Source organism: Mesorhizobium sp. RSR380A (assembly GCF_054719385.1).
Genome location: NZ_JBTTIB010000001.1, coordinates 2826575 through 3274163 on the forward strand (window position 1 = coordinate 2826575; position 447589 = coordinate 3274163).

The 447589-nt window shown below is 62.8% G+C and carries 444 protein-coding genes, 3 tRNA genes and 8 pseudogenes (1 of these 455 only partly in view); 228 read left to right on the top strand and 227 right to left on the bottom strand.

What is annotated here, in order from left to right; translation table 11 throughout:
- Nucleotides 1-40 precede the first annotated feature (40 nt).
- On the top strand, nt 41-1456 hold the full coding sequence (locus tag ACYG9Z_RS13680; protein ID WP_023747413.1) for an adenylate/guanylate cyclase domain-containing protein: 1416 nt from the start codon (nt 41-43) through the stop codon (nt 1454-1456).
- Between the two features lie 15 nt (nt 1457-1471).
- Here the strand turns inward: ACYG9Z_RS13680 and ACYG9Z_RS13685 are convergent, their stop codons facing one another.
- The 7 genes from ACYG9Z_RS13685 to ACYG9Z_RS13715 form a co-directional block, all read right to left on the bottom strand.
- A complete protein-coding gene (locus tag ACYG9Z_RS13685; RefSeq protein ID WP_023726700.1) occupies nt 1472-1951 on the bottom strand; it encodes a class I SAM-dependent methyltransferase in 480 nt (159 codons plus the stop codon).
- A 210-nt stretch (nt 1952-2161) separates the two neighbouring features.
- The gene (locus ACYG9Z_RS13690) at nt 2162-3343 is read right to left on the bottom strand and encodes an ABC transporter permease (RefSeq protein WP_023702557.1); all 1182 of its coding nucleotides are present in this window, start codon (nt 3341-3343) and stop codon (nt 2162-2164) included.
- Entirely contained in the window at nt 3340-4338 is a 999-nt protein-coding gene (locus tag ACYG9Z_RS13695; protein WP_023672136.1) for an ABC transporter permease, read from the bottom strand. The genes ACYG9Z_RS13690 and ACYG9Z_RS13695 overlap by 4 nt, the downstream gene beginning before the upstream one ends.
- A 2-nt stretch (nt 4339-4340) precedes the next feature.
- Nucleotides 4341-6239, bottom strand: a complete 1899-nt coding sequence (locus tag ACYG9Z_RS13700) for an ABC transporter substrate-binding protein (RefSeq protein ID WP_023692891.1) — start codon at nt 6237-6239, stop codon at nt 4341-4343.
- Nucleotides 6236-8131 (bottom strand): ABC transporter ATP-binding protein, encoded by a 1896-nt coding sequence (locus ACYG9Z_RS13705; RefSeq protein WP_023726702.1) that lies wholly within the window; start codon nt 8129-8131, stop codon nt 6236-6238. Before ACYG9Z_RS13705 ends, ACYG9Z_RS13700 begins: the two co-directional genes overlap by 4 nt.
- 151 nt (nt 8132-8282) lie before the next feature.
- Nucleotides 8283-9623 (bottom strand): adenylate/guanylate cyclase domain-containing protein, encoded by a 1341-nt coding sequence (locus ACYG9Z_RS13710; protein WP_023672139.1) that lies wholly within the window; start codon nt 9621-9623, stop codon nt 8283-8285.
- A gap of 303 nt (nt 9624-9926) precedes the next feature.
- A complete protein-coding gene (locus ACYG9Z_RS13715) occupies nt 9927-11105 on the bottom strand; it encodes a DUF3095 domain-containing protein (protein WP_031196755.1) in 1179 nt (392 codons plus the stop codon).
- 74 nt (nt 11106-11179) lie between these two features.
- Here ACYG9Z_RS13715 and ACYG9Z_RS13720 point away from each other — a divergent pair, with 74 nt between their 5' ends.
- Nucleotides 11180-12268 carry a glycosyltransferase family 4 protein gene (locus ACYG9Z_RS13720; RefSeq protein WP_023752847.1) on the top strand — a complete coding sequence of 363 codons (1089 nt, stop codon included), beginning with the start codon at nt 11180-11182 and terminating at the stop codon, nt 12266-12268.
- Complete coding sequence (locus ACYG9Z_RS13725) at nt 12265-13023, top strand: polysaccharide deacetylase family protein (RefSeq protein ID WP_023672142.1); 759 nt, start codon at nt 12265-12267, stop codon at nt 13021-13023. The genes ACYG9Z_RS13720 and ACYG9Z_RS13725 overlap by 4 nt, the downstream gene beginning before the upstream one ends.
- 1 nt (nt 13024) lies before the next feature.
- On the opposite strand, the gene ACYG9Z_RS13730 is transcribed toward ACYG9Z_RS13725, so the two are convergent.
- From ACYG9Z_RS13730 to ACYG9Z_RS13740, 3 genes are all read right to left on the bottom strand, one after another.
- Nucleotides 13025-13876, bottom strand: a complete 852-nt coding sequence (locus tag ACYG9Z_RS13730; RefSeq protein ID WP_023672143.1) for an MBL fold metallo-hydrolase — start codon at nt 13874-13876, stop codon at nt 13025-13027.
- Nucleotides 13877-13987: 111 nt separating this feature from the next.
- On the bottom strand, nt 13988-14455 hold the full coding sequence (locus ACYG9Z_RS13735; RefSeq protein WP_023672144.1) for a cyclic nucleotide-binding domain-containing protein: 468 nt from the start codon (nt 14453-14455) through the stop codon (nt 13988-13990).
- Between the two features lie 34 nt (nt 14456-14489).
- A complete protein-coding gene (locus tag ACYG9Z_RS13740) occupies nt 14490-17204 on the bottom strand; it encodes an ABC transporter transmembrane domain-containing protein (RefSeq protein WP_023672145.1) in 2715 nt (904 codons plus the stop codon).
- Nucleotides 17205-17470: 266 nt separating this feature from the next.
- On the opposite strand from ACYG9Z_RS13740, the gene ACYG9Z_RS13745 reads away from it, so the two are divergent.
- Nucleotides 17471-18142, top strand: a complete 672-nt coding sequence (locus ACYG9Z_RS13745; RefSeq protein ID WP_084566341.1) for a methyltransferase domain-containing protein — start codon at nt 17471-17473, stop codon at nt 18140-18142.
- On the opposite strand, the gene ACYG9Z_RS13750 is transcribed toward ACYG9Z_RS13745, so the two are convergent.
- From ACYG9Z_RS13750 to ACYG9Z_RS13765, 4 genes are all read right to left on the bottom strand, one after another.
- Entirely contained in the window at nt 18120-19268 is a 1149-nt protein-coding gene (locus tag ACYG9Z_RS13750; RefSeq protein WP_023752845.1) for a glycosyltransferase family protein, read from the bottom strand. The two genes, ACYG9Z_RS13745 and ACYG9Z_RS13750, sit on opposite strands and share 23 nt — an antisense overlap.
- Nucleotides 19265-20509: a glycosyltransferase gene (locus tag ACYG9Z_RS13755; protein ID WP_023752844.1), complete on the bottom strand. Its 1245-nt coding sequence runs from the start codon at nt 20507-20509 to the stop codon at nt 19265-19267. Before ACYG9Z_RS13755 ends, ACYG9Z_RS13750 begins: the two co-directional genes overlap by 4 nt.
- 1 nt (nt 20510) lies before the next feature.
- Entirely contained in the window at nt 20511-21725 is a 1215-nt protein-coding gene (locus ACYG9Z_RS13760) for a glycosyltransferase family protein (protein WP_023752843.1), read from the bottom strand.
- Nucleotides 21726-22316: 591 nt separating this feature from the next.
- Nucleotides 22317-22757 carry an Lrp/AsnC family transcriptional regulator gene (locus ACYG9Z_RS13765; RefSeq protein WP_023685065.1) on the bottom strand — a complete coding sequence of 147 codons (441 nt, stop codon included), beginning with the start codon at nt 22755-22757 and terminating at the stop codon, nt 22317-22319.
- Nucleotides 22758-22903: 146 nt separating this feature from the next.
- On the opposite strand from ACYG9Z_RS13765, the gene rocF reads away from it, so the two are divergent.
- Together rocF and ACYG9Z_RS13775 are read left to right on the top strand one after the other, a co-directional pair.
- Nucleotides 22904-23839 (top strand): arginase, encoded by a 936-nt coding sequence (gene rocF / locus ACYG9Z_RS13770; RefSeq protein ID WP_023752842.1) that lies wholly within the window; start codon nt 22904-22906, stop codon nt 23837-23839.
- A complete protein-coding gene (locus tag ACYG9Z_RS13775) occupies nt 23836-24897 on the top strand; it encodes an ornithine cyclodeaminase (protein ID WP_023752841.1) in 1062 nt (353 codons plus the stop codon). Before rocF ends, ACYG9Z_RS13775 begins: the two co-directional genes overlap by 4 nt.
- 6 nt (nt 24898-24903) lie before the next feature.
- Here ACYG9Z_RS13775 and ACYG9Z_RS13780 read toward each other — a convergent pair whose 3' ends face one another.
- Nucleotides 24904-25905: a LacI family DNA-binding transcriptional regulator gene (locus tag ACYG9Z_RS13780; protein WP_023752840.1), complete on the bottom strand. Its 1002-nt coding sequence runs from the start codon at nt 25903-25905 to the stop codon at nt 24904-24906.
- 224 nt (nt 25906-26129) lie between these two features.
- Here ACYG9Z_RS13780 and ACYG9Z_RS13785 point away from each other — a divergent pair, with 224 nt between their 5' ends.
- Nucleotides 26130-26801 carry a winged helix-turn-helix domain-containing protein gene (locus ACYG9Z_RS13785; protein WP_023752839.1) on the top strand — a complete coding sequence of 224 codons (672 nt, stop codon included), beginning with the start codon at nt 26130-26132 and terminating at the stop codon, nt 26799-26801.
- Nucleotides 26802-26857: 56 nt separating this feature from the next.
- Nucleotides 26858-28246: a HAMP domain-containing sensor histidine kinase gene (locus tag ACYG9Z_RS13790; RefSeq protein WP_023752838.1), complete on the top strand. Its 1389-nt coding sequence runs from the start codon at nt 26858-26860 to the stop codon at nt 28244-28246.
- Between the two features lie 192 nt (nt 28247-28438).
- On the opposite strand, the gene ACYG9Z_RS13795 is transcribed toward ACYG9Z_RS13790, so the two are convergent.
- Nucleotides 28439-29308: a helix-turn-helix domain-containing protein gene (locus ACYG9Z_RS13795; protein WP_023672161.1), complete on the bottom strand. Its 870-nt coding sequence runs from the start codon at nt 29306-29308 to the stop codon at nt 28439-28441.
- 106 nt (nt 29309-29414) lie between these two features.
- Here ACYG9Z_RS13795 and ACYG9Z_RS13800 point away from each other — a divergent pair, with 106 nt between their 5' ends.
- The 5 genes from ACYG9Z_RS13800 to ACYG9Z_RS13820 all read left to right on the top strand — a co-directional run bounded on the left by ACYG9Z_RS13800 (nt 29415) and on the right by ACYG9Z_RS13820 (nt 35752).
- Complete coding sequence (locus ACYG9Z_RS13800; RefSeq protein ID WP_023687608.1) at nt 29415-30683, top strand: ABC transporter substrate-binding protein; 1269 nt, start codon at nt 29415-29417, stop codon at nt 30681-30683.
- Nucleotides 30684-30885: 202 nt separating this feature from the next.
- Nucleotides 30886-31746 (top strand): carbohydrate ABC transporter permease, encoded by an 861-nt coding sequence (locus tag ACYG9Z_RS13805; protein ID WP_023752837.1) that lies wholly within the window; start codon nt 30886-30888, stop codon nt 31744-31746.
- Nucleotides 31747-31759: 13 nt separating this feature from the next.
- Nucleotides 31760-32596 carry a carbohydrate ABC transporter permease gene (locus ACYG9Z_RS13810; protein WP_023752836.1) on the top strand — a complete coding sequence of 279 codons (837 nt, stop codon included), beginning with the start codon at nt 31760-31762 and terminating at the stop codon, nt 32594-32596.
- 13 nt (nt 32597-32609) lie between these two features.
- Complete coding sequence (locus tag ACYG9Z_RS13815) at nt 32610-33689, top strand: ABC transporter ATP-binding protein (RefSeq protein WP_023752835.1); 1080 nt, start codon at nt 32610-32612, stop codon at nt 33687-33689.
- Between the two features lie 29 nt (nt 33690-33718).
- Complete coding sequence (locus ACYG9Z_RS13820; protein ID WP_023752834.1) at nt 33719-35752, top strand: aldo/keto reductase; 2034 nt, start codon at nt 33719-33721, stop codon at nt 35750-35752.
- 189 nt (nt 35753-35941) lie between these two features.
- On the opposite strand, the gene ACYG9Z_RS13825 is transcribed toward ACYG9Z_RS13820, so the two are convergent.
- Nucleotides 35942-36397: an Lrp/AsnC family transcriptional regulator gene (locus ACYG9Z_RS13825; RefSeq protein WP_460222901.1), complete on the bottom strand. Its 456-nt coding sequence runs from the start codon at nt 36395-36397 to the stop codon at nt 35942-35944.
- Nucleotides 36398-36519: 122 nt separating this feature from the next.
- Here ACYG9Z_RS13825 and ACYG9Z_RS13830 point away from each other — a divergent pair, with 122 nt between their 5' ends.
- The gene (locus tag ACYG9Z_RS13830; RefSeq protein ID WP_023752832.1) at nt 36520-37623 is read left to right on the top strand and encodes a saccharopine dehydrogenase family protein; all 1104 of its coding nucleotides are present in this window, start codon (nt 36520-36522) and stop codon (nt 37621-37623) included.
- Between the two features lie 160 nt (nt 37624-37783).
- Here ACYG9Z_RS13830 and lpdA read toward each other — a convergent pair whose 3' ends face one another.
- The 4 genes from lpdA to ACYG9Z_RS13850 form a co-directional block, all read right to left on the bottom strand.
- On the bottom strand, nt 37784-39172 hold the full coding sequence (gene lpdA, locus ACYG9Z_RS13835) for a dihydrolipoyl dehydrogenase (protein WP_023732825.1): 1389 nt from the start codon (nt 39170-39172) through the stop codon (nt 37784-37786).
- A gap of 235 nt (nt 39173-39407) precedes the next feature.
- The gene (locus tag ACYG9Z_RS13840; RefSeq protein ID WP_023687604.1) at nt 39408-40811 is read right to left on the bottom strand and encodes a dihydrolipoamide acetyltransferase family protein; all 1404 of its coding nucleotides are present in this window, start codon (nt 40809-40811) and stop codon (nt 39408-39410) included.
- Nucleotides 40812-40813: 2 nt separating this feature from the next.
- Nucleotides 40814-41827, bottom strand: coding sequence for an alpha-ketoacid dehydrogenase subunit beta (locus tag ACYG9Z_RS13845; protein WP_023672171.1), 1014 nt, complete (start codon nt 41825-41827; stop codon nt 40814-40816).
- Nucleotides 41828-41829: 2 nt separating this feature from the next.
- The gene (locus ACYG9Z_RS13850) at nt 41830-43062 is read right to left on the bottom strand and encodes a 3-methyl-2-oxobutanoate dehydrogenase (2-methylpropanoyl-transferring) subunit alpha (protein ID WP_023672172.1); all 1233 of its coding nucleotides are present in this window, start codon (nt 43060-43062) and stop codon (nt 41830-41832) included.
- Nucleotides 43063-43475: 413 nt separating this feature from the next.
- Between ACYG9Z_RS13850 and holA the strand changes: the two genes are divergently transcribed.
- The gene (gene holA, locus ACYG9Z_RS13855; protein ID WP_023752831.1) at nt 43476-44519 is read left to right on the top strand and encodes a DNA polymerase III subunit delta; all 1044 of its coding nucleotides are present in this window, start codon (nt 43476-43478) and stop codon (nt 44517-44519) included.
- 273 nt (nt 44520-44792) lie between these two features.
- Here holA and ACYG9Z_RS13860 read toward each other — a convergent pair whose 3' ends face one another.
- The 5 genes from ACYG9Z_RS13860 to mnmE form a co-directional block, all read right to left on the bottom strand.
- Entirely contained in the window at nt 44793-45680 is an 888-nt protein-coding gene (locus ACYG9Z_RS13860) for a ParB/RepB/Spo0J family partition protein (RefSeq protein ID WP_023687600.1), read from the bottom strand.
- Nucleotides 45681-45742: 62 nt separating this feature from the next.
- The gene (locus ACYG9Z_RS13865) at nt 45743-46540 is read right to left on the bottom strand and encodes a ParA family protein (protein WP_023672118.1); all 798 of its coding nucleotides are present in this window, start codon (nt 46538-46540) and stop codon (nt 45743-45745) included.
- Nucleotides 46541-46605: 65 nt separating this feature from the next.
- Nucleotides 46606-47238: a 16S rRNA (guanine(527)-N(7))-methyltransferase RsmG gene (gene rsmG / locus ACYG9Z_RS13870; RefSeq protein WP_023752830.1), complete on the bottom strand. Its 633-nt coding sequence runs from the start codon at nt 47236-47238 to the stop codon at nt 46606-46608.
- Complete coding sequence (gene mnmG / locus ACYG9Z_RS13875) at nt 47235-49109, bottom strand: tRNA uridine-5-carboxymethylaminomethyl(34) synthesis enzyme MnmG (RefSeq protein ID WP_023752829.1); 1875 nt, start codon at nt 49107-49109, stop codon at nt 47235-47237. Before mnmG ends, rsmG begins: the two co-directional genes overlap by 4 nt.
- A 430-nt stretch (nt 49110-49539) precedes the next feature.
- Nucleotides 49540-50862 carry a tRNA uridine-5-carboxymethylaminomethyl(34) synthesis GTPase MnmE gene (gene mnmE / locus ACYG9Z_RS13880; protein WP_023752828.1) on the bottom strand — a complete coding sequence of 441 codons (1323 nt, stop codon included), beginning with the start codon at nt 50860-50862 and terminating at the stop codon, nt 49540-49542.
- Between the two features lie 51 nt (nt 50863-50913).
- Here mnmE and ACYG9Z_RS13885 point away from each other — a divergent pair.
- Nucleotides 50914-51023 (top strand): annotated as a pseudogene (locus tag ACYG9Z_RS13885) (DUF255 domain-containing protein); the annotation flags it as partial.
- Between the two features lie 309 nt (nt 51024-51332).
- Here ACYG9Z_RS13885 and yddG read toward each other — a convergent pair.
- The 4 genes from yddG to hemE form a co-directional block, all read right to left on the bottom strand.
- Nucleotides 51333-52259 carry an aromatic amino acid exporter YddG gene (gene yddG, locus ACYG9Z_RS13890; protein WP_023752827.1) on the bottom strand — a complete coding sequence of 309 codons (927 nt, stop codon included), beginning with the start codon at nt 52257-52259 and terminating at the stop codon, nt 51333-51335.
- 168 nt (nt 52260-52427) lie between these two features.
- Nucleotides 52428-53693, bottom strand: coding sequence for a transcription termination factor Rho (rho, locus tag ACYG9Z_RS13895; RefSeq protein ID WP_023672113.1), 1266 nt, complete (start codon nt 53691-53693; stop codon nt 52428-52430).
- 163 nt (nt 53694-53856) lie between these two features.
- Nucleotides 53857-54399 carry a protoporphyrinogen oxidase HemJ gene (gene hemJ, locus ACYG9Z_RS13900; protein ID WP_023752826.1) on the bottom strand — a complete coding sequence of 181 codons (543 nt, stop codon included), beginning with the start codon at nt 54397-54399 and terminating at the stop codon, nt 53857-53859.
- A complete protein-coding gene (gene hemE / locus ACYG9Z_RS13905; protein WP_023726726.1) occupies nt 54399-55430 on the bottom strand; it encodes a uroporphyrinogen decarboxylase in 1032 nt (343 codons plus the stop codon). Before hemE ends, hemJ begins: the two co-directional genes overlap by 1 nt.
- Before the next feature lie 283 nt (nt 55431-55713).
- Between hemE and ACYG9Z_RS13910 the strand changes: the two genes are divergently transcribed.
- The 5 genes from ACYG9Z_RS13910 to dnaQ all read left to right on the top strand — a co-directional run bounded on the left by ACYG9Z_RS13910 (nt 55714) and on the right by dnaQ (nt 59572).
- Nucleotides 55714-56652 (top strand): pyruvate, water dikinase regulatory protein, encoded by a 939-nt coding sequence (locus ACYG9Z_RS13910; protein WP_460222828.1) that lies wholly within the window; start codon nt 55714-55716, stop codon nt 56650-56652.
- Nucleotides 56653-56710: 58 nt separating this feature from the next.
- Entirely contained in the window at nt 56711-57310 is a 600-nt protein-coding gene (locus tag ACYG9Z_RS13915) for a Maf-like protein (RefSeq protein WP_023752825.1), read from the top strand.
- Entirely contained in the window at nt 57303-58130 is an 828-nt protein-coding gene (locus ACYG9Z_RS13920) for a shikimate dehydrogenase (RefSeq protein ID WP_023752824.1), read from the top strand. Before ACYG9Z_RS13915 ends, ACYG9Z_RS13920 begins: the two co-directional genes overlap by 8 nt.
- 27 nt (nt 58131-58157) lie before the next feature.
- Nucleotides 58158-58742: a dephospho-CoA kinase gene (gene coaE, locus ACYG9Z_RS13925; protein WP_023698098.1), complete on the top strand. Its 585-nt coding sequence runs from the start codon at nt 58158-58160 to the stop codon at nt 58740-58742.
- A gap of 125 nt (nt 58743-58867) precedes the next feature.
- The gene (gene dnaQ / locus ACYG9Z_RS13930) at nt 58868-59572 is read left to right on the top strand and encodes a DNA polymerase III subunit epsilon (protein ID WP_023698097.1); all 705 of its coding nucleotides are present in this window, start codon (nt 58868-58870) and stop codon (nt 59570-59572) included.
- Between the two features lie 261 nt (nt 59573-59833).
- Here dnaQ and secB read toward each other — a convergent pair whose 3' ends face one another.
- Entirely contained in the window at nt 59834-60334 is a 501-nt protein-coding gene (gene secB / locus ACYG9Z_RS13935) for a protein-export chaperone SecB (RefSeq protein ID WP_023672105.1), read from the bottom strand.
- A 139-nt stretch (nt 60335-60473) separates the two neighbouring features.
- Nucleotides 60474-60974, bottom strand: a complete 501-nt coding sequence (locus ACYG9Z_RS13940) for an FxsA family protein (RefSeq protein WP_023750998.1) — start codon at nt 60972-60974, stop codon at nt 60474-60476.
- A gap of 196 nt (nt 60975-61170) precedes the next feature.
- Between ACYG9Z_RS13940 and ACYG9Z_RS13945 the strand changes: the two genes are divergently transcribed.
- From ACYG9Z_RS13945 to ACYG9Z_RS13960, 4 genes are all read left to right on the top strand, one after another.
- Nucleotides 61171-61875 (top strand): Tim44/TimA family putative adaptor protein, encoded by a 705-nt coding sequence (locus tag ACYG9Z_RS13945; RefSeq protein WP_023672103.1) that lies wholly within the window; start codon nt 61171-61173, stop codon nt 61873-61875.
- Nucleotides 61876-61954: 79 nt separating this feature from the next.
- Nucleotides 61955-63055: a murein transglycosylase A gene (gene mltA / locus ACYG9Z_RS13950; protein ID WP_023752823.1), complete on the top strand. Its 1101-nt coding sequence runs from the start codon at nt 61955-61957 to the stop codon at nt 63053-63055.
- Nucleotides 63052-63570, top strand: coding sequence for a Smr/MutS family protein (locus tag ACYG9Z_RS13955; RefSeq protein ID WP_023752822.1), 519 nt, complete (start codon nt 63052-63054; stop codon nt 63568-63570). The genes mltA and ACYG9Z_RS13955 overlap by 4 nt, the downstream gene beginning before the upstream one ends.
- The gene (locus tag ACYG9Z_RS13960) at nt 63570-63938 is read left to right on the top strand and encodes a helix-turn-helix domain-containing protein (RefSeq protein ID WP_023687588.1); all 369 of its coding nucleotides are present in this window, start codon (nt 63570-63572) and stop codon (nt 63936-63938) included. Before ACYG9Z_RS13955 ends, ACYG9Z_RS13960 begins: the two co-directional genes overlap by 1 nt.
- Nucleotides 63939-64028: 90 nt before the next feature.
- Here the strand turns inward: ACYG9Z_RS13960 and ACYG9Z_RS13965 are convergent, their stop codons facing one another.
- The 4 genes from ACYG9Z_RS13965 to ACYG9Z_RS13980 all read right to left on the bottom strand — a co-directional run bounded on the left by ACYG9Z_RS13965 (nt 64029) and on the right by ACYG9Z_RS13980 (nt 67232).
- Nucleotides 64029-64235, bottom strand: coding sequence for a hypothetical protein (locus ACYG9Z_RS13965; RefSeq protein WP_023710325.1), 207 nt, complete (start codon nt 64233-64235; stop codon nt 64029-64031).
- A 292-nt stretch (nt 64236-64527) separates the two neighbouring features.
- Nucleotides 64528-65145, bottom strand: coding sequence for a transglutaminase-like cysteine peptidase (locus ACYG9Z_RS13970; protein ID WP_023752821.1), 618 nt, complete (start codon nt 65143-65145; stop codon nt 64528-64530).
- 191 nt (nt 65146-65336) lie between these two features.
- Entirely contained in the window at nt 65337-66614 is a 1278-nt protein-coding gene (locus ACYG9Z_RS13975) for a polyhydroxyalkanoate depolymerase (RefSeq protein WP_023686051.1), read from the bottom strand.
- 252 nt (nt 66615-66866) lie between these two features.
- Nucleotides 66867-67232 (bottom strand): septal ring lytic transglycosylase RlpA family protein, encoded by a 366-nt coding sequence (locus tag ACYG9Z_RS13980; RefSeq protein ID WP_023752820.1) that lies wholly within the window; start codon nt 67230-67232, stop codon nt 66867-66869.
- Nucleotides 67233-67542: 310 nt separating this feature from the next.
- On the opposite strand from ACYG9Z_RS13980, the gene ACYG9Z_RS13985 reads away from it, so the two are divergent.
- Nucleotides 67543-67728 carry a hypothetical protein gene (locus tag ACYG9Z_RS13985; protein WP_023686050.1) on the top strand — a complete coding sequence of 62 codons (186 nt, stop codon included), beginning with the start codon at nt 67543-67545 and terminating at the stop codon, nt 67726-67728.
- Nucleotides 67729-68046: 318 nt separating this feature from the next.
- Here the strand turns inward: ACYG9Z_RS13985 and ACYG9Z_RS13990 are convergent, their stop codons facing one another.
- From ACYG9Z_RS13990 to ACYG9Z_RS14005, 4 genes are all read right to left on the bottom strand, one after another.
- The gene (locus ACYG9Z_RS13990) at nt 68047-68850 is read right to left on the bottom strand and encodes an ATP-binding cassette domain-containing protein (protein ID WP_023714416.1); all 804 of its coding nucleotides are present in this window, start codon (nt 68848-68850) and stop codon (nt 68047-68049) included.
- A gap of 7 nt (nt 68851-68857) precedes the next feature.
- Nucleotides 68858-69634 carry an ABC transporter permease subunit gene (locus tag ACYG9Z_RS13995; RefSeq protein WP_023706945.1) on the bottom strand — a complete coding sequence of 259 codons (777 nt, stop codon included), beginning with the start codon at nt 69632-69634 and terminating at the stop codon, nt 68858-68860.
- Complete coding sequence (gene ssuD, locus ACYG9Z_RS14000; RefSeq protein ID WP_023714417.1) at nt 69631-70800, bottom strand: FMNH2-dependent alkanesulfonate monooxygenase; 1170 nt, start codon at nt 70798-70800, stop codon at nt 69631-69633. The genes ACYG9Z_RS13995 and ssuD overlap by 4 nt, the downstream gene beginning before the upstream one ends.
- A 69-nt stretch (nt 70801-70869) precedes the next feature.
- Nucleotides 70870-71823: a sulfonate ABC transporter substrate-binding protein gene (locus ACYG9Z_RS14005; protein ID WP_023687582.1), complete on the bottom strand. Its 954-nt coding sequence runs from the start codon at nt 71821-71823 to the stop codon at nt 70870-70872.
- Nucleotides 71824-72106: 283 nt separating this feature from the next.
- Between ACYG9Z_RS14005 and ACYG9Z_RS14010 the strand changes: the two genes are divergently transcribed.
- On the top strand, nt 72107-72394 hold the full coding sequence (locus tag ACYG9Z_RS14010; RefSeq protein ID WP_023710330.1) for a GIY-YIG nuclease family protein: 288 nt from the start codon (nt 72107-72109) through the stop codon (nt 72392-72394).
- A 136-nt stretch (nt 72395-72530) separates the two neighbouring features.
- On the opposite strand, the gene ACYG9Z_RS14015 is transcribed toward ACYG9Z_RS14010, so the two are convergent.
- The 4 genes from ACYG9Z_RS14015 to tauA all read right to left on the bottom strand — a co-directional run bounded on the left by ACYG9Z_RS14015 (nt 72531) and on the right by tauA (nt 75617).
- Entirely contained in the window at nt 72531-72713 is a 183-nt protein-coding gene (locus ACYG9Z_RS14015; RefSeq protein ID WP_023672089.1) for a hypothetical protein, read from the bottom strand.
- Between the two features lie 80 nt (nt 72714-72793).
- Nucleotides 72794-73654, bottom strand: a complete 861-nt coding sequence (locus ACYG9Z_RS14020; protein WP_023672088.1) for an ABC transporter permease subunit — start codon at nt 73652-73654, stop codon at nt 72794-72796.
- Nucleotides 73651-74442 carry a taurine ABC transporter ATP-binding protein gene (locus tag ACYG9Z_RS14025; RefSeq protein WP_023752819.1) on the bottom strand — a complete coding sequence of 264 codons (792 nt, stop codon included), beginning with the start codon at nt 74440-74442 and terminating at the stop codon, nt 73651-73653. Before ACYG9Z_RS14025 ends, ACYG9Z_RS14020 begins: the two co-directional genes overlap by 4 nt.
- A gap of 161 nt (nt 74443-74603) precedes the next feature.
- The gene (gene tauA, locus ACYG9Z_RS14030) at nt 74604-75617 is read right to left on the bottom strand and encodes a taurine ABC transporter substrate-binding protein (RefSeq protein WP_023752818.1); all 1014 of its coding nucleotides are present in this window, start codon (nt 75615-75617) and stop codon (nt 74604-74606) included.
- Nucleotides 75618-75701: 84 nt separating this feature from the next.
- On the opposite strand from tauA, the gene ACYG9Z_RS14035 reads away from it, so the two are divergent.
- The 6 genes from ACYG9Z_RS14035 (at nt 75702) to ACYG9Z_RS14060 (ending at nt 81448) form a co-directional block, all read left to right on the top strand.
- Complete coding sequence (locus ACYG9Z_RS14035; RefSeq protein ID WP_156931603.1) at nt 75702-76010, top strand: hypothetical protein; 309 nt, start codon at nt 75702-75704, stop codon at nt 76008-76010.
- Nucleotides 76011-76425: 415 nt separating this feature from the next.
- Entirely contained in the window at nt 76426-76902 is a 477-nt protein-coding gene (locus tag ACYG9Z_RS14040) for an RrF2 family transcriptional regulator (protein WP_023672084.1), read from the top strand.
- Between the two features lie 16 nt (nt 76903-76918).
- Complete coding sequence (locus tag ACYG9Z_RS14045) at nt 76919-78286, top strand: FAD/NAD(P)-binding protein (RefSeq protein ID WP_023752817.1); 1368 nt, start codon at nt 76919-76921, stop codon at nt 78284-78286.
- Nucleotides 78287-78513: 227 nt separating this feature from the next.
- Nucleotides 78514-79947, top strand: a complete 1434-nt coding sequence (locus tag ACYG9Z_RS14050) for a pyridoxal-phosphate dependent enzyme (RefSeq protein ID WP_023692936.1) — start codon at nt 78514-78516, stop codon at nt 79945-79947.
- Nucleotides 79944-81125, top strand: coding sequence for a trans-sulfuration enzyme family protein (locus ACYG9Z_RS14055; protein WP_023752816.1), 1182 nt, complete (start codon nt 79944-79946; stop codon nt 81123-81125). The genes ACYG9Z_RS14050 and ACYG9Z_RS14055 overlap by 4 nt, the downstream gene beginning before the upstream one ends.
- Nucleotides 81126-81274: 149 nt before the next feature.
- On the top strand, nt 81275-81448 hold the full coding sequence (locus ACYG9Z_RS14060; protein ID WP_023752815.1) for a hypothetical protein: 174 nt from the start codon (nt 81275-81277) through the stop codon (nt 81446-81448).
- A 316-nt stretch (nt 81449-81764) separates the two neighbouring features.
- Here the strand turns inward: ACYG9Z_RS14060 and ACYG9Z_RS14065 are convergent, their stop codons facing one another.
- From ACYG9Z_RS14065 to ACYG9Z_RS14085, 5 genes are all read right to left on the bottom strand, one after another.
- On the bottom strand, nt 81765-82070 hold the full coding sequence (locus ACYG9Z_RS14065; RefSeq protein WP_023672079.1) for a UBP-type zinc finger domain-containing protein: 306 nt from the start codon (nt 82068-82070) through the stop codon (nt 81765-81767).
- Nucleotides 82070-83737, bottom strand: coding sequence for an FAD-dependent oxidoreductase (locus ACYG9Z_RS14070; protein ID WP_023752814.1), 1668 nt, complete (start codon nt 83735-83737; stop codon nt 82070-82072). The genes ACYG9Z_RS14065 and ACYG9Z_RS14070 overlap by 1 nt, the downstream gene beginning before the upstream one ends.
- Nucleotides 83738-83970: 233 nt before the next feature.
- Nucleotides 83971-87162 (bottom strand): amino acid permease, encoded by a 3192-nt coding sequence (locus ACYG9Z_RS14075; protein ID WP_084566340.1) that lies wholly within the window; start codon nt 87160-87162, stop codon nt 83971-83973.
- A gap of 887 nt (nt 87163-88049) precedes the next feature.
- Nucleotides 88050-88256 carry a hypothetical protein gene (locus tag ACYG9Z_RS14080; protein ID WP_023681214.1) on the bottom strand — a complete coding sequence of 69 codons (207 nt, stop codon included), beginning with the start codon at nt 88254-88256 and terminating at the stop codon, nt 88050-88052.
- Between the two features lie 74 nt (nt 88257-88330).
- Nucleotides 88331-88630 carry a DUF1236 domain-containing protein gene (locus ACYG9Z_RS14085; RefSeq protein ID WP_023681215.1) on the bottom strand — a complete coding sequence of 100 codons (300 nt, stop codon included), beginning with the start codon at nt 88628-88630 and terminating at the stop codon, nt 88331-88333.
- 176 nt (nt 88631-88806) lie between these two features.
- On the opposite strand from ACYG9Z_RS14085, the gene ACYG9Z_RS14090 reads away from it, so the two are divergent.
- From ACYG9Z_RS14090 to ACYG9Z_RS14100, 3 genes are all read left to right on the top strand, one after another.
- The gene (locus tag ACYG9Z_RS14090; protein ID WP_245263031.1) at nt 88807-89067 is read left to right on the top strand and encodes a hypothetical protein; all 261 of its coding nucleotides are present in this window, start codon (nt 88807-88809) and stop codon (nt 89065-89067) included.
- A 47-nt stretch (nt 89068-89114) separates the two neighbouring features.
- The gene (locus ACYG9Z_RS14095; RefSeq protein ID WP_023681217.1) at nt 89115-89423 is read left to right on the top strand and encodes a DUF1236 domain-containing protein; all 309 of its coding nucleotides are present in this window, start codon (nt 89115-89117) and stop codon (nt 89421-89423) included.
- Nucleotides 89424-89621: 198 nt separating this feature from the next.
- A complete protein-coding gene (locus ACYG9Z_RS14100; protein ID WP_023681218.1) occupies nt 89622-89966 on the top strand; it encodes a low affinity iron permease family protein in 345 nt (114 codons plus the stop codon).
- 101 nt (nt 89967-90067) lie between these two features.
- On the opposite strand, the gene ACYG9Z_RS14105 is transcribed toward ACYG9Z_RS14100, so the two are convergent.
- The 9 genes from ACYG9Z_RS14105 to ACYG9Z_RS14145 form a co-directional block, all read right to left on the bottom strand.
- Nucleotides 90068-90152: transfer RNA gene (locus ACYG9Z_RS14105), tRNA-Leu, on the bottom strand.
- Nucleotides 90153-90451: 299 nt separating this feature from the next.
- The gene (locus tag ACYG9Z_RS14110) at nt 90452-91072 is read right to left on the bottom strand and encodes a 2,3-bisphosphoglycerate-dependent phosphoglycerate mutase (RefSeq protein ID WP_023681219.1); all 621 of its coding nucleotides are present in this window, start codon (nt 91070-91072) and stop codon (nt 90452-90454) included.
- 27 nt (nt 91073-91099) lie between these two features.
- On the bottom strand, nt 91100-91921 hold the full coding sequence (gene dapB / locus ACYG9Z_RS14115; protein ID WP_023681220.1) for a 4-hydroxy-tetrahydrodipicolinate reductase: 822 nt from the start codon (nt 91919-91921) through the stop codon (nt 91100-91102).
- Nucleotides 91918-93777, bottom strand: a complete 1860-nt coding sequence (locus ACYG9Z_RS14120) for an ABC transporter ATP-binding protein (protein ID WP_023681221.1) — start codon at nt 93775-93777, stop codon at nt 91918-91920. Before ACYG9Z_RS14120 ends, dapB begins: the two co-directional genes overlap by 4 nt.
- A gap of 280 nt (nt 93778-94057) precedes the next feature.
- Nucleotides 94058-95077: a glucokinase gene (locus ACYG9Z_RS14125; protein WP_023752811.1), complete on the bottom strand. Its 1020-nt coding sequence runs from the start codon at nt 95075-95077 to the stop codon at nt 94058-94060.
- A 153-nt stretch (nt 95078-95230) separates the two neighbouring features.
- Complete coding sequence (mepA, locus tag ACYG9Z_RS14130; RefSeq protein WP_460222829.1) at nt 95231-96313, bottom strand: penicillin-insensitive murein endopeptidase; 1083 nt, start codon at nt 96311-96313, stop codon at nt 95231-95233.
- A gap of 46 nt (nt 96314-96359) precedes the next feature.
- A complete protein-coding gene (locus ACYG9Z_RS14135) occupies nt 96360-97289 on the bottom strand; it encodes an SDR family oxidoreductase (RefSeq protein WP_023752809.1) in 930 nt (309 codons plus the stop codon).
- Nucleotides 97286-98440, bottom strand: coding sequence for a tRNA epoxyqueuosine(34) reductase QueG (queG, locus tag ACYG9Z_RS14140; protein WP_023752808.1), 1155 nt, complete (start codon nt 98438-98440; stop codon nt 97286-97288). Before queG ends, ACYG9Z_RS14135 begins: the two co-directional genes overlap by 4 nt.
- Entirely contained in the window at nt 98421-99113 is a 693-nt protein-coding gene (locus ACYG9Z_RS14145) for a glutathione S-transferase family protein (RefSeq protein ID WP_023672063.1), read from the bottom strand. The genes queG and ACYG9Z_RS14145 overlap by 20 nt, the downstream gene beginning before the upstream one ends.
- Nucleotides 99114-99284: 171 nt before the next feature.
- Here ACYG9Z_RS14145 and ACYG9Z_RS14150 point away from each other — a divergent pair, with 171 nt between their 5' ends.
- Complete coding sequence (locus ACYG9Z_RS14150) at nt 99285-100091, top strand: undecaprenyl-diphosphate phosphatase (protein WP_023752807.1); 807 nt, start codon at nt 99285-99287, stop codon at nt 100089-100091.
- Nucleotides 100092-100267: 176 nt separating this feature from the next.
- On the opposite strand, the gene ACYG9Z_RS14155 is transcribed toward ACYG9Z_RS14150, so the two are convergent.
- Both ACYG9Z_RS14155 and rsmI read right to left on the bottom strand, forming a co-directional pair.
- Nucleotides 100268-100645, bottom strand: a complete 378-nt coding sequence (locus tag ACYG9Z_RS14155; protein ID WP_023698068.1) for a YraN family protein — start codon at nt 100643-100645, stop codon at nt 100268-100270.
- Nucleotides 100638-101546 carry a 16S rRNA (cytidine(1402)-2'-O)-methyltransferase gene (gene rsmI, locus ACYG9Z_RS14160; protein ID WP_023752806.1) on the bottom strand — a complete coding sequence of 303 codons (909 nt, stop codon included), beginning with the start codon at nt 101544-101546 and terminating at the stop codon, nt 100638-100640. Before rsmI ends, ACYG9Z_RS14155 begins: the two co-directional genes overlap by 8 nt.
- 173 nt (nt 101547-101719) lie before the next feature.
- On the opposite strand from rsmI, the gene ACYG9Z_RS14165 reads away from it, so the two are divergent.
- Nucleotides 101720-101899, top strand: a complete 180-nt coding sequence (locus tag ACYG9Z_RS14165; protein ID WP_023752805.1) for a hypothetical protein — start codon at nt 101720-101722, stop codon at nt 101897-101899.
- A gap of 79 nt (nt 101900-101978) precedes the next feature.
- Here ACYG9Z_RS14165 and ACYG9Z_RS14170 read toward each other — a convergent pair.
- The 6 genes and pseudogenes from ACYG9Z_RS14170 to rph form a co-directional block, all read right to left on the bottom strand.
- Nucleotides 101979-102113: pseudogene (locus tag ACYG9Z_RS14170) on the bottom strand (EamA family transporter); the annotation flags it as partial.
- A gap of 190 nt (nt 102114-102303) precedes the next feature.
- Nucleotides 102304-102627 carry a low molecular weight protein tyrosine phosphatase family protein gene (locus ACYG9Z_RS14175; protein ID WP_023702417.1) on the bottom strand — a complete coding sequence of 108 codons (324 nt, stop codon included), beginning with the start codon at nt 102625-102627 and terminating at the stop codon, nt 102304-102306.
- A gap of 6 nt (nt 102628-102633) precedes the next feature.
- Nucleotides 102634-103791, bottom strand: a complete 1158-nt coding sequence (hemW, locus tag ACYG9Z_RS14180) for a radical SAM family heme chaperone HemW (protein WP_023752804.1) — start codon at nt 103789-103791, stop codon at nt 102634-102636.
- Nucleotides 103791-104438 carry an RdgB/HAM1 family non-canonical purine NTP pyrophosphatase gene (gene rdgB, locus ACYG9Z_RS14185; RefSeq protein ID WP_023692946.1) on the bottom strand — a complete coding sequence of 216 codons (648 nt, stop codon included), beginning with the start codon at nt 104436-104438 and terminating at the stop codon, nt 103791-103793. The genes hemW and rdgB overlap by 1 nt, the downstream gene beginning before the upstream one ends.
- Nucleotides 104438-104848 carry a VOC family protein gene (locus tag ACYG9Z_RS14190; RefSeq protein ID WP_023692947.1) on the bottom strand — a complete coding sequence of 137 codons (411 nt, stop codon included), beginning with the start codon at nt 104846-104848 and terminating at the stop codon, nt 104438-104440. Before ACYG9Z_RS14190 ends, rdgB begins: the two co-directional genes overlap by 1 nt.
- Before the next feature lie 190 nt (nt 104849-105038).
- The gene (rph, locus tag ACYG9Z_RS14195) at nt 105039-105755 is read right to left on the bottom strand and encodes a ribonuclease PH (protein WP_023672052.1); all 717 of its coding nucleotides are present in this window, start codon (nt 105753-105755) and stop codon (nt 105039-105041) included.
- Between the two features lie 148 nt (nt 105756-105903).
- Between rph and hrcA the strand changes: the two genes are divergently transcribed.
- The 3 genes from hrcA (at nt 105904) to ACYG9Z_RS14210 (ending at nt 108682) form a co-directional block, all read left to right on the top strand.
- Nucleotides 105904-106989, top strand: a complete 1086-nt coding sequence (hrcA, locus tag ACYG9Z_RS14200) for a heat-inducible transcriptional repressor HrcA (RefSeq protein WP_023681233.1) — start codon at nt 105904-105906, stop codon at nt 106987-106989.
- 36 nt (nt 106990-107025) lie between these two features.
- Nucleotides 107026-107226 (top strand): hypothetical protein, encoded by a 201-nt coding sequence (locus ACYG9Z_RS14205; protein WP_023672050.1) that lies wholly within the window; start codon nt 107026-107028, stop codon nt 107224-107226.
- A 106-nt stretch (nt 107227-107332) separates the two neighbouring features.
- On the top strand, nt 107333-108682 hold the full coding sequence (locus ACYG9Z_RS14210) for a PQQ-dependent sugar dehydrogenase (protein WP_023752803.1): 1350 nt from the start codon (nt 107333-107335) through the stop codon (nt 108680-108682).
- Between the two features lie 24 nt (nt 108683-108706).
- Here ACYG9Z_RS14210 and ACYG9Z_RS14215 read toward each other — a convergent pair whose 3' ends face one another.
- The gene (locus tag ACYG9Z_RS14215; RefSeq protein WP_023752802.1) at nt 108707-109609 is read right to left on the bottom strand and encodes a hypothetical protein; all 903 of its coding nucleotides are present in this window, start codon (nt 109607-109609) and stop codon (nt 108707-108709) included.
- A 178-nt stretch (nt 109610-109787) separates the two neighbouring features.
- Here ACYG9Z_RS14215 and ACYG9Z_RS14220 point away from each other — a divergent pair, with 178 nt between their 5' ends.
- From ACYG9Z_RS14220 to ACYG9Z_RS14230, 3 genes are all read left to right on the top strand, one after another.
- Nucleotides 109788-110405, top strand: coding sequence for a LysE family translocator (locus ACYG9Z_RS14220; protein ID WP_023672046.1), 618 nt, complete (start codon nt 109788-109790; stop codon nt 110403-110405).
- Nucleotides 110406-110584: 179 nt separating this feature from the next.
- Nucleotides 110585-111559 carry a cysteine synthase A gene (gene cysK / locus ACYG9Z_RS14225; protein WP_023752801.1) on the top strand — a complete coding sequence of 325 codons (975 nt, stop codon included), beginning with the start codon at nt 110585-110587 and terminating at the stop codon, nt 111557-111559.
- 198 nt (nt 111560-111757) lie between these two features.
- Nucleotides 111758-112384 (top strand): glutathione S-transferase family protein, encoded by a 627-nt coding sequence (locus ACYG9Z_RS14230; RefSeq protein WP_023706962.1) that lies wholly within the window; start codon nt 111758-111760, stop codon nt 112382-112384.
- Between the two features lie 9 nt (nt 112385-112393).
- Here ACYG9Z_RS14230 and ACYG9Z_RS14235 read toward each other — a convergent pair whose 3' ends face one another.
- On the bottom strand, nt 112394-113638 hold the full coding sequence (locus tag ACYG9Z_RS14235; RefSeq protein WP_460222830.1) for an RNA polymerase sigma factor: 1245 nt from the start codon (nt 113636-113638) through the stop codon (nt 112394-112396).
- A gap of 7 nt (nt 113639-113645) precedes the next feature.
- Nucleotides 113646-114014 carry a YciI family protein gene (locus tag ACYG9Z_RS14240; protein WP_023681239.1) on the bottom strand — a complete coding sequence of 123 codons (369 nt, stop codon included), beginning with the start codon at nt 114012-114014 and terminating at the stop codon, nt 113646-113648.
- A 235-nt stretch (nt 114015-114249) separates the two neighbouring features.
- Here ACYG9Z_RS14240 and ACYG9Z_RS14245 point away from each other — a divergent pair, with 235 nt between their 5' ends.
- Nucleotides 114250-114711, top strand: a complete 462-nt coding sequence (locus ACYG9Z_RS14245) for a RidA family protein (protein ID WP_023687546.1) — start codon at nt 114250-114252, stop codon at nt 114709-114711.
- On the opposite strand, the gene ACYG9Z_RS14250 is transcribed toward ACYG9Z_RS14245, so the two are convergent.
- The 3 genes from ACYG9Z_RS14250 to ACYG9Z_RS14260 all read right to left on the bottom strand — a co-directional run bounded on the left by ACYG9Z_RS14250 (nt 114674) and on the right by ACYG9Z_RS14260 (nt 115746).
- Nucleotides 114674-114928, bottom strand: coding sequence for a hypothetical protein (locus tag ACYG9Z_RS14250; protein WP_023752381.1), 255 nt, complete (start codon nt 114926-114928; stop codon nt 114674-114676). The two genes, ACYG9Z_RS14245 and ACYG9Z_RS14250, sit on opposite strands and share 38 nt — an antisense overlap.
- A 63-nt stretch (nt 114929-114991) precedes the next feature.
- A complete protein-coding gene (locus tag ACYG9Z_RS14255) occupies nt 114992-115417 on the bottom strand; it encodes a thiol-disulfide oxidoreductase DCC family protein (RefSeq protein ID WP_031244149.1) in 426 nt (141 codons plus the stop codon).
- Nucleotides 115418-115596: 179 nt separating this feature from the next.
- Entirely contained in the window at nt 115597-115746 is a 150-nt protein-coding gene (locus ACYG9Z_RS14260) for a hypothetical protein (RefSeq protein ID WP_196813601.1), read from the bottom strand.
- 345 nt (nt 115747-116091) lie between these two features.
- On the opposite strand from ACYG9Z_RS14260, the gene ku reads away from it, so the two are divergent.
- The gene (gene ku / locus ACYG9Z_RS14265) at nt 116092-116958 is read left to right on the top strand and encodes a non-homologous end joining protein Ku (RefSeq protein ID WP_023752379.1); all 867 of its coding nucleotides are present in this window, start codon (nt 116092-116094) and stop codon (nt 116956-116958) included.
- Nucleotides 116959-116969: 11 nt separating this feature from the next.
- Entirely contained in the window at nt 116970-119480 is a 2511-nt protein-coding gene (gene ligD, locus ACYG9Z_RS14270; RefSeq protein ID WP_023752378.1) for a DNA ligase D, read from the top strand.
- A gap of 108 nt (nt 119481-119588) precedes the next feature.
- Here ligD and ACYG9Z_RS14275 read toward each other — a convergent pair whose 3' ends face one another.
- A complete protein-coding gene (locus tag ACYG9Z_RS14275; RefSeq protein ID WP_023752377.1) occupies nt 119589-120308 on the bottom strand; it encodes an ArsR/SmtB family transcription factor in 720 nt (239 codons plus the stop codon).
- 69 nt (nt 120309-120377) lie between these two features.
- Between ACYG9Z_RS14275 and ACYG9Z_RS14280 the strand changes: the two genes are divergently transcribed.
- From ACYG9Z_RS14280 to ACYG9Z_RS14290, 3 genes are all read left to right on the top strand, one after another.
- Nucleotides 120378-120581, top strand: a complete 204-nt coding sequence (locus ACYG9Z_RS14280) for a DUF1127 domain-containing protein (protein ID WP_023752376.1) — start codon at nt 120378-120380, stop codon at nt 120579-120581.
- An 84-nt stretch (nt 120582-120665) separates the two neighbouring features.
- Nucleotides 120666-121022: an NIPSNAP family protein gene (locus ACYG9Z_RS14285; protein WP_023692959.1), complete on the top strand. Its 357-nt coding sequence runs from the start codon at nt 120666-120668 to the stop codon at nt 121020-121022.
- On the top strand, nt 121019-121363 hold the full coding sequence (locus tag ACYG9Z_RS14290) for an antibiotic biosynthesis monooxygenase family protein (protein ID WP_023692960.1): 345 nt from the start codon (nt 121019-121021) through the stop codon (nt 121361-121363). Before ACYG9Z_RS14285 ends, ACYG9Z_RS14290 begins: the two co-directional genes overlap by 4 nt.
- 160 nt (nt 121364-121523) lie before the next feature.
- On the opposite strand, the gene mbfA is transcribed toward ACYG9Z_RS14290, so the two are convergent.
- Nucleotides 121524-122507 carry an iron exporter MbfA gene (gene mbfA / locus ACYG9Z_RS14295; protein WP_023752375.1) on the bottom strand — a complete coding sequence of 328 codons (984 nt, stop codon included), beginning with the start codon at nt 122505-122507 and terminating at the stop codon, nt 121524-121526.
- A gap of 163 nt (nt 122508-122670) precedes the next feature.
- On the opposite strand from mbfA, the gene ACYG9Z_RS14300 reads away from it, so the two are divergent.
- Nucleotides 122671-122991, top strand: coding sequence for a hypothetical protein (locus tag ACYG9Z_RS14300; protein ID WP_023681249.1), 321 nt, complete (start codon nt 122671-122673; stop codon nt 122989-122991).
- 118 nt (nt 122992-123109) lie between these two features.
- Here ACYG9Z_RS14300 and ACYG9Z_RS14305 read toward each other — a convergent pair.
- From ACYG9Z_RS14305 to ACYG9Z_RS14320, 4 genes and pseudogenes are all read right to left on the bottom strand, one after another.
- Nucleotides 123110-123482: pseudogene (locus tag ACYG9Z_RS14305) on the bottom strand (endonuclease domain-containing protein).
- Between the two features lie 96 nt (nt 123483-123578).
- On the bottom strand, nt 123579-123950 hold the full coding sequence (locus ACYG9Z_RS14310) for a hypothetical protein (protein ID WP_023681251.1): 372 nt from the start codon (nt 123948-123950) through the stop codon (nt 123579-123581).
- Nucleotides 123951-124257: 307 nt separating this feature from the next.
- Nucleotides 124258-124605 (bottom strand): hypothetical protein, encoded by a 348-nt coding sequence (locus tag ACYG9Z_RS14315; protein WP_023752373.1) that lies wholly within the window; start codon nt 124603-124605, stop codon nt 124258-124260.
- Nucleotides 124606-125025: 420 nt separating this feature from the next.
- On the bottom strand, nt 125026-125313 hold the full coding sequence (locus ACYG9Z_RS14320) for a hypothetical protein (RefSeq protein ID WP_245259928.1): 288 nt from the start codon (nt 125311-125313) through the stop codon (nt 125026-125028).
- A gap of 275 nt (nt 125314-125588) precedes the next feature.
- Between ACYG9Z_RS14320 and ACYG9Z_RS14325 the strand changes: the two genes are divergently transcribed.
- Nucleotides 125589-127616: a toll/interleukin-1 receptor domain-containing protein gene (locus ACYG9Z_RS14325; protein ID WP_198020719.1), complete on the top strand. Its 2028-nt coding sequence runs from the start codon at nt 125589-125591 to the stop codon at nt 127614-127616.
- 31 nt (nt 127617-127647) lie between these two features.
- Nucleotides 127648-128046 (top strand): hypothetical protein, encoded by a 399-nt coding sequence (locus ACYG9Z_RS14330; RefSeq protein ID WP_156931572.1) that lies wholly within the window; start codon nt 127648-127650, stop codon nt 128044-128046.
- A 2-nt stretch (nt 128047-128048) separates the two neighbouring features.
- Here ACYG9Z_RS14330 and lepA read toward each other — a convergent pair whose 3' ends face one another.
- Nucleotides 128049-129854 (bottom strand): translation elongation factor 4, encoded by a 1806-nt coding sequence (lepA, locus tag ACYG9Z_RS14335; protein WP_023687530.1) that lies wholly within the window; start codon nt 129852-129854, stop codon nt 128049-128051.
- A 139-nt stretch (nt 129855-129993) separates the two neighbouring features.
- Nucleotides 129994-130365 (bottom strand): endonuclease domain-containing protein, encoded by a 372-nt coding sequence (locus ACYG9Z_RS14340; RefSeq protein WP_023681256.1) that lies wholly within the window; start codon nt 130363-130365, stop codon nt 129994-129996.
- A gap of 194 nt (nt 130366-130559) precedes the next feature.
- On the opposite strand from ACYG9Z_RS14340, the gene ACYG9Z_RS14345 reads away from it, so the two are divergent.
- The 3 genes from ACYG9Z_RS14345 to msrA all read left to right on the top strand — a co-directional run bounded on the left by ACYG9Z_RS14345 (nt 130560) and on the right by msrA (nt 132461).
- Nucleotides 130560-131261 (top strand): DUF1223 domain-containing protein, encoded by a 702-nt coding sequence (locus tag ACYG9Z_RS14345; RefSeq protein ID WP_023752370.1) that lies wholly within the window; start codon nt 130560-130562, stop codon nt 131259-131261.
- A gap of 79 nt (nt 131262-131340) precedes the next feature.
- Entirely contained in the window at nt 131341-131625 is a 285-nt protein-coding gene (locus ACYG9Z_RS14350) for a hypothetical protein (protein WP_023752369.1), read from the top strand.
- Nucleotides 131626-131735: 110 nt separating this feature from the next.
- Nucleotides 131736-132461, top strand: coding sequence for a peptide-methionine (S)-S-oxide reductase MsrA (gene msrA / locus ACYG9Z_RS14355; RefSeq protein WP_023673263.1), 726 nt, complete (start codon nt 131736-131738; stop codon nt 132459-132461).
- Nucleotides 132462-132627: 166 nt separating this feature from the next.
- On the opposite strand, the gene ACYG9Z_RS14360 is transcribed toward msrA, so the two are convergent.
- Complete coding sequence (locus ACYG9Z_RS14360) at nt 132628-133632, bottom strand: cytochrome d ubiquinol oxidase subunit II (RefSeq protein WP_023752368.1); 1005 nt, start codon at nt 133630-133632, stop codon at nt 132628-132630.
- A gap of 108 nt (nt 133633-133740) precedes the next feature.
- Entirely contained in the window at nt 133741-135102 is a 1362-nt protein-coding gene (locus tag ACYG9Z_RS14365) for a cytochrome ubiquinol oxidase subunit I (RefSeq protein ID WP_023752367.1), read from the bottom strand.
- A gap of 269 nt (nt 135103-135371) precedes the next feature.
- Here ACYG9Z_RS14365 and ACYG9Z_RS14370 point away from each other — a divergent pair, with 269 nt between their 5' ends.
- Together ACYG9Z_RS14370 and ACYG9Z_RS14375 are read left to right on the top strand one after the other, a co-directional pair.
- Nucleotides 135372-136298, top strand: coding sequence for an ABC transporter ATP-binding protein (locus ACYG9Z_RS14370; protein ID WP_023692970.1), 927 nt, complete (start codon nt 135372-135374; stop codon nt 136296-136298).
- The gene (locus ACYG9Z_RS14375) at nt 136295-137056 is read left to right on the top strand and encodes an ABC transporter permease (protein ID WP_023703863.1); all 762 of its coding nucleotides are present in this window, start codon (nt 136295-136297) and stop codon (nt 137054-137056) included. Before ACYG9Z_RS14370 ends, ACYG9Z_RS14375 begins: the two co-directional genes overlap by 4 nt.
- A gap of 192 nt (nt 137057-137248) precedes the next feature.
- On the opposite strand, the gene ACYG9Z_RS14380 is transcribed toward ACYG9Z_RS14375, so the two are convergent.
- A complete protein-coding gene (locus tag ACYG9Z_RS14380; protein ID WP_023703862.1) occupies nt 137249-138280 on the bottom strand; it encodes a phosphatidylglycerol lysyltransferase domain-containing protein in 1032 nt (343 codons plus the stop codon).
- 133 nt (nt 138281-138413) lie between these two features.
- Here ACYG9Z_RS14380 and ACYG9Z_RS14385 point away from each other — a divergent pair, with 133 nt between their 5' ends.
- From ACYG9Z_RS14385 to ACYG9Z_RS14395, 3 genes are all read left to right on the top strand, one after another.
- Nucleotides 138414-139616, top strand: a complete 1203-nt coding sequence (locus tag ACYG9Z_RS14385; RefSeq protein WP_156931571.1) for an NAD(P)-binding domain-containing protein — start codon at nt 138414-138416, stop codon at nt 139614-139616.
- A gap of 394 nt (nt 139617-140010) precedes the next feature.
- Entirely contained in the window at nt 140011-140496 is a 486-nt protein-coding gene (locus tag ACYG9Z_RS14390; protein ID WP_023681266.1) for a MarR family winged helix-turn-helix transcriptional regulator, read from the top strand.
- Entirely contained in the window at nt 140493-141173 is a 681-nt protein-coding gene (locus tag ACYG9Z_RS14395) for a GNAT family N-acetyltransferase (RefSeq protein ID WP_023681267.1), read from the top strand. Before ACYG9Z_RS14390 ends, ACYG9Z_RS14395 begins: the two co-directional genes overlap by 4 nt.
- Nucleotides 141174-141291: 118 nt before the next feature.
- Here the strand turns inward: ACYG9Z_RS14395 and ACYG9Z_RS14400 are convergent, their stop codons facing one another.
- On the bottom strand, nt 141292-141516 hold the full coding sequence (locus tag ACYG9Z_RS14400) for a hypothetical protein (RefSeq protein ID WP_023673272.1): 225 nt from the start codon (nt 141514-141516) through the stop codon (nt 141292-141294).
- Between the two features lie 230 nt (nt 141517-141746).
- Here ACYG9Z_RS14400 and ACYG9Z_RS14405 point away from each other — a divergent pair, with 230 nt between their 5' ends.
- Nucleotides 141747-142088 (top strand): hypothetical protein, encoded by a 342-nt coding sequence (locus ACYG9Z_RS14405; RefSeq protein ID WP_023673273.1) that lies wholly within the window; start codon nt 141747-141749, stop codon nt 142086-142088.
- A gap of 4 nt (nt 142089-142092) precedes the next feature.
- Nucleotides 142093-142803, top strand: a complete 711-nt coding sequence (locus ACYG9Z_RS14410) for a phosphatase PAP2 family protein (protein ID WP_023752365.1) — start codon at nt 142093-142095, stop codon at nt 142801-142803.
- Nucleotides 142804-142819: 16 nt separating this feature from the next.
- Here the strand turns inward: ACYG9Z_RS14410 and ACYG9Z_RS14415 are convergent, their stop codons facing one another.
- Nucleotides 142820-143011: a hypothetical protein gene (locus ACYG9Z_RS14415; RefSeq protein ID WP_155923589.1), complete on the bottom strand. Its 192-nt coding sequence runs from the start codon at nt 143009-143011 to the stop codon at nt 142820-142822.
- Between the two features lie 79 nt (nt 143012-143090).
- On the opposite strand from ACYG9Z_RS14415, the gene ACYG9Z_RS14420 reads away from it, so the two are divergent.
- Together ACYG9Z_RS14420 and ACYG9Z_RS14425 are read left to right on the top strand one after the other, a co-directional pair.
- Nucleotides 143091-143360: a helix-turn-helix domain-containing protein gene (locus ACYG9Z_RS14420; RefSeq protein WP_023673276.1), complete on the top strand. Its 270-nt coding sequence runs from the start codon at nt 143091-143093 to the stop codon at nt 143358-143360.
- A gap of 79 nt (nt 143361-143439) precedes the next feature.
- Nucleotides 143440-145161 carry a SulP family inorganic anion transporter gene (locus tag ACYG9Z_RS14425; protein ID WP_023752364.1) on the top strand — a complete coding sequence of 574 codons (1722 nt, stop codon included), beginning with the start codon at nt 143440-143442 and terminating at the stop codon, nt 145159-145161.
- Between the two features lie 18 nt (nt 145162-145179).
- Here the strand turns inward: ACYG9Z_RS14425 and ACYG9Z_RS14430 are convergent, their stop codons facing one another.
- A complete protein-coding gene (locus tag ACYG9Z_RS14430; protein ID WP_023681271.1) occupies nt 145180-146037 on the bottom strand; it encodes an SMP-30/gluconolactonase/LRE family protein in 858 nt (285 codons plus the stop codon).
- Nucleotides 146038-146153: 116 nt separating this feature from the next.
- Between ACYG9Z_RS14430 and ACYG9Z_RS14435 the strand changes: the two genes are divergently transcribed.
- Together ACYG9Z_RS14435 and ACYG9Z_RS14440 are read left to right on the top strand one after the other, a co-directional pair.
- Nucleotides 146154-146954, top strand: coding sequence for a helix-turn-helix domain-containing protein (locus tag ACYG9Z_RS14435; protein WP_023681272.1), 801 nt, complete (start codon nt 146154-146156; stop codon nt 146952-146954).
- A gap of 174 nt (nt 146955-147128) precedes the next feature.
- Complete coding sequence (locus ACYG9Z_RS14440) at nt 147129-148505, top strand: adenylate/guanylate cyclase domain-containing protein (RefSeq protein ID WP_023681273.1); 1377 nt, start codon at nt 147129-147131, stop codon at nt 148503-148505.
- Nucleotides 148506-148647: 142 nt separating this feature from the next.
- On the opposite strand, the gene ACYG9Z_RS14445 is transcribed toward ACYG9Z_RS14440, so the two are convergent.
- Nucleotides 148648-148944, bottom strand: coding sequence for a YciI family protein (locus tag ACYG9Z_RS14445; protein ID WP_023703852.1), 297 nt, complete (start codon nt 148942-148944; stop codon nt 148648-148650).
- Nucleotides 148945-149008: 64 nt separating this feature from the next.
- Entirely contained in the window at nt 149009-149836 is an 828-nt protein-coding gene (locus ACYG9Z_RS14450; protein WP_023673282.1) for an oxidoreductase, read from the bottom strand.
- Nucleotides 149837-149959: 123 nt separating this feature from the next.
- Between ACYG9Z_RS14450 and ACYG9Z_RS14455 the strand changes: the two genes are divergently transcribed.
- Nucleotides 149960-150550 carry a TetR/AcrR family transcriptional regulator gene (locus ACYG9Z_RS14455; RefSeq protein ID WP_023673283.1) on the top strand — a complete coding sequence of 197 codons (591 nt, stop codon included), beginning with the start codon at nt 149960-149962 and terminating at the stop codon, nt 150548-150550.
- A 7-nt stretch (nt 150551-150557) separates the two neighbouring features.
- Here the strand turns inward: ACYG9Z_RS14455 and ACYG9Z_RS14460 are convergent, their stop codons facing one another.
- The 3 genes from ACYG9Z_RS14460 to ACYG9Z_RS14470 form a co-directional block, all read right to left on the bottom strand.
- Nucleotides 150558-151358 (bottom strand): C40 family peptidase, encoded by an 801-nt coding sequence (locus tag ACYG9Z_RS14460; RefSeq protein ID WP_023681276.1) that lies wholly within the window; start codon nt 151356-151358, stop codon nt 150558-150560.
- 41 nt (nt 151359-151399) lie between these two features.
- Nucleotides 151400-152338 (bottom strand): CHAD domain-containing protein, encoded by a 939-nt coding sequence (locus ACYG9Z_RS14465; RefSeq protein WP_352804760.1) that lies wholly within the window; start codon nt 152336-152338, stop codon nt 151400-151402.
- Nucleotides 152339-152424: 86 nt separating this feature from the next.
- Nucleotides 152425-152922: a CYTH domain-containing protein gene (locus ACYG9Z_RS14470; RefSeq protein WP_023726774.1), complete on the bottom strand. Its 498-nt coding sequence runs from the start codon at nt 152920-152922 to the stop codon at nt 152425-152427.
- A gap of 92 nt (nt 152923-153014) precedes the next feature.
- Between ACYG9Z_RS14470 and ACYG9Z_RS14475 the strand changes: the two genes are divergently transcribed.
- The 4 genes from ACYG9Z_RS14475 to ACYG9Z_RS14490 are packed head-to-tail and all read left to right on the top strand — an operon-like array spanning nt 153015 to nt 156719.
- Nucleotides 153015-153719, top strand: a complete 705-nt coding sequence (locus ACYG9Z_RS14475; RefSeq protein WP_023726775.1) for a CerR family C-terminal domain-containing protein — start codon at nt 153015-153017, stop codon at nt 153717-153719.
- Nucleotides 153716-154669, top strand: a complete 954-nt coding sequence (locus ACYG9Z_RS14480; RefSeq protein ID WP_023752363.1) for an HlyD family secretion protein — start codon at nt 153716-153718, stop codon at nt 154667-154669. The genes ACYG9Z_RS14475 and ACYG9Z_RS14480 overlap by 4 nt, the downstream gene beginning before the upstream one ends.
- The gene (locus ACYG9Z_RS14485) at nt 154666-155586 is read left to right on the top strand and encodes an ABC transporter ATP-binding protein (RefSeq protein ID WP_023752362.1); all 921 of its coding nucleotides are present in this window, start codon (nt 154666-154668) and stop codon (nt 155584-155586) included. The genes ACYG9Z_RS14480 and ACYG9Z_RS14485 overlap by 4 nt, the downstream gene beginning before the upstream one ends.
- On the top strand, nt 155583-156719 hold the full coding sequence (locus ACYG9Z_RS14490) for an ABC transporter permease (RefSeq protein WP_023752361.1): 1137 nt from the start codon (nt 155583-155585) through the stop codon (nt 156717-156719). The genes ACYG9Z_RS14485 and ACYG9Z_RS14490 overlap by 4 nt, the downstream gene beginning before the upstream one ends.
- 4 nt (nt 156720-156723) lie before the next feature.
- Here the strand turns inward: ACYG9Z_RS14490 and ACYG9Z_RS14495 are convergent, their stop codons facing one another.
- From ACYG9Z_RS14495 to ACYG9Z_RS14505, 3 genes and pseudogenes are all read right to left on the bottom strand, one after another.
- A complete protein-coding gene (locus ACYG9Z_RS14495) occupies nt 156724-157323 on the bottom strand; it encodes a DNA-3-methyladenine glycosylase (protein ID WP_023728790.1) in 600 nt (199 codons plus the stop codon).
- Between the two features lie 17 nt (nt 157324-157340).
- A pseudogene (locus tag ACYG9Z_RS14500) lies at nt 157341-157721 on the bottom strand (nuclear transport factor 2 family protein).
- Nucleotides 157722-157729: 8 nt separating this feature from the next.
- Entirely contained in the window at nt 157730-158707 is a 978-nt protein-coding gene (locus ACYG9Z_RS14505; protein WP_023673293.1) for a threonine ammonia-lyase, read from the bottom strand.
- Nucleotides 158708-158902: 195 nt separating this feature from the next.
- Here ACYG9Z_RS14505 and ACYG9Z_RS14510 point away from each other — a divergent pair, with 195 nt between their 5' ends.
- The gene (locus tag ACYG9Z_RS14510; protein ID WP_023752360.1) at nt 158903-160924 is read left to right on the top strand and encodes a hydantoinase/oxoprolinase N-terminal domain-containing protein; all 2022 of its coding nucleotides are present in this window, start codon (nt 158903-158905) and stop codon (nt 160922-160924) included.
- A 123-nt stretch (nt 160925-161047) separates the two neighbouring features.
- A complete protein-coding gene (locus ACYG9Z_RS14515) occupies nt 161048-163219 on the top strand; it encodes a malate synthase G (RefSeq protein ID WP_023752359.1) in 2172 nt (723 codons plus the stop codon).
- A 205-nt stretch (nt 163220-163424) separates the two neighbouring features.
- Here the strand turns inward: ACYG9Z_RS14515 and ACYG9Z_RS14520 are convergent, their stop codons facing one another.
- Entirely contained in the window at nt 163425-164957 is a 1533-nt protein-coding gene (locus ACYG9Z_RS14520; RefSeq protein WP_023752358.1) for a YifB family Mg chelatase-like AAA ATPase, read from the bottom strand.
- A gap of 191 nt (nt 164958-165148) precedes the next feature.
- On the bottom strand, nt 165149-166213 hold the full coding sequence (locus ACYG9Z_RS14525) for a glycosyltransferase (protein WP_156931569.1): 1065 nt from the start codon (nt 166211-166213) through the stop codon (nt 165149-165151).
- Nucleotides 166214-166397: 184 nt separating this feature from the next.
- Here ACYG9Z_RS14525 and ACYG9Z_RS14530 point away from each other — a divergent pair, with 184 nt between their 5' ends.
- The gene (locus tag ACYG9Z_RS14530; protein ID WP_198020718.1) at nt 166398-167471 is read left to right on the top strand and encodes a glycosyltransferase family 2 protein; all 1074 of its coding nucleotides are present in this window, start codon (nt 166398-166400) and stop codon (nt 167469-167471) included.
- Between the two features lie 92 nt (nt 167472-167563).
- Here the strand turns inward: ACYG9Z_RS14530 and gshB are convergent, their stop codons facing one another.
- The 3 genes from gshB to ACYG9Z_RS14545 form a co-directional block, all read right to left on the bottom strand.
- Nucleotides 167564-168517, bottom strand: a complete 954-nt coding sequence (gshB, locus tag ACYG9Z_RS14535; RefSeq protein WP_023741337.1) for a glutathione synthase — start codon at nt 168515-168517, stop codon at nt 167564-167566.
- A gap of 135 nt (nt 168518-168652) precedes the next feature.
- Entirely contained in the window at nt 168653-169027 is a 375-nt protein-coding gene (locus tag ACYG9Z_RS14540; protein ID WP_023752355.1) for a GtrA family protein, read from the bottom strand.
- Nucleotides 169028-169031: 4 nt separating this feature from the next.
- Nucleotides 169032-170036, bottom strand: a complete 1005-nt coding sequence (locus ACYG9Z_RS14545; RefSeq protein WP_023710382.1) for a glycosyltransferase — start codon at nt 170034-170036, stop codon at nt 169032-169034.
- Nucleotides 170037-170160: 124 nt separating this feature from the next.
- On the opposite strand from ACYG9Z_RS14545, the gene ACYG9Z_RS14550 reads away from it, so the two are divergent.
- The 8 genes from ACYG9Z_RS14550 to ACYG9Z_RS14585 all read left to right on the top strand — a co-directional run bounded on the left by ACYG9Z_RS14550 (nt 170161) and on the right by ACYG9Z_RS14585 (nt 179336).
- On the top strand, nt 170161-171960 hold the full coding sequence (locus ACYG9Z_RS14550) for a hypothetical protein (protein ID WP_023681310.1): 1800 nt from the start codon (nt 170161-170163) through the stop codon (nt 171958-171960).
- Between the two features lie 100 nt (nt 171961-172060).
- Nucleotides 172061-173410, top strand: coding sequence for a putative bifunctional diguanylate cyclase/phosphodiesterase (locus ACYG9Z_RS14555; RefSeq protein WP_023681311.1), 1350 nt, complete (start codon nt 172061-172063; stop codon nt 173408-173410).
- Between the two features lie 169 nt (nt 173411-173579).
- The gene (locus ACYG9Z_RS14560) at nt 173580-174347 is read left to right on the top strand and encodes an SDR family NAD(P)-dependent oxidoreductase (RefSeq protein WP_023673186.1); all 768 of its coding nucleotides are present in this window, start codon (nt 173580-173582) and stop codon (nt 174345-174347) included.
- Between the two features lie 5 nt (nt 174348-174352).
- A complete protein-coding gene (locus ACYG9Z_RS14565; RefSeq protein WP_023681312.1) occupies nt 174353-175297 on the top strand; it encodes a 2-dehydro-3-deoxygalactonokinase in 945 nt (314 codons plus the stop codon).
- Between the two features lie 22 nt (nt 175298-175319).
- Nucleotides 175320-175961, top strand: a complete 642-nt coding sequence (locus ACYG9Z_RS14570) for a 2-dehydro-3-deoxy-6-phosphogalactonate aldolase (protein WP_023681313.1) — start codon at nt 175320-175322, stop codon at nt 175959-175961.
- Nucleotides 175961-176836, top strand: a complete 876-nt coding sequence (locus ACYG9Z_RS14575; RefSeq protein WP_460222831.1) for an SMP-30/gluconolactonase/LRE family protein — start codon at nt 175961-175963, stop codon at nt 176834-176836. The genes ACYG9Z_RS14570 and ACYG9Z_RS14575 overlap by 1 nt, the downstream gene beginning before the upstream one ends.
- 95 nt (nt 176837-176931) lie before the next feature.
- Nucleotides 176932-177993 carry a D-alanine--D-alanine ligase family protein gene (locus ACYG9Z_RS14580; RefSeq protein WP_023681315.1) on the top strand — a complete coding sequence of 354 codons (1062 nt, stop codon included), beginning with the start codon at nt 176932-176934 and terminating at the stop codon, nt 177991-177993.
- A 245-nt stretch (nt 177994-178238) separates the two neighbouring features.
- Nucleotides 178239-179336, top strand: coding sequence for a low temperature requirement protein A (locus ACYG9Z_RS14585; RefSeq protein ID WP_245259927.1), 1098 nt, complete (start codon nt 178239-178241; stop codon nt 179334-179336).
- 18 nt (nt 179337-179354) lie between these two features.
- On the opposite strand, the gene ACYG9Z_RS14590 is transcribed toward ACYG9Z_RS14585, so the two are convergent.
- The 4 genes from ACYG9Z_RS14590 to ACYG9Z_RS14605 all read right to left on the bottom strand — a co-directional run bounded on the left by ACYG9Z_RS14590 (nt 179355) and on the right by ACYG9Z_RS14605 (nt 181694).
- Nucleotides 179355-179642 (bottom strand): DUF1330 domain-containing protein, encoded by a 288-nt coding sequence (locus ACYG9Z_RS14590; RefSeq protein ID WP_023701962.1) that lies wholly within the window; start codon nt 179640-179642, stop codon nt 179355-179357.
- A 13-nt stretch (nt 179643-179655) separates the two neighbouring features.
- Nucleotides 179656-180369, bottom strand: a complete 714-nt coding sequence (pyrF, locus tag ACYG9Z_RS14595) for an orotidine-5'-phosphate decarboxylase (RefSeq protein WP_023701963.1) — start codon at nt 180367-180369, stop codon at nt 179656-179658.
- Entirely contained in the window at nt 180366-180962 is a 597-nt protein-coding gene (locus ACYG9Z_RS14600; RefSeq protein WP_023703810.1) for an NADPH-dependent FMN reductase, read from the bottom strand. The genes pyrF and ACYG9Z_RS14600 overlap by 4 nt, the downstream gene beginning before the upstream one ends.
- 120 nt (nt 180963-181082) lie before the next feature.
- Complete coding sequence (locus ACYG9Z_RS14605) at nt 181083-181694, bottom strand: LysE family translocator (RefSeq protein ID WP_023703809.1); 612 nt, start codon at nt 181692-181694, stop codon at nt 181083-181085.
- A 122-nt stretch (nt 181695-181816) separates the two neighbouring features.
- On the opposite strand from ACYG9Z_RS14605, the gene ACYG9Z_RS14610 reads away from it, so the two are divergent.
- Nucleotides 181817-182725, top strand: a complete 909-nt coding sequence (locus ACYG9Z_RS14610; protein ID WP_023752354.1) for a LysR family transcriptional regulator — start codon at nt 181817-181819, stop codon at nt 182723-182725.
- Nucleotides 182726-182820: 95 nt separating this feature from the next.
- On the opposite strand, the gene pmtA is transcribed toward ACYG9Z_RS14610, so the two are convergent.
- From pmtA to ACYG9Z_RS14645, 7 genes are all read right to left on the bottom strand, one after another.
- On the bottom strand, nt 182821-183426 hold the full coding sequence (gene pmtA, locus ACYG9Z_RS14615) for a phospholipid N-methyltransferase PmtA (protein WP_023681321.1): 606 nt from the start codon (nt 183424-183426) through the stop codon (nt 182821-182823).
- 117 nt (nt 183427-183543) lie between these two features.
- Nucleotides 183544-184674 carry a molecular chaperone DnaJ gene (gene dnaJ / locus ACYG9Z_RS14620; RefSeq protein WP_023681322.1) on the bottom strand — a complete coding sequence of 377 codons (1131 nt, stop codon included), beginning with the start codon at nt 184672-184674 and terminating at the stop codon, nt 183544-183546.
- Between the two features lie 219 nt (nt 184675-184893).
- Complete coding sequence (dnaK, locus tag ACYG9Z_RS14625) at nt 184894-186810, bottom strand: molecular chaperone DnaK (RefSeq protein WP_023673200.1); 1917 nt, start codon at nt 186808-186810, stop codon at nt 184894-184896.
- Between the two features lie 371 nt (nt 186811-187181).
- On the bottom strand, nt 187182-188180 hold the full coding sequence (locus ACYG9Z_RS14630) for an LLM class flavin-dependent oxidoreductase (RefSeq protein ID WP_023752353.1): 999 nt from the start codon (nt 188178-188180) through the stop codon (nt 187182-187184).
- Nucleotides 188181-188185: 5 nt separating this feature from the next.
- Nucleotides 188186-188404: a hypothetical protein gene (locus tag ACYG9Z_RS14635; RefSeq protein ID WP_023696045.1), complete on the bottom strand. Its 219-nt coding sequence runs from the start codon at nt 188402-188404 to the stop codon at nt 188186-188188.
- A gap of 82 nt (nt 188405-188486) precedes the next feature.
- Nucleotides 188487-189656 (bottom strand): AI-2E family transporter, encoded by a 1170-nt coding sequence (locus tag ACYG9Z_RS14640; RefSeq protein WP_023703805.1) that lies wholly within the window; start codon nt 189654-189656, stop codon nt 188487-188489.
- Nucleotides 189657-189766: 110 nt separating this feature from the next.
- Complete coding sequence (locus tag ACYG9Z_RS14645; protein ID WP_023752352.1) at nt 189767-190828, bottom strand: LLM class flavin-dependent oxidoreductase; 1062 nt, start codon at nt 190826-190828, stop codon at nt 189767-189769.
- A 234-nt stretch (nt 190829-191062) separates the two neighbouring features.
- Between ACYG9Z_RS14645 and ACYG9Z_RS14650 the strand changes: the two genes are divergently transcribed.
- Complete coding sequence (locus ACYG9Z_RS14650) at nt 191063-191491, top strand: DUF6481 family protein (protein WP_023673205.1); 429 nt, start codon at nt 191063-191065, stop codon at nt 191489-191491.
- Between the two features lie 87 nt (nt 191492-191578).
- On the opposite strand, the gene sugE is transcribed toward ACYG9Z_RS14650, so the two are convergent.
- Entirely contained in the window at nt 191579-191893 is a 315-nt protein-coding gene (sugE, locus tag ACYG9Z_RS14655; protein ID WP_023681326.1) for a quaternary ammonium compound efflux SMR transporter SugE, read from the bottom strand.
- Between the two features lie 213 nt (nt 191894-192106).
- Nucleotides 192107-192232, bottom strand: coding sequence for a hypothetical protein (locus ACYG9Z_RS14660; protein WP_006200611.1), 126 nt, complete (start codon nt 192230-192232; stop codon nt 192107-192109).
- A 213-nt stretch (nt 192233-192445) separates the two neighbouring features.
- Here ACYG9Z_RS14660 and ACYG9Z_RS14665 point away from each other — a divergent pair, with 213 nt between their 5' ends.
- From ACYG9Z_RS14665 to ACYG9Z_RS14680, 4 genes are all read left to right on the top strand, one after another.
- Nucleotides 192446-193255 (top strand): transglutaminase-like domain-containing protein, encoded by an 810-nt coding sequence (locus tag ACYG9Z_RS14665; RefSeq protein WP_023752351.1) that lies wholly within the window; start codon nt 192446-192448, stop codon nt 193253-193255.
- Nucleotides 193256-193365: 110 nt separating this feature from the next.
- Complete coding sequence (locus ACYG9Z_RS14670) at nt 193366-194319, top strand: cation diffusion facilitator family transporter (RefSeq protein ID WP_023703803.1); 954 nt, start codon at nt 193366-193368, stop codon at nt 194317-194319.
- Between the two features lie 77 nt (nt 194320-194396).
- A complete protein-coding gene (locus ACYG9Z_RS14675; RefSeq protein WP_023728810.1) occupies nt 194397-194801 on the top strand; it encodes a GFA family protein in 405 nt (134 codons plus the stop codon).
- Nucleotides 194802-194882: 81 nt separating this feature from the next.
- Complete coding sequence (locus ACYG9Z_RS14680; RefSeq protein WP_023752350.1) at nt 194883-195689, top strand: class I SAM-dependent methyltransferase; 807 nt, start codon at nt 194883-194885, stop codon at nt 195687-195689.
- A gap of 61 nt (nt 195690-195750) precedes the next feature.
- Here the strand turns inward: ACYG9Z_RS14680 and ACYG9Z_RS14685 are convergent, their stop codons facing one another.
- Nucleotides 195751-197004 carry a DNA recombination protein RmuC gene (locus tag ACYG9Z_RS14685; RefSeq protein ID WP_023732765.1) on the bottom strand — a complete coding sequence of 418 codons (1254 nt, stop codon included), beginning with the start codon at nt 197002-197004 and terminating at the stop codon, nt 195751-195753.
- A gap of 103 nt (nt 197005-197107) precedes the next feature.
- On the opposite strand from ACYG9Z_RS14685, the gene def reads away from it, so the two are divergent.
- From def to truA, 6 genes are all read left to right on the top strand, one after another.
- Complete coding sequence (gene def / locus ACYG9Z_RS14690; protein WP_023752349.1) at nt 197108-197638, top strand: peptide deformylase; 531 nt, start codon at nt 197108-197110, stop codon at nt 197636-197638.
- Between the two features lie 99 nt (nt 197639-197737).
- Complete coding sequence (locus tag ACYG9Z_RS14695; RefSeq protein WP_023739789.1) at nt 197738-198025, top strand: hypothetical protein; 288 nt, start codon at nt 197738-197740, stop codon at nt 198023-198025.
- On the top strand, nt 198022-198447 hold the full coding sequence (locus ACYG9Z_RS14700) for a type II toxin-antitoxin system VapC family toxin (RefSeq protein ID WP_023732763.1): 426 nt from the start codon (nt 198022-198024) through the stop codon (nt 198445-198447). The genes ACYG9Z_RS14695 and ACYG9Z_RS14700 overlap by 4 nt, the downstream gene beginning before the upstream one ends.
- Before the next feature lie 38 nt (nt 198448-198485).
- Nucleotides 198486-199436 carry a methionyl-tRNA formyltransferase gene (fmt, locus tag ACYG9Z_RS14705; RefSeq protein WP_023725313.1) on the top strand — a complete coding sequence of 317 codons (951 nt, stop codon included), beginning with the start codon at nt 198486-198488 and terminating at the stop codon, nt 199434-199436.
- Entirely contained in the window at nt 199433-199939 is a 507-nt protein-coding gene (locus tag ACYG9Z_RS14710; RefSeq protein ID WP_023692998.1) for a GNAT family N-acetyltransferase, read from the top strand. The genes fmt and ACYG9Z_RS14710 overlap by 4 nt, the downstream gene beginning before the upstream one ends.
- Before the next feature lie 11 nt (nt 199940-199950).
- On the top strand, nt 199951-200706 hold the full coding sequence (gene truA, locus ACYG9Z_RS14715; RefSeq protein ID WP_023732762.1) for a tRNA pseudouridine(38-40) synthase TruA: 756 nt from the start codon (nt 199951-199953) through the stop codon (nt 200704-200706).
- On the opposite strand, the gene ACYG9Z_RS14720 is transcribed toward truA, so the two are convergent.
- Nucleotides 200703-201308, bottom strand: a complete 606-nt coding sequence (locus ACYG9Z_RS14720) for a hypothetical protein (RefSeq protein ID WP_023752348.1) — start codon at nt 201306-201308, stop codon at nt 200703-200705. The two genes, truA and ACYG9Z_RS14720, sit on opposite strands and share 4 nt — an antisense overlap.
- 2 nt (nt 201309-201310) lie before the next feature.
- Entirely contained in the window at nt 201311-202501 is a 1191-nt protein-coding gene (gene dapE / locus ACYG9Z_RS14725) for a succinyl-diaminopimelate desuccinylase (protein WP_023732760.1), read from the bottom strand.
- 115 nt (nt 202502-202616) lie between these two features.
- Between dapE and ACYG9Z_RS14730 the strand changes: the two genes are divergently transcribed.
- Nucleotides 202617-203630, top strand: a complete 1014-nt coding sequence (locus ACYG9Z_RS14730; protein ID WP_023752347.1) for a 2-dehydropantoate 2-reductase — start codon at nt 202617-202619, stop codon at nt 203628-203630.
- A 66-nt stretch (nt 203631-203696) separates the two neighbouring features.
- On the opposite strand, the gene ACYG9Z_RS14735 is transcribed toward ACYG9Z_RS14730, so the two are convergent.
- From ACYG9Z_RS14735 to dapD, 3 genes are read right to left on the bottom strand one after another with little or no spacing between them, the layout of a single operon-like run.
- Complete coding sequence (locus ACYG9Z_RS14735) at nt 203697-204467, bottom strand: hypothetical protein (RefSeq protein ID WP_023752346.1); 771 nt, start codon at nt 204465-204467, stop codon at nt 203697-203699.
- Nucleotides 204468-204488: 21 nt separating this feature from the next.
- Complete coding sequence (locus ACYG9Z_RS14740) at nt 204489-204893, bottom strand: DUF805 domain-containing protein (RefSeq protein ID WP_081725464.1); 405 nt, start codon at nt 204891-204893, stop codon at nt 204489-204491.
- On the bottom strand, nt 204890-205744 hold the full coding sequence (gene dapD, locus ACYG9Z_RS14745; RefSeq protein ID WP_023673222.1) for a 2,3,4,5-tetrahydropyridine-2,6-dicarboxylate N-succinyltransferase: 855 nt from the start codon (nt 205742-205744) through the stop codon (nt 204890-204892). The genes ACYG9Z_RS14740 and dapD overlap by 4 nt, the downstream gene beginning before the upstream one ends.
- Nucleotides 205745-205892: 148 nt before the next feature.
- Between dapD and ACYG9Z_RS14750 the strand changes: the two genes are divergently transcribed.
- Nucleotides 205893-206738, top strand: a complete 846-nt coding sequence (locus ACYG9Z_RS14750; RefSeq protein ID WP_023681343.1) for an LOG family protein — start codon at nt 205893-205895, stop codon at nt 206736-206738.
- 98 nt (nt 206739-206836) lie between these two features.
- Here the strand turns inward: ACYG9Z_RS14750 and ACYG9Z_RS14755 are convergent, their stop codons facing one another.
- A complete protein-coding gene (locus ACYG9Z_RS14755; protein WP_023681344.1) occupies nt 206837-207556 on the bottom strand; it encodes a pyrimidine 5'-nucleotidase in 720 nt (239 codons plus the stop codon).
- A gap of 175 nt (nt 207557-207731) precedes the next feature.
- Between ACYG9Z_RS14755 and ACYG9Z_RS14760 the strand changes: the two genes are divergently transcribed.
- The 3 genes from ACYG9Z_RS14760 to ACYG9Z_RS14770 all read left to right on the top strand — a co-directional run bounded on the left by ACYG9Z_RS14760 (nt 207732) and on the right by ACYG9Z_RS14770 (nt 210277).
- Nucleotides 207732-208493 carry a GGDEF domain-containing protein gene (locus ACYG9Z_RS14760; protein WP_023681345.1) on the top strand — a complete coding sequence of 254 codons (762 nt, stop codon included), beginning with the start codon at nt 207732-207734 and terminating at the stop codon, nt 208491-208493.
- 177 nt (nt 208494-208670) lie between these two features.
- The gene (locus ACYG9Z_RS14765; RefSeq protein ID WP_023681346.1) at nt 208671-208841 is read left to right on the top strand and encodes a hypothetical protein; all 171 of its coding nucleotides are present in this window, start codon (nt 208671-208673) and stop codon (nt 208839-208841) included.
- Nucleotides 208838-210277, top strand: coding sequence for a GMC oxidoreductase (locus tag ACYG9Z_RS14770; protein ID WP_023681347.1), 1440 nt, complete (start codon nt 208838-208840; stop codon nt 210275-210277). Before ACYG9Z_RS14765 ends, ACYG9Z_RS14770 begins: the two co-directional genes overlap by 4 nt.
- 196 nt (nt 210278-210473) lie before the next feature.
- Here ACYG9Z_RS14770 and phhA read toward each other — a convergent pair whose 3' ends face one another.
- A complete protein-coding gene (gene phhA / locus ACYG9Z_RS14775) occupies nt 210474-211310 on the bottom strand; it encodes a phenylalanine 4-monooxygenase (RefSeq protein ID WP_023752345.1) in 837 nt (278 codons plus the stop codon).
- A gap of 139 nt (nt 211311-211449) precedes the next feature.
- Here phhA and ACYG9Z_RS14780 point away from each other — a divergent pair, with 139 nt between their 5' ends.
- The 3 genes from ACYG9Z_RS14780 to ACYG9Z_RS14790 all read left to right on the top strand — a co-directional run bounded on the left by ACYG9Z_RS14780 (nt 211450) and on the right by ACYG9Z_RS14790 (nt 214096).
- Entirely contained in the window at nt 211450-211926 is a 477-nt protein-coding gene (locus ACYG9Z_RS14780) for an Lrp/AsnC family transcriptional regulator (protein WP_023687465.1), read from the top strand.
- Between the two features lie 111 nt (nt 211927-212037).
- Nucleotides 212038-213585, top strand: coding sequence for a magnesium-protoporphyrin IX monomethyl ester anaerobic oxidative cyclase (bchE, locus tag ACYG9Z_RS14785; protein ID WP_023703792.1), 1548 nt, complete (start codon nt 212038-212040; stop codon nt 213583-213585).
- Between the two features lie 112 nt (nt 213586-213697).
- Nucleotides 213698-214096: a RidA family protein gene (locus ACYG9Z_RS14790; RefSeq protein WP_023687463.1), complete on the top strand. Its 399-nt coding sequence runs from the start codon at nt 213698-213700 to the stop codon at nt 214094-214096.
- Nucleotides 214097-214138: 42 nt separating this feature from the next.
- Here the strand turns inward: ACYG9Z_RS14790 and argB are convergent, their stop codons facing one another.
- Both argB and ACYG9Z_RS14800 read right to left on the bottom strand, forming a co-directional pair.
- Nucleotides 214139-215032 carry an acetylglutamate kinase gene (gene argB, locus ACYG9Z_RS14795; protein ID WP_013528489.1) on the bottom strand — a complete coding sequence of 298 codons (894 nt, stop codon included), beginning with the start codon at nt 215030-215032 and terminating at the stop codon, nt 214139-214141.
- 77 nt (nt 215033-215109) lie between these two features.
- Complete coding sequence (locus ACYG9Z_RS14800) at nt 215110-215340, bottom strand: amidase family protein (RefSeq protein ID WP_023696030.1); 231 nt, start codon at nt 215338-215340, stop codon at nt 215110-215112.
- A gap of 413 nt (nt 215341-215753) precedes the next feature.
- Between ACYG9Z_RS14800 and ACYG9Z_RS14805 the strand changes: the two genes are divergently transcribed.
- The 5 genes from ACYG9Z_RS14805 to ACYG9Z_RS14825 all read left to right on the top strand — a co-directional run bounded on the left by ACYG9Z_RS14805 (nt 215754) and on the right by ACYG9Z_RS14825 (nt 220202).
- On the top strand, nt 215754-216293 hold the full coding sequence (locus ACYG9Z_RS14805) for a sigma-70 family RNA polymerase sigma factor (protein WP_023673234.1): 540 nt from the start codon (nt 215754-215756) through the stop codon (nt 216291-216293).
- On the top strand, nt 216290-217012 hold the full coding sequence (locus ACYG9Z_RS14810; protein WP_023736962.1) for an anti-sigma factor: 723 nt from the start codon (nt 216290-216292) through the stop codon (nt 217010-217012). The genes ACYG9Z_RS14805 and ACYG9Z_RS14810 overlap by 4 nt, the downstream gene beginning before the upstream one ends.
- 220 nt (nt 217013-217232) lie before the next feature.
- Nucleotides 217233-217790 carry a fasciclin domain-containing protein gene (locus ACYG9Z_RS14815; RefSeq protein ID WP_023752344.1) on the top strand — a complete coding sequence of 186 codons (558 nt, stop codon included), beginning with the start codon at nt 217233-217235 and terminating at the stop codon, nt 217788-217790.
- Between the two features lie 211 nt (nt 217791-218001).
- Entirely contained in the window at nt 218002-218502 is a 501-nt protein-coding gene (msrB, locus tag ACYG9Z_RS14820; RefSeq protein ID WP_023736961.1) for a peptide-methionine (R)-S-oxide reductase MsrB, read from the top strand.
- Nucleotides 218503-218654: 152 nt separating this feature from the next.
- Nucleotides 218655-220202: an FAD-dependent monooxygenase gene (locus ACYG9Z_RS14825; RefSeq protein ID WP_050589216.1), complete on the top strand. Its 1548-nt coding sequence runs from the start codon at nt 218655-218657 to the stop codon at nt 220200-220202.
- Between the two features lie 117 nt (nt 220203-220319).
- Here ACYG9Z_RS14825 and ACYG9Z_RS14830 read toward each other — a convergent pair whose 3' ends face one another.
- Together ACYG9Z_RS14830 and ACYG9Z_RS14835 are read right to left on the bottom strand one after the other, a co-directional pair.
- Nucleotides 220320-221915: a DHA2 family efflux MFS transporter permease subunit gene (locus ACYG9Z_RS14830; protein WP_023752343.1), complete on the bottom strand. Its 1596-nt coding sequence runs from the start codon at nt 221913-221915 to the stop codon at nt 220320-220322.
- 21 nt (nt 221916-221936) lie between these two features.
- Nucleotides 221937-223118 (bottom strand): HlyD family secretion protein, encoded by a 1182-nt coding sequence (locus ACYG9Z_RS14835; RefSeq protein WP_023752342.1) that lies wholly within the window; start codon nt 223116-223118, stop codon nt 221937-221939.
- A gap of 146 nt (nt 223119-223264) precedes the next feature.
- On the opposite strand from ACYG9Z_RS14835, the gene ACYG9Z_RS14840 reads away from it, so the two are divergent.
- Nucleotides 223265-224008, top strand: a complete 744-nt coding sequence (locus ACYG9Z_RS14840; protein ID WP_023752341.1) for a TetR/AcrR family transcriptional regulator — start codon at nt 223265-223267, stop codon at nt 224006-224008.
- Between the two features lie 66 nt (nt 224009-224074).
- Here the strand turns inward: ACYG9Z_RS14840 and yihA are convergent, their stop codons facing one another.
- The 6 genes from yihA to rpmH all read right to left on the bottom strand — a co-directional run bounded on the left by yihA (nt 224075) and on the right by rpmH (nt 228927).
- The gene (gene yihA, locus ACYG9Z_RS14845; RefSeq protein ID WP_023696022.1) at nt 224075-224734 is read right to left on the bottom strand and encodes a ribosome biogenesis GTP-binding protein YihA/YsxC; all 660 of its coding nucleotides are present in this window, start codon (nt 224732-224734) and stop codon (nt 224075-224077) included.
- Nucleotides 224731-225369, bottom strand: a complete 639-nt coding sequence (locus tag ACYG9Z_RS14850; RefSeq protein ID WP_023681358.1) for a CatB-related O-acetyltransferase — start codon at nt 225367-225369, stop codon at nt 224731-224733. The genes yihA and ACYG9Z_RS14850 overlap by 4 nt, the downstream gene beginning before the upstream one ends.
- 318 nt (nt 225370-225687) lie before the next feature.
- A complete protein-coding gene (locus ACYG9Z_RS14855; RefSeq protein ID WP_023673244.1) occupies nt 225688-226254 on the bottom strand; it encodes a fasciclin domain-containing protein in 567 nt (188 codons plus the stop codon).
- Between the two features lie 339 nt (nt 226255-226593).
- Nucleotides 226594-228408: a membrane protein insertase YidC gene (gene yidC, locus ACYG9Z_RS14860; RefSeq protein ID WP_023681359.1), complete on the bottom strand. Its 1815-nt coding sequence runs from the start codon at nt 228406-228408 to the stop codon at nt 226594-226596.
- Between the two features lie 14 nt (nt 228409-228422).
- A complete protein-coding gene (gene rnpA / locus ACYG9Z_RS14865) occupies nt 228423-228776 on the bottom strand; it encodes a ribonuclease P protein component (RefSeq protein WP_023672264.1) in 354 nt (117 codons plus the stop codon).
- 16 nt (nt 228777-228792) lie between these two features.
- A complete protein-coding gene (gene rpmH, locus ACYG9Z_RS14870; RefSeq protein WP_008833937.1) occupies nt 228793-228927 on the bottom strand; it encodes a 50S ribosomal protein L34 in 135 nt (44 codons plus the stop codon).
- Nucleotides 228928-229249: 322 nt separating this feature from the next.
- Here rpmH and ACYG9Z_RS14875 point away from each other — a divergent pair, with 322 nt between their 5' ends.
- The 3 genes and pseudogenes from ACYG9Z_RS14875 to ACYG9Z_RS14885 all read left to right on the top strand — a co-directional run.
- Complete coding sequence (locus ACYG9Z_RS14875) at nt 229250-230782, top strand: ATP-binding protein (protein WP_023703784.1); 1533 nt, start codon at nt 229250-229252, stop codon at nt 230780-230782.
- A 195-nt stretch (nt 230783-230977) separates the two neighbouring features.
- Nucleotides 230978-231054, top strand: a tRNA-Arg gene (locus tag ACYG9Z_RS14880).
- 32 nt (nt 231055-231086) lie between these two features.
- A pseudogene (locus tag ACYG9Z_RS14885) lies at nt 231087-231212 on the top strand (LysR family transcriptional regulator); the annotation flags it as partial.
- A 132-nt stretch (nt 231213-231344) separates the two neighbouring features.
- On the opposite strand, the gene ACYG9Z_RS14890 reads toward ACYG9Z_RS14885, so the two are convergent.
- Nucleotides 231345-231887, bottom strand: a complete 543-nt coding sequence (locus tag ACYG9Z_RS14890) for an autotransporter (protein WP_023703783.1) — start codon at nt 231885-231887, stop codon at nt 231345-231347.
- Nucleotides 231888-232047: 160 nt separating this feature from the next.
- Between ACYG9Z_RS14890 and ACYG9Z_RS14895 the strand changes: the two genes are divergently transcribed.
- Nucleotides 232048-232776 carry a GntR family transcriptional regulator gene (locus ACYG9Z_RS14895; RefSeq protein WP_023672267.1) on the top strand — a complete coding sequence of 243 codons (729 nt, stop codon included), beginning with the start codon at nt 232048-232050 and terminating at the stop codon, nt 232774-232776.
- 30 nt (nt 232777-232806) lie between these two features.
- Here ACYG9Z_RS14895 and ACYG9Z_RS14900 read toward each other — a convergent pair whose 3' ends face one another.
- The gene (locus ACYG9Z_RS14900) at nt 232807-233697 is read right to left on the bottom strand and encodes a sigma-70 family RNA polymerase sigma factor (RefSeq protein ID WP_023752340.1); all 891 of its coding nucleotides are present in this window, start codon (nt 233695-233697) and stop codon (nt 232807-232809) included.
- A gap of 32 nt (nt 233698-233729) precedes the next feature.
- Nucleotides 233730-234038, bottom strand: a complete 309-nt coding sequence (locus tag ACYG9Z_RS14905; RefSeq protein WP_023681378.1) for a hypothetical protein — start codon at nt 234036-234038, stop codon at nt 233730-233732.
- A 147-nt stretch (nt 234039-234185) separates the two neighbouring features.
- On the opposite strand from ACYG9Z_RS14905, the gene ACYG9Z_RS14910 reads away from it, so the two are divergent.
- Both ACYG9Z_RS14910 and ACYG9Z_RS14915 read left to right on the top strand, forming a co-directional pair.
- Nucleotides 234186-234551, top strand: a complete 366-nt coding sequence (locus ACYG9Z_RS14910) for a VOC family protein (protein ID WP_023703781.1) — start codon at nt 234186-234188, stop codon at nt 234549-234551.
- Nucleotides 234552-234658: 107 nt separating this feature from the next.
- A pseudogene (locus ACYG9Z_RS14915) lies at nt 234659-235452 on the top strand (alpha/beta fold hydrolase).
- A gap of 83 nt (nt 235453-235535) precedes the next feature.
- On the opposite strand, the gene ACYG9Z_RS14920 reads toward ACYG9Z_RS14915, so the two are convergent.
- The 4 genes from ACYG9Z_RS14920 to ACYG9Z_RS14935 form a co-directional block, all read right to left on the bottom strand.
- Entirely contained in the window at nt 235536-236522 is a 987-nt protein-coding gene (locus ACYG9Z_RS14920; RefSeq protein ID WP_023693056.1) for a Gfo/Idh/MocA family protein, read from the bottom strand.
- A 78-nt stretch (nt 236523-236600) separates the two neighbouring features.
- A complete protein-coding gene (locus ACYG9Z_RS14925; RefSeq protein ID WP_023672273.1) occupies nt 236601-237176 on the bottom strand; it encodes a YceI family protein in 576 nt (191 codons plus the stop codon).
- A 68-nt stretch (nt 237177-237244) separates the two neighbouring features.
- Nucleotides 237245-237820, bottom strand: coding sequence for a cytochrome b (locus ACYG9Z_RS14930; RefSeq protein WP_023752339.1), 576 nt, complete (start codon nt 237818-237820; stop codon nt 237245-237247).
- 161 nt (nt 237821-237981) lie between these two features.
- Entirely contained in the window at nt 237982-238872 is an 891-nt protein-coding gene (locus ACYG9Z_RS14935; protein WP_023752338.1) for a LysR family transcriptional regulator, read from the bottom strand.
- Nucleotides 238873-238968: 96 nt separating this feature from the next.
- Between ACYG9Z_RS14935 and ACYG9Z_RS14940 the strand changes: the two genes are divergently transcribed.
- Nucleotides 238969-239964 carry an aldo/keto reductase gene (locus ACYG9Z_RS14940; protein ID WP_023703777.1) on the top strand — a complete coding sequence of 332 codons (996 nt, stop codon included), beginning with the start codon at nt 238969-238971 and terminating at the stop codon, nt 239962-239964.
- 219 nt (nt 239965-240183) lie between these two features.
- On the opposite strand, the gene ACYG9Z_RS14945 is transcribed toward ACYG9Z_RS14940, so the two are convergent.
- The 8 genes from ACYG9Z_RS14945 to infC form a co-directional block, all read right to left on the bottom strand.
- On the bottom strand, nt 240184-240786 hold the full coding sequence (locus tag ACYG9Z_RS14945) for a nucleotidyltransferase family protein (protein ID WP_023681385.1): 603 nt from the start codon (nt 240784-240786) through the stop codon (nt 240184-240186).
- A gap of 162 nt (nt 240787-240948) precedes the next feature.
- On the bottom strand, nt 240949-243357 hold the full coding sequence (gene pheT / locus ACYG9Z_RS14950; protein WP_023681386.1) for a phenylalanine--tRNA ligase subunit beta: 2409 nt from the start codon (nt 243355-243357) through the stop codon (nt 240949-240951).
- A 2-nt stretch (nt 243358-243359) separates the two neighbouring features.
- The gene (locus ACYG9Z_RS14955) at nt 243360-243806 is read right to left on the bottom strand and encodes a GFA family protein (protein WP_023681387.1); all 447 of its coding nucleotides are present in this window, start codon (nt 243804-243806) and stop codon (nt 243360-243362) included.
- Nucleotides 243803-244855 carry a phenylalanine--tRNA ligase subunit alpha gene (gene pheS, locus ACYG9Z_RS14960; protein ID WP_032891898.1) on the bottom strand — a complete coding sequence of 351 codons (1053 nt, stop codon included), beginning with the start codon at nt 244853-244855 and terminating at the stop codon, nt 243803-243805. Before pheS ends, ACYG9Z_RS14955 begins: the two co-directional genes overlap by 4 nt.
- A 296-nt stretch (nt 244856-245151) precedes the next feature.
- Nucleotides 245152-245553: a 50S ribosomal protein L20 gene (gene rplT / locus ACYG9Z_RS14965; RefSeq protein WP_023672281.1), complete on the bottom strand. Its 402-nt coding sequence runs from the start codon at nt 245551-245553 to the stop codon at nt 245152-245154.
- Between the two features lie 39 nt (nt 245554-245592).
- A complete protein-coding gene (rpmI, locus tag ACYG9Z_RS14970; RefSeq protein ID WP_006201248.1) occupies nt 245593-245796 on the bottom strand; it encodes a 50S ribosomal protein L35 in 204 nt (67 codons plus the stop codon).
- A gap of 184 nt (nt 245797-245980) precedes the next feature.
- On the bottom strand, nt 245981-246619 hold the full coding sequence (locus tag ACYG9Z_RS14975; protein WP_023681388.1) for a methyltransferase family protein: 639 nt from the start codon (nt 246617-246619) through the stop codon (nt 245981-245983).
- A gap of 132 nt (nt 246620-246751) precedes the next feature.
- Complete coding sequence (gene infC, locus ACYG9Z_RS14980) at nt 246752-247288, bottom strand: translation initiation factor IF-3 (RefSeq protein WP_023744911.1); 537 nt, start codon at nt 247286-247288, stop codon at nt 246752-246754.
- A 246-nt stretch (nt 247289-247534) separates the two neighbouring features.
- Here infC and ACYG9Z_RS14985 point away from each other — a divergent pair, with 246 nt between their 5' ends.
- The 4 genes from ACYG9Z_RS14985 (at nt 247535) to ACYG9Z_RS15000 (ending at nt 251014) form a co-directional block, all read left to right on the top strand.
- Nucleotides 247535-248305, top strand: coding sequence for an alpha/beta hydrolase (locus ACYG9Z_RS14985; protein WP_023752337.1), 771 nt, complete (start codon nt 247535-247537; stop codon nt 248303-248305).
- A 6-nt stretch (nt 248306-248311) separates the two neighbouring features.
- On the top strand, nt 248312-249454 hold the full coding sequence (locus tag ACYG9Z_RS14990) for a benzoate/H(+) symporter BenE family transporter (protein WP_023752336.1): 1143 nt from the start codon (nt 248312-248314) through the stop codon (nt 249452-249454).
- Between the two features lie 117 nt (nt 249455-249571).
- Complete coding sequence (locus tag ACYG9Z_RS14995) at nt 249572-250057, top strand: DUF2852 domain-containing protein (protein ID WP_023752335.1); 486 nt, start codon at nt 249572-249574, stop codon at nt 250055-250057.
- Nucleotides 250058-250255: 198 nt separating this feature from the next.
- Nucleotides 250256-251014 carry a M48 family metallopeptidase gene (locus ACYG9Z_RS15000; RefSeq protein WP_023752334.1) on the top strand — a complete coding sequence of 253 codons (759 nt, stop codon included), beginning with the start codon at nt 250256-250258 and terminating at the stop codon, nt 251012-251014.
- A gap of 18 nt (nt 251015-251032) precedes the next feature.
- Here ACYG9Z_RS15000 and ACYG9Z_RS15005 read toward each other — a convergent pair whose 3' ends face one another.
- A complete protein-coding gene (locus ACYG9Z_RS15005) occupies nt 251033-251251 on the bottom strand; it encodes a hypothetical protein (protein ID WP_023672288.1) in 219 nt (72 codons plus the stop codon).
- A gap of 109 nt (nt 251252-251360) precedes the next feature.
- On the opposite strand from ACYG9Z_RS15005, the gene ACYG9Z_RS15010 reads away from it, so the two are divergent.
- The 6 genes from ACYG9Z_RS15010 (at nt 251361) to ACYG9Z_RS15035 (ending at nt 257064) form a co-directional block, all read left to right on the top strand.
- Entirely contained in the window at nt 251361-252020 is a 660-nt protein-coding gene (locus ACYG9Z_RS15010) for a phosphoribosylanthranilate isomerase (RefSeq protein ID WP_023752333.1), read from the top strand.
- 89 nt (nt 252021-252109) lie between these two features.
- Nucleotides 252110-253360 (top strand): tryptophan synthase subunit beta, encoded by a 1251-nt coding sequence (gene trpB / locus ACYG9Z_RS15015; protein ID WP_023752332.1) that lies wholly within the window; start codon nt 252110-252112, stop codon nt 253358-253360.
- Nucleotides 253361-253362: 2 nt separating this feature from the next.
- Nucleotides 253363-254202, top strand: a complete 840-nt coding sequence (trpA, locus tag ACYG9Z_RS15020) for a tryptophan synthase subunit alpha (RefSeq protein ID WP_023752331.1) — start codon at nt 253363-253365, stop codon at nt 254200-254202.
- Nucleotides 254203-254303: 101 nt separating this feature from the next.
- Entirely contained in the window at nt 254304-255230 is a 927-nt protein-coding gene (gene accD, locus ACYG9Z_RS15025; protein ID WP_023672292.1) for an acetyl-CoA carboxylase, carboxyltransferase subunit beta, read from the top strand.
- A gap of 62 nt (nt 255231-255292) precedes the next feature.
- Nucleotides 255293-256618, top strand: coding sequence for a bifunctional folylpolyglutamate synthase/dihydrofolate synthase (locus ACYG9Z_RS15030; RefSeq protein ID WP_023672293.1), 1326 nt, complete (start codon nt 255293-255295; stop codon nt 256616-256618).
- 26 nt (nt 256619-256644) lie between these two features.
- Nucleotides 256645-257064 (top strand): VOC family protein, encoded by a 420-nt coding sequence (locus ACYG9Z_RS15035; protein WP_023681395.1) that lies wholly within the window; start codon nt 256645-256647, stop codon nt 257062-257064.
- Nucleotides 257065-257502: 438 nt separating this feature from the next.
- Here the strand turns inward: ACYG9Z_RS15035 and ACYG9Z_RS15040 are convergent, their stop codons facing one another.
- The 13 genes from ACYG9Z_RS15040 to ACYG9Z_RS15100 form a co-directional block, all read right to left on the bottom strand.
- Entirely contained in the window at nt 257503-257784 is a 282-nt protein-coding gene (locus tag ACYG9Z_RS15040) for a cupin domain-containing protein (protein WP_023672296.1), read from the bottom strand.
- A gap of 190 nt (nt 257785-257974) precedes the next feature.
- On the bottom strand, nt 257975-258298 hold the full coding sequence (trxA, locus tag ACYG9Z_RS15045) for a thioredoxin (protein ID WP_023672297.1): 324 nt from the start codon (nt 258296-258298) through the stop codon (nt 257975-257977).
- A gap of 73 nt (nt 258299-258371) precedes the next feature.
- Nucleotides 258372-261890, bottom strand: a complete 3519-nt coding sequence (gene addA, locus ACYG9Z_RS15050; RefSeq protein ID WP_023752330.1) for a double-strand break repair helicase AddA — start codon at nt 261888-261890, stop codon at nt 258372-258374.
- Nucleotides 261887-265024, bottom strand: coding sequence for a double-strand break repair protein AddB (gene addB, locus ACYG9Z_RS15055; protein WP_352463446.1), 3138 nt, complete (start codon nt 265022-265024; stop codon nt 261887-261889). Before addB ends, addA begins: the two co-directional genes overlap by 4 nt.
- Nucleotides 265021-265725: a nucleotidyltransferase family protein gene (locus tag ACYG9Z_RS15060; protein ID WP_031197320.1), complete on the bottom strand. Its 705-nt coding sequence runs from the start codon at nt 265723-265725 to the stop codon at nt 265021-265023. Before ACYG9Z_RS15060 ends, addB begins: the two co-directional genes overlap by 4 nt.
- A gap of 14 nt (nt 265726-265739) precedes the next feature.
- Complete coding sequence (gene tsaE, locus ACYG9Z_RS15065; protein WP_023752329.1) at nt 265740-267251, bottom strand: tRNA (adenosine(37)-N6)-threonylcarbamoyltransferase complex ATPase subunit type 1 TsaE; 1512 nt, start codon at nt 267249-267251, stop codon at nt 265740-265742.
- An 8-nt stretch (nt 267252-267259) separates the two neighbouring features.
- Complete coding sequence (locus ACYG9Z_RS15070) at nt 267260-269824, bottom strand: sensor histidine kinase (RefSeq protein ID WP_023752328.1); 2565 nt, start codon at nt 269822-269824, stop codon at nt 267260-267262.
- 307 nt (nt 269825-270131) lie between these two features.
- Nucleotides 270132-271532: an adenosylhomocysteinase gene (ahcY, locus tag ACYG9Z_RS15075; protein ID WP_023681401.1), complete on the bottom strand. Its 1401-nt coding sequence runs from the start codon at nt 271530-271532 to the stop codon at nt 270132-270134.
- Between the two features lie 206 nt (nt 271533-271738).
- Nucleotides 271739-272029, bottom strand: coding sequence for an HPr family phosphocarrier protein (locus tag ACYG9Z_RS15080; protein WP_023672303.1), 291 nt, complete (start codon nt 272027-272029; stop codon nt 271739-271741).
- Entirely contained in the window at nt 272026-272427 is a 402-nt protein-coding gene (locus ACYG9Z_RS15085) for a PTS sugar transporter subunit IIA (RefSeq protein WP_023672304.1), read from the bottom strand. The genes ACYG9Z_RS15080 and ACYG9Z_RS15085 overlap by 4 nt, the downstream gene beginning before the upstream one ends.
- Nucleotides 272428-272591: 164 nt before the next feature.
- A complete protein-coding gene (locus tag ACYG9Z_RS15090; RefSeq protein ID WP_023752327.1) occupies nt 272592-273053 on the bottom strand; it encodes an HPr kinase/phosphorylase in 462 nt (153 codons plus the stop codon).
- 12 nt (nt 273054-273065) lie between these two features.
- Nucleotides 273066-274847, bottom strand: a complete 1782-nt coding sequence (locus ACYG9Z_RS15095) for a sensor histidine kinase (protein ID WP_023750805.1) — start codon at nt 274845-274847, stop codon at nt 273066-273068.
- Between the two features lie 85 nt (nt 274848-274932).
- Complete coding sequence (locus ACYG9Z_RS15100; protein ID WP_010912942.1) at nt 274933-275634, bottom strand: response regulator transcription factor; 702 nt, start codon at nt 275632-275634, stop codon at nt 274933-274935.
- A 346-nt stretch (nt 275635-275980) separates the two neighbouring features.
- Here ACYG9Z_RS15100 and ACYG9Z_RS15105 point away from each other — a divergent pair, with 346 nt between their 5' ends.
- From ACYG9Z_RS15105 to ACYG9Z_RS15120, 4 genes are all read left to right on the top strand, one after another.
- Entirely contained in the window at nt 275981-277591 is a 1611-nt protein-coding gene (locus tag ACYG9Z_RS15105) for a phosphoenolpyruvate carboxykinase (protein ID WP_023752326.1), read from the top strand.
- A gap of 86 nt (nt 277592-277677) precedes the next feature.
- Complete coding sequence (arfB, locus tag ACYG9Z_RS15110; protein WP_023672309.1) at nt 277678-278112, top strand: alternative ribosome rescue aminoacyl-tRNA hydrolase ArfB; 435 nt, start codon at nt 277678-277680, stop codon at nt 278110-278112.
- A gap of 153 nt (nt 278113-278265) precedes the next feature.
- Nucleotides 278266-278895, top strand: a complete 630-nt coding sequence (locus ACYG9Z_RS15115; RefSeq protein WP_023703765.1) for an alpha-ketoglutarate-dependent dioxygenase AlkB family protein — start codon at nt 278266-278268, stop codon at nt 278893-278895.
- Between the two features lie 123 nt (nt 278896-279018).
- The gene (locus ACYG9Z_RS15120) at nt 279019-280155 is read left to right on the top strand and encodes a phosphatase PAP2 family protein (RefSeq protein WP_023681407.1); all 1137 of its coding nucleotides are present in this window, start codon (nt 279019-279021) and stop codon (nt 280153-280155) included.
- On the opposite strand, the gene coaA is transcribed toward ACYG9Z_RS15120, so the two are convergent.
- The 9 genes from coaA to hisB all read right to left on the bottom strand — a co-directional run bounded on the left by coaA (nt 280142) and on the right by hisB (nt 285976).
- Nucleotides 280142-281101 (bottom strand): type I pantothenate kinase, encoded by a 960-nt coding sequence (coaA, locus tag ACYG9Z_RS15125; protein ID WP_023672313.1) that lies wholly within the window; start codon nt 281099-281101, stop codon nt 280142-280144. The genes ACYG9Z_RS15120 and coaA overlap by 14 nt on opposite strands.
- A 132-nt stretch (nt 281102-281233) precedes the next feature.
- Nucleotides 281234-281557: a phosphoribosyl-ATP diphosphatase gene (locus ACYG9Z_RS15130; RefSeq protein WP_023681408.1), complete on the bottom strand. Its 324-nt coding sequence runs from the start codon at nt 281555-281557 to the stop codon at nt 281234-281236.
- 8 nt (nt 281558-281565) lie between these two features.
- The gene (hisF, locus tag ACYG9Z_RS15135) at nt 281566-282372 is read right to left on the bottom strand and encodes an imidazole glycerol phosphate synthase subunit HisF (RefSeq protein ID WP_023703763.1); all 807 of its coding nucleotides are present in this window, start codon (nt 282370-282372) and stop codon (nt 281566-281568) included.
- Nucleotides 282369-283205: an arginase family protein gene (locus ACYG9Z_RS15140; protein WP_023681410.1), complete on the bottom strand. Its 837-nt coding sequence runs from the start codon at nt 283203-283205 to the stop codon at nt 282369-282371. The genes hisF and ACYG9Z_RS15140 overlap by 4 nt, the downstream gene beginning before the upstream one ends.
- The gene (gene hisA, locus ACYG9Z_RS15145; protein ID WP_023703761.1) at nt 283202-283948 is read right to left on the bottom strand and encodes a 1-(5-phosphoribosyl)-5-[(5-phosphoribosylamino)methylideneamino]imidazole-4-carboxamide isomerase; all 747 of its coding nucleotides are present in this window, start codon (nt 283946-283948) and stop codon (nt 283202-283204) included. Before hisA ends, ACYG9Z_RS15140 begins: the two co-directional genes overlap by 4 nt.
- Before the next feature lie 3 nt (nt 283949-283951).
- The gene (locus ACYG9Z_RS15150; protein WP_023703760.1) at nt 283952-284242 is read right to left on the bottom strand and encodes a DUF1330 domain-containing protein; all 291 of its coding nucleotides are present in this window, start codon (nt 284240-284242) and stop codon (nt 283952-283954) included.
- Nucleotide 284243: 1 nt separating this feature from the next.
- On the bottom strand, nt 284244-284894 hold the full coding sequence (gene hisH, locus ACYG9Z_RS15155) for an imidazole glycerol phosphate synthase subunit HisH (protein WP_023703759.1): 651 nt from the start codon (nt 284892-284894) through the stop codon (nt 284244-284246).
- A gap of 1 nt (nt 284895) precedes the next feature.
- Entirely contained in the window at nt 284896-285372 is a 477-nt protein-coding gene (locus ACYG9Z_RS15160) for a DUF2628 domain-containing protein (protein ID WP_023703758.1), read from the bottom strand.
- A gap of 4 nt (nt 285373-285376) precedes the next feature.
- Complete coding sequence (gene hisB / locus ACYG9Z_RS15165; RefSeq protein ID WP_023724184.1) at nt 285377-285976, bottom strand: imidazoleglycerol-phosphate dehydratase HisB; 600 nt, start codon at nt 285974-285976, stop codon at nt 285377-285379.
- A 256-nt stretch (nt 285977-286232) separates the two neighbouring features.
- Between hisB and hslV the strand changes: the two genes are divergently transcribed.
- The 5 genes from hslV (at nt 286233) to ACYG9Z_RS15190 (ending at nt 290457) form a co-directional block, all read left to right on the top strand.
- On the top strand, nt 286233-286784 hold the full coding sequence (gene hslV / locus ACYG9Z_RS15170; protein ID WP_023672322.1) for an ATP-dependent protease subunit HslV: 552 nt from the start codon (nt 286233-286235) through the stop codon (nt 286782-286784).
- Nucleotides 286774-287301, top strand: coding sequence for a GNAT family N-acetyltransferase (locus ACYG9Z_RS15175; protein ID WP_023703757.1), 528 nt, complete (start codon nt 286774-286776; stop codon nt 287299-287301). The genes hslV and ACYG9Z_RS15175 overlap by 11 nt, the downstream gene beginning before the upstream one ends.
- A gap of 4 nt (nt 287302-287305) precedes the next feature.
- The gene (locus tag ACYG9Z_RS15180) at nt 287306-287905 is read left to right on the top strand and encodes a DUF2585 domain-containing protein (RefSeq protein ID WP_023695986.1); all 600 of its coding nucleotides are present in this window, start codon (nt 287306-287308) and stop codon (nt 287903-287905) included.
- Nucleotides 287906-287909: 4 nt separating this feature from the next.
- On the top strand, nt 287910-289223 hold the full coding sequence (gene hslU / locus ACYG9Z_RS15185; protein WP_023703756.1) for an ATP-dependent protease ATPase subunit HslU: 1314 nt from the start codon (nt 287910-287912) through the stop codon (nt 289221-289223).
- Between the two features lie 277 nt (nt 289224-289500).
- On the top strand, nt 289501-290457 hold the full coding sequence (locus ACYG9Z_RS15190; RefSeq protein WP_023703755.1) for a DUF1402 family protein: 957 nt from the start codon (nt 289501-289503) through the stop codon (nt 290455-290457).
- 132 nt (nt 290458-290589) lie between these two features.
- On the opposite strand, the gene ACYG9Z_RS15195 is transcribed toward ACYG9Z_RS15190, so the two are convergent.
- The 3 genes from ACYG9Z_RS15195 to ACYG9Z_RS15205 form a co-directional block, all read right to left on the bottom strand.
- Nucleotides 290590-291819, bottom strand: a complete 1230-nt coding sequence (locus ACYG9Z_RS15195) for an NAD(P)/FAD-dependent oxidoreductase (RefSeq protein ID WP_031196408.1) — start codon at nt 291817-291819, stop codon at nt 290590-290592.
- 4 nt (nt 291820-291823) lie between these two features.
- Nucleotides 291824-292138, bottom strand: a complete 315-nt coding sequence (locus ACYG9Z_RS15200) for a MocE family 2Fe-2S type ferredoxin (protein WP_023672328.1) — start codon at nt 292136-292138, stop codon at nt 291824-291826.
- Between the two features lie 85 nt (nt 292139-292223).
- Complete coding sequence (locus ACYG9Z_RS15205) at nt 292224-293327, bottom strand: fatty acid desaturase family protein (RefSeq protein WP_023752325.1); 1104 nt, start codon at nt 293325-293327, stop codon at nt 292224-292226.
- 174 nt (nt 293328-293501) lie between these two features.
- Here ACYG9Z_RS15205 and ACYG9Z_RS15210 point away from each other — a divergent pair, with 174 nt between their 5' ends.
- From ACYG9Z_RS15210 to ACYG9Z_RS15260, 11 genes are all read left to right on the top strand, one after another.
- The gene (locus ACYG9Z_RS15210) at nt 293502-294533 is read left to right on the top strand and encodes a LacI family DNA-binding transcriptional regulator (RefSeq protein ID WP_023672329.1); all 1032 of its coding nucleotides are present in this window, start codon (nt 293502-293504) and stop codon (nt 294531-294533) included.
- A gap of 375 nt (nt 294534-294908) precedes the next feature.
- Nucleotides 294909-295850 carry a sugar ABC transporter substrate-binding protein gene (locus tag ACYG9Z_RS15215; RefSeq protein WP_023752324.1) on the top strand — a complete coding sequence of 314 codons (942 nt, stop codon included), beginning with the start codon at nt 294909-294911 and terminating at the stop codon, nt 295848-295850.
- Between the two features lie 107 nt (nt 295851-295957).
- Nucleotides 295958-297034 (top strand): ABC transporter permease, encoded by a 1077-nt coding sequence (locus ACYG9Z_RS15220; RefSeq protein ID WP_023687413.1) that lies wholly within the window; start codon nt 295958-295960, stop codon nt 297032-297034.
- A 2-nt stretch (nt 297035-297036) separates the two neighbouring features.
- Complete coding sequence (locus ACYG9Z_RS15225) at nt 297037-297819, top strand: ATP-binding cassette domain-containing protein (protein WP_027049093.1); 783 nt, start codon at nt 297037-297039, stop codon at nt 297817-297819.
- Nucleotides 297820-297932: 113 nt separating this feature from the next.
- Nucleotides 297933-298928: an inositol 2-dehydrogenase gene (gene iolG / locus ACYG9Z_RS15230; RefSeq protein WP_023752323.1), complete on the top strand. Its 996-nt coding sequence runs from the start codon at nt 297933-297935 to the stop codon at nt 298926-298928.
- A gap of 30 nt (nt 298929-298958) precedes the next feature.
- On the top strand, nt 298959-299753 hold the full coding sequence (locus ACYG9Z_RS15235; protein ID WP_023752322.1) for an SDR family oxidoreductase: 795 nt from the start codon (nt 298959-298961) through the stop codon (nt 299751-299753).
- A 72-nt stretch (nt 299754-299825) separates the two neighbouring features.
- Entirely contained in the window at nt 299826-300089 is a 264-nt protein-coding gene (locus ACYG9Z_RS15240; RefSeq protein ID WP_023702090.1) for a type II toxin-antitoxin system Phd/YefM family antitoxin, read from the top strand.
- The gene (locus ACYG9Z_RS15245; protein WP_023752321.1) at nt 300086-300508 is read left to right on the top strand and encodes a type II toxin-antitoxin system VapC family toxin; all 423 of its coding nucleotides are present in this window, start codon (nt 300086-300088) and stop codon (nt 300506-300508) included. The genes ACYG9Z_RS15240 and ACYG9Z_RS15245 overlap by 4 nt, the downstream gene beginning before the upstream one ends.
- Before the next feature lie 472 nt (nt 300509-300980).
- Nucleotides 300981-302066, top strand: coding sequence for a 3-deoxy-7-phosphoheptulonate synthase (locus ACYG9Z_RS15250; RefSeq protein ID WP_023752320.1), 1086 nt, complete (start codon nt 300981-300983; stop codon nt 302064-302066).
- A gap of 247 nt (nt 302067-302313) precedes the next feature.
- The gene (locus ACYG9Z_RS15255; RefSeq protein ID WP_023672338.1) at nt 302314-302673 is read left to right on the top strand and encodes an ArsR/SmtB family transcription factor; all 360 of its coding nucleotides are present in this window, start codon (nt 302314-302316) and stop codon (nt 302671-302673) included.
- Entirely contained in the window at nt 302651-303166 is a 516-nt protein-coding gene (locus tag ACYG9Z_RS15260; protein ID WP_023752319.1) for an SRPBCC family protein, read from the top strand. The genes ACYG9Z_RS15255 and ACYG9Z_RS15260 overlap by 23 nt, the downstream gene beginning before the upstream one ends.
- A 115-nt stretch (nt 303167-303281) precedes the next feature.
- On the opposite strand, the gene ACYG9Z_RS15265 is transcribed toward ACYG9Z_RS15260, so the two are convergent.
- Nucleotides 303282-303917 (bottom strand): LysE family translocator, encoded by a 636-nt coding sequence (locus ACYG9Z_RS15265; RefSeq protein WP_023752318.1) that lies wholly within the window; start codon nt 303915-303917, stop codon nt 303282-303284.
- 126 nt (nt 303918-304043) lie between these two features.
- Between ACYG9Z_RS15265 and ACYG9Z_RS15270 the strand changes: the two genes are divergently transcribed.
- Entirely contained in the window at nt 304044-304742 is a 699-nt protein-coding gene (locus ACYG9Z_RS15270) for a helix-turn-helix transcriptional regulator (protein WP_023672341.1), read from the top strand.
- 11 nt (nt 304743-304753) lie between these two features.
- On the opposite strand, the gene ACYG9Z_RS15275 is transcribed toward ACYG9Z_RS15270, so the two are convergent.
- Entirely contained in the window at nt 304754-305863 is a 1110-nt protein-coding gene (locus ACYG9Z_RS15275) for a Gfo/Idh/MocA family protein (RefSeq protein ID WP_023687403.1), read from the bottom strand.
- Nucleotides 305864-306076: 213 nt separating this feature from the next.
- On the opposite strand from ACYG9Z_RS15275, the gene ACYG9Z_RS15280 reads away from it, so the two are divergent.
- The 9 genes from ACYG9Z_RS15280 (at nt 306077) to phnN (ending at nt 315860) form a co-directional block, all read left to right on the top strand.
- Entirely contained in the window at nt 306077-306922 is an 846-nt protein-coding gene (locus ACYG9Z_RS15280) for a MurR/RpiR family transcriptional regulator (protein WP_023672343.1), read from the top strand.
- A 152-nt stretch (nt 306923-307074) separates the two neighbouring features.
- The gene (locus ACYG9Z_RS15285) at nt 307075-309009 is read left to right on the top strand and encodes a bifunctional 5-dehydro-2-deoxygluconokinase/5-dehydro-2-deoxyphosphogluconate aldolase (protein ID WP_023752317.1); all 1935 of its coding nucleotides are present in this window, start codon (nt 307075-307077) and stop codon (nt 309007-309009) included.
- Nucleotides 309010-309042: 33 nt separating this feature from the next.
- Nucleotides 309043-310893: a 3D-(3,5/4)-trihydroxycyclohexane-1,2-dione acylhydrolase (decyclizing) gene (gene iolD / locus ACYG9Z_RS15290; RefSeq protein ID WP_352609069.1), complete on the top strand. Its 1851-nt coding sequence runs from the start codon at nt 309043-309045 to the stop codon at nt 310891-310893.
- Between the two features lie 122 nt (nt 310894-311015).
- Complete coding sequence (gene iolE / locus ACYG9Z_RS15295) at nt 311016-311933, top strand: myo-inosose-2 dehydratase (RefSeq protein ID WP_023752316.1); 918 nt, start codon at nt 311016-311018, stop codon at nt 311931-311933.
- 9 nt (nt 311934-311942) lie between these two features.
- Entirely contained in the window at nt 311943-312191 is a 249-nt protein-coding gene (locus tag ACYG9Z_RS15300) for a hypothetical protein (protein WP_023752315.1), read from the top strand.
- Nucleotides 312192-312370: 179 nt separating this feature from the next.
- On the top strand, nt 312371-313183 hold the full coding sequence (iolB, locus tag ACYG9Z_RS15305) for a 5-deoxy-glucuronate isomerase (protein WP_023752314.1): 813 nt from the start codon (nt 312371-312373) through the stop codon (nt 313181-313183).
- A 154-nt stretch (nt 313184-313337) separates the two neighbouring features.
- A complete protein-coding gene (locus ACYG9Z_RS15310; protein WP_023752313.1) occupies nt 313338-314045 on the top strand; it encodes a DUF1045 domain-containing protein in 708 nt (235 codons plus the stop codon).
- Between the two features lie 34 nt (nt 314046-314079).
- Nucleotides 314080-315234, top strand: a complete 1155-nt coding sequence (locus ACYG9Z_RS15315; RefSeq protein WP_023752312.1) for an alpha-D-ribose 1-methylphosphonate 5-triphosphate diphosphatase — start codon at nt 314080-314082, stop codon at nt 315232-315234.
- Entirely contained in the window at nt 315231-315860 is a 630-nt protein-coding gene (gene phnN / locus ACYG9Z_RS15320) for a phosphonate metabolism protein/1,5-bisphosphokinase (PRPP-forming) PhnN (RefSeq protein ID WP_023752311.1), read from the top strand. Before ACYG9Z_RS15315 ends, phnN begins: the two co-directional genes overlap by 4 nt.
- Nucleotides 315861-315862: 2 nt before the next feature.
- Here phnN and ACYG9Z_RS15325 read toward each other — a convergent pair whose 3' ends face one another.
- The 3 genes from ACYG9Z_RS15325 to ACYG9Z_RS15335 form a co-directional block, all read right to left on the bottom strand.
- Nucleotides 315863-316849, bottom strand: coding sequence for an ABC transporter permease (locus ACYG9Z_RS15325; RefSeq protein ID WP_023684050.1), 987 nt, complete (start codon nt 316847-316849; stop codon nt 315863-315865).
- A 44-nt stretch (nt 316850-316893) separates the two neighbouring features.
- Nucleotides 316894-318432, bottom strand: coding sequence for a sugar ABC transporter ATP-binding protein (locus tag ACYG9Z_RS15330; RefSeq protein WP_023752310.1), 1539 nt, complete (start codon nt 318430-318432; stop codon nt 316894-316896).
- Nucleotides 318433-318554: 122 nt separating this feature from the next.
- Nucleotides 318555-319517: a sugar-binding protein gene (locus tag ACYG9Z_RS15335; RefSeq protein WP_023684049.1), complete on the bottom strand. Its 963-nt coding sequence runs from the start codon at nt 319515-319517 to the stop codon at nt 318555-318557.
- 579 nt (nt 319518-320096) lie between these two features.
- On the opposite strand from ACYG9Z_RS15335, the gene ACYG9Z_RS15340 reads away from it, so the two are divergent.
- Both ACYG9Z_RS15340 and ACYG9Z_RS15345 read left to right on the top strand, forming a co-directional pair.
- Nucleotides 320097-321197, top strand: coding sequence for a LacI family DNA-binding transcriptional regulator (locus ACYG9Z_RS15340; RefSeq protein ID WP_031244143.1), 1101 nt, complete (start codon nt 320097-320099; stop codon nt 321195-321197).
- A 2-nt stretch (nt 321198-321199) separates the two neighbouring features.
- A complete protein-coding gene (locus tag ACYG9Z_RS15345) occupies nt 321200-321598 on the top strand; it encodes a hypothetical protein (protein ID WP_460223155.1) in 399 nt (132 codons plus the stop codon).
- A 358-nt stretch (nt 321599-321956) separates the two neighbouring features.
- On the opposite strand, the gene ACYG9Z_RS15350 is transcribed toward ACYG9Z_RS15345, so the two are convergent.
- The 10 genes from ACYG9Z_RS15350 to ACYG9Z_RS15395 form a co-directional block, all read right to left on the bottom strand.
- The gene (locus tag ACYG9Z_RS15350) at nt 321957-322550 is read right to left on the bottom strand and encodes a hypothetical protein (RefSeq protein WP_286461242.1); all 594 of its coding nucleotides are present in this window, start codon (nt 322548-322550) and stop codon (nt 321957-321959) included.
- Between the two features lie 545 nt (nt 322551-323095).
- Nucleotides 323096-324007 (bottom strand): ABC transporter permease, encoded by a 912-nt coding sequence (locus ACYG9Z_RS15355; protein WP_023734807.1) that lies wholly within the window; start codon nt 324005-324007, stop codon nt 323096-323098.
- Entirely contained in the window at nt 324004-325104 is a 1101-nt protein-coding gene (locus tag ACYG9Z_RS15360; RefSeq protein WP_023695008.1) for an ABC transporter permease, read from the bottom strand. Before ACYG9Z_RS15360 ends, ACYG9Z_RS15355 begins: the two co-directional genes overlap by 4 nt.
- Complete coding sequence (locus ACYG9Z_RS15365) at nt 325101-326624, bottom strand: ABC transporter ATP-binding protein (protein WP_023683612.1); 1524 nt, start codon at nt 326622-326624, stop codon at nt 325101-325103. Before ACYG9Z_RS15365 ends, ACYG9Z_RS15360 begins: the two co-directional genes overlap by 4 nt.
- A 3-nt stretch (nt 326625-326627) precedes the next feature.
- Nucleotides 326628-327725 (bottom strand): BMP family ABC transporter substrate-binding protein, encoded by a 1098-nt coding sequence (locus ACYG9Z_RS15370; protein WP_196814159.1) that lies wholly within the window; start codon nt 327723-327725, stop codon nt 326628-326630.
- A gap of 26 nt (nt 327726-327751) precedes the next feature.
- Nucleotides 327752-329131 carry an amidohydrolase gene (locus ACYG9Z_RS15375; RefSeq protein WP_023714513.1) on the bottom strand — a complete coding sequence of 460 codons (1380 nt, stop codon included), beginning with the start codon at nt 329129-329131 and terminating at the stop codon, nt 327752-327754.
- Between the two features lies 1 nt (nt 329132).
- Complete coding sequence (locus ACYG9Z_RS15380) at nt 329133-329792, bottom strand: glutathione S-transferase family protein (protein ID WP_023683611.1); 660 nt, start codon at nt 329790-329792, stop codon at nt 329133-329135.
- Entirely contained in the window at nt 329789-330634 is an 846-nt protein-coding gene (locus ACYG9Z_RS15385; RefSeq protein ID WP_023683610.1) for an aromatic ring-hydroxylating oxygenase subunit alpha, read from the bottom strand. The genes ACYG9Z_RS15380 and ACYG9Z_RS15385 overlap by 4 nt, the downstream gene beginning before the upstream one ends.
- A complete protein-coding gene (locus ACYG9Z_RS15390; protein WP_023683609.1) occupies nt 330631-331284 on the bottom strand; it encodes a Rieske 2Fe-2S domain-containing protein in 654 nt (217 codons plus the stop codon). Before ACYG9Z_RS15390 ends, ACYG9Z_RS15385 begins: the two co-directional genes overlap by 4 nt.
- Before the next feature lie 156 nt (nt 331285-331440).
- Nucleotides 331441-331707 (bottom strand): acylphosphatase, encoded by a 267-nt coding sequence (locus tag ACYG9Z_RS15395; RefSeq protein WP_031244320.1) that lies wholly within the window; start codon nt 331705-331707, stop codon nt 331441-331443.
- 484 nt (nt 331708-332191) lie between these two features.
- On the opposite strand from ACYG9Z_RS15395, the gene ACYG9Z_RS15400 reads away from it, so the two are divergent.
- The 3 genes from ACYG9Z_RS15400 (at nt 332192) to ACYG9Z_RS15410 (ending at nt 334980) form a co-directional block, all read left to right on the top strand.
- Entirely contained in the window at nt 332192-333544 is a 1353-nt protein-coding gene (locus tag ACYG9Z_RS15400) for a tyrosine-type recombinase/integrase (RefSeq protein WP_023699405.1), read from the top strand.
- 329 nt (nt 333545-333873) lie between these two features.
- Nucleotides 333874-334464 (top strand): ankyrin repeat domain-containing protein, encoded by a 591-nt coding sequence (locus ACYG9Z_RS15405; RefSeq protein WP_023695862.1) that lies wholly within the window; start codon nt 333874-333876, stop codon nt 334462-334464.
- Between the two features lie 12 nt (nt 334465-334476).
- Nucleotides 334477-334980, top strand: coding sequence for a YHS domain-containing (seleno)protein (locus ACYG9Z_RS15410; RefSeq protein ID WP_023707420.1), 504 nt, complete (start codon nt 334477-334479; stop codon nt 334978-334980).
- A 15-nt stretch (nt 334981-334995) separates the two neighbouring features.
- Here ACYG9Z_RS15410 and ACYG9Z_RS15415 read toward each other — a convergent pair whose 3' ends face one another.
- The 3 genes from ACYG9Z_RS15415 to ACYG9Z_RS15425 all read right to left on the bottom strand — a co-directional run bounded on the left by ACYG9Z_RS15415 (nt 334996) and on the right by ACYG9Z_RS15425 (nt 340869).
- Nucleotides 334996-337176, bottom strand: a complete 2181-nt coding sequence (locus ACYG9Z_RS15415) for an adenylate/guanylate cyclase domain-containing protein (protein ID WP_286461260.1) — start codon at nt 337174-337176, stop codon at nt 334996-334998.
- Nucleotides 337177-337278: 102 nt separating this feature from the next.
- A complete protein-coding gene (locus ACYG9Z_RS15420) occupies nt 337279-339456 on the bottom strand; it encodes an adenylate/guanylate cyclase domain-containing protein (protein ID WP_286461259.1) in 2178 nt (725 codons plus the stop codon).
- Nucleotides 339457-339828: 372 nt separating this feature from the next.
- Nucleotides 339829-340869: a LacI family DNA-binding transcriptional regulator gene (locus ACYG9Z_RS15425; RefSeq protein ID WP_023751121.1), complete on the bottom strand. Its 1041-nt coding sequence runs from the start codon at nt 340867-340869 to the stop codon at nt 339829-339831.
- A 181-nt stretch (nt 340870-341050) separates the two neighbouring features.
- Here ACYG9Z_RS15425 and ACYG9Z_RS15430 point away from each other — a divergent pair, with 181 nt between their 5' ends.
- Both ACYG9Z_RS15430 and ACYG9Z_RS15435 read left to right on the top strand, forming a co-directional pair.
- A complete protein-coding gene (locus ACYG9Z_RS15430; RefSeq protein ID WP_023699226.1) occupies nt 341051-341380 on the top strand; it encodes a MoaF-related domain-containing protein in 330 nt (109 codons plus the stop codon).
- Between the two features lie 34 nt (nt 341381-341414).
- Complete coding sequence (locus ACYG9Z_RS15435; protein WP_023699225.1) at nt 341415-341801, top strand: hypothetical protein; 387 nt, start codon at nt 341415-341417, stop codon at nt 341799-341801.
- A 263-nt stretch (nt 341802-342064) separates the two neighbouring features.
- On the opposite strand, the gene ACYG9Z_RS15440 is transcribed toward ACYG9Z_RS15435, so the two are convergent.
- Nucleotides 342065-343471, bottom strand: a complete 1407-nt coding sequence (locus ACYG9Z_RS15440; protein ID WP_023699224.1) for an FAD-binding oxidoreductase — start codon at nt 343469-343471, stop codon at nt 342065-342067.
- A 113-nt stretch (nt 343472-343584) separates the two neighbouring features.
- On the opposite strand from ACYG9Z_RS15440, the gene ACYG9Z_RS15445 reads away from it, so the two are divergent.
- Complete coding sequence (locus ACYG9Z_RS15445; protein WP_245259990.1) at nt 343585-344589, top strand: GlxA family transcriptional regulator; 1005 nt, start codon at nt 343585-343587, stop codon at nt 344587-344589.
- 299 nt (nt 344590-344888) lie between these two features.
- On the opposite strand, the gene ACYG9Z_RS15450 is transcribed toward ACYG9Z_RS15445, so the two are convergent.
- Together ACYG9Z_RS15450 and ACYG9Z_RS15455 are read right to left on the bottom strand one after the other, a co-directional pair.
- Nucleotides 344889-345011, bottom strand: a complete 123-nt coding sequence (locus tag ACYG9Z_RS15450; RefSeq protein ID WP_023699222.1) for a hypothetical protein — start codon at nt 345009-345011, stop codon at nt 344889-344891.
- 195 nt (nt 345012-345206) lie between these two features.
- Nucleotides 345207-346679 (bottom strand): winged helix-turn-helix domain-containing protein, encoded by a 1473-nt coding sequence (locus ACYG9Z_RS15455; RefSeq protein WP_023699221.1) that lies wholly within the window; start codon nt 346677-346679, stop codon nt 345207-345209.
- 1014 nt (nt 346680-347693) lie between these two features.
- Here ACYG9Z_RS15455 and ACYG9Z_RS15460 point away from each other — a divergent pair.
- Nucleotides 347694-347891, top strand: a complete 198-nt coding sequence (locus ACYG9Z_RS15460) for an RraA family protein (RefSeq protein WP_196813640.1) — start codon at nt 347694-347696, stop codon at nt 347889-347891.
- Nucleotides 347892-348161: 270 nt separating this feature from the next.
- Nucleotides 348162-349934: an adenylate/guanylate cyclase domain-containing protein gene (locus ACYG9Z_RS15465; protein WP_023733665.1), complete on the top strand. Its 1773-nt coding sequence runs from the start codon at nt 348162-348164 to the stop codon at nt 349932-349934.
- Nucleotides 349935-350214: 280 nt separating this feature from the next.
- On the opposite strand, the gene ACYG9Z_RS15470 is transcribed toward ACYG9Z_RS15465, so the two are convergent.
- Nucleotides 350215-350493, bottom strand: coding sequence for a DUF1127 domain-containing protein (locus ACYG9Z_RS15470; protein WP_023736932.1), 279 nt, complete (start codon nt 350491-350493; stop codon nt 350215-350217).
- A gap of 153 nt (nt 350494-350646) precedes the next feature.
- On the opposite strand from ACYG9Z_RS15470, the gene ACYG9Z_RS15475 reads away from it, so the two are divergent.
- Nucleotides 350647-351354, top strand: coding sequence for a winged helix-turn-helix transcriptional regulator (locus tag ACYG9Z_RS15475; protein ID WP_286461255.1), 708 nt, complete (start codon nt 350647-350649; stop codon nt 351352-351354).
- A gap of 252 nt (nt 351355-351606) precedes the next feature.
- Here the strand turns inward: ACYG9Z_RS15475 and ACYG9Z_RS15480 are convergent, their stop codons facing one another.
- Nucleotides 351607-352278 (bottom strand): GntR family transcriptional regulator, encoded by a 672-nt coding sequence (locus tag ACYG9Z_RS15480; RefSeq protein WP_023697480.1) that lies wholly within the window; start codon nt 352276-352278, stop codon nt 351607-351609.
- A 125-nt stretch (nt 352279-352403) separates the two neighbouring features.
- On the opposite strand from ACYG9Z_RS15480, the gene ACYG9Z_RS15485 reads away from it, so the two are divergent.
- The 9 genes from ACYG9Z_RS15485 to ACYG9Z_RS15525 all read left to right on the top strand — a co-directional run bounded on the left by ACYG9Z_RS15485 (nt 352404) and on the right by ACYG9Z_RS15525 (nt 362153).
- Nucleotides 352404-352991 carry an amino acid synthesis family protein gene (locus ACYG9Z_RS15485; protein ID WP_023697481.1) on the top strand — a complete coding sequence of 196 codons (588 nt, stop codon included), beginning with the start codon at nt 352404-352406 and terminating at the stop codon, nt 352989-352991.
- Complete coding sequence (locus tag ACYG9Z_RS15490; protein WP_023697482.1) at nt 352984-354783, top strand: alpha/beta fold hydrolase; 1800 nt, start codon at nt 352984-352986, stop codon at nt 354781-354783. The genes ACYG9Z_RS15485 and ACYG9Z_RS15490 overlap by 8 nt, the downstream gene beginning before the upstream one ends.
- A complete protein-coding gene (locus tag ACYG9Z_RS15495) occupies nt 354780-355817 on the top strand; it encodes an LLM class flavin-dependent oxidoreductase (RefSeq protein ID WP_023697483.1) in 1038 nt (345 codons plus the stop codon). The genes ACYG9Z_RS15490 and ACYG9Z_RS15495 overlap by 4 nt, the downstream gene beginning before the upstream one ends.
- A 10-nt stretch (nt 355818-355827) precedes the next feature.
- Entirely contained in the window at nt 355828-357297 is a 1470-nt protein-coding gene (locus tag ACYG9Z_RS15500; RefSeq protein ID WP_023697484.1) for an aldehyde dehydrogenase, read from the top strand.
- A 60-nt stretch (nt 357298-357357) separates the two neighbouring features.
- Entirely contained in the window at nt 357358-358362 is a 1005-nt protein-coding gene (locus ACYG9Z_RS15505) for an ABC transporter substrate-binding protein (protein ID WP_023697485.1), read from the top strand.
- Between the two features lie 59 nt (nt 358363-358421).
- Nucleotides 358422-359282 (top strand): ABC transporter permease, encoded by an 861-nt coding sequence (locus ACYG9Z_RS15510; RefSeq protein WP_023697486.1) that lies wholly within the window; start codon nt 358422-358424, stop codon nt 359280-359282.
- Between the two features lies 1 nt (nt 359283).
- Nucleotides 359284-360084, top strand: a complete 801-nt coding sequence (locus ACYG9Z_RS15515; RefSeq protein WP_023697487.1) for an ABC transporter permease — start codon at nt 359284-359286, stop codon at nt 360082-360084.
- On the top strand, nt 360081-361157 hold the full coding sequence (locus ACYG9Z_RS15520; RefSeq protein ID WP_023697488.1) for an ABC transporter ATP-binding protein: 1077 nt from the start codon (nt 360081-360083) through the stop codon (nt 361155-361157). The genes ACYG9Z_RS15515 and ACYG9Z_RS15520 overlap by 4 nt, the downstream gene beginning before the upstream one ends.
- A 405-nt stretch (nt 361158-361562) precedes the next feature.
- Nucleotides 361563-362153 (top strand): flavodoxin family protein, encoded by a 591-nt coding sequence (locus ACYG9Z_RS15525; RefSeq protein WP_023697489.1) that lies wholly within the window; start codon nt 361563-361565, stop codon nt 362151-362153.
- Nucleotides 362154-362697: 544 nt separating this feature from the next.
- On the opposite strand, the gene ACYG9Z_RS15530 is transcribed toward ACYG9Z_RS15525, so the two are convergent.
- Together ACYG9Z_RS15530 and ACYG9Z_RS15535 are read right to left on the bottom strand one after the other, a co-directional pair.
- On the bottom strand, nt 362698-363057 hold the full coding sequence (locus ACYG9Z_RS15530; protein ID WP_023697490.1) for an SRPBCC family protein: 360 nt from the start codon (nt 363055-363057) through the stop codon (nt 362698-362700).
- A gap of 5 nt (nt 363058-363062) precedes the next feature.
- Nucleotides 363063-363758, bottom strand: a complete 696-nt coding sequence (locus ACYG9Z_RS15535; protein WP_023697491.1) for an aromatic ring-hydroxylating oxygenase subunit alpha — start codon at nt 363756-363758, stop codon at nt 363063-363065.
- A gap of 400 nt (nt 363759-364158) precedes the next feature.
- On the opposite strand from ACYG9Z_RS15535, the gene ACYG9Z_RS15540 reads away from it, so the two are divergent.
- Nucleotides 364159-364791: a tyrosine-type recombinase/integrase gene (locus ACYG9Z_RS15540; protein WP_023697492.1), complete on the top strand. Its 633-nt coding sequence runs from the start codon at nt 364159-364161 to the stop codon at nt 364789-364791.
- A 62-nt stretch (nt 364792-364853) separates the two neighbouring features.
- On the opposite strand, the pseudogene ACYG9Z_RS15545 reads toward ACYG9Z_RS15540, so the two are convergent.
- Nucleotides 364854-365982: pseudogene (locus ACYG9Z_RS15545) on the bottom strand (IS30 family transposase).
- Nucleotides 365983-366211: 229 nt separating this feature from the next.
- On the opposite strand from ACYG9Z_RS15545, the gene ACYG9Z_RS15550 reads away from it, so the two are divergent.
- A complete protein-coding gene (locus tag ACYG9Z_RS15550) occupies nt 366212-366724 on the top strand; it encodes a hypothetical protein (protein WP_023731489.1) in 513 nt (170 codons plus the stop codon).
- A gap of 133 nt (nt 366725-366857) precedes the next feature.
- Here ACYG9Z_RS15550 and ACYG9Z_RS15555 read toward each other — a convergent pair whose 3' ends face one another.
- On the bottom strand, nt 366858-367748 hold the full coding sequence (locus ACYG9Z_RS15555) for a LysR substrate-binding domain-containing protein (RefSeq protein ID WP_023697495.1): 891 nt from the start codon (nt 367746-367748) through the stop codon (nt 366858-366860).
- Nucleotides 367749-367865: 117 nt separating this feature from the next.
- On the opposite strand from ACYG9Z_RS15555, the gene ACYG9Z_RS15560 reads away from it, so the two are divergent.
- A complete protein-coding gene (locus tag ACYG9Z_RS15560; protein ID WP_444848989.1) occupies nt 367866-368078 on the top strand; it encodes a DUF1127 domain-containing protein in 213 nt (70 codons plus the stop codon).
- 348 nt (nt 368079-368426) lie between these two features.
- Here the strand turns inward: ACYG9Z_RS15560 and ACYG9Z_RS15565 are convergent, their stop codons facing one another.
- Entirely contained in the window at nt 368427-368705 is a 279-nt protein-coding gene (locus ACYG9Z_RS15565) for a DUF1127 domain-containing protein (protein ID WP_023697496.1), read from the bottom strand.
- 152 nt (nt 368706-368857) lie between these two features.
- Between ACYG9Z_RS15565 and ACYG9Z_RS15570 the strand changes: the two genes are divergently transcribed.
- Nucleotides 368858-369565 (top strand): winged helix-turn-helix transcriptional regulator, encoded by a 708-nt coding sequence (locus tag ACYG9Z_RS15570; RefSeq protein ID WP_460221613.1) that lies wholly within the window; start codon nt 368858-368860, stop codon nt 369563-369565.
- 274 nt (nt 369566-369839) lie between these two features.
- On the opposite strand, the gene ACYG9Z_RS15575 is transcribed toward ACYG9Z_RS15570, so the two are convergent.
- Both ACYG9Z_RS15575 and ACYG9Z_RS15580 read right to left on the bottom strand, forming a co-directional pair.
- Nucleotides 369840-370229 (bottom strand): cupin domain-containing protein, encoded by a 390-nt coding sequence (locus ACYG9Z_RS15575; protein ID WP_023697500.1) that lies wholly within the window; start codon nt 370227-370229, stop codon nt 369840-369842.
- Nucleotides 370230-370396: 167 nt separating this feature from the next.
- Complete coding sequence (locus tag ACYG9Z_RS15580) at nt 370397-371479, bottom strand: alpha-hydroxy acid oxidase (RefSeq protein ID WP_245259989.1); 1083 nt, start codon at nt 371477-371479, stop codon at nt 370397-370399.
- 372 nt (nt 371480-371851) lie between these two features.
- Between ACYG9Z_RS15580 and ACYG9Z_RS15585 the strand changes: the two genes are divergently transcribed.
- Both ACYG9Z_RS15585 and ACYG9Z_RS15590 read left to right on the top strand, forming a co-directional pair.
- Nucleotides 371852-372679 carry a methyltransferase domain-containing protein gene (locus ACYG9Z_RS15585; protein WP_023746408.1) on the top strand — a complete coding sequence of 276 codons (828 nt, stop codon included), beginning with the start codon at nt 371852-371854 and terminating at the stop codon, nt 372677-372679.
- A 642-nt stretch (nt 372680-373321) separates the two neighbouring features.
- On the top strand, nt 373322-374062 hold the full coding sequence (locus ACYG9Z_RS15590; RefSeq protein ID WP_023699925.1) for an SDR family NAD(P)-dependent oxidoreductase: 741 nt from the start codon (nt 373322-373324) through the stop codon (nt 374060-374062).
- A 1002-nt stretch (nt 374063-375064) separates the two neighbouring features.
- Here the strand turns inward: ACYG9Z_RS15590 and ACYG9Z_RS15595 are convergent.
- Nucleotides 375065-376507 carry a LuxR C-terminal-related transcriptional regulator gene (locus ACYG9Z_RS15595; protein WP_023699402.1) on the bottom strand — a complete coding sequence of 481 codons (1443 nt, stop codon included), beginning with the start codon at nt 376505-376507 and terminating at the stop codon, nt 375065-375067.
- A 191-nt stretch (nt 376508-376698) separates the two neighbouring features.
- Between ACYG9Z_RS15595 and ACYG9Z_RS15600 the strand changes: the two genes are divergently transcribed.
- The 4 genes and pseudogenes from ACYG9Z_RS15600 (at nt 376699) to ACYG9Z_RS15615 (ending at nt 380960) form a co-directional block, all read left to right on the top strand.
- Entirely contained in the window at nt 376699-377073 is a 375-nt protein-coding gene (locus tag ACYG9Z_RS15600; RefSeq protein WP_156931637.1) for a hypothetical protein, read from the top strand.
- Nucleotides 377074-378434: 1361 nt separating this feature from the next.
- Nucleotides 378435-379166, top strand: coding sequence for a hypothetical protein (locus ACYG9Z_RS15605; protein WP_023716274.1), 732 nt, complete (start codon nt 378435-378437; stop codon nt 379164-379166).
- A gap of 445 nt (nt 379167-379611) precedes the next feature.
- Nucleotides 379612-379704, top strand: a pseudogene (locus ACYG9Z_RS15610) (KTSC domain-containing protein); the annotation flags it as partial.
- A 1169-nt stretch (nt 379705-380873) separates the two neighbouring features.
- Nucleotides 380874-380960: a hypothetical protein gene (locus ACYG9Z_RS15615; RefSeq protein ID WP_348524486.1), complete on the top strand. Its 87-nt coding sequence runs from the start codon at nt 380874-380876 to the stop codon at nt 380958-380960.
- Between the two features lie 54 nt (nt 380961-381014).
- Here the strand turns inward: ACYG9Z_RS15615 and ACYG9Z_RS15620 are convergent, their stop codons facing one another.
- The 3 genes from ACYG9Z_RS15620 to ACYG9Z_RS15630 form a co-directional block, all read right to left on the bottom strand.
- Nucleotides 381015-381317 carry a DUF1330 domain-containing protein gene (locus tag ACYG9Z_RS15620; RefSeq protein WP_023670645.1) on the bottom strand — a complete coding sequence of 101 codons (303 nt, stop codon included), beginning with the start codon at nt 381315-381317 and terminating at the stop codon, nt 381015-381017.
- Nucleotides 381302-381442, bottom strand: a complete 141-nt coding sequence (locus tag ACYG9Z_RS15625) for a hypothetical protein (RefSeq protein WP_155924055.1) — start codon at nt 381440-381442, stop codon at nt 381302-381304. The genes ACYG9Z_RS15620 and ACYG9Z_RS15625 overlap by 16 nt, the downstream gene beginning before the upstream one ends.
- 1294 nt (nt 381443-382736) lie before the next feature.
- On the bottom strand, nt 382737-382961 hold the full coding sequence (locus tag ACYG9Z_RS15630) for a hypothetical protein (RefSeq protein WP_023736937.1): 225 nt from the start codon (nt 382959-382961) through the stop codon (nt 382737-382739).
- 1055 nt (nt 382962-384016) lie between these two features.
- Here ACYG9Z_RS15630 and ACYG9Z_RS15635 point away from each other — a divergent pair.
- The 4 genes from ACYG9Z_RS15635 to ACYG9Z_RS15650 all read left to right on the top strand — a co-directional run bounded on the left by ACYG9Z_RS15635 (nt 384017) and on the right by ACYG9Z_RS15650 (nt 386709).
- Nucleotides 384017-384208, top strand: coding sequence for a hypothetical protein (locus ACYG9Z_RS15635; RefSeq protein ID WP_023699408.1), 192 nt, complete (start codon nt 384017-384019; stop codon nt 384206-384208).
- 511 nt (nt 384209-384719) lie between these two features.
- The gene (locus ACYG9Z_RS15640) at nt 384720-385883 is read left to right on the top strand and encodes a pilus assembly protein TadG-related protein (protein WP_286461247.1); all 1164 of its coding nucleotides are present in this window, start codon (nt 384720-384722) and stop codon (nt 385881-385883) included.
- A 45-nt stretch (nt 385884-385928) separates the two neighbouring features.
- Nucleotides 385929-386360, top strand: coding sequence for a TadE/TadG family type IV pilus assembly protein (locus ACYG9Z_RS15645; RefSeq protein WP_023746404.1), 432 nt, complete (start codon nt 385929-385931; stop codon nt 386358-386360).
- A complete protein-coding gene (locus ACYG9Z_RS15650) occupies nt 386350-386709 on the top strand; it encodes a TadE/TadG family type IV pilus assembly protein (protein ID WP_050592417.1) in 360 nt (119 codons plus the stop codon). The genes ACYG9Z_RS15645 and ACYG9Z_RS15650 overlap by 11 nt, the downstream gene beginning before the upstream one ends.
- Nucleotides 386710-387122: 413 nt before the next feature.
- Here ACYG9Z_RS15650 and ACYG9Z_RS15655 read toward each other — a convergent pair whose 3' ends face one another.
- The 5 genes from ACYG9Z_RS15655 to ACYG9Z_RS15675 all read right to left on the bottom strand — a co-directional run bounded on the left by ACYG9Z_RS15655 (nt 387123) and on the right by ACYG9Z_RS15675 (nt 393981).
- Nucleotides 387123-387776 (bottom strand): NAD(P)-dependent oxidoreductase, encoded by a 654-nt coding sequence (locus ACYG9Z_RS15655; protein WP_348626507.1) that lies wholly within the window; start codon nt 387774-387776, stop codon nt 387123-387125.
- 77 nt (nt 387777-387853) lie between these two features.
- The gene (locus ACYG9Z_RS15660) at nt 387854-388147 is read right to left on the bottom strand and encodes a hypothetical protein (protein ID WP_245259938.1); all 294 of its coding nucleotides are present in this window, start codon (nt 388145-388147) and stop codon (nt 387854-387856) included.
- Between the two features lie 18 nt (nt 388148-388165).
- Nucleotides 388166-389758, bottom strand: a complete 1593-nt coding sequence (locus ACYG9Z_RS15665; protein ID WP_023733670.1) for a response regulator — start codon at nt 389756-389758, stop codon at nt 388166-388168.
- Complete coding sequence (locus ACYG9Z_RS15670; RefSeq protein WP_023699256.1) at nt 389727-390122, bottom strand: Hpt domain-containing protein; 396 nt, start codon at nt 390120-390122, stop codon at nt 389727-389729. The genes ACYG9Z_RS15665 and ACYG9Z_RS15670 overlap by 32 nt, the downstream gene beginning before the upstream one ends.
- Before the next feature lie 16 nt (nt 390123-390138).
- Nucleotides 390139-393981: a GAF domain-containing protein gene (locus ACYG9Z_RS15675; RefSeq protein WP_198020723.1), complete on the bottom strand. Its 3843-nt coding sequence runs from the start codon at nt 393979-393981 to the stop codon at nt 390139-390141.
- A gap of 1116 nt (nt 393982-395097) precedes the next feature.
- Between ACYG9Z_RS15675 and ACYG9Z_RS15680 the strand changes: the two genes are divergently transcribed.
- The 4 genes from ACYG9Z_RS15680 to ACYG9Z_RS15695 all read left to right on the top strand — a co-directional run bounded on the left by ACYG9Z_RS15680 (nt 395098) and on the right by ACYG9Z_RS15695 (nt 401237).
- The gene (locus ACYG9Z_RS15680; protein WP_084566324.1) at nt 395098-397683 is read left to right on the top strand and encodes an MFS transporter; all 2586 of its coding nucleotides are present in this window, start codon (nt 395098-395100) and stop codon (nt 397681-397683) included.
- Complete coding sequence (locus tag ACYG9Z_RS15685) at nt 397680-398684, top strand: ABC transporter substrate-binding protein (protein WP_084013687.1); 1005 nt, start codon at nt 397680-397682, stop codon at nt 398682-398684. Before ACYG9Z_RS15680 ends, ACYG9Z_RS15685 begins: the two co-directional genes overlap by 4 nt.
- A gap of 543 nt (nt 398685-399227) precedes the next feature.
- Nucleotides 399228-400040: a 2-keto-4-pentenoate hydratase gene (locus ACYG9Z_RS15690; protein ID WP_023699229.1), complete on the top strand. Its 813-nt coding sequence runs from the start codon at nt 399228-399230 to the stop codon at nt 400038-400040.
- A 180-nt stretch (nt 400041-400220) separates the two neighbouring features.
- Nucleotides 400221-401237, top strand: a complete 1017-nt coding sequence (locus ACYG9Z_RS15695; RefSeq protein ID WP_023746415.1) for an NAD(P)H-dependent flavin oxidoreductase — start codon at nt 400221-400223, stop codon at nt 401235-401237.
- A gap of 409 nt (nt 401238-401646) precedes the next feature.
- Here the strand turns inward: ACYG9Z_RS15695 and ACYG9Z_RS15700 are convergent.
- The 3 genes from ACYG9Z_RS15700 to ACYG9Z_RS15710 form a co-directional block, all read right to left on the bottom strand.
- Nucleotides 401647-401723 (bottom strand) — tRNA-Arg (locus ACYG9Z_RS15700).
- 162 nt (nt 401724-401885) lie between these two features.
- Nucleotides 401886-402788, bottom strand: a complete 903-nt coding sequence (locus tag ACYG9Z_RS15705; RefSeq protein ID WP_023752512.1) for a DUF1003 domain-containing protein — start codon at nt 402786-402788, stop codon at nt 401886-401888.
- A gap of 429 nt (nt 402789-403217) precedes the next feature.
- Nucleotides 403218-404186 (bottom strand): D-alanyl-D-alanine carboxypeptidase family protein, encoded by a 969-nt coding sequence (locus ACYG9Z_RS15710; protein WP_023683608.1) that lies wholly within the window; start codon nt 404184-404186, stop codon nt 403218-403220.
- A 266-nt stretch (nt 404187-404452) separates the two neighbouring features.
- On the opposite strand from ACYG9Z_RS15710, the gene ACYG9Z_RS15715 reads away from it, so the two are divergent.
- The 4 genes from ACYG9Z_RS15715 to ACYG9Z_RS15730 all read left to right on the top strand — a co-directional run bounded on the left by ACYG9Z_RS15715 (nt 404453) and on the right by ACYG9Z_RS15730 (nt 408939).
- Nucleotides 404453-406264, top strand: a complete 1812-nt coding sequence (locus ACYG9Z_RS15715) for a methyl-accepting chemotaxis domain-containing protein (protein ID WP_023752511.1) — start codon at nt 404453-404455, stop codon at nt 406262-406264.
- A 236-nt stretch (nt 406265-406500) separates the two neighbouring features.
- Entirely contained in the window at nt 406501-407592 is a 1092-nt protein-coding gene (locus ACYG9Z_RS15720; protein WP_023703725.1) for a hypothetical protein, read from the top strand.
- Between the two features lie 269 nt (nt 407593-407861).
- Nucleotides 407862-408482, top strand: a complete 621-nt coding sequence (locus ACYG9Z_RS15725) for a nucleoside triphosphate hydrolase (RefSeq protein WP_023671222.1) — start codon at nt 407862-407864, stop codon at nt 408480-408482.
- A gap of 85 nt (nt 408483-408567) precedes the next feature.
- Nucleotides 408568-408939 carry a hypothetical protein gene (locus ACYG9Z_RS15730; RefSeq protein ID WP_023683605.1) on the top strand — a complete coding sequence of 124 codons (372 nt, stop codon included), beginning with the start codon at nt 408568-408570 and terminating at the stop codon, nt 408937-408939.
- A 25-nt stretch (nt 408940-408964) separates the two neighbouring features.
- Here ACYG9Z_RS15730 and ACYG9Z_RS15735 read toward each other — a convergent pair whose 3' ends face one another.
- The 3 genes from ACYG9Z_RS15735 to ACYG9Z_RS15745 form a co-directional block, all read right to left on the bottom strand.
- Nucleotides 408965-409669 carry a glutathione S-transferase family protein gene (locus tag ACYG9Z_RS15735; RefSeq protein WP_023671224.1) on the bottom strand — a complete coding sequence of 235 codons (705 nt, stop codon included), beginning with the start codon at nt 409667-409669 and terminating at the stop codon, nt 408965-408967.
- A gap of 152 nt (nt 409670-409821) precedes the next feature.
- Complete coding sequence (locus ACYG9Z_RS15740; protein ID WP_023671225.1) at nt 409822-411030, bottom strand: beta-ketoacyl-[acyl-carrier-protein] synthase family protein; 1209 nt, start codon at nt 411028-411030, stop codon at nt 409822-409824.
- A 5-nt stretch (nt 411031-411035) separates the two neighbouring features.
- Complete coding sequence (locus ACYG9Z_RS15745; protein ID WP_023671226.1) at nt 411036-411290, bottom strand: acyl carrier protein; 255 nt, start codon at nt 411288-411290, stop codon at nt 411036-411038.
- A 235-nt stretch (nt 411291-411525) separates the two neighbouring features.
- Between ACYG9Z_RS15745 and ACYG9Z_RS15750 the strand changes: the two genes are divergently transcribed.
- Genes ACYG9Z_RS15750 through ACYG9Z_RS15770 form a run of 5 tightly spaced genes read left to right on the top strand, consistent with a single transcriptional unit; the run spans nt 411526 to nt 413882 of the window.
- Nucleotides 411526-412347, top strand: a complete 822-nt coding sequence (locus tag ACYG9Z_RS15750; protein ID WP_081726189.1) for an urease accessory protein UreD — start codon at nt 411526-411528, stop codon at nt 412345-412347.
- Between the two features lie 30 nt (nt 412348-412377).
- Nucleotides 412378-412680: an urease subunit gamma gene (locus ACYG9Z_RS15755; protein ID WP_023689153.1), complete on the top strand. Its 303-nt coding sequence runs from the start codon at nt 412378-412380 to the stop codon at nt 412678-412680.
- A 10-nt stretch (nt 412681-412690) separates the two neighbouring features.
- Complete coding sequence (locus tag ACYG9Z_RS15760; RefSeq protein WP_023671229.1) at nt 412691-412945, top strand: DUF1272 domain-containing protein; 255 nt, start codon at nt 412691-412693, stop codon at nt 412943-412945.
- Between the two features lie 29 nt (nt 412946-412974).
- Nucleotides 412975-413568: a HupE/UreJ family protein gene (locus ACYG9Z_RS15765; RefSeq protein WP_023689154.1), complete on the top strand. Its 594-nt coding sequence runs from the start codon at nt 412975-412977 to the stop codon at nt 413566-413568.
- Between the two features lie 8 nt (nt 413569-413576).
- Nucleotides 413577-413882: an urease subunit beta gene (locus ACYG9Z_RS15770; RefSeq protein ID WP_023671231.1), complete on the top strand. Its 306-nt coding sequence runs from the start codon at nt 413577-413579 to the stop codon at nt 413880-413882.
- A gap of 26 nt (nt 413883-413908) precedes the next feature.
- Here ACYG9Z_RS15770 and ACYG9Z_RS15775 read toward each other — a convergent pair whose 3' ends face one another.
- On the bottom strand, nt 413909-414406 hold the full coding sequence (locus tag ACYG9Z_RS15775; protein ID WP_023689155.1) for a hypothetical protein: 498 nt from the start codon (nt 414404-414406) through the stop codon (nt 413909-413911).
- 123 nt (nt 414407-414529) lie between these two features.
- Nucleotides 414530-414892: a hypothetical protein gene (locus ACYG9Z_RS15780; protein ID WP_023671233.1), complete on the bottom strand. Its 363-nt coding sequence runs from the start codon at nt 414890-414892 to the stop codon at nt 414530-414532.
- Nucleotides 414893-415072: 180 nt separating this feature from the next.
- On the opposite strand from ACYG9Z_RS15780, the gene ureC reads away from it, so the two are divergent.
- From ureC to ACYG9Z_RS15820, 8 genes are all read left to right on the top strand, one after another.
- Nucleotides 415073-416785, top strand: a complete 1713-nt coding sequence (ureC, locus tag ACYG9Z_RS15785; protein ID WP_031244163.1) for an urease subunit alpha — start codon at nt 415073-415075, stop codon at nt 416783-416785.
- 89 nt (nt 416786-416874) lie between these two features.
- A complete protein-coding gene (locus tag ACYG9Z_RS15790) occupies nt 416875-417468 on the top strand; it encodes a hypothetical protein (RefSeq protein ID WP_023752509.1) in 594 nt (197 codons plus the stop codon).
- A gap of 42 nt (nt 417469-417510) precedes the next feature.
- A complete protein-coding gene (locus ACYG9Z_RS15795) occupies nt 417511-418116 on the top strand; it encodes a glutathione S-transferase family protein (protein ID WP_023683600.1) in 606 nt (201 codons plus the stop codon).
- Nucleotides 418113-418715, top strand: coding sequence for an urease accessory protein UreE (ureE, locus tag ACYG9Z_RS15800; protein WP_023752508.1), 603 nt, complete (start codon nt 418113-418115; stop codon nt 418713-418715). Before ACYG9Z_RS15795 ends, ureE begins: the two co-directional genes overlap by 4 nt.
- Nucleotides 418708-419379, top strand: a complete 672-nt coding sequence (locus ACYG9Z_RS15805) for an urease accessory protein UreF (RefSeq protein WP_023752507.1) — start codon at nt 418708-418710, stop codon at nt 419377-419379. Before ureE ends, ACYG9Z_RS15805 begins: the two co-directional genes overlap by 8 nt.
- The gene (locus ACYG9Z_RS15810; RefSeq protein ID WP_023752506.1) at nt 419376-419816 is read left to right on the top strand and encodes a DUF3995 domain-containing protein; all 441 of its coding nucleotides are present in this window, start codon (nt 419376-419378) and stop codon (nt 419814-419816) included. The genes ACYG9Z_RS15805 and ACYG9Z_RS15810 overlap by 4 nt, the downstream gene beginning before the upstream one ends.
- Nucleotides 419813-420445: an urease accessory protein UreG gene (gene ureG, locus ACYG9Z_RS15815; protein ID WP_023695873.1), complete on the top strand. Its 633-nt coding sequence runs from the start codon at nt 419813-419815 to the stop codon at nt 420443-420445. Before ACYG9Z_RS15810 ends, ureG begins: the two co-directional genes overlap by 4 nt.
- Nucleotides 420446-420509: 64 nt before the next feature.
- Nucleotides 420510-421277, top strand: a complete 768-nt coding sequence (locus ACYG9Z_RS15820) for a class II aldolase and adducin N-terminal domain-containing protein (protein WP_023752505.1) — start codon at nt 420510-420512, stop codon at nt 421275-421277.
- A 294-nt stretch (nt 421278-421571) separates the two neighbouring features.
- On the opposite strand, the gene ACYG9Z_RS15825 is transcribed toward ACYG9Z_RS15820, so the two are convergent.
- A complete protein-coding gene (locus ACYG9Z_RS15825) occupies nt 421572-422204 on the bottom strand; it encodes an HAD family hydrolase (RefSeq protein WP_023671242.1) in 633 nt (210 codons plus the stop codon).
- A gap of 219 nt (nt 422205-422423) precedes the next feature.
- On the opposite strand from ACYG9Z_RS15825, the gene ACYG9Z_RS15830 reads away from it, so the two are divergent.
- The gene (locus ACYG9Z_RS15830) at nt 422424-423383 is read left to right on the top strand and encodes a sugar-binding transcriptional regulator (protein ID WP_023752504.1); all 960 of its coding nucleotides are present in this window, start codon (nt 422424-422426) and stop codon (nt 423381-423383) included.
- A gap of 35 nt (nt 423384-423418) precedes the next feature.
- On the opposite strand, the gene ACYG9Z_RS15835 is transcribed toward ACYG9Z_RS15830, so the two are convergent.
- The gene (locus ACYG9Z_RS15835; RefSeq protein WP_023700462.1) at nt 423419-423604 is read right to left on the bottom strand and encodes a hypothetical protein; all 186 of its coding nucleotides are present in this window, start codon (nt 423602-423604) and stop codon (nt 423419-423421) included.
- 110 nt (nt 423605-423714) lie between these two features.
- Here ACYG9Z_RS15835 and ACYG9Z_RS15840 point away from each other — a divergent pair, with 110 nt between their 5' ends.
- From ACYG9Z_RS15840 to ACYG9Z_RS15885, 10 genes are all read left to right on the top strand, one after another.
- Nucleotides 423715-424623 carry a LysR substrate-binding domain-containing protein gene (locus tag ACYG9Z_RS15840; protein ID WP_023671245.1) on the top strand — a complete coding sequence of 303 codons (909 nt, stop codon included), beginning with the start codon at nt 423715-423717 and terminating at the stop codon, nt 424621-424623.
- A gap of 112 nt (nt 424624-424735) precedes the next feature.
- Nucleotides 424736-425077 (top strand): hypothetical protein, encoded by a 342-nt coding sequence (locus ACYG9Z_RS15845; RefSeq protein WP_155923262.1) that lies wholly within the window; start codon nt 424736-424738, stop codon nt 425075-425077.
- 242 nt (nt 425078-425319) lie between these two features.
- The gene (locus tag ACYG9Z_RS15850; RefSeq protein WP_023746514.1) at nt 425320-426630 is read left to right on the top strand and encodes an ABC transporter substrate-binding protein; all 1311 of its coding nucleotides are present in this window, start codon (nt 425320-425322) and stop codon (nt 426628-426630) included.
- 122 nt (nt 426631-426752) lie between these two features.
- Complete coding sequence (locus ACYG9Z_RS15855; protein ID WP_023711367.1) at nt 426753-427625, top strand: carbohydrate ABC transporter permease; 873 nt, start codon at nt 426753-426755, stop codon at nt 427623-427625.
- 11 nt (nt 427626-427636) lie between these two features.
- The gene (locus tag ACYG9Z_RS15860; protein ID WP_023671250.1) at nt 427637-428461 is read left to right on the top strand and encodes a carbohydrate ABC transporter permease; all 825 of its coding nucleotides are present in this window, start codon (nt 427637-427639) and stop codon (nt 428459-428461) included.
- 48 nt (nt 428462-428509) lie between these two features.
- Nucleotides 428510-429514 carry an ABC transporter ATP-binding protein gene (locus ACYG9Z_RS15865; protein ID WP_023689168.1) on the top strand — a complete coding sequence of 335 codons (1005 nt, stop codon included), beginning with the start codon at nt 428510-428512 and terminating at the stop codon, nt 429512-429514.
- Nucleotides 429511-430278, top strand: coding sequence for an L-iditol 2-dehydrogenase (locus tag ACYG9Z_RS15870; protein ID WP_023752503.1), 768 nt, complete (start codon nt 429511-429513; stop codon nt 430276-430278). Before ACYG9Z_RS15865 ends, ACYG9Z_RS15870 begins: the two co-directional genes overlap by 4 nt.
- 46 nt (nt 430279-430324) lie before the next feature.
- Nucleotides 430325-431803 carry a mannitol dehydrogenase family protein gene (locus ACYG9Z_RS15875; protein ID WP_023752502.1) on the top strand — a complete coding sequence of 493 codons (1479 nt, stop codon included), beginning with the start codon at nt 430325-430327 and terminating at the stop codon, nt 431801-431803.
- Nucleotides 431804-431814: 11 nt separating this feature from the next.
- On the top strand, nt 431815-432474 hold the full coding sequence (locus tag ACYG9Z_RS15880; RefSeq protein ID WP_023689170.1) for an HAD family hydrolase: 660 nt from the start codon (nt 431815-431817) through the stop codon (nt 432472-432474).
- A gap of 135 nt (nt 432475-432609) precedes the next feature.
- Nucleotides 432610-434196: an FGGY-family carbohydrate kinase gene (locus tag ACYG9Z_RS15885; protein ID WP_023752501.1), complete on the top strand. Its 1587-nt coding sequence runs from the start codon at nt 432610-432612 to the stop codon at nt 434194-434196.
- Nucleotides 434197-434250: 54 nt separating this feature from the next.
- On the opposite strand, the gene ACYG9Z_RS15890 is transcribed toward ACYG9Z_RS15885, so the two are convergent.
- The 7 genes from ACYG9Z_RS15890 to ACYG9Z_RS15920 form a co-directional block, all read right to left on the bottom strand.
- On the bottom strand, nt 434251-435345 hold the full coding sequence (locus ACYG9Z_RS15890) for an ABC transporter ATP-binding protein (RefSeq protein WP_023752500.1): 1095 nt from the start codon (nt 435343-435345) through the stop codon (nt 434251-434253).
- Nucleotides 435346-435347: 2 nt separating this feature from the next.
- On the bottom strand, nt 435348-436394 hold the full coding sequence (locus ACYG9Z_RS15895; protein WP_023752499.1) for an NAD(P)-dependent alcohol dehydrogenase: 1047 nt from the start codon (nt 436392-436394) through the stop codon (nt 435348-435350).
- Nucleotides 436395-436409: 15 nt separating this feature from the next.
- Entirely contained in the window at nt 436410-437222 is an 813-nt protein-coding gene (locus ACYG9Z_RS15900; RefSeq protein ID WP_023752498.1) for a carbohydrate ABC transporter permease, read from the bottom strand.
- Nucleotides 437223-437233: 11 nt separating this feature from the next.
- Nucleotides 437234-438100 carry a carbohydrate ABC transporter permease gene (locus ACYG9Z_RS15905; protein ID WP_023707770.1) on the bottom strand — a complete coding sequence of 289 codons (867 nt, stop codon included), beginning with the start codon at nt 438098-438100 and terminating at the stop codon, nt 437234-437236.
- A gap of 97 nt (nt 438101-438197) precedes the next feature.
- Nucleotides 438198-439469, bottom strand: a complete 1272-nt coding sequence (locus ACYG9Z_RS15910; protein WP_023693095.1) for an ABC transporter substrate-binding protein — start codon at nt 439467-439469, stop codon at nt 438198-438200.
- A 229-nt stretch (nt 439470-439698) separates the two neighbouring features.
- Nucleotides 439699-440616: an AraC family transcriptional regulator gene (locus ACYG9Z_RS15915; RefSeq protein WP_023752497.1), complete on the bottom strand. Its 918-nt coding sequence runs from the start codon at nt 440614-440616 to the stop codon at nt 439699-439701.
- Nucleotides 440617-440710: 94 nt separating this feature from the next.
- Nucleotides 440711-441520 (bottom strand): helix-turn-helix transcriptional regulator, encoded by an 810-nt coding sequence (locus ACYG9Z_RS15920; RefSeq protein WP_023745861.1) that lies wholly within the window; start codon nt 441518-441520, stop codon nt 440711-440713.
- Nucleotides 441521-441633: 113 nt separating this feature from the next.
- On the opposite strand from ACYG9Z_RS15920, the gene ACYG9Z_RS15925 reads away from it, so the two are divergent.
- The 6 genes from ACYG9Z_RS15925 to ACYG9Z_RS15950 all read left to right on the top strand — a co-directional run.
- Nucleotides 441634-442770: an ABC transporter ATP-binding protein gene (locus ACYG9Z_RS15925; RefSeq protein ID WP_023700452.1), complete on the top strand. Its 1137-nt coding sequence runs from the start codon at nt 441634-441636 to the stop codon at nt 442768-442770.
- Nucleotides 442751-443914 (top strand): ABC transporter substrate-binding protein, encoded by a 1164-nt coding sequence (locus tag ACYG9Z_RS15930; protein WP_023711362.1) that lies wholly within the window; start codon nt 442751-442753, stop codon nt 443912-443914. The genes ACYG9Z_RS15925 and ACYG9Z_RS15930 overlap by 20 nt, the downstream gene beginning before the upstream one ends.
- A gap of 57 nt (nt 443915-443971) precedes the next feature.
- The gene (locus ACYG9Z_RS15935) at nt 443972-444835 is read left to right on the top strand and encodes an ABC transporter permease (RefSeq protein WP_023693099.1); all 864 of its coding nucleotides are present in this window, start codon (nt 443972-443974) and stop codon (nt 444833-444835) included.
- The gene (locus tag ACYG9Z_RS15940) at nt 444835-445647 is read left to right on the top strand and encodes an ABC transporter permease (protein WP_023671267.1); all 813 of its coding nucleotides are present in this window, start codon (nt 444835-444837) and stop codon (nt 445645-445647) included. The genes ACYG9Z_RS15935 and ACYG9Z_RS15940 overlap by 1 nt, the downstream gene beginning before the upstream one ends.
- A 28-nt stretch (nt 445648-445675) precedes the next feature.
- A complete protein-coding gene (locus ACYG9Z_RS15945; protein ID WP_023752495.1) occupies nt 445676-446437 on the top strand; it encodes an SDR family NAD(P)-dependent oxidoreductase in 762 nt (253 codons plus the stop codon).
- A gap of 246 nt (nt 446438-446683) precedes the next feature.
- Nucleotides 446684-447589: the 5' portion of an MATE family efflux transporter gene (locus ACYG9Z_RS15950; protein ID WP_023752494.1), read on the top strand. 498 nt of this gene lie beyond the right edge of the window; the window shows 906 of its 1404 coding nt (coding positions 1-906); its start codon is at nt 446684-446686; its stop codon lies off the right edge, out of view.

The following is a 447589-nucleotide window of genomic DNA, read 5'->3' on the forward strand; positions in this document are numbered from 1 at the left end:
GGCATCATGCTCTAGCGGCGCAATTTCCGGAGCCTGCACGATGACCGAAGCTCAGGATCTGTTCTCGCTTCTGCGGCAATCGACCGATGTCGATCCGCAGGCAATCGACGCAATCCGGCAAACCATCGCCGAGGGCAAGGACCGCGAACTTTGCCGCATCAATGCGCTGGCCTTCGCCAGCAAGCATGGCCTCGACGAGGAACGCACCATAAGCGCCTTTCTCCATGCGGCGCGGGTGGGCATCTTCGACATTTCCTGGAATGTTCTGTGCCCCGGCTGTGGCGGCGTGCTCGACACCAACGCCACGCTGAAAACCATGCAGAAGGACGAATACACCTGCGCGCTGTGCTCCCAGGGCTATTCGCCGACACTCGACGAGATGGTCGAGGTGACATTCACCGTCAGTCCCCGTGTGCGCAGGATTGCCGCCCACAATCCACACGAACTGCCGTTGGTGGAATATTACCGCCAGATCTACTGGGCGTCCGGGGCCGATCTGCCGGACGAGGATCTGGCGGAAAAGATGGAAGCGTTCTCGCTGGAAGATATCGAGCTAGCGCCCGGTGAAAAGGCGGTTCTGCACATCCAGCTTCCGCCCCAATTTATCATCGTCTTCGAGCCGGTCACGCATTCGGCCCAGTTCATCGACGCGAAGGGCGAACCGGCAAAAGAGCGGCGAAACCTCTCTCTGGCCTTCGACCGCGACCATGTCCAGAGCCAGACGCTGGAGATGCAACCCGGCCCATTGCGCATTTCGCTGGAAAACAGGACCGACACGCGCGTGCTGCCGACGGTCTTCATCGCCTGCCCGGTATTGCATGATTTCCTGGGCAAGCGCCGGCCCTTCGTGACCGCCAAGCGCCTGCTCACCAACCAGACGTTCCGGGATCTCTATCGCACGGATACGCTCGACATCAACCAGCGCCTGAAGATCACCAGCCTGACCTTCCTGTTCACCGATCTGCGCGGATCGACCGAGCTTTACGAGCGGGTGGGCGATCTTTCAGCCTTCGATCTCGTGCGCGAGCATTTCCAGGTTCTGCACGAGATCGTCGCGGCGGAGGCAGGCGCGGTTGTGAAGACGATCGGCGACGCGGTGATGGCGACCTTCGCGACGCCTGACCGTGCGGTTGCCGCGGCGCTGCGGATGCGCGACGCCATGCGGGCGCTCAATGACAAAAGCGGGCGCGAGGACCTTCTGCTCAAGATCGGTGTTCATGCCGGCCCCTGCATAGCCGTGTCCATGAACGAGCGGCAGGATTATTTCGGCCAGACGGTCAACATTGCTTCGCGGGTCCAGAACCTCGCCAACGCACAGGCGATCTTCGCCACGCGTGCGGTGGTCGACGACAATCTCACTGCCGATTTGTTGCACAGGAACGCGCTGACGCCCGTGCCGCACGAGGTCTCGCTGCGCGGCATCGAGCGGGAGATTGCGGTTTATACGATCCCCTGAAGAGTTCTCTACCGCTCACACGCGCTTGCAGAGGAAATAACGGTCGGCGGGCTCCGAAGTGGGCGCCGGGAGCTGTTGCAGCAGCGGGTGATCGAGCGGCGTGCCACTGACCGCGAAGCCGCCGACGCGAAGCAGGCTCGCAATCAGATCGGGAAGCCAGGTAGCGGTCACTGCATCGCGATCGTCATAGCCGGTGCCAATGTCGGCATGAACAAGGGCGGCTTCGATGCCAATGAACTTGCGGCCCGTCTCGCGTATTTCGCCGAGCACGAGGTTTTCAGCTTCGGGAATTGAGCTAGTGTGCGCGCCAACTTCGCGGTCGAACACCACGATCCGGCGCCCGGGCAGAAGCTCGCGCAGATGGTGGAATGTCCGGCCATTGCCGAGGCCGAGCTCAAGCACAAGCCCCTCCATCTTCGCCACCTCGGGGCAGATTCGATTGAGAATGTCGCGCTGCGCGGTCATCCTGCTGATGAAATTATCGAGGCGACTCATATGCGATTGTGTGTCCTGAACCAGATCAAGAGATCGGTAACGCCCGCGACAAGAATTGTTCACGGGTGAATCCCGAAGCTGACGCGCTAAGCTCGATTGCGAGTCGGCACATATAGGGGCGGACAATAAACAGTGCAACAACCGTACAGGAGGCCGGCAAGCGACATTCCGGGTGGCGTCGGCGGCACTATGCGTGGCGGAATGGCGATCTCACTTGTAGGGGTCCGCGGCGTCCCGCAAGCCGTCGCCGAGGAAGTTGAACGCCATGATGACGAGGATGACGGGCAGCATCGGCAAAAGCAGCCATGGATAGAACGCGATCACGCTGACGCTGCGCGCCTCGGTGAGCAGGATGCCCCAGCTGGTGATCGGCGCTCTCAGGCCGAGCCCGAGGAAGCTCAGCGCCGTTTCGCCCAGGATCATGCCAGGGATGGAGAGCGTCGCCGTCGCGATCAGATGCGACATGAAGCCGGGAATGAGATGCCGCCTGATGATGCGGCTGCTTCCGGCGCCCATCAATTGCGCCGCCAGAACGTAATCCTCCTCGCGCAAGGCCAGAAGCTTTGAACGCACGGCGCGCGCCAGTCCGGTCCAGTCGAGCAGCCCGAGGATGACGGTGATGCCGAAATAGATCAGGATCGGACTCCAGGTTATCGGCATGATCGCCGCCAGGGCCAGCCATAGCGGAATGCTGGGAATCGATTGCAGGACTTCGATTATCCGTTGGACGATCAGGTCGAAGATACCGCCGTGATAGCCGGCCAGTCCGCCGATGACGATGCCGAGCAGGAAGCTGAAACTGATGCCGACGAGGCCGATAGTCAGTGAAATGCGTGCGCCATAGATCATGCGCGAGAGCACGTCGCGCCCCAGCCTGTCGGTGCCGGCCAGAAACAGTTGCCCGTTTTCGGCAGGACAGACAAAATGCCTGTCACCTTCGATCAGGCCCCAGAACCGATAAGTGTCGCCCTGGCAGAAGAAACGGAGCCGCTGAACGTCGTCATGGTTCTCGATGTAGTTCCGCTTGAGCGTGTCCATATCCAGCGTCATCTGGCGGCCATAGACGAACGGCCCGACGAACTCGCCATTGTGGAACAGGTGCACGTGCTGCGGCGGCGCATAGATGTAGTCCATGTTGCGCGAGTGCAGATTGTAGGGCGCCAGGAACTCGCAGATAAGTATCCCGGAATACAGCACTGCCAGGAATATGCCGGATATAAGCGCAAGCCGGTGTTTGCGGAATTTCCACCACATCAGCCGCAACTGCGATGCCTGAAAGACCTTCGATTGCTCCGGCGTCATCGCCTCGACCGACTGCAGGTCGAAGGGCGCGCCGGAAATGTAGTGTTGCAGTGGAGCACCCGGAGCGGGCAGCGGCGAGTCCTGCTTCATTTGGTGCTGCCACCCTGCAAACGAATTCGTGGATCAAGCAGCGCCAGCGCCAGGTCGGAAATCAGCACGCCGATAACCGTCAGGAAGGCAAGGAACATCAGGAATGACCCTGCCAGATACATATCCTGGCTTTGCAGCGCCTTGATCAGCATCGGCCCGGTCGTTTCCAAAGACAAAACGATAGCCGTGATCTCAGCGCCGGAGATGATGGCCGGCAGGATCGAGCCGATGTCGGAAATGAAGAAATTGAGCGCCATGCGCAGCGGATATTTGACCAGCGCCTTGAACGGATGCAGGCCCTTGGCGCGCGCCGTAACGACATATTGCTTGTGCAGTTCGTCGAGCAGATTGGCGCGCAGCCGCCGGATCATGCTCGCCGTGCCGCCGGTGCCGATGATCAAGACCGGGATCCAGAGATGGGCGAGGATCGACTTCGCCTTGGCCCAGCTCATCGGCTCGCCGAGATATTGCTGGTCCATGAGGTGGCCGATGGACGTGCCGAACCAGATGTTGGCGAAATACATCAGGATCAGCGCCAGCATGAAATTCGGAATGGCAAGGCCGAGAAGGCCGAAGAAAGTCAGGCCGTAGTCGCCCCAGCTGTATTGATGCGTGGCGGAGTACATGCCTATCGGAAAGGCGATGAGCCAGGTGAAGATGATCGTGACGAAGGAAACCAGCACGGTCAGCCACATTCGGTCGCCGACGACGTCGCGAACCGGCAGCTCATATTCGAAGGAATAGCCGAAATCGCCGTGCAGCATCCCGCCCACCCAGTAGAAGTAGCGAATGACCGGCGGCTGGTCGAAACCATATTCCTTGCGCATCATCTGGATGCGGTCGGAATCCACCGCTTCGCCCTGGGCCCGAAGCTCGGCGACATAGCTGTCGAAATAGTCGCCCGGCGGAAGTTCGATGATGGTGAACACAAGCGCCGATATGACCAGCAGCGTTGGAACCATCACGGCGATGCGCCAGACAAGATATCGAAGCACGCTCAGGAGCCTCCAAGCCAGAATGTGTCCGGCATGTAGACACCGAAATAGGAGGTCGGGTCGTAGCCGTAGAGTGCTTTGTCAGGCAGGTTGCGCAGCCGCGAGGATACCAGAATCGGCTGAAGTGTTTCGTTCACCGTACCGATAGAGAACACCTGATCGGTGTAGATCGACAGCATCGAGTTCCAGATTTCGGCGCGCTCGCTGGATTGGGTCGATCCGTTCCAGCGCTTGAGCAAAGCCATCAACTCGACCACTTCAGGAACATCGGGCGCCTCACCCATCTTGCCATGCGACAGATAGTAAGCGCCCCAGAGCGGCCATTGCAGCTGGTCGTCGATGGTGGGGGCCAGCTGGTATGGATTCATGTCGGCGGTCGGCACGCCATTGTCGATGCCCGACGACATCGACATCAGGATCTGGCCACCAAGCGCGCGGCTGCGGAAGATGTCGCGCTGCGAAGTCCGGATGAACAAAGCGATGCCTATCTTGCGCCAGTGATCGGTGATGAGTTCGAGCGCATCGGTTTCCAGCGTGCTTTCGCCGGCCGTTTCCACGATGATCTGCGCCGGGCGTCCATCGGGAAGTAGCCGCAGGCCGTCATCGTCACGGGCCTGAAGCCCGACCTCGTCAAGCAGTGCATTGGCCTGGTCGGGATCGTGGGCGACCCAGGCTTTCGCGAATTCCGGCCGGTAGAGCGGGCTCTCCGGCAAGACCGTATCGGCGCTTTCCTGCGCCAATCCGTAGAAGACGGCCATGTTGATCTCGCGCCGGTCCACAGCGAGCGAAAGTGCGCGGCGCACGCGCACGTCACGCAAAAGGCCACGCCACACCGGGTCGGCACAATTCAGATTGGGCATGAGCGCCAGCCGCGAACCCTGTGTGCGTTTCCACAGATGCATCTTCACCGGGTAGCGCTTCTCCGCGTCCTTCAGGAAGGAGTAATCGCTGAAGTCGATTCCCATGCATTGCAGGTCGCTCTCGCCCGCACCGGTCTTGGCGGAGATGATCGCCGACGAGCTGACATTCATGATGATCCGGTCGACATAGGGCAGTTGCCGGCCGTTCTCGTCTGTTCGATGAAAGAACGGGTTGCGCTCGAAGATGAACTGCTCGGCCGGCGGCTTGGTCCGGTTCTGCCAGGGGTCGAGTGTCGGCAGATCCGGGTTCTCCGGGCGATACTGCCGCGACATGCGGATGTGCAGCAGCGTCCATTTTGCGGTCCGGTTCTCCTTCATCAGGCCGGCGAGCCGGAATGGATCCTGATATTTCTTGTGGAACTGCTTGAGATAGGCGGCTGGCAAAACAAGCGGTGTCGGCGAAGCAGCGGCAAGTTTGGGCAGGAAGTCGGGATTGGGCGCGTCCCAACTGTAGCGCACCGTCAACGGATCGACGATCTCGAAACGTGGCGGCTTGCCGTCCGCCAGCAGGGCAGGGGCGAGCCCCCCTTGCGAAAGCTCATCGTTCAGCCAGACATCTTCCCAGCAATAACGAAAATCCTCCGGCGTCAGCAGGCTGCCGTCTGACCATTTATGGCCTTCACGAATCTTGAACGTGAAGACGCGATCATCCTTTACGTCGAAACTTTCGAGAATGTCGGCCTGAAAGTTAAGCTTTTCGTCATAGCCGACCAGCCGGGAATACCCGTAGATCGTCATCATCCGGATATCTTTCTGGCTGCCGATGATCGTACGCAGCGTGCCGCCATACTGGCCGGGCTGCCGGCCCATCGCCGCGAGGTTCAACGCGCGCGGGCTTTTGGGCAGGCGCTCCGCGAGTGGCGGCAGAGCCCTGGCTTTCAGCTGCGGCTGAAGAAAATCCGGCTCCAGATCGCCGGCGCGCGCCGTGCCCGGCAGAAATGCCGAAGCCATGAGACCAAGGACAGTGCGGCGGCTGATCAATGGCGTAACTCGCTGACATCGGCCGAACGTCGGGCCAGCACGAGATGGCCGCCGCCGAGATCGAGCGGCGACAGCATATCCTCTTCGCCCTCGTCGCGGAATTGCGGGCCCCATGCGCTGGTGTCGGAAGCGCCGCCGAGCTTCAGCGTCTTGAAATCCATCGGCCGGTCGAGATCGGGGAAGGGGACTGCGGCGAGCAGCGAGCGCGTGTAGGGGTGGATCGGTTTCCTGAGCAGAATTTCGCGCGGTGCAAGCTCGACGATACGCCCGCCGCACATCACCGCGATGCGGTCCGCCATGTAGTCCACCACCGCGAGATTGTGGGATATGAACAGGTAGGTCAGGCCCAGTTCCTTCTGCAGGTCCTTCAGAAGGTTCAGGATCTGCGCCTGCACGGAGACATCGAGCGCCGAAACCGGCTCGTCGCAGATCAGCAGTTCAGGCCCCAGCGCCAAGGCGCGCGCAATGCCGATACGCTGACGCTGCCCGCCGGAGAAGCTGTGGGGATAACGCTGGATGAAGCGCGGATCGAGCCCGATTGCCTGCATCAGGCTCTTGACTGTGGCTAGCCGGGACGCGGCATTGCCACGTTGATGGATTTCCAGCGGCTCGCTCAAGATGTTTTCCACGGTCATGCGAGGCGAGAGCGACGAGACCGGATCCTGGAAAACCATCTGGAGTTTCGCCCGCAGCAAGCGCAGGGCGTCTCCCTCGGCTTCCAGGACGTCGATCGGTCCGTCGCGGCCGTTGAAGATCACGGAGCCGCCGGTAGGGGTGACGGCCCGCATCAGGATCTTGCTGACGGTGGTTTTGCCGCAGCCGCTTTCGCCAACCAGGCCCAGGCACTCACCTCGCCTGATGTCGAAGCTGACGCCGTCCACGGCGCGAACTGAGGTCTGATGGCTCCCGCCGAACCATCCGGAGTTGCGGATGGTGTAGACCTTTTTCAGATCCCTGACCGACAGCAGAATGTCGTCCGGCCCCTTCGCTTCCGGCGCCGTCTGCTTGCCCAGCAGGGTCCCGACATTCACCGGCACCTCGCGGAGCGCCTTCAGCCTTTCGCCAGGTTTCAGGTCGAAATGCGGGACGGCTGCCATCAGGCCCTTCAGGTAAGGGTGGCCTGGCCGGCGGAATATTGCCTCCACAGGGCCCGCTTCCATGATCTCGCCATGGTACATGACCACCACCTCGTCGGCGACATTGGCAACCACGCCGAGGTCGTGTGTGATCAGCAGCATTGCCATGTTGAGCTTGGTCTGGAGTCCACGAAGCAATTGCAGGATTTGCGCCTGGATGGTGACGTCCAACGCCGTTGTCGGCTCATCGGCGATCAACAGAGCGGGCCGGCAGATAAGCGCCATGGCGATCATGGCGCGTTGCCGCAATCCTCCCGAAAGTTCGAACGGATACATGTCGTAGGCGTGCTTGGGATTGGGAAACCCGACGAGGCCGAGCATTTCCTCGGTCCGTGCCTTGCGCTCCGTCCGGTCCATGTGCGTATGAATCTGCAGGGATTCGCTGACCTGGTTGCCGATCGTGTGCAGCGGCGACAGCGATGTCATCGGCTCCTGAAAGATCTTGCCGATGCGGCTGCCTCTCAACGCCCGGATTTCGGGTCCGTCTCGCGGCATCTGCAGGATATCCTGCGTCGTGCCGGGCTTTTTGGGATCGGAAAACAGGATACGGCCGCGAACATGGGCCGTGTTCGGCAAGATGCCCATCACGGCCTGGCTGAGAACCGATTTTCCGGAACCGGACTCACCGACAAGCGCGGTGACCTTGCCGGGCAGGACGCGAAGATTTGCCCGCCTGACGGCATGCAACGGTCCCCCGACAATGGCAAAAGAGATGCCAACATCCTCGATCCGCAGCAGATCAACGCCTGCATCCATTCCCACACCAGCCCCAATCTGGCGCCTCCCGACCGGCCCCAAAAAGCAAGACTAGCGCATTGTCAGCGCAGAGCAACTTGGATTCGAAACGAATTCCCCGGCGACCGGCGGCCGGACAGCATACCAGGGCGTCCAGATCGGATGGTGGTGACTACTGGAGCTTCCTCCGGTCGCCCGCCGACAGCCGCGCGGCATCGCGATGAAGTAGCATGACCTGCTCGGCGTCCGATATCCGATCGTGAAACGGCTGCAGCGCAGCGTCTTCATCGAGTGCGAGAGCACCCGACAGATCGGGTGAAAGCACCGTCAGCTTCTGCTTGCTGCCCGCCAGTTCCTCCTCGCCGAGCGTCAGCCAGCTGTTGGCCCCGCAATAACCGGCGAAGTCCTTGCTGGCGAGAACGCTGTGCGGATATTTCTTGGTCAGGGTCTGGAGACGCTGGACCTCGTTTACAGCCGAGCCGAAGACCGAGAATGTGAGTCGGTCGGTAAGCCCGACATTGCCGAACATCACATTGCCGACATGCAGGCCGATACCAAATTTTATATCGCCCAGTCCTTGCTCTTTTCTGCGCAGATTGAGCTCCATCATGCGCATGCTGGCCTTGTGCGCAGCCGCAAGAGCAGCCTGGCAGGCGATCTCTGACTGCGCCCGGTGCCTTTCGCAGGGGTAGACGGCAATGAATCCATCCCCCAGGAAACTCATGATCTGCCCGCCTTTGCGATTGAAAGGTGCTGCGATGGCATCGAAAAACTGGTTCAGCGTATCGATATAGACTTCGCGGCCGGAGGTTTCGGCGAGCCTTGTCGACCCGCGCATATCGCCCATCACCAGCGCGGCCCGGATTGTGTCGCCCTCGCCGCGCTTGATCTGGCCGTCCAGCACGCGCCTGCCGGCGTCACCGCCGAGATACGTGGTCATCATGTTGTCGGCGAGCTTGGTGAGCACCGCCATCTTGCTTGCTATAGCGAGATGGTTCTGGATCCGCAGCAGCGCCGAAATCATGCTGTCGCTGAAGCCTGAAGCACTGTCGGTGGACCAGGACCCCAACATGCCCTGACTTGTATCGCCGTTGAAGGGATGGACGAAAGCCATGTAATCGGTGACGCCCATAAGCCTGAGCTCATCGAAAACAGGAAACTCCGACCGCACCGACGGGTCGAGCCGGCGCCGCAGATGATCGAGCTTGTTGCTGAGCAGATGGTAGTATGGGCTGGTCAGGAATCTGTCGGAATGGACGCCGTTCTCACTCCGGAAGCCTTCCACTTCCAGGCCTTGGCCGCGAATCCAGGTGAAACCGAGAGCGTCATAAAGCGGATGCAGCATCGAAAAGCTCAAATGCACCCGCTTCAGCGGCAGGCCGGCAGCAGCCAGCCGTTCACAAAAACCCTTGACCAATGTTTCCAGGTCGTCGCCCGCCAGCGCCGACTGGGTCAGCCAATCGGCAACCTTATCCATGAGAATGTTGGAAATTTCTGCTTGCGCTGTGCTCATGCTATCTCGAAACCCGTCGAAGACGAGCCATCTCCTTTGATCCGCAAAATTCTCGAAGTCAATGAAGCCGGCTTCGGGGGCAGAAGACGGCGAAGAATATCCCGAATGACTGTCCTTGCAGGAAGCAAGCAGACGTCGACCGCACAAATCACCTGCAACACTATGTGGCGAGGCTGCCGGCGAAGTGCAATCCCGATCCTGACATCGCGCAAATAATTGGTCGGCTCAGGCCCCGTTGGGCTCGCCGGGTCCCAAGAACCATGGCCGCGGCGCATTGCGGAAAATCGATTCCCCAAGCCGTCATCAGACCGGCGCCTTCGCCTTCAGGCTTGCGGCAGCCATTGCATAGCCGCCGGCGGCGCCATCGATGAAGTGAACATGATCGCGCTGCAGCGGCGAGATGACGAGGCATGTCATCAAGGCCGACTTCTGGCGGTGCAGGCCATAGTTGCAGATGCCGGCCTCTTCCGCTTGTTTCAGCCGGTTCTCGATCCGCTGCAACACATCCGCGTCGACGTCGATGGTCATCTTCAAGCCGTCGTCGAACTTGCGGAAATCCGAATTGCTGGCCACCTCGCGCTTGTAGACCTTCGGATCGAAACCGCCGATCGTCCAGCCCAATTTGTCGGTGACGGCCGTAAGCGTCATCAGGAAGATCACCCACAGCTTGGCCAGCCACCGCCGCCCTGGCGGCGCCGTGGCCCGTGCCTCGACATCGAGGCCGGCGGGCAGGAGGCTGTAGGCCGGACCGTCCACCGGCACCGGGTGGCCATCGCGCTCCTGCCTGCCGGCAAGGGCGATGATGTCGGAAGCCAGAAACTGGAAACCACGCAAGTCGCGCGATGCCCCCGGCACGGCTATGATCGAGACAATTTCGCCATGCCGGGCTTCGATCGGGTTCCAGCGGCAGGAGAGGCCGGTCAGATCCGGCCGCGCGCCGGCCGGGGCGGGGTCGACGCGGTAGCGCCCGGCTTTCATTTCGGCTTCCGCCCAACTGCCGCCGCCGCCGGCGAACATGGCATAGAAGGCTGCTTCGGAGGCCTGGAACCTCGCCACGCGAACGTCGAGGCCTTGCGCTCTTATGTCCTTTATCGGCACGATTGCGGCACGCAAGGTCAGGTCCAGTTCGTCCGCCACCCATCTCTGGACAGAAGCCAGCGCGTTACGGGCGATCTCCAGCGCCGAGCCGGGAAACGCCACGAGCGCGCCGTCGCCGCCGAAGACGAAGGGAAGATCTTGCCGGCCCAGTGCATTGAGCAGCGCCGAAATGACGCTGGCGCCGGCCATATTGACGGTTTTGTAGCGCCCGGCCTCGATCGCCTTGGTCGAGCCGACGATGTCGGCGGTGGCCAGCGCCCAGCCATCGGGGAGAGGCCGATAGTTGTCGATATCGGCAACGCTTTCGAACTTTGCGAAGACCGGCAAAGAAGCGACGAACGGGTCGGACGCGACAGCTGTTTCCATAAGCATCAGATAGCACATTCCAGCGCTTGAAGGTGAAGTCGATCATGCCTCGAAATTGACTTGGGCAGGCTTTGCGATGATAGGATCGCGCGATGCGAATTGCCTTCTACGCCCCGCTGAAGTCGCCCAATCATCCCGTTGTCTCCGGCGACCGCCAGATGGCACGGATGCTGGTCCAGGCGCTGCAGCATGGCGGGCATAGCGTCGAACTGGCATCGGAGTTGCGCTTCTATCTACGCCAGCCGGAACCGAAAAGTTTCGATGCGCTCATGATCGAGGCCCGGGACGAAGCCGCGCGACTGACAAGGCTTTGGGACCGTGACGGCAAGCCCGATCTCTGGTTCTCCTATCATCCCTACTACAAGGCGCCCGACCTGATCGGGCCCGAGCTGGCGTTGGCCTTTGCCATCCCCTATGTGACGGCCGAAGCCTCCTATTCCGAACGGCGCAACGCCGGTTCGTGGGCCGATAGCCAGGCATTGGTGGCGCGAGCCATCGAGCAGGCGGCGCTGAACATCTGCTTCACGCAAAGGGATCGCCAGGGGCTGGCGGATGCTGTTCCCCACGCCGCTCTCGGTATGCTTTCACCCTTCATCGACACATCGGCATTCCACGAAATGCCGGTACTGGATTATCCGACGCGCCTCGTGACCGTCGCCATGATGCGCCCGGGCGACAAGGTCTTGAGCTATCGCATGCTGGCGCAGGCGCTCGGGTTGATCGGCCATCTCCCCTGGACGCTGTCGGTCGTCGGGGACGGACCTGCCCGTGACGAGGTAAAGGCGCAATTCGCCGGCTTGCCCGCCGACCGTATCGAATGGCTTGGCGCTATTGAGCCGGTCGCCGTGCCGGATGTCCTCTATCGCGGGGGAATCTACGTCTGGCCGGGTTACGGCGAGGCCTATGGCATTGCCTATCTTGAAGCACAGGCCGCCGGCCTTCCGGTGGTGGCTCAGGACATTGCCGGCGTGCCGGAGGTCGTGCGGCATGGCCAGACCGGGTTTCTCACCCCGCCAGGCGATGTAGCGGCGTTCGCTTCCGCAATTGCAAGGCTTCTGGCCAACAATGACGAAAGAACCATCGTGGCTGCAGAGGCCAGACGTTTCGTTCTCGAAGAACGCTCTCTCGGTGCTGCAAAGGCCCGTCTGGCGGAACTTCTCAAGATGATCCCGTTGTCATGACATCCGACCCGATTTGGCAGCCCCTGGTGGACGAGCTGGCGCACCGGCAACGGGCGGGCCGCAAGGCAGAGTTCTGGCTGCGCGACGATGACGCCGTGGATCCGACGCCGGCGCTCGATCGGTTGCTCGACCTCACCGGTGACTTCGGGGTGCCGGTCACTCTGGCCGTCATTCCGGCCCGGACCGACGGGACGCTTGTCGTCCGGCTTGACGCGGCGCCGCATGCCACGGTCGCCATTCATGGCTGGGCGCACCGAAATCATGCGCCCGAGGGTCAAAAAAAGCAGGAGCTTGGCGCGCATCGGCCACGCGAGGTGGTGCTGGATGAGCTGGCCGGCGGGCTGTCGCGTGTAAGCGGCCTGCACGGCGCACGTGCGGTTCCGATGCTGGTGCCGCCCTGGAACCGGATCGACGCCGGCCTGGTACCCGACCTCCGATCGATAGGATTTGCGGCATTGTCGGTGTTCGGGCCGCCAAGGCCGGCTTCCCTGGCGGTCATCAACAGCAATGTCGACATCATGGATTGGCATGGCACGCGCGGCTGCCGCGATCATGGTCTGTTGGTTCAGGCCATCGTCGCGCAATTGCAGCGTGCATTCGGCGGCGGCGAACCGGTCGGCCTGCTCACCCACCATCTCGTCCATGATGAATCGGCCTGGCTTTTCCTCGAACGGCTGTTCACGATCACCGCGCGGGCAGAAGGCTGCGCATGGCTTCCGATCAGCACACTGACAGAACGCAGCGCCGGAAAATAGCTCAGCGCTTTTTGTGCAAGACTGGAAATGTGAGCGTCTGGCCATCCCGCGCCGCAAAAGCGCCGGCAAATCTGTCTTTGGCCAGTTTCTCCATCTCGTCCAGCTCATCGTCGGTGCGTGCCGGATCGTGGTGAAACAGCGCAAGCCCGCGCGCGCCGGCCGCCTCGCAGAGCTTGACGCCCTGTTGCCATGTCGAGTGCCCGTTGCCGCGGTAGCGCTCCATTTCCTCCTCGGTGTAGGTGCAATCGTAAATGACGAGGTCGGCATTCTCGATCAGGCCGAGCACCGCCGGATCGAGTTTGCCCGGCTCGTGCTCGGTGTCTGTGATGACCGCCACGACGCGGCCCCCCCATTCGACCCGGTAGCCGATGCAGCCGCCCGGATGGGTAAGACTACCGGTCCGCACAACAACTCCTTCGCGCGGCCGAAGCACGTCTCCGGATGCGAAATCGCGGCAGTCGAGGCTCGCCTTGCAGACACCGAGTGTCACCGGAAACCATGGCGGCCGAATGAATTCATCGACCATCTGCCGCGTCGTCATGCGTCCAGCCAGATGCCCGGACCAAAGCGTAACTTTGATGCCTCGTTCATAAATAGGCTTGAAAGCCGGCAGCCCGATGACGTGGTCGTAGTGGCAATGGGTGAAAAACAGGTCGAAATCGGTGACGCCCGCCGCCCGAAGCGTCCTGCCGGCAGGCCGCAAGCCGGAGCCCGCGTCGAACAGAAGCGTATGCTTGCCGCATTGCATCTCGATGCAGATCGTGTTGCCGCCATAGCGAGCAAATTCTGGCCCCGACACCGCAATGCTGCCGCGCACGCCCCAAAACCTGACAAGGAAGAAATCGTCGTCCATGCACCCTTTCGCCCATCGTAGCCAACCAACTGCTGCCAGAGTCGTTCCAGGAAAGGTGTGACACGGTTCCGGAAACTGCATCAAAACAAAGAAACAGAGCGGCTCGCCGCTTCAGTGCAACTGTGAATCGCTCTCGGCCGTTCGTGCGTCGATCAGGTCCGCGGTCGTACTGCTTAGCCTATCGGCAAGAACCCGCAATATCTCGATGGTCATTTCGGGAAACTCCTTCATAAGCCTCAGGAAATGGTCCTTGCGGATTCTCAAGGCCTCCAGCTCACTTGCCGCTTTGACGGTGGCAGTACGGGAGCTGTTGCACAATATGGCAATCTCGCCAACGATCGAATTTGGCAGCAATTCAGCAACTTTGATCGGCCCATTGTCGGAATCGACCAGAATATCCGCGCTGCCCGAAAGGATGACATAGGCCGCGTCTGCCTCGTCGCCCTGCCGGAAAAGAATCTGGCCGGCACTGTAGTTCACGCGATCGGACGTGAACGCGAGCAGCTTGAGCTTTGTCGGCTCGATGCCAGAGAACAAGGGAACGCGTTGCAGCATTCCAACTTCATCCTTGAGCAGCATTGTCGCAAACCTTCCTGAATTCGCGTTTGCCAGACTATGACACAAGTTCCTTGAAGATACCGTTTCCCGCCAAGAGTGTCTCGTGTGTTCCGTCTTCCACCAATTGGCCTGAGTCAAAGACCACAACCCGATCGAACATCGCCGCCATTGCCGGATTCGTCACCACCCACACAATTGCCGGCGAATGGCCGTCGCGTCTGGCTTCGTCGAGCACATTCCGCAACACTTTGTCCTGCACGCGCTGGTCGAGCGCTGACAGCGGCCGATTGAGAATGAGGAAATCGGGACGCTTGAGCAAGGCGCGGGCAACATCGAGCTTCTGTCGCTGTCCGCCGGTCAGCCGCCTGCCGGCGGCGCCGACGTTGAAGTCCAGGCCGACATCCAGAAGCTCGGCATAAAGTCCCAGTTCGTCAAGAATATCATAGACGATGGAGCGAATACGGTCCGGCGCGTCGGGATGGTTGTTGCCGACACGCCCGAACAGGACGTTGTCCATGACGGTGGCCGCGGCGATGTATTTGGCAGGATCAAACCGTTCGACAGCTTTCTCCAGCTCGGCCGGCAGGTTTTCATAGAACTGGTTGCGTGCAGCGATGATCTTGCTCATCAGCTCGTCGGTCAACAGGCCGAAGCGATGCCGGGGCTCGATATAGGCAAAGCTTAAGGTGACCATCATGGCGCGGTCGTTCTCCGAAACCGCATCGTAGGGGCGATTCTTGAGCCGTTGCAGCAAGGTTTCGTAGGCGGGTATCTCCTCGGCGCTCATGAAGGCGAGCTGCTGGAAGAACTGATGTTCGGGCGGCAGGTCGGCAAACAGCTCGATCGCCTGTTCGGCGATCTCCATGCCCATTTCGTAGAGCGTGCGGTCGAGGCCGGCTTGCTTCAGCACGGAAGCAAAATAGGGATTGGACGCCAGTGCCTTGTGAGCCAGTTCGGGGCCGGCCGCAGCGCCGAAGAGCAGGTTCTGGCCGATCGTCGCTTCCTTGTTGTAGGCGCCCGGTTCAAAAGGAACCACCAGCGCGCTCAGGCCTTCTTCCTCCAACCGGGTTCGCAGCGCCGCACGCAATTCGACGATCCGCCCGGCAAGCTTCGTGTGGCGCTTGAGGTCGGCCGAAGAGCGCAAGCCTAGATCCAGAATGTCGCGCGACAGAAGAACCGCGTCGAGCACCCGGCGCACGGCTTCAAAGAGGTCGTGCGGGCCGGTGGCGCCGGCGGAGGCATAGTTGATCCAGTCGCTGCGGATATCGAGATCCGGATTGCCCGACCGGCGCGCCTCGTCGATATTCCAACGGTGCTGGTCCGCCGCGGCGCCGTCATATGTCACCGATGTCAGCGGCGCATGCTTCAACCCGTAGAGCAAATTGTCGCGCAGGCTTGCCTGGAACAGGAAAACATCCGACGAAGCGTAGGACATGCGCCGGCCGGTCACGGCTTCGGGGAGATCGAGCAAGTCATCGGAGCCCGAAACGATCCTTCCACTATCCGGCCAGGTCAGCCGCGCAAAGGCTTCCGCAAGCGCCTCCGCTCCCCCTGTTGCGGTGCTGACCAGCGCCACCGTCTCACCCGGCTTGACCTCGAGCGAGATGCGATTGAGGAGCATTGCGCCGCCATCGTCGGCTATCGACAGGCTGATCGCCGACAGCGGCTTGGTCATCGGATCGGGATCGTCGATCGTCAGTGCTCCGATTTCCGGCGCGATGATATTCTCGACGGTGAACTGTTCGACGACCTGCTGATATTTGACCTGGACATCCTGCCGGTCCTGATCCCAGTCGATCAGTTCCTTCATCGGTCCGGGCAAGTCCTTGTAGGCGCCAATCACGGCCACGAGCTGGCCGACATCCAGCCGCCCCTGGATGACCAGATAGCCACCGATCATGTAGAACAGAAAGGGCGTGAGCTGCGCGAGAAAATTGTTGAGGAACTTTACCATGAATTTCCATTGGTAAAGATCGAAGCGGATTTTGAAGATGAGCCCGAGCCGGGCTGCTATGTCGGCGCGCTCGTAATTCGACGTATCGTGGACGTGAACCGCGCCGATGCCGTCGACGATTTCGCCAACCCGGCCCGACAGCGCGCGCGCCGTCAACTGCCGCTGGCGCCCCAGCACGAGCAGCCGCCGCCGCATTCGCGGGATAAGCACGATCTGGATCGCCACGATCACGACCGCTATCATTCCGAGCCAGACGTTCTGGACCATGATGAACAGCATGGCCGTCAGCGCCTGGCCGCCGAGCAGCACCGGCTGCAGGAAGGCATCGCCGATGAAGCCGCCCAGCGGCTCCACCTCGTCCTTCACCATGGTCGCCACTTCGGCGGATTTCACCCGCTTGAAGTAAACCGGCGGAAACCGCAGCACACGATCGACCAGGTCGAAACGAATACGCCGCAGCATGCGTTCGCCGAGCCGGCCCTTGTAAGTGTTGATGTAGAGCTTGAACAAGCCGTTGATGACGACCAGCAAGAGGAACACAAGGCTGAGCGCAAGCAGGGTCGAGGTGCGGTCCAGTTGAAAACCGGAGAAGAACTGGACCTCGCCGATGAACGGCAGGTTATAGTGCAACCGCATGAATGGCAGGGTCGCGCCCGGTTGCTCGAACCCCTTGCCCTGGATCGGGCCGTTGACGATCAGCTTCGGCAGGTCGAACGACATGAAATACGGGACCATCGAAAGCACGACGATCATCAATATCCAGAGCTGCTGCTTCCTGGTGTGCGTCCAGATATAGCGGGCTAGGCTGGTTTCCATATGCGATTGTCAGTTTGAAGGATGCGGAATGTAAAGGCACCTGCTGGCGAATGGTGTATCGGCCATGTCTTCGCTGCCAACGACCAGTTCGAAGCGGCAGCTGCGCGCCAGGCGGATGGGCGCCGATGGTCCGGACAAATTCAATCGGCCTCCTCCGGGCAATGGCGAAACGGCTTGCGGCACAGTCGCGTCCGCAAGTCGAACAGGCTTGCAAGAGGCAAGATTGCGTTGTGTCGCCCGAAATCCCAACATAGAAGACGAATATGATGGATGTCACGCAACCACGCAATGCCGGCATGGATGGGCATGAGCAAGTCCTGGACCTCACGCGGGGAATTGCCGCCTATGTCGACCACCCTCTCGTGGCCGGGCTGGCGCGCGTCATCGCCAAGCATCCGCAGGCCGATATCGCGAACGCCTTCAACCACAAGCAGGTCGCCTGCAAGATGTGGGCGCTCGACAGGCTGTTCGAAAGCTGCGGCGGCCGGTTCGAGCGCATATGGGTTCTGGGTGGATGGTACGGCGTATTGCCGGCGATGCTTTTCAACGACGCCCGCTTCGACATCGCGGCGATCGACAGCATCGACATCGATCCCGAAGTCGGCGCGGTCGCCCGGACACTCAACCGGCAAGCCGGCGAGCGGTTTCAAGCACTGACGGCAGATATGTACGCACTCGACTATGGCGCCGGCCGACCCGACCTGGTGGTCAATACGAGCTGCGAACACATAGCCGATCTCAGCGCCTGGCTTGCCCTGCTTCCGCGGGGTACGAACGTGCTGCTGCAGTCGAACGACTATTTCAGCGAGCCGACGCACATCAACTGCGTGGCGTCACTTGCAGCCTTCGAAGCAATGGCGGCGCTGCGGCAGATCAGGTTCTCCGGCGAATTGCCGACAAAAAATTATACACGCTTCATGCTGATTGGAACTGTTTAAAGCGCTCGCGCAGGATTTGCGCCGATCGCCGCGCCCCTTCCAGATCGAGACGATGCGCGGCTGGCGGCGGTCCCGCAAGCGCCTGCTCGATCGCATGCGCCAGACCTTCAGGCGTCAGGTCCTGTTCCGTCAGCACCGTTGCAAGACCGAGCTCTTCGAGCATCAGAGCGCGACGCGTCTGCTCGGTTTCCCCGCCGGCTGCAAATGGAACGAGCAGCGAGCGACACCCCGCGCGCATGACATCGCAGACCGTGTTGTAACCCGCCTGCGAGACCGACAGGCGGGCGCCGGTCAGCAGGCTGGCGAAATCCTCGCGGAACCGGAAGATGGACAGGCGTGGGGAGGCATCGCGTGAAATCGCGTCAAACTCGTCCTTCGGCAGGTTTGGGCCGGTGATCAAACACCATGTCCAGGCGTTATCGGCATTTCGCGCCGCCGCGACGGTGGATCTGACAAGGCTCTTTCCGGCCGCCCCGCCGCCAACCGACACCAGAACGTCGAAGCGCTCTGAGGCCGCTTGCGCCGGCGGCGCGGCAACGAGCCCGGTGTAGGCGACCTCGGCCCTGATCGCCCCAGCCAGCGGAAATGTCTTGTCGATGGTTGCGAAAGCCGGATCGCCATGGACCATGACAAGATCGAAATGCCTGTTGACGAGATCGACCGTTTCCTGGTTTCGGCTCGGCTTCACGCGCTCCTGAAGGATGTCGCGGACGGACGCCGCCAGCAGCGGTCTGGGCGATGTCGCTTCGATGGCCTCGATCAGCGGCAGGAGTTCGAAACGCATCTGCCGGCGTCCAAAGGGAAACGCCTCGATAATGACGATGTCGGGCCTGTAGTCCCGGAAAGCCTGCAGCAGCATCTCTGAGCGCCGCCTCTTGAAATCATCGTCGATGGCTTTGCCCTGCAGGTCGACAAGTCCGGAAAATCCTTCGTCACCGGAGGTGACAGGCGGCAGGGTCACGGATTTTACACCCGATCCCGGAAATCCCGCGATCGGCGCTCCGCCGGTCACGACGGTGACGTCGAACCCGTCATCGACCAGAGCCGCCGCAATGCGGCTGGCGCGCGCGAGATGGCCGATGCCGAGCAGGTGCTGAACATAGAAGAAAGCGCGCAGCCGCTTCATTCGGCGACCCGCCACTCCCGCTCGAACAGTTCCTTTAGCTGTCCAATGCCTGCCACATGGTCGAAATTGCTTCGCACGCGCCGCTCCGCGGCGTCGCCGAGGCGGGCGCGCAGGACGGGATCGCGGATCAGGCGCTCCAGCGCCTGTGCCAGGGCAGTCGGGTTTTCCGAGGGAATCAGCAGCCCGGTTTCATCCGACGATAAAAGCTCCGGCACGCCGGAAATATCGGTCGACACGCAGGCAAGCCGCTGGCTGGCCGCCTCCACCAGAACATTCGGCAGGCCGTCCCTGTCGCCATCCGCGGTGATCCTACAGGCCAAAGCGAAGATGTCGGCGCTGCGGTAGCGCTCGAGCACCTCCTCCTGCGCCAGCGCGCCTTTCCAGGAGACGCGGCCATCCAGTCCGAGCTTTTGCGCCAGCGCCTTGAGCCGTTTCAGCTCCTCGCCGCCGCCGATATGCTCGAAACGCCACGCCAGATCGCCAGGCAAGAGGGCAAGAGCCTCCAGCAACGTATCGTAGCCTTTCTTTTCAACGGCGCGCCCGACACTCAAGATCATGACCGGTTCGGCCGGCGCCGAGCCGTCATGCTGTTTTCGCGCCTCGCCGAAACTTCCGAAGCGGTCAAGGTCGAGCCCATGATAGCTCAGATGCACGGACGAACTGCCGTTGGCGAGTTTTTTCAGACGGTCGAAGCCGGTTTTCGTGCACGTGACCGTCCAGCGCGCCGAGGAAAGCTTGCCGGCCAGATCCCAGTCCGCCGACGTCCAGATGTCCTTGGCATGGGCTGAGCAGCTCCAGGGCAAGCCACGAAGCTGGCTGGCATAGCGCGTCACCGATGCCGGCGTGTGCGCGAAATGGGCATGCAGCCATCCGGCATCTTGCGGCCATTCGGCCGCCAGCACCAGCGCTTGCCCGAAGCGCCGCGCGCGATTGCGGGTAAAGTCGCGGCGGATATCGGCAGCGAGCGATTTGAGCGCGCGCCAGAAGCCAGGCCGCGGCAGACAGGCAAACAGCGATCGAACCACGCGCAGCGGCTCTCTGTGCAGATATTCCGGCAGATAATGGACGGGGGCCTTGATCTCGTCATGCACGGGATGACGTTTTGCGTCGGTCGGCCGCCTGAGCGCGAAAAGTATCAGGTCGAACCCCGCACGCTCCAGACCGAGCAGTTCCTGTGCGATGAAGGTTTCCGACAGCCGCGGATAGCCCTTCAGAACCACGACGATCTTGCGGTGTTGCAACTCAGTTCATGCCTTCAATGACCGAAAGGTGATGGCCGGCCCGCCGGTCGAGCAGTTCCGCGACGATTTCGGAAATATGAGGCAGCCCTTCCAGCGTCAGATGCGCATTGCTCTGCGATGGGCGGGGCCGGCCCGGCAAAACCTGCAGCGCATCGGCAAACCGCTGGGCATCCTCGGCTTCCTCAGGCAAAAGCATCTCGATGAGGCCGAGTTCGGCTGCGCGCCGTGCCCGGATCAGCTGTTCCTCGCGCGGCGTGACGCGCGGCACGATCAGCGCCGGCTTGTCGAAAGACAGTATCTCGCAATAGGTGTTGTAACCGCCCATCGCCACCACCGCCTTGGCGCCGGCAATCAGCTCTTCCATGCGGTTGTCGAATTCGATGATCTTGACGTAGGGGATCTTGGCCCCTTTCCTGACCAGCTTGTTGCGCTTGCGCGCCGGCATGTAGGGCCCAAGCACGATCAGCGCCCGGTGCTGCAATCGCGGATCCTGCTGATAGGCCTCGATGACGTTGTGGATCAGGTCGGCGCCGTCACCGCCGCCACCGGTGGTAACCAGGATATAGTCGCCCTCGGGCCGGTGGCCGGGCAACTGGTTCTGCTGCAGGCTCCGTTGCAGGAAACCGACGAACTTCATCTTTGCCCTGACCGCCGGCGGCACGTCCAGGCCGGTCAACGGATCGTAGAAATCCGGCGGGCCATAGACCCAGACCTTGTCGTAGAACAGGCCGATCTTGCGCATCACATCCCTGCGTGCCCACTCCGCTTCGAGCAAATGCGGCGCGTCCATCACCTCGCGCAGGCCAAGCACGAGCGTGGTGCCCCGCGTCTTGAGGTAGGACAGCGTATCCTCGATCTCACCGCGCAGCCCCAACGGTTCCTTGTCGACGATGAAGATATCCGGCCGGAAGCTCTCGGCCGTGTGGCGGATAATCGACTGCCGCATCCTTAGCGTCTCATGCAGATCGATGTCCTTTTCGAGCGAGGTGTATTCGCCGTTGCGCAGCTTGATGACGCTGGGAATCTTCACGAAGTCGACGCGGGCGCGGTAGTCGAAGGCGCCGGCGATGGTCGCGCCCGAAATGATAAGCACCTGAAGACCGCGGAAATCCCCGACCAGCGAATGCGCGATCGTTCGGCAGCGCTGCAAATGGCCGAGCCCGAACGTGTCGTGGCTGTACATGAGAATTCGTGCGTCTTTTGCGTGCTGTGTCATTGTGAACGTCTTTTAGAATTCTCGCCGGACCGTGGGCAACCCCGCAGGCTTCGAAACCATTCTCGCGGGTCTAACGACCTGTTTTGAAACATGGGGGCGAGAGGTACGCAACGGCATTCTTCACCTGGGCACGAATGCCAGGGGGCGCTGATTGTGGCGCCATGCCTTGTCTTCGCCGATGATAGACGGCCCGAGCACAAATCTCTGTCATGAGGCTTGACCCCGTGGAATTAAATGCCCTGCGGCCTGAGGCAGGCAAAGCGCACATTGCGAAAAATCAAGGGCGACCAAGGCGAAACGAGGCTGCCGCACATTGTGAGGAGAACCCGCACCTTGGGAAAATGCTTCATAATCCATCGAAACACAACGGCCGCCAGAGGCCGCACGTTGCGGCCTTTTATCCTGCCATCAGCCTTGGCCTGTGGCAAGCGTCCGGTCCTTGCACCGTTGAAGCTGGTGCAATCTCGCGTCATGCCGGCTTCCTCCGTCATGTGGAGGATAGCTGCGGCCCCAATGAGATTCGTCAGCCAGGCGACCCATTCGCCAGATCCGTCACAAAGCTTTGCGTGAACACGCCGGCCGGAAGGACGGCTACGCCAACCTTGCCCTTGTCGTCCTCGGCGTTGCCAGCAGCAGACTTGTCTCGCTGCCGGTTATCCCCGGGATGAGCCGGATTCGGCGCAGAACCGCGTCGAAATCGGTGAGCGAGGCCGTGCCGAGTTCGACCACCAGGTCCCAGCGGCCATTGGTGGTGTGAATGGTCGAAACCTCAGCGAGACCGCCGAGCGCCCGGACCACGCGGTCGGCGGCATGGCCCTCGATCTCGATCATCATCACGCCGCGTATCCGCTGGTCGACCGCGTCGGCGCGCAGCACCACCGTGTAACCGATGATCTCGCCCGTTTTTTCCAGTCGCTCCATGCGCGCCCTGACCGTGGCGCGCGACACCCCGAGATCGACCGCGAGATCGGAGATGCTGCGCCGGGCATCATGCCTGAGCAGCGTGACCAGCCTTTCGTCCAGCAAGTCCATGACTCTATCCACTTTGACCAAAGCGACTTATCGGAATGATAAATCCTTCTTCTCGAAATGCCAATTTCGCCTGTTCATACTGCCGGGCCGGGATGGTTCATTCCACGCATCAACCGCCCAATCAATTTACAAGGACAACAAGAACCATGCGCTGCAGGATCGTTGGCGCGCCGGTGCAGGACGGCGCCGGCAGGATGGGATGCGAGATGGGGCCGAGCGCGCTGCGCACGGCCGGGCTTGTCTCGGTGCTGTCGGAACTCGGCCACGAGGTCGAGGACTGGGGCGCGGTGCAACCGGCCGCCGTGCGCGCAATCGTCCATGGCAATCTCGCGCTGAAGGCCCTACCGGAGATTTCCGCCTGGACCGCGGCGATAGCCGAGACCGCCTATGCGGCTTCGCGGAACGCCATGCCGATCTTCCTTGGCGGCGACCACGCGATATCGGCCGGCACGGTGTCGGGCATAGCCCGCCGCGCCGCCGAACGCGGCCGGCCGCTCTTCGTGCTGTGGCTCGACGCACATCCCGATTTCCACACGCTCGATACCACCGTCAGCGGCAATCTGCACGGCGTGCCGCTCGCCTATGCCAGCGGCCGGCCGGGCTTCAACGGTTATTTCCCGGACCTGCCTGTCGCCGTCGACCCTGCCCACATCTGCGTCATGGGCCTGCGCAGCGTCGATCCGGCGGAGCGCCGGGCGCTGAGCGAAGCGGGGGTTACCGTGCACGACATGCGCGCCATTGACGAGCACGGCGTCGCACCTTTGCTGCGCGCCTTCCTGGCCATCGTCGAAAAGGCAAACGGCCTGCTGCATGTCAGCCTCGACGTCGACTTCCTCGACCCCTCCATCGCGCCGGCCGTCGGCACCACCGTGCCCGGCGGCGCCACCTTCCGCGAGGCGCATCTGGTGATGGAGATGCTGTCCGACAGCGGCCTGGTCTCCAGCCTTGATCTGGTCGAGCTCAACCCGTTCCTCGACGAGCGCGGCCGCACCGCCACGCTGATTGTCGACCTCGCCGCCAGCCTGATGGGCCGGCGCATCATGGACCGCCCGACCCGCAGCCATTCCGGAAGCATTGCATGACCCAGCCTTCCCGCCTTGCCATCGTCCCCTTCGTCAGCGTCGACCGCATGATGAAGCTGGTGCTGACCATCGGCGTCGAGCGGTTCCTCACCGAACTCGCCGCCTATATCGAGGAGGATTTTCGCCGCTGGGAGCTGTTCGACAAGACGCCGCGCATCGCCTCGCACAGCCATGACGGCGTCATCGAGCTGATGCCGACCAGCGACGGCAAGATGTACGGCTTCAAATATGTCAACGGCCATCCGAAGAACATGCGGGAAGGCCGCCAGACCGTCACCGCCTTCGGCGTGCTCGCCGATGTCGGTTCCGGCTATCCGATGCTGCTGACCGAAATGACGATCCTGACGGCGCTGCGCACCGCGGCGACCTCCGCTGTCGCGGCCAAATATCTGGCGCCCAAAGGCGCGCGCTCGATGGCCATCATCGGCAATGGCGCCCAGTCCGAATTCCAGGCTGTCGCCTTCAAAGCGCTGCTCGGCGTCGACCGGCTGCGGCTCTATGATATCGACCGCTCCGCTTCGGAAAAATGCGCCCGCAACCTCGCCGGCAAAGGCTTTGACATCACCATCTGCGCGACCGGCCAGGATGCTGTGGAAGGCGTCGACATCATCACCACGGTGACCGCCGACAAGCTGTCCGCCACCATTCTGACCGACAACATGGTCGGTTCCGGCGTGCACATCAACGCGGTCGGCGGCGACTGCCCCGGCAAGACGGAACTGCACCGCGACATCCTTTTGCGCTCCGACATCTTCGTCGAGTTCTCGCCGCAGACGCGCATCGAGGGCGAAATCCAGCAGCTCCACGCCGACCATCCGGTGACCGAGTTGTGGCAGGTGATGACCGGCAAGGCGGAGGGCCGCAAGACGGCGGAACAGATCACCTTGTTCGATTCCGTCGGCTTCGCCACCGAGGATTTTTCCGCACTGCGCTATATCAGAGACCAGCTTCAGGCCACCGGCCTCTACGAGGAGCTCGACCTGCTCGCCGATCCCGACGAGCCGCGCGACCTCTTCGGCATGCTGCTCAGGGCAGCGCTGCAGCCGGCAGCCGCCTGAGGGGCTTCAGCCGCGCAACGGCGCGCAGCTCTCCCGTTCGACGAGCACCGGGGTGAGCACTTCGCGGCGCGAATGCGCCGCCGGCTCGGCAACCCGCTCGAGCAGCAGGCTGACCGCCCGCGTGCCGATCTTCTCGACCGGCTGTGCGATCGTCGTCAGTGGCGGCCAGGTGGTGACGGCATAGGGTATGTCGTCGAAGCCGATCATCGACATGTCGCCGGGGACCCGCAATCCGCGCCCGCGCAGCACTGTCAGCGCGCCCATGGCCATCAGATCGTTACAGGCAAACAGCGCCGTGATCCCCGGCGCCTGCGCCATCAGCCGCTCCATTGCCATGCGGCCGCCGGCGAAGTGGTAGTCGGAATCCACCACCGAGGCCGGCGGCAGGTCGAGGCCGGCTTCCTGCAGCGCCCTGGCGAAGCCGCGCAGGCGGGCGGGGCTGGAGCTGGAATCGCGCGGGCCGCCGATGACGCCGATCTTCTCGTGGCCGAGCCCGGCCAGATAGCGGCCGGCGAGATAGCCGCCATGATCGTGATCGACCAGAACGGAATCGACATTGACCGAATGGATCTCGCGGTCGATCAGCACCGCCGGCACGCCGGGCAGAAGGCTGGAGAACACCCGCGCATGATCCGACGAGCCGGCGAAGATCAGCCCGTCGATCTGCTTGGCCATCAGCACCTGGAGATAGCGCTCCTCCTTCTCGGCGCTGCCGTCGGAGTTGCACAAGATCACCGTATAGCCGGCAAGGAAGCCGGCATCCTCGATCTGGCGCGCCACGCCGGCGAAGAACGGGTTGGAATTGTCCGGCAGCAGCAGGCCGATGGTCTTGGTCTCGCCGCGCCTAAGGCTGCGCGCCAGCGTGTTCGGGCTGTAGCGCAAGGCGGCGATGGCAGAATGCACGCGCTCAGCCGTCTCCGGCTCGACATGGCGCGTGCGGTTCATCACATGCGAGACGGTTGCGACCGACACTCCGGCATGGCGCGCGACATCGGCAATCGTCGTCATTTCTTGTCCCCTGACTCGATTAGCCTAATGATTGCGTAACCGGATGTGTCGCACGCTAGAGCGCAGCTTTCGAGTGTCAATGTCCCTTTGAGCAACCTGCTGAGCGGAGCGATCTGCCGCCAAGAAAAAGCCGCAAGGCTGGGTGCTTGGTGGTCGACCTGTTGTCGCAACCGGATAAGGTTCGAGAGCCGCGAACTGCTCAATCGCCAACCATCGGAACAACGATGCGACTTCTCCTTGTCGAGGACGACCCACGCACCGCCGACTATGTCGTCAAGGGCCTTGGCGAGGCAGGCCATATCTGCGACCTCAGGCGCGATGGCCGCGACGCGCTGTTTGCTGCGACATGCGATGCCTATGACGTGATCGTCGTCGACCGCATGCTGCCCGGCCTCGACGGCCTGTCGATGATCAAGGCGGTGCGGGCGGCGGGCGTGCGCACGCCGGCGATCTTTCTGACCTCGGTCGGCGGCGTCGACGACAGGGTTGAAGGGCTCGAGGCCGGCGGCGACGACTATCTCGTCAAGCCATTCGCCTTTTCCGAACTGCTCGCCCGCATCAACGCGCTCGGCCGTCGCCCTGCGGTGCAGGAGCTGAAGACGACGCTGCGCATCGCAGACCTCGAAATGGACCTGATCCAGCGCCGCGTCACCAGGCAGGGCCAGGCGATTGACCTGCAGCCGCGCGAATTCAGCCTGCTCGAAGTGCTGATGCGCGGCGAGGGCCGCGTCATCACCCGCACCATGCTTCTGGAACGGGTCTGGGATTTTCACTTCGACCCCAAGACCAGCGTCGTCGAAACCCATATCAGCCGGCTGCGCGCCAAGATCGACAGGCCGTTCGAAACCACGTTGATCCACACCGTGCGCAACACTGGCTACAGTGTTCACGACTGAGGCGCGGCATGACAGAAACTTGCCATGACTGAAGCTTGCCATGACTGAAACGCACTATGACTGAGACAGGCTCTCGCCTGCTGCGCAGCACGCCGTTTCGGCTGGCCCTGACCTTCGCCTTGCTGTTCGTGCTCGCCTTCATCCTGTCAGGCGCCATCGTCTACCAGCTGATGAGCGCGGATCTTGCCGAGCAGCTCGACCAGTCGGTCAAGGAGACCTATTCGGTCGTGGCGGTGACCTATGCCGGAAACGACCGGGAGGATCTGGTTTCGGCAGTCGACAGCCACGCCGCGCTCAGCCCGAGCAAGGAACAGCTGTTCTCGCTCACCGATCCCGCCGGCAATCGCCTGGCCGGGAATTTCACCGCCGCCGACCTTCCCGATGGCTTTTCGGATTTTGCCGCTTCCCTGCCTGGCGTTGCGCCGGACACTATGTACCGCGCCTGGACCGGTTCGGTCGGGCCCAACAGCCTGACAATCGCCTTCTCGCTCTCCGAAACCGAGGAGCTGGAACGCATCGTTTTGATGAGCTTCGGCTGGGCCACCCTGATCATTTCAGGGCTGGCGGTGGCTGGCGGCGCCTTGCTGGCGTCGCGTGTGCAGCGTCGCCTCGACGGCATTGCCACCACCATGGACGATGTCTCCAACGGCCGGCTCGACGCCCGCATTCCACTGCTCGGCAATGGCGACGACATTGACGGCGTCTCGCGCCAGGTCAACGCCGCGCTGGAGCGGCTGGCGGCGCTGGTGGACGGCATGCGCCAGGTCAGCGCCGACATCGCGCATGATCTGAAGACGCCGCTCAACCGGCTGCAGATGATTTTGGAAGCTGCGGCCGACAGGACCGCGCGGGGTGAGGCCGTTGCCGATGAGCTGGCGGAGGCACGTGGGGAAAGCCTGCAGATCAACGATACTTTCGATGCGCTGTTGCGTATTGCCCAGATCGAGGCCGGCGCTCGCAAGGCGCGCTTTGTCGCTCTCGACCTCACCGGCGTCATCGATGCCATTGCCGAAATCTACGCCGGTGTCGCCGAGGATGACGGCAAGTCGCTGTCGGCCACGATCGTCCACGGCACCCCATGCCTGGTCCACGGCGACCGCGACCTGCTGACGCAATTGTTTGCCAATCTGGTTGAGAACGCGCTGCGGCATTGCCCCGATGGCACGGCAATCCTTCTATCGGTGCGGCGGCAAGGCGACCGCATTCTGGCTGAGGTCGCCGACAATGGCCCCGGCATCCCGGCGCAGGAGCGCGAAAAAGTGTTCCAGCGGCTCTACCGGCTGGACTCCAGCCGCACCACGCCCGGCAGCGGCCTTGGCCTCAGCCTTGTGCGGGCCATCGCCGACCTGCATGGTGCAACGATTGCGCTGGAGGATCGCCGGCCTGGGCTGGCGGTAATTGTCGGGTTTCCTCGGGCGGAGGGCACCGGTCCCGGCTTGAAATGACAACGCCAGAGCCAGGTCGACCCCACTCCGTCGAGCGAAGCAGCGACGGAGTGGGGGAAGGCGCTCATGAAACGCCAAGTCGCTGACAACTTTCTCCAAGTTGATGATCGCATCCGACAAAGGCGGTCGCGATTAGCCTTGCACATGTTTCCACCCGGAACGGCTGCGGGTTGATCAAGATGACCGTTGAACCTATCGGCCCACCGCACCCCGGCGAAAATCCGAGGGCGACATCCCTGCCAGCTTGCGGAAGGATTTGTTGAAGGCGCTGAGCGAGCCGAAGCCTGAATCCATGGCGACGCGCAGCACATTGGCGTCTTCATGCATCAGCAGCGCCTGCGCGTAGCTCAGCCGCAGCAGATTCATATATTCGTTGAGCGTCATGCCGGTCGATTTCTTGAAAATGCTCATGGCGTATTTGGGATGGATGTCGGCCGCCGCCGCGATGTCGACGCAGTCTATGTCGTAGAGGAAATTCTCGGCGATGAAGTCGCACATGCGACCGACATTGCGCAGCGATTGCTGGTCGAACGGGCCGCCGGGTTCCTGGCCGATGGCGGTTTCCGGCACCAGCCGGTAGGGCTCGAAGCGCACCCGCTCCAACCGCAGCAGCAGCTCGTTCACGGCGTGCTCGGTTATCGCCGCATCGCCCGAGCGGAAATAGCGGTTCCAGCGCTCGAAATTGTGATGGTCGGCCTGGTCGGTCGCCGATGTCACCAGCGTGGCGCCGGTCATCAGCCTGTGGCGGACATCCGTCGGCAGATGCAGGCGGAAGAAATGCACCAGCGGCAGATGCGCGCCGGCATAGATGGCGTCGTCGGAGAGATCGTCCATCTGGTGCGGCAGCCCGCCCCAGAACAGGCACATGTCGCCGGCCGACAGCGAGATCTCGTGCTCGTTCATGCGGTAATGCACGCTGCCGCGGACGATGAAATTGACCTCGACCTGGGCATGCCAGTGCGGCTTCAGCATGACCAGCGGATGGTTGTGAAACATCTGCAAAGCCATCGGCAGGCCTTCGACGCTGCTGGCGCCAGGCTGGTAAAACGGCCGTTCCGGCATCTTACTTTCCGCCCATCTTTTATTCCCGTTGTCAGGGACAAGCCTTCCGCGCCGCCTAGTCTAGCCATGCTCGCGAAGAGAGAGCAAATGAAATGGGAGGATTTCAATGCGCACGACACTGATCTGTGCCGCGCTGGCGCTTGGCCTGGGCTCAGCCCCGGCTTTGGCGCAGTCCGGCGAAATCACGATCTGGAGCTGGAATATCGCCGCTTCGTCGCTGAAGGCGACGGTGGCCGGCTTCAACAAGCAGTATCCCGACATCAAGGTCACCGTTCAGGATCTCGGCAACCAGCCCACCTATGACAAGTCGATCGCCGGCTGTGCGGCCGGCGGCGTCGGCCTACCCGATATCGTCTCGATCGAAAACGGCGAGGCCGAGAACTACTGGAGCCAGTTCCCCGATTGCTTCGTCGATTTGCACACGCTGGGCTACACCGCCGACGACCAGAAGAAATTCCCGGATTTCAAGCGCACCGAACTGGAGGTCGGCGACAAGGCCTATGCCATGCCGTGGGATTCCGGCCCAGTCGCCGCCTTCTACCGCCGCGACTTCTACGAGAAGGCCGGCGTCGATCCGGCCTCGATCAAGACCTGGGACGACTTCATCGCCGCCGGCAAGAAGGTCCAGGCCGCCAATCCCGGCGTCACCATGACCAATGCCGATTTCAACGGCGACACCGAATTCTTCCGCATGATTTCCAACGAACAGGGCTGCGGCTATTTCGCCGCCGATGGGCAGTCGATCACCGTCAACCAGCCGAAATGCGTCGACACGCTGGCCAAGATCAAGGACATGAAGGACGCCGGCATCATCTCGTCGGCCGACTGGGGCACCAAGATCACCAACAACACCGCCGGCACCGTCGCCACCCAGGTCTATGGCGGCTGGTATGAGGGCACCATCCGCACCGAATCCGCCGGCGAAAACGGCAAATGGGGTGTCTATCTGATGCCGAGCCTGACCGCCGACGGCCCGCGCGCCGCCAATCTCGGAGGCTCGTCGCTCGCCATCACCTCAGCCTCGAAGAACAAGGAGGCCGCCTACGCCTATCTGAAATACACGCTCGAGACCAATGAAGGCCAGATCACCATGCTCAGGGATTTCGGCCTGGTGCCGTCACTGATCTCGGCGCTCGACGATCCCTATGTCTCGCAAGGCCTGCCCTATTGGGGCGGCCAGGCAGTGTGGAAGGACATTCTCGCCACGCTGCCCAAGGTGGTGCCGAGCCGCGGCACGCCGTTCCAGAGCGACGCCGAAATCATCATGCGCGCCGTGCAGACCAAATATCTCGGCGGCGGCTATCCCGATGCCAAGGCCGCCCTCGACGACGCCGCCAGCCAGATCGCTTCGGCGACGGGACTGCCGATCAAGTGACCAAGGCGGTGATGCTGGCGGGCCAGATATAGGGCAATTTGCCGGACCGTTGGCGCTGCCCCTCACCTGCCTGCCGGCATCCTCTCCCCGTATAGTGACGGAGAGGGGGACGCTCTCGCCCAACAGTTCGCCAATCGCCGGCGGCGTCCGCCGGCTAACAACACGCCGGATATCAGCCGGGAAAGAGGAAGGAGGAGGAACCATGCGCTACCAGAACGCCACGGCCTATCGCTTCCTCACGCCCTACCTCCTGATCTTCGCCATCTTCTGGGTGTGGCCGATCATCTCCTCGTTCATGATTTCCTTCCAGGCGACGCGCACGGTGCCCTGGCGCTTTGCGCCGACATTCAACTGGGGCCGCCTGATCGGCGACCCCGCTTTCTTCAACGCGCTGAAGAACACGCTGCTCATCCTCGTCATCCAGGTGCCGGTGATGATCTCGCTGGCGATCATCATGGCGGTGCTGCTGAACTCGCCGCTGCTGAAAGCACGTGGCCTCTACCGCTTCGCCTTCTTCGCTCCGGTGGTGGTCGGCGAGGTCGCCTATTCCGCCGTGTTCCGGCTGATGTTCAATCTCGATTTCGGCATCATCAACAAGCTGCTCGCCGGCATCGGCCTGGCCAAGATCGACTGGTTCTCCAACGTCACCCCGGCCATGGCGCTGATCATGATCGCGGTGACCTGGCGCTGGGCCGGCTACAACGCCATCATCCTGCTCGCCGGCCTGCAGTCGATCCCCGAGGATGTCTATGAAGCAGCGACGCTCGACCGCGTCAGCAAGCTCAAGCAGTTCTTCTACATAACGCTGCCGCTGCTCAAGCCGGTCATCGTGTTTTGCGCCGTGCTGTCGATCATCGGCACGATGCAGCTGTTCACCGAGCCGTTCCTGATCACGGAGCGCGGCGGCCCCGGCGGCGGCACCGAGACGCTTGGCCTGCTGCTCTACCGCCAGGGTTTTCGCTCGCTCAATTTCGGCTACGCCTCGGCCGTCGCCTACACCATGGCGGGGCTGGCCATCGCCATCACGCTGGTGCAGCTGTGGCTAACAAGAGAGCCGAAATGAGAGGGGAGCCGAAGTGAGTTCGCTGTCGCAACGCCGGCTCGGCCGCAGCGTCCTGCTGCATCTGGTCCTGACGCCGCTGGCGGTGATCTGGCTGTTTCCGCTATGGATGATGGTGGTGTTTTCGACCATGCCCGACAACGGCATTTTCAGCCCCGGCATCGAGCTTCTGCCGCACGGCAATTTCGTCGACAATTTCAACAACCTGCAGCGCGACACCAATTTCGTCGGCGCCATCGGCATTTCGGTGGCGGTGGCGGTGACCTACACCTTCTTCTCGGTGCTGCTGACCTCGATGGCCGGCTGGGCGCTCGCCCGCTATCAGTTCTTCGGCAAGGGCGCGGTGGTGGCGATCATCCTCGGCACCATCACGCTGCCCTATGCGGTGGTGCTGATCCCGCAATTCATCATGGTGGCGCGCGACTTCCAGCTCGCCAACACCTGGATTGCGTTGATCGTGCCACCCTTGTTCAATTCGCTGGGCGTGCTGTTCATGCGCCAGGCTTTCTCGATGATGCCGGCCGACCTTTTCGACGCGGCACGTGTCGAGGGCATCAAGGAATGGCGTATCTTCCTGTTCGTCGCTTTGCCGCTGGCGCGGCCGATGCTGGCCGCACTCGCCATCATCCTGTTCCTAGCCTCGTGGAACAATTATCTCTGGCCGCTTTTGATCAACAGCCAGCCCGGCGCGATGACGGCCCCTGTGGCGCTCGGCACGCTGATCGGCCTGACCAAGGTCTCATGGGGCGGCATCATGGCCGGCGCCGTCATGCTGACCGTACCGATGCTGGTCGTCTTCGTGCTGCTGCAGCGCCATTTCATCGCCGGCATCGCCGCCGGTGCCGTCAAGTAGGGACAACAGCGATATGGCGGCAGTCACCCTCACCAATGTCGTAAAACGCTTCGGCGTCTATGAGATCATCCATGGCGCCAACATCGATATCGCCGATGGCGAGTTCGTCGTCTTTGTCGGCCCGTCGGGTTGTGGAAAATCGACGCTGCTCAGGATGATCGCCGGGCTGGAGGATATCAGCGGCGGCGAGATCGCCATTGGCGGCAAGGTGATGAACGATGTCGAGCCGGCCGAGCGCGGCATCGCCATGGTGTTCCAGTCCTACGCGCTCTACCCGCACATGAGCGTGGAGCAGAACCTGAGCTTTGGCCTCAGGATGACCGGCAACCCCAAGGAGGACACCGAGCGGCGGGTGAAGCGGGCCTCCGAAATCCTGCGCATCACAGAGTTGATGGCGCGGCGGCCCAGGCAATTGTCCGGCGGCCAGCGCCAGCGCGTTGCCATTGGCCGCGCCATCGTGCGCGAACCGCAAGTCTTCCTGTTCGACGAGCCGTTGAGCAATCTCGACGCCGAGCTGCGCGTCCAGATGCGGGTCGAGATCTCGCGCCTGCACAAGGAGCTCGGCACGACGATGATCTATGTCACCCACGACCAGACCGAAGCGATGACGCTGGCCGACCGGATCGTGGTGCTGCGCGGTGGCCATGTCGAGCAGATCGGCAGGCCGCTCGATCTCTACGACAATCCCGACAACCAGTTCGTCGCCGGCTTTGTAGGCTCGCCGAAGATGAATTTCATCAAGGGCCGCGCCGTCGGGCGCAACATGAGCAGCGTCACCGTCGAGCTGGTGGGCGAGGAAAAGACCCGCATTATGCAACCATTGACCGGCGCCGTGCCCGAAACAGGAGCCAAGGTCATTGTCGGCGTGCGGCCCGAACATTTCGGCAATGGCGGCGAAGGCGACGCCGACCTCACCGTCGGCATCGACGTGGTCGAGCATCTCGGCGGCACCAGCTTCATCTATGCCAGGACCGCCCATGGCGAAGACCTGGTGATCCAGCGCGACGCGGCAAAGGTCCCCGACACCCAGGAGATCACCGTGTCCATCCGCAAATCCTATCTGTTCGATGAAAACGGCCAGCGGCTGCGCTGAGCCCTTCCAGCCTTGCAAGGAGAATGACCATGACTGCAACCGCGCCCATCCGCTGGGGGATACTCGGGCCCGGCGACATCGCCAAAGCGTTCGCCCGCGGCGTGGCAGGCTCGCGCACCGGCACGATCGTGGCGCTCGGCGCCCGCAATCCCGGCAAGGCAGGCCTGGCCGAGACGTTTCCCGGCGCCCGCATCCTCGACGGTTACGACGCGCTGCTCGCTGACCCCGAGGTCGACGCCGTCTATATCGCCATCCCGCATCCCGGCCATGCCGAATGGGCAATCAAGGCGGCGGAAGCCGGCAAGCATGTGCTGTGCGAAAAGCCGCTGGCGCTGACCGCCTTCGAGGCCGACGCCATGATCCATGCCGCGCGCAAGGCCGGCACCTTCCTCGGCGAAGCGTTCATGTACCGGCTTCACCCGCAGACGGCGAAGCTGGTCGAGGTGATCCAGTCGGGCGTCATCGGCGATGTCAGGCTGATCAAGTCGAGCTTCGGCTTCGCCATGCCCGGCTTCATGCCCGAGCACCGGCTCTATTCCAACGATCTCGCCGGTGGCGGCATTCTCGACGTCGGCGGCTATCCCGTCTCCATGGTGCGGCTGATCGCGGGCGCTGCCACAGGCAAAGCCTTCGCCGAGCCGGACAAGGTTGTCGGCACCGCCCATCTCGGCAAGTCCGGCGTCGACGAATGGGCCTCGGCGCTGCTGCATTTTCCCGGTGGAATCGTTGCCGAGGTATCCTGCAGCATCTCGCTCAAACAGGACAATGTCCTGCGCATCCTCGGCACCACGGGCCGCATCGAGGTGCCGGATTTCTGGTTCGCCGGCGGCGGCAACCGCGATGGCGGCCCTGGCCGGATCGATGTAATTCTCGCCGACGACACGCGCGAGACCATCAGCCTCAACGAAACCCGCCATCTCTATTCCTTTGAGGTCGACGCCGCCGGCGAGGCGATCCTGGCCGGCAAACAGGAATTCGCCTGGCCGGGCATGGGCTGGGCCGACAGTCTCGGCACGCTGCGTGTGCTCGACAAATGGCGCGCCGCCGTAGGGCTCGAATATGAAATCGAAAAGCCGGCTAAGCGAACGAACACCCTTTCGGGCCGGCCGCTGCGCACCGGCGGCACCGCCATCGGCAAGCGCAAGATTCCGGGCCTGTCGAAGCTGGCCTCCGTGGTGGCGCTCGGCTTCGAGGATTTCCGCACCTTCTCGTCGGGCGCAATCCTGCTCGACGCCTTCTTCGAGGCCGGCGGCAATCTGTTCGACACCGGCTATGTCTACGGCGCCGGCTACACCGAAACGCTGCTTGGCCAGTGGCTCAGGAATCGCGGCGTGCGCGAGCAGTCGGTGATCATCGCCAAGGGCGCGCACTCGCCGCTCTGCTATCCCGATGTCATCGGCAAGCAGCTCGCCCAGTCGTTGGACCGGCTGCAGACCGACCATGTCGACCTCTATTTCATGCACCGCGACAACCCGGATGTGCCGGTCGGCGAATTCGTCGATGCGATGGACGCCGAGGTCAAGGCCGGCCGCATCCGTGGCCCGTTCGGCGGCTCGAACTGGACGATGGCGCGCATGGACGAGGCGATTGCCTATGCCGAGCGCACCGGCAAGCAGAAGCCCGGCGTGCTCTCCAACAATTTCTCGCTGGCCGAGATGCTGGAGCCGATCTGGGCCGGCTGCATCACCTCGTCCACCGACGACTGGAAATCCTGGCTGACGAAAAGGCAGATGCCCAATTTCGCCTGGTCGAGCCAGGGCCGCGGCTTCTTCACCGACCGCGCCGGCCGCGACAAGCAGGACAATGAGGAGCTGGTGCGGGTCTGGTATTCCGAGAAGAACTTTGGCCGCCGCGACCGCGCCATCGAGCTGGCGCAGCGCCTGGGCAAAAGTCCGATCCATATCGCGCTCGCCTATGTGCTGGCGCAGCCCTTTCCGTCGGTGCCGTTGATCGGCCCGCGCACGCTGGACGAGTTGGAGGACAGTTTGAAGGCGCTGGATATCAGGCTGTCGGCGGAGGATGTGGCGTGGCTGGATAGCGGGCCGGAAAGGCGGCGGGCTTAGCAGCTAATCTCCCCCCTTGAGGGGGAGATGTCGCCGAAGGCGACAGAGGGGGTCGCCTCGCGTGGAGCGCTAACCTCCTTCTGCAGCGGCAGGTAGGCCGAGCCCAGTCGAACCGACCCCCTCTGGCCTGCCGGCCATCTCCCCCGCACGAGGCCCGCACGGGGGAGATTAGCGGCTCATGCGTTCCACCTACCGATCGATCCGTGTCGACAAAATAATCGACGACGACGTCCGCTCGACCCCGTCCATCGCGCCGATCTCGTCCAGCAACGCATCCAGATCCCTGATCGACGGCGCGTCGACGATGACGATCATGTCGAAATTGCCGCTCACCGAGTGCAGCGTCCGTACCGGCGGCAGCGCCTGCAGCGCCCGCACCACCTTGTCGGCGAGCTTGGGCGTGACGGTGAGCAGCACATGCGCCCGCACCAGCCCCTGCTCGTAGTCCGGAGCCATCCGCACGCCATAGCCGGTGATGATGCCGCGCTGTTCCAGCCGCTCGATCCGGCTCTGCACCGTCGTGCGCGAAACGCCGAGCTTGCGCGCCAGCTCAGTGGTCGATGCGCGGGCATTGGCGCGCAGCAAGGAAAGCAGTTTTTGTTCGGCGTCAGTGAGCATTTCGACGAACTTTATCGGCGTATTGATCAATTGTGGGGTTCGTTTCGAACAGTTTCACGCTTCCTTTCGGCAGGCAAGCTGCGATTCTTGAAGGCATCGCGTCCACCGCGCGCGGTCTGGGCCAAAGAGTTTTCACGAGGGGCAAGGTCATGAAGAAAATCATCGTCGTCGGCGCCGGCAAGATCGGCTCGACCATTGCAGGCATGCTCGCCGACACCGGCGACTACCACGTCACTGTCGTCGACCGCGCCGCCGCCCAGCTGGCAGCAGCCGAACTCCCCACCGGCGTCGAGTCGCTGGAGCTAGACATCGCTACTCCCGGCGCACTCGAGGCCGCCCTTGCCGGCGCCTTCGCCGTGCTGAGCGCCGCCCCCTTCCATTTGACCACGCGCATCGCCGAAGCGGCCGCCGCCACCGGCGTGCACTATCTCGATTTGACCGAGGATGTCGTCTCGACCCGCCGCGTCAAGGAGCTGGCCAAGTCGGGCAACAGCGCCTTCATTCCGCAATGCGGCCTGGCGCCGGGCTTCATCTCGATCGTCGCCAATGATCTCGCCAGCCGCTTCGACACGCTGGAAAGCGTTCGCATGCGCGTCGGCGCGCTGCCGCAATACCCGTCCAATGCGCTGAACTACAATCTGACCTGGAGCACCGACGGCGTCATCAACGAATATTGCGAACCCTGCGAGGCGATCGTCGAGGGCGAGCTGATCGAGGTGCCGCCGCTGGAGGAGCGCGAAGAGTTCTCGCTCGACGGCGTCACCTATGAGGCCTTCAACACCTCCGGCGGTCTCGGCACGCTGGCCGAGACGCTGAAGGGCAAGGTGCGCACGCTGAACTACCGCACCATCCGCTATCCCGGCCACGCGGCGATCATGAAGGCGCTGCTCAACGATCTCGGCCTGCGCCACCGCCGCGACGTGCTGAAGGATATCTTCGAGAGCGCCCTGCCGGCAACGCTGCAGGATGTGGTCATCGTCTTCGTCACCGTCTCGGGCCGCCGCAATGGCCGCCTGCTGCAGGAAACCTACGCCAACAAGATCTATTCGCAGCGCATCGGCAACCAGGTGCGCAGCGCAATCCAGATCACCACCGCCTCCGGGATCTGCGCCGTGCTCGACATGCTGGCCGACGGCACCTTGCCGGCGACCGGCTTCGTCAAGCAGGAAAACATCGCGCTGGATGCGTTTCTCGCCAATCGTTTTGGGCGCGCTTATGCGCAGCACGAGATGGTAAGCCGGCTGGCAAGCTGAGCTACTTCACCCTCCCCCTTGTGGGGAGGGTCGGCGCGCAATCGGAGCGAAGCGGAGATGGCGAGACGGGGTGGGGGTGAGCGCCGACGGTTGGCGAGGACCCCCACCCCGCTCCGCTCCGCGATCGACCCTTCCCCACAAGGGGGAGGGTAAGCGCACTTCAAATATGCAGCGCGTGGCCCAGCGCCTTCAGCGCCGCTTCCTGGAAGCCTTCGCCTTGCGTCGGATGCGCATGGATGGTCCCGGCGATATCCTCCAGCCGCGCGCCCATTTCCAGCGCCAGGCCGAACGCCGCCGCCAGTTCCGACACGCCTTGCCCGACCGCCTGGATGCCCAGCACCAGATGGTTGTCCGCGCGGGCGACAACACGAACGAACCCGTCCTCGCCGAGTTTCGTCATCGCCCGGCCGTTGGCGGCGAAGGGGAACTGGCCGATCTTGATTTCGCCCAGCGCCTTCGCCTCTTCCGGCGTCAGCCCGGCGGTAACCAGTTCCGGATCGGTGAAGCAGACGGCCGGGATCGAGCGCTTGTCCCAGCTGCGCTTGTGGCCGGCGACGATCTCGGCCACCATTTCGCCTTGCGCCATCGCCCGGTGCGCCAGCATCGGCTCGCCGGTGACGTCGCCAATGGCATAGATGCCGCGCATCGAGGTGCGGCACTGGTCGTCGATCTTGATGAACTTGCCGGCCATGTCGAGATCGATCTGATCGAGGCCCCAGCCCTCCGTCACCGGCTTGCGGCCGACCGTGACCAGGATCTTGTCTGCCGCGATTTTGGTGCTCTTGCCGTCCGCGGTCTCGACCAGCAGCGCGTCGCCCTTGACCCCCTTGGCCTTGGCGCCAAGCATCACCTCGACGCCGAGCTGGGCCAGCCGTTTCACCACCGGCCGGGTCAGTTCCGCATCATACTGCGCCAGCACGCGCGGCAGCGCCTCGACCACGGTCACCGCGGCGCCCATTTTGGCGAACGCCATGCCGAGTTCCAGCCCGATATAGCCGCCGCCGACCACGGCGAGCTTTTTCGGCACTTCGCCGAGAGCCAGCGCTTCTGTGGATGAAATCACCGGGCCGCCGAACGGCAGGAACGGCAGTTCCACCGTCGCCGAGCCGGTGGCGATCACAACCGTTTCGGCGCGGATGATCTGGGTGCCGGTCTCGGTCTCGACCGCGACGGTCTTGCCGTCGCGGAACGTCGCCCAGCCATAGACGGTCTTGACCTTGGCCTTCTTCAGTAGCCCGGCAACGCCCCCGGTCAGCCGGCTAACAATGCCGTCCTTCCACGCAACCGTCTTGCCGAGATCGAGCACGGGCGCTGCTACCGAGATGCCGAGCGGACTGCTGCCGCCGGCCATATGCGCGACCTTCTCGAACTCTTCCGCCGCATGGATCATCGCCTTGGACGGGATGCAGCCGACATTGAGACAGGTGCCGCCCGGCCTGCCAGCTTGGACGATCACCGTATCGATGCCGAGCTGGCCGGCACGGATAGCGCAGACGTAGCCGCCGGGCCCGGCGCCGATGACCAGCAGCTTGCAGGAGATTTCTTTCATGGCGTGACCCTTTGATGCGAGGGAATGTTCCGTCGCGATCCTTCGCGCCCCCCTCTGTCCTGCCGGACATCTCCCCCACGAGGGGGGAGATCAGCAGCTTCTTCGCTTCGCTCATTCCTGCAACGATGGAGATTGGCGAAACCCTGCGTGACGTCCAATCTCCCCCCTTGTGGGGGAGATGCCTGGTAAGGCAGAGGGGGGCGCTGTCCCGCCGTCATCTCGGTCGTTCCGCCCCTCAATCCACAAATATCAGCGCCGGCGTCTCAATCAGCGCCTTGATGCGCTGCACAAACACCGCCGCGTCCCAGCCGTCGACCACCCGGTGGTCGAAGCTCGACGACAGGTTCATCATCTTGCGCGGGATGAACTGGGTGCCGTCCCAGACCGGCCGCACCATCATCTTGTTGACGCCGACGATCGCCACCTCAGGATGATTGATGACCGGCGTCGTCGCCACGCCGCCCATGGCGCCGAGCGAGGTGATGGTGATGGTCGATCCCGACAGCTCGTCGCGGCTGGCCGTGCCGGACTTCGCCGCTTCGGCCAGGCGGTTGAGCTCGGCCGCGCAATCCCAGAGGTCTCGCGCCTCGGCGTGCTTGACCACCGGCACCACCAGGCCCGACGGCGTCTGCGCGGCAATGCCGATATGGACGCCGCCATGCTGATGGATGATGCCGGCCTCGTCGTCGAACAGCGCGTTGATGTTGGGCTGGTCGGCAATCGCCTTGACCATCGCCCGCATCAGGAACGGCAGCAGCGTCAGCTTCGGCCTCTCCACACCCTTGCGCTTTTCCTTGTTGAGCGCCGCGCGCAACTCCTCAAGTGCTGTGACGTCGATCTCCTCGACATAGGTGATGTGCGGGATGCGTGACTTCGCCAGCGACATTTTTTCGGCGATCTTGCGCCTGAGACCGATGACCTTGATATCCTCGACGCTGTCATTGCGCGCCAGACCCGACGCCTTCGCCACCTGCGGCCCGCGCGCGAGAAAGGCCTCGATATCTTCGTGGCTGATGCGGCCGGCAGGGCCGGTACCCGACACCTGGCGCAGATCGATCCCCGCCTCCTTCGCCCTGAGCCGGATGGCGGGCGACGCCAGGGGCTTTTCGCCCTCCGGGCGCGGCGCGCCGGAGGGTGCCGCACCTTTAGATGTCGGCGCAGCACCCCCACCCTTAGCCCCTCCCCACAAGGGGGAGGGGGATTCAGTCTCAGCTGCCCGTGCGCTTTTGGCTGCTGGTGCAGGTGGTGGCGACTTGGCGTCGGATTTCGTGGCCGAAACGCCTCCCTCTTGTGGGGGTCCGGAGGACGGGCGAGACCCGTGGCTCGCCCCGGCAGGGGTGGGGGTCGGTGCCGCCGTGACCTCTGACGATTTCGAGCCTTCGGCGACATTGCCCTCCCCCGCCACTTTCAGCCGCACGATGGGCGAGCCGATCGCCACCGTGTCGCCGATCTCGGCGCCCAGCCACAGGATCTCGCCATCGACCGGCGAAGGTATTTCCACCGTCGCCTTGTCGGTCATCACGGCGGCGAGCAAAGCGTCCTCGCGCACGAGGTCGCCGACCTTGACGTGCCATTCCACAAGTTCGGCCTCGGCGACGCCTTCACCGACATCCGGCAGCTTGATGATGTGTTCGCCCATCCCTAGGCTCCCATGGTTTCGAGAAGCGCGCGGCCGACACGGGCCGGCCCCGGGAAATAATCCCATTCCTGCGCATGCGGGTAGGGCGTGTCCCAACCGGTAACGCGCGCCACCGGCGCTTCCAGATGGTAGAAACAATTTTCCTGCACCAGCGCCGACAGCTCGGCGCCGAAGCCGGAGGTCAGTGTCGCCTCGTGCACGACGACGCAGCGTCCGGTCTTCTTCACCGAAGCGACTATCGCGTCGAGATCGAGCGGCAGCAGGGTCCGCAAATCGATGATCTCGGCATCGATGCCGGTTTCTTCCACGGCCGCCTGCGCGACATAGACCATGGTGCCGTAGGCGAGCACGGTGACGGCCGAGCCCGCCCGGCGGATCGCCGCCTTGCCGAGCGGCACCGTGTAATGGCCGTCGGCGACCTCGCCCAGTTCATGCTTCGACCATGGCGTCACCGGTCGGTCGTGATGGCCATCGAACGGTCCGTTATAGAGCCGCTTCGGCTCCAGAAAAATCACGGGATCGGGATCCTCGATCGCCGCGATCAGCAGCCCCTTGGCATCATGAGGATTGGACGGCACCACCGTCTTCAGCCCCGACACATGGGTGAACAGCGCTTCCGGGCTCTGGCTGTGCGTCTGGCCGCCAAAGATGCCGCCGCCGGTCGGCATGCGGACCACGATCGGACAGGTGAAATCGCCGTTCGAGCGGTAGCGCAGGCGTGCTGCTTCCTGCGTCAGCTGGTCGTAAGCCGGGTACATGTAGTCGGCAAACTGAATTTCCACGCATGGCTTCAGCCCATAGGCGGCCATGCCGATGGCGGAGCCGACAATGCCGGATTCGTTGATCGGCGCATCGAAGCAGCGGGTCTTGCCGTACTTCGCTTGCAGGCCTGCCGTGCAGCGGAAGACACCCCCGAAGAAGCCGACATCCTCGCCATAGACGATGACGCGTTCGTCGCGCGCCATCGACACGTCCATGGCGTCGCGGATCGCCTCGATCATGGTCCGTCTCGGCATGGTCAGACTCCCGCCTGCTGGCGCTGGCGCCTGAGATGCGGCGGCATCTCGGCAAACACGCCCTCGAACATCTCGCGCGTCGACGGCTTGCCGCCGGCATGCAGCGTGCCGTGGCCTTCAGCTTCCTTCTGCGCCGCGATCACCGTGTCGAGGATTTCGGCTTCCGCCTGGGCATGGCGCTCATCCGACCAGACCCCGCGCAGGATCAGATGGTTCTTCAGCCGCATCACCGGATCACCGAGCGGCCAGGCGTCGGATTCGGTTTTCGGCCGGTAGGCCGACGGATCGTCCGAGCTCGAATGCGCGCCGGCACGGTAGGTGACATATTCGATCAGCGTCGGCCCGAGGTTCTGCCGCGCCCGCTCCGCGGCCCATTTGGCCACGGCATGAACGGCGAGATAGTCGTTGCCGTCGACGCGCAACGCCGGAATACCGAAGCCGAGGCCGCGCGCGGCAAAGGTGCCGGAGCCGCCACGCGCAATGCCTTGAAACGTCGAGATCGCCCACTGGTTGTTGACGACGTTGAGGATGACCGGCGCCTTGTACGTCGAGGCGAACACCAGTGCGGAATGGAAATCGGATTCGGCCGTCGAGCCGTCGCCGATCCACGCCGCCGCGATTTTCGAATCGTTGCTGATAGCGGAAGCCATCGCCCAGCCGACCGCCTGGATGTATTGCGTCGCCAGATTGCCGGAGATCGAGAAGAAGCCATGCTCCTTCGACGAATACATGATCGGCAGCTGCCGCCCTTTGAGCGGATCGGCCTCGTTGGAATAGATCTGGTTCATCATCGTGACCATCGGATAGCCGTCGGCGATGAGCAGGCCGGCTTGCCGATAGGTCGGGAAATTCATGTCGCCTGGCGCCAGCGCCTTGCGGAAAGCGCAGCTCACCGCCTCTTCGCCCAGATGCTGCATGTAGAACGAGGTCTTGCCCTGGCGCTGCGCCATCTGCATGCGCGCATCGAAGCTGCGCAGCGTCATCATGTGGCGCAACCCCTCGAGCAGCTCCTCGTCGGTGAGCAGCCCGGCCCACGGCCCGACCGCCTCACCGGTGCGGTTGAGCACACGGATGATGGAAAACGCCATGTCGCGGATTGTGCGCGGATCGACATCGATGTCCGGTCGCGGCACCGAGCCCGCCTTGGGGATAGGCACGTTGGAGAAGTCGGGCGTTCCGCCCGGCCGCACTTCCGGCTCCGGCACATGAAACCGCAACATCCCAGCATCGGTCATGACCATCGTCCTCCCATGTTGCCCGGTGGTGGATATTTGCACATCCGCGCGGCCGGCACAGCGCCAATTCATCGGGCCTCGAACCCAACCCGGCATCTCGGCCGTCAAGCGACCGCAAGATGCAGATATGGCGGCGAAATTTCTTGTCGATGTTTTGAGGCGGGGCGCAATTTGGCGCAAGATTGCGGGCGATTGCCGCCAGATACGAGCGCGACTGACCTTCTCCCCTTGTGGGAGAAGGTGGATTGCCGCGAAGCGGCAAGACGGATGAGGGGTGTTCCAGCGGAGTGAGACGTTGGTGCCTTCTGGAACACCCCTCATCCGTCGCCTTCGGCGACACCTTCTCCCACAAGGGGAGAAGGGAAGACCGCTTCTCCGTTCACTCCGCCCTCTCCCCATGCTAACCACCCCTCATGGCACAGAAGAAAGGATACGAGGTCGATTCGTGGCTGGCGAAGCCGGACGCGCGCATATCGATCGTCCTGCTTTACGGACCCGACCGCGGCTTGGTCGCCGAGCGGGCCAAAGCCTTTGCCGCGAAAACCGGCCTGTCGCTCGACGATCCGTTCTCAGTCGTCCGGCTCGATGGCGCGGAGGTCGATCGCGACCAGGGCCGGCTGCTGGACGAAGCCCGGACCGTGCCGATGTTCTCCGACCGGCGGCTTCTGTGGGTGCGCAACGCCAGCGGCCAGAAGCCGCTGGCTGAGGACGTCAAGGCGCTGACCGCGGAGCCCGCGCGCGACGCGATCATTCTCATCGAGGCCGGCGACCTGAAAAAAGGCGTCGGGCTGCGCGCCGTGGTCGAGGCGGCCGACAACGCCATGGCGCTGCCATGCTATGCCGATGAAGCGCGCGACATCGACAGCGTCATCGACGACGAGTTGCGCAAGGCCGGCATGTCGATGGCGCTCGACGCACGCCAGGCGCTGCGCCGCAATCTCGGCGGCGACCGGCTGGCCTCGCGCGGTGAGATCGAAAAACTGGTGCTTTATGCCCACGGCCAGAAGGACATCAGCCTCGACGACGTAAGGGCGATGTCCGGCGACGTCTCCGGCGCCTCCTTCGACGACGCGGTCGATGCTGTGCTGGAGGGCAGGATCGGTGACTTCGACACCGCCTTCACCCGCCACTGCCTGTCCGGCGGCCATCCTTTCCTGGTGCTGTCCTCGGCGATGCGGCAGCTGCAGCAGCTTCAAATCATGCGCGGCCAGATGGACACCGCCGGCCGCAACGCCGCCTCGGCCATGGCCGGCGCCCGTCCGCCGGTGTTTTTCTCGCGGCGCAAGCTGGTGGAGAAGGCGCTGGAGCGCTGGAACGTCGAGGCGCTCAGCCGCGCGCTGAACCGGCTGCAATCGGCCGTGCTGCAGACCAGGCGCAGGCCGGATTTGTCGGAAGCGCTGGCGCGGCAGGCGCTGCTCGGCATTGCGGTGGAGAGCGCGAGGCTGGCGCAGCGGTGATCTCCCCCCTTGAGGGGGAGATGTCGCCAAAGGCGACAGAGGGGGTCGCGGCGCGTGGAGCGCTGGCGCCTTTCGCAACGACAAACGAGGTCGGCGCTTGATGGGAGACGACCCTTCTGGCCTGCCGGCCATCTCCCCCTCAAGGGGGGAGATCAGCAGTTCGATCCCTTCGGCAATCCCCAATAAAAAGAAGGGCCGGCAACCGCCAAGCCCTTTCTTCATCCTAAGCCAGAACTTCATTCGTCGGCTAAATATGGCGCAACCCCCAACCCTCTACCGCTCGTCCTTCAACCGCCGGCATAGCTCGTCGAGCTGCTCCAGACTGCGGTAGTCCACGCGGATCGCGCCGCCCTTGCCCTTGTGCTCGATGGTCACGATCATGCCGATCGTGTTGGTCATCAGCCTTTCCAGCGCCAGCGTGTCGGCATCCTTGCCCGATGCGGCGTGTGCTGGTTTTGCCTTGGGCGGCGTGCCGCCCGCCGGCATTTGCGCCAGCGCCTCAGCCTGGCGCACCGAAAGCCCTTCTTCGACGATCTGCTTGGCTAGCCCGGCGGGATCCTGCGCCGTCACCAGCGTCCGGGCATGGCCGGCCGACAGCGCGCCGTCGACCAGCATGTCGCGGATCACGTCGGGCAGCTTCAGCAGCCGCAGCGTGTTGGCGACGTGGCTGCGGCTCTTGCCGATGACATTGCCGAGGTCGGCCTGTGTGTAGCCGTGGTCGTCGATCAACTGCTGGTAACCCAGCGCCTCTTCGACCGGGTTGAGGTCCGTGCGCTGCACGTTTTCTATGATCGCCAGTTCCAGCGCTGTGCGGTCGTTGACGTCGCGCACGATGATCGGGATCTCGGTCAGCCCGGCTCGCTGCGCCGCCCGCCAGCGGCGCTCGCCGGCGATGATCTCGTAGCGCCCGGCCTGCGTGGGCGAAGGCCGCGCCACCACCGGCTGCACCACGCCATGCTCGCGGATCGACTGCGCGAGATCGGTGAGGTCGGCGTCGCCAAAGTACCGGCGCGGGTTTTTCGGGTTCGGGCTCAGGAACTCTATCGGCACCTTGCCGTCGGCATTCAGGCCTGGCTTTTCGGCCGCTGCCGGGCGATCTATTTCGCCGATCAGCGCCGCCAATCCGCGGCCCAGTCTCTTTCTCGAAAGGTCTTCGCTCATCTCAATTCCAGATTCTTGATCGTTTCGGTAACGGATCGGCTTTGTTTATCGACCCTGCCTAATCAAGCAGCGCGCAATTTGCGCTCGCGGCGGATCACTTCGGACGCCAGCTGCAGATAGGCCTGGCTGCCCGAGCATTTCAGGTCATAGAGGATTGCCGGCTTGCCATAGGAGGGCGCCTCGGACACTCGCACATTCCTAGGAATGATGGTCTCGTAGACCTTGTCGCCCATATGTGCCCGCACGTCCTGCACCACCTGGTTGGCGAGGTTGTTGCGGCCGTCATACATGGTCAGCACGATGCCCTGGATGATCAAGTCCGGATTGATCGAACGGCGCACCTGCTCCACCGTTTCCAGGAGTTGGCTTAGCCCTTCCAGCGCGAAGAACTCGCACTGCAGCGGCACAAGAACAGAATCGGCTGCCGCCATTGAATTCAAAGTCAAAAGGTTGAGCGAGGGCGGGCAGTCGATCAGCACATAGCCGAACGGCGCACCGCGCTCAGTGGCGGCGCGCAGCGCGTTGCGCAGCTTAAGCACGCGATCCGGCGCCGAGGCGATTTCCATTTCGATGCCGAGCAGATCGAGCGTCGACGGCACGATCGACAGGCCGGGCACCGCCGTTGGAATGGCGGCCTCTTCCAGCCCCAGTTCGCCGGTCAGCACATCGTAGGACGAGACGGTGCGGTCCTTGCGGTCGATACCGAGACCCGTCGAGGCATTGCCTTGCGGATCGAGATCGACGATCAGCACCTTTTCGCCGATGGCGGCCAGCGCCGTGGCCAGATTGATGGCGGTGGTGGTCTTGCCGACGCCGCCCTTCTGGTTGGCGACGGTGATGATGCGAGGTCCGGTTTTCATGGGTCTGTGCCAGGTATTCATGTGGGCCAGGTATTCATTGCGTCGCCAAGGTTGCGAAGGAGAGCTTACGCCGTCCGCAGATCGGTCACTTCGAGGATGACGCCATGGGCGTCGGTCATGCTCGGATGTTCTACCAGATCGAAAGCCCAGCGGTGAGTGCTTTCTTCCACCTCGGAGCGGTAATCCCGGCCTTTGTGGAACAGCGCCCGCGATCCCTTGGTCAGCCACGGCGCCGACAGAGCGAGCAGCGCCGGCAGCGCGGCAAGCGCCCGCGCCGTGATGATTTCCGGTGCGGAAACAAGCGCATAGCTGTCGTCGATGCGCCGGGCGACGACCCGTGCCGGCAAGCCGAACTGGCCAATGACCGCCTGCAAAAACGATGCTTTCTTGCGGTTGCTCTCGACCAGATCGATCGACGCGCCGTCGCGCTCGCCCAGCAGGAAGGCCATTACCAGGCCCGGAAAACCGCCGCCCGAACCAAGATCGGCCCAGCGTTTGGCCTGCGGGGCGATTCGGGCCAGCTGCGCGCTGTCAAGAATATGGCGGCCCCAGACATCGTCCAGCGTCGAGGGCGCGGCAAGATTGATGCTGCGGTTCCATTTCAGGAACAACTGTTCGAACGTCACCAGGCGATCGAATGTTTCACGTGAAACCGGTCCCGCGGCCTCTTGCAGGCTCGCCCATGAGGCAGCGCTCACGCAACGGCCCTTTGGGCGGCCGATTCGGCGTTGCGGACGTGCGCGACGATGATGGCCAGCGCCGCCGGCGTCATGCCTTCCATACGCTGCGCGTCAGCGATCGACCGGGGCTGACGCGTTAGCATCTTCTGCTTCAGCTCATTGGACAGGCCAGGAACATCGGCGAAATCCACCGACGCCGGGATCAGCCGGCTTTCCTCGCGGCGGATCTGTCCGACATCCGCCTGCTGGCGATCAAGGTAAACCGAATATTTCGCTTCCGTTTCGAGCCGCTCAGCGGTTATGACGTCGATTGCGCCAAAGGCCGGCGCAACACGGGCCAGCCAGGCTATATCGACGCCGGGATGAGCGAGCAATTCATAAGCGGAGCGGCGCACGCCGTCCCTGTTGATCTCCAGCCCATGCCGCGCCGCTTCGTTGGGCGTCATCGTCGTCGCAACTGCGAGTTCGCGCGCCCTATCAAGATCCTGTGTGACTTGATTGAACCGCTGCGTCCGCTCCGGCGACATGATACCAAGCCGATTTGCCAGAGGGGTAAGCCTTTCATCGGCATTGTCGGCGCGCAGCGATAGGCGAAACTCCGCCCGCGAAGTGAACATGCGGTAGGGCTCGGCAATGCCGCGGCTGGTGAGGTCGTCGACCATCACACCGATATAGGCTTCGGTGCGGCTGAGCACGATTTGGTCGTCGGCCGCCGCCTTGCGCGCGGCGTTGAGCCCGGCGAGCAGGCCCTGCGCCCCGGCTTCTTCATAACCGGTGGTGCCGTTGATCTGACCGGCTAGGAAAAGCCCCGCAATACGTTTGGCCTCAAGCGTCGGCTCCAACTCGCGCGGATCGACATGGTCGTATTCGATGGCGTAGCCGGGCTGCAGCATGGTCGCCCGCTCTAGCCCGGGTATAGTTTTGAGAATGTCGAGTTGCACATCCTCGGGCAGGGAGGTCGAAATGCCATTGGGGTAGACCGTGTCGTCGTCCAGCCCTTCCGGCTCGAGGAATATCTGATGACCTTCTCGATCGCCGAACTTGACGATCTTGTCTTCGATCGACGGGCAGTAACGTGGACCTACGCCTTCGATCGAGCCGGAATACATGGCGGAGCGGCCGAGATTGGCGCGGATCAGCGCGTGCGTCGCCGGTGTCGTACGCGTGATGCCGCAATGGATTTGCGGATTCTTGATTGTGTCGGTGAGCAGCGAGAACGGCACTGGATGTTCGTCGGCCGCCTGGCTTTCCAGCGACGCCCAGTCGATGGTGCGGCCATCGAGCCGCGGCGGCGTGCCGGTCTTCAGCCGTCCAAGCGCGAAACCGGCGCGGCTCATCGTCGCCGACAGGCCAAGGCTCGCTTGCTCGTTCATCCGCCCGGCGACAATCTTCCTGTCGCCAATGTGGATGAGGCCGCGAAGAAAAGTGCCGGTGGTCAGGACGACTGCACCGCACGCCAACCGGCGCCCGTCGGCCAGGAGCACAGCGGCGATCCGTCCTTCTTCGATCTCGAAATCCAAGACTTCGCCTTCGACGACGTCGAGACCGTTCTGCTGCCGAATCGCTTCCTGCATGGCCAGCCGGTAAAGCTTGCGGTCGGCCTGCGTGCGCGGCCCGCGCACGGCAGGGCCTTTGCGGCGATTAAGCAGGCGGAATTGGATGCCGGCAGCATCGGCGATGCGGCCCATCAGCCCGTCCATGGCGTCGATCTCACGCACCAGATGGCCCTTCCCGAGGCCGCCGATCGCCGGATTGCAGGACATGACACCGATCGTGTCGAAGCGCAGCGTGATCAGCGCGGTCCTGGCACCGGCGCGCGCGGCAGCGCTCGCAGCCTCGCACCCGGCATGGCCACCGCCCACCACAACCACATCATAGTGATCGATCATTGTCCCTTCCAGATTCAGAGATTTCCCGACACATGTCCCCACGAGAGGACGCTGTCAAGGATTGCAGGTTGATTCGTTCACGGGGAACGGAGTGCTGAAAGCCGCAGAGGTGTTTCACGTGAGTCAGGGAAGCGGCGACAATTACCTCGGCTGGCGCTGCCCCTCATCTGCCTGCCGGCATCTTCTCCCGGTGAACAAGGAGGAGCTCAAGCGCTGGCGCGCTTCGGTGGTTGGCGAAATCCCGGATAACGGTATCTTTCTCCCCGTCACTGCACGTGAGAAATGCCCGGGAGGACAATGAGAGGCGGGGCCGGCCTTCGGCACTTGCCGTTTTTGCCAAACTCCTCATTTCACGTGAAACACGCACTAGGGTGGCCCCCTGTGTTTCACGTGAGTCACTCACACAGCGCGCCCCCCTGTTTCACGTGAGTCACTTTCCAATGCAAAACTGCGAAAAGATTACGTCCAGCAGGTCCTCGACATCCACCGCGCCGACAATCCGGCCGAGCCGGTCCACCGCAAGACGCAGCTCCTCCGCCCGCAGCTCCTGGCCGCGCTCTTGCCCCGACAAAGCCGAGATCAGAAAGCGCCTGGTCTCATTGAGCAGCTCCACATGCCGCAACCGAGACGGCAGGATGTCACCGGCATCGCCGATAGCAGCCGCGGCGCGCCTGCCGATCTCGGCCAGGAGTTCAGCCAACCCAGTGCCGTCCACCGTCGAGATCAACGCATCATACGCCTCCAATCGCGGCGAACCTTTCAAGAGATCGACCTTGGTGCCGATTCTCAAAGCCGGGGCCTCGACAGGCATGTTGCCGATCGCACTCGGGTCCGCCAGATCTTCCAGCAACAGCACCAGGTCAGCCGTGTGCGCCTTGGCCCGCGCCTTTTCGATACCGATCGCTTCGATCTTGCCGGGCGCCTCGCGCAGGCCCGCGGTGTCGGTTACCCTGACCCGCACTCCGTGGACATCCAGCACCACTTCGAGCAAGTCCCGCGTCGTGCCGGGCTCGTCGGTAACAATCGCCGCCTCACGCTTGGCCAGCGCGTTGAACAGGCTGGATTTGCCGGCGTTCGGTGCACCGAGGATGACAACCTCAAACCCGTCACGGATGATCTCGGCGGCATGGAAGCCATCGACATGCCGGCCGATCTCCCCCACCATTGCGCGCACATCGGACCAAACCGTGTCCGAAACGGAACCGGGCACGTCGTCTTCGTCGGCGAAGTCGATTTCCGCCTCGATCATGGCCCGTGCATGGATCAGGCGATGGCGCCAGCCAAGATAGAGTTCGCTTTGCACTCCTTCGGCATTCTGCACGGCAAAGCGCCGCTGCGCTTCGGTTTCGGCGTTGACCAGATCGGCCAACGCCTCCGTCTCGACCAGATCCAGCTTGCCGTTGAGAAGAGCCCGGCGCGTAAATTCACCAGGTTCCGCATGACGCACGCCGTCAAACCCGGCAATGATCTCCAGCATCTTGCTGGCGACGGCGCGGCCGCCATGGACGTGGAACTCGGCGACATCCTCGCCGGTAAAACTGTTCGGCCCCGGAAAAAACAGCACCAGGCCGTTGTCGATAAGCGACCCGTCCACTGTTCGGAGCTTGCGCAGGGTCGCAACCCGGTCCTTGATCATGCCGTCGGCAACCGTTTCGACAGCGAATCGAGTTCTTGGTCCGGAGATGCGGATGACAGCGATGCCGGCAGGCAGGCGGCCGCTGGACAGCGCAACAATCGAATCGCCTGAAATCATTTGCCCGTTCTCACCGGTCGCCTAGCTGTCCGGTCGACAATCCCACAGTATGCGGCCGTCATGAACCGGCTGTTCGTCAATATCAAGGTCGATCGCGAGGAGCGGCCGGACATTACCAAATCTGTATAGCCGCCTTGTCATCCATGTGCGAGCAGGCGGGTCCTAATTCCGACGCCAAGAGTTCTGGGCGGGCCAGCAAGCCCTACGCAGGCCGCATCGTTAACGCTTGTGCCTGGCCCCGAGCCGTGAAGCTGGATCCTTCGCCCCCGACAGGCAAGCTTCGTTCCGGCTGCGAATCAGAATCCCGACCCGCGTCACGCCGATATTGCCGCCCCGATCGGAACGCATGCGAATCGATCGAACATTGGCCAGTGGCATCCGGCCGCCAACCGGCAGACCGGAGCTATGCACCGGCTATCCTGCCCGTGGCGCCGGATCCGTAGGAACCGAGCCGCTGTTGCGACGGCAGGTCAACCGGTGTTTCCGTCCAACGCCGAAGGAAGCGGCGTCGCATCAATGGATGGCGACCGCGGCCCGAACAGCAAATCCTTGGCCGCGACCACCGCTCCGACCGTGATCAGGATGCAAGCAACAGCCACCGACCAGTGAAACACACCAAAGCCTGCCAGCAGAAGCACGATGACCGAGAAGAGGGGCGCCGCGTAGGAGAGGGCGCCGAGGATCATGATGTCGCCGTGCTTGCAGCCATAGTCCCAGGCGTAAAAGCCGGCGCCTAGCGGTATTGCGCCCAAGATGACGATGGCGCTCCACTGCGTCGCCGTCTGTGGCCAGATGGTAGCCTCAAGCGTCAGGTGCAGCACCAAGGCGACCGCAGCCGTGATGAAGCAGTAACCGGCGACGACATCGGTCGGCACCTTGCCAAAGCGGCGCGATAAAACCGAATAGCCGGCCCAGATGAAAGCGCAGAACAGCGCGATGACATGCCCCTTCATCACACCATTGGCCAGTCCGATCGTGCCGCCCTTGGTGATCACCACAATGGCGCCGGCAAGGCCGAGCATGACGCCGGCAATGTGATGGGCCCTCAGCTTTTCTCCAGGCAGGAAGGCGGCAAAGACGACGATCAGCAACGGCCAGAGATAGGCGATCAGGCTGACCTCGACCGGCGGCGCCGACTGGATGGCGAAGAAATAGGCGCAGTGATAGATGCACAGCCCCGCTGTGCCGAGCGCCCAGACCTGCCACGGCTGGCGCAGCGACTTGATCGCCGCCGGACGGACAAGCCAGCTCGACGCGCCGACCAACCCGCCAAGCAGAAACGTCATCGCCGCCAGCTGAAAGGGCGGAATCGGTCCCGCCGCCGTCGAAAGCAGCGCCAAGAAGGACCATGTCAGGATGGCCGAGAAGCCGATCAGGGTCGGGATTGTTTTCTCCATGCGGCTTCCGATCTTCGAGACGGGATTACTCGCATGACGACAGCGATGGAAATTGCCGCCCAAGGCCACGCCCTGTCGGAAATGCGACCTGTTTGCCCCCGCAATGAAAAACCCCGTCCCAGTTCCCGGAACGGGGCTTCAATGCGAACCGATGGTCCGACGAGAAGCTTACGTGTTCATCGAGTCGAAGAAATCGGCGTTGGTCTTGGTCTGCTTCAGCTTGTCGATCAGGAACTCGATCGCGTCGGTGGTTCCCATCGGCGCCAGGATGCGGCGCAGGACGAAGATCTTCTGCAGATCCTGCTTGGAGACCAGCAGGTCCTCCTTGCGCGTGCCTGACTTCAAGATGTCCATGGCCGGGTAGATGCGCTTGTCGGCGACCTTGCGGTCGAGCTGGATTTCGCAGTTGCCGGTGCCCTTGAACTCTTCGAAGATCACTTCGTCCATGCGGCTGCCGGTGTCGATCAGCGCGGTGGCGATGATGGTCAGCGAGCCGCCTTCCTCGATGTTGCGGGCCGCGCCGAAGAAGCGCTTCGGCCGCTGCAGCGCGTTGGCGTCGACACCGCCGGTCAGCACCTTGCCGGAGGACGGCACGACGGTGTTGTAGGCACGGCCGAGGCGGGTGATCGAATCGAGCAGAATAACGACGTCGCGGCCATGCTCGACCAGGCGCTTGGCCTTCTCGATGACCATTTCGGCGACCTGGACGTGGCGCACCGCTGGTTCGTCAAAGGTCGAGGACACGACCTCGCCCTTCACCGAACGCTGCATGTCGGTCACTTCTTCTGGCCGTTCGTCGATCAGAAGTACGATCAGATAGCATTCCGGATGATTGGCCGTGATCGAGTGGGCGATATTCTGCATCAGCACCGTTTTACCGGTACGCGGCTGCGCGTTGATGAGCGCGCGCTGTCCCTTGCCGATCGGCGCCACCAGGTCGATCACCCGCGACGAGATGTCCTTGCCGGTCGGATTGTCGATCTCCATCTTCAGCCGCTTGGTCGGATAGAGCGGCGTCAGATTGTCGAAATGGATCTTGTGACGGATCTTTTCGGGATCGTCGAAATTGATCGTGTTGACCTTGAGAAGGGCGAAATAGCGCTCGCCCTCTTTTGGGCTGCGGATCGGCCCTTCGACGGTATCGCCGGTCTTCAAGGAGAAGCGGCGGATCTGCGAGGGCGAGATGTAGATATCGTCGGGACCCGGCAGATAATTGGCGTTGGCTGAGCGCAGGAAGCCGAAACCGTCCTGCAGCAACTCGACCACACCGTCGCCGATGATCTCGACGTCCTGGGCGGCCAGTTTCTTCAGGATGGCAAACATCAGTTCCTGCTTGCGCATGACGCTGGCGTTTTCCACTTCGAGCGATTCGGCATAGGCGATCAGCTCTGGCGGCTTCTTGTTCTTGAACTCTGCGAGTTTCATTTCTTGCATAGACGGACTCTGAATCTGCTTTGGGGAAAATATATCGGCTGGATGCGATAAATGCCGGGCGCGGCCGAAAGCAATCAAGGGCGGCGCATGACGGGAAGGAAGACCCGTCTTTTATCGTCGGTCGGGGGAAAGAGCAAGCTGCGTTTTGTCGACCGAAATGGGCCTAGAACGGCTTGACGACAACCAGGATGACGATGGCGATCATCAGCAATGTGGGGATCTCGTTGACGATTCGCCAGTGCCGCGCCGGTTTTTCATTGCGGTCCTCGGCGAATTTCCTGACAGCACCGGCCAGATAGCCATGCACGCCCGACAGCAACAGCACCAAGCCTATCTTGGCGTGCAGCCAGCCGCCGTGAAAGCCAAACACTTTCCAGGCAAGCCAAAGCCCGAACACCCAGGTGACGATCATCGCCGGATTGATGATGCCGCGCAGCAGACGCCGCTCCATCACCTTGAAGGTCTCCGATTGGACGGACCCCTTCTCTGCGTCGGCGTGGTAGACCAGCAATCGCGGCAGATAGAGCATGCCGGCCATCCAGGAGATGACGGCCAGGATATGGATTGCCTTCGCCCAGGGATAGAAACCCTCAGGCGCAAAGAAAAACAAAAGTCCGGTGAGAACAACCAGCACTCCGATGCCGATGGTCATGCGCATCATCGCCCCACGAGTGCTGTTGCCGCCCGTATTATCCGATTGAGCCATCAGCGTGTCGCGCTCCGCACCTGCTTCACCATCGCCTCGACATGTGCCACCGGCGTCTCCGGCGTAATGCCATGGCCGAGATTGAAGATCAGCGGTCCGTCGCCCAGCGCCTTGAGGATCGCATCGACGCCGTCCGACAGGGCTTTGCCGCCAGCCACGAGCCGCAAGGGATCGAGATTGCCCTGGACCGCCCCTGAATGCTGCAGTTCGTTCGCAGCCGACAGGGGCACGGTCCAGTCGATCCCCAGCCCCGTCACCCCGGTCTTCTCACGATAGGTCTCGTAGCGGGCGCCGGCGCCCTTGGGAAAGCCTATGATCGGAACATCGCGATGAACCGCACGAACTTGCCTGACGATCTCCGCCACCGGTTGCACGCAGAACTGCTCGAAAGACGCATCATCAAGCACGCCGGACCAGGAATCGAAAATCTGCACCACGTCGGCACCGGCTTCGATCTGGCGGATCAAATAGGCCGCGGAGTGATCGGCGAGCACTTTCAGGAGATGCTTGAAGGCCGTCGGTTCGCGATAGGCAAACAGCCGCGCCGGCGCCTGGTCGGGTGTGCCGTGGCCGGCGATCATGTAGGTCGCCACCGTCCACGGCGCGCCGCAGAAGCCGATCAGCGTGGTCTCGTCAGGCAATCTTGCCCGCAGCCGGCGAACCGTCTCGTAGACCGGTTCGAGATTCACGTGAAACGTTTCACTGTTGAGAGCCGAAATCTCAGCTGCAGTGATTGGCGTCAGCAGCGGCCCGCGGCCCTCCTCGAAGCGGACATCGCGTCCCAGCGCATGCGGCACGACCAGAATGTCCGAGAACAGGATCGAGGCATCGAAGCCGAAGCGCTCGATCGGCTGCAGCGTCACTTCGACAGCCAGATCAGGATTGTAGCAAAGATCGAGAAAGGACCCGGCGCGCTTTCTGGTCTCGCGGTACTCCGGCAGATAGCGCCCGGCCTGGCGCATCATCCAGAGCGGCGGCGGAAACACTGCCTCGCCTCTCAGCACGTCCAGCACGATGCGGTTCTCGGGCATTGAGCGCTCTCTTCCCTGCCTTCTCTAAAATTAAATAGTCTATTTCTAGAATCTTCTGATTCTAAGAGTCTGTTGGTATCGGTGGTTGTCACCTGTCCCGCTTTGCCCTGGAAAAGGCCAGCCAGCATTTTGTCGCGTGTTTCTTCCGCGGGATTGTCAAAGAGTGTGGATGACCAGGATTCCATCACTGGAGTCAATGGTTTGGCGTAGCCGCTGAAAAACCGCCTCTGTGGATGAAGCGCTGGCAAAAACGCCCGTCCCCAGATTTGTCCCCAACCGCACAGTGAAGCTGACAGCGCATCGAATTGTGGACAACTGGCCTTCTGATACAGTCGCCTCCAGCCGGTCGCCTTTGCGGCCCCGGTTTATCCACACAAGCCCACAGCCTGAGGCGCCCCCTGTGAACAAACCCCAGAGCTTCTTTCACCTGCACCTGATTTCCGACGCCACCGGCGAGACGCTGCTGGCGGCCGGCCGAGCCGCCTCGGCGCAATACAAGGATGCGCGCGCCATCGAGCATATCTATCCGCTCATCCGCACCGAAAAGCAGGTGGCGAAAGTCTTCGAGGACATAGAGGAGGAACCGGGCATCATCCTCTACACCGTCGTCGACCAGAAGCTGGCGCGCGGCATTGACGAGCGCTGCGCCACCATGGGGCTGCCCTGTGTTTCGGTGCTGGAGCCGGTCCTCACCGTGTTCCAGTCCTATCTTGGCACGCCGGCCGGCCGCCGCGTCGGCGCCCAGCATGTGCTCGACGCCGATTATTTCCACCGTATCGACGCACTCAATTTCACCATGGAGCATGATGACGGCCAGCTGCCGCTCAATATGGACGACGCGGATGTGGTGCTGATCGGCATTTCCAGGACATCGAAGACGCCGACCAGCATCTATCTCGCCAACCGCGGCATCAAGACCGCCAACATCCCGATCGTGCTCGGCGTGCCGGTGCCCGAAAGCCTGGTCGCTGCCACCAAGCCGCTGATCGTCGGGCTGATCGCCACCGCCGAACGCATCTCGCATGTCCGGCAGAACCGCGTGCTCGGCAACAGCAGCACCTACGAAGCGACCGATTATGTCGACCGTGCCTCGATCGCCGAAGAGCTCGCCTATGCCCGCCAGATCTGCACCCGCCACAATTGGCCGATGATAGACGTCAGCCGCCGCTCGATCGAAGAGACCGCGGCAGCCATTGTTGCCCTGCGGGGGAAGAATAGATGATGGGATGGCAACGCGACCTCCTGCCCCAATCAACCACTATCGACCAGGCCCAGAACCCATGACCGAAAAAATCATCCTCGCCTCCGGCAGCCCGTTCCGCAAAGCAATGCTCATCAATGCCGGGCTCGGCATCGAAGCGGTGCCTGCCGATGTCGACGAGCGTGCGCTCGAGGCGCCGTTGCAGGACAGCGGTGTGTCGCCGGAAGATGTCGCCCTGATACTCGCCGAAGCCAAGGCGACCGAGGTCAGCGAACGCAGACCGGGCGCCCTGGTGCTCGGCTGCGACCAGACTTTGTCACTGGGAGATGAAGTGTTCCACAAGCCGGCCGACATGGAAGGCGCCCGCCGCCATCTGCTGGCGCTGTCGGGCAAGACGCATCAGCTGAACAGCGCCGCCGTGCTCTGCCGCAACGGCAAGGTGCTGTGGCGTCATGTCGGCATCGCCAGCCTCACCATGCGCAAGCTCGATCCGGCCTTCATCGGCCGGCATCTGGCCCGCGTCGGCGCCAAGGCGTTGTCGAGCGTCGGCGCCTATCAGATCGAAGGCGAAGGCATCCAGCTGTTCGAGGCGATCGAAGGCGAGTATTTCACCATTGTCGGCCTGCCGCTGTTACCGGTGCTGGCGGAATTGCGTGCGCTCGGAGCCATCGATGGTTGAGAAAAAAGCTTTCGTCACCGGCCATCCGATCGCGCATTCGCGCTCGCCGAAGATCCACGGCTATTGGCTGAACACATACGGCATCGACGGCAGCTATTATGCGATCGATGTCGCGCCGGCCGATTTTCCCGAGTTCCTCTCGTCGCTCGAGGCCAATGGCTATCAGGGCGGCAACGTCACCATTCCACACAAGGAAGTCGCCTTCGCCCGGGTCGAGCGCCGCGACGAGGCGGCGGAGATGATCGGCGCGGTCAACATGCTGTGGCTGGACGACGGCGTGCTGTGGGGCGGCAATTCGGACTGGATCGGCTTTGCCGGCAATCTCGACGAGCATGCCCCGGGCTGGGAGAGAAACGCTCCGGCCGTGGTGCTCGGCGCCGGTGGCGCGTCGCGCGCGGTCATCCACGCGCTTAAAGTGCGCGGCATTAAAGATATCCGCATCGTCAACCGCACATTGGCGCGGGCGCAAGAACTCGCCGACCGCTTCGGGGCCGGCGTCTCGGCGCATGGCGCGGTCGGCGACTTGCTTGGCGATGCCGGCTTGCTGATCAACACGACGGCACTTGGCATGCATGGCGATGCGACGCTGGCCGCCGATCCGGCCGGCCTGCCAGCTCACGCCATTGTCGCAGACATCGTCTATGTGCCGCTGGAAACACCGCTGCTTGCCGCTGCCCGCGCGAGAAATTTGAAGACGGTCGACGGGCTCGGCATGCTGTTGCACCAGGCTGTGCCCGGTTTCGAACGCTGGTTCGGCAAGATGCCGCAGGTCACGCCTGAGTTGCGACAGATGATCGTCGCCGACATCCTCGCCAAATGATGGGTCGCAAATGATGGGCGCCAAATGATGACCGTGCTCGGCCTCACCGGATCGATCGGCATGGGCAAGTCGACGACGGCGAAAATGTTCGTCGACGCCGGCGTGCCGGTGCATGACTCCGACGAGACCGTGCATCGCCTCTATGCCGGCAAGGCAGCACCTCTCGTCGAGGCGGCCTTTCCCGGCACCGTGATTGCCGGTTCGGTCGACCGCACCGAGTTGGCGCGCCGCGTGCTCGGCAACGCTGCTGCGCTGAAGACATTGGAGGCGATCGTCCATCCGCTGGTGCGGGCCGATGCCGATGCCTTTCTGGCAAGGCACCGCGCCGCCGGCGCGCCGCTCGTCGTGCTCGACATTCCGCTGCTGTTCGAAACCGGTGGCCGCAACCGTGTCGACAAGGTCGTCGTCGTCACCGCGCCGGCCGATATCCAGCGCGCCCGCGTGCTGGCGCGTCCTGACATGAGTGAGGAAAAGCTGGCGGCAATCCTGGCCAAGCAGGTGCCCGACGCCGAAAAGCGCCGGCAGGCCGATTTCGTCATCGACACCGGTGAAGGCATGGACGCCGCCCGCACCGCGGTCGGCGCGATCATTGCCGAGCTCTCAGGACGCTGAGCTCGCCTGCTAACTCCTGGGGGATAAGTCGCGCCCATCAGGCCCCTGACGGCAGGCTGTCGGCATTACCCATTGCCATTTTGTTCCGCTCCATGATTCTACTCCTCCAGGAGTAGGTTGATTCTATGCGTGAGATCATTTTCGATACCGAAACCACCGGACTCGACATGCGCGACGACCGCATCATCGAGCTTGGCGGCGTCGAGCTGGTCAACCGTTTCCCGACCGGCCGCACCTTCCACAAATTCATCAATCCGCAGGGGCGCGCCGTCCATGTCGAGGCGCAAGCCGTGCACGGCATCAGCGCCGCCGACCTCGTCGGCAAGCCGACCTTTGCCGAAATCGCCGAGGAATGGCTCGCCTTCACCGACGGCGCCAAGCTCGTCGCCCACAACGCCAGTTTCGACATCGGCTTCCTCAACACGGAATTCGGGCGGCTCGGCCAGCCGGCCATAGACACCGGGCGCGTCGTCGACACGCTGGCGCTGGCGCGGCGCAAGCATCCGATGGGCCCTAATTCGCTCGACGCGCTCTGCCGCCGCTACGGCATCGACAACGGCCACCGCACCAAGCACGGCGCGCTGCTCGATTCCGAGCTCCTGGCCGAAGTCTACATCGAACTCATCGGCGGCAAGCAGGCCGCACTTGTCCTCGACGCCGTCGTGGTGCAGCTCAACAGCAATGGCGACGTTGCCGATATCGACATCTCGATCGCCGCCAGGCCAATTGCCCTGCCGCCGCGCCTGACCGAGGGCGAGCGAGCGGCGCATGCGGGGCTGGTGGCGACGCTGGGCGAAAAGGCGCTGTGGCTGAAGGTGGCGGCGGGGTGAACGGATCGCGGAGGTAGCGTTCCGTCACCCCTCTCTGGCCTGCCGGCCATCTCCCCCTCAAGGGGGGAGATCAGCAGCTTCGCCGCTCCAGCCCATTCCTGCAACGTCTAAAGTTGGCGAAGGTCGCGATGACGGCCAATCTCCGCCCTTGAGGGGGAGATGCCTGGCAAGGCAGAGGGGGGTGCTGTCCCGCCAGCATCTCAGTATACAAAAAGCCCGGCACGAAGCCGGGCTTTCAACTCATGCGCGTGACGCTTGCCTTCAGCTCACCTTGACCTTCGATGCCGCCTGGTCCTCGGCCAGCTTCTGCTGGAACATCTGGGCGAAATCGATCGGGTCGAGCATCAGGGGCGGGAAGCCGCCATTGCGGGTGGCTTCGGCGATGATCTGGCGGGCGAACGGGAACAAAAGCCGCGGGCATTCGATGAACAGGATGGGCAGCATGTGCTCCTGCGGGAAGCCGGCGATGGCGAAGACGCCGCCATAGACCAGTTCGACATTGAACAGCACTTCCTGGTCGAAGGACGCCTTGGCGTTCAAGGTCAGATTGACGTCGAACTGCTTGTCGGAGAGCGGGTTGGCATTGACATTGACGTTGATCGCAATGCCTGGGGCCTTGTCGCGGCCGCGCAGCGAGTTCGGCGCGCCGGGGCTTTCGAAGGACAGGTCCTTCACATACTGGGCAAGCACGTTGAGCGACGGCTGCGCCGTTTCGCCGTTGCCGTTGGCGGCGCCGACCGGCGCGTCATCTTTGCTGGCCATGAGCCTTGTTCCTTTTGCCTGGACAGCAGCGCTGACCGAATTGAAATCGGGCGTTGGCTAGCATGGTCGGCAAGACAAGACAAGGTTTGCCGCCTTCAGGCCGGAAGGGGTCAATAGTCAGTCGTTGGCAAGGTGACGTTCAGTCGTCCTTCAGGCGGCGCCACGGCGAGTTATGGTCGGGACCGCGCTTGAAATCGTCCTCGCGCGAATAGTCGCCGTCGTCGAGGTCGATGACCTTGTCGCGCGACCTGCGGCGAAAACCGCCGGCGGTGAAATCGGTCGCGACGACGATGCGGCCCTTGAGCCTGCGCCAGGCAAGGTCGCGCACCGGCGGCAGGAACAGCAGCAGGCCGACAATATCGGTAATGAAGCCGGGGATGATCAACAGGATCGCGGCGACCACGATCATGGCGCCATGCGCGAGCTGGCGGCTGGGGTCGCCGCCGCCGGCCATCTCGGCGCGGACCCGCGCCATGACGCCAAAACCCTGGTGCCGGAGCAGAAGCACGCCGGCAATGCTTGAAGCCAGCACCAGGCCGACCGTGGCGAGCGCCCCGACCTCGCGGCCGACAATGACGAAACCGGCGATTTCCAGCAGCGGCAGCGCAAGCAGGAACAGAGGAAGGAAGGAAATGCGCAAGTCTTGACCGATCGTTTCCATGTTTGCCGGGCGGCGCATAATCGCCGCTGGCACTGAGGCCGTTAGATAGGTATGCCTGCCTTTGATTTGAATGATTGCGCCATGCGTTCTATATGCTTTGCATGTTTAACGCCATGCGACCGCCGCCCGATTGGCTGGCGGTCCCGGCCAGGTCAGGGATTGATTGGCGAAAGATATGGGATTCTTCGACTTCGGCACCATTTTCTTTCTGATTGCGGCGGTGGTGATCTTTTTCCAGCTGCGCAACGTGCTTGGCCGCCGCACGGGCAGCGAGCGCCCGCCCTTCGATCCGTACACGGCCAGCCGCACCGAGAAGGACGCGACCCAGAAGCCCGAAAATGTGGTTTCGCTGCCACGCAAGCGCATGCCGGGCGAGACGGCTGCCGAGACCTACGCGGCCATCGATGCCTTCGCCAAGCCCGACACCGACCTCAACAAGGGCCTGCGCGCGATCAAGGATAATGATCCCTCCTTCGACCCTAAAGTCTTCGTCGACGGCGCCAAGATGGCCTACGAGATGATCGTCATGGCCTATGCCGATGGCGACCGAAAAACGCTGAAGAACCTGTTGTCGCGCGAGGTTTTTGACGGCTTCGTTGCCGCGATTGGCGACCGCGAGGCGAAAGCCGAAAAGATCCAGTCCTCCTTCGTCGGCATCGACAAGGCCGACATCGTCTCGGCCGAGATGAAGGGCGGCGAGGCCCACATCACGCTGCGCATCGTGAGCGAACTGATTTCGGCGACCCGCGACAAGGCGGGTGCCGTCATCGATGGCGATCCCGAGACGGTGGCCGAGGTCAAGGATGTCTGGACCTTCGCCCGCGACACACGCTCGCGCGATCCGAACTGGAAGCTGGTCGCCACCGAGGAAGAAGACTGAGCCTATGCATGTCGCCCGGTGCGGGCAGCTTTTTTGGGATAGCGACATGCAGGCAAACATGGGCAGTGGCGAGGCTGAGGTGTCGCTCTCGCCGCTTTTCGTGGAAAAGTCCTTCGATGATCTTCCCGGTTGGAATTCCGATGACCATCTGCCCGCTTTCGAAGCCTTCCGCCGTTCGGCCTTTCATGTCCTGAACAAGCCCTACCGCACCGGTTCGTTGGGCGTACGGTTCGACGCGTTTGCCGGCGCTTATGACGAGGCGCGCACCGTTTCGCCGGCGAATCGGTCGGCGGCCAAGGCTTTTTTCGAGCGCCATTTCGCCTCGGTCCAGATTCGATCCGAAAACCCCGGCCTGGTCACCGGCTTCTACGAGCCCGAGGCCGAGGCCTCACCAGTGCGCACGGATGAATTCACGGCGCCGCTGCTGGCGCGGCCTTCCGATCTCGTCGACATCGATGATGCCAACCGTCCTCGAGGGATGGACGACTATCTCGCCTTCGCCCGCGATACGCCGCAGGGCCTGGTGGAGTATTTCGACCGCAGTGAGATCGAGAGAGGCGCGCTGGCCGGCCAAGGCCTGGAAATCGCCTGGCTTGCCGACAAGGTCGACGTCTTCTTCATCCATGTGCAAGGTGCGGCCAGGCTGAAGATGACCGACGGCCGGCTTTGCCGCGTCACCTACGCCGCCAAATCCGGCCAACGTTTCAGCGGTCCGGGGAAGATTCTCGCCGAACTCGGCGAAATCCCACTGGAAAAAGTGACGATGCAGTCTATCCGCGCTTGGTTCAGGGCGCATCCGGATCGCGTCGACGAGATCCTCTGGCAGAACCGCTCCTACATCTTCTTTCGCGAAGCCGATGTCGACGATGCCGCACTCGGTCCTATCGCCGCCGCCAAGGTGCCGTTGACGCCGGGCCGTTCGCTCGCGGTCGACCGGCTGCTGCACACATTCGGTACCCCCTTCTACATCGACGCTCCGTCGCTGACCGCCTTCGATGGAAAACCGTTCCGGCGGCTGATGATTGCGCAGGACACCGGTTCGGCCATCACCGGGCCGGCGCGGGGCGATCTGTTCGCCGGCTCCGGCGATGCGGCCGGCGAGATCGCCGGCGTCGTTCGCAATGCGGCCGATTTCTATGCCTTGGTTCCACGCGCTCTCGTTTCGGAATCGAATCGATGAACAAGCGCCCCGATAAACTCAATGAAGACGACCGGGTGCTGTGGAACCTGGTGGCGCGCACCGCCCGACCGTTGAAGGGCCGGACTGCGGTCGAGATTCCCGACATTGTCGTCGACCCCAAGCCGGCACAGACGCCGGTCGCTGTCGGTCCGGTCCTCGCCGCCAAGCCGAAGGCGCAGCATGTATCGCACGCGCTGGACGAGCCGACATTGGACAAGCTGAAGAAGGGCCGGCTGCCGATCGAAGGCCGCGTCGATCTGCATGGCATGACCCAGGACGAGGCCTATTCGCTGCTGTTTTCGTTCCTGCACCGGGCCCATGCCGGCGGCATCCGCTATGTCCTCGTCATTACGGGAAAAGGGTCGTCGTCGGGCGGCGACGGCGTCTTGCGGCGCGCCGTGCCTGCCTGGCTGTCGACGCCTGCCTTCCGGCCGCTGGTCTCCAGCCACGATCACGCCGCCCGCAACCACGGCGGTTCGGGCGCGCTCTACGTTCGACTCAGGCGAACCCGCTGATGACGCCCTTCGGCGAAAAACTGCGGGCGCTTCGAGCCGAGCGCGGCTTGCGCCAGAAGGACATGGCGCAGGCGATCGGAGTCAGCGCCGCCTATTTGTCGGCGCTGGAACATGGCCGCCGCGGCGCGCCGACCTGGACGCTGATCCAGAAGATCATCGGCTATTTCAACGTCATCTGGGACGATGCCGAAGAGCTGGCGCGTCTGGCCGAGGCCTCACATCCGCGGGTGAGACTCGATACGTCCGGCCTCAGTCCTGCCGCCACCGAGTTGGCCAATCTCCTGGCCGAAAACATCGAGAAGCTGGACGAAGCCGAGCTTGCCCGCATCACCGCGTCGATCCGGGCCGCACTGGAGCGGCGAGAGTAATCCGGTAAGCGATGCCAAGGCGCAAGGTTTGCTTGCGCTGTTCCTGAAAGCGATGCCCGCCGGCCGATAGCCAGCGGGCATATGTCACGATTACTTCGCGCCCGCCTGGCCGCCACGGCCGCCAGTGCTGTCATGATCGCCGCCGCGGCCACCGCCCAGGCAGTCCGAGTTGAGCTCGCAACAGCGATTGCCCCAGTTGTTGGTCTTGGCGCAACCGGTCTGATCGGCCATGGCGGATCCGGCCAAGGAAGACACCGCAACAACGGCGAGGAAGGCATTACGAAGGAAAGCAGTCATTTGAAGTCTCCATGTTTGGGTGGTTGGGTTCTGGTTACGGCTGTGTGTCGCCGCTGGAGACGGTTTGGTTCACGCAGGTAGCGAAATTTTTTGAGGAGGCGTTTCGAGAGATAAGATTTCGAGGGCCGCGCTGCCCTCATCCGCCTGCCGGCACCTTCTCCCCGTAGTGACGGGGGAAGGGAGATAGCCGCTGCGCCGGCACCTATTCCGCAGCGTTGATGAGGGGCGGCGCTGACTCATCCTGAAGATGGCGCGCGGGCCGATATCCCGCTCGTTCGAAAGCGTCGTGTCCTTACTGAACCGCGCCGACCAGTACCTGCTGGCCGCCGCGGATCGAGACCCAGCGGCCGGTGTTGTCGATGGCCTGCCGCTTGAGGAAGCGATAGCCGGTGGCGTCCCAGATCTTCACCTTGTCGGTCAGATTGTCGAGGACGTAGTCGCCCTTGTCGGTGCGCACGGTCAGCACGGCATGGCCTTCGCCATCCGGCTTGCGCACGACGGTGATCAAGAGATCGGCCAGCGACACGCCAGAGCGCGAGAGCTGGCGGCGCTTTTCCAGCACATAGTCTTCGCAATCGCCGACGCCCTTGTCGGGATAGGCCCAGACCTCGTCCTTGCCATAGATGTCGTAGTCGCTCATCGGCTTGACGGCGGCGTTGACCCTTGACGTCACGTTGATCAGCTTGCGCATGAAGGCGTCGGTCATCGCGGCGGGGTTGAGGTTGCTCGGCCGGATCGAGCATTCGCCGGGCTGGGTTTTACAGAAATCATAGTGGCCGATCGGCTGCGAGGTCATGCCGCCCGTCGCCATGGCGCCGCCTGCAAGTGCCGGCACTGCCCAGCACGCAGAGATCGCCAGCCCTGCTGCCGCCCACAAGCGCAGCGTCCGTGCTATCGGTGAGGAAGTCATTGTCCCCGTTCGCCCTTGTTGTTAACGAAAGGTTAAAGGGGATTTACACTCCGTGTCAATTATCGGGGGAGCCAGATTCTTCGGCATGGTTACCCGCGCCCGCCCAACAGCGTCTATTGTGCAACAGAACGCCTGTGGCGCGCAAAATCGCCCGCTTTTGCGGGCAATGCACGCTGCAGCCGGATCGAGCCTCAGCCTTTGGCGGAGCGGACCAGCTTGGGTTTCACCGCTACGCGTGTTTGGCGGCCGTAGCTTGTGATGAAATCGACGATGCGCGGCACGATTTCCGAGCGGAATCGCGACCCGTTGAAGACGCCGTAATGGCCGACGGCCGGCTGCATGTAATGCGCATGCCGGTCAGCCGGGATGTTGGGGCAGAGATCGTGGGCGGCCTGGGTCTGGCCGAGACCGGAAATGTCGTCGTTCTCGCCTTCGACCGTGAACAGCGCGACATTGCGGATCGCCTTGGTGTCGACCACCTCGCCGCGATGCGTCATCTCGCCCTTGGGCAGCGCATGGCGCACGAACACCGTGTCGACGGTCTGCAGATAGAATTCCGCCGTCAGGTCCATCACCGCCAGATATTCGTCGTAGAAATCGCGGTGCTTCTCGGCATTGTCGCCGTCATGCTTGACCAGGTGCATGAAGAAGTCCTTGTGCGCGGTGATGTGCCGGTCGAGGTTCATGCTCATGAAGCCCGACAACTGCAGGAAGCCCGGATAGACTTCGCGGCCGAAGCCCGGCACCGGCCAGGGCGCGTGCATGATGACGTTGTCGCGGAACCAGTCGATGCCCTTTTCCTTGGCCAGAAGATTGACCGCGGTCGGATTGCGGCGGGTGTCGATCGGCCCGCCCATCAACGTCATGGTCGAGGGCACGAAGGGATCGCCGCGCTTTTCCATCAGCGCCACCGCCGCCAGCACCGGCACCGAAGGCTGGCACACCGCCATCACATGGGTGTCCGGCCCCAGCGCATGCAGCATGTCGATGATGTAGTCGATATAATCGTCGAGGTCGAAATGGCCGTCGGTCACCGGCACCATGCGGGCATCGACCCAGTCGGTGATGTGCACGTCGGCATAGGGCAGCATCGCCTCGACCGTGCCGCGCAGCAGCGTCGCATAATGGCCCGACATCGGCGCCACAATGAGAAGCTTGGGGTCGGCCTTTCGCCCGGCGGGCACCGACCGCTCGAAGCGGGTAAGATTGCAGAACGGCTTCGACCACACCGTCTTTTCGCTGACCTCGACGCTCTTCCAGTCGACCACGGTCTTGCTCAGGCCGAAATGCGGCTTGCTGTAGCGGCGCGTCGTGCGCTCGAACAGTTCGGCGGTGGCGGCGACCGAGCGGCCCCACGGCGTATGCGAAAACGGATTGAGCGGGTTGGTGTAGAACAGCCGCACTGCATCGGCATAAAGCCGCGCGGGCTGCAGGGCGGCATGGTTCATTTCATAGAGCTGGTAGAACATCAGGTACTCCGCAGCTGCCGTGACCGAAGGGACGACGGACAGCGCCGAGCCTTGAATGTCTCGCGCGGAGGTTAACAAGATATTGCTGCGATGCAATACGTCACGTGGCGTGACATATGCCAATCTTTCGTCCAAGGCCTTGAGAAACCGCGTTGGGCGGGTGCAGCCGGCTCAATGTGCACTGCAAAATGCAAGGCTGTTGGACGACGGGGCAGGATGTGTCCGGCCCGATCGGGCCGGACTTGGACAGATCTAGACGCGCGCCATGCACACCGAGGTATGGCCGGAGCCGATGAAGCCGAGTTGGCCGGCGGCGCCCTTGGACAGATCGAGCACGCGCCCTTTGATGAACGGGCCGCGGTCGTTGATGCGCACGATGACGCTGCGGCCATTATTCTGGTTGGTCACTTTCAACTTGGTGCCGAAAGGCAGGCTGCGGTGCGCGGCGGTCAGCGCCGACGGGTTCATGCGTTCGCCATTGGCGGTCCTGGAATGCAGTGCGTACCAGGAGGCGCGGCCGCACTGGCCAGCGGCGGAGGAGGCGGATGCGGATGCACCGACCATCAGGCCAGCCGCGATCGTTACCGCGACAAGCGCGGTCTGGTTTGTTTTCTTCATGTTGGGGGGATTGGCTCCGTTTTCGACAGACCCCAGCCGTTAAGTGTCGAATAAGGCAGGAAATGCGGCAAGCATCGGGCAGTTCCGTGGCACCGGCACACGTTTGGAGTCGCTGGGAAACAGTTTGTCAGGCATCTTTCGTGTGGCGCGGCCGTATCGCCGGCGATATTGCGAGCTGTTTCACAGATTCCGTGAGCAAGGCAGGACGTTATAGTACAAGTAGAAGAGAGCGCGATTGGGCGCCGTCCTTTCGCTCTGTCATCACGGTCATGGCGCAGTTGACGATCGACTTCGGAAAGGAATCTTGGCGATGAGACTGTTCAGATATCTGCTGGCGCTGATCGTACTGGCCATCGGCGCGCTGTGGTCGCTGCAAGGCATTGGCGTGGTCGGCGGCAGCTTCATGACCGGCCAGTCGCAATGGCTCTATATCGGCATCGTGACCATGCTGGTCGGTTTCGCCGGGCTGGTATGGGCGAGCCGTTCGCCGGGGTGAGTTGCGACGAAAGTCGACCGCCACAGATCGACCCCACTCCGTCGAGCTTCGCTCGACACCTCTCCCCCGATCGACGGGGGAGAGGAAAGGCGCGAGCCTTGCAGGGGCGCGAACTTATGCGGCCTGGCTCCCTTCCTCTCCCTCCGGAGGGGGAGAGGTGGCGCCGCGAAGCGGTGACGGAGTGGGGGAAGGCGCTGGTCAAATCCGCAGTCGCAAACAGGGCCAACCCGGCGAGCAAGAAAACAGCCACCCCATATTGCCGGTCCATTCTGTTACCTATCTATCCGGCTCGGATAGAATGCCCTGCCCGCGACAGCACTACCCGAACAGCTGATCCAGAATCCTTCCCTCCAGCCTGGCAAGCTCGACCGAACCGCGCCGGCGCGGCCGCGCCACCGACACGTCGAGATCGAGCGCGATGCGGCCCTCGTCGATCACCACCACCCGGTCGGCGAGCGCAACCGCCTCGGCGACGTCATGCGTGACCAGCACGGCGGTGAATTTTTGCTCCAGCCAGATGCGTTCCAGAAGCTGCTGCATTTCGATGCGGGTCAGCGCATCGAGTGCGCCGAGCGGCTCGTCGAGCGCCAGAATCTTTGGCTGTCCGATCAGTGCACGCGCCAGCGCCACGCGCTGCTTCTGGCCGCCCGACAGCACCGAGGGCCATTCGTCGGCGCGGTCGGCGAGGCCGACTTCACCCAGGATGGCGAGCGCGCACCGCCTGGCTTCCGCACCGGTGGCAAGCCCGGTCAGCCCGACCTCGACGTTTTTCACCACGCTGGCCCAGGGCAACAGCCGCGGCTCCTGGAACATGAAGCGGCTCTCTTCGCCGGCGCCGGCCTTCGCCTCCGGCCCGAATGTAAGGGATCCAGCGGTTGGCCGATCGAGCCCGGCCAGCAGCCGCAACAGCGTACTCTTGCCGCAGCCGCTCTTGCCGATGACGGCCACAAACTGTCCGACGGGCACATCGAGATCGATGCCGTCGAGCACGACCTTGTCGCCAAAGCCCTTTTCCACGCCCTTGAAGGCAAAGGCGCGCTGCCTGTCGACGGCCTCCTCCGGCCGTGACGGTTCCGGCGCGGCGACGAAGGAACGGATGGCGGTCAGGCTGGCGGTTGGCATCGAACCCTCAGGCGTTCTGGAAGGCGGGATGCCAGCCGAGCGACAGCCGCTCGAGCAGGCGGGCGAAGCTGTCGGCAAGCTTGCCGAGCAGCGCATAGATCAGGATCGACAGCACGACGACATCGATCAGCAGGAATTCGCGTGCCTGCATGGCCATGTAGCCGAGGCCGGAACTGGCCGAGATGGTTTCGGCAACGATCAGCGTCAGCCACATGATGCCTAAGGCATAGCGCAGGCCGACGAAGATCGCCGGCAGCGCGCCGGGCAGGATCACCTGAAAAAACAACGCGCGGCGGTCCATGCCGTAGACCCGGCCCATCTCGACCAGATGCGGGTCGACGCTCTGGATGCCGAGCAGCGTGTTGACGTAGATCGGGAAGAACACGCCGAGCGCCACCAGGAACAGTTTTGCTTCCTCGTCGATGCCGAACCACAGGATGACCAGCGGGATCAGCGCCAGATGCGGGATGTTGCGGATCATCTGTAGCGTCGTGTCGGTCAGGCCGCGGCTGAGCGCCGACAGCCCGTTGGCAAGGCCGAGTGCAAAGCCGATCGAGCCGCCGATGGCAAAGCCGGCCAGCGCGCGCAGCGTGCTGACGCCGATGTTCTGTATCAGCTCGCCCGACAGCGTCAGCCGCCAGAAGGCCTCGGCCACCGCGCTCGGCGCCGGCAGCACATTGGCCGGCATCACGCCGGCGCGGCTGGCGGCTTCCCAGCCAATTATGACCAACGCCGGCAGCAGCCAGCCGATGCCGTTCTGTTTGACCCGTTGAGCCAGGCTCATGACGACGCCTGAAGGCGGTTGGCGCCGTGAAACCCGACGGCGAATTCATTGGCGATGTGCTCATGCGCCCGTGCCCGCCTGGTGCCCAGGCCGAGACGCGGGAACAGAAGCTCGGCGACGCGGTAGGCTTCCTCGAGATGCGGGTAGCCGGAGCCGATGATGGTGTCGATGCCGATCGCCTGATACTCGCGGATGCGCTCGACGATCTGCTCGGGCGAGCCGACCAAAGCTGTGCCGGCGCCGCCGCGCACCAGGCCGACGCCGGCCCACAGATTGGGCGAAACCACCAGCCTGTCGCGGCGGCCGCCATGCAGTTCGGCCATGCGCCGCTGTCCCACAGAGTCCATCTCCCTGGTGAAGCGGGCCTGGGCATTTTCGATCTGGGCATCGGTGACGTGGCTGATCAGCCGGTCGGCGGCGCGCCAGGCCTCTTCCTCGGTCTCGCGCACGATGAAATGCAGCCTGATGCCGAAACGCAGTTTGCGGCCGCGCCGTTCGGCTTTCTTGCGCGCAGCACTGAGCTTCTCGGCCACCTGTGCCGGCGGTTCGCCCCAGGTCAGGTACATGTCTACCAGATCGGCGGCGAGCTCCTGGCCCGCATCCGACGAGCCGCCGAAATAGAGCGGCGGCCGCTCCTGGCTCGGCAACAGGTCGAGGCGGCCATTGTCGACGCGGTAATATTTGCCGTTGAAATTGACGCTTTGGCCCGACACCAGCGCGCGCCAGATGGTTAGGAACTCCTGCGCCTGGGCATAGCGCTCGTCATGCGGCAGGAAGACACCGTCGCCGGCAAGCTCGGTCGGGTTGCCGCCGACCACGACGTTGAGCAGCAGGCGGCCATTGCTCAGCCGGTCGAGCGCCGCGGTCTGGCGCGCCGCGAAGGTCGGCAGCGTCACGCCGGGCCGCAGCGCCACCAGGAATTTGAGCTTTTCGGTCAGCGCCGCTAGTCCGGAAGCGGTGATCCAGGAATCCTCGCAATTCTGCCCGGTCGGCAAAAGCACGCCGGGAAAGCCGAGCCGGTCGACGGCCTGTGCGATCTCCTTGAAGTAAGCGAACTCCGGCGGCCGCTGCAGCTGTTCGGAGCCGAGATAGGAGCCGTCGCCATGCGTCGGGATGAACCAGAAGAAATCGAGCGGGCCGGCTTGCGGGCTTGATGAAGCGGTCATGGCGAAATCCCTGAAGCTTGAAACGGCAAAGGCGCCGGGCGTTTTCCGCCCGGCGCCACACGTGAAAGTTCAATTGCCCGGTGCGGTCCACACGGCGTCGGAGATGCGCACCGCGTTCGGAATCAGCTTGAGCTTGTAGAAGCGATCGGCTGTCGCCTGCTGGCCGGCGATGATCTCGTCGGTGATCGGGAAGATGCCGAATTTGGTGCGGTTGGCCGCGATCGTCTGTGCATCGAGCGGCACGCCGGTCACCTCATGCAGCGCCGCGGCAACCTTGTCGCGGTTCGCGTCCGCCCATTTCGCCGCCACGCCGAGCGCCGATATCGTCGTGGCGATCGTCTCCGGATGCGCCTTGGCGAAATCCTTGTTGGCGAGGAAATAGGTGTTCACCTTCAGCACCTCGCTGGAGCGCGCCAGCACGCGCGGCTGGTAGCGTGTCTCGGCGATGGCGTAGAACGGATCCCAGACCGCCCAGGCATCGATCTGGTCGCTGGCGAAAGCCGCCGCGGCATCGGCCGGGCTGAGATAGACCGGGGTGATCTGGTCGAAGGGGATGTTTGCTTTTTCGAGTGCCGCGACCAGCAGATTGTGCGCGCTGGTGCCTTTGCCGACGCCGATGCGCTTTCCCTTGAGGTCGGCGAGCGACTGGATCGGCGATGCCGGCTTGACGAAGATCGCTTCGCCGTCGCCATTGGCCGGCAGTGCCGCCGCATAGACGATGTTGGCGCCGGCCGACTGGCCGAAGATTGGCGGTGCGTCGCCGGTCCAGCCGACATCGATGGCGCCGACATTGAGCGCCTCGACCAGCGGCGGGCCGGCGGTGAATTCGACCCATTTCACCGCGACACCCTTGTCGCTCAGCGCCTTCTCGATCACCTGCTGCTGCCGGGCGATGACCGGCAGGCCGGTCTTCTGATAGCCGATGTTGAGCTGCTTCAACTCCTGCGCCGAGGCACTGAGCGAGGCAGCAATGCCCGCCGCCAAAAGGCCAAGGCCGAAAACGCGTCTGGTCAGGCTGAACATGATCCCTCTTCCTTCGCTGCGAACCGGCGCCGGGAAGGGCTCCCTGCCGTGGATGAGAGACAAGGCTAGGTAGCTCTATAAATTTAGTAGAGAAACGATTTTGCGAGTTGGCTGCTTGACGTGGAAATATTTTCTTCAGAACCCAGCGCTCGTCATCCTAGGGCGAAGCAAGGAGCGAAGCGACGCGGCGCAGACCCTAGGATCCATGCCGTGACGTTTGCCGTAGAGTGGAACGGATCAGAATGTCGCTTGTGCGCGAACCGAGGCTCGATACCCTGAAACCATGACCGGCTACGTCTACATGACTGCAAGCCAAAAACGCGGCACGATCTACATCGGCGTCACCAACGATCTCGCCCGCCGCATGCCTGAACACAAATCCGGCCAGGGCGCAGGCTTCACCAGCCGCTACGGTGTTCAACGGCTGGTCTGGTATGAGGAATTCTTCGACATCACCGATGCCATTCAACGCGAGAAGTCGCTGAAGCGATGGCCGAGACAGTGGAAGATCGAACTGATAGAGAAGGCCAATCCGGAGTGGTTTGAGCTGTTTCGCGGAACCGGGTGGTAGGCGCCCGGTTTGTTGCTCCCCTGGAGCGTAGCATCAGCGTCTCGGCATGGATCCTAGGGTCTGCGCCGCGTCGCTTCGCTCCTTGCTTCGCCCTAGGATGACGAAATCGCAAAGGCTGGCGCTAATCACCATCACCTCACTGCGACCAATACTGCCAGGCCCAGTAAAATCCCTCGTCGCGTGGCGGCAGGCGGTCGCGTTCGGCGTCGAGTTGCACCGGGGCCGGCGATTTCGGTTGCGGCTGTGACGACGAGTTCTCCCGCCAGGCGAGCAGCCAGTTGCCGAGGTGGGCGAACAGCACCGCGGTGGACTGGGTCATGACATCACTCCTTCTGTTCCGGATCGGCGGTCGCCGTGCTGCGAAGGGAAGCAGCCGGTCAAACCGGCAGAAACTTGTTGTCATTCCTTTCCCGCCCACGGAACCAGCTGACGCTCGATCCGGCGGATGATGAATTCCAGCACGAAGGCTATTGTCGCGATCACCACTATTCCCATCACCACGACATCGGTGACCAGGAACTGGGCGGCCGACTGGATCATGAAGCCGAGGCCGCGCGTTGCCGCCACCAGCTCGGCTGCAACCAGCGTCGACCAGCCGGCGCCGAGCGCGATGCGCAGGCCGGTGAGGATCGACGGCAGCGCGCTGGGCAGGATGACATGGCGCACCACTTGGCGCTGCGTCGCACCAAGCGAACGGGCCGCATCGATGCGCTCCTTTGAGACACCGCGCACGCCCGAGGCCGTCGACAGCGCCACCGGCGCCAGCATGGCAATGGCAATCACCAGGATCTTGGACGGCTCGCCGATGCCGAACCAGATGATGACCAGCGGCAGATAGGCGAGCGGCGGGATGGGCCGCAAAAATTCGAGCAACGGATCGAAGATGCCGCGCCCGACCGTCGAAATGCCGATAGCCAGCCCAACCGGAACGCCGATGACGATGGCCGCGAGCAGCGCCGCGAACACGCGGCCGAGGCTGGCGACGATATGCTGGAGCAAAGTCGCGTCGACGAAGCCGTCCTTGATCACCACGATGAACTTGGTCCACACGGCGGCGGGCGACGGCAGGAACACCGGCGACACCAGTTGCAGGCGCGCAGACAGCGCCCATGCCGCCAGCACGACCAGGATGGTGACGGCGCTGATCGCCCGCGAGGAAACCCCGCGCCGCTTCCGCACCGGCCGCGACCACGGCACCGAAATGGCATCGGCCTCGCCGGTCCCGGTGGCCGGCCGCTCGCTGTAGGAGGTGACGCTCATGCCGCCTCTCCTTCGAAGATCGCATCGGTCAGCTCGCCGCGCGCCGCGGCAAAGACTGGATCGGCCTTGATGGCGCGGATCGGCTCGCCTGCGGCATAGCGCCGGCTGAAACCGGTCTCGAATGTCCGCACCACGCGGCCCGGTCCGGGCGCCAAAACGACGATGCTTGTGGCCAGCACCAGCGCCTCCTCGATGCCGTGCGTGACCATCAGCACGCCGACCCGGCTTGCGGTCCACAGGTCGAGCAGCGTCGTCTGCATGCGCTCGCGCGTCAGCGCATCGAGTGCGCCGAGCGGTTCGTCGAGCAGCAGGAATTCCGGCTCGGCCGCGAGCGCTCGGGCGAGGCCGACGCGCTGGCGCATGCCGCCGGACAATTCCCAGATGCGTTTGTCGCCGACGCCGTCAAGCTTGACCAGCGCCAGCAACTGGTCGGCGCGGCGCGCCCGCTCGGCTTGCGGCACGCCGCGCAGCCTGAGCGCAAAGGCGACGTTTTCACGAGCCGTCAGCCAGGGAAACAGCGCATCGTTCTGGAACACGACCGCCCGGTCGGAGCCTGGGCCGGTGATCGGCCGGCCGCCGATCGTGGCGACCCCGCGCGCAGGCTCGACCAGGCCGGCGGCGACATTGAGCAGCGAGGTCTTGCCGCAGCCGGAGCGGCCGACCAGCACGACGAAATCACCCTTGGCGACATCGATGGAAACTCGGTCGACCGCCGGCGCTGCCTGGCCGTCATAGTGAACCGAGACCTTGTCGAGTACGAGATGCGGGTCGAGTACGAGATGCGGCATGAAAAGGGGCTCCGGAAGAAAATCAGCCTGCCCCGGCCCTCGTTAAGCGGATCCGGGACAGGCAGCACGCGGCGTCAGGGAAGAGGAAACCGCGCGTGTTCAGAGCAATTCCAGGAAAAGTGTGAAGCGGTTTTCCGTCCGGAATTGCGTAAAACTGAAGATCAGTTCGAGGCCAGAGCCTCGGTCACGTATTTCGACGACACGTATTTCGAATAGTCGGGCAGCACGGCGTCGATCTTGCCCTGCTCCTTGAGGAAGGCCGAAGCTGCCTCGATCGCCTTGACCGTGCCGCTGCCGAGGAATTTGTCGGAAGCCTGCTCTTCCAATGTCGGGAAGACGTAACCCTTGAGGAGCTGCGGCACCTCTTCCAGTTTGGCGCCGGTGATCTTGGCGATCTTGGCCGCTTCCGGCGACGAAACCGACCATGCCTCGGGCTTGGCCAGGAACTGGGCATAGGATTCGCCGGTCACCTTGACGAAATCGCGCACGGCGTCCGGGTTCTTTTCGGCGAAGTCGGTGCGCACGATCCAGGCGTCGAAGGTCGGCGCGCCCCAGGCGGCAACCTGCGAGGAATCCAGCACCACCTTGCCTGTCGTCTTGATCTGGCCGAGCGCCGGATCCCAGACATAGGCCGCGTCTATGTCGCCGCGAGCGAACGCGGCGGCTATTTCCGGTGGCCTGAGATTAAGGATTTCGACCGACTTCGGGTCGACGTTTTCGTGCTTCAGCGCGGCAAGCAGGCTGTAATGCGTGGTCGACACGAACGGCACCGCCACCTTCTTGCCGGCGAGGTCGGCGATCTTCTCGATGCCGGATCCATTGCGGGCGACCAGCGCCTCGGACTGGCCGATCAGGCCGACGACAAAGATGGTCTGGATCGGCAGTTCGCGGCTGGCGGCCGCGGCCAGCGGACTCGAGCCGACATAGCCGATATCGACCGAACCGGATGCGACGGCGGCGATGACATCGGCGCCGGAATCGAATTTGCGCCAGTCGATCGTGGCCTTGGTCGCCTTTTCATAGGCGCCGTCGGCCTGCGCTACTTTGGAAGGTTCGACCACCGTCTGGTAGCCGATGGTGATGTTGAGGTCCTGCGCCTGAGCCGGGCCGAGGAAGGCCGCACCCGCCAAAGCTGCCGACGACAGGAGGACAATGCGTCGCGAAATGCTGGACATGAAAGGCTCCATGAAAAATGAGAAAAACCGGATGCCTGTTCATAGTCAGCTAATTCTATCATTCTTGTAGAGTTAAATCGTTCCATGGAAAAAGCACTTGTTAGAAAAAAACCAACGGCTGATGCGGGCGCGGTGACCGGCCCGTGTCGGACCGTGCACAAACGCAAACGGCGCCCCCAAGGTGCTGAAGAGTTGGTGGTCCTGCCAACCCTCCTACGGAAGAGGCCTGATTTGGTGCTCGGCGCGCCGCTTGCGGCCTGCCGCAGGATCGATGTCGAGCCGTTGAGCCTCACCGACTTCCGCAGCGACGGCCACCGCTGGATGCTGCGCTCAAGCGGCGTGCCGGTGGCCGCCAAGGCCGCCCGGTCTCAGAGCGACAACGCGGCGTCCTGATATCGGGCGCAGGGCGGCGCCCGAGCTGTCGGGAGTCATGTTTCGCCGATCCGCGGGCTGCGACCCAAAATTCCCGGCAAAGCCCCAAATGGCGCAAATCCATGCTGTAAAAGACGGTTGATTTGAAAACACGTTCCGCGTGTTCGAGGGTAAGTATAGTAATCTTATCGACATTGGGAGCAGGAGCCGCCGCTCATCGCCGCAATCGCTCGCGGCTGGCTGTGACCTTAACGGCACAAAGCTTGCCAAAGTGGCCCCTGCGGCGTGAAAACGAAGCAAAATCAAGGTTTCTCGGCTTGTATATCATGTCAGTAGAATTTATGTGTCGAAGCAGCTTGCACGCGGCGGGGAGGCACGTCAGGCGTTTCGCAACCGATGGTTTGGGGCCATCGCCTGACAGAGAAACATTCGGTCTATGCTCACCAAAAAAGGCAAGTACGGCCTCAAGGCGCTGGTCCATCTGGCGCATCTGCCGGTGGGACAGCTCGCCTTCGTCGGCGACATCGCCAGCGGCAACAACATTCCGAAGAAATTCCTCGACGCCATTCTGGGCGAATTGCGCAATGCCGGTTTCGTCCAGAGCCGCAAGGGCAAGGATGGCGGCTATCGCTTGGCGCGCCCGGCCGACGAGATCAAGGTCGGCCATGTCGTGCGCGTGCTCGACGGACCGCTGGCGCCCATCCCCTGCGCCAGCCGCACCCAGTATCAGCGCTGTGAAGACTGCAATGAGGCGACATGCCAAGTCCGACATCTGATGCTCGAGGTCCGGCAGGCGATCGCCGAGGTGCTCGACCAGCGCACGCTGGCCGAGATGCGCGACATCGTCCTCGACGACCTTCCGGTCGCGAGGGACATCGACGAGCTTGCGCCGGCGCAAAAGGTCCCCGCCTGATCCTGAGCGTGCTCGCATGAGCGTCGCGCGCGCCAATTCGATCATCCCCAGCTCGATCATCATCGTCGGCGGCGGTGCCAGCGGCGTCGTGTTGGCCGCTCATCTGCTGAAGTCGCCCAACCCGGACCTTCGCGTCACGCTGATCGAAAAGCGTCCGCATTTCGGCCAGGGCATCGCCTATTCGACGCTTTTGTCGGCGCACGTGCTGAATGTCAGCGCCGCGGGGATGAGCGCCTATGCCGACGATCCCCTGAATTTCTGGCGCTGGTTGCAGGGGCGCGGCCTGATAAGCCAGGAACAGACGCCGCAGACACCCTTCTATGCACCGCGCAGCGTCTATGCCCGCTACCTCAAGGAAGTGCTCGACGAGCTCGAAGCGCGCGAAAAGGAAACCGGCCGTCTCAGGCTGATTCGCGAGGAAAGCCTGTCGATCTCGCCGACATCGTCCGGCGTCGAAGTGGTGCTGGCCAACGGCACCAGCGTCGTCGCGCATCTGGCGGTGCTTGCCACCGGCCATGACGAGCAGCCCGGCGCCGGCCAGGGCCACGCCATCCGCATGGGCACCGAGGCCGACACCGCGCTCGATCCTGAAGCCCGCGTGCTGGTGCTGGGCACCGGGCTCAGCATGGTCGATGCCTTCCTGTCGCTCGAGCAGCGCGGCCATCGCGGCGAGATCGTCGCCGTATCGCGGCGCGGGCTGCTGCCGTCGCCGCACCGCAAGGGCAACCCGATCAAGCTCGACGTCGCCGACATTCCGCTCGGCACGCAGCTCTCCTATTTCGTCGGCTGGTTCCGCGACCTGATCCGCGAAAACCAGAAGGCCGGCATCGACTGGCGCGACGTCGTCGATGGGCTGCGACCCTTCAATCAGAAGATCTGGCAGAACTGGCCGTCCTCTGCCAAGCGCCGCTTCGTCGAGCACACCAAGGCCTGGTGGGACATCCATCGCCATCGGCTGGCGCCCGAGGTGCATGCCCGCGTCACCGAGGCGGTGCGCACCGGCCGCATCCGCCCGGTCGCCGGCCGTGTCGTCGGCATCGAGGCCGGCGATGGATTCACCGTCGGCATCCAGTCCCGCCACACAAAGGCGCTGGAAACGCTGCAGGTCGCGCGCATCTATGATTGCACCGGCATCGCCCGCGACATCTCGACGACGTCAAACAGCGTCGTGCGCTCGCTGGTCGACCGCGGCCTGGCGCGGCCCGACCCGCTGCGGCTTGGCCTCGATGTAACGGCCAAGTGCGAAATCATCGCCGGCGACGGCACCGCATCGGCCAAGATCCTCGCCGTCGGGCCGCTGACCCGCGGCACCTTCTTCGAGATCGACGCCATCCCCGACATCCGCGTGCAATGCGCTAGGCTGACCAAGCAGCTGCTGGGGTAAAGCTGTTGACGTCGGCGGGATAGCACTCCCCTCAGAGGGGAGTGGGAAGGATCGCTACGGAGGGTGTTGGGCTTGAGTCCAAAGCCCGCCTCAAACTGGAATTCCATTCCCCCTCTCGCCGGTTGATTGGCACGATCTACCTTCTTTCCGACTGCAAACGGCCGGAAAAGAAGCTACGCTGCCGCTCTGCCCCCGAGGCGGTCGCTTGTTCAAGGGAGCACATCGATATGAGCGAGCACGGAAAAGCTGCGCCAGGCAGTTCGGACGGCGCGTTATCCCGCCTGCGTCCGCCCTACGCCTCGGTGCTCGACCTCATCGGCCAGACGCCGGTGGTCGAACTGACCAAATTCGACACCGGCAAGTGCCGGCTGTTCATCAAGCTCGAAAGCCAGAATCCCGGCGGTTCGATCAAGGACCGCATTGCGCTGTCGATGATTGCCGCGGCCGAGAAGGAAGGCAAGCTCAAGCGCGGCGGCACCATCGTCGAGGCGACCGCCGGGAATACCGGCCTCGGCCTCGCCCAGGTCGGCATCCCCAAGGGCTACCGCATCATCCTCGTCGTGCCCGACAAGATGTCGCGCGAAAAGATCCAGCATCTGCGCGCGCTCGGCGCCGAAGTGCGCATGACGCGCTCCGATGTCGGCAAGGGCCATGCCGAATATTACCAGGACATGGCCGAGAAGATCGCATCGGAAACGCCCGGCGCCTTCTACGCCAACCAGTTCGCCAACCCGGCCAACCCCGAGGCGCATGAGACCACCACCGGACCGGAAATCCTTGCCCAGCTCGATGGCGACCTCGACGCCGTGGTCGTCGGCGTCGGCTCCGGCGGCACGCTGACCGGGCTTGGCCGCTACTTCGCCAGAACATCGCCGAAGACCGAAATGGTGCTGGCCGATCCGGTGGGGTCGGTGCTGGCGCCGCTGATCAAGACCGGCAAGATGGAAGAGGCCGGCAGCTGGACCGTCGAAGGCATCGGCGAGGATTTTGTGCCGCCCAATGCCGATCTGTCGCTGGTCAGGAAAGCCTATTCCATCCCAGACAAGCAGAGCATGCTGGCCGTGCGGGACCTGCTTTCGAAGGAAGGCATTCTCGCCGGCTCGTCTTCCGGCACGCTGCTGTCGGCCGCGCTTCGCTATTGCCGCGAGCAGACGACAGCGAAACGCGTCGTCACCTTCGTCTGCGACAGCGGCAACAAATATCTGTCCAAGGTGTTCGACGATTTCTGGCTGGCCGAACAGGGGCTGGCCGAACAGGAACAGCATGGCGATCTGCGCGACCTTGTCATGCGCTCGCACCGCACCGGCGACACCGTCTATGTCGGCCCCGACGAAAGCCTGCTCAACGCCTATGGCCGCATGCGCCGCTCCGATGTCTCGCAGCTGCCGGTGCTGGACAATGGCAAGCTGGTCGGCATTATCGATGAGGGCGATATATTGGCCAAGGTCGACGGCCCCTATGACGGCCGCTGGGACCGCTTCAACGCCCCGGTGCGCACCGCCATGACCTCCAATCTGCACACGCTGCAGGCCAGCCAGACGCTGGATGCGCTGCTGCCGGTGTTCGACCGCAACGAGGTCGCCATCATCTTCGATGGCGACGAGTTCGTCGGCCTGATAACCCGTATCGACCTGATCAACCATTTGAGGCGCGCACGATGACTGCTGAAACATCCCCATCGGGCAAGAACCGCCTGGCTTTTTCCACGCGCACCATCCATGGCGGCCAGAGCCATGACCCGCTGACCGGCGCGGTGATGGTGCCAATCTACGCGACCTCGACCTATGGCCAGCAGTCGCCCGGCGTGCACAAGGGGTTTGAGTACGCCCGCAGCCAAAACCCGACCCGCTTTGCCTTCGAGCGCGCGGTGGCCGATCTCGAGAGCGGCTCGGCCGCCTTTGCCTTTGCTTCCGGCCTGGCGGCGATCTCGACCGTGCTTGAGCTGCTCGACAGCGGCGCCCATATCGTTGCAACCGACGACATCTATGGCGGCTCGTTCCGGCTGATGGAGCGGGTGCGCAAGCGCTCGGCCAATCTGCAGGTGAGTTCTGTGGACTTCACCGATCTGGCGGCGGTGGAAGCAGCGATTCGCCCGGAGACAAAACTGCTCTGGGTCGAAACTCCGACCAATCCGCTGCTGCGTATCGTCGACCTCGAAGGCGTTGCGGCACTCGCCAGGCGCAAAGGGGTTTTGACGGTCGCCGACAACACGTTCTGCAGCCCCTACATCCAGCGGCCGCTTGAACTCGGCATCGACATCGTCGTCCACTCGACGACGAAATATCTCAACGGCCATTCCGACATGGTCGGCGGCGTCGCCATCGTCGGCGACAACAAGGATTTGGCGGCCCAGCTGAAATTCCTGCAGAACGCCATCGGCGCCATCTCCGGTCCCTTCGACAGTTTTCTCGCGCTGCGCGGCATCAAGACACTGGCGCTCAGGATGGAGCGGCATTCCACGAACGGCCTGAAGATTGCGCAGTGGCTGGAGGCGCGAAAAGATGTGCGCCGCGTCGTCTATCCCGGCCTGGCCAGCCATCCGCAGCACGCCATCGCCGTCCAACAGATGCATGCCTTCGGCGGCATGATCTCGGTCGACCTCGACCGCGAACTCGCCGGCACCAAACGCTTCCTCGAACGGACGCAACTGTTCACGCTGGCTGAAAGCCTCGGCGGCGTCGAAAGCCTGATCGAACACCCGGCGCTGATGACGCACGGCTCGATCCCGGCGGAAAAGCGCGCGGAAATCGGCATTTCGGATTCGCTGGTGCGGTTGTCGGCGGGGATAGAGGATGGCGATGATCTGATCGCCGATCTGGAGCAGGCGTTGCGGGGGTAGGCGTACCGGGTGCGTACCGATGACAATGAGGGGCGGCGCTGACCATCAAGATTAAATCCCAATCCGCCGCGCGTTAACACATTCAGCAGCCTTTGCTTAACCCTTCGCCGCTATGTCCCGCCTGGGGTGGCATGGCGAGAGTGAGTGTGATGGACAACAGCCCGGAAAAGCGCAGCGAATGGCGAGCCATCTTTTATGTGCAGGCCCGCGTGGCCATCCTGTTCGTCCCGGTCGTCGCCAGTCTTCTGATCATTGCCGCACTTGCCGGCAACGACCACAGTCCCGACGCCCTCGACCGCACGGTTACTGGCTCCATAAAATAAACAGGGCTTCTTGTGCAGAAGGACCTAGCCTCCCACAAGGGCGGGGCAATCGCGTAGGACAGCGCCTGCCCCCACTCCGTCCGCTTCGCGGCCACCTCTCCCCCCATGTCCATGGGGGATGAGGAAACCCAAGCCTTTCAGGCTGCGAGCTCGGTGGTTGACATTTCCTCTCCCCCACGAATGTGGGGGTAGAGGTGGCTCGGCGAAGCCGAGACGGAGTGGGGGCGCGCCCTATCCGATTGCCCTGACCTTCGGGCGGACGCCATACACGATCGCCTTTGGTGCGATAAGGGCACAGCTGCCAGCCTGGCTCGCCTCAGAAAAACTTCGGGATCGGGCCGTTCTGCGGCGTCACGTCGCCTTCGAGGTCGATGAACGCCTCGTCGACAAAGCACCAGGCCCAGCCTTCCGGCGGGTCGTAGCCTTCGATGATAGGGTGCTTGGTGGCGTGGAAATGCTTGGTGGCGTGGCGGTTGGGCGAGTCGTCGCAGCAGCCGACATGGCCGCAGGTACGGCACAGCCTGAGATGCACCCACATGGAGCCGCTCTTCAGGCACTCCTCGCAACCGAGCGCGCTCGGCGTCACCGTCTTGATGTCGCGCGTGTGTTTGCATTCATCCATTATGCTCTCCTGGCCAGTTCGGGCGCTGCTGCGTCGGGTCGCGCGAGATAGGCGTGCAAGGCAGCCACCACCTGGGCGCCTTCGCCGACGGCGGCGGCGACCCGCTTGACCGAGCCGGAGCGCACGTCGCCGATGGCGAACACGCCGCTGCGGCTGGTCTCCATCTGGCCCGCCCCTATGTCGGCGCCGGTGCGCACGAAGCCCCTGGCGTCGAGCGCGATATCGCACCCAGCCAGCCAATCGGTGTTGGGGTCGGCGCCGATGAACAGGAAGAGATGCTGGATCGGCCGCGTCTCGACGCCGCCGGGGTTGCGCCAACGCAACTGGGTGAGATTGCCGCCTTCGCCTTCCAGCGCCTCGATCTCGGTCTCGCCAAGCACCTCGATGTTGGGTTGCGCCTCGATACGCTCGACCAGATAGCGCGACATGGTTTCCCTGAGGCCGCCGCGGCGCGCCAGCATCGTCACCTTGCGCACCTGGCTGGCGAGATAGACCGCCGCCTGCCCCGCCGAATTGCCGGCGCCGACCAGCGCCACTTCTTGCCCTGTGCATAGCCGCGCCTCGATCGGCGAGGCCCAGTAATGCACCGACGTGCCCTCGAACTCGGCCAGCTTGGCGATGTCGAGGCGGCGGTAGCGCGCGCCGCTGGCGATCACCACCGTGCGTGCGCGCAGGCTTTCACCGTCGCCGACGGTAAGCGTGTAGCCCTCGCCTGCTGCACCGAGCAGCTTGGCCTCGTCGGGGATGACTATTTCGACGCCGAATTTCTGCGCCTGGTTGTAGGCGCGCGCCATCAGCGCCATGCCGGAAATGCCGGTGGGGAAACCCAGATAGTTCTCGATGCGCGCGGAGGCGCCGGCCTGGCCGCCGAAGGCGCGGCAATCGAGCACGATGGTCGACAGCCCTTCGGATGCCGCATAGACCGCGGCCGCCAGCCCCGCCGGCCCGGCCCCGACAATGGCGACGTCATAGACCATGTCGGGATCGATCGGCCGCAGCAGGCCGATGCAGCGGGCAAGTTCGGTTTCGCCGGGATTGTGCATCAGCTTGCCGTTGGGGCAGAGCACGATCGGCAGATGGTGCGGGTCAACATGAAAATGCTCAATCAGCGTCTTGGCGCACGGGTCGCTGTCGGAATCGAGCGCGCGGTGCGGCTGGCCGCTGCGGCGCAGAAATCCCTGCAGCCGCAGCGTGTCGCCATTGCCGGCCGGGCCGATGACGACCGGCCCGCTCGAGCCGCTTTCCAGAAGCCCGACGCGGCGCAGGATCAGCGCCCGCATGATCCGCTCGCCAAGGCTTGCCTCCTGCACCAGCAGGTCGCGCAGCCGCTGCGAGGGGATGACGAAGGCCTCGACCGGCTCGGCCGCCTCCGCATTGACCAGCGACGGCCGGCTGGAAAGCTGCGCCAGCTCGCCGATGAAATTGCCGGGACCATGAGTGACGATGGTCTCGCGCCGGCCGGGCCTGGCATCCTGGGTGATATCGACCGTGCCCGACAGGATGACGATCAGCCCCGGCGCCACGGTGCCGGCGGTGACGATGTGCTCGCCGGCGGCATAGGAACTCGCCTCGCCGAACCGGCGCATGCGCTCGATATCGGCGTCGCCCAGGATGGGAAACATCTGGTCGCGGCGGGTGACGGTGATCGGCTGGGTGGGTGGGGCCATAGGTGCGAGCGTAGCGCCACGGCCGCCGGGTTTGAAGTGGTTTGTTGGGGGACTGGCCGGAAGGGGAGGTGGCTCCCGCGCCAGCTGGTTCGGATGCTTCGCATGGCCCCGCGCTGCAAGGCAAACAGCGCGCCGCCAGTGCGACCTTTATAAGGGCGAGCCCGAGCAGTACCGCCAGCAGTCCTCGCTCACCAGTATGCTGCAAGAGCAGCGCGCCGACGGTCGGCGCCGGGCTATCGCGTTACGCCAAGCGCCTGGGGTGCGGTGGTATCCTCGGGCTCCCCGAAGGCAGATCCTGGCGAAATCCCATTCGTCACATCTTTGTAGAGCGCTATCGGATGCGGGCGCCCCACCAGATATCCTTGGATTTCGGGACATCCTTCCTTCATCAGGAAGGCACGCTCGTCCTCTGTTTCGACACCCTCCGCGATGACAGGCAAGGCCAGCGCATTCCCCAGGCTGAGTATCGTGCGCACGATGGCGGCCGATTGGACATTCGAGCCGACACCCGAAACAAAACTGCGATCGATCTTGATCTTGTCGAATGGAAACGCCTGCAACGAGGACAGCGAGGCATATCCCGTGCCAAAATCATCCATCGAGACCCTGACGCCCAACGCCTTCAACCTCCGCAAAACCGACAAGGCAGTTGCCCGGTCGCGGATGAGAACCCCTTCCGTGATTTCCAGTTCCAGCCGCCCCGGAGCAAGGCCGGTCTCGTAGAGGATAGAGTGAACGAGGCCTACCAGGTCCCCGAAACGGAATTGCACGGGAGAGAGGTTCACGGCGATCTGCAGCGGTGAGGGCCAGGAGGCCGCGTCTCTGCACGCCTGCCTGAGCGTCCATTCACCTATCTCAACGATCGTGCCATCCTGTTCGGCAAGCGAGACAAACGCGTTTGGGGAGATGAGCCCATGCTTTGGATGGTGCCATCGGGCGAGTGCCTCGAAGCCGAAGATTTCGCCGTCCATCCTGGCTTGCGGCTGATAATGAAGCACAAGTTCGCCATGGGCGACCGCAGAGCGCAAATCTCGCTGCAAGGCGTAGCGCTCTCTTAGCCGCTTATCCATCTCAGGATCGAAGAATTGCACCATTCGACGACCGTCCGCCTTGGCCCGGTAGAGCGCTGCGTCGGCATTTGCCATCAGCGCCGCTGCATTCTCTCCGTCTTTCGGATAGATCGCCGCCCCGATGCTCACCCCGATCGAAATGTGCTGGCCCCGGATTTCGAATTTGCCTGCCGCCGATTCGAACAGACGGTCCGCGACTTCCTTGGCACCTGCAGACCGGTCATCCATGGCCAGGACAACCGTGAATTCGTCGCCGCCCATGCGCGCGATAAACGCCTCAGGCGCCGCGGTTTGGAGACGCCGGGAAATGGTGCAAAGCAGATCGTCGCCGGCGGCGTGCCCGAAAACGTCGTTCGCCTCTTTAAAATGGTCAAGGTCGATGCTGAAGACGGCAAAGCTGGCGTGCGTTGCTTTTGTTCGCTCGAGCGTCGTGGCCAGGTGTGCTGCAAGCGCGGCCCGGTTCGCCAGGCCGGTAAGCGGATCGTGGTGCGCGAGATGCGCGATTTCCTCGTGCCGTGCCATCAGTTCGGTGCGCGCTACGTTCATGTTCTCGCGCGCGTCGTCCAGGCCGTGGGCGGCTTCCCTCACCTTGTCCTGGAGCAGGTTGAAGCTTTCGGCCATCTCTCCAAGTTCGTCACGAGAGTTTACTGTAACCGGCATGATATTCACGGAGGCATGCGCCGCAGCGAGGTCTCCCCGCCCCAGGGCGACCATGGCAAGAGAGAAATCCTTCAGCGTTCCGGATGTCAGACGCTTTGCCGCGTTGCTCACCTCTGTCGCCGAATGGGTGATCATTCCCGGCAAGATCAGGCCAACGCTGATGGTCAGCAGCGCGACAACGACAAAAATGTCCTCCAGCGCGGCGACCAATGAAGTGTCGCCTTGGGGAACGCTGCCGATCGCCAGGAAATAGCCGGCACCGTCAAGCACGAGCACAAAAAGCATGGCTCCGGTAAGCTTCAGGTGAAGCGTATGTGGCAGCAAGGGTAGACCGAGTGCGTATCGATCCTCCATCGTGCGCCAGGCGTAGAGCGCAGCACCCGAATATGCCAAAGCCAGACCAAACAGGACGGTAGGAAGGCCAAATTGCTGAAATCCCAGTATGGCGGTCAACAGCCATATTGCAGCCGCGCCTACGCCAAGGATGATCGTTCCCCTGGGAGCCCGGAAGGGTCGCTCGGCTTCGGGACTGTCACGGCGCAAGAGCCAGACTGCGATGTTTGGCATGCAGATGCTGATCAGGTACGTAAAATTGGCCGCGGCGATCATCCAGAGCGGATATCCGCACAGCATGAAGCCGATTGCCGCGGCAGCTGTGAGCAGCGTTGCCGCCCAGGGACAATCTGTTGAGGTGCGCCTGGCCAGGAAGCTCGGCAGCAGGCCGTCTTCGCTCAGCTGCGCAAGGGTCCGCGCGGCGCCTGCCAATGGCTGCAACGTTCCATGGAACATGTTCAGCATGATGAGCCAGATGGCGGCCGCCTTGCCGAAACTCCCCAACAAGGGCGCAAAGGTGGGCCCGAGAGCTATGGCGAGGTCGGTGCCGAGCGGCTCCGGTCCGAGCACACCCAGCCAGACAACCGGCAGGACCAGGAAATAGACGCCGGCCATTGCGGCGCTGGCCCACATCGCCAGAGGAATGTTGCGGTTGGGATCGATGGTTTCGCCAACATGGCAGGCTGCAGCCTCAAATGCCGGTGCGGCAAACCCGATCAGATACAGTCCCGCCATCACCGACGTGATGTCGCCGAACAGGCCGGTAAACGGGCTGGTCAGGGCAAAATCCGTCGCCTGCCGCCAGTCGACCGAGCCACTGATGACCGGTACGAGGGATGAGAGAAACGCAAGCGTCGCGGAGGCCGTGGCGATCGGGATCGCCAGTTGGACCACCCACTTGATTCCACACAGGTTCACCGTCGTAAAGAATGCGATAAGCCCGCAGGCGACCGCCTCCACGGGGAGGCCCGGCAGGTACCATTGCTGGATTGCAGACGCTGAAAGAACCGCTGTCAGTCCGCAGGTCGGCACCCAACCCCACCAATAGCAGGTGCCCGTCAGAGCCGAGAGAACGGGACTGTAAGGTCTGAAGGCTTCGGCGCACGCTGCAGAGATACCGCCGACGCGGTTTGGCCACATGAGAACCAATTCGGTCCACGCAGGCGCGGCGGCCCAGCTTAGAAGCAGACCAACAACGAGCAAAGGAACCGCAGCGCTTCCTTGACCGGGAATATTCCCCTGGCCGACAAAAAGGGCGGCAATCAGAAACAGGCTTTGATTGCTGCCACCCATGGCGAGCGCTGTCGTGCCCATCCATCCCAAGGTTCTCGGGTGCGGTCGTGAAGGCGTGAGGCCCGGCATTCAGAGACATCCATTCGAGTGCGGAGCGCTGTCTGACTGGGAAATGTAACCTGCGGCGATATGTCTGTCGAACGTCACGCTCCCAAGTCAAAGTTGGACCATAGGCGAGACATATTAAGACTTCCTACCAAACCAGATCCGCCTGATGATCACTGTCAACGTGCGGTGGCTGCGGTTCAATCATGCTGATGCCGGCCCCAAGGCCTTGATCTCCTCAGATCTGGGATGTCATTTCCAATTTTATCTATCGCCCACTATGGAAGAGCGATCGAATAGTCGCGAATACAGCCTAATATCGATTATTATCGACAAATCTCGTGATTGCGGCGCTATCATCCGAAGGCGGCTGAAATCGACTGTAGATCGCTAATCACATTGACCGCCTTTGACTTCGTACCTCGCCATCGCGGGGCAAGCACCGAGACTTCACGCCGTGCCTCAAGTTGGAGCTAACTTGTGCGAGCACGCCGCATAGCCCCGCGTTGCAGGGCAAACAGCGCGCCGACCACGCTGGGCGCGGCGGTCGGCCTTGGCGCGCTGGTGGGTCCTTCCCAGCCGGCGCCCGTACGGTCGATATGGCGATCGCTCGCTACCATCATCCGATCTGCACCAAACTGGCCTCGGTGACATTTCTGACCATAGGCGTGGCGACGCTCTGGACCGGCCTGCCCGGTTCTGCCGGCCGCGGTGATTTTCTATGGCGCCCGCATCGGCTAGCATGGCCGAGTATCGTCACATGCGGCGACATGGTGTTCTGGACGATGCTTGAGCACGACGCGACCTCGCCAGCGGGCACGCCTTCGACGCCGGCCCGTAGCAGGAATGTGTTCAGCACCAGAACACTTGGGATCAGCGTTGCGGGAGCCTGCACACGTGAGTACTCCGCCTCACAAGCCTTCCGGCTGGTCCTCGAGGACGAACGACGCTGCAATCAGGTCATCGCCACTAATGCGGCCACTGCCGCCAACCATGATGGATGCGACTTTCTGAAAGGTCTTCATGTCGGCCTCTGTTATGCGCGCATCGCGCATTCTCGCCCTGAGAGAACCCAAGCGGGTATCAAGGGCTGGCGATGTCTCGACGTCATCGATCATCTTCGATCATCCTGGAGCGCAATGTGAAATCCGCTGCCCGCCGCCATGGCCGGCGGCGGGCGGCAGCTATTCGATCAGTCGTAGACCTTCACAATTTTCCGGGTGCTGGGATCGACCAGGACGGTGCGGTTGTCGACCACGACGTAGCGGTATTTGACGTTGGGAACTTCGTGCAGCTCGACCGTATCAGGCAAGGCACTGCCGACGTTCAGCTCCACGCCCGGGATCTTCACCGAAGCCAGCGGCTGCTTTTTTACGTATTCGCGGACGACCGTATCCTGCTCCGGTGTGATGACGACATCCTGAGCTGCGGCGGCGCCGACCCCAGCCAAAAGCAACAAGCCTGCAGCGGCACTTGCAAAGTGGATTTTCATGGTTTTCTCCTCGCGTAATCCGGCGACGGCACCACGCCTGTTCGCCGAGAGACCGAACTTGAGATCAGCCAGATTGTTCCTGTGACTTCAGTCCGCGGCGAACCAGACCAAAGTCGGATATCAGCTAAGACCCAAGTCCCGAGGCGGAACGTTCAAGCGGGGCAGGCGTTTCCCAAATGCAACTAAATAAAACAGGAGAGGAACACATGGCCGACGGCCCAACTGTTGTTAATTCTGGTGGTGGTGGCGGCACTGCGATTGCCGTTGTTCTTGCACTTATTGCAGTCGTAGTATTGCTTATTTTTACCGGCGTCATCAATATCCGCGGCGACGGCGGCAAGGATATCAACGTCAAGGTTGAAGCGCCAAAGGTGGAAGCTCCGGCTGTACCCGCAAAGCCTGCGGCACCTGCCCCAGCCCCTGCGAGTGGCGGCTGATCTGGTCGTATCCACGCCTTCAAACTGACCTATGAAAGGAAATTCCCATGACCAGATATTTCGTCAGCGCCGCCGGCGCCCTCGTCCTTATGGCGGGCATCGGAACCTCGTTTGCCGAGGATGTTATTGTTCTCAAGCCCGAACAACAGACGGTCATTCGCGAATATATCCATAAGCAGAAGCTGGCCTCAGTCAGTTTGCTCGGCGTCGAACTCAATGTCGGCACGGCACTTCCAGACACTGTCGAGCTCCACGCAATCGACGTTCCGGATGTCCGCTACAAGTATACGGTTGTCGGAGATCATGCGGTTCTCGTCGATCCCGACACGCGCAAGGTCGTGCAGATCATCGAATAACGCGCGAGCCCGCCGCTCCGGTCTGGAGCGGCGGGCTGTGGCTGCCCTGTGAAAGTCTACGGGCAGCCTTTTCTCAACGGGAGGATGTCTGATGTTTAGCGACAAGGAAACTTGGGTCCTGGAAGCTGCCTTACTCGCGGCAATTCCAATTTGCGTAGCCGTCACCGCACTCGTGGCATTTTTGACCGCGGCCTGGATATGAATCGCTTCCTGTTTGTGATGGGCGACTTTCTATCCCGGCCACCGGGCTTCTATGTCCTTCTTGTAGCCATGCTGCTCTGTACTGCGTTGGTGCCATTCGGCCTGACCAATGTGGTCACCTACGCATTGTCGGTAGCGGCCATCGTGATCACCGGCGTTGTGCTGATCCAGGGTTACCGCGACACGGCCGCCATTCACGCCAAGCTTGATGAGATTGTCGTTTCGCTGAATGAGACCAGAAACGATGTCGTCGGCTTGGAGCATGCCGAGCCGGAGGAGATTCGGGAGAAGCTCCAGACACTCGAAGAAGAAGCAATGAAAGCGGTTCGCCCGCCGCATTGACCCTCCGCTGGACTATCTGTCATCCATCAGCAAAAAAGCCCGGGAACCGGGCTTTTTTGCTTCGCGTCTAAATCATTTCGGACTTATCCGAAACGGGAATTTGGTGCCCAGAAGAGGACTCGAACCTCCACTCCTTGCGGAACACGGACCTGAACCGTGCGCGTCTACCAATTCCGCCATCTGGGCTGGTGCGGGCTCATGTAAGCGGGCAAACGATATGTGTCAACGCGCTTTTTCGAGGGCCTCTGCCTGCCGGCTTAGTTTCCCGGGGGTCAGCGCCGCCCCTCACCTGCCTGCCGGCATCCTCTCCCCGTACAGTGACGGGGAGAGGGGCGCTCTCATCGATGATTTTCGCCGGTCACCTGCGTCACAAGAAGAGCGCCGAGGCTGCGGCCAGCCCTTTCTCCCCGTCACTATACCGGGAGAACTGCCCGGCAGGGCAATGAGGGGCAGCGCCGACTTGGCGAATGCGCTGGCCGAAAACCTCACCCCTCCAGCACGTCCTTCGACGCCACAGTGGAATCGGCGTTGAGCTTGTAGATCACCGGCACGCCGGTGCCGAGCTCGAGCTTGACGATCTCCTCGCCGCTCTTGCCGTCCAGCGCCATGATCAGCGCGCGCAGCGAATTGCCATGCGCGGCGACCAGCACGGTGCCGCCTTTCAGAACATGCGACTGCATGTCGTGCAGGTAATAGGGCCAGACGCGGGCGCCGGTGTCCTTCAGGCTTTCGCCGCCGGGCGGCGGCACGTCGTAGGAGCGGCGCCAGATGTGCACCTGCTTCTCGCCCCACTTCTGGCGCGCGTCGTCCTTGTTGAGGCCGGAGAGATCGCCATAGTCGCGCTCGTTCAGCGCCTGGTCGCGGATCGTCTTCAAATCGCTCTGGCCGACCGCGTCGAGAATGTGCTGGCAGGTCTTCTGCGCCCGGATCAGCGCCGAGGTGAAGGCAATGTCGAATTTCAAGCCGCGTGCCTTGAGCTTCTGGCCGGCTTCCTTGGCCTCCTTGTGGCCCTGCTCGGTAAGGTCGACATCGCGCCAGCCGGTGAACAGGTTCTTCAGGTTCCATTCGCTCTGGCCGTGGCGCACGAGCACGAGAGTTCCCGACATGTTTGCTCCTTCAAAATTATGGATAGTTTAGCTCAAGCCGAGCACGTCCCGCATGGAATAAAGTCCGGGCTTTTTACCGCGCGCCCAGAGCGCGGCCTTGACCGCGCCGCGGGCAAAGATGGCGCGGTCCTCGGCATGGTGCGACAGCGTGATGCGCTCGCCGGTTCCGGCCAGGATGACGCTGTGGTCGCCGACCACCGAGCCGCCGCGCAAGCTGGCAAAGCCGATGGTTCCTGGCTTGCGCACGCCGGTATGGCCGTCGCGTGACCGCACATCTTTGCCGGCAAGGGAAATGCCGCGTCCCGCCGCCGCCGCTTCGCCGAGCAGCAAGGCGGTGCCCGAGGGCGCGTCGACCTTGTGCTTGTGATGCATTTCGAGGATCTCGATGTCGAAATCCTCTGGACCGAGCGCGCGCGCGGCCTGCTCGACCAGCACCGCCAGAAGATTGACGCCGAGGCTCATATTGCCGGATTTGACGATCGTCGCGTGGCGCGCCGCGGCCTCGATCCTGGCGTCGTCTTCCGCCGAGCAGCCGGTGGTGCCGATGACATGGGCAATGCGTGCCTGCGCGGCATAGCCTGCGAATTCGACGGTGGCTGCCGGCATGGTGAAATCGAGCACGCCGTCGGCCTTGGCGAACACCGGCAGCGGATCGTCGCCGATCGTCACATTGATGATGCCGATGCCGGCAAGCTCGCCCGCATCCCTGCCGAGATAGGGCGATTCGGTTCGTTCGACCGCGCCGACGACGCGGGCGCCGGGGATCGAATGGATGGCGCGGATCAGCGTCTGGCCCATGCGGCCGGCCGCCCCCACCACCACCAGGCCCATTGCGCCGGATTCGCTCATGCTGTTCTCCCCACCGCCTTCTTGGCGCGGCTGCGCCGGACCGGAGTTTGGACGGGCTTCGAGTCGTCGACAAGCCCCAGTCCGTTCTTGCCTTGAATGCGGTGGAAGCGGGCGTAGACACTGTTTGGATCGGCCATCAGTGCGGCATGGGTGCCTTCCTCGACCAGGCGCCCCTCTTCAAGCACGATAATGTGGTCGGCGTTGACGACCGTCGACAGGCGATGCGCTATCACGATGGTGGTGCGCCCTTCCATCACATGGGTCAACGCCTCCTGGACGCGCGCCTCGGCCTCGTTGTCGAGCGCCGAGGTCGCTTCGTCCAGCAAAAGGATCGGCGCGTTGCGCACGATCGCCCGCGCAATCGAGACGCGCTGGCGCTGGCCGCCGGAAAGTGTCGAGCCGCCCTCGCCGACGGGCGTGTCGTAACCCTGCGGCTGCTGACGGATGAACTCGTCGGCCGCCGCCAGCACCGCCGCCCGCTCGATCTCGGCGTCGGTCGCCGAAAGTCGGCCAAAACGGATGTTGTCGCGTATGCTGCCTTCGAACAGATAGGGCGCCTGCGAGACATAGGCGATCGAGCCGCGCAGCGAGTGCTTGGTGACTTTGGAAATGTCCTGGCCATCGATCTCGATCGAACCCTTGTCGACATCGTAGAAGCGCTGCAGCAGCGCCACGAGCGTCGTCTTGCCGGCGCCCGAGGCCCCGACCACCGCCGTAACCTTGCCGGCCGCGGCGGTGAAACTCAGGTTCCTGATCACCGGCATGTCGGCGCTGTAGCCGAACGTCACATTGTCGAAGCGAACCTCGCCGGTGGTGATCCTGGCTTCGACCGCGTCGGGCGCATCGCCCTGTTTAGGCTCCAGGTCGAGCAGCTCGTAAATCATCCGGGCGTTGACCAGGGCACGTTCCATACCGACCTGCGTACGAGCCAGGCGCCGTGCCGGATCGTAGGCCATGATCAGCGCGGTGATGAAGGAAAACACAGCGCCTGGTGGTTGTCCGAGCACCAGCGCCCGGTAGCCGGAATAGGCAAGGACGGAGGTAATGGCGAGACCGCCCAAAATCTCGGAAATCGGCGACAGCCGCTCCGCGACCCGGGCGATCTTGTTGTTACGCTGCTCGGCCGTATCGGCCATGATGCCGATCCGGCGCGCCAGCTCGGCTTCCAGAGTGAAGGCCTTGACGATGGCGATGCCTTGGGTGGCCTCCTGCACCGACCCGTTCAGCCGCGAGTTGATCAGCACCGATTCCCGGTTGATGCGCCGCAATCGGCGGGTGATGTAGACGACGGCCCAGATCAGCGGCGGCCCGATCAGCAGCGAGCTGAGCGACAACACCGGATCCTGGTAGATCATGACGCCGACAAGGGCGATCAGCGAGACCGCGTCGCGGCTGATGGAGGTCAGCGTCAGCGACAGCAGATCGCGAACGCCCCCGACATTCTCGTTGACCTGTGCCGCCAGCCGACCGGAACGCGTATCGTTGAAGAAGTCGACGCCGAGCTTCATCAGATGGTCGAAGCTGCGCTTCTGGTAGCGGGCGACCAGATTGTTGCCGATCTTGGCCAACGCGACCGCCTGGCCGTAACCGGCGAAGCCGCGCAGCACGGAGGCGGCCATGAACCCGGCGCAGATCCAGACGATCATGTCGCCGCGTCGTTCGTAGAAGATCTCGTTGATCATCGGGGCCATGATCCACGCCGTGAAGGCGGTGGTGGCGGAAACAATCAGCAGGCAGCCGACGGCAACGACATAGGTCCAGCGATATTCACTACCGTTTTCGGCCAGGATGCGGCGCAGCACCGCAGTGACCTCAGCTGGCTGGACTTTCAGTTTGAGTGGACTTTGAGCGGTCAAATCGCGGGCGCTTCGTGGTTTGCTAGAGCATGATGCCGAAAAGTGTGAAGCGGTTTTCGGACGACATCACGCTCTATCTCTTTGATTTAGAGCCGGATTCAGATTTCAGGTCGATTCGATCTGAGATCATCCGGCTCTAGGGATGCCAGGCTGGAATTCGGCCCCCTCTTAGCGCCCCGGCTACGGCTTGCCTATGGCGAAACTTCGTCGCGGCCCGAGGTTAGGGTCACGAGAGCGGCAGCCATTTCCAGGAAAATACCCGTTTTCGGGACGAAATGGATCATGCCCGCCAGCGCCGCCCCGCCGTCTGGACGCCGAACAGCGACGGGTTGCGGGCATAGGCGGCAAGGCCCAGAAGTGCCGCCAGAGGGTGGGTGATGACATAGACCGGCATCGAGGCCATCAGCGCGCTGTGCGGCGCCTTGTCCTCGAAGGCGGCGCGGAAATTGCCTTCCTTCAGTGCCGGAACGATCTTCTGCGCGATGCCGCCGGTCAAGAACACGCCGCCGCGGCTCATGAACACCAGCGCGAGGTCGCCGGCGGTGCGGCCGAGGCAGGTGACGAACAGCGCCAGCGCTTCCTCGGCAACCGGGTCGGTCTTGGCCAGCGCCGCCCCGGTGATTTCGGCCGGCGTGGTGAACGGCGCCGGCTTGCCGTCGGCCTTGGCGACCGCCCGGTAGACATTGACCAGACCGCGCCCGCACAGGATCTGCTCGCCCGAAATGCGGCCGTCCAGCTTTTCGATATGCGGGAACACCTCGAAATCGCGCGGCGTCCGCGGACCGATATCCATATGGCCGCCTTCGCCAGGCACCGGTATCCAGTGGTGGAGGGCATGAACCAACCCGGCGACGCCGAGGCCGGTGCCGGGGCCGAGCACGACGCGTCCGGCATTCTCCTCCGGCGTGCCGCCGCCGATCTTTTCCATGTGCTCTTCGCCGAGCGCCACGACGGCCAGCGCCTGCGCCTCGAAATCGTTGAGCACGACGATGTCGCCCAGGCCCAGATTGGCAAACATCTGCTTCGGCTTCACCACCCAGGGACAGTTGGTAAGCGGGATCTCGTCGCCATCGACTGGTCCGGCGATCGCCAGCACTGCCGAATTCGGCCGGATGGACGACCGGTCGAGCACCGCCGCCTGGATCGCCTCGTCTATGGTGGCGAAATTGGCGGTTTGCACGATATGCGGCTCACCGGCTTCCGAATTTGCGTCGAGCACGATCGAAAAGCGCGCATTGGTGCCGCCGATGTCGCCGATCAGCACTGGAAACCGCAACGCGGTGTCGTCGTCGCCTGACATGCTCTTGCTCGTCCCCTTTGCGGCGCCGTTGCGACCGTTTCAATCGCCCGGTTTTTCAATCGCCCGGTTTTTCAATCGCCCGGTGTTCAATCGCCCGGTGTTCAATCGATTGACTAGCGCATGGCCCCGGAAAGGGAAAGCGTCAGTTCGCCATCACTGTCCGACGTTTGCCGGCGGCCGTCGCCTTGGCAGGGGAATGCCGATCTCCGGCGTGGCGGTGAATGCGTTGGCTGCCCCAGGCAACCCGCCCGCATTGCCCGCAATAGGCGGAGGCGCGTCGGGTTCCGGCGCCCTGGCGGCGATCGGCACGCCGCCGCCGCGATAGGTGACGGCTTCCGCCGAGTCGGCATCGGGCTGGTCGAGCACGAACTGGCATTGTTTCGGCAGGTTCGCCATCGTCATCAGGTCGCGCGCCTTGGGCGCGTCCGGGTTCTTGTTGGGCCGCCACGGCTCCTCGGTAAACCACCAGGCCAGCGGCTTGCCGCAGCCGTCATCGTCGGGCGTCGCTTCCTGCCCCTTGCAGTTGGGCGAGCCCGGCTGGCAGCCGATGCGGATGTGGAAATGATAGTCATGGCCCCAGAACGGCCGGATTTTTCTCAGCCAGGTACGGTCGCCGGTGACGGTGTCGCACAGCTTCTTCTTGATGCCTGGATTGACCAGGATGCGCTCGACTTCCGGATAGCTCGCGGCGCGCTTCAACAGCTTGGTGTGCATCGGCTTCCACAGCCTGTCCTTCACCAGATGCGTCTTGTCGTCGACCATCAGCGTCGCGCTGATGTTTTCTCGCTCCTGGGTGGTGAGCTTGCGGTCGGGCATCGGCGTCAGCCAGATGTCGGCGTCGAGGCCGATCTGGTGCGAGGCGTGCCCGGTCAGCATCGGCCCGCCGCGCGGCTGCGAAATGTCGCCGATCAACAGCCCCGGCCAGCCGTCGGCGGCGGCATCGCGCGACAGTTTCTCGATCAGCGCGATCATCGTTGGATGACCCCAACGCCGGTTGCGCGAGGGACGCATCACCTCCCAGTTCTGGCCGTCCATCGGAATGGCGACGCCGCCGGTGAAGCAGCCCTTTGAATAGAAGCCGAAGGATTGCGCCGCGGCCACCGCCGGCAGCTTCTTGGCGCCGAACAGGTCTTTTGCCCGTGGCTCGGCCGTGATTGCGCCCGCGACCAGCCCGGCCAGCGCCACGATCGCCAGCGCCGCCGTCAGGAACGGCCGTCTCCCGGTCAAGGATCGCATCGAAATCGTCATGAACCCCACTGCAAAAGTCCGCGACACAATCCAATCATATCACGTTCGGGCTCGCGTTTCGATTATCTACCTTCATCGGGCTGCGCGGCTCGCCGTCGCGCCAGCTGCCGTCGGCCCACATCCGATCGAACGCCTGGCGGTAGTCCGGATAGCGGAACCGGTAGCCCGCTGCCCTGATCGCGGCGTTGGCGACGCGCTTGTTCTCGCCATAGAAGGATCGCGCCATGGGCGAAAGTTGGGCGGTCTCGAAAGGAATCTCCGGCGGCGGCTCAACGCCCATCAGCGAAGCCGCATAGGTGACGACATCCTGCGGCGGCGCCGGCTCGTCATCGGTGATGTTGAAGATGCCTGATGTATTGCCACCGATGAGGTGCCAGAGCGCGCCGGCGATGTCGTCGCAATGGATGCGGTTGAACACCTGGCCGGGCTTGACCAGCCGCCGCGCCGTGCCGTTTTCCAGATTGACCAGCGCGTTGCGTCCTTGCCCGTAAATGCCGGAAAGCCGCAGGATCGCCACCGGCTTGCCGGTATCGAGGCCAAGCTGCAGCCAGTCTCGCTCGGCCGCCACTCGCATCGACGAGCGTTTCGACACCGGCCGGCACTCGGCCGTTTCATCGACCCAGGCGCCGTCATAATTGCCATAGACGCCGACGGTCGAAAGATAGCCGATCCAGCGAAGCGCCGGCATCGCCTCGATCGCCTTGCGCGCGGCGAGAAGCACAGGGTCGCCGGCCTCCTCCGGGGCTACGGAGATGACAAGATGGGTGGTGGTCTCCAGCGTTTCGCCGATTTCAGGTGTCAGGGCGCCGTGAAACAGCAGCGGCGCGATGCCGGCCTGACGCAATGCCTCGAATTTCTCGGCCGAGCGCGTGGTGCCGAAGATCGTAATCGCCTCCGCAATGGCCCGTGCAAAGGCTTTGCCTGAATAGCCGGCGCCGAAGATAAAAACCTGCTTTTCGTTCATGCGTGCGCCTCAATTGGCAATGCGGACAGCCATTCGTCCTGCACTGTCGTGTCGGTTTCGGTTTTCAAGTAGATCGCCGCCTGCCCGTTGAATTCGGCGGCCGTCACCAGCCGCGCCAGCGCCCAGATCGCCGCGCCGCGCACCAGCGGCGAGGCGTCGCCAAGGAGGGTGCGGACAGGGTCAGCCAGCAAAGTATCGCCGGAATTGCCGGCGGCAACCAGCACGTTGCGGACAAAACGATCGCGGCCGATGCGCTTGATCGGCGAGCCCGAGAAGAAAGACCGGAACGCCGTGTCGTCCAGCTGCAACAGCTCGCCCAGCGGCGGCTCGCGCAGTTCATCGCGGGCAGCAAGCTTGGCCTCCGAGGCGGCGCGGGCGAACTTGTTCCACGGGCAGGCGGCGAGACAATCGTCGCAGCCATAGATGCGGTTGCCGATCTTTTCGCGGAATTCTTGCGGGATGGGGCCCCTGTTCTCGATGGTCAGGTAGGAGATGCAGCGCCTGGCATCGAGCCGATAGGGCGCCGGAAAGGCGTCGGTCGGGCAGGCGTCGAGACAGGCGCGGCAGGAACCGCAATGGTCTACCTCGGTCGCATCTGGCGTGAGCTCAGCCGTGGTGAAGATGGTGCCGAGAAACAGCCAGGAGCCGTGCTCGCGGCTGACCAGATTGGTGTGCTTGCCTTGCCAGCCGAGCCCGGCGGCCTCAGCCAGCGGCTTTTCCATAACCGGGGCCGTATCGACGAAAACCTTCACGTCGCCGCCGGCCCGCGCGACGATCTTGCCAGCGATCTCCTTCAGCCGGCCCTTCATCACTTCGTGATAGTCGCGGTTTTGCGCATAGACCGAGATCGCGCCGAGATCGCGCCTTGCCTGCAGCGCACGCGGATCGTGGTCGGGGCCGTAATTCATTGCCAGCACGATGATCGAGCGCACCTCGGGCCACAGCGTCGAAGGCTCGCTGCGGCGTTGGAGCGTCTCCGCAATCCAAGCCATCGAACCGTGAAAACCATCGGCGACGAATTCTGCCAATCTGGCCGGCGCCAGCGGGATCGCGTCAGGCGTGGTGACGGCAACCGCATCGAAGCCGGCGCGCCGCGCCTCGGCGTCGATCAGCGCGCGCAGGGTTTGGCTTCTAGAAGTCGAGGTCCGCATAATGCGAAACCGGCGACAGGCCGCGAACCCGGTCGGAGAGCAGCGGCCGGAACGACGGCCGCGATTTCACCCGCGTGTACCATTCGCGCGCCGCGGCATGCTCGCGCCAATCGATCTCGCCGAGATAATCCAGCACCGACAGCGTCGCCGCTGCCGCCAGGTCGGCATAGGTGACCTTGCTGCCGGCCAGCCAATGACGGGTGCCGGCCAGCCAGTTGGTGTACTTCATGTGCTGGCGAATGTTGGCGCGCGCCGCGCGGATCGCCGCCGAATCGGGGGAACCGCCGCCCGCCGTTTCCGGCATCACCGGCTTCAGCACGCGCTCGCGCACCAGATGCCGGGTCACTTCGCTCTCGGCCTTGTTGAGATACCAGTCGGTCAGGCGGCGGATTTCGGCGCGCTGCATCGGGTCTTCCGCAAACAGGCGCTTGTCGCGCTTCAGGACACCACGTGTTTCGTCGAGATATTCAGCGATCACCATGGCGCCGACGATCGGCACGTCGCCTTCGGCCAGCAGGATAGGCAAGGTGCCGGCTGGGTTCAGCGCCAGAAACTCCTTGCGCCGCGTCCACGGTTTTTCCTCGATCAGCGCCAGCTCCTCGCCATATTCGCCGAAGGCGAGGCGCACGAAGCGGCAGGTGGCGAACATCGGGTGATGGAAAAGCGTCAGCATGATTCCGCGATATTAAGGCGCACTGGCGAATCGCCGTCCGCACCGGTAAGTCTTGGCGGCCCGTCATGCGGCCGTCACGGTGCTGCGACCTATAGGGGGACTTCCGCGCCGTGACAAGCAAGCCCTTTTGCCAGCCGTTTCCTTCCGTCCCTTGAATGCCGAGGTTGCCATATGGATAGCCATACCATTGTCGAAGCCCTGCTGCTCGGCCTGCTGGAGGGGCTGACCGAGTTCATCCCGGTCTCCTCGACCGGCCATATCCTGCTCGCCGGCCATTTCCTCGGCTTCCATTCCACCGGCAAGGCGTTCGAGATCCTGATCCAGCTGGGCGCCATCCTGGCGATCCTCAGCGTCTATTTCCGCCGCCTGTGGCAGATGCTGCTCGACCTGCCGCATGACCGGCTGACGCGGCATTTCGTCCTCGGCATCCTGATTGCCTTCCTGCCGGCCGCCATCATCGGCGCGCTGGCGCATGATTTCATCAAGACGGTGCTGTTCGAATCGCCAAGGCTGATCTGCATCATGCTGATCATCGGCGGCGTCGTGCTCTTGGTCGTCGACCGCATGAAGCTGCAGCCGGTCTACCGTGACGTCGAGCGCTTCCCGACAAGGCTTTACCTGCAGATCGGCCTGTTCCAGTGCCTGTCGCTGATCCCCGGCACGTCGCGCTCCGGCTCGACCATCGTCGGCGCGCTGCTGCTGGGCGTCGACAAGCGCGCGGCGGCGGAATTCTCCTTCTTCCTCGCCATCCCGACCATGGTCGGCGCCTTCGCCTTCGATCTGTTCAAGAACCGCAACGTGCTGAGCAGCGCCGACCTGCCGATCATCGCTATCGGCTTCATCGCCGCCTTCCTTACCGCGCTGATCGTCGTCCGCTTCCTGCTCGATTACGTCTCGCGCAACGGCTATTCGCTGTTCGGCTGGTGGCGCCTGGTGGTGGGAGCGGTTGGGTTGGTGGCGCTTTTCATTTGGGGGTGAGCTTTACCCTCCCCCTTGTGGGGGTCCGAAGGACGGGCGAGACAGGCGGCTCGCCCCGGTCAGTCGATCTGCAAAGCGGATCGGGGTGGGGGCGCCACGCCCCCGCCCCGTTTCGCCAACGACGCTTCGGGTCGCTTGCTCACCGACCCTCCCCACAAGGGGGAGGGTAAAGGCCGCTAACTCCTCCCAAAAAACGCGTTCTCGACATGCACCGGCCAGCGCCAGGGCAGCACCGCGATCATGTCGAAGCGCATCGACAATCTGCCGTAGTCCGGCTGCCGCGACAGCCAGATGTCGGCGGCGCCCTCGATGCGGCGCTCCGATTCGTGGCCGATCGCCTCCATCGCTTCCATCAGCGTGCGCCGCGCCTTGACCTCGACGAACAGCACCAGGTCGCCGCGCCTGGCGATCAGGTCGATCTCGCCGAAGCGGGTGCGATGCCGGCGGGCGAGGATGCGATAACCTTTCAGCATCAGCGCCGCTGCCGCCAGCCACTCGCCGCGATGGCCGCGCCGATAGGCTTTTTGGCGGCTGGCGGCCGGGCGCTCAGCCACCTTCGCCTTCTCCAACCGCATCCCTGAGTTCCAGCAGCCGCCGGTAAAGCGCCTGCTTCTGCCCGCCGGTCATCTTCGCCGCCTCCGCCGCCGCCTTGGACGCCGGCATTTCGGCGGCCAGCGACAGCAGCAGCCTGTCGATGTCGGCGGGTTGGTCGGCCTTGATCTCGGCGGGCCCGACGCAGATGACGATTTCGCCCTTCGGCGTATCGGCCGCCGCATAATGATCGGCCAGCGCCTGCAGCGTTCCCGTCCGCATCTCTTCGAAAGTCTTGGTCAGCTCGCGGCCGATGGCGGCCTTGCGCGCGCCGCCCAACGCCTCGACCATGGCGACCAGCGTTTCGGCCAGCCGGCGTGGCGACTCGAAGAAGATCAGCGTTGCCGGCACCGCCCTGAACGTTTCCAGCTTTGTCATCCGCTGCCCTGATTTCACCGGCAGAAACCCGGCAAACAGGAAGGCGTCGGACGGCAGGCCCGACGCCGTCAGCGCCGCCAGCGGCGCCGATGGGCCGGGGATCGGCACCACGCGCAGGCCGCGCTCCAGCGCTTCGCCGACCAGCCGGTAGCCTGGGTCGGAGATCAGCGGCGTGCCGGCATCCGAAATCAGCGCCACGCTCTGCCCGGCCTCGAGTGCCGCGATCAGCTTCGGCCCGGCCTCGCCGGCATTGTGCTCGTGATAAGCGGTGGTGCGCCGCCGGATGCCGTAGCGATCGAGCAACACGCGCGAGACGCGAGTGTCCTCGCAGGCGACGATGTCGGCGGCGGCGAGCGTCTCCAGCGCGCGCAGCGTGATGTCGGAGAGGTTGCCGATCGGCGTCGCCACCAGATACAGCGCCGGCGCCAGCGACCGGACCGCGATCTCGGTCTGCCCGATCACATAGCTGCGCTTCTCGCCGGTCACCGGGGTCTCTCCATTTCGCCCTGTTTGGCACGGCGCGCGCCGGGTTGCAAAACTCCCGAACATCGAGCCAAACCTGACGCCGATGTAACCCGGCGGCCATGTCTTTGCCACAGTGGGGAACGAAAGCGTGGCTGGCGGATTGAATACCTGAGTCTCTTGAGGAGGAGGACAGGATGGACAGCCTGGAATTGCAGGACGTTTTCGAGCCCTACTATGCCGAGCGCAAGCGCTTCACTGCGCGAAAGGGCAAGCGTGCGCTCGCCGAAAGCGACCTGGCCAGTCGGGCGGCCACCGCCTTGCCGACGAATGTCAGGCTTTCGGACAACAAACCGGACAGCACGACGGAGCACTGACCGTACGATGCCCAATCGTTTCGATATCTTCATCACCCGTCTTGAAACGAAGAGCGCCCGCGAAGGCGCGCCGCCGCATCCGATGAACGACCAGAACAGCGTCCGCCGGGACAAGAGCGACGCCAAGCCGGCCCGGACCGGAGAGGCGCATGCCGAGAAACACCGCGGCAAGCGCCGCTTCAAGCACGACGCTTAGTTTGTCGATCGGTGCAACATCGTCATCCTAGGGCGAAGCAAGGAGCGAAGTGACGCGGCGCAGACCCTATGATCCATTCCGTGACCTCTGCCGAAGGATGCAGCGGCGCAGAATTCTGAACCGCTGCAGCGCCTTAACCTCGCGGCATGAATCCCGGGTGAAGCCCGAGGATGGCGAACGCGGGCGTGGAACGCCCCAACCACATCAGTCAGCCTAGGTATCGCGTCACCCTCACCTCCAGCAATCGCACCAACTCCGGATCCATGAATCCGTAATCATCCGGGATGTCGAGGCAGATGACGCGGGCCTTCTTCAGGCTCTCCTTGAATTTCTTCTGCAGCTTGGTGCGGTGCGCCTTTTCCATCACGAAGACGATGTCGGCCCAGGCGACCAGCTCATGCGTCAGCGGCGTGTGGGCGTCGTGGTTGGTGCCGGCCGACGCGACCTCGATATCCCTACGTTTGGAGAACACCTGCTCGGCGGTCGGGCTGCGCAAGCGGTTCTGGCTGCAGACGAACAGCACGTTCTTCATCGCGATCTACCGCGCCAAATCCGCCACCACGGCATCGAGCACGATCATGCCGGCTGGCGTGGCGCGTAGCCTGGCATTGCCGATCGGCGCCACCAGCCCCTCATCCTGCAGCACGGTCAGCCGGGCGCTCGACAGGCCGCGCCCGGAAAACGCCTCGTAGCGGGAAAGGTCGATGCCTTCGGCCAACCTCAGCCCCATCAGCAGGAACTCGTCGGCCTCTTCGGAGCGCGTCAGGATCTCGCCGCCGGTGACGCCATGGCCCCTGGCCTCCACCAGATTGGCCCAGGTCTCCGGCATCCGCTCGGCGATCGTCACAACACGGTGGCCGTTCTCGATAAAGCGGCCATGCGCGCCCGGTCCGACGCCGACATATTCGCCATACCGCCAATAGGTCAGATTGTGCCGGCTCTCGGCGCCCGGCCTGGCGTGGTTGGAAATCTCATAGGCCGGCAGGCCATGCGCCGCGGTGACCTCCTGAGTCAGCGCATAGAGATCGGCGGCCCGGTCATTGTCGGGAACGGTAAACTTGTGCGCCGCATGCAGCGCATGGAACGGCGTGCCTTCCTCGATGGTCAGCTGGTAGAGCGACAGATGGTCGGCGGCATGGCTGATCGCCTGTTCGAGCTCCACCTGCCAGTCGTCCAGCGTCTGGCCGGGGCGGGCGTAGATCAGGTCGAAGGAAAGTCTTGGGAATATGTCCCGTGCCAGGCCAATTGCATGCAGCGCCTCGTCGACATTGTGCAGCCGGCCGAGGAAGCGCAGATCCTTGTCGTTCAGCGCCTGCACGCCGAGCGACACACGGTTGACGCCGGCGGCGCGGTAGCCGCCAAATCGCTCGGCCTCGACCGAGGACGGATTGGCTTCCAGCGTCACCTCGATGCCGTCGGGCACCGTCCAGTTCTTCGCCACGGCGTCCAGCACCGCCGCCACCGTCTGCGGCTGCATCAGCGACGGTGTGCCGCCGCCGAGAAAGATACTGGTCACTTCGCGCGGCCCGGTCCGCTCGCTCATGGTCTTCAGCTCGTTCTCGAAGGCGCGGGCAAAGCGCTCCTGGTCGACCGGCTGGTGACGGACATGGCTGTTGAAGTCGCAATACGGGCATTTGGCGGCGCAGAACGGCCAATGGATGTAGACCCCGAAGCCCGGGCTGCGGTCCAGCGACATTAAGCTGAGCCTAACCTGGCGCGGGCGAATTTCTGGAAGGCGCGGGCGCGGTGCGACAGCGCCGTCGGCTGACCGGGCTTCCAGCCGTGTTTTTCCTCAGCGCTCATCTCGCCGAACGTCTTGTCGAAACCGTCGGGCAAAAACACCGGGTCGTAGCCGAAGCCCAGTTCGCCGCGCGGCGGCCACACCAGCGTTCCCTCAGCTTCGCCGCGATAATATTCAGCCTCGCCATTGGGGAAGGCCAGGCAGATGACGGCGACGAACCGCCCCTTGCGCTGCGCTGGCTTGGCGGCGCCGACCTCCTGCAAGGCCACTTCGGTGCGCTGCATGGCCATCCCGAAGTCGCGGCTGCCATCGGGAGCTTCGGCCCAATTGGCGGTGTAGACGCCGGGGGCGCCGTCGAGCGCGTCGACGCACAGGCCCGAATCGTCCGACAGCGCCGGCAGGCCGGTCGCCTTAGCCGCGGCGAAGGCCTTGATGTAGGCGTTTTCCTCGAAGGTGGTGCCGGTCTCCTCCGGTTCCGGCAGGCCGTAGTCCTTGGCCGACTTCGCCTCGAAGCCGAACGGACCCATCAAATCGGCGAATTCGCGCAGCTTGCCTTCATTGTGGCTGGCAACGACGATCTTCTTTCCATCGAGAGAATGCATCAAAGGCCCCAGATCCTTGGCTCGGCGAATTCGATCGAATTGCCCGAGGGGTCGCGTATGTAGATCGAGCGCCCGCCCTGCGGCCATTCGAATTCGCTTTCGATGGCGATGTTTTTCGCCTCAAGTTGCGCCTTCCACTGTGCGAGTTCATCCTCACTTGCGGCAAAGCAGAGATGGCCCTCGCCGACCGTGCCATGCGGCGGCACTTTCAGCCGCGCATCGGGCGCCGGCGGGATTTTGGTGGCTTCGGCGTTGAAGATGAGCAGCACGCCCGGGCCGCAGCGGAAGAAGAGATGGCGGCCGTCGACCTTGCCGAGGAGAGGGAGGCCGAGGACGTTGGAGTAGAAGGCTTCGGCAGCGGCGAGATCCGTGACGTAAAGCGCTGACTCAAGAATAGCGGAGGGTTGCATCAGGCACCCCCCTCTGCCCTGCCGGGCATCCCCCCCGCAAGGGGGGAGATTGGCAGTTCCGCTGGCGGCGTCTCAACGTTGATGGTTGGCGAAAACGGTAGCGACCTCTGATCTCCCCCCTTGCGGGGGAGATGGCCGGCAGGCCAGAGGGGGGTGTGAAGGATCGCTGACGTCATCACGTTAAATTCAATCAGGCCACAGCCATCTGCTGCAAGCTCACCAGCCGCTGAATGCCCTTCTTTGCCAGGCCCATCAACTCCGCGAACTGCCCTTCCGAGAACGGCTCGCCCTCGGCGGTGCCCTGGATCTCGACGATGCCGCCCTTGCCGGTCATGACGAAATTGGCGTCGGTGCCGGCAGATGAATCCTCGATGTAGTCGAGGTCGATGACCGGCTGGCCGTCATGGATGCCGCAGGAAATTGCCGCGACATGGTCCTTCAGCACCTTGGCAACACTGGCCATCTGCCGCGCTTCCATCCAGCGCAGGCAATCGTAGAGCGCCACCCAGCCGCCGGTGATCGAGGCCGTGCGGGTGCCGCCATCGGCCTGGATGACGTCGCAGTCGACGGTGATCTGCTGTTCGCCCAGTGCCTGCAGGTCGACAACGGCGCGCAAGGAGCGGCCGATCAGCCGCTGGATTTCCAGCGTGCGGCCGCCTTGCTTGCCGGCCGAGGCTTCACGGCGCATGCGCTCGCCGGTCGAACGCGGCAGCATGCCGTATTCCGCCGTCACCCAGCCCTTGCCGGAATTGCGCATCCAGCCCGGCACCTTTTCCTCCAGGCTCGCCGTGCACAACACATGCGTGTCGCCGAATTTCACCAGGCACGAGCCCTCGGCGTGTTTGGAGACGCCGCGCTCGAAGGAGATGGCGCGCATTTCGTCGGCTTGGCGTTTGGAAGGGCGCATCGAGGCCTCTTTCTGTTCTTTTTACGGTTGCGTCGGCGGCTTGTAGACGCATGCAGCCCATGGCGCAAAGGAAAAGGCCCCATATAGACGCCGGGTTGCGCGGGAGCGATGGAAGTCTATATCCTTGGGCCGGAGGTTTTTGGCTCGAATGACCAAGGCAGTCACCGAACCCAGTCTGCTGGCGCCCGCGCTGCAATCGCTCGACATGCGTTCGCGCGACATTTTTAGGCGCATCGTCGAATCCTATTTGAAGGACGGTGAGCCTGTGGGATCGCGCAGCCTGTCGCGCATCCTGCCGTCGTCGCTGTCGCCGGCCACCATCCGCAACGTGATGAGCGACCTCGAGCATCTCGGCCTGATCTATGCCCCGCACATCTCGGCCGGGCGCCTGCCGACCCAGACCGGCCTGCGCTTCTTCGTCGATGCCTTCATGGAGCTTGGCGATCTCTCCGACGAGGAACGCCGGGTCATCGAGGCGCAGGTGCGCGCCTCCGGCTCGGGCGCGACGCTGGAACACATGCTGACCGAGGCCAGCCAGATGCTGTCGGGCATGTCGCGCGGCGCCGGCCTGGTGCTCGCCACCAAGAACGAGGTGGCGCTGAAGCACATCGAGTTCATCCAGCTCGAGCCGACCAAGGCGCTGGCGGTGATGGTGTCGCAGAATGGCGATGTCGAGAACCGCGTCGTCGACCTGCCGGCCGGCATCACCGTCTCGCAGCTGCACGAGGCCTCCAACTTCCTCAACGCCCATATCAGGGGCCGCACGCTCGCCGAGGCGCGCATCGAGATCGCCCGCATCAAGGACGAGACCAGGGCAGCGCTGGACACGTTGTCGCAGGACCTGGTCGAGAAAGGCCTGGCGGTGTGGGCCGGCGCCGACAGCGGCCTGCCGGCGCGCCTTATCGTGCGCGGCCGCGCCAATTTACTCGAAAACGTCACCGCCCAGGCCGATATCGAATTGCTGCGCCACCTGTTCGAGGATCTGGAGACGCAGGACGGGCTGATCCAGCTGCTCGACCTCGCCGAGGACGGCCCCGGCGTGCGGATCTTCATCGGCTCGGAAAACAAGCTGTTCTCGCTCTCCGGCTCGTCGCTGGTCGTGGCACCTTACCGCGACAAGGACGCCCGCGTCGTCGGCGCGCTCGGCGTCATCGGCCCGACCAGGCTGAATTATGCCCGCATCGTGCCGATGGTCGACTACACGGCCCAATTGATTACCCGGATGTTAAGATAATTCCGAAGCCGGGATCACCGTAAAGGAGGGCGCAGAATGGCGCTTGAATCGTTCAAGGCCCAGATCAGCATGCTGCTCGAAGAAATGGTCAACCAGCCGGAGGACGAGCACGAAATCCAGGAGCAGCTGCGCGAAAAACTGCGCGAAATGCGCGCCATGGGCTTGCCGCTGCCGGAAGATCTCGTCGCATTGGAAAAGCGTCTCGACGACGATCTCGACGTCGAAGAGGAAAGTTGAGCGGTTCTCTCGTCGAATCTGCGCGCGCACGCTTCTCTTTTGCGGCGGCCGCACAATATCTCCCTTGTCGTGACGCGCCGACCGGCGCGAGTTCGAGGAGAACAGCATGATCCGGATTGCCGGCTTCGCAGGCCTTGCCCTGCTTCTGGCCACCAGCGCCTTCGCCCAGCAGGCTGATCAACTGCTGCTGACCGGCAAGGACGCTTTCGGCGACTGGAAGGCCGACAAGCCAGGTGTGCGCCGGCTGATTAGGCCGGATGATCTGAAAAGACCCAACATCACCGGATCCGCCTCCAACAGCGCCGGCCTCGGCGATCGGCCCGAGGGCGCGAAGCCCGTCCTGCCGCCTGGGTTTTCGGCCGAACTGGTTGCTTCCGGCATTTCCAATCCGCGGGTCGTGCGCGTGGCGCCGAACGGCGACCTGTTCGTCGCCGACAGTGACGCCAACCAGATCCGCGTCTATCGGCTGGCCAAGGGTAGCGCGAAGCCGGCCGAAGAGGGCATTTTTGCCGACAATCTAAACCAGCCCTATGGCATCGCCTTCTACCCGCATGGCGACAAGCCGCAATGGGTCTACGTCGCCAACAACGACAGCGTGGTCCGCTACGCCTATCGCGACGGCGACCTTAAAGCCTCCGGCGAACCGGAGACGATTGTCTCCGACATCCCTACCGGCGGCCACTGGACCCGCGATATCGCCTTCTCGCCGGACGGGAAGACGCTGTATCTCTCGGTCGGCTCCGGATCGAACGTCGCGGAGGGCATGCAGAAGGCACCGAAGGGCGGCCTTGACGCCTGGGCAAAATCACAGCCACTCGGCGCCACCTGGGGTTCCGAGGATGGCCGTGCCGACGTGCTGGCCTTCGGCCCCGACGGCAAGAATGGCCGCATCCTCGCTACCGGCCTGCGCAATTGCTCGGGCATGACCGTGCAGCCGGCCACCGGCGCGCTGTGGTGTGTCGTCAACGAGCGCGACGGTCTCGGCGACGATGTGCCGTTCGAATATGCCACCTCAGTCAAGGACGGCGCCTTCTATGGCTGGCCCTGGTATTATATCGGCGCCAACGAGGACCCGCGTCACGAGGGCGCGCGCCCAGACCTCGCCGGCTCGGTCACCGTGCCCGACGTGCTGATGCAGGCGCATTCGGCGCCGCTCAACATCGCCTTCTATGACGGCGGCAATTTCCCGGCAGAGTACAAGGGTGACGCCTTCGTCGCCCTGCACGGCTCCTGGAACCGTGGTATGAGGACCGGCTACAAGGTGGTGCGGCTGAGATTCAGCGACGGCAAGCCGACCGGCGAGTACCAGGATTTCATCACCGGCTTCGTCCTCTCCGACGACGCCGTCTGGGGCCGGCCGGTCGGCGTCGCGGTGGCCAAGGACGGCGCGCTTATCGTCACCGAGGATGGCAACGGCACCATCTGGCGCATCACCCATGTCGATGGCCCATCCTGAGCCGGCGAACAGCGCAATCCGGCCCTAATGCACGTCCCGATGGATCACCTTGGGATAGGTATGGATCACCTCGGCCGATGAGACGCGGTCATCAAAACCGGTATCCCTGAGATTGAAGAGCCCGACCGAGCCGAAGGACTTCTTCGCCCCTTGCGCGAAGCGGCTGTCGCTGAAATCGTGCTCGTAAAGGCTCACCGTGACGTGGCCGGCATTGAGCTTCGGCACGTAAACACTGCTGATGGTGTCGTTGGCGACGCCCAGTTGGTTGATGTGGAAGCGATAGAGGTCCTGCACCATGCGCCGGGCCGCATTGCCATTGATCATCCAGTATTCGCGGCGCGATGCGCGGTTCGGGTCGATGAGTTTGAGCGGCGCCTTGCGGCCAAGCCCGAGCCAGTGCTCGAACACCATCACATTGGCGCCCCAGGGATAGGGATAATTGGACTTGTCGATGATGCGTGGCGGGCCATCCTCGGCAATCTCGGCGGTATCGACATAATCCAGCCATTGCAGCTGGAACGACGCTTCCACGTTGAGGTCGGTATTGCGCGGATCGGCAGCAATGATGCGCCAGTCCGAGACCGGCGGATATTTGGTGTCGAGGTCGATGTAGAATTCGCCTTTGGCGGTGTCGTCGGGGTCTATCTTTTGCGGTCCGTCACGCTCGATCGCCACCAGCCGCACCTTGAAGCGGTTGTTGACGACCAGCGGATAGATCATCGGACGAACGGGGTAGGCGGGGTTCCGGCTGTCGGTAAAATATCCAGTCTGCGGAACGACATCGCTATCGCCCTTGTCGAACAGGCTGAAAGCCTGACGCCCCTCGAACCACAGATACCATTCCAGCTCGTGGACGTGACCGCGTGCTTCGGAATAGTTGTTGGGCATCCACTTCATGAGCTGGATGTGAAGTCTTTTGGCTAACATGGGTGCTCCTGCCGTTCGGAGCCATGCGAGATAGCCGACCGCCTTCGGGGCGTAAGTGAACCATCTCTCGCTTTCAGGCGAGGATGACCGGCTTTCATGCCCTGCTTGGCGCAATCGAATCCGTTTTGCCGTTGCAGGCTTTCATGGCATCAGAGTCGTTTCACGAGGTGCGACCGTCATGACCCTCACCGGCTTCCTTGCCTATAGTGCTGCGCTGGGCATCGCCGCCGCCATTCCCGGGCCCGGCGTCACCGCGCTTGTGGCGCGGGCGCTCGGATCCGGCTTCCGCTCATCGCTGGCGATGTCGTTCGGCCTGATGCTCGGCGACCTCATTTATCTCACCGCGGTGGTGCTCGGCCTTGCCTTTGTCGCGCAAAGCTTCGGCATGGTGTTTCTCGCCATCAAATGGCTGGGCGTCTCCTATCTCGCCTTTCTCGGCTGGCGTTTCTGGACGGCCGGGATCACGCCCGAGACTGTCGAGGCCAGGAAAGGCAAGGGCGGCCTGGTATCGAGCTTCCTTGCCGGCCTCACCGTCACGCTGGGCAACCCGAAGACGATGATCTTCTACCTCGCCATCACGCCGACCATCGTCGACCTGAAGACCATCACGCTCGCCGACTACGGCATCCTGGTCGCGCTCACCGTTATCGTGCTCTTCGTGGTGCTTGTGCCCTATCTGGCGCTGGCCGCCAAGGCGCGCTGGTTCCTGAAATCGCCACGCGCGCTGAAGGCGCTGAACCGCACCGCCGCCGGCTTCATGGTGGGCGCGGCCGCTGCCATTGCCGCACGTCAGTAGATCGGTTCAGGCCCATCCATTCCGCCGATCGGTCCATCCGGAAAATGCGGCTTGAGGAGACAAGCGTTTTCAGCAAGCGGCCCACTCGATATTTTCGGCCGGCAGCCTATCTTGCGCGGGCGAAAGCCCTATTCTGTCCGCCGACGCCAATTGCCTGATCTGATTTGGGAGCGAAACCAATGAACAAGCCTTCCGCGCGCGCGCCCGGCCGCGGCCGTGTCTACAACTCGATCACCGAGACGATCGGCGACACGCCGCTGGTGCGGCTCGACAAGTTCGCCAAGGAGAAGGGCGTCGTTGCCAACCTTCTTGCCAAGCTCGAATTCTTCAATCCGATCGCCTCGGTCAAGGACCGCATCGGCGTTTCCATGATCGAGGCGCTGGAAGCGTCGGGCCGGATCAAACCCGGCAAGACGACGCTGATCGAGCCGACCTCGGGGAATACCGGCATCGCGCTCGCCTTCGCCGCCGCCGCCAAGGGCTACAAGCTGATCCTGACCATGCCCGAAACCATGTCGGTGGAGCGCCGCAAGATGCTGGCGCTGCTCGGCGCCGAACTGGTGCTGACCGAAGGGCCGAAAGGCATGAAGGGCGCCATCGCCAAGGCGGACGAGCTGGCCGCCACCCTGCCTGACGCCGTCATCCCGCAGCAGTTCGAAAACCCGGCTAATCCGGAGATCCACCGCCGCACCACCGCCGAGGAGATCTGGAACGACACCGATGGCGGGGTCGACATCTTCGTCGCCGGCATCGGTACCGGCGGCACCATCACCGGCGTCGGCCAGGTGCTGAAGCAACGCAAGCCCTCGGTGCATGTCGTCGCCGTCGAGCCGGAGGCCTCGCCGGTGCTGTCGGGCGGCCAGCCCGGCCCGCACAAGATCCAGGGCATCGGCGCCGGCTTTGCGCCAAAGATCCTCGACACTTCGATCTATGACGAGATCGTCAAGGTCTCCAACGAGGATTCGGTCGCCAACGCCCGCCTCGTCGCCCGCCTCGAAGGCGTGCCGGTCGGCATCTCGTCGGGCGCCGCCCTGCAAGCGGCGATCGTCGTCGGCTCGCGGCCGGAGAACAAGGGCAAGAACCTTGTGGTGATCATCCCGTCCTTCGCCGAGCGCTATCTGTCGACGATCCTGTTCGACGGGCTGGGCGCTTAACGTCTCAACGGGATAGCGGCGATCCTTCGCACCCCCCTCCGCCTGCCGGGCATCGGGGGGTGCTGTCCCTCCGACATCGGAAGTCTCATGGCTGGACCGCAGAAAACCCGGCTGTGGCGTCCGCCACCGGCTTGAGCGGGAGGCGGCTTCAGGGTCAAATCGCCCCGGCCTGCTTCGCGCGGGCAGGGGGAGAATCACATGTACAAGCTTTACACACGCCCAGGCAGTGGCGGTTTCGTCGTCGAGGCCGCATTGGCGCTGGCAAACGCGCAATTCGACCAGATCGATGTGCCCAAGAAGGATCCGCCGGACCCGGCTTTCCTCGACATCAGCCCGTTGAACCAGGTTCCGGTGCTGACCTTGCCCAACGGTCAATCGATAACCGAATCGGCGGCGATCTGCATCCTGCTTGCCGAGCGCCATCCGGAGGCGGGTCTGGCGCCGGCCGCCGGATCGCCGGATCGCGCCGGTTTCCTGCGCTGGATGGCGTTCATGTCATCGGTGCTCTACCCCGCCATCCTGCGCCTCTACTATGCCCATCGCTACACCACCGATGCCGACGGCAAGAAAGCCGTCAAGCAGGCAGCCATTGCCGAGATGGACCGCGGCTTCGCCATTGTCGATGCAGCCCTCGAGGGGCGCGGCTGGCTGGTCGGCGACGCGATGTCGCTGGCCGACATCTACCTCGTCATGCTGGTGGCCTGGCACCCCGATATGGACAAGGCGCGAGCCGACTGGCCGAACATCGAACGCTTATGGTCGGCGCTGCGCGCGCATCCGCTGATGAAACGGCTCAACACCACGCATGAAATGTGGCCGGCCTGAACGGACGCTTCAATTTCGCAGGATCGCCCGTTTCGCCTGCAGGAAGCGGCGCACGGCGGGGTCGCGTTCAAGGCCGATCGCCCGGTCATAGGCTTCGACCGCTTGCGCCGCATTGCCGAGCCTGGCCAGCAGGCCGGCGCGAGCGGCCCAATAGGGCTGATAGTCGTTGAGCCGCTTGTCGTCGCCCAGCACGTAGAGCGCCGCCAGTCCTGCCGCCGCCCCTTCGGCCTCGGCAATCGCCACGGCGCGGTTGATCGAAATCACCGGCGAGCCTGATATCGCCGACAGCGCATCGTAGAAGTTACGGATCGCCGCCCAATCGGTTTGGCCGGTCCGTCGCCGCGTCGCATGCACCGATTGTACCGCCGCTTCGAGCTGGTAGCGGCCGATGACGCCCATGGTGGCGGCGTGGCCCAGCAGCGCCTCGGCTTCGTCGATCAGCGCGTGATCCCAAAGACGGCAATCCTGGCCGGCGAGCGGCACATAATCTCCAGCCGCATCGCGCCGCGCCGGGCGGCGCGCCTCGGCAAACAGCATCAGCGCCAGCAGGCCGAGCGCTTCCGGTTCGTCCGGCATCAGCGATGCCACCAGCCGCCCGAGCCAGATGCCTTCGGTCGCCAGATTGCGCGCTCTCGTCTCGGTCCCTGCCGGGTCGGTCCAGCCTTCGGCGAAAGCCGCGTAGATCGCTTCCAGCACCGTTCCCAGCCGCTCGCCGAGTTCGGCGCGATCCGGCACGCGGAACGGAATGCCGATCTCGCGGATGCGGCTCTTGGCGCGCACCAGACGCTGGCCCATCGTCGCCGGCGAAACCAGGAAGGCCGAGGCGATCGTCGCCGCGTCGAAACCCAGAATGGTCTGCAGGATCAGCGGCGCCCGCACGCTGGCTTCGATCGCCGGATGCGCACAGGCAAACATCAGCCTGAGACGTTCGTCCGAAAGGTCTTCGTCTTCCATGCTCGCCTCCATCTCCTCGGCCATCAGCTTGAGATGGTCGCGGCTCGCCTCGCTGGTCAGCCGACGGCGCACCGCGTCGACGCGCCGCCGGCGCGCCACGGCCAGCAGCCATGCTTCCGGCTTGTCGGGCACGCCGGTCTGTGGCCAGCGCTCCAGCGCCGCGGCGAAGGCCTCGGCCAGCGCGTCCTCGGCGCCGGCCACGTCGCGGGTGCGCGCCGCTAGCCAGGCGACCAGCTTGCCGTAACTCTGCCGGGCGGCCGCTTCGGCCGCCGCCCGCGCGATCTCCGGGCGATTGTCCATCACGGTGTCATTTCTTGGGCATGTAGTCGGCCATTTCCCAGATCGGCCGCAACTCGACCGTGCCGGCGCTCGCCGCCGGACAGCGCGCCGCCCAGTCGATGGCGGTATCGATATCGGCCGCCTCGATCATGTAGAAGCCGGCAAGCTGCTCCTTGGTGTCGGCATAGGGGCCGTCGATCACGTTAGTCTTGCCGTCTGTGATCCGCACCGAGGTGGTCGCCTGGGTCGGGCGCAACCGTTCGCCGGCGAGCCATGCGCCGGATTTCTTCAACGCTTCGGTATAGGCGGCATATGCTGCGCTCATCTGCTGAGCCTTCTCGATTGGCGTGTTCGCCTGCGCGGCTTCGTCGCTGTTGATCAAAAGCATGTATCGCATGGGTCTTCTCCCGTGGTTTCGAAGGCCGCGTCCTAGCGGGGCCAGACGTATGTCGCGCGGCGGCGGCCGATTTCGACGGGCTTCAGAAAAAACTTTCGCCTCCGCCAGGAGATTTCGCAAGGACCAGATGTTCCTCCGTCTGCTGGCGGATGACCGGCAGCGGACTGGCCGTGGCTCCGCACAGCACTATCCTCCGTCGTTGGCGGGCACGTCACACGAGGCATGGGAGAAGAGAATGGAACTCGTGACCCACAAGAAATTCAAGAACGGCCGGTTGATGCCATGGGGCAAAGGCACGGTCGTCAGCGGTGCGAAAGGCACCGTCTATCTCTGCGGCAACACCGCGACATCGGCTGACTACGATCCGGCCGGCAAGAAGGGTGGCGGCTTCGCCGGCGATGCCGCGGCGCAGTGGCGGGAAGTTCTCGGCAACATCAAATCGGATCTGGAAGAACTTGGCAGCGGGCTCGACCATCTCATCAGGCTGACCTTTTTCGTCAAAGGGCCATTTCCCGACGGCGGCGTCCTCAGCTCGCCTAATTTTCGTCTCGACGTGCTGGACGCGTTTTTCGCCGAGCATTGTCCGAAGCATTGTAGCGACAACAATCCGCCGCCTTCGGAGGTAATCGGCGTCGCAGCGCTTGCCCAGGCAGACATCGTCATCGAGATCGTCGCCGTCGCGGCGCTGCCGGACTGAGGCGCGAACGAACAGGCCGGCCTTGCGCGACGTCGCCGTTGCGATCGAAGCGCGTCGGCACGAGCGGCGCCGCCGCGCCGGTGCGGGTTTTGCACCAGGCCTCGGCCTTGCCCAGTGAGCGCCCGGCGACGAGCAGGATCAGGCGTGGCTCGCTCTCCAGCAATTGCACGATGCGGCCGCCGAAAATGCCATAGCCGCCAACGACCAGAAGCCTCATCGCGCCGCTCTTTTTGCGTATGTCGTTTTCCCAGAACCGAGGTCACTTTTGGGTGACATGCGATTAGCCGATCACGCGCGCACGTATCGCGGCGGACAGGATCTCGCAACTGTCCTTGCGGCCGAACATGGCGTAGCGGTTTTTGGCGATGCGTTCGTAGAGCCAGTCACGCAAGGGGCGCGGGATGAGCAGCAGCGCTTTCGCCGCCCGCCACGGCCAGCCGAGTTCGGCCATCACCGCGATGAAACTGTCCAGCCGCATGAAGGGAGCGCCGCCGATAAGGACCAGATTGGTCTCGTAGGTGTCGGTGCGCAACCCGTATTTCTGGAACAGCGCTTCGCCGAAGGGCGATTGCGCCGTGGCGAAGCGGAAGCGGTTTTTGCGGTCGAGCCCGACCACCGTGCGTACGAAGCCCGAGCACAGCACGCAGACGCCGTCGAAAACGATGAATGGCTGGCTGGCATCGAAGGGTTCAGGAGAAGAAGTCACGGGACGTCCGGCAGCTTGTGTCTTCAGACACTAAGCCCGCCGGCAGCGGGATCAAAGCCGCGGCGTTGTCGCACGGCCTCTCGCGGCCAGCGCGGGGCGCTCGGCGCGATAGGTGGTTGCGCGGGGATCGGCCTCCGGTCTGCAGATCCGGCTGTCGTGACGCGTTTCGAACGTCATGATCAGTGCGCGCCGAGCGAGCTGCCGCGACGGGCGCAGGCCGGACCCGGGCCGCGCATGTAGTAGCGCTCCGGTCGATAGGTCGGCGCGATGAACTCGCGGATGGCGGCGGCATAGCCGGCGATGTGGCCCCAGAATTTCATTTTACTCAAGTCCCTGTCCCGATTTTCGGATGTCCCGTCCGATTGCGGGGATCATAGCGTCGAGGCGTGAATAGTCGGTGAACACGATGTTAATCTTTGGTCGAAAACCCCATGCTTCGTGGCCGGAATGCGGCTGTTTGGGGGTCTTTCGGTGTGGTTCGTCGCCATTTCCGGCATTGTGACTTTTGCATCACATATGTTTCGTCTGGATGTCGCTTGAGCGCGGTTCTGTTTCAGATTTGGCGAGCCTCTCGAAATTCCCATTCTCGCTGCCGAAACGCCCCTGGTTGCGCGCCCGGAACCGGAACGGGCCTTGCCCGTTCTCGCTTGAACCGCATCGCGCAGGAGTTCGCCATGGCACCTCGCCCCGCCTGGAAGGGCTATCTGAAACTGTCGCTGGTCACCTGCGCTGTCGAACTGACCAACGTCGTCACCCACGCCGAAAAAGTTTCGTTCCGGGTGCTCAACCGCAAGACCGGCAACACGGTCAAGCGCATCTATGTCGATTCTGAAACCGGCAAGCCGCTGGGCGATGGCGACGAGATCAGGGGCTATGAGGTGAGCCCCGGTGAGTTCGTCTATGTCGAGGACGAAGAGATCGAAGCGGTGCAGATCGAGTCCTCGCACACGATGGCGCTGGACGGCTTCGTCGACAAAGCCTCGATAGAGCAGATCTATCTCGACACGCCCTATTATGTCACGCCCGCCGACAAGGTGTCGGAGGAGGCCTTTGCCGTCATTCGCGATGCCATGGCGGACAAGAAGATGGCCGGGCTGGCGCGCGTCGTGCTCTATAGCCGCGAGCGGCCCGTGGTCATCGAGCCGCGCGGCAAAGGCATGGTGCTGACCACCTTGCGCTACGGCAACACGGTGCGGGAGCCGGAGAGCATCTTCGGCGACATCAAGGCGGTGAAGACCGACCAGGAGATGACCGATATGGCCGAACGCATCATCGACAAGAAGAAGGGGAAGTTCGATCCGTCGACATTCGAGGACAAGTATGAGGGAGCGCTGCTCGAACTGATCCGCGCCAAGAAGGCCGGAAAGAAGGCTCCGAAAGCGCAGGCCGCGCCCAAGCCGTCCAATGTCGTCAATCTGTTCGACGCGCTAAAGAAGAGCCTGTCCGATGGCGGCCAGGCGGAAGGCTCGGCGAAGAAGGCCAAGCCGGCGGCAAAAAGCGGCAAGGCGAAAGCTTCTGCGCCCAAGCGCAAGTCGGCTTGAGGGTCGGCGCCGTGGCCAACCTCGAACAATATCAGTCCAAACGCGATTTCAAGAAGACGGCCGAGCCGGCGGGCAAGGTCGCGCGCGGCAAGCAGCCCGGCGGCATCTTCGTCGTCCAGAAGCACGACGCGACCAGGCTGCACTATGATTTCCGCCTCGAGCATGAGGGCGTGTTGTGGAGCTGGGCGGTGACGCGAGGCCCGAGCCTCGACCCCCACGAAAAGCGGCTGGCCGTGCATGTCGAGGACCACCCGATCGACTATGCCGGCTTCGAGGGCACCATTCCCAAGGGCGAGTATGGCGGCGGCACCGTCATCGTCTGGGACGAAGGCACATGGACGCCCGAGATCGACCCGGCCAAGGCGATGAAGAAGGGCCATATCGACTTCGAACTCAACGGCCAGAAGCTGAATGGGCGGTGGCATCTGGTCAGATTAAGACCCCGCCCGGGCGAAAAGCGCGACAACTGGCTGCTGATCAAATCCGACGATGCCGCCGCCCGCCCCGGCGAGGATATCCTGAAGGACGCACCGAAATCGGTGAAGTCCGGCCTGACCATCGAAGAGGTCGCGGAAGGCAAGACCGCCGACGGCAAGAAGCCGAAGGTCTGGCACTCCAACAAGCGCGCGGCATCCAGCAAGGCGAAAGCCGGCAAGCGCCTCGACTTCGTCGAGCCGCAGCTGGCGACGCTGGAGCGCGAGGCGCCGCCCGGCGAGGACTGGCTGCATGAGGTGAAGTTCGACGGGTACCGCATGCAGGCGCAGATCGCCGGCACGGAGGTGCGGCTGCTGACCCGCACCGGCCTCGACTGGACGGGGAAATTCGGCCCCGAGATCGTCGCGGAACTCGCCCAGCTGAAATGCAGCGACGCCATCATCGATGGCGAGATCGTCGTGCTCGCCGACAGCGGCGTTTCGTCCTTCTCGCTGCTGCAGCAGGATCTCTCCGCCAATCGAACCGACCGCTTCACCTACTATGTGTTCGACCTGATGCGGCTTGACGGCAAGGATTTGCGCCGCGAGCCGCTGGTCGAGCGCAAGCAGGCGCTGCAGGAGTTGCTCGGCGAGACGGCCGAAAATGCCGCCGTCCGCTTCAGCGACCATTTCGCTGAGCCCGGCAAGATCATGCTGCAGCACGCCTGCCGCATGGGCCTCGAAGGCATCGTCTCCAAGCGCGCCGATGCGCCCTACCGGAGCGGCCGTGGCCCAAGCTGGGTGAAATCGAAATGCACGGCCCGCCAGGAATTCGTCATCGGCGGGTATCTGCCCTCGGACAAGACCGGCCGCGGCCTGCGTTCGCTGCTGGTCGGCTACCACGAGGGCGGCAAGCTCCACTACGCCGGCCGCGTCGGCACGGGCTTCACAGCCAGGAGCGCCACCGATCTGAAGAAAAAACTCGATGCGCTGAAGGCAGACGCCTCGCCCTTTGCCGCCGCGGTTCCCAAGGGCAAGGGCCTGGTCTGGGTCAGGCCCGAACTTGTCGGCGAAGTGGAGTTCCGCAGCTGGACCTCGGACCGTATAATACGCCACGCGTCGTTCCAGGGACTGCGCGAGGACAAGCCGGCGGAGGAAGTCGTGCAGGAAAAGCCATCGAAGGCGGCGAACAAGGCAAAGCCGGCGGCAATCAGCGCCGGCAAGGCCGCCGGTGCTAAGGCGCCCGCGACGATCACGACCAGCGTAAAACTATCCCATCCCGACAAGCTGCTGTGGCCCGAGGAAAAAATATCCAAGCAGGACTTGCTCGAACACTACGCGCTGGTCTGGCCGCGCATGGAGCAGTTCATCGTCAACCGGCCGCTCAGCCTGGTCAGGGCGCCGGATGGCATCGGCGGTCCGCGCTTCTTCCAGAAACATGCTTCGGCCGGCATGAGCGACAAGATTGCCCGCATGAAGGACCCGACCGATGGCGAGGAAATCCTGTTCATCCGCGATTTCGACGGCCTTGCCGCTCTGGTCCAGTACGGCGTGGTCGAGGTCCACATCTGGGGCTGCAAGATCGATGAGCTGGAAAAGCCGGATCAGATCATCTTCGATCTCGATCCCGACGAAGGCGTCGACGTCAAGGCGGTGCGCGAGGCCGCGCTCGACATCAGAGGCAAGCTCGACGATCTGTCGCTGCCGAATTTCGTCAAGCCGTCAGGCGGCAAGGGCTATCACGTGCTGGTGCCGCTGAAGCCGTCGGCGGATTGGGAGGCGGTCAAAACCTTCTCGCATGATTTCGCCAAGGCGCTGGAGCAGGCCGCGCCCGACCGCTACACGGCGACGCTGTCGAAAAAGGCGCGCACCGGAAAAATCTTCGTCGACTATCTGCGCAATGGCAGGGGCTCGACCACCGTCGCGCCCTACTCTTCCCGCGCCAAGAAGGGCGCGACGGTCTCGGTACCGGTGACGTGGGCGGAGGTTGAGAAGGGGCTGGCGCCGAATTCCTTCCCGATCGGCGACAAGACGACGCTGAAGGAATTGGAGAAGGCCGATCCGTGGGCGGATTTCTTCGAGCAGGCGAAGGTGCTGAAGCGGGGGTGAGCGTCGCGCGCCTCACCTGCTACGCAAGCGTTCCGTCACACCCCCCTCTGTCCGGCAGGACAGAGGGGGGTGCTGTACCGCCAGCGTCGCCCAATTAGTGCCTGCAAACTAACCCAAAAACACCCGCTCGAACGCCTGCTTCCCCGGCGGTGAAAACACCACCGCGCGGCTGTCCTTCTCCCGCCTTGCCCATTTCTCCGACAGGATCTTGTCCAGAATAGCCGCGCCGAGCGTTCCCGCGAGGTGCGAGCGGCGCACGCTCCAGTCGAGACAGGCTCGGCAGACCGGCCGGCGCGGCTTGGCGCCGACATCGATGCCGATGGCGGAAAAATGCGATGCTGCCGACGGCCCGAGCCTGATCTCCCCCGGCCGGATCTGCCCCGGCCGGATCTCCCCGAGCCTGATCTCATTGTCGTCGCGCAACAGGATGCCGCGCGCGACGAGGCGGTCGAGCATCGCCACCGCATGTTCGCCGGCGAGGTGGTCGTAGCAGACACGGGCGACGCGCATGGCGCCGTCGCGCGGGCCGGGCCGCACCCGCTTGGGGCCGACCGCTTCGGCCACCCCGGTGATCGCCTCGATCATGCCGGCCACCTGCGGCCCTGCGAGGCCGTAATAGCGATGCCGGCCCTGGCTGGCCAAAGTTAAAAGCCCGCCCTCCATCAGTTTCGACAGATGCGAGGACGCCGTCGGCAGCGACACGCCGGCCTCCAGCGCCAGTTCGCTAGCCGTCAAAGCCGTGCCGCCCATCAGCGCGTTCAGCATGTTTGCCCGCGCCGGATCGCCGACCAGGCTGGCGATGCGGGCAATGTCGGGTCCTTCACGCATAGTTAGGTCTCCATCGAAGCATTCTCGTCAGATAAGCATTATTGTCGGGCGGGATCAAGGAGAACGCCGATGCCAACCGCTTCCGCCCCACTCGCCAGCCGCCGGCGGTTTCCATTCGTCACCTGGCTGCAACGGCGGCTGCTCGCCCGCTGGTACGACCGCCATGTGCAGCGGCTCGACCTCGCGGCGGTCGACGACCATCTGCTGCGCGATCTCGGCCTGACCCGTGAGGATGTGCGCCGCGAATGCGCGAAATCCTTCTGGCAGGCCTGACCGCCAGCGCTTTCGCTTAGCAGACCCTGCGGCACAACGTTTCGACGCCGCTCGAACTATCCACGCGAACCCAAGGAGATCACGATGACCATCACCTGCTTCATCCGCTATGAGATCGACCCGTTCGGCAAGCCGGCCTTCGAGCAATATGCCAAGGCCTGGGGCCAGGCGATCCCGCGCTGCGGCGCCGATCTGATCGGCTACTACGCCCCGCATGAGGGCTCGGCCACCACCGCCTACGCCGCCTACAGCATCGACAGCCTCGCCGCCTACGAAGCATATCGCGCCCGTCTCGCCGCCGATCCGGCGGGCAAGGCCAATTACGAATTCGCCCGCCGCGAAAAGTTCATCTTGAAAGAGGACCGCATCTTCCTGAAGCTGGTGTCGGGGCCGCATGGACCGCGGCAGCTGTTCCAGACCGCGGTCAAGGAGGAGATATGATCGCTGTCATCTTCGAGGTGCAACCGGCTGAGGGAAAGCGCGATGCCTATCTCGGTATCGCTGCCGAACTGCGGCCGCTGCTCGACGGCATAGACGGTTTCATCTCGATCGAGCGCTTCCAGAGCCTGGGCGATCCCAACCGGGTCCTGTCACTGTCCTTCTGGCGCGACGAGGAAGCGGTGAAAGCCTGGCGCAACACGGAAGAGCACCGGCAGGCGCAGCATGCGGGCCGCGGCGGAATATTTGCCGGCTACCGGCTGCGGATTGCGCATGTGGTGCGGGATTACGGGCTGACGGAGAGGGACGAGGCGCCAGAGGATAGCAGGGCGGTGAATGGGTGACTAGGTATCGGCGTCGCGCCAGGCCCCCTCATCCGGCCGCTTCGCGGCCACCTTCTCCCCGCTGGGGAGAAGAGACTGGCGCAGGCTTCGAAAATCTCCTCTCCCCTCGGGGAGAGGTCAGCCGAGCGAAGCGGAGGCTGGGTGAGGGGGCGCTTGGCGCTCACGCATTCCCGATCAGCACCCCGGCCGCAAACACCAGCGCCCCGCCCAGCACCACCTGAAACGCCGCGCGCAGGAACGGGGTTTGCATGTAGCGGTTCTGCACGAAGGCGATCGCCCACAATTCGAAGAACACCACCACGGCCGCCACCGCCGTCGCCGTCCAGAAATGCGGGATGATGTAAGGCAGCGCGTGGCCCAGCCCACCCAGCGTCGTCATGATGCCGACGGTCAGTCCGCGCTTGATGGGCGAGCCACGCCCCGACAGCTTGCCGTCGTCGGAAGCGACTTCGGTAAAGCCCATCGAAATGCCGGCGCCGATCGAGGCGGCGAGGCCGACCAGCAGCGTCTGCCAGGTGTCGTGGGTGGCAAACGCCGCGGCAAAGATCGGCGCCAGTGTCGACACCGAGCCGTCCATCAGCCCGGCCAGTCCCGGCTGCACATAGGTCAGGATGAACTGGCGCTGCTCGGCGCTGGCTTCCTCGTCCTTCACCTCGCCCGGCACGAGTTTCTGTTCCAGCCGATGCGCCGAATTCTCATGGCTTTGCTCGGCCGCGGCCAGGTCGCCGAGTAGTTTCCGCGTCGAGACATCGCCGGTGCGCTTGGCCGCCTCGACATAGAAGCGATAGGCCTGCCGCTCCATCTCTTCGGCTTGGCGCCGCACATGCTCGATGCCGAGCGGCCGCACCAGCCAGTCGGGCTTGCGCTCGTAATAGCCTTTCACGTGCTCGCGGCGCAGCAGCGGAATGCGCTCGCCGAAACGTTTGCGGTAAAGCTCGATCAGGGAATCGCGATGGCCGTCTTCCTCCGCCGCCATCGCCTCGAACACTTTCGCCGATTGCGGAAAACTGTCCGCCAGCCCGTCGGCATAGGCGCGGTAGATGCGCCCGTCATCCTCTTCGGATGAAATTGCCAGGGCCAGGATCTCCTGTTCCGACAGCGTTTCGAAAGGACGGCGGCCGAAACCGAAGACACGGGAAAGCATGAGAAATTCACCCCAGTTTAGAACAATTCTAAACTAGGCGCTGCAATCTCCGCGGTCAATCACCGGTCAAGAAATGTTGAAGCGCCGGATTGCAACGCGCCCTTCATTATCGGCAAATGTTCACCTATATTGTCGCGACACGCAAGCGAAAGGCATGAGCAAGATGACGGCAAAGCCGCATGACCACTTCGATCCGAAACCCGTCCTCGATCTGATCGCCAGCATCGAGGCCGATTTGCAGCGGCTGAAAGGCCTGGTCGAACAGCAGGTCGAAAAATTCGACCCCGCCAATCCGCACAACAAGGCGCCCGACGGCAAGCTGACCGAGGAGGGCGTCGAATGCTGCTACCGCCTGTTCGACGAAGGCAAGTCGCGCTACTCGGTCGCCCAGCAGATGAAGATCTCGTTTGCCGCCGCGACGCACCGGTTCAACTCCTGGCGCAAGGCGGGCGGGCCGAAGCGGCAGAGGGCGTTGCTGGGATAATTGGCGAAAGCCGCGGCGGAACCCGATCTCCCCCCTCGTGGGGGAGATGGCCGGCAGACCAGAGGGGGGCACTGTCCCGCCGACCTTTCCCTGCCTAAAGCCCAGCACCGTCATCCGTTCAGGATGCGCCTCCAAGCTCAGCCGCAATCACAATTATGCTGGCAGACATTGTCGATGTCGCGGATGACGTCGTCATTCCAGAACCGCAGGACGGTCCAGCCATCTTGTTCGAGGTGCGATGTCCGCGTTTCTTCACCGGCAGCCGCGCCGGCGTCCGCATGCTGGGCGCCATCGACTTCGATGACCAGCTTCTTCTCCGGGCAAGCGAAATCGACGATGTAGGCGGCAATCGGAAATTGTCGTCGGAAGCCAAGCCCCATCAGCCGGTGAGCACGAAGTTCGTTCCAGAGCTTGAGCTCGGCTGGCGTCAGCACTTTGCGCATCGATCTGGCGTTTGCGCGATGTCGAGGCGGTAGAGGCGTGTGCGGCATTACGATGCTCGGTGGTTGCCGAGGCTTGCGCTCTATGGCGCCCCCCTCTGTCCTGCCGGACATCTCCCCCACTTGGGGGGAGATTGGCTTTACTTCCTACGGCGTCAGTTCAATCTCTTCCGTCTCGCCGCCATTGCAGGTGTAGCAGCAATCCTCGCATCTTTCCTTGTTGTTGGGGCCGACGCCCCAATAGGTCCCTTCGTCGCCGTCGACCCAGGCGCCGTAGCAGATGGACTCGCCTTCGTCGCACGAGACCGGGATCTGTTTGGTCTCGCCATCGTCGAGATAAAAATCCTTGTCGTTGCCCGGCCAGACATAGTCGCGGTCCTGGCTGTAGAGCTCGAGGCGCATGGCGTTGGGATGGCTGTTCTTGACGGCGAAGGTGATGTCGGCGGCGTGAGCGGCCGGCGCAAACAGCGCCGCAAGCGAGAGCGCGACGACGACGCGGCGCAGACAAGTGAAAGACATGGTGTTCCCCCGAGGCAAATCGGCCCCCCGGCCGAGAGCGCCAGCATCGCATGATGGCGGCGGAGATTGAAGGGCGGGGCGTGACTGATTTTGGGGGGATTGGTGGAGCTGCTGATCTCCCCCCTCGTGGGGGAGATGCCTGGCAAGGCAGAGGGGGGCGCTGTCCCGCCGACCTCTCATTCCTGCAGCCGCGCCATTTCAATTTTAGGCTTGCTGATCCATACGCTGGCGATCCTTCGCGCCCCCTCTGTCCTGCCGGACATCTCCCCCACGAGGGGGGAGATCAGCAGCTTCGGCGCCCCGCCCCTCACTCAACCAGATCGATCGTCTCGGTCGTCTTCTCCACGCAGATGAAGCAGCACGTATCGCACGGCTGGTCATTATCCGGCCCGACCCCCGCCGAAATCCCATCATTGCCATTCACCCAGGCGCCGTAGCAGATGTTTTCGCCTGAATTGCACGAGATCGGCACCGATTTCTGCGAGCTCGGCTCGATCAGAAACACCTGGTCGCCGCCCGGCCACGACATCTTGCGGTCACGGCTGAACAGCTCCACCGCGACTGCCTGGCTGCGCAGGTTCTTGACGAAAAACGCCATATCGGCGGCATGGGTTGGCGTGGCGAGGAGAAGGGCGGCAAGGGTGAGGCGGAGCATGGCGGGCGGTCCCGAATCGGAGATGCGAGGGTCGCACGCCGCGAGGGCCGGGCCTAGAGCCACGGCTAGGCAAGTCCCCCTCACCCGGATTGCCAGCCGAATTGCGAAAGGCAATTCGGGGCAATCCGACCTCTCCCCGAGGGGAGAGGAGCTCGCTCGGCGCTGGTGCTCGCCTCTTCTCCCCAGCGGGGAGAAGGTGGCCGCGAAGCGGCCGGATGAGGGGGCGGCCTCGTGATACGCTACGCCCCCTACTGCCCACTTCACATGCGGCGCCAGCCGTCGGATCGCGTCAATCACCTCGGCGACTTCAGCAACGTCCAGATCCAGCCGACAAAGGTCAGCACCAGGAACGGACAGCCGACGGCGGGCAGCGGCGCCGAGGTGGGCAGCAACGGCGCGCCCTACAGCACCAGGCCACCGTCACGACAAACAGGATGGCGCGCCGGTGAGCCGCATCCACAGGGCAAAAGTGTTCGCCGCGCCAATCAGGACGAGCGCCGCCGCCCACAGCGAGACGCCGCCGACATAGGACGGAACGCTGGCCTCCAGCCCCGCGGCATTGCCGGCCAAAAGCAGGCTCTCGCCGGCGAGAAAGGTGAGGAACCCGGCCGCGACGCAGTCTTTGCCGAGGCGCTGGTATTTCATGGTCAGCAGCGCGGTGGCCACCACGAGGGCTGCGCCGTCGATCGCCCACAGGGTTTCGCGCAACGGCGCGCGCTAGCGACGAAGGTGCCGGCAGGCCAAAGGCACCGCCGGTGGCGAGGCCGATTGCGGCGCCGGTGTCTGATGTGGTGCACATGTGATGTCTTCCTGGGCTGTGGAAGACTACTTCAGCCCAGATCAAAAATTGAAAGGCCAGATCAATAGCTGAGCCGCTTGGCTACCGATCCAAATGGTACCCGACTCGGGTCTTCGATACGAATTCCACTGGCAAGGAGGATATCCCTGATCTATCAATGCACTCAATCGGGGGACCATCAGAAATGAAATGCTTTCTTTCTCACAGTAGTGCGGACAAGGCTTCATTTGTAAGCATTGTTGCTGATCGATTGGGAGACCGAGCCGTCTACGATGGGTACAATTTCGAATCTGGGATGGCCACCCTCGACGAAGTCATGGCTGGGATCGGGTCGTCTGACATATTTGTATTATTCATATCCGACCATTCTTTGAACTCTGACTGGGTAAAGCGGGAGATTACCGCCGCTATACCAATGCTTGAGTCATCGCTTATCAAGCGGTTCTTACCAATACTGATTGACAAGGTCATCGATCATACCGATCCACGCATTCCAAAGTGGATTGGCGAGAATTACAACTTACGCTTTGTCTCGAAGCCAACGGTTGCAGTTCGCCGTATCACCACAGTTTTCAATCAGCTTTCCCTCGGCTCACACCCCAAGCTTGAAGCGCGACGCCGCCTTTTCGTGGGTCGCAACAGAGAGCTCGATCGGATCGAGCGCCGCCTGGATGACTACTCAAAATCGCTTCCCTCAGCTTTGCTGATATCAGGTATGCGCGAGATAGGGCGAAAGTCCCTTCTGGTGTACGCTCTCCGTAAGGTAAATAAAATCAGCGCCACCTATGCTCCGATAACAATTCCTCTCCAGCAAGAGGATGGAATTGATGGCCTGATCAGCAAGATATTTGATGTAGGGATCTACGATGGATCCCTTGATGTTGACGATCTGCCGGCTATGGATGTTACAAGCAAGATTTCATTCTTAATTGAGCTACTGTCATCCTTCTCTGCTCAAAACGAAATACTTCTGATAGACGACTGGAGGTGTATCGTGCGCTACGGAGGGGCGATGCCAGAGTGGTTCGTTCCAGTTTGCGAGGCTCTCCCCCCGAATCGGCTCGTGTTGGCAATCGCTTGCGCCACGCGCCCCAAGTTGCCGGCGGAGCATAGGCAGACTACTGCAGTTTACGTCGACAAGTTAGATGAACTGGACCCTGAAGAACGGATCGGGCTGCTTGTTCGTTATCTTCGAGATATCGAAGGAATTTACAACTTAAGTGCCGGGCAGATCGATTGGGTTCGACCTGCTTTGAACGGATACCCGGAGCAAGCAATTTACGCTGGACAATTGATTGCCGAGAAAGGTGTTTCCCTGGCTCAGGAGGCCGCAAGAGAAATCTACGACTTTTCGGCAATGCGCGCGAGCGTCTATGTCGACAAATATCTAGCCAACGAAGATATGTATGAGTTCCTAACATTTTTAAGCTGGTTTGACTTCCTCTCGATCGACGTAATCTCTAAGATACGCGATATAATCAGACTCCCCCTTATGGATTTTATCAACGAGTTCTTAGACGACGGCATTTGTTCGCTTATTGGCTCTGTTGGAGAGTATTTAAGGTTAAATGATGTTATTCGAGATTATATAGCTCGCGGCAGCCTTGAACTGCCACGCCGATACTCAAAAGCTATGTTGTCGATATCCAGGCAGGTGTTCACGGCGGATGACTCGTCTATGTTTGACTACTCCGAAACATATGCTGCTGTGCGCGCCGCATTGCTTGCAGGCCGATCGGTCCCGGAACGATTGCTTATCCCTGCACACTTTTTGGGAGCTATATCACAGAGCTACAAAAACCGCCGCTACAAAGACGTGATCGAGCTTAGCTATCGGGTGCTACAACGTCCGAACTACGAGGCCTTCGTAAAGGAACAAGCAAGGCATTACTTGTGTATGGCTCTCGCTCGAACAAGAGACAGCCGATTCCTAGCGGAGGTTCAGCATGTGAAGGGCACCGAACACAATTATATCCTTGGGTTTTATTATCGAGTGATGGGCAGGTATGACGAGGCAATAGCTCGCTTCGAGAGGGCCATATCAGATGGTCGTTGGGAAGAAAACGCGAAGCGCGAGATAGTCCTCATTTACAATATTCAGGAGCAATATAAAGAAGCGTACGCCTTGGCAAAAGAAGAGCTACACGGATTATCCGGGAAATGCTGTCACGGTACAGGCATACTTTCAGGTCCTTCTGAATATGCCGCATGACGAGGGGAATATACTGGAACTAAAGGCAGCTATGGAAACCATCAAGAAAGTGAAAGGCGATAAAGCGTATGAAATAAGGATCTGCATGGACGCTCGATTCGATTTCCATATACTGCATTTGACTGGCTCAGCAATAGCAAAGGCAGATACTGCTATCGCTCGGTTCCCTCGATCTCCATACCCGGTACTGGCAAAATTAGAGATCGGAGTGGCAAAGAAAGACATCAAAATAATCAATAGTGCGATCGAATCACTGCAGGATTTCGATCAATCAGACCAGCAGGTCCGAGTTCCTCTTAGGAAGGCAGAGATCTATGTGCTGGCACTAACTGGTCAAAAAGACGTGGCTCTATCAAAGGTGGATAGCGAACTGCGCTTCCTACACCCCTTGGCTAAGGAAAGGTTCCGTAAACGGATCTTGTCCGCCTAGCCTCAATCCCCCATCTTCAGCGCCTGGATAAACGCCTCCTGCGGAATATCCACCTTGCCGAACTGGCGCATCCGCTTCTTGCCCTCTTTCTGCTTGTCGAGCAGCTTGCGCTTGCGGGACACGTCGCCGCCGTAGCACTTCGCGGTCACGTCCTTGCGCAGCGCCGAGATGGTTTCGCGGGCGATGACCTTGCCGCCGATGGCGGCCTGGATCGGGATCTTGAAGAGGTGGTTCGGGATCAGCTCCTTCAGCTTCTCGCACATCTGGCGGCCGCGCTTTTCCGCCGCCGTGCGGTGGACCAGCATGGACAGCGCGTCGACCGGCTCCTCATTGACCAGGATCGACATCTTCACCAGGTCGCCTTCCTTGTAGTCGGTCAGGTGGTAGTCGAAGGAGGCGTAGCCCTTGGAGATCGACTTCAGCCGGTCGTAGAAATCGAAGACGACTTCGTTGAGCGGCAGGTCGTAGATCAGCATGGCGCGCTTGCCGACATAGGACAGGTCGGCCTGGATGCCGCGCCGGTCCTGGCAGAGTTTTAGAATGCCGCCGAGATAGTCGTCGGGGGTCAGGATGGTGGCGCGGATCCACGGCTCCTCGATGGCCGAGATCTTCACCACGTCGGGCATGTCGGCGGGGTTGTGCAGTTCCTTCATCGAGCCGTCGGTAAGCAGCAGCCGGTAGACGACCGAGGGCGCGGTAGCAATGAGGTCGAGGTTGAACTCGCGCTCCAGCCGCTCCTGGATGATTTCCAGATGCAGCAGGCCAAGGAAGCCGCAGCGATAGCCGAAGCCGAGCGCGGCACTGGTTTCCATTTCGTAGGAGAAGGAGGCGTCGTTGAGGCGCAATTTGCCGACGGCGGCGCGCAGATCCTCGAAATCGGCGGCGTCGACCGGGAACAGGCCGCAGAACACCACCGGCTGCGCCGGCTTGAAGCCGGGTAGAGCGTGCGCGGTCTGGCGCTTGTCCTCGGTGATGGTGTCGCCGACGCGGGTGTCGGCCACTTCCTTGATCGAGCCGGTGAAGAAGCCGAACTCGCCGGGGCCAAGCTCGTCGACATTGATGCGGGCCGGCGTGAACACGCCGGTGCGCTCGACCAGATGTTTTGCGCCGGTGCCCATCATGCGGATGGTCGCGCCCTTTTTCAGCACGCCGTCGATGATGCGCACCAGAACGATGACGCCGAGATAGGCGTCGTACCAGCTGTCGACCAGCATGGCCTTCAGGGGTGCTGACGCATCGCCTTCGCGCGGGGGCGGCAATTGGTGGACGATGGCTTCGAGCACATCGGGAATGCCAAGCCCGGTCTTGGCCGAGATCAGCACGGCGTTGGAGGCGTCGATGCCGATGACCTCCTCGACCTGCTCGCGGATGCGCTCGGGCTCGGCCGCCGGCAGGTCGACCTTGTTCAGCACCACGACGATTTCGTGGTTGTTGTCGATGGCCTGGTAGACATTGGCCAGCGTCTGCGCCTCGACGCCTTGGCTGGCGTCGACGACCAGCAGCGAGCCCTCGCAGGCGGCCAGCGAGCGCGACACTTCATAGGCGAAGTCGACATGGCCGGGCGTGTCGATGAGGTTGAGGATATAGTCCTCGCCATTGTTGGCGCGGTATTTCAGCCGCACCGTCTGCGCCTTGATGGTGATGCCGCGCTCGCGCTCGATGTCCATCGAGTCCAGCACCTGCTCCTTCATGTCGCGCAGCTCCAGCCCGCCGGTGGACTGGATCAGCCGGTCGGCAAGCGTGGATTTGCCATGGTCGATATGGGCGACGATGGAGAAATTGCGGATGTGGTCGAGAGGCGTGCTCATGGCGCGCGCTTTAGCAGGGGCGGGTTGCAGGGGCAAGCGGGGTGGCGGTGCCCTTGCCTTCTCCCCTTGTGGGAGAAGGTGGATCGGCGCGCAGCGCCGAGACGGATGAGGGGTGTTCCAGCTTGACGCCGGCGTTCTTTCACCGCCATGGCTGCAAACTGACATCCCTTACATAAGCGATTATCGTGGTGCAGACGCTGTCCATGTCTTTCAGGACATCGTCGTTCCAAAAGCGCAACACACGAAAGCCTCTCGCCTCCAGTTCCGTTCTACGGGCCTGGTCTGACTCTGAGTCCGCATGCTGACTCCCATCGATCTCGATGATGAGGAGTGATTCAAGACAAGCGAAATCGGCGACGTATTTTCCAACAGGAACTTGGCGCCGAAATTTGATCCGATCGAGCCTGCGGTCACGTAGTTCGTGCCACAGTTTGTCTTCCGCCTCCGTCATTTCACGTCGGAGCGAACGGGCAAAGTTTCGTTTGGCAGGAGCGACGGGCTGATGTGGCATGACGTTAGATTAACCAACGTCTCACTCCGCTGGAACACCCCTCATCCGTCTCGGCGCTTCGCGCCGATCCACCTTCTCCCACAAGGGGAGAAGGCAACGACGCGTCCGCCCCCAATCACGAAGCGGTGAACCATGTAACGAAGCCTCGGGCAGCGACGAAGTGTGGGATGAACCCGCCGCAACGGAGACCCCTGATGACTGGACTTAACCCAAAACGCGCCGGCATGCTGGCTGCCGTAGGCGCCGCGCTGATGATGCTTGGCGGCACCGCCTTCGCCCAGCCGCTCACCGTGGTCGAATTGTTCACCAGCCAGGGCTGTTCGTCCTGTCCACCGGCCAATGCCAACCTGATCAAGGTCAAGGACGAGCCGGGTGTTCTGGCGCTGTCGTTCAACGTCACCTACTGGGACTATCTCGGCTGGAAAGACATTTTCGGCCGCGAGGAATTTACCCAGCGCCAGGTGCGCTATGAGCCGTCGCTCGGCCGCTCCGGCCCGTTCACGCCGCAGGTGGTGGTCAATGGCGGTGCCGATGCGGTGGGCGCGGCGCCCGGCGAGATCGAGCAGCTGATTTCCGCGAGCGGTCACACGAAGGGGCCGATGCTGTCGCTCGACGGTGGCAAGATCAGCATCGGCGCCGGTTCCGCGCCGGCCGGCCGCGCCGATGTCTGGCTGGTTCGCTACAACAAGGGCGTCGTCGAAGTGCCGGTGGCGCGCGGCGAGAATACCGGGCGCACGCTGCCGCATGCCAATGTCGTGCACTCGCTGGAGAAACTCGGCAGCTGGAGCGGCGACGCCACCACACTGCCGCTGCCGGCGGCAAGCGGCGGGCTGAGCACCGCGGTGCTGGTGCAGTCGCCGGGTGGTGGGCCGATCCTGGCTGCAGCCGCCGACTGATTCTTATTCTACGCAACGCCGCTAGCGCGGCATAACCGGGCTCGCATCCGCGCGCCCTCTTCAAGGAGGAAATACCATCATGACCAAGACCCTGACCGCGCTCGCTTTTGCGCTTTCGATGACCGCCTTCGCCTCCGGCGCCCGCGGGGACGAAGCGACCAACGCCATGAAGCCGGCGATGGCAACTGATGCGATGAAGCCCGCGACCGATGCCATGGCGCCGGCGACCGATGCCATGAAGCCAGCCGATCCGATGGCGACGAATGCAATGAAACCCGCCACCGACGCCATGAAGCCGGCCGATGCCATGAAACCCGCAACGGATGCGATGAAGCCGGCGGACGCCATGGCGCCCGCGCAATAAGACTTGATCCCATGGCCGGCCGCACAGTGGCCGGGCCGGCGCACGGCAATTTGAGAAACCTGGCGGGACGTTCTGTCGTATAGTCTTCGCCACCATCAAGGAGATCAGACATGACCGGCATTGCAAGGACGAGAACGCCGATCTTCAAGAGCGCGCTTGCCGCGCTCATCGTCGCCGCCGCCGCGGCCGCCTTCTGGCAGAGCCCGGCGCGCTCGGCCGAGGACGCGGTGGTGATCCCGCCGCCGGCAATGGACGAGAAGGCCGCCAGCGGCAGCGAGAAGGCTATCTTCGCCGGCGGCTGCTTCTGGGGCGTGCAGGGCGTGTTCCAGCACGTCAAGGGCGTGACCAAGGCCGTCTCCGGCTACACCGGCGGCGCCAAGGATGACGCCGTCTACGAAACGGTGGGCAGCGGCCGCACCGGCCACGCCGAATCGGTCGAGATCACCTACGATCCCTCCAAGGTGACCTACGGCCAGCTGCTGCAGGTCTATTTCTCGGTCGCCCACAACCCGACGCAGTTGAACTTCCAGGGCCCGGACTCGGGCACCCAGTACCGCTCGACGATCTTTGCCGAGAATGGCGAGCAGCAGAAGATCGCCCAGAGCTACATCGCCCAGCTCGACCAGGCCAAGGTGTTTGCCAAGCCGATCGTCACCACGCTGGAGACGGGCAAAACCTTCTATCCGGCCGAGGAATATCACCAGGACTTTCTGACGCTGAACCCGACCTACCCCTACATCGTCTACAACGACCTGCCCAAGGTCGCGAATTTGAAGGCGCTGTTCCCGGGGTTGTACAGCGAGAAGCCGGTGCTGGTGCTGGCGGGGAAGAGCTGAGCACCTAATCTCCCCCCTCGAGGGGGAGATGTCGCCGGAGGCGACAGAGGGGGTCGGTCCGACCGGACGCGACCTCCTGCGGCAGAAGAAGGTTAGCGCTCCACGCGCGGCGACCCCCTCTGGCCTGCCGGCCATCTCCCCCTCAAGGGGGGAGATCAGCTCCCCTTCAATCATACGTCAGATCCGTCGCCTTCCCGCCGAACACCCGATACGCATAGAACGAATAGAAGATGATCACCGGCAACACGACGACCGTGCCGGCGAGGATGATGGCCAGGCTTTCCGTCGCCGACGCCGCCTGCCAGATGGTCAGCCTGTCGGGCACCACGAAGGGGTAGAACGACCAGGCAAGCCCGCCAAAGCCGAGCGCGAAGATGGCGGCGAGCGTCAGGAACGGCCGCAGCGCGTGGCGATCGTCGGGCTTGGGCAGATGGAAGGTCTGCCGCCACAGCCACAGGAACAGCAGCGCCGACAGGATCGGCAGCGGCGACAGATAGAGCATTTCGGGCCAGACGAACCATTTGGCGAAGATACGCGGACTGGCGAATGGGGTCGCCAGCGACACCGCCGCCATGCCGAGCGCGGTCAGCACCAGGGCCGTGCGCAGCCAGGCCACCGCCTTCCTCTGCAATTCGCCCTCGGTCTTGTAGATGACCCAGGCCGCGCCCATCGCTGCATAGGCCGCCGACAGGCAGAGCGCCACCAGCGCCCCGAAAGCGATGCCGCCAAAGCCGACATCGAGGCCAAGCACATAGACGCCGAGCATATAGCCTTGCGCCAGCGAGGCGATGACGGAACCGAGGAAGAAAATGCGGTTCCAGCGGTGCTTCTTGCCGGCGGGCACCTTGGCGCGGAAATCGAAGGCGACGCCGCGCAGGATGAGGCCAACCAAAAGCACGAAGACCGGAATGTAGAGCGCGGTGAGGATGACGCCATGCGCCAGCGGGAAGGCGACCAGGAGCAGGCCGACGGCCAGCACCAGCCAGGTCTCGTTGGCATCCCAGAACGGGCCTATTGCCGCGATCATGGTGTCCTGCTCGGCATCTTCGGCGACCGAGAACAGGATGCCGATGCCGAGATCGAAACCGTCGAGAATGACGTAGATCAGGATGGCGAGGCCCATCAGGCCGGCGAAGACTAGGGGCAGCGCGGTTGGCCAGTCGAAGCTCATCGGTCTGTCATCCCTCTCATCAACGGTTCTGCCTTTCGCTATTGCTCCGGGCGTTCGTCATTCGAAAAGCCAAATCGTTGGCTTTTCGTCCGCTACGCGGACCATTCCTCACTCCGCTGCGGCCGGTTGCGACATGGCCGTCTTCATCACGCCCGGCAGCGGCGAGGTGTCGCCGTCCTTGGCCGCCTTCAGCGCCAGGTGCACCAGCACGCCGAGATAGGCGATCAGCAAAAGCACATAGAGGATGAGATAGATGGCGAGCGTCAGCGCGACATGGCTGCCGGCGACCGGGCCGATAGCGTCGGCGGTTTTCAGCACGCCGGTGACCAGCCAGGGCTGGCGGCCGATTTCGGTGGTGTACCAGCCGGCCAGCGTCGCCAGCCAGCCCGACAGCGCCATCGGCACCATCAGCATGGCCAGCGGCCTCGGCAGGCTGTGGCGGCGCTTGAGGAAGAAGGTCGCCGACCACGAGACGATGAGCATCAAAATGCCGGCGCCGACCATGATGCGGAAGCCCCAGAACACCGGGAACACCGGCGGGTGCAGGCCGGGATAGTCGTTGAGCCCCGGCACGATACCGCTGGTGGAATGGCGCAACACCAGGCTGGCGCCGTCGGGAATGGCGATCTCGAATTTGTTTTCCTTCGCCGCCTCGTCGGGCAGCGCAAACAGCACCAGCGGCACGTTGGGGCCGGTGTTCCAGTTCGCCTCCATGGCGGCGATCTTCTGCGGCTGGTGCTCCAGCGTGTTCAGCCCGTGCTGGTCGCCGGCGAAGATCTGGATCGGGATCAGGATGGCGGCGGTGAAGACGCCGGTGCGCAGCGCCTTCCACATCGATTCCGACCGGTCGCCGGTGAGGTAGCGCAGCGCCGACAGGCCGGCGATCAGGAACGACACCGTCAGGCCGGAGGCAAGCAGCATATGCGTCAGACGGTAGGGCATGGACGGGTTGAAGACGATCGCCCACCAGTCGACGGGATGCGCCTTGCCGTCGATCATCTCGAAGCCGGCCGGCGTCTGCATCCAGGAGTTCAGCGCGATGATCCAGAAGGCCGACAGCGTGGTGCCGCCGGCGACCAATACCGTCGCCAGCGTGTGGACGCGGTTGGAGACGCGGCGGAAGCCGAACAGCATGATGCCGAGGAAGGCCGCTTCGAGGAAGAAGGCGGTGAGGATCTCGTAGGCAAGCAGCGGCCCGGCGATGTTGCCGACCTTTTCCATATAGCCCGGCCAGTTGGTGCCGAACTGGAAGCTCATGGTGACGCCGGAGACCACGCCCATGGCGAAGGACAGCGCGAACACTTTCACCCAGGTGAAATAGGCGCGCATCCAGGCGGAATCATTGGTGGCGTTGTAGCGGAGCTTGAAGAACAGCAGCACCCAGCCAAGCGCAATCGTGATGGTCGGAAACAGGATGTGGAACGAGATATTCGCCCCGAACTGCATTCGCGACAGGATGAGCGGGTCCATGCGGGCTCCGGCTGCTGTTGTTGGCGCAGAATAGGCGGCGGATGCGGTCCGGTCAAAGCGGCTTGGCGTCACGCGGGGCGCGTTGTCGCAGCAGATGGGATCAATCCGTCAGTGCCCCGATACCCCCATGACGAAACGGCAAAAGGGGAACGTTTGTCCACAATTGTCAGCAGCGGCATTGACTTCGCGCCGTACGCACCGACATTCAGCGCAATAATAATCCCCGCCTCTTTCAAACAGTCGTTTTCGGCCTCATGTCTTCCACTAATTTGCCTTCCATCATTTCGATTTCCGGGGTCACCAAGACCTACGCCACCGGCTTCAAGGCGCTGAAGGAAATCAACCTCGACATCGAACGCGGCGAGATTTTCGCGCTGCTGGGGCCGAACGGCGCCGGCAAGACGACGCTCATCTCGATCGTCTGCGGCATCGTCAACCGTTCGTCGGGAACGGTGACCGTCGACGGCCACGACATCAACCGAGACTACCGCGCCGCGCGCAGCCTGATCGGGCTGGTGCCGCAGGAGCTGACCATCGACGCGTTCGAGAGCGTCTGGGCAACCGTAACCTACAGCCGCGGCCTGTTTGGCAAGGCGCCCAATCCGGGCTTCGTCGAAAAGGTGCTGCGCGACCTGTCGTTGTGGGACAAGAAGGACGCCAAGGCGATCACGCTGTCGGGCGGCATGAAGCGGCGGCTGATGATTGCAAAGGCGCTGTCACATGAGCCGCGCATCCTGTTCCTCGACGAACCCACGGCCGGCGTCGACGTCGAACTGCGCCAGGACATGTGGGCGATGGTGCGGCGGCTGCGCGACGATGGCGTCACCATCATCCTCACCACGCACTATATCGAAGAGGCCGAGGCGATGGCCGACCGTGTCGGTGTCATCAACCGCGGCGAGATCATCCTGGTGGAGGGCAAGGCCGAACTGATGCGCAAGCTCGGCCGCAAGCGCCTGATCGTCGAATTGCGCAACCCGCTCACCGCCATTCCCGATGCATTCTCGCACTACGCCTTGGAGCTGTCGGGCGATGGCACACAGCTGACCTACACCTATGACAACCAGAGCGAACGCCCCGGCGTCGCATCGCTGCTGCGCGAACTCGAGACGGCCGGCATCCAGTTTCGCGACATGGACACGCAAAACAGCTCGCTCGAGGAGATCTTCGTCAATCTGTTGAGGCAAGAGCCATGAATTGGCGAGCAGTATGGGCGATCTACCGGGTCGAGATGGCGCGTGCGTTCCGCACCGTGCTGCAGAGCATCGTCTCGCCGGTGATCTCGACATCGCTTTATTTCGTCGTCTTCGGCTCGGCCATCGGCTCGCGCATCACCGAGATTGACGGCATCAGCTACGGCGCCTTCATCGTGCCCGGCCTGATCATGCTGTCGCTGTTGACGCAGTCGATCTCCAACGCCTCCTTTGCCATCTATTTCCCGAAATTCGTCGGCTCCATCTACGAGCTCTTGTCGGCGCCGGTGTCGTATCTGGAGATCGTCATCGCCTATGTCGGCGGCGCCGCGACCAAGTCGATCATCCTCGGCTTGATCATCCTGGCGACGGCCTCGCTGTTCGTGCCGCTCACCATCCAGCATCCGTTCTGGATGCTGGCCTTCCTTGTCTTGACGGCGGTGACCTTCAGCCTGTTCGGCTTCATCATCGGCATCTGGGCGAAAAGCTTCGAGCAATTGCAGCTGGTGCCGCTGTTGATCATCACGCCGCTGACCTTCCTCGGCGGCAGCTTCTATTCGATCAACATGCTGCCCGAGACCTGGCGCACGGTGACGCTGTTCAACCCGGTCGTCTACCTGATCAGCGGTTTCCGCTGGAGCTTTTACGGCAAGTCCGATGTCTCGGTCGCCGTCAGCCTGGGCATGACGACGGTGTTCCTCGCCATCTGCATCGCCATCGTCGCCTGGATCTTCCGCACCGGCTACCGGCTGCGCAACTGACCCTGCCGCTCTAAAGCGCGTCGCGTTTGAACGGACTCAGGCGACGCGCATTAGGTCTTTGTTTTTATGCATGTCGTTTGCTCAAATCGGGACCACTTTTGAGCGACATGCAAATAGGCGATCGCCCGTGCGCCGGTCAAATCAACAGTTTTGCTGAGGGCAAATTGGCCACGTTGGCCGCCACGGTTCTTGCTAGATCGCCTTGATGAGGCGCAGCAACCCCAGCATCTCGATCAGCCTGCCTTGGCGGAAGGCGATGTAGGTCGGTTCCTCGATGCCGTGGAAGCGGCGCTTGAACGCCGCCTGGCCCTTGAGGTTGAACTTGCTGCGGTTGACCCAGGGCGACTCATAGGCCCGCGCGAAGGCGTTGCGCCAGAAGCTCGATTCGGCAAAGCCGTTGGCTCCGACCTCGAGCATCGGCGACAGGCCGAGCGTGACGACCGAAATGCCCTCATTGCGAAACCGGTCGACGGCGAATTTGGTCAGCCCGATTTCGGCATGCGGCGAGGCATCGATGTGCTTGCGCTTGAACGAGGTGGTGTAGCCGATCACCTTGCCATCCCGGAACATCGGATCGAAATCGAGCAGAGCGACGAGCTCGCCTTCCGGGCTGTAGAGCACGAAACGGCGCATATCGATGCCGAGATGATCGGCAAAGGGGCGGTTGAGGAACGCCATCTCCCACCGCTTGACGATGCGGTCGGCCCGCCAGTTCTGTGACAGGCGCTGGACCTCGTCGAGATAGACCGCTCCTTCGCCAAAGGAAAACCCCTTCTTCAACAGCCAGCGTTCGGAATACCGCACGGTTTCGTTGCGCTTGCCGGAAAAATCGTGAGCCGGCAGTTCCAGCCGCGTGTCGACGCCGAGACGGTTGACCTGGTAGCCGAGCCCGGCCAGAACGCGCGCCGTCGGTTCGCCGATCTGCACGAACCACGGGCTGTCGGCGGCTTCGACAAAGCGCCTGATATAGTCGGGCCGATCGGCCGGATGGGCCACCGGGTCACCGAGCGCGAAATGGTGCTTCATCTTGGTGCCGAAGGCGATGTAGCCGTCGGCGTCGCCGAAATAGGACAGTTTTTGCTGCACGGCGGTCGAATAGGCCAGCGAGAAGTCGCCGTGCTGGCGGACAAGCGCCAGCCGCTCGACATGCGAAAAATCCTGGCGCGGCACCTTGGCTGCGGCGCCCTCCAGCAGTCTGTCGAGAAAGATGCGCAAGGAGGGCATGGTCGAGCTTCCGCGTGCCGATGATAAACAGAGGCTTGCCCCCAAGGCCTCGAATCAGTCGCATTGACGCGACCTCATTATCGATCATATCGCCCCTGTGCCATATGGGACGTGCCATATAGGACGGGTCCCCATGGCGCACCTGAAAGGAAATCTCGACCGAATGGCGGCTACGACAAGCGAAACGATGCCTATCGTCCTGGGGCCGAAAGGACCCGACTATACGGTTATCGTCATCGGCGCCGGAGCGGCGGGGCTGGCGGCCGCCGACGCGCTTGGCCGGCGCGGCGTGCGGGTCGTCGTGCTTGAAAAGGAGCCGCGGATCGCCGAACCGTGGCGACGGCGGCACGAGAAGCTGACCCTAAACACGCATCGCGCGCTGTCGACCCTGCCCGGCCTTGCCTATCCGCCACGCACCGCCGCCTTTCCGAACAAGGATGCCATCGTCGGTTATCTCGAGGATTTTGCCCGCGCGCGCGGCGTAAGGGTCGAATTCGGCACCGCCGCCGAGCGGATCGGACGCAGAGGCAATGGCTGGCTCGTCCATACGGGCCGGGAAACGCTGAGCGCCCGCAATGTCATCGTCGCCACCGGCCGCGACCGCTTGCCATGGACGCCGGACTGGCAAGGCAAGGCGACTTTCACCGGCAAACTTGTCCACGCCGCCGATTTCGGCACAGCGCAGGACTATGTGGGCAAAAGCGTGCTGGTGGTCGGGGCCGGAAATTCCGGCTTCGACGTGCTCAACCACCTCGCCCGTGCCGACACAAAGGCCATCTGCTTGTCAGCCAGGCAGGGTCCGTCGCTGATGCCGAAACGGATCGGCAAGGTCGCCGTGGCGCGCTTCGGCGGTTTCATGGCGATGCTGCCGACGTGGATTGCCGATGCCGCGATTGCCGCGACGCAGCGGCTGGTGTTCGGCGACCTCACCCGCTTCGGCCTGCCGCCGGCGCCGAAGGGCGGCGCCAGCCGGCTCGGCGTCGAGCAGATCGCTATTGCCATTGACGACGGCGCCGTCGCAGCGCTGAAGGCCGGACGGATTTCGGTGGTGGCGCCGGTGGCGGCTTTCGAAGGCGCCGGCGTGCGGCTGAACGACGGCACGGTGCTCGAGCCGGATGTAGTGATCGCGGCAACCGGCTATCGCACCGGCCTGGAGGCCATGCTGGGCGATCTCGGCGTGCTCGACGCCAAGGGCGTGCCGAAGGCCAATGGCGGCACCCCGAGCGGCCAGCCCGGCCTGTGGTTCATCGGCATGCGGCCAAGCCTGACCAGCTATTTTCACAGCGCCGGCCTGCAGGCCGAAGCGATTGCCCGTCAGATCGCCAAGGGGTTGTAGACGAGCGCTTCTGGACGGAGAACCACCGCGCACTTCGGGCTGCTGCTATGGCGCGGACTAGTGGTTCAACGCATCTGCAAGACGGATCGAATATCCTGGCGATTGGCTGAAACGCCGATCCCGTCGTCATCCACGGGCGAAGCAAGGAGCGTAGCGACGGCGCAGACCCGAGGATCCATGCCGTGACTTCTGAACTACGCTGCGTTGCAGGTTCTGCTCCGCTGCTTCCACGGCCAAGGCATGATCCCTGGGTCTCCGCGACGGAGCTTCGCTCCTGCTTCGCCCAAGGACGACGAAGTTGAGATGCTTGCGGCCAACCTCCAAAGCAGGCGCTTGAACTCGTTCATTGCATCATTATATAACATGTTATACTTATCCAGGAGACGGACCACCCATGGAAGACATCATTCGATCCCTTGGCTACCTCACCCTCGGCAGCAGGCTGAAGCGCATCGGCGAGCAGTTGCAGGCCGATACGCAGCGCATGCTCGATGGGCTGGAGGTGCCGGTGCAGTCCAGCCAGTATCCTCTGCTGGCCGCGCTCGACCGGCTCGGGCCGCTGCCTGTCGGCGAGCTGGCGCAGTCACTGGGGATCACCCAGCCGGGGGTGACGCGCAGCGTGGCGCTGCTGGCCGAGTTGGGGCTGGTCGAGGCCGCGCCATCGAACGACGACCAGCGCCGCAGGATGATCTCGCTGACCGCGAACGGCCAGCGCCTGGTCGATAAGGCGAAGCGAGACGTTTGGCCGCGCATCGAGAACGCCGTTGCCGACTTGTGCAAAGGCCTTGCAGGGCCGCTTCTCGAACAACTCTCGGCAATGGAGGAGGGCCTGGCGGCGGCCCCGCTCGACCGTCGTGTGAAACAGGATGTCGCGCCATGAGCCATGTCCTCGATCGTCCGGTCTGGAGCGCGCTCGACACGCGGCATCGGATCTTTGCGTATGGCGACAGGCTCGCCAGGCGCTATCCCTCCTCGATCGTCCCCTTCGCGGCTTCCGGAGCAGACGACGCTGAGAGTCTGCAGGCGCTCGCAAGCCTCATTCCTGCAGGTGAGAGCGTGTTCATGCTCCAGGCGGACCCCATTGCCTTGCCGCCGGAACTGACCGCGACCGTGACCGCCTTCGGCGTTCAGATGGTTGCCGAGGCGCCATTGCCTTCCGTGTCGGACGAGCGTGTGCAGCAGCTGACGCAGGACGACGCGGCCGAGATGCTTGCTTTGGCGTCACTGACCAAGCCCGGCCCGTTCACGCTCAAGGCGCTGAGCCTCGGCGAGTTCTGGGGCGTGAAAATCGACGGCCGGCTGGCGGCGATGGCCGGCGAGCGCATGAAGCAGCCCGGCTACAGCGAACTCAGCGGCGTCTGCTCGCATCCCGAATTTCGCGGCAGCGGCCTCGGCCGGCTGCTGTCGGTGTTCGTGGCCAACCGAATTTTTGCGCGCGGCGAAGTTCCCTACCTGCATGCCTATGCCAGCAATGCCAACGCGGTTGGATTGTACGAATCCATCGGCTTCAGGCTGCGGGCAGAGATGAATGTGGCCGTCGTGCAGCGCGCCGGCTAGAGCGTTTCACCGTTTCACGGAAACGGCGAACCGCTCCTAGGCCTTTATTTTTACGCAATTCCGGACGGAAAACCGCTTCACACTTTTCCTGGAATCGCTCCAGGCCGCCTTGCGGGCCTCAGGCTGATTTCGGCTCCAACCGGCGGAAACCCACGGTTTCCATAAGCATATCTTCCTCGACCATGCCGGCATTGTGCAGCGCAAGCAGGTTCAGCGCGATCTCCCGCGCCTCCGCCGAATCGGGATGCACGTCGCGCCTGCGGCAGGCTTCGTCGAACACGCGTTGCAGCCTGGCGATGTCGTCGGGTTTCAGCAGGCCACGGTCATAGACGGACTTTGGCATGGCACTCTCCTCCAGAAGAGGTAGGGCGCCATGTTTAAAAGTCCATTCTTTTCCAATGCTTGAGCGCAGCTGCCTGGGTTTGCACGAATCCGACCGAGCGTGGCAGTCAGACCGCGATCGCGCTGCCATTCATTCAGCACCTCGGCCGTGGCCTGTTCCGCCGCAGTCTGCTTGACGTGCCGCCACGCTTGCGAAACAAGAGCTGCCACAAAGGACAGCGAGGCACAAAAGTGAGTTTCTGGGGACTGGCGCAGCTCGTCGTTTCGACGGTGATCTTCCTGCTGGCGGCCATCGCGGCCAAGCAATGGGGGCTGGCGCCAAGCCTTGGCAAGATCGTGCTGACACTGGCGCTCTATACGGCGGGCAATCTGATGATGCTGCGGCTGGTTCGTGAGTTCGGCATGTCGGTCTCGTTCAGCCTGTCGGCGGTGATCCAACTGGTGGCGGTCAATGTGGTGGCGCTGGTGTTCTTCGGCGAACGCGTCAATGCCTTGCAGGCGACCGGCATCGTGCTGGCCATCGCGGCGGTGGTGCTGATCTCGCTCGGGCCTTACCTGCAGGGGCGACTGTAATCCGATGAAGACCCCGCGTGCGTTCACCAACTGGCTTGAATTTCCGGTGCTGCTGGCCGGGCTGGTGATAGCCGCCGGGCTGTGGGGCTTCGAGGAACTGATGGAGGTGGCGCGGGCCACCACGCCGCACGCTTTCGATACTGAGATCCTGCTCGCTTTCCGAAAAGTGGGTCAGTCGGATGTTCCCGTCGGCCCGGCATGGCTGGAAGGCGCGATGCGCGACATCACCAGCCTCGGCAGCTCCAGCGTGCTGGTGCTGATCGTAACGGCGGTGATCGTCTACCTCCTGCTGATCCGCAGGCCGAGGACGGCGCTGCTGATCTTTGTCGCGGTGGCCGGCGGGCAGCTGCTGTCGACCTTGCTCAAGGCCGGCATCGACCGGCCGCGCCCCGATCTTGTCTCGCACCTGGCCAACGAGACGTCGCTGTCGTTTCCCAGCGGCCACGCCATGCTGTCGGCGGTGACCTATCTCACGCTGGGCTCGCTGGCAGCGCGCTTCCTGCCGGGACGAACGACGAAAATCTATGTCCTCAGCCTGGCGGTGCTGATAACGCTGCTGGTCGGCGTCAGCCGCGTCTATCTCGGCGTCCACTGGCCTTCCGACGTGCTGGCGGGATGGTGCGCCGGCTTCACCTGGGCGACGCTGTGCTGGCTGGCGGCGCGAATGCTGCAGCGGAACAAGGCGGTGGCCGATGGCAACGAGCCCGAAGACTGACGATCCGGAGCGACATTCAAATCAGCCGGTTGATCAGCCCGTGTCCGCAGCCTGCCAGCAGAAAAACCGCCGACAGCAAGGCTGCCGAAGTCGTCAAGGTCCTGAAAATCTTCAACTGATATTTCCCCGCCAGTAGGAGCCAAGGCGGTAGCGTAGCATGCTCATCCCGTATCCCGCCATCCGGCTTTGTGGAGAGATCATGTTTCATGTATGCTTTATGATGGTTGAAACATCACTATGATTGTATTACACGTCGTCTCCGCAGACTCAGACGGGGGTTCCGACCGATGATCACTGCCGCGCAGATGCGCGCCGCGAGGGCGCTGGCCGGCATCGATCAGAAGACGCTCGCCGAGCGTGCCGGCGTTTCGCTTCCGACAATCCAGCGCATGGAAGCGAGTGACGGCGTGGTCAGGGGTGTGGTCGATACGCTGATGAAGGTTATCCAGGCTCTCGACGAGGCCGGGGTGGAGCTCATCGGCGAGAACCAGACCAGCGAGCGCGGCGGCCGGGGCGTGCGCCTCAAGCCGGTCGCGCCGCCGAACCCGCAAGGCTGAGCCGGCATATAGTCGCGACGGCGACCGCCGACAGTCCTGCCGACGATCCCGCCGCCTTCACGCAAGCGGAAGGCAGTCCATGGATCAGATCCGGCGGGCAGTGCATCAACCGGCCCAGAAGTCGGCAAAGCCGACATTTTCAGAGCTGTTCACGCCCAAGCTGGTGACGGTCTGGCGCGAAGGTTACCGCCTGCCGCAGTTCAAGGCCGACTTCATGGCCGGGCTGACCGTCGCTATTGTCGCGTTGCCGCTGTCGATGGCGATTGCGATTGCTTCGGGCGTGACGCCGGAGCGCGGCCTGTTCACGGCCATTGTCGGCGGCTTCATCGTCTCGGCGCTCGGCGGCAGCCGCTTCCAGATCGGCGGCCCGGCCGGCGCCTTCATCGTGCTGGTGGCGACGACGGTGCAGCGCGAAGGCGTCGACGGACTGCTGCTGGCGACGATGATGGCCGGCATCTTCCTGCTCGCCATCGGCTATCTCCGGCTCGGAACCTATATCAAATTCATCCCTTACCCGGTGACGGTCGGCTTCACCGCCGGCATCGCAGTCATCATCTTCTCCGGCCAGATCGTCGAACTGTTCGGGCTGAGGCTTGCCGGGCCGGAGCCCGGACCGCTGCTGTCGAAGCTGATGGCGATCGGCCACGCGGCCGGCACGCTCAATATCTCGGCAACGCTGGTGGCGGCGCTGACCATCGCCACCATCGTCGGGGTGAAGCGCTGGCGGCCCGGCTGGCCGGGCATGCTGATCGCCGTCGGACTGGCCTCCCTTGTCGTGGCGCTGCTTTCGCTGCCGGCGGAAACGATCGGCACGCGCTATGGCGGCATTCCGCGCAGCCTGCCGTTGCCGGCACTGCCGGGACTCAACCTCGACAAGGCGATTGCGGTGCTGCCGGATGCGGTGGCTTTTGCGCTGCTCGGTGCCATCGAATCGCTGCTCTCGGCCGTGGTCGCCGATGGCATGACCGGGCGGCGTCACCGTTCCAATTGCGAACTGGTGGCGCAAGGCTTTGCCAACATCGCGTCTGCCCTGTTCGGCGGCATCTGCACCACCGGCACCATCGCCCGCACCGCCACCAATGTGCGGGCCGGCGCGCATGGGCCGGTTTCCGGCATGCTGCATTCGCTTTTTCTGCTGGTCTTCATGCTGGTGGCCGCACCAATGGCGAGCTACATCCCGCTTGCCGCCCTTGCCGGGGTGCTGGCGGTTGTCTGCTGGAACATGTTCGAGAAGCAGGCCTTCGCCACGTTGCTGCGCGCTTCGCGCGGCGACGCCCTGGTGCTGATGGCAACCTTCCTGATCGTCGTCTTCCGCGATCTCACCGAAGGCATCGTCGTCGGCTTCGCGCTAGGCTCGATCCTGTTCATCGACCGCATGGCCAAGTCGATCGCCGTGGAGGCGGATTTGCCGCTGGTGCAGGACGATGTCGCCGACAGCAGCGGCCGCGCCTACGATGCAAGCGAGGCAAGCGACGCCGACACCGTCGTCTATCGCATCTCCGGCGCCTTCTTCTTCGGCGCCGCCTCGACTGTCGGCACGGTGCTCGACCGCATCGCCGACCAGCGCAAGAACTTCATCCTCGATTGCTCGGCGGTGCCGTTCTTCGATTCCACCGCGGCCAATGTCATCGAGGGCGCGGCGCACAAGGCGAAGCGCGCAGGGGTGCGTTTCATCATCGCCGGCGCCTCGCCGCAGACACGGCGCATGCTGATCAACCACGGCGTCAAGCGGCCGCTGGTGACCTTTGCCGCCTCGATCAAGGATTCGCGGGCGCAACTCAAAGCCGCGCCCGCTGGCTGAGCCGGCAAGTGTGCGCCGTCAGTCCAGGCTCAGCACCGCGATCTCGCCCTCGTTCATCAGCGGCACGAAGATCCGCGTGCCGTCTGTGCCGATATCGGCGCTGCCCGGCTTGAACTGCTCTACAGCCTTCGGCGCCTCGCCGACTTTGTACCGATAGAGCGTGCCGGTCATGAAGGCGGTGGCGTAGATGCTGTCGCCGATGGCGACGACGCCGTCGAGGTCGGAAAAGTTTTGTGCGCCAGGCAGCGGCGTCACGGCTTTCGTCGCGAGATCGACCGACAGCAGGCCCCCGGGCGCGGCAGTGCTGAAGTCCGGCTTGATGCCCTTGCCCCAGGACGCCACGATCAGCCGATCGCGATCGGCAAAGATGCCGTTGGGTGCGGCGAGCTTCGCATCCTTCACGAACAGTTCCGGCTTGTCGCCGTCAATGCGGTAGATCGCATCGGCCAGCATGTCGGTGACATAAACCTTGCCCGAACTGTCCGATGTCACGTCATTGAGGAAAACGGCGCCGGGCACATCGATCGTCGAGATGAGCTTGCCGCTGGCGAGATCGACGATGCGCACCTTGGTGATGTCGGCGACGTAGAGCTTGCCGCCAGAGATCGCCGAGCCCTTCGGTGCATCCATGCCGGCGGTCCAGTGCCGGCTAACGACCTTGCCGTCCAGCGACAGCACCGAGAGATAGCCGTTGCCGTCGGCCTCCCCGGGATTGCCGACGATGTTGGAGACGATAATGCGATTGTTGGCGGCATCGAACAGCGCCGATTCGGGTTGCTCGAAGCCCGAGGCGCGCCAGAGTTCGGCGGCCTCGGCCGCAGGCACGAGCGCGATACCGAAGGCGGCGAGACAAATAGAGGGGATGAGGGTTTTCACGGCCAGGTCTCCTGTGGTGGATGGCGGAGAGCTAGAGATGTCGATACTTTTCCGGAAGGGCGATTGCCGCTAGTATCGAAACGCGATACCAAACCGCGAGAAAAGAGGTGCATTCCATGAACGGCCTGATCTTCGAGGCGCTGAAGCGGACGCTGAAGGCCAAGGGCGTCACCTATCGTGAGCTAGCCGGGCGTATGGGCATTTCCGAGCCGACGGTGAAGCGCATCTTCCACGAGCGCAACTGCAAGCTCGACCGTCTCATCGGGATCTGCGCTGCCGCCGGCGTCGAGCTGGAAAACGTGCTGGGGTCGATGAACCGGGGGCCGGGACCGGTCAATCGCATCGCGCCGGAGATCGAGCGCAAGCTCGCGGGACGGCCGGCGCTGCTGTTCATCTTCGTCATGCTGTCGGAGAAGTTCACGCCCGAAGGCGTCATGCGCTCGCAAGGCTTGAGCGAAGCCTCGATGTTCCTTTATCTGCGCGATCTCGAAGCGATCGGCCTGATCGCATTGGGCAGCGGGCTGTCGGCACGGCTGCTGGTCGACACACCGATCCAGTGGAATTTCGAAGGGCCGCTCAGGCCGCTATTCGAGATGACAAACAAGAATTTCATCGGCTGGGCGATCACCCATCTGGAGCGGGAAGCGACCTTCGTCTCTTTCTCCAGGCGGATGCGGCCGGAGACGGCGGAGATGGTGAAGCGCGAGGCGGAGGAACTGGCCGAGCGCGCCAAGCTGCTCGCCCATCACGACCAGCACACGACGCCGGAAGACGGGCTGACCGGCTACAAATGGACGTTTGCTTTTGGCGCAACCCCGTTTCCGGCGATCATGCCGATCGGCCCGCACCCCAGGGATGCCGGTGCGTCCGACCGGCCCACCGCTCCGGCAAAGGGACGCCGCCCGTTGCCGGCCTGACTGGGCCATCATCCGAGCAGGATTGCATCTGGCGGCTGAGCTTGTCGCGCTCCAGTCCGGAGGTGCTTCAAAAATGAAGCCACATTCATGATAGAGTTCGCGCGCTGATTTGCCAGACTGTACGGGGCGGGTTTGCCGAATGCGTGACCGTCCCCGCAAAATCGAAGTGATCCTATGCCGACCGCGCCAACACTTGAACTTCGCCGCTATTCGCGCCTGAAAAATTTGCGGGAGCGCGCAGAACGCCAGGGTGCTGCATTGCAGTTCTGGGCGCGCACGGCATCGCTCGCCGTGATCTCCTGCTTCTTTTCCTTGATCAGCCGCTGGGATGCCTCGCTGCTCTTCGTGCTGGCGGGCCTCGCGCTGTTCCAACTCGTCGGCCTGATCCAGTTTCGCTTTGCGCGCCGTCGCAACGCGCCATGGTGGATCGGTTACCTCGTCGGTACGCTGGACATCATTCTGTTGACCGTTCTGCTGGTAACGCCCAACCCGTTTTCCCTCGAGGTCGCGCCGGCCGCGATGCAACTGCGCGAGGGCAGCTTCAAATTCCTGCTGATTTTCGTATGCCTTGGCGCGCTGACCCTTTCGACACGATTGGCGCTCTATCTCGGCGCGCTCGCGGCCTTGACGTGGACGATCGGGGTGGGATGGGTGGTTTTTCATGCGGGAACCGTCATTCCGGCAACGAACCTCTATTCGCTGCCGCTGACAGAGCGACTGAATCTCTATCTCAACCCCAATTTCGTCGATACGTTCGCGCAGGCGACCAATGTGTTGGTTGTGCTGATTATCGGCGCGATCATGGCGCTGGTCGTCTCTCGTTCCCGACATCTGTCGGAAGACTATGTCAAGGCGGAGCGCGCCCGCGCCAATCTCGCCCGGCATTTTTCGCCCAATGTCGTCGACCAGCTCGCCACGGATGACGAGCCCTTCGGCCCGGTCCGCCGGCAGGATATCGCGGTGCTGTTCGCCGACATCGTCGGCTTCACACACTATTCCGAGGATCATCCGGCCGAAGCAGTGTTCGAACTACTGCGTCAGTTCCACCGTCGCATGGAGCAGGTCGTCTTCGACCACCATGGCACCGTCGACAACTATATCGGCGATTGCATCATGGCGACCTTCGGGGTTCCGCAAGCCAGCCATGACGACGCAACCCGGGCCATCCGGTGCGCTGAAGCGATGATCGCCGCTATCGAAGACTGGAATGTCCAGCGTGTGTCCAGAGGATATCCGCCGCTGGACGTTCGGATCGGTGCACAATATGGCGCCGTCGTCCTCGGCGCGGTCGGCAGCGAGCGCAACCTGTCCTTCGCGGTGGTGGGCGACACCGTCAACGTCGCCAGCCGTTTGCAGGCGCTCTGCCGGGAGCTTCAGGCGAATATTTGCTTTGGGTCACGACTGATCGAGGCCGCGAAGGCGGAATCGCTCGGGACACAGCTGAATGCGCGCGATCATGGACCGGTTAGCATCCGCGGCCGGGACGAACCGGTCCATGTCTGGGTCGAACACAGAGCCGAAAACCAGGGCGCTATTGCGGTTTCGGCGTGATGCAGGCCGCCATGTGAGACGCCTGCACCTCGGCAGGATGGACGCCAGAAACCTCGACAGGATCGCGCCCGCCAGCGTGCGCAAAGCTGGCCCGTTCGAGAGCGACTTTCGCTGCCGCATCGATGCGGTTTGGTCGAAATGGTTAGCCGTGCGTTTTCAAATGCAGCATCGGATGGTGTTCGTAGTGCCCGGCGCCATTCTTCACGATCGGGTCCTCCGAGGTGATCGCCTCTATGTCCAGATCATCGGCAATCCGATAGAGCGACACCCCATAACCGCCAGCCGGGTCCATCACGGGGCCGTGCGCGACGATAAGCCTCTTTTCAAGCAGGTCATCCAGGAATGCTCCGTGCTGCTTCATCCACTCTTCCTCATCGGTGGTCATCGTTGCCAGAAAGTCGGAACGCGGCGGAATATATTTGCACAAATAGGACTTCATTCGTCGCTCCTCGGCGAAAGGAGGCTCGCCTGCCGGACTGGCCTGGCGATGCCTTGATTTTAGATCAATCGGCCACGCCCATCTGCTTGCGGAAGCTCTTGTCGAACATGTTTTCGGGCACGAAGCGCCGCATGAAGCGAAGACGGCCTGCCGTTTTGCCAGGCGTATAGCGCATGCTCGGCGTCTTTTCGGTGGCTGCCTGTACCACTTTGTCGGCCACGGCTTCCACCGGATCGCCGCTCGCGATTCTGTTGCGCCAGGTCGAATTCATGGCTGAGCGCCCCTGTTCGTAGACGCCGGAAATCCGGTCAGGCTGTTCGGCGTTCTCTTCCAGTCCGGTGCGGGTGAAGGCGGGCTCGACAAGGGAAACCCTGATGCCGAACGTTCGAAGTTCGTGATCGAGCGACTCGGAATATCCTTCGACTGCGTGTTTGGTGGCGGTGTAGAGGGCGGTGAATGGCCCCGGCAGGAAACCGGACACCGAACTGATGTTGATGATCCGGCCCTCGCCCTGTCTGCGCATGATGGGCAGCACTTCATTGGTCATGCGAACAATGCCGAAGACATTTATGTCGAACAGGCTTTGGGCTTGAGCGACCGATGATTCCTCGGCGCCGCCGATCAGGCTGCGGCCCGCATTGTTTACCAGTACGTCGATCCGGCCGGCGAGGGCGACAACTTGCTTGATGGCGTCTCTGACGGACCCATCATCGGTGACGTCGCAAGGGACCATGTGAATGCCCTGACGCACTTCGTTGGGCGCAGCTCGGCGGCTGGTGCCGAACACGCGATACCCCGCCCGGATGAGCGCAAGTCCGGCCGCATGCCCGATGCCACCCGAAGCGCCGGTGATCAGCGCGATCTTCTCGGCGCGCGACTGAACTTGTGTCATCTCAACTTTCCTGCGTAATGATTATGATCGTAATCATTGGGTGATAATGACCGCCGCAATCATTGTCAAGCGCCTCCGCCACGTCTTATATGTCGATCATCATCAATAGGAGAGGATGCGGTCGTGAAGGTGAGCAAGGAGATGGTCGAGTTAAATCGAGAGCGGGTCATCGATACCGCCGCAAAGCTCTTCCGCGAACAAGGGATCGACGGGATCGGCATTGCCGATCTGATGAGCGCGGCCGGGCTTACCCACGGAGGCTTCTACCGACAATTCAAGTCGAAGGACGACCTCATCGTTCAGGCCATGCAGCGGGCCTTCAGTGACATGAGCGCCGATCTATCCGCCCGGCTCGCTTCGACCGATACTCCGTTTGAGACGCTCGTGCGCCACTACATCTCGGACCATCATCGCGACAATCCGGGGCACGGATGCAGCCTCACCGCACTGGCGGCCGATGCCGCCCGGCACGACGATCCAGCGCTTCGATCGTTCTTCGGAAGCATCGTCAGCAATTATGTCGCGTTGATCATTTCACTCCTGCCGGGAAGCGACCCGGCCGCGAAGCGGAGTGCCGCGATCGCATTCCTAGCGGAAATGGTCGGATCGGTGATCCTCTCCCGCGTCGTGCCCGATCCGACGCTTTCCGCTGAGATCATCGACACTGTCTCGAATGATCTCATAGGGCGCCACTCGCCATCGGCGCCGGTTTGAATGGTTGCTATTCGGCGGCCTTCGCCTCAGCGGCCCTATCTTCCCAGGTCACCGCCCGGTAGTCGAAACCAAATTCCAGCGTCGGTTTCACGATGCGGAAGAAGGGCGACAGGTCGAAGTCGCGCGGCGTGTAGAGCGAGTGGTGGCGGATGTGCAGGATTTCGCGGCGCGAATAGTTCGACTGCGCCGAGGCGCGGCCGGGCGCGCGGGTGATCTCGGGCAGGATCGGGTAGCGGATCTCACCATAGGCTTCGGCGATCAGCGTCGAGCAAATGGCGCGCGTCGGATCGCCGGAACCGAAAGCCAGCATGCGGCGGCGCCAGCGCACCGGCACCGGTGGCGTCGGCAGGAAAAAGCGCAGCATGTCGAAGATGTTCTTGAGATCGTATTTCAGGCCGAGCTTGCCGATCATGAAGGCGACGACATGGTCGCGGTCTTCCGGCGCCAGCCCGCTCGCCCGGCAGATACGGGTGTTGTAGGTGCGGTAGCGCGACAGCGGCACGGCGACACAGCCTTCGCCGAGCGTGACTTCGATCAGCCGACGCCGTTCCGATCCGTCCTCCGGTTCGGACAACGCATCGCCGATATAGAAGGCCGCATGCGACCAGGTCGACTGTGTCAGGTATTTGATCGCCGCGGAGATCTTCTGGTTGCCTTCGATGAGCAGGATGTCGCCGGGTTCGAGCGTGCGCCGCAACGTCTCGGCGTCGGACGGCGTGTAGGGCTCATAGCCCGAGGATTCGTCCTGCAGCCGGCCGGCAAGCCAGCGGCCAAGTCGGTCGAGAAGCGTGTCGCGCGGCGCGGTCATGGCAAAGTGTGACTAGCACGAGGTGACGTCCTCGGCCATGATCAACCGACCGGGACCTCTTTCGACAATACCGGGCCGGCGAGGTCGTCGCGCGCATTGCGCGCGAGTTTCTTTGTCGAGCGCTTGGGGCTGTCGCCGAACAGCTCGGCCGCTCCGGCGAGGCAGCTCTTCTTCAGGCTTTTTTCCGAGCGCTTCAAAAGCTTGCCAAGAAGCCTTGTATCCTGCGCATCGCCGAGCGGCTCACCGTCGGCCTCGAGCAACACGCGCATGACGAAGACGTCGTGCAGTTCGCCGAGCCTTTCGCCCAGTTCGTCGACCGCCTTGCGCCGCACCTTGATCGGCGTCGGCCACAGCCGGCCGAGCAGCGACAAATGCATCGAGTGGGTCTTGGCAGCCTTGCGCAGATCGTGGAAATCCTCTGCTTCGCCGCGCGATCCCGCCCGGTCCAGCGCCTTCCTGGCACGGCGCAAGGTCTTGCGAGCGCCTTCCGCAAGCACATCGGCTGCATGCTCAGGCAGATCGGGGAGCAGCAGCCGCTCTATCCTGATGAGGCCTTCCTCGCAGGCGGCGGTGGCCGCGCCTATGGCGGCGTCGAGGCCGGCGCCGGCATGCGTTTCATGCTGGCGGGCAATCAGCCGGTCGCGCACGCTGTCGAGGCCGCCGCCGGCAACCTGCTCGGGAAAGGCGGCTGCCAGCCGGTCGACGGTCTCGACCAGCGCGGTCGCCTCGCGCGGCCCGGCAAGCAGCGCCGCCACCTGACGGTAGCATTGGTTCTCAGTCCGACAGAATGTTTCATTTCCGGAACGGACCAGCCGCAGCAAGGCGCGCGCGCTCTTCAGCCGCTTGCGGCATTTGTGCAATGCCTGCTCCGGCTGGTCGCGCGCGACGGCCAGATGGGCAAGCGCCTTGCCGATCTCCTCGCCAAGGATACGCCTGACCTCGCCGGTCAGCGGCAGGCGCGGATCGATGCGAAAGCTCATGCGGCGATCTCCGGAATCCCCCTAGAGCATGATGCCGAAAAGTGTGAAGCGGTTTTCGGACGACATCATGGTCCATCTCTTTTGATTTAGAGCCGGATTCCGATTTTAGGTCGACCCGACCTAAAATCATCCGGCTCTAGGGCGAGCGACGCGTTGTAAAATCTCTGCTCGCCGGTCACTTCGCGGCCGAGCCAATCAGGCAGCATTTCGTCAGGTACATCCTCCGGCGTCTCCAGTTCGGCCACCACAAGGCCGGCTAGAATCCCGCCGAAAACATCGACTTCGTAGAGATAGCCGCGATGCCTAACATGGTGGCGTGTCTTCTCGATGACATGTCCGACGGCGAAGGCCAGCATCTCCTCTGCGTCCGCCAGTGGAATTTCATATTCGTATTCGTCACGCTCGCGGATCTTGCTGCCGAATTTGAGCGTCAGCTTCGCCGAACTGCCGTCGCTGATGCGCACGCGCACGGTGCGGCCAGGTGCTGCGGCAAGGTAGAACTGGCGAATGCGTATATTTGCCTCGGCCATTTCTAGCCATTCGGCGGTGGAGACCAGGAACTTGCGTTCGACTTCCTTGCCCATGGCCGCGCACTAAAGCGTCTGCGGCCCGACATGGCAAGCGGCCGTAGATAATCAATTTGACTTTAATCAATCGATTGATTAAACACGCCGACATGATCAAATCCGCGCCCGACAAAATGCCCCGCCAGGAGACATCGCCCGCCGAGCAGACGCGCGCCGCACTGGTGCTGGCCGCGCTCAAACTGTTCGGGCGGCAGGGCTTCGACGGCACCTCGACGCGCGAGATCGCGGCGGAGGCGAAGGCCAACATCGGCTCCATCGCCTATCATTTCGGCGGCAAGGAAGGGCTGCGCGGGGCCGCCGCCGACCACATCGTTGAGACCATCCAGGCGGTTGCCGGCCAGGCGCTCGGCGGCATGCAGCTGCAAGGTCAAGCCAGTTCAGAGACGGCGCGGGCGCAGCTCTCGACCGCATTGGAGCGGATGGTAGGATTTGTCGTCGCCAGGCCGGAGGCGGGCGAGATCGTACAATTCGTACTTAGAGAGTTGTCGCATCCGACGGCCGCCCTCGACCGCATCTATGACGGGGTGTTCGAACCGACGCATCGCCGCCTCTGCCAGATCTGGGAACAGGCGACGGGCGAGCCGGCCGAAAGCGAGGCCACCAAGCTCGTGGTCTTCACGCTGATCGGCCAGGTCATCTATTTCCGCATCGGCCGCGAAGCAGTGATGCGTCGTATGGGCTGGCGCGAGATCGGTAACACCGAAGCCGCCAAGGTGGCGGCGGCGGTCACAAGCAATCTTGGCGCCATACTGGCGGCCCGAAATCCGGTCGCCCGCAAGGAGGGCAAGCGATGAGTTTTCTCTGTTCCCTGCCGCTCGCAGCCCAGCTGTTCGGCGCCTGCGCGCCGGCAGCGCCGCTTGCCGTCGGCTATGTCGAGGGCGACTATGTCTTGCTGGCGCCGATCGAAGTGGCGCAGGTCGAGACCGTCGCGGTCAAGCGCGGCGACCGTGTTGTATCAGGCACGCCGGTGGTGACTCTCGAAAGCGCCGACGCAAAAATCGCCGTCGCCCAGGCAGAGGCCGCGCTCGCCCAGGCGCAGGCGCAGCTGGCCGACCTGCAGATCGGCAAGCGGCCGGAGGAGATCGCGGTGCTGAAGGCCGAGGTCGACATGGCCAAGGCCCAGGCCACGGATGCCAATCGCAAATACGACCGCGCCGCCGACCTGTTCAAGCGCGGTGCCGGCACGCAGGCCGACTACGACACCGCCGCCGCGACGCTGGAGACCGCCAATGCGCAGGTCGGCCAGGCGCAGGCCAACCTCGCCGTCGGCGGTCTGCCTGCGCGTCCCGAAACGATCAAGGCGGCAGACAATCAGGTCAAACAGGCGCAGTCGGCGTTGGAACAGGCTGAGTGGCGGCTATCGAAGCGCGTGCTGGCGGCACCCTCGCCCGGCCGCATCAATGACGTCATCCGCAATCCCGGCGACACCGCCGGTCCGACCGCGCCTGTCATTTCGATGTTGCCGGACGGTGCGGTAAAGCTCAGCGTCTATGTCCCGGAAAGTGCGTTCTCGTCGATCAAGGTCGGCACGCTGCTTGTCGTCCATTGCGACGGCTGCGGGCCGGAGGTGAAGGCGCGCGTCAGCTATGTCTCGCCCGACCCGGAATTCACCCCGCCGGTGATCTACTCGCTCGAGAACCGGCAGAAGCTGGTCTACCTCGTCGAGGCGCGGCCTGAGGGCAAGGCGCAAGCGCTGCAGCCGGGACAGATCGTCGATGTCGAGCTGGCGGCCTCCGCAAAATGAACGCCATCGACGTTCATGGCCTGGTCAAGCGTTTCGGCGACAAGACTGTCGTCGACCATGTGACGATGACGGTGGCCGAGGGCGAGATCGTCGGCTTTCTCGGGCCCAACGGGTCCGGCAAGACGACGACCATCCGCATCATGTGCGGCCTGCTGACGCCCGACGAGGGCGAAGGTACGGTGCTGGGTTTCAACATCCGCACCGAGTCGCTCCTCATCAAGCGCGAAGTCGGCTACATGACGCAGAAATTCTCGTTCTACGAGGATTTGACGATCGGCGAGAATCTCGAATTCGTGGCGCGGCTCTACCGACTGAAGCCGGTCGAGGAGCATGTGTCGAAAACGCTGGAAGAGCTTGGCCTCACGAGCCGCCGCAACCAGCTCGCCGGCACGCTGTCGGGCGGCTGGAAGCAGCGGCTGGCACTGGCCGCCTGCATCATGCACAAGCCGAAGCTGCTGCTGCTCGACGAGCCGACCGCCGGCGTCGATCCGAAGGCGCGGCGCGAATTCTGGGACGAGATCCACCGGCTGGCGAGCGGCGGTCTGACCGTGCTGGTGTCCACCCACTACATGGACGAGGCCGAGCGCTGCCACCGCATCAGCTACATCTCCTACGGCAAGATGCTGGCCACCGGCACGGTGGACGAGGTGGTGACGAATGCCGGTCTGACCACCTTCGTGCTGCACGGACCGCGCCTCGACCAGGTCGCCGATGCACTCAGGGACCGGCCCGGCGTCGACCAGGTGGCGCCGTTCGGCGCGACGCTGCATGTCGTCGGCTCCGACAAGGCAAAGCTCAAAAAGGCGCTCGCCGATGTCGAGAAGGAGCACAAGGGCGTCAGCGTAAAACCCGGCGAGACCAGCCTCGAGGACGTCTTCATCCAGTTCATGTCCGGCTCGAAGGACAATATGGCATGAACAGCGTCTTCTCCTTCGCCAGGCTCGGTGCGCTGCTGATCAAGGAATTCATCCAGATGCGGCGCGACCGCATCACCTTCGCCATGATGCTGGGCGTGCCGCTTTTGCAGCTGGTGCTGTTCGGCTACGCCATCAACAACGATCCCAAAAGCCTGCCTGCCGCACTGGTGGCGACCAGCAACGACCCCTACACCCGCGCCATTGTCGCGGCTCTGCAGACCACCGGCTACTACCGCTTCGACCATGTCGCGCAAAGTGCCGAGGCTGCCGAATTCCTGATGGCGCGCGGCGATGTCGCCTTCGTCGTCACCATCCCGGCCGATTTCGGCCGCCGGGTGGAGCGCGGCGACAATCCGCAGATACTCATCGAGGCCGACGCCACCGACCCGGCCGCCGCCAGCGGCGCCATCTCGACGCTAAGCAAAGTGGCCAGCCAGGCGCTGCTTCGGGCGCAAGGCATGCAGGAGGCGGCGAGTGAGGCCGCCAGGGGCCAGCTCGATGTGGTGGTGCACCAGCGCTACAATCCGGAAGGCATCTCGCAATACAACATCGTGCCCGGCCTGCTCGGCGTCATCCTGCAGATGACCCTGGTGATGATGACCTCGATCGCGCTGACCCGCGAGACCGAGCGCGGCACGATGGAAAACCTGCTCGCCATGCCGTCCAGCCCGTTCGAGATCATGCTGGGCAAGGTGCTGCCCTATCTTGTGGTCGGTGGCGTCCAGGTGGTGGTGGTGCTGGCGGCGTCGAAGCTTCTGTTCGCCATTCCTTTCACCGGCTCGATGTCGCTGCTGCTTACCGCCGTATTGGTGTTCGTGCTGGCGCTGGTGCTGCTTGGCTACACCATCTCGACCATCGCCCGCACGCAGATGCAGGCGCTGCAGCTGACCTTCTTCTTCTTCCTGCCGTCGATCCTTTTGTCCGGCTTCATGTTCCCCTATCGCGGCATGCCGGGCTGGGCGCAGACCTTCGGCGAGATTTTCCCGCTGACGCATTTTTTGCGCATTACCCGCGCGGTGATGCTGAAGGGCGCTGAACTGCCGGCGGTTGCGGGCGAGATCGCCTGGCTGGTCGGGTTCGTGGCCTGTTTTGCCGGCGTCGCATTGGTGCGGTTCAGGCGCACGCTCGACTGAGCGTTCAGGAATTGAGCGATCGCGGACCGCTGACGAATGGACTGCCCCTGACATAGAACCGCAGCGGGCGGTCCGCATCCTTCGTGATGCCGATGCGGATGCCTTGGCCGATGTCGCCGGGCTCGTGCTCGTCGGCTGCCAGCCATAGCGGGCCTTGGCGGCACAGATCGAGGCCGTCCAGCGAACGGTCGATCCGCAATGCCTGGGCGAGCCGCCCCGGCCCGCGCGCCAGGTCGCGCAGGCGCTCCACGCCCCGGTTCAGCCGCATGATGGCGATGCCTTCGAGCGGCTCCAGCGCCCGGATCAGCACGCCGGTGCCGGTGCCCGGCCCCTCGCTCGAGACATTGAGCATCCAGGAGACCCCATAGGCGAGGTAGACGTAGGCGTGTCCGGGCCCGAGGAACAGCGAACGGTTGCGCGGCGTCATGCCGCGATAGCCGTGCCCGGCGGCGTCGCCGGTGACATAGGCCTCGGTCTCGACGATACGGCCGCTGACGATGCCTTCCGGCAGCTCCCGCACCACGAGCTTGCCGATGAGATAGCGGGCGAGATCGGCCGTATCATCAGGCAGTTCGGCACGATCGAGCGGATGGTGGCCGGTCATGCTACCGCCGCCGTGTTTCAAGGTATCCGTTCGACCCATTGCGCGCGCGACTGCCCCGGCTCGAACGGATCGCCGAAATACTGGGTCTCGCGAACCACCTAGCCATCGACGAACTCCATGATGCTCACCGTATAGGACGGAATCCCGTCATAGGTCAGGACATATTCGGTGATCCAGAGGTCGCCTGACCCGGTGATCCGCCGCACGGCAAAGCGCTTCCGGTTGGGCTGCGTGGCGCGCGACGACTGGATGTTGTGCCGTCCGCTGATGCGCTCGCCTGATTGCGGATAATCGAGCACCGCGTCCTCGCGATAGATCTGATGCTCCGTCTCCAGATCATTGGCATCGGAGGCAGCCCAATGGCGATCGAGAGCCGCCCTTATCTCAGCGTCTGCCATATCGGTTCTCAGGCCGCGGCCATGATCTCGGCATAGGTGGTGAAATCGACATTGCCGCCTGACAGCACGACGGCGACGCATTTGCCCGACAGTTCGATCTCGCCTGACGAGAGCGCCGCCAGCGCCACGCAGCCGCCGGGTTCGACCACCAGCTTGAGATGGGCCATGGCGTCGCGCACCGCCTGTGCGGCCGCCTTGTCGGAGACGGCGATGGCGCCGGCGAGGTTCTTGCGGTTGATCTCGAAGGTGATGGCACCGGGCTCTGCGGTGAGGATGGCATCGCAGATCGAACTGTGGCCGGGCTCGTTAGAAACCCTTTTTCCCTCGATCAGCGAGCGGCGGGTGTCGTCGAAATGCTCGGGCTCAACGGCCCAGACTGCTGTGGCCGGCGAGGCATCCTTGACGGCGATCGAAATGCCGCTCGTCAGGCCGCCGCCTCCACAGGGAATGACGACCGCATCGAGGCTGACGCCGAGCGCTTTTGCCTGGCGCATCAGTTCGAGACCGATCGTGCCCTGGCCGGCGATGATGGCCGGATCGTCGAAAGGAGGCACCAGCACCATGCCCTTGTCCATGTAGGGTCGCACCACCGTCATGCGGTCGTCGCGAAAGCGGTCGAACGGCACCACTTCGGCGCCCATCTTGCGGACATTGGCGATCTTCATCGCCGGCGCGTCGGCCGGCATGGCAATGACCGCCTTGACGCCGAACATGGCAGCCGCCGCGGCGACGCCCTGAGCATGGTTGCCTGAGGAGAAGGCGACGACGCCGCGGCTGCGCTCTTCTTCGCTCAGCGAAGACAGTTTGTTGTAGGCGCCGCGGAATTTGAACGAGCCGGTGCGCTGCAGCGTCTCCGGCTTGAACAGGATGCGGCCGCCGAAGCGTTTGTTGAGTTCCAGCGATTCGATCAAGGTCGTTTCGGCGATCAGGCCGGAGAGCCGCGCGGCGGCGGCATGGATGTCGGCGATCCCGGGAAGCGTGGTCATGGCGAAGTCCTGAAAGGGATGAGATCGGCGCATGGTGCACGCAAAGGCAGGCCACGCACCAATGAAAAAATGTGACCGTTACAAAGTTTGGCGGGCATGAGCGGCGACGAGGGTCAAACTGGCCCACCTCTCCCGCCTTTATCAGCTGGGCCGTATCGGCTAAGGGCGGGGGAGCAGAATCCCGGACCGCCAGACATGACCGCCAAGCCAAAACCCCTGTTTCTCGGTATCGACACCGGTGGCACCTATACCGATGCCGTGCTGTGGTCGGAACAAGGCGGGCCAAAAGGCAAGGTGCTGGCCAAGGCCAAGGCGCTGACCACGCGGCACGATCTTGCTGTCGGCATTTCCGGCGCGGTCGATGCGGTGCTGGGAAAATCCGCCACCGATCCGGCCGCTATCAAACTCGTGTCGATGTCGACGACGCTCGCCACCAATGCGCTGGTCGAGGGCCAGGGTGGGCGTGTGGCGCTCATCATGATCGGCTTTACCGGGGCCGACCTTGCGCGCGACGGGCTGAAGACGGCGCTCGGCACCGATCCGGTGGTGTTTTGTCCGGGCGGCCATGACGTGCACGGCAATGCGGCCAAGCTCGATCTGTCGGGGCTGGAAGCAGCACTCCCTGAACTCGGCGCCTCGGTGTCGGGCTTTGCCGTCTGCGCCTATTTCGCCACCCGCAACCCGGCGCATGAACTCGCCGCGCGCGACCTCATCCGCGAAAAGACCGGCCTGCCGGTGACCGCCAGCCATGAATTGTCGGCCAAGCTCGGCGGTCCGCGTCGCGCGCTCACCACCTTGCTCAACGCCAGGCTGATCTCGATGATCGACCGGCTGGTGGCGGCAACCGACGGATTTTTGGAAGCCCGCAACATCGCAGCGCCCCTGATGGTGGTGCGCGGCGATGGCGCGCTGGTTTCGGCGGCGTTTGCCCGCCAGCGGCCGATCGAGACCATCCTCTCCGGCCCGGCCGCCAGCCTGGTCGGCGCCCGCCACATGACGGGCCTGGACAACGCCATGGTGTCCGACATTGGCGGCACCACCACCGATGTCGCCGTGCTCGATGGTGGCCGGCCCCGGCTCGACCCCGAAGGCGCCACCGTCGGTGGCTTCCGCACCATGGTCGAGGCGGTCGCCATGCGCACCTTCGGCCTCGGCGGCGATTCCGAAGTGGCGCTGGAAGATGGCGCGCTCAACCCGAAGATCCTGCTCGGGCCGCGCCGCCTGGTGCCACTGGCGCTGGCCGGCATGATGCATGGTGTTTCCGTGACATCGGAGCTCGAGCGCCAGCTCAGGGCGCCCAACCCCGGCCGCATGGACGGCCGCTTTGCGTTGCGCACCGGCGTGCCGGACAGGCTCGCCGCCGGCCTGACCGCGCCCGAGGCGAAACTGTATGAACTGATTGGTGCCGTGCCGCTCGCCATCGACAGGCTGCTCACCTCGAACGCCCAGAACGCCACGCTGAACCGGCTGGTCTCGCGCGGTCTTGTGCATATCTCGGGCTTCACCCCCTCGGACGCCGCCCATGTGCTCGGCAAGCAGGCCAACTGGGACCCGCTTGCGGCCCGGCTCGGCGCCGAACTGTTTGCCCGCAAGCGTGATGGGCGAGGCCAGTACATCGCGCCGTCTCCGGAGGTGATTTCCGAACGCGTGCTGCTGACGCTCACGCGCTGGTCGGCCGAATACATTCTGGAGACAGCCTTTGCCGAGGATGGGCTGGATGGCGCCGCCACCGTCGCGCATGCGCTGGTGCAGCGCGCCGTCGATTCCCATCCCGGCATCGCAAGGCTCAGCGTCGCGCTCGATCGTCCGGTCATTGGCCTCGGCGCCTCGGCGCCGCTGCACTATGCCGGCTTGGCCGAGCTGGTCGGTAATGAGTGCGTGGTGCCGGAGGATACTGATGTCGCCAACGCGCTCGGCGCTGTCGTCGGCCAGGTCCGCGTCTCCGCCGAAGCCCGCGTCAGCCAGCCCAGGGAAGGTTTGTTTCGTTTGGCGTCGGGGCAAACGGTGCGCGACTTCACGGACGAGGCCGAGGCGATCGCGGCAGCGGAGGCTGATGTGCGGGCGATCGTAGCCGCGCGCGCGAAGGATGCCGGCACGGATAATGCCGAGATCGACGTTTCGACCGAGTTCAAGGTGTCTACGGTTGAGGCCCAACGGATGTTTATCGAAGCGCATGTGGTGGCGGTTGCATCGGGTCGGCCGAGGATTGCGGTTTAGGTGATCTCCCCCACGAGGGGAGAGATCAGCAGCTTCAAATTCCCCGCCTTCACCCTAAGCTGAATTGACCCTTCACCCCTGACATGCCAAAGGCCGCAAAGCCTTTCATCTGGAGAAGCCCTGATGACCGATCGCGTCGAGATCGCCGGATTGCGGATTGCCCGCGAACTGCATGACTTTGTCGGCGAAGCGCTGCCGGGTACCGGCATTGCCGCCGACGCCTTCTGGAACGGCTTTTCGGCTATCGTCCATGATCTCGCGCCGAAGAACCGGGCGTTGTTGGCCAAACGCGACGCCATGCAGGAACAGATCGACGCCTGGCACCGCGCCAATGGCGCGCCCATCGATATGGAGGCCTACAAAAGCTTCTTGCGTGAGATCGGCTATCTCGTGCCCGAAGGGCCGGCCTTCTCCGTGACGACCGACAATGTCGACCCCGAGATCGCCAGCGTTGCCGGGCCGCAGCTGGTGGTGCCGGTGATGAATGCGCGTTATGCGATCAACGCCGCCAATGCTCGCTGGGGCTCGCTCTACGATGCGCTCTACGGAACCGACGCCATTGCCGAGACCGGTGGCGCCGAGAAGGGCAAAAGCTTCAACCCCGTGCGCGGCGCCAAGGTGGTTGCCTGGGCGAAGAGTTTTCTGGACGAGTCCGTGCCGCTCACCTCGGGCAAATGGGCCGGCGTGAACGGGCTGACGGTTTCGGGTGGCACCATGCGGCTCGGCGCTGGCGCCGGCGGCACCACGCTGGCCAACCCGAAACAATTTGCCGGCTATCGCGGCGACGGTGCCAACCCGGAAGCCATCCTGCTGGTCCAGAACGGCCTGCACATCGAGATCCTCATCGACCGCACCAACCAGATCGGCCGCACCGACCCGGCCGGCATTGCCGACGTGATCCTGGAATCGGCGCTGACCACCATCCAGGACTGCGAGGATTCGGTCGCGGCGGTGGATGCCGAGGACAAGGTCATCGTCTACCGCAACTGGCTCGGCCTGATGAAGGGCGATCTGGCGGAGGAAATCAGCAAGGGCGGCAAAACCTTCACGCGCAAGCTCAATCCGGACCGCGCCTGGACCGCGCCCAGTGGTGGCGCGCTGAGCTTGCCTGGCCGCTCGCTGATGCTGGTGCGAAACGTCGGTCACCTCATGACCAATCCGGCCATCCTCGACCGCGATGGCAACGAGGTGCCGGAAGGCATCTTGGATGCGGCGATGACGGCGCTGATCGCGCTGCACGATGTCGGCGCCAACGGGCGTCGGATGAATTCCCGCGCGGGCTCAATGTATGTGGTGAAGCCGAAGATGCATGGGCCGGAGGAAGTCGCCTTCGCAGTCGAGATTTTCGACCGCGTCGAAGCGCTGCTCGGTATGGCGGCAAACACCATCAAGATGGGCATCATGGACGAGGAGCGGCGCACCACCGTCAACCTCAAGGAGGCGATCCGCGCGGCGAAGGAGCGCGTCGTGTTCATCAACACCGGCTTCCTCGACCGCACCGGCGACGAGATCCACACCTCGATGGAAGCCGGCCCGATGATCCGCAAGGGCGACATGAAGCAGGCCGCCTGGATTTCCGCCTATGAGGCGTGGAATGTCGACGCCGGGCTCGAATGCGGGCTGGCCGGCCATGCCCAGATCGGCAAGGGCATGTGGGCGATGCCCGATCTGATGGCGGCGATGCTGGAACAGAAGATCGCGCATCCCAAGGCCGGCGCCAGCACCGCCTGGGTGCCGTCGCCGACGGCGGCGACGTTGCACGCCACGCACTATCACAAGGTCGATGTCCATGCCGTCCAGGCGGCGCTCAAGAGCCGGCCGAAGGCGAAGCTCGATGATATATTGTCGGTGCCGGTGGCGGTGCGGCCGAACTGGACCCCCGACGAGATCCAGCGCGAACTCGACAACAATGCGCAAGGTATTCTTGGCTATGTCGTGCGCTGGATCGACCAGGGCGTCGGCTGCTCGAAAGTGCCCGACATCAACGATGTCGGCCTGATGGAAGACCGCGCCACGCTGCGGATCTCCTCGCAGCACATCGCCAACTGGCTGCACCACAAGGTGTGCTCGCAGATCCAGGTGATGGATTCGCTGCGGCGCATGGCGGCGATCGTCGACCTCCAAAATGCCGGCGACCCGCTCTACCGCCCGATGGCCACCGATTTCGACAATTCCATCGCCTTCCACGCCGCCTGCGACCTGGTGTTTAGAGGCCGCGAACAGCCGAATGGCTATACGGAACCGGTGCTGCACGCACGGCGGCTGGAGCTGAAGGCGAAAGAGCGGGCGAATTAGCGCCTGCGTTTCCCTCCCCCTTGAGGGGAGGGTGGCCCGAAGGGCCGGGTGGGGTCCTGCGTGAAGTGCGGCGACTCCCTTCGGACGACACTACAAGCAATGTCATTGCAGAGGCCCTTTCTCGGCTCGGCTCCAAAAAGATCGACCATTCTTCGGCGACCCCCACCCTGCCGCTTCGGGGCCACCTTCCCCTCAAGGAGGAGCGTTACGCCGCCTGCGCCACCCGCCCCGACATCATGCGGTAGGAAATCGCCTCGGCCAGGTGAATGCGGCCGACGGTTTCTCTGGCTTCGAGGTCGGCCAGCGTGCGCGCCACTTTCAGCACCCGATGATAGGCGCGCGCGGAAAAGCCGAGCTTTTCGCTGGCGTCCTTCAACAGAGACAGGCCGGCGGCATCCGGCATCGCGATGTCCTCGATAACAGAAGGCGAGCAATGCGCGTTGGTGGTCGCGCTGGTCACGCCGAGCCGCTCGAACCGTTCGCGCTGGATGGTGCGGGCGCGCGCCACGCGCTGGGCGACGGCGGCACTTTTCTCCGCTCGGTCGGGCCGGATCAGGTCGGCGGCCGAGACCGCCGGTACCTCGATCCTGAGGTCGATGCGGTCGAGCAACGGGCCGGAAATGCGCGCCTGGTAGTCGGTGCGGCAGCGTTCGCCGCGCAGGCAGCGATAGCCGGGCTCGCCGGCCATGCCGCAACGGCACGGGTTCATCGCCGCCACCAGCTGGATGCGCGCTGGATAGGTGACGCGGTGGTTGGCGCGCGCGATCATGCAGTCGCCGGTCTCCAGCGGTTGGCGCAGCGCATCCAAGGTCTGCGGCGTGAATTCGGGAAACTCGTCGAGGAACAGGACGCCGTTATGGGCAAGCGATACTTCGCCCGGCCGCGCCCTGATGCCGCCGCCGACCATTGCCGCCATCGAAGCCGAATGGTGCGGGGCGCGGAACGGCCGCCGGTCGGTGAGCTTGCCTTCGCCGAGCTCGCCCGCCACCGAGGCGATCATCGAGACTTCCAGGAGTTCCTTCGGCGCCAGTGGCGGCAGGATCGAAGGCAGCCTTTGCGCCAGCATCGATTTTCCCGAGCCGGGAGGCCCTACCATCAAGAGATTGTGGCCGCCGGCCGCCGCCACTTCCAGCGCCCGCTTGGCGCTTTCCTGGCCCTTGATGTCTGAGAGGTCGGGCAGGTCGCGGGCCGAGACATGAATGCCGGGCTCGGGTCGCGACAGCACCTGCGTGCCGCGAAAATGATTGGCGATGGCAATCAGGCTGCGCGGCGCCAATATGTCGAAATCCTTTCCCGCCCAGGCCGCTTCCGGCCCGCAGCCGAACGGGCAAATCAGGCCTTTGCCCTCGGCATTGGCGCCGATCGCCGCCGGCAGGGCGCCTGCAACCGCGGCAATGGTGCCGTCGAGCGACAATTCGCCGAGCACGACATAGGAGGCCAGCATGTCTCCCGGAATGGCGCCGAGTGCTGCCATCAGGCCGAGCGCGATCGGCAGGTCGTAATGGCTGCCTTCCTTGGGCAGATCGGCTGGAGCGAGGTTGACCGTCACCTTCTTCGACGGCATCGACAGGCCGGATGCATGGAGCGCCGCCTGCACGCGTTCGCGGCTTTCGGCCACCGCCTTGTCGGCCAGGCCGACGATCTGCATGCCGACCTTGCCCGGCGCGATCATCACCTGGACATCGACCGGCACGGCCTCGATGCCCTGGAAAGCAACCGTGCGAACCCGCGCCACCATTTGCCCTGCCCCCGGAAACCGGCTTCGCCTCGACCTTGTAGTTCAGGCCGCGAGCGACGTCACGACAAGACAACCATAGATTTCAGGCCAAGGCAAGAACATTACAGGAACACGCAGCCGTGCTGGTTGCAGCCGCGTTGTGCCCGGTAGAGGGCGACAGAGTTCCTCCGGCAATCCGAGGCTGTTGCCGTCTAAGCGGTGACGAAGGCATCGACCGCACCTGAAAGCGATCGATCGATTGCGATTTGGGGTGGAAGCCACTCCATGACAGGATATCGGAAAGGCCAGGGCATGGCGATCCGGCGCGAAGAGCCGCTTTCCAGAAAAATCTCATTTACAAGGTCTATGAACCGCCCGCGGTCCCGTTCAACTCGTTTCAAAGTTTGCGAACGAATGTAATCCCGGGGTATTCGCCGCTCCTTCAGTGCCAAGACAGCCTCCGCGATGGATCGAGGATCGGGTGGAACTGTAAGCGAATAGTCGGCATCCAGATAAAGGTCTCGGCCACCACGGTTCGGCGTCGTGACCACGGGAAGTCCCGCGAGAAGATATTCCGTGCTGGCGAACATTGGCCCCTCCGCTTCAGAGAGACAAATTCCCACGGCTGCACGATTGAGATGCATGTTCACCTGAGCCGGCGCCAGTCGGATAGGCTTGCCGGTGCCGTCAAACTCGTTGATAAAGACGTGATGCGGCGCGAGCTCCCTGTGCCGATTTACTCTTGCTCTTTCCGACTCCATACTAGAGGACCCGCTTGAATCTCGATAAAAGACAAATGCGCAACGCTGGATGCCAAGCGACAAGTCATGGCGCTTCCACGGAGCCAGTTGCGCATTGTAGATTGCATCAAATTCTACAGGGACGTCATCGAGAGGCCTGAATATGTGTTCGGAGGTTGTTGACGTCTTGTTGTGCAGGACGGCGGCCTCGCCGGACTGATTCAACAGATCAGCCTCGGCCTGAGTGTTGGACAGGAAGATTAGCGAGTGACGGGGGTTCTTGAGTCTATGCAGAACGGCATAGGTCCGGATGGTTTTGACGCTAGCACTGTTTTCGATGGACCAGGTTGGCGAGATGAGAAACCAGGCGCGGTGGCCGCGTGGAAGGAAAGGCATATGACTTGCTAATCCGAGCGGCGTACCGGACATTCCCGAATAGGATATGAACGGATCGTCAGACAGCAAACTGGCCTGAAGAGCAGGTTGCGAATTCGCGGAAGGGTGCCCTTTTCTGAGTTTGTGGCCATGACGCAGCATGGCTCTGACAATCTCGAATTTGGTAGGAGGGCGATACCCGTGCTGTAGGGTCAACATGCGGCAATTGCGATCTTGAGTGCGGGGCAAAACTCGCTTCGACAGAGAGAAATTTGGCAAAGAAACACCGCCATTTGATCGACGGAATATCTCAGGCGATCAAATCTGGTGTACGGAGAAGCGCCTCTTGAAAGAAAACATCGTCCCAAGCGGAGCTGGTTCTCACATCGCGCTACCAACCGTATCCGTTTGCGTAGGCTGTTTCAATCAAGAGGCATTCATCGACACTGCGATCCGATCCGTAGCGGCGCAGACATACACTGCGTTCGAATGCGTGGTGGTCGATGATTTTTCGACCGACGGTTCCCGCCGAAGGATTGAAGAGTGTCTGTCCCAGCTTGGCGACAGTCGTTTCCGCTTTCTGCCCCGACTGCAAAATGGCGGGCAGTTGACAGCAATGATGACCGGGCTTGACGCGACAGCCGGGCCCCTGATCTCGTTTCTTGACGGTGACGATGCTTGGCATCCTGACTTCATAGAATGCCATGTGAGAGCGCATCTCAGCCAAACCCGTATCGCGGCAATGTCGAGCTCCGATGAGGTGGTGATAGATACGGCCGGCAACCTGCTTGCGGGCGGTCATCCCGTATTCCACCTGAACGACCCGCGATCGATGCCGAAAATGAGCGGCTACCTGCATGTCGACACCGAAGCTGACCCGACATTATTATTTATTGATCGGGGTACCGTGGGTTGGTTTTGGTCAACCACATCGGGGATGATGTTTCGTCGAGCTCCGCTTGAAATCATGCGTCCATCCGATCCGGACGAAATAAGGATATGTGCCGATGGTTATATGGCTCGTGCCGCCCATATGATCGGCGGAACCGTGAGGATTGGGCGGGCTCTTGGCAGTTATCGGCTTCACGGCGGCAATAGCTGGGCGGACGGGCGCATCCTGGGTACCGGAGTTGGCCTCGGCAGGATGTCGCCTGATACTGAAATAGCGATACGGCGGGCACTGGCCAATCGTTGGTGCGAAGTGGCGCCGGGACTGGCGCATTTAATCTCCCGCCACTCAATGCGCAGGACCTTGGTCGACCTGATCGGACTGTCTGCGGCTTTTGCATTGCTGGAAAAGAACTCCGATGCGGGTTTTCTGCTGAAAGACTGGGCAACACCACAGCGAAAATTGCAGACCAGACTTATCGGTCTCCTTCCTCCGAAACTGAGGCCTCGGCGCTTCCGGGACATAGTTTGATTTGATGAGCCGCTTGCTCGGCAGTCTTACCCGATAAAGAGCATCTTTCGATGCTTCTCTGGACCCACCAAAGTCCTCCGTAGCAACGCACACTACGCGGCCAAATTCCGCCGCTTCGCCTCTACCGCGTCCCAGAACAGGCTGGCGATATCCGCGCCACCAAAGCGTTGCACTTCGCGCACGCCGGTTGGCGAGGTCACGTTGATCTCGGTCATGTAGTCGCCGATCACGTCGATGCCGACCAGGATGAAGCCGCGCTCTTTCAGCGACGGGCCGATGCGGGCGCAAATCTCGCGTTCGCGCTCCGTCAGCTCAGTCTTTTCGGCGCGGCCGCCGACATGCATGTTGGAGCGAGAATCGTGGTCGGCCGGCACGCGGTTGATGGCGCCGACCGCCTCGCCGTCGATCAGGATGATGCGCTTGTCGCCCTTGCGCACATCCTTCAGATAGCGCTGGACGATATACGGCTCGCGTGACAGCTGGGCGAACATTTCGAGCAGTGAGGCGAGGTTGCGATCGTCTTCCTTGAGATGGAAGATGCCGGCGCCGCCATTGCCATAGAGCGGCTTGACGATGATGTCGCCGAATTCCTTGCGGAAGGCCGCGACCTCCTGGGGATCCTTGGTGATCAGCGTTTCGGGCATCAGATCGGGGAATTCGGTGACGAAGATCTTTTCCGGGCTGTTGCGCACCCAGGCCGGGTCGTTGACGACCAATGTCTTCGGGTGAATGCGCTCCAGAATATGCGTCGTGGTGATGTAGTTCATGTCGAAGGGCGGATCCTGGCGCAGCAGGATCACATCCATCTCCGACAGGTCGGTGCGCACCTTGTCGCCCAGCGAAAAATGATTGCCCTTCTCGTCGCGGAGCTTCATCTCCTCGATGCGGGCAAACACCTTGCCGCCCAGCATCGACAGCCGGTCCGGCGTATAGTGGAACAATTGGTGCCCGCGCCGCTGCGCCTCCAGCGACAGCGCAAACGACGTGTCGCCGGCGATCGAGACGGTGGAGACATGGTCCATCTGGACGGCGATCTTCAGGGTCATCTTCTGGTCTCCAGCGGGTCGAGCAAGTCCAGGAAAAGTGCGTAGCGGTTTTCCGTCCGGAATTGCGGCAAGGCAAGTCGCCGATATACGGAACTTGGCGGCTTCTGCCAATCGCGCTTGCTTGGCCCAGACCCCCTAACGGTCGAAGACCAGCCGGGAGTAACCGAGGAATGACAGCGCCATCGCTACCAGCGAGGCGATCGCAAGTGCCGCCAGCGGCGGCATTGCCGGCAGCGCGAACAGGATGGCGCAGTAGACGAGATAGTTGACGATGCTGGTGGCGATGCCGACGCCGCCATAGCGCGCACCCTCGCTAGCCACGCCGCGGCTCGATGGTGAGAAGGTCAGGTGCCGGTTGATCTGCCAGGTGACGCAGAGCGCAAAGCCGATCGACAGCACGCGGGCGACGAAGGGACCGAGCGGCGTCACCGCCAAAAGCAGCCAGAGTGCGGCGGCATCGGCGACGAAACCAACGCCACCGGCAAGGACGAAGCGGGCGAGCCGGCTCACGGCCTCAGGCGGCCCGGGGCGTCTTGCCCGGTTCGGCCTTCGGGATTTCACCAGTGCGTTCGCGCCGTTCGACCCGGCCTGACGGCACCGAGAGATAAAAAATGCGCTTCTGCTCGGCGCGTCCGCGCGATACCGAATCGAGGATCAATCCGGTCACCATCGCAAGCATCGAGAGCAGCAGCAGGCCGACCGACAGCACCCAGGTCGGCATGCGCGGCACGAGGCCGGTCTGGGCGAATTCGATCAGCACCGGCGTCATCAGGGCAAGGCTCGACGCCAGGAAGAAAATCGCGAAGGCGCCGAAGAAGCGCAGCGGCTGCGTTTCCTTCATCAGCATGGCGAACATCCACAGGATCCTGGCGCCGTCGCGATAGGTCGACAGCTTCGACGACGATCCCTCAGGCCGGCGGCCATAATCGAGCGCGATCTCGCTCACCGGCAGTTTGAGCTGCGAGGCATGCACCGACATTTCGGTCTCGATCTCGAAGCCGCCGGAAACCGCGGGAAAGCTCTTGACGAAACGCCTCGAGAAGACGCGGTAGCCGGAGAAGATGTCGGTGAAGTCGGCGCCGAACAGCCGCTTGTAGAGGCTGTTGAAGATGCGGTTGCCGAAGGCATGGCCGGAACGGCCGGCATCGTCGGTGACGCCGCGCCTGGTGCCAACCACCATGTCGCAGCGCTCGGTCTGCAGGATGTTGATCAGCAGCGAGGCATCTTCCGGCGCATAGGTGCCGTCGCCATCGGCCATCAGATAGATGTCCGCATCGATGTCGGCGAACATGCGCCGCACGACATTGCCCTTGCCCTGGCGCGGCTCGCGGACGACGATGGCGCCCGCTGCGCGCGCCTTGAGCGCGGTCAAATCCCTGGAATTGTTGTCATAGACATAGATCTCGGCCGATGGCAGCGTCTCGCGAAAGCGCCGCACCACCTCGGCGATGGTCAGTTCCTCATTGTAGCAAGGCAGGAGCACGGCAATGGCCGGCTCATGGCGGACTTCGTGCGGCATTTCCGTCTCCCGACACCCGGCGGAGCCTCCGGCCGCGCTCATATGCGGCCTCGCTCAGGCGACTTTACTATTTATTGAAGCTGTTAAGGCTAGGTTTAAGGCCGCAGTCTTTCCGACGAAGGTCATGATGATGAACGCAGCCAAGGCGGGTGCTTCCTCCTGGAAGTCCGATATGACGCTGGCGCTGCTTGCCATGCTGGTGGTGCTGGCCGTCAATGCCGCCACGGGCTTTCGCGAATTGAGCAATGCCGGCGGCGACAATGACAGCCTGCTGCGGCTGGTCGAGGTTCGCGACATGCTGGCCGGCCAGGGCTGGTTCGACCTGCATCAGTACAGGATGGGGCCGGAAGGCGGTTTCGTCATGCACTGGTCGCGGCTGGTCGACGCACCGCTCGCCGCCATCATCCTCGCCGCCTCGGCGCTGACCGGCAGCATGGCCATGGCCGAAGTGGTCGCACAGGTGCTGTGGCCGTCGCTGCTGTTTTGCCTGGCGGTGTTTTTTACAGCCCGTGCGGCACGCAGCTTCGCCGGCGTCGGCGCCGTGCTGCCCGCTATCGTCATCGGCGCGGCGGCGCTGCATTTCATCGGCATTTTCTTGCCGGGTGCGCTCGATCATCACAATGTCCAGCTGACGCTGACCATGGCCAGCCTCAGCCTGCTGCTCGAGGCGCCGGCGCGTCGCTGGGCGGCGCTGATTTCCGGGCTGTGTGCGGCCCTGACGCTGGCCGTCGGCATGGAAACCGCGCCCTATGTCGCCACCATCGGCGCCTGCATCGCTTTGCTGTTCGTCGTCGATCCCGGCGGCGAACGCCGGATCGCCAGGGATTTCGGTCTCGGCTTTGCCGGGGTTTCAGCCCTCGTCTTCGTCACCACCATCCCGCCATCGGCCATGGGCCAGCCGCAGTGCGATGCCTTCTCGGCTGTGCAGTTCGTGGTGGCGGCAATCGCCGGACTGGGGCTTGCCGCCGTGACGTCGCTCACGGTGTCCAATGGCACGGCCAGCCGCCGCCTGATCTCGCTTAGCCTGCTCGCGCTTGGGCTGGGCGCCGTCATCGTGGCGCTGTTTCCGCAATGCCTTGCGGCTCCCTACGCAAACCTCGATCCGCGCCTCAAGGAATTGTGGCTCGATCACATCGACGAGGCGCAGTCGCTGTTCAGTATTGCCGTCAATGAGCCGGCGTCGCTGGCGGCGCGCTATGTCACGCCGCTGGTGGCGATCGCGCTGATGGCGCTTCGCCTGCGCGGACCATGGCGCCGCCAGGACAGCCTCGTCGGCGCCTTGCTGGTCGGCGCCTTCATCGTCAGCGCCTGGCAGGTCCGCGGCTCGACATTCTCGATCGCCTTTGCCGTCATCCCGCTGTCGGCCTGGATCGCAAGCTGGCGCGAACGGGCGAGGATCAGCCCTGCGCGCAGCGTATCGCTGCGCATGGCGGCGGTCTGGCTGGTGTCGGCGAATGCCGTCTGGGCCGGCGCTGCCGCCGCGACGTCGAGCGTATTCGAGGCCAGCAAGGTCTCCGTCGAGGCACAGGACACCGACAGCGATCCGTCCTGCGAGCGCAAGGCCTCCTTCGCGGCGTTGGCCCGGCTGCCGGACACCACGGTGCTTGCCATTTCCAATCTCGGCTCGCCCATCCTTGCCTATTCCGGGCACCGCGTCTTTGCCGGCCCCTATCATCGCAACATCGCCGGCGACCTGCTTGCGCTCGATGCCTTCCTCGGATCGGCGGACCAGGCGAGGATGATCGCGGCGGCTCACCACGTCGGCCTGATGGCGCTCTGCCGCGGCAGCGCCGAAAGCAAGATGCTTGCCGCCAAGGCGCCGCAAGGCTTCCTGGCCAGGCTGATGCAGGGAAGCGTCCCCGATTGGCTCGAACCGGTGGCCGAAACGCGCGGAACCCCGGTCGAACTCTACCGCGTCCGCTAAAGCATCATTCGCCAGCGAAAAATCGATTTCGCGATACGCTTCCTAAACGCTTTGCTGCCAGTCTCAGCCTAAATTTCGGGCGTCACAAACAGGGATACCGATGCAAACGACGTTTGGCACCGGGCAGGCAAGCAGGGAAAACTCGGATCTGGCGTTCACCGATGCGCTGACCGGGCTTGGCAACCATCGCCGCTTCTTCGACAAGGTCGATCGCCTGATCAGCGACCGTGCAGACGATCCCGCGCCGTTCACGGTCGGCATTCTCGACCTCGACGGCTTCAAGCCGATCAACGATCTGTTCGGCCACAAGGCCGGCGACGACATATTGATCCAGGTGGCAATGCGGCTGCGCGCTTCGATGGACAGCCACTCCACCGTTTGCCGCATCGGCGCCGACGAATTCGCCTTCCTGTATCCGATGGTGTTCTCGGAGGAAGCGGCGGCCGAGAAGTCGCGCATGATGATCGAAATCCTGTCGGCGCCCTACGATGTCGGCGAACGCACCGCCAGGCTTTCGGCCTCGGTCGGCTGCTCGCTCTTTTATTCCGGCGACGAAACCACGGAAATCCTCGTCAACAAGGCCGAAACGGCGCTCTACCACGCCAAGCGTTCGGGCCGTGGCCGGGTCGTCGTCTACACCCGCGAAATGGAAGAGGCGGCCAAGCGCGTCACCCGCATCGAACAGGCGCTGCGCCGTGCCGTCTCGGCCGGTGAGGTCGAACCGCATTTCCAGCCCATCGTCGATTTGACCACCCGCCGCACCATCGGCTTCGAGACGCTGGCGCGCTGGACCGATCGCGACCTCGGCGTGGTGCCGCCGACCGTGTTCATCCCGATCGCCGAAGAGCGCGGCATCATCGGCCCGCTATCGCAGCTGGTGCTGCGCAAGGCGACCGAAGCGGCGCGCAGCTGGCCGAAGGACCTGTTCCTGTCCTTCAACCTGTCGCCCTCGCAACTCGTCGACCAGAACACCGGCCTGCACATATTGTCGATCCTCGACCGCACCGGCTTCGATCCGCGACGGCTGGAGATCGAGATCACCGAAACCGGCCTGATGAACGATCCGGCCTCGGCCGAGAAGATCGTCGAGGACCTGCGTCGCGTCGGCATCCGAGTCTCGCTCGACGATTTCGGCACCGGCCAGTCCTCGCTCGGCCGCTTGCGCGAATTCCATTTCGACAAGCTCAAGATCGACCGCGCCTTCGTCTCCTCGATCCTCGACGACCGCCCGTCGGAACACATCATCCGCGCCATTCTGGCCATGTGCGAAGGGCTCGGCATGGATGTCGTCGCCGAAGGCATCGAGGAGGAGGCGCAGGCCGACCGCCTCGTCCAGTTCGGCTGCGCCGGCGGCCAGGGCTATCTCTTCGGCAAACCGGTCGACGCCGACGCCACGCTCGGCTACCTCCGCGATTCCTATCGCGGCGCCCTCTACGCCAAGGCAGTCTGACCGGCGGTCTTGCCTGCGTCGAGCAAGTCAGCGGTGCGAGCCAAGATCGACTGTGGCCGCCATCTTGCGTCCTTTTGTCTGACATAAGCCAAACAAATCGCCGTTTTCGCCCTTGCTCCCCGGACTTGGCTGGATAGGATGCGCGCCGACCGGATCGGGAGAGAAAAATATGATGCCATCGGCCGATTTTGCCGACCTCAGGGGAGCCTCGGTGCTGATCACCGGCGGCGGTTCCGGAATTGGTGCGGCACTGACCGAGGGCTTCGTTCGCCAGGGCGCCCATGTCGCCTTCATCGACATCGCCGATGGCCCAAGCACGCTGCTTGCCGACCGCGTCGAAAAAGAACTTGGCCGGCGACCGCTCTACCTCAAGACCGATTTGCGTGACGTCGAGGCGTTGCGCGCTTCGGCCGCCAAAGCGGCTGAGGCGCATGGCGACGTCACCGTGCTGGTCAACAATGCCGCCTGGGACGAACGCCACGACGTCGCCGACGTTACCGTCGAGTTCTGGGACAATAATCTCGCCGTCAATCTGCGCCCGCATTTCTTCACCGCACAGGCGGTCGCGCCGGGCATGAAGCGGGCCGGCGGCGGTTCGATCATCAACTTCACCTCAACCTCCTATCTCATCAACCACCCCGATATGCCGGCCTACACCGCCGCCAAGGCCGGCATACTCGGCCTCACCAAAGGTCTCGCGGGCAAGCTTGGGGTCGACGGCATCCGCGTCAATGCGATTGCGCCGGGCTGGGTGATCACCGAGCGGCAGCGGGAACTCTGGGTCACCGAGCAGGGGCTCGCCGCCCATGTCGCCAAGCAATGCATCAAGCAGGTCATGCAGCCCGACGACATCGTCGGCACGGTGCTGTTCCTGGCCTCCGACGCCTCGCGTATGCTGACGGCGCAGATGTTGATCGTGGACGGGGGTTTCCTGTGAGCCCGGTGAATCAAAATCCGGCAACAGGCACGCCGGCAGTCGCCGCCGTCGACTGGGGCACGACCCGCATGCGGGTCTGGCTGGTCGACGAGGCGGGCGGGGTGCTTGCCGAGCGTCGCGGCGATGATGGGTTGATCACCGCGCAGCAAAAAGGCTTTTCGACCATCCTCGAGGGCCATCTGGCGGCGCTCAGCGCACCTGACACACTGCCAGTCATCATCTGCGGCATGGCCGGCTCGCGCCAGGGTTGGCTGGAAGCGCCTTACGTCATCGTGCCGGCGCCGCTCAGTGCCATCCTCGCGGGGGCCGCCCGCATTCCCGGCCAGAGCCGCGACATCCGCATCGTGCCTGGCCTGGCGCAGCGCCTGGAAGATGCGCCGGACGTAATGCGCGGCGAGGAAACCCAGCTTGCCGGCGCCGGTTTGCCGGCAAAAGGTCGCCATCTCGTCTGCATGCCCGGCACCCATTCGAAATGGGTTCTGGTCGAAGACGGCGCGGTCGACGGCTTCTGCACCTGGCCGACCGGCGAGCTGTTTTCGGTGCTGGCCACTCACTCTATCCTGCGCCATTCGCTGGGCGAGAGCCCGAAGCCGGTCACTCCGGACAATCCGTTCTTCCAGGAATGGTGCCGCAAGGCTTTGGCGGAGGGCGGCGATGTCACCTCGCGGCTGTTCTCGATCCGCGCCGCCGGCCTGCTGCAGAACCTCAAGGCCGACGATGCCGCCGCTTGCCTGTCCGGCCTGCTGATCGGCGGCGAGATCGCCTCGGCGGGCCGCCGCTATGGCGAAAGCACCACCGCAATCGTGCTGGTTGCGTCCGGCTCGCTAGCAGCCCTCTACCGCCAGGCGCTAGACCTTGCAGGGCTTGCCGTCAGGACGGTCGACGCCGACGAGGCGGTGCGTGCCGGCCTTATCGAGGCAGCGCGGGAAAATGGCATGATCGCCAAATGACTCACCAGAGTGGAGTGACAGCGTGACCCAGACCGCCCCCTTCCCGAAGCTCAAGCGTGGTCTTGTCGCCATTCTGCGCGGCCTCAAACCCAGCGAGGCGGTTGCCATCGGCCAGGCGCTGTTTGACGCCGGCATCGAAGCCATCGAGGTGCCGCTCAATTCGCCGGAGCCGTTTTCATCGATCGCCAGCATTGTCACCGCTTTGCCCAAGACAACGCTGGTCGGCGCCGGCACGGTGCTGACTTCAGCCGATGTCGACACCTTGGCCAAGGCCGGCGGGCGGCTGCTGGTCAGCCCCAACATCGATGCCGACGTCATGGCCCGCGCCATGCACCATGGCATGGTGACGATGCCAGGCGTGTTCACCCCCACCGAAGCTTTTCAGGCGATTAGGCTTGGGGCTTCGGCGCTCAAATTCTTCCCGGCAAGCGTGCTCGGGCCCAGCGGCATTTCGGCGATGCGGGCCGTGCTGCCGGCCGATACCGTGGTCGGCGCCGTCGGCGGCGTTTCCGAGAAAGACTTTGCCGGCTACAAAGCCGCTGGGGTGACCGCTTTCGGTCTTGGCTCCAGCCTGTTCAAACCCGGCATGAGCGTCGACGAGGTGGCCTCGCGCGCCCGGGCGGCGGTGACGGCCTGGGATGCGGCCTTCGGCGGAGCGGCATGATGGAAAACGTTTCGGTTTTCTCGGACCATGTCTGCGAGCTCGGCGAGGGGCCGAGCTACGATCCCGCCACCGATACGCTGTTCTGGTTCGACATTGTCAACGGCCTGCTGCTGGAGCAGGGTGTCACGTCCGGCGCGCGGAAAGTCCATGAACTCGGCCAGATGGCCAGCGCCATCGCCATTGTCGATGACAATCGCCAGCTCATCGCCACCGAGACTGGCCTGCATGTCCGCGACGTCTCGACCGGCAAGCTGACGCTGCATACGCCCATCGAGGCCGACAATGCGCTGACCCGCTCCAACGATTCGCGCGTCCATCCGTGCGGCGCCTTCTGGGTCGGCACGATGGGCAAGGGTGAGGAGAAGGGCGCCGGCGCCATCTACTGGTTCTTCAAGGGCGAATTGCGCACGCTTTACACCGGCATCACAGTATCGAATTCGATCTGTTTTTCCGAAGACGGCTCGATTGCCTATTACACCGACACCTCGACCGGCCTGTTGATGCGCGTCGCCTGCGATCCGGCAACGGGTCTGCCGATCGGCGAGTCCAAAGTGTTCGTCGACCATCGCTCGTCCAGGGGCTTTGTCGACGGCTCGGTCGTTGATCGCGACGGCGTGCTGTGGAACGCCGTCTGGGGCGGCAAGGCGGTCAAGGCCTATTCGCCAGATGGCACATTGTTGCGCGAAATTGCCGTGCCGGCGGGGCAGTCCTCGTGCCCGGCCTTTGTCGGGGCCAAGGCCGGTCGGCTGGCGGTGACCTCGGCCTGGAAAGGCAAGGACGACAAGCAGCGCAAGCTCGACCCACAGGCCGGCATGACCTTCCTGCTCGACATCCCCGTCAACGGCCGCTTCGAGCCGCGCGTGGTCATCGCCTGAGCGCTGTCGCGCAGGCGTCCGGCTCGGTCGGTTTCGCGCAAGTCTGAAGCAGGGGCCATGCCATGGTGGGACAACACCACCGAAGGTCCTGATCCATGCCGCGCCCGACCCTGATCCTCGTCCATGAGCCGGAAAAGGCCTGTCTCGACCGGCTGGTCGCCGACGGCTTTCCCGCCGAGCGCGCCCTGGAAATCTCGTCCTATCTGGCGCAATCGACCGATCTCGCGCCCGAATTCGATGAAATCACCGCCGCTTGCGGGCGGCGCGGCCTCGCCTTCATGCCGGTTGCACTCGACGATGCGTCAAGCGCGCTGGCGAAGGCCGATCCCGCAACCACGCTTGTCTGGACGCTGACCGACGGCATTGCCTATTTCCGCGGTGCTGCAGCGCCCGCACTTGCCAGGCTGAATGGGCTTAGAACCATCGGAGCCGACGATGCGCTGTTCGCGCTTTGCCAGGACAAGTTCCGCTCCGGCGCCGTGCTTTGCGCGCTCGGCCTGCCGGCGCCGCAGGCAGGCCTGGCCCGCGACGGCCGCTGGCTGGCCGCCCCGCCAGCTTCGGAAGCCGGCTGGTTCGTCAAGCCGAACCGGCTCGGCTCTAAGGTAGGCATCTGGCCGGATTCACGCTGCAACGACCTGGCCCATGCGCTGGAGCTTAGCCGGCGGGTCTATGCCGCTTATCGCGACGATGTCGTCGTCCAGCCCTATGTCGGCGGTCGCAATGTCCGCGCCAGCTTCCTTGGGCTGCAAACGGATGCCGGGGCGGAAGCGCTCGGCATTGCGTTCGTCGACTCCGGCGGCGATTTCCAGACCATGGCGGACTCGATGGCGCTTTACGGCGACACCGGCGAGGCCGCCAAGGCGGCTGGACTATACAGCGAGCCGGTGCTGGAGGCGGTTGCCGACACCCAGCCGGCAGCCGCGGCAACCATCCGCCGCATCGCCGAGCGGCTGGTCAGCGGACTTGGCCTGCGCGACGTGTTTTCCATCGATTTCAGGGTCGAGGCCACCGATCATGCCCACCTCATCGAGTTCGAAGTCTGTCCCGGCCTGCCCTGCTTCGATTTCCGCGCCTATTGCCGGCTGCAATGGAGCATGACGCTGGCCGATGCGGTTGCCGAGACGGCGGCGAACCGACTGAACCGACAGGCGATCTGAAAGGCCGCGGGGACCGGCACGACCTACCGCGCCTTGACGGCTTTTGCTCCACCTTTAGTGTCGCGGGACAGTCCTCAGGCAAGGCCGCGCGATGAGCACACCAGCAAGCTCCCTCCATCATCACATAAGGCGCATGGCCGGGCGCGATCCGCATGAGGCGCATCGCGTCGCCACGCCGCTCGAGCTGCTGTTCGATCTGACCTTCGTCACCGCCTTCAGCCTTGCCTCGTCGCAACTGGCATGCCTTGGCCGAGGGCCACTACGCGGCGGCGCTGATCGGCTTCGGCTTTGCCAGCTTCGCGATCTGCTGGGCGTGGATCAATTTCTCCTGGTTTTCCTCCGCCTATGACACCGACGATTGGATCTTCCGCCTCGTCACCATGGTGCAGATGATCGGCGTGCTGGTGCTGGCCATCGGCCTGCCGCGCATGTTCGCCTCGATCGAGCATGGCGAACACCTCAACAATTCGGTGATGGTGCTGGGCTACGTCATCATGCGCGTCGCCATGATCTTCCAATGGCTGCGCGCGGCGCGGCAGGACCCTGGGCGGCGGCGTGCCTGTCTCACCTATGCCATCGCCATCGCGATCGCCCAGATCGGCTGGGTGGTGCAGATCCTGGTCGATTTCTCGCTGGAGACCAGCCTGGCTTTCGGCGCGGTCCTGCTTCTCATCGAGCTTGCCGGACCGGTCATCGCCGAACGCCGGGATGGCGGCACGCCCTGGCACGCGCACCACGTCGCCGAGCGCTACAGCCTGTTCGCCATCATCGCGCTGGGCGAAGGGGTGGTCGGCACGCTGGCGACGCTGTCGGCCGCGGTCGAGGAGCAGGGCTGGAACCTCGATGCCGCCTTGATCGGCATTGCCGGAATGGGTCTCACCTTCGGCATGTGGTGGGTCTATTACATGCTGCCCTCGGGGACGGTGCTGCACCAGCACCGCAGCCGTTCCTTCGTCTGGGGCTATGGCCAGATGGTGATCGTCGCTGCCATCGTCGCCACCGGCGCCGGGCTGCATGTCGCGGCCTATTTCATCGAGCACAAGACCCATAACGGCCCGGTAGCGACCCTGCTGTCAGTCGCCATTCCGCTAGGCGTGTTCCTGGGGGCGATCTATGCGCTGTATTATTATCTCGTCCAGCGCTTCGATCCCCTCCACGTCTGGCTGCTGGCGGGAACGGCTGCGGTCGTCGCACTTGCCATCATCGCCGCCCTTGCCGGCGTCGACATGGCGGTCTGCCTCATCTTACTGACGCTAGCGCCGGCCGTCACCGTTGTCGGCTATGAGCTGTCGGGGCACCGCCATCAACTGGAGGTGCTGGCGCAGGAGGAAGCGCCGCACTGAGCAGAGCAGCTTCGCGCGTCAGATACCCTCGACCAGCACGATCTCGCCATCGGCCACTTTCTGACGGATGGCGACGGCGCGTTGGTATTCCGGCGAGTGGTAGCAGTCATGCGCCGCGCTGAGCGATTCGAACTCGATAATGACATTGCGGGCGCGGCCAGGCCCCTCGGCCTTTTCATGCTCACCGCCACGGGCAAGGAACTTCACGTCGAAACGGTCGAAAGCGAGCTTGGCGGCAGCGACATAGTCCTTGTAGCCTTCAGCGTCGCGCACATCGACGCGGGCTATCCAGTATCCCTTGCGCATTTTCTTCTCCTCGTTACGCGGCGCGCATCTCTTCCAGTATGGCTTCCGCCGCCGCGCGCCTGTCGCTTGCCGCCACGATTGGCCGGCCCACAACAAGATGGCTGGAGCCGTTGCGGATCGCCTGGCCGGGCGTCACCACGCGTTTCTGGTCACCATGGTCGCTGCCCTTGGGCCGTATCCCCGGCGTCACCACCGCCAGGTCGGGTCCGACGATGCGGCGCACCGCTTCCGCCTCCTCGGCCGAGCAGACGACGCCGCCCATGCCTGCATGCAGCGCCTGTTCGGCGCGCCTCAGCACCAGGGTGTGCGGGTCATATTCATAGCCGGCGTCGATCACGTCCTGCTCGTCCATCGAGGTCAGCACGCTGACCGCCAGCAGGCACAGGTCGCTGCCCCTGGCGGCCTCCACCGCGGCCCGCATCGCCTTGGGATAGGCGTGGATGGTCAGCATGGTCATGCCCATGCGCACGATGTTCTCGACACCCTTGGCCACCGTGTGGTCGATGTCGAGCAGCTTCATGTCGAGGAAGATTCTGGTGCCGCCGCTGGCCAACTCCCTGGCGAAGTCGAGCCCGCCGGCGAAGGCCAGCTGATAGCCGATCTTGTAGAAGGAGACGACGCCGTCGAGTTCGCGCACCGCCTGTTCGGCCTCTTTCACCGTCGGCACGTCGAGGCCGACGATCAGCCTGTCTCTCATGGTGTGGGCCTGCATGGCTGTGGAAATCATGCCCCGGTCCGGGTCGACAGCATGCGCGAGGTTTCGATCAGCGTGCGGCATAGGTGCTCCATCGATTTGGTCAGTCTATCATCCCTGAAATTGCCGTCGCCGTCGAAGGCATTGCCGCCATCGGATACCGAGCATTCCGGCGTCACCATCTCCAGCTGGCAGCGCACCAGCACGGCGCGCAGATGGTTGATGCAGCGGATCCCGGCGAAATGTCCGTTGGAAGACGAGCACAGGCCGGCGACCTTGCCGACAAATGGCCTCACCGGCCGGCCGCCATCCAGGCGCACCCGGCTTACCCAGTCGATCGTGTTCTTGAGCAATGGCGGGATCGAGCCATTATATTCCGGCGTCGCGATCAGCAGCCCGTCATGGGCGGCGATCAGCCGGCCGAGCTTCACGGCGTTGTCGGGAACGCCTTTTTCCTTTTCGAGGTCCTCGTCGATGATCGGCAGCGGATAGTCGGCCAGCGAAATGCGCGTCACCTCGGCGCCTTGCATGGCCAGCTCCTTCTGCGCCACATCGGCGGTCCTGCCGCTGAAGGCGCCGCTGCGCACCGAGCCGGCGAAGACGAGGATTTTCGCGATCACAGCCATTGGCCACTCTTGTTCCCGGACAGGTACAGCCAGAGGCTGCGCAAATCAACGCACTGGCTCAAAAAACGGAAACGATCGGGGGGCAAGCGCGTGAAGGGTGTGCCGAGCAGCTGGGCTATGCTAGTGGGTGACCGCAATTCTTGCACTCAGCGCGATGAGTGCAACTCCGAGCAAGGCATCTATCGGCCTGCGGACGCTGCCATATACCGCCCGAACCCTTCTTGTGGAGAACATCAGCGCGACAAGCCCAAACCACGCCATCGCGACCAGCCCAATTATGGCCAGCGACACTGCCTGGACCCAGATCGGAGCCTGCATCGGCAATACCGATATGAACAGGCTCGCGAAGAAGGCGGCTGTCTTCGGATTTGTAATTCCGACAACGAAGCCGCTTCGCCAGGGAGCCGTAGTCTCTGCGCCACTGACGGCCAGCGGTGGCCGCGCCTGCCAAGCCGACAAAAGGATCTTGCTGCCCAGGTAACCGAGATACACGGCGCCGGCGATCCGGACGGCAAGGTGAGCCCATGCAATCTGCGTCAGTACGAGGCCCAGGCCACACATCGCGAGAGCCGCCCACACCATGATCGCTGCGGCAATGCCAAGCGCCACATGGAACCCCGCGCGACGGCTGATCAGCGCATGGGAAGTCACGGCTACAAAATCGGGTCCTGGGCTCATGGCGCCGAGCAGGAAGACCGAAGCAAGGGTCAGGAATTGCGGAAGGTAGCTCATGCGATACTCCAGTTTCAGTCTCGTCGTACCGCACGCCTGCATGCCGGAGAGGCCAGGAAAGCCGCTCGCCGATTTCGAGGGTCGTTTCCCTCACCTTCACAAAACCTACAGCGCTCTTTAATATGAGCGAAATGAAAGATATTTCGGCAGCCATGAACAAAGCTAATATCAACATCACGATGGTGCGCGTCCTGACATCGCTCAGCGAGACGCGCAGCTTCACCAAAACCGCCGAGCGGCTCTGTCTTTCTCAATCGGCCATAAGCCATGCAATGAAGGCGCTGGAGGAGATCGTTGGCGCGCCCCTCGTCATACGTGATCGGCGCGGTGTCGCTTTCACCGCAACCGGCGAGGCGGCTTTGGACGCGGCGCGCGCCGCTTTGCATGCTTTAGGCCGTCTTGTCGGCCTACGGGAACACTCCATCAAAGGCAGAGTACGGCTCGCGCTGGTCAGCAGCGCCTCGGTAAAGATTGCTCCATATGCGTTGAACATTACTTCCGTCCGGCACCCGGAGCTTGCTGTCGAACTGCTCTTGGGCACGGATACCGAGGTGGCGGAGTGGGTCGATCGCGGTGCCGCCGATATTGGACTGTCCTACATCGCCGGCAATTGCCAAGCCGAGGAACTTGTCGACGACGAACTCTTTGTGGCGTCATCGCAAAAGAACTCAGTCCAAGGCGGGTCATTTCCGATCCGCGCTCTCGACGGCCAGCCATTCATCATGTCGAGCGGCGGCTGCGGACCAATGCTTGCCGAATTGTTCCAGGATTTTGGCGTTGCGCCAGTTGTCATCCTGTCGGCGAGCGATATGGCGGCGCTGCTTGCTCTGGTGGGGGCCGGGCGCGGTTTGTCGATTGCGCCAGGCCTGGCGTTTCCGGCCGATTGGCAGCGAATCGTTGCGAGGCGTCCTCTTGAGCCGCGTGCGCGTCGGCCTCTGCTGCTTCTGTTCTCCAGCAGCGCCGAAGCAACGGCCGTGCGGGCCATGTGCGCGGCGATCAGAGAGGTCGCCACGAGTTTGCGAGGCGGATAACAGTCAAGGATGTGGATCGACCCTCAATCGAGCTTCCTTCGGGAGACGGCGATCCTCTACAAGGCGCCAGAGACTTCTCCCGCCCCCAATACCAGCTAATGCGCTTCGCGCCGGTAGATCCACAGCTGCGTCGGCGGGATGTTGCGGAAGATGAAGTCGAAATGCTTGACCGTGTAATTGCCGCGGCCGGGCGGGATCGGCGACAACGGCCCATAGGTCAGCTGCACGATCGGCCGTCCAACCGGGATGCGGTCTAGCAGGCTTTCAATATAGGCGATCCGCTGTGCGACCGGGAAATTGAGCAGCGGCACGCCGGAGACGACGGAATCGAAAACCATACCGCTCTTCTCGCCAAGCGTGGCGTTGAGATTGAAGGCATCGCCCTCGATGACGTTGACGCCGGGATAGAGCTGGCGCAGATGGCGCACGAAATCGGTGGAATATTCGACCGCGTAGAGGTTTTCGGGCTTAACGCCCTGGGCGAGGATTGCACGCGTGATGACGCCTGTGCCGGGGCCGACTTCAAGCACCGGCAGGCCGGACTTCGGATTGACGATGGAAGCCATCTTGCGGGCGGTGACGGAGCTTGTCGGCACGATCGAACCGACCGACTTCGGCTTGTCGATCCAGCCTTTGAAGAATTTGAGTTCGTCGTCGAACTTTTCCGCCAGCGCCTTCCGCAATCCCGGACCACGTGCCATGCAAGTTCTCCTCAACACTCCCCGAACGCTACTTAGCAGCTAACAGGTCCAAGGCAAGGCGCGATCTGGCATAAGATGTTGATGACGTTTGGGAAGCGTGGCGGCCTTGGCTTGGGTTCAGTGCTCGCCGAAGGATTCGAAAAAGTCCTTCATGCGGGCGAAAAAGCCGCTCGACTGGGGCGAATTGTCCTTCGACGACAGCTGCTCGAACTCTTCCAGCAACTCGCGCTGGCGGCGCGACAGGTTTTGCGGCGTTTCGACCGCGGTCTGGATATAGAGGTCGCCGACATTGGGCTGGCGCAGCACCGGCATGCCCTTGCCCTTGAGGCGGAACTGGCGGCCGTTCTGCGTGCCTTCGGTCACTTTCACCTTGGTCTGGCTGCCGTCCAGCGTCGTCACCTCGAACGAGCCGCCAAGGGCGGCCGTCGTCATCGATATCGGCACCTTGCAGTAGAGATCGGCGCCGTCGCGCTGGAAGAATTCATGCGGCTTCACCGCCAGGAAAATATAGAGGTCGCCCGATGGGCCGCCGCGCAGGCCCGCCTCGCCCTCATTGGCAAGCCGGATGCGGGTGCCGTCCTCGATGCCGGCCGGGATATTGACCGACAGCGAGCGTTCCTCGGTGACGCGGCCCTGGCCGGCGCATTTCGGGCACGGGTCCTTGATCGTCTGGCCGCGGCCTTGGCATTGCGGGCAGGTACGCTCGATCGAGAAGAAGCCTTGCGTCGCCCGTACCTTGCCGTGGCCATGGCACATCGAGCAGGTCACCGGCTGGGTGCCGGGCTTGGCGCCGGTCCCGGAGCATTCCGTGCATGAGATCGAGGCCGGCACGCGGATTTGCGCGGTCTTGCCGGCAAACGCTTCTTCCAGCGTGATTTCCATATTGTAGCGCAAATCGGCGCCACGCTCGCGGCCGCCCGACGAGCGGCGCTGGCGCCCGCCCATCATGTCGCCGAAAATATCCTCGAAAATGTCGGCGAAGCCGCCGGCGCCAAAACCTTGCGCGCCGCCATTCATGCCGCCCTGCTCGAAGGCGGCGTGACCGAAACGGTCATAGGCCGCGCGCTTCTGCGGGTCCTTCAGCGTTTCGTAGGCTTCGTTGATTTCCTTGAACTTGTGCTCGCAGGAGTGATCGCCGGGATTGCGGTCGGGATGGAACTGCATGGCCAGCTTGCGGAAAGCGCTCTTGAGCTCCTTCTCGTCGGCGCCCTTTTGCACGCCCAGCGTCTCGTAGAAATCAGCTTTCATCTTTTCCCGCAGTCCGGATGCTCAACGTCTTGATGCATGTTGCGTCGTTTGCCGGCACGTTGTCTCGATTTAGGAGCGGTGATGCCCGGATGCTAGGGCCGGCGCGCTTGTGCCTGTGTTTTTCAGTGACTTTTTCGGCAAGGCCCGCACTTTTTCAGCGAGGGTTGCAAAAAAGCCCGGCTTTGCGCCGGGCTTTCCGCTTTATTTGCCGTCAACCGGTCAGGCCGACTTCTTCTTCTCGTCGTTTTCGTCGATTTCCTCGAAATCGGCGTCGACCACGTCGCTATCCTTGGCCGCGTCCGCCTTGGCGTCGGCTTCCGCCGCTTCCTTCTGCGAAGCTTCGTACATGGCCTGGCCGAGCTTCATGGATGCTTCGGCAAGCGTCTGCGACTTGGCCTCGATGTCGGCGGCATCGTCGCCTTCGGCAGCAGCCTTCAGCGCCGTGATAGCCTCCGATATCGCCGTGCGCTCGGTTTCCGAAACCTTGTCGCCATATTCCTTCAGCGACTTCTCGGAGGAGTGCACCAGCGCCTCGGCCTGGTTGCGGGCCTCGACCAAAGCACGCCGCTGCTTGTCGGTCTCGGCATTGGCTTCGGCGTCCTTGACCATCTTCTCGATGTCGGCGTCCGAAAGGCCACCAGAGGCCTGGATGCGGATCTGGTGCTCCTTGCCGGTGCCCTTGTCCTTGGCCGAAACGTTGACGATGCCGTTGGCGTCGATGTCGAAAGTGACCTCGATCTGCGGCACGCCGCGCGGCGCCGGCGGAATGCCGACCAGGTCGAACTGGCCGAGCGCCTTGTTGTCGGCAGCCATTTCACGCTCGCCCTGGAAGACGCGGATGGTCACGGCCGACTGACTGTCTTCAGCGGTCGAGAACACCTGGCTCTTCTTGGTCGGGATGGTCGTGTTGCGTTCGATCAGGCGGGTGAACACGCCACCCAGCGTCTCGATGCCGAGCGACAGCGGCGTCACGTCGAGCAGCAGCACGTCCTTCACGTCGCCCTGCAGCACGCCGGCCTGGATGGCGGCGCCCAAAGCGACGACTTCATCCGGGTTGACGCCCTTGTGCGGCTCCTTGCCGAAGAACTGCTTCACGATCTCCTGGATCTTGGGCATGCGGGTCATGCCGCCGACCAGGACCACTTCGTCGATCTCGCCAGCCTTCAGCCCGGCATCCTTGAGCGCCGCCTTGCAGGGCTCGATGGTGCGCTGGACGAGATCGTCGACCAGCTGCTCGAACTTGGCACGGGTCAGCTTCAGCGTCAGGTGCTTGGGGCCGGTCGCGTCGGCGGTGATGAAGGGCAGGTTGATTTCCGTCTGCGTCGTCGACGACAGCTCGATCTTGGCCTTTTCAGCCGCCTCCTTGAGGCGCTGCAGCGCAAGCTTGTCGTTCTTCAGGTCGATGCCCTGTTCCTTCTTGAACTCGGCCGCCAGGTATTCGACGAGACGCATGTCGAAATCCTCGCCCCCGAGGAAGGTGTCGCCATTGGTCGACTTCACTTCGAACACGCCGTCGCCGATTTCGAGCACCGAAATGTCGAACGTGCCGCCGCCAAGGTCATAGACGGCAATGGTCTTGCCATCCTTCTTGTCGAGGCCGTAGGCAAGTGCTGCAGCCGTCGGCTCGTTGATGATGCGCAGCACCTCAAGGCCGGCGATCTTGCCGGCGTCCTTGGTGGCCTGGCGCTGGGCGTCATTGAAATAGGCCGGAACGGTGATGACCGCCTTCTCGACCTTCTCGCCGAGATAGGCCTCCGCCGTTTCCTTCATCTTCTGCAGGATCATGGCCGAAATCTGGCTGGGCGACTGCTTCTTGCCGCCGGCCTCGACCCAGGCATCGCCATTGTCGCCCTTGACGATCTTGTAGGGGACAAGCTTCTTGTCCTTCTCCGTCACCGGGTCGTCATAGCGGCGGCCGATCAGGCGCTTGACCGCGAAGATGGTGTTTTCAGGATTGGTGACCGCCTGGCGCTTGGCCGGCTGGCCGACGAGACGTTCGCCGTCGCCCGAGATGGCGACGATGGAAGGCGTCGTGCGCGCGCCTTCCGCATTTTCAATGACCTTGGGCTCCTTGCCATCCATGATGGCGATGCAGGAGTTGGTGGTGCCGAGATCGATACCGATTACTTTTGCCATTTTTCTAGTCTCTCCGCTAAGCAGGCTCTCAGGACCCGTAAGGCGTTCCGACGAAAGCCCCTGTTCACAAGAAATTCCGCTCCGGCAACCGGCATTCCGGCACTGGGCGGCTTGGCGCGTATATAAGAACAGGCGGCATCGGGCGCAAGCATTCTGCGCATGGCATCCACCGCGCCGCACTTGGCGCCTTTGAACAGCCGCCCAGCGGCCCGGATGTGCTCCAACCGCGCTCAAAACCCCAGGATCTGCGCGATCCCCCGGCGAAGCGCCCAGTCAGGGCTTCGAAACCACAAGAAAACGTCACCTATGCGTGAGAGAGGCGGCTCCTGGCTGAGGAAGGCGCCTGCCCACAGCAGACACAGGCAAAAGCGTCACGCGGCCTGCGACAGCGATTTATGCGCCTCGGCCAGGATTTCGAACGAGCGCACGCGTGCCGCATGGTCGAAGATCTGCGCGGTCACCATCAGCTCGTCTGCGCCGGTGCGGCGCACGAACGCGTCTATGCCTTGCCGGACGGTTTCGGGAGAGCCGACGACGGCGCAGGACAGCGCCTGCGAAATCATGGTTTTTGCCATCGGCTCGAGCGTCTGGTCATAGCCCTCGACCGGCGGCGGCAGGCGGCCGGCCCGCCCGGTGCGCAGATTGACGAAGGCCTGCTGGAGCGAGGTGAACAGCAGTTTTGCCTCTCCATCGGTCGGTGCGGCGAAAACGTTGAGGCCGAGCATGACATAGGGCTTGTCCAGCTGTTCCGAAGGGTGGAAGCGCGAACGGTAGATCTCCAGCGCATGGTCCAGTTCGGCCGGCGCGAAATGCGAGGCGAAGGCATAGGGCAGGCCGAGCATGGCGGCGAGCTGCGCGCCATAGAGGCTGGAACCGAGGATCCAGACCGGCACCTTCTGGCCTTCGCCGGGCACGGCGTGGATACGCTGGCCTTCCGCGGCCGGCTGGAAATAGCCCATCAGCTCGACGACATCCTGGGGGAAATTGTCTGACGCCTCGAGATTGCGGCGCAGCGCGCGCGCTGTTCCCATATCGGTGCCGGGCGCCCGGCCGAGGCCGAGGTCGATGCGGCCGGGGTGCAGTGCCGCCAGCGTGCCGAACTGCTCGGCAATCACCAGCGGCGCATGGTTGGGCAGCATGATGCCGCCGGCGCCGACGCGGATGGTCTTGGTACCGTCGGCGACATGGGCGATGACGACGGCGGTCGCCGCGCTGGCGATGCCCGGCATGTTGTGGTGCTCGGCCAGCCAATAGCGCCTGTAGCCGAGCCGCTCGGCATGGCGGGCCAGGTCGAGCGAATTTGCCAGCGATTGCGAGGCGTCGCTGCCTTCGACGATCGGCGACAGGTCGAGAACGGAAAGTGCGGTCATGGGCCTCAAGCCTTTACGATGTTCAACTGCCTGACCCTGGTTTCGAAGGCGCGGTCGGGAATGACGATGTCGAGCTGGTGCCAAGCAACGGGTCCATATTCTCGAACGGGATCCTGCGGACGCTGGCGATGCAGCGCGCTCAGCTTGTAGAGCGACGCATCGATCGGGCCGCGATAGCCGATGCGGTCGAAATAGGAATCGAGGTCGAAGGAGGCATCGTTCATCGCAGGGTCCGGCTTGACCGGCTCGATATAGGCACTCCGCCTGAAGACAACAAATGCGCGATGACGGACAGGCGCGGCAAGCTTATGCCGCTGCCTTTCCGTTCTCTTCGGCCGCTTCTTCCTCCACCACGGCCGTCTGCTGTGCGGCGAGAAAATTGCCGACATGGCTGAGGCCATCGAAATGATCGCAGAATACTTTGACGACGACCAGCAGCGGCACCGCCATCAGCGCGCCGACAAAGCCCCAAAGCCAGGACCAGAAAGCGATGGCGATGAAGATCGCCACGGCGTTGATCTCGAGGCGTCGGCCGACAACCATCGGCGTAACGAACTGGCCTTCGACGATGTCGCACAAAAGCACGAAGCCCGGCGCCAAAAGGGCGTAGGAGATCGAGTCGAAGCTGATCATCGCAATGACGCTGACCAGCACGATGGTGATCAGCGCGCCGACATATGGCAGGAAGTTGAGCAGCGCCGCCATCGTTCCCCAGACCAGCGGGTTGGGCATGCCGAGCGCCCACAGGCCAAGGCCGATAACCGCGCCGAGACCGGCATTGATGACGGTGACGGTGAGCAGATAATGCGAGATTTCGCGCTCGACGTCATAGACGACGCGCAAGGCCCGCTTCTTCTCGCTGAGGCTGGCGAAGGACTGGATGATCTTCTCATAGAACATCGTGCCCGACGCCAGCAGGAACAGCGACAGCACGAAGATGATGGTCAGGCTTGTCCCCGCCGACAGGACGTTGCTGGCGGCGGCCGACAGGACACCGGACTGCGCCATCGCCACCTTCTGGATGCCCGGCTCCTGCGAGGTCTCCGTCATCTGCTCGATCTGATGCGAGATCTGCATGATCCTCTCGAGCGGACGCCGCAATTGCGCCAGCCGTTCGGTAAGTTGTTGGCCGATCGACGAGGTGTTGTTGAGAAGGTCGATGACCGGGCCGCTGAGCAGATAGCCGGCAACGCCGAAGACGCAGATCGACAGCACGACCAACATTGTCGCCGAAACCACTTCCGGAATGCCGCGCTTGCGCAGGAAGCGCACGATTGGTGTCAGCGTCAGCGTCAGCAGGAAGGCGAGGATGACCGGCATGAAGAAAGCACGCGCGAAATACAGCGCGTAGATGGCCATGAACAGGAAGATCCCGATGAGCAGCGAACGCATCAGATGCGTGTCGGCACGCGCCACAACTCTCGCCTCTTCGGTTTCGGCAAGGCCAGCACCCAAAGCGGCGGGTTCGGCTTTCATGATTTTCCCTCAGCGGCGCACCGCAATTGGTGCATTCCGACGACGGAAACGCCTCTGCAAGCCCAAGGTTCCGTTAGCCGGCAAGGCCCTCAATCCGGGCCGCCCGTCGCTCAGGCGGCTGGCGCTGCGACGGCGACGCCGGGCTTGGCGGTCTCCTTGCGCACGATCGGCGCCACCTTGGTGCCGTAGAGTTCGATCGCCTTCATGATCTTGGTGTGCGGCATGGCGCCGATCGCCATCTGCAGCAGAAAGCGGTCATTGTTGAAGATCTTGTGCTGGGCGACGATCTTTTCCGCCACCTGCTCCGGATCGCCGACGAACAGCGCGCCGTTCGGACCACGCGACTGATCGAAATGCGCCCGCGAGGTCGGGCCCCAGCCGCGCTCGCGGCCGATGCGGTTCATCACTTCGGCCTGCGGGCCATAGAAATCGTCGGCCGCCTGTTCAGTGGTGCCGGCGATGAAGCCGTGCACATTGATGCTGGTGGCAAGGCACGAGGGGTCGGTACCGGCCCGCCTGGCGGCATCGCGATAAATGTCGAACAGCGGTGCAAACCGCGCCGGCTCACCGCCGATGATGGCCAGCGCCAGCGGCAGGCCGAGCACGCCCGCGCGCGCCGCAGATTGCGGCGTTCCACCTATTGCGATCCAGATCGGCAATTTGTCCTGCAGCGGCCGCGGATAGACGCCGCGGTCATTGATCGACGCGCGCAGATTGCCGGACCAGGTGACTTTGACGCTGTCGCGTATGGCCAGCAGCAAATCGAGCTTTTCGGCGAACAACTCGTCATAGTCCTCGAGATTGTAGCCGAACAGCGGGAAGGATTCGATGAACGAGCCGCGCCCGGCCATGATCTCGGCCCGGCCGCCCGACAAAAGGTCGAGCGTTGCGAACTGCTGGAAGACGCGCACCGGATCGTCGGAGGACAGCACGGTGACCGCGCTGGTCAGCTTGATGCGCTTGGTGCGTTCGGCGGCAGCGGCCAGCGTCACCACCGGCGCGGACGCGGCATAGTCGGGGCGGTGATGTTCGCCCAGACCAAAGACGTCGAGGCCGACCTGGTCGGCCAGCTCGACCTCCTCGATCAGATTGCGCAGCCGCTGATGCGGGCCGATCGCGCCGGGGCCGGGCTCCGGGCTGACGTCGGCGAAAGTGTAGAGACCGAGTTCCATGGCATGTCATCCAAATGTTCTGATTTGCCGCTAGAGGTAGCGGCGAGCCGCCCCGGCCGCCAGAGGGGCGGATAGTGAACAGTGCATGTCGGTTTCGGCCGGCTTTGTTTCAGGGAAAACGCGTCTCCCGGCTGCAACAGCCTAAACTTTCATGGCTGGCATACCGTTTTGGCGCTTGAACTCTCGGTTTTCGCGCGTATGTAAGCGTCGCGAATTGACTTCAGGGAAGTGGACTTGGCTATCTACAGGGAAAAAGACATTTTCGAGCGGCGCAATGCCGCGAACGAGGCAAAGAAGGCGCTTCTGGAGCGCTTCAAGTCAAAGCCGGCGGCTGATGATCCTGCGGTTCTGGCCAAACAGGCCGAACGCAAGGCGATTCTTGAGGCTCGCGAAATACGCGAGGCCGAAAAGGCCAGGCTGAAGCAGGAAAAGCTGGCACGCGAGGCGGTCGAGAAGGCCGAGCGCGAGGCAGCAGCCGAAGCGGCGCGAATTGCGGCCGAAGAGGCAGCGCAGGCTGAAGCGAAGATCAAGGAAGCCGAAGAAAACGAGCGCATTGCCCGTTTGCTGGCCGACGAAGCCGAACGCAAGGCCAAGCGCGACGCACGCTATGCGGCCCGCAAGCAGCGTACCGGCAGGACGCCTCCGGGCTTCTCCGCCCGCTAACGCTTCGATCGAAACGATCGACATCAGGGTCGCCTTGCAGCGGCCCTGAAGGCGTTTGCCTAATTTAAGGATTTGATGCCTCGGAGCTCAGGCGGCGAGCTTCAGCCCCATAATGCCGCAGACGATGAGCGCGATGCAGGCGAGCCGGATGGCCGTCGCCGGCTCGCCCAGCAGCCAGATGCCAAGCAGCGCCGTGCCGACCGTGCCGATGCCGGTCCACACCGCATAGGCCGTCCCGACAGGCAGCGTCTTGAGCGCCAGGCCGAGCAACCCCAGGCTGATGATCATCGAGGCGACGGTGAGCACCGTCGGCAGCGGCTTCGAGAAGCCGTCGGTGTATTTGAGGCCGATCGCCCAGCCAATTTCGAACAGACCAGCGAAGAACAGAAAAATCCACGACATCGGGATGCACTCCTTCCATGAGGATGGCGGGGCGTCCCGGCCGGACTTTTGAGAAAGGCGCGAGGTCGTCCTCGCCGCTTCGGTATAAGCGGCTGCGCCGGTCGGATCAACAAAACACCGGCAGCATCGTTCATGCCGCCGGTGTCAAAATCTGCGCCGAAACGGTTTGCCCGGATCTCAACCGTCCCTAGATATTGACGACCTAAGGCGGGCTTACTTTTCCTTGAGCCTCATCGCCTTCACGGGCGGCGCCTTCAGCGCCGGAGCCGCGGCAGGCTTCTTGGCGTCTTTTTTCGGCTTCCGAGCTTCCTTGCCCGCCTTCATCGCACCTTTAGCCATGATTCGTTCCTCCAGTTGCTGGGAGGCCAAGTGAAACAAGAGAAACGCCGGACTGCAAGAGGGCTGGCGTCTGTCGCCGGCGCCGGCGGGCCGCTTTCAACCGGTTTCTAATTTGCTCGCAAACCATTGCGGTCCGTGCCATGGTTGTCTTCGCACTGCAGCATCGGCCATGCCTTCGCCCGGCGATGATCAGGCGGTGCGGTCAGGACGACAATGCGAATCCGCATCGGCAGCGAGATGAGTTTCGATTTTCCGCAGGAAACGCCGCTGATCGCGATGCTCAATGTCCACTACTCCAGGGCCTCCGATCTCGAGCGCCCGGATTTCCTGACCTCCAACCCGCCGGTGCCGATCCAGAGCTACCGCGACAGTTTCGGCAATTGGTGCAACCGTTTCGTCGCCCCGCCCGGGCGCTTCACCTTCGGCACCGATTCGGTAATCCGCGACCCCGGCACGTTCGAGATGGGCGACCTGATGGCCTGGCAGCACGAGGTGCGCGATCTGCCGTCGGACACATTGCTCTTCCTGTTGCCGAGCCGCTTTTGCGAGAGCGATCTGCTGGCCAGCGAAGCCTGGCGGCTGTTCGGGCATACGCCGCTTGGCATTGCGCGCGTCCAGGAGGTCTGCGACTTCGTCCACAACCACATCGTCTTCAGCTACGGCAATGCGCGGCCGACCCGCACCGCGGCGGAAGCCTATCGCGAGCAAAGCGGCGTCTGCCGTGACTTTGCCCACCTCGCGGTCACCTTCTGCCGTGCGCTCAACATCCCGACCCGCTACTGCACCGGCTACATCAGCGACATCGGCCTGCCCAAACCTTGGGCGAGCATGGATTTCGCAGCCTGGATGGAGGTCTATCTCGGTGGCCGCTGGCATGTCTTTGACCCGCGCAACAATTCGCCACGCATCGGCCGCATCCTGATCGCGTCGGGTCGCGACGCCGCCGACGTGCCGCTGACCCACATCTTCGGACCGGGCACGCTGGCTGGTTTCAAGGTGTGGACGGACGAGATCATCGAATAGGGGCGTCTTTCCGCAAGCTGGCCTACAAGACCCTGAACGACCGGGCGATTCGTGCGTTGTGATGCCTGTGGAGCTCAGGGGCGTTACATCAGGTTCCTTGGAGGGACAGCATGGCAGCACATGGCGGGTCGAAGACGGTCATCTACGCGGCGCTCGCCGGTAATCTCGCTATTGCTGTGACCAAATTCGTCGCCGCCTTCTTCACCGGCAGCTCGGCGATGCTGTCGGAAGGCGTGCACTCGCTGGTGGATACCGGCAATGGCGGGCTGCTGCTCTACGGCATGCACCGCGCCGCCCGCCCGCCGGACCGCACGCATCCGCTCGGCCATGGCCGCGAGCTGTATTTCTGGAGCTTCATTGTCGCCCTGCTCGTATTCGCGCTCGGCGCCGGCGTGTCCTTCTATGAAGGCGTCGTCCACATCATGGCGCCTGAGCCGGTCGCCAATCCCAAAATCAACTACATCGTGCTGGGCCTCTCAATGCTGTTCGAGGGCAGCTCCTGGTACGTGGCGCTGAAGGAGTTCCGCCAGCAGAAGGGCAAGCAAGGCTGGCTGCAGGCCGTGCAATCGAGCAAGGATCCGAGCGTCTACACGATCCTGTTCGAGGACAGCGCCGCCCTGCTCGGTCTGTTCGTCGCCTTCGCCGGCATATTGGCGGCCGAACTCCTCGACATGCCCGAACTCGACGGCGTCGCCTCGATCGGCATCGCGATGATCCTCGGCGCCACCGCCATCTTTCTGGCGCGCGAAAGCAAGGGATTGCTCATCGGTGAGCCGGCCTCGCCGGAAGTGCAGGCCAAGGTGCTGACCATCGCCCAGCAGGATCCGGCAGTGCAGCGGGCCAACGGCGTTCTCACCGTCCATCTCGGCCCTCGACAGATCGTCGCTGGGCTGAGCATCGAATTCGAGGACCATCTGACGGCGCCTGAGATCGAAGCCTGTGTCGAGCGCATCGAGGCGCTCTTGAAAAAAGAAATGCCGGAGATCACCAGGCTGTTCGTCAAGCCGCAGACGACCGGAACTTGGGAGCACCGGCGCAAGCAGGTCGAGGCGGCGTCGGACTAGTTCTGGACCAGCAGTCCACCGTTGGCCCCATCGCCTGGTCCCGCTAAGATCACTCGACGGAATTCGGAGAATCAACCATGAAAATCGATGGTGGGTGTCATTGCGGCGCCATAACTTATGAAGCAGAGGTCGACCCGGAAAAGACCTCTATCTGTCATTGCACCGACTGCCAGCAACTGACCGGCACCGCCTTTCGTGTCACTGTTCCAGCGCCTGAGGATCATTATAGGATCACCAAGGGAACACCGAAGGTTTATATCAAGACGGGATCGAGCGGCGCCAAGCGTGCCCAGGCGTTCTGCGGCGACTGCGGTTCGCATCTTTACGCAACGTCGGTTGGCGACGGGCCGAAGGTCTATGGGATCAGGGCGGGGACCGCGCGGCAACGCGAGGATCTCGTTCCGACCCAACAGAAATGGCACCGATCGGCCCTGCACTGGCTTCCGGAATTCGAGGGCGTAAGCATCGTAGAGGCGCAGTAGCACCTGCCTCCCGGTTAAACGCGGCCCAAACCAGCCAATAATGTGCTAGGCTAGCCATCAAACGGATGGCGGGGGATAGCAATGTCGGAAACGGACAAAGTGTTTGCCGGCTCGATTCCGGAAAACTACGACCGCTACATGGTGCCGCTGATCTTCGAGCCGTTCGCCGCGGATTTGGCACGACGGGCAGCGTCCTTGTCGCCCGGCGCCGTCCTGGAAGTCGCCGCCGGCACCGGCGTTGTCACCCGCGCATTGGCTCCAAAACTGTCTCCCGACGCAAGCTATGTCGTGACCGACCTCAACCAGCCTATGCTCGACTACGCGGCCTCGCGACAAGCTCCCGACAGTCGTATACAATGGCGTCAGGCGGATGCTCTGGCGCTGCCGTTCGAAGATGCAGCTTTCGATCTCGTTTGCTGTCAGTTCGGTGCGATGTTCTTTCCCGACCGAGCCGCCGGCTATCGCGAAGCAAAGCGGGTCCTGAAGACCGGCGGCCATTTCCTGTTCAACGTGTGGGATCGCATCGAAGAGAATGTATTCGCCAATGATGTGACGAATGCTCTTGCGGAGATTTTTCCGAACGATCCGCCCCGCTTTCTCGCCCGCACGCCGCACGGCTACAATGACATTGCATTGATCCGCGGCGAGTTGGAAGCCGCAGGTTTCTCCCGTGTGGTGATCGACACGAGGGCCGAACAAAGCCGTGCCCCCTCGCCGCGCCTTCCGGCGGTTGCCTATTGCCAGGGAACTCCGCTTCGCAATGAAATCGAGGCCCAAGGAAAATTGGAAGCCGCAACCGATCACGCCGCGTCCGTAATTGCAGCCAGACACGGCAGCCGCGAGGTTGCGGCCAAGATCCAGGCGCACGTGATCGTGGCTACGGTCTAATGCATGGCGCCCAGAAGTGTGCCGCGGTTCTGGGACAACGACATGCATCAAAACAAAGACTTTAATCGTCGCCTTCGACGACACGTAGCCTGAGCTGCCCCGTCTTGGAATCCGCCACCCGCACCCCGGCTTCGGCCTTGGCGGGTCCGCCACCGCGCACTTCGGCTTCGCTTTCGCCAAACTCCAGCGCTTCGATCTTTTGGCCGCGCTTGGTCACCTTCGAGGTCGACACCAGTATCTCGTCGATATCCTTGGCCGACTGGCCAAAATGCGTCTGCAGCCGGCGCACGCGTTCGTCGACACGCGCGACGTCCTCCATCAGCCGGATCACCTCGCCCTGGATCAGATGCGCCTGTTCGCGCATGCGGGCGTCCTTGAGGATGGCCTGGATGACCTGGATCGACAGCATCAAAAGCGACGGTGAGACGATGATGACACGCGCCCGGTGCGCCTTCTGGACCACGGCGTCGAAATTCTCGTGGATTTCGGCGAACACCGATTCCGACGGCACGAACATGAAAGCGGTGTCCTGCGTCTCGCCCTGGATCAGGTATTTTTCCGAGATATCGCGGACGTGAATTTCGATGTCGCGGCGGAAAGCCTGGGCCGCGATCTTCTGTTGTTCGGCGCCATCGGCGGCGCGGATGGCGTTCCAGGCTTCCAGCGGAAACTTGGCGTCGATGGCAAGCTGCGGCGCACCGTTCGGCATCCTGACCAGGCAGTCGGGACGGCTGCCGTTTGACAGCGTTGCCTGGAACTCGTAGGCGCCCATCGGAAGGCCGTCGGCGACGATCGCCTCCATGCGCGACTGGCCGAAGGCGCCGCGCGTCTGCTTGTTGGACAGGATCGCCTGCAATTGCACGACCTGGCCGGCCAGCGACTGAATGTTGCCTTGCGCGGTGTCGATGACCGCCAGCCGTTCCTGCAGTTTGGCGAGGCTCTCATGCGTCGATTTGGTCTGTTCGGTCATGGTTTGGCCGAGTCGGCCGGTCATGGCGTCGAGGCGCTGGCCGATCGACTGGTTGAGTTCGGCCTGCCTTGCGCCGAACACGTCGGCGATGGCGCCCATGCGGCCCTGCATCTCGGCCTGGCTTTGCAAAATGCCGGCCATCCGCGCCCCGGCGTCGCGGGCGTGGTCGGCGGCTTCCGCCGCGGCGATGGTGCGCGCCTTGGCCGATCGCCACAGCGCCACGACAAGCGCCAGGAACAGGCCGAGAAACACCAGCGCGCCGATGGCCAGTGCATGGCCGAGCGTGATCGTCGTCGCGCCAAGCCGGGCAACGGGTTCGGAAAGGATGGTGCTCAGGTCGTTCATCCCGCCAGCATAGCCGATTCGCAGACCTGGCACAGATCAAAACGTGAACGAGACCGATTCGCACCGGTTGACGCTTCTCCTGCGACGTTTTAGGTGAGGCGCCATGTCGATCAAGCCGCTCATCATCCTTCCCGATCCTATCCTGCGCCAGGTTTCCAAACCGGTCGAACGCGTCGACGCGCCTTTGCGCAAACTGACCGACGACATGCTGGCGACGATGTATGATGCGCCGGGCATCGGCTTGGCCGCAATCCAGATTGGCGAGCCGCTGCGCATGCTGGTCATCGACCTCGCCAAGGAAGACGAGCCGCCGGCGCCGCATGTCTTCATCAATCCCGAAATCCTCGAAAGCGCCGACGCTCGCTCCGTCTACGAGGAAGGCTGCCTGTCGATCCCGGACTATTACGCCGAGGTCGAGCGTCCCGCCTCGGTGCGCGTGAAATATCTCGACCGCGACGGCAAGCTGCAGGAGATCGAGGCCGAAGGCCTGATGGCGACCTGCCTGCAGCACGAGATCGACCATCTCAACGGTGTGCTGTTCATCGACCACATCTCGAAGCTGAAGCGCGACATGGTGGTCAAGAAGTTCAAGAAGCTCGCCAAGGACAAGGGGCCGGGCAAGCTGGTGGGATAGGCCCTGCTTTCGGCGACTCGCACAAAATCCCGTCTCGACCCGCCCCTATTGAGAGACGCTTCCTTGCGTGATATCATTGATATCAGACTGGAGACTCAGATGGGCGATATGTTGATCAGAGATATTCCCGAGCCGTTGAAGCGTGAAATCGAGCATGCGGCACGCAAGGGCGGCCAAAGCCTCTCGCTCAAGGCGATCGATCTGTTGCGAAAAGGCATGGTTGCGGAAAAAGAAGGCAAGGCCGAGCCTGGACTCACGGCTTGGGATGCGATTCGCGCTGCCTTCGCCTCGGAAAATGCAATCAGCGACGAATTTGCGCAGATGATGGATGAGATCGAAGCGGAACGGAAACGCGACTTTGGCCGCACCATTGAGAATTTCGAGTGATAATCCTCGATACCAATGTCGTCTCGGAAGCGAGCCGGCCCGCGCCCGATCCAAACGTCGCTAAGTGGTTTCGCAGACAGGACCTGCTCGACCTCTATCTCTGCGGTCCTGTTGTCATGGAGCAGTCCTTTGGAGCCGAAAGGTTTCTGAACAAGACCGGCTCGGACCGCCACGTCCGTGCACTTGACCACCTGGTTTCGAAGCAGTTTTCGGGACGTGTCGTCGAATTTGCCGGTCCCATTCCCCGTCTGGCGGGCAAGCTCCGGGCAATGCGGGAAACTATCGGCCGGCCGATCAGCCTTTCCGATGCCATGATCGCTGCCATCTGCCTGTCGCACGACGCTATGCTGGCGACGCGCAATATTAAGGACTTCGAAGAGCTTGACCTCAAGATCGTAAACCCGTTTGAAGCAGACGCTTGAGCGGACTGCCGCGCGCAGAACAGGATACTGGACGAAAAATGCCGCTTCGCGTCATCTTCATGGGCACGCCGGAGTTTTCGGTGCCGGTGCTGCGCGCGATTGCCGAGGCCGGGCACGAGATAGCAGCCGTCTACACGCAGCCGCCGCGCGCCGCGGGCCGCCGCGGGCTGGAGCTGACACCGTCGCCGGTGCAGCGCGAGGCTGAGCGGCTGGGCATCGAAGTGCGCACGCCGCTGTCGCTGAAGGGCGAGGGCGAGCAAGCTGCTTTCCATGCGTTGCGTGCCGATGTCGCAGTCGTCGTCGCGTATGGTTTGCTGTTGCCGAAGGCTATTCTGGAGGCTCCGCGCCTCGGCTGCCTCAATGGCCACGCCTCGCTTTTGCCGCGTTGGCGTGGTGCAGCTCCCATCCAGCGAGCCATTATGGCCGGCGACGTCGAAACCGGCATGATGGTGATGCGCATGGAAGAGGGCCTGGACACCGGTCCGGTGGCACTGGTTGAAAAATGCGCCATAGAGCCCGACATGACGGCCGGCGATCTGCACGACCGCTTGATGAACATTGCTGCCACGCTGATGGTGGAAGCGCTGTCCCGATTGGAGACAAATACCCTGGCATCGACTTTGCAGGCGGCTGACGGGGTGACCTACGCCAGGAAAATCGATAAGTCGGAGACACGTGTGGACTGGACGCGCCCGGCTGCGGAGGTCCACAATCACATTCGCGGCCTGTCGCCATTTCCCGGCGCCTGGTGCGAGGCCGACATCGGCGGCCGCACGGAACGGCTGAAACTGCTTCGCTCGACGCTTTTGGAAGGCACGCTTTCTGAAAGCATGGGCGAGTCGGGAGGAATTCTCGATGACCGGCTGACGGTCGCCTGCGGGTCGGGCGCGGTCAGGCTGGTCGAAGTTCAACGGGCAGGCGGAAAGCCCGCTGCCGCGCAGGAGTTTCTGCGCGGGGCCAAGATCGAAAAAGGAATGAAGTTCTCATGAGCATGATGTCGATACGCGGCGCGACGCCGCGGGACCGCGAGGCCATACGCCTGGTCGAGGAACACGCATTCGGCCAGCAGGCGGAGGCCGGGCTGGTCGACGCTCTGGTCACCGGCGGCGACGCCGTTGTCGAACTGGTGGCGGAAGAAGACGGCCAGGTGGTCGGCCACATCCTGTTTTCCAGGCTGTTCGTCCAGAACGGCGGCAAGCAGTTCGCAGCCGTGGCGCTGGCGCCGTTGGCGGTGGAACCTTCGTTCCACGGCTCGGGCATTGGCGGTGCGCTGATCCGCGAGGCGCATATCCGCCTCAGGGATGGCGCCGAGACGCTCGCCGTTGTGTTGGGCGATCCGGCCTATTACGGCCGCTTCGGCTACAGCCATGCGCGCGCCGAAAAGTTCGAGAGCGAATATCAGGGCGAAGCGCTGCAGGCGCTGGCCTGGGGTGACGCACCCGAAAAAGGCAAACTGGTCTACGCCCAGGCCTTTACCGCACTCGCCGCCTGAACGAAGGGTGTATGCCGCGTTTTCGTCTCGATATCGAATATGACGGCAGCCTTTTCGCCGGCTGGCAACACCAGGCGGATCAGCCTTCGGTGCAGCAGGCGATAGAGCAGGCGATCGAGAAATTCTGCGGTGAGGCGGTGCGGATACGCGCCGCCGGCCGCACCGACGCCGGGGTGCATGCGACCGCCCAGGTGGCGCATGTCGACCTCGCCAAGGCATGGCCAAACGACAAGGTGCGCGACGCCGTCAACGCGCACCTGCAGGCGGCAGGCGCGCGCATCGCCATCCTGCAGGCGACGGTTGTCCCCAATGAGTTCGACGCCCGTTTCTCGGCCACCGGACGGCACTATCTCTACCGCATCCTCAACCGGCGCGCGCCTGCAGCGATGGAAAAGGGCAAGGTCTGGTGGGTGCCGAAGCGGCTCGATGCGGACGCCATGCACGAAGCGGCGAAAGTCCTGCTCGGCCGACATGACTTTACCACCTTCCGCTCGACGCAATGCCAGGCCAACAGTCCGGTGCGGACGCTGGAGCTGCTCGATGTAAGCCGCCAGGGCGACCTGATCGAAGTCAGGGCCTCGGCGCGCTCTTTCCTGCACAACCAGGTGCGCTCCATGGTCGGTTCGCTGAAACGCGTCGGCGACGGCGGCTGGACCGCCGCCGACCTCAAGGCCGCGCTCGCGGCGCAAGACCGCGCCGCCTGCGGCCAGGTGGCGCCGCCCGACGGGCTTTTTCTCGTCGGTGTAGACTATCCGGAAAAGTTCTAAGCCGGAGCGGCGGTCGGCACAGTGATGCCGAGCAGCGCCACCAGGCCGAACAAGACGGCCAGAGACACCACCAACATGCCTGCGAACACGGCACTGCCGACAGCCGCGCCCTTGCCGATCGCGGCGTTGGTCATCCGCCAGGTGAGTACCAGCGACAGCACCACCAGAACCAGCCACACCAATTCGGCAACCGGGTTGTCGGACGGCAGGAAAAGCCTGATCAACGCTGAAGGCAGCAGCATCCAGGCGGTGATCGCGGACGCCCAGTTGCTGGCGACGACATAGTGGACGAAGCGGTCGCCGATGCCGGCGCGCGATGCGACCAGGGCAAGCACAACCAGGGGCAGCAGCCACGAGCCGATGTCGACGGTCGCCAGGCGAATCAACATGCCCAGCCGCCCGGCGAACGCATTGGGGTCGCCGATCTCGTTGGCCGTGCCGACCCAGCCGACGATCATCGCCGGCGCGGCGACGACGATGGCGAAGAAGGAATTCCAGAAGCCGTCCGCCGAAAGGTCGAGCAGCCGCAAGCCGTCGGCCTTTCCGAGCATCAGCCGCCAGGCGCCGTTAAGCGATGAAGAGGTCTCGTCAACCGAAAGCATGATCAGCCCTGCTCGAACCAGTCATCGATGAAGCGCTGGTAGATTTGGGTCAGCGTCTCGAGGTCGGCCAGTGCGACGCGCTCGTCGACCATGTGCATGGTCTTGCCGACGAGGCCGAACTCGACCACCGGGCAATAGTCCTTGATGAAACGCGCATCCGAGGTTCCGCCCGAGGTGGACAGCGCCGGCTCCTTGCCGACCGTCGCCTTGATCGACCCGCGCAGCGTCCCGATCAGCTTGTCGTCGCGCGTCAGGAAGACATGGCTCGGCCGGTCGCGCCAGATCAGTTCGTAGTCGACCGGCGTCTTGCCGGTCCGGTATTTCTTGCGCTTCGCCGCCTGGTCGAGGCGGTTATGGATCTCGGCCTGCACCGTCTCGGCAGTCCATGTGTCGTTGAAGCGGATGTTGAAGGTGGCTGTCGCCTTGGCCGGAATAACATTGGTCGCCGGGTTGCCGACATCGATCGAGGTCACTTCCAGATTGGTCGGCTGAAAATCCTTCGTGCCCTTGTCGAAGACGGGCGACAGCAAGGCGTCGACCAGGCTGATCAGGCCGCGCACCGGATTGTCGGCGAGCAATGGATAGGCGACATGGCCTTGGCGGCCGTTGACCGTGACACTGCCCGACATCGAGCCACGCCGGCCGATCTTGATCATGTCGCCGAGCGTGTCCGGATTGGTGGGCTCGCCGACGATCGCGGCGTCCCATTTCTCGCCCCTGGCCGCCGCCCAGTCGAGCAGTTTTGTCGTCCCGTTGATGGCCGGCCCCTCCTCGTCGCCGGTAATCAGCAGCGAGACCGAGCCTTTCGGACCACCCTTGTTCTCGACATGGCGCGCCACGGCAGCGATGAAACAGGCAATGCCACCCTTCATGTCGACGGCGCCGCGGCCGTACATCTCGCCCTTGGCGATCTCAGCGGCAAAGGGCGGATGCGTCCACGACGCCTCGTCGCCCGCCGGCACCACGTCGGTATGGCCGGCAAACATCAGATGCGGCCCATTGCCGGAGCGGCGCGCGTAGAGGTTCTCGATGTCGGGGGTGCCGTCTTCGGAAAACACCGGGCGTTCGACGGAAAAGCCGAGCGGCTTCAGCATGCCTTCCAGGGCAGCCAGCGCGCCGCCCTCGGCGGGCGTTACGGAGGCGCAGCGTATGAGGGTCGCGAGGTTGGCGGCGGGATCGGTCGGCAGTTTCATGGGCAAAGCGATAATCGAAAGCGAAAGGCCTGTCACGGCCAGAGATGATGACCGGTCCTGCCGCCGACATTATGGTTTTCATGTCGTATAGTGCAGGCCAACACGAGATAATCGCATGGCCAACGCCGAAAAGACCATCGTCATTGCCGGCGCCGGCAGCATCGGCTGCTATGTCGGCGGTTGCCTGGCGCTGGCCGGACGCAAGGTGGTGTTTTTGGCGCGGCCAGGCATCGCGACGGCCTTGCTGGACGGTGGCCTGCGCATCACCGATCTCGATGGTCGCGACCGATCCATCCGGCCGGAGTCCGTCACCACCGATCCCGCCGCTGCCCTCGCCAGTGCCGACGTGGTGCTGGTGACGGTCAAGAACGGCGCTACCGAGGAGATGGCGTCGCTTGTTGCCGGACATGCGCGCGGCGATGTCGTGGTGGTCAGCCTGCAGAACGGCGTCGGCAATGCCGACCGGTTACGCGCCGGGCTCGGTGGACGGACTGTGCTCGCCGGCATGGTGCCGTTCAATGTCGTCCAGTCGGCCATAGGCAATTTGCCGCTTCACCTGCATCGCGCCAGCGACGGCAAGGTCATGATCGAAGATGGCGTGACCGGCCTTGCCGGCCTTCTCGATGTCGAAGGGCTTGGCGTGGAAACCCATCCCGACATGAAAGCCGTTCAGTGGGGCAAGCTGCTGATCAACCTCAACAACGCGCTTGTCGCATTGTCCGGCCTGCCGCTGGCGAGCGAACTTGCCGATCGCCGCTGGCGGCGAATCCTGGCCGGTCAGATCGACGAGGCCCTGGCGGCGATGAAGGCGTTACATATCGCGCCGGCGCGGATCGGCGGCTTGCATCCCGTCCTGCTGCCGAAACTGCTCCGGCTGCCGGACTGGCTGTTCCGGCTGGTCGCCCGCCGCATGCTCGCCATCGACCCGCAGGCGCGCTCGTCGATGTGGGACGACCTCCAACGTGGTCGGCCGACCGAGATCGGTGACCTGCAGGGGGCCGTCCTGAACCTCGCCGAAAAGGCCGGCACGCCGGCGCCTCTGCTGAAGCGGGTCACCGCGCTGGTGCGGCAGGCCGAGCGGGAAAAGTGCGGCTCACCCGGGCTGACGCCGGAAGCCGTCACTGGATAGTCTACTTGCCGCGAGCCTCGGGCCTTGGCCCGCATAGCCCGAAAACAGGCGCGTGGGCCCGCCGCGTCACAGCTTTGGTGCGCGCCTCGGAGCCGGCGCTTTGCTCGCCGGGCCTGGCGCCGGCAGGGGCTGCGCCGCCGGGTGGTTCTCGATCAGCGTGATCTTCTGCCAGATCTTGCGCGACAGGTTGGACGCCAGGTTCTCGACGTCGTTGACGCCGTCGATGACCACATCGTCATTGACCGACTGCGCAAACAGCGCCGCGATCTTGCCGGTGATCGACAGCATCTCCGAGCAATAGTCGAGGTAGCGCGCCAGGTCGGCGGCATTGGTGATGCGAGCCGGCGAATGCGCGGTCGGCCTGAAATTGGCGGACAATGCTGCCGGATCCTTGGTCAGCTGGTGCATGTCGATGACATGGATCAGCGATCTCAACCCATGCAGCTGGCGGAACACCCGCTTGCGCTTGATGCGCTCCTCGGTGCGGATCAGCGCCAGCAGGCCGAGCACGGCAAGGATCATCATGTTGATCGTGGCTTCGATGCCTTGCACCGACTGCACCGCATCGTCGGCCTGCGAGATATGGATGAGCGGCAGGATGGTGCCGACGAATAGGAAGATCAGCGCGCCGGCGGCAACAGCGGCGACGATGGCGCCGCGCAGCCACCAGATCGGCGCTTCCAGCGCCTGCGCCGCCTTGGCCAGGTCGCGCGACAGCGACACCAGTTCGGCGGCGACGCCGCGCAGGCCGGCATCGGGAAAACGCTCGGCGACGCGCTCTTCCAGCCGCTCGGCGGTGTCGATGATCAGTTTCGGATCAAGCGTGCGGTAGCGCATGGCGAGATATCCGGTCGGCGCTCATGGTTCAGCCGGCGCGTTGCTGCGTTTGCCGTAGCGGTTCGGACCGGGGTCACCGCGGAAACACGCTAGAACGATGAGAAGAATGGGGCCGATGATAAGAGAGATCAACGCGTAATAAGTCGGCTTGCCGAAATCATGAAACCGCTTTGCGGTTACCGCAAAGCTCGACCATGTCGAGATCAGCAAAACGACCCAGAACACAAGTGCCCAGTTCTGGCTGGTTGCGGTGCCGGGTTCCAGTCTCGACAACTGGTAGAGCGGGAAAAACTGTGCAAGCACCAGCAGCAGCCCGGCGAGCACGTAGGCACTTGGGCTGACGCGCCCTGAGAGGCTGAAGAAAAGCCAGGGAAGTGGTGGTGTGTTGGGCAATCTGGAGCGCTCTGGTTGCTCGGACAGGATCAATCACGCAGCAGTTCGTTGATCGAGGTTTTCGACCGGGTCTTGGCATCGACGCGCTTGACGATGACGGCGCAGTAGAGGCCAGGGCCCGGCTCGTTGTTCGGAAAGGCCTTGCCCGGCATCGAGCCGGCGACGACGACCGAATTCGGCGGCACCTCGCCATAAAACACTTCGCCGGTGGCGCGGTCGACGATCTTGGTCGACTGGCCGATGAACACACCCATTCCGAGCACCGAGCCTTCGCGCACGATGCAGCCCTCGACCACTTCGGAGCGCGCGCCGATGAAGCAATTGTCCTCGATGATGGTCGGGCCGGCCTGCATCGGCTCCAGCACCCCGCCGATGCCTACGCCGCCCGAGAGGTGCACATTCTTGCCGATCTGGGCGCAGGAGCCGACCGAGGCCCAGGTGTCGACCATGGTGCCGCTATCGACATAGGCGCCGACATTGACGAAGGACGGCATCAGCACCGCGCCCGGCGCGACATAGGCCGAGCGGCGCACGATCGAAGACGGCACGGCGCGGAAGCCTGCCTTCTCGAAATCGACCGCGCTCCAGCCGTCGAACTTCGACGCCACCTTGTCCCACCAGACCGCCTGGCCGGGGCCGCCCTTGATGATCTCCATCGGATAGAGCCGGAACGAGAGCAGCACCGCCTTCTTCAGCCATTGGTTGACATGCCATTTGCCATCGGCCTGGCGCTCGGCAACGCGCACGGTGCCACGGTCGAGCAGGTCGAGTGAGGACTGGATGGCGTCGCGCGTTTCGCCCCGGGTCGCGGTCGAAATCGTGTCGCGCTCCTCGAAGGCCTTCTCGATCGTCTTTTCGAGGCTGGCCAGATCAGGCTTCGACATGAATTCGCTCCGTTACCACGCTGTTAAGGCCGTCGGCCTTAACCTTGTTTTGAAAGTCGCGCGGACCCTATGTTAAGGCGTATTGGGGGTCAATCGCGCGTGCGCCATGGGACGGCGCAAGTGAACTGTTGGGACGGGTAGAAAGCATATGACTCCTATGGAAAAGGCGGGATGGACGCCGCTGCCGCATTCGGACGAGGATCTGGAGCGCTCGAAAAGCGTTCCCGACACGCCGCAGACTCGCGCCGAAACCTACCGGCTGGCCTGGAACGATCCCGACTTCATGACGCGCCGGGAGTTGCGCGCTGTGCGCTTGCAGCTTGAGCTCTTGAAGCCCGAAATGATCCTGGCCGAGCGCGGCATCCGCTCGACGGTGATCCTGTTCGGCGGCGCGCGTATTCCCGAGCCCGGCGGCGAGGCCTGGGCCGCCAAGAACGAGACGCAAAAGAAAAACCTCGAGGAAAACAGCAAATATTACGAGGAGGCGCGCAAATTCGCCCGCCTCTGCTCACAGCAATCGGCCACGTCCTACTACCGCGAATTCGTCGTCGTCACCGGTGGCGGCCCAGGCGTGATGGAGGCGGGAAATCGCGGCGCCGACGATGTCGGCGCGCCGTCGATCGGCCTCAACATCGTCCTGCCGCACGAGCAGGCGCCGAACGCCTATGTGACCCCGGAGCTGTGCTTCAACTTCCACTATTTCGCCATCCGCAAGATGCATTTCGTGATGCGCGCCAAGGCCGTCGCGGTGTTTCCGGGCGGCTTCGGCACCATGGACGAGTTCTTCGAGACGCTGACGCTGATCCAGACCGGCCGCATGGAACGCGTGCCGGTGATCCTGTTCGGCAAGGCGTTCTGGCAGCGCGCGATCGACCTCGATTTCCTGGCCGAACAAGGCACCATCACGCCCGGCGACCAGGATATCATCGACTTTGTCGACACCGCGGATGAGGCGTGGGGGATTATCAGCCGGTTCTACAAGTTAGGAGAATAGGGTCGGCGAAATGGGAATTGAACTGAAGAATTGAAGAACTGAAGAATTGAGGAAAAGGAGGTCCGGATCGGTCTCCCTTTCACCAGTTCTTCAATTCTTCAGCTCCTCAATTCCTCTACCCCCTCCACTATCCCCGTCAGAAACGTCGCGAGATCGTCGGTGACGAAATCGACGTCGTCCTCATTGGCCGGATCGCGCTCCCAGATCTCGGCAAAGGTCGGCTCGAAATTGCGCGGCACCACCAGCACCGTGGTCATGCCCAGTGATTTCGGCACCTCGAGGTTGCGGGCGAGATCCTCGAACATCACCGCATTGTGTCCGGTGACGGCGTGCAGTTCGGCAAACTTCTCATAGGTCTGCCGCGACGGCTTCGGCGTCAGCCCGGCGGCGACGATATCGAAAATGTCGTCGAAATGGTCGAGTATGCCGAGCTGGCGCGCGGTGCGCTCGGCGTGCCTGCGGTCGCCATTGGTGAAGATGAACTTGCGGCCGGGCAGCTGGCGGATAGCGGTGCCCAGCACCGGATCCGGCACCAGCCACGAATAGTCGATATCATGCACCTTTTCGAGAAAGTCGTCGGGGTCGATGCCGTGACGCGTCATCAGCCCGTTCAGCGTCGTGCCATATTCCTGATAGAGTTCCTTCTGCAGCTTGCGCGCTTCCTCGCGCGGCAGCGTGAGCAGTTCTCCGACATAGGCCGTCATCTTGACGTCGATCTGCGAAAACAGATTCGAATGGTGCGGATAAAGCGTGTTGTCGAGGTCGAACACCCAGTCGGTGACATGGGCGAAGCGGGCGGGATCGGGCAGCGTGGTCATGGCGTCCTTATGGCATGAAATATCTGCCGTTCGAACCCCTTTCTGATGTAGAGCTTATCCACAACCTATGTGCATCTAGAGTTGTAAAAATGGGCTCACCATTCAAATTTTAGCCATCACGGAAAGGTGGCCTTCAGGGCTTGCTGGCACAGAGACGGTTCAGTGGGAGCCAGCGATGAGTCGCATAGTCTTAAAGTCCGCCGCGGTCGCATTCGGCTCGGTAGCCATCTCGCTTTTGCTGACGCTGATCATCGTTCCCGCCATGGGTTTTCCGGTCGACCGCACTGTCTGGCTGACATCGACGGTGTGCCCGCTGGCGCTCGCCTGGATCGCCTGCGCCAGCACCTTCTGGCAGAGCGACCGACTGAAAAACGCGCATCGCGATCTCGCCCGCGCGCATGCCCAGCTCGCCGCCGCGCATCGGCGCCTGTCGGCGAAGGCGAGCCGCGACGACATGACCGGCATGCTCAACCGCGAGAGCTTCTTTGCCGCGTTGGACGGCTCGCGGCGCAAATCCGATCGCGGCGCGCTGCTGATCATCGACGCCGACCATTTCAAGGCGATCAACGACAGTTTCGGCCATCTGACCGGCGATGACGCACTGGTGTTGATCGCCAGCGCCATCGAGCGCGGCGTCCGCAGCGGCGACGTGCTCGGCCGCATTGGCGGTGAGGAGTTCGGCGCCTTCCTGGTCGGCGCTACGGAAGCCGAAGCCCGGCGCGTGGCCGAGCGCATCCGCCGTGAAGTCGAGCTGGTCCGCTTTCGTCCGGTCGACGAGCGCACGGTGCCGCTGACCGTCTCGATCGGCGGCATCACCTGTGCGCAAGATGCCGATGTCTCGGACCTGATGCGCGCCGCCGACCGCCGGCTCTACGAGGCCAAGCACCGCGGCCGCAATTTGTCGATCCTCGACCGGGACATTTCCGAAGCTGCCTAGGTGTTGGTGGTGGGGCTGTTAACGGTTCGCCAACATTGTTTCCACGCAACTGCGCCGTTTACCGGGTTGTAACTCGTTTACAGGCAAGGCTTGGCACGGGAATGGCATGTCTGGCCGGTACCTGTGCCGTTCAGGGAACGCCATGCGTGGATCGAAGCCCCCATCCAGAGACGTGTCATGAGTTTCTTCATCAGGAAAATATCGCGCCGCACCATCGTGCAGGCGCTGATTGCGATGCCGGCGCTACAGCTTTTTCGCAAGCAGCCTGACAGCGACCGCCCTCCGGCCGATCCCGACGAGATCGTCGTGGTCAATGGCTGGATCCTGAAGCGGAGCGACCTGGCATGATCTTCGACAGCTATGAGGCGTTTCGAGCCTCGGATTTCAAGCCCAAGGTCTGCATTCTCGGCTCCGGGCCGGCCGGCACCACCATTGCCAGAAAGCTCGGCGCCGCCGGCATTCCGGTCGTGGTGCTGGAGGCCGGCGCACGCGAATTCAGCGACGAGTCGCAGGATTTCTACCGCGGCTCCACGGTCGGCGATCAATATTTCGATCTCGACATCACCCGGCTGCGCTTCATGGGCGGGTCGTCGAACCACTGGGCCGGCTGGTGCCGCGTGCTCGACAAGCAGGACTTTGAGCCCAAGGCATGGGCGCCGGACACCGGCTGGCCAATCGCCCGGACCGACATCGAGCCCTATCTGCCCGAGGTGCACGACATACTCGAGCTTCCCGACTTCAAGCCCGATGTGCCGATTTCAGACGACATACGCTGGGTGCAGCTGATCAAGAGCCCGGCCGTGCGCTTTGGCGAGAAATTCTCCGACGAGCTCGACAAGAGCAAAAACATAGCGCTCGTGCTCAACACCTATGCCACCGAACTTGCCGGGGACGGCAAACGAGTGACCGGCGCCAGGCTGTGGTCGAACGGCAAGGATGCCGGCGCTTTCAGCGCCGATTATTTCATCGTCTGCGCCGGCGGGCTGGAGAATTCGCGGCTGCTTCTATGGTCGAACCAGCGCTCGAATGGCGGCGTGGTGCCGAACGCCACGGCACTTGGCCGCTACTGGATGGAGCACCCGACCTTCGAGGGCGGCAATGCCATCCTGGCCGATTACAGCGAGTTCGAGGTCGATGCCGTCAACGAGGCGTTCTTCTCGCCGATGCTCGCCGCCATGGAGCGGCTGCAGATCATGAATTTCGGCATACGCCTGATCGAGACGCCCTATGCCGGCGTCAAGAGCCTGATTGCCGACCTTGCCTGCACCGCGCCCGAGGCCGCCGAATGGGTCGCCTACCAGCTCAGCCAGAACCTGCGCTGCGCCGCCCAGCTCTACGTCGCCTGGGAACAGGCGCCGCTGGCCTCGAACCATATCGAATTGTCGAAGACCGATGTCGACCGTGCCGGCGTGCCGCGCATCGAGCTGCACTGGAAGAAGTCGCCGTTGGAGCGCCGCACCATCCTCGAGGGGCTCAAGCTGTTCGGAACGACGCTGATCGAGAAGGACCTCGGCCGCGTCCGCATCATGGACTGGCTGACCAATGGCGAGGACTACCCGACGGATGAGGAACTGGCCGGCCACCATCATATGGGCGGCACGCGCATGGGCACCGATGTCACCAAGAGCGTGGTCGACGCCAACTGCAAGGTGCACGGCATGGACAATCTCTATGTCGGCGGTTCCTCGGTATTCTGCACGTCGGGCGAATGCAACCCGACGACGACGATCACCGCACTTGCCTGCCGGCTAGGCGACCATCTGACCAAAGTAATCACGGTGTGACGAAGTCATCCCCCCGGGTGTGACGAAGTCATCACCGTCTGATTGTCAAAAAAGCGAACGGCGCGACAGGATTGCTGCCGGCGCTACCCATGCCTTGGTGTCGAAACCCTCGGAAATCAGCGCCAACGAGATCTCCCTCCCCCTTGTGGGGAGGGATTAAGGGTGGGGATAGGTGCCGCGCAACCCTTCAGGTTTGCTAAACCGTCGCTGGGTCCAGCGCCGGCTGCCCCTTGCGGCGGGCGACGATCGCCTTGAAATCGGCGGTCCGGAACGCATCGCGCAACACGTCGAAAGACGGCAGCACGAAATAGGCGCGCTGGAACTTGTCGATCTCGTAACCGGTGCGCATCACCGTTTCGAGGTCGAAGGGCACGTGGTGCGCGTCCGCGCTCGCGACGGCGAACTGCAATTCGGTGAACGACGACATCAGCCCGGCGCCGAAAGCTTTCAGCTTCTGGCCCTCCTCCTGTATCAGGCCGTATTCGGCGGTGTACCAGTAGAGACGGGTGATCATCTCGTCACCGCCCAGCGCAATCACGCTCTCGGCCTTTTCGCCATACATCTGCATGAAGTCGGCAAACACCGGCTGTGTCAGGATGGGCACATGGCCGAAGAAGTCGTGGAACATGTCGGGTTCGACGATGTAGTCGAGCTCGTCCTTGGTGCGCAGCCAGTTGGTCACCGGAAAGCGCCGGTTGGCGAGATGGTCGAAGAAGGGCGCGGCCGGGATGAGGCCAGGCACGGCGACGATTTCCCAGCCGGTCAGCTTGCGCAGCTTGTCTGAGACCGCGCCGAAATCCGGGATCTTGTCGAGCAGGCCGAGTGCGGCGATCCCATCGAGATAGGAATGGTGCGCCAGCTTCTGCGTCAGCTTGGTCTGCCGGTCGCACAACGTGCGCCACACCGCCTGTTCGTCGGCGCTGTAGTTGTAGCCCTGCGCCACGGTGAAGTCGGAACGGCACACTGAATAGTCGCCACGCAGGCCTTGCGCCGCGCAATCACGGGCATATTCGGCAACGCTCATCGTCGTCATGGTTCTTCTCCCCTGATCGTGACACTTGAATCTGTCCGCAGAGTCTAGCGGCGGCCGGCGAGGCAATTCAGCTTTGATGATGGCTTGGGTCCATGATTTGAGGTAAAAATCACCAAGCAGAAGCTGAAAGAGAGTGAAAATGCCTCAGTTCGACGATTTCGAGATCAAGATGCTGGATGTTCTTCAGCGCGATGGACGCAAGCCCGTGTCCGAACTGGCGCAGGAGATCGGCCTGTCGACGACGCCTTGCGCCCGCCGCTTCGAGGCGCTGCAGGAGGCCGGCATCATCAAGGGCTTTGCCGCCGTGCTCAACCGCCGCGCCGTCGGCCTGATGGTCGAGGTGTTCATCCAGGTGCGGCTCACCAGCCACAGCGACGGTTCGCCCGAAACCTTCATCGCCGCCGTGCAACGCATGGACGAAGTGTCGTCATGCTGGACGATGACCGGCGACCACGATTTCCTGCTGCACGTCATGGTGCCGTCGGTCGACGAACTCAACGCCTTCGTCATGCACCGCCTGATGCGCCTTGCCGGCGTGCGCGACGTTCACACCCAGCTGGTGCTGCAGAACATCAAGGGCCCGGGCCACGTGCCGCTCGCCCACCTCAGGCGGTAGGACACGCACCGCCATTTCTGCGGAAAAGCTGCACGCAAACTGCTGAACGGAGCCCAAATGCGAAACTGAAACGCCGGCTACGCCATGCGGACCGTCGCTCAAAGGTCCGTCATGAACATCGTGCTGATCAATCCGCCGCACACCGCCATCGGCAGCCGCGTGCCCGATGACCATCTGCCACCGCTCGGCCTGCTGGCACTGGGCGGCCCGCTTATCGACGCCGGCCATAAAGTCCGGCTGGTCGATGCCGAATTCGGGCCGATGCCGTTGGAAACTCTGGTGCGCGATGCGCTCAGCGGCCAGCCCGATTGCATCCTGATCGGCCACTCCGGCTCGACCTCGGCGCATCCCACCGCGCTCGCGATCGCCCGCATGGTCAAGGCGCTCGAGCCGGCGACGCTGGTGATCTATGGCGGCGTGTTCCCGACCTATCACTGGCGCGACATATTGGCGGCGAGCGATGTCTTCGACTTCATCGTGCGCGGCGAGGGCGAGGCAACCATCCTTGCCCTGGTCGTGGCACTGGACAATCGCCGGCCGCTGGGCGATGTCGCGGGTATCGCCTATCGCGACGATCTCGGCCGCCCCTTCGCGACGCGGCCGGCCGGGACCACTGCCAATCTGGACGAGTACCGCGTCGGCTGGGAGCTGATCGATCACCGCCGCTACAGCTATTGGGGCGGCAAGCGCGCCGTGGTCATGCAGTTTTCGCGGGGCTGTCCGCATCTGTGCAACTATTGCGGCCAGCGCGGTTTCTGGACCCGCTGGCGGCACCGCGACCCCAAAAAATTTGCGCAGGAGATTGCCTGGCTGCACCGCCAGCACGGCGTCGAACTGATCAACCTCGCCGACGAAAACCCGACCGTATCGAAGAAGGTTTGGCGCGCCTTTCTCGATGCGCTGATCGCCGAGAACGTGCCGGTGCTGATCGTCGGCTCGACCCGGGCCGACGACATCGTGCGCGATGCCGACATCCTGCACCTCTATCGCAAGGCCGGCGTCATCCGCTGGCTGCTCGGCATGGAAAACACCGACCAGCAGACGCTTCAACTGATCCGCAAGGGCGGCAGCACCTCATCCGACCGCGAGGCGATCCGGCTGCTCCGCCAGCATGGCATACTGTCCATGGCGACCTGGGTGGCGGGGTTCGAGGATGAGACCTTTCGCGATCTGTGGCGCGGCTTTCGCCAGCTGCTTGCCTACGACCCCGACCAGATCCAGGCGCTCTATGTCACGCCGCACCGCTGGACGCCGTTCTTCCGCATCGCCAAGGACCGCAAGGTGATCCAGACGGATGCCCGGCTGTGGGACTACAAGCACCAGGTGCTGCAGATGACCCGGCTGAAACCGTGGATGCTGTTCTTCTCGGTCAAGCTGATCGAGGTCGCGGTGCAGTCGCGGCCGAAGGCGCTGGCGCGCATTCTCTTCCACCCCGATCCCGAACAGCGCCATTCGATGCGCTGGTACACCCAAATGGGCCGCCGCGTGTGGTTCCGCGAGGTCTGGGGTTTCCTGGCCCGCGACCGCCGCCTCAAGGATGGTCCGACGCTGGCTGAGTTCTGGGGCGCGCCGCAGGATGCCGATGAGGAATCCATGGTCGTCATGCGCCCGCCGCTCAAGCCGGCCGAAGCGGCTGTCGCGATCTCGGCCGGCACCTGACCGGCTCGCTGCCATTCATAGATACGTACCGTATGCGTATTGACATACGCGGCGTATGTACCCACCTCATGCATACGGGACGTATGTGAGTGCCCCGGACAATGGAGTGAAAATGACCAAACGTGACGCGATCTTTCCTGCCGGCAGGCAGGCTCTCTACGAGATCAATCGCTATTCTGCTGCAATCCGATCGGGCGATCTTTTGTTTGTCTCGGGCCAGGTCGGCAGCCGCGAGGACGGGTCGCCCGAACCTGTCTTCGAAAAGCAGGTCCAGCTTGCCTTCGACAATCTCGCGGCAGTGCTGAAAGCAGCGGGCGCCACGTTCGACGATATAGTCGACGTGACCACCTTCCACACCGATCCGGCAACGCAATGGCCCGTGATCGATGCCGTTCGGCTGAAGGTGTTCGGTGAACCGCCCTACACCAATTGGACGGCGGTCGGCGTCAACTGGTTAGCCGGCTTCGACTTCGAGATAAAGGTCATCGCGCGCCTGCCCCAGCCTGCCTAAGGGCTGGCCAGCCGACCAACTGGCCGCCAAGCCAGTTGCCGATCAGGGCACGATTAGCGTGCCGGCGCCGTGTTCGGTGAACAGTTCCAGAAGCACCGCATGCGGCGTCTTGCCGTTGAGGATGACGACGCCTTCGACGCCGCGCTCGATCGCCTCGATGCAGGTCTCGACTTTGGGGATCATGCCGCCCGACACCGTGCCGTCCTTGATCAGCGCCTTGGCTTCGGCCACCGTCAGCTCGTCGATCAGCTTCTTGTTCTTGTCGAGCACGCCGGGCACGTCGGTCAGGAACAAAAGGCGCGTCGCCTGGCAGGCGCCGGCGATGGCGCCGGCGAAGGTGTCGGCATTGATGTTGTAGGTATGGCCATCGCGGCCGGGCGCCACCGGCGCCAGCACCGGGATCATTTCGGAGCGCGCCAGCAGGTCGAGCAGGGTGCGGTCGACTTCGACCGGTTCGCCGACGAAACCGAGATCGAGCACACGCTCGATGTTGGAATCCGGGTCGATCATGGTCTTGCGCGCCTTTTCGGCGAACACCATGTTGCCGTCCTTGCCGCACAGGCCGATCGCCCATTCGCCCTCGGCGTTGATCAGCGCGACGATCTCCTTGTTGATCGAACCGGCCAGCACCATCTCGACGATTTCGACCGTCTTCTGATCCGTGACGCGCAGTCCGCCTTCGAACTTGGATTCGATGCCCATCTTGGCCAGCATGGCGCCGATCTGCGGCCCGCCGCCATGGACGACGATCGGGTTGACGCCGGACTGCTTCAGCAGCGCGATGTCACGGGCGAAAGCCTTGCCGAGCTCGATATCGCCCATGGCATGACCGCCATATTTCACCACCACCGTCTTGTGCTCGTAGCGCTGCATATAGGGCAGGGCCCGCGAGAGCAGGGCGGCCTGCATTTCGGCGGTGGCGGTGATCTCCGTCATCGGCATGGTTCCCTGGATGTGGGTAAGGACGGCGGCGTCTTAGCGGGAATTGGCCCAGGCCGCAAACAGCTTTGCTATCACGATGATGAAATCTGCCGGATCAGGCCGGCACCTTGAGCGGCGCCCGCCGCGTCAGCCACCCGGAAACCTTCTCCATCTGCGCAGCAAGCGACAAAAGCGTCCTGCTCGTCGCCGGGGCGGCCGACGGCCTGGATGCCGAGCGGCAGGCCGGCATCGGTGACATGGACCGGCAGCGCGATCGACGGCTGGCCGCTGACATTCTGGATCGCCGGCCAGTGGTGAACCACAGGCTCTTGTCCATCAATTGCCCAAACAAGGATCTGATCTCCAAGAGACGGGTCAAATGCAATTTGTCGAGCAGGTTTTCGATGAGCTCGTCGGCCCCCTTCGGGTCCATGGCGCCTCAGGCAAGCGGCGGATGCGCAATGATCGGGTTGCCTCGGCGCGCGCGATCGCAGCATCGACAAGGTCTGGCGGCGAGATCTCGCCTCTGTGCAACAGCTCTGCCAAGCCGGTCGCATCGTTCTCCCACAGCATCCGTTCGGCCGACATTGCTGTTCCCCTATCTGCGGGAGGCTAACGACAGCCGATTTCCTTGGCAACCGACCGGCGATTACTGGCGATCGGGCGCGGACATCGATTGCGTGGACAACAAGATTTCTGCCTTTGCAAATAAATCGTGATCGCTTAGCTTGTCCGTATGACGCCGCAGGATATCTCCACCCTGATTGTCCGGACCTCGATGAAGGATCGGACTGCGTTCGATCTGCTTTACCGGCAAACCAGTGCGAAACTTTTCGGCGTGTGCCTTCGTGTATTGAAGGATCGCGGAGATGCGGAAGAAGCGCTGCAAGAGGTCTTCGTCAAAGTGTGGACGAAGGCGGACCGTTTCGCTGTTTCCGATCTAAGCCCAATCTCCTGGCTGGTGGCCATAGCACGCAATCATGCGATTGATCGCATCCGGTCGCGACGCAAGCCCGCTGCCGATATCGATGCCGCGCTCGACGTGGCTGACCCCGGTCCGGGGCCAGAGGCTATGGTTGTTGCGGGCGGTGAATCCGAGCGCATCTATCAGTGCCTTGAAGAGTTGGAACAAGACCGGGCGCAAGCCGTTCGGGGTGCTTATTTGAACGGCGAAAGTTACGCCGAGCTCGCGGAACGTCACAAGGTTCCGCTCAACACGATGCGGACATGGCTGCGCCGCAGCCTGTTGAAACTTAGAGAATGTCTGGAAAGATGACCCTGGCAGAAGAAAATGGACCGGAACGTGGAGGCGACGACCTGCTCGCAGCCGAATACGTTCTCGGCGTGCTGCCGGCGGATGAGCGCCAGATAGCCTCCGGACGCATCGACGCGGAGACCGGCTTTGCCCGTCTCGTCGATTCCTGGGAAGTAAACCTCTCGCCGATGGCTGCCGCTTATGCTGAGGTAGAGCCGCCGGCCACCATCAAGCCGGCTATCGATCGCCGGCTGTTCTCCTCCACCGCGGCGTCGACGACGGCCCCGAGCGGCAGCCTGTGGTCCAGCCTTAGCTTCTGGCGCGGCCTCACCGCAGCGGCTCTCGCGGCCCTGGTGCTCTATGTCGCCGTGCCTTACGTCAGGTCGCCGGTCGTCGTGCCGCAGGAGCGCCTCGTCGCCTCGCTGGCTGCCGAAGGCAGCGATGTCAAATACCTTGTCGTCTACGACGCTTCCCGCCGCGATGTCGGCCTGTCGCTGGTTTCGGGCGAACGCGCCGCCGGCAAGGACTTCGAACTGTGGATGATCGAAGGCAAGAATGCGCCGGTCTCGATGGGCGTCATCCCCGCCGGCCAGGTCGCCCATATCCCGGTTACCCCGGCCGTGCAGCAGAAGCTGGCGCAAGGCGCCGTGCTTGCTGTCAGCGTCGAGCCGACGGGCGGTTCGACGACGGGACAGCCGACCGGACCGGTCGTTGCCGCGGGCGACCTGAAGGGCATCTGATAGATCGTAAAACCATGACGTGACAATGAAGACAGCGGAAGTACATCTTCCGCTGTTTTCGTTTTGGATACGCTGCTGGAGATTAGAGGTTCGATCTGGGAGATTAATTCGCCGACAAAATAAAGGAAATTTTTCCCGGCGCGCGGAAACTCAGGCAGTTCTATTTCGTATCTCCTCTGTTCCGAAAGAGGAAACAATAACCCCGAGGAGTTCGAACACTATGCGTAGAATCGCCACCCTTTTGCTCGCCGGTACCATTGCCGTCTCCGCCCTCGCCACAATCGCCTATGCCGAGAATCCGATGGTTGGCGGCGCCGCCATGTACGCCAACAAGAACATCGTCGAGAACGCCGTCAATTCGAAGGATCACACGACACTGGTCGCCGCCGTCAAGGCTGCCGGCCTGATCGAGACGCTGCAGGGCGCCGGCCCGTTCACCGTCTTCGCGCCGACCAATGAGGCCTTCGCCGCGCTTCCGGCTGGCACGGTCGAGTCGCTGCTCAAGCCCGAGAACAAGGACAAGCTCACCAAGATCCTGACCTGCCATGTCATCGGCGCCAAGGCGATGGGCGCCGATGTCGCCTCGATGGCCAAGGCCGATGGCGGCACCCACAAGGTCAAGACGGTCGGCGGCTGCGAGCTGTCGCTCAAGGCCGATGGCGGCAAGGTCACCGTAGCCGACGAGAACGGCAATGTCGCCAATGTCACGATCGCCGATGTCGAGCAGTCGAACGGCGTCATCCACGTCATCGACAAGGTCCTGCTGCCGAAGATGTAACAAAGCCCCTGCCGCCGACGAACAGGCGGTAAGCTCTCTGATTGCGCGGCTCCCCCTTCGCGGGCCGCGCAATCTTCCGAGCGCTCCACGCCGTCCGCCACAAAACGCGGAGCCGGCTTGGAGCGTTCGGTTTGCAGGGCAACCGTCACCGGCTTTTGATTTTCCAGTGGCGGCCAAATCTGGCAAAATGATCCGCAGGAGGATTTCCGTCATGAACCGTCGCGACTTGCTTTTGAGTGGCGTCGCCTTTGCGGCCGTCGCCGGCGCCTTGGCAACGCTACGCTTGGGCGGAACCCAGTCCGCCAGAGCTGCCGAAACCTTCGAGGTCACCAAGACCGACGCCGAGTGGCACGCCATCCTGTCGGATGAAGCCTTCAATGTGCTGCGCAAGGAAGGCACCGAATATCCCGGCACCAGCCCGCTGCTCAACGAGCACCGCAAAGGCATTTTCGCCTGCGCCGGCTGCGACCTGCCGGTCTATTCCTGGGAGACCAAGTTCGATTCCGGTACCGGATGGCCGAGCTTCTGGCAGGAGATCGCCAACAGCGTCGGCAAGACCACGGATCGTTCTCTGGGCATGACCCGCACCGAGGTTCATTGCCGCCGCTGCGGCGGTCATCTCGGCCATGTCTTCGATGACGGTCCCGCACCCACCGGCCTGCGCCACTGCATCAACGGCGTTGCGCTCAGCTTCAAGCCGGCCACTGCCTGACCGTTCGGCGTCTTTTAGCGGGGTGGGGATTTGGCGCCGGCGTGACGACCGCCTCCTATCTCTTGAAATGGAGCGAAAACAGTCAACTTCAAGAATTGGCAGACGGCTTTTTATGCGTAGATTCCGCAGCCCTAACGAGAGGGCCAGAACCTATGCAACGAACCAAAGCACGGGCTCGCGCTAGCGAGCGCAGATCGACCGCCAAATCGACCGGCGGTGTTGATGCGGACCGGCCGCGTATCTCCCATCAAGTGGTGATCGCCGGCGGCGGCCCGACCGGGTTGATGCTGGCCGGCGAACTGTCCCTGGCCGGCATCGATGTCGCCATCGTCGAGCGGCGCGAGAACCAGGATCTCGCGGGCGTGCGCTCCGGCGGCCTGCATTCGCGCACCATCGAGATCTTCGACCAGCGCGGCATTGCCGATCGGTTCCTGTCGCAAGGCCAGACCGCCCAGGTCGCGGGTTTCGCCGGCGTTTCGCTTGATATCAGCGACTTCCCCACCCGCCACAATTACGGGCTGGCGCTGTGGCAAAAGCACATCGAGCGCATCCTTGCCTGCTGGGTCGATGAACTTGGCGTCACGGTCTACCGTGGCCGCGAGGTGACAGGCTTCGTGCAGGATGCAGGCGGCGTCGATGTCGCGCTGACAGATGGCGGGTCGCTTCGTGCCGATTATCTTGTCGGCTGCGACGGCGGCAGAAGCCTCGTGCGCAAGGCGGGGGGCATAGAGTTCCCCGGTTCCGAGCCGACAACCAGCAATTTGATCGCCGAGATCGAGGTAACAGAAGAGCCGCAATGGGGTATCCACCGCGATGCCATCGGAATTCACGGCCTCAGCAGACTGGAAGACGGTACGGTGCGGGTGCTGGTGACCGAACGCGAGGTCGGGGCCGGCGGCGTGCCCACATTGCATGAGCTCAGCGAGGCGCTCATTGCCGTCTACGGCACCGATTACGGCGTCCACAATCCAACATCGCTGGCCCGCTTCACCGACATGACCCGGCAGGCAGCCTCATACCGCAAGGGGCGGGTGCTGCTGGCAGGCGACGCCGCGCACGTGCATCCACCGGACGGTGGACAGGGGCTGCAGACCGGCGTGCAGGACGCGGTCAATCTGGGCTGGAAGCTCGCCCAGGTGGTCAGGAAAACTGCGCCCGAAAGCCTGCTCGACAGCTACCAGGCAGAGCGCCACCCGATTGCCGCGCGTGTGATGAAAAACACCATGGCGTCGGTCGTGCTCCGTCGCGAAGACGAGCGCACCAAGGCGCTGCGCGATACAGTGTCGGAACTTCTCGGCATGGAAGAGCCGCGCAAGCGTTTTGCCGGCATGTTGTCCGGCCTGGACATCCACTACGATCTTGGCGAGGGGCATCCGCTGCTGGGGCGTCGCATGCCGGATCTCGACCTCGTCACCGCTGCCGGTCCGCTGCCGGTTTTCGCCCTGCTGCATGACGCTCGGCCGCTGCTGCTTAATCTTGGTGAGCCCGGCGCTTTTGGTATCGGCCAGTGGGTGGAGCGGATTCAGCTGGTCGACGCCAGCTACGATGGCGCATGGGAGCTTCCGGTGCTGGGGGCAGTCGAAGCCCCACGCGCAGTGCTGGTCCGGCCTGACGGTTATGTGGCCTGGGTCGGCGGCCCTGAAGCAGCCGGGCTAACCGACTCGCTGACCAAATGGTTTGGGCCGCCTGCCGCAGCATAGCGCGCCGGGTGTTCGACCAAGGAGCTTGACAACGATCGATGCTTAAGCGTGACCCCGGAAATCGGGGGTGATTTCCGGGGTCACACATGAGCGCGCCAGGCGGGGGGTCCGGCGCGCTCAATGGCCTCCGCCGCCGCTGCCCGCGGGCGGCGCCGGCTTGGCGATGACCAGGGTGAAGACCGCCATGGTCGCGAACAGCACGGTCAGCATGGTGAACACATCCATGAACGACAGCAGCGACGCCTGCTGCTGGACCATGCCCGACAGTTTGGAGATCGCCGCCTTGGTGGCGTCGAGGCCGGGAGTCTGCTGGAAGTCGAGCGTCATGTTCTGCAGCTTGGTCTGCGCCGCCGCACTGCCCCATTCCACATGCTCGGCCAGCCTGGCGTAGTGGAAGGCGCTGCGATCGATCAGCACGGTGTTGATGACGGCAAGGCCGACCGCACCGCCGAGGTTGCGGGTCAGGTTGAACAGGCCCGACGCGTTCTTCAGCCGGTCCGGCTGCAAGGTGCCGAGCGCAATGTTGTTGATCGGCACCATGCACAGCATCATCGAGCTGCCGCGCAGGATCTGCGGGATCAGCAATTCCCAGAAATCCCAGTCGGCGGTCAGATGCGTCATCCACCATGTGCCGGCAGCGAAGCCGAACAGCCCGATCATCATCATGATGCGCAAATCCATCTTGCTCGACAGGATGCCGGAAATCGGCGCAGTGACGAACATCGCCAGCCCGCTGACGAACAAGGCTTCGCCGATCATCATGGAATCGTAGCCGCGGATGCGCCCGAGGAACACCGGGTAGAGATAGGTCAGACCGTACAGGCCGATGCCGATGACGAAGGAGAACAGCGAACCGAAGGCGAAATTGACGTTGGTGAAGGCCCTGAGATCGACGATCGGCTCCTCGGCGGTGAAGGCACGCCAGAAGAACAGCGCCGCACCGACAACCATGATGATGGCGCAGATGAACACGGCCTGTTCCTGCAGCCAGTCATGGTTCGGACCTTCCTCGAGCACATATTCCATGCAGCCGAGAAACGCCGCCATGCCGGCAAGGCCCCACCAGTCGAACTTGCTGAACAGGCCGAGATTGGGCTTGTCGAAATCGATCAGGGTCCAGGTCGTGACCGTCACCAGAATGCCTGGAATGACATTGATGAGGAACAGCCAGTGCCACGACATGGCATGGCTGATATAGCCGCCGACGGTCGGGCCGATGGTCGGCGCCAGCGTCGCCACCAGGCCGATCATCGGCGACACCATGGCGCGGCGCGACGGCGGGAAGATGGTGAAGGCGGCGGCGAAAACGCTCGGGATCATGCCGCCGCCGATAAAGCCCTGGATGGCTCGGTAGACGATCATCTGGTCGATGTTGGTGGCGGTCGCGGCCAGCGCGCTGGCCGCCGTGAAGCCGGCCGCGGCGCCTGCAAACAGCACGCGCGTCGACAGCATCCGGCTGAGGAAGCCCGACAGCGGGATCATCACCACTTCGGCGATCAGATAGGCGGTCTGCACCCATGGGATTTCGTCGGAACTGGCGCTGAGGCCGGCCTGGATCTCGGCCAGCGAGGCTGAGACGATCTGGATGTCGAGGATCGCCATGAACATGCCGAACACCATCGCCAGGAAGGCGATGAGGCGGCGCGTCGAGATGGTCGTCGGCACCGCTGGCATGGCCGGCGCCGCTCCTGCTGTTATGGTTGCGGTTGCCATGGCGTTGCTCCCGGCTTTCGCTCAGTTCGCCGCGGCCGGAGCCGTGCGGCTGTCGACGGCGACAACGACGCTCAGGCCGGCGCGCAGCCTGCCTGCCTTCAGCACATCGGCCGGGACGTCGATGCGAACCGGGATGCGCTGCACCACCTTGGTGAAGTTGCCGGTGGCATTTTCCGGCGGCAGGAGCGAGAACACGGCACCCGAAGCCGGCGCCAGCGACGACACCGTGCCTTCGAAATCATGGCCGTCCGTGGCGTCGACCGAGACCCGAACCTTCTCGCCGGGCACCAGCTTGGCCAGCTGCGTCTCCTTGAAGTTGGCAACGATGTAGAGCTTGTCCAGCGGCACCACGACGGCGAGCTTCTGGCCGGGGCTGACGAGGTCGCCCTGCTCGACCGAGCGGTTGCCGACGACGCCGTCATAAGGCGCCTTGAGCACGGTGAAGGACAGATCGCGCGCGGCCTTGTCGCGGTTCAGCCGCAGCGAAGCCAGCGTGCTGGCCGATTCGGCGCGCTGCGCTTCGAACACGCCGATATTGGCCTGTGCGGCTGCAATCTGCGCGTCGGCGCCGACAAGGGCCGCATTGGCCTGGTCGAGAGCGGTCTGGGCATCGTCCAGTTGCGCCTGCGTGCCGACATGCGTCTTGACCAGTTGCGCGGCGCGCTGCTGGGCGCGAGCGGCGTTGTCGGCTGCCGCCTGGTCGGCGACCTTCTGCGCCTGCGCCTGTTGCAGCGAAGCGTGCGCCGCCTTGGTCTGCGCGTCGATACGGTCGAGCGTCTTGGCCAGCGTGGCGATCTGCGCCTCCGCCTGGGCAACGGCTATTCTGTAGTCGCCGTCGTCGATCGTCAGCAGCGGATCGCCGGCCTTGACCTGCTGGTTCTCCGAGACCTTGACTTGATCGACATAGCCGGAAATCTTCGGCGAGACGAACGACATGTCGGCCTGGACATAGGCGTCGTCGGTCGAGATCAGGAACCGGCCGTCGGTCCAGTAATTATAGCCATACCAGGCGCCGGCGCTGAGCAGAGCGAGGCCGATGATCGGCAGCATGAACGAGCGAGCCGACCGCTTTTTCTTGGCCGGCACCTCGGCCAAAACTTCGGCGGCAGGCTTGATGGGCGCTTCCGGCGCTTCGATAACCGGCGAGACCTTGGCGTTGGGAAAGCGGCGGACTTCGGCGGTGGTTGGCGTGTTCGAGGACATGATATCTCGCTATCGTAGCTACATAAGGCAAATATGTTATACTGAACCGTTCGGTTCGATGCGAACGTTGACATAGCGCTAAAGCAGGCCCATATCAAGAGCAATCGAACCGCTCGGTTCGAATTATTTCGCGAGGTGTGACTTTAATGGCCGACACGTTACCCGACGTCGAAAATGATCCGTGCGATGTGCTGGATAGTGCGCGTCGCGGCCGCCCGGCGGCGGGCCAGGATCCGGTCAAGCGCAGCCAGATCATCGAAGGCGCGCGGCGCGTGTTCATCGACAAGGGCTTCGAAGCGGCGTCGATGAACGACATTACCCGCGAGGCCGGCGTCTCCAAGGGCACGATCTATGTCTACTTCGCCAACAAGGAAGAGCTGTTCGAGGCACTGATCGAGGAAGAGCGCGGCACCATCTTCAAGAACATGTACGACATGCTCGACCGCGCCGACGATCTGCGCCAGACGCTGGTGAAATTCGGCAAGGTGCTGTCGATGAAGATCACCTCGGCCAAGGTCATCCAGGCGCAACGCACCGTGATCGGCGCCTCCGACAGGATACCGGACATGGGCGCGCGGTTTTACGAACGTGGCCCCAAACGCGGCCACGACAAGGTGGTCAATTTCCTCAATGCAGCCATCGAACGCGGCCTGCTCAAGATCGATGATGTCGATCTTGCCGCCTATCAATTCACCGAACTGTGCCTCGCCGGCCTGTTTCGCCAGTGCATCTTCGCCTACCGCACCAAGGCGCCGAGCCAGGATGAAATCAACCACATCGTGCGGTCGGGCGTCAGCCTGTTCCTGAAGTCCTACGGCACCGAAAAGCTTGCCGAGGAAGAAAGCCACCAGATGATCGCGCTCGAGGCGAAGTCCAAGGCAAAGGCCTAGTTAGCCAAAGGTCTTTTTTCGCAACTCCGGACGGAAAACCGCTTCACACTTTTCCCGGAGTTGCTTTTAACCGCCATTGGCCGCCAGCACGATCGCCGCGCGCAGTTCGTCCAGACCCTCGCCCTTTTCCGACGACGTGGCGAGCACGAACGGAAACGCCGCCGGCCGCTTCTTGATCTTCAGTAATGTCTCTTCGATCAGCCGCGGCACGCCGGCGGCCTTGATCTTGTCGGTCTTGGTCAGCACGATCTGGTAGGACACCGCCGCCTTGTCGAGCAGCGACAGCACTTCGTCGTCCTTGGCTTTGATGCCATGGCGGGAATCGATCAGCACATAGACCCGCTTCAGCGTCACGCGGCCCTTGAGATAGTCGAAGACCAGCTTGGTCCAATCGTCCACCTTTTCCTTCGGCGCGCTGGCATAGCCGTAGCCCGGCATGTCGACCAGCGCCATTGGCGGCAAGTCGGTGCCTTCGCCGGAAAACCCGCCCGGCACGAAATAGTTGAGCTCCTGCGTGCGCCCCGGCGTGTTGGAGGTGCGCGCCAGCCCGTTATGGCCGACCAGCGCATTGATCAGCGACGACTTGCCGACATTGGAGCGGCCGGCAAAGGCGATCTCCGGCGGCCCCTCCGGCGGCAGGAACTTCATCGCCGGCACGCCGCGGATGAAGATCCACCCCTTGGTGAACAGGTCGGTGCCGATGACGGTGTTGCCCAGCGCGTTCAAATCGCTGCCTCCAGCCTGGAAATATCGGCGCCCCGAATGGCGTTGAGGTTGCGGCCGATCTTGTCCACCGGCCAGTTCCACCACGCCACGGAAAGCAGCCGCCTGACCGTCCTGTCGTCGAAACGCATCTTCACCACCTTTGCCGCATTGCCGGCGACGATCGCATAGGCCGGCACGTCATGCGTCACCACCGATTTCGCCGCCACGATGGCGCCATTGCCGACCGACACGCCGGGCATGATCACCGCATCCATGCCGATCCATACATCATTGCCGACCACCGTGTCGCCGCGCAGTTCCTGCGACCACGTCTTCGGGTCGAAGCCTTGCTCCCAGCCATGGCCGAAAATGTTGAACGGATAGGTGGAAAAGCCGGACATGGCATGGTTGGCGCCGTTCATGATGAAGCGCGCGCCCTCGGCGATGGCGCAGAACTTGCCGATGATCAGCTTGTCGCCGATGAAGGGATAATGATGCAGCACGCACCGCTCGGCGAATTTGTCCGGTCCGTCAGGATCGTCATAGTAGGTGAACTCGCCGATCTCGATATTCGGCGCGGTGACCAGGGGCTTGAGGAAGCCGACGCGGGTGTGCATCGGGATCGGGTGTTTGATGTCTGGGTTGGGTCCGTCCATGGCGAGATCCGTCGAGAGTGGCGCAAATTAAAGCCGCCATTCGAGATGGCGTGATCCGCCCTATAGCACCAATCGCCCGATGAGCGAGCCCTGCTGGGCTTCGATGTTCAGTTCGTGCCGCGGCAGATCACGATCAGGTCGACCGCCGCCGTCGGCTAAGGCGCCCTGAAACAAAAAAAACGGGGCCCTGCGAAGGACAAGCAGGACCCCGGTGGTGTCGAAGACGGCTTCAAAAGAATGGCACCTCCTCGTGAGGTGGGGAAGGCAGACCGAGAAAGCCCGTCGCAGCCCGCCGTCATTCCCCGTTGCGTAAAGCCGTTACTTCGGCAACAGCACCTTGTTGACGACGTGGATGACGCCGTTCGACTGGTTGACGTCGGCGACCGTTACCTTGGCGGCGCCGCCGGATTCGTCGACGATATAAAGCGCGCCTTTTTTTACCTCGGCGATCAGCGTGTCGCCGCTGACGGTCTTCATTTCATACTTGCCACCCATCGCCTTGGCCTTGGTCATCATATCCTTGGCCGAGATCTTGCCGGCCACGACATGGGCGGTCAGGATCTTGGTCAGCTTGTCCTTGTTTTCGGGCTTCACCAGCGTGGCGACGGTGCCGGCCGGCAGTTTCTTGAAGGCGGAATCGGTCGGCGCAAACACCGTGAAGGGTCCCGCGCTTTCCAGCGTGTCGACCAGGCCGGCGGCCTTGACGGCGGCAACCAGCGTCTTGTGGATCGGCGAGTTGAGGGCGTTCTCGACGATGTTCTTCGAGGTCAGCATCGCAGCGCCGCCAACGGCGGGATTGGCGAGCGTATAGGCCGTCGTAGCTGCGAGGCCCGATAGAGCCAGGCCGGCGGAAAAGCAGAATGCCTTGAGGATGGACTTTGCCATTGGAGAACCCTTCTGGTGCGACAATTGTTGATTCGATTGTCGGGAAGAGTTACGCGGCGATTGCGGGAAAGTTTCGGTGCAGAGTAAAAAAGGATAATGATAACAAATATTTAAAGGCGAATGCCCATTCCACGCGCCGCATCCCCGCGATGGACATGACGGGGTCACGGATCAAAAACAGCGGTCTTCGGATTAGAGCTGATCGGTGTTGATCGGCCTTGGCGGTACAAGCAGCAGCCACGCCGGTTGCACGCCGCAAGTTTCGCGCCTCACGGGAACGTGATGCGCGCCTCGTCCACAAAAACACCGGACGAGCCGGGGCTTTGATTGCCACGCCTTTTATTCAGCCGGCGAGGGTTTCTTTCGGAACAGCGCCGTCAGATTGTCCCACAATTCGATCTTGGCGCCCTGGCGCTTCATGATCACGCCCTGCTGCAGGATCGACAGCGTGTTGTTCCAGGCCCAGTAGATGACGAGGCCGGCCGGGAAGCTGCCCATCATGAAGGTGAAGATCACCGGCATCCAGGTGAAGATCTGCGCCTGCGTCGGATCCGGTGGCGTCGGGTTCATGCGCATCTGCAGGAACATGGTGATGCCCATGACCACCGCCCAGGCGCCCATATGCGGCAGGAATGCCGGCGGCGCGAAGGGCAGCAGGCCGAACAGGTTGAAGACCGAGGTCGGATCGGGCGCGGCCAGATCCTGGACCCAGCCGAAGAACGGCGCGTGCCGCATCTCGATGGTGATGTAGAGCACCTTGTAGAGCGAGAAGAACACCGGGATCTGCAGTGCCACCGGCCAGCAGCCGGCGAGCGGATTGATCTTCTCGGTCTTGTACAGCTCCATCATCGCCTGTTGCTGCTTCATCTTGTCGTCCGCGTATTTCTCGCGGATCTCGAGCATCTTGGGCTGCACCTTCTTCATGTTCGCCATCGACGCATAGGATTTGTTGGCGAGCGGGAAGAAGAGGGTTTTGACGACGACCGTGGTGGCAAGGATGGCCAGACCGAAATTGCCGAAGAATTTGTACAGCGTGTCGATCAGGTAGAACATCGGCTTGGTGATCCAGATGAACCACCCCCAATCGATCAGCCGGTCGAACAGCCTGATCTGGCGGTCCTGGGCGTAGGCGTTGATCTTGTTGACTTCCTTGGCGCCGGCGAAGATCTCGGTCTCCACCGTCGCCGACTGGCCGGCGGCAATGGTGATCGGGTCGGTGAGGAAGTCCGACTGGTAGCGCGGGCGGCCATTGTCGTAATAGGCATAGTGCGGCTGGAAGGGCTGCTTCTCGGTCGGCACCAGGGTGACCGCCCAATATTTGTCGGTGATGCCAAGCCAGCCATCGGTCGATTTGCTCGGCGTATAGAGCTTGTTCTTCTCGATGTCGGCGTATTTGTGCTCCTGCAGGCCTTCGGTTCCCGTGACGCCGATCAGGCCTTCATGCAGCACATAGGAGCTGGCGACGGCCGGCTTGTCGAAACGGATGACGCGGCCGTAATTGGACAGTGTGACGGGGGTCGAGCCTGAATTCTGCACCGCATCGGAAACGGTGAACATGTAGTCGCCGTCGACGGAGATCGTGCGCTTGAAGGTCAGGCCCTTGTCGTTGGTGAAGGTCAGCGTCACTGGCGTCGCCGGCGTCAGCGTCGCATTGCCGTCGACGCTCCAGACCGTTTCCGGGCCCGGCACCGTGCCGGTCGTGTCGCTGCCGACAAAGCCGATCTCGGCATAATAGCCGGTGGGCAGCGCCTGCGGATTGAGCAGCTGGATCTGCGGCGATGTCTTGTCGACCGTCTCGGTGTAGTGCTTGAGCTTTAGGTCGTCGAGGCGGGCGCCGGTGAGGTTGATCGAGCCCGACAGGCTCGGCGTGTCGATGTTGACGCGGGCCGTCTTGGCCACTTCCTGCGCGCGGCCTTCCGGCGTCGTGACATAGGTGCCGGGCGCGTTTGGAATGGCGCCGGGCGCTGCGGGCGCCGGCGTGCCGCCGGGGTTGGCGGCCTCGGCCGCCTTCTTCTGCTCCGCCGCCCGCTGCTCTTCGATGCGGGCCGCCTCGCGCTGCTGTTCGCTGCGCGGCAGCACATAGAAATATTGCCACAGCCCGAGGATCAGCACCGACAAGACGATGGTGATGTAGAAGTTCCGGTTGTTTTCCATCGAAAGCCCTTGGCCTATCGTGTTCCGCTGAGACGGCGGGAGAGTTCGGCCTTCAACTGGCCGAACGGAATGGTGAGCACGTCTTCACGCCCGACGATGACATAGTCATTGCCGGGCGCCATGTCACTTGCGGCATGGGTGCGCACGGCTTCTTTCAGCCGCCGCCTGACGCGGTTGCGGACAACCGCATTGCCGACCTTCTTGGTGACGGTGAAGCCGACGCGCGGCGGCAGGCCGTCATTGCGATCGAGAACTTCAACGAGAAAAAGCCGCCCGCGCCGCTTTTCACCGCGGCGGACGGCCAGGAATTCCGCACGTTTCAGAAGCCGCTTGGGGTTTGGTCCCACTGGCTTGCCGGTTGCGGGCAACGATCTCGTCTTCCGTTCAGGCGCTGAGCCGCTTGCGGCCGCGGTTGCGGCGAGCTGCGACGACGCCGCGACCACCCTTGGTGGCCATGCGAGCACGGAAACCGTGCCGGCGTTTGCGGACGAGTTTGGACGGTTGGTAGGTACGCTTCATTTGTTTTAATACCGCGGGGTGCGGCCCTTCTTGATTCTGTCACTGTGTAACAGGAGCTTTGCCGGGCCGGCATTGGCGCGATCGAAACCGCGCCGGGACGAATGGCCCGAGCGTGAGCGGCTTATAGAAAGAAGGGTTTTGGGAGTCAATCCAGCGCGAACTATGAGTTCGTCGCAGCGCGAACGCCAGTTCGTCGCAGCGCGAAAACCCAGTTCGAGGCGATCTTTATTGCTGGTACCATTGTCCAACGAAGGATGAAATTGGCAAAAAAGCCGCAATCGCCTAATCTCAACCGATCAAGCGTTTGTGAAGACAGGCCTTAATGAGCGAAGTTGCATCAGCGGATGAAGGGAGCGGCCCGTCGACAGCCGATGCCAGCCCGGCGACCGTTCGCCCGGTTGCGAGCCGTTCGGTGCCCAATCGTTCAGTGCCCTTGGCGCGCGGCCTGTCGACCAAGCTGCTCTTGCTCACCATTGTCTTCGTGCTCCTGGCCGAAGTCCTCATTTTCCTGCCCTGGATCGCCAGCTACCGCCTGGCCTGGCTGAAGGAGAGGCTAAGCACCGCTGCCGCGGTGTCGATCGTGCTGGTGCAGGGCGAGCCCAATTCGCTCTCCCGCGCCGCCCAGAACGACGTGCTGATGGCAATCGGCGCCAAGGCGATCGCGGTGCGCGACGGCGGCGTGTCGCGCCTGCTGGTGGTGGCCGAGATGCCGCCGCAGGTCGACGAGCATATCGATATCGCCAATGTCGGCATGATCAAGGGCATGACCGGGGCGCTGGATACGCTGTTCTTCGGCGGCAAGCGCATGCTGCGGGTGTTCGGCCCGGTCGGCGACAGCGACAAGGAATTCGAGCTGATCATGCCCGACTATTCCCTGCGCAACGCCATGCTGCGCTATTCGCGCAACGTCGCCTTCGTCTCGCTGCTGATCTCGCTGTTCACCGCAATGCTGGTCTATGCCGCGATCGACCTGATCATGATCGGCCCGATCCGCACCATGACGCGCTCGATGCTGTCCTTTTCCGAGGCGCCCGACGATCCAGGGCGCATCATCCACCCGGCCGCCCGTGCCGACGAGATCGGCGTTGCCGAGCGCGAACTGTCGCAGATGCAGGAACGGCTGCAAAAGATGCTGTCGGAGCAGAAGCACCTTGCCGACCTTGGCCTCGCCGTCTCCAAGATCAACCACGACATGCGCAACATCCTGGCCTCGGCGCAGCTGATGTCGGACCGCTTGCGCCTGGTCAAGGACCCGACGGTGCAGGCCTTCGCGCCAAAGCTGTTGCGCGCGCTCGACCGAGCCGTTTCCTATTCCGAAGGCGTGCTCCACTATGGTCGCACGCAGGAGCCGGCGCCCTCACGCCGCCGCTTGCGGCTGCGCCAGCTGGTCGACGACGTCCACGGCCTGCTCGACATCGAGGACGGCATCGAGTTCGTCAATGCCGTCGAGCTCGCTTTCGAGGTCGATGCCGATTCCGACCAGCTGTTTCGCGTGCTCACCAATCTCTGTCGCAACGCGGTCCAGGCGATGGCGGCCGACGCCGAGAGCGCGCTGGTGCGCCGGCTCGCCGTATCGGCCGAGCGCATAGGCAGCGTAAGCCGCATCATTGTCACCGACACCGGTCCCGGCCTGCCGGCGAAGGCTCGAGAAAATCTGTTCGCGGCGTTTCGCGGCTCGGCCCGCAGCGGCGGCACCGGCCTTGGCCTGGCCATCGCGCACGAACTGATCCGCGCCCATGGCGGCACGGTGGAGCTGGTCGAATCGATCGGCGGACGCACCACCTTCGCCGTCACCATCCCCGACCAGCCGGTCCGCCTCGACCAGGCCCGCAGCGGCCTGCGCCGTCCGGCCTGAGCTGTATTTGATATTCAGCCGAAGCCGGACTGAGCTGAATCTCAGCACACCTTGATCGGCACCGTCGAAAGCAGCTGCGACAAAACTTTTGCCGGATTGGCTTGCTTTTCGGAAATTCAGTCGCTAGGGAACACGTCTTGTCGCGGCCGGTCGTCAGGATCGGTTAGCGGGGCTATGTAAAGCATGGCCTGTTGCGCGCCCGTAGCTCAGCTGGATAGAGCACCAGACTACGAATCTGGGGGTCAGGAGTTCGAATCTCTTCGGGCGCGCCATTTCCGCCGAAACTGTGATTTCCTGCGATCCGCTAGCCGGTCTTGGCCTCACATATGAAGAGCAGGTCGCGGAACACGTTGCCGAGCACCGCCTCATTCGAGTGCTGGAGAACTGGACGCCGCCTCCGGGCTTCTTCATTTATTACCCCAGTCGTCAGCCTGACTGCGCTATAAACTCGCTGCGATGTCTTGAAATGGCCGGTACGCGGGGACTGTTATCTGGGCGCGGCGACGCAGAACGCTCGCTCGCGCCGCTGCGCAGCAGGCTCACTTTTCTTCCGCTTTCCCGGTCAGGGCCCAATCGGCCTCGCCCCAGCCAGATACCGCTCATTGTCGAACGGCTCGGCGTGGGTGCTGTCCGGGCTCCACATGTGGCGGTGGGTCTCCGTCAGATTGCCGAGATAGACATGCAGTGCGCCTGAGCGGGCGCTGCCGGTGTTGGCCACCGCGTGCACAGTATCAGGGGTCATGTGCACCACCGCGGGCGCCGCGATGTCGTGGCGTTCCGGCGCATCGATCTCGCTGCCGTCGACGGGATAGATGAAGTTGGTCTCGCTACCCTTGTAGATGCCGATCAGCGCATCCATCAGATGGTTGTGCGGCGGGTACCGCAGGCCGGGCGACAGCGTGATGTGGTAGATGGTCAAGTCAGGGCTGGCATGCAGCAGCACCTCATCGTCGTCTTCCTCATGCGCGAGCACGCCTGATGCATGGAAGCGGTCGGTGTGTTCGCGCAGCACCGCCTTGACCCGTTCGATGGCATGAGCACCTTTGGCTGCGTTGACGATACCGGCGGTTACGGCGTAGAGAGGCGAGTTGGCGGCAAGAGACATTTGTCGTCATCTCCATTGGGAAGCTCAACCAATACAGCTGAGATGCTCAGTCTAGCGAATGCCGACAGACCCGTCAACCGGATGGTCGAAACGGGCAAGCAGACTACGCGGGCAGACCACGCGGGCAGACCAAACGGGCAGACCAAACGGGCAGGCAGATATGGCTCTTCCGAAATCAGTGTCACCGTCCGCCGTCAAGGCGCCGTCGACCGCCGACATATTGCGCAGCGAGGAAGCTTATGAGCAGCTGAAGAGCGACATCGTCGCCTGCGTCCTGCAACCCGGCGAAAGCCTGACCGAAAAGCAGATCGGCGACCGCTACCAGATCAGGAAGGCGACGATCCGCTCGGCTTTGGCCCGCCTGACGCAGGAAGGGCTGATCAAGAGCGAGCCGCGCCGCGGTTATGTCATCGCACCGCTTAGCCTGCGCGACGTCAACGAGATCTTCGACCTCCGCAGCCTGATCGAACCGGAAGTGTTCCGGGTGGCCGCGGCAAACCTCACCGAACGCGGGCTCGACGACATCAGGCTGGCGGCGCAGAAGGTGCTGAAGCCGGAGACGCTGCGCAGCCATGTCGCCTTTCTGGCGGCCGACCGCGCCTTTCGCCTGGCCCTGGCTGAACTCTCCGGCAATCTGCGGCTGGTTCGCCTGCTCGACCAAACGCTCGACCAGTCGGAGCGTGTCCTCCATCTCGGCTTCAAATCGCGCGACTTCACGCAAGCGATCATCGGCCAGCAGAAGGAGTTGGTGCTTGCCTGCGAGCTGGCCGAAGTCTCGGCCATCGCAAAGCTTGCCCGCTCGCAGTGCCTGTCGCTCAAGAAGCAGGTGCTCGAGGCCTTGCTCGCCGGCTCCAAGCTGCAGGACGCCAATTTGCAAAGCTTCGCCTGAGGCGCGAAGTCCGCGCTCTCTGGCCGATGCTTACTCGTCGATGAAGCGGATGTCCGCATCGGCAAGGCAATAGGGCGCGTAGCGGAAATCGCGGATATGGCTGACCTTTCCATCCTGCCAGTCGACCAGCATGAAGCCGCGCACGGCGTCATCTCCCGTTTGCGGGTTGCGGATCAGGATGGCCGGCCTGCGGTCGACGAAGCCGAGCGACAGCGCCCAGTCCTGGACACGGTCGTAATTGCCGAAATAGTTGGAAACCTGCGCCTTGCCGCGCATGCGGGTGCGGTTGACGACTTCAAGCTGGATATCCTCGGCGATCAACGCGCGCACGGCGTCGAAGTCGCGCGCGTTGAACAGGTCGACATAGCGGCGCAGGCGCCGCTCGTCACCGGCGTCGAGCTTTGGGGCAGGCGCCTGCTCGTCCTGTGACGCCAGTAGGCGCAGCTGCGACCGCCCGCGATGCAGCGCTGCCTTGGTCGCGGCCAGCGTCGCGCCGGACACTTCGCAGGTTTCGTGCAGGCTGAGGCCAAGCACGTCGATAAGGATCACGGCGCTGCGCTGCACTGTTGCCAGCTGCATGAAGCTTCGCAGGCTGGCGGCGGTGGCGAGCCTCGCATCGGCGCTTGCGGAGGGGTCTTCGATCGTCGTCATGTCGGTCTCGCTCATGCGCGCCTGCTCCCGCTGGCGCCGGCGCAGATGATCCTGCGCGGCATTGTGGGCTATGCGGAACAGCCATTGCTCCGGACGCCCAACGGTGGCGTCGCCGTCGATGGCCTGCAGTGCCTTGATCAGTGTCTCCTGGACGATGTCCTCGCCATCGATCACCGAGCCGGCCATGCGGGCGCAGTAGCGGTGCAGCTTCGGTCGCAAGGCGCCGAGCATCGCCTCCAGGGCAACGCGGTCGAGTTTTGCTGTGTTCATCCTGTCCGTTCCCAAAATGCCGGTCTTTGCATTCAAGCCGGCACGACCTCGCCGGCCAGCATACGATAATTGCCGACGATCTTTGCCGGCGATCTGGCAAGCGGCGTCGAGCGGCGCCCGGCATGATCGGCGCTGAAGGCCTTGAAGGCTGCGAGCCCCGTCAGGCCGTCGCCATCCTGGCTGACAAGATGGATGAACTCGCCATTCTCCAGTTCCAGGACGAGGTAGCGCACGGATTGCGGCTTCGTGTCGTCGAGTGCCTCGAACACCTGTGCAACCAGCATACGGTTCTCGGCGATGCTTTCGTCCTTCACGCCGTAGCGGATGAGATTGTAGCCCATTGTCGTCTCCTGTTTTTCAACTCTGCACGGAGAAGACGTTTCGCGGCCTCGAAAAGATTCGTCGCCCGGCGAATCTTTTCGATCGTCCGGATCGTCTTTCCCGTCGACGGCTGCGCGGCAGCCGTCCAGGAGCAGGAGAGACCCATCATGCACATCCAGTTTGCCGAATTGCCGGTGTTCGACCAGGACCGCGCCAAGGCCTTCTACACCGGCCATCTTGCTTGCCAGGTGTCGGCGGACCAGCTGATGGGCGACACCGGCTGGCGCTGGATCGAGCTGACATTTCCCGGCGCCGTCACCAATTTGCATTTCGTCAAACGCCCCGATGACACGCCGGGCACTGAGCCCGTGCTGGTGCTCGTTGATGGCGATGTCGAGGCAACGGTCGCGGGCCTGAAGGCGCGCGGCGTCGAAATCATCACCGAGCCGCAGGAAGCGCCTTGGCAGCCGGGCCGCACGGTCGCCGAATTCCGCGACAGCGAGGGCAACCTCATGGTTGTGACCGGCAAATGATCGGACCCGGCGCAAACCCGAACTTTGACATGAGAACAACAGGAGAGATGGACATGACCCCCCAAACGTCGACGCTGAAAGTACCGGGCGCCAGCCTCTATTATGAGATGCGCGGTTCCGGCCCCGTACTGTTGATAATCCCCGGCGGACCGCAGGACGCCGGTGTCTTCGCCGATGTCGCGGGCCACCTCGCCGACCGCTACACGGTGGTCGCCTATGATCCGCGCGGCAGTTCGCGCAGCACCTTTGACGGAGAGCCGCAAGAGCAGGACCTCGATGTCCATGGCGACGATGCCGCGCGATTGATCGAGGCGCTTGGCGCCGGCCGGCCTATGTGTTCGGCACCAGCGGCGGCGCCCAGATCGGGCTCAACCTCGCCGCCCGCCATCCCGGCCGGGTTCGTGCGCTGGTCGCGCATGAGCCGCCCAGCATGATGCTGCTCGACGACCCGTCGCCGTCACTGGCCGGCATGCGCGACCTGCACGACACCTATCGCAGCCAGGGTGTCGAGGCGGCGATGCAGAAATTCTTCAGCGAGAACAGCCTGTCGGAAGGGCCGGGTCAGGATGAAGCCGGGCCGCAGGACGGACCGCCTTCGTTCGAACCGTCGCCCGAGGAGGCCGAGACGTTTGCCAGGGTCAGCGGCAATTTCGAATACTGGCTGGCGCATGGCGTCATGCCGCTGTCGCTCTACCGTCCTGATATCGAGGCGCTGCGCGGCCGCCCGGTCGTGGTCGGCATCGGCGAAGAGTCCATCGGCCAGCCGATCGACGGCATGGGCAAGGCGCTGGCCGACAGGCTCGGCAGCAAGCGCGCCGCCTTCCCCGGCGACCATATGGGCTTTGCGCCCTATCCCGACCGCTTCGCCGAGACCTTGCACCTGACGCTCAGAGGCGCGTGAGATCGTCAGTTCAACAGGAAGGGCGTCCGCATGCACAATGCGGACGCCCTTCTCCCATGAAATTACCCGCTAAGATTGCTGTATCAGACGGCCTCCCAGCCTTCCTTGCCGCCGGCGCGGAAGATGGCGTCGATGACCTTCTGGTTGAGCACGGACTCCTCTAGCGTGAAGACACGCTCCTTGCCGCCCTGTGCCGCCCTGGCAAACGTCTCGACCTCGCGCCGGTATTGCTGGGTGCCGGGAAAGCGGAACACCTGCGCCTCCGTATGGTTCTGGTTGTGCAGTTCGATGCGGTGATGGTCGTAGAGCCCGGCATTGAACGGCGAGAACACCTCGATGAAACCCTTCTCGCCGTGAAACACCATCACCTGCCGCGCCGCCATCTGCGTCGAGAGGTAGAAGGACAGTTCGAAGTCGCCGAAATCGGCGCGGATCGAGGAGTAGATGTCGGTGCCGAATTTTTTGTCGCGCTCGATCGTCGCCTGCACGCGGAGCGGCTCCTTGCCGGTTGAAAACCGCGTCGACACCGTCGGATAGACGCCGATGTCAGGCAGCGCGCCGCCGCCGAGATCGAGCTGGTTGCGCATGTTGGTGGGATCGACATTGTAATAGGAGAAGGCGCCCTGCACATGGCGTAGCCGGCCGATGGCGCCATCGGCGATGAGATCGCGCACCTTGATCCATTGCGGGTGGTAGATGACCATGAAGGCCTCGCAGACCAGCACCTTCTTCTGGTCGCGCAGCTTGATCAGCGGCGCGATGTCCTTGGCGTCGAGCGCCAGCGGCTTCTCCACCAGCACATGTTTTCCCGCTTCGATGGCCTTGGCCGTCCATTCGACATGCTGCGAGGTCGGCAGCGGGATGTAGACGCCGTCGACGTCTTTCGAAGCGAGCAGCTCCTCATACGAACCAAAGGCATGTCTGGCGCCGAACCGCTCGCCCAGGGCCTCGGCCTTCGACAGGTCGCGGCTGGCGATCGCGGACAAAACGCCATTCTCGGCCTCGACGATTGCCGGCAACAATTGCTCGCGGCCGATCTTGGCCGTCGACAAAACACCCCATCGGAACATCAGGCTTCTCCTATCGATTTACAGGCGAGGAGGTTTGCCCGAAATTGCGGGAAAAGCCAATGCGGATCGCTGGTCCTGCTAGCCTCGCTTGCCCGTCAGCGTCATGTCGAAATCGACAATATTCGAATAGATCGGCGTGCCGACATCCATGCCGTAGCGGGAGCGCAGCACCTTGCCGGTGACGTGGAATTTAATGACGCCACCCTTCAGCCCGCCGAGCTCGGCAGTGAACTTTTCCGCAAACGTCTTGCCGCGCGCCGTCAGCCGGCCGCTGACCAGCGCCGTGGTGTCGCTGGTTCGGGTTACGCTGGTCGAGCGGAACTGGATTTCGGGGCTGTTGGCCACGTCGAACACCGCATCGGAGCGCAGGAAGGCGTCGATGCGGCCCTGGCCGGTGCCGACGCTTTCGGGATAGATGGTGAAGTTGACCGCGGAACGGCCGACATCGCTGTTGTCGATGCGGATGGAGCCCTTGAAGCGGCCAAAGGCGCCGTCGAGGCCGCCGCCACCGACCTTGCCGATGGAGAAGCGAATGCTGGAGCTGGCCGGGTTGACCGTGTAGCTGCCGGCGGCGTCGCCGAGGTCCACAGCGGCGGAGACAGGCATGGCAAGGCAAGCGGCAACAGCCGCCAATCCGAAGATGCGCGCATACATGGGTTTTGTCCTTCTGGGGCAGGCGAAGTGTTGCGCCCTCACTCCAATGAACGAATGCGCGGCGCGCCCTATTCCATGTCCTGATCTGACGAAGGCGTGATCATGCGCGTGAGCACGCTGTCGTGGAGCCAGAAATGATGCCGCAGTGCCGCCAGTGCATGCAGCGCGACCAAGGCAATGCCGGCATAGGCGAGATACCAGTGTGCTACCGCCCAGAAGTTTTCCGCCGCATCGGACACGCCGAGCGGCAGGTTCGGCATCACGAACAGGTTGAACGGCATGCTGGGTATCTCCAGCATCGACACCGAAACCAGCGCCCAGCCGGACAGCGGCACCGCGAGCTGGAAGCCATAAAGCGCCAGATGCGCCAGCGGCGCCGTCCGACGCTCCAGGCCTCCGACCGAGGCCGGCAAGGCCGGGGCCGTATTGCCGAGCCGCCAGGCAATGCGCAGGATGAGGAGGCCGAGCAGCAGGAAGCCGAAGGATTTGTGCAGCTGGATCAGCTCGAAGGCGGTGCGCTGGCTGGTCAACCGCACCATGATGAAGCCGAGCATGAACTGGCCGATGAACAGGATGCCGATCAGCCAGTGGAGGACGATCGCCGCCCAGCCGTAGCGGGTTGAGTTGTTGGTGATGGACTGCATGGGAGAAGAACGAATGCCGGATGGGCTTTCTTCCGGCGCGTCCTTACCCTCCCCCTTGTGGGGAGGGTCGGCGCGAAGCGACGGGGTGGGGGTGTCGCCCTACGAAGACTCCCCACCCCGATCCGCTACGCGGATCGACCCTCCCCACTAGGGGGAGGTGGCTAAGCACCGACCTTGAAGAAATCAACAAACGCCCGCAGCGCCGGGCGCATCTGGCGGCGGCTGGGGTAGTAGACGAAGAAACCGTCGAAGGGCGGACACCAGTCTTCCAGCACGCGGATCAAGCGACCGTCGGCGAGCGGCGCGCGCACATAATCGTCGAAGACGAAGGCGAGCCCAGCGCCGTCGACCGCCGCCTGGGCGATCAGATGGTCTTCGTCGAGGATCAGCGGCCCTTGCGCCGCGATCTCGATCTCTTCGCCATCCTTCTCGAATTCCCAGCGGTAAAGAATGCCGCTGGAAAAACGGAAGCGGATGCAGCGGTGGTCGGCAAGATCGCGCGGATGGCGGGGTCTTGGCATGGTCGCGAAATAGCATGGCGCGCCGACCACGGCGCCGCGAAGGTCCGGTCCGATGCGCACCGCGATCATGTCGCGCTGCAGGCTCTCACCGAGCCGCACGCCGGCATCGAAGCCGCCTTCGACGACGTCGGTGAAGCGATCCTCGATGACGATTTCCAGCACGATGTCAGGATAGGCCGCGGCAAAGCCGCCGAGCCTGGGCGTCAATGCCAGGTGGGCCGCGGTGCGCGGCACGGTCAGCCGCAGGTTCCCGGCCGGCCGGTCGCGCGCCTCGATCGCCGTTTCCAGCGCCAGATCGATCTCGGACAGCGCCGGCCGCAGCCGTTCGAGCAACTGCGCGCCCTCTTCCGTTGGCGCTACGCTGCGGGTGCTGCGCGCCAAAAGCCGCACGCCGAGCCGCGCCTCCAGGCTGGACACGGCATGGCTCACTGCCGAGGGCGCTATGGCCAGTTCGCGCGCCGCGCCACGAAAACTGCCGCATTGGGCGACTGTTGCCAGTACAGCGAGTTGAGAAAGATGCGCTCGGTTCATTGCTCTATTTTATAGAACAGCCCGTGCGAATGACAGCCAATTATCGAACGTAAAGCCAAGCGCTATCTCTCTTTCATCGCAACAAGGAGACGCGCCATGAAAACCCGCAAACTTGGTACTGAACTCGAAGTCTTCCCCGTCGGCCTCGGCTGCATGGGCATGAGCTTCGCCTATGGCGGTCAGGCCGAGGCGGACGCAATCGCCACGCTGCGCCGCGCTGTCGAGATCGGCGTGACGTTTTTCGACACCGCCGAAGTCTATGGTCCCTTTGAGAACGAGATCCTTCTCGGCAAGGCGTTGAAGCCGGTGCGCGACAGGGTGACGATCGCCACCAAATTCGGCTTCAAGATTTCCGAGGAAGGCTCAGGCCTCGAACGTATGGTTGGCGTCGATAGCCGCCCGGAGCACGTCAAGGCAGTGGCGGAAGCCTCGCTGAAACGGCTCGATACCGATGTCATCGACCTCTACTACCAGCACCGCGTCGATCCCGGCGTGCCGATAGAGGACACGGTCGGCGCCATGGCGGAACTGGTGCGCGACGGCAAGGTGCGGGCGCTGGGCCTGTCGGAGGTCAGTGCCACCACCATCCGCCGGGCGCACGCCGTGCATCCGATCGCTGCCGTGCAGAGTGAATATTCGCTCTGGAGCCGCGACCCCGAAGACGAAGTGTTCGATGTCTGCCGCGAACTCGGCATCGGCTTCGTCCCCTACAGCCCGCTCGGTCGCGGCCTGCTCACCGGCACCATCGCCAAGCCCGAGGCCCTCAGCGACGACGACTGGCGCCGGACCTTGCCGCGTTTCCAGGCCGACGCCATGGCCGCTAATGCCAAGGTCGTTGCGACGCTGGAAAAGCTGGCGGTGGAAAAAGGCGTCACCTCGGCCCAGCTGGCGCTGGCCTGGGTGCTGCACCAGGGCGACTTCATCGTGCCGATCCCCGGCGCAAGAAAGATACGCCATCTCGAGCAGAACACGGCGGCGGTCGGGATCGAGCTGAGCGCGGCCGAGGTGGCGGCGATTGGCGACGCGCTGTCGCCGGATAAGGTGGTTGGCAAGCGCTATACGGAGGAACTGTTGGCGCTGGTGAATGGGTGAACAAGCGGGGGAGCTTGGCGCCCTGAGAAGTCAGCGCGCGGCACCCCCCTCTGTCCTGCCGGACATCTCCCCCGCAAGGGGGGAGATCGGCTGTCGTCGCTGTTTTCGCCAATCACCAACGTTGCAGAAAGTGCGCCAACGATGAAGCTGCCAATCTCCCTCCTTGCGGGGGAGATGGCCGGCAGGCCAGAGGGGGGTGCCTCGCGCCGCCATTTCGTATCACCAAGGCACCACCGTAATCTCCGGCCAGCACGCCTTCGCCCTCGCCCCCTTCGCCTCATGCGTGCGCCTGTTATCCATCAGCCGGTTGGGCGTGATGCGAAACGCGAAGAGGTCATCCAGCCCGAACGGCGCCACGATCTCAAGCTGCTCGTCGGCATCGTATCGCACCCCGACCGCATGCGTCTTCGAGGCGAAATAGCTCACCGACTCGCTGGAGCTCGTATAGCGCGGGCAGGGCTGGCCGAATTTCTGCGGATACCACAGATGCACCCGTGCCTGGTTGCGCACCTCGGCCGGCAGAGCCAGCCCCTCGAAATGCTGCGCCGCCCGGCGGATGACCGCGTCCTCGGCCTCGTAGGACAGGTCGCTGTCATCGAAGTAGAAGAGATCGACATCCTTGATGCCGTAGCCCGGCGGCTTGCCGGTCAGATGGTTCCAGATGCTGTTGTAGAGCGCGCCGGACACCACCAGCCAGTCCGGCAACGCCAGCGTGCGGGCCCGCTCCAGCGCGTCGCTGACGAGCGCATCCGCCAACACCATTGCGAGAAACGCTTCGCGCTGGGCTTCGAACGGCAGACCGGAATAGCGCAGATGGTCCATCGCCCTTTGGAGAGCGATTCGCAACTGCCGGCAATCCTCAGAAGCAATTCCAGGAAAAAGTGTGTAGCGGTTTTCCTGGGAAAGCGCGCCGCGCTTTCCCTAAGACGCGCTTTCCCTAAGAATTGCGTGAAGGCGAAATATGTAGGGCGGGCGTTAGCCGCTCTACGTTCTCAGCATGCCGCCCGTTTGCTTGCCGACATTGTCGACGATGCGCTTGGCCAGCGCCTCGAAATCCTCGTCGGTGAGCGTCTTTTCAACCGGCTGGATAGACACTTCGATGGCAATCGACTTCTTGGCGGCCCCGAGAGATGCCCCCTCGAACACGTCAAACACCGAAACGCCGGTGACCAGCTTCTTGTCGGCAGCGAGCGCCGCGCGCACCAGCGTACCGGCCTCGACCGCCTTGTCGACGACGAAAGCAAAGTCGCGCTTCACCGCATGGAAGGCGGACAGCTCGAGCTTCGGCTTGGTTTTCGTCGGCTTGGCCTTCGGTTCCGGCACGGCGTCGATATAGACCTCGAAACCGCAGATCGGTCCGGAAACGTCCAACCCCTCCAGCGTCTTGGGGTGGAATTCGCCGAACGTGCCGAGCACGGTCTTCGGGCCGAGCTTGATCGTGCCGGAGCGGCCGGGATGGTACCAGGCCGGACCGCCTGGCTCGATCTGCAGCCTGTCGACCGGGGCGCCGCAGGCTTCCAGCGCTGCAATCGCGTCGGCCTTGGCGTCGAATACGCCGACCGGACCGGAATTGCCGGCCCAACTGCGGCCGGAGCCGTCGAGCTTGGCGGTGCCGCGGCGCACACCGGCCGCAACGCGCCGCTGCTGGTCGGGGCCGTCGCCCTCATAGGTACCGGAGACCTCGAACAGCGCGACATCGCCGATGCCCTTGTCGGCATTGCGCTGCGCGGCGACGATCAGGCCGGGCAACAGCGAGGGCCGCATATCGGACATGTCGGCTGCAATCGGATTGGCGAGCTTCAGCGCCGTCTGGCCGCCGCCGAACAGTTCGGCGTGTTTGGCCGGGATGAACGACCAGGTGAGAACCTCCAGCATGCCCCGCACGGCGAGCGAGCGCTTAGCAATGCGGGTGCGCACCTGCAGCGTCGTCAGGATCTTGGAATTGACCGCTTCATGAGCGCCGAGCGGCTGCGGCGCGATGTTGTCGACGCCGTGAATGCGCATGACTTCCTCGACCAGGTCGGCTTTGCCATCGACATCGGGCCGCCAGGACGGCACCGCCACATCGACGATGTCGTCCGAGCCCTGCGGCTCGAAGCCGAGGCGCGAAAGGATGTCGAGGCTTTCCGCCTTTGGCACTTCGGTGCCGGTCAGCCGCTTTACTTCCGAGATCGGGAAGGAAACGATCTTAGGCTTGTAGCCGGCATAGCCAACGACCTCGGTTTCCGTCGGCTCGCCGCCGCAGAACTCCAGCACAAGCTTTGTCGCCAGCTCGACGCCGGGCACCATGAATTCTGGGTCGACGCCACGCTCGAAACGGTAACGGGCATCGGTGATGATGCCGAGCGTACGGCCAGTGCGGGCCGTGGTGATCGGATCCCAAAGAGCGGATTCGATCAGCACGTCCGTGGTGTTCTCGTCGCAGCCGGAATGCTCGCCGCCCATGACACCGGCGATCGATTCGACGCCATTGTCGTCGGCGATCACGCACATCTGCGGCGTCAGCGTGTATTCGCGCCCGTCAAGCGCCAGCACCTTCTCGTCGTCGCGTGCGCGGCGCACGACGAGATTGCCGGCGACCTTCTTGGCATCGAACACATGCAGCGGCCGGCCACGGTCGAAGGTGACGTAGTTGGTGATGTCGACCAGCGCGCTGATCGGGCGCAAGCCGATGGCGATCAGCCTTTGCTGCAGCCATTTCGGCGACGGCCCGTTCTTCACGCCTTTCACCAGGCGCAGCGCGAAACCGGGGCAGAGCTCCGGCGCCTCGATGGTCACCTTGACCGGCGTTTCACCTTTGCCAGGGACCGCTTCGACCGGCGCGGTCTTGAGCCGGCCAAGCCCGCTTGCCGCCAGGTCCCGGGCGACGCCGTAAATGCTGGTCGCATCCGGCCGGTTCGGCGTCAGATTGATCTCGATCACCGGATCGTCGAGATGCGCGTAAGCCGCGAAGCTGGTGCCGACAGGCGCATCGGCCGGCAGGTCGATAATGCCATTGTGCTCATCCGACAGCTCCAGCTCGCGCTCGGAACACATCATGCCATGGCTCTCGACGCCGCGGATCTTGCCGACGGTCAGCGTCACGTCGATACCGGGCACATAGGCGCCGGGCGCGGCGAAGGCGCCGATCAGGCCGGCGCGGGCATTCGGCGCACCGCACACCACCTGGACAGGGGCTGCGCCATTGCCGGTGTCGACGGTCAGCACCCGCAGCCGGTCGGCGTCGGGATGCTGCACCGCCGTCAGCACCTTGGCGATGACGAACGGCTTCAGGCCGGCCTTGTCGTCGACATGCTCGACTTCGAGGCCGATCGAGGTCAGCCTCTCGACGATCTCGTCGAGCGTGGCGTCGGTGTCGAGATGATCCTTGAGCCAGGAAAGGGTGAGTTTCATCACTATGTTCCGTTTTGTCTGTACCCGCCCGGACCTTGTCCATCGGGTCTGGGCACGCTTGTCTTCAAATGGCGCGGCAAGTCGTCGGGCATATGCACGAAGGGCAGCTGCTCGCGCACATAGGCATGGTGCGTCGGCCGGAAATAAGCCGGCATGTCCATGGCGCCCAGCATGAAATAGATGTGGTCTTCCAGCCGCTCGTCGACATAGGCGATAGGCGAGCCGCAAATGCCGCAGAACGAGCGTGTAACCGGGCCGTTCTCGTACATCTTCAGTGCCTTGCCGGTGAAAGCCACCTGCTCGGTAAGGAAGCCGACAAAGGCCGACACCGGCGCGCCGCTGGCGCGCCGGCAATCGCCGCAATGGCAATAGCTGACATGGTGCGGTTCGACCGAGGCCTCGAACCGTACCGCGCCGCAGCGGCAGCCACCGGCGTGCGGCGCCGTCATGCGGAAAGACCTCCGAACAGCGTCGGCATGTCGAGCGGCCGGAAACCGTAATGCGACAGCCAGCGGACATCGGCGTCGAAGAAGGCGCGCAGGTCCGGCATGCCGTATTTCAGCATGGCGATGCGGTCGATTCCCATGCCCCAGGCAAAGCCCTGATATTCGTCGGGATCGAGCCCGCCGGCGCGCAGCACATTGGGGTGGACCATGCCGCAGCCGAGGATCTCCATCCAGTCGGAGCCTTCGCCGAAGCGCACTTCGCCGGGCCGCGAGCGGTCGCATTGGATGTCGACCTCGAGGCTTGGCTCGGTGAACGGGAAGAACGACGGCCGGAAGCGCATCTTGACCTGCGGCACCTCGAAGAAAGCCTTGCAGAATTCTTCCAGCACCCACTTCATGTTGGCGACATTGGCCGATTTGTCGATCACCAGCCCCTCGACCTGATGGAACATCGGCGAGTGGGTAGCGTCGGAATCCTGCCGGTAGGTCTTGCCGGGAATGACGATGCGGATCGGCGGCTTCTGCTTCTCCATGGTGCGGATCTGTACCGGCGAGGTGTGCGTGCGCAACAGCTTGCGCTCGCCCTTTTCGTCCGGCTGGAAAAAGAAGGTATCGTGCATCTCGCGCGCCGGATGCCCTTCGGGGAAATTCAGCGCGGTGAAATTGTAATAGTCGCTCTCGACATCGGGACCTTCTGCGATGGCAAAGCCGAGATCGCCGAAGATCGCCGCGATCTCGTCGATGACCTGGCTGATCGGATGGATGCGGCCGCGCTCGGCCGGCGATTGCCGCACCGGCAGCGTCACGTCGACCGTCTCGGCGGCAAGGCGCGCCGTGACCGCCACATCCTTCAGCTCGGCCTTGCGTGTCGTCAGCGCTTCGGTGACGCGGTTCTTCAGGCCGTTGATCGCGGGGCCCTTGACCTGGCGCTCCTCGGCGCTCATCGCGCCCAGTGTCTTCAGCAATTCCGAGATCGACCCCTTTTTGCCGAGAGCCGCGACGCGCACGGCTTCGATAGCAGCCTCATCGGCGGCCGACGCGACGTCGGCCATCAGGGAGTTTTCGAGAGTATCCAAGCCGGTAGCTATGTCGTTCACGGTCAAACTCGCTGTGTTGGGAGTCAACTTTGAGGTGAAAGTCACTTTCAAGTTGAAAGTTCAGCCATAAGAAAAACCCGCGCCAGCCGTGCCAGCGCGGGTTCCCCAATCAGAATTGCGAATGCTGGGAAGCGCTGGGCTCGGAGGCCGATCCCGAAAAGTTGCAGACTTTTCGGAAAGATCGCGCTCCTCGCTAAATTTCCCTGAGCATGATGTTGTCCAAAAAGTCAGCAACTTTTTGGCATCATGCTCTAGGCGACAGCGCTTTCAAAAGCATTCGGGGTGGTGTTCTTCAGATATTCGAGCGCGACCTTGGCCTTGGCCACGAGTGCGGCGAACGCCTGCGGTTCATGGATGGCCATGTCGGACAGGATCTTGCGATCGATCTCGATACCGGACTTGTTGAGGCCGTCGATGAAGCGGCCATAGGTCAGGCCATGCTCGTGCGTCGCGGCGTTGATGCGCTGGATCCACAGCGCGCGGAACGAGCGCTTGCGGTTCTTGCGGTCGCGATACGCATACTGCATCGACTTTTCGACCGCCTGCTTGGCGATGCGAATGGTGTTCTTGCGGCGGCCGTAGAAGCCTTTCGCGGCTTTCAGGACCTTCTTGTGCTTGGCGTGCGAGGTGACGCCTCTTTTTACGCGTGCCATGTCATGATCTCCTTAAACGCTGTTCCTGAAACCGAATGCTCAGAGGCCGTTCGGCAGAAAATTCTTGATGACCTTCTTGCCATCCGGTTCAGCCAGAACCATCGTGCCGCGGGCATTTCGAATGAACTTGTTGGAACGCTTGATCATGCCGTGACGCTTGCCGGCCGCAGCCGACAGGACTTTACCCGTACCTGTGATCTTGAACCGCTTCTTGGCGGCCGATTTGGTCTTCATCTTGGGCATTTTGCTACTCCGTATTGGTGGCGCACAATCGCGCTTCTTGTTCGCTTCGGGCGGACCAAAAGCCCGAAAAGCAAATGAAACCGCCACGGCATGCCCTGCCGGGCGGTTTTCTTGGAACGGCGGTCCTATACGTCAAAGCGGGCTGGCGCGCAACACCCGAGCGGCTGCGACGCTCTCTCCGCGATCAGGGCAGCCTAAACAGCACCGGCAGAATGCCCGATTGCTGGGCACCATCGATGGTCTCGAACACCGGCAACGCCACCAGAAACACCAGCCCGTCGAGCAAGGTGGTCAGCAAGAGGCGCGGCTTGAAGCTGCCGGTGTCGCCTTCCTGGTAGAGCGACAGCTGGGGGAAGAAACGCGGCACCCGCGCCAGATAGGCTGTGTAGGGCGCGCCGAGAACCTCCTTGAGATACCGTTCCTCGCGCAGGATGACGATGTGGAAGGCGCCGGCGCACAAAAGCGCAAACAGGACGATGCCGGAGAACGAGCCGATCTGCGCCCCGACGCCGGCGGCGGCAACGGTCGAGAACACGTAGAGAGGATTGCGGGTGATCGAATAGGGTCCGCCGGTGACCACTTCGGAGGATTTGCGCCCCCCGATATAGAGTGTCGACCACAAGCGGCCGACGACGCCAAGGAAGATCAGCAGCACGCCGACCATCTCGATCGTTTCATGCACCGGGGTATCGGGCGGGAAGGTCGACTGGCCGAACAGCAGTGCCGCAAACAGCACCACCACCAGCACCGCAAGCACCATCCGGCGCATGTGCTGGTAGCCGCCCAGCTCCTTGATGGGCGCAGGGTTGATTTCATTGGCCATGTCGGGAATCCGATCGTCGAGAAGCTTTGCCGGCGATCGCGGCGTCTGGACAGGAGAATCGGCGTCCCGCCGATCGCCGGGACGCCATGAGACAGGATTCAGGCGGATTTAGAGCGCAACGCCCGAACTGATCTAGCGCGGGGCCAGCACCATCATCATCTGGCGGCCTTCCAGCTTCGGCTCGGCTTCGACCTTGGCGATGGTAGCCGTCTCCTCGCGCACCTTGTTCAGGAGCTGCATGCCGAGTTCCATATGCGCCATCTCGCGGCCGCGGAAGCGCAGCGTCAGCTTGACCTTGTCACCTTCCTCGAAGAAGCGCCGCACGGCCTTCATCTTGGTTTCGTAGTCATGGCTGTCGATGTTCGGGCGCATCTTGATCTCCTTGATCTCGATGACCTTCTGGTTCTTGCGCGCCTCGGCCGCCTTCTTCTGGTTGGCGTATTTCAATTTGCCGAGATCGAGAATTTTGACGACAGGCGGCACCGCATTGGGCGAGATCTCGACCAGATCGAGCCCTGCCTCTTCGGCGAGCAGCAATGCGTCGTTGATGGAAATATCGCCGCGGTTCTGGCCATCGGCGTCGATCAGTTGGACCCGGGGAACCCGGATATCACGGTTTGAGCGCGGGCCATCCTTGGTGGGCGCCGCTGCTTTGAAAGGTCTGCGAATGGTCGTGGTCTCCTTGGCCGTTTCGTTCAGGGTTTCAATCTAGAATGTTCAGGACGCGCCAATGTGGTGAGCGCGCGGGCGGAGTCAATAGCACAGCGCTGACAGAAAATCACCCTGATCGCAGGCCTGCACCAAACAAAGGATGTCGCGAGCACTTTCCGCCTCGCCTGTGCCTGTGTCAAAAGACCGGCGAGTAAAATCAGGCTCCCACAATCAGGCCCCCAGAACCAGGATTGATCCACAGCCATGAACGCGACCACCCCAACCCTGCTGGATGTCGACGGCATCGATATCGCGGTTCGCCATTCCTCGGGCGCAACGCCCGGCGTCGTCTGGCTCGGCGGCTACAAATCCGACATGCTGGGCACGAAGGCGCAAACGCTGTCGGATTGGGCGGCCAGGGAAGGCCGCGCATATCTGCGCCACGACTATTCCGGCCATGGCGAATCCGGCGGCGCCTTTGCCGACGGTACTATCTCGAAATGGCTTGGCGAGAGCCTCGCCGCCTTCCGGCATTTCACCGAGGGCAAGCAAATCCTGGTCGGCTCGTCGATGGGCGCCTGGATCGCGCTGCGCATGGTGCAGGAGCTGCGCAAGGCGGGCGACAGCAATGTGGTTGGCCTGGTGCTGCTCGCGCCGGCGCCGGATTTCACCGCCGAGCTGGTCGAGCCGGCTCTGACGGAGGCACAGAGGCGCGAACTTCGGGAGAAAGGCTTTTTCGAAGAACCTTCGGACTATTCCGCCGAGCCTTACATCTACACAAGCGCGCTGATCGAGGACGGCAGAGCGAACCGGGTCATGATCGGGCCGATCGATACCCATTGCCCCGTCCACATCCTGCAGGGCTTGGCCGATGCCGATGTGCCGGCAAGCCATGCGCTGAAGCTGGTCTCGCTGCTGCCGGCCGACGACGTCACCTTGTCGCTCATTCCCGACGGCGACCACCGCCTGTCGCGGCCGCAAGATCTCGACATGCTGCTGAGGGCGGTGGGCGACATGGTTCAGCGGGCGGGGTAGGCGAGAATGCGCATTTCCGTCCCGATATCCGCCTTTGTCGCGGCAATCGTCGGCTTCGGCGGCACGCTGGCCGTCGTCATTGCCGCCGCCAAGGCGGTTGGCGCCACGCAAGCCGAAACCGCGAGCTGGGTGACGGCAGTGTGCGTGGCGATGGCGATCGAATGCTTGTGGCTGTCCTGGCGCACGAAAATACCCATCATCACCGCCTGGTCGACACCGGGCCTGGCGCTGATGGCGGCATCGAGCGGGTTTACCATGGCTGATGCGGTCGGCGCCTTCATCGTCACCAGCTTGATGTTGATCGCCACCGGCCTGTTCAAGCCGCTGACCCAGCTGATATCAAGGATACCGACGTCGGTCGCGTCCGGCATGCTGGCCGGCATCGTCGTCACCTTCGCGCTCAATGCCGTCAAGACCATTCCGGTCGACCCCTGGCTGATCCTGCCGCTGATCGCGGCCTTCTTCGTCATTCGCCTGTTCAACCCGGCGCTGTCGGTGCTGGCGGTGCTGATCGGCGGCGGCATCGCCGCCTTCCTGACAGGCCGCGTCGGCGGACTGCCGGCGCCGGAACTGTCGACGCTGACGCTGATTGCTCCGCATTTCAGCGCCGCAGCTGTCATCGGCCTGGCGCTGCCGCTCTACCTCGTCACCATGGCGTCGCAGAACCTGTCGGGTCTCGCCGTCTTGCGCGCCGCCGGCTATCACCCCGAACCCGGCCCGCTGATCGGCGTCACCGGCCTGTTCTCGCTGCTGTCGGCGCCGTTTGGCGGCTCGACCACCAATCTGGCCGCGATCTCTGCGGCGATCTGCACCGGGCCGGACGTCCATCCCGACCCGGCCGAGCGCTGGAAGACCGGACCCTTCTATGCACTTGCCTATCTGATCTTCGCGGTTTTCGGCGCCTCGCTGGTGGCGATCTTCGCAGTGCTGCCGCAAAGCCTGATCGTGCTGGTGGCCGGCCTGGCGTTGATGGGGTCGCTGGCCAACGCGCTGGCGATCGCGCTCAAGGACGAGGACCAGCGCATGGCCGCCACGGTCACCTTCGTTGTCACCGCGTCGGGGCTGACTTTGTTCGGCGTTGGCGCCGCCTTCTGGGGCCTGGTCGCCGGCCTCCTTGTGCTTTTCCTCGAAGCGCTCAAAAAGCGATAATCATTTCAGGCTGTTGTCCGGTTTTGGCGGGCGTTGTCTTGAATCGCCGTTTTTCTCATCCCATTTCGAATCCACGCAGCCGCTCTTGGCTGTCTCCAACCGAAGGAATGGGAGAAAATGAACACATCCGCATTGATCCGCCCGGCCTGGACGCCGGCGACCATCGCGTTGATGGTGATCGGCTTCATGGTGTTCTGGCCGCTTGGCTTCGCCATGCTCGCCTACATCATCTGGGGCGACCGGCTTGACGGCTTCAAGCGCGACGTCAACCGCGCCACGGACGGCATCTTCGCCGGCTGCCGCCGCGGTTCCGACAAGGCCGCGCGCTGGGGCCACGGTTCGGCCCGCACCGGCAATGTCGCTTTCGACGACTGGCGCGAGAAGGAACTCGAACGCCTCGCCGAAGAGCGTCGCAAGCTCGACGAGATGCTGAGCGAGTTCGATGAGTACGCCCGCGAATTGTGCCGCGCCAAGGACCAGGACGAGTTCGACCGCTTCATGGCCAACCGCAACAAGTCGACGGCGCCTGCGAAAACAGGCTCGGCCGAAACGGCCAAGCCCGCGACCCCCAAGCGCAAGGGCCCGAACCTGCTTGACGACTGAGGCTGCGCGCATGACCCCGAAAATCGGAACCGATTTTCGGAAAGGTTCATGCGCCAAATTAGAGTGCTACAGCGTCCTGTGCGCGTCAGAGACGCGCGGCGCTGTAAGACAGGTCTTGGCATGATGGACGGCGTCGCGCGAGCGGCGCCGTTTCTTTTTTGTTCTGGTCGTTTTCCTCGAATCGCGTATCGTTCAGCCATGTCCTTCGGCTTTTTCCGCAACCTGACCAAACCAAAACCCTCGCCTGTCGAAGAGCGAGAGCACGTCGTTGCCGGCCGCACACTGCCGCTCAGGATCGTCGAGAGCGCCCGCGCACGGCGGCTGACGCTGCGCATCGATTCGGGCGGCCAGGGGCTGCGCATCACCGTGCCGCCGGGCCTGCGCCGCGGCGAGGTGGAGAAATTCCTTCACCGCCACCAAGGCTGGCTGGAGCAGCGTCTGGCCAAGGTACCGACACGGCCGCAAGTGCGCCCCGGCATCAAGATCCCGATACGCGGCGTCGCGCATCGCATCGTCCACGAACCGTCGAAACGCGGCACCGTCACCGTGTCGCGCGACGAGCGCGGTCCGCTGCTGATCGTCCATGGCGAGCGCATACATTTGCCGCGCCGCATCGCCGATTTCCTCAAGCGCGAGGCCAAGAAGGACATCGAGAAGCTGGTGGTCAAGCATACCGAGGCCATCGGCAAGCGCGCCAAGGCGATCCGCTTCAAGGACACGTCGAGCCGCTGGGGCTCCTGCACTTCCGACGGCAATTTGTCCTTCTCATGGCGCATCATGATGGCGCCGACGCCGGTGATAAACTACTTGGTCGCGCATGAAGTGGCGCATCTCAAGGAGATGAACCACGGCCAGAAATTCTGGAAACTGTGCGAGCAGCTCTGCCCCGACACCGACCGCTGCAAGGACTGGCTGAAGCGGAATGGTGGGGCATTGCAGGCGATTGTGTTCGATTAGCCTGCGCCAGCGCCGCGCTCAATCATCATTGGCCGCATTAAGCTCTTCAGGCCGCAGCCCTTCGTCGCCATGGCGCGGCCATGGCAGGAAATTCTGCTCGAACGCATCGCTGCCGAAATAATCCAGGACCCGGTGCGCTTCTGCCCCGTCGAAGGCGGCCTTTTGCATCAGATGCGCGATGACGTCGCGCGCTTGCGCGATCTTCTGCCTGAGTTCGGCTATGCTCTGGTCGGCCATTCGTCTGCTCCGCCTTGCTTCTCCCATCAATAGGTAGCGCCTTTGGCGTTGCCGGCAAACAGCATGCTTTTTCTCGACTCTTGGCCGGTTTCGTGCCAATCCCCGCGCCATGGCGCTCGATATCAAGATCTGCGGATTGAAGACCGATGATGCAACGACCGCGGCATTGGCCGGCGGCGCCAGCCATGTCGGCTTCATCTTCTTTGCCAGGAGCCCGCGCTATGTCGAGCCTGCGGCAGCCGGCCGCCTGCGCCAGGCGGCAATCGGCAAGGCCCTGGCGGTTGCCGTGACGGTCGATGCCGATGACGCCTTCCTGGACGAGATCGTCGAAAAGATGCGACCCGACATGCTGCAACTGCACGGCACGGAGACGCCCGAGCGGGTGGCCGAGGTGAAAGCCCGCTACGGCTTGCCTGTCATGAAGGTGTTCTCCGTCAGTGAGGCTGGCGATCTCGAGCGGCTACAGCCGTTCATCGGCGTTGCCGATCGCTTCATGTTCGATGCCAAGCCGCCAAAGGGCTCGCAACTTCCGGGTGGCAATGGCGTCGCCTTTGACTGGCGCATCTTGGCCGGCCTTGACGCCGGGCTCGATTACATGCTTTCCGGTGGGCTCAACGCCGCCAATATCGGCGATGCCCTGAGATCCGCCAATCCGCCCGCGATAGACATTTCGTCGGGGGTGGAAAGCGGCCCGGGCGTCAAGGATCCGGCGCTGATCGAGCAGTTTTTCCGGGCCGTCAGGGCCGCGCGCGACGACCGCGCTGCCTGAGCACTTCTTTCGAACCCGAGCATGTTCCGGAAAAGTGGGAACCGGTTTTCCGATAAGACATGCTCAGAACCAAGACCAGGAGATCGGCGATGAACAAGCCGGCGACACCCAATTCCTTCCGCACCGGACCCGACGAACAGGGCATGTTCGGCATCTTCGGCGGCCGGTTCGTCGCCGAGACGCTGATGCCGCTGATCCTCGACCTGGAGCGGCACTGGAACGAGGTCAAGAACGATCCGGACTTCAAGGCTGAGCTGACCAATCTGTCGACCCACTATGCCGGGCGGCCGTCAAAGCTCTATTTCGCCGAAGGCCTGACCAACCATCTTCGTGAGGTTTCCTTGGCGAAGGGCCTCGGGGGCGGCGCCAAAGTTTACTTCAAGCGCGAGGATTTGAACCACACCGGTTCGCACAAGATCAACAACTGCCTCGGCCAGATCCTGCTGGCCAAGCGCATGGGCAAGAAGCGCATCATCGCCGAGACGGGCGCTGGTCAGCACGGCGTTGCCGCGGCCACGGTCGCGGCGCGCTTCGGCTTTCCCTGCGTCGTTTATATGGGCGCCACCGATGTCGCCCGCCAAAGCCCCAACGTCTTCCGCATGAAGCTGCTCGGCGCCGAAGTGCGGCCGGTGACCGCCGGTCACGGCACGCTGAAGGACGCCATGAACGAAGCGTTGCGCGACTGGGTCACCAATGTCGAGGACACTTATTATCTGATCGGCACCGCCGCAGGTCCGCATCCCTATCCGGAGCTGGTGCGCGACTTCCAGTCGGTGATCGGCATCGAGGCGCGCGCCCAGATCCTCGAACAGGAAGGCCGGCTACCCGACACCATCATCGCCGCTGTCGGCGGCGGCTCGAACGCCATCGGCCTGTTCCATCCGTTCCTGGATGACAAAGAAGTCCGCATCATCGGCATCGAAGCCGGCGGCCGCGGCCTTGACGGCATCGAGCATTGCGCCTCGATGAATGCCGGCGCGCCCGGCGTGCTGCACGGCAACCGCACCTATCTCTTGCAGAACGCCGACGGCCAGATCCTCGACGGCCATTCGATCTCAGCCGGCCTCGACTATCCCGGCGTCGGCCCCGAACATTCCTGGCTGCGCGATTCCGGCCGCGTCGAATACGTGCCGATCCTCGACGACGAGGCGCTGGAAGCCTTCAAGCTGACGACACGCGTCGAAGGCATCATCCCGGCGCTGGAATCCGCGCACGCCATCGCGCATGCGGTCAAGATCGTGCCGGATATGGACAAGGACCAGATCGTCATCGTCAACCTGTCGGGACGTGGCGACAAGGACGTGCACACGGTGGCCTCGATGCTGGGCATGGAGATCTGATCATGGTGACCCGCATCGACCGCCGCATGGCAAAACTGAAAGCCGAGGGCCGCCCGGCGCTCGTCACCTATTTCATGAGCGGCGACCCCGACTATGACACCGCTTTGTCGATCATGAAGGCGCTGCCCAAGGCCGGCGCCGACATCATTGAAATGGGCATGCCGTTTTCCGATCCGATGGCCGATGGACCGGCGATCCAGGCCGCTGGCCTGCGGGCGCTGAAAGGTGGCCAGACCCTGGTCAAGACGCTGAAGACGGCGGCTGATTTCCGCGCCACCGACAATGAAACGCCGATCGTGCTGATGGGCTACTACAACCCGATCTACATCTACGGTGTCGATCGCTTCCTCAAGGACGCCATCGCCAGCGGCATTGACGGGCTGATCGTCGTCGACCTGCCACCGGAGATGGACGAAGAACTCTGCATTCCGGCGCTGAAGGCCGGCATCAACTTCATCCGCCTGGCGACGCCGACCACCGACGACAAGCGCCTGCCCAAGGTGCTGCAGAATACGTCGGGCTTCGTCTATTACGTGTCGATGACCGGCATCACCGGCTCGGCTTTGGCCGACACCGGCAAGGTTGCCGCCGCGGTCAAGCGCATCCAGGGCCACACCAACTTGCCAGTCTGCGTCGGCTTCGGCGTCAAGACCGCCGAGCAGGCGCGCATTATCGGCGCCAATGCCGATGGCGTCGTCGTCGGCACCGCGATCGTCAACGCGGTCGCCAATGTGTTGGGACCGAAGGGCGAGAAGACCGCCGACCCGGCCGAGGCCGTCGCCACCCTGGTCAGCGGACTGTCTCAGGGCGTGCGTTCGGCCCGCCTTGCTGCTGCCGAATAGTTTCCCTACTTAGGCCTTGTGCAAGTCGTTATCCCAAAACCGGTTCCCACTTTTGGGCGACATGCACGAGCCAACTCTTCGTCAGGACAGGAGCCGAAGCGATGAACTGGATCACCAATTACGTTCGCCCGAGGATCAATTCGATGCTCGGCCGGCGCACCGACATGCCCGAGAATCTCTGGATCAAGGATCCCGAGACCGGCGAGATGGTGTTTCACAAGGACCTGGAATCCAACCAGTTCGTCATCCCGTCATCGGGCCATCACATGAAGATTTCGGCCAAGGAACGGCTGAAATTCTTCCTCGACGACGGCAAATACGAGCAGCTTGAGAACCCCAAGGTCATGCAGGACCCGCTCAAGTTCCGCGACGAGAAGCGCTACACGGACCGGCTGAAGGACGCCAAGGCCAAGACCGGCCTGGAAGACGCCATCATCAACGCGCTGGGCACGGTCAAAGGCCTGCCGGTTGTGGTGACGGTGCAGGATTTCGCCTTCATGGGCGGCTCGCTCGGCATGGCCGCGGGTGACGCCATTGTGCACGGTTTCGAGGTCGCCTTGCAGCGCAAGCGGCCGCTGATCCTGTTTGCCGCCTCCGGTGGCGCGCGCATGCAGGAAGGCATTCTGTCCCTGATGCAGTTACCGCGCACCACGATCGGCGTCGACCGGCTGAAGGAAGCCGGCCTGCCATACATCGTCGTCTTGACCAACCCGACCACCGGCGGCGTTACCGCCTCCTACGCCATGCTGGGAGACGTCCACATTGCCGAGCCCGGCGCGCTGATCGGCTTTGCCGGCCCGCGCGTCATCGAGCAGACCATCCGGGAGAAACTGCCGGACGGTTTCCAGCGCTCCGAATATCTGATGGAGCACGGCATGGTCGATATGGTGGTGTCGCGGCTGGAACTGCGCGAGACGATTTCACGGCTGTTGAAAATCCTGCTCAAACTGCCGCAGGAGCAAAAGCCGCTGGAGCCGGAAATCCTGCCGCCGTCGGTCATCCCGACGGAAGCCCGCCCGCAAGCCTGACGCGACATTTCTGGCCGCAAACCGCGATTGCGTGCACCTGCGCGCATGCGTAGGATTCGCTCATGACAACGCTTGCCGCAGATCGTGAAATCGAAGCCCTGATGGCGCTGCATCCGAAAGGCTTCGACCTTTCGCTCGACCGCATCACAAGGCTGCTCGAACGCCTCGGCAATCCGCAGGAGCGGCTGCCGCCGGTCATCCATATCGCCGGCACCAACGGTAAGGGCTCGTGCGCGGCCTTTTCGCGCGCGCTGCTCGAAGCCGGCGGCCACCTTGTCCATGTCCACACTTCGCCGCATCTGGTGAACTGGGCCGAGCGCTACCGGCTGGCGGCCGAGGGCGGCGGCCGGCTGGTCGACGACGAGACCTTCGCCGAGGCCATCGCCCGCGTCGCCCGGGCCAATGCCGGCCAGAAGATCACCGTCTTCGAAATCCTAACCGCCGTCACCTTCATCCTGTTTTCCGAGCATCCGGCTGCCGCCGCCATCATCGAGGTCGGCCTTGGCGGCCGCTTCGACGCCACCAATGTCGTTGCCCGGCCGGCGGTGTCGGTGATCATGCCGGTGTCGATGGATCACGAAGCCTATCTCGGCGACCGGGTCGAACTGATCGCCGCCGAAAAGGCCGGCATCATGAAGCGCGGCTGCCCGGTGGTCATCGGCGCGCAGGAGAGCGAGACGGCGCTGCAAGTGCTGATCGAAACCGCCGAGCGGCTGGATTGCCCGACCTTCGTCTACGGCCAGGATTTTCTCGCCTTCGAGGAAAACGGCCGCATGGTCTATCAGGATGAGGACGGGCTGATGGACCTGCCGCCACCGCGCCTGCCCGGGCGCCACCAGTTCGCCAATGCGGCGGCAGCGATTGCCGCCGTCAAGGCCACCGGTTTCGAAATCAGTCATCGCGCCACTGAGAAGGCGATGGCGAGCGTCGCATGGCCGGGCCGCATGCAGAAACTGGTACAGGGCCGGCTGATGGAGCTGGCGCCCAAGGGCGCCGACATCTGGCTCGACGGCGGCCACAATCCGGGCGCCGGCATGGTCATTGCCGAGGCGCTGGCCGAGCAGGAGGAAAAGAACCCGCGGCCGCTGTTTCTGATCTCCGGCATGATCAACACCAAGGACCAGAGCGGCTACTTCCACGCCTTCAAGGGCCTGGCTCGGCACGTCTACACCGTGCCGGTGAGCATGAGCGATGCCGGCGTGCCGAATGACGAGCTGGCGGTGCGGGCGACCGAAGCCGGCCTCACGGCCGAACCGGTCAGTTCCGTCGCCAGTGCGCTGATGCTGCTGCGCGACACCTGGGACGGGCCGGCGCCACGCATCCTGATCGGGGGGTCGTTATATCTCGCCGGCGCGGTGCTGGCCGAAAACGGCACGCCGCCAACCTGAAGCCATTTCACTGCGAGGAGCCCATCATGATCAAGGTCAAGCAACTCGCCCATGTCTGCATCTTCGCGCATGATCTGGAGGCGACGCGAAGCTTCTACCGCGACGTGCTTGGCCTCGACACGCAGTTCAATTTCCTGCGCGACGACAAGGTCTTCGGCTTCTACCTCAATTGCGGCGGCCGCAGCCATGTCGAGGTGTTCCAGAAGGACGGCACTGCATACAGCGAGCAGAACCAGATCAACCATTTCTGCCTGGAAGTCGAAGATCTCGACGCGGCGATCGCCCATATCAAATCGAAGGGCATCGACGTCACCGCCAAGAAGCACGCCTGCGACGACACTTTTCAGGCCTGGATCCGCGACCCCAACGGCGTGAAGATCGAGCTGTTCGAATACACCGCAAAAAGCGCGCAATTTACCGGAGGCGACCGCATCGCCGACTGGTAGTATTTTGGCCCGGGGAATCTATCGGGCGGTTGCCCCTCGGGCAGAAGCCCCGATATGCTTGGCCAAGCATGGAGGCAAGCTCGAATGGTTGTGAAGTGTCTTGTTACCGTCGACAACGACCAGCCGGAGGAGCTGATATTTGAATATGCTCCGCGGGTCGGCGATCATGTGATGTTACCGGGAGCCATCGAGCCACCGCACCCAATTGTTCGAGTGGCCCACAGACCGACGCGCCCCAATGATGCATCCGGCCAGCCCAGTGTCGCGTATTTCGTAAGCCGAGAGACGTTTCTCTATCGTGTGTATACGGGCGCTATAGAGGGATATGGGCAGGTCCTGAAGCCCGCGACCGGACGGAAGCCCGGCAAGCCTAGGCAGGCCAAAAAAACCGTGGCTCAAACTAAATAGACATCGGCGGCCGCGGCACCAGTCTGAGGCCTATTTCAGCTCGATCTCGATGAAGGCGTATTCGCCGTCATTGGCGCTGATGACGTCGTGCTCGACGCCTTCCTTGCGGAAGTAGGGCGCGCCCTTCTTCATTTCAGCAAAACTCTCGCCGTCCTTGGTCACCAGCTTCACCTTGCCGTCCATCAGCGGCACCACGACGTAGTCATGGCGATGCCGGTGCCAGCCGGTGTTGTCGCCGGGCTGGAAGCGGTATTCGGTGACGATGACGCGCTCATTGTCGATGAAGACGGTGGCCTTGGCGGATCCGGTCATTCTGTTTCTCCCTGTCCTGCCTCAAGCAGATGACATGGAGTGCGCCGATGCGAGGGCCAGAGGCGGCCGGGCGATGACGCCAAAGAAAAAGCCCGGCGCGAGGGCCGGGCTTCGATCTCGGGAACTAATGCAGGTCGCCCAAAAGTGGTCCCGGTTTTGGGAGGACGACATGCATCAAAACAAAGCCAGATCAGGCGAGGCTGCCATTGATCCAGTGCGACAGCGCGGTCTTCGGCGCGGCGCCGACCTTCATGTCGGCGACTTCGCCGCCCTTGAAGATCATCAGCGTCGGGATCGAGCGCACGCCGAATTGGGCGGCAAGCTCGGGGTTCTCGTCGATGTTCAGCTTGGCGATCTTGATCTTGTCGCCGAGTTCGTTGGCGATCTCTTCCAGCGACGGACCGATCATCTTGCAGGGGCCGCACCATTCGGCCCAGAAATCCACGACGACGGGCTGCGAGGCGTTGAGCACATCGGCCTGGAAATTGCTCTTGTCGACCTTGACGGTGGCCATACGAAAATCCTTTCGAAATTTATCTCGCACCAAATGTGGTGGTTCAGCAGCCCTTCTTCAAGCAGAACTTGTGTCACGCTCCCGTGAGTCGGGCAAGGGCGTCATCCATCGCTTGCACCGGCAGTTCGATAAGCCTCGGTGCCTCGGTGAACAGCAGTGCTGCCGTCACCGCGCGGCCGGGGTAAAGCGGCTGGAGCAGCGCGCGGTAGAGCGCCAGCTGCAGGATATAGGCCGGCGGCACCTGGGCCAGGCCTGCGGGCGCCGGCCGGTTGGTCTTGTAGTCGACGATCGATACGCGCCCGGGCGTCACCGCCAGCCGGTCGATCTTGCCGGAGATCGAGCGCAGCCTGCCCTTGACCTCAAGGCTGCCCATCACAGCAACTTCGGCGCGGGACGACGGCGAAAACAGCCCGGCAAAACGCGAATCTCTGAGGATCGCCATCACCGAAGCCAGCGCCTTGTTGCGCTCGGCCTCCGGCCAGTCGGCGCCGGCTCGAATGAGATACTGCGCCGCCGCGCCTTGCCGTTCGTCTTCGGCAAAACCGGGCAGCATCTGCAGCAGCTTGTGCAGCGCCAGCCCGCGCATCACCGCAAAGCCCGGCTCCGCCTCGCTGTCCAGCACCGGCGAGCGGGTATCGACAACAGCTTCCTTGGCCTCGTCGATCAGCGCCGACGCGCCGGAAGGCGACAGCGGGCGCGGCAGCTCCTCATAAGGCGGCAAGGGCCGGAACAAGCCCACCGGCAGCGGCGGCACCTGTTGCGGCAGCCGCGACTCGTCGGCTGCCGCTTGCGCCACCGGCGGAAGCTTGGTCATGACGAAACGGTGCACCGGCTCGCTGCTGGCGGGGTGGCGGCGCTCCGTGCTTTCCGGCGCGGCAAGCAGCGCGCGGCTGACAATCGAATGCCAGGTGCCGGTGCTGGGCTGACGCTTGCCGTGATAGCCGCAGACGATCAGCCGGTCCTCGGCGCGCGTCATGCCGACATAGAGCAGCCGCCGGTATTCGTCGTCGGCAAGCTCCCGCGCCCTGGCCGAGGCCGCCTTGGAGAAGCCGTTGGCGACATCGGCGGCCGAGCGCCAGAGATAGCCCTTGCCGTCGAAATTGCGGCCCGAAGCGTCGAACGGCATGAGCCGCGGCAGATGCTGGTCGCTGAACGGCGCCGAACCGCCATCGACCAGGAAGACAACAGGCGCTTCCAGGCCCTTGGCGGCATGCACGGTCATGACGCGGACCTCGTCGCGCGTCTGGTCCATCTCGCGCTTGATCTCCGGGCCGGTGTTTTCCAGCGTCGCCAGGAAAGCCTCCAGCCCCGGCAAGCCGGTGCGTTCTTCGGCCAGACAGAAACTCAGGAACTCGTCGAGAATATCGCCGGCTTCCGGTCCAAGCCGGGCGATCATCTTCTTGCGCAGGCCGTCGCGCGCCAGCACCCCGGCGTAGAATTCGAACACCGGCCGGAACGCCGCCTCGTTGGCCCAGCCGTCGAGCCGGGCAACGACATCGGTCAGCGCGGTATTGTCGCCAGCATGCTGGCGTAATGAGGCGATCAGCGATGTTCCGGCTGGCCGTCCGGCGCCAAGCGTAAAAAGCGTCTCCTCCGACACGTCGAAAACCGGGCTGCGCAGCACGGCGGCGAGCGACAGGTCATCCTGCGGCTGGATGAGGAAATGGCCGAGTGCGATCAGGTCCTTGACCGCGATGTGGCCGGGCAGGCTCAGCCGGTCGGCGCCGGCGACGGGAATATCGCGGTCCTTCAGCGCGCGCGACAGCGCATGGACGAAGCGGTCGCGCTTGCGCACCAGCACAAGAATGTCGCCGGCCCTCAGCCTGCGTCCCTTGCCCTCGATGATCTCGCGGTCCTTGAGCCAGGTCTGGATGGTCGCAGCCACGTGCTCGGCCACCCGCACAGCCGGCGCGCTGGCATGATTGACCGGCAACGTCCAGTCGTCGGGCTCCTCGACGGCGTCAGCGCCGAGCGACGGCCAGACCTCGACATAGCCAGGCGCGTCGTTGCGGATCGCCTTGTGGTCGAGCGGATCGGGGTCGTGGCTGATGCCGCGCCGCACGCCCGGATCGGCAAAGACGCGGTCGACTGCGGCAAGCACGTCGTCGGTCGAACGGAACGACCAGGTCAGTTTCAGGTCGGCAAACGAAGCATTGGCTGCGTTCACGCGTCCGGAAAACAAGAGCCGGCTGTCGGCAAAGGAATCCGGTGCGGCACCCTGGAAGGAATAGATCGACTGCTTTTCGTCGCCGACGGCAAACACCGTGCGATTGGCCGTGCCGCGCTGGCCGTGGCCGGCAAAGAACTCCTCCGCCAGCCGCTTCACCACCTCCCATTGGTCGGGGCTGGTGTCCTGCGCCTCGTCGAGCAGGATGTGGTCGATGCCCTGGTCGAGCTTGTACTGCACCCAGGGGCCGGCATCGGGCCGCGCCAGAAGGTTGACGGTGCGGGTGATGAGGTCGTTGAAATCGAGAAAGCCGCGGCTGCGCTTCAGGCGCTCGTACCGCACGATCAGCCAGTCGGCTATGGTCAACGCCGCGACCGTGCCTTCCAGCATCCGGAACAGCGCCAGCCGGTCGGAGACGTCTGTTATCGACTTGACGGCCGCCAGATAGCGCTCGGGAAGGTCGGGCAGCCGGCCGAGCAGCGCCTTCTTGAACAACTTTGAGGGATCATAGGGGTCGCCATCGGCCTTGAGAAAGGCTTTGCCGAGCATCTGCAGCCGGCGGGTCGGGTCCGTCTCGGCAAAGGCCAACCGGGCATAGGGCAAGAGATTGTTGAGCACGGTGCGGGCGTCGGCGGCCTCGGCGGCACTGGCGAACACTGCAAAGAAGTCCGGCAGGAAACCCGGCAGCGGCCATACCGATGCCGCTATGTCTTCGGCGCTCCGCCCGGGGCGAAAATGGAATTCGTCGAACAGGGCCTGAAAGCCGCCGCCGTCGCGCCGGACCGCACCGATGAAGCCGCGTAAGCCGTCGCGCTTGCGCACGATTTCGGCGAGCAGCGCATCGAGTCCGTGTTCGCCGCCGCGCTCCAGCACGGTGGCAAAGGCCTCGGCCAGTCCGGTGTCTCCGGCTGACGTGCCCGAAATCATGTCCCGGCGGGCGCCAGCAAACAGCGAGGCCTCCATCTGCGGATCGAGCATTTCGAAATGCGCCGGGATGTTGGCCTCCAGCGGAAACTGGTGCAGCACCGATTCGCAGAAGGCGTGGATGGTCTGGATCTTCAGCCCGCCCGGCGTTTCCAGCGCTTCGGCAAACAGCCGGCGCGCCCGCCGCATCGTGTCGCGGTCGGGTCGGCGGCCGTCCACCGCCTCAATCTTTGTGGCAAGCTCGGCATCGCCGAGCGCCGTCCATTCCGACAGGGTCGAGAACACGCGGTTCGACATGTTGGCGGCGGCCGCCCGCGTATAGGTCAGGCACAGGATCTTCGACGGATCGGTGCCGTTGAGCAACAGCCGGATGACGCGCTGGGCCAGCACATGCGTCTTGCCGGATCCGGCATTGGCCGACACCCAGGCCGAGTTCTTCGGGTCGGAAGCGCGCGTCTGGCTGGCGGCGGTTTCGCCGGGAATGGGATAGGCTTTCTTCATGCCTCCCCCGCCTCGTCATCGCTGTCGCCGCCGGCCGACCATTCGAGCACGCGCGCCAGGTGGTCGTAGTCGCCATCGCTCTCGCCTTCGCGAAACGGCAGCGCCCGCGACAGATAGCCGGTCGCCGGATCGGCATAGTGAATGAGCAGTTTTTCCAGCCGCGCCCAGGCCTCTTCGGCGAGGTCTTCTGCGGTCCGGGGCTGGCGGTTGTAGTCGAGGATGGATTCCTCGAACACTTCGCCATTCGGCTTCAGCCGCACGAATGCAAGCTGCGAGGGTTCGCGCGCGCCAAGCCCCTTGAAGGCGCCGCGCCGGAGCAGCGCCCCTTCGAGCGCCAGCTGTGGCGCCAGCAGCGTGTGCGCCTGCGCCTTGGACGGCGAGGAGCCGGTCTTGTAATCGAGAATGTCGGCCATGCCACCGGCCAAAAGGTCGACGCGGTCGGCATAGCCGGACAGCGTCACACCGGTACGGCCGACAGCCGTCTTTTCGGCGCGCTCCTCGGCATGCCGCCGGGCGACGGCAGGGGCGCGGCCGCGCTCCCATTCGATGATGTTGGCGGCGAGCTTTTCGAAGCGCGGCCACCACACCGCCTCGACATCGGCGGGTAGGGCAATGTCGGCGAAGCAGGTCCGGCCGGCAGCGATGAGGCGTTCCAGAGCTTCGGGCGCGCGGGGATCCGCCACCTCTGTCGAGAACAGATGCAGGATGTCATGAAACAGCGTGCCGCGCTCGGCCGCACCGGGATCGCGGATCACCGGCTCGAGCGGCAGAAGGCTCAGAATACGCTTGGCATAGACCGCATAGGGGTCGCGGCGCAGCGTCTCGATCTCGGTCACCGAGAAGTGGGTGGGCCGCATGCTCAGCGGCGGTTTCGGCTGCGGTCGCGGCGCGAAATGCTGCCGCTCGCCGGCATCGAGCGCGCGCGCCCAGGCAAGCAATTCGTCGCCGCGCCCGCGCAATGCGGCCGCCGGATCCTTGCCGATGAAGGTGAGGATGCGCTGCAGCCAGCGCGACGGCACCGCCGGTGCGTCGCCGGCTCGGGCGGAGCGCGTCAGCACCACCTTTTTCGCCCCCATCGCCATCTGGAAGTCGTGGGCGGCAAGGCCGATACGGCGCTCCGGCGGCTCGAGATCGATGCCGGTCTTCATCAACCGCGACATGAAGCGATCGCTTTCCGGCTTGCGTGGCCACACGCCCTCGTTCAGCCCGCCAATGACCAGCGTGTCGACATTCTGCAGCCGCGCTTCCAGCGCCCCCCAAATGGCGATGTTGCGGTCGGTGCCTTGCCCGGGCTTGACCGTTTCCGGTGCTACCAGCGCGTCCATCACATCAGGCCATTCGTCGGCCGGGAAGTCGAACGAGGCCGAGGCAGCGACCACACCGCGCAGCAGCTCGGCGAGTTTCTCGCCGGCGTCGCCGGCATAAAATTCAGCCAGGCTGCGCTCCGCCGTGCGGCCGAGATTTTCCAGCGCGGCGACGCTCGCTCTGGTCAACGCGACAAGATCGGCATTCTCTTCACCGCGAAAGGCGGTCAGCGGCGCCAGTGCCGTCACAAGCCGGCTCAGCATATCGCGGGCATCGTCGATGCCGCGCACGCTCAGGCGCGAAAACCAGAAGGGCTGGCGCTTGTCCCCGCTCAGCCCGGCGAGACGCTCCTCGAACAGTGCTGGCAAGGCGGCGATGTCGGGGCGTCCGGTGCCGCCGCGCAGCGCCACGAGTTCGATGAGCTCGGCGGCATGGCGCACGCCGGTGCGCTCAAGTCCGAGCCCGAGCAGCGGATGCTTGAGCAGCGACAAAAGGCCGACGGGATCGCCGGGCCGGAATACCGCTTGAAGTGTGAGCCGCAGCAGGCTGGCGGCAGGCGTGTTGGCGAGCGGCGTGCCGCCGGAATCGTCAGCGATCACACCGAAGCGCAACAGCTCGGCCGAGACGCGCCGCGCCAGCCCGCGGTCGCCGGTAACGAGCGCTGCCCTGTGCCCCGGCTGTTCCACGGCGGTTTTCAGCGCGATGGCGATCGCCGCCGCCTCGTCGCGTTCGCTGGCGGCTTCGACCAGCGTCACATCGGCGAAGGCCTCGGCGATATCCAGGGCGTTGAAGCGTATGCGGGTCTCGGCCCATAGTTCCGTGGTCTCGGCCGGACGCAGCGCCTCGCCGACAAGGGCCGCGCGGAGCACCAGTGCGGGCTCGGCGGCGACCACTTCCTCGACATCGCCACGCAGCACGCCAACCTTGCCGATCAGCTTGGCCATGCCGTATTGTGGGTGGCCGAGCAGTGCCGGCCGCGCACCGGGCGCCGCAATCGCGGCAAAAGACGGTTCGTCCAGCATCCCATCGAGCCCGGGCAGCACCACGGCGCCGTTAGGCAGGCTGGCGACCGTGGCAAGCAGTTCAGCCGTGGCCGGAATAGAGCCCGTCGAGCCGGCGGCGATCACCGGGCCTTTGGGCGGGTTGCGTTCCAGCCGCTTCGCCTCGCGCCGGATCAGCGCATTGCGGTGCGCGGCCGGGTTGGAGCGGTCGCGCTCCTCCAGCAATTTCGGCCAGGCCTCGGTGACGATACGGAGGAAATCGAGCGTCACCAGCCACCAACCGGCAAGATTGCCGGTGACCAGATCGGCAAGCCTGGTCCAGTCCGTGCCTTCGGTTTCGATTTCGTCCATGAGCCGGGCGAGGTCGCGCGCCAGCCAGATCGCATCGGCGGCGGAGGCCGGCACGACAATCTCTTCGTTGAACATATCAAGGACATGCGCCGGCAGGGTGCGCTTCCAGGCCTGCACCAGCGGCGCCAGCAGCAGCAGGCGTTCGATGGCTGCGATCGGCGGCGCCATTTCAAGCTCGGTCGGCGTGCCGGCGTCGAAGGCGGCTTCGTCCTGGTCGAACTCTCCGAGCGGGCGGATGACCGGCAGGATCGCCGAACGGCGGCTCCCTCCCGGTCCCGAAAGCGCGTCGACAAAGGCGCCGCGCAGCGCACGGGCCGCGCGCCGTGTCGGCACATAGATGGTGACATCAGCCAGCGCCAGCGGATCGCCGTCGAACCGGAAGCCGGGCACCAGCCGTCCGGCCAGCAAGGCCTCGGCCAGAGTCGGCAGGAATGGCGCTCCGGGCGGGATCGAAAGAACGCGGCGCGCGCCGCTCATACCACCTTCGCGAGAGCTTCGGCGGCGGCCGCTTCCGCCTGCGGAATGGCGTCGGGAGTGCCGACGGTGATCCAGCTTCCGCGCATCTGCATGCCGAACAGACGGCCAGAGGCGATTGCCTTGTCGAAATAGGTGTTGAGCGAATGCGCCCCGGCCGGCGCATCCCTGAAGATGGCGGGATTGACGATTGCCGCTCCGGCATAGATCAACCCGGCCGGATCGCCTTTCGAGCGCCGCAGGCCGCCATCCGGCGCCATCAGGAAATCCGTGCCGACACCGTGTCCGGTGGCCGAGTCGAGATCGGTAAGCATCAGCAGAATATCCATTTTCGCGCCGTCCCATGCAAGGGCAAGGCGCTCGAGGCTGGGCTGGCCGCTGTCGATCCAGAACGTATCGGCGTTGATGATGTAGAAGGGGTCGCTGCCCAGCAGCGGCAATGCCTTGACGATGCCACCCGCCGAATTCAGCAGTGCGTCGCGCTCGTCGGAAATGACGATCTTTGGCGCCCGCCTGTGGGCGATATGGGCGACGATCTGGTCCGGCAGATAGTGCACGTTGACGATGGCTTTCTCGACGCCGGCCGCTTCGAGACTGTCCAGCCCCCAGTCGAGCAAGGTCCTGCCGGCGATCCGCACCAGCGGCTTCGGCATGGTGTCGGTGATCGGCCGCATGCGCTTGCCAAGACCAGCCGCCAGCACCATCGCTGTGGTCAAGGTCACGGGAGCCGTTCCTCCAGCAGGCCATGTGCCATGTAAAACTCCTTCAACTGAGCCAGCGCCGGGTGCGCCAGCGCCCGCCTGAGATAATCGCGGATGCGCGGCAGGTGTCGGAGATAATAGGGCTTGCCGTCGCGCTTTTCGAGCCGCACGAAAATGCCGAGGATCTTCGAATTGCGCTGCGCCGCCATGATCGCATAGGCCGCGCGGAAGGCGTCCTCATCGAAGCCGCCGGCGGCGTGGCGCGCAGCGACATAGGCGTCCACGGTCCGCTGCTCGATATCGGGCGAAACGGTGACGCGGGCATCCATGGCCAGCGACGCAACGTCATAGGCCGCCGGACCCATCAGCGCGTCCTGGACATCGACGATGCCCAGCCGGTCGTGGCCTTTGCGGTCACCGCGCCAGATGATGTTGGGCGAATGGAAGTCGCGCAGCATCAGCGTGTATTCCTGTGTGTCCAGCCGATCGAGAACCGCGTTCCATTCCCTGTGATAGCCGGCGCGTAAAGCCTCGCTTGCCGGGCTGCCGGTCACCATCGGCACATACCAATCGACCAAGAGATCGGCTTCGATCAGCATGGCGGCGCGATCGAAGGGCGGCACCTCGTGGAAGACGCCCGGCAAGGCCTCCATGCGCTGCGGCCAGGTCTTCCCATGCATCATCGCCAGCAATTCGGCCGCTGCCGCGTAGCGCTCGGCCACCGGCTCATCATTGTCGTCGAGAAAACCTTCCGAGCCCAGATGCTCCAGCAGCAGAAAGCCCCGTTCGAGATCCTCGGCATGGATTTTTGGGACACTGACACCTTGCGCCAGCAGCGCCTTGTCGATGGCGACGAAAGCGGTGACCGACTGCGCCGTGTGGGCGATCACGGCATAGGGCTTGCCGTCGCGCACCGGCGGCCCCAGCACCAGCCTTGGCGAATTCATCAGCACGCGCGGCGCAAGGCCGGCGAGCGAAACAATCTCGTAAGAGCGCGCCGAGGCGTCGCCGACGAAATGGCGCCGCGCGGCGTCGCCCCAACCGGCCGTTTTGAGGAAATCGCGCATCGCCAGCGATCGCGCCACGCGTTCGAAGGCAACGCCTTGGCCCGATAGTTTCGCCAATCGTCCTTCGTCCTGATGGACGAGTTCGATCCAGATCGACGTTCTCGGAAGAGCGGCCTCCGCCCGTTCCGGCCACTCGACAAGGGCAGCGCCCTGCAGCAGCGCCTCGTCGAAACCCAGCTCGTCCATCTCGCCGGCCGAGGACAGGCGATAGAGATCGAAATGGTGCACGGGGATGCGCGTGTCGTAGCTTTGCACCAAGGTGAAGGTAGGGCTCGGCACATCGAGGCCGGCATCATCGGCCAGCGCCCTGATCAGGGCCCGCGCCAGCGTCGACTTGCCGGCGCCGAGATCGCCCTTGAGCGCCAGCACGTCGCCCGGCCGCAGCGCCATGGCCAGGTCTTCGCCGAGCCTTGCGGTCGCAGCCTCGTCTGCGAGAAAACGCTCCAGCACAACAACAGTCATCGAGCGCGCTACTCGGCCGCGGCGCGGATGCCCGACGGTGCATCGGGGAAGGTGCAGATGACGGTGGTGCCCTTGTCCTTGCCGGTCTCGATGCGCACGCTGCCGCCGTGCAGCTCGACAAAGCTCTTGACGATCGACAGGCCTAAGCCCGCACCGCGCCGGCGCCCGCCATTGGTGCGCGGCTCGAAGCGGCGGAACACCGAATCGAGCAGGTCCGGCGGCATGCCGGGGCCGTTGTCATGGACGGAGAATTCCACACCTTGCTCCAAATGCCGGCAGGCAAGCGTGATAGTGCTCGCCTCCGGCGCGTAACTGGCGGCGTTGCTGAGCAGATTGTAGAGGATCTGGCGAACCCGGGTCTCGTCGCCGTGAAAACTCTTCGGCGCCGCAGCGGCGTCGATCCGGAGCTTGATCGAATGCTCTTGCAGCCGGTCGGCGACCAGTTCGGCCGCGGCCTCGATGGTGCGCTCGACGCTTACTTCCGAAATGTCGAGCTGCATGATGCCGGCGTCGACGGTGGCGAGGTCGAGTATGTCGTTGACGATGGTGAGCAGCACCGAGGATGACGAGCCGACATGCTCGACATATTCGCGCTGCTTTGGGCTGAGCGGCCCGGTCGCCGGCAGCGACAGAAGCTCGGTGAAGCCGATGATGTTGGTCAGCGGCGAGCGCAGCTCGTAGGAGACATGCTGCACGAACTCGTTCTTCAGCTGGTCGGATTTCTGCAGCGCTTCGTTCTTGTCCTTCAGCGCGCGCTCGACATTGACGCTGTCGGTGACGTCCACAAAGGTCATCATCACCTGGCCGTTGGGCAGCGGGATGACGGCGTAGCTGAGCACTGTGCCGTTCTTCAGTTCGGTCTGGCCATGGCGGTCGCGGCGCTCGTCGTCGAAACCGGTGATGGCGGCGACGAACCCGCCCCACGGGCTGTCGACGGCGCGCTGGTCGCTGAGATCGCGGATCGCCGAGACATGGACGTTGGGCTTGATCACATCCTGGCTCAGTCCCCACAGCGCGACAAAGGCCGGGTTCGACAGGCGCAGCCGCCCATCGGGACCGAACACGGCGACGCCTTCGGCCAGATTGTCGAGCGTTTCGCCCTGGACCCGCACCGCCGTCTGGTAGCGGCTTTCGAGGTCCATCTTCTCGGTCAGGTTCTCGAACACCCAGGTCACGCCGCCCTTCGGCTGCGGGTTGGCCACCACGCGGATGGTCTTGCCGTCGGGCAGATGCCACCAATGCTCTTGCGATTCCACCGCGCGGTAGGCGCCAAGCAGGCCTTCTTTCCAGCGCCGCCATTCCGGCTGCTCGGCGATCTTGCCTTCGCTGCGCAGCCGGTCGAGCAGCAGCGCATTGTCGGGCGCGCTGTGCAGGAAGCCCGGGTCCAGCCCCCACAGTTTCTGGAACGCCTGGTTGAAGAAGCGCAACTTCTCGTTGGCATCGAAGATCGCCACCGCCGTGTTGAGCTGGTCGAGCGTGTCGGCATGGCTGCGCACCGTGCGCTCATATTCGCCGCGAATGGTTTCGGTGGCGCTGGTGTCGCAGGCAAGACCGGCCGAGCCGTCGGCACCGGCGAAGTCGGTGACGGCGAACACCCGGCGGTCGCCCTCGATCACCGTCGACAGCGTCTGTTCGAAGATCGGGCGCGATTTGTGCTGCGCGGCGATCTGTTCGCGCGCTTGGGCGCCGAGGAATTCCTTGGCTTCGCGCACGGCGGTCTCGGCGTTCGGTGCCTCGACCGCTCCGGCATAGGCACGGTTGACCCATTTCAGCCGCCCGTCGGTGGCGCGCAGCCAGGCCGGCATCGGCAAGGCGTCGAGCAGGCCGATCATGGTCTCGTAGTCGGCGGCCAGACGCTGGTTCTCGATCTTCAGCCTGGCTTGGCTCCTCTGAGTTTCCGACAGCGAGACGAAGCGCACCAGCACATGCGCGGCGCTCTTGCGGCCATGCACTTCAAGCGGCGCCCCGGCCTGCGATTCGATCACGAGATCAAAGGGTTTCGCTTTCTCGCGCAGACCAGCGACGGCATTTTCGAGCGCCGCCGCCGAGCGCGGCATCAGCCAGCGGCCGAAGGCGAGGAAGGCTGCACGGTCGTCCGGCGCACCGCTTTCCAGCGGCAGCGTGCCGATCAGCTCCGGCTTCTTGTTCTCCGACGCCCAGACGATGACGCGCTGGTCACGCAGATTGAGCAGCGCCTCGGAGCGCTGCAGCGCCGCATTGATGTCGGCAATGCGGGCTCTGAGTTCGACATTCTGCGCCGAGGTGCGGGCTCTTTCGCGGATCAGGAAGATGGCCGAGACCAGTGCCGCGCCCATGACGCCGACGAACATGGCGAGCTGGATGACTTCGACCGCGCTGACCGACAGTCCGGCCTTCTGCGCAATGGCCGGCTCGGCATGGGCGGCAAACGAGGTGAGCGGGCCGGCAAGAGCTGAGGTGGCAAGAAAGCCGGCGGTGCGGGCGCCAACGCGCCTCTTCAGGCCACCGCCTGTCGTGACGGAGCCATTGCTATCGGAATCGTCATGGCCGCCGGAAACGGCCGATCCCGCGCGAGGCGGGTTTTCCCCCGGCATGCCTTGGTCCTCTTCGCCGCCTGAATGCAAGACCGCCTAGATCAGGATCACGTTTGATGAAACGCCCTTCTGACCTAACTCTTTTCTAAAGAGCATGATCTTTTCCGAAAACCGCTTCCCACTTTTCGCTGACGCGGTCCTTCGGTTCGAATCATGCTCTCGATGCGTACGCCGGCCTCGTCCCCGGCCCACGAATCAGCACAATAGCGCGTGCTGGAATCGGCGTGAAGAATCATCCGCGCAAAAAAGAAGCCGGGCGAAAAGTCAATCGCCCGGCTTCAATATCTAGTGGTAAACGCCGCTTTGGCTAATAGCGGTAGTGTTCCGGCTTGAACGGACCCTGCGGGGTCACGCCGATATAGGCGGCCTGTTCGCCGGAAAGTTCGGTCAGGCGGGCTCCAAGCTTGTCGAGATGCAGACGCGCCACCTTCTCGTCGAGGTGCTTGGGCAGCACATAGACCTGGTTCTGGTACTGGCCGGGCTTGGTGTAGAGCTCGATCTGCGCCAGCACCTGATTGGTGAACGAAGCCGACATCACGAAGCTCGGATGACCGGTCGCGTTGCCGAGGTTGAGCAGGCGCCCCTCGGACAGCAGGATCATCCGCTTGCCGTCCGGGAAGGTTATCATGTCGACCTGCGGCTTGACGTTGGTCCATTGCAGGTTGCGCAGCGACGCGACCTGGATCTCATTGTCGAAGTGGCCAATATTGCCGACGATCACCATGTCCTTCATCGAGCGCATGTGGTCGAGGGTGACCACATCCTTGTTGCCGGTGGTGGTGATGACGATGTCGGCGGTCGGTGCGGCATCTTCCAGCGTGACGACTTCAAAGCCGTCCATCGCCGCCTGCAGCGCGCAGATCGGATCGACTTCGGTGACCTTGACGCGGGCGCCGGCGCCCTTGAGCGAAGCCGACGAGCCCTTGCCGACGTCGCCGTAGCCGCAGACGACCGCAACCTTGCCGGCCATCATGGTGTCGGTGCCGCGGCGGATGCCGTCGACCAGCGATTCCTTGCAGCCATATTTGTTGTCGAACTTCGACTTGGTGACCGAGTCGTTGACGTTGATCGCCGGGAAGGGCAGCAGGCCCTTCTTCTGCAGCTGGTAGAGTCGGTTGACACCCGTGGTCGTCTCTTCGGTGACGCCGCGGATGGCTTCCTTCTGCTTGGTGAAGAACCCGGGCGAAGCCTTCAGCCGCTTCTTGACCTGGGCGTAGAAGTATTCCTCTTCCTCGCTCTGCGGGTTGGACAGCACGTCCTCGCCGGCTTCGGCGCGGGCGCCGATCAGTATGTACATGGTGGCGTCGCCGCCATCGTCGAGGATCATGTTGGAAAGGCCGCCATCGGCCCACTGGAAGATCCTGTCGGTGTAGTCCCAGTACTCCTCGAGCGACTCGCCCTTGACGGCGAACACCGGGATGCCGGCCTCGGCGATGGCCGCGGCCGCATGGTCCTGGGTCGAGAAGATGTTGCACGAGGCCCAGCGGATATCGGCGCCAAGCGCCTTCAGCGTCTCGATCAGCACCGCCGTCTGGATGGTCATGTGCAGCGAGCCGGTGATGCGCGCACCTTTCAACGGCTTCTTGTCGCCGAATTCCTCGCGGCAGGCCATCAGGCCCGGCATTTCGGTTTCGGCGATATCGAGTTCCTTGCGGCCCCAGCCGGCAAGCGAGATGTCGGCGACCACATAGTCCTTGCTACCTGTCATGGCAGTGCTCCGGTGTGATTTGTCTTCAGAATGCGCCTGCGCCACACGGCGCGTCGAAGGGCGCGGAATGCCGGCCTGACTAGCAGATCGCCGCCAAGACGACAATGGGATATAAAGAAATCTTTATGCGCGTATGTGTTTTACGGGGATGCATGCCGCCCAAAAGTATCCCGCGGTTTTGGGACAACGGCGTTCAAGCAAAAACTTCAGCACTCTTCGCCGAAGCGCGAGGCGACCAGCTGCTCCAGCGCGTCCATCGCCGCTGCGGCTTCAGCGCCGCTGGCGGTGACGCGGATCGAATAACCGGGGCTCGCCGCCAGCATCATCAGCCCCATGATCGAGGTGCCGCCGACCTTGAGACCATCCTTCTCGACATGGACGGTGGCGTCGAAGCCGCTGGCGACCTGGACGAACTTCGCCGAGGCGCGCGCATGCAGGCCGCGCTGGTTGACGATCGGGAACTCGCGCACGATCTCACCGGGCGACAGCGCGTTCATTTGCTGCTCAGCAGCTGACTTGCGACGTTGATGTATTTGCGCCCCGCGGCCTGCGCCTCGTCGAGCGCGGTCGCCATGTTGTCGCCCTTGCGGATCGATGACAGCTTGATCAGCATCGGCAGGTTCATGCCGGCGATGACCTCGGTGCGACCGGATTCCATCACCGAAATGGCGAGGTTGGAAGGCGTGCCGCCGAACATATCGGTCAGAACGATGACGCCGGTCCCGGTGTCGACGCGGCCGACGGCGTCGACGATATCGCGCCGACGCTGCTCCATATCGTCATCGGCGCCGATTGCCACGGTTTCGAAATTGTCTTGTGGCCCCACGACATGTTCCACGGCATGGCGGAACTCGGCGGCCAGTTGACCGTGCGTTACAAGCACGAGTCCGATCATTCTATGGTGGCTCCCGTCATCGCCGCTTCACAGGCGCTTTTTATGCTCGCCGGCCATCCCAGGCGGCGGGAGCGCTATCTTGTCGACGCGCGGCGCGTTGACAAGCCCAAAATTGCGTCGGCCATGGCCAATTTGACGCATTGCAGCAAAAAACCGGCGGCGGATCATACGAAAGGCGCAATCGCCAGCCGCGCCATTACCGCCGGCAAAGCCGCAGTGACGTTGCGCTGAACGAGGTCGATGCGCGGCACCACACAGCCGGCAATGGTCGCGCTCGACTCTTCCTGGAAACGCGCGATCGCGTCTGCGGAAACCATCCGGATTGCCAGGTCGATGACTCCCACAGGTTGGAACAAAAGCGGCTTCGGACCAAGTCCGGGCACCTCTGTGAGGCCGGCGATGCTGGCGGGCGCATGGCAGACCAGCCGCCTGAAACGCGCCGCGACAAACAGCTGGTCGTCGCCGATCAGCCGCGCAAACAGCCCGCGCCGGCTGAAATGGTCGATGAGCGCCAGCGCCAGCGTCGTCTTGCCCGAGCCGGACGGCCCGGTGATCAGGACGCCCCGCTCGCCAATCAGGACTGCGGTGGCATGGATGTTCTCGGGTTCCGCGCTGGGATCGGGCATGCGCAGCCGCGATCAGCCTTCGGCCGGCAGCGTAACGACGAAGCGCGCGCCCTTGATGTCGCCGGGCTTGGTGCCGGGGATGTTCTCGGCGGTCAGCGTGCCGCCATGGGCTTCGACGATCTGCCTGGATATCGACAGGCCAAGCCCCGAATTCTGGCCGAACGCCTCGCCCGCCGGGCGGTCGGTGTAGAAGCGCTCGAAGATGCGGTCGATGGCGTCGGCGCGGATGCCGGGGCCGTTGTCGTCGACGGTGACGATGTTGACCTTGCCCGCGCGTGCCAGCGAAATGGCGATATGGCCGTGGTCCTCCGGCACGAAGGAGCGGGCATTCTCGATCAGATTGGTGATGACCTGGCCGATCCTCAGATCATGGCCGGTGACGAAATAGCCTTTGACGCCTTGCGGCAGCTTGGCGGCCTTGAACTCGATCTCGACAGCCTTTTTGTTGCGCGTCGCCTCACGCGACACGGCGACGAGATCGGTGATGAATTTCTTCAAATCGACCGTGGCGGCATCCTCACGCGCCAGTTCGGCGTCGAGGCGCGAGGCATCGGAAATGTCGGTGATCAGCCGGTCGAGACGCCGGACATCGTGCTGGATGATCTCCATCAGCCTGCCGCGTGAATTGTCGTTCTTGGCCAGCGGCAAGGTCTCCACCGCGCTGCGCAGCGACGTCAGCGGGTTCTTCAGCTCGTGCGAGACATCGGCGGCGAAGCTTTCGATCGCCTCGATGCGGGCATAGAGCGCATTGGTCATGTCGCGCACCGCGACCGACAAATTGCCGATCTCGTCTTGGCGGTCGGAAAAGTCGGGGATCTCCTCGCGGCTCTTGACGCCGCGCCGCACCCGCACTGCCGCCGCCGACAGCCGGCGCAGCGGATTGGCGATGGTGGATGCGAGCAGCATCGACAGGATGGCGGTGACCAGGGCGGCGATGCCGAACACGCGCAAAATAGCCTTGCGCTCGGCGGCGACGATCTTGTCGATGTCGCCGCCTTCCGTCGACAGCATCAGCACGCCGAGAACGGCGCGGAAGCGCTGGATCGGCACCGCCACTGAAACGATCTGCTCGCCCTGTTCGCTCACCCGCACGATCGTCGACGGACTGCCGGTCAGCGCCTTGACCACTTCCGGGAAGGCCGCACCGTTGCCGCCGGGCTGCTCATGGTAGACGGGCAGGTCCTTGTTGCGGAAGAAGTCGAAGACGAATTTCTGCACGCGCTCCAGCATATCCGGCTGCTCGTCCTCGACCGGAGGCAGGTCGTAGCGCAGGATCTGGCCGCGCGAGTAGAGATGGCGCGAATCGAGCAGCAGATTGGCGTCGCGGTCATAGATGCGGGCCCGGGTGCGCGTCGGCGAAATCAGCCGCCGCAGCACCGGCGCGACGCGCTCGGGGTTGATCGGGAAATCCAGATTGTCGAGCTGGTCTGAGCCCGGCCCCAGGCTTTCACCGGCCTGCAGTTCGAGTAGTTTTTCCGGATCGATGCTGATCGAATCGGTCTCGACCGTTGCCGACGCGGCAATGGCGCCGGCGATGATCTCGCCCTGCGTCATCAGGCTTTCGACGCGGGCGTCGATCAGCCCGTCGCGGAAGGTGTTGAGATAGAGGATGCCGGTGACCAGCACGGCGAGGCCGGCCAGGTTGAGGAACAGGATGCGCCGGGTCAGGCTGGAAAAGATGTGGTGGCCGAGGAAGCGGCGCATCGGCACCGTCAACCTCGACAGGAATGCGGGCAGAATCCGCGACCGCCTGACAGCGCTCGTTCGTCTGCTCCGCTGTACATCCACTGCCATCGAATAGCAGCTCCCGCCTAGTCTTTGGTTTTATGCATGTCGTCGTCCCAAAAACCGCGACCACTTTTGGGCGACATGCATCAACTCAAGCTTCGCGGAACCGGTATCCGACTCCGTAAAGGGTTTCGATCATTTCGAAGTCGTCATCGACGGCCTTGAACTTCTTGCGCAGCCGCTTGATGTGGCTATCGATGGTGCGGTCGTCGACATAGACCTGCTCATCATAGGCGGAATCCATCAGCGCATCACGGCTTTTTACCACGCCGGGGCGCTGCGCCAACGAGTGCAGGATGAGAAATTCGGTGACCGTCAGCGTCACCGGCTCGCCCTTCCAGGTGCAGGTATGGCGTTCCTGGTCCATGACGAGCTGGCCGCGTTCCAGCGAACGGGCCTGCTGGCTGGGCGCCTTTGCCGCAGCTTCGCGGGCGCTGGCGCGGCGCAGCACGGCGCGCACCCGCTCGACCAGCAGGCGCTGCGAGAACGGTTTGCGGATGAAATCGTCGGCGCCCATCTTGAGGCCGAAAAGCTCATCGATCTCATCGTCCTTCGAGGTCAGGAAGATCACCGGCAGGTCGGACTTCTGCCGCATCCGGCGCAACAGCTCCATGCCGTCCATGCGCGGCATCTTGATGTCGAGGATGGCGAGATTCGGCGGCCGCGCCGCCAGGCCTTCCAGCGCCGACGCACCATCCGTGTAGGTCTCGACGCGATACCCCTCGGACTCGAGGGCGATCGACACCGATGTCAGAATGTTGCGGTCGTCATCGACAAGCGCGATTGTTGCCATTTCAAGCGGCTCCCTCATGAGCTGTCCCTTCTGTCTTAGAGAAGGGGCTTTTGCAGGACAAATTAGGTACAAAATGTGGCACAGGCTCCACCCGCTGTCGCGGATGGCTTGCCGGCGGCCCCATCGGAACCTCTATACGGGTTGGACGAACACTGTGTGCCAATCCTTTGGGCAACCACCGTGATTTTTTGCACATATAAACGATTTAAACAACTTTCAAAATTTTTAAATCGATTAATGATTTGATATCATTCGAGTTTTCTGGTTCTCACCGTCTCAGCCCCTAACGCGGGCTCGCCGGAAACGCGCCGGCAAAGTGCGGCGAATCCAGAAGAAGGGACCCTTGATGTCGGAAGTCGGCAAACGCAATTCTGCTTGCGCGATCGATCGTATCGGCCTGAAAACCACCGGCACGGTGCATTATAATTTTGGTGCGGCCGCCCTTTATGAGGCAGCGATCCGTCGTGGCGAGGCCCGGTTGACCGCCGGCGGGGCGCTGCTTGCCGAGACCGGCCAGCACACTGGCCGCTCGCCCAAGGACAAGTTTGTCGTCCGCGATGGCGCCACCGAGCCCCATGTCTGGTGGGACAACAACAAGGCGATTTCGGCGGGCCAGTTCGAAATGCTGCTCGCCGATTTCCTTGTCCACGCCGCGAATAGCGATCTCTATGTGCAGGACCTCGTCGGCGGCGCCGATGCCGAGCTGAAGCTGCCGACGCGGGTCATCACCGAATTCGCCTGGCACTCGCTGTTCATCCGCAATCTTTTGATCCGCCCGCAGGCCGCCGAGCTCGAGGATTTCGTGCCGGAGATGACGATCATCGACCTGCCGTCCTTCCGCGCCGATCCGGCCCGTCACGGCAGCCGCACCGATACGGTGATTGCGGTCGATCTCGCCCGCAAGATCGTGCTGATCGGCGGCACTTCCTATGCCGGCGAGATGAAGAAATCGGTGTTCACCATGCTCAACTATCTGCTGCCGGAAAAGGGCGTCATGCCGATGCACTGCTCGGCCAATGAGGGCCCGGGCGGCGACGCAGCGATCTTCTTCGGGCTTTCCGGGACGGGCAAGACGACGCTGTCGGCCGATCCGTCACGTACGCTCATCGGCGACGACGAGCACGGCTGGGGACCGCACGGCATCTTCAACTTCGAAGGCGGCTGCTACGCCAAGACGATCCGGCTGTCGGCCGAGGCCGAGCCGGAGATTTTCGCCACCACGCAGCGCTTCGGCACGGTGCTGGAAAATGTCGTGCTCGACGCCGACCGCGTGCCGGACTTCAACGACGGCCGGCTCACCGAAAACACGCGCTGCGCCTATCCGCTGGATTTCATCCCCAATGCCTCGAAGAGCGGACGGGCCAGCCACCCGAAAAACATCATCATGCTGACCGCCGATGCCTTCGGCATCATGCCGCCGATCGCCCGGCTGACCCCGGCGCAGGCGATGTACCACTTCCTCTCCGGCTACACCGCCAAGGTGGCCGGCACCGAGAAGGGCGTTACCGAGCCGGAAGCGACTTTCTCGACCTGCTTCGGTGCCCCGTTCATGCCGCGCCACCCCAAGGAATACGGCAATCTGCTGCGCGAGCTGATCGCCCGCCACGGCGCCGATTGCTGGCTGGTCAACACCGGCTGGACCGGCGGCGCCTACGGCACCGGCAAGCGCATGCCGATCAAGGCGACGCGCGCCTTGCTGGCCGCAGCGCTTGACGGTTCGTTGAAGGCGTCCGGTTTCCGCACCGACGCCAATTTCGGCTTCGAGGTGCCGGTTGCTGTGCCTGGCGTCGACAGCGCCATTCTCGACCCGCGTTCGACCTGGGCCGACAAGGCAGCCTATGACCGGCAGGCAGCGCGATTGGTCGGCATGTTCGCCGTCAACTTCGAGAAATTCGAGAGCCATGTCGATGCCGTCGTGCTCGGCGCAGCACCCCGCCTGCAGGAAGCTGCGGAATAGGCGAGGCGTCTTCACCGAAGCATCCTTGAAAGGCGCGATCTCGATCGGGCCTTTTCTTTTTTGGTCCGCCGCGCCATGACTGCGGCATGCCTATCGACGACATCATCATATCAGACGAAGCCGTAATCCATCCGGGCGACCTGCACGAGGATTTCATCCGCTCGTCGGGTCCCGGCGGCCAGAACGTCAACAAGGTGGCGACCGCCGTCCAATTGCGCTTCGACGCCGCCAATGCGGCTGGCCTGTCCGAACGCGTGCGCGCGCGCACGATCAAGCTCGCCGGCCAGCGCGCCACTAAGGACGGCGTCATCGTCATCGAGGCCGGCCGCTTCCGCACCCAGGAGCAGAACCGGGCCGATGCCCGGGCAAGGCTGACGGCGCTGGTCGCCAAGGCCGCGGAACCGCCGCCGCCGCCGCGCAAGAAGACCAGGCCGTCGAAAGGCTCGGTAGAGCGGCGGCTGCAAAGCAAGGCAGGGCGCGGCACGATCAAAAAGCTGCGCGGCCGGGTAGAGAACGACTAAGGACCGCGCCGACTGCGTGCATAAAGCGGCCTCCCCTGCCGCAGCCGCAAGGTTTCACCATTGCCACAGCAAGGGAGGCCGACAACGGTGGCTTTCGGGTCGCCGTTTCTGATTGGCGGTGGCATGGTTTCAGTATCAACCGGAGGCGAAGTCATGCTCGTTCTGCCCAAAGGCGTCCGCCACTTGCCTGGTTATCTGTCCCGCGCGGCGCAGGAAGCGCTGGTCGAAGAGGTGAGGACAATTGTACAGCGAGCGCCGCTGTACGTGCCGGCGATGCCGCGGACCGGCAAGGAGATGAGCGTGCGCATGACCAATTGCGGCACGCTCGGCTGGGTCACCGACAAGGAGCTGGGCTATCGCTACCAGCCAACGCACCCACTCACCGGAGAGCCATGGCCGCCGATCCCGGACGCGCTGCTGCAATTGTGGCGGGAGGTCGCCGCCTATCCGAATCCGCCGGAGGCCTGCCTGGTCAATTTCTATACGCAGGACGCCAAAATGGGTCTGCACCAGGATCGCGACGAAGCCGATTTCTCGGCCCCAGTGGTCTCGGTGTCACTTGGCGACGATTGCCTGTTCCGGGTCGGCCAAGTGACGGGCAGGGGGGCCACACGCGACGGCGGTACCAAATCGTTCCGCCTGAAAAGCGGCGACGTCGTCGTGCTCGGCGGCGAAGGCCGGCTCTGCTTCCACGGCGTCGACCGCATCTATCCGTCGACCTCGGCGCTGCTGAAAAAAGGCGGCCGGATCAATCTGACGCTGCGGCGGGTGACCTTGCCTTGAAGAGGTGAGAGTGCATTCTTGCACTTACTGAACCACTGACCTTGCGAATAAAAGTCCCTAACGGAATTTAAGGTTTCGGCCGCTAGTCTGCGCCAAAACGTCATCATTCCCGGTGTGGATACCATGCTCGAAATCGAATCCGAAGTGATTTGGCGCTACATTCGAAATGCCGCATGGCGCACGGTTTCGATCGCCCGCTCGGATGCATCGCTCTACCTGTTCATTGGCATCTACACTGCAACGGGGCTGGGGTTTCTGGCTTGGGTCGGCGCGCTCCATCGCACCGCATACCAGACCTACGTGCCGATATGGCTTATGGTCTTCGGTTTCGTGCTGCCGGCGGTATCGCTTCTCCTGGAAACCGGCTGGCTTTTGCATCGATTTGAGCGTCGGCGGAAATTTGCTGCGGGCAAGATGTTCTCAGCCGAGCGGATGGCGGTTCTCTTTTCCGGCATATGTCTGTTGATGGGCATCATGATTTTCCAAAGCACCTTCACCTCGGTCAAGAACGGCATGTCCGTCCTGTGGAAAGGTTTCCCCTATGATCGCGCCTTGGCAGATATCGATGCCTATCTGCATTTCGGCACTGATCCGTGGCGATGGCTCTACGTTATCGGCAAGCATGACTGGGTACGGGAATCCGTCGGATGGAACTACGACATGCTGTGGTTCATCATTTGCTACAGCATGCTGTTTTTCATGGTCACGTCACCACGCACCACGCATCTGAAGAGACGCTATGTGCTGTCCTTCATGGTGGTGTGGGTAGTCGTCGGAAACATCCTGGCCGGGCTGTTCATGTCGGCCGGACCGGCGTTCTACGGCTATGTCACCGGCGATGTGCCACGCTTCGGTGAACAGCTTTCGTTTCTTGCGCAAAGCCCGTCGGCGAGTTCCGCCGCCGTGTACCAGCAGTATCTGTGGACGCTCCAGACCGAGGGTGTGACTGGACTCGCGTCGGGAATATCGGCATTTCCAAGCGTTCATGTCGCCTTGATCACCCTGAATGCGGTGTATACCTGGGAGTACGACCAGCGGTTGGGCGCCATCGCATTTCTGTATGTCGCCTTCATAGTCGCGAGTTCGGTCTATCTTGGTTGGCACTATGCGATCGATGGTTATGCGGCGGTCGCGCTCACGATCGCCCTATGTGCGGCCGTCCGCAAGCTGGTACCCGACGGCGAAATCCTGATGCCAGGCCCGGCCCGGCAATCGGCGGCTGGCGGCAGCCGCCCGGAGGCGGCCGTCACAGTTTCCTGAGCGCCACTTCCTCGACCAGATGATTGGCGCCCTTGCGCAGGATGAGGTCGGCGCGCGCTCGTGTCGGCACGATGTTCTCGCGCAGGTTTTTCAGGTTGATGTTGGCCCACAAGCCTTCCGCAATGGCACGCGCGGCGTCTTCCGAAAGCTGCGAATAGCGGTGGAAGAAGGAGTCCGGATTGCGGAAGGCCGTCTCGCGCAGGCGCATGAAGCGGGCGATGTACCATTGGTGGATCAGCTTTTCGTCGGCGTCGATATAAATGGCGAAATCGAAGAAATCCGACAGGAACGGCACTATCTTGCCGTCCTTCGGCAATTTGCCGGGTTGCAGAACGTTGATGCCTTCGAAGATCAGAATGTCGGGCCGGTCGATGGTGACGAACTCGCCGGGGATGACGTCATAGGTCAAATGCGAATAGACGGGCGCGCGGACATTGCGCTGGGCCGACTTGATGCCCGAGAGGAAACGCAGCAGCGCACCGACATCGTAGCTGTCGGGAAAGCCCTTGCGCTCCATCAGATTGTCGCGTCGCAACACCTTGTTGGGCAGCAGGAACCCGTCGGTAGTGATGAGATCGACCTTGGGGCTCGACGGCCAGCGCGCCAGAAGCTCCTTCAGCACGCGCGCCGTGGTCGATTTGCCGACCGCAACCGAACCGGCAATGCCGATGATGAACGGTGTCTTGACCACATCCAGCGCGTTGAAGAAGGCCTGGCGCTGGCGAAACAGCAGCTGGCTGGCCTCGACATGCGCCGAAAGCAGCCGCGAGAGCGACAGATAGATGCGCTTGACTTCTTCCAGGTCGACCGGATCGTTCAACGAGCGCAGACGGTTGATCTCGTCTTCGCCCAGCGTCATCGGCGTGTCGGCGCGGAAGTTCGACCATTGCTCGGCCGAGAAGAAACGATAGGGGGAATATTTCTCGGTCGGAGCGAGCTGGTCCATCGAGTTTCCTGCCCTCTAGAGCATGAGGCCGAAAAGTGTGAAGCGGTTTTCGGGCGACATCATGCTCCCTCTATCAATTGAGAGACGGATTCAGATTTAAGGCCTCGGCCCGAAATCATCCGGCTCTAGCGGTCAGCCTTTAGGCCGGGATGCCTTTTCAGTGACGCCCGAACGGCCGGTGCGGCCCTCAAGCTCCTTCAGCACCTCGCCCAGCGAAACGCCGGCCATGCCAAGCACGACGAGCCAATGATATATGAGATCGGCACTTTCGGAAACGAGGGCTTTCTCGTCGCCCTTGACGGCGGCAATGACGGTCTCGACTGCCTCTTCACCAAGCTTCTGCGCCGCCTTGTCGATGCCTTTGGCGAACAGTTTTGCCGTCCACGAGTCCGGGTCGCCGGAACGGGCGCGTTCGCCAATGATTGTTTCCAGATCGGACAGCGAAAATTCAGCCATGGCGCAGCCTACTGCCTTTGTGGAGTGGATTGAACCGGGTAGTCCAGCCGCATCGGTAGCCCGGCCGCGGCCATATGCGCCTTGGCTTCCGCAATCGTGTAAGTGCCGAAATGGAAGATCGAGGCGGCGAGCACGGCGCCGGCATGGCCGTCGCGAATGCCCTCGACCAGATGATCGAGCGTGCCGACGCCGCCCGACGCGATCACCGGCGCGCGCACCGCATCCGCTATCGCGCGGGTCAGCGCAATGTCGTAACCGGCCTTGGTGCCGTCGCGGTCCATTGAGGTCAGCAGGATCTCGCCAGCGCCGCGATCGACCATTTTTCGCGCGAACTCGACCGCATCGATGCCGGTCTTTTCGCGGCCACCGTGGGTGAAGATCTCCCAGCGGCCGGGCTCTTTCGGCGCCGACACCTTCTTAGCGTCGATGGCCACGACAATACACTGGTTGCCGAACTTGTCGGCGGCTTCGGCGACGAAATCGGGGTTCTTCACCGCCGCAGTGTTGATCGACACCTTGTCGGCGCCGGCCAGCAACAGTTTACGGATATCGGCGACCTGGCGCACGCCGCCGCCGACGGTCAGCGGCATGAAGCATTGTTCGGCGGTGCGGGCGACGACGTCGAAGATGGTTTCACGGTTGTCGGACGACGCGGTGATATCGAGAAAGCAAAGCTCGTCTGCGCCGGCCGCGTCATAGGCTTTGGCCGCCTCGACCGGATCACCGGCATCGATGAGGTCGACGAAATTGACGCCCTTGACGACACGGCCGTTCTTGACGTCGAGGCAAGGGATGATTCGGGCCTTCAGCATCAGCCCTTCTCCATCGTCGCCAGCAACTCGCTTAGCAGTTCGCCGACCAGCGGCGGAACCTCGGCCTGCGCATCGAACGCCGGATCGTAGGCGGAAATGGTGATGCCGGAAATCGGCAGCAGGCCGGCCATGCCGCAGACAGCCTGGCGCAGCTGTTTCGGCTCCGGGCCGCCGGGCGTGGTGTAGCGGTTGGCCTGCAGCGCACCGGGGTCGTGCACGTCGAGATCGAGATGCAGGTGCACCCGCTTCGCATCCGGCGCCTTCAGCCTGCCGCTCGCCGTCGCCCAGTCCGGGCATTCGGTGCGGATGACCGGCAACGTCTTCAACAGCTCCGTTTCGGCCGGATCGAGATCGCGCGCGTTGACCAGCACGCAGCGCGCCGGATCGATCGGCCTGAAGCCGGGGATGGCCGAGGCCATCGGCTTCCAGCACAGGCCGAGAACCGTGGCCAGCGCCATGCCGTCGAGAAAGCCGAAGATGGACGTCTCCGGCGTGTTGAGATCGCCATGCTGGTCGGCCCAGATGATCGCATCGGCATCCTCGCCGGCAACCGCACCGGCCGATGTCAGGCAATTGCCGGCCAGCACGATGGGAAACCGGCCGCGGTCTATGGCGATGCGGACCTCGCCGGAGACGGCACCGCACACGGCAAAGCCGGTGGCGATCTCGCGCTGCTGTTCGTCGCCAACCCTGCCGATATCGGTGACGACGACGTCATGCCCGGAGAGCGTCAGCGCGTCGACAAGCCCGCCGGCGATGAGTGCATCCGGGCCTCGGCCCATGCCGCCGTGATAGTGGCCGCTGTCATAGGAGGCCAGGATGATGGAGATTTTCACGGCCGGGTCTCCATCGCCTTGCGCTGCAGCACCGCCAGCGCCTCGGCCGGATCGATGCGCCCGTCATAGAGCGCGCGACCGGAGATGGCGCCTTCCAGTTTCTTCGCGTCGGGCATGGTCATGCGCACGATGTCGGCGATCGAAGCCAGCCCGCCCGAGGCGATGACCGGGATCGAGACCGCGTCGGCGAGATCTATCGTGGCATCCCAGTTGATGCCGGTCAGAACGCCGTCGCGGTCGATATCGGTGTAGATGATGGCGGCAACGCCGGCGCCTTCGAATTTCCGCGCCAGTTCGATGACGCCGAGGCTGGAGGCCTCGGCCCAGCCTTCGACCGCCACCTTGCCGCCCTTGGCGTCGATGCCCACGGCGATCTTTCCAGGAAATTCCTTGCAGGCTTCCCGGACCAGGTCGGGATCGCGCACCGCCACCGTGCCGAGGATGACGCGGGCCAGCCCGCGGTCGAGCCAGTCCTCGATCTGCGCCAGCGTGCGGATGCCGCCGCCGAGCTGCACCGGGTTTTTCGTCGCCTTGAGGATGGCGCCGACCGCCGCGCTGTTGACGCTCTGGCCCTTGAAGGCGCCGTTGAGGTCGACGACATGCAGCCATTCAAACCCTTGCTCTTCGAAGGCCTTGGCCTGGGCCGCAGGGTCGTCATTGTAGATGGTCGCGGTCGCCATATCGCCGTGCTTCAGCCGCACGCACTTGCCGTCCTTGAGGTCGATGGCCGGAAACAGGATCACCGTTCAGACCCCTTCCACAATGGCGAAATGCGAGGTCGAACAAGCGCGCCGGAATTTCAGCGCTGCCTGGTATTCGGGGGAATGGAAGCAAGCCAGCGCGACCTCGTAGCTTTCGAACTCGACGATCACATGGCGATTGCCGGATGGCCCTTCCGGGCTTGACGACTGACCGCCTCGCGTCAGGAATTTCGCGCCGTATTTGTCGAACGCCGCTTTGTTGGCGGCGATGTATTTCGGATAGTTTTCCGGATCGGTCACATCGACCATCGCCATCCAGTAGCCCTTCTTGCTCATCTCAAGGCCTCCAGCGCAGGAAGTTGGTGATCAGTGCCAGGCCGAGCGCCTGGCTCTTTTCCGGATGGAATTGCGTGCCGGCAAGGTTGCCGCGCTCGACCGCCGCCGTTACCGGGCCGCCATAATCGGCAACGGCCAGCACTTCGTCCGGCCTTGTCGCGTCGAGATGGTAGGAATGAACGAAATAGGCGTGCAGACCCTTGGGCCCGGTCGCAATACCGGAAAACAGCGGGTGCTTGCGGTCGAGGTCGATCGTGTTCCAGCCGATCTGCGGGATCTTCAGCGCCGGATCGGCGGGCGTGATCTCCTTGACGTCGCCGGCAATCCAGCCGAAGCCCTTGGTCACGGTCTTTTCCAGGCCGCGCTGCGACATCAGCTGCATGCCGACGCAGATGCCGAGGAACGGCCGCGCCTTGGCGATCGCTACCTCTTCCACCGCTTCCCACATGCCGGCGACGCCGCGCAGGCCCGCCGCGCAATCGGCATAGGCGCCGACGCCGGGCAAAACGATGCGGTCGGCGCTGCGCACACGCTCGGCATCGGCGGTCAGCTCGATGGCAGCCGCAATGCCGGCTTCATGCGCGGCGCGCTCGAAGGCCTTGGTGGCCGAGCGCAGATTGCCCGACCCGTAATCGATGATCGCGACCCGCATCTCAGGCTTTTCCCGGCGTATGGCTCAGGCCCAGCGTCAGCCCGGTCTGCGCCGGCCGGGCCAGGCTGGCGTCCGGCACGATGCGCGGCAGCGGCGCCGGCTCATCGGCAAGGGCCTCGGCGTCCAGTGACTGGCGGATGTCGGCATCGTCAGGATTGTCGGCTTCGACGACGCCCCATTCATGCCAGCCGCCGCGGCGCAGCGCTGCGAGCCGCAACCCTTGGCCTTCCAGCCCGATATAGAGCGACACCAGCAGCGACAGCGCCGAGCCAGCCCAATCCAGCCCCAGTCTTTCGCCAAGCAGCGAAAGCAGGCCCATGGCGACGAAAGCGAGCCCCGCCTCGATCCAAAGCCGGTGCCAGGCGAGCCACAGCGGCGCCACCAGGAAAGCCAGCCAGGAAAAACCGTCGCGGACCAAAATCGTTGCGTCGGCCGCCTCGGTGCGGCCTGGCGGTTCCATCACGACATAGATGGCCATCAGCCTACCCTTTCAGAGATCCCTTGGTGGAGGGAACCGCTTCCGGCTGGCGCGGGTCGCGCTCCAGTGCGAAACGCAGCGCGCGCGCCACCGCCTTGAAGCAGGTCTCGGCAATATGGTGATTGTTGGCGCCATAATGATTGGTGACATGCAGCGTGATACCGGCATTCTGCGCCAGCGCCTGGAAGAATTCACGCACCAGTTCGGTGTCGAACGTGCCGATCTTGGGCGACGAGAAGGCGACATTCCAGACCAGGAACGGACGGCCCGACACGTCGATCGCGGCCCGCGTCAGCGTCTCGTCCATGGCAAGGTCGACAGAGGCATAGCGCATGATGCCGCGCCGCTCGCCCAGCGCCTTGGCCAGCGCCTGGCCGATCGCAATGCCGGTGTCCTCGACCGTGTGGTGGTCGTCAATGTGCAGGTCGCCCTTGGCCTTTACCGTCATGTCGATCAGCGAGTGGCGCGACAGCTGGTTCAGCATGTGGTCGAAGAAGCCGACGCCGCTCGACATGTCGGATTTTCCGGTGCCGTCGACATCGACCGAGACGCTGATCTCGGTTTCCTTGGTCTTGCGGCTGACTTCGGCGGAACGGGACGCCATGACCTTGTCCTTGTCTTTGGGCATACGACACTTTTGGCAACTGACCGGGGCGAAACGAAAAGACAATGCCTCCAGGCGCTCATTTGCTTGAAAACGAAAGCCTTCTAGCAGCATGATCCGGCGATAGCCAGTTGCGATGCGGATCGCTATCGGCCGTGGCGGAGGCGGTTTGCAATCGTTAGCCCCATGCATACATATGGCCGATCGAAATCCCGCGCCAATCGCCTCATCGGGATCGCGCGAATCGGAGCAGCAGATGTCCAATGAACTGAGTATGCACGCCACGACCATTGTGACGGTGCGCAAGGGCAACAAGGTGGTGATCGCCGGCGACGGCCAGGTCAGCCTTGGCCAGACCATCATGAAAGGCAACGCCAAAAAGGTGCGCCGCATCGGCAAAGGCGGCAATGTCATTGCCGGTTTCGCCGGCGCCACGGCGGACGCTTTCACCCTTCTGGAGCGGCTCGAAGCCAAGCTCGAACAATATCCGGACCAGTTGACGCGCGCCTGCGTCGAGCTCGCCAAGGACTGGCGCACCGACCGTTATCTGCGCCGGCTGGAAGCGATGATGCTGGTGGCCGACAAGTCGGTTTCGCTGGCGCTCACCGGCACCGGCGACGTGCTGGAGCCCGAATTCGGCGTCATGGCCATCGGTTCCGGCGGCAACTATGCGCTGGCCGCTGCCCGCGCGCTGATGGATAGCGACAAGGATGCCGAGGAGATCGCCCGCAAGGCGATGCAGATCGCCTCCGACATTTGCGTCTACACCAACAACAACTTTGTTGTCGAAACGCTCGATGCCGGCTAACCCGCCGGTGCTCTATGATTTTCGACCGGTTACCGAAAAAGACCTGCCGATGATCGCCGGCTGGCTGGCCGAGCCGCATGTCGCCGAATGGTGGGACGACCCCGAGACGGAAATTGCCGGTATCAGGGAGAACATCGACTCGATTTCGGTCGAGCCGCTGATCGTCGAGCTCGAGGGCAGGCCGATCGCCTATCTGCAGAGCTACGATCCGCATCTGGAGGACGGCCATCCCTATGCCGACCAGCCGTTCGGCACGCTCGGCATCGACCTGTCGATCGGCGTGCCGGACCTGGTTGGCAAAGGTCATGGCTCGGCTATCGTCAGGCAATTCGTCGAGCAACTGTTCGAGGAAGGCGCGCCGCGCGTCATCATCGATCCGCATCCCGACAATGGCCGCGCCATCCGCGCCTATGAAAAGGCGGGCTTCAGGGCTATCGATCGCAGACACTCTAGATATGGGGACGTCGTGCTGATGGCCGTCGATGCCGAAGAGAGCGACGCGGAAGAAGGGGAATGAGTTGATGGCGACACCGGGCACTGCCAAAAATTACTCGGCCTATGAAGACAGCTGGCGGATGGGGCTTCTGCTCGTGCTCGCTCTGCTCATCTTCCAGGCCGGCGCGCTTTACGGCATGGGCCGCACGCCGATCTGCACCTGCGGTTACGTCAAACTCTGGCACGGTGTGGTGAACAGTTCGGAGAATTCCCAGCATATTTCCGACTGGTACACGTTCTCGCACATCATCCACGGCTTCCTGTTCTACGCCTTGGCCTGGTTCCTGTTCCCGCGCTCGCCAATCGGTCTGCGCCTGGCATTCGCCGTCGTCATCGAGGGCGGCTGGGAACTCCTGGAAAACAGCCCGTTCATCATCGAGCGCTACCGCGCCGGCACCATCTCGCTGGATTACTATGGCGACTCGATCATCAATTCGGTGTCCGACACGCTGGCCATGGTGCTGGGATTTGTGATGGCGCGAAAGCTACCTATATGGAGCATCGTCGGCCTCGCCCTCATCTTCGAACTGGGTGTCGGCTACCTCATCCGGGACAATCTGACGCTCAACGTGATCATGCTGCTGCATCCGTTCGAGTCCATCAAGCAGTGGCAAAGTGGAATCTAGTGATATGACCACCTTCTCTCCCCGTGAAATCGTTTCGGAACTCGACCGCTTCATCATCGGCCAGAAGGACGCCAAGCGCGCCGTGGCCATTGCCTTGCGCAACCGCTGGCGCCGCCAGCAGCTGGAAGGCCAGATGCGCGAAGAGGTGATGCCGAAGAACATCCTGATGATCGGCCCGACCGGCGTCGGCAAGACCGAGATCTCGCGCCGCCTGGCGCGACTCGCCGGTGCGCCCTTCGTCAAGGTCGAGGCCACCAAGTTCACCGAAGTCGGCTATGTCGGCCGCGATGTCGAGCAGATCATCCGCGACCTGGTCGAGATCGCCATCGGCCTGGTGCGCGAGAAGATGCGCGAGGACGTGAAGGCGCGCGCGCACCTCAATGCCGAGGAGCGCGTGCTGGAAGCCCTGGTCGGCAAGACGGCGAGCCCGGCGACCCGCGATTCCTTCCGCAAGAAGCTGCGCGACGGCGAGCTCGACGAAAAGGAGATCGAGATCGAGGTTGCCGACACCGGCACCGGCGGCATGCCCGGCTTCGAGATCCCCGGCATGCCGGGCGCTAATATCGGCGTGCTCAACATCAACGACATGCTGTCGAAGGCGATGGGTGGCAAGAAGACCAAGGCGCGCAAGACGACGGTCAAGGAGTCCTACGCGCTGTTGGTCAACGACGAGTCCGACAAGCTGCTCGACCAAGACGAGGTGGTGCGCCGGGCGCTCGACGCGACCGAAAATGACGGCATCGTCTTCCTCGACGAGATCGACAAGATCGCCTCGCGCGAAGGCGGCATGGGCGCCGGCGTCTCGCGCGAAGGCGTGCAGCGCGACCTGCTGCCGCTGATCGAAGGCACGACGGTGGCGACCAAATACGGACCGTTGAAGACCGACCACATACTGTTCATCGCCTCGGGCGCCTTCCATGTCTCCAAGCCGTCCGACCTGTTGCCGGAATTGCAGGGCCGCCTGCCGATCCGTGTCGAGTTGCGGGCGCTGGAGAAGGACGATTTCATTCGCATCCTCACCGAGACCGAGGCCAGCCTCATCAAGCAGTATATCGCGCTGATGAAGACCGAAGGCGTCGACCTCACCTTCACCGACGATGCCATCGATTCGCTGGCCGGCATCGCTGTCGACCTCAACGCTAGCGTCGAAAACATCGGAGCGAGACGCCTGCAGACGGTGATGGAGCGCGTGCTGGACGAGATCTCCTACGACGCGCCCGACCGCAACGGCACCAGCGTCGCCATCGATGCCGCCTATGTGGAAAAGCATGTCGGCGACCTCTCGCGAAACACAGATTTGTCGCGATTCATCCTTTAAACGAGGGCGCCGGTTCATCCGGCGCCGGTATTAGAGCGCCGCGCGTCCTTTGGACGCGCAAAGGTCGCTCTAACAGTATTGAATCGACGCATCGGACTTTCCAAAAATCGGTTTCGATTTTTGGGCCGATGCTTAGGCAACCAGTTTCCGGCAAACATCATCGTGTGTGGCCGGATGGTATCATGCGGCCATCTTTCGTCTTGCCGGCTGCAAGGGCGCTCTCGACTCGACCGGGAGCTTTACCTAGTTTGCGCGGCAATTCTCTAGGCGGCGGCGCATGAAAAAACTGATCCTGCTCATTCTCGGCTTGACGCTGGCGGCGACGCTGTTCGCGGCTGACGCGGCGACATTGGTGCCGGCGGGCAACCGCAATGTCGTGCAGCCTGACATACCGGGCGCCTCCAGCCGCCGCACCCAGGCGACCAACACCACCTTCCAGGCCAAATACCGCAAGGTCTACGCTCTGTTGCAGAACGACGCCGAATTGCGCGCCAAGATCAGGAAGGCGGCTGCCGGTTACGGCATCAACCCCTTGCACATCGTCGGCGCCATCGTCGGCGAGCACACCTACAATGTCGATGCCTACGACCGGCTGCAGACCTACTACGTCAAGGCGATCTCCTACCTCTCCAGCAAGCTGTCCTTCGCCTATGACGGCGAGGACATCACCGATTTCGTGCAGCGGCCGGAATTCAAGAAGTGCACAATGTCGGACAGCTACGACCTGTGGGAATGCCGCGAGCAGGTGTGGAACCGCTCCTTCCGCGGCAAGACCGTCGACGGCACCAGCTTTCCCAACGACCGCTTCGGCGCCACCTTCTTCCAGCCCTATTATGCCGGCCAGACCTTTGGCCTCGGCCAGCTCAACCCGCTGACCGCGCTGCAGATGAGCGATCTGGTGCACAAGGTGTCGGGGCTGCCCGAACTCGATGTCGGCGATCCCAATGGGGTCTACAAGACCATCATGGATCCGGATCTGACATTGCCCTACGTCGCAGCGACGATCAGGAAGTCGATCGACGCCTACAAAAACATTGCCGGCTTCGACATCTCAGGCAATCCGGGGCTGACCGCCACGCTCTACAATGTCGGCAATCCCGAGCAGCGCGCCTATGCGCTGAAAGCAGAGAACGACAAGCGCCGCGCGGCGGGTGAGACGGTCAAACTGCCGGAAGAGAATTATTACGGCTGGCTGGTCAACGACAAGCTGGACGAGCTGAAGGCGCTGTTTTAGCGGGCTTAGCTCAGCCGTCTACCTCCCCCTTTGTGGGGAGGTCGGACCGCAGGTCGGGGTGGGGGCCGGTGCCGCACCCCACCCCGCTGCTTCGCAGCGACCCTCCCCACAAGGGGAGGGTAAGTCAGTCCTTCACGCTGCCAGCAACGACTTCAGCTTCACATCCGGCGACCCCAACGCCTCCGGCGCCGGCCTAGCCCGCTTGGCGATCAGCATCTCGGCCAGCCTGATGTCGCGCGCCACGGCATTGCCCGTACCGAGGCCGCTCGCCGCCACCAGCCTGCCATCCTCGGCCAGATGAAACAGAATAAAAGCACCGTCGCCGAGATCGCGGCGGACCGTGCTTTTGCCCTCGTCCGAAAGGCCGGCGATCTGCAGCGACAAACCATACTGATCCGACCAGAACCATGGCACCGCGGCATGCGCTTCGCGGGCGCCCAACATGTTCTTCGCGGCCAGCGCACCCTGTTCCTGCGCATTGCGCCAGGCTTCCAGCCGCACCCGCCGGCCAGCATAGACAGCGAGCGGAAACGAGCAGCAATCGCCGGCGGCGAAGATGTCGGGATCGATTGTTTGGAGTTCGCCATTGACGGCGATGCCGTTATCGACGGTCAGGCCCGCTTCCGCGGCAAGCCCGGTCACCGGCACGGCGCCGATGCCGATGACGGCGAGATCGGCGACGATGTCCTGCCCATCGGCGAGCATGATGTGCACCTCAGCGCCGTCGTCGGCGATATCAGCGATGCCCTGACCGGTGAGCACGGTCACGCCTTCGGCCTCATGCGCCTGATGGATGATTTCAGCGATCTCCGCCGGCACCCCGCGCATGAGGATGCGCGGCTGCGCCTCAATGACCGTGACGCTGGCCCCGAGCTTGCGCGCCGAAGCGGCGAGCTCCAGGCCGATAAAGCCACCACCAATGATGGCGATGCGGTTTGCCGGGCTGAGGTGGGCACGAATGGCCAGCGCGTCGGCAAAGGTGCGGAGGTAGACGCAGCGCGGACCCAATCCCGGCATCGGCAGCTTGCGCGGTGTCGAGCCGGTCGCCAGCAGCAGCTTGTCGTAGGGCAGGGCCGAACCGTCCGACAGCCGCACCATATGCGCCGGGCGGTCGATCGCCACCGCTTGAACGGAATGGATATGCCGGATCGATTTCTCGGCCAGAATTTCGTCGCTGGCGATCGTCTTGATCTCGGCCGCGTCGCTCGTCATTGCGTCCTTGGACAGGGGCGGCCGCTCATAGGGCAGATGGGGTTCGTCACCCACCAGCGTCACCGGCCCGTCATAGCCCAGCTCGCGCAGTGTCAGCGCTGCCCGCCCGCCGCACTCGCCGGCGCCAATGATGACCATTCCCGCCTGCATGGTCCTATCCGATCTGGATCAGCACTTTGCCGGCCTCGACCTTTACCGGATAGGTGGCGAGATTGACGCAAACCGGCGCGCCTCGTGCCGCCCCCGTCTTGTAATTGAAGCGGCCATTGTGCTTGGGGCACTCGATGATGTCGTCCATCACCAGCCCGTCGGCCAGATGCACCTTTTCGTGCGTGCACAGGCCATCGGTGGCGAAATAATCGTCGTCAGGGCTGCGATAGATGGCGAAGGTGCGGCCGCCATGGTCGAAGCGCATCACATCTTCTTCGTCGATGTCGCCGGCGGCGCAGGCCTCGATCCAGTCGCTCATGTGTTCCTCCCAAAAGCAATTCCAGGAAAAGTGCGTTGCGGTTTTCCGTTCGGAGTTGCGACAAAACAAAAGCTTAATCGCGCGATCATTCCGCCGCGGCGGCGACGGCGTCGTTGTGGAGTTCCTCGCGATAGGGCCGCGCCGTTGGCGGCAGTTCGCGCTTGAGGAAATAGTCCTCGTTGCGCAGCTGGCGCAAAAAGGCCGGGATCATCTCGCGGTAGCCGGCCAGGATCGACGGCGTCGGCGCTGGCAGATCGTGCTTGATAAGCGCATGCAGTTTAGGCAGCGCATGATAGGGCACCATCGGGAACATGTGGTGTTCGACGTGATAGTTCATGTTCCAGTAGATGAAGCGGCTGACCGGGTTCATGTAGACGGTGCGGCTGTTCAGCCGGTGGTCGATGACATTTTCCGCCAGCCCGCCATGCTGCAGCAGGCCGACCATGACATGATGCCAGGCGCCGTAGAGCCGGGGCAGCCCGACCAGCATCAGCGGCAGCCATGAACCGAAATAAAGCGCCAGCGCGATCGTCACGGCATAGATCGCCGTCCAGATGCGGGCGATGCGAATGGCCTTAGGCTGCTCCTGTTCGGGGATAAAAGTCTTTTCCGCCGCGCTGATATTGCCGGCGGCATTGCGCAGCATGTCCGACATCGCATGCCAGGCATCCAGCACGCCGATAAAGCCAAGCGCGACCCGGAACAGATCCGGCGGCCGCATGACGGAGATTTCCGGGTCGCGGCCGACGATGATGGTGTCGGTGTGGTGGCGGGTGTGGCTCCAGCGCCAGGTCACCGGATTGCGCATGATCATGAAGCAGGCGATCTGGTAAACCGCGTCGTTCATCCACTGGGTGCGGAAGGCGGTGCCGTGGCCGCATTCGTGCCAGCGTGAGTCGGTGGAGGAGCCGTAGAGCACGCCATAGACGAAGAAGAACGGCACGCACCACCAGCTGCCCCAGAACCAGGCGCCGCCGGCGGCACTCAGGATCAGCGCGGCCAGCCAGATCGCGGTGTCGCGGATCGCCGGCCCGTCGGAGCGCTGCATCAGCTCCTTCATCTGCTTGCGCGGAATATCAGTGTGATACCACTCGGCCGCCGCCAGCCCGGTCTCGACGGCGAGCTTGGAATCGCGGCCCATCAGGCTGTAGTCGCGCCGGGACGGTGGTGTGGATAGTGTCGCTTCCATAGGGGCTGCCTCCGTCGGCCACAGCATCCGTCAGGACGGATATGTCCATTACAGGCGCTTGTGTCCGAGCGCAAAATAGCGCCATGCGGTGATAGTCTCAATATCACAAAGATAGTTTCTATCATTTTCCATCAGAACGATGTAAGCAGTTGCAGGCACTCATGCGGGACAGTCATGGCAAAACGGCCAACCATCACCGATCTGGCGCGCATCTCCGGCGTTAGCGTCGCCACTGTCGACAGGGTGCTGAACAACCGGCTGCCGGTGCGCGAGGAAACCGCGCGCCGCGTCTATGAGGCGGCGACCGGCATCGGCTACCACGCCGCCGGGCTGATCAAGCGGCGCATGCGCCAGGAATTGCCGGAATACCGCCTCGGCTTTCTGCTGCTGCGGGGCAATGATGTTTTTTACGGCGATTTCGCGAGGGAGCTAGAAATGGCGGTCTCGCAATCGCAGCGCTTCCGCGGCGTCGCCACCATCGATTTCGCCAGCTCGCTAGCCGCCGACGAGATCGCCGCCCAAATGCGCAAGCTGGCAGCGAAATCCAGAGCAATCGCCGTTGTCGGTCCGGACCATCCGACGCTGACGGCGGTCGTGGAGTCGCTGAAAGCGAGGGGGCAACCTGTCTTCTCGCTGCTGTCCGACTTTGCCGCTGGCATCCGTGAGGGATATGTCGGCCTCGACAATCGCAAGGTCGGTCGCACCGCGGCCTGGATGATCGCCAGGGCGGCAAAGAACCCCGGCAAGGTCGCCCTTTTCGTCGGCAGTCATCGCTTCCACGGCCATGAACTGCGCGAGATCGGATTTCGCTCCTTCTTCCGCGAACATGCGCCGGACTTCACGGTGATGGAAACGCTGGTCAATCTGGAAGCCAACCAGGTCACCCACGATGCGATGATCGATCTCCTGGTGCGGTATCCGGATCTTGCCGGCTGCTATGTCGCCGGCGGCGGCATGGAAGGCGCGGTCTCGGCGCTGCGGGCTGCGAAGCCCGCAAGCATGCCGGTGGTCGTCTGCAACGAGATCAACGCCGAATCGCGCGCGGCACTCGCCGACAACATCCTGACTATGGTGATCTCGACGCCGCTCGCCGCCTTGTGCCGCGAGCTTGTCGACCTGATGGCGCATTCCATCGAGGCCGGCGCCGCCAACGCGCCGGGCCAGACCTTTCTGCCCTTCGACATCTATCTGCCGGAAAATATCTAACGCGTTCTGCCGCGCCGACCCGTTCGGCGCGGGCTCTCCCGGCGATGATAGAATCTATCAGAGTCTGCCTTCAGACTCGGCCTGGGCCGCTGTCGGCCTTGATTCGACGTGAAATTGCGGCGCGGCGACCGAAAATCCGCTTTCCGACTTAGGAATCGCTCTTGACGTCTCGCGAAAAAATGGAATAAATATTTCATCAGATTGGTATTTTGGTTCTTTCGTTCCGGAACATCTGTTTCAAACCGGGAGCTTGGCGTTCCATCCCTTGGACAAAACGCCATACGGAACAGGAAGGCATCAGGGAGAGATTCCTCGGGCTATCGGGGATTCCGGGTAGATCGGTGCAGCCGGACACCAATGTGGAGGAGAAACACAATGAAGAAACTGATTTTGGGCGTCGCCTTTGCGGCGCTGATGAGTTCGTCCGCTTTTGCCGCCAAGGTCGGCGTGTCGATGGCCAAGTTCGACGACAACTTCCTCACAGTGCTGCGCAACGGCATGATCGAGCAGGCCAAGGGCATGAGCGGCGTGGAACTGCAGGTCGAGGACGCGCAGAACGACGTCGCCAAGCAGCTCGACCAGATCAAGAACTTCGCCGCCTCGGGCGTCGACGCCATCATCGTCAACCCGGTCGATACCTCGGCCACGCAGGCGATGTCGGACGCCGCCGCAGCCGCCAAGATCCCGTTGGTCTATGTCAACCGCCAGCCGGTCAATGTCGACACGCTGCCGGACAACCAGGCCTTCGTCGCGTCGAACGAGGCCGATTCCGGCACGCTCGAGACCAAGGAAGTCTGCCGCCTGTTCACCGAGGCCGGCAAGAAGGAAGCCAATGTCTATGTCGTCATGGGCGAGCTTTCCAACCAGGCCGCCGTGCAGCGCACCAAGGACATCGAAGAGGTGATCGCCACGCCGGAGTGCAGCTTCATCAAGATCATCGACAAGCAGACTTCGAACTGGAACCGCGACGAAGCGCAGAACCTGATGACCAACTGGCTGTCGACCGGCAAGCCGTTCGACGGCGTCATCGCCAACAATGACGAAAGCGCCATCGGCGCCATCCAGGCGATGAAGGCCGCCAACATCGACATGAAGACGGTCGTCGTCGGCGGTGTCGACGCCACGCAGGACGCGCTTGCCGCCATGCAGGCCGGCGACCTCGATGCCACCGTGTTCCAGGATGCGGCCGGCCAGGGCGCCGGCGCTCTGGACGCAGCGCTGAAGCTCGCCAAGGGCGAGAAGGTCGAGCACAAGGTCTACGTGCCCTTCCAACTCGTGACGCCAGCCAACATCGACAAGTTCCTGAAGAAGAACTGAGCCGGCGACTCGTTCGACTAACGGAGCGGCGCATCAATCGCGCCGCTCCCGTTTCCCTCACCGCCCTTACGTGCGGGAGGGCAAATGCCGCCTCACGGAGGACAGACATGTCACAGACATCTCATGGCGTCGGCGGGGTCAGCTATGACGCGAAGAGGCGGACATGGCCGGCCGAATTCAACGTCTTCCTGGCGCTGGTCATTCTGGTCGTCATCTTTGAAATGATCGGCCGCATCTTTCTTGGCGACAGCTTCCTGTTCAACACGCGCGACAACGTCGCCGGGATCTTCAATGAGGCCCGCCTGCAGATCATCATCCTGCAGGTGTCGATCGTCGGCATCATCGCCATCGGCGTCACGCAGGTGATCATTTGCGGCGGCATCGACTTGTCCTCGGGCTCGATCGTCGGCGCCACCGCCATGATCGCCATGAGTTTTGCCCAGGTGGCGACGGTCAACGGTAACCCCAACCCCAAGGCGATGTTCCTGGCGCAAGGCTGGACCGACCTGCCGGTCATCGTGCCGGTGCTGGTCGCCATCGGCTGCGGTCTGCTCGCCGGTCTCGTCAACGGCTCCTTGATTGCATACACGCGCATTCCGCCGTTCATCGCCACGCTCGGCATGATGGTGACCGCGCGCGGCATTGCCAAATGGTGGTCCAAGGGTCAGCCGATCTCGTTTCCGACCGAAAGTTTCGCTGGTATCGGCAAGGGCCTGATGCCGGTCATCATCTTCCTGTCGCTGGCGGTGCTGTTCCAGCTGATCATGACCTACACACGCTACGGCAAGCACTGCTACGCCATCGGCTCCAACGAGGATGCCGCACGCATGTCCGGCATCAAGATCGCCAACCACAAGATCCTCGTCTATGTCATTGCCGGCATCCTCGCCGCGCTGGCCGCCGTCGTGCTCTCCTCCAAGAACCTGACGGCACAGTCCGGCATGGGCGTCATGTACGAACTCGACGCCATCGCCATGGCGGTCATCGGCGGCGTCTCTTTGTCGGGCGGCCGCGGCTCGATCGTCGGCACCGTGATCGGCTCGCTGATCTTCGGCGTCATCATTTCCGGCTTCACCTTCCTGCGCCTCGACGCCTACTATCAGGAGATGGTGAAGGGCGTGATCATCGTCGGCGCGGTCGTTCTCGACCAATGGCGCCAGCGCATGCGGGCATTGAGGGCTTGACCATGCCAGATATCTCCACGACAGACATCGTCCTGAAGACCGAAAACCTGACCAAGCGTTATGGCGGCGTGCACGCGCTGGAAGGCGCGAATTTCGAGCTGCGCAAGGGCGAGCATGTCGCCATCATGGGCGACAATGGCGCCGGCAAATCGACCTTCGTGCGCCAGATCACCGCCGTCGAGCAACGCACCAGTGGCCAGATCTGGTTCGACGGCAGGGAAGTGAATTTTGCCGGGCCGATCGAAGCGCGCACGGCGGGCATCGAGACCGTGTTCCAGAACCTGGCGCTGGCCGACGATCTCGACGTGCCGTCGAACCTGTTCCTCGGCCGCGAAAAGGTGCTTTTCAATCTCGGCCCGTTCTCGATCCTCGACCGCAAATACATGCGCAAGGCGACCGAGGCGGCGCTGATCCGCACGGCAGTGAAAATCCCCAATTTGTCCAACACCATTCGCCACATGTCGGGCGGCCAGCGCCAGTGCGTTGCGATCGCCCGGACCGCGACCTTCGCCTCCAAGCTGATCATCATGGACGAGCCGACGGCAGCCCTTGGCGTGCAGGAGACGGCGCAGGTCGAAAACATCATCCGCACGCTGAAGGACAATGGCGAGCCGCTGATCCTGATCAGCCACAACATGCGCCAGGTGTTCGACCTGTGCGATCGCATCGTCGTCTTCCGGCGCGGCCGCATCGTCGCCAACCTGCGCAAGGAAAACACCGACGGCAACGACATCGTCTCCTACATCACCGGCGCCAAGACCGGGGAGGCGGAACTCGCGGCCTGAACAGGATGGTCATCCTGTTTTCTGGCGTGCTCGAAAAATTATCTTGCCACCTTTCTCAAAAGGAAGGTGGAGACACAACTCTCTCGAACCCATCCCCCTAGAGGAAATACCCCATGACTGTTCGTTTCGCCCTCCTCGGTGCCGGCCGCATCGGCAAGGTCCATGCCCGCGCCGTCGGCTCCAACCCGCAGGCCAGACTGGTGGCCGTTGCCGACGCTTTTGAAAAGGCGGCGACCGAGTTGGCAACCGCCTATGGCGCCGAAGTGCGCACCATCGACGCGATCGAGAAGGCCAAGGACATCGACGCCGTGGTCATCTGCACGCCGACCGACACCCATGCCGATCTGATCGAGCGTTTCGCCAAGGCCGGCAAGGCGATCTTCTGCGAGAAGCCGATCGACCTCGACGTCAAGCGTGTCGAGAAATGCCTGGCCGTGGTCGACAAGGCCAAGGCGACGCTGATGGTCGGTTTCAACCGCCGCTTCGATCCGCATTTCGCCGCCGTGCGCAAGGCGATCGACGACGGCGCCATCGGCAAGGTCGAGATGGTCACCATCACCTCGCGCGATCCAGGTGCGCCGCCCGTCGACTACATCAAGCGCTCGGGCGGCATCTTTCGCGACATGACAATCCACGATTTCGACATGGCGCGCTTCCTGCTCGGCGAAGAGGTGGTCGCGGTCAGCGCCCATGCCTCGGTTCTGGTCGACGAGAAGATCGGCGAAGCGGGCGATTTCGACTCTGTCAGCGTCATCCTCGAAACCGCGTCCGGCAAGCAGGCCGTCATCTCCAATTCGCGCCGCGCCACCTATGGCTACGACCAGCGCATCGAGGTGCATGGCTCCAAAGGCATGGTCGCCGCCGAAAACCAGCGGCCGGTGTCGATAGAGGTCGCCAACGAGAAGGGCTATACGCGCCCGCCGCTGCACGATTTCTTCATGACCCGCTATCTCGACGCCTACGCCATCGAGATCGCCGCCTTCATCACTGCTGCAACCTCGGGCAAGAAGGCATCGCCGAGCGGCGCCGACGGCCTCGTGGCGCTGAAGCTGGCCGATGCCGCGCTGAAGTCGGCGACATCAGGCAAGACCGTCCGTCTCAACAAGTAAGAACCGGAACCAAGGCACAGGAGCAGAGCGATGAGCACATCCGCCGATCGCAATTCGAACACGCGCGCTATCGTCACCGGCGGCGCGCAAGGCATCGGCTTTGCCGTCGCCGAAGCGCTGGCCGACGAGGGCTGCAAGGCGCTGGCGCTCATCGGCCGTTCGCAGGAGAAGGGCGACAAGGCGGTCGCCCACTTCAACAAGGCCGGCGTCGACGCGATCTTCATCAGCGCCGACGTTTCGAAGGTGGCCGACTGCAAGCGCGCCGTCGCCACCGCCGTCTCGCATTTCGGCACCATCAACGCGCTGGTCAACGCCGCAGCCACCTCCGCGCGCGGGTCGCTGGTCGAAACCTCCGAGGAGACCTTCGACCAGATTTTCCAGACCAACGTGCGCGGCCCGTTCTTCCTGATGCAGGGCGTGGTGGCCCATCTCCTGGACAAGAAGGCGCCGGGCTCGATCGTCAACGTGCTGTCTATGTCGGCGCATTGCGGCCAGTCCTTCCTGGCGCCCTATTCCTCGAGCAAGGGTGCGCTGGCGACGCTGACCAAGAACGTCGCCAACGCCTATCGTTTCAACCGCGTCCGCTGCAACGCCGTGCTGCCGGGCTGGATGGACACCGAGGGCGAGGACATCGTGCAGAAGAAATGGCACGGCGCCTCCGACGACTGGCTGGCAAAGGCAGAGGCCGGCCAGCCGATGGGCCAACTGGTCAAGCCCGACCAACTGGCGCGGCTGATCAGCTACATGGCCAGCCCGCAATCCGGCGTCATGACCGGCTCGCTGGTCGACTATGACCAGAACGTCGCGGGGACCTCGCCGGAGTAGCTTCAAACCCTATTGCAGCAACATCGCCATTCCCAGATAGTCATGATAGTCATGATAGTCGCGAGGGATGCGATGCTAACGTCATCCAAAGGCACCAACTGGACGGTTGCCGGGGCAAAAGCCCGGCTCTCCGAGGTCATCGAGCGCGCGCAGTCCTCGCCGCAGACGATCACCAAGAACGGCAAACCAAGCGTGGTTGTCGTCTCGGCCGAGGAATGGCAGCGCAAGATCGCACGCAAGGGTACGCTTGCCGAGTTCCTGCTGGACTCGCCGCTGCGCGGCGCCGATCTCGACCTTGAACGTCAGCGCGACGAACCGCGTGACCTGCCGCGGTGAGACTGCTGCTCGACACGAATGTCCTGTCCGAGGTGACGAGGCCAGCGCCTGTCGCACGTGTCCTGGGCTGGCTGGACGAGCTTGATGAGGACCGCTCCTTCATCAGCGTAGTGTCGATCGCCGAGATCCGGCGCGGCGTCTCTCTGATGGATGAGGGCCGCAAACGCGAGGCGCTGGCCGAATGGCTCGCCCGGGACCTGCCCCAGCGCTTCGAACAGCGGGTTTTGCCGGTGGACGATGCGGTTGCCTTGGCCTGGGGCGACCTGATGGGTTTTGGCAAGCACCGCGGTCGTGGTCTATCGTCGATGGACGGCCTGATCGCAGCCACTGCGATTGCGCACGAGCTCACCTTGGCAACGCGCAATACGAAACATTTCGAAGGCTTTGGGCTTGAACTCTTCGATCCCTGGACCGCATGAGCCGCTCCGCGTTATACGTGTTGGCGATTGGCGAACCGCCGGCACTTCGTCATCCACGGGCGGAGCAAGGAGCGTGGCGACGCAGCGCAGACCCGAGGCTCCATGCCGCGACTTCAGAGCGCTGCTACGGTCCAGAATTCTGCTCCGCCGCACTCCACGGCCCAGGTCACGGAATGGATCCCAGGGTCTCCGCGACGGAGCTTCGCTCCTGCTCCGCCCAGGGATGACGAAATCGCGAGGATTCGGCCCATCCCGAATTGTCTCCGCATACCCCACGTGACAAGCGCCTCCGCATCGACTATATGAGCCTCATGATCAACCTGACCGCCTCGTATTGGTACTTTAGCAGCTCGCTGGCGGCGGGAGGATTGCGCTCGATCTGAAGATTGCAGCAACAAGTCCGAACAGCCGCCAGACCTGGCGGCTTTTTTGTATCAGCCGGCAGGTCTCCTAAAAACAGGAGCAGAAAGCCGTGTTGACCACCACAGACGATCTTCGGGTCAAGGAAATCCGAGAATTGAGTACGCCGGACGAGGTGATGCGGGAGATCCCGCGCACGCTGACGGCAACGCGCACCGTGAGCGCATCACGCAACGCCACCCATGCCATCTTGAACGGCACCGACGACCGGCTGCTTGTCATAGTTGGCCCGTGTTCGATCCACGACCCGGTCGCGGCCGTTGACTATGCCAGCCGGCTAGTGGCGTTGCGCGAGACCCTGTCCGACCGGTTGGAGATCGTCATGCGGGTCTATTTCGAAAAGCCGCGCACGACTGTCGGCTGGAAGGGCCTTATCAACGATCCCGATCTCGACGGCAGCTTCAACATCGACAAGGGGCTGCGGATGGCGCGCAACGTGCTGTCGGCGGTCAACAATCTCGGCCTGCCCTCGGCCACCGAATTTCTCGACATGACGACGCCGCAATACATTGCCGACCTCGTCGCCTGGGGCGCCATCGGCGCGCGCACCACCGAGAGCCAGATCCACCGCGAACTGGCTTCCGGCCTGTCCTGCCCGGTCGGCTTCAAGAACGGCACCGACGGCAATCTCAGGATCGCCGCCGAGGCGGTGAAATCCGCCGCCCAGCCGCATCATTTCATGGCGGTGACCAAGGGCGGACGCAGCGGCATTGCGACTACTACCGGCAATGAGGACTGCCACGTCATCCTGCGCGGCGGCGTTCAGCCGAATTACGATGCGGCGAGCGTCGAGGCGGCCTCGGTCGAACTTGCCGGCGTCGCCCCCCGTCTGATGATCGATGTCAGCCACGCCAACTCGGCCAAGAAGCCGGAGAACCAGCCGAAGGTGGCGGCCGATGTCGCCGGCCAGGTGGCAGCAGGGGACGAGCGTATCATCGGCGTCATGATCGAGAGCAATCTCGTCGCCGGCCGGCAGGACGTGGTATCAGGCAAGCCGCTCGTCTATGGCCAGAGCATCACAGATGGCTGCATCGACTGGGCGACCACAGAGACGGTGCTGCACGGCCTCGCCGGCGCCGTAGAATGGCGCCGCTCAGCCCGCCGCGCCATGATGGAGAACCGGCCGGGCGCCGCCTGATACGAGGCGATGCGGGGAGGGCGGCGGTTCGAAATCCAGCCAGGATTGCGCCGCCCCAAAATGCATGTCGCCCAGAAGTGTGCCGCGGTTCTGGGGACAACGACATGCATCAAACAAAGGCTTTAGGGTCTGAGGATCGCCGAGTCGATCTGCATCGAAACGAAGTCGATTTGCGGCGTTCGGCAACGCAGCGCGCACTGCGGCTCCCCTTGCACCCCGGCAACCGGTCTGCTAAATACTGAACCGTATGGTTCAGTATACCGACTTGGATTCCTCGTTCGCCGCGCTCTCGGACGCCACCCGGCGTGGCGTTCTGGAGCAGCTCGGACGCGCAGACGCTTCGATCACCGAGCTTGCCGGAAAGTTCCACATGACCCTCACGGGCATGAAGAAGCACGTCGGCGTCCTGGAGCAGGCGGGGCTCGTCACCACGCAGAAGGTTGGCCGCGTGCGGACCTGCAAGCTCGGCCTGCGCGGACTGGAGGAAGAGGCGGCCTGGATCGAGCGGCACCGCCTGCTCTGGGACGCACGCTTCAACGAGTTGGACAAGGTTGTCGAGGAATTGAAACGGAAGGAGAAAGCCGATGCGCCAAAGAACCGAGAGTGAGCCCACGAACAGCCGCACCACGGTCGAACGGAAGTCCGAACGGGAGCTGGTCGTCACGCGAACAGTCAACGGTCCGGCGCGCATCGTGTTCGAGGCGTGGACCAAGCCCGAGCTGTTCAAGCAGTGGTGGGTGCCGAAGTCGATGGGCATGTTCCTGCGTTCATGCGAGATGGATGCTCGTACCGGAGGCACGTACCGCCTGGTGTTCGGCCACGACGCCTCGGACCTTCACGAATTCTTCGGCAGGTATATCGAAGTGACACCCCACTCACGCCTCGTCTGGACCAATGAGGAAGGTGGTGACGGTGGACCCGTCACCACGCTGACCTTCGAGGAAAAGGGTGGCAAGACGCTGCTGGTCATGCACGAACTCTATCCCTCGAAGGAGGCTCTCGACGCGGCCGGTACCGGGGCGGCGAATGCGATGGGCGAGACGTTCGAGCAATTGGACGAGCTTCTCGTCGTCTTGGGCGAGGGCGTGAGGCGGTCATGACGTCATCGGTCTCGCGGACGGGGTAGCTGCCGCCCTCGACGACGAAAAGACCGGGACAGTAATCCGCAAGCGCCGCGCCGAGGCGAAGAAACGCGGCGTCATCGCTTGATCGGGATCACGCCGCCCTCAACCCCTCCCATGCCGTAAACACCGAGACCGCAAACAGCAGCAGTCCGGCCGCCCGGCCCGCAAACGCGGTCGTCCGCGGATTGGCCACCAGCAGATTGCGGCTGCGGCCGGCGGTGATGGCGAGCCCGCCATAGATGGCGGCCTGCGTCAGCATCGTCAGCGAGCCCATGACCGTCGCCTGCATCCAGATCGGGCCGTAATCCGGCTTCAGGAACTGCGGATAGACGGCAAATATGAAGAGATAGGCCTTCGGGTTGATCAGGCAGGTCACCAGTCCCTGGCGAAAGGCCATCCAGGCCGTACGGCTGCCGGCGGGCCCGTCGTGGCCGACGCTGATGGAACTGCGCACCAGCGAGATGCCGATGAAGGCCATGTAGGTGGCGCCGGCTATCAGCAGCGGCTTGTACAGGATCGGCACGAAATGCATCAGCAGGCCGACGCCGATGGCGCCGTTCAGCGTGTGCACGATGCCGCCGACCATGATGCCACCGGTGGCGGCGAGGCCCCGGTCGCGGCCGCCGGTGAGCGCATTGGCAAGCACGAACAGCATGTCCATCCCGGGTACGATGATGATGCCGGACAGCAGGATAAAGAACAGCCAGAGATTTTCCGCGTAGCTCATGTCAGTTGCCTGTCGCTTCCTGCTGGGGTGCCGTGGAGGAATTTGTTGATTTTCAACCCGATAGGCAGTCCAATAAATCATCCCAACTGACGGGGATGTGTCAGTAGCGTTCATCAGGGAGAGGAAATGCGCAAGGCGTCGCGGCTGTTCGAGATTATCCAGATCCTGCGGCTGGCGCGGCAGCCGGTGACGGCAGCCATGATCGCCGGGCAGCTGGAAGTCACGATGCGTTCGATCTATCGCGACATCGCCGCACTGCAGGCAATGCGCGTGCCGATCGAAGGCGGGCGCGGTATCGGCTACATATTGCGGCCCGGCTTCGACCTGCCGCCGCTGATGTTTTCGATCGAGGAGATGGAAGCGATCGTCCTGTCGCTCGCCCTGCTGGAGCGCACGGGAGACAGCGAACTCAAGCAGGCGGCCAAGCGCGTCAGCGCCAAGATCGCCAGCGCCGTGCCGCCGCCGTTGCGCCAGGCGTTCGACGCCAACGCGCTGCATGTCTGGGGGTTCGCAGCACCGGCAATCGGCACCATCGATCTGGCGCTTGTGCGCCGCGCCATCCGCGACGAGGAAAAGCTCGACCTGTCCTATCGCGACGAAATCGGCCGCGCCTCCGAGCGGCTGATCCGTCCAATCGCGCTGATCTACTATTCAGAAACCGCCAACATCGTCGCCTGGTGCGAATTGCGCCAGGCCATCCGCAATTTCCGCAGCGACCGCATCGCGGATTGCCGGGCGACCGGCCTGCGCTTCAAGGGCGAAGGCGATCGCCTGCGCCAGGTCTGGGTCAGTGGCTGGGAGGCGAACGCTGTCGCTGGCGGCTGAAGCGAGCGGGTTTACCGCACATCCACCCAGCGCTCTTCCTCGAACGACCTCGCCATCGCGTGCACCGTGCGCTCGATCTCCAGCCCTTCGGCAAATTCGATGACCCGTGCCGGCTTGCCGGCAAGCCGCGTCAGCAATTCGTGGCACTCGATGATCTTGAGGTCGTTGAAACCGAGCCCATGACCCGGCGCCGGGAGGAAGGCGTCGTAAGGCTTGTGGTGCGGCGCCACCAATATGGTGCGGTAGCCCTGTTCGGTCGGGCGATCGGCGGTGACGTAGAGCTGGATTTCGTTCATCCGCTCCTGGTCGAACAGGATCGATCCCTTGGAGCCGAAAATCTGTATGGCGATGCGGCCCTTGCGGCCCCAGGCCGAGCGGTTGACCAGCAGCGTGCCGGCAATGCCGTTTTCCAGATGCATCAAAACGCTGGCGATGTCGTAGGTCTCCACCGCACGGCGGCCGCCGCTGGCCAGCTTGCGGTCGACATAGGGTTTGGCCATGTCGCAGATGACTTTTGCGACGCGGCCGAACAGCGTCGAGACCAGCGACAGCGGATGCACGGCGAAATCGTCGAGCGCGCCATAGCCGGATGCGGCCTCATGCTTCCAGAAGAACAGCGCTTCGGGGTCGGCCATGAAGTCCTCGTCCATCTCGATGCGCAGATGGTTGACCTCGCCGATGATCTTTTCCTCGAGCAGCGCGCCGATGTGGCGGATGGCCGGGCTCTGTATGTAGTTGTAACCAAGCGCTGCGACCTTGCCGGACTTCTTCGCCGCGGCCGCCATCGCCGCTGCTTCGGCAAAGCTCGGCGCCATCGGCTTCTCGCACCACAGATGTTTGCCGGCTTCGAGAATAGCGATGGCCATCTCCGGATGGAACTGATTGGGCGTGGTCAGCGAGACGATATCGACCTCGGGGTCGTTGACGACGGCACGCCAGTCGCCCGACGCCTTGGCGAAGCCGAACTCACCGGCCTTGCGCTTGGCCAGCTCCTCGTTGACCTCGCCGAGATGGACCAGCTTCGGCTTGGCGACATCGGGAAAGACGGCGCCGACGGCGCTCCACGCAATGGCGTGGCATTTGCCCATGAAACCCGTGCCGATAAGACCAACGCCGACCATTTCTTTCTCCCAATACCTGAAGCGATCGATGGATGAATTAGTCCATTTCTTCTCCGAATGGAATGTCTGCCTCATTTTTTATGGCCTTCTTGCGCAGGCTCGCTATGATGGGGCAGAGAGGACGTCACTTGAGTTAAAGAGAGCATGATGTCGTCCGAAAACCGCTGCACACTTTTCGGCATCATGCTCTAGATGAGCTTGGACGGGGCGACGATGGACGAACGGGTACCTCGCGACTTCGAGACGCTGCGCGCCACGATCCTCGATCGCCGTGAAACCTTGCCCAAGCGCATCGCCCAGATCGCCGCCTATGCGCTCGACAATCCCGATGACATCGCCTTCGGCACCGCCGCCAGCATCGCCGCTTCGGCGGGCGTGCAGCCGTCCACCTTGATCCGCTTTGCCCAGCAACTAGGCTTCGACGGCTTCACCAGCCTGCAGCAGGTGTTTCGCGAGCGGCTGCGCGAGCGCAATTCCTCTTATGACGAACGCCTGCAGGCGCTGCGCGCCAAGGCCGATGCGGGTGCTGGACACCGCGCCATCTTCGACGGCTTCGTCGCCGCCGCCAGCACTTCGCTCAACGACATCTCACGCTCGCTGGACGAGGCCCATCTGGAAGACGCAATTGCGCTGCTGGCCAAGGCCGAGACCATCTATGTCCTGGCCAAGCGCCGCTCCTATCCGGTGGCGAGCTACATCGCCTATGCGCTGGGCAAACTGAAGATCCGCAACCAGCTGATCGAATCCGCCGCCGGCCTCAATGCCGAAATGGTCGCCTTCGCCACCCCGGCGGACGCCGTCATCGCCATCAGCTTCTCGCCCTACGCACCGGCCACCATCGAGGAGGCCCGCACCATTTCCGAACAGGGCGTGCCGATCGTCGCCATCACCGACAGTTCGTTTTCGCCACTCGCCCAGTTCGCCAAGGTCTGGTTCGAGGTCGCCGAGGCCGATTTCGCCGGCTTCCGCTCGCTGTCGGCCACCATGGCGCTGGCCATGGCGCTCACCGTCGGCGTCGGCGAGAAGCGGCGCAGCACCGGAAAGAAGCGTAAGGCCTAGGCCGGCGCCCGGCGCTCGAATTTGCGGAGGAATGCTCATTCCATATTGACTATGGATTGGAATTATTATTTCATATTCCCGGCGCCACGCTGCCGCTCGCGCGTGTCCCCCAACTACGTTGCTCAAGACAACAAGACCGACGGGAGGTTCCAATGAGCGAAGCCATGGACGCCAAACAGGCGACGCTCGATGTCATCACCATCGGTCGCGCTTCCGTCGACCTTTACGGCCAGCAGATCGGCTCGCGGCTGGAGGACATCACCTCCTTCGCCAAATCGGTCGGCGGCTGCCCGGCCAACATCTCGGTTGGCACGGCGAGACTAGGCCTGCGCTCGGCGCTGCTCACCCGCGTCGGCGACGAGCAGATGGGCCGCTTCATCCGCGAGCAGCTCAGGCGCGAAGGCGTCAATGTCGATGGGCTCAAGACCGACCAGGAACGGCTGACGGCCCTGGTGCTGCTTTCGGTCGAGAGCGAAGGCGTCTCGCCAATGATCTTTTATCGCAGCGACTGCGCCGACATGGCGCTCGCCGAAGAAGACATCGATGAAGCCTTCATCGCCTCGGCCCGTTCCATCGTCGTCACCGGCACGCATTTTTCCCGGCCCAACAGCGACGCCGCCCAGCGCAAGGCGATCCGCATCATCAAGGCCAGGGGCGGCAAGGTGGTGTTCGACATCGACTACCGCCCCAACCTCTGGGGCCTCGCCGGCCATGCCGAAGGTTTTGAGCGCTATGTCAAATCCGACCGCGTCTCAGCCCAGCTGAAGACGGTGCTGCCCGATTGCGACCTCATCGTCGGCACCGAGGAAGAGATCATGATCGCCTCGGGCGCCGACGATTGCCTGAGCGCGCTGAAGACGATCCGCGCGCTGTCCAAGGCAACCATCGTACTGAAGCGCGGCGCCATGGGCTGCATCGTCTATGACGGGCCGGTCAGCGACGATCTGGAAGACGGTATCGTCGGCAAGGGCTTTCCGATCGAGATCTACAATGTGCTCGGCGCGGGTGATGCCTTCATGTCCGGTTTTCTGCGCGGCTGGCTCGGTGGCGAAAACCTGGCAACGGCGGCGACCTGGGCCAATGCCTGCGGCGCCTTCGCCGTGTCGCGGCTGCTCTGCGCGCCGGAATATCCGACCTTCGAGGAATTGCAGTTCTTCCTCAAGAACGGCAGCAAGCACTTAGCGTTGCGCAAGGACGAGGCGATCAACCACATCCATTGGGCGACGACCCGCCGCCGCGATATCCCCTCGATGATGGCGCTCGCCTGCGACCACCGTGTGCAGCTTGAGGACGTCGCGGCAAAGACCGGCGCCGATCTGGCGCGCATCCGCGATTTCAAGGTGCTGGCGGTCAAGGCTGCGGCGAAAGTCGCCGCCGGCCGCGACGGCTATGGCATGCTGATCGACGAGAAGCATGGCCGCGAAGCGATGTTCGAATTCGCCCGCCACCCCTTTGCCTGGCTCGGCCGTCCCGTCGAACTGCCGGGCTCGCGGCCGCTGCGCTTCGAGTTCTCGCAGGACATCGGCTCGCAACTGGTGGAATGGCCGGTCGACCACTGCATCAAATGCCTGTGCTTCTATCACCCCGACGATCCGGCAGCGCTCAAGGATGAGCAGCAGCAGAAGCTGCGCTCGCTGTTCGAAGCCGCGCGGAAGGTCGGCCGGGAGCTTCTGGTCGAGATCATCGCCGGCAAGCACGGCAAGCTCGACGAAACGACCATCCCGCGCGCCCTGGAAGAACTCTATGCGCTTGGCATCAAGCCGGACTGGTGGAAGCTCGAACCGCAGGCGTCGGCCGGCGCCTGGGCCAAGATCGAAGCGGTGATCCTGAAGCACGATCCCTGGTGTCGTGGCGTCGTGCTGCTGGGTCTCGAAGCGCCGCAGGACGAACTGGAAGCGGCCTTTGCCGCCACCGCCAAGGCACCGATCGTCAAGGGCTTTGCCGTCGGCCGCACCATCTTCGTCCACGCCGCCGAACAATGGCTGGCGGGCAAGATGACGGATGACGAGGCTATCGCCGACATGGCCGCGCGCTTCGAACAGTTGACCGAAGCGTGGCTTGCCGCGCGTGGCCGTAAAGCAGCATAAAGGCGCGGCAAGAGGACTGCGGAGGAAAACACCATGAGCAAGACAATCCGCCTGACGATGGCGCAGGCGCTGACCCGCTTTCTGAGCAAGCAGATGACCGAGATCGACGGCAGACGAGTGCCCATCTTCGGCGGTGTGTGGGCGATCTTCGGTCACGGCAATGTCGCCGGCATCGGCGAGGCGCTGTACCAGCTGCGCGACGAATTGCCGACCTTCCGCGCCCACAATGAGCAGGCGATGGCGCATGCGGCGATCGCCTATGGCAAGGCCAATTTCCGCCGCCGCTTCATGGCCGCGACCTCTTCGATCGGCCCCGGTGCGCTCAACATGGTGACGGCGGCGGCGCTCGCCCATGTAAACAGGTTGCCCGTCCTGTTTTTGCCGGGCGATGTCTTCGCCAACCGCATTCCCGACCCGGTGCTGCAGCAGGCCGAGGACTTTTCCGACGGCACCGCGACGGTCAATGACTGCTTCCGTCCGGTGTCGCGCTATTTCGACCGCATCACCCGTCCCGAGCAGATCATCCCGGCATTGGCGCGGACCATGCAGGTGCTGACCGATCCGGCGGAATGCGGCCCGGTGACGCTGTCGCTCTGCCAGGACGTGCAGGCCGAGGCCTATGACTATCCCGAGAGCTTTTTCGCCGAGCGCGTCTGGCACCAGCGCCGTCCGCGTCCGGACCGGCATGAATTGGCGGCGGCGGTCACCGCGCTGAAGGGTGCGAAAAAACCGCTGATCATCGCCGGCGGCGGCGTGCTGTATTCGCAGGCTTCGGATGAACTGGCGAAATTCGCCGAGAGCGCCGGCATTCCGGTCTGCGAGACGCAAGGCGGCAAATCCTCGCTGCCCGACACACATCCGCTCAACATGGCGGCGGTCGGCGTCACCGGCACGTCCGCGGCCAACCGGCTGGCGGAAGAAGCCGATGTCGTGCTCGCCATCGGCACCCGCCTGCAGGATTTCACCACCGGCTCGTGGGCGCTGTTCAAGAACTCCGGCAAGACCATCATCGGGCTCAACGTGCAGCCTTTCGACGCCGGCAAGCACCGCGCGCTGCCGCTGGTCGCCGATGCGGCCGAAGGGCTCGCCGAACTCGGTGCTGCGCTGGGGAAGTGGAAAGCACCGGCGACATGGACCGACAATGCGACCCAAGGCAAGAAGGCCTGGCAGGCCGAAGCCTCCAAGGTGACGGCGTCGACCAACGCCGCCTTCCCTTCGGACGCGCAGGTGATCGGCGCCGTGCAGCGCGCGCTCGGGTCCGGCGTAACGCTGCTGAATGCGTCGGGCGGCCTGCCGGGCGAGTTGCACAAGCTCTGGCAGGCAGGCGCGCCCGGCTCGTACCATGGCGAATATGGCTTCTCGACCATGGGCTACGAGATTGCCGGCGGGCTCGGCGCCAAGATGGCCAAGCCCGACCAGGAGGTCGTCGTCATGGTCGGGGACGGCTCATACCTCATGATGAATTCCGAAATCGCCACGTCGGTGATGCTCGGCCTGAAGCTGACCATAGTGGTGCTCGACAACAGGGGTTATGGCTGCATCAACCGGCTGCAGATGGCCACCGGCGGCGCTAACTTCAACAACCTCCTGAAGGACGCGCGCCACGAGATCTTGCCCGACATCGACTTCGCCGCGCATGCGGCGAGCATGGGCGCTATTGCCGAGAAGGTGCCGTCGATCACCGGCCTGGAGACCGCGCTGCAAAAATCGAAAACCAACGACCGCACCACCGTGCTGGTCATCGACACCGACCCGCTGATTTCCACCGATGCCGGCGGCCATTGGTGGGATGTCGCGGTGCCGGAAGTCTCCGCACGGCCGCAGGTCAACGCAGCCCGCAAGGCCTATGACGAAAAGCGGCAGATGCAGACAATCGGCGATTGATGTACATGCACCCGCCCCCTACCTCCCCTTGTGGAGGTCGGACCGAAGGTCCGGTGGGGGTCTGGCGCCGCACCCCACCCTCCCCACAAGGGGGAGGGTGAACAAGAAACCGGAGCTAAAACTTGAAAGCCAAACTGGGCATGTCCCCCATTGCGTGGTGGAACGACGATCTTGCCGAACTCAGCGACGACGTCTCGCTGGAAGAGTGCCTGCGCCAGTCGCGCTCGGCAGGTTTCACCGGCATGGAAATGGGCCGGCGTTTTCCAAACGACCCCGAAATCATGCTGCCGATCCTGAAGCAGGCCGACGTGACGCTGTGCGGCGGCTGGTTCTCCGGCACCCTGGTTGATGAGGACATGGGCAAGAACAAGGATCGCATCCAGCCGATGATCGACCTGTTCAAGGCGGTGAATGCGCCTTGCATCGTCTATGGCGAGGTCGGCCGCTCGATCCAGGGCGATCGCTCCAGGCCTCTCGCCACCAAGCCGAAATTGTCGAACGACGAGATGAGGGCCTATGCCAGGCGCCTCACCGAATTCGGCGAATGGTGCGCCGAGCAAGGCATGCCGCTGTCCTATCACCATCACATGGCGGCAGTGGTCGAGACTGAGCCGGAGCTCGATGCCTTCATGCGCCATTCCGGCGAAGGCATTCCGTTGCTGCTCGATGCAGGGCATCTCGCCTTTGCCGGCGGCGACGTGCTGCGCGCCATCGACAACCACCACAAGCGGATCAGCCATGTCCATGTGAAGGATGTGCGCAAGGGCGTGATCGACGGGCTCGACCGCACGAAACAGTCCTTTCTCGACGCCGTGGCGCTCGGTGCCTTCACGGTGCCTGGCGACGGTTCGCTCGATTTCGGCGCCATCGTGCAGCGCTTCGCCGACCATGGCTATGAAGGCTGGTTCGTCGTCGAGGCCGAGCAGGACCCGAAAAAGAACCCGCCGCTGAAGATGGCCCAAGTGGGTTACAAGGAGCTGATGCGGGTGATGACGGCGGCCGGCTACACGGTCGAGACGCAAGGCTTTCCCAATGCGTAAGCCGGTCCGATGAAGGATTACGAGCACCCGTTCTTCCGGCCGCTGTGGCGGCGCGTTGCCGTCGTCGCCGTCTGCGTGATCTGGGCCGGAATAGAATTCGCCTCCGGCACCCCATTCTGGGGCATCATTGCGCTCGGCTTTGCCGCCTACGCGGTGTGGCAGTTCTTCTATCTTTACAAGCCGGTGGAGGAGAGCAAGGCTGCGCCTGATCGACCGAAGACCGGCGAAGCGAAGGCGGGCGCCGAACCGAAGGAATGAAGCGGCCGTGGCTCGGAAGGGCTTGCGGGTCGGACACTCGACACCTGGCGTATCGCCTACGTCGGTGATTGGCCGGAACGTCCCTCGCTTCGTCATCCTAGGGTCTTCGCGACGGAGCTTCGCTCTAGGATGACGAAGTTGAGAGGCCGACCTCGAAGACTTGCGATAGGAGACAAAACATGTCGAAACTGCTCGTCAAAGCCGACAAGGGCCATGGCCGCGTCGCGCATGTCACGCCCAACAGCGCCGGATGGACCTATGTCGGCTTCGACCTGCACCGGCTGAAGCCGGGCGAGACCGCATCCGGCAAGACGCAGGATCGCGAAGTCTGCCTGGTGTTCGTCACCGGCAAGGGCACGGCAAAGGCCGGCGGTCGGGAACTCGGCCTGCTCGGCGAGCGCATGTCGCCCTTCGAGGGCAAGCCGTGGTCGGTCTATATCCCGGAGGGTTCGGATTGGTCGGTCACCGCCGACACCGATCTCGAACTCGCGGTCTGCTCGGCACCGGGCCTGGGCGGCGGCTTGCCCGTTCGCGTCATCGCACCCGACGACCTCGGCCAGGAGACTCGGGGCAAAGGCACCAACACGCGCTACGTCACCAACATATTGCCCGAGGGCAAGCCCGCCGACTCGCTGCTGGTGGTCGAGGTCATCACGCCCGGCGGCCACACATCGAGCTACCCGCCGCACAAGCACGACCAGGACAATCTGCCTGCCGAATCCTATCTTGAGGAAACCTATTACCACCGCCTCAACCCGCCGCAGGGCTTTGCCTTCCAGCGGGTCTACACCGACGCCGACAAGTCGGGCGCCCGCGAACTGGACGAGGCGATGGCGATCGAGGACGGCGATGTCGTGCTGGTGCCCAAGGGCTATCATCCGTGCGCGGCCTGTCACGGCTACGACCTCTATTACCTCAACGTCATGGCCGGGCCGAAGCGGACGTGGAAGTTCCACAACGCGCCCGAGCACGAGTGGCTGACGAAGGCCTGATCGGCCTTCGCTTGCGCCGGAAGCGGTTGGTCCAGCAGCAAAAAATCGTCGGCTAACGATCCATGGGGTCGATTTGCCTTCGAAAACCCGCATAAGCTTCGTCAATCCGTCATGGAAATCACCTATGGCAGCGGGCTGACGAGGATTTTTTTCGATGCGCTACGCCATCTATTTCACCCCAAGGCAGGACGAGCCGTTGGCGCGGATCGCCGCCAACTGGCTGGGCCGCGACCCCTTTGGCGCCGCCACCAGGCCGGTCGAGGCGGTGGGCGAGCTGTCGGCGGCCGAAGTCGCCTTTCACACCGCATCGGCGCGGCGCTACGGTTTTCATGCGACGCTGAAAGCGCCCTTCCGGTTGGCCGCCAACGAAACCGAAAGCTCGTTGCGCGCGGCGCTGGACGCCTTTGCCGAAGCAACGCCGACGGTCACCATCCCGCGCCTGGTCGTCAGCCAGATCGATGGTTTCTTCGCTTTGATGCCGGAAGGCCCGCTGCCGCCGCTCCACCGTTTCGCCGATGATGTCGTGCTTAGCTTCGACCGTTTTCGCGCGCCGCTCACCGAGGCCGAGATCGAGCGGCGCAGCCCGGATTCGCTGAAGCCGGCCGAGTTCCGCAATCTCTGCCAGTGGGGCTATCCCTATGTGTTTGAGACCTTTCGCTTCCACATGACACTGTCCGGCCGGGCCGGGCCGCAGGAAAGCCAACGTCTGCGCGCGGCAATTGACAGCCTGTTCGCCGATGTGCTGCAGCAGCCGGTGCTGGTGGATGCGCTGACGCTGTTCGTCGAAACCGAACCGGGCGCTCCGTTCATGGTGCTTTCGCATCATGCGCTCGTCCGCCGCGCTGCCCGAAAAACCGCCTGACCGCAATTCGTCCGAGTAAGCAAGGACTGCCTGAATGACCGCCGAAACTGTTCTCCACAACGCCCGCATCGTGCTTGCCGACGAGATCGTCGAAGGGTCGCTCGTGCTGCGCGACGGTTTTATCTCCGGCGTCGACGCCGGCACCGGCCACACCGGCGGGAGCATGGGCGGCGAGGACATGGGCGGCGACTACATCATTCCCGGCCTGGTCGAGCTGCACACTGACCATCTCGAAGGCCACTATGCGCCGCGCCCGAAAGTGCGCTGGAACCCGATCGCCGCCGTCCTTGCCCATGACGCGCAGGTGGCCACCGCCGGCATCACCACCGTGCTCGACGCTTTGCGTGTCGGCATGGACGAGGACGCGGATATTACCTCCGACGACATCCGCAAGCTCGCCGGCGCGATCGAGGACAGCGTCGCGAAAGACCGGTTGCGGGCCGACCATTTCCTGCACCTGCGCTGCGAGGTCTCGGCGCCGGATTGCTTGCGGGCTTTCGCCAATTTCGATGGCGACGAGCGGGTCAAGCTGGCCTCGCTGATGGACCATGCGCCGGGACAGCGTCAGTTCGTCAATCTCGAGACCTACGCCCATTACTATCAGCGCAAGCTGAAATTGACCGATCGCGACTTCCAATTGTTCTGCGAAAAGCGGATGTCGGAATCGGCGAAGAATTCGGGACCGAACCGGGTGGCGATATCAGCCGCCTGCAACGAGCGGGGCATTGTGCTGGCGAGCCATGACGACGCCACATCAGGCCATGTCAACGAGGCGATCGAGCAGGGCGTGCGCGTCGCGGAATTCCCGACCACGCTGGAAGCCGCCAAGGCCTCGAAGGATGCCGGGCTCGGCGTACTGATGGGCGCGCCCAACGTCATGCGCGGCTCCTCGCATTCGGGCAATGTCTCGGCCCGCACGCTGGCCGGCGACGGCCTGCTCGACATACTGTCGTCCGACTACATTCCCTTCAGCCTGATCCAGTCGGCCTTCTTCCTCGGCGACGTCGTCGAGGGCATTTCCCTGCCGCAGGCGGTTGCGATGGTGTCGAAGAATCCGGCCGAGGCGATCGGCCTCAACGACCGCGGCGTCATCGAACAGGGCCGCCGCGCCGATCTGGTGCGTGTGCGCGTCGACGACCATGTGCCGGTCGTGCGCACTGTCTGGCGCCAAGGGCGCCGGGTCGCCTGATGGTCTCGGCGTCGATCGAGCGCGAACTCAGCAGCGAGGCCTTTCCGCTCCGCAACGGCGTGTTTGTCGCCGTCGTCGGCCCGAGCGGCGCCGGCAAGGACACGGTAATCGGCTATGCCCGCACCTTGTTTGCCGACGAGACGAGGCTGGAGTTCGTCCGCCGGGTCATCACCAGGCCGAGCGATGCGGCAAGCGAGGATCACGACACGCTGGCTGACGCGGCCTTTGCCGAGGCCCAGGCCGACGGCGCTTTCGCCATTTCCTGGGAGGCGCACGGCCTGCGCTACGGCATTCCGGCCGATGTCGACTGGTCCATCGCCAATGGCCATGTCGCGGTGGCCAATGTCTCGCGCGCAGTCATCCCGGTGCTGCGGGAGCGCTATGCCAATCTGGCTGTCGTCGAGATCACCGCCTCGCCGGAAATCCTCGCCGTGCGTCTCGCCCAGCGCGGCCGCGAATCGCGCGGCGAAGTGCTGGCTCGGCTCGCCCGCAGCGCCAATATCGCTTTGTCCGGCTCCGGCGTCACCTCGATCGACAATGGCGGCCGGCGCGAAGCCGCCGGAGAACGCTTCGCCGAGGTGCTGCGCAAGGCGATGGCCTTCTCGGATATATCCGGCGTGATGTAGCGCTACTCGGCCGCGACAGTCTTGCGGCTGGCATCGAGCATCAGCCGCCTTGCGCGGAACACGCCCCATTGCTGGTCGACCAGCACGCCGATCAGGATCACGCCGCCCATCACCGCGAAGTTGAGCGAGGACGGGATGCCGAGCAGATTGACCAGGTTCTGCAACTCCTGCAGCAGCACGGTGCCCAGGATGACGCCGACCAGCGAGCCTTCGCCGCCGCGCAGCGAGAAGCCGCCGAGAACGGCGGCGGCAATGGCGTAGAGTTCGTAGAACTGGCCGTGGCTGGCCGGCGAGATCGAGCGCGTGTACATGGCGAAATAGATCGCCGACAGCGCCGTCAGCACGCCGCAGATGACATAGGCGGCCATGACGACACGGCCGGTGCGAATTCCTGAATATTTCGCCGCCTCTTCGTTCTTGCCGATGGCATAGAGGTAGCGTCCGAACACCGAGCGGTGCAGCACCACCCACATGACGATCGAAATGACGATCAGTGCGATGAAGCTGTTGGGCACGCCATAGCTGCGGCCCGCAGTGAGGAATTCGAGCTCGGGAAAATTCTGGCCGAAGGCGAAGCCGGCGGTGCCGTCGGCGGTATAGAAACGGGCGACCCCGCGATAGATCAAAAGGCCGCACAGCGTCACCACGAAGGGCTGCAATTTCAGCCTTGTGATCAGCCAGCCATGCGCCAGCCCGATGATGCCGCCCAGCACCAGGATCAGCGGCAGCGCCACCGGCCATGGCATGTCGCGCACGGCGATGAAATCGATGAACAGCGTGCCGAGCAGCGCCACCAGCGATCCCACCGACAATTCGATGCCGCCGGTGATGATGACGAAGGCCTGGCCGATGGCGAGGATCCCGAACAGGCCGATCAGGTTCGAGGTGTTGGCGAGGTTGATCGGTAAAAGGAAGCGCGGGTTGATGGCGGTCACCACGGCGCCGACCACCAGGATCAGGATCAGCAGGCCGAGATCTTTTTTGCTCATCGTCTTCTCCCCAATGCGCCGGACCGGCAATCGCCTGAAGCCCGCTAGTTTGCCGGCTTGCCGACCGCCAGCAACAGCACGTTTTCCTGGCTGAATTGTTCCTTGTCGAGAATGCCCGAGATCTGGCCCTCATGCATGACGGCGATGCGGTCGGACACGCCGATCACCTCTTCCATGTCGCTGGAGATCATCAGCACGGCGACGCCGGCATCGGCCAAGGCTCGCATCAGCCCGTAAATCTCGGCCTTGGCGCCGATATCGATGCCGCGCGTAGGCTCATCGAGGATCATCACCTTCGGGTTCATCGCCAGCCATTTGCCCAGCACCACCTTTTGCTGGTTGCCGCCCGACAGCGTACCGGTGCGCGTCTGCACCGACGGCGCTTTGATGCCGAGATTCGCCTTCTGCTTCTCTGCGGTGGCGGCCTCGGAGCTTGCCGACACCAGCTTACGCTTAGCATGCCCCGGCAGGTTGGGCAGCGAGATGTTCTGCGCGATCGACAGGTCAAGCAAAATGCCGGTCAGCTTGCGGTCTTCCGGGACGAGAAAAATGCCATGCGCGACCGCATCGGCCGCCGAACCCAGCACGAGCGGCTTGCCGTCGAGTTCGAGCCCACCGCCAAGCGTGCTGTCGATGCCGAAGAACACCCGCGCCAGTTCGGTGCGGCCGGAACCGACAAGACCGGCAAGGCCGAGGATTTCACCGCGCCTGATGTCGAGGTCGACCGGCCGGGCAGGGTAGGCGGGGGTGCGGATGGCTTTGGCCGAGAGAGCCGTGGCGCCCGGCGCCCGAGCCGCCTCGGAGGCCTTCTCGCGCTCCTTCAGCATGCGGCCGATCATCAGCTTGACCATCTGGTCGTGGTTGATGGCGCTCTTCGGCAAGGTGCCGGCCAGCATGCCGTCGCGCAGCACCACGACGCGGTCGGCGACGCGCTCGACCTCATGCAGCCGGTGCGAAATGAAGATGACGCTGATGCCATCGGCCTTCAGCGCCTTGATGACGTCGAGCAGCTTGTCGGTTTCGGCAAGCGGCAGGCTCGATGTCGGCTCGTCGAGGATGACCAGCCGGGCCTTGATCGACAGCGCCTTGGCGATCTCGACCATCTGCTGCTGGGCAAGCGACAGCGAGGCAACCGGCGTATCGGCGGAAAAGTTGGCGCCGACACGCTTCAGCAGCGGCGCCACCATTTCGCGCAGCTTGGCGCGGTCGACCAATCTCAGCGGCCCGCCGCGCAACGGCTCGCGGCCGAAGAAGATATTGGCGGCAACATCGAGGTTTTCGAACAGATTGAGTTCCTGGTGGACGAAGGCGATGCCCGACCCCAGGCTGCCTTCGACGGTGAGCCCGTCATGCGCAACGCCGTCGACGGTGATGGCGCCGCTGTCCGGCCTGGTGACGCCGCCGAGGATCTTCATCAAGGTCGACTTGCCGGCGCCGTTTTCGCCGACCAGGCCGATCACCTCGCCCGGCCTGACTTCCATGGAAAAGCCGTCCAGCGCCACCACGCCCGGATAGGTCTTGCGCACGTTCTCGAGGCCGAGGAACGGGGTGGTTGCGACGATGGATGGGTCGGAATAATTCATCACGCCATATTTGATCAGGCTTGCCAGCAGCCGGTGGGCTACAGACTGACGGGCCTTGGCCGGCCCGTCAACACGATCGCCGGCTCAAGGCGAACCCTGAGCCGGCGCAACTGCTCGTGGTCTCAGTTTCCGGACATCGCCTTCAGATTGGCGGCATAGGCGTCGACATCGTCCTTACCGATGATCTTGGTCGGGATGATGATCAGGCCGCCTTCCGGAATGCCTGATTTGTCGCCCTTGAGATAGGCGGCCATCAGCTTCATGCCCTGATAGGCCCATTCGAAGGGCTGCTGCACAACGGTCGCCGCCACGGTGCCTTCCTTGACGCCGCCCAGCGTGATCGGATCGTCATCGAAGCCGACGACCGTGATCGAGCCGAGCTTCCCGGCGTCGCGCAGCGCTTCATAGATGCGCGGCGTGTTGTAGGAATAGAAGCCGACCATGCAGGTGATGTCGGGGCTGGCGACCAGCGCGTCCTCGACATTCTTCTTGGCGCGCGCCTGGTCGATGTCGTCGCCGCGCACGTCCACCAGTTCGATCTTGCTGCCGGCGAGGCCGTCCTTCATGCCCTGGATGCGTTCCTTGGCATTGTCGGCGCCGAGCAGGCCGACGAAGCCGAGGCACTTGCCGCCGTCCGGCATCGCCTTCTTGGCGATCTCGGCCGCCTGCTTGCCGGCGTCGACATTGGACGAGCCGATATAGGCGACGCGCTTGGTCTGCGGGGCATCGGAGTCGGTGGTGAACAGCGCCGTTTCCGACGCGATCTTGTTCAGACCGTCGGTCGAGGTCTTGGGGTCGACGGCCGAGACCATGATGCCCTTGACGCCGGCGGTCACCAGATCGTCCATCAGCCGCTGCTGGATGGCGACCGAGGACTGCTCGGGATATTTGAGTTCGAGATTGTAGTCGGGCAATTCGGCCTGCGCCTTCTTGACGCCGGCTTCGGCGGCCTTCCAGAAATCGGAAGCGCCGTTGACGACGAAGGCCAGCGTCGGTTTGTCGTCGGCGCGCGCAATGGCTGTCGCGGTCAGGCCAAGCAGCAGGGCTGCGGTGGCCACGGATGCATGTCGTATCAAGGATTTCATGTTCAACCTCCCGTTTTGGCTCAGTCATCGGACTGAACCGATCTTGCATTCACTGACTTGCCGCTCGCGATTTGGACGCCCTCCTCCTCAGGGGTTCCCGGCGCTGAAGAATGGCGTCGTCGGTCGCGATCACGGACTTTAGAGACTCATCCCGTGCTCGTAAATAGTCTGATTTGTCTGACATATCACATGTCCGAGACCAGGCTTGCGGAGGCAAACCCCGCTCACTATCGGGCCATTCACGTGCACTTCTCGCCGCGCGGGCTCACCTGACCGGACACGGCGGATTGACGTTACAGCGTCGTTTTGTATTAGTAAACACTATTAGCAGAGGTCTCGCGCGGACACTCGGCGGCAGCCCTAGGTCTAGTTTGCCCGAACAGGTACAGCACCGCTTCGCGCAAGCAGATGCCTTGCAGTCCTTGAATTTCACGGAGCCCGCAGCGGCATGGCGGGGGACTTCAAAGCTGCTAATAAAGATAAACGCCTTCGACTATTTCCATTGGTCGACGGCGCGACACCATCTTGTCGGTGTGGCAGGCTTGCGACTAGACAGGCTGGGGATTGGGACGCAATGCCATGAGCGAGACGAGGGATCCGGACGACACGGCGAAGCGGCGCAAGGCGCCGGCGAGAGCCGCCAAGGGCGGCCGCGTCACCATGACCGACATCGCCAGGGCAGCCGGGTGCTCGCAAGCGACCGTCTCCTTCGTGCTCAACGATTCGCCCGGCATCCGGCTGTCGCAGCAGACGCGCGAGCGGGTGATCGAGGCCGCGCGTGCGCTCGGCTACGCAGCACCCGCCTTCTCGGCGCTGCGCAAACCTGTTGCCGCCTTCGATGGACTTGACGGTGTCATCGGTTTCGCTGTCGACCAGCTGGCGACAAGCCCGGAAGCCGTTGTCGCCATCGAGGGTGCGCGCCAGGCGTCGTGGAACGCCGGCAATGTGTTGCTCGTCGCGCAGACCATGGGCGACGCCGTCATGGAGCCGCGCGCCGTTGCGGCGCTCACCAGGCGCGGCATCTCGGCGCTGATCTATATGACCATCTTCACCCGGGAGATCACGGCGCCGGACTTCCTCTACGGCCTCGACATACCGGTCATCCTGCTCAACTGCTACACGGCCGATTATGCCTTCCCGGCCGTGGTGCCGTCCGAGATCGCCGGCGGCCAGAACTCGACCCGGCATCTGATCGGCCACGGCCACCGCCGCATCGCCACCATCACCGGCGAGCCGTGGATGCAGGCCGCGCAGGACCGGCTGAAAGGCTACCGCAGGGCGCTCGCCACCGCCGACATCCCGTTCGATCCCGAACTGGTGGTCGAGGGCGACTGGTCGGCGAGCGCCGGCTATGCCGCGACCGTGAAGCTTTTGGCGCTGAAAGAGCGCCCGACCGCCATCTTCTGCCAGAACGACCGCACGGCCATCGGCTGCTACGAAGCGCTGAAGGAGGCGGGCCTGCACATCCCGCAGGACATCTCCGTCGTCGGCTATGACGACGAGGAGATCGCCCGCCATCTGTTCCCGCCGCTGACGACATCGATCCTGCCGCACATGGCGATGGGCCAATGGGCGATCGAACAGCTCGAAGTGCCGCCTGCCGGCCGCGGCCGCTATCCCATCACCAAGCTGGAATGCCCGCTGGTGCAGCGGGAGTCGGTGGCAGCTGTGGCTGGATAAAGTTGAACCAGCCCATCCCGATGCAGATCGGGATGGGTCTGTTTGGTGTTTGCGCCTCAGGGCAGGGTCTATCCGGGAACGTGCCGCGGTTAGAACCGCAAGACGACAAAGGAGCGCCTGCGATAGCAGCGCCGGCGCAACCGGCCATGCCGCCAGAACGTGCGGCAGTGCCGTCTCCAGACATGCCGCCTGTGGTGGCGACGACGGTGCCATCGCCGATGCGATATCTGCTCGACATCGCCCGGGCCTTCGTCGTCATCAAACGAATTGGCATCCTGCTTGTCGAGTTCATCGAGAATGCCGTTGCCGACATTGGGAACCCCGGCCACGGCCTCGAGAGGCCGAACCGCGGTAGCAAGCGCCGCGGCCCCCGCAACGCCGAACAATGCTGTCAAGAATGATCGCCGATCCATCAAAACCTCCATCAGCAAGACAAGGCTAACATGACGAGCCTAACACAAAGCAGCTAGAGCGGGTGATACAAAAGGCCAGAGGCGAATCTTCGAGCCGGCCCAAACGGGTGACCGGACGGACGGCAGAGGTCAGATTAAGGCCGCAACCGGGCGGCGCGCTTCCTTCGGCTCGGCGACCAAGCCATGCGGAATGCCGCCGATGAAAGCGCACAGCCTGAGCGGTTCCGCCTTTCCGCGAAACGCTGAACCGCTCGGCAAAGCTCTCTCCCTAAGAATGCCCGCCACCTTGCGGCATTGGGGCTGGCTGAGAGACTGACGCCCCACGGCAGATGCGATGTTGCGGTACTCAGCGCCGCGCCAATATCCGGCAGAGCTCCTTCAGGTCCCGGTCGTAGGTGCCCTTGCCGCTGAGCACGCTGGCGCAGCGTTTCTTCATCTTGGCGATCTGGCCGGCCGACATGGCGCTGATGGCAACCACCGCCGGTCGCGTCGGCACCGCCGGCGTGTTGGGATCCCGAGGGCTGGTGGGCGCGGTCGGTGCGCCAATGCCGACCCCGACCCCGGCCGTCACCCCATTGCCCACCCCGACACCGGCGCCGACCCCGACACCGCTGCCGACGGTTGCGCCGACCCCGACCCCGACGCCCGTGCCCACCGATGCGCCGACGCCGGCCGCAACGCCGCTGGTGCCGCCAACCGTAGCGCCGACACTGGCGGTGGTGCCGCTGGTGCCGCCGACCGTTGCGCCGACATTGGCGCCCTTGCTGCCGCCGACCGAGACGCCGACGCCAAGCCCGCCGCCACTGCCGCCGACCGAGACGCCCACCCCACCGCTGCCGCCGATGCCTACACTGAGCCCGCCCGCGCCAGCCGGAAAGCACAAAGCCACGGCAACAGCGCCACCGGCCAAGGCCTTTGTTAAACTTTTAAAGAAATCCATAATGACGCTCCCCGTGTTGGTTGCCTGTACGCAGGTTGAACAGCATCCGTTACCAATATGATTACGCGAGTGTAGCGTTTTTAGTTTCTGCGAGAATAGGTAGTATTGGAAATCGTTGTTATGGCTGCTTGCGGCGATCGGAATATATATTTTGGAATTGGCGGAAAAAATCGAGGATTTGCGGTTAGACTCGGAACCTTAGACAGGCAGGACGAGTGCTCGCATGCGGGAATTTGCCGGGCGCATGCCTCAGGCCGTCTTGCGAAGCCGCTTCCCTAGGCTGCGGTGGAGAATGGACCCTCGAGAATGGGCTCGTGCTGGGGAAAGGGGACGACCCAAGAAACCCGCGACGATCTCCACCGATGTCGGGCGCGTTGTGCGTCACATCGTTCCGCTGCTCGCAGTCGACGGCGTCAGCGCTACCCTTGTGGGCATACCTTCGCCCCGTTTGGCGTTTCTGCCCTTTGGATCGGATGCCGATCGTCCGCTGGCGTTTCGAATCTCTTCAACTTACGCCGAGTTTCGCAAATCCACTTTCATCCCGGCTAACGTTCGAAGGGTTCGCCAAGCGAGGCGACACCGTTCAGCCTGAGCAAGCGGCGGTCCGCCGAGATGACACCGAGCACGACGATCGTAACGAGATAGGGAAGGCTGGAAAGCAGTTGCGATGGCAAGTCCAGACCGGTCGCCTGGGCGGCGAGGCTCATCAGCGAAACCGCGCCGAAGAGGCAGGCACCCAGGAAGATGCGGCCAGCGAGCCACGTACCAAAGACAACGAGTGCGATCGCGATCCAGCCACGTCCGGCAATCATACCGTCCGCCCAAAGGGGCGTGTACACCGCCGCCGCATAGGCGCCGGCAAAACCCGCCATCATGCCACCAAAAGCTATGGCCGCGACACGGATAGCGATGACCGGATAGCCGATGGCGTGGGCTGCCTTGGGATTCTCGCCGATTGCCCTCACGACAAGGCCGACTCTCGTATAGGCAAACATCGCCCAGATCGCAAACGTCACGGCAAGGGAAAGCCATACGACGACGTCCTGGACAAACAGCCTGCCGACTACCGGGATTTCCGAGAGGCCGGGAAAGACAAGTTTCGGGAGCCCCTTCACCGTCAAGCTCTCGTAGCTTTTGCCGAACAGCGCCGAAAGGCCTTGGCCGAGAATGCCGATCGCAAGGCCTGTCGCGACCTGGTTTGCCCGGAATCCGAGTGCCAGCACTGCAAAGACGAGGGACAGGACGGCGCTACCGAGGCCGGCGGCAACGAACCCCAGCAGGTGTCCACCGCCGTGGTAGACGACGATGAACGCGAGCACCGCGCCGAGGGCCATCAGGCCCTCTACGCCGAGGTTAAGAACACCGGCGCGCTCGACCACCAACTCGCCGAGTGCGGCAAGGAGAAAGGGGGTTGCCGCTGCGAGCATGCCCGAAATAATGAACTCGACGGCGTTCATGGCTGGCTCAGGTGATGGGGGCGGCGCCACTCGATGCGGTAGCGCACGAAGGCCACAGCGCCGAGATAGGCGAGCAGCAAGCTGCCTTGGAAGACGCGGACGGCGGCGATCGGCAGGTTTGCCGACACCATCGCATTGTCGCCGCCGATATAGAGGACAGCCATAAAGAGCGCGGAAAAGATGATGCCGACTGGATGCAAGCCGCCGAGATAGGCGACAATGATGGCCGCATAACCGTAGCCGGTCGAGATCGAGCGCTGCAACTGGCCGAGCGGACCCGCGACTTCCGCCGCGCCTGCCAGTCCCGCCGCCATGCCACCGATCAGAAGCGACAGCCAAATCGCACGCCCTTCGCTGAAGCCGGCGTAACCGGCCGCGCGCGGGGCAAGGCCGCCGACCTTGAGCTTATACCCCATGAAGCTTCGCTGCATGAAAACCCAGGCCACCAGCGAGAGCGCAAGTGTGATGAGCAGCGAGACGTTGACGCGGGTACCGGTGATCAGGGTCGGCACCATCGCGTCGTTCTGAAACATGACGGATTGTGGGAAATTGAAGCCGGCCGGGTCCTTCCATGGGCCGAGCAGCAGGTAGTTGAGGACTTGCGCCGCAACGAGGCTCAGCATCAAGGAGACCAGGATCTCGTTCGCATTGAGCCTGACGCGCCAGAAGGCGGTGATAGATGCCCAAAGTGCACCGCCGAGGGCACCGAGAAGCAGCATCAGCGGCCAGATCCACTGCCCGGTCGCCTGCGGAAACCAGACGGGGATCGCCGAGGCGAAAATAGCGCCCAGGATAAACTGGCCCTCCGCGCCGATGTTGAACACTTTTGCGCGGAAACCGATCGCCAGCCCCTGCGCAATAAGGAGAAGAGGCCCCGCCTTCAGCAGCACCTCCGCGAACGATGCCCAGGAGAGGAACGGCTCGAGAAGCATCGCGTACAGGACGGCCGCCGGATCTCGGCCTATCAGCACGTAAAGGCCCAGATTGAGGATGATCGCCATGCCAAGCGCGACAGCCGGGGCCAGCATGGCCGCGACGAGCGAGGCATGCTCCCGGCGGACGAGCGCGGGGAGGAACGTCGCGGCCCAAACGCTCATGCAGGAACCTTCTCTGGCGAGGCATGTGCTCCGATCATGTATCTGCCGATGTCTTCGGGGCGCGTGTCCCGCGTGACCAGAGGCGGACTCAGCATTCCATGATGGAGCACCTGGATGAAATCGCAGAGTTCGAAAAGTTCCTCGAGTTCCTCGGAAATTACGAGGATCGCCACGCCCAGGTTGCGCAACGCGATGAGCCGCCTTCTGATGGCGGATGCAGCGCCAATGTCTACACCCCAGGTCGGCTGCGCCACGAAAAGCAGTTTTGGCGACAGCATCATCTCGCGACCGACGATGAATTTCTGCAAGTTGCCGCCGGACAGCGAGCCCGCTTCGGCATCCGGGCCGGAGGCGCGGACGTCGTACCGACGGATGCATTCGCTGGTGAAAGCCGTCGCTCCGGCGCTGTTGATGAGGCCGCGCCTCACGAGATCGAAAGGATGGGCGGTAAGAACGGTGTTGAGCACGAGCGACATTTCAGGGACCGCGCCGCGTCCCAGCCGGTCTTCGGGCACGAAGGCGAAGCCAAATCTCCTGCGCGCGGCCGCATCGAGTGCGCCTACGTCGCGGCCCATCATGTAAATCCGGTCGCGTTGTTCCTTCAGCAGCATCGCTTCGCCCGAGATAAGCGCGGCAAGCTCGCCTTGGCCATTGCCCGATATTCCGGCTATGCCAAGAATCTCGCCTGATCGTACCGTGAGGCTGATGCCGGAGAGCGGCGTGGCAAAGGGGTCGTCCGGCGTGTAGTCCATGCCGATTATTTCCAGCCGCTTCTCCCCCTCGGGCATGGCCAACGCGGGCATCACCTCCGGCATGTCGCGGCCGATCATCATGCGGGCGAGGTCGTGCGCATCATAGTCGCGTGGGTCGACGGTGCCGATAACGCGCCCTCCACGCAGGACGGTCGCCTGGTCACAGATCGTGCGAATTTCCTCCAGTTTGTGCGAGATGAACAGGATGGACACGCCGCGGTCGCGAAGGCGCCTGAGCGTGTCGAACAGCTTCTTCACCGCCTGCGGCGGCAAGACCGAGGTCGGCTCGTCGAGAATGAGCAGCTTCGGGTCGGTCATCAGGCAGCGGATGATCTCCACCCGCTGCCGTTCGCCGACCGAGAGCGCGTGCACATCGGCGAGAGGATCTACTTCAAGGCCGAAATCCTGGCCGAGGCTGCGGATGCGCCCCGCCAGCTCCGCCTTGCCGCCGGGGACGACGAGCTGGATGTTCTCGACGACAGTCAGCGTCTCGAACAGCGAGAAATGCTGAAAGACCATGCCGATGCCCCTGCGCCGTGCCTCAGCCGGCGAGGCAAGGCGCAGATGCTCTCCGTTCCAGACGACGGTGCCTTCGTCCGGCTGTTCAACGCCATAGATGAGCTTCATCAGCGTCGATTTGCCCGCCCCATTCTCCCCGAGGATCGCATGGATCGATTGGGGCGCCACGTCCAGATCGATGGCTTGGTTGGCCCGGATCTGGCCGTAGCTCTTCGAGATGCCGCGGAGCGACAGAAGGGGCGGGGTCATGACTTACTTCGGCAGTGGTGTGGTGACACCCTTGACGTGCCAGTCCATCGCGACGATCTCGGGATCCGCTATCGTCGCACCGGCGGCGGCGGCTTCGCTGCCGTCGGCCTTGGTGATTGGACCTGTGAAGGGCGAGAAGCTGCCGTCGGCGATCTTCGCCGCCACTTCCTTGATCTTCGTCATCGTGTCGGCTGGGATATCTGAGTTCCAGTCCACGACCTCCACCACCTTTTCGGCGACGCCGAGGAAGGTGTTGGCGCCCTTGAAGGTTCCGGCCAGATGGGCATCCACGGAAGCCTTGAAGAAGGGCGACCAGTCCGTCGCGATGCAGCCGAGATATTTCTTCGGTGCATATTTCTTCATCGACGAATTGAGGTTGAACGCGTAGACGCCAGCCTCCTCGCAGGCCGAGATCACGGAGGGTGTGTCCTGCGCGTTCGAGAAGATCACGTCGCAGTTCTGTGCCATCAGCGCCTTGGCGGCTTCCTGTTCCTTGGCCGGGTCGAACCAGGAGTTCACCCAGACGACCGATACCTCGATATCGGGATTTACGGTCTGTGCGCCGAGCGTAAATGCGTTGATCGAGGTGATCAGCTCCGGAATGGCGAAGGCCGAGACGGAGCCGACCTTGCCGGTCTTGGAAAGAGCTGCGGCGGCTATGCCGAGCAGGTAAGTGCCCTGGAAATACTTCGCCGCGAAGGGCGAGAAATTCGGCGCGGTCTGGAAGCCGGAGGCATGCAGCACGGTGACCGCAGGATCGCGGCGGGCGATCTGTAGTGCACCATTCTGGTAGCCGAATGAGCCGGCGATCAGGAACTTGTTACCGTCGGCGACGGTCTTGTTCATGATCCGGTCGGCGTCCGGCCCTTCGGCGATGTTCTCGATGACGGTGATCTTCACCTTGTCGCCGTATGCGGCCTTGACCGGCTCGAGGCCGGCGGCGAGCGCATGGCCCCAGCCGACATCGCCGACCGGCGACGGGAGCACGAGCGTGATACCGAGCGGCTCGTCGGCCGCAAAGGCGGGACGGCTGCCAAGCGCGCCGGCAAGCCCTGTTGCGGCAAGGCCCTTCATCAGAGTTCTGCGGGTCAGATAGTTCAGCATGTCAGTTCCCCTGTCTTAAGTTGTTAGAATTCCACCGCGGCAAAAGCGGTTTCCGCGTCCGCAGCAAGCCGGGCCTCGTTCAGCCCGGTAAACGCACCCTTCTCCCAGACGATGCGGCCGTTGATCATGGTCATGTCGGTGGGCATGCCGATGCCGACCTTGGCGATCAGGCTCGACGGATCGTGGCGCGTGCCGACATAATCCATGCGGCGCGTGTCGATCGCGAAGAGGTCGGCGGCCATGCCGGGCGACAGTCGGCCGATGTCATTGCGGCCCAGAAGCGCGGCCCCGCCCGTTGTCGCATAGCCGAGGAAATCGACCGGCGCAGGCACGGGATGAGCGCGCGTCGAGGCCGCCAGGCATTGCAGCATGTAGGCGGAATGGATGCAGTGCATGAGGTTGGAATTGTCGTTCGAGGCAGCACCGTCGCAGCCGAGACCGACGCGCAGGCCAAAGGCGGACATGGCGGGAATATCAGTCACCTCCGCACCCACCAGATAGACCGGCTCCGGGCAATGCGAGACACCGGTGCCGCTCGCCGCCATCAGCCGCAGTTCGTCATGCGTCAGCTCCCAGCAATGGGCATAGAAAGTGTCTCGGCCGGCAAATCCGAGGTCCTCGAGATAGTCCACCGTACGCATGCCGTGGCGGGCCTCGATGATCGGGCTTTCGCCCTCGCCGACATGGGTGTGCATCCGCACCCCGCGGTCACGCGCCAGCGAAACCGATTCCACGAAGGTCTCGCGGTAGCAGTTGACCGGCTGGCAGGGAGCGACCACGACCTGACGCATGCTGAAGGGACTGGTGTCGTGATAAGTGTCGATGAGGCGTGCGCAGTCGGCGATGAATTCGTCCGTGGTCTCCAGCATCTCGTCTGGAATGGTCGAGCCTTCCGATTTTGGCAGCGTGTTGCCGCCGCGGCCCGCGTGGAAACGCATGCCGAGAAGGTCGGCCGCTTCGAACTGCCGGTCGATGAGCCGTTTTCCGGCATGGCGTGGAAAATTGTACTGGTGGTCGAAGGCCGTCGTGCAACCGTGCTTTATCATCTCTGCCATCGCCGTAATCGAGGCGTGGTAGAAACAATCCTCGTTGAGCCGGGAGAAGATCGGATAGATCCGGTCGAGCCATTCGATGACCGACAGCTTCGTCCAGTCGAGTTCGGCACGGTTGCGCACAAAGCACTGAAAGAAGTGATGGTGCGTGTTGACGAGGCCGGGATAGACGAACCAGCCGTCGGCATCCTGCACGATAGTACCGGCCGGCAACTCGCTTCTGTGCAGGCCTTCCCCGATTGCCTCGATCTGCGGGCCATTCGTCAGCACATCGACATTGCGCCGGACGATCGGACCCCTGCCCTCGTCGGTGATGACCGCTGCGCAATTCTTCAGGAGATAGCCGGTCACCTCACGCCTCGTCCAGCATGGGTCGCGGTTCGGGCTTCAACTCGTGCAGCCGGTGGATACCGGGCATCTCGATGAAATTGTCGAGGCTGCGGAGCGCTCGCGACCAGAGCCGGATCGTGGGATACGGATCGAGGGAAACGCCGCCGTCGGGCGCGAGCGCGACATAGGGAAAGCAAGCAATGTCGGCAATCGTCGGCCGGTCGGATGCGAGAAACCGATCGCCACGCATTTTTTGTTCGAAAAGGCCGGCTTCCAGCTCACGTAGTGCCGCTATGCCATTGGCCTGAAGCGCACCGATGTCACCGGGGCGCAGCAGCATCTCATGCAGGCGCGCGCCGCCGAGGTTGGCGGTCAGCCTGTGCGAGAAGGAAAGCCATTGCTGGATGCGCGCCGTCTCCTCGGGGGCGCCGCTGCCGAGCCAGGCCGGTGCTGCCTTCGCGGCGAGATAGCCAAGCATGGCGGAAGACTCGGTCAGGATCAGGTCGCCGTCTTCAAGGATCGGGATGGAGCCTCCCGGATTAAGAGCCATAAGCTCGGGGCCACGATGCTCGGCGCCGGGATGGAAGTCGACCGGGCGGATTTCGAGCTTCACACCTGACAGCGTCGCCATCAGGCGCACCTTGTAGCAACTTGGGGAGAGGACGTAGTCGTAAAGCCTCATTGTGCCACCAATTGCGCGCCGTAGGTATAATCGTGGCGCTTCAGCCAGCGGCGATAGGCGACCGAGGTCAGGTCGGCGCGCGTCGGGATTTCCATGCCGGGATCGAGCGGCAGAAGACGCGGGATCTGGTTTTCGAGGATCGAGCGGTCCTGCAGGAAAATCGTCTGCTGGAAATGGATGAGATCGGTCAGTGGTGTCTCGTCATCGAAAAGCGCCATCCATGGCCAGACGTCGCAGAGATCCTCGGCAAGCGGCTGGACGAATAGCGTAATGACATCCCATTCGCCCGGGCGCGGCGGGCAGGTCTTGTAGAGGACTGAGCAGGTCGGAGCCGGCACGCGGTACATGTATTCCGTCGTGATACCTCCGCTCGCGGATTTCGCCGCCTGCGGCTGGTAGAACTTCACCTGGGTCGCCCAGACCTCGTCCTCCTCCTCGCGTATCTCGACCTTGTAGTTTTCGACCTCGGTATGCGGCTCCGAGCCGAGGATGTCGGTATGGACGAAGGGGAAGTGTGCGATGTCGAGGAAGTTCTCGACGGCGCGGAGCGGCGAGCAGCGCACCCGCACCACGCCGACATCGACGAAGCGGCGCCCGGGCTGGTCTGCTTCGGGAATCGGGAAGACCGGTTTCTTCGGTTCGCCGAGCGACGACCAGATATGGCCATAGCGCACCGAAACCGGCAGCACGCGCCCGTTTTCGCCTGTCACTTTCGCCGCGCCATTGGCGTCGAGCGCAATCTTGATCGGCTCGCCCATCAGGGTGGTCTCGCGTCCTTCGCGGTCGAGCCGGCTGAAAAGCCCGACCGGATACCATTCGTCGCGCATCGCATCGTCGATCATGGCACAGCCCCTTTCGCCTCGATCCCTTCGGCCATGCGCCGAAGGCTCTCGGCGGCTCGCGAGGCGGCGATGCGCTCGGACGCATCGCAATCGGCTGGAACAAGGACGTGGATCAGCGTCTCGCCGGCTTCCTGCGGGATAGGCAGCAGGCGAATTGCCGGCGCGCCGGGCGCCTGCCAGACGTATCCTTCAACGGTGGCCTTCGTACCGGCAGCGACCGAGAGCGCCGAATGTCCGGCACGGGCCGTCAATGAACGGAGCGGGACGTAACCCTCAAAAAGGGGTGGCTTGCCATCAGGCTCTCCATCAGCGACCCAGATGATCCCGCCGGCCTCTTCGACCAACCGGGTCGCAACGCGAATCGTCTCCGGCGGCGTGAGGCTGGGATGGGCAGGAATGCGCAGGCACTGACCGGCCTGCGAATAGGTCCAGCCGTGATAGATGCAGGAGAGCGCCTCGCCGCGCACGAAGCCATGGGAGAGGCGCATGCCGCGATGCGGACAGCGATCCGCCGATGCCGCCAAGCGCCCCGATTGGCTTCGCCAGAGGGCAATGGGACCGGCGGGCGTCCGCGCCGGCATTACCTGTCCTGTTGGCAGATCCTGGGTAAGGGCGACCGGCACCCAGGTGTCCGTCTTGTCGGACAGCATGACCTTACTTTCCGTACTGATACTACTGTTTCCCGACCAGAGAGATGCCGGCGCAAGGAGTTGGCGAACCGCTCGATGCGGCTGACGTATGCATAATAATTTCGCAATTGCAATATTGGTTAAATTAAGTGCAAACCGAGGTAACCACACGCAAAGCTACATGTTTTTTTGCTCGACAGGCGCGCGGTCGATCGTCTCGACCCAGACCTCAATGGGCCCAAGCGAACATCCCATCTCCATCATGTCGATCAGCTCCGCCGCACCGGCAATATCGAGTTCGATGCGATCGGTGCTTGCATGAGCGATGTGGTGCGCGAGACCGAGCTTGGCCGCATGGCGCATGATCCAGGGCACGAAGGACGCGGGTTCGAGGTGGCCGCGAATGGTCATCCGCTCATGCAAGCGGTGTTGACTTTGCTTCATCACGAACGCGCGCCTTGGTGTCACGGTCAGCAGCATAGCGTCTGACTGAACGGGCGGAAGTGGTAATCGACGCGCCAATAACACCGAATATCGACTGATCGCCCGTCCCTAGACCCGGGCACTCATGCATGTCGCCCAGAAGTGCCGCGGTTGTGGGACAACGACATGCATTAAACGAAGACTTTAAAGCGCGTCGCATGAATCCGTTTCAGCGCGACGCGCTTTAGGGTTATCTGAGCTATTGTAATGCATCGGTAAGTTGGCGCACCCGACAGGATTCGAACCTGTGACCTCTGCCTTCGGAGAATGGATAGTGGCTTTCGCCGAACCTATCCGTTTCCATCCGAATGTGCGCTATGCCACTGAAATCACAAAAGAACTTTGAAATCGATCAGCGCCGACGGTACGACGGGACGGCTCAAACCCCTCCCTGCCGTGCTTACGCTTTGCTTACGCAGGGATTCTGTCAAGGAGACACCCTAGCATGGCGAAGCTGACCAAACGAACCATCGATGCCACCAAAATCAAGTCCTCGGACTATGTGATATGGGATGAAGAACTACCCGGTTTTGGCTTGCGTGTCTTCGCTTCGGGCAAGCGCAGCTATGTTCTGCAGTACCGCAGTGCCGGGCGCTCGCGTCGCTACACGATTGGCCTGCACGGAGTTTGGACTCCTGAGGAAGCCAGGCGCGAGGCGAAAGTGCTGCTGGGTCAGGTCGCAAGGGGCGGCAACCCTGCAGAGGAGCGCAAGCTTGATCGCGAGGCGATCACGGTCAAGGATCTCTGCACCCGCTACCTCGAAGATCTCAAGAATGGGCTCGTGCTCGGGAAAAGGGGACGGCCAAAGAAAGCCACGACAATCTCCACCGATGTCGGGCGCGTTGAGCGCCACATCGTCCCGCTGCTCGGCAGTCGACGGGTGCGAGATTTAGCCAAGTCCGACATCACCCAGGCTATGAAGGACATCATGGCGGGCAAGACACGCGCGAACGTCAAGACGGACAAGCTGCGGGGGCGCGCGATCGTGCGCGGTGGAGCGGGCACGGCGGCTCGAACGATAGGTCTCTTCGGTGGTATTCTCACCTATGCGGTCGAACTCGGCATCATCGAGCAGAACCCTGTGCATGGTGTTCGCAAGCCGAAGGACAGGGTTAACGCGCGCCGCCTCAGCGAGCAGGAGTATCGCACGCTGGGCGATATTTTGCGGAAAGCGGCCGCGGACGGGCAGCACGAGGCCACCGCGGAAATGATCCGGGTGATCGCCCTGACGGGCTGCCGGCGCAGCGAAGTGATCGGCCTACGTTACGGAGAAGTCGATGTTGAGGGCAGTTGCCTGCGCCTGACCGACAGCAAGGAAGGAGCGTCGGTGCGTCCGATCGGTCTGCCGGTCCTGGAATACCTCGAGGATCGCCGCCAAGAGGAAGAGGGCGCCGAAAATTATGTCTTCCCTGGCTGGGAGGATGACACGCCATTCGGGAGCTTCCCCAGGCACTGGACGAAACTACTCGAGAAGACCGACCTGGCCGGTATCACACCCCATGTTCTGCGGCACAGCTTCGCTAGCATCGCCAACGACCTTGGGTTCACCGAGGCAACAATCGCCGCCTTGGTCGGTCATTCACGAGGGTCGGTGACGAGCCGCTACATCCATACTGTAGATACCGCACTCATCATGGCGGCTGACAGCATTGCTGGCTACATTCAGGGCCTGCTGGACGGCGTAGCCTTCAGACATACCTCCTATGCGCTCGATCGGAATTCGAGGAAGTTGGCGCTTGCCCACTTCCTGGGAAAGCCGACACCGAAAGGAAGGAGTGCCGAGCGATCCGCAGCGTGATCGAACGTCCGCTTCGCGCCCAATGTCGGTCATTGAGCAAGCCATAGTTGCATCCGAAAGCGGACACTTCCGCCACCGGCCACCTTTGCGCTTACCGGCTATCCCAACGGAGCAACAGGCGGTTACGCTCGACGCCGCTCGGCGCCTCGGTAATCGACGCTCTTCAAAATTCAGACTGGACCCGGTGCCCCTACTGACGAAGCCAGTAGCACTAACGCCTTCCCGCCCTGGGCCGCGTTCGCTATGTCTGGCCGCGCCGTCCGCCTTGGATCCACCTGATGTGCCCAGGACAGCTTGTATGACCACAAGCTAATATGCTACCTTGCACAATGCGCGGATTGCTGGCACTTGGAATGCTGGTTTTGGCGGCTACGACAGCAGCCGCAGGTGAGCAGTTGTTCGACTCCATCGCCGCCGGCGACAAGGGTGCCGTGGAGCAAGCCCTGGCAGGCGGTGCCGACGTCGACAGCCGGGCGCGCGACCAGGCAACGCTGCTCATCGCTGCAGCGCTCGATAACCAGCCGGAAATCGCCGACTTCTTGCTGGCCAAGGGTGCCGACATCATGGCGCGTAACTCGGGCGGCTTTACCCCGCTTCATGCGGCGGCCTTCTCGGGCAGCCTGCCGATCGCCAAGCTGCTGCTGGAAAAAGGCGCGGTGCTCGACGATGCCGCCAACAAGGCGGGTGCTACGCCGTTGCTGGTGGCCGGCGAGGAAAACCACATTGAACTGGCCGAGTTCCTCATTGCGAAAGGTGCCAATGTGAACCATGCCGAGGGGCATGGCTACATGCCGATAACGCGCGCATTCTGGAAGGGCAACACGGATATCATACGACTTTTCAAACGCCATGGTGCTACCTGCCAAGCCAAAATTCTTGGCGAGGCGAACGCGGCGAAGTGCGCCGAGATCCACGATTAACGGAGGATACAGATGAGCACGATGATCAAGCCACGACTGGTTCGGAGTTTGGGGACGGCTGCCCTGGTCGCGGTAGCTGTGGTCGCCGGCGCGGGATCGGCATGTGCCGACGATTCGGTAAACACCGGCTATTTTGGTGGTGTGGCGATCATGGGCTACGACACGGTCGCTTACTTCACTGACGGCAAGGCCGTGAAGGGCTCCGAAGAGTTCACTTATGAATGGCTGGGGACACCTTGGCATTTCGCCAGCAAGAAACACCAGGAAATGTTCATGAGCGAACCGGTCAAGTACGCTCCTCAATATGGCGGGTACTGCGCCGGCGAAGTCGTGGGCGGGGGGGTCACGGTCAATGTCGATCCTGAGGCATTCAAGATTATCGACGGCAAGCTCTACCTGATCTACGACGTCGACAATGCGGATGATTTCGCCGCGCATGCAGCTGAAAATATCCCGAAAGCCGATGCCAACTGGCCGAAGGTCGCGGCCAATTTGGAACTCGATCACTATCATTGAGACGCGCGTGTGCGTCTACCGAACCACGGTGAAGTGAAACACCTTGCTTGTATTGGCATAGGAGTAGCTTTTGCCGGCTGCGTCGTTGCGTCTGTAGACGGGACCACAGTCGGGGCGACCGAACAGGTTCTCGCTCTGCTCGCACAACAGATCGCCATCGACGTAGACGGTCTCGGTGACTAGCCGCGTCGTAGAGCGGAAGGCCGCCTTGCCGTCGCTTCCAATCTGAAGGAAGGCTGGTTGGAGACCGGGTTCGATCTGGCCTTGCAGTGTATGGCCAATGACGAGGGACGCGATCTCGGCACCCTTTAACTGGTCCTGTTCGGCCGGGGTAAAGCCGAAGCGCCATTGGGGTAGGCCCGCCTGGCGCAGTGCGGCGACGAGTATCGCCAGATCCTGCGGATTCCGAAAATGTGCATGAGTCATCTCCCACCCAGCCAAAGAGTCCACGTAGCTGGACCCTGCTACGAGGCGGAGCCCCTCGGCGATTGCGGCTTTCGCATCCGGTAGGCGGCCGCCCCGGACATACGCCGCAGCGAGCGTAAACCGAAAGTTGCCAACCGTGGACGCATCGTCGCGTGTGTGCTCGAGAGTCTCGATCGCTTTCTCGACATTGCCCTGGAGCAGAAAAACCAGCCCAGCAGTTTCCCGGTTGATCGCTGAGAGGTCGGGGTCGAGCCTGAGCGCCGTCTCGACCGCAGTGGCTGCCTCGGCATGATTGCCGGCGTATAACTGAACATATCCAAGGGCTGCTTGCGCCTCTGCATCGCCCGGACCGATTGAAACAGCCTTCTTGGCAGAGGCAATCGCATCTTCGTAGCGGCGATTCACGACCTGCATGATCCCAAGAATAGCATAGGGCGACGAAAGGTCAGGGTCGAGTTCCAAAGCTCGGCTCGCCTTCTCATAGGCTCTCTTTCGTGCTGGCGCGCTCTGGATGACGTCGTTGAAGGCCTCCCGCCAGATATAGACTGTGGTGCGCGCGTCGGCCGCGAAGGCTTCGGCAAAGGCGGGGTCAAGCTCCTCCGCCTTGTCGTAGAGCGCAAGCGCCTCCCGCAGCCCGGCCTGCAGGACGCTGCGTGACGCCGTCTCGGCTTGTAGATAGTAATCATAGGCCTCGAGATTGCTCGTCGGCGGCCGCGCCATGCGCTCGCTTTCCGCTGCCGAAGGTTGCATGCCAAGCGCCTTGGCGATCTCGCCGCTCATCTCGTGCTGGACGGCAAACACGCCGGCCATGCCACGGTCGAACCGGTTGGCCCACAGATTGTCGCCCGTTGCCGTATCGATGAGCTGGGCATTGAGGCGAATCTGCTCGCCCGTGCGGCGGACGCTCCCCTCGACAACGAAGCGGACGCGAAGGTCGCGCGCGACGTCCGCCAGCGCTGCAGGCTTGTTCTTGTAGGCGAACACCGAGTTGCGCGCGATGACGTCCAGACCGGACAGCTTGGTGAGGTCGGTGATCAGATCCTCGGTGATGCCGTCAGCGAAATAGTCCTGGCCTGGATCGCCGCCGAGGTTTGCAAACGGCAGCACGGCAACCGATGGCCGCGATGGCACTGAGAACTTCTGCCATGCGAAAATGCCGGCAATCGCGGCGATCGCCAAGGCGGCGGCGCCTGCCAGGATGATGACGCGCGAGCTCGGCCGGTGTGGCGCGGCCGTGACCTTTCCCGATGCTGCGGGATCCAGCAGCAATCGATAGGCGCGAACCGGATCGGCGATGTTCTTGAGGCGCTGCTCGCCAAGACTGGCAAAGCCGACATCAACCTTGTGAACGGCATGATCAAATGCGGTTCCGGAGATACATACACCCCCCGGCTCGGCCATAGCCTCGAGGCGCGCGGCGATGTTGACGCCATCGCCGTAGATGTCATTTTCCTCTACGATGACATCACCGAGATTGACGCCGATGCGAAACCGGATGTGGCGGGGGTCGGAGGTGCCCGGGTCTCGGACAGCCATCCGGCGCTGAATCGCGGCAGCGCATTGGACGGCATCAACGACGCTGGCGAATTCGACCAGCGCCCCGTCTCCCATGAGCTTGATAATCCGACCGTGGAATTCCTTGATCGCGGGGTCGACCAGTTCTCGACGGCAACCCTTCAGTCGTTCGAGCGTGCCGACCTCATCCTCGCCCATGAGCGTGCTGTAGCCGACCACGTCGGCAGCAAGGATCGCGGTAAGCCTTCGCTCCATACCTGCCTGCGCCCTCCTTGGTCGATCAAGCGGCTTCGCGCAGCCTATTCTACTCCCGCATCGGACGCGAGTGTGTGCGTCCGTTATGACGCGCGTGTGCTTCTACTGAACAACCGTAAAGTGAAACACCTTGCTTGAGTTGACGAAGGAATAGCCGCCGCCTCCATCGTCGCGGCGTTTATAGACGGGTCCACAGTCGGGGCGCCCGAACATATTCTCGCTCAGCTCGCACAATAAGTCGCCATCGACACGGACGGTCTCGGTGACTAGCCGCGTCGTAGAGCGGAAGGCCGCCTTGCCGTCGCTTCCGATCTGAAGGAAGGCTGGTTGGAGACCGGGCTCAAGCTGACCCTGCAGAGTATGGCCCAGCACCAGCGAGGCGATCTCCTTGCCCTTCAAGCGGTTGTGCTCATCGCCGGTGAAACCGAACGGCCATTCGGGCAAGCCCGCCTGCTGCAACGCGTCGACGATGAGAGCCAAATCCTGCGGGTTACGATATTGGGCACCGTTGAGTCGGTATGCGGACAATGAATCGAAACCTGGTGTGGACATGGCACCTAGCCCCTCGGCCACTGCCGCCCTGGCATCCTGCAGGCGGCCGGCGCGGGCGTAGGCGGCACCAAGCGTGATCGTGAAATCTCCGACTGACGGCGCATCGTCGCGGGTGCGTTCGAGGGCCTCGATCGCCCTGTCGTTGCTCCCTTGAATTAGAAAGACCAGACCGGCAATTTGCCGGTTTACAGGTGAAAGGTTGGGATCGAGCCTGAGCGCCGTCTCGACCGCTTCGGCAGCCTCAGCATGACTGCCGGCGAACAGTTGCACGTATCCCAGGGCTATTTGCGTCTCAGCATCGCCGGGGCCGAGTGCGACGGCTCGCTCGACCGAAGCGATGGCTTCCTCGTAGCGGCGATCCACGACCTGCATGATCCCAAGAATAGCATAGGGCGACGAAAGGTCAGGGTCGAGTTGCAAAGCTCGGCTCGCCTTCTCATAGGCTCTCTTTCGTGCTGGCGCGCTCTGCATGATGTCATTGAACGATTCACGCCAGATATACACCGTCGTGCTTGCATCCGCCGCGAAGGCTTCCGCAAAAGCGGGGTCGAGCTGCTCGGCCTTGTCGTAGAGCGTGAGCGCCTCCCGCAGGCCGTCGCGCCGACCGGTCCGTGCTGTCTGCTCGGCACGAAGATAGAAGTCGTAGGCTTCGAGGTTTTCGGTCGGCGGCCGCGCCATGCGTTCGCTTTCCGCTGCCGAAGGTTGCATGCCAAGCGCCTTGGCGATCTCGCCGCTCATCTCGTGCTGGACGGCAAACACGCCGGCCATGCCACGGTCGAACCGGTTGGCCCACAGATTGTCGCCCGTTGCCGTATCGATGAGCTGGGCATTGAGGCGAATCTGCTCGCCCGTGCGGCGGACGCTCCCCTCGACAACGAAGCGGACGCCAAGGTCGCGCGCGACGTCCGCCAGCGCTGCAGGCTTGTTCTTGTAGGCGAACACCGAGTTGCGCGCGATGACGTCCAGACCGGACAGCTTGGTGAGGTCGGTGATCAGATCCTCGGTGATGCCGTCAGCGAAATAGTCCTGGCCTGGATCGCCGCCGAGGTTTGCAAACGGCAGCACGGCAACCGATGGCCGCGATGGCACTGAGAACTTCTGCCATGCGAAAATGCCGGCAATCGCGGCGATCGCCAAGGCGGCGGCGCCTGCCAGGATGATGACGCGCGAGCTCGGCCGGTGTGGCGCGGCCGTGACCTTTCCCGATGCTGCGGGATCCAGCAGCAATCGATAGGCGCGAACCGGATCGGCGATGTTCTTGAGGCGCTGCTCGCCAAGACTGGCAAAGCCGACATCAACCTTGTGAACGGCATGATCAAATGCGGTTCCGGAGATACATACACCCCCCGGCTCGGCCATAGCCTCGAGGCGCGCGGCGATGTTGACGCCATCGCCGTAGATGTCATTTTCCTCTACGATGACATCACCGAGATTGACGCCGATGCGAAACCGGATGTGGCGGGGGTCGGAGGTGCCCGGGTCTCGGACAGCCATCCGGCGCTGAATCGCGGCAGCGCATTGGACGGCATCAACGACGCTGGCGAATTCGACCAGCGCCCCGTCTCCCATGAGCTTGATAATCCGACCGTGGAATTCCTTGATCGCGGGGTCGACCAGTTCTCGACGGCAACCCTTCAGTCGTTCGAGCGTGCCGACCTCATCCTCGCCCATGAGCGTGCTGTAGCCGACCACGTCGGCAGCAAGGATCGCGGTAAGCCTTCGCTCCATGTGCGGTTGTCCTGCCTCCCTAGCTCAAAGCTTCGCTGAGCGTATTCGACTGGCGTTTCGAATGCGAGCATGCTTGGCCTACTGGACAGCGATAATGCAACCACGTCGTTTTGAAGACATTGCCCTCATGGCTTAGCCTTGTGCGAAACCGGATGTTGCCGCATGGCTGATGTGGGTCGAGATCGGCCTCTGTCGTTCTTAACTGACCACAAGCGGACTTACTGGTCCCGGCCCCAAGGCTGCCGGACCGCAATGCGCCTCATCTCGGCCGTTGCAGCCACCTTTGATACCTTTTGAAAGCAGACTTTGACGGCGACCACGCTGGAGTTCGCAGTGCGCACTGTGCGTCACGACGAGTATGAGGTGACCGGCCTAACCGCGTGGTCGGGCGGTCGAGCCGCGGACCAAGAGTTCGACCGGTATGATCACCTGGCTCGGGGCGCCGTTTGCAAACACCGTCGTGGCGGCAAGTCTCCCCTTCCCGACAATGTCTTGAGCCACTGTCGTGAGCGGGGGCGTGGTGCGCGAAGACTCCGCAGTGCCATCGAAGCCGACGACAGACATGTGTTCGGGTATCTTGATATTGCGCCGACGCGCTTCGTCCAGGACGGTGATTGCCTGCCAGTCCGACATAGTCAAGATCGCCGTTGCCTGCGGAACCTGGTCGAATACGACCGCTCCGGCCGAAGGCTCACCTGGGGTCGTCTCTATGATCGGGACATTGTCGATTGACAGACCGAGCTCAGCCAAACCCTGTGCGAAGCCGAAAAGTCTCTCCTGATCGAGTTGAAAACCGGCAGAGATAGCGCGCGGGGAATTGCCAGGCAAATGGACGATGGGTGACCCCGATGTGCGCCGAATGGAAAGGATTGCAAAACGCCGATGTCCAAGAGCAGCCAGATGCCTGATGGCCGCCAGCGCCCCGCTCCTGCCGTCTATCCGGATAGAATTCACGTCCGGACCGGCATCGCTCTCGAGGATGACGAAGGGAAGCCGCCGGCGCCGTAAAGACGCGATCAACTCGATGTCCGCGCTGTGGCCCAGAATGAAGCCGTCAACCAAGGCCTCTCGAATGGTGGAGGTGCGTGTCTCGTCCGTACCATTGACCAAACTCAATGTCGCTCCAGCCTCGTCACAAGCAAGCGAAACGCCAAGCACCAGCTCGCGCAGATATGGGCTCCTGATCATATCGGCAATGGCGTATGCGCCCGGGGGGATCAGGCCTATGGCGTTGAACTTGCCGTCGCGCAGCACGCGTCCCCTCGGGTCGGGGCCATCATAACCAAGCTGACGCGCCGCGGTCTCGACGCGCTGGCGCAGATCGGATCGCACCAGATCCGGATGGTTGAATACGTTGGAGACGGTGCCGCGGGAGACTCCAGCGAGCCGGCCGACATCGGCGAGCGTAGGCATTTTAGAAGCGTTCATTTCCCTCAGTTAGACAATTTCTTGGAGCGCTCCAAGTTTTTTCTTGACGCTAGGTCCAAAATGTTGGAACTTGCACTTGGAGCGCTCCAAAAATTGAAAGTAGCAGTTCGGCATCTGTGCCGAGCATCGGCCAAGCTGATTTCGAAAATCATCAAGGAGGATTAGGATGGCTACGACCAATGGTGCTCCGACCTCGCTCGTCGGAAAGACTTTTGATTGCTCATTCGGACAGTTCGTACCGAGGTTGACGGTCCTGTCGCCGACCGAATTGCGGGTGCAGGCGACGATCGGCGCTACCGAGATCGACGAGGTGGTTCAGAGCAATCTGACCGGCGTTCGACCCGGACTTTTCATCATGAGTTGGACCGAGCAAGGCGGCAACTTCGTCGTGCAGGTTCAAGATCACGAGAACCAGATCGTTCATAACTATGCGCGACTGGCGGACGGGCAGCAGTTCTGCGCCCAAGGCACAATTCAACCAGTGACGACGGCGTGAGGGCCGCCTGTCTATCTGAGAGGAGAATTACGCCATGACTACCAAGGTGATCGACCAGACCGATCCTACGCAGTGGGATCCAAAGCTTGACGCCGTTATCGCGGCTCCCGGAAACCATAAGGTGTTGTTTGAGAATGACCGGCTACGTGTGCTTGAGGTAATCCTCAAGCCCGACGAGGAAGAGCCGACACATCACCACCGCTGGCCTTCAGTATTCGTGTTCGATGAGGTGGAAGGCCCTATCCACGACTTCGCGCCGGATGGAACCATGATGCCGCCCAATCGAGATGTCATCCAGGCGGTTCAGGCATGGGACGGTCAAGGCTGTCTCGTGGTGCATATGGCCCCCCAACCAGCGGGTCGCGTGCTCAACGCTTCGAGCAAGACCCTGCATGGTATCCGTGTCGAGATGAAGTCATAAAGCAGACGTGATCCTGGCCACCGGAACTCGCGCACGCTGAACGTCCACTTCTGACGGATTGAAGCCTTAAAGCTGCCAGTTGGCTTGCGGTCCCCAAGGTTGCCCGACAGCTTTGCGCTTCATCTCAGCCGTTGCGGACAGATTTGCCACTGATTGAAAGCGGGCATCGCGGCGACCACGCTGGTCGTCGCTCGCGACTCAGCGCGATCAAAGCTCCCACGGCGAGACGAGGGTCGCACCGTACACCCGATTTTGATTGTGCGTCAGCGCATTGGCAGGATGTTCTGGTTGAGGCGGAACAGATTGTCCGGATCGTATCTGTGCTTGATCTTGGCGAGCCGCGCGTAAGCCTCAGCGCCGAAGGCGTCGCGGACGAGATCCGATCCTTCGCCATGGCCGGGGAAGTTCAGATAGAGGCGGCCGGTCGAGTAGCGCTGCATGTCCTGCCAGAAGCTGCGAACCCAGCCGATGTTCGCATCGTCCTCGTCAGCGCCTGGCCAGATGGCGTCGAGGCTGAGCATGAAGGGCATGGAGCGGTCGCCGAAGGCAGTCTCATCGGCTGCAACGCGCTGGACGAAACCGCCGAACTTCCAGATCGAGGCGAAGGTCATTTCGGAGGGGCGCTTCGCCATCCAAGCAGTGGTCTCCCCGACGACCTCGTCGTCGAGGCGCGAGAGGTAAGTGGATTTCCAGTAGCAGCGGTCGCGGCCTTTCGGGAACAGCCCGTCATAGAGCGACTGGATGGTGCGATATGGCATGCGGCCGCTGAAATCGACGAGCGGTTCCCCAAAACTCCGCAACGGCGCCACGACCCGTTCGCCCTCGTCGGCCGGTCCGTCATAAACATGCGCGAGCGCCAGGACGCGCCGGCCCCTTGCATGCTCGGGAATCGAGGGGTCGTCGGGCAGGGTGGAGAACTCGGCCAGGCCGCTCAGGCGGTCGGGTGCGGTCTGCATGAAGTCGCGCCAGAGCGGAATGATCTCGTTGGCGTGCTCCTCGGGATAGGCCGGACCGCATAACATCAGCTCCGGTTCGATCGGGTGCAGCTTGAACTCGAAGCTCGTCACCACGCCGAAATTGCCGCCGCCGCCGCGTAGCGCCCAGAAGAGATCCGGGTTCTGCGTCGCGTCGGCATGGATGAGCCGGCCATCGGCGGTCACCAGATCGGCGGCCAGCAGATTATCGACGCTGAGGCCGTGGCTGCCGCGCAGCCAGCCGATGCCACCGGAAAGCGTCAGGCCGGCAACGCCCGTCGCGGAGATGAGACCGCCCGGCGTGGCGCGGCCAAGCGGGGTGGTGGCCGCATCGACATCGGCCCAGGTCGCGCCGCCCTCGACGAGGGCACGGTCGAGGCCGGACGCGACCCGCACGCCCTTCATCAGCGACATGTCGATCATCAGGCCGCCTTCGCAGACTGCGTAGCCTGCAACATTGTGGCCACCCGAGCGGATCGCGATCGCTAACCGATGCTCGCGCCCGAAATTCACCGACGCCACGACATCGGCAGCACTCCGGCAGCGCGCGATGAGGGCGGGACGGCGGTCGATCATGCCGTTCCAAACGACCCGCGTCGCGTCATAGGACAGGTTCGACGGCTCCAGCACCTCGCCGCACAAGATGGAACGGAAGCTATCGATGCTCGATTGTGCAAGGGTAGCGGTGGCGGCCATGTGGCAGTCTCCTCGTTTCATGCACGCTAGCGCGGCGCGGGCACGGCCGCTAAAGTCGAAAATGCTGGAAGGCGGTCATTTCTGCCATGGTTGAACAGGCGAGACCATTGAATGTGGCGATCCTTGCCGCTCCGGAGGCTACCGCCTCCACGATCTACGGCATGTTCGACTTGTTTTCCTCGCCCGGCAGGGATTTCCTGTTCATCACCAGCGGAGCCGCGGGCACGCCACGCATGCGGCCCTATGTGGTTGCCGGGGACGGCAGCCCGTTTCGCGCGGCAAACGGCATCTGGGTGCGCCCAGATCACAGCCTTGCCGATTGCCCGCCACCCGACATCGTCTGTATTCCAGATTTCTTCGTCAATCCGGGCGAAAGCGTTGCCGGGCAGTATGACGCCGAAGCCGCGTGGCTGAAGCGAGCGTATGACGACGGCGCCATGCTGGCCAGCGCATGTTCGGGCGCGGTGCTGCTCGGTGAGGCCGGGCTGCTCGACAATCGCGAGGCCACCATTCACTGGGGCTATGTCGAGACGCTCACGAACAATTATCCCGGCGTGAAGGTGAAGCCGGGCCAGTCGCTCGTGCTGAGCGGCGAGGCCCAGCGCATCGTCATGGCCGGGGGCGGCTCAAGCTGGCAGGATCTCGCCCTCTATCTGATCGCGCGTTTCGTCAGCCTCAGGGAGGCGATGGAGGTCGCCAAGGTCTACATGCTGCAGTGGCACGACATGGGCCAGCAGCCCTTCGCCGCGCTGATGCGCTTTCGCCAGACCGACGACGCGGTGATCAACCGCTGCCAGAAATGGGCCGAACGCAACTACCGGACCCCTTCGCCCGTCACCGCCATGACCAAGCTGTCAGGCCTGTCCGAGCGCTCCTTCGTGCGCCGCTTCGCAAGGGCCACGGACATGAAGACAATCGACTACATCCACGCGCTCCGGCTCGAAGCGGCCAAGGAACTGCTGGAGACCGGCGACCTGGCGGTCGAGGGGGTGGCCAATGAAGTCGGCTACGAGGATGCGAGTTTTTTCGGGCGCCTCTTCCGCCGCAAGGTCGGGCTGACGCCGGCGCAATATCGCATTCGTTTCAGTGCTCTCCGGCGAGTTCTGAGCCGCGGTTGAATGTCGGCCGCCGCGGCGCGATACCCATATTCCGCTTTGCGCCTCAATTCGACCAATGGGCCGAGCTCTGCCGCCGATTGAAAGCGGACTCTGGTGGCTGGTTGCGCGTAGGCAGGGGTGCCACGTTAGAGCAAACCCAAGTGTAGGGCCGGAGGGGATCGTGGCGCCCCCAGAACGAAAGCTTGTGGCGGTTTTGGCAGCAGAAATGACCGAAGCGCCGTAAGATTGCGGCAATCCTGGTGGCGGACATCGTCGGGTTCAGCCGTCTGGGGCGAAACGACCAGGATTGTAGGCCCCCTTCACGCACACTTCTTGCGCTCAGCCACCTCGACGCTAAGGCGGAAAGCCTGGCCATCCGCATAGGAGCGTTCGTAGCTTTCTGCCTCGAAAGCGAAGGTCAGCGTGTTGCTATAGGCCGGCACGCGGACAGTCCAATTTCTTGTAGCGGATGATTTCGAAAGCATGCTCGGGCGATCCCATAGTTCCTCCCGCGATCACCGACGAGAGCTCTCAGATAGCGTCGCAAAAATCTTTGAATGCAAACCATCCGACACATCGGTGTCGTAATGTTTCAACGTTGCCCAAAGCTCCGCCAGTCCGGCCGGTAACCAAACAGTTCAGGCGGCGCTCCACATCATCAGCGCTTTCGCGACTCCGTCGAGAAGATGGTCAGCGTCAGATTCATGCTCGTAAAGCATGCTGGCCCGGATCGACTCGAGTGGAGTGTAGGATGGCGCGATACGCTTGAGTTCCGAAACGAGCCGCGATACCGCGTCCTGGTTGCCCAACTTCGCCTGTGCCGCCGCCAGCCATGTGAGCCTTACGGCCGAAGTCATGGGCAACATCGACCAACTGACAACGGCTCCCTTGTAGTCTCCCGCCGCGTATTGGGCGAATGCACGGTCGGAATGATACCAGTCTGGATGTATCGGATTGATCTGAACCGCCTTGTCGATCCAGGTCAGGGCTTCGAAAGGCTTGCCCCTGATGGCAAGCAGATAGCCGATCTGCGCGATCGTGTCCGCATCGAAGGGATTGAGGTCATAGGATCTTCGAAAGTGCCGCTCGGCGGCATCGTATGTGCGCGTGCACAGCAGTGCTTGGGCAAGAATCCGATGGCAGCGAGGCTCCTCTGGTGCGAGTCCTACCGCGAAGCGGGCTTGCTCTACTATGTCGGCCAGCACCTCCGGAGGAGCCATTCCATAATCGCCGATAATCAGCTCGGCAAATGCAAGGTATGAGCGCGCGAGCGCATAATGCGTATCCTTGGTGACGGCCGCAGCAAAGTAGTTCCGCGCTGCCTGATTATCGTCGGCGCCGTAGCCACGCAAATGCACCAGCCCCTTGAGAAGAAGCTCGTAAGCCGCCAGGCTTGCTGGAGGCTTTGGACGGGCGCGCGTCAAGCCCGCATCGTCGAGCCGTGCGACAAGACGGTTCGTCACACGCAGCGCGATCTCTTCCTGCATGTCGAAAACAGCTGAGCCCGATGCTGTGAACTTCTCGCCCCACAAGACCGCGCCGTTTGCCGCTTCGATGAGGTTGACCGCCACTCGTACGGTGCCGTCGCGAAGGCCCATGCGTCCCCGAACCAGGAAGGTTGCCCCGAGTCTCCTGCCGACCTCGGTCCAGTTGCCGGGGTCCTCCGACGCAAAGGAAAAGCTTGAGTTACGTGCCAGGACAACAGCAGTGCGAAATCGCGCCAGAGCGTTGACAATGTCCTCGGCAAAACCATCGACCAGAGGCGTGTCGGTCGCATCGCCTTCATTAGTGAAGCGCAGCACCGCTACAGAAGGCAGGTCGGACGGCGGCCTCGCCGGCGCGCCAAGCGGTGAAAGGAGGTAGCCGCGGCCTGAGACGGTGCGAATTATACTTTGTGAGTCATCGCGCAGCGCCTTGCGCAACTCGCGCACGCCTTGGGTGAGCGAGTCTTCGGTTACAAACAGCCCAGGCCAGACGGACTCCATCAGCTCCGACTTGCTGACGACGTGCCCTGTTTTTCCAACGAGATGGCTCAGGAGTGCAAATGTCTTGGGACGAAGTTTGACGGGATGACCCTGGCGCAACAGCAAGCCGCGCGAAGTGTCAAACACGCACTCGCCGATTGCTATGCTCCCTGATTCTGTATGCGACATTCAGAAGCGCTCTGCCGAACCGAGCCGGGCTCGTCGACATACAGGGGCCATCCGCGCTTACGGTCAAGTCCTTTGCCGCAGCCGCAGGTTCTGCCCCCTCAGGCACGGGTTCATGGCGAGCCAGGGCGCCCAACTCTAGAAGTTCGAAGAAGGTGCCGGGCATTGGCGCGCAGGCCAAGCTGTTGACCCCACTGAAGTACAACTCGTAAAGCTCTTGCCGTATGCGGAGCCTTTCGACGTCGTTTTCCATGATGGCCACTCCCTAGATTGTAGGGATCATGGCGCATGTGGAGCGGTGCGTACCGGCGAAATTCTGAAACTTTTCTGAAACCTGGTCGCTGGAGTACAGATCGGCCGGCGCCGAGAAGCCAATGACTGGCTCGCCGGCGGCTATCGCGAAATGCGATCACGCGAATCGGGCGAACTATTCCTCGTCTTCCACTCTCGGCGAGGCGCCTTGGGTCGCTGCCTCGATGCGATCGACGACGCGCAGCTCTTTACGATGGCGAGGAATTCAGCTGCCAGGTGCTTGAACTTCACCTCGCCCCCAGAGCGAAGATCCTCGCCTTCGATATCTCTCAAGGGCATGGAAGTTGCGGCAGCGCCTTTGAGGAACCGCAAATATCCCGCTGCAGCTCGTCTTTCGTTCGTTCAGGGTGTGAGGCCGCCACATGATTGAAGACCCACCGCTGCTCACCATCAAAAGCCGTTTCGAACGGCCTGCGGCAGAGATCATCAGTGCCTTTTCCGGCTTGCCCGTGAGCCTAGTCCTAGACGCCATGGGCGGGCGAGGGGCGTTGCACCAGGGATTAAGGCACTCTCGCCAGGTACTGCGATACTGGCCGATATCATCGTTGCGGCCACCGACAGCTTTGCTGGTGCGGCGGTCACTGAGGATCTCGTCCTTGGCATGGTGTGAAACAAGGGGTGCGCCGGCCTCGTGCGCGATGTTGTCGGGATCGAGGCGGGCGGGTGCCGGTTTACTGTGCCGGGATCGTCGCGAACTCGCCGGCGCGCAATGGTCCAGGCACGGCCGGGTTCCCGGTGGTACTGGGAGGAATGACCATCTCGCGGGGAGACATACTGGTCGGCGACCGCGATGGTATCGCCGTGGTGCCTCGCCTCGAGGCTGAAACGGTGCTGGCGCGGCTCACCGTATCAGGGCGGTGAGAAAACTCTTGATGGCCTGGTGCGGCAAGGTCTCGCCCGATTTCGCCGAGGTCATCATCAAGTCTGACAGGACGCGCTTCGTTGACTGAAAATTTTCAACGGCACCTAAGGTCCGCCTCGCCAACAGATCGTGGTTGCCGTAATTCACTTCCAATCAGATCCCGCGCTGCTTTGTTTGAGGCTATCTCGGAATTCACCTATCGAACGTCGCCTTCGAAAACGGGATTCTGTAATCTGTGCTATGCCACTTAGTCGACAGGAGTGGGCGAAGTGAGCCAGACGCGAAAACTTGCGGCGATCCTGGTCGCTGACGTGGTCGGATATAGCCGGCTGGCGGGGTCAGACGAAGATCGAACGCTGGCGCGGCTACGGGCGCTCCGGAGCGATCTCATCAATCCGACCATCGCTGTCCACAATGGGCGCGTTGTGAAGCTTATGGGTGACGGCACCCTCGTAGAGTTCCGGAGCGTTGTTGACGCCGTACGCTGTGCAATCGAAATGCAGAACGGCATGGTTGAGCGCAACGCTGGCTTACCGCCCGGGCGACGCATTGAATTTCGCGTCGGCATTCATCTCTGCGATGTTGTCGAGGAGAGCGACGGCGATCTGATGGGAGATGGTGTCAATATTGCCGCCCGTCTAGAAAGCATCGCTGAGCCGAACGGCATCTGTTTATCGGCCGCCGCTTACGAACAGGTGCGCGACAAACTGAAGGAAGAATTTGTCGATCTGGGCGAGAAAGAGCTCAAAAATATCGCACGCCCGGTGCGCACCTATCGTCTACGTATGCGCGACACAGTCCCAAAAACCGATCTGGCTGCGACTGCCGGGTCCTCCGAACAGCTGGCGCTGCCCGACAACCCTTCGATTGCTGTCCTGCCATTCCAGAACATGGGCGGCGACCCCGAACAGGAATACTTCGCCGATGGCCTTGCCGAAGACATTATTACTCGGCTGTCGCGTCTTCGTTGGCTCTTCGTGTCCGCCCGCAACTCTTTGTTCACCTACAAGGGAAAAGCGGTCGACTTAAAACAAGTCGGTCGAGAGCTTGGTGTGCGGTATGTGCTGGACGGAAGTGTAAGGCGCTCAGGTCATCGCCTCCGGATAAGCGCGCAAGTCAGTGACACATCGACCGGGGTCCAAGTGTGGGCTGAACGATACGATGTGGAATTGTCGGAATTCTTCGCGCTTCAGGATCAGATTGCCGAAAGTGTCATCGCTACGATCGAGCCGCGGCTCTACACGGCGGAACAGCAACGCTTTCAGAGCAGGTCCCCCACCAATCTTGACGCTTGGGGATTCGTCATGAAGGCGATGCCATATGTCTGGACCTGGAGTTCGGCTACGGAAATCGAGATTGCACAGGGATTTCTGAAGCAGGCTACGGACCTCGATCCTGACTATCCCCGCGCCAACAGCCTGTTGGCGTGGGCTCACGCGGCCCGCGTTTTGTCAGGATGGGCCAACGCAGCAGACATTCTGCCCACCTCTCGCGCCCTCGCGCAGCGGGCAATCCAAGGCGACCCCGAGGACCCGTGGACGCATTTAGCGGCAGGGTTTGTGCACATGATTTCGCGCGGCTTCGACTCTGCTGTGAGAGAACTAAATGAAGCGATCGAGCTAAACCCGAGCTTCGCCTTTGCGCATTCGATCCTGGGCTCAACTTACGGATATGGGGGCATGCCCGCCGAGGGGCTCGACCATCTTGAAATCGCGGGTAGGCTAAGTCCTCGCGATCACACATATGCTGCGAATTTCTCCATCCTTGGCTTATGTCATTTCATGGCTGGACGATATGCAGACGCGGTCGAATGCGAATGTCGCGCGGTTGAACTCCGGCCCCATTTTGGGTCTGCATGGCGGACGTACGCGGCGGCCGCTGGGATGGCCGGTGAAATGGACATCGCGGTTCATGCGCTTTCGCAGGCCAAGCGCCTTCAACCGTCCCTGTCGCTTCAATGGGTAGACAAGTTTCATCCGATCGTTCACGACAAGCACCGGGCTCTCTATGTAGAGGGGCTGCGCATTGCCGGGCTTCGATAGTTGCGGATCGTGCCGTGCTCGTAGCTCGCTATCGGACCTACTATACCGCACGAGCGTGCGCTCAGCGCCTCAACTCGGTTGTCAAAGCTTCGGTGGGTTTCTTCCAACAGCAGACGTTCCTCACGATGAATCCGAAGAGCCGGCCGACCACTTGGAAGTATGCATTCGAATCGCTTCGGCGCGCTAGATCTCTGAAACCAAGGCGCTACTGGGATGGCCCTGAGTTCGGCTGATCAATTGCCGCCGTCAAAACGGCTTCCGCTCCCGGGGCTCTCCCTTCTCACCAATTTCCCGTGCGGTTCTGCGCTGCACTCTGGAGCGCGCGAGAGGCGGACCTATCGAAGCTGTCGGCGCAGGCCGCTTCGACGTCCGCTTCGGTCAAGCCAACGTCCCGCAGAAGGCAGTTGGACAGGTGACCGAGCCCGCGCTCTATGTTGCGGCGGGTCCTCCACTCACGGACAAGGGCCAGCAGGCGTTCGAGCGGAGGGTCAAGAAAAGTGCCCGGCAAGCGCCGTGCGGTCTGGCCTATTGTCGTTTGCGTCATGTTACGCCAAGTCATGGTGAACCTCCGTTGATCGGGAATGCGAATGGCGATCACGTGACGGCAGAAGGCGAGAAGGCGCCAGGGCAGCTTCGGAAGCGTTCCGCTTCAGATTGTGAACTGGCCTCAGACCTCCGAAAGGCCTAACCTGCGGCAAAGGAGCGGTCAGCCATGACGCGACGGCCTTACGGACTGGTCTGCCCGATCTCGCACGCCTGCGAGTTCCTGGAGCCCCGCTGGACAATTCAAATCCTGACCGAGCTCTGGAACGGCTCGACCCGCTTTAATGACATTCGCAAGGGGGTGGGCAACGTCTCGTCCGCCCTCTTGTCGAGGCGGCTCAAGGAAATGGAAGCGTTGGGCCTGGTCGAGCGCGTCGAGGACGAGGCGACGGGCACCATCAGCTATTTCCGTACCGAAAAGTCGATAAGGCTCGAGCCGGCGATGAACGCGCTGGCGGAATGGGCGCAATGCAACATCGAGGCGGAGATCGCGCTCGCCGACGTGGATGTTTCGACCCTCATGTGGGCCGTGCGGCGAAAGATTGACCTCGCTGAACTGCCGCGGCGGCGCGCCGTCATCCGCTTCCATTTCCGCGAAGATCCCCCACCAAGGTGTCCCCATTACTGGTTTGTGGTCGAGCCAGGCTCAGACTTGCCCGAGCTATGCTCGCTCGACCCCGGCCGGGACGTCGATCTTTACGTCGAGACCGGCGTTGTTTCGCTGGGAGCGATCCTGGAGGGCCGCTCCAGCATCGAGCGTGAGAAAGAGAGGGGCGGCCTTTTCCTCATCGGCGACCTCGGCCTCGCGCGAAGCATGGACCGTTGGCTGCGAATCTCGGTCTACGCGGCGCTTGAGGGAATCGTCCAGCTTCCTTGAAAGCTATGTTTGGAGTGCAGCCTTATGCAACCCGCCCAGGACGACAAAGCCATTTGGCTGGCCTCAAAAGCTATGGTGCAATCGTCCGTTGTTGATTGCTGCTCACCGAAAGCCGCCAGTCCGCATTCGGCCCGACGCTGCCGGACCGCTTTGCCGCTCAATCTCAGTCGTAAAGTTGCATTTTCGTTGCCGGGAAGCAGACATTTTCTGCAAGGCGCTTCGCAGGGCTGGATAGGCTAGGCTCACGCGGACTTAGACCATGCGAAGTTTATCTCGAGCGATCTGCCACGCCGATTCGACATGTCGCCTTGCCGCCGCTTCCGCTTCATCGGGCTTGCGCGCCCTTATCGCATCCATGATCTCATTCATCTCGGTGATCGCCGGCTCGCGGCGGTTCTCCGAATGAATAGTCATCGAACGAAGCTGATTGATGCGGACATTCAACCCGCTGACGATTTCCCAGGCGACACGCTTGTCCGCGGCCTCGAACAGCGCCTCGTAGAATTTCGTCGTTGCCCGCATAACCGCCGTCGGCATCGCGGACGCCCACGCATCGAACAAATCCGCCAGCGCCCCTTCGAGCGTTGCCAACTGCTCGCCGGTGGCCGACAGGGCACAGGCTCGGGCCGCGATGCCTTCAAGCAGAGCCCGAAGCTCGTAGATCTCGTCGGTACGGCCGAGGTCCGGCCTGGCGACGGCCGGCCCATGCCCAGGGATCATCTGCACGAGCCCCTCTGCCTCCAGCTGCCGTAGAACCTCACGCACGACGGAACGGCTGACGCCGAGCTGGTCGCAAAGCGGCCGTTCGACGAGCCTTTCGCCAGGCTGGAAATGGAAATCCATGATCGCTTCGCGCATGCGCTCCAGCGCCAGCGTCCTCAAGGTCTTGGCGCTGCGGTCGATGCGAAGCGTGTCGTCTGGCATGTATGCCTCCTGCGCCGCTACCAAAACAGATTCGACGCCCGGTTGACAAGGTACTTGGCGCTCCATATCATGGTATACCATAAGATGACAACGGACGTCCCGAGGCATTACCTACCGAGGAATCGATGCAGCCCGCCATTCGTAAGATCGTGACTTATACCGAGAACATGCTGATCGAAGGCGGCAAGGCCGCCCCCCGGCCGCTGCGCCTTATCGGCGTCGCCGCGGTGCTGACCAATCCCTGGGCCGGTCGCGGCTTCACCGACGATCTGTCGCCCCAAATCCGAGCCTGTGCGCCGGTGCTGGGGGAGATCCTGACCCGCGAGATCGTTGCCGTCGCCGGTTCCGGCGAGGCTATCGAGGGCTATGGCAAGGCCGCCATCTGCGGTACGTCGGGCGAGATCGAGCATGCGTCGGCGCTGATCCACACACTCCATTTCGGCAATCATTTTCGCCGTGCCGTCGGCGCCAAGACCTACCTTGCCTTCACCAACCTGCGCGGCGGGCCAAACACGCCGATCATGATCCCGCTAATGGACAAGAATGACGAGGGACGGCGCTCGCATTACCTGACCGTTCATTTCCAGATCGGCGATGCGCCGGCGCCGGACGAACTGGTGGTCGCGCTTGGCGCTTCGATCGGCGGTCGCCCGCATCACCGCATCGGCGACCGCTATCAGGACCTCAAGGAGCTTGGGGACGTGCATGGCTGATGCTTCTGCATGGGCTCGACAGGGCACGGCGCCCGACGGCACCGGCTTCATCCGGGCCGGTGTCGGTACCCCAGTGCTGTTCATCCATGGTGTCGGCATGAACGCTGCGATCTGGCAGCCGCAGCTCGAGCGCATGGTTGGCCGCTTCGACGCGATCGCCATCGACATGCTCGGCCATGGTCAGTCGCCGCTGCCACCTCAAGATCCGGAACTGGCCGATTATGCCGACCAAGCCATTCGCCTCCTCGACCATCTCGGCCTCGACAAGGTATCCGTCGTCGGCCACTCGATGGGTGCACTCGTTGCTCAGGAACTCGCGCTGCGCGCACCGGAGCGCGTCCGCCGCATCGTTTCCCTGAATGCCGTGTTCCGGCGTCCACCTGAACTGGCCGAAGCCGTTCGCCAGCGCGCGGTCGCGCTCAACGGCCGCAGCGATACGGCCGGCACGGCACGGACCATCGCCCGCTGGTTCGGCGATCCGGTGCCGGCCGAGTTGGAAGCGGCAGCGCAGAAGACGGCATCCGCACTGAGCGCGGTCGACCCGGAAGGCTATGCCCGCACCTATCTCCTGTTCAGTCGTGCCGACGGCGATCATGCTGATCGCCTGCCGACGCTGGCCGTGCCGGCCCTGTTCATGACCGGCTCCGAGGACAGGAACTCTTCACCGGCAATGTCAGCCGCGATGGCACGCCTGGCGCCGCATGGCCGCTGCACGGTACTGCCAGGTGAGAAGCACATGATGGCGGTCGCGGCACCGGACCTCACCACGCGCTGCATCGTTGACTTCCTCACAGAGGACGAAGCGACCGAACAAGACGGCCCTGCGGAAGCAAATACCGGGTTCGACAGCGGCGAATTCCGCCGTGCGCTTGGCTCCTTCCTCACCGGCGTCACCATCGTCACCACGATCGGCCCCGAAGGCGAGCCGCGCGGCTTCACCGCCAACTCCTTCACCTCGGTGTCGCTCGATCCGCCGCTGGTGCTGGTCTGCATCGCACACAAGGCGCTTGGCCATCCCGTCTTCGCGACATCGAAGAGCTTCGCCATCAACGTTCTCAACGAGGGTCAAAAGGCAGCGTCCGGCATCTTCGCCTCGAAAGTGGCCGACAAGTTCGCCGCCGTTGCCTGGCGGCCGGGACGGACCGGCAGCCCTGTGCTGGACGGCTCCGTCGCGTCCTTCGACTGTGACATGGAGCGACTGGTCGAGGCCGGCGATCATTCGATCCTCATTGGGCGCGTCCGCGATTTCGAGCACAATTCCTCGCAGCCGCTCGGCTATTGCCGCGGCGCCTATGTCGCACCCGGCCTCAGCCAGGACGCGCTCGCCGCAACCCAACCCGGCACCGATGTTGGCGCCATCCTCGAAAATGGCGGCCGGATCCTGTTCGTGGAAACCGCGGACGGTTTTGAACTGCCGCGTGGCCGAGGATTGGGCTCGGCCAGCGACGGCAAAAGCCTGCGAGGGCTGCTTGCGGCGAAAGCCATCGAGGCTCAGCTCGGCTTCCTTTTCGCCGTCTGGGACGATGCCGGACCTGTTTCACGCACGCATGTCTACTATCGCGGCACGTTCGACGTGCCCGCTTCCAGCGATCGCGGCATCCGGCTGATCGAGATCGACGCGATCGAAGGATTGAAGATCGCCGATCCGGCGATCCGCTCGATGCTCGCGCGCTATGTCAGGGAATGCTCGGTGGATGCATTCGGTGTCTATGTCGGTAACAATGTCGAAGGCGAGGTCCGGCCGCTCGCCAGCGCCGGCGCTTCCGCCGTCAATACAGGTGACCAGCGATGAAATTCTCGCTTTTCGTGCACATGGAACGATCGGACCTGGCCAAGCCGCATTCCGAGCTTGTGACCGAGCTAGAAGAACTGGTCCTGCTGGCCGAGCAGGCAGGGTTCGAGACCGCCTGGATCGGCGAGCATCACGGCATGGAATTCACCATCTCGCCGAACCCCTTCATCAACATCGCCTATCTCGCCGCCAAGACCAGCCGCATCCGCCTCGGTACCGGAACCGTGATCGCGCCCTTCTGGCACCCGATCAAGCTTGCCGGCGAAGCCGCGATGGCCGACGTAATCAGCGGCGGCCGGCTCGACATCGGCATCGCGCGCGGCGCCTACAGCTATGAATATCAGCGCATCTTTCCAGGCCTCGACGCCTGGGGGGCCGGCCAGCGCATGCGCGAGATCATACCGGCGATCCGCGGCCTCTGGGACGGCGACTTCGAACTCTCCGGCGAGTTCTGGCAATTCCCGGCCACCACCTCCTCGCCCAAGCCGCTGCAGAAACCCTACCCGCCCATCTGGGTGGCGGCCCGCGACCCGAATTCGCATGATTTCGCCGTCGCCAATGGCTGCAAGGTCCAGGTGACGCCGCTGGCTTCCGGCGATCACGAGGTGACCAGCCTGATGCAGCGCTTCAACGGCGCCTGCACCGCGCATCCCGAGATCGAACGACCGGAAATCATGCTTTTGATGCACACCTTCGTCGCCGAAGACGCGACCGATGCCGATCGCCTCACCCAGGACCTGTCGACTTTCTACTGCCAGTTCGGCGCCTGGTTCCAGAACAAGAAGCCGGTGCATCAAGGCATATTGGAGCCGCTGACGGCGGATGAGATCGCGGCCATGCCGCAATACGCGCCGGACAAGATCAGGCAGAACCTGGTGATTGGCGAGGCTGATGAGGTCATCGCCCGTTTGAAGGCTTATGAGGCGCTCGGCTACGACCAGTATTCGATCTGGATCGACAGCGGCCTTTCGCACCAGCGCAAGATGAAATCGCTGCAATTGTTCATCGACCGGGTGATGCCGGCCTTCCTCTGATCGCGAGCCCATGACCGACGCTGTTTTCAGGAACTTCATCGACGGCCGCTTCGACGAGCCGTCCGCCACGTTCGACAGCGTCGACCCATCGGCCGGGACGGCCTGGGCCAGGATGCCGGCGGCGAGCGAAGCCGATGTCGACCGTGCCGTCGAGGCGGCGCACCGCGCGCTGCGCTCAGACCTATGGCGAAGGATGACTGCGACAGCGCGTGGAAAACTGCTGGTCAAGCTCGGCGACCTCGTCGCCGCCAATGCCGGGCGCCTTGCAGAACTCGAGACGCGCGACACCGGCAAGATCATCCGCGAAACCCGCGCCCAGATCGCCTATGTCGGCGATTACTACCGCTATTATGGCGGGCTTGCCGACAAGCACGAAGGCGCGCATGTGCCTGTTGACAAGGCGGATCTCGACGTCACCATACGCCGCGAACCGATCGGCGTCGTTGCCGCGGTGGTGCCGTGGAATTCGCAGCTCTTCCTCTCGGCCGTCAAGCTCGGCCCGGCGCTCGCCGCCGGCTGCACCATCGTGCTCAAGGCCTCCGAAGATGGGCCGGCGCCGCTGCTTGCCTTTGCCGAATTGGTTCATGAGGCCGGCTTTCCAGCCGGTGTCGTCAACATCCTCACCGGCTTTGGCCATGATTGCGGCCGGCGCCTGACCAGCCATCCGCTGGTTTCGCGCGTCGCCTTCACCGGCGGTCCGTCGACGGCGCGCGCCGTCGTCAGGAACACGGCGGAAAACCTTGCCTACACCACGCTCGAACTCGGTGGCAAAAGCCCGGTCGTCGTCTTTGCCGACGCCGACCTCGACAGTGCCGCCAATGCGGTGGTCGCCGGCATTTTCGCGGCGACCGGCCAGAGCTGCGTCGCCGGCTCGCGGCTGCTGGTTGAACTTTCGGTGAAGGATGAATTCCTCGCTCGCCTGAAGCGCAAGGCCGAGGCGATTCGCATCGGCGATCCGCAGGATCCGGCGACCGAAATGGGTCCGCTCGCCACGCTGCGGCAGCGCGACTGGATCGAGAAGGTTGTCGCGGAAAGCCTCACCGCGGGCGGCATGCTGGTCACCGGTGGAACACGGCCAGTCGGCAGCGGCTTCTACTACGCACCGACCATCATCGATGCCGGCGGCAGCGATCTGCCCTGCGTGCGGGAGGAATTGTTCGGACCGGTGCTCAGCGTGCTTGCCTTCGACAGCGAAGCGCAAGCGCTGGCACTCGCCAATGACACGCCGTTCGGCCTGGCTTCCGGCGTGTTCACCAGCAATCTCGGCAAGGCGCATCGCATGGCGCGCGACATCCATGCCGGCGTTGTCTGGGTCAACACCTATCGCGCCGTATCGCCGCTCGTTCCCTTCGGCGGCTACGGCCTGTCGGGCCTCGGCCGCGAAGGCGGTCTCGACGCCATCAGAGACTACACGCGCTCGAAATCCGTATGGATCAACACCTCGGACGAGCCGATCCCCGATCCCTTCGTCATGCGCTGAGTTGCGAAGGACGCAGGTGCACTGAGAAAAACAAGAACAGACCAACAGAGGAGAATGAGAATGAAATTGATTTTGACCGGCCTGCTGGCCGGACTGCTCGCGGCGACAGCCGCCAAGGCCGATGAGATGGCGTTCACCAGCTGGGGCGGCACCACGCAGGAGGCGCAGACCAAGTCCTGGGCCGCCCCCTTCGAGGCCAGCTCCGGCATCAAGGTTTTGCAGGATGGACCGACCGACTACGGCAAGCTCAAGGCCATGGTCGACGCCGGCAACGTCACCTGGGATGTCGTCGACGTGGAGATGGATTTCGCCATCAAGGCCGCCAAGGACGGACTGCTCGAGCCGATCGACTATGCGGTCGTGCCCAAGACCGATCTCGACCCGCGCTTCAGCAATGAGCATGCCGTCGGCAGCTTCTACTATTCCTTCGTGCTCGCCTGGAACAAGGGCGCCGTCCCGGGCGAACCGGCCGGCTGGGCCGACATGTTCGACACCAAGAAGTTTCCCGGCAAGCGGACCTTCTACAAATGGTCGGCGCCGGGCGTGATCGAGATCGCTCTGCTGGCCGACGGCGTGCCGGCGGACAAGCTCTATCCGCTCGACCTCGACCGTGCCTTCAAGAAGCTCGACACCATCAAGTCCGACATCGTCTGGTGGGGCGGCGGCGCCGAGTCGCAGCAGTTGATCGCCTCCGGCGAGGCCGCCTTCGGGCAATTGTGGAACGGGCGCGTCTTCGCCCTTCAGCAGGACGGCACCGATGTCGGCGTCTCCTGGAACCAGAACCTCACCGCCGCCGACGTGCTCGTCGTGCCGAAGGGTACCAAGAACAAGGCCAGCGCGATGAAGTTCCTTGCCGCCGCCACCAGCCCGACCGGCCAAGCGAAATTCGCCGAAGCAAGCGGCTATGCGCCCATCAACACCAAGGCCAAGGCGGAGATGCCGGCCGATGCCGTCAAGGCCCTGCCAGATGCCCATGTCGAGGGCCAGATCAATCTGGACATGAACTACTGGGCCGAGCATCGCGACGAGATCGCGACGCGCTGGTATGCCTGGCAGACCAAGTAACGCCGTTGCAGACCCACGGGGCGCGGCTTGCGCGCCCCGTTTCGAGACAGGACCGCTCGATGCAAGGAAATTCTCCTAGACGCGGCTCGATCGTCGGCCTCCCGGCCGGCAGTGGCAGCGCCTTGCCGGCCCTGCTCCTGGTCGGGCTGTTCTTCATCGTGCCGGTGATCGCCCTGCTGCTGCGCAGCGTCACCGATCCCGAACCGGGCTTGCAGAACTACGCGGCGCTGTTCGGCAGCGGCACCTATGTGCGGGTGTTCCTCAACACCTTCCTGGTTGCATCGGTCGTCACCGCCGTCACCATCCTGGTGGCGTTCCCCGTCGCCTGGATGCTGGCGATCATGCCGCCCGCCCTGGGCTCGATCGTCTTCGGCATCATCATCCTGTCTATGTGGACGAACCTTCTTACCCGCACCTATGCGTGGATGGTGCTGCTACAGCGCACCGGTGTGATCAACCGGGCACTGATGGGCCTGGACATCATTCACGAGCCGCTGCCGCTCATCAACAATCTGACCGGCGTCACCATCGGCATGGTCTACATCATGCTGCCCTTCATGATCCTGCCGCTGGTCGGCACACTGAGGGCGATAGACCCGATGACGCTGCGCGCGGCAGCCCTTTGCGGCGCAAGCCCGTTCGAGGCCTTCCGCCGCATCCTCTTGCCGCTGTCGCTGCCCGGCGTCGCTGCTGGCGGCCTGATGGTCTTCGTCATGTCGCTTGGCTACTTCGTCACCCCGGCCCTGCTCGGCGGCACATCGAACATGATGCTGGCCGAGATGATCGCCCAGACGGTGCAGTCGCTGCTCAACTGGGGGCTCGGCAGTGCGGCCGCCTTTGTCCTGCTTGCCGTCACCATGGCGCTATACGCGATCCAGCTTCGCCTGGTTGTTGCCAGGCGCGCCGGGGGAGGGACCTGACATGCTGCTCGACTATGAACGGCTCGGATGGCTGCGCATGGTGCTTGGCGGCTTCACGGCGGCCGTCGCGGCTTTCCTGCTGCTGCCGGTGGTCTTCATCGTGCTCCTGTCATTCGGCTCGTCGCGCTGGCTGGCCTTTCCGCCACCCGGGTGGACGCTGAAATGGTATCAGCAGTTGCTGGGCGACCCGACCTGGATCGATGCCGCGCTGACCAGTGCCCGAATTGCCGCCATGGCCGCTATCCTCGCCGTCATCATCGGCCTGTTCGCCTCCTTCAGCCTGGTTAGGGGTGAGTTTCGCGGACGCCAGGTCCTGCGCGGCTTGCTGTTGACGCCGATGGTGCTGCCAGTGGTCGTTTTCGCCATCGCCATCTACGCCTTCTTCCTGCGCATCGGCCTTGCCGGCACCACGGTCGGCTTCGTCATCGCCCACACCATCTTGGCGCTGCCTTTCGCGATAATTCCGATCACGGCCGCGCTCGAGGGTTTTGACAAATCCATCGAGGACGCGGCCATCGTCTGCGGCGCCAGCCCGCTGCAGGCGAGGCTTAGGATCACCTTGCCGTCGATCAGGATCGGCATCTTCTCGGCGGCGATCTTCTCTTTCCTGGCCTCATGGGACGAGGTCGTGGTGGCGATCTTCATGGCGAGCCCGACCTTGCAAACCTTGCCGGTGAAAATCTGGGGCAGCCTGCGCGCCGACCTCAGCCCGGTCGTCGCCGCCGCCTCCAGCCTGCTTGTCGGCTTGACCTTGTGCCTGATGATCGTGACCGCACTCCTTCGCAGAAAATTGTCCAGATGATCCCTCCCTTCCTGTCCATACGCGCAGTAAGAAAGACGTTCGGTGCCTTCGTCGCCGTCCACGACGTAACCATCGATGTGCCCAAAGGTGAATTCCTGACGTTCCTCGGCCCGTCCGGCTCCGGCAAGTCGACGACGCTCTACGCCATTGCCGGTTTCCAGGATCCGAGCTCTGGCGATGTGCTTCTGGAGGACATGTCGCTGCTTTCGGTTCCGTCGCACAAGCGCAACATCGGCATGGTTTTCCAGCGTTACACCCTGTTTCCGCATCTGAGCGTCGCCGAGAACGTCGCCTTTCCGCTGCGCGTGCGCCGCCGGCCCGACGGCGAGGTCAAGCGCAAGGTTGCCGACATGCTGGCGCTGGTGCGCCTCGAAAACTTCGCCGACCGCCATCCGGGCGCGCTGTCTGGCGGCCAGCAGCAGCGCGTGGCGCTTGCACGCGCGCTGGCCTACGACCCACCGATCCTTTTGATGGACGAACCGCTGTCGGCACTCGACAAGAAGTTGCGCCAGGAGATCCAGGCCGAGATCCGCCGCATCCACCGCGAGACCGGCGTCACGATCCTCTATGTCACGCATGACCAGGAGGAGGCGCTGCATCTTTCCGATCGCATCGCTCTGTTCAGGGAAGGCCGTATCGAACAGATCGGCACCGGTGAGGATCTTTACCTCCGGCCGGCGAGCGAGTTTGTCGCCGGCTTCATCGGCAACTCGAATTTCTTGCCGGCCGAGCATCTGCTAACCGCAGGTGGTGCGGCGACGGTCCGCCTGGTCGACGGCTCGATCGTGACCGGCGTAAAGACGACAACATCCTTTGGTCAAGGCCAAAAGGTGCGCCTGATGGTACGCCCCGAAGCCTTCCGCCTGACGCCCGGGCCAGCGAGCGCAGCACTCGCCGTCGAGATCGTCGATACCGCCTTCTTCGGCGACCGCCGGCGCATCGTGGCGCGCACGGCGGCCGGGGAAGATATCGACGTCAGGCCAACCTCCGATGCAGAGGAAGCGGACAGCGCCATCGCACCGGGTCAACGCATTTTCTTCGATCCTGCCTCGGCATTCCTGTTCCCTGTCTAGGGCTTGGATTGCGCCCTGTTAGGTCGATTCCATTGCGGCATGAAAGTGCGCCTGTGAAAATTCATGCTTAGAAGCTGACAGTCCCATTTCGGCCCCAAGCTGTTATGCTGGCGATCCCTGTTTCTCCTATGGCCCGGCCGCTTCCGGGCGGCGGAGCTGGGGAAGCGGACATCCGCCGAACTTCGTAGACGAGGCCCTTTCATCTCGGCCATTCAGTAGCCGCCAGGGTTCCTGGATGCCGACGTTGCTTATAGCAGCGAAGCAATCGATACCGCCGCTCTTGCCACCTCGTATCGTGATGACGGTTGCGAGGGAGAATGCAGCTAGTGCACAGTAGCCTCGGAGGTGAAGATGTTGTTCGCGTCACACTCCGATCATGTTCGTGCCGCGCACGAGGATCCTCACATGGACAAAGCGACGACCATCGTTGGAATAGACTGTAGCCCACGCGCGTCCAGTAACTCAGGGCGGATGCTCGGCGAGGTTCTTCGCTCGCTCGAGAGAGATCGGCTGGTGAAGGTCGTGGAACAGGTGCGTCTGGCCGATGAGCGTATCGACTGTCTCGGGTGCGAGCAGTGTTATCAAACGTTCGGATACCACGGTGACGGGATCGATCGTGTTCTGTCATTCATGAAAGAGTCGGACGTGATTCTGATGGCTACTCCCACCTGCTTCGGAATGCCGCCGGCCCTGGGCGTCGTCTTGCTCAACAGATCGGATCCCCTGTGGCGCGACGGACAACAGCTCAAAGGAAAACTCGGAGCGGTCATCGTCAACGGCGCCAGCGATCCCTCGGACGATCCGAGTGTGCGCCTATGCGCGGACAACATGATCAAGTTTCTCGAGCAGCACGAGATGTCCTGCGTCCAGCCGGTCCATCTGGGCGGAACGCTCGCGTATCCCGAGCAACGGTTTCCAGACCCGCTCCCCGCCGGTACAACAGGCGTTCTCGGTCAATTGGCTGACGAGATCCGGCAGTGGGTCGGGAGCAGGTGATGCCGGCACATCTCTTGCTCAGTATTCTGTGCGAGAGTCGTTGCTCAGCTGGTCCGCGCTGCACTGCCGCGGAGGAACCGTGACGCCAGAAAAAGACAGCTTTCACATCGACAGCGTCGACGAGGTCGTAAGACGCGGTCGACATCAGCCCAAGCTGAGCGGTAGCAATTCGATCCTCGAACCCAGAAGCTTGGTCCGCGAACGGCCAGTTGGGCCTGCAACGGCAGCTTCGAGCAATCGTCGGCGACAGCGGAGCGACTGGAATGGGATCGGCAGCAGAACGGCAGCTTCTTGCAACTTCCCGGCGAAAAAACCGACGGTATCGGCCTCGTTCCAGCTGTCACGGGTCCGGCCGGTAAGAGCGCCCGCTAAACTTGGTCGTCAAAGCCGCGTTCGCCGATCTGCTCTGCGCATTGAGCGAGTTCCGATTGCCGCGACGCTCGTAACTAGTCTTACCGTGCCCGCCCTATACCCTCGACTGGCCGGGGGCTCTCGTGCCGGCGCCGAGCCGGAGCACTATGGCGGACAAGGACACCAGGGGCGGTCACAGTCCCAGTGCCGCAGCGAACCGTTCCTGGAAATACTGCACTCCCCGCTCATGCCGCCCCGAGAGCGGGCCGGAGCTATATGCCCCTGCGGCATAGTTGCGATGCGTATCGGGGCAGATGGTGTAGTCCTCGCGTACCACGGCCAGAGTGCCTTGCACGGATTTCGCCCTGCTCTCGGATGCTTCAGCAGCGATATCGGCAAAGAAGAAATGGTAATGCTGGTCTGTGTGATGCGGTGAGGTCGGATTGATCCGGCTAACGTTCATGCCGCCATCGAAAAGCGACAGCGTCCAGTTCGGCCACATCCAAAGCCATTTGCCGCGATAGAACAGATCGTCTTTCGGCGGTGCGGTCATCCGGACTAACCGGGATGGGCGGTGGTCTGGAAAGCTTCGAAGTCGATGGCAGCGTAGAACGAGGGATGCGTGCCAGGGGTGTGGTAGCCTTCGACGAAATTGTCGGTGTAGATCTTCCAGTTCGCCGCAAAGCTGACCGTGGCCTGATCGGTGGCGGCATAGGTCTCCAACGGCTCGTCCGCCAGTTCGGCGGGCAGAGAGCCAAGTTGATCCAGAAGACTTTCCTTCGGGTCAAGTGCCGCGAAGAGCAGCCCGCGCCATTCGGACAACTGCACCGTGTCCAGCGGCCAGTCTTCGGCGATGATCGCGGGATCCTTGCCATACCATGGGGCCTGCAGCAGCCGCCCGGTGTCGGCAAAGGACCATTTGTGATAGGGGCAAACGATCAGCCCACATTTGCCCGCGCCATCGGCCAGAAGTTTCGCCCCCCGGTGGCGGCAGACGTTCTTAAATCCGCGCAAGGTCCCGTCCCGGCCCCGGATGGCAAAGATCGGCGTGCCGGCGATGTCGATGGCAAGGTATTGACCGGACGTCGCGACCGAGGCGACAGGGCCCATGAACTGCCAGGTGTGCGCGAAGATGTTGCACCGCTCCTGCTGCCAGATATCATCGCGGACATAGAGCGACGGGTCCAAGTTCAGGTATTGCACGGGCGGAGTGTCGAGTGGCGGGTGGTCGGGGCGCAAGGTATCTGGCGTCATAGGCTAACCTCCAGTTCCGGCAATCCTGTCGTAAGCGGGGCGACATCCCAAGGGAACTGGCTCTGCTGCGCACAGCCTGTAAGCCGGTGCAATTTTGCTCTAACGCAGATTTGCTGGAGTTGCGGTTCATTTCCAATTCGCCGACCTAGTTGTCGACCGCGATCAACACGTCGGATGCCATAACAGCAGCATGGGCTCCAGGCCGACCTCGAGCCCAGTTCGTCGCCTGATGAACGGCGGGTCAGAATGGTGCGGTTCGCGCGCGAACGACGCGGATGGGGTCGGTTGCCGAACGGCAGCTATCCGCCGAGCCCGACCGAAACCTGACAGTCAGCAGCCGGCCCAGCAACAGTCTAGCGGCGTTTCTCTGGTGGCCAATCATGGCTGCAGGAGAAGCGAAATGGGACACTCGTGCTACGACCTCACCGACTCCGACCGCCGGGCATGGAATGCCGGGAAGAAGGTCGGGACGAAACGACCTCTGAAACCTCGACAGATATGGGCGATACGCTTCTTTCTCGATCGAGAGCTGCGTCTGCGAGACAGAGCGCTCTTCGATTTGGCGATCGACAGCAAGTTGCGCGGCTGCGATCTCGTCAAGATCAAAATCGGCAACCTCGTGGTAGGACCGGAAGTCCGAACTCGCGCGATGGTCATCCAACAGAAAACTGGCCGACCTGTTCAGTTCGAGTTGATGAGCGACGTACGCTCCAGCCTTCTCGCATGGCTGGAGCGACGCGGCGGAACAGTCGATGATTACGCGTTTCCGAGCAGGATCAATCCAAGGGCTCACATGAGTACAAGGCAGTATGCACGCCTCGTCGACGAATGGGTCGAGGCGATCGGGCTTAGACCAGAGGAATACGGAACCCATTCCCTGCGTCGCACCAAGGCCTCGATTATCTACAAAGCGACGGGAAATCTGCGAGCCATCCAGATTTTGCTCGGTCATACTAAGATCGAGAACACGGTCCGCTATCTGGGAGTCGATGTTGAGGATGCTCTCGAACTTTCCGAGGCAACTGAGGTTTGATCAGGTGCGGCTCCACTTCACGAGTGGAGCCGTGACCAATTTGCGCCGGTGGGTTCAACCGGTCATCGTAACACCTTCTGTAGCCTATCGGCCGGCGTTTCGAAGTCCAGGGTTTTCGGGGTCGCTGATTGAGCTGCAGGGCGACGGCGTTGAGTTGGGCCTGCGAGACATGGGAGAGGTTGGTTTCTCTCGGGAAGTACTGCCTGAGCGGACCGATGGTATTTTCATTGCTGCCGCGCTGACAGGGACTTCGCGGATCGCAGAAGTAGACCTGTAGATCGGTTGCAACGGTGAAGCTCATGTGCCGAGCCATCTCCTTGCCCTGGTCCCACGTTAGCGAGCGTCGTAACTCTTCGGGCAATGTGCCGTTCGTCTGGGCAAGGGCCGCCACGACGGTGGCCGAGTCCCTCCTCGCCACCTTTACAAGCATCGTGAACCGGCTGTGTCGCTCCACGAGGGTGGCGATGTGCGTGTCGTTCGCGCCGGTGAGCAGATCACCCTCCCAAATGGCCTGGGATGGCGCGATCCTCAGCCTCGGCGGGGCGCTCGCGGATGGAGATCATATCGAGTATTTGTCCTTGCCCCGTCCGGCTCTGTGCGCCTTTTGCGAGCCGCATCTGTCGTTTGGTACACAGGTGCGCTGTTAGTTCCTTCTTGAGCGCCCCTCGCGACTGGATGAATAGACTGCGATAGATCGCTTCATGAGATATCCGCATGCTTGGATCGCCTGGGTACTCTCGCCTCAGCCAGCCCGCTATCTGCTCCGGGGACCATTGCAGCGCTAGCTTTTGCGCCACCTGCCATCGTAGCCGCCCAGAGCTTGCCAGGCGACACTGCTTCGGGCGCAGCGCTCGCACCCAAGCATGCTTGTCGGCCCGGGTTGCACGATACGCTTGTGCACCGCCATTGCGCGAGATAACGCGACATATTGTCGATGGGGATCGCCCGAGACTTCGTGCAATAGCGCGGATCGCAAGACCCGCCGCGATCCCGCGAGAGATCTCTTCGCGTTCCGCCAGCCCGAGCGCCAAGGCCCCTCTACGCCTAGCTGACGGAGCAATGCCGCTGCGTAAGGATACGATCCGCTGAACGCCGGTCTTGTTCCGGCGGTCAAGTGCTCTGACCTCGGTTCCATCGCTCCCAAAGCTCGACCTTCTGCGCTGACGTAAACCAGATCCGTGAGGTCACCATGCAACACCTCTTCATCCTCTCAGATTAAAGCGGGTTGCGACGACCGGTTGAACCCGCCGCCTCATTCCGGTCGTTCGCCCACCTTCCGAAAACGGGTCGCCGGCGGTGAACTCAACTCTAACTTGTCGTCAGTAAGTTGTGTTCCGTGCCTCCTGGCCTAAGCGATTGCGTTTTTGCAATATCTCAGCTCAGCTCCGGCGTTAATTTAGATCAATCTAATGGACCCCTAATGAGTGCGCGCTTATCGACGGCCATTAGGATCGGGGAAGCCGCAAAGGCGATCTTCCGAAAAACTCAGAGCTTTCCAAGCCGAGAATTCGGAAAGCATGCAGACCTGAGCGAACGCGAACACGTCGGTGTTGAACCGATGCTTTTGGCGCTTTCTATGGAGCTGGCACTCAAAGCGTGGTTCGTCTTCGACCATGAAAATCCAAGAGTCGTCAAATCGCACAACCTGATAAGGCTGTTTGATCGCCTAAAGCCCGAAAGCCAAGAGAAACTCGACGCGGAGTTCAAAAGGTCAGTGGTCCCGTATCATCCCAATGGTTTCTACATCGAGTACAGCATTCGTCACATTCTGTATCAACACCAAGATGCCTTCACCGACTGGCGCTATCTTCACGAGGCAAAGAAATCGATGATGTTCGATCAGAGTGCTTTTGAGGCAACGCTCGAAATGGTGCTCCGTGAGTTCGAGAAGAGGTATCGGATTGAGCGGGTGAAGCCGCTTTGGCCATCCTGAATGTAGTCAGGATCGGAGGCCCCGATGCGGCCTTGATTGTTTCGAGCGGTAGCTTTGGGACCGGAGCTTTCCTTGCCGGAGGGAAGGGCTAACGACCGCAACGAGGCGGGCAGCGGCCTGACCGTTCCGGGCTTCAGGACCACGTGGCCTCGTCCGAAACCCACTTATGGAACGCGGCGATACGAGGGTCGGTCCAGCAATCTTTTCTGCAACACAAATGATAGGCCTCCGTGTCGTCAGAGATCTGCATATCTTTGAACGGCAGCACCAGTTCTCCCTTGGCAATCTCGTCGTGAAGCACAGAGAGGTCTCCGATCGCGACGCCCTGGCCCATGGCCGCGGCACGATAGGCCATATCGGCACTGGGAAAAACCTCACCCGAGTTCACGTCAAGAAGGTTCGGCGCAAATCGCCCAGCCCAAACTTTCCAATCGTGCCGATCAGGCGTCTCATGCAGCAGGTTATGGTGAACCAGGTCGGCAGGAAACGTTATTGGCACGCCCCTCTCCAGTAGCTTTGTAGAGCAAACTGGGGTGCCGAACGATTGCAACACCAACACCGCCTCGATATCTTTCGGCCGATTTGGATAACCGCAGTCAAAGGCGAGATCGAACTCACCTCCGAAGAAAATTTCCCAGTCAAAAGGAGCGGTCGTTACCCGAATACCGATTGCAGGCCATTGCTGCTTGAAACGGTCAAGCCGCGGTAGCAGCCACCGAATGGAGAAGGTGGGCGGGCAGATAACCTTCAGATGCCGAGGCTGGCGTTGCACGTCTTGAGCTCCCGCGGCAATGCTTTCGAACGCGGCCGCCAGGATCGGTTGAAAATTGCGCCCCGCATCGGTCAAAACCAACCGGCGCGGCAATCGTCGAAACAATTCCACTTGCAATGCTGTTTCCAACAGCTTGACGTGCCTGCTGATCGCTCCTTCGGTCACGCATAGCTCCTCAGCCGCGCGCGCAAAGCTTTCGTGGCGCGCGGCTGCTTCAAAGGCCCGAAGCGCATTGAGTGAAGGGAGACGCATCGACTGTCACTACCTCAGGAATTCTGAGCCTATCCCAGAGAAAGACTGGTTTGTAGCCGGTACGCTGTCTGCCTACGCTGTCATCTGCAAGCGCGAGGTTGGCACGGAGGCCTGACGGTGAGCAACAATCTTCTTGCATCGACGTTTCAGGACTTGTCCCATGAGGTTCGAGCAATCAGAATAGCTCGCTATGTCTCAAGATGGCGGCAACGGCATTTCTACCGCCGTGACCTAGCGCGACTATCGGGGGTAGCGCCGCACATGATCGACGATATTGGATTGACGGAGGACGAAGTGGAGTCTGAACTTGCAAAGCCATTCTGGCGATGATCGGATCCTGACTAGGCCGACCACTTGAAAGCTGGAACCCTTTGTCGAGTGCGCTAAGCTTCCCCTTCAGGTCAAGTCACGACGCGCCCACCCCAACCCTGAATGTCCGGCCTTGAAGATTCGCAGACCGAAGCTGCCGGTCAGCTACCGGCTCAAAAAATCTACCGGTCAGCAATGCGCCTTAACTCGACCAGAGAGTTCAATTTTGCAGCGGCCCGAATGGAGACATCGCCGGCGACCACGCCGAACGCCGCGGTTGCGCCTCAAAATCGTTGTTAAAGAATGGCCCCTAATTCGGCTGATCAATTGCCGCCCTCAAGCGGCCTCAGCCCGCGGGGCTTTCCCTTCTCACCAATTTCCCGTCTGGTTCTGCGCTGCACTCTTAAGCGCGAGAGAGGCGGATGTATCGAAACTGTCGGCGCAGGCCGCCTCGACGTCTGCTTTGGTTAAGCCAACGTCGCGCAGAAGGAAGTTGGACAGGTGACCAAGCCCACGCTTTATGTTGCGGCGGGTCCGCCACTCACAGACAAGGGCCAGCAACCGTTCGAGCGGAGGATCAAAAAAAGTGCGCGGCACGCGCAGTGCGGTCTCGCCTAGTGTCGTTTGCGTAATGTTACGCCAGGTCATGGTAGCCTCCGTTGGGGGATGCACGAATGACGACCACCATCATGGCAGAGGACGGGAAGGCACCAGGGCAGCTTCGGAAGCGTTCCGCTTCAGATTGTGAACTGGCCTCAGACCTCCGAAAGGCCTAACCTGCGGCAAAGGAGCGGTCAGCCATGACGCGACGGCCTTACGGACTGGTCTGCCCGATCTCGCACGCCTGCGAGTTCCTGGAGCCACGCTGGACAATTCAAATCCTGACCGAGCTCTGGAACGGCTCGACCCGCTTTAATGACATTCGCAAGGGGGTGGGCAACGTCTCGTCCGCCCTCTTGTCGAGGCGGCTCAAGGAAATGGAAGCGTTGGGCCTGGTCGAGCGCGTCGAGGACGAGGCGACGGGCACCATCAGCTATTTCCGTACCGAAAAGTCGATAAGGCTCGAGCCGGCGATGAACGCGCTGGCGGAATGGGCGCAATGCAACATCGAGGCGGAGATCGCGCTCGCCGACGTGGATGTTTCGACCCTCATGTGGGCCGTGCGGCGAAAGATTGACCTCGCTGAACTGCCGCGGCGGCGCGCCGTCATCCGCTTCCATTTCCGCGACGATCCCCCACCGAAGTGTCCCCATTACTGGTTTGTGGTCGAGCCAGGCGCGGACTTGCCCGAGCTCTGCTCGCTCGACCCCGGCCGGGACGTCGATCTTTACGTCGAGACCGGCGTTGTTTCGCTGGGAGCCATCCTGGAGGGCCGCTCTAGCATCGAGCGTGAGAAAGAGAGGGGCGGCCTTTTCCTCATCGGCGACCCCGGCCTCGCGCGAAGCATGGACCGTTGGCTGCGAATCTCGGTCTACGCGGCGCTTGAGGGAATCGTCCAGCTTTCTTGAAAGCCATGTTTGGAGTGCAGCCTTATGCAACCCGCCCAGGACGACAAAGCCATTTGGCTGGCCTCAAAAGCTATGGTGCAATCGTCCGTTGTTGATTGCTGCTCACTGAAAGCCGTGGGTTAGGCGAGCAAGATACGCTCAGCGAGCGTGCGATGACCTTCTTTGGGGCAGGCCATCATTTTGTCGATCAAAGAGCGCAGAACTCCTTTGACCCATTCGTTGCCCACGGCACGGATCGCGTACTGCGCGCCTCGATAATCGTCGAAATTCGGGATCAGTCTGCCGCCGATAGAAGCCAGCGACGGACAGGCTCGCTATCATCAAAGGCCGCCTCGAAAATTGATGATGCGAGCACGGCACATATGTGAAGGGTTTCAGAGCCGACGTTTCGAAACCCGTGTTTTCGATTAGCCGGAACAACAAGTGATTGCCCTTCGATTATGCTAACCGACTCGTTGTCAATCCAAATCTCTGCTTTGCCGGTGACCACAGAGAGCACTTCTTCAACACGGTGACTGTGCGTCGGGGCGCCCATAGCCGGCGCTACCCATTGCTCGAAAATGCACAGCTGAAGCGCGCCGTTCTCAGCGGATATAAGCATCCGGGTTTCTACTCCAACTCGCCATTCCTCCCGCCGCTGTTCCGCATGTGAGATTATCTTCATGATGATTGTGGACCCCTCTCACTTCAAGCAAATGTTCTTCTCCTGTAAGGACCCGCCCGCAACTCTGAAATGCACATCGAAGCAACGTCCCAACCTTGGCCAGAGCACAAGTAGATGGTCCGTGTCGGCACCCCCGGAGCCCTCAGCGACATCCATCCCCCTGCTTGTCACCAGATGAGACTTCGATCAATCTCGCCAATTGAGGTCCTCCCGGTTAACGCCATTGCCGTTTCAAATTCCCGGCGTAACAGGTCAACACAGTGCCTGACCCCATCGGATCCGCCCAAGGCAAGCGCATAAACATATGGGCGGCCGATCATCACCGCGGTTGCTCCAAGAGCGATAGACTTCAAAACATCCGTTCCCCGTCTGATGCCGCCATCGATAATAATTGGAATCCTGCCGGCCACCCGCTCGGCAACTGCCGGCAGTGCATCGATCGTTGCCGGCAGCGTGTCGAGGTTCCGTGCGCCATGATTGGAAACCACAATGGCGTCGGCGCCTGAGCTTATCGCCAGTTCAGCGTCCTCAGGATCAAGGATGCCTTTCAACACGATAGGCAGAGCTGTGAGAGAACGAAGCCACTCAACATCCGGCCATGTCAATATTGCACGCTTTGGCGAACCACCGATCTTGAAGAGGCCTGTATTGCGGTCATTGAAATAAGGGGTGGTGAGCGCATCGGGAATTTTGAAACCGGCTCGCATTTGCCTTCGCCGATCGCCGAGTGTTGGCATATCCACCGTTACGCAGATCGCCTTCGCTCCGCCCGCAGCGACTTGGGCGACAAGGTCACGGTTGAAACATCGATCGCTCTGCCAATACAACAGGAACCAGATCGGCACAGGGCTTGTGGCCACGCATTCCTCGATGGTTGCTGTTCCGCTGGTCCCCAGAGTGAATATCGCACCGGCTTCGCCCGCCCCGCGAGCGGCAGCCACCTCGCCCTCGGGGTGTGACATGCGTTGGAATGCCGTTGGCGCCAGAAAGATCGGATGAGAGAGCCTTTCACCGAAGAGCGTAATGCTTGTGTCGATCTTCGAGACGTCCCGCAAAACCCGCGGCCTGATCCGCAGCAGGTCAAACGCACCTACATTGTCCCGCATCGTAATTTCGTCACCAGCCGCGCCGGCGATAAACTCATAGACGGCATGGGGCAAACGATCACGTGCAGCAGGTTCGAAGTCTGCCAGGCAAAGAAATTCATTTGCGAGATCAGAAGGCATTTGCCACCCGGCTGCGGTGTTCAAGACGTTATGCTGAGTTGTTACGCTGTTCAACAGGCCGCCCGTGCTCCACGGCATCTTGAGCTTCTTTCCAGAGCTCCGGCGATACAATCGTGCTCGAATCGGAGTGACATTGAGTTGAGCCCATCCGTGCTGACCAGAAGCCAGAAGGCTCCTGCTGGACAACGCGCTTTTGTCGTCTGCCGTGCTGGTGGCCAAGCCGTCACGCCCTCTCTGAAGGACTTCTCTCGTTTGAGGATGCGCCTAGACGGCACCCTTTCAGATATTTATGTTAGACATCTCTAAAGTAGGGATGAGCCGCTCAGCTTCAGATTGCGCCAAGGCCTGCATTCAAGCTCTGATTTGTTGTGCTTTTTCATCCGGGGGCACGCCAGTATGACAAGCGAACGTCAGCACGAATACGAGTTGGGACATTCGGAAAGAGAACTGAGAAGGCTGGCGACGCAGGCGGCATTGGTTGACCCGATGACCCGGGATTACCTGCTGCGAGCTGGCCTTCGAGCGGGAATGCATGTCCTTGACGTGGGGAGCGGCGCTGGCGATGTCGCCTTTCTCGCGGCTGATATTGTCGGACCCACAGGTCTTGTTATCGGCTCTGACAGGTCGGCGGAGGCTCTTGACGCTGCTCGGGCGAGAGCCGCGCAACGTGGTTTGGAGAATGTAATCTTCCACCAGTGTGATCCTGCCACCTTCACTTTCGATATAGCGTTCGACGCTGTTGTTGGCCGATACGTCCTAATGTTCGCGCCCGATCCGGTCGAGATGTTGAGAGGGGTTGCGCGGCATCTTGGTCCCGGGGGCGTGATGGTATTCCACGAAGTCGACTGGACTGGCGCTGCCTCGTTTCCCTCCGTCCCAACGTACGACAACTGCTTTCGGTGCATTGTGGAGACATTTCGTCGTGTAGGGACCAACCCCAACATGGGCCTGCAGCTCCATGCGACCTTCGTAAAAGCCGGGCTGCCGGCCCCTAGCATGGCGGTAAGTGCTCTCGCCGGAGGTGGATCAGACAGTATGAGTGGCATTGATCTGATCTCCGATCTCGCAGCGACCATGGCTCCGGTGATGGAGCAGATGGGCGTTATCGCAGCTTCAGAACTCGGTCCCGAAACGCTGCAAGATCGAATTCGCGCCGAGGCTTATGCAAGCGGAAGCGTGGTGGTCGGCCGATATGAGGTGGGCGCCTGGTCACGACGAATGTAGGCACCACGGTCATGCGCCCGCGCTTCCCTCGTTCAGCCCGCTCGAGCTGAAATTGACCGCTCAACAATGGAGGCGGAGAAGACGCATTAGAGCCGTCCGACCGCTACAGCGGTAGCGCCATCAAGACAGCGCTGCTACCTCAGAGCAGCAGGTGAATTGCCACAAGCTCGATGATCAGCAAAACGGCGCACACCACGCCCGCAAGGGCATAGCCTCTCCAATACGCGCGTATGTCCTGATCGGTTTGGAATGCTTCTAGCCAGAGCCCGTCGGGGGAGACGCCAAGGCAAATGGGGATAGGCATCGCGGCTGGCACGATTGTATTAGGTGCTAAAGCATCTCTGCCCAACATGCAGGCGGCTCTCTGACCGCGAAGAACAGATATTAGCCTGCGCTAACTAATGGCGAAAGCCCCTCATCGAAATATCGCCGGCCTGTCCTGATTGTCTCTTTGGTTGTTTCAAACTGGGCAATGGCGTGTCGCCGCAGGAGAGCGGGACAAAGAACAACATCGTCGGTGTACGACCTGGCTCGCTGCCGACCAGGTCATAGCTGGCTCCGGCGCTGCCAAGACTTGGTGACACCGGTCTGGCCGCTGGCGAAAATATGCGATCCTGCTAAACTTAGCCCGTGTGAACACGCATGAATGGGGGCTTTGTGCCGGTATCATATGACCTCATTGGCAAGACAGCCGTCGTAACCGGCGGAGCAAAGAGTATCGGCAAGGCAATCGTAGAGCGCCTTGTAGCGTCGGGTGCTGCAGTGCACGTGTGGGATCGAGATCAGATCGAACTGAAGGGTGTGGTGTCTACGAAGGTCGATATTACCAGCCGCGATCAGGTAACCCATGCGATCAACATGATCGTCGGTCGTGGCCAGCGTATAGACGTTCTGGTTAACAACGCCGGTTATCTAGGAACCCTTCACCCGTTTGACCAACACGAACCTGCAGACTGGCGAAGCATCATCGAAACCAATCTGATCGGCACGATGCAAGTGACGCAGTTGGTTTTGCCCCACATGCGAAAATGGGGTGTTGGCCGCATTGTCAATATGGGCTCTTTGGCGGGCAAGGAAGGTCTTGCCAACCTTGCCGCCTATTCAGCCTCCAGCGCAGGTATCGTAGTCTTCACAAAGGCGCTTGGGCGTGAGGTCGCCAATACAAACATACGCGTGAACTGCGTCGCTCCTGGGCCAATCGATACGGACATGATCCGAAACCTCGGGGTCGCAGCTGTCGAGACAATGATCGCCGATAGTCCAATGAACCGGCTCGGCCGGGTCGAAGAAGTTGCCCACATGGTGGCCTGGCTGTGCTCGGACGCCAGCAACTTCAATACCGGCGCGGTATTCGACATGTCGGGTGGGCGGGCGCGTTACTGAGCGCCGACTGTGTCTCGGTGCTTTCAGGCGGCCCCGCGTCACCGTGGACCAAATATTCCCACCCCTAACGGCGACCTATGTGATCCCCTCATGGCAACTCTGCGGTACGAGGTAAGGCGGGAACCGGATGGGACGTGGACGGTGTTCGACGTTTTCACCGGGCAGCCGGCTATTGTAGTGGGCCACCCTTCTGTCGACCTTCCCGACATGGAGTATGCTGAAGAGCTGGCAGCCATCCTGAATGCCAACGACCTGAAGCAGAGGCTATCTCACGGGAGGCTCCCCGGAGGGCTCGCCTGACCGAGGTGGCATGACAAGTTAGCCATTCAACGCCTTCGTACTGCCCTTCCAGGATGGCTCGTCCGATTCCGAGCAAGCATTTGTTATTGAATTCCCGACTACGACCGTCTTAAATCGACTTGCCATTGCGTTTCGTAGGGAGGATTTGATGGGCAACGTGGTGCCAATTCGCAGGGCCACGCGTTGCGTGGAAGTAGTCGGAGCCAGTGGCGAATGGGTCGTCCGCATCATAGAGACCGACCAGGAAATTACACGCTCATTGGGCCTGGAATCGTTTGCGCTGTCCTTAGCGGAAGGCCAGCGGATACGCCTGCATCTCGACAAAACGCTCTGGGTTGAACGGTGCTAAATCCCCGAGCCGTCCAGTTGCTGGCTGTCTTGCCTCCCCAGGGCGCCGGCATGGAGGCTCGGTTTTTCGGCAGTAACCTCGAGACGGCTCGACAAGCCTGAAGGTCGATCGTAAAATCGGCTCAAAGCTCCTGCCTCGGGCCGCGTTCTCGCCGCTCAATGATCGTCAAACTGCCTGCGTAGGTGATCAGGTGAAACCAGGACCTATTCCTTGCGCGTCACGCCCCTCTTTCAGCCGCGACGACTACATGCTGGCCCGCTTTCTGAGGATTTTCACCGCGAAGCTGACGGTCCGCTTGCGGCCCCAATGCTGCCCAGGAGCAATGCGCCTCTGAGGTGACCAGAGTGAAGAAGCTAGGCGAAACCCGCACGACGGGCGCCTTCTCTGATGGCAGCAATGGCGACAGGATTGGTAACCGGATAGGTTCTGATGAACACCTCAGCCGTGAAATTCGGGAACTCGTCCTTCAGTCGCGAATTGATCCTGGCGACCTGAGGAGTTTCATTGAGCATCGCATGAGCCATTGCCAGAAACAGAAGGGTGGCGGGCGAATCTGGCGCAGATTGACGTAGCGCGACCAGTGATTCACGGTAAAAGCCTAGAACGTAGCTGCATCGAGCAAGCATTCCATAATACCAGGGAACATAAGGATTTAGCCGGACCGCTCGCTTGGCCAGTTCGTAGCCACGCTTCGGGTCGCTGCCAACAAGAGCAAGGCTACCCGCAAGAAAGGCAAGTGAGTCCGCGTCATTTGGAGCAGCCACCAACACTCGGTCATGTTCTTCGACAGCAGCTTCGACATCGCCCTGCAATGCCCGAAGATCGGCAAACATTATGCGGGCGTAAATGTCGGCCGGGTCGAGCGCCAGCGCTTGCTTGACACATTGGCTCCAGCTCTCGATTGAGCCGGAAAGGTTGTCGGTAAACCCGTTGATAGCTTCCACAGCATGCGCAAGTGCCAGCGCGGTCCAAGCTCTTGCTAAACCCGGATCGAGTTCGATCGCACGCGCCAGTAGCCGTATCGCCTCCTTGTTCGACTCACGGGTGAAAAGGTGCTTCTGCTCAAGCCCAAGCAGATAGCAGTCATAGGCCTGCAAACTTGCTGGAGCCTTCCGACGAGCCGCATCGCGCCGCAGATTGGCGAGCTGACCGTGGCAAGTTGCAAGGACATTGATGACGTTTTCGGTCACGCTGTCCAGCATCGCAAACAGGTTGTTCGCGGAACGATCGTAACGCATCGTCCAGACATCGACCCCTGTGTGGGCGTCGACGAGTTGGACGCGGATGCGCACCCGCTGCCCGTCCACTTGAAAACTTCCCTCGATCACATAGTCGGCATTCAACTCTCGTCCGAGTGCTCGCACGTCAACACGCCGTCCCTTGTAGGAAAGCATTGTTTGGCGGGCGATCACCGCAAGGTCCCGGTAGCGAGAGAGATCAACTATGAGGTCCGCCGACAACCCATCAGCGATACGAGTCCAGCGTTCTTCTCCGCTTAAATTGTCGAACGGGAGAACTGCGAGGACCGGCGGACCCGGCTCGTCGGTCGAAAGACTTCCGGGTGGTGCATGGCTGCGGTCCTGCTGGCGGTGATCGGCAAGTAACCCAGCAAGCGCCACTTTACTACGAACATCGAGCTTCCGATAAATGGCCGAAAGATGGGTCCGAACGGTGGTAGGCGCTATGAAAAGTGTTTCGCCGATTTCGCGATAAGTCATTCCCTCCGCAAACTTTGCCGCGACCATCAACTCCCGATCCGATAAGCCGGCGAGAGGATTGCCTACGGCGCGAAGCATCGTTTCATTTTCCTTGCTGCCGACCTGTGGCCAGAACCCGATGGCCTTACATCAGGATGAAAATACTACAGATGCGATATCGAAAACACTGCATTTGCACGATTCCATGCGACGGGTCAGCATCCTAGTCTCTGCAGATCGGCAGGGCAGGTTGCTGGCAGGCCTGGTCGATTCGGAACACGGAGGGCTCCATGACAAAGTTGTCTGTCTTGACCGTAATACTGGTGCTTTTGGTGTCGGTGGGGCCATGCTTGTCCGAAGGTACCCAAACCAACAGCAAACTGACTTCCGAAGAAGCGGTGAAAGCTGCCAGCTCTGAACTGTATTCCGACATTCTCGTGCGAGCATGCAGGAACGGATGGCGGTATCCGCGCAGCTACATCGAAAATGGATTCAGGCGCCACCTGGCGGAGCTGAAACTGCAGCTTGTCGATCAGGGTTACAGCGTCGTACCCAACATGACCGTGAATGATCTGCCCGTCCGAGTACCGATATCGGAGACCAAACGCCGTCTGGTTGGCTCGCGCCAATTCAGCTGTTCCCACCCATACTGGCGCTATGAATGACTCCACGCGACGGTGTGCAATCTGACAGCCTGATTTCCGGCGGTTCTCCCCAGGTTGGAAGGAGGCGTTGACGAATGGCAGGTTGTTATTCCAGGAGGAGTGACACTCCTCCTGGAGCTGTAAACAACGTCATGGAATGACCGCTCTTCGGCTGCGTGGCTCCGCAAGCTGCCGATCCGCTACCGGCCCTGTTCCAGCCGTCAAGGGGCCGGCCGGTAAGAGCGCCCGCTAAACTTGGTCGTCAAAGCAGCGTATTCGTCAGTTGACAAGGCAAACTTCGCTCGATGACCGTGAACTCGAACGGCAGCTTACCGACGAGCGCTTCCTAGAAGCAGACCGTCCGGATACGGCCCAAAATGAGACGTTGGAAGCATTGAGGGCAGGGGACAGTTCGTGGCGCAAACGAGATAGCAGTTCCGAGTAGTCATCGCTGTTCGCGAAACGGTCGATTCCTGGAAATCGCAATGTCGTGTATCGACTAACGCGCTATCTCGGCTCGAGGACCAATTCAGGTACGCGCCTGACATTAGCTGTTGAGCATAGATCCGTGCGTCCCGGAAAGCGGACGCGGCACGATCCGGGTTAGGCGAGTAAGATACGCTCGATGACGGCGGCGCGCGCGGAACCGTCGCAACCAAGGATGAAGCTGTTGCTGGAGTCGAGCGGGCATTCACGCGGCCATTGCCGGAGCAGATCGGCGCTAGGACGGCCCAGCAGCCTTTGTCGCGGGGGGACACTTTGCGGCGGGCGGGCCGCTGGGCTCGACCGGTGAGACTCAGCGCCGTCCGGCAAACAATATGCGCACGACTGCCAATGCCAACGAATCATACAAACGGAGGAAGGAAGCGATCTAACCAGCTATCGCCATTTCCGATGCGAACGCCTAAGCCTTTTATGAGACCTAAGCGCAGCTTGCAGGCCGCAGCATGGTCCCAATTTGGGACGAATAGTTTGGCACCCATATTGCACCCACATCTTTCGCCGGCTGATCCCCGGTCCTGATCGCGTACTCTGATCAGGTGTAAGGCTCGCCGGGCTCGAGGTAGTTGGGGTCTTCGCCCGGCGAGTTGTCTACCAATGCGCAGTCACAGCCACACGGTGACGCCATACTCAAGCATTCCGCGGTTGTGCATCGCCCGACCAAGGTCCGATCGGTATGGGACTTCAGTCGCGCAAAGGGCCGATACGGTCTCCGACTCCGGATTTTTTTGCTAGATTTCAGAGGGTTACAAAGCGCTTCGCAGTCGTCAGTCGCTCATTGCAACAAGCATTTATCTAAAGTTCATTCAGTCGAATTAGGAAACTCTTATAAGCCGCTCTATAACGAATCGGCGAGGTGGCTATTCGCCTGAGGAGGTACCATGACATCCCGAAAAACGCTGTTGGCAGCGCTTGCCGCGCTTGCGCTAGTGACCGCTCCTGCTTTCGCTGGCGCGGGTGGAAATGGTGGTGGTCACGGCAATGGTGGTGGTCACGGCAATGGCGGTGGTCACGGCAATGGCGGTGGTCACGGCAATAGCGGCAAGTCCGGCAACAGCGGCGGGAAGTCCGGCAACAGCGCTTCGCACGGCAAGTCGGCATCGGCTCACGCCGGAAAGAAGGCCTCGGGCGAAGACCAGGTCGCCGTCGACGACATTGAGGTCGCCGCGACGCCTAAGGACAAGAACATTCACGCCAAGCTTGGCCGGCTGAACTCGCTGCAGCGCAACATCAACGCTTACATGAACTCCAAGAGCAAGAAATTCGCCGGCATTCAGGCTTATGTGACAGCGTCGGCGGCCGCCAAGGGTGCCCAAGCCGCGGTAGATGCCGCCCAAGCCGAAGTCGACGCGTTGAACGCCAAATTGAACGACCCGAATACTCCGGCCGACCAAGTCCCGACCCAGGAGCAGATTGACGCAGCGCAGGCGGCGCTCGATGCCGCCAATATAGCGGCGGCCGATGCTGCTGCCGCCGTCCCGTCGCTGGATGACGCGCTCGCCGATATGGCCAACAAGCCGGTCGACGCCGAGGTCACCGAATGGGCCAACGGCGTGCTTGCCGAGAAGATCGACGAGATGGCTGCCAAGCAGACTCCTGCGGCAACGCCGTAAGGCGGTCACAGCTGAAGCGACCCTAGTCGAACGTGCAAGCCGCCGGGTCACCCCCCCCCGGCGGCAGGGCGACCCGAGCTTGCCACCTTATTCTCCTCTTTGAGGGCGACCCCTAAACAAGCGGAGTTGCTAGCTACCGACGCGTAGGAACAAAAGTGCCGAAATACCGTGTTGAGGAGATGGCAGGCGATGCCGTGACGGCCACCCACACCGTCAACGCGAAAACTCCGATCAGGGCGGCGCGCGAAGCGGCGGAACGAGACGTCATTCTACGCCCGGTCACATCTTCGAATACACTTCAGCCTGTAGGGCGGTCCATACCCGGCTGGCCGCGGCTCACGCTGGTTTCTTGAAACGCACCATGCCGTCGACCTCGATGCGCAAGTTCGACTATTGACCCGGACCAGGGTTCTCTCGGTCTGGTTTTGAGCCAAGGGGGAAGCAATACGATTTCCTGGACGTGCCGCTTGAGGCATTTGTCGCGTTCAAATCTGCTTTCGCCAAGGGCCGCTATTTCAACAATCACATCCGCAACTAACTATGCATTGCGACTCGCCCAAGATCCGACTCGCCCAAGAAAAGGCTGCAGGCTCGTTGGACGATTAAGGGAGGTACTTTCCGAAAAACGGCCCGCGCTGATCGAAGGGCGCCCAGGCCGGACCGTTGCCGCCGGTCGGCAGCGGGAGGCATCCATTACGGCCGGTGCAAACCGGCCTCTCCCGGCACAATTAGCAACCTTCGGCAGTCGTTTTCATCTGTCCAGGGGCTGCGGACTGGGCACTGGTGTCATCCTGTTGACCAGGAGCGGCCTGCTTGGCACTGCCACTCTGCTGGCCCGGCGCACAGTCCTTCGCTGAGTTCGAATTGGTCGACTTCGTTGTGGTCGAATCCGTGTTGTTATCTGTCGTCGGCATCGTTGTGGTAGTGGAGGAGCCACTCGACGTTGTCCCTGTTGTCCCTGTCGTCCCCGCGAACGCAAGCCCGCTGGAAACAGCCATCATGGCAGTGGCAAAAAGAAGCCGTTTCATTCTTCATCTCCTAATGACAAGTAATGTCCCTTCCATTCGATAACGGGGGATGCGAAGGATCGGTTCCGATGCGACCTTGTGTTGACCGACAGCTTTGGGGCGGCCGTTAGCGGACTGGCAGCCTTCAGGCGGCGGATCTTCGGTAGCTGACATTCCGGCTAGCGCGGACATCGCCTTCCCCATGGGCAGAAATTATTCTCCTGGGGCCCGCCCACGTTTCTCTCAAGCCTCCGATTTCATGACCGACAGGTTATCACGATGTGTCTGAAGGTGCAGAAGCTGATCGTGCCCCTTGGTTGTGCAGCCCTTCAGCCGTGGGCCAACCTCCCAACACCCTTGAAAAGGACTTGAAGTCGTCCCGCACCGGAGCGAACGTCTTCGCATGATCGGGATAACACGGCGGTCACGAGACACCTGACGAGTTGAAGGAATGGGAGCGACGCTCCCTGGAAGGCGACTTCTCGCAAATGCCGCGTCCCTTCCGTTGGCGTCAGTCAGCGCGCTTTGCGCATTTCATGAATGGCTATAAGGAGGCGGGCGGTTTGATCAATTCGCTCGTCTGCACCGCAGAATTGCCAGAGATGTCCTGGACGGCCGTTCGCCGTGGTACGGAAGCGCGCGGGACTTTATGGCTCTGGCTGAGGGCGTCCTTGACGACCTGTGCGAAGACAACGCGAGGATGGAGGGCATCAATACAGCACCCGCGTTCCGCGACGCCTTCATGTCCAAACGCTGCCTGATCCCTGCCGACGGCATCTCGCCGTGAGGAAGAAATGACGCTGAGGACGCCAACTGTCGTCGGGTCCGCTGGCTGCATGGGTCACGCCGCAGGCGTTGCAATCCCTTCTAAAGCGATGATCCTGGTGTTAGCGGAACGTTTGCGGATCTCGATCAGCCGGGCGTATTCCGGCGAATTATACCAGCCCATCAATGACGCCATGTCGGGGAATTCGACAATGACCAGTCGGTGTGGATCCCAATCACCTTCCAGAACCTTGGTGGCGCCACCGCGGCCCAGGTACCGCCCACCGTACCGCTCTTCGGTAGCGGGAACGTCCCGCCGATATTCCTCGAACAAGGCAGCGTCTTTTACGTCTACATCCGCTATCAGATAGGCAGCCATCTGTGTTTCCTCCTTAGACCTACCTCGCGCTCCTCGGCTTCGGCGTCGTCGGTCCGCACCCTGTCGACGATCTCCGTGGCGACATCCAGCGCCAGCGCGCTTTTCGATGATTTTGGCGCTGCCACGGCTTTCCTTCTTTCGCATGGTTCGCAAAGATTAGCATGATCGCATGCTCTCGTGTCTGGCGGTCTCCCTCAAAGCGTCATCGACCGCCCTTCAGATGAGACACCGCCGTCTCGACAGGTAGGCTCGGCAGGGTTCGGTTTTTCTTCGGTCCTTTTCATCCAAAACTTGTCGAAAAGCGCGAATGAAAATAGGAAATATGCAACCTGAAAGATGATAAAAATCAGCAAGGTCCATGTAAGGGACTTCCAGAACGAATCCGTTGCTAGGTAAATCCAGGTCGCTACCACGGTCGACATGGCAAACATCCCAATCAGCAATCGCGGAAAAAACAATATGTTCAATGCGCCCCATAGCTGGACCGACCGGTCTCACGTCTACCCCCCAGAAGCACGTAAGGCTTCACTAAATTAGTAATTGCGCGCCAATGGCCAGAACCAAACCTTCCGACCAGCTTTCCCGGGCTGAAATCGACCGCTTCCTGGCAGCAGCCGAAGCGCTGCACAAGAGCATCGTCGGGCCGCTGTGGCGTACCACAGCGAGCATGCCAAGCTCTGTGAGGTCCCTCCACCCCTTTTGAAGGCGGTCGAGAACATCACCGACCATAAGGCAGCCAGACGGCTCCCGCGCGGCTGAGACGGCCCTGTCCCGTTCCTTTGGATGAACTGCGCAAAGGCCATAGGCGATAAGATAGGTATTGCCCTGCGGAATCGGGTGTGATTCTAACTGCGACGACACACGAATTGCTTCCAGACGACGGTTGGGCCGAGACGATTGAGCTTCTCGGCGGCGAAGATTTGCTTACGCGGAGCGCCCGCGAGACGAAGGCGTTCCTGCGCCCGCGGGGCGTTCGATCGGCGCCCGATCTGTTGCGCCTGACGCGCGGCGGCTTCTCGACCAAATCCATCTGAAGACACCGAACGCGTTCATTTGGACAGCGACCCATACTTGGCCCGCCGGCTCATGCTGGCGGGCTTTTTTGCGTCAGTCGGGAACATCCTCACTCTGAGGCTGTTCGGTCACACCCGGCTCGTTCTTCAGCGATTCCTGCCGGTGACCAAGATGTCCTCTCCACTCGTCATGGTCGGCCCGCGCAGCCTCGAAAGCAGGCGCGGGGCTCATTCGCCGTCATTGCTGTGTTGTCGGTGCGCAACCGCTTCTTTGAATGCGCGTGCTGCTGCATCGCAAGCGACACGTGAGGAGCCGTTCACGGACAAGATGATTTCGGCTGCCTTCACGGTCAAACCGTGTTTTTCGGCGAACTCTGCGGCTGTGTATGCGAGTTTTGTTTTTTCGCTACTCCGCATTTCTGACTCCATAGATCTCTTGCGCCTCGTGCAAGCTCTGTCGGGCCTGTTGCAGTGATCGATGCAAGTTCGCCAGCAATTCGTCGGCGTCGGCCGTCGGACTGCCTTCGTGATCCAGTAAGCCGACGATAATATCCTGCTTGGAAACGATGCTCTCGTTGTGACCGAGTTGGCCCATAAAATACATGAGCCGGCTCTGTGCCTGTGTGGGCATGGGCCTTCTCCCTGGTCGGGCGAAAGCCTGATGATCGCTCCCAAGCGCCTCGTGCCTGTTTGTTTTTGATTTTTCGAGGCGACGGCAACATTGTGCGCTCGTTAGCAGGCCATGGCAACCGGCCAGGCAATAGCAGCATCCATGGTGCGCCGCCCTGACCGCGCGTGCCAGTCCCCTGGCACCGCTCGGCCGCTACTTTAGTGTTTCTGGTTGACCATCGTGATCGGCGCACCGCATTTTCGCGTTGAGGGACAAACTGGGGATCCTGAATGAAGAAGCCTTATCAGAAGCCTGAAATAACAAGCGCGAGAAGCTCTCGGCCGTAACGGCTGTGTGCACGCCATCAACCTGCACCGATGAGTGAGAACCTTTAGACCGGCGCTTTGCCGAAATTCGCTAGCCAGTTGGCTTCGGCGGCGGGCTTTTCCGCTTCCAGGCGCCGAAACTTATCTTCGCGTTCCTGTCACCACGAGCCATGCGGTTTCCGTGCTCGGTCTCCGCACTTCAGGGTCGCTGAACCCTGCATCTCGCAAGGCAGCAAATGACCTCATCGGCTCGCGAGGTATAAAAATGTCGGCCGGCATGTTCATCCTGTCCATAAGCGCCTTCGGGAGGAAGCCCAGGACGACGCGACCGCCTGGTTCGATGACGCGAGCGAGCTCTGCGGATCCGGCTCTAAGGCTTTGCCAGAAGTACACTGTGTGGACGCTGAGCGCCTTGTCGAATGCTATCCGGCAAGGGCAAGTCCTCGACTAGCCCGACTCGGAACTCGGCTCGTCCGGCGCGCACTGCATCTGTAGCGGGCCACCCATCTGTCAACCTTCCCGACATGGAGTATGCCGAAGAGCTGGCGGCCATCCTGAATGCCAACGACCTAAAGCAGAGGCTATCTCACGGGAGGTTCCCCGGAGGGTTCGCCTAACTGAGGTGTGATTCGCCCGCCTTCGTAATGCCCATCGAGGGTGGTTTGTCCGATCCGAACAAGCATTTGTTATTGAACTTCCGACTACCAGGGTCTTAATCGACTTGCCATTGCTTTTCGTAGGGAGGCTGTGATGGGCAGCGTGGTACCAATTCGCAAGGCCACGCCTCGCGTGGAACTGGTCGGAGCCAGTGGCGAATGGGTCGTTCGCATCATTGAAACTGACCAGGAAATTACACGCTCATTCGGCCTGGAATCGTTTGCGCTGTCCTTCGCGGCAGGCCAGCGGATACGCCTGCATCTCGACCAGGTTGTGCGGCTTTAGGACTCGCTACGATTGGATAACCTCAGTGCCGGGAGCACGGAGACTTCACCGCAGACCATGCCGAGCAGCGGGATCGACACGAAGCTGTCTCGGTGGTGATCGTGAAATCTTCTGCTCGACAAGCAACACCCATGAGGAGAATGCTTCCGCTGTCCGAACTCACGACCTTGCAATTTGGCGCATTTCGCGAAGCGCGATCGACCCAGGATACGCTTGTGTGCGGATCTAGGACTCTAGTCGAGGCTCACTAGCGGAACAGCCGCTTAGCCATGTGGCTCGCAATCACGGAAGGTCAGTTTGCGACCCAAAGCTCCCGGTCAGAATGCGCCCCCCCTTGGCCGTAGAGATGACGCAGCGTGAAGCACATGCACGTGAGGAGGAATTGCAGCAAACCTTTCGTCTGGGCCGTGGACTTCATCGAATCGGAATGGGTTTTTTAGAAATTCGTTTATCTATTCGTGATTTCTAATAAAATATGGGATCCAGTGCATTCATCCGGTTCTGGCCTGCATTGGTCCGCGCAACACGCGCCAGGAACGGTAACGTTGCCGTCGTCGTTGCCTTCACCTTGCCGGTCGTGGTCGGCGGCGCCGGCCTCGGTATCGAGACGTCCTTCTGGTACTACAGCAGCCTCAAGCTGCAGGCCGTCGCCGATGCCGCGGCCTATGCCGGTGCGCTCGAGAAAGTCGCGGGTTCCGATAACCCGACCATCATCGCCGCCGCCACGCAGTCCGCGACCTCGAACAATTTTGCCACGCCGGGCACGATTCAGGTCAACACGCCGCCATTGTCCGGCCCGAACACCGCGAAGAAGGCGGTAGAGGTCATCGTCAAGCAGAATCTCGATCGCTACTTCACGGCGATTTTCAACCAGGCGCCCGTTGCCGAACAGGCAAGGGCGGTGGCGCTGATCAATGACGCCTCCAAAGCTTGCGTGCTGGCGCTCAGTCCCTCGGCCTCCCAGGCTGCGCTCTTTTCCGGCAACACCACCGTCAACCTCACCGGCTGTTCGGTCATGTCGGACTCGATTGCCTCGGACGCCATAAAGACGCAGGGCTCGGCGGTGCTCAAGGCCGACTGCCTGATCACGGTCGGCGGCATGGTACTGAACAATCCAGCGACCACGGTCTGCAAGTCTAACATGACCCATGCCTTGCCGGCGGCTGATCCTTTCTCCAGCCTGGCGAAGCCGACGGCCGGCAACCCGTGCAAGAGTGTCAACGGCAACAAGACGTCGCAAACACTCCAGCCTGGCACCTACTGCAGCGGCATGGATCTCAAGGGCAATGTCACCCTGCAGCCGGGCGTCTACGTCGTGCAGGGCGGTATGAAGGTCAACGCCAACGCGGTCGTCGCCGGCAGCGGGGTAACCATCTTCATGGCGGGCAGCAACACTGTCAGCATGAACGGCAACGCCAAGGTGACGCTGAGCGCGCCGACATCCGGAACCTATTCCGGCGTGCTGTTCTACGGCGACAGGACCGGGACCACGGCGCAGAGCACCTTCAACGGCACCGCGGCCTCGCTTTTGACCGGCGCCATCTATTTCCCCAGGCAGCAGGTCAACTACCTTGGCAACTTCTCCGGGAACGGCGGCTGCACTCAGGTCGTCGCCGCACCATCCAGTGGTCCGGCAGTACGACCATCAAGCAGGACTGCACCAGCCTCGGGATGAAGAACATTCCGGCGACGCAATCCGTTCAGCTCGTCGAGTAGCGGGATGGGTGGGCGGACCTTGCGCATTGTCCTGGACAAATCCGGGATAGCTGCCGTCGAGTTTTCCATGTTGCTGCCCATCCTGTGCCTCGTCTGCCTCGGCATCGCCGACGGCTGGTCCTACGTGACGAGTTACCTGCAGATGCGCGCGGGCGTTAAAACCGCGGCCAATCTCGTAATGGCCGGCGCGTCCAATGACACCGGAACGCAGGCGGTCGCGCTTTCGAGCTGGAACGACAAGCCCGAGGACGCCGCGGTCGTACTGGTCCGCTCCTATTTGTGCGGCGCCACGGTCGTGGATGAGACCACCATCTGCGGCGGAAAGAAAATCTTCGTCCAGATAACGGCGACGGGCACCTGGGTGCCCCCGTTTAACTTCGGTGTCTTCCCGGACCCGCGCGCGATCAGTCATCAGCAGGTGATCCGTGTCCGCTGAAAGGATCGGATCCAGGTGGCGCCGTGACTGCTCCGGCGCAGCCGGGCTGGAATTCGCCTTGATCGCGCCTTTCCTGGTGATGCTTTTGTTCGGAATCTTCGCCTTCGGCTGGGCCATGAATGCCGTGTCGACCGTCCGCTATACACTGGCACGCGAGCTTCTGAAGCGCCTTGGTCAACGTCGTCGCGACGTGGCGCTAGGCTGGGAAGATGCCGACCCGTCTACTGTTGCCGTCTCTGCGTTTCAAGCCGACGTTCTCCGCTCTGCATGCCGACGCCTACTCAGGGAAACCGGAGCGCCTGAGTGTCAATGGCGCGATTTAGCTAAGGCCCCCTGGTGCGCGATTTGACTGGGTGCGAGCTGATCGAAACTGGCTTGGTGGATTGGATCGTCAGCAAGTAGCCGCTGCCCGCCAGCGGCCCAGCAGCCGTCTGCGGGGACTTTGCAGCGGGCGCGCTGGGCCTGACCGGTGGGGCGGTGTGGTATCCGCCGGCTGGCGAACATATGCGCCTCCTGCCAACGCCAGCGAAACATCCAAACGAACGAGGTGATCTAACCGCGATCTCGCCATCCAAGGCCAACACATAGGCCGATAGCAAAGGCCCATAATTGCTGAGAGAACGAAAATGGCCGACGCCATGGTTGGGGAACCCGGGTGGGTAGGCGCCGGCCACAAGCGGAACAGGCCCGCCGCGCCACACACATGGCTGATTTGTCATCACGTGGTTATGGTGTGATCGCGTAGGGCTAGACCAGCGGAACCTAGTAAACGCCGCTTAGTAAGCGATCCTCGACGCGATCGTTCATCGCCACGACATGCGGCGTGCACAAGACGTTGGGTAGCGAAAACAGCGGATCGTCGGTCTTCGGCGGCTGCTGGTCGAACACGTCGAGAGCCGCACCCGCGATTTGGCCATTGGCCAGCGCTGCTCGCAGGGCCGTGTAGTCGATCAGCGATCCGCGCCCGGTGTTGACGACGATGGCTGACGGTTTCATCTTCGAGAACGCGGCGGCGTTCAGGATGTGATGGTTATCGGGGCTCGGCGTTGCGTGCAGCGTCAGGAAGTCGGATTGCTCCACCAGGGTGGAGAAGTCGACGAGTTCGACGGAGGCGCTTCCTTCAGGAAGGGATCGTAGGCAAGGATGCGGGTCTCCCAGCCGAAAGCCGTTGCGCCACGCCACGGCCGCTGCGGCCGAGGCCGAGGATGCCGACGGTGGCGCCGCGCCATGGGTCAGGCCGCGCCACCCGCCACGCCGCATGAATTCGGGCGTCCACGTGCCAAGTTGTTTGGCAACAGCCAGCATCAGGGCGACCGCGTGCTCGCTGACCGTGAAGATCCGAAAATCGTTCGGCGTACTCGAAACCAGAATGCCGTGCTCGGTGGCAGCGTCGAGGTCGATGCCGTCGATACCAATGCCGTATTTTTAGACGTACCGCAGTTCCGGAAGCGCCTGCATCACGCGCCTGGTGATGCGGGTGCCGCTTGCCCCCATCAAGGCGACACAGCCATGTGCCGGGCAATCAGCTCATCCTCGGTAAAGCGCTTGAACGGCATTTCCCAGAGCGCATTGCCGAAAATGACGTTGACCCCACGCTCGCGCAGCCAGTCCAGCGAGGCGCCGGTTGGGTCGTAGCGTTCAAATGCGAGAACGCTGGGCAAGCCTTGAGCGCTCATGATGGTGGCGACCTCCTCAAATACCTTCGAATTGCTTCCGCTGTACGGCTGCCTTGCATCCGCTTCGGAAGGCTTTTCGGGCGCTTGTCCGCTTGAATCAACTGGCATCACACTTCGATGTCCGATCTTTCATTCTGTGGGTGACGGCAGCAGATCAACGAGCGGCACAAAATCCTCCAGCGAGTCATCAAGTGGCGGGGGTTCTTCCTCAGCCTCCTGCTTTGGCTCCACCATCAGGAGACCGACGACGACCAGAGCCAGAGAGGCCCAGGTCAGCGCTGGTATCGACTCTCCGAGCAACAGCATGCTCCAGCCTATGCCGGCGGCTGTCCCCGCATAGGCGTTCTGGCTGGCGAAGACCGCACCGGTGCTGGAGACTAGCAAAATGAAGAGCAGCATCGCCAAATTGCTGGCGGCAGCCATCAGCAAGACGATGACGCCAAGCCGACCAGCCAATAGACCAAATGGCACGAAGTCCTGATAAAAAGCGGCAAGTGGGATCAGCATCAAAACCGAAACAACTAGGGTCATGCCGAACAGGGCGACGTTATCGATTTTGGCGGGCTTGGACTCTGAGAGATAGATATCCTCGACTGCGTAAGTGACGGGGATTACAAGAGCGATGACAAACCACACCCAACTGGTGGCTATTTCTCCGGGCTCTCCGTACAGGAGGATGATGGAGATGCCGACGAGACCCAATCCAAGCCCTAAAAAGCGCTTCAAATTCGGAGCTTCGGTCCGCATCAGAGCGGCGAACAAGAAGACAGCAAATCCCTCGAGCACGATGACAATGGAGACGATGGAAGCTGGGAGCTTGCTTGCCACCCAGTACACCAGAACCTGGTTGATCACCGAGCTAATGAACGCAAAACGAAGGATGAACGTCCGATCGGCTCGCGTGAGATCCTTGATTCTTGGCATTGTCCGTCGCTTCAAACTAATCCCGATGCAGAACACGGCTCCGATAATGTCGATGAGGATTGCCAATCCGACCGGATGAGCCTCAACAAGCGAAGCCATCTTGGAAAGTGGAACGACGACGCCCCATAACCCGCCACATGCCAGCAGCAGTAGAGCGCCACGAAACGTGCGAATATTTTGCCGCATCTTTCGCTCTCGCTCGTAAACCTTCTGGGCCATTGTCGCGAACACTGTGGCAAGCTTGCCGAGACCATCTGTACGGCTTGCTACGTCGCGGATGCCAAGCTTCGAAGGATTGAACCGCCCGGTCTCCAATGTGGCGGCCGCCCTGGTCAGCTTGGCCACCTGCCGCAGATATTCCGTCTCAACGTCGCGGAGTCTTTTTTTCTCGATGCAGGTCTCAACACGAGCCTTGAGTAGAGCTAGTTCAAAGTCCTTTGGCAGAAAGTCTTCCGCGCCAAGCTCGATGGCGCTAATCACGCTGCCCATTTCTTCATCGAGGGCCGAAATGACGATCACCGGCAGATCGCGAGTGGCCCGCGAAGACTTGAGCGCCTTGAGCACTTCGAAGCCATCCATTTCGGGCATGACGATATCAAGGAGTACGAGGTCGAATGGATTCTGAGCAACCTGTTCAAGCGCCAGCTTGCCGCTTGCGACAGCGGTTGTTTCATGGCCGAGCGACTGGATGGCTTTGCTGAGTTTCAGGCGCACAGTGCCTGAGTCATCGACTATGAGGACGCGCGCACCTTCTGGTGCGCGAGCATCAGGTGATTGTGTCTCCGATTCTATGCTCATTCGGTTGTCCCCCTCGTTTCAAATCGGCAAGGCGAGAGCTTAGATCTCGGCTGGCCGTGTCACACGCGCCCGCGATGAGTTCCACTTCCGTCGCGGCCGCGCCGGGCATACTGTCGCGGCAGGATTGTTCCATTGCCGCGCAAAGCGCGGAAAGTTGGTTGGCGCCGAAGTCCCGCGCGCTTGATTTCAGCGTATGGGCAGCGCGGCCAAGACCTGAACGGTCGCCGGACTCCGCAGCCCGGCGCATCTGCTCGACTAGCAACGGGGATTCCTCCAGAAAACTCTCAATGAGTTCTGCAAGAGAGTCTTGATCCCCACCTATGAGATCAAGGAGCTTGTCTAGAGCGTCCTGCGCAACATCCATGACCGGACCTTTGTTGTCAGTTGTGTTGGTGGGCGCGTGTAAGAGAGGCGACCAACTCCTCCACGCGCAACGGCTTGCTTAGGTAATCATCCATCCCAGCTTCCAGGTAGCGCTCGCGGTCGCCGGCCATTGCATTGGCGGTAAGTGCCACGATGAAAGGCTGCAGCGAGTCCCCGGCGCCTGATGCGCGGATCAACCTTGTGGCTTCGAGCCCGTCCATGTCCGGCATCTCGATATCCATCAGGATGACATCGTGTTGTCCCTTGGCAAATGACGAAATCGCCGTCTCTCCATCCACCGCCAAGTCTACCTTGTAGCCAAGCCGTTCAAGCACCTTGGACCCAATCTTCCGATTGGTGATGTTGTCATCAACCAGCAGGATCCGAAGCGGCAATTTCGCCGCCATTTCGCTGTCGAGGGATGGTCCCTTGGGTTGATCAGGCTTGGCTGAACGCGTTGGAGCCACGGCAAAGACGGACATGAAAGCATTGAGGAGCGGCGAGGGCTTGATCGGCTTAGGAAGCATCGCCGCAAATTTGATGCTCTCGATATCTGCCTTGTTTCGCTCATCAAGAGGCACCAAGGAACTCAGCAATATCAGTGGAAGGTCACCTCTTTCACCAAGCCCACGCAATCGTTTGGCCAGTTTTATCCCGTCCATCTCTGGCATGTTCATGTCGAGCACGATGGCGTCATAATTTTCGCCGCTCGAAATCCTGCGCAATGCGTCCAGAGGCGACTCGGTCGTGTGTGGAATCATGGACCAAGATTGGGCTTGCAGAGACAGGATGCGCCGGTTGGTTGCGTTGTCGTCAACGATCAGCAGCCGCTTGCCTGCGAGTTCAACTTTTGCCAGCGACATTTGCGCCTGCCTGGGAGCGGGCGCAACGGCAGCGCGGATCGTGAAGAAGAATGTCGTACCCGACCCTTCAACACTTTCGACCCATACCTCCCCGCCCATCAGTTCTGCCAGGCGTTTGCTAATCGCCAACCCTAGCCCGGTGCCCCCGTAGCGCCGCGTCGTCGAGGCATCGACCTGGCTGAAAGACTTGAACAAGCGATCCAATCTGTCTTCGGGTATACCAATGCCGGTATCGCGTACTGCAAACTGCAGGGTGGAGAAGCCCTCTTCGCTTCCGCCATGGGGTGTCCCCGCGCCCTCAACTGCGGGCGGAACTTTCATCACCGACAGGACAATTTCACCCCGCTCGGTAAATTTCACAGCGTTGTTGAGGAAATTAAGCAAAATTTGTCGCAGTCTGGTGCTGTCTGCCACAATCCCGCCAGGAGTACCGGGCTCCACCAGGTATGCCAGGTCGAGTCCCTTCTCCGCGGTCTTGGAGGCCACCAGATCAATTGCGCTCTCAAGGCATTCCCGGAGTTCGAAGGGACTTGGATCAAGCTCCAGCTTGCCGGCCTCAACCTTGGAGAAATCGAGTATGTCGTTGATAATCGTTAGCAGGGCTTCGCCGCTGTTGCTGATCGTCTCGCTAATCTCGCGTTGTTCAGTGTCAAGCTTTGTACCAAGCAACAAGTTGCTCATTCCGATCACGCCATTCATTGGTGTGCGGATTTCGTGGCTCATCGTCGCCAGAAAAGAACTCTTCGCCTCATTTGCCGCCTCGGCCGCCTCTTTTGCCTGCTGCAGCGCCAGGGAAAGCTGTTTGAGCTCGGTAAATAGCTGCGCGTTATGGAGGGCCGCACCGGCATTGGCGGCAATGGTGGAAAGCAAGCGAAGCGAGTCATCGGTAAATATGCCCTCCCGCGTAGTGCTCTGAACACTGATAACTCCAAGCGTTCCTTGCGCGGTCTTGATCGGAACGCCGAGATAGGACAATGCATCCTTGCCGACGGGGGTAGCCCCGATCTGAGCTCCACGTTCCGCTACATCCTGATTGATCAGCAGCGGCTCGCCAGTCTCTATGATCTTGCTTGTCAGCCCCTCGCCAAGGGTTAGTGTGTTGAAGGCCTCGCCAAACTGATAGGGGAAATGGATTAGGTTGGTTTCCGGATCAAGCAGTGCGACGTAGACAATATCGGCATCAAAGATCTCCTGCATCTGGTTACCGATCAACTGGATCGTGCTGTCAAGTTCCGATTCCGCTATGAGCGCCTGACTAACCGTTCCAATGGCGGCAAGTTCGGCAGCGCGGGCTTCAGTCACCTTGAGCAGACGCTGAGTTTCATTGAATAGACGGGCGTTGGCGATGGCGACCCCCATGCTGGAGGCCACCGTCTGCAGCAGGCGCACGTCGTTTTCGTCGAACGCATGCTTCTGATAGCTCTGCACACTGAGAACACCCAGTGTTCCCTCACCAGACTTGATCGGCACGCCTATGTAAGAGGCAGTCCTATCCTCTTCGTGTGGAAAGTAGGCGCCAAGCTCTTTTCCTTCCTCAAGAGTGCCAAAAACAAAGGGCTCACCTGTTGTGATGATTTTCGAAGCTACTCCCATGCCCATTGGGAATGGATCGATAGCTCTATAGGTCCTAAAGTATGCATAAGGGACATGGATCAAGCCGGTTTCGCTATCGTGTAACAAAATTTCACTGACTTCGATGCCGAAAGCCTCCCGCACCTTGTCGCCTACCAAGCGAATAACAGTGTCCAGGTTAAGCGACTTCGTCATCGCTTCGCCAACGCTGTTGAGAATCGCCAGTTCTTTTGCGCGGTCCTCTGTCACTTTCAGCAGGCGCTGCGTCTCATCGAATAGATGTGCGTTGGAGATGGCTACGCCCATGCCGGATGACAGCCCCTGCAACAGACGCACATGATCTTCATTGAAGACATTCTTCTCGTAGCTCTGAACGCTGACGACACCCAAAATCCTGTCACCAGCGATGATCGGCACGCCCAAGTAGGATTCGGTCCTGTCATCTTCCGTAGGTATAAGTGCGCCCAGAGCAACGTGTTGCTCAGTCGAGCCCAAAACCAATGGCTTGCCTGACAGTATGACCTTGGACGTCAGACCTTCGCCCATCGCAAATGGCTCGGGGTCCTGATAGTCCCTGTAAAACGCATAGGGTACGGTGATCAGATCAGACTTCTCGTCACGCAGCAGGATTTCGGTGACGTCTGTTCCAAATATCTCGCGCACCTTGTCACCGACGATGCGCGTGACGGTCTTGACATTCAACGTCTTGGCCATTGCTTCGCCGACACTGTTGAGGATCGCGAGTTCTTTTGCGCGGTCCTCGGACACTTTCAACAGCCGCTGGGTTTCGTCGAAAAGGCGGGCATTCGAGATGGCAACTCCCATGCTCGACGAGAGAGCTTGCAAGAGACGCACATGATCTTCGCTAAAGGCGTTCTTTTGGTAACTCTGCACGCTGACAACTCCTAGAGTTCTGCCTCCCGCGATGATCGGCACGCCTAGGTACGATTCTGATCGCTCCGCTTCGGTAAGTGCGATCACATCAAACTTGAGGGACTGCTCAAACGTATCAATAACCAGCGGTGTTCCAGAGAGAATGACCTTTGAGGTAAGTCCTGCGCCCAAAGTGAACGGCTCCACGTCCTGGTACTCACGATAGAATGAATACGGGACGGTGATGAGATCAGATACCTCATCGTGCAGCAGTATTTCCGTGATGTCCTCCCCGAATATCTCCCGAACCTTGTCACCGACGATGCGTGTGACAGTCTTGACGTTCAACGTCTTGGCCATTGCTTCGCCGACGCTGTTGAGGATCGCGAGTTCCTTTGCGCGGTCCTCGGTGAGGTCGAGCAGACGCTTGTTGTCGGCAGAAAGTTGACTGAGTTGAGTTGCCCCAGATGCTTTGGCGACTTCCAGCTCGGCAATGTACCGGTCCGCTGATTCGAGTCGACCAGCAAGGTCGATTTCGACTGAGCTCTGCATGTCGGCTGTCTCCCCCAAAAATCCGCCAAGAGTGCGAGCGGCATCCTTCCCCAACTGCTCATCATACATTAGCAAGCACTGTTACATGCCGCGCAGTTGATTGTCAGTACCCGGCCAGCGTCTTTGCGCAGCCATTAGCCTCTGATGTCCGCTTCTGCCACAAATCACCCAGTCCCGGTCATGAGAAATGTCCGCTTTCGCGAGCGGCCATGGGTGCCCGCTGAACCAGATGAGGCGCGAGGCGGTCATGCCCGATGTCACCTGCGAAAGTCTGCTTCGGGTCACGTCACGACGATGTTCGCACCGAATTAAAGTTCCGCTATTGAGGATCCGAAGCCCGAAGCTGTCAGTCCGCTTGCGGCCCAAAAACCGACATCTTGACTGAATGTCAGCAATTGGGCCGACTGCGGACTTGCGGCTTCGAGGCCTGGAATGTGAGAAGCGGACGTTCAGGCGCTCCCCATGCATCGACGTGAACTGACCGATTGTGTTGAAGAGTCCGACGCACCGCGAAGTCACCACCGATAATAGAATCCCGTTCCACCCTGACGCCTTGCATGGAATCAGGATTCACTTGTGGGGTCTTTTCGGAACGCCACGGTACGCAAATGCCGTAGTTAGCCGCGACGCGGACTTTTTCAACAGTATCGAACCAATGCGGACATTTGCTTCCGGAACGGGGGCCGAGGTCCCTGGTTTGCAACCAGCCCTCCGCTGTCTTCCTAATGGAGGGCGTGCTAATGGTTAACTAGCTTGGGGATCAGGCCGATTTCAAATTTGATCGCTGGCGCGTGGGCGCCGAGCTGGCAAACATCTAGTAGTAATCCTGGAGGCGATCCCCGCCGCCTCGAAAGCGAGCAAGACGACATCACGACGAAGTAATCGAGGGATAGTTAACAGCCATAGGGCCGCGACAACGGCAGGGGCACAAATGACATTTCTGGTGCGCGTATGGCTAGCGTTGACGGTTGTTCTGGCAATTGTGGTTACTATCTTAGCGGTGCTGGTTAAGCTACAAAACGAGGCGGTGTATTCGCAGCTTGTGCGGCAACGACTTTCGGTCATTGCAGCGGAACCGCCGCCCCCTTCCGGTCAGTCTCGGAACTTGGTCTCACGGTGGCGACGGTGCGCAATGCCCAAGAGCTGCTGAACCGGGCTTGGCAGACCGATCCCACGATTTCCAACATTGTTCTGCTTGATGCAGCCGGCGGAGTTATCCTTTCTGTTCCGGATGCTGCTGTTCCATTTAGCGCGCGCCAAATGGGTCGCGCAATGGAAGAGGGCTCCAACAGCCAGTGGGGTCTTGAGACTGCGACCGCGCTGATCAGCGGTGCCACCATAAAGGACGAGAACGACGAGCGGGCCGCTGCATTGGCAGTTATCTACCCGATGAACGAATTGCGGACCCACAATCGCCTTATCAGTTCGCAAATTTGGCTGTCGGCGCTGGCGCTTCTGACCGGATTCTCGACCCTAGCTTACGCCGCATTGCGCTATCGTCTGCGTCCGGCCATCCACACCCTCGACGACATCGCCAGCCATGCCGAAGACGACAGCACTTTGACTGCCGGCGACTTTGCCGATTTTCGAGCGACGCTCGCCGCGGGCACCGCAAAATACCGTTTGGCAACTACAAAACTTGCTGCGCTTATTGGGGCAGAGCGCGCGGAAGCTCCACCTGCGGGGCCACAGGGTGCCGACGTCATCTCGGTTCCCGATAGCCCCATGGCTGTAACGGTGTCGCGACGGCTTACGGCGCTCATAGCCGTCCTGGTGCTGGGGATCACCGTATCGCTCGGCACTGTCGCCTACCGCAGCATCGATGACTCCTTTGCTCCCGAACTCGACAAGCGCACGAGGCTTATTGGCAGCATTGCCAATGATGCTATTGCCCGCACGCTTAAGGCGGGTGTGCCACTCGATATGATGGTCGGTGGACGCGAATTCTTCTCGTCCCTGCTTCGTGACTTTCCAGAAATTTCCTACTTCGCGCTGGTCACCAACCGACCCATTTTGGAGATGGGCACCCGCCCGCCCACCACGACGTCGGTGATGCTACAGGCAGGGACCGTCGTGCCGATCGTCGTCGACAACAAGCTGGTGGCCAATGTCGTCGTAATCAAGAACGCGGGATACCTTTCGCGTGAATTCCGCGATCTCATTCTCGACCTCCTGGTGGTGACGCTGGTGACAATCCTGTTGGCGGTTGAACTGGTCTCCTTGATGACCAATCACTCGCTAACCGGACCGTTGACCCGCCTCGACTACATCCTGAAGCTTCAGGCGGCCGGCGATTTCTCCCACCGCATCCTCGTGAGCGGGATTAGCGCCGTCGATAGGCTGGGCCAAGCCCTTTCCTTGCGTGCTGAGCGGCTTGCGGCAATGATGGCAGCCGCCCAGGAGCTACCCAAGGGCACCCGTGCCGTGCAACTGGAACCGGACTTCATTATACCGGCTGGCCGGCCGCTCATCATGAGATTTTGCAGTCTAGGCGATGTGCGACTTCCGCTTTTCCTCATCGCCGCGGCTGACTCATTTCCACTGTCGTTCTTTTCGCTTTATGTCCGGGATGCCGACAATCCGCTGACTTGGCTCAACCCAGGCATCGTTATCAGTTTGCCGCTCGCCGCCTATCTCACAGCCATTGTCTTCGGTTCGCCCTATGCGCGTCCGCTCGCGAAACGCTTCGGGCACCGCAACCTGTTCGTGTTTGCTTCCATCCCAGCGGCCCTCTCGAATTTTGGGTTCTTCATTTCCACCAATGTGCTCGAAATTATCTTTTTCTGTGTGTTCAGCGGCATTGGCTATGCTTTTGCTTCACTCTCTTGCCAGGACTACGTGATCGACGCTGCCCCAAAGGAACAGCGGGCCCAAGCGCTAGGGCTGTTCCACGTAGCGATGTTTGGCGGCTTCTATGCTGGAACGGCACTGGGGGGCGTGGTTGCCGACCGTCTGGGCGAGCGCAGCGTATTTCTGGTTTGTGCCGTCTTGATCGTTATCTCCGCAGCGATGATCTTGCGCATGCTCCCTGGCCCCACCCACGTTTCGGCGCTCACCGAGCAGGGCGGCCGCTCTAAGCTGCGGCAGTTGCTTGGAACAATTGCTGATGGCCAGTTCGCGACCCTGCTGTTTGGCATTATCTTGCCCCAAACGATCCTCGATCAGGTCTTCATCTCCTATCTCCTGTCGCTGCAGATGAACGCGTTGGGCGCCTCCACGGCCGATACCGGACGCCTGATGATGATCTACTTTCTGATGGTGATCCTGTCAGGGTCACTGTATGGGCGACTGCCTGCCGGCAGGATCTCGGCAGTGGGCATCACTGTCGCCGGAGCATTGCTTGGCGGAGTGACGCTGCTCGCAGCAGCGGCAGTTACCAACGGCTGGACAATGGTCGTTGCCGCAATCGGCACCGGCCTTGGCTACGGCCTGGTGAGCGGGCCGCAGACGGCCACGGTGATGGAACTTGCGGAAGGAAGGCTGGCCCATATCGGTTCGGAAAGGGTCCTTGGCGCTGTCAGGGTCATGGACCGAATTGGCAGCGTTGTGGGCCTCGTCGCGATCGCCGGCGTCGCTGGCAGTTTTGGCTATTCCGCCGCAATGGGCTTCATCGCCATCTTGGTGCTGGCCGGGGTTGGCTCGTATCTCATCTACCACGTGGCAAGCCACAGCTTGCCGATCATCGCAGGGAGGAAAGCATGAAATTGACATACCCTATGTTGGCCGGGGCCGCGCTAGCTTCTTGCCTCGTTCTTCCGCCTCGGGTCGAGGCGGCGGAGAAGACCGTTGTGATGATAACGTGGCTGGGCTGCGAGGATGTCTGCAAGGGCCTCAAGGACTCGCTTGAAGAAAAGAAAATTGATGTCAGTTTCGTCGTCGACGATGCGGCACAGGACAAGAGCAAGCTGCCCGACTTTGTCAAGGATGCACGCGACCGCAAGGCTGACGTGGTGGTCACCTGGGGCACCAAGACTACTCTAGGCATGGTCGGCACGTTGAAAGACCAGCAGAACAGCGATCTTCTCAATGACATCCCCGTGGTGTTCACCGTGGTAGCCGATCCGATCGGTGCGGGTATCATCGAAAGCTACGAAAAGACTGGCCGCGCCAATGTGACCGGTACCCGAAACCGAGTTCCCGAAAGCGTCAACATTAAGAGCATCAAGCGCTACCTGCCGAGCTTCGATCATCTCGGCCTCCTGTTCGACCGTAGTGAGCCCAACTCGGTGAAAAAGACGGAGGAACTGACAGCTTTGTCGGAAAAGATGAAGTTCAAATTCGACGCATTGCCACTGCCGGCGCTTGCCGATGGAACTCCGGATCCAGCCAAGCTCCCCCAGGCTGTCGCTCAGCTGAAGGCGGCCGGCGTGCAATTCGTCTACTTGGGCTCGAGCACCTTCCTTGAAAAGAATGCGGACGTCTTCACCGATGCTGCCGTGGCAAATGGTCTACCGGTGCTCAGCCCCTATGAGCATCTGGTCAGCGAATCCCGGGCGCTGATGTCGGTGGCCGCCCGCGACTACGACGTCGGCAAGCTGGCCGGCGAGCAGGTGGCCAAGATCCTGGCGGAGGGTGCCAAGCCTGGCGACATGCCTGTCGTCGCCATGGAGAAGTTCGCCTATGTGGTTAACATGAAGGTCGCTAAGAAACTCAACTTGTTTCCACCTGTCGAGTTCCTGCAATTCGTTGAGAAGGTGGAGTGACGCGAAGCGACTATCGCCGCACCCGCGACGCCCAGCGTGGTCGCCGGCAATGTCCGCTTAAAGGCAGTGACACAGTTAACTTTAATGACCGAGGTGAGGCGCATTGCTGTCCGGCGGTTTTGAATCTGAAAGTAGCCGGTTCACTCGTCAACTCTGATCTTCGCGCACCGTCGTGAAACCCAATTTGCAGACGACTCCTCAAAATGAGAATGGCCCCTGCTTAGGTTTGCGGGTCAGTACGCGAGTGGCGCGCTAATTCCCTCGCTTTTCAATCTTTAGATTTGGGAGGTCGGGTCGCTTGGACACCACACCCGCCTCCTTCAAGGCTGTGTATCCAACCTTTTTGAGGAGCTTCTCTGTTTTGGCGCGCTCCTTGTCGAGAGCGCTCTCACCTTTGACCTTGGGCATCCGTCTTCCATTTGGTTCGTGCCGGTCAGCAATGCGCCACTAGTGTGCCACTGACAACAGACGTTCAGTGTTCCCAGTCAAGGCCGGTATCGCATGATGGTTGTCGCTAGATCGAAATGAGTGCACAGTAGCCACATGGGTGTATCCGACGAGACATTGGCCAAGATTGCTGATGAGGTGTTCGATACAATGACCGCACCCCGTGAGGTGCCGCCTTTCTCTGAGCGATTTCCTGGATTTGGCCTTGAGGATTCCTATCGGATCGTCAACGATATCCGACGCCGACGGGAGGCTCGGGGTGAGCGCGTTATCGGCCGGAAGATTGGCTTCACCAACGCTGCCGCATGGGCTGGCTACGGCATTTCGGGGCCGATTTGGAATTATCTCTATGACGCATCAACTATCGACTTGAAGTCGGGAAGCACCTTTCCACTCGGTGCTTGGCGAAACGTCCGCATGGAGACTGAGGTCGCACTTGGGCTGTGTGAAGCACCCGATCCGAGTATGGAGGATATCGATCTTCTGCATTGCATCGAATGGGCCGCCCTTGACTTTGAGATCTGCACCTCGATCTTCCCGGATTGGCGATTCAAGGTATCCGATGCGGCAGCGACCGGTGTGCATGTCGCACTGCTGCTAGGCGCGCGATACCCAATCGGCGAAACTCGAAAACATTGGGCCGACGAGCTTGAATCGTTTTCGGTCACACTTTCAGAAGCGGCGGGGGCGCACGCGACGGGAGGCGGTGCTCAGGTCCTCGGCAGCCCGATCAAGGCGCTGGGGTATCTTGTGCGACAACTCGCACTTTACGACGGCGAGCCACTACACGCGGGTGAAGTCGTCACGACAGGCACGCTAACGCAAGCGCTGCCCGCCGTGTCTAGCGAACTGTGGAGGGCCAGCGTCAAGGGCGCTCACTTTGCAGACATCCAGGTTCGGCTAACTTAGCCAGCGACGCGCAGAGGCCGAGTGGCCGTTAGGCGGAGGACCGCGTGCTGCGACCAAAAACCACAAGATGGAATAGTGAAGTAAACGAAGTCGGAAAGCCTTGTGCCGCAACACGGAAGTTCTGCGAACGTCCTGCCGCCCCACCGAAGCGCTACAGATTAACCCTGCAGGAAATGAACTATGAGAACGCCACTCTGCGATCTGCTCGGCATCGAGGTGCCTATCGTCCTCGCGCCGATCATTGCCCCTTTAGGCGCACCGGCGGGGCCGCCCCTAGCGGCCGCCGTTAGTGAGGCCGGCGGGCTCGGGACGATAGCCCTTTGGCTTGCTGAGCTCGGAGTGCTGCGGACCCGTGTGCGGGAAATGAAGTCGCTCACCACAAAGCCATTTGCCGTCAATCTGCGACTGGATTTGGATCCTGACGTTCGCCTCGATGCCTGCCTCGAGGAAGGTGTCCGGATTATCTCTATGTTCTGGGGGGATCCGTCGGAACTGGCTCCACGGGCCAAGGCGAGCGGTGCGGTAGTGATGCAGACAGTTCGATCGGCCGATGAGGCACGGATGGCCGTCGATTGCGGGGTCGATGTGGTCGTTGCGCAAGGCTGGGAGGCTGGCGGCCACGTCTGGGGAACGGTCGCGACTATGGCCTTGGTTCCGACCGTGGTGGATGCGGTCGCGCCTGTTCCGGTGGTTGCGGCGGGCGGGATCGCTGACGGCCGGGGGATGGCCGCTGCACTCGCCCTTGGCGCCGCTGGTGTTTGGATCGGCACCCGGTTTATCGCCAGCGCCGAGGCCAACTTCCACGCCCGCTACCGCGAACGGCTGCTGGCCGCGTCGGAAACAGACACAATCTATCTCGAGAACCTTTTTGATGGCGGCCCTTGGAAAGATGCGCCCACGCGTGTGCTGCGCAACAAGACAGTGGCAGCATGGGAGGTTGCCGGGCGACCACCAGTTGGACAACGGCCCGGTGAGGGTGCCATTGTCGCGGTTTCAGCTTCAAGGGGCAACATCAAGCGCTACGCACCGGTGGCGCCGGTCATCGACGTGGAGGGTGACATCGACGCTTTGCCAATGTGGGCTGGCCAGGGAGTCGGGCTGGTTAAGAAAATTCAGCCGGCCGCGGAGATAGTTCGCGAAATCGCTGCTGAAGCGCAGTCGGTCCTAGCCCGGTTGGGAACGACAGGCGAGAACTGAGTGGTCGGCTTCGACCATGGCGTGCGATCGCCCGCCTGCCCATTGCCCGACGGAAGGCGTATCCCTCGCGAAGGTCGGCAACAGGGAACGCGGACACAATTCCACCTGAGCCGAATGTCTGCTTTCGGGAGACGACCAAGGACACTTCAATGGCCGACGTGAGGCGCATACCGGTCAAAACCACCACGAACCGAACGGTTTGAGTGCTGCCTCCAGGAGCAACGCTCAACCGTTCCCTTGGATCATGGGGCGCGCCGCCTCCGCAAAAATCAATGAATCCAACGCACACTTGTACCCGTCGACGTCAGTCAGCCAGTGGCCAAAGCTCGCTCCACTGCTTACGGGCATATTGCCTTGCGCAAGAGCATTTCGCCTATGGCCATCTAATACATTGAAATTCAAACGAAAATGGCGCACCCGACAGGATTCGAACCTGTGACCTCTGCCTTCGGAGGGCAGCGCTCTATCCAGCTGAGCTACGGGTGCCTTCAGGGAACCTGAAAACGAACCAGCCGATAGGCCGGCCAGCCACGGCTTCTTAGCGGAAGCCGGCGCGGGCTTCAACGGGCAATTGGCGTGGCGATATTTTCGAAGCCACGTCGCGCGGCTTGGCAACTTCGCGTCCGCCCTGCAGCCTCAGCCCGGGACTCACCCCGCCACCTCCACCTTCGCCACCCGCCTGCGCACCCTGCGCGGCGCCCGCTTCGCCTTCTTCGCGCCGGTCAGTTCGTGCATCGCATCCAGCTGCATCTGCTGCATTTCGGCCAGCCGCGTCCATTGGCGCGAGATCAGATAGTCGAGCTTTTCGTGCAAATGGCGCACTTCCAGCTCGGCTTTCAGGTTGACCCGGTAGTCGTTGAACGAGCGCAGGCGATCCTTGGCCTCCGTCCGTCTCTGGCTCATCATGATGATCGGCGCCTGGATGGCGGCGATGCAGGAGAGCAGCAGGTTGAGCAGGATGAAGGGGTAGGGGTCGAAGGCGCTGCTCACGCCCGCGATCAAATTGATGCCGATCCACACCGCAAGCACGCTGCCGAACGAGATCAGGAACCACCAGCTGCCGCCGAAAGCCGCCATGTTGTCGGAGACGCGGTCGGCGAACGAGCGGTGCTCCTCGAACTCCTCTTCCGAGTTTTCCGAAATCGTGTCCTGCCTGGCGATCGATTCGACCACCTGGCGGTCGAGCTCGGAGAATTCGCCATGCTCCTGCTGCAGCAACTCCTCCATGTAGCGCATGCGGTAGCGGCCGAGCTCTTCGCGGCTGATGCGGGCGCCGCGCGGCAGGTCGGGATGGTCGGAGCGGATGCGGTCGGCCAGGCTTGGCCGCAGGTCGTCGATGCGCACCAGGTCGCGCTTGCGGAATTTGCGGCCCGATATCGCCGATGGTTTCCGCTTCGGCTTCAGGCGGCCATGGGGTTCGGAGTCCGGCACATCGGGCGCTTCCAGCGCCTCGTCGGCCACCAGCTCGGCGTCGTGGTCGGTCGGCGCCTCGAAATACTCGCCGCCGCTGTCGTTTTCATTGTCGGCCTGTTCGGATGGGTTTGGGCTCATGATGCCGGCTCCTGCTGTCGCGCCCACGATACGCCAAGGCGAGGCGGCATAGCCACTGTGGCGGTGAAGATTGGGGGCTTGTGCAAGCGCTTGTGATGAATGCCTGCTGCAATTGCCTGTGGCGGCGCAGCCCCCGGGGCCTCGCTCGCCTGCTGCTCGGCAACCAGACCGCCGAAGTGCTGTTGCCGACGAAGGTCGCGCCTGCTGCAGAGTTAAGATGAGGCAGCGATCCTTCACGACCCCCCTCTGTCCTGCCGGACATCTCCCCCTCAAGGGGGGAGATCAGATGTCGCCATGGCTTCGCCAAACACGAAAAAGAGGCGAGACGCCGAAGCTGCTAATCTCCCCACTTGAGGGGGAGATGGCCGGCAGGCCAGAGGGGGGTGCTGTCCGCCGGCGTTTCAGAGTTCCTCCACCCAACGACGGGTTCTATTGCGGCGGTAAACCAGGCAACTGCGACCCCTGCGCCGGCAAACCAGGCGGCGGCAGGCCGGGCGATGCTGCCGGCTGGTCTCCCGCAAACATCAGCCGCGTCTTGGTATCGGCCAGCGTCGGCGAAAGACTGCGCTGGATCAGCGCTTCGACATGGTCGTTGCGCTGGCGTGCGCTGTCGGCGCCCATCACCACGACGATCAGATGCCGGCCGTCGGCATTGTAGGACGTGACGATATTGTAGCCGGATGCCCTGATATAGCCGGTCTTAATGCCGTCGACGCCGCGCACCCGGCCGAGCATGTCGTTGTGGCCGCGCACCAGCCGACCGCGGAACATGAAGTCGCTTTCGGAGAAATAGTGGAACTGCTGCGGGAAGCGGGCGCGCAGCGCCATCCCCAGCGTCGCCATGTCGCGCGCCGATGTGTGCTGGCCATCGTCGGGCAGGCCGGAGGCATTGCGGAAGACGGTGCTGCTCATGCCGATCTGGCGCGCCTTCGAGGTCATCATGGCGGCGAACTGGTCCTCCGAGCCGCCGAGATATTCGCCCACCGCCACCGCCACGTCATTGGCCGACTTGACCACGATCGCTCGGATCGCCGAATCGACATCGATGCTCTCGCCGCGCTTGAAGCGCAATTTGGTCGGCGGCTGCCGGGCGGCATTGTCGGAGACCGGGATCTGCGTTTCCTTCGAGACGCGGCCGGACTCCAGCGCCTCGAACAGCAGGTACAGCGTCATCATCTTGGTCAGCGACGCCGGATAGCGTTGCGCCCTCGAACTGACTTCGAACAGCGTCTTGCCACTGCCGGCATCGATTACGATGGCGGCATATTTCTCCTGCGGCGCCGGCACCGCCAGCACGCTGTCGGGCGGTGCGGTGGTGCTGCAGCCGGCCACGAAGACGAGCAGCAGGAGGGCTGCGAGAAATTTTTGGACGAGGGAGGGGAAATGGAAGTTTGGCAAGGCAAGTCCGGCGTTGCTGAGAGGGCCGGAACCTAGCCTAACCCATTGTGTTCGTCCATTTGGTTAACGGCGGAGCTGCCGATGACGCTGCCAATCTCCCCCGCAAGGGGGGAGATCAGATGTCGCTTCGGCTTCGCCAATCATCGGCGCTGAAACGGCAACCTCGACATCCGCCCACCCGCCCGAAATCGCCTGCTTCCTGTCCTGTTTTGCCTGCGGGGTCGCGGTGCTGCTATAGAGGCGGCAATTGCTTGGGGGACTTGACAATGACCGGTGACATCGGCGCGGCTGCGCCATCTCTTATCAGGGCTTCGCTCAGCCGCACCGGCAAATGGGCCGGCAGCGTCGCTTTCATCGGCGGCGCTGCTTCCGACATCCTCAATCCGCTGGCGCCATTCGCCGCCTATATCGCGCTGGTCGCTTCGGTTGCCGCCGCCATCATCGCCATTGCCATCGTTCTGCGGCTGGTGCTGGCCGCCAAGGCGCTGCCGGCGCTGATCTTTGCCACCAGCGCTGCCGCCGTCGCCGGCGGCGTCTATGGCCTGCAGCAGCAGACCAATTCGCAGAACGGTGTGATCGCCGGCCTGGTGCCGGCCATCGCCCAGTTGCAGCAGCAGATGGGCATCGTCTCGGCCAGGGTGGCCAGGATCGAGCAAACGGTAACCGAGACGAAGCTGGCGGTCGACCAGGTCAAGCAATCGACCGACGCGGTGGCGAAGAAGACCGAGGAAATTGCGTCGACCCAGCAGCAGCAGGCTGAGCAGGGCGCGCAGACGCAAAAGTCGGTAGAGGCGGTCAAGCAGACGACCGAAACGCTCGCTGCCGGCCAGCAGAAACAGGCCGAGCAGGCGGATAAGCTTCAGGCGACCACCGAGCAGATCGCCGCCTCGATCGACACCATCGCCAAGGGCTTTGCCGCATTGGCCGCGCAGGGCGGGACGATCGCCGAGCCGAAGCGGCCGGACGAATTCTATCACAATGCCCGCGTCTACGAGCTTTCCGGCGACATGCTGAATGCGCGGCGCTCCTATCTCGCTTTCGCCGGTTTCGACGTCGACGCCGTCGATCCCTACACACGCTTCGCCACCCTGCTGCGCGTGCAGGACGGCAAGGCCGGCGCCCGCGAAGTGTTCGGCGCCCTGGCCGACAAGGCCAAGGCGCTGTCGATCAAGCTGGTCCATATCCTGCAGTTCGACGATGCCCAGCGTCTCGACAAGCTCAACGCCTTCATCGCCGCCAATCCGGATTTCGCACCGGCCTATTACCTGCTCGCGCAGGAGTTTTCCGAGGATCGCCTCGGCGTCCAGTCGCTGTCCGACAAGCGCAGCGAGGCCGAGGCGCTGACCAGGTTCGTCTCCTATGAAAAGGAAGGCGGGCTGCTCAAATATTTCGTCGACCAGACGCAGCTCGCCGACTGGCTCGACCGCAGCCGTACCCGCCTGACGGCGCTTGGCGACGTGCTCGACCCAGCACGCTTTGCCCCGACGCTGACGCCGATGCGCTCCAATGCCGGCTGGATGATCTCCATCTCGCTGCCCGAGGCCGCGACCGGCATTTCCTGGCGCATGGGTGTGTCAGGTCCGTTCACCGACACCGGGCTGATGGCGATGAACGACCAGCGCACCGGCAAGCCGATGCCCAATCCGAGCTTCGAATTGCCCGACAGCACCACGGCCACCACCATCGGGGTCAAGTATCTCGATCTCAGGGGCCGCGAGACCGGGCCGTTCGACATAAGTTTCGATCCGGACGCAGCGCTGCAACAGGGCAACAAACAGATCCTCGACCAGTTCTGGACGTCGTGGATCGCCTTCGACGCCAGCGGCAATCATGGCCTGGTCTATTTCTCCCAGATGCTGTCGTTCCGCTGCGGCATCAAGGAGGTGCGCTACAGCCTGAACGGCACGGCGCTCGACAGGGAGATCAAGCTGCCGCCTTGCGACAAGAAGGACCCGTACGCCATTCCTTATGACTACCAGCCTTACTTCAAGGTCGCCGACAACGTGACGTCGATGGCGGTGCAGGTCACCTACACCGACGGCACCAAGTCGCCGGTGCGCGAGTATAAGCGGCAGTAGGCGCCCACCCTCCCCCATGTGGGGAGGGTCGATCCGCGTAGCGGATCGGGGTGGGGGTCCTCGTAGGGCGCTACCCCCACCCCGTCGATCGATCTCCGCTTCGCTCCGATCGCTCGCCGACCCTCCCCACAAGGGGGAGGGTAAAAATCGCCCTGATGCAAAATGCCGGTCGCTGTGCTTGCGCATCCCTCGCGGAGCGGGTTTGTTCGCTGCCATCAGAATCAGCAGGTGCGCGGATGGATACGGTCACGATCAAGGCAAAGGGCATTTCAGTCACGCTCGATCTCACTGTCGGCCATATCGCCGACATGACGGTCGACAGCGATGGCCGCCAGCTGAAGCCGCTGCACCGCGCGCCCTGGATCGATGCTGGCGAGACGCTGCCGCCGGACCTGCCTGAAGGCACGGTGCGGCTGTCGGGCGATTTCCTATGCGCACCGTTTTCGGCCAGCGACATCGAGGCCGCACCGCTGCATGGCTGGCCGGCCAACAGCCCCTGGGATGTCACCGTCAGCGAAGCGACATCCGACGGCTGGCGGGCCGTCTTCCGGTTGCGCCGCACGGTGATGGGCGCGACGGTCGACAAGATCTTCACGCTCCGCAACAGTCATCCCTTTCTCTATCAGGAGCATGTCTTTTCCGGCGGTTCCGGAGCGGTCTCCGCCGCCCACCATCCGATGGCGGCGATGCGCGATGGCGGCCGGCTGGCCTTTTCGCCGAAGCGCTTTGCCGGGACACTGGACGCACCGCTGGAGCCCGATCCGGCCCGCGGCCGCTTCAAGCTTTCCTATCCCGCCCGCTCGACCGATCTGACGCGCTTTCCAGCCACTGGCGGCGGCACGCTCGATCTCACCGACTACCGCATGGAGGATGAGCGCGAGGATTTCATCACCCTGGTCGAAGCCGATCATGACGGTCCGGGCTGGACGGCGCTGGCGCGCCGGGCCGAACAGGATCTGGTGCTGGTGCTGAAGAACCCGGCGGAGCTTCCGGTCACCATGCTGTGGTTCAGCAATGGCGGCCGCGACTACGCGCCGTGGAGCAGCCGCCATCGCGGCGTGCTCGGCATCGAGGACGGCCGCGCCGCCATCGGCCATGCCGCATCGATCGACGACAATTGGCTGAAGCGCGAAGGGGTCGCGACCGCTTTTACCCTCGGCGGCGAAGTCTCCTTCCGCCATGTCATCGGCACGCTGCCGCTGGCGAGCGGCGAGCCGCCGCGCGCTATCGGGACAGCCTCAGGTCACATGCATCTCACCGGAGCCGATGGTTCGACCCGCGATGTCGCATTCGACAGCGATTTCCTGCGGATCGGCCAGCCCGGCTGATTTTCGAACGCTGGCCCTGCCCCTCACCTGCCTGCCGGCATCCTCGACACACGGCACATGGAGCTTGTCCGCCGCACCGCCGCGCCAACCAATCTGCTTGGCGCTGCGGCGGACGCATAGGGGGAGAAGTGTTACCCATCTATCGGCTGCACACCGGCAGGGCGACGAGGGGCAGCGCTGACGTGGCGGATGTCGTGAGATTGCCCAAATCGCGGTTTGAAATTTCCTCAAACTGCCGACAAGATGCAAAGCATAACTGGAAGCGCCCAATGTCCGAAATCGCCCATCTCGCCGCCACCATCTTCAAGCGCGCTGGCAAGGCGAAACGCTTCATCGTCGCCATTGCCGGCCCGCCCGGCGCCGGCAAGTCGACGCTCTCGGCCGGCCTGCATGATCTGTTGCCGGAGGGCGCGGCTGAAGTCGTGCCGATGGACGGCTTCCACTATGATGACATCGTGCTCGACCAGCGCGGCCTGCGGTCAAGAAAGGGCGCGCCGGAGACTTTCGACTTCGCCGGCTTCGAGACGCTGTTGAAGCGCATCCGTTCGGGCGAGCCAGACATCGCCATTCCGGTGTTCGACCGCAGCATGGAATTGTCGCGCGCCGCCGCCTCCATCGTTGCCGCCGAGACCAAGTTCATCCTGGTCGAAGGCAATTACCTCCTGCTGGACGAGGAGCCGTGGTCGCGGCTGGCGCCGCTGTTCGACTTCACCATCTTTGTCGATGTGCCGCGTGCCGAACTCGAGCGCCGCCTTCTGGTGCGCTGGCACGAGCATGGCCGCTCCGACGAAGACGCCCGCGCTTGGATCGCTTCCAACGACATGCCCAACATCGATCGCGTGCTCGGCCGTCGCAGGTCCGCCGACCTGGTTGTTGGCGATCCCGCATAGTTCGCTGGACTTCGGAACGGGAACCTTAAGACTTTCAGGTCGTTATCTCTCATCGGCAATCGTGCCGCCGTGAGGGAACCGTCAGATGGCAACCAAGGCAAAAACACCCGCCAAGAGCAAGACCGCTCAACCCAAAGCCAGGCAGGCAAAGGCCACGCAGGCGAAGGCAGGCGCCGGCCCGGCGATCGCCGAGCGGTCCAAGGACGCAAAGCCGGCTTTCGGCAAAGCGGCGCCAAAGAAGGTAGAACCGGTGGCGACGGCAAAGGTGACGGCGAAAACCGCCAAACCCAAGAAGCCGGCAAGCAGCGGCTCGGTGGCCGGCGGCGCGATGCGCACCGTCAAGGCGACCGCCAATGTCGCCGCTGGTGCGGTGGCGGCGACAGCCAGGGGCGCTGCGTCGCTCGCTGCGTCCGTCATCGGCAAGGGCGGCTCGAAAAGCAAGGCCAAGGCGAAATAGACCCGGCTGCTTCGGCTGGCCGAGGTCAATTCCTGGCGGGAATGGTCAGGCCGCGCTGCACCGCGGGCCGCGCCAGCCCGCGCTCCAGCCATGCCGCGACGGTGGGGAAGTCGTCGAAGCCGACGAGTTCGCGCGCCTCGTAGAAGCCGATCAGATTGCGCACCCAGCCCAGCATCGAAATGTCGGCGATGGTATAGTCGTCGTCCATGATCCAGGTTCGACCCTTCAGCCGCGTCTCCAGCACCCCGATCAGCCGCCGCGATTCATTGCGGTAGCGATCCAGCGGCCGCTTGTCGGCGATCTCGCGTCCGGCGAATTTGTTGAAAAACCCGACCTGTCCGAAAATCGGCCCGATCGCCGCCATCTGGAAGAACACCCATTGGATGGTCTCGTAGCGCCGCGCCGGATCGGCAGGGATCAGCTTGCCGGTCTTGTCGGTGAGGTAGAGCAGGATGGCGCCGGATTCGAACAGGCCGAATGGCCTGCCGCCCGGCCCGTCGGGGTCGATGATCGCGGGTATCTTGCCGTTCGGGTTCAGCGACAGGAATTCCGGCGTCCAGCTCTGGTCCTTGCCGATATCCACCAGATGCGCCTCGTAGGGGAGGCCGAGTTCTTCCAGCGCGATCGAGACTTTCACCCCATTCGGCGTCGTCGCGGAATAGAGCTGCAGGCGGTCGGGGTGGCTGGCCGGCCAGCGCTTGGTGATCGGAAAGGCGGACAGGTCGGTCATCGAAAGCTCCGGTCGGGAATTTGGCGCGGTATCGCGCCGTCTGGCGAGTTGCGAAGGATTATCCTCGGCTTCTTTGCCGATCAACCGGTCGAAGGTGCACACACCGTCTTCGCAGTCATTCAGGGCCAGTCGCTCAGGCCAGTCGCTTGCCGTCAGACCGCCTTGAACGCCACCACGGCATTGGTGCCGCCGAAGGCAAAACCGTTGCTGATCGCCGCGCGCACCTTGCGCTCGCGCGCCACATTCGGCGTGATGTCGAGATCGCAGTCGGGGTCGGCCTGCCGGAAATTGGCCGTCGGCGGCACGATGCCTTCGCGGATCGCCATCACGCAGGCGATCATTTCCAGGCCGCCCGAGGCGCCGAGGCAATGGGCATGCATCGACTTGGTCGACGACACCGACAGCTTATAGGCATGGTCGCCGAAGACGCGCTTGATTGCCGCCGTCTCGATCTGGTCGTTGGCCTTGGTGCCGGTGCCGTGGGCGTTGAGATAGTCGACGTCCTCGGGATTGAGCCCGGCGTCCGCCAGGCAGGCGCGCATCGCCGCCGTCGGTCCCTCGACAGTCGGCGCGACGATATCGGAAGCGTCGGCGGAAAGGCCGGCTCCGGCAAATTCGGCCAGAATGGTCGCGCCGCGCGCCATGGCGTGTTCATACGTTTCCAGCACCGCCATTCCAGCACCTTCGCCGAGCGACAGGCCTTGGCGATCGGCCGAGAACGGCCGGCAGGTATCGGGCGCCAGCACCCGCAGGGCCTCCCAGCCCTTCAGGATGCCCCAAAGCAGCGGCGCGTCGGTGCCGCCGGCGACCATGACATCGGCGCGGCCGAGCCGGATCTGGTCGACCGCCGAGGCAAAGGCGTGATTGGACGAGGAGCAGGCCGAAGTGACGCCGAACACCGGCCCGCGCAGGCCGAGATTCATGCTGACATGGCCGGATGCCGCACTCGGCATCACTTTCGGCACGGTGAAGATGCCGGCCCGGTTCTTGCCGTCGACCAGGATGGCGCGATAGTTCTCCTCGATCGCCTCCCAGCCGCAGACGCCGACGCCGACAACCGCGCCCATCCGGTAGGTGGTTGCTTCAGTCGATGTCAGGCCGGCATGCTGCATGGCTTCGCGCGCGGCAATCGTCGCCAAAAGGCTGAAGCGGTCCATCGACACGGTCTGCTTGTGGCTGATGCCATGGTCGGGCAGCGTCTTGATTTCGCAGCCGACCTTGACCTTCAAATCATGCAAACCGGGATTGCTGATTTGACCGATGGCCGATCGGCCGGCCCGCATTTCGTTCCAGATTGCAGGCGCATTGGCGCCGAGCCCGCATATGCCGCCGATGCCGGTAATGACGACGCGCTTTTGCATTCAGCTCAGGCTTTTTTCGCAATCAGCGCGCGAACAGCCTCAACCATATCGCCGACATTCTTGAGATTGCTCCAGGCATCGACCGTGTTCATCTCGATCTCGATGCCGTACTGCTCCTCGAGATCGAAGATGATCTCGGTCAGTTCCAGGGAATGGATGCCAAGCGCGGTCAATTCCGTATTGGTGGTGATCTCTTCGCCACCGGGCTCCGCATGTGCCCTGATCTTGGCGATGATTTCCGTTGCCAGCTCGTCAGCCATTCGATTCCTTCCCCAATTTTATAACGTCGCGGTGCCGATTGGTTGGCGCCCCTGTTGCCTGGACTGAAATCGCCGTCGCCTTCAAAAACCCGCCAGGCGCAGCATGACCGTTCCAAAGAGGCTCCCTCTATAGAAACGGAAACGCTGTCAAGCAACAAGCTATATCAACAAGCACCATATCGACAAAGCGCCGGGAGTGCTTAACGTTAGCGCCGTGGATACGTTGCAGCATGTCTTGATCCCAGCTCTTCCGGCCCAGCGCGCGGCCGGGGCGGCCCGGCTTGCGTGCGGCGTCAGGGATGGACGCACCCGGCTTTTGCGCCTCTATCAGGACGGCTCGGCCAAAATCCGCATGCCGGCCGTTGCGGCCGATCCGCTCGAAGCCGTGCTCATCAACACCGCCGGCGGTCTGACCGGCGGCGATCGGCTCGGCTGGGAAATCGATGTCGGGCCAGGTGCCTCCGCCTCGATAACCACCCAGGCCTGCGAAAAGATCTATCGTGCCGCTAGCGACCGCGCCGAAGTTCGGGTGAAGCTCAGCGTCGGCGCGGGCGGGCGTATCGCCTGGCTGCCCCAGGAAACCATCGTCTTCGACCGCTCGGCCTTTGCCCGCACGCTCGAGGTCGAGCTTGCCGCAGGCGCCGAGGCATTGCTGCTTGAAGCCACCATATTCGGCCGCCTCGCCATGGGCGAAGAGGCCGCGCACGGCCATTTCCACGACCGTTGGCGTGTCCGCCAGGATGGTGCGCTCGTTCATGCCGAGGATTTCCGCATCGGGCCGGCTATCGCGGCGGCACTTGGCCGCCCGGCGGTCGCCGGCGGCGCCATTGCCGCTGCGACGCTGCTGATGGTCTCGCCGCAGGCCGAAGCCTTGCTCGATCCGGCCCGCGACATCGTCGGCGCCGACGGCGATGCCAGCGCCTGGAGCGTCAAAAAATCTGGCAAGCTTCTTGCGAGGCTGTTTGCCGAGGACGGCTATCAGCTGCGCAAGCGGCTGGTTCCGCTCGTCGAACTGCTCAACGGGCGGGCGGGTCTGCCCAAATTATGGTCACTCTGAGCCAAATACAGTCCAAATCCAGGAAAGCGCATGAACCTGACGCCGCGTGAAAAGGACAAGCTGCTCATCGCCATGGCGGCGATCGTGGCGCGCAAGCGGCTGGAACGCGGCGTCAAGCTCAATCACCCCGAAGCGATCGCGCTGATCACCGATTTCGTCGTCGAGGGCGCCCGCGACGGCCGCCCGGTCGCCGAACTGATGGAGGCCGGCGCCCATGTCATCACCCGCGGGCAGGTGATGGAAGGCATCGCCGAGATGATCCACGACGTGCAGGTCGAGGCGACCTTTCCCGACGGCACCAAGCTGGTGACCGTTCACGAACCGATCAGGTGAGGAGAAAACGATGCTGGAGCTGCGACCGAATTGCGAATGCTGCGACAAGGACCTGCCGCCGGAAGCGGCGGACGCGCTGATCTGCACCTTTGAATGCACCTTCTGCGCTGACTGCGCTGAACATGTGCTGGGCGGCGTCTGCCCGAACTGCGGCGGCAATTTTTCCGCACGCCCGATCCGCCCAGTGGAGAAACTGGTGAAATATCCGGCCTCGACCCAACGCGTGCTCAAGGCCGAGGGCTGCGGCCCGCGCAAGGCTGCGTGATTGTTTTCGTGACTTCGAAGGGAAGACCGATGATCTCTGCTTCAACCAAACGCACCACGCTTGCAGCGATCCTGCTGCTGGCGGCGGCGATGCCCGCCTATGCCCATGTCGGCATCGGCACGACCTCGTCCTTCGCGGCGGGCTTCGCGCATCCGCTGTCCGGCCTCGACCATATGACCGTCATGGTAGCCGTCGGCCTGTGGGCGGCGCTCAAGGGCGGCAAGGCAATCTGGGCCTGGCCGCTGGCCTTTGTCGGCGTCATGCTGGTCGGCGGCGCGCTCGGCATGCTCCACGTGCCGGTGCCTTTCGTCGAACCGGGCATCCTTGCCTCCGTCGTCGCGCTTGGCTTGCTGGTGGCGTTGGCGGTCGATCTGCCGGTCTCGGCCGGAGTCGCCATCATCGGCCTGTTCGCGCTGTTCCATGGCCATGCCCACGGCACCGAAGTGCCGGAAAATGCCGGTGGACTTGACTATATGGCCGGCTTTGCCGTTGCCACCGCACTTCTCCATGCCATGGGCATCGCTGCCGGCCTTGGCCTCGGCATGCGCTTTCGCGGGCTTGCCCGCGCCGCTGGCGCCGCTTGTGCTGCAGTCGCCGTCGGCCTGGTCTTCGGCGTTTTGTGAGGCTAACGATGATTCCCGGCGAAATCATCACGGCAAGCGGCGACATCGAGCTCAACAAGGGGCTGCCGACGGTGACGCTGAAGGTGGCCAACAGCGGCGACCGGCCGATCCAGGTCGGCAGCCACTACCATTTCTTCGAGACCAATGAGGGGTTGAAATTCGATCGCGACAAAGCGCGCGGCATGCGTCTGGACATTGCCGCCGGCACCGCGATGCGCTTCGAACCGGGACAAGAGCGGGACGTCACGCTGGTGCCGTTCGGAGGAAAACGCGAGGTCTACGGTTTTCAGCAGAAGATCATGGGCAGGCTGTGAGATCGACGGGGTCGGGCGCCCTGAGGTCAGTTCGACGGCCTGGCCGCCGCGTAGATGACGATTCTTGCCGAGCCGTCGAATTCCACCGCAAGGACGTCTTCCGTAAGCACGCGCCGCGAATCGATGGCGTTGAACAGCAAGGCGTTGGCGTCGATCTCCTTGCGCAGTTCCGCAATGTCATCCTGATGCTGTTCGACCTTGCTCTCGACCGCCGGCGGCGGGCCGCCTTCGCTGCGCGCCGCGTCGGTGAGGAAGACGATATCCACAGTATCGAGCTTGGACGTCTTGCGCACGGCGCCGATGTTCTCACGCGTCCGCTCGATCGCGGTGATGATCTTGTTGGTCTGTGGTTCCGTCCGCGCCTCCTCCTGCCGGACATCGGAGCCGACGATCCTGTTGACGGTGTCGGCCCGGTTGACGGCGTCAGCGCTTTCAAGACCTTGCGCGGCTTGCGGGCCGAAAGCTGCGAGAAATGTGCAGGCAGCAAGGCTCTGGAGCCATCTGGTGTCGGCAAAGACAGGCATTGCTCGCTCCTGGTGGACTTTTCTGTGCAACGCCGTTCGGCGCCAAAGGAACGAAACGCCTCCTGTCGGGCGAAGGTTCCCTGTGGGCTGGCGGGCCGGGTGCCGGCCCGCCAAGCGCTTCTTTCAGCTTGCCTTCTTGGTGACAAGGGTCAGCGCGCCATCGGTGGTCATGCTGGCGGCGACCACCTGTGCCGAGGTGAGCCCCTTGGCTTCGAGCGCCGACTTGATCTGCGGCGTCGCGTCGATCGAAGAGCGCAGTTTCTGCAGCCCGGCATCGCCACGCTGGGCGATCACCTGATTGACCTGCGTCTGGGTGGCCTTGGGCAATTCGCTGATATCGACGATGTTGACCTTCTGGATCGCCGGCGCCGCCGGCTGAGCGCTGGGCGCCGCCGGCTTCGGTTGCGGCGTGGGCTGCTGCTGGGCGCCGGCTACGGTTGCGGAGGCCAGCGTGGCGGCGGCTGCAAGAACGATGATTTTGCGCATGTATTTTCCTTTCATCGATTTGGCCAAGGGTTTGGCAAACGGGCGGTTTGGGGTGGCACGGCCACCTCAACGGCCAAATGGGATCAGAAGGTGTCGCCGAGCGGGTCATTGCATGACCATTGGATGGCGACGATGTGGAGTTCGGCTGCGGCCGGACTCTCGTTTGGGGAGCATTGACTGATGGCTAGAATTACCCGCGCCGCCTACGCGCAGATGTATGGCCCGACGGTCGGCGACAGAGTGCGCCTGGCCGATACCGAGCTGTTTATCGAGGTCGAAAAGGACCTCACCGTCCATGGCGAGGAGGTGAAATTCGGCGGCGGCAAGGTCATCCGCGACGGCATGGGCCAGAGCCAGGTGTCGCGCGCCGGCGGCGCGGTCGACACGGTCATCACCAACGCGCTGGTGGTCGATGCCACTGCCGGCATCTTCAAGGCCGATATAGGTCTCAGGGACGGCCGCATCGCGGCGATCGGCAAGGCCGGCAATCCCGACACGCAGGACGGTGTCACCATCATCATCGGCCCCGGTACCGAGATCATCGCCGGCGAGGGCAAGATCCTGACCGCCGGCGGCTTCGACGCGCACATCCACTTCATCTGCCCGCAGCAGATCGACGAAGCGCTGATGTCGGGCATCACCACCATGCTCGGCGGCGGCACCGGCCCGGCGCATGGCACGCTGGCCACCACCTGCACGCCGGGACCCTGGCACATGGCGCGCATGATCCAGTCCTTCGACGCTTTCCCGATGAACATCGGCCTGTCCGGCAAGGGCAATGCCTCGCTGCCGGCGGCGCTCGAGGAAATGGTGCTGGGCGGCGCCTGCTCGCTGAAGCTGCACGAGGACTGGGGCACGACGCCGGCGGCCATCGACTGCTGCCTGTCGGTTGCCGACGATCACGACGTGCAGGTGATGATCCACACCGACACGCTGAACGAATCCGGCTTCGTCGAGAACACCGTCGCCGCCATCAAGGGCCGCACCATCCACGCCTTCCACACCGAGGGTGCCGGCGGCGGCCATGCGCCTGACATCATCAAGGTTTGCGGCCTGCCCAACGTCATCCCGTCCTCGACCAACCCGACCCGGCCCTACACCGTCAACACGCTGGCCGAGCATCTCGACATGCTGATGGTCTGCCATCATCTGTCGCCGTCGATCCCCGAAGACATCGCCTTTGCCGAAAGCCGCATCCGCAAGGAAACCATCGCGGCGGAAGACATTCTGCATGACATCGGCGCCTTCTCGATCATCTCGTCGGACTCGCAGGCAATGGGCCGCGTCGGCGAGGTGGCGATCCGCACCTGGCAGACCGCCGACAAGATGAAGCGCCAGCGCGGGTCATTGCCGCAGGAGACCGGCAACAACGACAATTTCCGCGTCCGCCGCTACATCGCCAAATACACCATCAACCCGGCAATCGCGCATGGCCTTTCCAGGGACATCGGTTCGATCGCGGTCGGCAAGCGCGCCGATCTGGTGCTGTGGAACCCAGCCTTCTTCGGCGTCAAACCGGACATGGTGCTGATCGGCGGCATGATAGCCGCAGCCCCGATGGGCGACCCAAACGCCTCTATCCCGACACCGCAGCCGATGCACTACCGCCCGATGTTCGGCGCCTATGGCAAGGCCAGGACCAACTCGTCGGTGACCTTCGTTTCGAAGGCGGCGCTGGAGTCCGGCCTGCATGGCAGGCTCGGCGTCGACAAGCAGTTCGTGGCGGTGGAAAATACCCGCGGCGGCATCGGCAAGCACTCGATGATCCTCAACGACGCCACGCCGCATATCGAGGTCGATCCCGAAACCTATGAGGTTCGCGCCGATGGCGAACTCTTGACTTGCGAGCCGGCAACCGTGCTGCCGATGGCGCAGCGGTATTTCCTGTTTTGAGGCGGGCGATTTGATCGACCCGGCAAATTCCATTGCGAGCCGGTCGGTCCCACCGCAATATGCGGCTCAAAGAAACCGCGTAGCAGGTCATGGTCACCGAAATAGCCTCCGCCCACGACATCTTCCCGCATATCCGCATCGTCATGGGCATGGTGATCGGACTTGGCGTCGCTCGCCTGCTGTCGGGGGTGGCGCGAATCGTCCAGCATCCCGGCCAGTACAGGCTCTATCCCGTGCACCTCGGCTGGGTCGCCTCCATGCTGTTGCTGCTGGTGCATTTCTGGTGGTGGGAGTTCGGCCTCTACACCATAGAGGTCTGGACTTTCGGCAAGTACCTGTTCCTGATCTTCTACGCCATCACGCTGTTCCTGCTGTGCGCGCTGCTGTTTCCGGATTCGATGCTCGACTACACCAGCTACGAGGATTTCTTCTATTCGCGCCGTGGCTGGTTCTTCGGCCTGCTGGCGGCCACCTATCTGCTCGATGTTGTCGACACGCTGCTGAAAGGTCCCGAGCATTTCGCCCGCTACGGCAATGAATATCTGTTCCGAACGCCGGTTTTCGTGGTGTTGTGCATAGCCGCCATACTGGTGCGCGACCGCCGCTTCCACATCGCCTTCGTCGTCGGCACGCTGATCTATCAGATATCGTTCATCCTGCGGCTCTTCGACACCATCGTCTGAACAGTGGCTATGGTTTAGGGTCGCAGGAAAGAGGGTTCGACCATGTACAAGGCTATCGGATCGCGTGGCTCCCGCGTCAGCCGCGTTCTGTGGATGCTTGAGGAACTCGGGCAGCCCTATGAATTCGTCGAGGTCAAATTGCGCTCGCCGGAAGCCTATGCGCTCAACCCGTCGGGCAAGGTGCCGATCCTGATCGATGGCGAACTGACGGTGACGGATTCGGCGGCGATCTGCGTCTATCTCGCCGACAAGCACGCCGACAAAGGCATGGGCGCCAATCCAGGTGTGGCCGGACGCGCCGAAATGGATTCCTGGATGCATTTTGCCCAGTCCGAGTTCGAAGCGCCGCTGTGGAACAAGCTGCGCCACCGCTTCCTGTTGCCGAAGGACGTGCGGGTCGATGTCGGCCCCGCCGCCGCCTACGATTTCGCCTCGGAGGCCAAGGCGCTCGACGGCCGGCTGGGGGATCGGGAGTTTGCGCTGGGCGACCGGTTTTCCGCCGTCGACGTGCTGTTGGGCGACATGGGCGGCTGGGCCCGCGCCGGAAAATTTCCGATCGAATCCGAGCGCGTCAACGCGTATTTCGACCGCGTCCTGGCGCGGCCTGCCCGTGCGAGAGCCCAGGCTAACGGTGGAGCCATGCGATGAAACTCAACCTGAACACCGACTTCACCAAGTTGCCCCGGGCCGTCTCGGTGGTGCCTGCCGGCACTGCCGGAACTTCGCCGCCATCCGGCCGTGCCGTCCTGCCCCATGACGAGCGTCATTTGCGCCGCCGCGCCATTGAGCTTGCCGACGGCAGCAAGGTGCTGGTCGACCTGCCCGAACCCGTGACCTTGAACGATGGCGACCGGCTGGTGTTGGAGGATGGCGGCCAGGTCGAGATCACCGCGGCACCCGAAGAGGTCTATGATATCCGCGCCCGCGACGCGGTGCATCTGACGGAGCTTGCCTGGCATATCGGCAACCGCCATCTGGCGGCAGCGATCGAGCCCGGCCGCATCCTGATCCTGCGCGACCATGTCATCAAGGCTATGCTGGAAGGGCTGGGCGCCACGGTCCGCGAAGTCTCCGAACCGTTCAAGCCGGTGCGCGGCGCCTATTCCGCCCAAGGTGCGCATGGTCACGATCATGGCCATGCGCATGCGCACGCCGAAGCGCATTCCCATGATGGACGTTCCCACGCACACAGCGAGTCGCATTCGCACAGCCATTCCCATGACGGGCATCATCACGATCATGACTGACCAGCCATCCGGCATCGCTTTGCTGCGGCTCATGGCGTGGCTGTCGCCGGCCTTTCCGGTCGGCGGCTTTGCCTACAGCCATGGTCTCGAACGCGCCGTGCAAGACGGGCTGGTTGCCGATACCGCCAGCCTCGCCGGCTGGCTGGAGACGCTGGTCGAGATGGGCTCGGGCTGGAACGACGCCGTGCTCTTCGCGGAAAGCTGGCGCCGCGCCCGCGACGGCGGCGACCTCCATGAAATTGCCGATCTCGCCGAAGCGCTGGCCGGCTCGCGTGAGCGCCACACCGAAACCATGCTGCAAGGCTCCGCCTTCCTGAAAGCGGCAGCGGCGTGGGCGAATCCGGTGTTGGGCCGCCTGCCGGCCGAATGCGCCTACTGTGTCGCCGTCGGCGCCGTTGCCGGCGGCAACGGCATCGCGCTTCAGGACGCGATGTCGGCCTTCCTGCAGGCCTTCTTCTCCAACCTCGTCCAGGCGGCGATCCGACTCGGCATCGTCGGCCAGACGGACGCCATGGCCTTGCTCCCCGGCTTCGAACCGTTGGCGCTGTCGACGGCCGCGCGCGCCGCCGGCTCCACATTGGACGATCTCGGCGGCTGCGCCTTCATCTCCGACATCATGGCGATGAAGCACGAGACGCAGTATTCCAGGCTGTTCCGCTCATGATCGTCCTCGCCTTCGCCCTCTCGGCCGTCCTGCTGCTGATCACCGCGCTGCATGTCTATTGGGGCCTTGGCGGCATCTGGCCGGGCAGGGACGGCGTCTCCTGCGCCCACGCCGTCGTCGGCTTTCGCGGCGTCGACGAGATGCCGACGCCTTTTGCCTGTTTCGCCGTTGCCGCGTGCCTGTGCCTCGCGACCCTGTGGCCGCTGGCGCTGACAGGGGTCTTCGCCTCCCCCTTTCCAAGGGAAGGCCTTGCCGCCACGGCGCTGCTCATAGGGCTGGTCTTCCTCGGCCGCGGCATTGCCGGTTTCACGCCCTGGTGGCGCCGGCTGGCGCCGGAGCAGCCTTTTGCGCGACTCGATGTCAGCTTTTATTCTCCGCTCTGCCTGTTGATCGGGCTCAGCTTCGCAATCCTCGCCATCACGGAGTTTTCGGCATGACCCAGGCTAATGGTCCCCTTCGCATCGGCATCGGCGGTCCTGTCGGCTCCGGCAAGACGACGCTCACCGAAAAGCTCTGCAAGGCGCTGCGTGACGACTTCTCCATCGCCGTCGTCACCAACGACATCTACACCAAGGAAGACGCCATGATGCTGGCCCGGCTGCAGGCACTGCCTGAGGACCGTATCGTCGGGGTGGAGACCGGCGGCTGCCCGCACACCGCCATTCGTGAGGACGCCTCGATCAATCTGCAGGCGATCGCCGGACTGAACAAAAAGTTTCCCGATCTCGACATCGTCTTCATCGAATCCGGCGGCGACAACCTCGCCGCCACCTTCTCGCCGGATCTTGCGGATCTGACCCTCTATGTCATCTCGGTCTGCCAGGGCGAGGAAATCCCCAGGAAGGGCGGGCCGGCGATCACCCGCTCCGATTTCCTCGTCATCAACAAGAGCGATCTGGCGCCCTATGTGAACGTCAACCTCGATGTCATGGAGAGCGACGCCGCCCGCATGCGCGGCAAGCGCCCGTTCGGCTTCACCGACCTGTCGCGCGGCAAGGGCCTGCAGGAAGTCATCGACTTCATCGTCGAGCATGGCGGGCTGCAGTCGGCTCGCTCGGCCGCCTGACCCAGTATTTACCGGTTGCTGGTCGGCTCTTCGCGCGGCATTCTCTCGAAAACGGAGGTTTCAGATGAGCATCGCCCGCCTGCAGAAGGAAACGCTGACCAACCTGCCCTATTATGAGGAGCGCGTCGATCTTGCCGCTGCCTTCCGCTGGACGGCGCGGCTCAATATGCATGAGGCGGTGGCCAATCACTTCTCGCTGTCGGTCGATGAGGACGGCACCAAATTCCTGATGAACCCCAACCAGGTGCATTTCTCGCGCATCAAGGCGAGCGACCTTTTGCTGATCGACGCCAACGATCCCGACACGCTGACCGGCCCGAATGCGCCTGACCCGACCGCATGGGGCCTGCACGGCGCCATCCATCGCAACGTGCCGCATGCGCGCTGCGCCATGCATGTGCATTCCATCCACGCCACCGTGCTGGCATCGCTGGCCGACTCGACCCTGCCGCCGATCGATCAGAACTCGGCCATGTTCTTCAACCGCCACGTCGTCGATGCCCATTATGGCGGGCTGGCGTTCGAGGAAGAAGGTGAGCGCTGCTCGCAACTGCTCATTGACCCGAAAGTCAAAGTGATGGTGATGGGCAATCACGGCGTCATGGTCATCGGCGACACCGTCGCCGACGCCTTCAACCGCATGTTCTATTTCGAGCGCGCCGCCGAAACCTACATCAAGGCGCTGTGGACCGGCCGGCCGCTGCGCACGCTCTCCGACGCCATTGCCGAAAAGGCCGCCAGCGAGATGGACGACTATCCCGGCCAGGCGGAGCGTCATCTCGCCGAACTGAAGGCGATCCTCGACGAGGAGGAGCCGGTGTACCGGAGCTAAGCGACCATCCGTGCTTCTCCCGTTTACGCTACGCACTCACCTTCTGTGATTTGTTATGACTGATCGGCGTAAGGCTTGGTTGCCAGGTGGTTCCCCCAATCCGTCGCTGCTTCGCAGCGCCACCTTTCCCTCCTCCGGAGGGAAAGGAAGGGAGCTTTCTGGACGAGCGTTTGACGGCAAAAAGCTTGGCTCGGCGAAGCCGAGACGGAGTGGGGGTCGACCAGCGCAACATTAGACAATGCATGGCCAAGCTGAAGGGAGGATGAGGGGCAGCGCCGACGTTCATAGGCTCACTCAGAGTCCCAACTGAGCCCGCAACTCTTCCGCACTGTTGATCACGACAGCGCCCTTCGGTCCTGCCATCGGCGCTTCCGGCCAGAAGATCGTCCGCATCCCCGCGGCCAGGCCTGATGTGGCGCCGGTAACGCTGTCGTCGACGGCCACCGCGTCTGAAGGATCGACGCCGGCCAGCCATGCGGCGCGCAGGAACGGTTCGGGATGCGGCTTGCCTTCGCGCACGTCGTTTCGGCTGATCGTGCGCATGCCGGGATAGATCAGGCCGACGGCGCTCAGATTTGCATCGACGATCACCCGGTCGGAATTGGACACCACCGCCTGCTGCACGCCGAGCGCGCGCAACTCGTTGAACACTTCGATCGCGCCGGGGCGCGGCTTCAGCGTCTCGGCCATCGGCATGTAGTGATCGTATTTGCGCACGATCCAGTCGTCGAAGGGCAGGTCGAGGCCGAACTCGCTGCGCAGCATCTCGTAGACCGGTGCGGCGGCGACGCCCAGCACCCGCTCATGCAGGTCGGCCGGCGGCGTGATACCGACGCTGCGCAGCGCCGCCACCAAGGCCGCCTCATGCAGCGGCTCGCTGTCGACCAGCGTGCCGTCCATATCCCAGAAAACCGCTTTCGGCGTCATGCGAGGCTCCTTTGCCGATCCCCTTAAAGCGTTTGTATCAGGAGATAAACCGCCGAGCCCGTCCGCTGGCGATTTTCGCTGGGTTAGTTGCCGCGCGGCGGCCGGATCGAAGCAGCAAGCAATTGCCCTGCCGATAGACAATTGCGCGCCGACACATTCCCTGCAAGACTATGACGCTTCGCCCAAGGGCGCGCCAAGGGGCAGGGCTGGAGGCACATTTTGAATTCGCGACAAGATGGCGGCAGCAGCAGGCTGGACGAGGCAGCGCGCGCCGGCTGGCTTTATTATGTTGCCGGCAACACCCAGGACCAGATCGCCGCCACGCTCGGCATTTCCCGGCAGACGGCGCAGCGGCTGGTGTCGCTGGCGGTGTCGGAGGGGCTGATCAAGGTGCGGGTCGACCACCCGATCGCCAATTGCCTCGACCTTGCCGCAAGGCTGAAGTCGCGCTTCGCGCTCGACCTGGTCGAAGTGGTGCCGAGCGATCCGACCTCATCCTCGACCACGATCGGCATTGCCGAGGCGGCCGCGGCCGAGATCGAGCGGCGGCTGCGGTCACCGACGCCCATCGTCTTGGCCATCGGCACCGGCCGCACGCTGAAGGCGGCGATCGAGCAATTGCCGCCGATGGAATGCTCGCAGCACAAGGTTGTGTCCTTGACCGGCAACATCTCGCCCGACGGTTCGGCCGCCTTCTACAACGTCATCTTCACCATGGCCGACCGGGTCAAGGCGCGCTCGTTCCCGATGCCGCTGCCGGTCATCGCCTCGTCGCCGGAAGAGCGCGAGATGCTGCTTGCCCAGCCGATGATCCAACCGACGCTGGCGCTGGCAGCGGAAGCCGACGTGACCTTTGTCGGCATCGGCGATCTCGGCCCGAAGGCGCCGCTCTACGAGGACGGTTTTATCTCGGAAAGCGAGCTGAAGGCGTTGCAAAAGGCTGGCGGCGTCGCCGAGATCGTCGGCTGGGTGTTCGATCGGGAAGGCCGCATGATCGAGGGCATCACCAACGACCGGGTATCGTCGGCAGCCTTGCCGTCACGCGAAAAGTCGCTGGTCATTGCGCTCGCCATGGGCGAGCGCAAATTGCCGGGCATCCTGGCCGCTGTGAACCGCCGGCTGGTCAATGGCCTCATCACCGACGAGCGGACCGCCACGGCCTTGCTCGACAGTTCCTGATAGATTAAGCGGCCCATCGATAAAATCCAACACGTTTATTTGCAGCGCCCGGACGGGTCGTTGCCGTCGAGAAAACCCATGTCGCGCTGCAGATGCGGCGACAACTCCCGGACGTCGACGTAGCCGCGCCGGCGGTGCACAAGCAGGGAAAATTCATGCACCAGCAGGGAAAACCAGCTCTGCGCCGGGGTGGAATGGAGTTTTTGCTGTGCCGTGGTCATGATCTTCAGCCTCCGCTATGCTTGAACTTGATTGATCGTTGACACCAGATATCGGCCTGATTGGCTCTTGCCGCCAATCAAACGTCGATCACGACCCATAAGGAGGGCTTATGCCCGATCTCAAGGCACCACAGCTCGCCCAGTTGCCGCCGCTGCAGGCCATCAGGGTGTTCGAAGCCGTCGCGCGGCATCTCTCCTTCACCAAGGCCGCGCAGGAACTCGGCATGACGCAGGCCGCCGCCAGCTACCAGATCAAGCTTCTGGAAGAGCGCATCGGTTCGCCGCTGTTCCTGCGCCAGCCGCGCCAGATTGTGCTGACGGAACCCGGCCAGCGCCTGGCGCCCGCCGTCAGCGAGGCGTTCAGCCTGCTCTCAAGCGCCTATTCCGCCGCGCGTGGGGGCGCCGATGGTGTGCTGTGCGTCTCGACGCTGCTGACCTTTGCCTCGAACTGGCTGGCGCAGCACCTCGGCTCCTTCCAGGTCGCGCATCCGTCGCTGGCGGTGCGCGTCGATACCTCGAACAGGGTGATCGATTTTGCCCGCGAGGACATGGACATCGCTATCCGCTCCGGCAGCGGCAAGTGGCCTGGAGTGGAGACCCATCTTTTGTTCAAGGCCGATTTCACCCCGGTGCTGAGCCCGGCACTCGCTGCCACCATAGGTGGCGTCCACGAACCCGCCGACCTGTTCAAGCTGCCCATTCTCGATCCCGGCGACATCTGGTGGCGGGAATGGTTCGCCCTTGCCGGCGTCCCGGCGGACGAACTTGCCAGGCGCACCGGCACCAGCATGGGCGCGCAGGCCTATGAGGCGAACGCGGCCATCGCCGGCCATGGTGTGGCGATCCTGACCACCGCATTGTTCAAGACCGAGCTCGCCGCCGGCCGCCTGATCCAGCCCTTCGACCTGGTCGGCGACGACGGCCACGCCTATTGGCTGGTCTACCCGACGGCGCGTCGCAACGTGCCGAAGATAAAAGCCTTCCGGGACTGGATCCTGGCCGAGATCGCCTGCGCCTGAGGGCGAGCGATTCGCGGATTGATTTCCGAGATGCAAAGCGAGCCATGGATCCGCGACGAATGCTCGCTTTCGCGGACAAACAGCTGCGATCGGGCCACCCGGTTAACCAAGCTTGACAAAAACGCTGTCGATATCACTCGCCCGGCATAGGCTTGTGCTTGTGACGACCCAATTGAGCAGGATCAATCGTCTGCAGATTGAAACAGGGTCGATCAGCCGGCTGATGAAAGTCTATCGCGTCGAAGAAATTGAAAACAACACCGTGCGCACCACGCAGGTGATCGAAGCATTTACGCCGTTTCAAGCTGCCGTGAAGGCAATCGGCCGGGAAGTTAGGCTGCGCAAGGACGAGCCCAGCTGGATCCAGGTGACGGAAGTGCTGACCAGAGCCAAGCAAACACGCGACGGCAGGGTTTTCGAATATTCCGTGGGAAGCTACCCGTCCCACGGCTGATGGACTCGGCCCTATCGCTCCCCTGGCGCGACGATTGGGTTGCGATGGGTCGGCATCAACGCGCTCTCACATCCCCTGCAAACAGCTTCCCAAATCCGTTCAATATCCTCTACGCGCGCAACGCCGCGCTCCGCCTTGCGTGCTGCGCTGCAGCATCGAATCCGGCTTGACATAATTTATGCCAAGTGAGTAATTGCCCATTACCAAGGCAAATGCTCATCTTGGTTCATGGGAGGAATTTGATGAAACTGCGCACGCTCACCCTGGGCTTGTTGTCGGCCAGCGCTTTCGCTTTTGCCGCACACGCCGAATCCATCACCATCGCCACGGTCAACAATGGCGACATGGTCCGCATGCAAAAGCTGACGGACGACTTCACCAAGGCGAACCCCGACATCCAGCTGAACTGGGTCACGCTCGAAGAGAACGTGCTGCGCGAGCGCGTCACCACCGACATCGCAACCAAGGGCGGCCAGTATGACGTGATGACGATCGGCACCTACGAGGTTCCGATCTGGGCCAAGCAGAGCTGGCTGTTGCCGCTCGACAAGCTCGGCGACGACTATGACGCCAAGGACATCATCCCGGCCATCGCCGGCGGCCTCTCGGTCGACGGCAAGCTCTATGCCGCGCCCTTCTACGGCGAAAGCTCCTTCGTCATGTACCGCAAGGACCTGATCGAGAAGGCCGGGCTGACCATGCCCGATGCCCCGACGTGGGACTTCATCAAGCAGGCGGCCGACAAGATGACCGACCGCGCCAATGGCGTGAACGGCGTATGCCTGCGCGGCAAGGCCGGCTGGGGCGAGAACACGGCGTTCCTGACGGCCATGTCCAACTCGTTTGGCGCCCGCTGGTTCGACGAGAACTGGAAGCCGCAGTTCGACCAACCGGAATGGAAGAACACACTGCAGTTCTATGTCGACCTGATGAAGGCCGACGGTCCGGAAGGCGCTTCGTCCAACGGCTTCAACGAGAATCTGGCTCTGTTCCAGCAAGGCAAGTGCGGCATGTGGATCGACGCCACCGTGGCGGCGTCCTTCGTCTCGGATCCGAAGGCCTCGAAGGTGGCCGACAAGGTCGGTTATGCTTTGGCGCCGGACAATGGCCTCGGCAAGCGCGCCAACTGGCTCTGGGCATGGTCGCTGGCGATCCCCGCAGGCACGCAGAAGGCGGAATCCGCCCAGAAGTTCGTCTCATGGGCGACCAGCAAGCACTATGCCGAACTGGTCGCTTCCAAGGAAGGCTGGGCCAACGTTCCTCCGGGAACGCGTTCCTCGCTCTACGCCAATCCCGAGTACCAGAAGGCGGCCCCGTTCGCCAAGATGACGCTGGACTCGATCAATGCCGCCGATCCGGCGCATCCGACGGTCAAGCCGGTGCCCTATGTCGGTGTGCAGTTCGTCGCCATTCCTGAGTTCCAGGGCCTCGGCACAACCGTTGGCCAGCTGTTCTCGGCGGCGCTCGCCGGCCAGACCAGCGTAGACGACGCGCTCAAGCAGGCGCAGGACGCCGCCACGGCGACCATGACCGAAGGCGGTTATATCAAGTAAGGCTCCTCCCGGTGCCGAACGCCGGTCGCCTCCTGACCGGCGATGGCCGCCCGAGTCCCAGTTCGGGCGGCCGCTTTTTCCCCGCTGTGAAAATTCAGTCCGACTAGTGAAGGGTGACCGTCATGGCTACTCAGCAGACCCGTTCGCTTGCCCGCTTCATGATGGCGCCGTCCGTCGTGTTGCTGTTCGTCTGGATGATCGTGCCGCTGGTCATCACCTTCTGGTTCTCCTTCCAGCAATACAATCCGCTGAACCCGATCCGCGACGGCTTCGTCTGGTTCTCGAACTACTCGCTGTTCTATTCCAACCCGGCATTCCTGCAATCGATCCTGAACACGCTCGTCCTGGTCGGCAGCGTGCTGCTGATCACCGTGATCGGCGGCATCATGCTGGCGCTGTTGATCGATCAGCCGATGTGGGGACAGGGGATCGTCCGCATCCTCGTCATCTCTCCGTTCTTCGTCATGCCGCCGGTGGCTGCACTTGTCTGGAAGAACATGATCATGCACCCGCAATACGGCGTCTTTGCCGACATTGCGCGCTTCTTCGGGGCTCAACCGATCGACTGGTTCGGGCAGCATCCGATGCTGGCCATCATCATCATCGTCGCCTGGCAATGGCTTCCCTTCGCCACGCTGATCCTGCTGACCGCATTGCAGTCGCTCGACGGCGAGCAGAAGGAAGCCGCCGAGATGGACGGCGCCGGCTTCGTCAGCCGCTTCATCTATCTGACGCTGCCGCACATGTCGCGCGCCATCACCGTCGTCATCCTGATCCAGACCATCTTCCTGCTGTCGGTCTATGCCGAAATCCTGGTCACCACCAATGGCGGACCCGGCTATGCCTCCACCAACCTGCCCTTCCTCGTCTACCAGAAGGCATTGCTGGAGTTCAAAATCGGCCAGGCATCGGCCGGCGGTGTCATCGCCGTCATTCTCGCCAACATCGTCGCCTTCTTCGCCATGCGCGCGGTGGGCAAGAACCTGGACAAGTAAGGGAGGATACGATGGCACGTGCAGTCACCACCCAACACAAGGTCATTGCGACAGGCGCCGCCTGGATCGTCGCGCTGCTGATCTTCTTCCCGATCCTCTACACGATCATCACCTCGTTCAAGTCGGAGCAGGAGGCCATCCAGGGCTTCGCGCTGATCCCGTCGGGGACGTTCGAGAGCTATACCGAGGTCCAGGCGCAGAGCGGCTACTTCAAGTTCTTCTTCAACTCGGTGCTGCTCTCGGTCGGCTCGACCATCCTGGCCCTGATAGTCGCGGTTCCGGCCGCCTGGTCGATGGCCTTCTCGCCGGGCAAGTGGACCAAGGACATCCTGATGTGGATGCTCTCGACCAAGATGATGCCGGCGGTTGCCGTGCTGTTCCCGATCTACCTCATCTTCCGCGATGCCGGACTGCTCGACAGCCGCATCGGCCTGATGATCATGCTGATGCTGATCAACCTGCCGATCGTGATCTGGATGCTCTACACCTACTTCCGCGAAATCCCCGGCGAGATCCTGGAAGCGGCACGCATGGACGGCGCCACCCTGTGGGGCGAGATCGTTTATGTGCTGACCCCCATGGCCGTGCCGGGCATCGCCTCGACCATGCTGCTCAACATCATCCTGGCGTGGAACGAAGCGTTCTGGACCATCCGCCTGACCACCACCGAGGCGGCGCCGCTGACGGCCTTCATCAGTTCGTTCTCAAGCCCGCAAGGCCTGTTCTGGGCCAAGCTTTCGGCGGCCTCGACGCTGGCCATCGCCCCCATCCTGATCATGGGCTGGTTCAGCCAGAAGCAGTTGGTGCGCGGCCTGACATTCGGCGCGGTAAAATAACGAACCTTGCCTGAAGCAATCCACCAGACCCTTCGGGGGGAGGAAACCATGGGAAACATCACTCTCAAGAACGTCTCCAAGCATTTCGGATCGACGGTCATCATTCCAGGTCTCGACCTGGTCATCGAGAATGGCGAGTTCGTCGTCTTCGTCGGGCCGTCGGGTTGCGGCAAGTCCACGCTGCTGCGCCTCATCGCCGGCCTCGAGGACACCAGCGGCGGCACCATAAACATCGATGGCCGTGACGTCACCGGTGAGGCGCCGGCCAAGCGCAAGCTGGCCATGGTATTCCAGTCCTATGCGCTCTATCCGCATATGACGGTGGCCAAGAACATCGGCTTCCCGCTGAAGATGGCGGGCGAGGATGTGGCGACGATCGACAAGAAGGTGAAGGACGCAGCCCGGGTCCTCAACCTCACCAACTATCTCGAACGCCGGCCCGGCCAGCTCTCCGGCGGCCAGCGGCAACGCGTCGCCATCGGCCGCGCCATCGTGCGCCAGCCCTCGGCATTCCTGTTCGACGAGCCGCTGTCCAACCTCGATGCTGCACTGCGCGGCACCATGCGGCTCGAAATCAGCGAGCTGCACCATCAGCTCAAGACGACGATGGTCTACGTCACCCACGACCAGATCGAAGCCATGACCATGGCCGACAAGATCGTCGTGCTCAACGCCGGCAACATCGAACAGGTCGGCTCGCCGATGGAACTCTACAAATCGCCGAAGAACCTGTTTGTCGCCGGCTTCATCGGTTCGCCGAAAATGAACCTGATCGAAGGTGCGCCAGCCGCCAAATACAACGCCAAGACCATCGGCATTCGTCCCGAGCATATGGGGATATCGACCACGGCGGGCGACTGGAAAGCCCTTGTCGGCGTCGCCGAGCATCTGGGCTCCGACACCTTCCTGCATGTCCAGGCCGACGGCGTCGGTCCGCTGACGGTACGCGCCGATGGCGAACTGGCCGTACGCCACGGCGACACCATCTACCTGACGCCCGACAAGGTCCGGATGCATCGCTTCGGCCCCGATGGAAAGGCGCTGACGCAGTGAGACTGACGGGCAAATCGGCGCTGATCACCGGATCCGCGCGCGGCATCGGCAGGGCTTTTGCCGAAGCCTATACGCGCGAAGGTGCCACGGTGGCCATTGCCGACATCAATCTGGCGGCTGCCGAAAAGACCGCCGCCGAGATTGGCGCCAACGCCTATCCGGTCAGGCTCGACGTCAGCGACCTTGCTTCGATCCAGGCGGCGGTCAAGGCGGTCGAAAAGACCGGCGGCCTCGACATACTGATCAACAATGCTGCCTTGTTCGACCTAGCGCCGATCGTCGAGATCACCAAAGCGAGCTACGACAAATTGTTCTCCGTCAACGTCGCCGGCACCTTGTTCATGCTGCAGGCAGCGGCGCGTTCGATGATCGCAAGGGGCAAGGGCGGCAAGATCATCAACATCGCCAGCCAGGCAGGACGGCGCGGCGAGCCGCTGGTCGCCGTCTATTGCGCCACCAAGGCCGCGGTGATTTCGCTGACCCAGTCCGCCGGGCTCGATCTGATCAAGCACCGCATCAACGTCAATGGCATCGCGCCCGGCGTCGTCGACAGCGACATGTGGGATGAGGTCGATGCGCTGTTCGCCAAATATGAGAACCGGGCGAAGGGCGAGAAGAAGCGGCTGGTCGGCGAGGGCGTGCCCTATGGCCGCATGGGCAAGCCGGAGGACCTGACCGGCATGGCGGTGTTCCTGGCCAGCGACGACGCCGAATACATTGTCGCCCAGACCTACAATGTCGATGGCGGCCAATGGATGAGTTGATGGGCCGGGATCACGAAGGCCGCAGCCCGGCCAAAAGGGTAGAAAAATGACCGTGAAACTCTCCTCCTCGATCCTCTCGGAACTCCCCGCCAAGGTCGCCGGTCCCAGATATGATCGCTCCAGGCTCAAACCCGGTATCGTCCATTTCGGCGTCGGCAATTTCCATCGGTCGCATCAGGCGGTCTATCTCGACGATCTCTTCAATGCAGGGATCGGCCATGACTGGGCTCTGGTCGGCGCCGGGGTCTTCGAGGGCGAAAAAATCGGCCGTTCCAAGCTGCAGGAGCAGGACTGGCTGACCACCGTGGTCGAGCAGGATTCCGACCATATGAGCGCCCGCGTCACCGGCGTCATGATCGACTTCCTGACGCCCGGCGATGCCGATGCCATCATCGACCAGCTCGCCGATCCGGCGATCAAGATCGTCTCGCTGACCATCACGGAAGGCGGTTATTTCATCGATCCGGCCTCCGGCAAGTTCAACCCGACCCACCCCGACATCGTCGCCGACGCACAGGCAGGCACGACGCCGAAGACGGTGTTCGGCCTCATCCTGGCCGGGCTGAAGCGCCGCCGTGCCGACGGCATCGTGCCGTTCACCGTCATGTCCTGCGACAACATCCCTCACAACGGCCATGTCACCTCGGATGGCGTCATCGGCCTCGCCCGCCTGATCGATGAGGATCTGGCGAACTGGGTCAGCGACAATGTCGCCTTTCCCAACGGCATGGTCGACCGCATCACCCCCGCCACCTCCGACCGCGAGCGCGGTATTCTCGCCTCGGAGTTCGGCCTCGAGGACAACTGGCCGGTGTTCTGCGAGCCGTTCAAGCAATGGGTGCTGGAAGACCGTTTCACCGACGGCCGCCCGCCGCTGGAAAAGGTCGGTGTGCAATTCGTGAGGGATGTCGCGCCCTATGAGCTGATGAAGATCCGCATCCTCAATGGCGGTCATGCCACGATCGCTTATCCCGCAGGGTTGATGGACATCCATTTCGTCCATGAGGCGATGCAGGAGCCGCTGGTGCGCGGCTTCCTCGCCAAGCTCGAGCATGACGAGATCATCCCGACCGTGCCACCGGTGCCGGACACCGTGCTGGAGGATTATTATCAGCTCATCGAGCAGCGCTTTTCCAACCCCAAGATCGGCGACACCATCCGCCGGCTCTGCCTCGACGGTTCCAACCGGCAGCCGAAATTCATCATCCCGACCATTGCCGACCGGCTGAAGGCCGGCAAAGGCGTCGCGGGTCTGGCGCTCGAGTCCGCGCTGTGGTGCCGCTACTGTTTCGGCACCACCGACAGCGGCGCCGACATCGAAGCCAACGATCCCAGCTGGGACCGGCTGCAGGCAAGCGCGAAGGCGGCGAAGGATAAGCCCGGTGCCTGGCTTGCGATGGAGGATATCTATGGCGGTGTCGGCCGCTCGGCGCCGTTCGCCGAGGCCTTTGCCCATGCGCTCAACGTCTTGTGGGCGAATGGCACGCGCGCGACGCTGACGCGCTACATCTCCGGCAAGCTCTGACGCCAGCCGCAATGACGCCCGAACTGGTCATCTTCGACTGTGACGGCGTGCTGGTCGACAGCGAGGCGCTGTCGGTTTCGGCTCTGCTCGGCATGATCTCTGCCGCCGGGGGCTCGGTCAGCGAGGATGCGGCCTACGAGCATTTCCTCGGCAAGAGCATGAAGAGCGTGCGCGAGATACTTCTTCGCGATTTCACCATCGACATCACCGACGTGCATCTGACCGATATGCGCGTCGAGCTGATGCGCAAATTCCGCGAGGAGCTGAAGCCGATTCCCGGCATCAGCGACATCCTGCCGAGGCTGGGCGTACCCTGCTGCGTCGCTTCCTCCGGCACGCTCGACCGGATACGCTACGCGCTCGACGTCACCGGTCTGCTCGGCCTGCTCGAGCCCCATCTGTTCAGCGCTGCCATGGTCGCGCGCGGCAAGCCGGCGCCGGATCTTTTTCTCCATGCCGCCGCTGCTATGGGCGCGCATCCCGGTAATTGCATCGTAATCGAGGACAGCCCCGCCGGCATCGCGGCGGCGCGTGCGGCCGGTATGCGCGTCTTTGCTTTCACCGGCGGTTCGCACGCCGGCAACCCGGCCTTGAAAGCGCGGCTTGCGTCGAGTGAACCGGACTTTATATTCGCGGACATGCTGCAATTGCCCGATCTGATTGCAGGCTAGAGCATGATGCCGAAAAGTGTGAATCGGTTTTCGGAACGACATCATGCTCTACTTCTTTGATTTAGAGACGGATTCAGATTTCGGGTCGAACAGACCTGAAATCATCCGGCTCTAGGGAGCGAGAGTAAAGGCATCTTGACGAAAAGCTTCGTTTGCGCGGTCGATGTCGGCACCGGGAGCGCCCGCGCGGGCATTCTCGATACGTCAGGCACCTTGCTCGGACGCGCCGAGCATCCGATCGTCATGAACCAGCCGAAGGCCGATCACGCCGAGCACAATTCGCAGGATATCTGGTCGGCTGTGTGCATCGCGGTGCGTGCCGCGCGCGAAAAGGCCGGTGTGTCAGCCGACGATATTGTCGGCATGTCGTTCGACGCCACCTGCTCGCTGGTGGTGCTGGACAGGAATGCCGGCCAGCTCAGCGTCTCGGTGACGGGCGAACGGCGCTGGGACACCATCGTCTGGCTCGACCATCGCGCCATCGCCGAGGCAGATGAATGCACCGATAGCGGCCACGCCGTACTCGACTATATCGGTAGCGTCATGTCGCCGGAAATGGCGACGCCGAAGCTGATGTGGCTGAAGCGCAATCTGCCGGGAACTTGGCATGAAGCCGGCTACCTGTTCGACCTCACCGATTTCCTGACCTGGAAGGCGACCGGGTCGCTGGCGCGCTCGCAATGCACGCTGACCGCCAAATGGACCTATCTGGCGCATGAGGAAACCGGCTGGCGCCGTGACTTCTTCGACAGGGTCGGGCTTGGCGATCTGTTCGAACACGGCAGCCTGCCGGAGAAGGCAAGTGCTGTCGGCGCAGACATCGGCACGCTCACCCCTGAAGCGGCGGCTGAGTTGGGCTTGAGCGAAAACTGTCGGGTCGGCGCCGGCGTCATCGATGCCTATGCCGGCGCGCTTGGCGTGCTCGGCGGCTTTGCTGGCGACGAGCAGAATATCGGCCGCCATCTGGCATTGATCGCCGGCACCTCGTCCTGCGTCATGGCGATGTCGCCCGACCCGCAGCCTTTCGCCGGCGTCTGGGGTCCATACTATGGCGCCGCACTGCCAAAGCTCTGGCTGTCGGAAGGCGGCCAGTCGGCTACCGGGGCTTTGCTCGACCACATCATCCGCTGGCATGGCGCCGGCGGCGAGCCGGATGCGGCCATGCATGCCAAGATCGCCAGGCGCGTCGCTGAACTGCGCAGCACCGAAGGCGACAAGCTGGCGGCGAGGCTGCATGTGCTGCCGGATTTTCACGGCAACCGCTCGCCGCTTGCCGACCCGCATGCCGTCGGCGTGGTCAGCGGGCTGACGCTGGATTCCTCTTTCGACAGTCTGTGCAAGCTCTATTGGCGCACGGCCGTCGGCATCGCGCTCGGCGTGCGCCATGTGCTGGAGGCGCTGAACGAGAACGGCTATCTCATCGACACGCTGCATGTCACCGGCGGCCACACCAAGAACCCGTTGCTGATGGAGCTTTATGCCGACGCCACCGGCTGCGCGGTGATCGAGCCGCTGGCCGACGAAGCCGTTCTGCTCGGCACCGGCATGGTCGCCGCCACCGCCGCTGGCCTGTTCCCGGACCTGAATGCCGCTTGCGTCGCCATGCAGCAAGGCGGCAGAACCCGCGCTTCGAACCCGGCCGCGTCAGGCCGCTTTGACCGCGACTACAAGGTCTTCCTCGAAATGCACCGCCAGCGGCAGGAGCTCGACGCCATCAGCTAGAGCAATTCCAGGAAAAGTGTGAAACGGTTTTCCGTCCGGAATTGCGTACCAAATCTAGGCCTCCTCTCGCCGGCGCAAGGATGCGCCGGTCGCCGCGTCGAACAGATGCACGCTCTCCTCCTCGAACGTATAGCGCACAGGCGCGCGCAACGCCGGGCATTCGCGGGCCGATACCAACGCGCCGACCTCCTTGCCGCCGCAGGCGAACGTTACCAGCGCGTCATTGCCATGGAACTCGATGAGGTCGGCGGTGCCTTGCAGAAGATTGATGCTCTGAGCGCCGGCGGTCTTCAGGTCCGGCGGTCGGATTCCAAGCACGGCGCGCTGGACGCCGCGCAGATCGAAGCCCGAGCCTTCTATGGAGAAGGTCGAGCCGCCGCCTGTCAGCGTCCAGCGTTCGTCCTTCCGCCCGACGGCCACGTCGATGAAATTCATGTTCGGCGTACCGATGAAGCCGGCGACGAACAGATTGCCCGGCTGGCGATAGATCTCGGCCGGCGAGCCGATCTGTTCGATAACGCCATCCCTGAGCAGCACGATCCGGTCGGCCAGCGTCATCGCTTCCAACTGATCGTGGGTGACATAGACGGTGGTGGTCTTCAGCGACTGATGCAGCCGGGCGATCTCGACCCGCATGTGGTTGCGCAGCTTGGCATCGAGATTGGACAGCGGCTCGTCGAACAGGAACACTTTCGGCGTCTTGATCATGGCGCGCGCAATCGCCACGCGCTGCTGCTGGCCGCCGGAAAGTTCGGTCGGCTTGCGGGCGAGGTAAGGTTCGAGGCCGAGCGTCGTTGCCACCGCCTCGACCCGCTTCCGGATCTCGGCCGGGGGCACTTTCTGTCGCTTGAGCCCAAAGGCGATGTTGTCGAAGATCGTCATATGCGGGTAGAGCGCATAGTTCTGGAAAACCATGGCAATGCCGCGCTCGCCGGGCTCGAGATCGTTGACCACTTTGCCGCCGATCGACACTTCCCCGCCGCTGATATCCTCCAGTCCGGCCAGCATCCTGAGCAAGGTCGACTTGCCGCAGCCGGACGGGCCGAGGAATACGACGAATTCGTGCTCCTCGATCGAGAGATTGAGGTCGCGGATGACGGTGGTGGCGCCGTAAGCCTTGTCGACATGGGAGCAAACGATCGCGGACATGGTCAGCCCTTCTCGCCGGTAAGAAGGATTTGCAGCTTGACGTCTTGCGGCTTGCCTTGCGCCGCCCGCTCGAAGGCCTCGATGCTGTCCGAGAAATCATAAGTGCCGGTGATCAGCGGCTTGAGGTCGACCTTCCCCGAGGCGATCAGCTGCAGCGCGCGGTCGAAGATGTTGGCGTAACGGAACACCGTCTCGATGCGCACTTCCTTGGAGATCGCCGCCGGAACGTTGAGGCTGACCGGTTCGACCGGCAGTCCGACCAGCACCACCGCGCCGCCCGGCCGCACGACATCGAACAGGTCGGCGAATGCCTTCGGGCTGCCGCTCGCCTCGAACACGATATCCGCGCCCCAATTGTCGGTCGCGGCGGAGACTGCGTCGACCAGCGATTGCTCACCTATATTGACCGGCACGATGCCGGGATATTGCGCGGCAATCTTGAGCTTGGGTGCGGAAAAATCGGAGATCAGCACCTTCGAGCAGCCGCCGGCCAGCGCCGCCAGCGCGATCATGATGCCGATCGGGCCGCAGCCGACGACGACGGAGACGTCGCCAGGCACGATGCGGGCGCGGCTCGCCGCCTGCATGCCGATGGCAAAGGGTTCGACCATCGCGCCTTCGGCGAAGGTGACATTGTCCGGCAGTCTGTAGGTGAAGGCGGCCGGGTGCACGGCATAGGGCGCCAGCACGCCATGCACAGGCGGCGTCGCCCAGAAGGAGACGTCAGGGTCGACATTGTAGATGCCGAGCCTCGTCGCGCGCGACGACAGGTTCGGCACGCCCGGCTCCATGCAGACGCGGTCGCCGACCTTCAGCGTGCCGACATTGGCGCCGATCTCGACGATCGTTCCCGCGGCTTCGTGGCCGAGCACCATCGGGGCCCGCACGACATAGCTGCCGATGGCGCCATGGGTGTAATAGTGCACGTCGCTGCCGCAGACGCCGACCGTGTGGATGGCGATCTTGACATCGCCCGGTCCGACGTCGAGCGGCAGCGCGATCTCGCGCAGCGACAGTTCGCCTTTTTTCTCAAGCACCAGTGCCCGCATAGGTAAGTCCTCGCATCAAGTCTTTTTTTGCCGGAAAACGGAATTCAGGAAGCCGCTGAGCACGCCGAGGAACAGCAGCGGCGGTAGCGACAACAGCACGACCGAGGCGTTGAGGATTCCCCACGGCACGTTCATGCCTTGCTGTGAAAGTTCGGAAGCGACGATCGGCAATGTCTTGGCGTTGGAACTGGACAGCATCAGCGCGATCAGGAATTCGTTCCACACCAGCACGAAGCTGAAGGCGACGGCGCCGATCAGCGAGCGCGCCGCTACCGGCAGCGCAATGCGCCAGAACACCGAGTAAGCGCCGTAGCCGTCGAGGAAAGCGGCTTCCTCGGTTTCCTTCGGCACGGCCTGGAAGGCGGGAATGGCGAGCCACATGATCACCGAGATGGTGAGCAGCGAATAGGTGACGATCAGCGCCGGCAAGGTGTCGTAGAGCCCGATCTGCAGCCAGATCACCATCAGCGGAATGGCGACTGCCACCGGGGGCAGGAAGCGCAGCGACAACACGAAGAACTGGATGTCGCGAGCGAAGCGATTGGGATAGCGCGCCACCGCATAGGCTGCCGGAAGGCCGAGCATGACGCCGATCAGCACGGCGACGCCGCAGGAAATGACCGAGTTATAGAGACCGGTCATTACGCTGTCGCGGCCGATGATGTAGCTGATATTGTCGAAGGTCGGGGTAAACACCAGGCGCGGCACGCGGGTGATGATGTCGACATTGTTCTTCAGCGAATTGACCGCCGTCCAGGCGAGCGGAAACACCGCCATGAAGCCGGCGAAGGCCAGGATGATCTTGCCGATGAGGCGGCCCGGTCTCATGCGATACGGCCTCATGCCTGCACCCGCTTCCACAGCATGGTGAAGGTGATGACAGTCGCGATCATCATCAGCACCGCCATGGCCGAGGCATAGGACACCTTGCCGGATTCGATGAAGCCTTGCGAGAAGGCGTACATGTCGAGCGTCTCGGTCGCCACGCCCGGCCCGCCGCGCGTCATCACATAAATCAGGTCGAAGGAGCGCAGCGATTCGATCATCTTGACGAACATCAGGCTGATCAGCGGCGCCTTCAGCATCGGCAAGGTCACATAGGCGTGGATCTGCCAGCGCTTGGCATGGTCGAGCCGCGCTGCCTCGATCGGCTGCGGCGGCAGCGTTTCCAGCAGCTTCAGCACGATGACGGCAAAGAACAGTCCCCACTGCCACACATCGACCGAGGCGACGGCAAACAGGGCCGTCGCTGGCTTCGAAAGCGGGTCGAAGATCAGCCCGCCGGTGATCAGCCGGTAGGGGTAGGTGGCGATGCCGTAGAGCGGATGATAGGCGAACTTCCACACGAAAGCCGCCGACACGCGCGGCAACAGCACCGGGATGATGAACAGCAGGCAGTAGATGTTGCGCAGCCGCGGCGACGCCACTTCGAACATCAGCACGCCGAGCCCGATGGCCACCATCATCGTTGCCACGACGGTGACGATTTCCCACTTCACCGAAACCCAGACCGCGTTGAGGAAACGCCGGTCGGCGAACAGGTCGATGAAGTTCGACAACCAGACCCAGGAATAGTCCGAGGAACTCAGCTCGCGGTTCTGCAGGGCGATGACGATGGCGTAGAGCGTCGGCACCATCGACAGCACCAGAAGAATGGCGAGCGTCGGAACCAGAAACGTCACGGGCAGGGAAGAGCGTCGGCGCATGGCCTATCCTCGGGCTGTGCCTTTTTGGAGAGAACCCGCGGCGCACAGTCCCGGCATCCAGTCGAATGCCGTGGACGGCGCGCCGCGGGCGGGAGGATTACTTCTTCTTCACCAGCTCGTTGGCGTAGGCCTCGAGTTCGTCGAGGCCGCCCTTGACGTCGGTACGCGTGCCGGTGACCAGCTCTTCCAGGATGATGCCCCAGCGGTCGCCGAGATCCGGCCAGCGCGGATCCTGCCAGAAGTTCACCGCCGTCACCTTGCCGGTATCGGCAAGCGCCTGGCCGAGATCGGCGCCATAGATGTCGGCGAACTCCTTGCTGGACAGCACGCTGGTGCGGTTGAGCTCGCCGAATTGGTGCGCGTCGAGCCGGCGCTTCTCGTTCTCCTTCGACGTCGCCCAGGCGATGAACAGGCCGGCGCATTGCTTCGCGGCGTCATCGGCATTGGCCTTGGCGGCGATGGCGAGGCCGTGGCCGTAGCCGCCGCCGGTCAGTGGCGAGGGCGGCGGCAGGAAGCCGATCTTGCCGACCACTTGCGAGGTCTTCGGGTCGACCGCCATGCCCGACAGTGGCGTCGATTCGACCAAGATGGCAACCTGGCCCGACAGGAAGGCGCCGGTCGATTCATCCCAGCTGCCGGTCTGCGTGCCGGGCGCTGAATCCTTGAACAGTTTAAGATAGGTCTCGGTCGCTTTGACCGCGGCCTCGGAGTTGAAAGCCGGCTTGTCACCGTCGAACCATTTTCCGCCGTAGGCCTTGAAGAACGGCATCCAGCGCCAGACATTGGCGCCCGAGCCACGCGCGCCGCGCAGCGCGATGCCGTACATGCCCTTGTCGGGATCGGTCAGCTTCGGCACGTCGGCGATCAACTCGTCCAGCGTCTTCGGCGGCTGGATGCCGGCGGCTTCCAGAATGTCCTTGCGGTAGACCATCAGGTCGCCGCCGCCGGTCAGCGGCGCGAACCACACCTTGCCGTCATAGGTGGCGACCTTCTGCCGGCCCGGGTCGAAATCGGCGTAGTCGTAGTCAGCCGGGTAATAGTCGGTGAGCGGCACGATCCATTTCGACGAGGCGAACAGCGCGACATTGGCTTCGTCGACATAGTAGACGTTGTAGTTGCCGACCGTGGACGCATCGGCGCGCGACTTTGCCCGGCGGTCGTTCTCGTTGAGATAGTCGATCTGGAAGCTGGCGCCGGCCAGTTTCTGGAACTCGTCCTTGGACGCTTCCAGCAGCGTCAGCCCGTCACGCGGTTGCGCCAGCACCTTGACCGGCGCCGAGCAGACCGGCGCCGCCAGCGCCATGGTCGAGAGGGTCGTGGTAAGCATGAAAGCTGCGCTTATGCTCGCAGCGAGCCGAATTGGTTTCATTGATTTACTCCTCCAGGAACAGTCGCAGGAAGCGGAAGTCTTCGGTTGCGCGATCCTCGCCATCGCCCGAGCGACAAGCCACCCATCGCCAAAATGAGGAGTTGCTAAAGGCCGCGCTAGAAGCCCCGTTGCAGCAGACCTGTACTTTTATGCATTGTGCGCTGCAAAATCCGGCCCGCCTGCACAGCCTCTGTCACATGAGTACCGATGGAGTGAGGAAGGCCGGTTTTCAGGCGCGCATCGTCATCCGCTGCTTCGACAGCTTGCGGTAAGATGACGGCGTCATCCGGTGCTTGCGCAGGAAGGCGCGGTTGAAGTTGGCGATGTTCATGTAGCCGACCTGGAAGCAGATGTCGGTGATCGGAATATCGGTGTCCGCCAGCAGCTTGCAGGCTTGCCAGAGCCGGAGCTTGGCGATGTGGTCGCTGAAACTGTTGCCGGTGTTTTTCTGGAAGAAGCGCGAAAACGTGCTTTCGCTCATCCCCGCCAGCTCCGCCGCCTCCGGCAGCTTCAGGTCCTCGGCGAAGTGCTGGAAGAGATAGGTCAGCGTGCGCTGGATGATGTCCAGCGAGGTTGCGTCGAGTGCGGGTGAGAAATCCGGCGAGGACAAAAGCTCGTATTCGTCTGTCCTGGCCAGCAGATCGACCAGTTCGAGGAAGAGGCAAAACCGGGCGAGCCCGTGCACGGTGCCCATCCTTTCCATCAGCGCAGCGCCGTCGAGCGCGGCGCGGCCATGGAAGACGATGCCGCGCAGCGATCGCTCCAGGAACGGTTCTAGTTCGCGCAGCTCCGGCAGCAGTCCCGCCGAGCCGCGCAGCCGCTGCGGATCGAATTGCAGCACGATGTCGCGTCCTTCGATCAGCTCGCCGGGTTGCACCGATGTCACCCAGTCATGCGGCAGCCCGCCGCCGACGATGCTCAGGTAGCCCGGCCCGAATTCGCCGATGTGATCGCCGACCAGCGCGACCCCGGAAGACTTCCTCAGGAGATGGATCTCGTATTCCGGATGAAAATTCCAGACATTGCGCTCCCAGGGATAGTCGTCGAGCCGCCACAGGAAACTGTCGCTCGCCTCGGTGACGATGTGCTCGAAAGCCGGCACCGTGCGAGGGATCGCGGCCGTGTTCTTTCTGCGCCTGAATGCCATCGTCTGCTCTCCGGGGCGTATGAGGAAGCGACTGGTTTCGGGTAATCCGTAGCAGTCTGTTGCCCGCAAGTGAACGATGTCTGCCTCAGCGATTTCAACGCCGGCTCTCGATGATCTCAATGAAGCGGGCGAACAGCCCGGCTTGGGATTTGACGCCGAGTTTGCGATGGATGTTGCGGCGATGAACCTTCACCGTTCCCGGCACGATGCGCATGGCTCTCGCGATCGACTCGGTGGAATGCCCCTGCAGCACCAGATCGACGACATGCTTTTCGCGCGGGGTCAGCGACAGGCTTTCCCAAATGTGGGCGCGGTCGAACTCGTTGACGGCGGCGATCGTCTCGCCCTGCTCCGCTTCGTCCTGCTCCTCGGCCGCAAGTGCGGGCCAGCGCAACCGGGCGAAGTTGATGACCGCCGGCGCCATGTCGCGCAGCAGCCTGGCATCGGCGGTGCCGAAGGGGCCGGAGGCCTGCAATCGCATCAGCGACAGCACCAGCGCATCCTTGCCGGGCAATGGCACGAAGAAGCCGACCTCCTCGGCGAGCCTTGTCTGACTGTAGTAGGTGCGAAAATACTCGCTGGCATAGAAGCGGTCGGGCGCCAGTTCGCGCATGCGCCAGAACCCCTCCTTGCGCTCCACCGCCGCGTGATGAAACGGGTCGAGCAGGTAAGGCCCTTCCTGATAAAGCGTGACGAAGACATGGCTCTCGTCAGGCGAGAAGGTTTCGAACAGCAACGGCGGCCGCGAAGCGCCGCGATAGCCGAAGATCACGCAGTGGTCGAAGCTGACATGCTGCCTCAACCAATCGACCATAGCCTGGCCGAACAGGTCGCCGCTGGTCTCTCGCGTTGCCGCGACAAGGGCAGCGAGCCGGCTGTATTCGTCGCTGCGAGATGCGCTCAAAATATACCCCCTTAAACGAGAAAATAGATCAGATATACCACCAGCGAGGTATATACTAGCCGCCATTGGCTCTGGTAGCGTCCTGAAATAGCCCTGTTGCTGGAGCCAGCACTTTGACCGCAGTGCCCGACATCGAGTTTCGCGGCGTCACCAAGCGCTATGGCGCCGTGACCGCTGTCAGCGGCATCGATCTGGCTGTGCCGCCCTCCGCCTTTGTCGCCCTTCTCGGACCGTCCGGCTGCGGCAAGACCACATGCCTGCGCATGATCGGCGGCTTCGAGCAGCCGAGCGAAGGCCAGGTGTTCATCCGTGGCCGGGACATGGCCGGAACGCCACCCTATCGTCGGCCGGTCAACATGGTGTTCCAGCAATACGCGCTGTTTCCGCACCTCGATGTGGAAGCCAATGTGTCCTACGGGCTGCGCCAGGCACGGCCACGCCTGTCGTCGCAGGAAATCGGCCGGCGCGCCGGCGAGGCGCTCGAAATGGTGCGGCTCGCCGGCTATGGCCGCCGCAAGATCCACGAACTCTCCGGCGGCCAGCAGCAGCGCGTCGCGCTGGCGCGCGCACTGGTCAACAAGCCGGCGGTGCTGTTGCTCGACGAGCCGCTGGCGGCGCTCGACAAGAAACTGCGCACCGATATGCAGATCGAGTTGCAGAACCTGCAGCGCGAGATCGGCATCACCTTCGTGCTGGTCACCCACGACCAGGAGGAAGCGCTGTCGATGAGCGACTTCGTCTGCGTCATGAATGGCGGCCGCATCGTACAACTCGGCCAGCCGAGCGAGATCTATGACGAGCCGGCCGACCTGTTCGTCGCCGACTTCGTCGGAAAGACCAATCTGTTGAGCGGCAAGGTTGCCGGGCATACAGGCGATCTTGTCAATGTGGCGCTGGCGGACGGAACCGTCATTGCCGCGCGCAAACGAACCGCCTTGCAGCAGGGCGAGACCGTTTCTGTCAGCCTGCGTCCTGAATCGCTAAGCCTCGGCGCCACCAAAGGCAGCCCTTTCAAGGGCATCGTGCGCAACCGGATCTTCTTGGGCTCGACGGCGGAATACGCCATCGAGGTGCAGGGCATCGGAACGCTGCTGGCCAAGGCCGACCATGTGATCGGCCATGGCAACCTCTTCAAGCCGGGTGAACCCGTCGCCATCGGCTTTGCCTCCGGGACGCCGCTGGCGTTTCCGGAGACCAAGAACAACGGGACCAACCAGAGGGTAGCAAAAAATGTCGAAATCATATCGTGACGGACTGCCGATTAGCCCTGAGAACTTCGTCGACCAGCTGATGCGCCTGAAGCGCGGCTCGATCGGCCGCCGCGACTTCCTCCGCCTCACCGGCCTTGGCATCGCAACCGCGGTGATGGCGCGCGAGCTCGGCATCATGCCGACGCCGGCCTTCGCCGCCGAAAACCTCGGCGACCGCATGTCGATCGCCACCTGGCCGAACTATCACGACCCGCAGACCTTCGAGAATTTCAAGAAGGACACCGGCGTCGCCGTCGAGGTCAACGTGTTCGGCTCCAATGAGGAGATGCTGGCCAAGCTGCAGGCCGGCGCCTCGGGCTGGAGCCTGTTCGTGCCGACCAACTACACGATCTCGACCTACAAGAAACTCGGCATCATCGATCCGCTCGACATGGCCAAGCTGCCGAATTTCGACAGCTCCCAGGAGGACCCGCGCTTCACCTCGGAAGGCACGATCGACGGCACGACCTACGCGGTGCCGAAGAACTGGGGCACCACGGGCTTTGCCGTCAACACCAAGAAGCTGGCCAAGCCGATGACCAGCTGGAAGGAATTCTGGGACGTCGCCATGGCCGAGGGCGATGGCCGCACCATGGTCCACGACTACCAGCTGACCACAATCGGCAACGCGCTGAAATATCACGGCTATTCCTTCAACTCGCTGAAGCAGGACGAACTCGCCAAGGCCGAGGAGCTGCTGCTCAAGGTCAAGCCGCATCTGTTCGCGGTCTCGTCCGACTACCAGCCGGGCATGCGGGCGGGCGACGCCTGGATGACCATGTGCTGGACGAATGACGGCGCACAGCTGCATCGCGATATCCCGGAGATCGCCTATGTGCTGGGCAAGGAGGGCGGCGAAATCTGGACCGATTTCTACGCCATCCCGAAGGACGCGCCGAACAAGCCGGCCGGCTATGCCTTGCTCAACTATCTGATGACCCCTGAGGTCGCGGTGAAGGAGCATCTGGCCAACGGCGCGCCGTCGACCGACGCACGCGTCAACAAGCTGCTGCCCAAGGAAGTGCTGGACAATCCGATCCTTTACCCGGCGGCCGACCTGTTGACACCGCTTGAGTTCGGCGCGGCGGCAACACTGACCGATCCGGGTCGCGCCGAGCTGATGGCGCGCTTCAAGTCGGCTTGAGGCTGGCCTGACGCAAACGGAAACCGGCGGGCCTCCGCCGGCATCGGGGCGGGTTCCATGCACGGCAACAGATTTCGGTATAACATCCTGACAGCGCTGCTGCTCGCTCCGGCTACAGCGTGGCTGGTGGTGTTTCTGGTGTTGCCGTTCGTCGCCATTGCCGTGTTCAGCGTCGGCGAGCGGGCGCCGGAGGGCGGCTACCAGGCCGCCTTCACGCTGGCGCAGTATGCCAATCTTCCGGCGCGGGCGACTGCTTTCTGGAACACGATGATGCTGGCGCCGGTGGGCGCGCTTGCCTGCCTGCTCGTCGCCTACCCGGTTGCCTACTACCTCGCCCTGAAGGCGCCGCAACGCTGGCGACTGATCCTGCTTGCGCTCGTCGTCATTCCCTTTTGGACCAGCCTTTTGATGCGCACCTATGCCTGGATGTACATTCTGGGCGGACGCGGCATTCCCGCACTGCTGGCCTTTGTCGGCATCGAGGATGTCAGGCTGATCAACACGCCGGGCGCCGTGCTGCTCGGCATCGTCTATGGCTATTTGCCCCTGATGATCCTGCCGATCTATGTCAGTCTCGAGCGGCTCGACCGAAGGCTGCTGGAAGCCTCCGCCGATCTCGGCGCGACCCCGCTCTCAACCTTTCTGGGGGTGACGCTGAAGCTGTCGCTGCCGGGCGTGATGACCGGCTTCTCGCTGGTCATGATCCTGTTGCTTGGCGAATACCTGATCCCGACCCTGCTTGGCGGCGGCAAGGTGTTCTTCATCGGCAACGCGCTGGTCGACCTGTTCCTGCAGTCGCGCAACTGGCCGTTCGGATCGGCCATCGCCATCACCTTGGTGGCGGTTTCGGTGGTGGTGCTGATTGCCGCCAACCGCATCTCGACGCGGGTGTCGGGCGCCCGCAGGGTGGATCTGATCTGATGCGCGCCTTCGTCACAGCCGTCTTCGCCTTCCTCTACCTGCCGATCGCGCTGGTCGTGCTGTTCTCCTTCAACGCCGGCCGCCATGCCAGCGAGTTCACCGGCTTTTCGGTGCAATGGTACGGCACCGCGCTGTCGAACCCGTTCCTGGTCGAGGCGCTGAAGAACAGCCTGTTCATCGCCACCACCAGCGCGCTTCTGGCGGCGGTGTGCGGCACGGCGGCCGCGCTCGGCCTGGCGCGGGTCGGGCTTAGGACTCGCGCCGTCTTCGACGCGCTGATGGGTGCCGCGATCGTCGTTCCCGGCGTCGTCATCGGCATCTCGACGCTCGTCGCGCTGGTCCAGTTGTTTGGCGTGCTCAACCCGTTCCTCGCCTCGATCTGGCCAAACGACCAGCCGCCGCGCCTGTCGCTCGGCTATGGATCGATCATCGCCGCCCACGGCCTGTTTTCGATGGCGTTGGTGACGATGATCGTCGGCACGCGTCTCGCCAGCCTCGACCGCAACCTGGTCGAGGCCTCGAGCGATCTCTACGCCACGCCGCTGACGACGTTTCGCTCGATCGTGCTGCCGCAGATCATGCCGGCGGTGATCGCCGGCTTCCTGCTCGCCTTCACCTTCTCCTTCGACGATTTCATCGTCGCCTTCTTCGTCGCCGGCGCGCAGACGACGCTGCCGATCTATGTCTTCGCCTCGATCCGGCGCGGCGTGACGCCGGAAATCAACGCCATCGCCACCATCGTGCTCGTCGCCTCGGTCCTGCTGGTGGTGCTTGCCCAATGGCAGCTGCGCCAGCGCCAGCCGTCAAACTGAACAAGCCATCCAGCTGAAAGACAAATTCATGCTCCTCAAAGACCGCATCGCCGTGGTGACGGGCGCCGGTTCCGGCATCGGCCGCGCCGGCGCCATGATCATGGCCAGGGAAGGCGCGCTGGTGGTCATCGCCGACCGGGATCTGGCCAGCGGCGAGACCACGGCGGCGGACATCCGGGCAGTGGGCGGGCAGGCCGAGGCCGTTGTCACCGACGTCTCTGACGACGCCGCGGTCGAGAAGCTCATCACAGGCACTCTCGGCAAGTATGGCCGCATCGACATTCTGCACAATCACGCCGGCATCCAGGTCGGCGGCACGCTGACCGAGGTCGAGGTCGATGGTATGGATGCGTCATGGCGCATCAATGTACGGGCGCAGTTTCTGGCCGCGCGGCTGGTCATGCCGGCAATGGTCGCGCAAGGCGGCGGCGTCATCCTCAACACGGCCTCGAACTCCGGCGTGTTCTACGACCGCGAGATGATCGCCTATGCCACGTCCAAACATGCCGTGGTGGCGATGACCAGGCAGATGTCGCTCGACTATGCCCGCCACAATGTGCGCGTCAACGCGCTCTGCCCGGGCTGGGTCGACACGCCCTTCAACGAGCCGTTCATCGCCCAGATGGGCGGACGCGAGGCGATCGAGACCTATGTCCGCACCAAGATCCCGATGGGGCGCTGGGCGAGCGCCGAGGAGATCGCCGAAGCGATCCTGTTCCTCGTTTCCGACCGCTCATCCTTCATGACCGGCCAGGCGCTGGTGATCGACGGCGGCGAAAGCATCGGCTGATCTAGAGCAATTCCAGGAAAAGTGTGTAACGGTTTTCCGTCCGGAATTGCGTAAAACAAATAAGGGCAGCCGGATAGGAGGGTTCCCGCCTCTGGCTCAATCGCCGGCTGCCCGTCCTCCCTTGCCTTCATCTCGCATTTCGTCCAATAGAACGACACAAACGCCGCGAAACCGAAGGTTTTGCCGTTTGGAAGTGCGGCTTCCGGCCTCGTTGCCGACGCGCCGCAACCGGAAAAGAGCAGGACAATGTCTGCGATCGAAGCCGGCGCTCGTGCGCCGGAAAATCTTTGGCGTCAGGAAATCAGGGCGACACTGGCGCTGGCCTGGCCAATGGTGCTGACCAATCTCGGCCAGACCGCGATGACCGCGACCGACGTCATGATGATGGGGCGTCTGGGCGCGGACACGCTGGCCAGCGGCGCGCTCGGCGCCAACCTCTATTTCATGCCGCTGATCTTCGGCCTCGGCCTGATGCTGGCGACCTCGCCGATGATCGCCACCGAGCTTGGCCGCCGGCGCTATTCGGTGCGCGATTTGCGCCGTACCGTGCGCCAGGGCCTGTGGCTGGCGATCCTGATCTCGATCCCGATCTGGATGGTGCTGTGGCATGGCGAGGCCATTCTGCTGGCCATGGGCCAGGAGCCGGCATTGGCACATCAGGCCGGCATCTATCTGCGCTGGCTGGAATGGGCGGTGCTGCCCTTCTACGGCTATATCGTGCTGCGTTCCTTCATCTCGGCGCTGGAGCGGCCGGGCTGGGCGCTGATCATCGTCTTCGTCGCCGTCGCCTGCAACGCCTTCTTCAACTGGGTGTTCATGTTTGGCAATCTCGGCGTCACCTCGATGGGCATTGCCGGTTCGGGGCTGGCGACCACGCTGTCGAGCACGCTGATGTTCTGCGGCCTGGCAGCCGTGGTGATGCTGGAGAAGAAGTTCCGCCGCTACCGCCTGTTCGGCCGCTTCTGGCGCTCCGACTGGCCGCGTTTCAAGGGTCTGCTGCGGCTCGGCATGCCGATCGCCGGCATCCTCGCCTTCGAGGTGACGATCTTCAACGCGGCAGCCCTGCTGATGGGCCTGATCGATGCGGATTCGCTTGCCGCGCACGCTATCGCCATCCAGATCGCCTCGATCTCCTTCATGGTGCCGCTCGGT

What these genes read in the sequence shown, in the direction of transcription:
- dapB (WP_023681220.1), bottom strand. Translation starts at nt 91,921, where the DNA reads ATGAGCGAATCCGGCGCAATGGGCCTGGTGGTGGTGGGGGCGGCCGGC.
- arfB (WP_023672309.1), top strand. Translation starts at nt 277,678, where the DNA reads ATGCCTATCGACGACATCATCATATCAGACGAAGCCGTAATCCATCCG.
- ACYG9Z_RS15100 (WP_010912942.1), bottom strand. Translation starts at nt 275,634, where the DNA reads ATGGCAACAATCGCGCTTGTCGATGACGACCGCAACATTCTGACATCG.
- iolB (WP_023752314.1), top strand. Translation starts at nt 312,371, where the DNA reads ATGTCGAAACTGCTCGTCAAAGCCGACAAGGGCCATGGCCGCGTCGCG.
- ACYG9Z_RS13995 (WP_023706945.1), bottom strand. Translation starts at nt 69,634, where the DNA reads ATGAGCCTGGCTCAACGGGTCAAACAGAACGGCATCGGCTGGCTGCTG.
- ACYG9Z_RS15105 (WP_023752326.1), top strand. Translation starts at nt 275,981, where the DNA reads ATGTCGGAAGTCGGCAAACGCAATTCTGCTTGCGCGATCGATCGTATC.
- ACYG9Z_RS13815 (WP_023752835.1), top strand. Translation starts at nt 32,610, where the DNA reads ATGGCGGCAGTCACCCTCACCAATGTCGTAAAACGCTTCGGCGTCTAT.
- trxA (WP_023672297.1), bottom strand. Translation starts at nt 258,298, where the DNA reads ATGGCCACCGTCAAGGTCGACAAGAGCAATTTCCAGGCCGATGTGCTC.
- ACYG9Z_RS14470 (WP_023726774.1), bottom strand. Translation starts at nt 152,922, where the DNA reads ATGGGCAAGGAAGTCGAACGCAAGTTCCTGGTCTCCACCGCCGAATGG.
- ACYG9Z_RS14025 (WP_023752819.1), bottom strand. Translation starts at nt 74,442, where the DNA reads ATGCCGCATCTCGTACTCGACCCGCATCTCGTACTCGACAAGGTCTCG.
- ACYG9Z_RS14660 (WP_006200611.1), bottom strand. Translation starts at nt 192,232, where the DNA reads ATGGCTAAAGGTGCGATGAAGGCGGGCAAGGAAGCTCGGAAGCCGAAA.
- ACYG9Z_RS14275 (WP_023752377.1), bottom strand. Translation starts at nt 120,308, where the DNA reads ATGCGTGAAGGACCCGACATTGCCCGCATCGCCAGCCTGGTCGGCGAT.
- ACYG9Z_RS15590 (WP_023699925.1), top strand. Translation starts at nt 373,322, where the DNA reads ATGAATGGGGGCTTTGTGCCGGTATCATATGACCTCATTGGCAAGACA.
- ACYG9Z_RS14285 (WP_023692959.1), top strand. Translation starts at nt 120,666, where the DNA reads ATGACCATCACCTGCTTCATCCGCTATGAGATCGACCCGTTCGGCAAG.
- ACYG9Z_RS13960 (WP_023687588.1), top strand. Translation starts at nt 63,570, where the DNA reads ATGACGCCCTTCGGCGAAAAACTGCGGGCGCTTCGAGCCGAGCGCGGC.
- ACYG9Z_RS14300 (WP_023681249.1), top strand. Translation starts at nt 122,671, where the DNA reads ATGACGGCAAAGCCGCATGACCACTTCGATCCGAAACCCGTCCTCGAT.
- coaE (WP_023698098.1), top strand. Translation starts at nt 58,158, where the DNA reads ATGACCGTGCTCGGCCTCACCGGATCGATCGGCATGGGCAAGTCGACG.
- ACYG9Z_RS14550 (WP_023681310.1), top strand. Translation starts at nt 170,161, where the DNA reads ATGATGATGAACGCAGCCAAGGCGGGTGCTTCCTCCTGGAAGTCCGAT.
- ACYG9Z_RS15540 (WP_023697492.1), top strand. Translation starts at nt 364,159, where the DNA reads ATGGGACACTCGTGCTACGACCTCACCGACTCCGACCGCCGGGCATGG.
- ACYG9Z_RS13850 (WP_023672172.1), bottom strand. Translation starts at nt 43,062, where the DNA reads ATGACCGATGCTGGGATGTTGCGGTTTCATGTGCCGGAGCCGGAAGTG.
- ACYG9Z_RS14055 (WP_023752816.1), top strand. Translation starts at nt 79,944, where the DNA reads ATGACTGCTGAAACATCCCCATCGGGCAAGAACCGCCTGGCTTTTTCC.
- ACYG9Z_RS14830 (WP_023752343.1), bottom strand. Translation starts at nt 221,915, where the DNA reads ATGGCAACCGCAACCATAACAGCAGGAGCGGCGCCGGCCATGCCAGCG.
- ACYG9Z_RS15160 (WP_023703758.1), bottom strand. Translation starts at nt 285,372, where the DNA reads ATGGCCATCTATGTCGTGATGGAACCGCCAGGCCGCACCGAGGCGGCC.
- ACYG9Z_RS14060 (WP_023752815.1), top strand. Translation starts at nt 81,275, where the DNA reads ATGGACAACAGCCCGGAAAAGCGCAGCGAATGGCGAGCCATCTTTTAT.
- rpmH (WP_008833937.1), bottom strand. Translation starts at nt 228,927, where the DNA reads ATGAAGCGTACCTACCAACCGTCCAAACTCGTCCGCAAACGCCGGCAC.
- ACYG9Z_RS14810 (WP_023736962.1), top strand. Translation starts at nt 216,290, where the DNA reads ATGACCCTGGCAGAAGAAAATGGACCGGAACGTGGAGGCGACGACCTG.
- ACYG9Z_RS14630 (WP_023752353.1), bottom strand. Translation starts at nt 188,180, where the DNA reads ATGACCGCACTTTCCGTTCTCGACCTGTCGCCGATCGTCGAAGGCAGC.
- ACYG9Z_RS14525 (WP_156931569.1), bottom strand. Translation starts at nt 166,213, where the DNA reads ATGCTGCGTCATGGCCACAAACTCAGAAAAGGGCACCCTTCCGCGAAT.
- ACYG9Z_RS15505 (WP_023697485.1), top strand. Translation starts at nt 357,358, where the DNA reads ATGAAATTGATTTTGACCGGCCTGCTGGCCGGACTGCTCGCGGCGACA.
- ACYG9Z_RS14855 (WP_023673244.1), bottom strand. Translation starts at nt 226,254, where the DNA reads ATGGCAAAGTCCATCCTCAAGGCATTCTGCTTTTCCGCCGGCCTGGCT.
- ACYG9Z_RS13735 (WP_023672144.1), bottom strand. Translation starts at nt 14,455, where the DNA reads ATGCTGCTCAAGGATGAAGTTGGAATGCTGCAACGCGTTCCCTTGTTC.
- ACYG9Z_RS13795 (WP_023672161.1), bottom strand. Translation starts at nt 29,308, where the DNA reads ATGCCGGAACGGCCGTTTTACCAGCCTGGCGCCAGCAGCGTCGAAGGC.
- ACYG9Z_RS15725 (WP_023671222.1), top strand. Translation starts at nt 407,862, where the DNA reads ATGTCCGAAATCGCCCATCTCGCCGCCACCATCTTCAAGCGCGCTGGC.
- ACYG9Z_RS15410 (WP_023707420.1), top strand. Translation starts at nt 334,477, where the DNA reads ATGAGCACGATGATCAAGCCACGACTGGTTCGGAGTTTGGGGACGGCT.
- ACYG9Z_RS14670 (WP_023703803.1), top strand. Translation starts at nt 193,366, where the DNA reads ATGGCAGCACATGGCGGGTCGAAGACGGTCATCTACGCGGCGCTCGCC.
- tauA (WP_023752818.1), bottom strand. Translation starts at nt 75,617, where the DNA reads ATGTCCAGCATTTCGCGACGCATTGTCCTCCTGTCGTCGGCAGCTTTG.
- ACYG9Z_RS15340 (WP_031244143.1), top strand. Translation starts at nt 320,097, where the DNA reads ATGAGCGAGACGAGGGATCCGGACGACACGGCGAAGCGGCGCAAGGCG.
- ssuD (WP_023714417.1), bottom strand. Translation starts at nt 70,800, where the DNA reads ATGACCGCTTCATCAAGCCCGCAAGCCGGCCCGCTCGATTTCTTCTGG.
- ACYG9Z_RS15635 (WP_023699408.1), top strand. Translation starts at nt 384,017, where the DNA reads ATGGGCAGCGTGGTACCAATTCGCAAGGCCACGCCTCGCGTGGAACTG.
- ACYG9Z_RS14485 (WP_023752362.1), top strand. Translation starts at nt 154,666, where the DNA reads ATGAACGCCATCGACGTTCATGGCCTGGTCAAGCGTTTCGGCGACAAG.
- ACYG9Z_RS14560 (WP_023673186.1), top strand. Translation starts at nt 173,580, where the DNA reads ATGATGCCATCGGCCGATTTTGCCGACCTCAGGGGAGCCTCGGTGCTG.
- ACYG9Z_RS14045 (WP_023752817.1), top strand. Translation starts at nt 76,919, where the DNA reads ATGAGCGTCGCGCGCGCCAATTCGATCATCCCCAGCTCGATCATCATC.
- ACYG9Z_RS13945 (WP_023672103.1), top strand. Translation starts at nt 61,171, where the DNA reads ATGGGATTCTTCGACTTCGGCACCATTTTCTTTCTGATTGCGGCGGTG.
- ACYG9Z_RS14840 (WP_023752341.1), top strand. Translation starts at nt 223,265, where the DNA reads ATGGCCGACACGTTACCCGACGTCGAAAATGATCCGTGCGATGTGCTG.
- ACYG9Z_RS14920 (WP_023693056.1), bottom strand. Translation starts at nt 236,522, where the DNA reads ATGTTCCGATGGGGTGTTTTGTCGACGGCCAAGATCGGCCGCGAGCAA.
- ACYG9Z_RS15565 (WP_023697496.1), bottom strand. Translation starts at nt 368,705, where the DNA reads ATGACCTGGCGTAACATTACGCAAACGACACTAGGCGAGACCGCACTG.
- ACYG9Z_RS14330 (WP_156931572.1), top strand. Translation starts at nt 127,648, where the DNA reads ATGGAAACCATCAAGAAAGTGAAAGGCGATAAAGCGTATGAAATAAGG.
- ACYG9Z_RS15400 (WP_023699405.1), top strand. Translation starts at nt 332,192, where the DNA reads ATGGCGAAGCTGACCAAACGAACCATCGATGCCACCAAAATCAAGTCC.
- ACYG9Z_RS15210 (WP_023672329.1), top strand. Translation starts at nt 293,502, where the DNA reads ATGGCAAAACGGCCAACCATCACCGATCTGGCGCGCATCTCCGGCGTT.
- ACYG9Z_RS15350 (WP_286461242.1), bottom strand. Translation starts at nt 322,550, where the DNA reads ATGGATTTCTTTAAAAGTTTAACAAAGGCCTTGGCCGGTGGCGCTGTT.
- ACYG9Z_RS14175 (WP_023702417.1), bottom strand. Translation starts at nt 102,627, where the DNA reads ATGAAGAACGTGCTGTTCGTCTGCAGCCAGAACCGCTTGCGCAGCCCG.
- ACYG9Z_RS14380 (WP_023703862.1), bottom strand. Translation starts at nt 138,280, where the DNA reads ATGCCCTCCTTGCGCATCTTTCTCGACAGACTGCTGGAGGGCGCCGCA.
- ACYG9Z_RS15550 (WP_023731489.1), top strand. Translation starts at nt 366,212, where the DNA reads ATGAGTGCGCGCTTATCGACGGCCATTAGGATCGGGGAAGCCGCAAAG.
- ACYG9Z_RS13800 (WP_023687608.1), top strand. Translation starts at nt 29,415, where the DNA reads ATGCGCACGACACTGATCTGTGCCGCGCTGGCGCTTGGCCTGGGCTCA.
- ACYG9Z_RS14490 (WP_023752361.1), top strand. Translation starts at nt 155,583, where the DNA reads ATGAACAGCGTCTTCTCCTTCGCCAGGCTCGGTGCGCTGCTGATCAAG.
- ACYG9Z_RS14390 (WP_023681266.1), top strand. Translation starts at nt 140,011, where the DNA reads ATGGAAGACATCATTCGATCCCTTGGCTACCTCACCCTCGGCAGCAGG.
- ACYG9Z_RS14110 (WP_023681219.1), bottom strand. Translation starts at nt 91,072, where the DNA reads ATGTCGGGAACTCTCGTGCTCGTGCGCCACGGCCAGAGCGAATGGAAC.
- mnmE (WP_023752828.1), bottom strand. Translation starts at nt 50,862, where the DNA reads ATGATTTCAGGCGATTCGATTGTTGCGCTGTCCAGCGGCCGCCTGCCT.
- ACYG9Z_RS13790 (WP_023752838.1), top strand. Translation starts at nt 26,858, where the DNA reads ATGACTGAGACAGGCTCTCGCCTGCTGCGCAGCACGCCGTTTCGGCTG.
- msrB (WP_023736961.1), top strand. Translation starts at nt 218,002, where the DNA reads ATGAACCGTCGCGACTTGCTTTTGAGTGGCGTCGCCTTTGCGGCCGTC.
- ACYG9Z_RS15225 (WP_027049093.1), top strand. Translation starts at nt 297,037, where the DNA reads ATGCCAGATATCTCCACGACAGACATCGTCCTGAAGACCGAAAACCTG.
- ACYG9Z_RS14345 (WP_023752370.1), top strand. Translation starts at nt 130,560, where the DNA reads ATGACTGGACTTAACCCAAAACGCGCCGGCATGCTGGCTGCCGTAGGC.
- ACYG9Z_RS14555 (WP_023681311.1), top strand. Translation starts at nt 172,061, where the DNA reads ATGCAAACGACGTTTGGCACCGGGCAGGCAAGCAGGGAAAACTCGGAT.
- ACYG9Z_RS15255 (WP_023672338.1), top strand. Translation starts at nt 302,314, where the DNA reads ATGGTTCAGTATACCGACTTGGATTCCTCGTTCGCCGCGCTCTCGGAC.
- holA (WP_023752831.1), top strand. Translation starts at nt 43,476, where the DNA reads ATGGCACAGAAGAAAGGATACGAGGTCGATTCGTGGCTGGCGAAGCCG.
- ACYG9Z_RS14760 (WP_023681345.1), top strand. Translation starts at nt 207,732, where the DNA reads ATGAGTCGCATAGTCTTAAAGTCCGCCGCGGTCGCATTCGGCTCGGTA.
- accD (WP_023672292.1), top strand. Translation starts at nt 254,304, where the DNA reads ATGAACTGGATCACCAATTACGTTCGCCCGAGGATCAATTCGATGCTC.
- ACYG9Z_RS15385 (WP_023683610.1), bottom strand. Translation starts at nt 330,634, where the DNA reads ATGATCGACGATGCGATGCGCGACGAATGGTATCCGGTCGGGCTTTTC.
- ACYG9Z_RS13990 (WP_023714416.1), bottom strand. Translation starts at nt 68,850, where the DNA reads ATGCCAACCGCCAGCCTGACCGCCATCCGTTCCTTCGTCGCCGCGCCG.
- ACYG9Z_RS14940 (WP_023703777.1), top strand. Translation starts at nt 238,969, where the DNA reads ATGAAAACCCGCAAACTTGGTACTGAACTCGAAGTCTTCCCCGTCGGC.
- ACYG9Z_RS15730 (WP_023683605.1), top strand. Translation starts at nt 408,568, where the DNA reads ATGGCAACCAAGGCAAAAACACCCGCCAAGAGCAAGACCGCTCAACCC.
- ACYG9Z_RS13730 (WP_023672143.1), bottom strand. Translation starts at nt 13,876, where the DNA reads ATGGACGACGATTTCTTCCTTGTCAGGTTTTGGGGCGTGCGCGGCAGC.
- ACYG9Z_RS14450 (WP_023673282.1), bottom strand. Translation starts at nt 149,836, where the DNA reads ATGACACAAGTTCAGTCGCGCGCCGAGAAGATCGCGCTGATCACCGGC.
- ACYG9Z_RS15325 (WP_023684050.1), bottom strand. Translation starts at nt 316,849, where the DNA reads ATGAGCAAAAAAGATCTCGGCCTGCTGATCCTGATCCTGGTGGTCGGC.
- ACYG9Z_RS15520 (WP_023697488.1), top strand. Translation starts at nt 360,081, where the DNA reads ATGATCCCTCCCTTCCTGTCCATACGCGCAGTAAGAAAGACGTTCGGT.
- ACYG9Z_RS13740 (WP_023672145.1), bottom strand. Translation starts at nt 17,204, where the DNA reads ATGGAAACCAGCCTAGCCCGCTATATCTGGACGCACACCAGGAAGCAG.
- ACYG9Z_RS15085 (WP_023672304.1), bottom strand. Translation starts at nt 272,427, where the DNA reads ATGATCGGACTCGTGCTTGTAACGCACGGTCAACTGGCCGCCGAGTTC.
- ACYG9Z_RS14580 (WP_023681315.1), top strand. Translation starts at nt 176,932, where the DNA reads ATGCCGCGCCCGACCCTGATCCTCGTCCATGAGCCGGAAAAGGCCTGT.
- ACYG9Z_RS14360 (WP_023752368.1), bottom strand. Translation starts at nt 133,632, where the DNA reads ATGAGCTTCGACTGGCCAACCGCGCTGCCCCTAGTCTTCGCCGGCCTG.
- ACYG9Z_RS13955 (WP_023752822.1), top strand. Translation starts at nt 63,052, where the DNA reads ATGAACAAGCGCCCCGATAAACTCAATGAAGACGACCGGGTGCTGTGG.
- ACYG9Z_RS13750 (WP_023752845.1), bottom strand. Translation starts at nt 19,268, where the DNA reads ATGAAGCGGCTGCGCGCTTTCTTCTATGTTCAGCACCTGCTCGGCATC.
- ACYG9Z_RS15040 (WP_023672296.1), bottom strand. Translation starts at nt 257,784, where the DNA reads ATGACCGGATCCGCCAAGGCCACCGTCTTCATCGACAATGAGCGCGTC.
- ACYG9Z_RS14815 (WP_023752344.1), top strand. Translation starts at nt 217,233, where the DNA reads ATGCGTAGAATCGCCACCCTTTTGCTCGCCGGTACCATTGCCGTCTCC.
- ACYG9Z_RS15865 (WP_023689168.1), top strand. Translation starts at nt 428,510, where the DNA reads ATGGGAAACATCACTCTCAAGAACGTCTCCAAGCATTTCGGATCGACG.
- mepA (WP_460222829.1), bottom strand. Translation starts at nt 96,313, where the DNA reads ATGCGATCCTTGACCGGGAGACGGCCGTTCCTGACGGCGGCGCTGGCG.
- ACYG9Z_RS14435 (WP_023681272.1), top strand. Translation starts at nt 146,154, where the DNA reads ATGAACGGCCTGATCTTCGAGGCGCTGAAGCGGACGCTGAAGGCCAAG.
- ACYG9Z_RS14250 (WP_023752381.1), bottom strand. Translation starts at nt 114,928, where the DNA reads ATGAGGCTTCTGGTCGTTGGCGGCTATGGCATTTTCGGCGGCCGCATC.
- ACYG9Z_RS15695 (WP_023746415.1), top strand. Translation starts at nt 400,221, where the DNA reads ATGAGAACGCCACTCTGCGATCTGCTCGGCATCGAGGTGCCTATCGTC.
- ACYG9Z_RS15285 (WP_023752317.1), top strand. Translation starts at nt 307,075, where the DNA reads ATGAGCGAAGCCATGGACGCCAAACAGGCGACGCTCGATGTCATCACC.
- rocF (WP_023752842.1), top strand. Translation starts at nt 22,904, where the DNA reads ATGCGCTGCAGGATCGTTGGCGCGCCGGTGCAGGACGGCGCCGGCAGG.
- ACYG9Z_RS14645 (WP_023752352.1), bottom strand. Translation starts at nt 190,828, where the DNA reads ATGGAACTCGGTCTCTACACTTTCGCCGACGTCAGCCCGGAGCCCGGC.
- ACYG9Z_RS15240 (WP_023702090.1), top strand. Translation starts at nt 299,826, where the DNA reads ATGCTAACGTCATCCAAAGGCACCAACTGGACGGTTGCCGGGGCAAAA.
- ACYG9Z_RS14135 (WP_023752809.1), bottom strand. Translation starts at nt 97,289, where the DNA reads ATGAACGAAAAGCAGGTTTTTATCTTCGGCGCCGGCTATTCAGGCAAA.
- ACYG9Z_RS13805 (WP_023752837.1), top strand. Translation starts at nt 30,886, where the DNA reads ATGCGCTACCAGAACGCCACGGCCTATCGCTTCCTCACGCCCTACCTC.
- ACYG9Z_RS13760 (WP_023752843.1), bottom strand. Translation starts at nt 21,725, where the DNA reads ATGACACAGCACGCAAAAGACGCACGAATTCTCATGTACAGCCACGAC.
- ACYG9Z_RS15620 (WP_023670645.1), bottom strand. Translation starts at nt 381,317, where the DNA reads ATGGCTGCCTATCTGATAGCGGATGTAGACGTAAAAGACGCTGCCTTG.
- ACYG9Z_RS14480 (WP_023752363.1), top strand. Translation starts at nt 153,716, where the DNA reads ATGAGTTTTCTCTGTTCCCTGCCGCTCGCAGCCCAGCTGTTCGGCGCC.
- ACYG9Z_RS14675 (WP_023728810.1), top strand. Translation starts at nt 194,397, where the DNA reads ATGAAAATCGATGGTGGGTGTCATTGCGGCGCCATAACTTATGAAGCA.
- ACYG9Z_RS13820 (WP_023752834.1), top strand. Translation starts at nt 33,719, where the DNA reads ATGACTGCAACCGCGCCCATCCGCTGGGGGATACTCGGGCCCGGCGAC.
- ACYG9Z_RS14945 (WP_023681385.1), bottom strand. Translation starts at nt 240,786, where the DNA reads ATGGACCATCTGCGCTATTCCGGTCTGCCGTTCGAAGCCCAGCGCGAA.
- ACYG9Z_RS15935 (WP_023693099.1), top strand. Translation starts at nt 443,972, where the DNA reads ATGCACGGCAACAGATTTCGGTATAACATCCTGACAGCGCTGCTGCTC.
- pheT (WP_023681386.1), bottom strand. Translation starts at nt 243,357, where the DNA reads ATGAAACTCACCCTTTCCTGGCTCAAGGATCATCTCGACACCGACGCC.
- ACYG9Z_RS15805 (WP_023752507.1), top strand. Translation starts at nt 418,708, where the DNA reads ATGACTGACCAGCCATCCGGCATCGCTTTGCTGCGGCTCATGGCGTGG.
- ACYG9Z_RS14680 (WP_023752350.1), top strand. Translation starts at nt 194,883, where the DNA reads ATGTCGGAAACGGACAAAGTGTTTGCCGGCTCGATTCCGGAAAACTAC.
- ACYG9Z_RS15775 (WP_023689155.1), bottom strand. Translation starts at nt 414,406, where the DNA reads ATGCCTGTCTTTGCCGACACCAGATGGCTCCAGAGCCTTGCTGCCTGC.
- ACYG9Z_RS14375 (WP_023703863.1), top strand. Translation starts at nt 136,295, where the DNA reads ATGAATTGGCGAGCAGTATGGGCGATCTACCGGGTCGAGATGGCGCGT.
- ACYG9Z_RS15940 (WP_023671267.1), top strand. Translation starts at nt 444,835, where the DNA reads ATGCGCGCCTTCGTCACAGCCGTCTTCGCCTTCCTCTACCTGCCGATC.
- pyrF (WP_023701963.1), bottom strand. Translation starts at nt 180,369, where the DNA reads ATGATTTCCACAGCCATGCAGGCCCACACCATGAGAGACAGGCTGATC.
- ACYG9Z_RS14035 (WP_156931603.1), top strand. Translation starts at nt 75,702, where the DNA reads ATGGAAAAAGCACTTGTTAGAAAAAAACCAACGGCTGATGCGGGCGCG.
- ACYG9Z_RS14065 (WP_023672079.1), bottom strand. Translation starts at nt 82,070, where the DNA reads ATGGATGAATGCAAACACACGCGCGACATCAAGACGGTGACGCCGAGC.
- ACYG9Z_RS14520 (WP_023752358.1), bottom strand. Translation starts at nt 164,957, where the DNA reads ATGGTGGCGCGGGTTCGCACGGTTGCTTTCCAGGGCATCGAGGCCGTG.
- ACYG9Z_RS15480 (WP_023697480.1), bottom strand. Translation starts at nt 352,278, where the DNA reads ATGCCAGACGACACGCTTCGCATCGACCGCAGCGCCAAGACCTTGAGG.
- ACYG9Z_RS14425 (WP_023752364.1), top strand. Translation starts at nt 143,440, where the DNA reads ATGGATCAGATCCGGCGGGCAGTGCATCAACCGGCCCAGAAGTCGGCA.
- ACYG9Z_RS14905 (WP_023681378.1), bottom strand. Translation starts at nt 234,038, where the DNA reads ATGGGCTACAATCTCATCCGCTACGGCGTGAAGGACGAAAGCATCGCC.
- ACYG9Z_RS14310 (WP_023681251.1), bottom strand. Translation starts at nt 123,950, where the DNA reads ATGTCTTTCACTTGTCTGCGCCGCGTCGTCGTCGCGCTCTCGCTTGCG.
- ACYG9Z_RS15190 (WP_023703755.1), top strand. Translation starts at nt 289,501, where the DNA reads ATGAAAAAACTGATCCTGCTCATTCTCGGCTTGACGCTGGCGGCGACG.
- ACYG9Z_RS14145 (WP_023672063.1), bottom strand. Translation starts at nt 99,113, where the DNA reads ATGCTGACGCTTTTCCATCACCCGATGTTCGCCACCTGCCGCTTCGTG.
- ACYG9Z_RS14955 (WP_023681387.1), bottom strand. Translation starts at nt 243,806, where the DNA reads ATGACGGCGCCGCACGCCGGTGGCTGCCGCTGCGGCGCGGTACGGTTC.
- ACYG9Z_RS14750 (WP_023681343.1), top strand. Translation starts at nt 205,893, where the DNA reads ATGACTCCTATGGAAAAGGCGGGATGGACGCCGCTGCCGCATTCGGAC.
- ACYG9Z_RS15525 (WP_023697489.1), top strand. Translation starts at nt 361,563, where the DNA reads ATGGACAAAGCGACGACCATCGTTGGAATAGACTGTAGCCCACGCGCG.
- ACYG9Z_RS15515 (WP_023697487.1), top strand. Translation starts at nt 359,284, where the DNA reads ATGCTGCTCGACTATGAACGGCTCGGATGGCTGCGCATGGTGCTTGGC.
- hslU (WP_023703756.1), top strand. Translation starts at nt 287,910, where the DNA reads ATGACCACCTTCTCTCCCCGTGAAATCGTTTCGGAACTCGACCGCTTC.
- ACYG9Z_RS15335 (WP_023684049.1), bottom strand. Translation starts at nt 319,517, where the DNA reads ATGAAATCCTTGATACGACATGCATCCGTGGCCACCGCAGCCCTGCTG.
- ACYG9Z_RS14050 (WP_023692936.1), top strand. Translation starts at nt 78,514, where the DNA reads ATGAGCGAGCACGGAAAAGCTGCGCCAGGCAGTTCGGACGGCGCGTTA.
- ACYG9Z_RS15930 (WP_023711362.1), top strand. Translation starts at nt 442,751, where the DNA reads ATGTCGAAATCATATCGTGACGGACTGCCGATTAGCCCTGAGAACTTC.
- ureC (WP_031244163.1), top strand. Translation starts at nt 415,073, where the DNA reads ATGGCTAGAATTACCCGCGCCGCCTACGCGCAGATGTATGGCCCGACG.
- ACYG9Z_RS15440 (WP_023699224.1), bottom strand. Translation starts at nt 343,471, where the DNA reads ATGGCCGCCACCGCTACCCTTGCACAATCGAGCATCGATAGCTTCCGT.
- hemE (WP_023726726.1), bottom strand. Translation starts at nt 55,430, where the DNA reads ATGCCCGAGAACCGCATCGTGCTGGACGTGCTGAGAGGCGAGGCAGTG.
- ACYG9Z_RS15090 (WP_023752327.1), bottom strand. Translation starts at nt 273,053, where the DNA reads ATGCCCGATCCCAGCGCGGAACCCGAGAACATCCATGCCACCGCAGTC.
- secB (WP_023672105.1), bottom strand. Translation starts at nt 60,334, where the DNA reads ATGGCCAGCAAAGATGACGCGCCGGTCGGCGCCGCCAACGGCAACGGC.
- hemJ (WP_023752826.1), bottom strand. Translation starts at nt 54,399, where the DNA reads ATGGCTCAATCGGATAATACGGGCGGCAACAGCACTCGTGGGGCGATG.
- ACYG9Z_RS15115 (WP_023703765.1), top strand. Translation starts at nt 278,266, where the DNA reads ATGCTCGTTCTGCCCAAAGGCGTCCGCCACTTGCCTGGTTATCTGTCC.
- ACYG9Z_RS13860 (WP_023687600.1), bottom strand. Translation starts at nt 45,680, where the DNA reads ATGAGCGAAGACCTTTCGAGAAAGAGACTGGGCCGCGGATTGGCGGCG.
- def (WP_023752349.1), top strand. Translation starts at nt 197,108, where the DNA reads ATGTCGATCAAGCCGCTCATCATCCTTCCCGATCCTATCCTGCGCCAG.
- ACYG9Z_RS15780 (WP_023671233.1), bottom strand. Translation starts at nt 414,892, where the DNA reads ATGCGCAAAATCATCGTTCTTGCAGCCGCCGCCACGCTGGCCTCCGCA.
- ACYG9Z_RS15175 (WP_023703757.1), top strand. Translation starts at nt 286,774, where the DNA reads ATGCCGGCTAACCCGCCGGTGCTCTATGATTTTCGACCGGTTACCGAA.
- ACYG9Z_RS14095 (WP_023681217.1), top strand. Translation starts at nt 89,115, where the DNA reads ATGACCAGATATTTCGTCAGCGCCGCCGGCGCCCTCGTCCTTATGGCG.
- ACYG9Z_RS13840 (WP_023687604.1), bottom strand. Translation starts at nt 40,811, where the DNA reads ATGGGCGAACACATCATCAAGCTGCCGGATGTCGGTGAAGGCGTCGCC.
- ACYG9Z_RS15395 (WP_031244320.1), bottom strand. Translation starts at nt 331,707, where the DNA reads ATGAAGCAAAGTCAACACCGCTTGCATGAGCGGATGACCATTCGCGGC.
- ACYG9Z_RS14400 (WP_023673272.1), bottom strand. Translation starts at nt 141,516, where the DNA reads ATGCCAAAGTCCGTCTATGACCGTGGCCTGCTGAAACCCGACGACATC.
- ACYG9Z_RS13745 (WP_084566341.1), top strand. Translation starts at nt 17,471, where the DNA reads ATGGATGTCACGCAACCACGCAATGCCGGCATGGATGGGCATGAGCAA.
- ACYG9Z_RS14395 (WP_023681267.1), top strand. Translation starts at nt 140,493, where the DNA reads ATGAGCCATGTCCTCGATCGTCCGGTCTGGAGCGCGCTCGACACGCGG.
- rplT (WP_023672281.1), bottom strand. Translation starts at nt 245,553, where the DNA reads ATGGCACGCGTAAAAAGAGGCGTCACCTCGCACGCCAAGCACAAGAAG.
- ACYG9Z_RS15535 (WP_023697491.1), bottom strand. Translation starts at nt 363,758, where the DNA reads ATGACGCCAGATACCTTGCGCCCCGACCACCCGCCACTCGACACTCCG.
- ACYG9Z_RS13765 (WP_023685065.1), bottom strand. Translation starts at nt 22,757, where the DNA reads ATGGACTTGCTGGACGAAAGGCTGGTCACGCTGCTCAGGCATGATGCC.
- dapD (WP_023673222.1), bottom strand. Translation starts at nt 205,744, where the DNA reads ATGTCGAAGCCTGATCTGGCCAGCCTCGAAAAGACGATCGAGAAGGCC.
- ACYG9Z_RS15235 (WP_023752322.1), top strand. Translation starts at nt 298,959, where the DNA reads ATGAGCACATCCGCCGATCGCAATTCGAACACGCGCGCTATCGTCACC.
- ACYG9Z_RS15405 (WP_023695862.1), top strand. Translation starts at nt 333,874, where the DNA reads ATGCGCGGATTGCTGGCACTTGGAATGCTGGTTTTGGCGGCTACGACA.
- ACYG9Z_RS13780 (WP_023752840.1), bottom strand. Translation starts at nt 25,905, where the DNA reads ATGACGACGATTGCCGATGTCGCGCGCCATGCCGGAGTGTCGGTCGCA.
- ACYG9Z_RS13845 (WP_023672171.1), bottom strand. Translation starts at nt 41,827, where the DNA reads ATGCCGAGACGGACCATGATCGAGGCGATCCGCGACGCCATGGACGTG.
- pmtA (WP_023681321.1), bottom strand. Translation starts at nt 183,426, where the DNA reads ATGGCACGTGGTCCGGGATTGCGGAAGGCGCTGGCGGAAAAGTTCGAC.
- ACYG9Z_RS14720 (WP_023752348.1), bottom strand. Translation starts at nt 201,308, where the DNA reads ATGCTTTCGGTTGACGAGACCTCTTCATCGCTTAACGGCGCCTGGCGG.
- ACYG9Z_RS15530 (WP_023697490.1), bottom strand. Translation starts at nt 363,057, where the DNA reads ATGACCGCACCGCCGAAAGACGATCTGTTCTATCGCGGCAAATGGCTT.
- ACYG9Z_RS15770 (WP_023671231.1), top strand. Translation starts at nt 413,577, where the DNA reads ATGATTCCCGGCGAAATCATCACGGCAAGCGGCGACATCGAGCTCAAC.
- ACYG9Z_RS15745 (WP_023671226.1), bottom strand. Translation starts at nt 411,290, where the DNA reads ATGGCTGACGAGCTGGCAACGGAAATCATCGCCAAGATCAGGGCACAT.
- ACYG9Z_RS15330 (WP_023752310.1), bottom strand. Translation starts at nt 318,432, where the DNA reads ATGAATTATTCCGACCCATCCATCGTCGCAACCACCCCGTTCCTCGGC.
- ACYG9Z_RS14290 (WP_023692960.1), top strand. Translation starts at nt 121,019, where the DNA reads ATGATCGCTGTCATCTTCGAGGTGCAACCGGCTGAGGGAAAGCGCGAT.
- ACYG9Z_RS15150 (WP_023703760.1), bottom strand. Translation starts at nt 284,242, where the DNA reads ATGAGCAAGAAGGGCTACTGGATGGCGATGGTCGATGTGACCGATCCG.
- ACYG9Z_RS15275 (WP_023687403.1), bottom strand. Translation starts at nt 305,863, where the DNA reads ATGGTCGGCGTTGGTCTTATCGGCACGGGTTTCATGGGCAAATGCCAC.
- ACYG9Z_RS13830 (WP_023752832.1), top strand. Translation starts at nt 36,520, where the DNA reads ATGAAGAAAATCATCGTCGTCGGCGCCGGCAAGATCGGCTCGACCATT.
- ACYG9Z_RS15120 (WP_023681407.1), top strand. Translation starts at nt 279,019, where the DNA reads ATGCTCGAAATCGAATCCGAAGTGATTTGGCGCTACATTCGAAATGCC.
- ACYG9Z_RS14245 (WP_023687546.1), top strand. Translation starts at nt 114,250, where the DNA reads ATGGAACTCGTGACCCACAAGAAATTCAAGAACGGCCGGTTGATGCCA.
- ahcY (WP_023681401.1), bottom strand. Translation starts at nt 271,532, where the DNA reads ATGACAGGTAGCAAGGACTATGTGGTCGCCGACATCTCGCTTGCCGGC.
- ACYG9Z_RS13965 (WP_023710325.1), bottom strand. Translation starts at nt 64,235, where the DNA reads ATGACTGCTTTCCTTCGTAATGCCTTCCTCGCCGTTGTTGCGGTGTCT.
- ACYG9Z_RS14410 (WP_023752365.1), top strand. Translation starts at nt 142,093, where the DNA reads ATGAAGACCCCGCGTGCGTTCACCAACTGGCTTGAATTTCCGGTGCTG.
- ACYG9Z_RS14070 (WP_023752814.1), bottom strand. Translation starts at nt 83,737, where the DNA reads ATGGCCCCACCCACCCAGCCGATCACCGTCACCCGCCGCGACCAGATG.
- ACYG9Z_RS15380 (WP_023683611.1), bottom strand. Translation starts at nt 329,792, where the DNA reads ATGAGGCTTTACGACTACGTCCTCTCCCCAAGTTGCTACAAGGTGCGC.
- rpmI (WP_006201248.1), bottom strand. Translation starts at nt 245,796, where the DNA reads ATGCCCAAGATGAAGACCAAATCGGCCGCCAAGAAGCGGTTCAAGATC.
- ACYG9Z_RS15490 (WP_023697482.1), top strand. Translation starts at nt 352,984, where the DNA reads ATGGCTGATGCTTCTGCATGGGCTCGACAGGGCACGGCGCCCGACGGC.
- ku (WP_023752379.1), top strand. Translation starts at nt 116,092, where the DNA reads ATGGCACCTCGCCCCGCCTGGAAGGGCTATCTGAAACTGTCGCTGGTC.
- ACYG9Z_RS15265 (WP_023752318.1), bottom strand. Translation starts at nt 303,917, where the DNA reads ATGAGCTACGCGGAAAATCTCTGGCTGTTCTTTATCCTGCTGTCCGGC.
- ureE (WP_023752508.1), top strand. Translation starts at nt 418,113, where the DNA reads ATGAAACTCAACCTGAACACCGACTTCACCAAGTTGCCCCGGGCCGTC.
- ACYG9Z_RS15645 (WP_023746404.1), top strand. Translation starts at nt 385,929, where the DNA reads ATGGGTGGGCGGACCTTGCGCATTGTCCTGGACAAATCCGGGATAGCT.
- ACYG9Z_RS14710 (WP_023692998.1), top strand. Translation starts at nt 199,433, where the DNA reads ATGAGCATGATGTCGATACGCGGCGCGACGCCGCGGGACCGCGAGGCC.
- sugE (WP_023681326.1), bottom strand. Translation starts at nt 191,893, where the DNA reads ATGTCGTGGATTTTTCTGTTCTTCGCTGGTCTGTTCGAAATTGGCTGG.
- ACYG9Z_RS15070 (WP_023752328.1), bottom strand. Translation starts at nt 269,824, where the DNA reads ATGCCGGGGGAAAACCCGCCTCGCGCGGGATCGGCCGTTTCCGGCGGC.
- ACYG9Z_RS15740 (WP_023671225.1), bottom strand. Translation starts at nt 411,030, where the DNA reads ATGCAAAAGCGCGTCGTCATTACCGGCATCGGCGGCATATGCGGGCTC.
- ACYG9Z_RS14090 (WP_245263031.1), top strand. Translation starts at nt 88,807, where the DNA reads ATGCAACTAAATAAAACAGGAGAGGAACACATGGCCGACGGCCCAACT.
- ACYG9Z_RS15010 (WP_023752333.1), top strand. Translation starts at nt 251,361, where the DNA reads ATGGCGCTCGATATCAAGATCTGCGGATTGAAGACCGATGATGCAACG.
- ACYG9Z_RS14695 (WP_023739789.1), top strand. Translation starts at nt 197,738, where the DNA reads ATGGGCGATATGTTGATCAGAGATATTCCCGAGCCGTTGAAGCGTGAA.
- ACYG9Z_RS15485 (WP_023697481.1), top strand. Translation starts at nt 352,404, where the DNA reads ATGCAGCCCGCCATTCGTAAGATCGTGACTTATACCGAGAACATGCTG.
- ACYG9Z_RS14325 (WP_198020719.1), top strand. Translation starts at nt 125,589, where the DNA reads ATGAAATGCTTTCTTTCTCACAGTAGTGCGGACAAGGCTTCATTTGTA.
- ACYG9Z_RS15195 (WP_031196408.1), bottom strand. Translation starts at nt 291,819, where the DNA reads ATGCAGGCGGGAATGGTCATCATTGGCGCCGGCGAGTGCGGCGGGCGG.
- ACYG9Z_RS14240 (WP_023681239.1), bottom strand. Translation starts at nt 114,014, where the DNA reads ATGCGATACATGCTTTTGATCAACAGCGACGAAGCCGCGCAGGCGAAC.
- ACYG9Z_RS14100 (WP_023681218.1), top strand. Translation starts at nt 89,622, where the DNA reads ATGAATCGCTTCCTGTTTGTGATGGGCGACTTTCTATCCCGGCCACCG.
- ACYG9Z_RS15315 (WP_023752312.1), top strand. Translation starts at nt 314,080, where the DNA reads ATGACCGCCGAAACTGTTCTCCACAACGCCCGCATCGTGCTTGCCGAC.
- ACYG9Z_RS13715 (WP_031196755.1), bottom strand. Translation starts at nt 11,105, where the DNA reads ATGTGCTATCTGATGCTTATGGAAACAGCTGTCGCGTCCGACCCGTTC.
- ACYG9Z_RS15685 (WP_084013687.1), top strand. Translation starts at nt 397,680, where the DNA reads ATGAAATTGACATACCCTATGTTGGCCGGGGCCGCGCTAGCTTCTTGC.
- ACYG9Z_RS15945 (WP_023752495.1), top strand. Translation starts at nt 445,676, where the DNA reads ATGCTCCTCAAAGACCGCATCGCCGTGGTGACGGGCGCCGGTTCCGGC.
- ACYG9Z_RS13865 (WP_023672118.1), bottom strand. Translation starts at nt 46,540, where the DNA reads ATGAAAACCGGACCTCGCATCATCACCGTCGCCAACCAGAAGGGCGGC.
- ACYG9Z_RS15495 (WP_023697483.1), top strand. Translation starts at nt 354,780, where the DNA reads ATGAAATTCTCGCTTTTCGTGCACATGGAACGATCGGACCTGGCCAAG.
- ACYG9Z_RS14835 (WP_023752342.1), bottom strand. Translation starts at nt 223,118, where the DNA reads ATGTCCTCGAACACGCCAACCACCGCCGAAGTCCGCCGCTTTCCCAAC.
- ACYG9Z_RS15220 (WP_023687413.1), top strand. Translation starts at nt 295,958, where the DNA reads ATGTCACAGACATCTCATGGCGTCGGCGGGGTCAGCTATGACGCGAAG.
- ACYG9Z_RS13920 (WP_023752824.1), top strand. Translation starts at nt 57,303, where the DNA reads ATGGTTGAGAAAAAAGCTTTCGTCACCGGCCATCCGATCGCGCATTCG.
- ACYG9Z_RS15895 (WP_023752499.1), bottom strand. Translation starts at nt 436,394, where the DNA reads ATGCGGGCACTGGTGCTTGAGAAAAAAGGCGAACTGTCGCTGCGCGAG.
- ACYG9Z_RS15595 (WP_023699402.1), bottom strand. Translation starts at nt 376,507, where the DNA reads ATGCTTCGCGCCGTAGGCAATCCTCTCGCCGGCTTATCGGATCGGGAG.
- argB (WP_013528489.1), bottom strand. Translation starts at nt 215,032, where the DNA reads ATGACGGAGATCACCGCCACCGCCGAAATGCAGGCCGCCCTGCTCTCG.
- ACYG9Z_RS15840 (WP_023671245.1), top strand. Translation starts at nt 423,715, where the DNA reads ATGCCCGATCTCAAGGCACCACAGCTCGCCCAGTTGCCGCCGCTGCAG.
- ureG (WP_023695873.1), top strand. Translation starts at nt 419,813, where the DNA reads ATGACCCAGGCTAATGGTCCCCTTCGCATCGGCATCGGCGGTCCTGTC.
- ACYG9Z_RS15415 (WP_286461260.1), bottom strand. Translation starts at nt 337,176, where the DNA reads ATGGAGCGAAGGCTTACCGCGATCCTTGCTGCCGACGTGGTCGGCTAC.
- ACYG9Z_RS13975 (WP_023686051.1), bottom strand. Translation starts at nt 66,614, where the DNA reads ATGTTCTACCAGCTCTATGAAATGAACCATGCCGCCCTGCAGCCCGCG.
- ACYG9Z_RS15855 (WP_023711367.1), top strand. Translation starts at nt 426,753, where the DNA reads ATGGCTACTCAGCAGACCCGTTCGCTTGCCCGCTTCATGATGGCGCCG.
- ACYG9Z_RS15365 (WP_023683612.1), bottom strand. Translation starts at nt 326,624, where the DNA reads ATGACCCCGCCCCTTCTGTCGCTCCGCGGCATCTCGAAGAGCTACGGC.
- ACYG9Z_RS14665 (WP_023752351.1), top strand. Translation starts at nt 192,446, where the DNA reads ATGCGAATCCGCATCGGCAGCGAGATGAGTTTCGATTTTCCGCAGGAA.
- ACYG9Z_RS15260 (WP_023752319.1), top strand. Translation starts at nt 302,651, where the DNA reads ATGCGCCAAAGAACCGAGAGTGAGCCCACGAACAGCCGCACCACGGTC.
- ACYG9Z_RS15280 (WP_023672343.1), top strand. Translation starts at nt 306,077, where the DNA reads ATGGACGAACGGGTACCTCGCGACTTCGAGACGCTGCGCGCCACGATC.
- dapE (WP_023732760.1), bottom strand. Translation starts at nt 202,501, where the DNA reads ATGAAACTGCCGACCGATCCCGCCGCCAACCTCGCGACCCTCATACGC.
- ACYG9Z_RS15850 (WP_023746514.1), top strand. Translation starts at nt 425,320, where the DNA reads ATGAAACTGCGCACGCTCACCCTGGGCTTGTTGTCGGCCAGCGCTTTC.
- coaA (WP_023672313.1), bottom strand. Translation starts at nt 281,101, where the DNA reads ATGGACCAGCTCGCTCCGACCGAGAAATATTCCCCCTATCGTTTCTTC.
- ACYG9Z_RS14730 (WP_023752347.1), top strand. Translation starts at nt 202,617, where the DNA reads ATGGCCAACGCCGAAAAGACCATCGTCATTGCCGGCGCCGGCAGCATC.
- ACYG9Z_RS14205 (WP_023672050.1), top strand. Translation starts at nt 107,026, where the DNA reads ATGGCGCTTGAATCGTTCAAGGCCCAGATCAGCATGCTGCTCGAAGAA.
- ACYG9Z_RS13980 (WP_023752820.1), bottom strand. Translation starts at nt 67,232, where the DNA reads ATGAAGAAAACAAACCAGACCGCGCTTGTCGCGGTAACGATCGCGGCT.
- ACYG9Z_RS15095 (WP_023750805.1), bottom strand. Translation starts at nt 274,847, where the DNA reads ATGGCAGTGGATGTACAGCGGAGCAGACGAACGAGCGCTGTCAGGCGG.
- ACYG9Z_RS14005 (WP_023687582.1), bottom strand. Translation starts at nt 71,823, where the DNA reads ATGTTCAGCCTGACCAGACGCGTTTTCGGCCTTGGCCTTTTGGCGGCG.
- rho (WP_023672113.1), bottom strand. Translation starts at nt 53,693, where the DNA reads ATGCAAGAAATGAAACTCGCAGAGTTCAAGAACAAGAAGCCGCCAGAG.
- ACYG9Z_RS15665 (WP_023733670.1), bottom strand. Translation starts at nt 389,758, where the DNA reads ATGAGCATAGAATCGGAGACACAATCACCTGATGCTCGCGCACCAGAA.
- ACYG9Z_RS15570 (WP_460221613.1), top strand. Translation starts at nt 368,858, where the DNA reads ATGACGCGACGGCCTTACGGACTGGTCTGCCCGATCTCGCACGCCTGC.
- ACYG9Z_RS14460 (WP_023681276.1), bottom strand. Translation starts at nt 151,358, where the DNA reads ATGACCGCGCCGCGCGACACGCTTCTCGACCGACTTGGCCGCTGGCTT.
- ACYG9Z_RS15900 (WP_023752498.1), bottom strand. Translation starts at nt 437,222, where the DNA reads ATGAGACCGGGCCGCCTCATCGGCAAGATCATCCTGGCCTTCGCCGGC.
- mbfA (WP_023752375.1), bottom strand. Translation starts at nt 122,507, where the DNA reads ATGCTTTCCCGTGTCTTCGGTTTCGGCCGCCGTCCTTTCGAAACGCTG.
- ACYG9Z_RS14230 (WP_023706962.1), top strand. Translation starts at nt 111,758, where the DNA reads ATGTACAAGCTTTACACACGCCCAGGCAGTGGCGGTTTCGTCGTCGAG.
- hemW (WP_023752804.1), bottom strand. Translation starts at nt 103,791, where the DNA reads ATGTCGCTGGACCGCAGCCCGGGCTTCGGGGTCTACATCCATTGGCCG.
- ACYG9Z_RS15555 (WP_023697495.1), bottom strand. Translation starts at nt 367,748, where the DNA reads ATGCGTCTCCCTTCACTCAATGCGCTTCGGGCCTTTGAAGCAGCCGCG.
- hrcA (WP_023681233.1), top strand. Translation starts at nt 105,904, where the DNA reads ATGACCAAGGCAGTCACCGAACCCAGTCTGCTGGCGCCCGCGCTGCAA.
- ACYG9Z_RS15760 (WP_023671229.1), top strand. Translation starts at nt 412,691, where the DNA reads ATGCTGGAGCTGCGACCGAATTGCGAATGCTGCGACAAGGACCTGCCG.
- gshB (WP_023741337.1), bottom strand. Translation starts at nt 168,517, where the DNA reads ATGACCCTGAAGATCGCCGTCCAGATGGACCATGTCTCCACCGTCTCG.
- iolG (WP_023752323.1), top strand. Translation starts at nt 297,933, where the DNA reads ATGACTGTTCGTTTCGCCCTCCTCGGTGCCGGCCGCATCGGCAAGGTC.
- truA (WP_023732762.1), top strand. Translation starts at nt 199,951, where the DNA reads ATGCCGCGTTTTCGTCTCGATATCGAATATGACGGCAGCCTTTTCGCC.
- ACYG9Z_RS14515 (WP_023752359.1), top strand. Translation starts at nt 161,048, where the DNA reads ATGACCGATCGCGTCGAGATCGCCGGATTGCGGATTGCCCGCGAACTG.
- ACYG9Z_RS15270 (WP_023672341.1), top strand. Translation starts at nt 304,044, where the DNA reads ATGCGCAAGGCGTCGCGGCTGTTCGAGATTATCCAGATCCTGCGGCTG.
- ACYG9Z_RS15130 (WP_023681408.1), bottom strand. Translation starts at nt 281,557, where the DNA reads ATGGCTGAATTTTCGCTGTCCGATCTGGAAACAATCATTGGCGAACGC.
- ACYG9Z_RS15790 (WP_023752509.1), top strand. Translation starts at nt 416,875, where the DNA reads ATGGTCACCGAAATAGCCTCCGCCCACGACATCTTCCCGCATATCCGC.
- ACYG9Z_RS14280 (WP_023752376.1), top strand. Translation starts at nt 120,378, where the DNA reads ATGCCAACCGCTTCCGCCCCACTCGCCAGCCGCCGGCGGTTTCCATTC.
- ACYG9Z_RS14990 (WP_023752336.1), top strand. Translation starts at nt 248,312, where the DNA reads ATGCGCATTTCCGTCCCGATATCCGCCTTTGTCGCGGCAATCGTCGGC.
- ACYG9Z_RS14975 (WP_023681388.1), bottom strand. Translation starts at nt 246,619, where the DNA reads ATGGCCAATGAAATCAACCCTGCGCCCATCAAGGAGCTGGGCGGCTAC.
- ACYG9Z_RS14445 (WP_023703852.1), bottom strand. Translation starts at nt 148,944, where the DNA reads ATGAAGTCCTATTTGTGCAAATATATTCCGCCGCGTTCCGACTTTCTG.
- ACYG9Z_RS15630 (WP_023736937.1), bottom strand. Translation starts at nt 382,961, where the DNA reads ATGCCCACACAGGCACAGAGCCGGCTCATGTATTTTATGGGCCAACTC.
- ACYG9Z_RS13970 (WP_023752821.1), bottom strand. Translation starts at nt 65,145, where the DNA reads ATGACTTCCTCACCGATAGCACGGACGCTGCGCTTGTGGGCGGCAGCA.
- ACYG9Z_RS15755 (WP_023689153.1), top strand. Translation starts at nt 412,378, where the DNA reads ATGAACCTGACGCCGCGTGAAAAGGACAAGCTGCTCATCGCCATGGCG.
- lepA (WP_023687530.1), bottom strand. Translation starts at nt 129,854, where the DNA reads ATGAGCACGCCTCTCGACCACATCCGCAATTTCTCCATCGTCGCCCAT.
- ACYG9Z_RS14780 (WP_023687465.1), top strand. Translation starts at nt 211,450, where the DNA reads ATGCCTCAGTTCGACGATTTCGAGATCAAGATGCTGGATGTTCTTCAG.
- ACYG9Z_RS15810 (WP_023752506.1), top strand. Translation starts at nt 419,376, where the DNA reads ATGATCGTCCTCGCCTTCGCCCTCTCGGCCGTCCTGCTGCTGATCACC.
- ACYG9Z_RS15585 (WP_023746408.1), top strand. Translation starts at nt 371,852, where the DNA reads ATGACAAGCGAACGTCAGCACGAATACGAGTTGGGACATTCGGAAAGA.
- ACYG9Z_RS15675 (WP_198020723.1), bottom strand. Translation starts at nt 393,981, where the DNA reads ATGCAGAGCTCAGTCGAAATCGACCTTGCTGGTCGACTCGAATCAGCG.
- ACYG9Z_RS15820 (WP_023752505.1), top strand. Translation starts at nt 420,510, where the DNA reads ATGAGCATCGCCCGCCTGCAGAAGGAAACGCTGACCAACCTGCCCTAT.
- ACYG9Z_RS15860 (WP_023671250.1), top strand. Translation starts at nt 427,637, where the DNA reads ATGGCACGTGCAGTCACCACCCAACACAAGGTCATTGCGACAGGCGCC.
- ACYG9Z_RS15435 (WP_023699225.1), top strand. Translation starts at nt 341,415, where the DNA reads ATGACTACCAAGGTGATCGACCAGACCGATCCTACGCAGTGGGATCCA.
- ACYG9Z_RS14075 (WP_084566340.1), bottom strand. Translation starts at nt 87,162, where the DNA reads ATGCCGGGCCTCACGCCTTCACGACCGCACCCGAGAACCTTGGGATGG.
- ACYG9Z_RS14080 (WP_023681214.1), bottom strand. Translation starts at nt 88,256, where the DNA reads ATGATCGATGACGTCGAGACATCGCCAGCCCTTGATACCCGCTTGGGT.
- ACYG9Z_RS15890 (WP_023752500.1), bottom strand. Translation starts at nt 435,345, where the DNA reads ATGTCCGCGATCGTTTGCTCCCATGTCGACAAGGCTTACGGCGCCACC.
- ACYG9Z_RS15360 (WP_023695008.1), bottom strand. Translation starts at nt 325,104, where the DNA reads ATGAGCGTTTGGGCCGCGACGTTCCTCCCCGCGCTCGTCCGCCGGGAG.
- ACYG9Z_RS14150 (WP_023752807.1), top strand. Translation starts at nt 99,285, where the DNA reads ATGGATAGCCATACCATTGTCGAAGCCCTGCTGCTCGGCCTGCTGGAG.
- ACYG9Z_RS14925 (WP_023672273.1), bottom strand. Translation starts at nt 237,176, where the DNA reads ATGTATGCGCGCATCTTCGGATTGGCGGCTGTTGCCGCTTGCCTTGCC.
- ACYG9Z_RS13685 (WP_023726700.1), bottom strand. Translation starts at nt 1,951, where the DNA reads ATGAGTCGCCTCGATAATTTCATCAGCAGGATGACCGCGCAGCGCGAC.
- ACYG9Z_RS13720 (WP_023752847.1), top strand. Translation starts at nt 11,180, where the DNA reads ATGCGAATTGCCTTCTACGCCCCGCTGAAGTCGCCCAATCATCCCGTT.
- ACYG9Z_RS13915 (WP_023752825.1), top strand. Translation starts at nt 56,711, where the DNA reads ATGACCGAAAAAATCATCCTCGCCTCCGGCAGCCCGTTCCGCAAAGCA.
- bchE (WP_023703792.1), top strand. Translation starts at nt 212,038, where the DNA reads ATGAACATCGTGCTGATCAATCCGCCGCACACCGCCATCGGCAGCCGC.
- ACYG9Z_RS14495 (WP_023728790.1), bottom strand. Translation starts at nt 157,323, where the DNA reads ATGACCGGCCACCATCCGCTCGATCGTGCCGAACTGCCTGATGATACG.
- ACYG9Z_RS15425 (WP_023751121.1), bottom strand. Translation starts at nt 340,869, where the DNA reads ATGCCTACGCTCGCCGATGTCGGCCGGCTCGCTGGAGTCTCCCGCGGC.
- ACYG9Z_RS14935 (WP_023752338.1), bottom strand. Translation starts at nt 238,872, where the DNA reads ATGAACCGAGCGCATCTTTCTCAACTCGCTGTACTGGCAACAGTCGCC.
- tsaE (WP_023752329.1), bottom strand. Translation starts at nt 267,251, where the DNA reads ATGACTGTTGTTGTGCTGGAGCGTTTTCTCGCAGACGAGGCTGCGACC.
- ACYG9Z_RS15500 (WP_023697484.1), top strand. Translation starts at nt 355,828, where the DNA reads ATGACCGACGCTGTTTTCAGGAACTTCATCGACGGCCGCTTCGACGAG.
- ACYG9Z_RS15205 (WP_023752325.1), bottom strand. Translation starts at nt 293,327, where the DNA reads ATGGAAGCGACACTATCCACACCACCGTCCCGGCGCGACTACAGCCTG.
- ACYG9Z_RS14600 (WP_023703810.1), bottom strand. Translation starts at nt 180,962, where the DNA reads ATGGCTGTGATCGCGAAAATCCTCGTCTTCGCCGGCTCGGTGCGCAGC.
- ACYG9Z_RS14910 (WP_023703781.1), top strand. Translation starts at nt 234,186, where the DNA reads ATGCACATCCAGTTTGCCGAATTGCCGGTGTTCGACCAGGACCGCGCC.
- ACYG9Z_RS14685 (WP_023732765.1), bottom strand. Translation starts at nt 197,004, where the DNA reads ATGAACGACCTGAGCACCATCCTTTCCGAACCCGTTGCCCGGCTTGGC.
- ACYG9Z_RS14735 (WP_023752346.1), bottom strand. Translation starts at nt 204,467, where the DNA reads ATGCGCTACCGCACGCTTGATCCGAAACTGATCATCGACACCGCCGAG.
- ACYG9Z_RS13690 (WP_023702557.1), bottom strand. Translation starts at nt 3,343, where the DNA reads ATGAAGCAGGACTCGCCGCTGCCCGCTCCGGGTGCTCCACTGCAACAC.
- ACYG9Z_RS15060 (WP_031197320.1), bottom strand. Translation starts at nt 265,725, where the DNA reads ATGGTGCTGGCGGCTGGTCTTGGCAAGCGCATGCGGCCGATCACCGAC.
- ACYG9Z_RS14210 (WP_023752803.1), top strand. Translation starts at nt 107,333, where the DNA reads ATGATCCGGATTGCCGGCTTCGCAGGCCTTGCCCTGCTTCTGGCCACC.
- ACYG9Z_RS14790 (WP_023687463.1), top strand. Translation starts at nt 213,698, where the DNA reads ATGACCAAACGTGACGCGATCTTTCCTGCCGGCAGGCAGGCTCTCTAC.
- ACYG9Z_RS13985 (WP_023686050.1), top strand. Translation starts at nt 67,543, where the DNA reads ATGAGACTGTTCAGATATCTGCTGGCGCTGATCGTACTGGCCATCGGC.
- msrA (WP_023673263.1), top strand. Translation starts at nt 131,736, where the DNA reads ATGACCGGCATTGCAAGGACGAGAACGCCGATCTTCAAGAGCGCGCTT.
- trpB (WP_023752332.1), top strand. Translation starts at nt 252,110, where the DNA reads ATGAACAAGCCGGCGACACCCAATTCCTTCCGCACCGGACCCGACGAA.
- ACYG9Z_RS14755 (WP_023681344.1), bottom strand. Translation starts at nt 207,556, where the DNA reads ATGACCACGCTGCCCGATCCCGCCCGCTTCGCCCATGTCACCGACTGG.
- ACYG9Z_RS14315 (WP_023752373.1), bottom strand. Translation starts at nt 124,605, where the DNA reads ATGCTCCGCCTCACCCTTGCCGCCCTTCTCCTCGCCACGCCAACCCAT.
- ACYG9Z_RS15475 (WP_286461255.1), top strand. Translation starts at nt 350,647, where the DNA reads ATGACGCGACGGCCTTACGGACTGGTCTGCCCGATCTCGCACGCCTGC.
- ACYG9Z_RS15715 (WP_023752511.1), top strand. Translation starts at nt 404,453, where the DNA reads ATGACCGGTGACATCGGCGCGGCTGCGCCATCTCTTATCAGGGCTTCG.
- ACYG9Z_RS15880 (WP_023689170.1), top strand. Translation starts at nt 431,815, where the DNA reads ATGACGCCCGAACTGGTCATCTTCGACTGTGACGGCGTGCTGGTCGAC.
- ACYG9Z_RS14805 (WP_023673234.1), top strand. Translation starts at nt 215,754, where the DNA reads ATGACGCCGCAGGATATCTCCACCCTGATTGTCCGGACCTCGATGAAG.
- iolD (WP_352609069.1), top strand. Translation starts at nt 309,043, where the DNA reads ATGAGCAAGACAATCCGCCTGACGATGGCGCAGGCGCTGACCCGCTTT.
- ACYG9Z_RS15430 (WP_023699226.1), top strand. Translation starts at nt 341,051, where the DNA reads ATGGCTACGACCAATGGTGCTCCGACCTCGCTCGTCGGAAAGACTTTT.
- ACYG9Z_RS14365 (WP_023752367.1), bottom strand. Translation starts at nt 135,102, where the DNA reads ATGGACCCGCTCATCCTGTCGCGAATGCAGTTCGGGGCGAATATCTCG.
- fmt (WP_023725313.1), top strand. Translation starts at nt 198,486, where the DNA reads ATGCCGCTTCGCGTCATCTTCATGGGCACGCCGGAGTTTTCGGTGCCG.
- yddG (WP_023752827.1), bottom strand. Translation starts at nt 52,259, where the DNA reads ATGGAGAAAACAATCCCGACCCTGATCGGCTTCTCGGCCATCCTGACA.
- ACYG9Z_RS14825 (WP_050589216.1), top strand. Translation starts at nt 218,655, where the DNA reads ATGCAACGAACCAAAGCACGGGCTCGCGCTAGCGAGCGCAGATCGACC.
- ACYG9Z_RS14385 (WP_156931571.1), top strand. Translation starts at nt 138,414, where the DNA reads ATGGCGCACCTGAAAGGAAATCTCGACCGAATGGCGGCTACGACAAGC.
- ACYG9Z_RS15420 (WP_286461259.1), bottom strand. Translation starts at nt 339,456, where the DNA reads ATGGAGCGAAGGCTTACCGCGATCCTTGCTGCCGACGTGGTCGGCTAC.
- pheS (WP_032891898.1), bottom strand. Translation starts at nt 244,855, where the DNA reads ATGGCCGACGTCGCGTCGGCCGCCGATGAGGCTGCTATCGAAGCCGTG.
- ACYG9Z_RS15605 (WP_023716274.1), top strand. Translation starts at nt 378,435, where the DNA reads ATGACATCCCGAAAAACGCTGTTGGCAGCGCTTGCCGCGCTTGCGCTA.
- ACYG9Z_RS14850 (WP_023681358.1), bottom strand. Translation starts at nt 225,369, where the DNA reads ATGGACGGACCCAACCCAGACATCAAACACCCGATCCCGATGCACACC.
- ACYG9Z_RS15200 (WP_023672328.1), bottom strand. Translation starts at nt 292,138, where the DNA reads ATGAGCGACTGGATCGAGGCCTGCGCCGCCGGCGACATCGACGAAGAA.
- ACYG9Z_RS15690 (WP_023699229.1), top strand. Translation starts at nt 399,228, where the DNA reads ATGGGTGTATCCGACGAGACATTGGCCAAGATTGCTGATGAGGTGTTC.
- ACYG9Z_RS15875 (WP_023752502.1), top strand. Translation starts at nt 430,325, where the DNA reads ATGACCGTGAAACTCTCCTCCTCGATCCTCTCGGAACTCCCCGCCAAG.
- ACYG9Z_RS14040 (WP_023672084.1), top strand. Translation starts at nt 76,426, where the DNA reads ATGCTCACCAAAAAAGGCAAGTACGGCCTCAAGGCGCTGGTCCATCTG.
- ACYG9Z_RS15720 (WP_023703725.1), top strand. Translation starts at nt 406,501, where the DNA reads ATGGATACGGTCACGATCAAGGCAAAGGGCATTTCAGTCACGCTCGAT.
- ACYG9Z_RS15310 (WP_023752313.1), top strand. Translation starts at nt 313,338, where the DNA reads ATGCGCTACGCCATCTATTTCACCCCAAGGCAGGACGAGCCGTTGGCG.
- ACYG9Z_RS13710 (WP_023672139.1), bottom strand. Translation starts at nt 9,623, where the DNA reads ATGAGCACAGCGCAAGCAGAAATTTCCAACATTCTCATGGATAAGGTT.
- ACYG9Z_RS15030 (WP_023672293.1), top strand. Translation starts at nt 255,293, where the DNA reads ATGACAACGCTTGCCGCAGATCGTGAAATCGAAGCCCTGATGGCGCTG.
- ACYG9Z_RS14475 (WP_023726775.1), top strand. Translation starts at nt 153,015, where the DNA reads ATGATCAAATCCGCGCCCGACAAAATGCCCCGCCAGGAGACATCGCCC.
- ACYG9Z_RS14590 (WP_023701962.1), bottom strand. Translation starts at nt 179,642, where the DNA reads ATGCGCAAGGGATACTGGATAGCCCGCGTCGATGTGCGCGACGCTGAA.
- ACYG9Z_RS14015 (WP_023672089.1), bottom strand. Translation starts at nt 72,713, where the DNA reads ATGACCCAGTCCACCGCGGTGCTGTTCGCCCACCTCGGCAACTGGCTG.
- ACYG9Z_RS13680 (WP_023747413.1), top strand. Translation starts at nt 41, where the DNA reads ATGACCGAAGCTCAGGATCTGTTCTCGCTTCTGCGGCAATCGACCGAT.
- ACYG9Z_RS15735 (WP_023671224.1), bottom strand. Translation starts at nt 409,669, where the DNA reads ATGACCGACCTGTCCGCCTTTCCGATCACCAAGCGCTGGCCGGCCAGC.
- ACYG9Z_RS15600 (WP_156931637.1), top strand. Translation starts at nt 376,699, where the DNA reads ATGACAAAGTTGTCTGTCTTGACCGTAATACTGGTGCTTTTGGTGTCG.
- ACYG9Z_RS15005 (WP_023672288.1), bottom strand. Translation starts at nt 251,251, where the DNA reads ATGGCCGACCAGAGCATAGCCGAACTCAGGCAGAAGATCGCGCAAGCG.
- ACYG9Z_RS14510 (WP_023752360.1), top strand. Translation starts at nt 158,903, where the DNA reads ATGACCGCCAAGCCAAAACCCCTGTTTCTCGGTATCGACACCGGTGGC.
- yidC (WP_023681359.1), bottom strand. Translation starts at nt 228,408, where the DNA reads ATGGAAAACAACCGGAACTTCTACATCACCATCGTCTTGTCGGTGCTG.
- ACYG9Z_RS14575 (WP_460222831.1), top strand. Translation starts at nt 175,961, where the DNA reads ATGGAAAACGTTTCGGTTTTCTCGGACCATGTCTGCGAGCTCGGCGAG.
- hisB (WP_023724184.1), bottom strand. Translation starts at nt 285,976, where the DNA reads ATGGCGTCCCGTTCCGCCGAAGTCAGCCGCAAGACCAAGGAAACCGAG.
- ACYG9Z_RS15355 (WP_023734807.1), bottom strand. Translation starts at nt 324,007, where the DNA reads ATGAACGCCGTCGAGTTCATTATTTCGGGCATGCTCGCAGCGGCAACC.
- ACYG9Z_RS14340 (WP_023681256.1), bottom strand. Translation starts at nt 130,365, where the DNA reads ATGCCACATCAGCCCGTCGCTCCTGCCAAACGAAACTTTGCCCGTTCG.
- ACYG9Z_RS13775 (WP_023752841.1), top strand. Translation starts at nt 23,836, where the DNA reads ATGACCCAGCCTTCCCGCCTTGCCATCGTCCCCTTCGTCAGCGTCGAC.
- ACYG9Z_RS14215 (WP_023752802.1), bottom strand. Translation starts at nt 109,609, where the DNA reads ATGTTAGCCAAAAGACTTCACATCCAGCTCATGAAGTGGATGCCCAAC.
- ACYG9Z_RS14610 (WP_023752354.1), top strand. Translation starts at nt 181,817, where the DNA reads ATGAGCGAAATGAAAGATATTTCGGCAGCCATGAACAAAGCTAATATC.
- ACYG9Z_RS15835 (WP_023700462.1), bottom strand. Translation starts at nt 423,604, where the DNA reads ATGACCACGGCACAGCAAAAACTCCATTCCACCCCGGCGCAGAGCTGG.
- lpdA (WP_023732825.1), bottom strand. Translation starts at nt 39,172, where the DNA reads ATGAAAGAAATCTCCTGCAAGCTGCTGGTCATCGGCGCCGGGCCCGGC.
- ACYG9Z_RS15615 (WP_348524486.1), top strand. Translation starts at nt 380,874, where the DNA reads ATGGAGGGCATCAATACAGCACCCGCGTTCCGCGACGCCTTCATGTCC.
- ACYG9Z_RS14125 (WP_023752811.1), bottom strand. Translation starts at nt 95,077, where the DNA reads ATGTCAGGCGACGACGACACCGCGTTGCGGTTTCCAGTGCTGATCGGC.
- phhA (WP_023752345.1), bottom strand. Translation starts at nt 211,310, where the DNA reads ATGACGACGATGAGCGTTGCCGAATATGCCCGTGATTGCGCGGCGCAA.
- ACYG9Z_RS13785 (WP_023752839.1), top strand. Translation starts at nt 26,130, where the DNA reads ATGCGACTTCTCCTTGTCGAGGACGACCCACGCACCGCCGACTATGTC.
- ACYG9Z_RS15470 (WP_023736932.1), bottom strand. Translation starts at nt 350,493, where the DNA reads ATGACTTGGCGTAACATGACGCAAACGACAATAGGCCAGACCGCACGG.
- ACYG9Z_RS15825 (WP_023671242.1), bottom strand. Translation starts at nt 422,204, where the DNA reads ATGACGCCGAAAGCGGTTTTCTGGGATATGGACGGCACGCTGGTCGAC.
- trpA (WP_023752331.1), top strand. Translation starts at nt 253,363, where the DNA reads ATGGTGACCCGCATCGACCGCCGCATGGCAAAACTGAAAGCCGAGGGC.
- ACYG9Z_RS13725 (WP_023672142.1), top strand. Translation starts at nt 12,265, where the DNA reads ATGACATCCGACCCGATTTGGCAGCCCCTGGTGGACGAGCTGGCGCAC.
- ACYG9Z_RS15915 (WP_023752497.1), bottom strand. Translation starts at nt 440,616, where the DNA reads ATGGCATTCAGGCGCAGAAAGAACACGGCCGCGATCCCTCGCACGGTG.
- ACYG9Z_RS15910 (WP_023693095.1), bottom strand. Translation starts at nt 439,469, where the DNA reads ATGAAACCAATTCGGCTCGCTGCGAGCATAAGCGCAGCTTTCATGCTT.
- dnaQ (WP_023698097.1), top strand. Translation starts at nt 58,868, where the DNA reads ATGCGTGAGATCATTTTCGATACCGAAACCACCGGACTCGACATGCGC.
- dnaJ (WP_023681322.1), bottom strand. Translation starts at nt 184,674, where the DNA reads ATGAAAGCTGATTTCTACGAGACGCTGGGCGTGCAAAAGGGCGCCGAC.
- ACYG9Z_RS15300 (WP_023752315.1), top strand. Translation starts at nt 311,943, where the DNA reads ATGAAGGATTACGAGCACCCGTTCTTCCGGCCGCTGTGGCGGCGCGTT.
- ACYG9Z_RS15765 (WP_023689154.1), top strand. Translation starts at nt 412,975, where the DNA reads ATGATCTCTGCTTCAACCAAACGCACCACGCTTGCAGCGATCCTGCTG.
- cysK (WP_023752801.1), top strand. Translation starts at nt 110,585, where the DNA reads ATGAACAAGCCTTCCGCGCGCGCGCCCGGCCGCGGCCGTGTCTACAAC.
- ACYG9Z_RS15670 (WP_023699256.1), bottom strand. Translation starts at nt 390,122, where the DNA reads ATGGATGTTGCGCAGGACGCTCTAGACAAGCTCCTTGATCTCATAGGT.
- ACYG9Z_RS14605 (WP_023703809.1), bottom strand. Translation starts at nt 181,694, where the DNA reads ATGAGCTACCTTCCGCAATTCCTGACCCTTGCTTCGGTCTTCCTGCTC.
- ACYG9Z_RS14415 (WP_155923589.1), bottom strand. Translation starts at nt 143,011, where the DNA reads ATGAAACATGATCTCTCCACAAAGCCGGATGGCGGGATACGGGATGAG.
- ACYG9Z_RS14010 (WP_023710330.1), top strand. Translation starts at nt 72,107, where the DNA reads ATGACCGGCTACGTCTACATGACTGCAAGCCAAAAACGCGGCACGATC.
- ACYG9Z_RS14165 (WP_023752805.1), top strand. Translation starts at nt 101,720, where the DNA reads ATGGACAGCCTGGAATTGCAGGACGTTTTCGAGCCCTACTATGCCGAG.
- ACYG9Z_RS14190 (WP_023692947.1), bottom strand. Translation starts at nt 104,848, where the DNA reads ATGCAACCCTCCGCTATTCTTGAGTCAGCGCTTTACGTCACGGATCTC.
- ACYG9Z_RS14895 (WP_023672267.1), top strand. Translation starts at nt 232,048, where the DNA reads ATGGCTCTTCCGAAATCAGTGTCACCGTCCGCCGTCAAGGCGCCGTCG.
- ACYG9Z_RS14235 (WP_460222830.1), bottom strand. Translation starts at nt 113,638, where the DNA reads ATGGACAATCGCCCGGAGATCGCGCGGGCGGCGGCCGAAGCGGCCGCC.
- ACYG9Z_RS15215 (WP_023752324.1), top strand. Translation starts at nt 294,909, where the DNA reads ATGAAGAAACTGATTTTGGGCGTCGCCTTTGCGGCGCTGATGAGTTCG.
- ACYG9Z_RS14765 (WP_023681346.1), top strand. Translation starts at nt 208,671, where the DNA reads ATGAGTTTCTTCATCAGGAAAATATCGCGCCGCACCATCGTGCAGGCG.
- ACYG9Z_RS14640 (WP_023703805.1), bottom strand. Translation starts at nt 189,656, where the DNA reads ATGAAAGCCGAACCCGCCGCTTTGGGTGCTGGCCTTGCCGAAACCGAA.
- ACYG9Z_RS14505 (WP_023673293.1), bottom strand. Translation starts at nt 158,707, where the DNA reads ATGACCACGCTTCCCGGGATCGCCGACATCCATGCCGCCGCCGCGCGG.
- ACYG9Z_RS14875 (WP_023703784.1), top strand. Translation starts at nt 229,250, where the DNA reads ATGAGCGAAGTTGCATCAGCGGATGAAGGGAGCGGCCCGTCGACAGCC.
- ACYG9Z_RS14465 (WP_352804760.1), bottom strand. Translation starts at nt 152,338, where the DNA reads ATGAGCTTTCGCATCGATCCGCGCCTGCCGCTGACCGGCGAGGTCAGG.
- rph (WP_023672052.1), bottom strand. Translation starts at nt 105,755, where the DNA reads ATGCGCCCTTCCAAACGCCAAGCCGACGAAATGCGCGCCATCTCCTTC.
- mnmG (WP_023752829.1), bottom strand. Translation starts at nt 49,109, where the DNA reads ATGATCGATCACTATGATGTGGTTGTGGTGGGCGGTGGCCATGCCGGG.
- ACYG9Z_RS15000 (WP_023752334.1), top strand. Translation starts at nt 250,256, where the DNA reads ATGTCCTTCGGCTTTTTCCGCAACCTGACCAAACCAAAACCCTCGCCT.
- ACYG9Z_RS14890 (WP_023703783.1), bottom strand. Translation starts at nt 231,887, where the DNA reads ATGTCTCTTGCCGCCAACTCGCCTCTCTACGCCGTAACCGCCGGTATC.
- ACYG9Z_RS14545 (WP_023710382.1), bottom strand. Translation starts at nt 170,036, where the DNA reads ATGCCGCACGAAGTCCGCCATGAGCCGGCCATTGCCGTGCTCCTGCCT.
- ACYG9Z_RS14900 (WP_023752340.1), bottom strand. Translation starts at nt 233,697, where the DNA reads ATGAACACAGCAAAACTCGACCGCGTTGCCCTGGAGGCGATGCTCGGC.
- ACYG9Z_RS14420 (WP_023673276.1), top strand. Translation starts at nt 143,091, where the DNA reads ATGATCACTGCCGCGCAGATGCGCGCCGCGAGGGCGCTGGCCGGCATC.
- ACYG9Z_RS14995 (WP_023752335.1), top strand. Translation starts at nt 249,572, where the DNA reads ATGAACACATCCGCATTGATCCGCCCGGCCTGGACGCCGGCGACCATC.
- ACYG9Z_RS14350 (WP_023752369.1), top strand. Translation starts at nt 131,341, where the DNA reads ATGACCAAGACCCTGACCGCGCTCGCTTTTGCGCTTTCGATGACCGCC.
- rdgB (WP_023692946.1), bottom strand. Translation starts at nt 104,438, where the DNA reads ATGCATTCTCTCGATGGAAAGAAGATCGTCGTTGCCAGCCACAATGAA.
- ACYG9Z_RS14020 (WP_023672088.1), bottom strand. Translation starts at nt 73,654, where the DNA reads ATGAGCGTCACCTCCTACAGCGAGCGGCCGGCCACCGGGACCGGCGAG.
- hslV (WP_023672322.1), top strand. Translation starts at nt 286,233, where the DNA reads ATGTCCAATGAACTGAGTATGCACGCCACGACCATTGTGACGGTGCGC.
- dnaK (WP_023673200.1), bottom strand. Translation starts at nt 186,810, where the DNA reads ATGGCAAAAGTAATCGGTATCGATCTCGGCACCACCAACTCCTGCATC.
- addA (WP_023752330.1), bottom strand. Translation starts at nt 261,890, where the DNA reads ATGAAGAAAGCCTATCCCATTCCCGGCGAAACCGCCGCCAGCCAGACG.
- ACYG9Z_RS15035 (WP_023681395.1), top strand. Translation starts at nt 256,645, where the DNA reads ATGATCAAGGTCAAGCAACTCGCCCATGTCTGCATCTTCGCGCATGAT.
- ACYG9Z_RS14930 (WP_023752339.1), bottom strand. Translation starts at nt 237,820, where the DNA reads ATGCAGTCCATCACCAACAACTCAACCCGCTACGGCTGGGCGGCGATC.
- ACYG9Z_RS14220 (WP_023672046.1), top strand. Translation starts at nt 109,788, where the DNA reads ATGACCCTCACCGGCTTCCTTGCCTATAGTGCTGCGCTGGGCATCGCC.
- ACYG9Z_RS14770 (WP_023681347.1), top strand. Translation starts at nt 208,838, where the DNA reads ATGATCTTCGACAGCTATGAGGCGTTTCGAGCCTCGGATTTCAAGCCC.
- ACYG9Z_RS14635 (WP_023696045.1), bottom strand. Translation starts at nt 188,404, where the DNA reads ATGAACGATGCCTCCTTCGACCTCGATTCCTATTTCGACCGCATCGGC.
- ACYG9Z_RS14985 (WP_023752337.1), top strand. Translation starts at nt 247,535, where the DNA reads ATGAACGCGACCACCCCAACCCTGCTGGATGTCGACGGCATCGATATC.
- ACYG9Z_RS15795 (WP_023683600.1), top strand. Translation starts at nt 417,511, where the DNA reads ATGTACAAGGCTATCGGATCGCGTGGCTCCCGCGTCAGCCGCGTTCTG.
- ACYG9Z_RS15905 (WP_023707770.1), bottom strand. Translation starts at nt 438,100, where the DNA reads ATGCGCCGACGCTCTTCCCTGCCCGTGACGTTTCTGGTTCCGACGCTC.
- ACYG9Z_RS15705 (WP_023752512.1), bottom strand. Translation starts at nt 402,788, where the DNA reads ATGAGCCCAAACCCATCCGAACAGGCCGACAATGAAAACGACAGCGGC.
- addB (WP_352463446.1), bottom strand. Translation starts at nt 265,024, where the DNA reads ATGAGCGGCGCGCGCCGCGTTCTTTCGATCCCGCCCGGAGCGCCATTC.
- ACYG9Z_RS15390 (WP_023683609.1), bottom strand. Translation starts at nt 331,284, where the DNA reads ATGCTGTCCGACAAGACGGACACCTGGGTGCCGGTCGCCCTTACCCAG.
- ACYG9Z_RS13705 (WP_023726702.1), bottom strand. Translation starts at nt 8,131, where the DNA reads ATGGATGCAGGCGTTGATCTGCTGCGGATCGAGGATGTTGGCATCTCT.
- ACYG9Z_RS15510 (WP_023697486.1), top strand. Translation starts at nt 358,422, where the DNA reads ATGCAAGGAAATTCTCCTAGACGCGGCTCGATCGTCGGCCTCCCGGCC.
- ACYG9Z_RS14085 (WP_023681215.1), bottom strand. Translation starts at nt 88,630, where the DNA reads ATGAAAATCCACTTTGCAAGTGCCGCTGCAGGCTTGTTGCTTTTGGCT.
- ACYG9Z_RS14440 (WP_023681273.1), top strand. Translation starts at nt 147,129, where the DNA reads ATGCCGACCGCGCCAACACTTGAACTTCGCCGCTATTCGCGCCTGAAA.
- queG (WP_023752808.1), bottom strand. Translation starts at nt 98,440, where the DNA reads ATGCGGACCTCGACTTCTAGAAGCCAAACCCTGCGCGCGCTGATCGAC.
- ACYG9Z_RS15575 (WP_023697500.1), bottom strand. Translation starts at nt 370,229, where the DNA reads ATGAAGATAATCTCACATGCGGAACAGCGGCGGGAGGAATGGCGAGTT.
- ACYG9Z_RS15180 (WP_023695986.1), top strand. Translation starts at nt 287,306, where the DNA reads ATGGCGACACCGGGCACTGCCAAAAATTACTCGGCCTATGAAGACAGC.
- ACYG9Z_RS15080 (WP_023672303.1), bottom strand. Translation starts at nt 272,029, where the DNA reads ATGAACGCGCTGTCGCCCGGTGAGATCGTGCGCGAGTTCCCGATCGTC.
- hisH (WP_023703759.1), bottom strand. Translation starts at nt 284,894, where the DNA reads ATGCGGGTCGCGATCATCGATTACGGGTCGGGCAATCTGCGCTCGGCC.